Origin of the sequence: Companilactobacillus zhachilii (assembly GCF_003606365.2) — a bacterium.
Classification (GTDB): Bacteria; Bacillota; Bacilli; order Lactobacillales; family Lactobacillaceae; genus Companilactobacillus; species Companilactobacillus zhachilii.
Map to the genome: position 1 here is coordinate 288,357 of NZ_CP031933.2, position 461,373 is coordinate 749,729.

Below are 461,373 nucleotides of genomic sequence, written 5' to 3' on the forward strand. Positions count from 1 at the left end.
TTCTTATTAGCAAGTGTCATTGGGACATTTGTTCCTATGCCAAGCAATGCTTTAGCTTGGTTAGTTAAGCTAGCATATATTGTCTTGGGGATGGCAATGGCAGCTTTAGGGATGAGCGTTAATTTCAAGGTATTTTTGAGTAGTGGTAAAAGAGCAGTTATTGCGGCATTATCATCATCAGTTGTCCTATTGATCTTTACTATTATTGCCAGTAAAACATTCTTTTAAAATAAACGTCTATTACCGTAAGGGTTGATAGATGTTTTTTTAATACGTTTACAAATAGGACTTCCATTAGTTAGAAAACGTGATATAGTAGTAAGCAATAAAGTTGTATTAATAATTATGAGAGATTTGTTTTGGGCTGATTAATAGGAAGAAACTTGTTAATGATTAAATTGTGTAAAACAAATTGAAAAAAATCATAAAAAGTACTTGCATCGATACATCTTTAACGGTAATATATATCTTGTTGTTGCGACAGAGCAACGGCGTCAACGGTTTGAAGCTTTATCGCTTCTCCAAACGCCATTAATTATTTTAAAAAAGTTCTTGACTTGGTCTTGTAACTTCGATATGATAATTAAGTTGTCTGTTGAGATAACTTCTAACAAATCATCATTTCATTGATAATTTGTTAGAAAAATTATTTTAAAAAGTTCTTGACATTCATTTGTCAGCTTGATAAAATAATTAAGTCGCTGATGAGCGTAAGCGCTTAATCAGCTGGTAGACCTTTGAAAACTGAACAAAGTTTTAACACTAAATTGTGTAGGCCAACATTTATTTGTTGGATTTACAACGAAGTCAATTCGCTAGTATAATTTTTTATGAGTCACAAACTTTTAATATGAGAGTTTGATCCTGGCTCAGGACGAACGCTGGCGGCATGCCTAATACATGCAAGTCGAACGAACTCTGCTGATGATTGAAGCTTGCTTCATGAATCAGTTTTGAGTGAGTGGCGGACGGGTGAGTAACACGTGGGTAACCTGCCCAAAAGTGGGGGATAACATTTGGAAACAAGTGCTAATACCGCATAACAACTACTTTCACATGATCGTAGCTTGAAAGATGGCTCTGCTATCGCTTTTGGATGGACCCGCGGCGTATTAGCTAGTTGGTGAGGTAATAGCTCACCAAGGCAATGATACGTAGCCGACCTGAGAGGGTAATCGGCCACATTGGGACTGAGACACGGCCCAAACTCCTACGGGAGGCAGCAGTAGGGAATCTTCCACAATGGGCGAAAGCCTGATGGAGCAATGCCGCGTGAGTGAAGAAGGTTTTCGGATCGTAAAACTCTGTTGTTGAAGAAGAACATGCGTGAGAGTAACTGTTCACGTACTGACGGTATTCAACCAGAAAGCCACGGCTAACTACGTGCCAGCAGCCGCGGTAATACGTAGGTGGCAAGCGTTGTCCGGATTTATTGGGCGTAAAGAGAATGTAGGCGGTTTATTAAGTTTGAAGTGAAAGCCCTCGGCTCAACCGAGGAAGTGCTTCGAAAACTGGTAAACTTGAGTGCAGAAGAGGAAAGTGGAACTCCATGTGTAGCGGTGGAATGCGTAGATATATGGAAGAACACCAGTGGCGAAGGCGGCTTTCTGGTCTGTAACTGACGCTGAGATTCGAAAGCATGGGTAGCAAACAGGATTAGATACCCTGGTAGTCCATGCCGTAAACGATGAGTGCTAAGTGTTGGAGGGTTTCCGCCCTTCAGTGCTGCAGCTAACGCATTAAGCACTCCGCCTGGGGAGTACGACCGCAAGGTTGAAACTCAAAGGAATTGACGGGGGCCCGCACAAGCGGTGGAGCATGTGGTTTAATTCGAAGCAACGCGAAGAACCTTACCAGGTCTTGACATACCATGAAAAGCTTAGAGATAAGTCTTTCCCTTCGGGGACATGGATACAGGTGGTGCATGGTTGTCGTCAGCTCGTGTCGTGAGATGTTGGGTTAAGTCCCGCAACGAGCGCAACCCTTATTATCAGTTGCCAGCATTCAGTTGGGCACTCTGGTGAGACTGCCGGTGACAAACCGGAGGAAGGTGGGGACGACGTCAAATCATCATGCCCCTTATGACCTGGGCTACACACGTGCTACAATGGTCGGTACAACGTGTTGCGAACTCGCGAGGGCAAGCAAATCACTTAAAACCGATCTCAGTTCGGATTGTAGGCTGCAACTCGCCTACATGAAGCTGGAATCGCTAGTAATCGCGGATCAGCATGCCGCGGTGAATACGTTCCCGGGCCTTGTACACACCGCCCGTCACACCATGAGAGTTTGTAACACCCAAAGCCGGTGGGGTAACCCTTCGGGGAGCTAACCGTCTAAGGTGGGACAAATGATTAGGGTGAAGTCGTAACAAGGTAGCCGTAGGAGAACCTGCGGCTGGATCACCTCCTTTCTAAGGATATGATGCTTATGCATCAACGGAAATACACAATTGTTAAAACTTTGTTTAGTTTTGAGGGGTCTACCCTCAAAAAACTCGTACCTTGAAAACTGGATATTAAGAATTAATGAATTAAAGAAACACCGAAAACTGCGCGATAAAAATGATTAATTTCATATTTTGTCAAGATTAAGTTATAAAGGGCGCACGGTGGATGCCTAGACACTAGGAGCCGATGAAGGACGTAACTAACGACGATACGCCTCGGGGAGCTGTAAGTAAGCTTTGATCCGGGGATTTCCGAATGGGGGAACCCAAATATCGTAATGGATATTTACTTGTTTGTGAATACATAGCAATCAAGAGGTACACGCAATGAACTGAAACATCTAAGTAGTTGCAGGAAGAGAAAGAAAATTCGATTCCCTGAGTAGCGGCGAGCGAAACGGGAATAGCCCAAACTAAAGAGCTTGCTCTTTAGGGTTGTAGGACTGATGTTGTGAGAACAAAAGGTGACGATAGTTGAACAAGCTGGAAAGCTTGGCCAAAGAGAGTGAAAGCCTCGTAAACGAAATCTGACCCACTCCATTCAGTATCCTGAGTACGGCGGAACACGAGAAACTCCGTCGGAATCTGGGAGGACCATCTCCCAAGGCTAAATACTCCCTAGTGATCGATAGTGAACCAGTACCGTGAGGGAAAGGTGAAAAGTACCCCGGAAGGGGAGTGAAATAGATCCTGAAACCGTGTGCCTACAAGTAGTCAGAGCCCGTTAATGGGTGATGGCGTGCCTTTTGTAGAATGAACCGGCGAGTTACGTTAACATGCAAGGTTAAGATGAAAAGTCGGAGCCGTAGCGAAAGCAAGTCTGAATAGGGCGATCTAGTATGTTGATGTAGACCCGAAACCAAGTGACCTACCCATGACCAGGTTGAAGATGCGGTAAAACGCATTGGAGGACCGAACCCGTGTATGTTGAAAAATGCTGGGATGAGTTGTGGGTAGCGGTGAAATTCCAAACGAACTTGGAGATAGCTGGTTCTCTCCGAAATAGCTTTAGGGTTAGCCTCGGGGATTAGGATTATGGAGGTAGAGCACTGTTTGGACTAGGGGCCCGTCTTGGGTTACTGAATTCAGATAAACTCCGAATACCATCAATCTATACCCGGGAGTCAGACGATGAGTGATAAGATCCACCGTCGAAAGGGAAACAGCCCAGATCACCAGTTAAGGTCCCAAAATTCATGCTAAGTGGAAAAGGATGTGGAAACGCATAGACAACTAGGATGTTGGCTTAGAAGCAGCCATTCATTCAAAGAGTGCGTAATAGCTCACTAGTCGAGTGATTCTGCGCCGAAAATGTACCGGGGCTAAGCATGATACCGAAACTGTGGATGTGTCGTAAGACACGTGGTAGGAGAGCGTTGTAAGAGCATTGAAGCTGTACCGTGAGGAGCAGTGGAGTTCTTAGAAGTGAGAATGCCGGTATGAGTAACGAAAGACCAGTGAGAATCTGGTCGGCCGAAAGACTAAGGTTTCCTGGGGAAGGCTCGTCCTCCCAGGGTTAGTCGGGGCCTAAGATGAGACCGAGAGGTGTAATCGATGGATAACAGGTTGATATTCCTGTACTAGTTTATTTTGTTTGAACGATGGAAGGACGCAGGAGGATGATGTGTGCGCGCTGATGGATATGCGCGTCCAAGCAGTAAGTCTTGATAAGAGTCAAATGCTTTTATCTCTAAGGACAAGCTGTGATGGGGAGTGAAATTTTAGTAGCGAAGCACAGTAACTCACACTGCCGAGAAAAGTTTCTAGTTAGAAATAAACTACCCGTACCGCAAACCGACACAGGTAGTCGAGGAGAGTATCCTAAGGTCAGCGAGTGAACTCTCGTTAAGGAACTCGGCAAAATGACCCCGTAACTTCGGGAGAAGGGGTGCTGGTGTAACAGCCAGCCGCAGTGAATAGGCCCAAACAACTGTTTATCAAAAACACAGGTCTATGCTAAATCGTAAGATGACGTATATGGGCTGACGCCTGCCCGGTGCTGGAAGGTTAAGAGGATCAGTTAGCTTTTGCGAAGCTGAGAATTGAAGCCCCAGTAAACGGCGGCCGTAACTATAACGGTCCTAAGGTAGCGAAATTCCTTGTCGGGTAAGTTCCGACCCGCACGAAAGGCGTAATGATTTGGGCACTGTCTCAACGAGAGACTCGGTGAAATTATAATACCCGTGAAGATGCGGGTTACCCGCGACAGGACGGAAAGACCCCATGGAGCTTTACTGTAGCTTGATATTGAGTTTTTGTGTGACATGTACAGGATAGGTAGGAGCCGTTGATTTCGGAACGCTAGTTTCGAAGGAGGCATTGGTGGGATACTACCCTTGTTATATGAAAACTCTAACCCACGCCGCTCAGCGCGGTGGGGGACAGTGTCTGGTGGGCAGTTTGACTGGGGCGGTCGCCTCCTAAAATGTAACGGAGGCGCTCAAAGGTTCGCTCAGAATGGTTGGAAATCATTCGCAGAGTGTAAACGTACAAGCGAGCTTGACTGCGAGACTGACAAGTCGAGCAGGGACGAAAGTCGGAGTTAGTGATCCGGTGGTACCATATGGAAGGGCCATCGCTCAACGGATAAAAGCTACCCTGGGGATAACAGGCTTATCTCCCCCAAGAGTTCACATCGACGGGGAGGTTTGGCACCTCGATGTCGGCTCATCGCATCCTGGGGCTGTAGTCGGTCCCAAGGGTTGGGCTGTTCGCCCATTAAAGCGGTACGCGAGCTGGGTTCAGAACGTCGTGAGACAGTTCGGTCCCTATCCGTCGCGGGCGTAGGAAATTTGAGAGGAGCTGTCCTTAGTACGAGAGGACCGGGATGGACATACCTCTGGTGTACCAGTTGTGCCGCCAGGCGCATCGCTGGGTAGCTACGTATGGACGGGATAAACGCTGAAAGCATCTAAGTGTGAAGCCCCCCTCGAGATGAGATTTCCCATTCCGTTAAGGAAGTAAGATCCGTTAGAGAATATGACGTAGATAGGCTGCGGGTGGAAGTGTAGCGATACATGGAGCTGAGCAGTACTAATAGATCGAGGACTTAATCGAGTAAGAGTTTACAGCAGTTTGAAGTGATTCAAGATTTAATTCATTAACTTAATATCTAGTTTTGAAGGTACGAGCGAAAATAGTGTGGTGGCGATAGTGAGAAGGATACACCTGTTCCCATGCCGAACACAGAAGTTAAGCTTCTCCGCGCCGAAAGTAGTTGGTGGGAAACTACCCGCGAGGATAGGGAGTTGCCACGCTAATGATAAGGGATTGACGGAAGTCAGTTCCTTTTTTCGTATCTAAAAGAAGTAGTCTTTGGAGATCAGGAAGGGTTCGAACCCCCTACTCTCCGTCAATCAAAGAGCCGTTTATGCCCCTACCGGGATCATAAACGGCTCTTTTTGTGCCAAAAAGACAATAAAAAGTTTATAATATTCAGTTATTAAATCCTTTTTAGGTTGGATATTAAAATGATTAAAATTAGACAAGCGACAGAGAATGATGCGTCAGAATTATTAGATATTTATGCTCCATACGTCACTGATACAACAATTACTTTTGAAGATGTTATTCCTACAATAGAAGACTTTAAGCAACGGATACGGGATATTTCTGCAAAATTTCCATACTTAGTTGCAATCGATGAGAATAATAAAATTTTAGGTTATGCTTATGCCCATTCCTATAAACTTAGGGCAGCTTATGAATGGACTGTTGAGGTTAGTATTTATATTGACCAAAATTATAAGGGACATGGCTTAGGAACTAAGTTATATCAGCATTTAGAACGAGTGTTAAAGCAACAAGGAGTCGTCAATTTGATGGCCTGTATCACCCAAGAGAATGCTGCCAGTATTAGATTTCACAAAAAGCTTGGTTATCAAGAAGCTGGAGTTTTCCACAAAGTTGGTTTTAAATTTAATCGTTGGTTGGACATAACTTGGATGGAAAAATCGTTGAATCCACATGTGGAAAAGATGCAAAAACTAATTCCATATAAATAAGACTAAAATATTTGACTTAGAGTTACCTCTAAGGTTTATGATTCTTTCATAGTGAAGGGAGCATTTTTATGACAAAATTAACTGATACATTTGATATTTATAATGGTGTAAAAATTCCTAAAGTAGCATTTGGTACTTGGCAAATTCCTGCTAATCAAGCAAGAAAAGCTGTGAATGATGCGATTGAAACTGGCTACAGACATATTGATACAGCTCTTGTTTATGGTAATGAAGTTGAAGTCGGTCAAGGTATCAAGGATTCTGGAGTTAAGCGTGAGAACTTATTTGTAACTTCTAAATTGCCTGCTGAAACTAAATCCTACAAGGGTGCACTAGCAGATTTTGAGACAACCATGAAGAACTTGGATCTCGATTATTTGGATCTTTATTTGGTTCATGCTCCATGGCCATGGGGTGAAATTGGTGCTAACTATGACAAGGAAAACCTTGAAGTATGGCGCGCTATGGAAGAAATTTATAAATCTGGTCGCGTAAAAGCTGTTGGTGTTTCAAACTTTAATGTACATGATCTTCAAAATGTTATGAAGACAGCTACTATTAAACCAATGGTTGACCAAATTCAATACTACATTGGTTTCACGGAACCTAAGATTACTGAATTTGCCAAAAAGAATGATATTTTGGTTGAGGCATATTCACCACTTGCTACTGGTGGATTGATTAATAATAAGGATGTTTTGAAGATTGCTGAGAAATACAATGTCAGCGTGCCACAACTAGCTATTCAATTTGTTATTCAAAATGGTGTCTTGCCTTTACCTAAGGCTGTTCATAAGGAACATATCGTTGCTAATACTAAGTTAGACTTTGAAATTAGTGCTGAAGATATGAAGATGTTGAATACTATGCCTGATACAGCACCATCACATTTCCACAATCCTACACAAGGATAATTTAATAAGACTTGTAATTCCGTCCTTGGAATTGCAGGTCTTTTTTGTATAAAAAATTTTATGGTTAATATTAGACAGGTTAACATATATCATGCTAATATATGGATATACTAATGATAACGATTAGATTTTAGATAAAGGAGAGAACTATGAAATTAAAAAACGATAACTTAATGAAGCTTTTAACATCCGATTTGGAACCAAAAATCAGCATTATCTTACCGATTCATCCGGAAACTCCTCAGGCAGAAACCAACTTGTTAGCCTACAAAAATCTTCTAAAAGATGTCAAAAAAGATTTAGAACTAAATTATCCACGTCGGGAATGGAATAATGCAGCTAAAAATTTAGAATCCTTAATTCTTGACCGAAATTTATGGAACAGTGCCAAAAAAGCTTTATTGATTTTTGCCAACAATGAACAGATGGAAATCTGTAAGATGGAACATACAGTTTTAGCGAAAGAACATGTTGGTAATACTTTCTTGATTCAAGATCTCTTACTCCCTGAAGAAAACATTAAGAGACCAGATTACTTGCTTAATATAAGTCGTGACCGCATCCACGTCTTTGATATTAATAGTTTGAAGGAGGTTGAATTAGAGGGACTTCACACCCGCTTTTCAGATTACTATTCTGATTTTGACGCCAACTCCAATTTGAATTCCGGTTCATATGGTGGCATGACTGCAAATTATCATGGTCACCGAACAAAGTCAGAAGAGCAGCAAAAGGATCAAAAAATTTACTATCAATATTTAGATAACGAATTAGCAAAACTTCACCGAGCACATGGTTATACATTTGTTCTAGCAGGCTTACCAGAGACATTAGATGTTTATTTAAACACCTATGAACATAGTCCTTATATCGGCGGCATTATGCGTGGGTCCGTTAGTAACTTGTCGCATGCTGAATTGTCGGAAAGAGTTAATGATTACTTTGCCTTTGAGAGAGTTGCTGAAGTTGAACAAGTTAAAAATGATGTTCAAGCAGCAGACCGGAAGAACCGTGTTATTAATGACTTGAGTATTATCGATTCTGCTTTAAACAATCGGGATGTTAAATCGTTAGTTTCGTTTAATGATGGTAGTTCATATTCAGTTGAACACAATAAATTACTGATAAAATCCTTGATCAATAAAATCAATTGTCGCGTTTTATATACACCTGGCGACAATAGTTATCCTAGTATGAACGCAATTTTGTATTAGTTTGACTAGCGATGGAGCACACCATCCTTGTGATATCACAGCTTGTGGTATTGCTAAATTCCTTGAAAATAAGGAAAAAGCAGCTTTGGAGAATGAGCTATGAAACTTGGTTTAGAGCCTAATGAAAGTGAGACGAAACATGGTCAGCTTTCGAGTATTAAGGCAAATGACTCCAGTAATCCACTTTTGGATTGCTGGGGTTATTTGTTTTGAGGTGAAAGAGCTATGGTTGATCCCAAATTTATTTTTTTGCGTTCAGTTCAGCAAGATTTTTTAGAAAGAGTTAGGATAGAAGAGGTAACAGAGAGGTAAAAAAATCGGAGGTAGAGTAAATGGCAAATGTATTGATTATTGGTGCAACGAGTTTAATGGGACAAACTGCAGCGAAATTCTTTTTGGACAAAACTGATGATAATATTACTTTGATGGCACGGTACACTGATCTTTTAACAATTGATGAAAAGCGCGAACGTGTATTTCAAGGAGACATTATTGATGAGAATATTTTGGATGATGCGATGAAGGGTATCGATGTGGTAATTGTTTCACTCGATAGTAATGAGGAACGCTTGATCCAAAAGATTATTGATGCGATGGATAAGTATGGTGTAAAACGTTTCTTATTCTTAACATCAATGGGACTTTGCAACGAAGTACCAGTAACAAATGGTGCATCAGGTAATTTAACTGATGAAAAGATATTAGCACCATATAAGCAAGTAGTTGGTGTAATTGAGGCTTCTGATTTAAATTACACAATTATACGTCCTACTTGGTTAGATGATGGTAAAGATGTTGATAACTATGAGGTTATTGCTAGCGGTAAACAGGCAGAAACCGACGAAGTTTCTCGTGGTAGTGTGGCTGACTTAATTGTTCGTTTGGCACATAATGATAAATTAGGTGCTCACGATAGTTTAGCTATTAGTCGTAAAGCTTAAATTTTTAAAAGAGTTGAAAAAACAAATAAACTCCGCAATCTCAATGGATTACGGAGTTTATTTGTTTTTTAGTTTTTAGGTTTATTTTCTCTTAAGACACGAGCAGGATTTCCGACAACAATCACATTGTCAGGGAATGAATGTGTTACAACAGATCCGGCACCAACGACGACGTTATTTCCTAAAGTAACGCCAGGAAGGATACTTGCACCGCCACCGACCCAAACATCGTTACCAATTGTAATTGGAGCAACAGTTTCGGCCTCAGTTCTACGAACCGATGGGTCTAAGGGATGTTGTGGAGTGTAGAGACCGACTTTTGGGCCGAACTTTACATCATTACCGATAGTGATTTTACCTTCGTCACAGATCATTACATCGTGGTTAGCATAGAAATGGTTACCAATAGTTATGTTGACTCCGTAACTAAAGTAAATCGTTGGTTCAACAAAGAATCTATCGCCGACTGATTTCATCAAACTTTTGATCTTGCTGTTACGTTCGTCATTGTTGGCGATTCGGTTGTATTCCATTAATTTAACCCGAACGTCATCACGTAAAGCAGCCAAGTCTTTTGACTCTAGGTATAACTCCCCATTGATCATTTGCTGGTACGATGAATCTTCTTCAATATTCATTTGTAATTAATCTCTCCTCAAAATAGACATGTATTAAGCATAGCACAATGACAAAATGCTTGCTTTAGAGGATTTAGTTCTTCTGACTAATGTATTACGAAATACGATAAAAGATAATTTAAGAGATATTTTCAGTAACAAATTGATTACTTGCTTTTAAATATTATATAAGCAAGAAACGTTTATAAAAAAATTGTCTCTTTTATGCTAATTTTTTGAATATTAATTATTTCATAATACTGTTGTTTACTTACAAAAGATTATAATATATGACCAAGCGGTATTGACCAATTAGGCGGACCACTAAGTATACTAATGATAATATATAAATCTGTGTATGAAAGTCATGTAAGCGCTTTTATTATTATAAGTGAAGTAAGGAGTGAGTCGAATGTTAGTGGATAATAACTTGTTGAACTACCATCTGGTTCAGTTTATCAAGAATCGTAAATCAGTACATTACGGTGATATTGAAAATCACTTCGATATTTCAAGGAAAACAATTTTAAAACATCTAGATGAAATTGAAATTTTAGCAAAGGAGTGTGATGTGGACCTTGTTCGGAAACCCAATGTTGGAATTTATTTTCAAGGTAATGTTGATGATTTATTGACTCAGTTAAACCAACAACAAAGGAAAGGATTGATACCTGAAAATAAGCAGGAAAGAGTTCGGTATATTACAACTAGGTTATTGATGTCGAATAATCCTTTTACCATTCAATCAATGGCTGAAGAATTGTTTGTTAGTCGAACAACGCTGGAATCTGATATTAAAAATGTTCGCAAATATCTTGAAGAACAAAATATCAAAATTTATAGCAATCAGCAAGGAATTTATCTTAAAGTAGATGAAAGTTCTAGACGGAAAAATATTTCTAAATTGCTTCAAGATTTTTGGAATCAAACGACATATGTTGAAAAACGTGGAGAAAAATTATCAAGGCATATTCAACTAAATGGAGATTTTTATCAATTATTTAATTATCAAGATATTACTCAAGTTATTAAGTGTGTTAATGAATTCGAAGATGCTAGCAAGTTAATATTAACAGACTATGAGTATGAATCATTGATCATACATTTAACGATTGCATTACAAAGAATAAGAAATAATAAGTTTTTAAATAATAATCAAGAATCAAATGCCGCATTAGAAAAAAACACAATTTTATTAATTAATAAAATTGAAAAGACCTTCCAAATAAATATACCTGTATTAGAAAAACAGTATTTAAATATTCATGTTTTAGCAATCGAAGGTAAAGAAATTGGGGAGCAAGGGTTTAATGATGATTTTGAAAACTTTTTAAAGGAGCATCTAACTAAAAGCCTTTCTTACGATAAAGAATTAATTTCTGGATTAATCTTGCATCTACGACCAGCATTAAGCAGATCCAATTATGGACTGGGTATCCGTAATCCATATACTAAACAAATTAAGAAAGTTTATCCAGAAGCTTTCGAACAGGCAATGCAATTGTGTTTAGCAATAAGGGACAAATATAGTATTGAGTTGAATGAAGATGAAACAGCATATGTAGCACTTCATATTCAATCATTTATCGAAAGAAGAAGTGCTAAGGGACAAATACAAGCGGTAATTGTTTGTAGCACAGGCCTTGGAACCTCCCGATTTTTGGAGCAGCAATTAAAAACAAAAGTTACTCATCATATCGAAGTAATTTCAGTTATGTCTGTTTCAGAATTTTTAAAATCAAATATTAACGTTGATATTATTATTAGTACGATTCCAATCAAAAATACTAGTATTCCTGTGATTTTGGTAAGTCCTTTTTTAACTAATCAAGATATTGAAACATTAGATTTGAATATTTCTGTGATTGAAAAAAAGAAAATACAAAGTCGCGATTTTTTAGATTTGATAGATACGAATTTAATAAGTTTTGTAGAAACTAAATGTACACGTAAAGGAGCCTTAAAAATAATCACAGATAGGTTGAAAGATGAAAAATATGCATCAGCAGGAGTTTTGAAATCGGCGGAAAAAAGAGAAAGTATTTCTACAACATCATTTGGAAGTATTGCAACACCTCATTGTGATCCGAGGTATGTTTTAACTCCCAATATATCGATATTAATAGCCCTAATGGAGTTGAATGGGGAAAGGAAAAAGTTAAAGTAGTTTATTTTATAGCATTAAATGAATCAGTAAAAAATAAGTTGTCTGCCATTTACGGTTATTTTAACGAGGTGGTTCATGATGAAAAGATAGTTAAGCAACTAGTAAGGGCAAAATCAGAAGTTGAAGTTAAACAAGTATTAGGTGGTGAGAGGGTTGCAAACGACTAATTTAGTTAATGAAAAAAATGTGATATTACATTTAAAAGCTAAAAATCAACGTGATGCGGTTGTCGAAATTGTAAAAATCCTAGTAAGAAATGGATATGTTAAAGATGAATCTGAATTTGTTAGAGATGTTCTGGACAGAGAAAAATTTACGACAACCGGTATTGGAAATGGAATCGCTATTCCGCATGGTAAAAGCAAAGGTGTAATTCAATCTACAGTTATTTTTGCTCGTAGTGATTATGGCATAGATTGGAATTCTTTAGATGATAAGCCAGTTTACAATATTTTTCTTATGGCAATTAATTCGAACGATGAAGCAGATGTTCATTTACATCAATTAGCAAGATTATCTGAGAAAATGATGGATGATAATTTTGTAAAGGCCTTTGAGGCAGGAAATAATGTTCCAGATTTAGTGAAGATTTTAAATGGAGAAAAAGATAAAGCGTAATTGGAGGAAAGTATTATGACTAAACAAATGATTGCGGTTACGGCATGTATTACAGGTATTGCACACACGTATATGGCAAAGGCAAATCTAGAGAAATTTGCTAAAAAAGCAGGGTATGAAATCAAAGTTGAAACTCAAGGTGCTATGGGCGTGGAAAATCGTTTAAATACAGATGAAATTAAGAATGCTGATGTTGTTGTTTTTGCAGTAGATACTACTGTTGTAGAAAGAGAACGTTTTGAAGGTAAGAAGATTTATGAGGTAGGAACGTCCGAGGTTGTTAAGGACGGTGAAAAAGTTGTTAATGAGGCTATTGCAGAAGCGGTTGTTTAATTTTCAAATATATATATTAAGGGAGTGACAGAGATGGCACAAGGTTCCGTAAAGAAGTTTGGTAAAGAGTTGAGTCAGCACTTTATGACGGGTGTTTCATATATGATTCCTATTGTTACAGCCGGTGGTCTTTTAACATCTTTTGCTGTTATTTTTGGTGGTACTGGAGTATGGAATCAAACTTCAAATATTTGGGGAAATATGAGAATGATTGGTACAACGGCATTAGGTTTGATTGTTCCAATCATCGCCGCCTATATTAGTTATTCAATTGCGGATAAACCGGGATTAGCACCAGCCTTTATTTGTGGTATGGTTGCAAATACCTTACATACTGGATTTTTAGGTGGCATGTTAGTCGGAGTTTTAACAGGGTACTTAGTACAGTGGATGAAAAAAATTCCCATATCACCAAGAATCATGGCATTAAAAACTATTATTATTATTCCTGTATTTTCTAGTTTGATTATTGGCTTTTTAATGATTTATGTTGTTGGTACTCCTATTGCTGTCATGACACAGGGCTTGACAGACTGGTTGACTGGTATGAAGGGAAGCAATGCTGCTATTTTGGGAGTCATTATTGGAGCCATGATGGCAGTAGATATGGGAGGCCCTATTAATAAGATTGCTAATACATTCGGATTAGCGTGTTTTGCCTCTGGAGTTTATGGTCCAAGTACAGCTATGTTAATGGCTATTTCTATTCCGCCATTGGGAATGTTTTTAGCAACAATTATTGGGAAAAAATACTATACAAAAGAGGAAATTGAAAACGGTCGTTCAGCTCTGATTATGGGTATTATTGGTATTACCGAAGGTACAATCCCATTTGCGGTTGCTGATCCATTAACTGTTATTCCATCGATTGTCGTTGGTTCATCAGTGACATGCGGTTTAAATGCATTCTTTGGTGTAACTCAAAAGACGGCATTATCAACGGTAATGGCTATTCCATTTACATCTAATCCATTAATTTATATTGCATGTATTCTTGTAGGTGTCGTAATAACAGCCTTTATGGTTAATTTCTTGAAATCACTAAAGGCTAAAAAGAAAGCTACAAAAGATGTAGCCGCTGCAGTGGATCAAGAAATGGTAGGAGAAGGAGTTACAGAATGACAAAAGCTTATTTAGTGAATCACACACACTGGGATCGTGAATGGTATTTTACTGATATTGATGCACAAGTTTTAGCTGATTATTTATTTACAGAGGCTTTGAATGAGTTGCAAAAGCAACCGGATTTGAATTTTACGTTAGATGGTCAGTCTTCAATTGTTGATGAATATTTAATAACTCATCCTGAAAAATTAATAGAAATAAAACAGTTAGTTAAAGAAAATAGATTGTTTGTAGGGCCTTGGTATACACAGACAGATGCAGTTAATATAGATGCTGAATCATTTTTACACAATGCTATTGTAGGTATTACAGATACAAAAAAGAAGTACGGCAACCCGATGATGATAGGATATTTACCAGATACATTTGGGTTCAATGCCAATCTTCCAGCATTGATGGAGCACATTGGGCTTAAGAACTTTATTTTTTGGCGAGGTATGAATTATGATGCCAAGGTTAAATCTCCATACTTTAAATGGGTGGCCCCAGGTGGACAAAGTATTACTGCAATAAACTTGCCACCAACAGGGTATTCAGCTGCTGTAATTACAGATCAAACAAAGGAGAATCTAAAGAAATATGTTAATGAACGATTGGATAAAACAATAGAATTTGTTCACAATATTCGAGGAGATGATATTGCTCTAATGCCTGTAGGTATGGATCAAGTTAATATTGTAAAAGATTCATCAAAAACACTTAAAGAAATAAATGATTTAAGTGAGAATGAAAATATAATTTCAGATTATCCATCATTTTGTGAATCTTTAAAAAGTGTTAAATTACCAGTATATTCAGGCGAATTACGTGATCCCGTATATGCAAGGGTTCATAAGACCATAGGTTCCGTACGGTCTGATCAAAAATTAAAGAGCGCACATTTAGAACAAGTGCTATTAAAAAGAATTGAACCACTGATGGTTATTGCAAAGAAAAATAATATATCAATTAGTACCTCTTTATTGATTCAGGCTTGGAAATTGCTATTTGAAAATCAAGCGCATGATAGTATGGGAGGTAGTGTAACTGATAATGTTGCGATAGATATTGATCATCGATATAAGCAAGCATTTGAACTTTGTGATAGCATTGAAAATCTTATAAAAAACAAATTATCCGAATCAATGTCTTTGAATGATCATGATTTACTATTAATAAATACCAGTACTTCAAAATTTAATGGATTAAAAAAATTTCAAATTGTTAGTTCAACTCCAGCAGTGAATTTTGAGGGCATTGAGAAGGCAATTTTAGTTAATAAAAAGAAATTTAAAGCTAGAAATCATATTTTGGTTCAAACAGATGAGGGGGCTAAGTTCATTACTGAACCAGCGTATTACAAACTAAATTATGATGCACTGGTTGAGTTGCCTGCGCTTGGCTATAAAGTCTTTCACTTTAAAGAATCAAATGAAAGTGATGAACTCGTGAAATCAAATATTAATAATATCTCTAATAATGATGTAGTCGTTTGTTTGGATGATGGTGATGTTGTTATAAAGACAAAATCTAATCAAAACTATCGAGTCTGTTTAGTTGATGAGGGCAATGATGGTGATACATATGATTATTCACCATTACCTGACGATAAAGAAGTAGAATTAAAATTTGATAAATGTGAATTTCAATCCAGTTCAATCCTTTCTAGAGCAATTTTTGAAGGAAAAAACGATTTGCCGGTAGATTTGATGGACAGAAAGAAGAGAAGTACAACTTTAAAAGCTGTTAATTATAAATTAATAGTTGAACTGAATCAGAGCAGTCCCTTGGTGAATGTTGATATTGAAATTGATAATAACATTAATTCGCATCGAATGAGATTAAAAATTAAACATAACCTTAATACTTCTGACACATTAGCTCAAATTCAGGGAGCATTTTGGAACAATAAAAATCATCCTATTCCATCAGATTGGAAAGATAATTATGTTGAGAAACCTGTTAATATTTTTAGTTTTAATAAGAGTGTGACTGTAAATAACGGATTATCTGCTATGAGTGTAATTACAAATGATGCTAGAGAATATGAATCAACTAATGAAGCAATTTATTTAACATTGTTTGCATCTACTGGAGAATTAGGAAAACCAAATTTAGCTTGGAGACCTGGTAGAGCGTCAGGCGATACAACTAATCAGGGACATATTATGATGAAGACACCTTTGGCACAGACAAAAGGTTTGTTGAAATTTAATATTGGCTTATTATTTTTGGAAAAATTCTCAAAAAAAGATTTAGTTAAAAATGAAAATGTATATTTGACACAGAATATTTTTTATCAAACACAACAACTCAATAGATTTATTAATAGATTAGATAATAAAATTTGGCCACAAAAACCAGATGAAATTATATCTAAAGAACAAAGTGATTTTGAATTGCCGGATGATATAAGCGTTAGTGCAATCTATCCTTCATTTACCGATGATAATAAATTTGTTGTTAGATTAGTTAACTTAGGTGAATCTGTGGTTTCAATACCTGATATCCTTAAGTCAGCTAAACAAGTAAATGCCCTTGAAAATACGATTAAAAGTAGAGATGAATTAGAGCCAGAACATCTGGCCACATTTCTGCTAGATTTGTAAAAGTAGTATTTAAAATTTAGATAAAAAATTATACAACAAAAAAGCTGAAGCAGCTTGGATTGGGAATTATCCAAGTGCTTCAGCTTTTTCTGAGGTTTTAAACTAACCAATTAGCTATTTTTTTATGTGTGTGTAATATGGGAGAACAGCTAACTAGTCTGAATAATGGAGCCCATTGACTACTTCAGTTTCGAAGAAGTCAATGTAAGGTCGCTGTAGAATTCATTATTAGCAGGACCGAAGTCGAATCCTTTCACACGGTTGTTAACTGGTTGCCAGTTGTATGAGAACTGTTCACCAACAACACCGGCTTGAGAATTCATGTAGTTTTGCCATTCTTTGAAGACCTTAGTACGTGTCTTATCGTTCCATGAAGCTGAATTGTTCATTGCAGAAATCAATTCACTATTCTTCTTGGTTACGAAATGACCATAGTTAAATGGAGCCGTATCACCGTACAATTGTGTTTCTGTAGGTTCAGATGATGTTGACCATGCACCTAACCAGATATCCATCTTGCTTTGACTTGGCTTTTGAAGGGTATCGTAGAAACTATTCATTTCCATTGGTTTACCGTTAGTGTATTTAACATTCAAACCAATCTTGTGCCATTGTTGTAGGTAATCTTGATATGTTGCTTCAGTAGTAGCACTACTTGTCATAGCACCGAAGTAGATTGTAAGTGGTTTGCCCTTAGGATCTGAACGCCACTTGCTACCGTTACGTTTCTTGTAGCCAGCTTCATCAAGTAACTTATTAGCTTTCTTGATGTTTAGGGTGTAACCTTTAGCACTCTTGTCATAGTACTTAGAGAAGATAGGAGGAAGCAAAGTATTAGCACGTTGCTTGATACCATTACCAAATTTCTTTGTAACTTGGTCAACGTTTAGAGCATACATCATAGCTTGACGTAGGTTCTTGTTAGCCATCTTCTTGTTAGGATCCATGACGTTCTTGCCAGTCTTAGTATCAAAGTGACCTAAGTTAAAGGCAAAATAACTGTATGTGAAAGCAGGTTGACCAACCATTGTATAATCTTTAATATTCTTCAAGTTCTTGTAGTCAGTACCACCAAGTGAACCAGCACCTGAAGGAACAACGGAGTCATATTTCTTTGATTGTAGAGCTTTATCAATATTGTTCATTGAAACAACGTTGATTGTGATGTGTCCAATTTGAGCTTTCTTTCCGTAGTAGTACTTGTTTGGTGACCAACTTGTTGATTCACCTTCGACAACTTTATCTAGCTTGTAAGGACCAGTAAAGATAGGATTCTTACGGATTTGTTCTGAAGAGGCAAGTTTAGCGATTGGAACATCTTTGATGTATTCATAAGGTTCAACGTAATCCCAGATGTATGAGTTTCCGGCAAATTTCATACTTGGAGCCATCTTCTTGAAGTGAAGTACGGCAACTTTACCATTTTCACCATCGGGATAAGTAATACCTGAGATAGTATCAGCTTTACCAGCGTGGTATTCAGCCATACCTTCAATATTCTCATAGTCAGATGAGTACTGTTGTGAAGTTGAGTCCTTATTACCTAGGACTTCATAAGCATATTCAATATCCTTAGCAGTAACAGGTGAGCCGTTTGACCACTTGGCATTGCTACGAAGTGTGATTGTGGCTGTCTTAGCTTTACGATCAAGTTTTTGATTAGCCATACCACCATCAACAATCTTGTAGTTCTTGTCGACATTGAACAAGTTTCCTTGACCACCAGGTGCGAAGGCTTGATTATCTGATTCGTTTGGAGCTAAGGCTGGATCAGTGATACCTTGGAATGGAGCATTGTTGACCAAGGCCAACTTCAAAGTACCATTCTTAGTTGCTGATTTATCAGTTTTATCCGGATTTTTATACGCTGTTTGCATTTTAACGGCAGCGCTTGAGGATTCACTACTGCTGTTATTTGAACATCCAGCTAGTGTGATTGCAGCAAGAAAAGTTACGGCAATTGTGGCTAGCTTAGTTTTTGTTTTAACCATATATATTTCCCCTTTGAAAAAATTTTAAAAACTATAAATTTTGCCAAATCCCCTTGTTGAAAGATGAATTGGTTGTCATGCAAAAAGAGAGCAGAGAGATGTGTTTGTAATGATGGAGGCATCACTTCTTTCAAGTGGCTAAGTATAATTTCAAAAATAATTAAGCATCAATTCCGTGGCGTTGTGAGGCATCGGCTGACCGACGAACGACTTGTCCGATATAACTAATTGAGAGACAGAGGACAATAATTAAGAGGGCGGCTGGTAACCAAGTCCACCAGTATTGGGTGATATTGTTAGGATCATTGGCATTGGCAATCAAAGTACCAAGTGATGGTGTTTGAATGGGAAGACCAAATCCCAAGTAGGAAAGTCCTGTTTCAACCCCGATGTTTTCGGCGAAAGATAAAGTTGTATCAACGATAATCAGGGATGAAATGTTAGGCATGATTTCTTTGAAAATAATCTTAAAATTGCTGGTACCGGAAGTTTTGGCAGCTGCAACATAATCTTTTTCCGATTCTGACAAAGTTCTAGAACGAATCAGACGAGAAGTTCCTTCCCAATAAAAGATTGAGAAAATCAATGTCAAAGTGACGGCGTTGTAATTTTTAATGATAGTAACTAAAACAATGATCATCATAGTCATTGGCAACATCATCATGAAGTCGTACACACGTTGCATACCCCAGTCGATATAACCGTTGAAGTAACCTGAAATAAGTCCCCAGCAAATACCAAAGGTTGAAGAAATAATCGTTAAACCAATCGCGATTCCGATTGAATTTCTAGCCCCGACGATTAGTTGTTGACCAACTGAACGTCCACCAGTATCTGCTCCAAGAATGAAACCATTGGTTCCGGGCGAGGCGTTGTAATTCATGATATTTGTTTCCATCATCTTTGGTGTGTTGATGAAAAGTGAAGCTATCATGACGAACAGAATAAATCCGACAACGATGACCAAAGCGACCATTGCTGGTTTATCGGCCTTGAACTCACTCCAGATGATCTTGGCTGAAGACGGTGTAGCTTCGTCTTGGGCTTCTTTGGAAAGTTTTTCCAGGTCGGCCGCTGAAATCTTTGAATGTCTATTTAAATTTTCTTCCATAATTGACGGCCCCCTTATTGGATTCTGATTCTAGGATCAACGATACTTAGGATGATATCTGAAAGTAGGGTACCTAGAAGGTTCAAAATTCCGTAGATTAAAACTAATGCGGTGATAACAGTGTAGTCACGATAACTAATTGAGTTAATGAAGAGTAATCCCATACCAGGGTAAGAGAAGACAGTTTCAGTAAATAGAGAACCATTCAACAAACCGGTGATGGAGTAACCTGCAAAAGCTGCAATTGGTAACAAGGAGTTTCTGAAGATATGGTGTCTATAAATATCTTTTTCAGGGACACCTTTTGAACGAGCTGTTCTAACATAATCGGAACGTTTAGCATCGATAACTTCTGAACGAAGATATTGAACGACATTGACAGTTCCAAACAATGCTCCCAAAATACCAGGCAACAAAATATGGTAGAAACGAGAGCCAATTGATGGCAACCCTGGATTGGCAGTTGAGGAAATGGACCCAGTCGTTGGGAACCAACCTAAGACGTAACCGAAAATCCAAACGCCGATAACTAAAATAACGAAGAAAGGAATACAGAAGGTTACGTAAGTGTAAACTCTGATGATTGAATCGGGTAATTTTCCTTCATGCTTAGCGGCGTACATTCCCATTGGTAAAGCTAGACAATATGTCAAAATAGTTGTAAATAATGCTAACCAGAGAGTGTTGACGGCACGGCTACCAATTAGACGGGTAACTGGTTCTTGATATTGGTAACTATTTCCTAGATTACCGTGGAACAAGTGCACGACCCAATTCCAATATTGTTGATACCAAGGATCGTACAAACCGTTGATTTCCATCAAGTGGTGCAGTTGAGCGGGATCAGCTTTGGGGTTGATGGAACCAGTGAAAGGATCACCAGGCATCGCCTTAGCTAATAGGAAAACTAAAATACTAAGAATAATAACTTCAGGAATCATAATTAAGATACGACGGAGAATTGTTTTCCACATTATGCTTGCACCTCGCCTTCATGTTTAAATTTATCAGCCAAATCTTTTGGTAAAGCCACTGAATGAGTGGGGGTGATTTGGACTAATGGATAAGCCTCGCCATTTTTGTCGTAGTATTTATCTTGTTGTTCCTGATAAACTTTTTCGACTTGCAAACGTTTAGCGCGATGTTCAGCACGATTGTTGACGTTTGTTTCAGGGATGGCAGCTAGTAGTCGTTTAGTATAGATGTGGATCGGGTGATTATAAATATCATCACGTGTTCCGATTTCAACTAGACGACCACGATTCATGATGGCGATGTTGTTACACATATGTCTGACAACACCTAAGTCGTGAGAAATGAAAAGATAAGAGATACCGAATTCACGTTGAATTTTTTTCATAAAGTTCAGCACTTGGGCTTGAACAGATAAGTCTAGGGCTGAAACAGGCTCATCAGCGATGATTAACTTTGGATTGGTAGCAACTGCTCGTGCGACCCCGATACGTTGTCTTTGACCACCAGAGAATTGGTGTGGATACTTATAAAGTGCATCAGCGTCGAGTCCAACGATATCTAGCAATTGTAAAACGCGGAGTTTTTCTTCATTCTTATCAAGATGTTCAAAATTCCGTAATGGTTCAGCGATAATATCTTCAATTCGTTTTCTCGGATTCAAACTAGAAAGTGAATCTTGGAAAATCATTTGAACGTCGTGGTTATAATCAAGGCTCTTACGGTTAGCTTTTTTCGTAATGTCTTTTCCTTGGTACATAATTGAACCGCTAGTGACTTTTTCAAGACCAACGACTGATTTACCAGTGGTTGATTTACCCGAGCCAGATTCGCCGACAAGGCCGTATGTTTCGCCGGCTTCGATGTTGAAACTAATACCGTCGACAGCTTTGACTGAATCGGTGATACGATTCCAAAATCCAGAACGGATAGGGTAGTGCACGGTTAAATCTTTAATTTCAACTAAGCTCATGCAGATGCACCCCCTTGTTCATCAGGAAACTTAAATGATTTGTAACAAGTACAACGAACTAAGTGTCCTGTTTCGACTTCATGCATAGTTGGTTCAGTTTCATGTTCGTCGTCTGACATCCAAGGAATTCTGGGTGCAAAACGGTCGCCAGTGTGAGGCATTTTTTGTAAGGAGGGAACATTTCCCCTGATGACATATAAGTCATCATTTTCTTTGTCTAGTTGAGGCATTGATCGTAATAGTGAACGAGTGTAGGGATGCTTTGGTTGATTGAAGATTTGTTCAACACTACCTTCTTCAACGATTTGGCCAGCATACATAACGGCAACTCGGTCAGCTGTTTCAGCAACAACACCTAAATCATGGGTAATTAGAATAATACCGGCATGATTTTCTTTTTGAATAGCTCGTAGGACGTCCAAAATCTGAGCTTGGATAGTTACATCCAAAGCAGTCGTTGGCTCGTCAGCGATAATTAAATCAGGTTTACAAGCAATGGCGATGGCGATGATAACACGTTGTCTCATACCACCAGATAATTCATGCGGAAATTGACGGGCTGTCCGTTGAGGATTGATAATGCCGACTTGATCAAGTAGCTCTAAAACACGTTGGTGCTTTTGTTCAGTTGAGAAGTCAGTGTGATAATCCATTACTTCACTGATTTGATCTTCAATTCTTTTTAATGGATTCAGAGCTGAAAGTGGGTCTTGGAAAATCATGCCGATCTTAGCGCCACGAAATTGGTTGTAGCCATTTTCGTCTAACTTTAAAAGGTCAGTTCCTTCAAAATCAACTTCCCCAGTGATTTTTGTTTCTGATGGATCGTGTAGTCCCATAATGGTAGTGGCTAAAGTGCTTTTCCCACAGCCAGACTCACCAACAATGGCTAAAATCTCATCATGATGGACTGACAAGTTAATATGAGAAATCGCATCATAATATTTACCATTGATCTTAAAAGCGGTACTAACGTCCTTAATATTTAAAAATTGTGATTTTGGCTCCAAGATAACTCCTCCTGTTTTTCAGATTTATCTCTGTTCTCCCTAAACCACCAAAAGTGGTCTACACACATACGATTGAATGGAGATGTAATAATTGATGTTGATTATAATTAATTAAAATCTAATTTACAACCCTAATTATTAAAAGATTATTAAAAAGATTAAGAAATGTACAATTTGTCTTATGAGAGCATATTGAAATTTATGAGTTTTGAGTTTATGTATTGTAAGCATTGTCATGACTGGCTTTAGCGGAGTACACAATTTACTGATATGATGAGTTTAAGGTAAATATATAAAATCGTAGATATAAAAAAAGAATATCAAGAATCTAAGATTCTTAATATTCTGTGAGTGTGAATTTAATTTTGGACTTTCGCCTCCAGAAGCAAGAAAATTTTGATTACTATGGAGACCGATTCGAGCCAAAGAGCGGTCTCGAATCTCGATTTTGAACCTCGCAAAAAGCGCGAGTTTCAAAACTCGTCTCGTGGTGTAGGCGCTAAAGCACCAACGCCACCTTCACAGCAATCAAAATTTTCTTGCTCCTTCCGGCTAGTTTATTCTTTATTGGTAGGTGATAATGTTATTTGGGTCAACGTGGGCTTAAAACCGTGGTAGGATATTTGTAGAAAAGGGTGATTATATGCGTCATCGTAAGAGAAGTAAGAAACCATTAATTATTACAATTGTGGCGATTTTAGTTATTTTGGTATTATGTGTTGTGTTCTTTTTCCCATTGAATAATTTTATTCGTAACGCTACGGGTAACGATACAGCAAGTGATAAAGTCGTTAAATCTGAACTAGTAAAAAAAGTTAAGTCGAGAAAAACTGGTGATCCAGCTAAGGATAAGAAAATCGATCGGGCAGCTTCTGTTTTGGGGAAGAAAAAAATGTCGCAAATTATGTCTGCTGCCGATGACCAAACTAAAGCTGCTACTTTAATTGAAAGTTCATCGTCTTTATCAAAAGAGCAATCACAGAAGGCAGCCCAAGAGATTTTCTCAAATGACAGTTATACGGCCATTCGCCAAGCAATCAGTTCTGGCAACTGGTATCAAGCGTACCAGCAATATCAAAAACTATCTGGGAACGGGCAGTTAAATCAATTGCAACAAGATATAAATCAATAAGCAATTTAGTGTTTCTTTCTTAAGTTCAGTTAGTTTTAACTAGAGACTAATATATTGGATAAATAGGTTCTGTATTATTTGAAATATAAATTAAATATTGATAAATGTTTTTATGAAACAAAAAAAGAGCACACTAAATGATGTGCTCTTTTTATATTCAAAAATTTCCTATCTTCTACTGTTGTTTTCTTTCAAGTTCTTTAAGATCAATTCTTGCAATTCATTTAAGTCAATATCGTACAAATCAGATAAGACGAATAACAATTCTCCATCGACAATCTTATTCTTATCAGTTTCAATTGCGCTCAAAACTGAAGTGGATGTTGAAAAATTATAGTTACTTTTCACGTTATCAACCACTTGTTGCAAAGTTAATTCTTTAAAGAATCTCTTAGTGCGTAAATATCTTCCAATAGTCATCATATGTCAAATACAACCTATACCTTTCATATATGATATTTTAACCTAAAATATGACTTTTTCCAAAAAACTTATTGAAAAATTAGTAATTCTAGATTAACATGAAATTGTTCCTAAATTAAGGAAAACGATTTAAATAGGGGAAATCAAATTTATTATGTACAATAATCAATATTTAAAGGCTTACTTTACACTTAAAAAAATTAAACAGAGCGATATCGCCGATTTACTCGGTAAATCCACATCGACCATTCGAAGAAAGAATGACGATCTTGGTTTCACTCAGAAGGAGATTTTACTCATTCATAATAAATATAATATTCCTATAGAAGCGTTTTTCTATGACAATACTGAAAATAAAGATAACAAAGATTTCTTATAGAAACCTTAAAATAATAAAAATAAACAAATTATTCTTGGAATAATTGCATTTATTATTATAGGCTTATCAGTGTCATATACTCCAGAATTTAACATCATAAATTCAATAAAAAATGTCGTTGACTCGAAATTATACGAGAAAACGGCATTTTTTTGTTTTTTAAAGAGTGTCGCCTTCGGGTGCGAGAAATTTTGGCTGCTGTGGGGACCGGCCGGAGCCAAGGTCTCCAACCTCGATTTTGAACTTCGAGAAGAACGCTCGAATTTCAAAAGTCGTCCCGTGGTGTAATGGCTAAAGCCATAACATCACCTGCACTGCGGCCAAAATTTCTCGCACCCGAAGGCTAGTGTATTAGTTTTAGGCAGTAATAGTCTAGATGATTTGTTGCAATGTGATTGATTCACTAAAGGAATTACTATTGTTATCAAAATAATATACTTGAAAAGTATAAGTTACCGATTAAAGCGTTTTTGCTTTTGAATTTTGACAACATAAATAATATTAATCCATATCAATAAATCAAAACACCAGCCGAAGGGGGCGCCTGATAAAATCAGCAGTGGCGGTGGAGTTAGTGCTTTAGTACTTACTCCACAGGACGTATTTTGAGATTCGCGGTCTTTGCGAAGCTCAAAATCGAGGGTCGAGACCTTGGCTCGAGCCGGTCCTCACAGCGGCTCAGCATGGTTCCACCTTCGGCGGACTCCCCAAAAAAACTAAAATTTTTCATATTTGTTATAAAATCGTTTATAATAATCGTGAGGAAGTTTAAACATGTTCGTGACATTACCAGTATTGAGGCAAAATACTTTTTGATTGGATGATGAGAAGATGAAATTTTGCGTAGATACAAATGAGAAGAACAGTTGGTATATCGGGACTAATGATTATGGTTCAAAAATGATCAATAAATTTGAAACTGTAATGTTTCAGGGCAATGGCTATATGGGGATGAGGGCTGTTGCTGAAGAGAAACAATTGCACGAACAACGTGACATGTTCATTTCGGGAACGTTTGATGCTTTCCCAAATGAAGTAACTGAATTACCTAATTTGCCGGACTTAATCAATCTGGAGATTAAAGTTGATGGTCAGCCACTTTGTTTGAAAGATGGTTATGTTGAAAACTATCATAAATCTTTGAATTTGAAAAATGGCGAGTTGACTCGAACATTTGATTGGATTATCAATAACAAGGCAGTTCATTTTAATTATCGTCGATTTATTTCGATGTATGATAAACATCTTTTCGTTTCTCAAGTGGAAGTTTCTTCGGCTCAAGATGAGCTTAATGTTCAATTAAGTTCGGGGATTGATGGGCGTCAGTCTAATGATGAATCGCAGCACTTGATGGAAGGCGATAAGCGTCTTTATGATGGGCAATATATTCAGATGCAGGCTGAAACACAACAGTCACACATTGATTTTGTCTTTAATGTACGGCATAAAATTTATGTTGATGAGGTTTTATTGAGTGATAAACCGTATATCAATATGAGTCGTCGTCAAATTTTTGGTAATTATAATGTTGATTTACAAGCGGGTCAAACGTTAACTTTTATCAAGTATGCCAATGTTTATACGAGCATTGATCAAGACGCAGATCCAAATAAATTGACTGACGATTCGGTGGCCGCTTTGAAACGTGCCAGTCTGTCGAACTATAACGAATCACTTCAAAAGTCAGATCGAGTTTGGAATCATAATATTTGGCAGAAAAATTATGTTCAAATTGATTCTGAGGATGAAAAACCACAAGTAGCAATTAATTTTGCTCGTTATCAGTTGGCGGCGAATACACCGCTTGATCCACGAATGAATATTGGTGCTAAGGGTATCACGGGTGAAGGTTATAAAGGGCATACGTTCTGGGATACAGAAATATTTATGTTGCCATATTATACTTTCACAATGCCTGATGTGGCTAAAAATTTACTAACATATCGTTATTTGGGTTTGCAAGGTGCTCATAAAAAAGCACAAGGTAATAACTATCAAGGAGCCCAGTTCCCATGGGAAGCGGCTGATCCAACTGATGGTGAAACGGCTCCACTTTGGGGTTCGGCTGATATTGTGACCGGCAAGCCGATGAAAATTTGGTCGGGATTTATTGAACAACATGTGACGAGTGATATTGTCATTGCTATTATGGATTATTTGCATGCCACGGGTGACCAAGTTTTTGCGGATGATATGGGTTATGAAATTATTTTAGACGCTGCAAAGTTTTGGAGTAGTCGTCTCGAATATAATGAAGAACAGGATGTTTATGAAATTAATGATGTAATTGGACCGGATGAGTATAAGGAGCATGCTGATAACAATGCATTCACAAATTACACTGCTCAATGGTGTATTCAAAAAGCTATCAAAGTTTACAATCTCATCAAAGAAGAAAATCCCGAATTATATCTTAAATTAAGTAATAAATTGAATTTAGAAACAACTTATGAATCCTGGATCAATCAAGTTAATCGGATTTACGTGCCTCAACCAAATATTGAAGGCGTAATTCCAGAAGATGATCAATATTTATCATTGAAAAATGTTGATGTTTCTAAATTCCAAGTTAATGATCAAATTAGTACCATTTTCAAAACATATAATTTATCGCAAATCAATCAGATGCAAATTACCAAACAAGCTGATGTTTTACTATTAATTTATTTGTTTGAAAATATGTTTGATGACAATATTAAACAAAGCAATTGGAATTACTATGAGCCAAGGACAACCCATGACTCCTCATTGTCACAATCGATTCATTCAATTTTGGCAAGTGATTTAGGGCTAAATGATGAAGCTTACAAATTTTATGAAATGTCATGCGAAACCGATTTAGGAATTCATATTGGTAAAGCTATTCGTGGATTGCATATGGCAGCTTGTGGTGGACTTTGGAACATGACTGTTGAAGGCTTTGGTGGCGTCAGGATTGATAATGGCAAGTTAAGAATTGAGCCACATTTACCAGCTAGTTGGAATAGTTTGAAATACCAGATAAACTGGCAGGGAAGCACGGTCCGTGTTGGTATTGATGGTGAAAAAATGTTTGTCCAGGTTATAGGTGATGGGATTGAGTTCGTTAGTTATGGCCGGGAGTATCAAGTTCCAGCTAATGGCAGTCTTGAAATTGAATTACCAGTTGAAGAAACTGTTACTGATTAGTTGTTTTGTCGGAAGATCAATATTAATTTATTGGTCTTTTTTTTATATGCCGCATTCGGGCGCAAAAAATTTAGGCTGCTGTGGGGACCGGCTGGAGCGCAAGGTCTCCAGCCTCGATTTTGAACTTCGCAAAGGACGCGAATTTCAAAACTCGTCCCGTGGCATAAGCACTAAAGTGCCAACGCCACCTTCACGGCAGCCTAAATTTTTTGCGCCCGAATGCTAGGTTATTGGTTTTATTTAGGATGATTGGATGGAATAAAATGGTAATCTATTTTGAAATTGATGTAAGCGCTATATGTATTAATGGTCTAAAATGTAGTACATATTAACGCGTAGTGCTAGTTGTTTTTTTGATTACGGATTTAAAATCAAAATATACTCCGTATCCTATAATTCTAGTCATCAACGACATAGTAATACTTAACATTATTACTATCGATTCAAAAACAAAGAATAAATTAGCCGGAAAGAGCAAGAATTTTGGTCGCTGTGCAAGTGGCGTTAGGGATTTATCCCTTACACCACGGGACGACTTTTGAAACTCGCGGTTTTTGCGAGGTTCAAAATCGAGATTCGAGACCGCTTTTTGGCTCGAGTCGGTCCCCATAGCGACCAAAATCTCTTGCTCTTGGAGGCGGCCACCACGCGTATAATTAAATGAACAACGATTTGGAGGAAATGTTTATGGCAAATGTAGTGATTATTACTGGTATATCTTCAGGAATGGGGCGGGCTGCTGCTTTATATTTCAAGAAACAAGGTTTTGAAGTATATGGGGGCGCTCGTCGGGTTGAACGTTTGGTTGATTTGCAGGAGCAGGGGATTCATACGCAAAAATTGGATGTGACTGATAAGTTGTCTGTCCGTGGATTGGTGGACCATGTAATCAGTGAAGAAGGCCATATTGATGTTTTGATTAATAACGCGGGTTATGGTGAATATGGTCCTTTAGAAGAAGTGCCAATTGAAAATGCTAAACGTCAGTTTGATGTGAATTTATTTGCGGTTGATCAAATAACGCAATTGGTTTTGCCATTCATGAGACATCAAGGTTCTGGTCGGATTGTTAATATTTCCTCGATAGCAGGTGATATTTATAGTCCATTAGGTGGTTGGTATCATGCTACCAAAGCTGGCTTGAATATGTGGAGTGATGTTTTAGATAGTGAGGTTCATCGCTTTGGGATTCGCTCAGTTGTGGTTCAACCAGGATTGACCAAGTCAGAGTGGAGTACGATTGCTTTGAATAACGCACGGAAAAATCTATTGGATGATTCTCCTTATAGTGATTTGGTAGATAAGTTGGAAGATATGTTTGGAAAAATTAACACTGGGGCAACTTCAGAAGAATTGGCAAAAGTTTTTTATCAAGCAGCAACCGATGTTCGTCCTAAACGGAGATATTATCATTCAATAGTTGACCATGGCATGGTAGTGATTGCACGTTCAATGCCTAATACTTATCGAGCCGTGTTAAATAGATTGATGAAATAGTTTTTACTACAGGTTTAAAAATTCTAGACATATCTTATTCCTTAGGAATCCTAATCATTATTGATACAAAAAAGTAACCAGATTTATACTCTAGTATTCCAATATGTTTTAAAGCAAAGAATAAACTAGTCGGAAGGAGCCAGAAAATTAGGTCGCTGTGAAGGTGGTGTTAGCGCTTTATCGCTTACACCACAGGACGACTTTTGAAATTCGCGTACTGTGCGAAGTTCAAAATCGAGATTGGAGACCGCTCTTTGGCTCCAATCGGTCCCCATAGCGACCTAATTTTCTGGTTCCTGGAGGCGGCCCATTTCAACTTTTATTTTTTTAAAGACAATCAAAACGTAAAGAATAAATTGCGTTTTGATTGTCTTTTTTCAATTAAGTAATTATATTATGGGTAATTATTTATATGTGTTTAAACATGTATAAAAACAAAAGAGATGGTATACATGCTATTTGGAATCTCAACTAAAAAAGATGACGACTGGTGGATTGGCGTCACAGCACTTGATACACCTCATCTGAGTAAATACGAATCATTAATGTTTCAAGGTAATGGTTATTTGGGAATTCGTGGTTCATTGGAAGAGCATTATTTGAATGAGAAGCGAGATATGTTTGTTCTGGGAACTTTTGATAAGTTTGAAAATGAAGCTACTGAATTACCTAATTTGCCTGATATTGTTAATATTGAAATTCAAGTTAATGGAAAATTGTTGAGTCTGAATCACGGCGAAACGACCGACTATCAACGTGGTTTGAATTTGCGCAATGGTGAAATTATTCGATCATTTAATTGGCAGAATGGTAAAGACAAGCTTCATTTTGAGTTTCGGCGTTTTGTCTCGATGTCCAATTGTCATTTATTTGTGTCACAAGTAAAAATTACGCCACTGTCAGAAAATGTTCGTCTTCAAATTAAATCTGGAATTGATGGTCAACAGACTAATAGCGGTACACAGCATTTTGTTGAAGCCAACAAACGACTTTTTAATGCGCGGTTCGTGCAAATGCAGACACAGACCCAAAATTCGTTGGTAAAGTTTGCTTTAACTGAATACCATCGTCTCTTTTTAAATACTTCTGAATTGATTTTGAATCCACGCTTACAGTTGGAAAGACGTCAAATTTTTGCCAATTATTCAATCGATGTCGAGAAAAACAAATGTCTGACTTTTGTTAAATACGCTGATGTTTTTGCTAGTAATGATAAAGATTTACAAGTAAATGTTTCAAAGGATTGCTTAAAACAACTGGAGCATGTGGGACGGGAAGATTATCAGAAATTGTTGGCTGATTCCACTCGAGTTTGGGAAGATAAAATTTGGCAAAATAGCTCTGTTGAGATTTCTTCACACAATAATAAACCTCAAATTGCTGTGAACTATGCTCGTTATCAATTGTTTGCGAATGTTCCACGTGATTACAGTAAAAATATTGGTGCCAAAGGGATGACTGGTGAAGGTTATAAAGGTCATGCTTTTTGGGATACAGAAATATTTATGATGCCTTTTTTCATGATGAATATTCCATCATATGCGCACAATTTATTGATTTATCGTTATTTGAATTTAATTGGTGCTCAAAAGAAAGCTCGTCAAGGTGGTTATCATGGAGCCCAATTTCCTTGGGAAGCTGCGATGCCAGAAGATGCGGAGTCGGCTCCTTTGTGGGGCAGTGCCGATATTATTACTGGAGAACCGATGAAAATTTTGTCTGGTGAAACGGAAATTCACGTAACTGGTGATGTCGCTTTTGGCGTTTATCAATACATCAAAAATACTGGTGATCAAGAATTTGCTAGGCGGATGGGTTATGAAATAATTTTACAATGTGCCAAATTCTGGGCTAGTCGTGTATCTTGGAATGTTTCGATTGATCAGTTTGAAATTATTGATGTCATTGGTCCTGATGAATATAAAGAGCATGCTTCAAACAATGCTTTTACTAATTACATGGTGCATTGGTGTATGCGTAAAGGAGCTGAAATTATCACTCAGTTGAGACGTGATGATTTGATTACTTACGACAAATTGGATAAGAAAATGGATTTGAGCAAATTATTCAAGGAATTGATTTTGAAGACGTCCAAGTTATATTTACCAGAACCCAACAATAAAGAAATTATCGCCCAAGATGACAACTATTTGTCCTATCCTAGAATTAACGTCGATAAATATCGAGCCTCAGATAATGTTTCGGAAATTTTTCGTGATTTTGACTTGAAACAATTGGATAAGTTGCAAGTAACTAAGCAAGCAGATGTGTTGCTATTACTGTTATTATTTGAAGATGATTTTTCCAAAGATATTATTAAGAAAAACTGGGATTATTATGAGCCCAAAACAATCCATGACTCGTCATTGTCATTTTCAACCCACGCAATATTGGCGAATGATATTGGATTGTACAATAAAGCATTTGAATACTTTGAAAAAAATTGTCAGATTGATTTAGGCACAAATATGAATTCTTCAGTCAAAGGGATTCACATGGCTGGCTTGGCAGGAACTTGGAAAATTGTTATTGAAGGTTTCGGAGGTATCAGAACTGGAAAAGAAGGCTTGCAAATTCAACCACATATTCCTAGCACGTGGAACTCGTTGAAGTATTCGATTGTCTGGCAAGGGAAGAGAATTAAAGTACTAGTTACGCACACCAGCTTTTCAGTTACTTCTGATGAAAAATTCGAGTTCAGTTATCACGACCATAATTATCATGTTGAACCGAAAGAAAAAGTTTTGATAGCTATTTAAAATAAAAAGATGTGGATAAATTTTTATTATCCACATCTTTTTTTGCTGTCTTTTGTAAAAGTAACCAAGTTTAAGCAAGAATCTTTTGATTATATCTACATCTTTTTTGTGATTGTCACTTTGAAGCAATTATTCACATAAAAAGAAACCTATACACTAGCCTTTGAGAGCAAGAAATTTGGGTCGCTGTGCAGGTGGCGTTAGCGCTTTAGCGCTTACACCACGGGACGAGCTTTGAAACTCGCGTACTTTGCGAGGTTCAAAGTCGAGGTCTGAGACCTTGGCTCAGACCGGTCCCCATAGCGACCAAAATTTCTTGTTCTCAGAGGCGGCATCCTCTCTAAGAGTTTCTTATTTTAACCTTATTCAATCATCAAGACCCCAGCATAGTAGGGATGCTATAACTTATATATGCTTTTGATAACCAAACAATAATCAAGCAACAGAGGTGAACTTTTGGCACAAGTTAAAAAGAAAAAATATCTTTATGAAGTGGATTTGATGCGGGTGCTTTTTATCGCCGGTGTGTTGTTGAACCATACGACAACAGCTTTTAAGAATAATGTAAGTAACGGTTCCGGAAGTGAATTATTTTTAGAAGCAACACATTTAGCACTTCATTTTACCAGAATGGGTTTTATGTTTATGACCGGGCTTGTCTTGGTATTGAATTATTACAATAAAGAGCCACACTGGTTCAACTTTTGGAAGAAACGATATATCAGCGTTGGAATTCCGTATATCGGATGGAATGCCATTTTAATGTGGTTTGCCACGATTACGGCTGGAGTTGCCTTAAATTGGCCGGATTACTTTAGAAATTTATTTGATGCAATTATCCATGGTAACAAATACTACATGTATTATATCTTGGTCACGTTTCAGTTATATCTAGTTTTTCCACTAATTGTCACCTTGTTCAAAAAGTTAAAGAACCATCATGTGGCAATCTTAGTCGGTAGTGCGTTGATTCAATTGCTATTAGTGATTGGCATTAAGTATTGGTTACCAGGTGTTGATCGTAGTGGTTGGTGGTACTTATTTAGAGCTTACGGTATGAACATTTTAGTTTATCAATTCTACTTCATTGCTGGAGCTTTTGTTGCTATTCATTACGACGAAGTTGACCGTTTTATTGAAAAAAATCATCGAGTAATCGGTTGGTCAACACTCGCTTTAGCAATGGGAACGGTAGCTTTATTTTTTGGTAATCAACAAATTTTGAAATTGAGTATGAGTGCTACTGAATCGATTCATCAGCCATACATTTTCATTTACGACACGTTCATGATTGCCTTTGTTTTTTGGATTGGACGGCAATATGCACATGCCAGAAAAACGACTTTTCCTAAGTGGCTCGATAAAATAATTAAAAATATGTCAAAAGTTTCGTTTGGGATTTATTTAACGCAAACTATTCCCATTACTTTATTGTACGGAATATTAAGTGTTATCAAATTACCTTCAATCTTGATGTTGTTCTTGCTACCTGTTGGCTATGCGTTCGTATTAAGTGGAGCGTTTTTAATCTCCTGGTTCTGCTACAAAGTACCACCATTTGGGGTATTAATTGGACGACCACAGTGGCACTTCAGTAAAACGCGTCAAGAAATCAAAGGAGTAAAAGAGAATGTCGAAAATAACAAATCAATTAAACAAACAATTAGAGAATAATATGAATCAATTAATCATTAAAGATGAAGCCAGTCAGCGCTGGTTTAACGGCTATGAAATTGCAGATGATGTTAGAGCATTAAGAGAGGAGTTTTTAGAATTACATATAGGATATGGCGATGTGGTATTAGTATGTCTACCAAATACGGCTGCTTATCCAGTGATTACACAAGCCTTGTGGGAAGTTGGAGCGGTCATGCATCCAATTGCAGCAACGACGCCGGAACTGGAATTACAACAAGAGTTGAATGAACATGACTATGTGGCCTCAATTGTTGGACAAGAATTAGTTAATGCTGTATTAGATGACCATTTGGCTATCGTAACGTCGTTACATTTACAAACATATCATTTGCTACATATCATTCGCGACCGGAACTTAATGGGTCATGATGCGAGAATTCCCGATGAGGATGATTTGGCATTGATTATGAATACTTCGGGAACAACTGGAAAACCCAAACGGGTTGGTTTAACACATCGCCTTTTGCTGAATGGCGTTGAACATGATATTGAAAGTCACCAAATGACGACATTAGATACGACGATGGTTGTTATGCCAATGTTTCATATTAATGCCCAGGCAGTTTCAATTCTTTCAACCAGATTGTCAGGTGGCAAAATCGTAATTACTGATAAATTTAGTGCTTCGAAATTTTGGAATCAAGTCCGTGATAATAATGTGACGTGGGTATCTGTTGTACCAACCATTATCAATATTTTGTTAATCAATCAACGAGCTAATGCCAGTTATCGAGATAATATTAAGTTACGTTTTGTCAGATGTTCGTCATTTGCGTTGCCGCTAGATAAATTAACCGCCTTTCAAACGAGATTTCATACACAAATTTTAGAAGGTTACGGGATGACTGAGACAGCCAGCCAATGTACCATCAATCCCTTTAACGCTCCTAAAGTTGGTTCAGCCGGTAAAGCTTATGAAACTGAAGTAGAAATTATGAATGATGGCAAACTAGAGCGCTCTGCTAATAAAATTGGTGAAATTGTCGTCCGTGGTGACCATGTTATTAGTGATTATCTGGATCCACATCCAGATTCATTTAAGAATGGTTGGTTTTTAACTGGCGATATTGGTTATCTCGACAACGATGGCTATTTGTTCGTGAAAGGTCGAAAAAAAGATATTATCAATCACGGTGGTGAAAAAGTAGCTCCAGCTCAAGTTGAAAATGTTCTTAGCCAATTGAATTTCGTCAAAGAAGTTTCAGTCATTGGAACACCTGATACGCTTTATGGTGAGGCAGTGACAGCAGTTGTTATCAGTCATGGACAACAATCAGAGACCTTGGAACGTCAAAAAATCATTGCCCATGCAAAAGCAACACTGGCTAAATATGAGCAGCCAACCCGAATTTTCTTTGTCGATGATTATCCTCGTAATGCAACTGGAAAAGTCATCCGTTTAAAATTACGTGAACAAATCATGTCAGAATTAACTAGGAGTGTCGGATGAGCAAAAAACAGAGAAAATTTAAAAAAATAATTGTCAGTCTTGTTTTAATGTTTTGGGCCATGATTGCCATTTACGGATTCAAGCAAACTGATGCTGGTGCCGCTAGTTCGGATTTACAGACTGTGACCATTGGTTATCAAAAGGGTGATCCGTTTGATATTGCTAAGCAACGTGGTGAGTTTGTTAAAAAGATGAAGGCTAAGGGTTATAAGGTAGTTTGGAAAGAATTTTCGGACGGAAGCTCTTTGATGCAAGCCTTAAAAGCCGGTAGTGTTGATTATGCTAGAACTGGTGATACTCCACCGGTTTCCGCTCTTTCAACTGGAACCAAATTGACTTATGTCGCGGCTGGCTCATCCAAAGCTAAAGGTTCAGGAATCTTAGTTAAAAAGACCGCCAATATTTCATCAATTAAAGATTTGAAGGGTAAAAAGGTTGCTTATACTAAAGGAACCAGTTCGCAATATATGCTATTAGCGGCTTTGAAAAAAGCTGGTTTGAGTGCTAGTGATATTACTTGGGTCAATATGGATCAATCAAGTGCCAGTGTGGCTTTCTCTAAAGGAAAAGTTGATGCATGGTCTACTTGGGACCCATATACTTCGCAAGCTGAAATCACCCAGAATGCTAAAGTATTAACCGATGGTGTCGGTATTACTAACAACCGTGATTATGTCTTGGCAATGGCCAGTTATGCCAAAGAAAATACCGAAGTTTCTAAGTATTTGATTAAATATTTAGAAGAGGATATGGTCTGGGCTAATAATAATCATAGTAAGTTGATTACGATGATGAGTAAGTCATTGAAAGTTTCAAAATCAGTCGTCAAGAAGATGGTCGACCGGAGGACTTACGGAATTAGTGCCATGAACAGCACCTATGCTAAAGAAGAGCAACAGATTGCTGATTTGTTCTATGAAGAAAATTTAATTGAAAATAAAGTCACGATTAGTGATTCAGGAGATTACAAGTAATTAATAAATTAAGTAATGAAAGTCGACTTAAAAAGTCGGCTTTTTTGTATTTACTAAATGTTGGAAGTTAAATATGCCGCCTCCAGGAGCAATAAAATTAGGCCGCTGTGGGGACCGATTCGAGCCAAAGCGCGGTCTCGAATCTCGACTTTGAACCTCGCAAGAACCGCGAGTTTCAAAGCTCGTCCCGTGGTGTAAGCACTAAAGTGCTAACGTCACCTTCACGGCGACCTAATTTTCTGGCTCCTTCCGGCTAGTGTATTCTTTACTAAGTCGTGAATAAATTGGAGTATTACATTGTAGAATTGACTATTTTTGTGTCAATAATGGTTAGAGTACCAAGTATATTTATAATCTTTCAACCTTTAGTAATAAAAGTTGACCATTAAATAATTTCATAGATACCTTCAAAATTAGTCTATAACGGTGGCATAATGGGTATTAACTGCTTTACATTGCAAAAGCAACCGTCAGGTTCTCGGCAAAAATCAGCGTTACGCATACAATTGGAATCAATCAAGGGGGACTCGATTATGAGAATCGGTGATCAGTTACAAAAACAACGAAAGCTACATGATATGTCACAAAATGAATTGGCAGATAAATTGAATATTTCGCGTCAGTCAATCTCAAAATGGGAGAATGGTGCGACGTTACCAAGTTTTAGTAATGTGTTAGCGATTAGTGATTTGTTTGATGTTTCCTTAGATGAATTGATTCGAGGGGATGAAGAGCTGATGAACAAATTTGAAGATGACAAAATAAGATTAAGTAAAACGGAAACAATTTTTACGGTTGGATTGTCGCTAGTTTTTGTCGGATTGATAATTATTTATAGTAGCGGGATTTCTGTAAGCAGCATCGATTATTGGTTACCGGCGGTTCAACTGGTTGGCTTTTTTGGCTTTGTTTTTAATATTAAGTGGAGTGCTTTTAATAAGAGCCTAAATAAGAAGGCTGTTTTCTTTGGGATTTTATTCTTGGTAGCATTTATGATTCCATATATTATGCATGAGGTGCCGGATATCTTAAAAGGTATGAGTGAAGGTCAGAGTTATTATGATAATTCTTATAAGTAACTTGAAAAGAGTTTGGGACAAAGCTACTGTTGCAGCATAAGTGTGGAACAAAATATAGCTTTTTTTGCTTAAAACAAAAATGGCACCAGCAATCCAAAAGTGGTTCTTTCTCAGCTTTGATTATAGAAGCGAATATAAAAAAGGCTATATATTTTTTCTTGGTATCACATCCAGAAAAATATATGGCCTTTTGATTACGTTCAATTTCAAATAATATAGCACTCATTTATCGAATCAGTTAGTTACAATGTATAAAAAAACAACAAATATATTAGTCTCTGGGTGCAAGAAATGTTGGCAGCAGTGAAAGTGGCGTTATGGCTTTAGCCATTATACCACGGGACGAGTTTTGAAATTCGCGCACTTTGCGAAGTTCAAAATCGAGGTTCGAGACCTTGGCTCGAACCGGTCCCCACAGCGCCAACATTTCTTGCGCACAGAGACGGCAACTAACCAAACTTGAGAAAGAGCCCAAAAACGGATTACTGGTGCTATTTGCCTTAATGCTCGAAAGCTGAGCATGTTTTGTCTTTACAAAATTGTAAATTCACGTCGATTTAGTTTGATTTTGTTTTCAGCCACTAACAATTTCAACTGGCGGCTAAGTGTTTCAGGAGTAATACCTAAGTACAATGCCAATTCCTTTTTCGTTACAGGTAGTTGAAAGGTGGAATTATCAAATTGAGTTTGTAATTCTAATAAATAACTATAAAGTCGTTCTTTTGAAGTCAACAAAGTATCGGTGACATCACGCTGTTCGAGAGAAGTTAAGCGTTCGCCTAAGACATCAACTAGCGATAAGGCCATTTCAGGATAAGTTTTCAAAACGTTTTTGAAGGCATTCTGCTTTAAGTAACAAATCTCAGTTGGTTCAACGGCTTGAGCAAAATTATTATGTTCGTGATTAGTGAAGAGTGCTCCTGTTAGGTCGACTTCTCGTGAACGCAACATATACAGTGTTCTTTCACGGTCATCATCAGCGTAACTAAAGACTCGCACGCGTCCTGAATCAACAATCATTAGGCGGTCATTGGGGTCACCTTGGGAGTAAAGCATTTGTCCAGTGGGGATTTTTACTTGATGTACGGAGACTTTTGCCAAGGCTTCGATGACATCTTTAGGTGCACCTTTAAATATCGAAACTTGTTCAACGCATTGAATCGGATCGTGTGCCATAAAATAAATTTTCCTTTCTTGACATATGTCAATTCTAATTCTGTGACTTCAGTATACAATTACTCTTGTAATCAAAACAGTAATAAGTGGAGGAGTTAACATGACAGAAAAATATAGTGCAAAAATTGTTTCATTAAACGAGGATAAAATTGGTACCGCCGCACATGGAACTGCCACATTCGAAATCGAAAATGATGTAATGAAGATTCATATTTCAATGAAAGATACTCCAAAGAATACCCAACATTGGGAACATTTCCACGGCTTCCCAGATGGCAAAGAAGCTCAAATAGCTACCAAAGCACAAGATGCTAATGGGGATGGATTCGTCGATTTGCCAGAGACTGAACCAGTTTCCGGAACAACAATGGTGCCATTTGATGCTGCTCCACACGATATGAATGTTCCTAACGATACATATCCTGTTTCAGATGCCAACGGAAGTTTTGAATATGAAAAAGAAGTGCCACTTGATAAATTAAAAGCTAAGTTTAAAGAAGTCTTTGGAACAGATGACTTAGAATTAGACAAACGTGTCATTTATGTTCACGGAGTTCCTGATGACTTGGATTTGCCAGATACAATTGCTGGTGCCGTTGGTCACTATGATCAACACGTAACCTTACCAATTGCCGTAGGTAAGATTGTTAAAGATTAAGAGGAAATAATATGCCATTAATGAGAATTGATATGATTAAAGGCCGCGACAAAAAGGAAATCAAGGATATCTTGGATATTTCTTATAAAGTCGCAACTGATGAATTACATTTACTACCACGTGACCGTTACCAAGTTGTGACTCAACATGAGCCAGAAGAAATGGTTTTCTGGGATGTTGGTTTGGGACTGGAACGAACAGATAAAATTTTATTGTTCAGTTTGACATCAAGTCCACGTGAACAAATTGATAAAGAACACTTTTATGCTAGTTTAGTAAAAGCTTTACATGAGGGTATTGGAATTTCACCATCTGATGTGATGATTAATATTACAAGCAATACTAAGGCTGATTGGAGCTTTGGTAATGGTGAAGCTCAATTTTTGAACGGTAAGCTGAATTAAATTATGTATCGAAAAAAGGTCAGATAGTTTGGAAATATAATCCAAAGCTATCTGGCCTTTTTGACTGCTTAAACTAAATATGGTTAATGAATACTTAATCGAATTAATAAAAAGAAACAAAGAACGTAGAGTATTGTTGCCACAACTACAGTCCCAGTTAAAGAGTTTCTATGTGATTCTGTTTCATTATCTGGTTGATTTTTGAAGGTTATGTAAGTAGAAAGGAATGCAATTGAAGAAAAAATATTACCTACAATAAGTTGGCAAACAGCTAAATCAATTAGTAAGAAACGATTTTTCTTATTATTAGGAACACCATCATTACCTTTAACCCAAAGTGCGTATCCCACTAGCAAGTTTAGTAGGACTACTATAAACATAATTGCCGTATAGGGACTAGATTTAAGTATTTGTTGGAATCCAATATTTTGGGATAGACTCACTGTGAAAATATATATTCCGTAAAGGATTGATGTTATAAATAGAACAAGGTAATTCATCATATAAATTTTTTTAGAATTTAAGAGAGCAATTTTTTTAAAATTAGTCGTCAATTTATTTAACATGAATACCCCTCCGAAAATATAATTATATTTAATTCAATTGTAACCGGTTACGAGCATAACTCAAGATGAATTGATGATATCGAAATTTGTTTCATTTTCTATTTAGGATATGTATCCATGTATGATCTAAATAGTGCATCAGCGACTAACTCTAATGATGAAAAGTAATTGTACTCTGTATCCGGAGTACTGGAGATTTCCAAATTAGTAGTACTGTAATACAGATTATAAGTAGCTCGAGAGGATAACGTGTTTTTTGATAAAGGGGTAATAGATATGTAAGGTACATTTTTTAATTTTAAACGTTTTAGACTGTCATTCAGTTGGATATTTTCTCCACTGAAAGAAATAACAAATAAAACGTCATCTTCAGATATATCGTTTAAAACCCATTGAAGTTCAGTAAATGAAGGGATTATATAAAACAAAATATTATATGCCAAAAAATCCCGAGCCATTAAATCTGCGGCTCGGCGTTCTCCCCAGCCAGTACCATATAAATAAATATGTTTAGCATCATGAATATACTTTGTTATAGGCTTCATATTGGTCTGACTTAACAATTTTATGGTATCGTTCATATCATTAATCAAAGTGTCTAAATGATTTGTTTCTAAGGGACCTGAATCATCAGCATCATTTTTAAGAAAATATTTAAATTCGGAAAATCCATTAAAATGTAATTTTTTTGCAAGTCGTGTCAATCCAGCAGGTGAAGTATAAACAATATCGCTAATTTCTTTAGAGCTAAGGCTACTCAATATTTTTTTGTTTTTTAAAATTACAGATAATAATTCATAATCGTTGTCAGATAATTGATCTGAATATTGATTAATTAATTCCTCTATTCTCATATGTCAACCTCCTAAAAAATTGTGAAACAGTTTTCAGATATACGAAAGAGTTTCATCTTCCTGAAAAGGTAAGCGCTTACTTAAAAACGACTCTTTTCGTGCTAAATCCATTATATACTGACATCGTTGAAAAAAATAATTGGTTTATAGGGGGTCACATTATGAAACAAACAGATTTACATGTAACAATTGCAGGTGGGGGAAGTACCTATACACCGGGCATTACACAAGCTGTTTTGAATAATTTAGATCGTTTTCCAATGACTAAATTAACTTTATATGATATTGATGAAGAAAGAAATGAAGACATGTATTTAATTATTCAATACATGTTGAAAACCACGGGGCATGACGATATTGAGTTAGTAGCAACCTTGGATCCGGAAGAGGCGTTTACTGGATGTGATTTTGTCTTCTCACAAATCCGTGTTGGTGGAATGGAAATGCGTGAAAAAGATGAAAAGATTCCTTTGAAATATGGACTAGTTGGACAAGAAACTTGTGGAGTCGGTGGATTTTCATACGGCTTGAGATCAATTAAGGGACTTTTGGGTGTAGTTGGTTACGTTCAAAAATATGCACCAGATGCTTGGATCCTTAATTACACAAATCCCGAAACATTAATTGCTGAATCAATCAGACGCGCTTATCCTAAAGCACATATGTTAAATGCCTGTGATATGACTATTTCTATTGAAGAAACAATGGCACGTAATTTTGGCTATAATCGTAAAAATTGGATTTGCCAATATTATGGATTAAATCATTTCGGTTGGTACACAGAGATTTATGATAAAGAATTACAAAGAGACGTAATGCCTGAATTAATTGAAAAATTACGTAATAAACCAATGAAGATTGTATCTTTTAATAAAGGTGATCAGTCATGGCAAGATGCTTGGAACAAATTATCCAAGATCTTGAATTTATTCCCTGATTATTTACCAAATAATTATCTAGAATATTATTTCTTCCCAGATATTGTGGTGGATGAAACAGACCCTAACTATACACGAGCAAATATGGTTATGGATGGTCGTCTCAAACATACTAAAGATATGGCTAATGAAATTAGAAATAATGATGATGGAAATATTTTAGACTTCGATTTTGGTGAACATGGACAATATATCGTTGATATGGCAACCTCAATTTTAAATGATAGCCATCAAAGATTTATGCTTATTTTACCTAATCATGGAGCAATTCCTAATTTGCGCGATGATGCTGCCGTAGAAGTACCTGCATATGTAGGACGTTTAGGTGCTGAACCAATTTCAATGCGTCATGATATTCCTGATTTTCATAAAGGGTTGATGGAAGCACAAAATGCTGCTGAAAAGTTACTAGTTGATGGTTATTTTGAAGGATCATATCAAAAAGTTTTACAAGCTTTCACTTTGAATCAAACAGTGCCTTCAGCAGATAAAGCAAAATTAGCACTTGATGATTTAATTATTGCAAATAAAGATTACTGGCCAGAACTACATTAAAATTTTGGAGGTATAGGAATATGATGGCTAAGTTCCAGCGCTTTGGTGGCGCTATGTTTACACCCGTTGTATTTTTTGTATTTTCTGGAATCATTGTAGGTCTAACCGCAGTTTTTACAAATCCGGCTATTGTAGGGGGACTTGCAGAACAGGGAACAGCGTGGTACTCGATTTGGAAAATAATCGATTCCGGTGGGTGGACAGTATTTAATAACATGGAAGTTTTGTTCGTTATTGGTTTGCCATTAGGGTTAGCCAATAAAGCTAAAGAACGTGCATCTCTTGAAGCTTTTGTCATTTATATGACATTTAATAATTTTGTGAATCAAATTCTTCAAATGTTTGGAAAGAATTTTGGGGTTAATATTAACTCTACGGCTGAAACAAGTGGTTTAAAGGTGATTGCAGGCGTTAAGACACTAGATACTGGTGTTATTGGTGCCATTTTAATTGCTGGAATAGTTGTTTGGTTGCACAATCGTTACTTTAGTGTTCGATTGCCAGATTGGTTAGGAGTTTTCCAAGGATCAGCTTTCGTTGCAATGATAGGATTCTTCCTAATGATTCCTATTGCAGGATTATTTGTTTGGATTTGGCCAGTATTTCAACATGGCATTCTTCAAATGCAATATTTCATGGTCAAATCGGGAGATTTTGGTGTATTTACCTACATATTCTTGGAGAAAGCTTTGCTTCCAGTAGGATTGCATCACTTTATATATGCTCCATTCCAATATGGTCCAGCTGTAATTGAGGGTGGAACAACTTTATATTGGGTAAAGCATATCAGTCAGTTTGCAGCAACAACAACGCCTTTAATTAAGTTATTCCCAGAAGGCGGATATGCAATGCAAGGAATGTCGAATATCTTCGGTATTCCGGGAATTGCTTTAGCATTTTATGCAACTGCTATTCCTAAGAACAGAAAGAAATTATTAGCTCTAATTATACCTGGAGTATTGACAGCTGCTTTAGCAGGAATCACAGAACCTTTTGATTATACATTCCTGTTCATTGCACCAGCATTATTCTTTGTACATGCCTTCTTAGCAGCATGTCTGGCAACAACGATGTATGCCTTTGGTGTAACTGGGGACATGTCAGCAGGATTAATTGATATTGCTGCTAAAAACTATATCCCTATGTGGGCTAATCATTGGCAAACATATGTTATCCAGTGGGTCATTGGCTTAATATTTATTGGAATTTACTTTGTTGTATTTAGATTTTTGATCCTTAAATTTGACTTTAAGACACCTGGTAGATCTGATGATGAAATGGTCAATATGTTTACCAAGGATGATTACAAGAAAAAACAATCTAAAGGTAAGAACGGCGGTCAGTCAGTTAGTAATCCATTCCGAACGGCAGCGGGTGCTTATATTAACTTATTAGGTGGAGCAGATAATATTGCTTCAGTTAACAATTGTTTTACGAGATTACGTTTGACGATTAATAAACCAGAATTGTTAGCTACAGACAACCAGTTCATGGCTGTTGGTGCCAAAGGAGTTGTTCGAAATAAAGATGCAGTACAAGTTATCATTGGTCCAGATGTGACTAATGTTCGTGAAGAAGTTGATGACTTAATAGAAAATGGTGGTTGGGAACAATTTGATAATCAGACTTCTGACAATACACCTGTGGCTGAGAAAGAACAGCAAACCGAGTTTTCTACAAATGAGTCTCAATTGTTTGCACCAGTCGATGGTAAATTTATCAATATTGATGAATTAAAAGATGATGTATTTTCACAAAAGATGTTGGGCGATGGTTATGCGATTGAACCAGCAAATGGAGATATTTATTCAAGCGTTGAAGGTGAAATTACATCAATATTCCCAACTAAACATGCGATAGGAATCAGAAGTCTAAGTGGAGCAGAAATACTTTTACATCTTGGGTTGGACACCGTAGAACTAGAAGGTAAACCGTTTGATATTTTGGTTAAGGAAGGTGATGCTGTTACAGAGGGTACTAAGTTAGCAACAATGAATATTGAAGAAATTGAAGATAAAGGTAAAGATCCGGTTGTTATTACTGTTATCACCAATAGTAATCAATATAATTTGGATAAATTTAGAAAAGCCAGTGGATCTACAGTTAAGCATGGTGATTCGATTGTTTTAGTTAATAGAATATAAGAAAAAAATAAAATTTCTGGTCAAAAAACCATCTATGGAAAATATCATAGGTGGTTTTTTATGTGCAATTATTATTTAAGCTGTTTTAACCTCAAGTGTCTTCTCATCCAGAATTTCACCTAAAACTCGATCAGCCACAATACCAATTTGACCGGCATTACGATTTTTAGGGCAATCTTCCTCATAAGAATTAGTTGAATCTTTCATGACAATAATTCGATCAGCCATCCGAGCAGCCTCTTCAACATCATGGGTAACGAGGATAGTTGTTAGATTTTGTTTCTGACAAATATCGAGAATCAAATCCTGCATTTTACGTCTGGTCAACGCGTCTAAGGCTCCAAGTGGTTCATCCAATAATAAAATTTGGGGATGGCTCATCAAGGCTCTTGCTAAGGCCACACGTTGTTTTTGACCACCAGATAATTGGGTTGGATATTGATTAGCATAATCTCCGAGTTCAACTAATTCGAGTAATTCCTGAGCATGCGCTTTAGTGTTTTTATCTTTTGAGCCAAAAGATAAATTGTCTAAAACGGACATCCAGGGTAGTAGGCGATCTTCTTGAAACATTACCCGCATCAATGATTTAGAATCGGCTTGGTCAATAGTTACGGAACCTGATGTGGGTTGTTCTAAGCCGGCAATCAAACGTAAGAGGGTACTTTTACCGCCACCACTCATCCCGACTAAAGCGATGAATTCGCCTTGGTTGATATCGAGACTGACGTCATGTAAGGCAGTGACATTTTTATATGTTTTATTAATATTTTTAATTGAAATCATTGTGTTCATTGAACATTGCTCCTTCCGGCTGTTTGCCATTCTAGTAATAAACTTTCAAAACTTTTGGCAATTAAATCAGAGATTTTTCCAAGGACAGCGTAGACGACGATACATAAAACGACTGTCTCCATATCCACAAAATCTTCGGCATTGTTTGCCATATAACCGATACCCGAACTGGCAGAAATAGTTTCAGCAACGATTAAGGTTGTCCACATAACGCCTAGAGCATAACGAATACCGACCAGAATTTGTGGTAAAGCGGCGGGAAAAATTATTTTGAAAAACATCTGTTTTTTAGTTAGTTCATAGGATTCTCCCATTTCGATTAAGTCGGGATCAACAGCACGGATGCCGTGAAAAGTGTTGATATAAACCGGAAACATAGTTCCGATAGCGACTAACGAAATTTTGGCTGATTCATTGATTCCCAACCAGAGAATGATTAGGGGAATAAGGGCTAAATGAGGGATGTTACGGAACATTTGAATTGAGGAATCGAATAATAAACGACTCGTGTTCGACATCCCGTTGATGAAACCGAGGATAAAGCCGATACCACCACCAATTAAGAGGCCGACAGTTGCTCGATATAAACTGATACTAAGATTTTTAGGCAACTCGCCAGATTGGGTTAATTTGACGCCATCTTGGAAAACCGCAATCGGTGATGGTAAAACAGAACTTGAGAGCCAACCAAGTGAACTGCTGACTTGCCATAGTAAAACGACAATAACGGGAATTAAGAATGGTAAAAATTTGTCGACAGGTAAGGCAATTTTTTTACGTTCCGTCGTAGAAATTGAAACTGGCTTTTGCATTGCTTAGGCCTCCTTGAGTTGTTGAGTCACTTCCTGAGCTAGAAGTGTACGTTGAATTTTTCCAGTCGCATTTTTCGGTAATTGTGTACTGAAAATATACTTACTAGGACGTTCAACCGGTAATAATTGCTCATTTGCTAATTCGTTCAACAACGCCAATTGGTGGCGATGATCATGGCTAAGTTTCTTTGGTACAACAACGGCGGTGACAGTTTCACCATAAATTAAATCAGGTGTGCCGATGACGGCGATTTCACTAATGAATTTCAAGTCGTGTAACACATCTTCGACGGCTAACGGGTTAACATTTTCGCCACCACGGATAATCATTTCTTTAATGCGACCAGCTATATGTAGGTAACCATGTTCGTCTATTGAACCAAGGTCGCCAGTCAATAACCAACCATTATGGAATGCTTCTGGTTGAGGGTCCAAGTAATGAGTGATGACATTTTCACCTTTTAAGGCAATTTCCCCGATTTCATCAGGACCAACTACTTGATGATCACCATCTAAGATACGAATTTGGATACCTTTGACAATACCAACAGAGTTTTTAACGGGATGTTCTAAAGGATTTTGCGCAATTTGACTCGCTGCCTCGGTCATTCCGTAACTTTCAATTAATGGGACAGAGAATCTTTGATTGAACTGTTGGTGAATGCTTGGGAGGAGAGGGGCTGAAGCAGTCCGGAGAAACCGAAGCTGATTTTTCTGTGGTCTCTCATCACGTTGTAACAAAATAGCTACGATTGCAGAAGTCAAGGAAACCCAAGTCACTTTCTCACTACTGACTTCTTTCCAGAAAAGGTGAGCACTGAATTTTGGCCGGAAAAGCAACTGTCCGTGTGATAGGCGTGTTGCCAAATTGGAAATAACCATCGCATTGATGTGAAACATTGGCATCAGGATAAAGGTACTGTCTTCATCGGTCAATTCTTCACTATCAATAACGTTGAAGGCTGCAGCTAATAGTTGATGATGAGTCAAGCCAACACGTTTAGGTTTACCGGTAGTACCAGAAGTATGCATGATTAAAGCAATCTGTTCATCATTGGGTACTTCTGGTAAATGAGTATTATGTTTGTCACGAAGATAAATTTGGACTTCAGGTTCGTGCAAAGTAGTTAAACGTGGTTGGTTGGTAAATAAGTCATTTAGAATTTCTAAATCGGTTAAATTTGAATCTAAAATAATTGCAGAATAATGATATTGATCTTCAAGTTCACTAATTTGGATTTCGTTAGTAGCAGGATTGATCGGTTGAACGATTGCTCCAACTTCCCAGAGACTTTGAACAGCTAAAGTGTAAGTAACCGAGTTAGTTAAGCTGATAAGGACGATATCGTTATGACCGATACCTTTGTTTTGCCAATAATTTTTCCAAACGTTTTCTTCTAAGTTAAGTTCACTACCGGTGTACCAGTGTTGATTAGCATCTTGCATCAAAGGACGAGTAGCACCAGCGATTAATTGTTGTTGTAATCTTTCAGTAAGTTCTGACATATTTTTGTACCAGAGATAAGTAAGTTCAGGGGGGAGGATTGTTGCTTATCTCGATGTCCTTTCGATTGAATAACCATAGTTTACAAGGGAAGGGGCTTTGGAACTACTTAGGTTTGATAAGGTTTATATAAGAAATTCTTAGAGAGCGGAAGACGACGGTTAGATTTCGATAGGTTTCCTAGCTTCACGAATTGCGCACCGTTTTTGTGCGTGATTTGGGAAGCGTAGAAACCTATCGAAATTTGTCGTCTGTAGCTCGTTTTAAAGCCGCTGCATATATCAATTAAGTATTTTGAAATCAAAAGAGTCACCAATCATCTAATATCTAAGACGATTGGTGACTCTTTCAACGTTAAAAATCATTTTTTATTTAAAAGTTTATTCAAAATTCTAACCTCTGTTTTTTGGTTTTCATTTTTTAACTTAAGTGTTTTAGAATCCTTTAAGCTGCAATAAATTAAACTGAAAATTATATAAGCAAAGGTAAATGTTGGCAATAATATGAAAGAAAAGAAGAATAATGTACCTGAAATCATTCGATAGACCTGTCAATGTTGTATTCAGTCATTTTTAGTTGTCGCTTTTTTCTTCTTTCCATTTCAAAATATTGTCGATGATGCCGGTTAGCCAAAGTTAGTATAAAAATTATGAATAAGTTCAAAATGGTAATAAAAAATGTGTAACTGATAAAAATATTTTTAAATTCATTCAATAGTTGTGAATTTACACTCAAAGTTAATCCCCCTGTGAACTTTTTATTTATCATATAATTTGTTGAAAATTCTTATTAATATTTTTTGATTTTCCTTAGATATTTTTCTGATTTGTGTATATTGAAAAAATAAATAAATAGATGATGTGATTACAGTAATAACGAATATGATGAAAAGAATTGAGTTAATAAAATATAACAATGAATTTTGCAATACCATCACTCCTTCTTATTCAGCTTGTATTCAATCAACTTAAGTCTTTTATTATTTTTTTTAACTTTGTTCAAGTTTTGTTTGTAAATCCAATCTAGTAGTAGGAAAGACATAATAAGGAATAAATAAATAAAATTAAAAATAATTACAGTTTTATTAGTTGTGATAACCGAAGTTCCCCAAGTTAACATTTATACTTTTCTCCTTAGTTTTTATCTATCTGATAATTTATCCAAAATTTCTAATTCTAATTTTTTGTTTTCTTTTCTCAATTTAATAATGCGCCGCCTAATAATAAACGCGTTAGTAAAGGATATGAATGCACTGATAATTGCTATGAAAAAAATAATTATAAATATAGTTATTAACAAGATTACCACCTATTTTTATTCTCAATTTTATATTTTATAAGTTTTAATCGACTGTTTTCTTTTTTTGTTTTATGCAATGATTTCTTAGATACAAAATATAGAAAAATACTGGCACAAATAAGAAATATACTTAGTATAGTATTAACGATTATTCCTTCAGTAGGCGATGCAAGCAACACTAAATTGAGCATTATAAGTCCCCCAATTAATTATAAATTTATTGATAAACCGCACTAAGTATAGCACAAGACACCTGAATCTTAATGACACCGTTTACATATATTTACCTAAATGGTATAGTTTTGATTATGTACTAGGTAAAGCTTCAAATGACGATTTATCAATGAGAGGTCTATACAACAAAATGACGAAAGAATTCAAAAATAAAAGCGAAATCAAGTCAGAAATAATCAATTTGTCAGCGATTTTAAGTTTACCAAAAGGGACAGAAGCGTTTGTCAGTGATGTTCATGGTGAATATGATGAATTCGCCCATATTATGCGCAATGGCTCTGGAAATACTAAACAGAAAATTGCTGAATTATTTACGGGACGATTAACCCCAGCCAGTCAAAAGAAATTGGCTTTTCTGATTTATTATCCATCGGAGATTTTGAAAAGAACCAAGGCCAAAATTGGCGACGATGATGAATTAAATCAATGGTATATGGATACTTTTAATAATTTAATTGAAGTTTTACGTTATACTGCCAACAAATATACTCGTTCCAAAGTCAGAAAGGCTATTTCTCCAGAGTTTGTTTATATTACCGAAGAGTTACTTTATGCCGATGTGAACGCTGAAACTAAGCAGTATTACTATCAAGATATTATGAACAGCATTGTCAGTTTGCAAGAAGCCGATGACTTTATTATTGCTACTTGTCACTCAATTCAACGTTTGGTTGTAGACCATGTCCACATAATTGGTGATATTTATGATCGTGGTCCGCATCCTGATTACATCATTGAACATTTAGCTCGTCATTGGCAAAATTTTGATTTTCAGTGGGGCAATCATGATATTTTGTGGATGGGCAGTATTGCTGGTTCTAAATTATGCATGTTAAATTTGTTAAGAATTTGCGCCCGTTACGATAATTTGGCTATTTTGCAGGATGCCTATGGGATTGATTTGAGCTCAGTTATGACGCTGGCTAAGAAATATTATCAACCGTTGCAGTCGTTTAATCCCAAGTCAGATACTGGAGAAATTATTTCAGCTGAGAAGAAAACCCAAGATAACTGTGTTCAACAAGCAGCGGCTATTATGCAATTTAAATTAGAAGGTGCAGCTATCAAACGCAACCCTGATTTTCAAATGGAAAATCGCTTGCTACTAGATAAACTGAGTCAGGACCGTAAGACCATCACTTTGAATAATCAAACTTACCCGATTCAAGATGGCTGTTTTCAATTAGTTGATTGGAAAAATCCATATGAATTAACGATTGAAGAAACCGCAGTGCTTGAAGACTTGATTCAACAGTTTATTCACTCACCCAAATTAAATAAACATATCAAATATTTGGTCGATAACGGCTCAATGTATCTCAAATATAATGACAATTTATTGTTGCATGGGTGTATTCCCGTTGATGAGAAAGGACAATTGCAGTCGCTAACGATTGCTGGAAAATCTTATGCTGGAAGGCAGTTATTTGATTACTTTGATCAGAAGATCCGAACGGCTCTAAAGAGTCCAACAACCACAGATTCATTTACAACCGATATTATTTGGTACTTGTGGACAGGTAAGATGTCGCCTTTATTTGGTAAAGATAAGATGACGACCTTTGAACGTTACTTTATTGATAACGATTCATTACATATTGAGAAATTAAATCCTTATTATTCATTACGTAAAGAGGAATGGTTTGCGGATCAATTACTAAAGGAATTTGGATTAAATGATGATGGACATATAATTAATGGTCATACACCAGTTAAGGCAGGAACATCACCAATTATGGCCAATGGCAAAATTTTTGTAATTGATGGTGGTATGTCGAAACCTTATCATAAGACCACTGGTATCGGTGGATATACATTGTTGTCAAATTCTTATGGTCTGCAATTAGTAACACACGAGCCATTCACTACCCGTGCTAAAGCTATCGAAGAGATGAAAGATGTTGTTTCAACCAAGCGCGTAATTGAACAATCAGTCAAACGTAAATTAGTCTCTGAAACAGATATTGGTCAAAAAATTAAGAAACAAATGAATGAGCTGATATTGGAGCTGGGCCGCCTCCAGAAGCGAGAAAATTAGGTCGCTATGGGACCGACTGGAGCCAAGGTCTTTGAACCTCGCAAAGTGCGCGAGTTTCAAAGCTCGTCCCGTGGTGTAAGTGCTAAAGCACTAACACCACCTGCACAGCGACCCAATTTTCTTGTTTCTTCCGGCTAGGTTATTCGTTGTTTTTTTATTAAATATTTGATGTGATAATTATTGTTTTTTTATTCTGGATTTTCAGAGCATCAGGAAGTAAAACCCATTTTAGAACTTTTAACTTTCCATTAAAAACATAAAAGAGATGTCTGTATATACCGCAAAATACGGTTTGTAGACATCTCTTTTGTATTGTTTAAATTTATTGTTAAATTATTTTATTTTAAAAAGTAATGATACATAAGATGGAGGTAGAAAAAACGGGCAGGCCAGCAGTGGCGGTGGAGTTAGCGATTTATCGCTTACTCCACAGGACGTATTTTGAAATTCGCGGGTTGTGCGAAGTTCAAAATCGAGGGTCGAGACCTTGGCTCGAGCCGGTCCTCACAGCGGCCTGCCCGTTTTTTCTACCGGAAGCGGCATATTTAATTATCACTTTGAACCTCATCAAAACTTACTGTAAAAATAGAGCCTTGTGGTTGATTGTCCAAAACTTTAATTGAAGCGTTATTGATTTTAACCAATTGAGAAACAATCGATAATCCTAGGCCACTGCCTTTAATTTCGGTCGAATGTGATGTATCCACGCGATAGAAACGTTGGAAGATCAAATCTTTTTTATCGTCAGGTATTCCCATACCAAAGTCTTGAACTGATAGCTCAATTTTTTTATTGATATCAGCAAGTTTCAAAATAATTGGGGCTTTTTCTGGTGAATACTTATTGGCATTATCTAACAATGCGACGATAATTTGTTTTAAAGTATCGGTATTTCCTAAGATATACAAATTCGGAGCAATGGATAGTTGCAACTGATGGTCTAAGGTCTTTTGATATTGCTTACCAAGTTGTTCAGCAATTTCCGATAAATTAACGTCTTCCAAAACTAAATCAGCTCGATCGGCTCGTGATAAATGAAGTAGGTTGGTAATCAAATTTTGCATCCGCAGTGATTCTTCATCAATAAAACCAAGTGATTCGGGGATGACATCTGGATGTTTATCACCATGGCGTTTAATCAGATTGATATTTCCTCTGATTGCAGCAATGGGTGTCTTTAATTCATGTGAAGCGTTGGAAACAAAATCTTTTTCTCGTTGAAGTCGTTGATTTTGTGATGCCAATAATTCATTGAAGGCATTTCCCAATTCTTGAATTTCCTGTGGACTGTCGGGTACTTCAAGTTTTGGCTGATCAGTGTCAGCATCTTTAGCTGTACTGCGAGTTTCCTTGACTAGTTCAATTGTCGGAGCACTCAATTTAGCAGCTAATTGTTGAGCCCACCAAGTCCCGAATCCCAGGGTGACGAAAACGATGATACTAATAATAATTAATAATAGTAACAAACTATTAATTAGCCGGCTCAGACTGGTCCAAAGTTGATAGGTAGTATCGGCATCTTTACGTGTGTAGAAGAGAAAAAGTCCATAGCCTTGAACGTAGACAATATGTTGTCCGGGAAGAATCATGATTTTTCGTTGGCTGATGAATTTTTTAGAAGTTGAAGTAGTCATAATTTCCTGTCCAGCTCGATTGGAAGCAGCCGTGATAGATGACTTTTTAGTTTTAACCCGAATTACGGTATTTTGTTTGGTATGACGGTTATTTTGATTACTCCACTGGATGAAGCCGGGAATATCATCAATGTTGGAACGATATAGGCTCATCATTTGTCCATTAGCTTCGTGAACCGTTTGTGAGTATTGTTGCAGTCCGACGACGACTAAAATGAGCGCGCTAATTGATAAAGTTATGATGATAACTAATTTTCTGATGGCATTATTAATTAATTCTTGATAAGTGGGTGATTTCTTCGTGACTTTCATTTTGTCACATCCTCAATCGAATAACCGACACCCCGAATGGTTTGAATCAAAGGTTTGTTATCTTTGCCATCAACTTTATTTCGTAAATAGCCGACATACACATCAACAACATTTTGTTGACCGAGAAAATCTTCACCCCAAACATTGTCTAGCAATTCATCACGTGTGAAAACTTGTCCAACATGTTGTAGGAAGAAAAGTAGTAAATCGTATTCTCGACGAGTTAATTGAACGTTTTCATCGTTTCGTGTCACTTGATGTGATTTAGTATTCAAAACTAAGTCGGCAATCTGATAAGTTTGATCGGGTTCAGTTAAGTGTTCAGCTCGCCGTTGAATAACACGTACTCGGGCCAGAAGTTCTTCAATTTCAAAAGGTTTCGTTATATAATCATCTGCACCGTTATCAAGACCAGCAACTTTGTCACCGATATAATCACGAGCAGTCATCACAATAACAGGGACTTGGTCGTGTTTACGAATCCGACGGAGTACCTCCATACCATCAAGTTTGGGAAGCATCCAATCTAATAAAATCAACAGTAATTCATTTTGATGTTTTCCATATAAATCCATTGCTTCAGCACCATCATTAGCAATAATGACATCGAAATCTTCAAACTGAAGTTCCTTACTAACGTAGCTAGACAGACTACGCTCATCTTCAACAATTAAAATAGTGTTTTTCATTTAGAAATCTCCCGAAAGTGGTTTTTAAAAGGTGGGGGCCGCCTCTGGGAGCAAGAAATTTAGGTCGCTATGGGGACCGATTCGAGCCAGAGTGCGGTCTCGAATCTCGATTTTGAGCCTTGCACAAACCGCAAGTCTCAAAAGTCGTCCCGTGGTGTAAAGGCTAAAGCCTTAACGCCACTTGCACAGCAACCAAAATTTCTTGCTCCCAGAGGCTAAGGTATTGTTAATTCTGCCACAGCCTTTAGACTTTTAATTATTATAGTAGGAAATGAACCTTAATACTAACTAAAAAAACAAACTAAAGAGTAATAATTACTAATTATGATATACTTGTTTGTATTGAAGTAGAATCGTTGGTAGATTGTAGAAGTTGAATTCTTCAATCGAATTTTCTTTATGGCAATTTGACTATTTGTTAATAACGTAGGAAGAAAAGTTATTTTATGAAAATAAACTAGTCGGAAGGAACCAGAAATTTAGGTCGCTGTGAAGGTGGCGTTAGCACTTTAGTGCTTACACCACGGGGCGAATTTTGAAACTCGCGTATTTTGCGAGGTTCAAAATCGAGACTTGAGACCGTCCTTTGGCTCAAGTCGGTCCCCATAGCGACCTAAATTTCTGGTTTCTGGAGACGGAATCGATTAATGAACACGTTAAGAGAGGGGATAAAAATGGACAAAGCAATTGAAGTATTAAAACAAAATAATTATAAAATCACGAAACAACGGACTGACTTGATTGATTTTTTACGGAAATTTACGGTCCAATATGTTTCCATTAACGATATTGCCAATTATATGCGCTCACTTTACCCGGGGATGAGTAACAATACTATTTATCGGAACTTAAAGGAGTTTGCCGATATTGGTTTGGTTGAGTATCAGGAAAAAAATAAGACTTTGGTGAAGTATCAATGTGATTTTTCACATCGTCACCATCATCACTTTGTTTGTAAAAACTGTGGCAAGGTTACGGAACTAAAGGCTTGTCCGATGGAGTTCTTTGCTGATCAATTACCTGGATATACGATTGAAGGTCATGCGATTGAGGTTTATGGACTTTGTGCTGACTGTACCAAAAAATTAAAAGCTTAAATTTGTTAAAGATTGAATTTCAAATTACTGAAATTCAGTCTTTTTTTTCTGAAAAACCGCTTGCAGAATATATCGAAACGATATACTATTTAAAACGAGAAAGATAGGTGTTAGGAATGTACGAATTATTTATTCTGGGGCAATTGATGGACCATTCGATGACTGGTTATAGTTTGCGGAAGGCTTTCATCGCTATTGCTGGTGGTGATCAGGCGATTAGTTTTGGAACGTTATATCCGCTGCTGGATAAGCTCGAGCAAGCTCAAGAGATTAGTTTGAGTTTTAAAACGGTTGATAATAAACGTCCACAAAAGTTAGCAACGATAACTGACAAGGGCAGGAATCATTTTTACGAACTAATTAATACAACGGTTGCCATTAATAAGCAAACGCAATTGACCTTTTTAATGAAAGTAAATTTCTTACACTTATTGAATCAACAGCAACAAGTTTTTGTTCTAGAAGATTTTCAAGATTTTTCAAAAGACAAACTGCAACATCTTCAGAGACGTCAGGCTGATTTAAAAAATAATAAACATATGGTGCAGGCTGATATTGATGATGTGTTGCTTGTTAAACAGTTACAAATTGCTTGGACTCAGACCCAAGTAGATTGGGTATCACAACTTTTAAAACAAAGAAGAGAGGCTTAACCTGATGGACAGTTTTGCTAAAGATCCAGAGATTCAAAAGCATCGTTGGTTGATTTTGATTGCCGTTTGTATGTTTACTTTCATGTCAACCTTGGACGGAAGTATCGTCAATATCGCTTTACCAGTGATGAGTAAGGATTTACGTATTCCGATGAGCCAAGCGGAGTGGGTCGTTTCCATTTATTTAATTGTTATTTGTGCACTATTATTATTATTCGGAAAACTCGGAGATGCCTATGGTAAGATTCGAGTTTTCAAAATTGGGACAATTTTATTCACGATTGGTTCATTGCTTTGTGGACTGAATTCGGGGTTAATGTTCTTGCTAGGTGCTCGTACATTACAAGCTGTTGGGGCTGCTATGACGATGAGTACGAATAACGGAATCATTACTGAAGTTTTCCCGTTTAATGAACGTGGTCGAGCTTTGGGAACGATTGGTTCGTTTGTGGCTTTAGGTAGTATTGCTGGACCAGGTGTCGGAGGATTGATTTTGGCCCATTTGCATTGGGGCTATATCTTTTTAATCAATGTACCAGTGGGAATCATTGCGATTTTGTTAGGTATGAAAGTTTTACCTAAAGATATTACTTTATCGAAGCAGAAAATTGATAAAACTGGTTCTTTCTTATTTGCCCTCGTGATGGTGACTTTGTTTGCAGGAGTCTTTTTAGGACAGGAGATAGGCTTCATTAAAATCGGCGTTTTGGCTTTATTTATTATTGCTTTAGTTTCATTTATTGGTTTTATCAAAGTTGAATTACACGTGGAGCGTCCAGTATTAGATTTACAGATTTTTCGAAACACTAGTTTCACCATTAGTATCTTCTGTGCCTTTTTAATTTTTGTAGCTAACTTTTTCTTTAACGTGATTTCGCCATTTTATTTGGAAAATGCCCGTGGATTAGCTGCTAATTATGCAGGTTATGTATTGATGACCTTTCCAATCGTTCAAGTAGTTGTAGCACCAATTGCCGGAGCGGTTTCAGATAAAATCGGTCCTAAGTTATTGACATTTATCGGTCTGATTCTAATTTCTATTAGTCAAATTGGTTATATGTTCATGAGTTTGGCAACACCAATGTGGATCTTCATGCTCTTCGTTGGTTTAGTCGGTTTGGGTAATGGTATTTTCCAAGCACCAAATAACACGATTGTCATGAACTCGGTTGAAGTTAAAGATTTAGGAATTGCCGGTGGAATCAACGCTCTAGCTCGTGAATTAGGAATGATTATCGGTATTTCTGTAGCAACCACGGTTTTATTTTCATCAATGAGTCACACAGCAGGGCATACTGTAACTTCATATATCCCATCTCAACCGGGATTATTTATTTCGGGAATGCACGTAGCTTTTATGGTTTCTTTGATAATTTGTTTGGTTGCGACCGTAATTACTGGTGTTCGTTTGTTAAGAAAATAGAAGTGTTCGTCGTAGTATGATTTTAAAAATTAATTCAATAAAATAACGGCTCTAGCAATCAATTGGATTACTGGAACCTTTATTTTTTTGTATAGGCAGTAGCTTCCAAACGAGCTACACAAGGGTAACTCCCTCCGCTTTTCATAACTTGATAAATCACCCGCAAAACCAGCGGGCAATTCATCAAGTTACGAAAATGCTCAGGAGCTGACCGCCCTTGTTCCGCTCTCTCTCTTTAGTAGAAAAAATTTTATAGAATTTTATTCAAAAAGAGCGATTACAAATGACGGATAAAGATGTAATAATAATCTCTACTAGGAGAAAAAGTGATGAAAAAAACTCTAATAGTTCTAGCGTTATTAGTCTTTGTTTTACCGTTATCCGCATGTGGAGTGAACTCTGGAAGTTCAAGCAATCAACATCAAGCGTCGAAAACTAAACCCAAAGTTAAGAGGGACGAAGCTTTAATAAAAAAGAATCAGGCAACGTGGGCTAAGTTGACCAAGGATGCTGAAGTTGTTAAAACTGATGCTTACAGTGGTGATAGTATTGTTCCAACTAAATTATCAGATTTGAAAAAAGCTGGTGATATCGTCAAAGGTACGGTTTATAATTTGGAACAAATGGATGCTCCAAAAAATATGGCTTTTACTAAAGCCAAAATTCGAGTTGATCAAGTTTTGAGTGGTGATAAGAGCCTAGTTGGTAAAGATTATTACGTTGTTTTACGTGGTGGTTTGACGACAACCGACTCTTATTATGCTGATATGAATCGGACAAAAGAAGTTGATCACGATATTTTGGTTGAGAATCCAGAAGCGCCATTGCCCAAAATCGGAACGCAATTCATAACAGTTCTAGATAAAAATAATTTGGATAGTGGTTCGGAGTATAGCCAAATTTTAATGAAGAGTGGCTTTACTAAGAAAAATTCACGACCAATTTTTGATGAGCAATTTAGTTTCTGGGTTAAGGATAAATCTGGAAAGTATATACTCAATAATCCCAAGGCCAGCACTGATTTAGAGGATTTAACTTGGAGCATTAATCACGAGTTTAAGTAAGGGTTCCGCCTCCAGGACCAAGAAAATTAGGCCGCTATGAGGACCGCTCGGAGCCAAGGTCTCCGAGCTCGATTTTGAACCTCGCAAAAAGCGCTAGTTTCAAAAGTCGTCCGTGGTGTAAAGGCTAAAGCCTTAACGCCACTTTCACAGCGACCTAATTTTTTTTGTTCCTTCCGGCTAGTTTGTTGTTTGTTTTGGATGAATACTAATAGTTAAAATTATGGGTCAAAATTGACCAGTACTGTACGTAAAAAAATCAGTCTTGAGAATTTCTAATTTCTCAAGACTGATTTTTTAATGTGTTAATTTCCAATTCTTATAACTTAATCCACAGAAATAGGCCAAAACTTCAAATGTTGAAATAAAGAATGTCACTGGCCAGTTAGTAATGAAGGCTAAATATAGTCCTAACCAAACGCCGATTAATGATAAGCCGACGGAAACTAAAATCATTTTTGGGACTGAATGAACCAAGTATTTAGCAGTGGCAGCTGGTAGGGTTAGTAAGACAAAGACTAGCAATGAACCAACTATTTGGGCCCCGATACTGACGCTTAGTGCTAGAGTGACTAAGAAAGTGATGGATAATAATCTTGTTTTTAGTCCCGCTGCTTGAGCACCTAAATGATCGAAGGAGTCAAAGGCGAGTGGTTTATAAAATACAAGGAATATTAAAATGACGAATAATGCTAAAATCATCAATTGTTTAACTTCGTGACCGCTGATACCAACGATACTTCCGAACAAAATATTTGTTGCATAACTGCTTGATTGAGCTGATAGTGATAAAAAGAGGATTCCTAAACCAATAAATAACGAGGAAATGGCACTAATCGAGGCTTCACGTCTGGAAGCTTCACCACTTAAACTGCCGACGGCAATCGAGCTGACAAGGGTAAAGATAATCATCCCGGCTAATGGTGAAATACCAATCAGGATTCCAAAAGAAGCTCCGGCAAAGCCAATTTCTGACAGTGTATGTGATAAAAATGACATATTACGTGAAACGACGAAAACGCCCACTAGACCTGCTGTAATAGCGATGAAGGTACTAGCAATAAAGGCTTGTTGCATAAATTCATATCCAAACATAATTAACCCTCCATCTCGAACATTTTTTCAGAAACATCGTTGATATCAATCGATTCAATCGTTTTGTTTTTGAAAAGGAGAGCTCGACTAGTATATTTCTTTGTTAATTCGTAATCATGAGTAATAAAAATTACTGTTAGGTGATATTTTTGATTTAATTCTTGAACGAGATCCATCAATTGCATTTTGACTTCAACATCTAAACTAGCAGTCGATTCGTCTAAAATTAAAACTTGGGGATTATTTAGTAAAGCTTGGGCAAGGTAGGCTTTTTGTTTTTCACCACCAGAGGCCAGACCCAGCGGACGGTCTTTGAGAGTCGTAAGATGCGTTTTTTCCATAATAGTCTGAATCAATCCGTTATCGAGCTTACGTTGTTTGGGACTAAATGTGAATTTAAGATTTAGCCGCACGAATTGCTCAATACTGAGCGGATAATCGAGGTCAATATTTCGAAATTGGGGAACATAGCCAATGGTTTGTTTGGAAATTTGCAAATCACCACTGGTCTTTGATTCTAATCCCATCAAAATTTTAACGAGGGTAGTCTTTCCTGAACCATTTGGTCCAACAAGACTGATAAATTCACCATCATTAATCGTAAAATTCAGATTTTCAAAAACTAATTGTTTACCAAATTTTTTTGTTAAATTGTTTGCTACTATCATTGTTGATTCTCACTTTGTAAAATCTTATTTAAGGCTTGGTATTGTGAAAGCATCCATTCTGTATAAGTTTTACCCTTAGGCAAAGTTTCGGTTACGTTTAGAACAGGGATGTTATTTTTCTTTGCTAAATCAACCAAATTATTGACTAGCTTACTATCAGTTTGGGTATTGAGCACCATGAAATTAATCTGTTTATTTTTTATACCTTTATGCATTTCTTGGATAACATTTGGGGTAGGATCGGTGCCGTTTTCCACAGCTTGCTCAAATTTTTGATTTGCTACCTTGAAGCCCATTGCTTGAATTGAATAATCAAAAACAGGTTCAGTCACATAAACATTTTTGTTAGACAATTTGGCAGAAGTGTTTTTCAATTGACTTAATTCTTTTTGAATCGGTTTGAGTGAAGCAATGTATTCTTGAGCATTTTGTTTAAAATAAGCCTTGTTCTTAGGATACTTTTTGGCTAATTGATCAGCCAAGTAATTAGCGTAATCAGGCATGGTATTAGGATTGTACCAAATATGAGGATTATCACCAGTCTTCTTATGCATGACATTTTCACCAATCTTGATGTAAGTGCCATTTTTGCTGAGCTTATTCATCCATTCATCATAGCCAAGACCGTTAGCAACTGAGAAATCAGCTTTACTGACCGTTTTAGCGACATCAGTTGTTGGTTCATAGTCATGCGGATCAATGGCTGGATTATTAATAATAGAAGATACAGTTCCCTTGTCACCGACAACAGCCTTTGCGACTTCGGCGTAAAAATCAGTCGTGGTTACGATTCTTATTTTTGATGAAGAATCTGAAACTTTTTTGTTAGAGCAACCTGACAAAATTAGAATAAAAGCAAGTAAGCTTAGAATGATTCCTAAAAATTTATGTTTCTCGATAGTCATTAAATCTCTCCTTAATGATAATTAATACTATTTAACTCTAAACTAACGTACTTCAAAAGTAAATGGTAAATTTTATCATTTGAGAATGCTGCTAACTGGGGTCATCTCTAGGAGTGATAATTTAAGTAACTATGAGGACTACATGGAACCTAGGTCACATGGTTCGACTTTGAGTCTTGTCTTAGACACTAAAGTTTTAGAACAGTATCTAAAGGGGAAGGCTTTCAAAATAAATGTTAATATGGTGTGCTAGCTTTTCAAAACGTAAAGATAGTAATTACCGTATATTTCAAATTTATATAAAAAACAACAAATAAACTAGCCGGAAGGAGCAAGAAAATTAGGACGCTGTGAAGGTGGCGTTAGCACTTTAGTGCTTACACCACGGGACGAACTTTGAAACTCGCGTACTTTGCGAGGTTCAAAGTCGAGGCCTGAGACCTTGGCTCAGGCCGGTCCCCACAGCGACCTAATTTTCTCGCTCCTGGAGGCGGAATCTCAAAGCATATCAAAAAAACTAGCTAATTTTTATCCTGGTAAATCCAGATAAAATAGCTAGTTTTTTTGATTTAATCGATATTCTTTTTTAATTCCAAAATGTTTTGTTTAATATCATCACGAACATCGCGGTATGCTTGGGTGATTTCGGCTTGAGATCCGGTAGCTAGGGTTGGGTCGCTAATAGGCCAATCTAGCCAACGAGTGTTTTTAGGCAGAGCACTTTTGTCACGTGCTTCACCGCTCAGTGTTACCACAAGATTTGCCTGTTTAAGAAGAAGGTCATCAATCTTTTTGGATTTTTGTTGAGAAATATCAACGTTATCTTCAGCCATAACTTTGACTGCTTGAGGATTGATATCTTCTGCCCGGACTCCGGCACTTTGAACATTCCAATCGGGTAAGAACTTTTTGGCGTATCCTTCAGCTATTTGTCCACGACAAGAATTTCCACTACATAGAAAATATAAATTATTTGTCATTTTTAATACCTAGTTTGATTTGACATTCAGGACAGAGTCCATAAACTTCCATGTGATTACCGGAAATCATGTATCCGGAGATCTCTGCTGTCTTATTCTCGAGATTCTTTTCAGTATCGCTGAAGCCAGGATACGTAACGTCTACAATCCGTCCGCAATTAGTACAAATAGCGTGATAGTGGGGTGAACCGAAGTAATCGTAGTGGGTACTGCCATCACCATTTTGTAATTCCACGACTAAATGATGGTCAACAAAAGTGTTCAGAGTATTATAAATCGTAGATGAGCCTATGTTTGGTAATTCTTTACCAAGTCCATCACGGATTGTTTCCACAGTTGGATGATTATGATGGCTGACTAAATAAGCCAGAATAATGTGCCGCTGGGGAGTAACTCGTAGCTTATGATCCTTTAGAACTTGTAGTGTTTCTTCCATTACAGCATTACTAGCCATGAGCAATCTTCCTTTCTAACTAAGAATCATTACAAGTTGATTATATTACTTAAACTTAGACAATTCCAAATAATCTAACTATTTTTCATAAAAAACGGTTAATTGTTTACTTTTAATAACTAGTGAAGTATTATGAATTCGTTAGCAAGTGAGAACCATTCCAATGTAACTTACAATTAAGGAGTGAAGCAAAATGCCTAAGGAAAAGAAGAAACAAAGTTTAGCAGAAAAAATTAATGTTATGCGTGCTAGTGTTATGGGCGCCAATGATGGAATTGTATCAGTTGCCGGAATTGTTGTTGGTGTCGCTAGTGCTCAAAGTAACAATCGAGCTATTTTCTTAGCTGGTATTGCAGGTATGTTAGCTGGAACTATCTCTATGGCAATGGGTGAATGGGTTTCTGTAAGTACTCAACGTGATACCGAAAAGCGTGCTTTGGAAAAAGAATCTACCGCGCTTGATGGTCATTATGAAGAGGAATTTAATTTCATTCGTGATAAATATCAAGCCACAGGAATTTCGAATGAATTAGCTACCCAGGCGACATCAGAAATGTTGAGTGAAGATCCAATCGACGTGGCAGTTCGTGAAAGATATGGTTTTAATCCCAAAGAAAAAACAAGCGCGATTGCGGCTGCCATGGCTTCGATGATTTCTTTTCCAACAGGATCAATTTTGCCACTTGTCTCAATTACAATGTTTCCTCAAGATATTAAAATGATAGCGACGGTGATTGCAGTTATTATTGCGTTATCAATTACTGGTTATATTGCTGCAGCTTTGGGTGGAGCTAATCGCTTGAAGGCAGTAATTAGAAATGTGGTATCAGGATTATTAACTATGTTCGTAACTTATGCGATCGGTTCGCTGTTTGCACATTAGGGAGTGAAGAGAAATGAAATCTATGACAATGTCTAAACCAAAGAAACAAAAGAAAACAATGGCAGAACGCTCCAATACTTTACGTGCTGGTGTTTTGGGATCAAATGATGGAATTTTAACAGTTGTCGGGGTACTATTCTCAGTCGCTGTTGCTACGACAAATCAATTTACGATTTTTATCGCGGGTCTTTCGGACCTCTTAGCATGTGCTTTTTCAATGGCTTCAGGGGAATATGCCTCAGTTAGCTCCCAAAAAGATACTGAACGAGCTGCAATTGAAAAAGAACGTGAGTTGATAAAAACTGATTTTCCAGCCGAACTAGCAGTTGTAGCTGACTACTATGTTGAACGTGGCGTTACACAAGAAACGGCCGATAAAATTGCTGCAGAATTGATGAAAAAAGATGCTCTAGGAACTGTTGTTAAAGTGAAATATGATTTGCAACTTGGACATTATATGAGCCCTTGGGATGCAGCTTTTTCTTCACTAGTTTCCGCAGCATCAGGTGGTATTTTTCCATTAGTTGCGATGACCTTTTTGCCAGCTTCAATTCAATGGCCTGGCACTATCTTAGCCGTGACCTTATCAGTTGCTTTGACAGGTTTCTTGAGCGCTAAGTTGGGTGATGGTTTAGTCAAAACAGCGATGATTAGAAATATTATTGTCGGTTTGATTACGATGGCAATTCACTATTCAGTTGGTTTGATGCTTTAAAGAATTAAATTATGCCGCCTCCAGGAGCAATGAAATTAGGTCGCTATGGGGACCGACGAAAGCCAAGGTCTTTCGTCTCGATTTTGAACTTCGCAAAGTACGCGAATTTCAAAAGTCGTCCCGTGGTGTAAGCACTAAAGTGCTTACACCACCTGCATAGCGACCTAATTTCATTGCTCCTTCCGGCTAGTTTATTCGTTGTGCTAGTTCAATTATTAGAGTGTCAGAATCTTCAACACTTATCTATGTAAATCAAAAAGGCCAAGCTACTCATTTTTTTGAGTAACTTGGCCTTTTCTGTTTTGAACGGTTTATTCTTAATGGATTATAGTTTTTACATAAACTTTTCTAGTGCCATACGGAACTTTTCTTCTGGTTGGTAGCCGACCATGCGTCCAACAACATTACCATCTTTCTTAATGATAAATGTTGGGATACCTTGGATACCAAAGTTATTTGGTGTGTCAGGGTTGTTGTCAACGTTCATTGATGTGAACTTAATCTTGTCGCCTAACTCGTCATTTGAAGATAACTTCTCCAAAATAGGGTTCATCATTTTACATGGAGGACACCAGTCAGCGTTAAAATCGGTGATAACTAGTCCCTTACTTGTTTCGTCATTGAATGTCTTATCTGATAATTCTGTAATATTAGCCATCATTCAAATCTCCTTCTCATTACTATGCCAATAATATACCCCCTGGGGTAAAATAAATCAACCAATTTGTTTTGCTTCTGGGGAAGGACGCATTCGGATACGATAAAATGGTCTGCTGTGGGACTGGTCTGAGTCAAAGTCTCAGTTCTCGGTTTTGAACTTCGCATAAACCACGAATTTCAAAATGCGTTCTGTGGAGTAAGAGCTAAAGCTCTAACTCCACTATCACTGCTGACCATTTTATCGTATCCGAATTAAGGTATAAGTTATACTTTAATAGGGAATATAGTTTACTCGAAAATTTACTGATGATTAAAAAAATAAAGCAATTATTTGCTACCCCGTACCCGCATGGGTATAATTATGTAAACAAATTAATTTGGGAGGTCGGAGTATGTCTCAAACACCTGAAGAGTCCGCCGCAGCTAGAAAAAAGATTACTAGTCGTTTGAAACGATCAAGAGGACAACTTGATGCTGTTTTAAGAATGATGGACGAGAATAAGCCTTGTGATGATGTTTTGATGCAGTTGTCAGCTGTTAAATCTAGTGTCGATAAGGCTATGAAATTAGTTATTGCACAAAATATTCGTCAAAATACTGATTGTAAAGATGCACAACAATTGGAAGATTTACAAAAATCATTGGATTTGATGTTAAAAACTAAATAATCACTAATACGTGCGGTGGTGGTTAAATATGCCGCCTCCAAGAACAAGAAAATTAGGTCGCTATGGGGACCGATTCGAGCCAAGGTCTCGAATCTCGACTTTGAACCTCGCAAAGTACGCGAGTTTCAAAGCTCGTCCCGTGGTGTAAGCACTAAAGTGCTAACGCCACCTTCACAGCGACCTAATTTTCTTGCCCTTTCCGGCTAGTTTATTGTTTGGTTTGGAATCAATAGTAAATAAATTTTAGGTATTATTTTGATATGAACGACTAGAACGATAGGATATGGAGTATATTCTGAATCTTTTGACTTCAAAAATGATTTCAAATCCATAGTCAAAAAATCAACTAACGCCACGAGTTCACAAATATGTTTATATTTGATAACTTCATTTATTCTGTAGGATAAACAATATATAGTGTACAAAACTCAGAATAAGATAGTAGTCGGAAGAGGCGAACAAGGTTAATTGGCTGTGAAAGTGGTGTTAGGACGACCGCTTTTTGTCGTTCTTACAGTACCGGGCGCGTTTAAGACTTGCTGAACTTGCAAGGCTTAAACCGAGCTTCGAAACCTTGGTTCGAAGCGTTCCGCATAGCCAATTAACCTTGTTCGACTCTGGAGACGGAATATATAAACCTCCAAGACTTTGAAAAAAGTTTCACTTAGTTTACCAATTGTACCCAAACTCACCGAGAAAGGTGTTATATTTGACGATAGTAAACAAGTTCAAATATATGCAAAAGGGATGATGGTGAATGTCTAGTTTACCGAGAACACTTAAATATATTAGTTGGTTTGAAGGTGAAATCATTACGATTGATTTCGGCAGATCGGTTGATTTTGATCCTAAGGCGCACGCTGAATTAGCTCAAATTGGTCGTTGGATTGCTTCTGATGATCAAACAAAGTACTACTTAGCTTATAAGGTAGGAAAGATTTATCCGGATAAGATTATTAACCGGGTTTTGGGTGATTTGAATTTGAATGGATATGAATTGATTCACAGTGCTGCTAGTTATGCATAATGAAATTATAAAAAAGAACTAGATATTTTGTCTGGATATATCATTCAGATAAAAAATATCTAGTTCTTTTTTAACGCTATGACTAGGTTTGAGAAGGGAGCAAGTTTCAATTGCAATTTTTCATTACTGAAATGTAACGAAACGTTGATTCCAAATATTTTCAAAAAATGAAATTGTATTTTCGGCAATCATGTAATCGTTGTCGAAGGTGGTTGTCATATCATGTTCCATAAATATTTTATAGCCAAGACCGTGGGCCATCACAATGGTGGCGTTACAACAGTATTCAGTTTGAGCACCACAGAGTTCGATTGAACGGACGCTATTTTGCATTAAAACTTTATTTAAATTAGTTTGATAGAAGGCATTGGGATGGAATTTCTCCACCACGATGTCTTCTTTTTGCTTATCCAACTTACCAGATAATTGCCAGAGGTCACTGCCACGGACAACATCTTGATCATTGTGTTGTATGAAGATAATTGGTTTATTAGATTGGCGATATTGTGAGATTCGATCGTTAATATTATGAACGAGTCCATTGAAGTTATAGCTATACTGCAAGGCTTTTTGCATATCGACGATGATTAAAGCATCAGCTAATTCTGGCATAATAACACTTCCCCTAAAAGATTTTCTAGACTGAGCGTACCATGATGATTTAATTTTTGAAAGCGACATAACTAAAAAATGTCTCATATATCATTTTAATTCGCGTGGTGCTAATTATTTATATTATGGATATATGCCGTCTCCAGATTCGGACAGTGGTTACTGGCAGTGCGGAACGGCCCGAGCCACGGTCTCGGATCTCGGTTTAAGCCTTGCAAGTTCGGCAAGTCTTAAACGCGTCCGGTGCTGTAAGAACGACAAAAGCGGTCGTCCTAACAGCACTTTCACTGCCAGTAACCACTGTCCGAATCTTCCGACTAGTTCTTTATTAACCCAAGAATATCTTGATACCTCAAATACTTTTCATGGTTTTTATTACCGCTTTAATAGAATTATGGAATAACCATGCTCTTAAAATACTTATCCGTATTAGAATATATTCCATATCCCATAATTCTAGTCATAATACTTAAAATTATTTCAAATTAAAGGATGAACTAGCCGGAAAGAGCAAGGAATTTTGGTCGCTGTGCAGGTGGCGTTAGCGCTTCAGCGCTTACACCACGGGACGACTTTTGAGACTTACGATTCTCAGTAAGGCTCAAAATCGAGCTTGGAGACCTTGGCTCCGAGCGGTCCCCATAGCGACCAAAATTCCTTGCTCTTGGAGGCGGCAGAACAAGTATCAAGCGTAATTGATTATATCCCGGGTTAATGGAAAGTTAACTGATGCTAACATTTGCAGATGAATAATAGTTTGCCTTATAATTGCTGAATAAAATATAAGGAAAAAAATAATGAAAAAATTAAAAATATTTTCTGTTATTATTGGTTTGATTTTAGTGGTTGTTTTAGCTATTGGTGGTTTGTTTGTTTATCGAACTCAGCAATCATTGAATTCTTTAAATACTAATAAGAATAGTGTTTCAAAAAAGATTGATCAGAGTAAGCCTTTTTCCATTTTATTATTAGGGGCTGATACTGGGACTGATGGTCGTGTGGACCGTGGAAACTCGGATACGATGATGCTTTTGACGCTCAATCCAGCCAAGAAGAAGACGGTGGCTTATTCGATCCCACGTGATGCTTTAGCTGAAATGATTGGTGACAGTCCCAAAAATGTTCAAAAAATCAATGCAGCTTATAATATTGGCCTATCAAAGATGGCTAAAAGTACTGTTGGTAATTTGCTAGGAGTACCTGTTGATTATCATGTGGCTATTAATATGGAAGCTTTGGAGAAAACCGTTGATTTTGTTGATGGCGTGACAATAAAAAGTCCAATGAATGTTTCATTTGATGGGGTAACTATCCCTAAGGGGACCCACCATTTGAATGGTAAAGAGGCTTTGACATATGCTCGGATGCGTTATCAAGATCCTCGAGGCGATTATGGACGTCAAGTTCGTCAGCAACAAATTCTTCGAGCAGTCGTTAAAAAGCTTGAACAACCAAAATATATCGTGAAAGTGCCTGATTTAATTAAGAAATTGGGTAACGATATTAATACTGATTTAACGACCTCTGAAATTGATCAACTAATTTTGAAGTATCACAGCAGTGCTAGCAAAATGGAATTCAATCAAATCCAAGGGAAAACAGCTTGGATAAATGAGAGCTCGTATCAAATTTTGCCAACAGATACGATGCAAAATGCTTCAAATAAATTACGTGATAATCTGGGCTTAGAACAACAAACTTTAGATAATACCGAAACACGTTTGAATGCCAAAAATAAAACATTTTTTGCTAATGAAGATGATATTAATTACAATACTTTCGATTTAGATACAGTTCATTACACAGAAAATACATATTAAAATAGAAGATTAAAGGCTAGATATTTTTTTAGGATTTATGCAAAAAAATATCTAGCCTTTTTGATTATATTCAATTTCATGTGATGTTCTGGTTTATTCAAAACAACGAATAAACCAGCCGGAAAGAGACAGAAAATTAGGTTGCAGTGAAGGTGGCGTTAGAGCTTCAACGCTTACACCACGGGACGAGTTTTGAAATTTGTGTACCTTGCAAAGTTCAAAATCGAGATTGGAGACTGCTCTTTGGCTCCAATCGGTCCCCACAGCAATCTAATTTTCTGTCTCTTGGAGGCGGCCTATTATTATTTCCGCAGCATATTTATCTTTCGACTTTTGGCTAGTTGATTACAATGTAATATCAGCCGTTAAGCGACTTGTCTGGTAAGGAAAACGTGATTCAGAAATTTCAAATGGCTGACCATCATCAAGATAGCTTAATTGGTTAATAACCAGTACGGGTTCACCAATTTTTTTAGCAATGCCGGTTTCAACGTCAGTTTCGTCGGCTTTATCGGCACGAACGATTCGGTGGGTTCCTTCAATACTTAGTCCTTCTTGTTGTAGGTGACCGTAGATTGATTTTTCCAAAATTTCTTCAGTTAAGGTTGTGATTGCTGTGGGCATAATTGTATGTTCATAAGCAAATATTTTTCCATTAACGTAACGAACACGGCGGATGACGTAGACGGGCTCAGTTGGCTGAATAATTAGTTTATTAGCTTCTTCAGTAGTAGGAATGCGTGCTGATAATTCTAAAACTTTACTAGTAACTTTTTTACCTTGATTGGTCATGGTAGCCCCGAAAGGTTTGTCGATTGGTGAAACTTTTCCAAAATTATCGCTGTGTTGGTTAGGGACATAGTCTTTACGAACATAGGTGCCAGAGCCACGTTTTGAATAGACCATACCTTCAACCATCAATAATTGGAGTGCTTTGTGGACAGTAATTCGTGTTGTATTGAACTTTTTAGCAATTTGATTTTGATCGGGCATCAGTTCACCCGGTTCATATTTGCCGTTTTGAATTTGAACTCTTAAGGTGTTCGCAACTTCCTTATATTTGTATGCCATAAATATCCCCTAGACCATTTCAATACTAGTTTAGCATTAATGAGTAATAATTTCCGTCTCTTTTAAAAGTATATACTTATTATTAATGAGTCATTTACATTATATAGTTTTGTGGTATGCTGAAAGCGTATTCAAAAGAGAGGACGGATAAATCATGACGAATAAATTGCCAGAGGATTTCTTTTGGGGAAGCTCTACTTCTAGTATGCAAACTGAGGGTGCTTGGAATATAGATGGTAAAGGAAAATCTGTTTATGACATTAAAGAAGCAACCGAAAATACTTCTGATTGGCATGATGCGATTGACGAATATCACCGTTATGAAGAGGATATCAATTTGATGGCTAACCAAGGAATGAACTTTTATCGGTTCCAAATTTCTTGGAGTCGGGTTGATCCGGATGGCGATGGCAACTTTAATGAAGCGGGAATTGAGTTTTATGATAAGTTGATCAATGCATTATTGAAACGTAATATTACGCCAATGATTTGTCTGTATCATTTTGACATGCCGTTAAAATTAGCTGAAAAGTACAATGGCTTTTTGTCACGACCAGTGGTGAGTGCTTTTGTCAGATATGGTACGGAAATGGTCAAACGTTTTGGTGATCGAGTTAAATATTGGATTACCTTTAATGAACAAAATTTATATCACACGAGTGAAGTTTTCAAAATATCTGGTTATATGAAAGGTGACCAAACGATTGATGAAATGTATCAAATTAGTCACCATGTCATGTTGGCCCATGCAGGAGTTGCTAATTATATTCATCAAAAAACTGACTGTTTAATTGGTGGAATGTTGGCTTATAGCGAAGTTTATCCTGCTACACCAAATCCTAGGGATGTGTTATATGCCCGCCAAATCAATGAATTTTTAAATCGTAACTTATTAGATGCTTTCGTTTATGGTCGCTACTCACATGAAGTAATGACCTATATTAAAAATCACAAAATTGAGATGGACTACCAATTAAATGACGATGAGGCTTTGATTCAAGTTACATCAGACTTTTTAGCATTTAGTTATTATCGTAGTGAAACAATTAGTGCCGATGAAGTGCCAGATGGAACAGTCCCTAATCTATATTTGGATTATGGTGCTAAAGAAAATCCATTTTTACAAACGTCAGAGTTTGGTTGGCAAATTGATCCATTAGGTTTCCGAGATATTTTGACCAAAGTTTATAATGATTATTGTGTGCCAATGTTTCCAATCGAAAATGGTCTTGGCGTGCGTGAGAAGTATGACGGTTCGGAAATCCAAGATGATTATCGAATTAATTATATGCGCGACCACATCCAAGCAATGAAGGATGCCATTTTAGAAGATGGTGTTGAAGTATTAGGATACTTAGGTTGGGGATTGATTGACATTCCTAGTTCTAGCGGTAATATGGATAAACGCTATGGAACAGTTTATGTTGACCGAACTAATCATGATTTGAAAAAGATGGAGAGAATTCCTAAAAAGAGCTATTGGTGGTTGAAACAAGTTATTGAAAGTAATGGCGCTGATTTAGACAATTTGACTCCAGCTGCGGTTGATAGTTAAATATGCCGCCTCCAAGAGCAAGAAATTTTGGTCGCTATGGGGACCGGTTGGAGCCAAGGTCTCCAACCTCGATTTTGAACCTCGCAAGAACCGCGAGTTTCAAAAGTCGTCCCGTGGTGTAAGCGCTGAAGCGCTAACGCCACCTGCACAGCGACCAAAATTTCTTGCTCTTTCCGGCTATTTTTTTTAATCAACTAACATCACACGCTTTTTTAATACGATGTGACTGATTAAATAAGGGATGCATTATTTTAAATTGAATATAGTTAAACAGGCTAGATATTTTTCGGAACTTACTTAGGAAAAATATCTAGCCTTTTTATGGTCGATTCTATGACCTGGTAAGGGGTAGAAATTCAGGAATTGGATTGCTCCTTTTTTATTGAAAACAAACTAAATAATTTCATGAAAATTTATCATATCAGATTCTGAAGACATCTGTTCACCCTTGATAGACGGCTAAAAATAATGTGAGAATAATCACAAAAATGGTTGTTTCAGTTAAATGTAAGCGTTAACATGAAAATGCAATGAGTTTTGGAGGTGGGTAAAAATGATGTCTATTGAAGATATGAAACTGGAACAACGATTTGATAATCCGGTTACTCTGCACGATATTAAAAAAGCGGCAAAATTGATTCATCAAGTTGGGCGAGTGACGCCTTTGATTCAATCAATGTTTTTAAGTCGAGATGTAACTGGTGGTGAGGTGTATTTGAAGCTTGAGAATATGCAACTGACCGGTTCATTTAAATTTCGCGGTGCTTTTAATAAGATTAATCATTTAAGTGCGGCCGAAAAAGCTCGTGGCGTTATTACTGCTTCTGCGGGTAATCATGCTCAAGGGGTGGCTTTGACGTCTAAATTGTTAGGAATTAAAGCCATCGTTGTCATGCCAAAGGGTGCTCCTTTAGCAAAACAGCAAGCTACTTCTGGCTATGGAGCTGAAGTTATTTTACATGGTGATACCTTTGATGAGGCACATCAATTTATGGAGGAGGAAGCCACTAAGAGCGGTTATACCATTGTTGATCCATATGATGATGTTGATGTCATCGCTGGTCAGGGTTCAATAGGATTGGAAATTTTGAACCAGCTGGCAGATGTAGATACAGTGATTGTTCCCGTTGGTGGCGGTGGCTTAATCTCAGGTATTGCAACAGCCATCAAAACTGTTAACCCCGCAATTCATTTAATTGGCGTGCAATCAGAAAAGGTTCACGGAATGACAGCATCCTATCAAGCTAATGAAATTACAACCTTTGGGGCAGGAAAAACTTTGGCTGATGGGACGGCAGTAGCGACGCCTGGAAAAATCACTTTTCCCATTACGAAACACTTGGTGGACGAAATGATTTTGGTCAATGAAGATGAAATTGCCACGGCAATGAAAGATTTATTGCAGCGAGCTAAAGTCGTTGCAGAAGGTGCAGGAGCACTACCCACAGCAGCATTAGAAGCACATAAAATTGATTCTTGTTGGCTTGAAAATAAGAAAATTGTGGCGTTAGTTTCTGGCGGTAATGTTGATCTTGAACAAGTTGCAACAAATATTGATCAGTTTGTGTGAAATGTGTCGCCTCCAAGAGCAAGAAAATTTGGTCGCTATGGGGATCGCTTGGAGCCAAGGTCTCCCAGCTCGATTTTGGGCCTTACTGAGAACCGTAAGTCTCAAAAGTCGTCCCGTGGTGTAAGCGCTGAAGCGCCAACACCACCTGCACAGCGACCAAAACCTCTTGCTCTTTCCAGTTAGCTTATTTAAATCAATAGTTAACAATTTTTATTCATTAGTGGCTGAAGTAGCGGGTGAGAGAGAATTAATCATAATAAGGGTGTTTTAAAAATTTGAGAACGCGTATCATAAATGATATAAAGATTTTTTTAATTGGGGGATAAAAAATGACAGAACTCGATCGATTTGAAGCATCAGCTTGTACATCAATTATGGTAGGAAAAAAAGCTTCCATGGACGGAGCAACGTATATTTCTAGAAACGAAGACCGTATGTTGGCTATTGAACCTAAACGTGTCATCGTTCAACCAGCTGTTTCTGGACGCCATGAAACTTATGTCTCACCTTATAACAAAATGACTGCACCTTATCCAGAAAGTGGTTACCGCTATACTGCAACGCCAAGCACTAACCAAAAGACTGCTGGTCCTAATGAGGAAGATGGGTTTAATGAGAAAAACGTTGGAATGAGTGCAACTGAAAGTGTCTATGCTAATGAAAAAGTTTTAGCATTTGATCCATATGTTAAAAATGGTCTAGCTGAAGATTCTTTGGCAACCTTAGTTTTGCCATATATTGATTCAGCACGTGACGGTGTGAAGTATTTAGGTGATTTAGTTGCTAAATATGGTTCCGCTGAAGGTAATGGATTGCAATTCAACGATAAAAACGAAGTTTGGTATATGGAAGTTGTTACCGGACATCAGTGGGTTGCCGTTCGAATCCCTGATGACTGTTACGCTGTGGCTGCCAATCAAGTGGCTATTCAGGATATCGATTTTAATGACCCAGAAAATTATATGTGGGCTGATGGAATTCAAGAATTTGTTAGTGAAAATGATTTGAACCCTGATTTTGACCGTTGGGACTTTAGACACATTTTTGGAACAGATACAGAGCAAGATCACCATTACAATACGCCAAGAGTTTGGTTTGCCCAACGTTATTTGAACCCATCAATTGAACAAGACCCAGAATCACCAGAAATACCTTTTATCAGAAAAGCTGAGAAGAAGATTGCAGTAGAAGATATCCAATATATTTTGAAGTCCCACTATAATGAAACAAAATATGACCCAATGGGAAGTGGCTCCGACCATGATAAACGAACATATCGTGCCATTTCATTATCAAGAACCGCTAACTCACACATTTTACAAATGAGAGATTCAGATAAGAATGGAGCTGCTGGAGTAGAATGGACTGGATTTGGAATCCCAAGCTTCTGCCCCCACGTACCATTTTTCACCAATGCCAATGATATTGACGAATCCTACAGCTATACACCAGATAAATTAGATATGAAGAGCGCCTATTGGATGTACGAAACCTTAGCAATGGTCGTAGAATCACATTACAAAGAATTCGTAGAGCCAAACCTCGATTATCAAAAAGAGTTGTCATCATGGGCCAGAAGAAAGATTGCTGAAGTAGACAAGAAAGCAGTCACAATGAGAGGCGATGCATTGACAGATTACTTAACAGAACAAAATAAAGAAATCATCAAACATTATAACGACGCAACAAAAGCCCATATTGCAGATTTGATTACAAAAGGAACCGAATTGTCGAAGTTAACATTTAAGATGGATCCAAATCTGTAGAGAGCGCAGATGGGGCGCCCAGCTCCCGAGCATTTGCATGACTTCACGAATTATCCGCGTACTTTGCGGATGATTTGGGAAGTTAGGCAAAGCGGAAGGAGTTGCCCCATCGTAGCTCGTTTTAGAGCCGCTGCAGTCATATGGTCTAAAAAACAACTGCATATATACAAAAGTAACGACAAATACCCCACAAAAAAATACCTCCCAAACCAACAACCAAGGCAGGTGTAAAAGGTATTTGTCGTTTTTTATATAAAAGATATGAAATACCACTCGACCATAATCGAAATCAACTTTGAGAATCGAATATTAAATCTGTCATATCAAAAAAATTATCTTTACAAAAGTGGATTTTAAATTATAGAAATTAGTCGGAAGAATCGAGAAAGCTTACTGGCAGTGAAAGTGGCGTTAGAGCTTGCCACCGGGCGTGTTTGGAGACTTGCTTGCAAGGCTTCAAACCGAGGTCTGAGACCTTGGCTCAGGCCAATCCGCACAGCCAGTCAAGCTTTCTCGATTCTGGAGACAACATATATAAAATCCAATAAATAAAAATAATAATGAATTAACCCATCAATAATTGTAAAATCTAGTTATTGAATACAAAGAGGTACAAAACCATGAAGGATATACGTTTTAAGAGTGTTTTTGACATTATTGGACCAGTAATGGTTGGACCCAGTAGTTCACATACTGCTGGAGCTGCCAGAATTGGAAAGGTGGTCCATGATATCTTTGGTGAAAAGCCAGATAAAATTACGATTGATTTATATGAATCTTTTGCCAAAACTTACCGTGGCCATGGGACTGACGTTGCCATTGTCGGTGGTCTTTTAGGTATGGAGCCAGATGATGAGCATTTGGCAGATTCGCTAAAGATTGCTTATGAACAAGGTATCAAAGTGGCTTTTGTACCAAAAAGTGACAAAGTCGATCATCCAAATACAGCTAAGATAACGCTAGTTAAAGGCGACCATGAATTATCCGTGACAGGCGTTTCAATCGGTGGCGGTAATATTCAAATTTCTGAAATCAATGGATTTAAGATGTCTCTTAGCTTGGGAACACCGACCTATATTACGGTTCATCAAGATATTGCGGGAATGATTGCAAAAGTAACTGATGTTTTCTTAAACTTTAATATCAATATTGGAACAATGACGGTTACTAGAGCTTCAAAAGGTGAAAAAGCAATTATGATTATCGAAGTTGATGAACGTCGTGATCGACCAGAAATTTTGGAGAAACTCAAAGCTTTGCCTCATGTCGATAATGCAACATATTTTGAATAATAAGGGAGTTCAAGATGTTTTATACAATTAAGGAATTAGTTGAAAAAAGTGCCAATTATGATTCAGTTGCTGACTTGATGGTTCAAACTGAGATGGAAAATACTAGTCGCAGTAAAGAGTTTATTCGTTCGCAAATGGAACGTAATTTGGAAGTTATGGAAAAATCAATTAAACAAGGTATTGCTGGAGTTAAATCCGTAACCGGTTTGACTGGTGGGGATGCAAAATTGATGGATACTTATATTAAAAAAGGTGATTTTTTAAGTGGTGAACCAATTTTGGAAGCCGTTCGTAACGCTGTGGCGGTCAATGAAGTTAATGCCAAAATGGGCTTAATTTGTGCTACACCGACAGCCGGTAGTGCCGGAGTTTTGGCCGGAGTGCTAGTGGCGACAAGGGATAGGCTTCATTTAACACGTGATCAACAAGTTGATTTTCTCTTTACGGCGGGAGCATTTGGATTGGTTATTGCTAACAATTCATCAATCGCTGGAGCTGAAGGTGGTTGTCAGGCTGAAGTCGGTTCGGCTGCTGCCATGGCCTCGGCTGCTTTAGTTTGTGCTAAGGGTGGAACGGCCCAACAAGCTGCTGAAGCAATTTCCATCACACTTCAAAATATGATGGGACTTGTTTGTGATCCTGTGGCTGGTTTAGTTGAAGTACCTTGTGTTAAACGAAATGCCCTTGGTTCTTCACAAGCAATGATTTCGGCCGACATGGCTTTAGCAGGAATTAAGAGTGTTATTCCAGTTGATGAAGTTGTTGAAGCAATGCACAAAGTTGGGCAACAGATGCCTTCCATTTTTAAGGAAACCGCTGAAGGTGGTTTAGCTACAACACCAACAGCTTTGAAATTGAAAAAAGAAATTTTTGGAGATTAGAATAAATAAAAAGAGGGATTTTAATTATGAGACAACATACACATATGGCTTGTACATCAATTATGGTCGGTAAAAAAGCTGCAATGGACGGTGTGAATTACATTGCCCGTAATGAGGATAATTTTGTAGCCAACTGGCCTAAGCGTTTTATCGTGCAAGTTGCAGCAAAGAATCGCCATGAAACTTACACATCACCTTACAATAAATTGAGTGTTGAGTTACCAGAAAATGGCTATCGTTATACCGCTTCACCCGATGCCAATCAAGATGAGGGTTGGTATGAAGAAGATGGTATCAATGAAAAGAATGTTGGTATGAGTGCCACTGAGAGTGTGACAGCAAATGAAAAAGTTTTGGCATATGATCCATTGATTGAAAATGGTGTCGCCGAAGATTCGATTACCACCTTAGTTTTGCCATATATCGATTCAGCACGTGACGGCGTAAAATACTTAGGAAACTTGATTGCTAAGTATGGTTCGACTGAAAGTAACGGAGTAGAGTTTTTTGATGAAAATGAAATTTGGTATATGGAATTAGCTACGGGACATCACTGGGTGGCTATTAGAATTCCGGATGATTGTTACGTTATAGCGGCTAATCAAATTGGAATTGAAACGATTGATTTCAATGATCCTGACAATTACATGTGGTCAGATGGTATCCAAGAATTTGTTAGCGAAAACGATTTGAACCCTGATACCGATAGTTGGAATTTCCGCCATATCTTTGGAACAAGCACCAAACAAGACCGTCATTACAACACCCCACGTGTTTGGTATGGTCAAAAAGTTTTGAATCCTTCAACTGAACAAGACCCTGAATCAAATGATTTACCATTCTTGAGAAAACCAGAGAAGAAAATTTCTATAGAAGATATCCAATATATTTTGGCATCACATTATAACGAAACAAAATATGATCCAATTGGTAGCGGTAGTGAAGAAGACAAGAAACGTTATCGGGCTATTTCATTATCAAGAACAGCAAATTCCCATATTTTGCAATTACGAGATTCTAAGAAAACAGCCGCTAATGCAGTGGAATGGAAAGCATTAGGAATCCCAAGTTTCACACCATACGTACCATTCTTTACTAATGCAGATGATATTGATGAATCATACAGTTACGTGCCAGAAAAGTTGGATATGAAGAGCGCTTATTGGATGTATGAGACCTTATCAATGATTGTTGAAAGCCATTATAGCGACTTTGCGACCGATAATTTAGATTATCAAAAAGAATTAGCTTCATGGGCTAGAAGAAAATTGGCCGAAGTTGATAAAGCAACAAAAGGAATGACAGGCCAAGAATTGACAGATTACTTAACCGAGCAAAATTATCAAATAGCCAAACATTTTAACAATGCAACGAGGGACCATATTGCAGATTTAATTACCAAGGGAACTGAATTGTCGAAGTTGACATTTAAGATGGATCCAAATCTGTAGAGAGCGAAGACAGGGCGTCCAGCTCCCGAGCATTTTCGTAACTTGATGAATTGCCCGCTGTACTTTGCGGGCGATTTATCAAGTTATGAAAAGCGGAAGGAGTTGCCCTGTCGTAGCTCGTTTTAGAGCCGCTGCAGTCATATGGTCTAAAAAACAACTGAATATATAACAACAAAAAAGCCACTGAATTCTAAAAAAATTCAGTGGCTTTTTCCATACTCAGAATAAAGCAAATTAAGGACAACTTCCTAAATCCCAAACAAAAGAATATACACTTAAAAAAAATTTTTTGTCTAGATTACTACTGATTTTAAGCCTCCAGAAATTCAGTAATAACAAGTACTTGTCTATAAAACATAAATAATTACATTAGAATTTGAACCAATAACTTTGAGTTTATAAATAGATTTATGAACTTTTTTTTGATAGGATAACTTCTTGTTTTGATGCAATCTAATTCTTTGGAGGGAATTTTCGTGGAACAGGATTTACAATACACGCAATATTTAGATTCGATGCGCTCATATACTGAACGCAATCAAGCAGATAAAGCATTAATTCTAATTGGCTATGTAGAGCGAGATTTTATCCGCTTCTACCGAGCGGGACGAGTTGAAGAAGGAATTCAGTTTGCTCAAGAGAACTTAGCACGTTCCAAGTCTTTGCTGAATAAATTGAAACCCGAGGAAAAAGTGGCACAACTCCATGCTTTGGTCGATATTTTGTCATTCGAAGGTATTCAAAATCATGTCGAGATTTATGATTTTGTTCAATTACGAACAAAGTACCATGAAAAATTGGTTGGTTTACCAGTAACACAGGAAAAGTACATTCCACTTATGAGAAAAATAGCTGAGGATTTTGGAGAATTAACAAAAAAAGATGGCTTGTCGTATTCCTATCGCTTGGAATCAACGCTAGATGTTATTTATTATGTTAATTCACATTTACGACAAAAATTAACCGTTAAAGATGTTTTGTCACACGTAACTAATCGTTGCAATACAAACGTTGTCCAACAAGGATTTAACATTGAGATGTAGATGTCCATTCGTGATTATATTAACGTCAAACGAATTCAGGAAGCTCAACGAATATTATTAACGAGCAATACGTCAATTGGAGAAATTTCTCAAGAGCTAAACTTTTATGATGCGGCTGATTTTTCGCGGCGATTTAAACGTGAAATAGGGATGACACCGCTAGAATATCGCCAACAGCATAGTGAAATTGATTAAAAAATTGGCTTGTATTTTTAACGCTATATTTTATTATTTTTATACAAATCGTCGTTTTGACTTAAATTAAACCGATATACTCATGGCTAGAAAATATCCAAATGAGTTATTTAAGTTTAGTTGGGGGCAATGAACATGAAAAAAAGACGATATTATCACCGAATAGCACTTTTTATTGGTGCAGCCGTATTAGGAATAAATTTTGGGATAATGCCAATTCAAGTAGAGGCAGCTACCAAATCAAATACCATTATTGGTTTAGCAGCGGCAAAGACGGATACTTTTTCACACGTTGATGCCAATAATTTCTTGGATTATTTTAAACTCAACGGATCAGCTGAATATGATTCCAGTCAGGGCATTGTGACAATTACACCTGATAAAAATGATCAAGTGGGAAACTTTGCTTTGAAGAGCAAGATTGATATGAATACAAGTTTTGATCTCACTGGACAAGTTAATCTCGGTGATAAAACTTCTGAAAATGGTGGGGCCGATGGTATCGGTTTTGCATTTCACAACGGAAATGTTGATGACATTGGTAACGCAGGTGGAAATCTTGGCATTGGTAATTTGATTGATGCGTTGGGATTCAAATTAGATACTTGGCATAATTCATATTATCAACCACAGGCAGCTATTCCTGGTTCACAAGTTTTACCGGAAGATTCAAACGGATATGGTTGGGCAGGAGATCCTCAGAATCCTCAATTTGGGGCTTTTGTTACAACAAGCTTAAAAGAAATCAATGCTTTTGACGGTAATGACTATGACCGTTGGTGGGCTGAAACTGATACTTCTTCAGTTCAAGATTTAGATGCAACTGATTTGGACGGTCAGTTTCACGATTTCAATGTTAATTATGATGGCTCGACACGTGAGTTAACAATTAAGTACACGCAAGCAAATGGAAAAACTTTGACTTGGCAAAAAACAGTTTCGACTTCGGATGAAGCAATGGCAATGATTGTCAGTGCTTCAACTGGTGGCGCTAAAAATTTACAGCAATTTAAATTAATTAAGTTTGATTATCAACAAGCTGCTACGGTAAATGTAAGGTATCTCAGTACGACCGGTCGACAAGTTGGTCAAGCATCAGTTGAATATCCTGCAGGTGCCATTGTTGGTGGTGAGTATAAAACTGAGCAATTAGATATTCCAAATTACCATTTTGTGCGTATGGATGATGATGGAAAAGTCAGTGGAACACCCAGTTTGCCGGCGACAGGAACCTTAAATACAGCTGGTGACAATGGAACAATAGTTTATCTTTATGAGCCCGAGTATCAAATTGATCAAAAAATTGTAAATGAGACAATTCATTACGTTGATGAAGATGGAAATTCAGTGGCTGACGATTATCAAGCAAAACCAATAACCTTTATTACAGTTAAAAATCCTACAACCAGTGAGGCTAAAGAATATTTTGCGGTAGGTAAACAAGACAAACCTATGGTTACTTCAGACGGTATACCAATCAGCCAAAATGGTGTGCAGTGGTTTGAGGGTAATAAAACTAGTTTTGGAGCAGTCAATCATCCAGAGGTTGATGGATACAAAGTAATTTCTAATGATGCTCCAGATGGTGATTTGATGAAAGTCTCAGCTCAAGCGGTGCATTCAGATAGCTCTGATCTAGTTTTTACAGTCGTATACAGTAAGGATCCAGAAAAGCCAGTGGATCCAGAAAAGCCAGTGGATCCAGAAAAGCCAGTGGATCCAGAAAAGCCAGTGGATCCAGAAAAGCCAGTGGATCCAGAAAAGCCAGTGGATCCAGAAAAGCCAGTGGATCCAGAAAAGCCAGTGGATCCAGAAAAGCCAGTGGATCCAGAAAAGCCAGTGGATCCAGAAAAGCCAGTGGATCCAGAAAAGCCAGTGGATCCAGAAAAGCCAGTGGATCCAGAAAAGCCAGTGGATCCAGAAAAGCCAGTGGATCCAGAAAAGCCAGTGGATCCAGAAAAGCCAGTGGATCCAGAAAAGCCAGTGGATCCAGAAAAGCCAGTGGATCCAGAAAAGCCAGTGGATCCAGAAAAGCCAGTGGATCCAGAAAAGCCAGTGGATCCAGAAAAGCCAGTGGATCCAGAAAAGCCAGTGGATCCAGAAAAGCCAGTGGATCCAGAAAAGCCAGTGGACCCAGAAAAGCCGGTGGATCCAGAAAAGCCAGTGGACCCAGAAAAGCCGGTGGATCCAGAAAAGCCAGTGGACCCAGAGAAACCAGTGGATCCAGAGAAACCGGTGGATCCAGAAAAGCCAGTGGACCCAGAGAAGCCAGTGGACCCAGAAAAGCCGGTAGACCCAGAGAAACCGGTGGATCCAGATAATCCGGTTGTGCCGAGTCAGCCAACTAGTCCAGACAATAATATACTGATAAATTCAGGCTTACCAAGTACGATTACCTCAAAAAAGAATCCAAATAAATTTCCTCAAACAGGTGAGAAATCATCCAATTGGGAAGTGGAACTTGGTACAGTATTATTAATGGTAGCAGGACTGTTCAGTCATATAATTTGGCGTCATTCGCATTAAAATAAAATGTAAATTTTCCCTGAAATACTCTAATTCATCTTATATTTGATGAATTGGAGTATTTTTACTATTCCTGCATAAAGAAAAATCTATTGAATCCCTTTAAAATTCAATAGAATTTTTTGCATAACTTATTAATATAACATAAATAAAACGTTTTCTAACAACAAATTCGCTATATCATGAGCGTTTTTTACCCATAGTGACAATTTCCGGGCTATAATAGATATTGGGACTTTCCCAGATTGGGATTAAAATCAATGAAAGGTAGCGAAGGTATGCAGGTATATAAAAATTCACAAGAATTGATAGACCAAATTAGAGAGAGTTATCATAAGTTCATTGATGAATATGAGGGAATTAGTGATGATGTTGCTGATGAAAGAATCGATCAGGTAGATAAGACACCTCGAGAGATGCTCTCATATCAAGTTGGTTGGATTAATATGATTTTGTCATGGGAGAAGGCTGAGGCTGGTGGCGCTAATATTACCACACCTACTCCTGGATACAAATGGGATCAAATGCGTGAGTTATATCATGATTTTAATATCAAGTATGGTTCAGATGGCATTCAAAATGAAAAAGCTGAATTAGGCAGTGTAGTGGCTGAATTAATTGAGTGGATCGATAACATGTCACATGATGAATTGTTTAAACCCGGTGAACGTAAATGGGCTACCACAAAGGCTATGTGGCCAGTTGCCAAATGGATTAGAATTAATGCTGTATCTCCATTCAATAACTATAGTAGACAAGTTAGAAAATGGAAGAACTTTAATTTGCGCGATAAAAAGCCAGTTAATTCATAATATATTTGCTGATAAAAGTGTTCAGGTCGTTAATGACTTGAACGCTTTTTTGTTTTCAATTAATGTCGTTGAAAGTTTGGGAAAGATTAATTGATTGTTTAGACTGCTTTTTTAGGTAATCTGATTATTTCAATCATTATTTTGGTAAAATAAGATTGTTAATGATTGGTTTATACCAATTGTTATAAGATTAAATTTTCCAATTATTGATGTATTCAAAATTATTATTTCAAACAACGAATAGATTAGTCGAAAGGAACAAGAAATTAGGTCGCTATGGGGACCTAATTTCTTGTTCCTGGAGACGGCAAAAAAAAGACCGCTCCGCAGAGTAGTCTTAAAGTCCTAGATCAATTAAGAAGTAGCCAATGGTACCAATAATTACCAACATCGTGAAGTTAATAATTGTAAAGTACAATAAATATTTGCCAGGTTCCTTCTTGAAAAAGAATCTATATTGTTTGAAAGCCAACAAGTTAGCTAGTGAACCAACGACTGTACCAAGTCCACCAATATTCGTACCTAAGAAGATTGCATGAACATACTTAGAGAATTTGGAAACTAAGATAGTTGTCGGAACATTACTAATGAATTGACTAGTAATAATCGATGTTAAATAAGTGCTTGTTCTTGTTTGTAAAAATTGATGTAAGTTATTAACGATGGCTGGTTCACGATTAATATTACCAACGGCAATAAAGAAACACATGAAGATCAGTACGATTGAATAATCAACTGATTCAAGGATATGCGGGTTGATAAAAATTACTAACAGCAGTGCCGCAATCAACGATCCCCACATTGGAATAACAGAAAAAATTCCAAGAAAAATTATAACTGTGACGGCAACTGTTAAAGTTAAACTAGGAATATTTAATTCCACGGCTGGCAACTCAGTCAATTCGATAGGATCCTTTGGAAAGAATCGAGTAACTAAGAAGATGGCAATGAAAGTAACAATTGTTATCGGTGTCGACATGATAAAGAATTGTTTGATTCCAAGATTGAAATGCGTCAACAGGAATAAGTTGTGGGTATTACCAAACGGAGTAAAAATACTACCAAGGTTAGCGGCCATCGCAATGATGATCACTGGAAAAATTGGATTGACTTTTATATGTTTGGAAAGTTGATAAAATAAAGGAACTAAAGTTAAAATCGTAACATCATTTGTTAAGAACATTGCTCCAAAAAAAGCTAATGAAGCTAACATAAATATCATTTGTCGCGTCGTTTTCGCTTTATGCGTCATATACGCCGCGTAATATTTAAGAAAATCCAAATAATCATAGATTTGGATTATAATCATCATAGATAGAAGCGATGCGAGCGTCTTCCAATTAATATCCATCAATTGTGGTGGACTAATGAAGATAGACGTTAAAATTGCTGCGGCACCAGCAATCCACAACACCTTGTCTGAAAATACACGTTTAAATACGGCCATTTACGTTTCCCCTATAAAAAAGAAGTACCTTATATAGTATAAAGATAAAAGTACGGTTAAAAAAGATAATTATACAAAAAATACGAAATAAGTTTCCAAAACTAAATTTTTTCAAAAATTATTTATATAAAAAGCATAATGTATTGTAACCTAAGTATAATAAATATCAACATGAGGGAGGGTAATAAATGCAAATAATTTTATCAATTTTAATGTTCGTTGTAGGGATTGCCGTAATGACCGTATCTTTTAAAGCTAAGAAGGAATTGATATATTATCTGACCTTATCAATTGGCATAATCATTTTCTTTGCTGGTATTTTCGTAATTTTCCCAAAATAGTGGTCATGATTAATCGACATTGGTATAATTTTCGTAATTAAATATGGAGGGGATTGCCATGGCTTTGAAACGTACTTATATGTTGGTCCTTGTCTCAATGATCTTTAGTGTTGTTGAAATGACAGTCGACCCTGGATTCTTCGTAGGAAGAATTTCGTTGGCATTTTCAGGCTTTTTGATGGTTTTGTTGTCACTGTTATTTGTGAAAAACTTGCGACGCGCTGAATAAACAATAATTTGGTTTATTTTTTGCGGTTATTTTTAAATTTAAATTTAATCTGAGCGTTGTATCCGATTGGGAAATGACGCTTTTTTTGTGCAATAAGATGTTTTATTTGAGAAATTGACGCGTTAATATATTAGTAAATAGATAGTACTTATTGGAGGTCAATCATGATTGCTTTTAAGAGAGTATTACTCCATGTGGTCATAAAATAATAAATTTAACTACATGGAGAGTATTATGAAAAATATATATGATAATGAACAATTTTTTGAGAAATATAATCAAATGAACCGCAGTCAAAAGGGATTAGCTGGTGCTGGTGAATGGAGTACCTTGAAATCTATGTTGCCAGATTTTACCGATAAGTCAGTTTTGGATTTGGGCTGTGGTTATGGTTGGCATGATCGTTATGCGGTTGATAATGGTGCTAAATCAGTAATTGGTGTCGATATGTCCGAGAAAATGCTGGATATGGCCAAATCGAAGACCAAGACTGATAAGATAACATATTTGCATAATGATATTACCAAGCTTGATTTTGGACAAAACCAGTTTGATATTGTACTCAGTTCATTGGCACTACATTATGTGCCATCTTTTGATAAAGTAGTCCAACAAGTTAGTCATTATCTGAAACCTCAAGGAACATTCATTTTTTCCGTTGAACATCCAATTTTTACAGCGCAAGGTCGTGAAGAATGGGATTACGATAGTGATGGAAAGATTAAAGATTTTCCGGTTGATAATTACTTTTATGAAGGTAAACGAGAAACTGATTTCTTGGGAGAAACGGTTGTTAAGTATCATAAAACTTTAACGACTTATTTGAATGGATTGTTGAAGAATAATTTTCAAATTTCACAAGTCGTTGAACCAATGCCACCTAAAAGCATGGTGAATTTGCCAGGAATGAAAGATGAAATGCGTCGACCTATGATGTTGATTATTTCGGCAGTGAATGAAAAGAAATTTAAATAATAGATAGTGAAAGCAGGTATTCCAAAAGGAATGCCTGCTTTTTGAGTCGCATGCATAACAAGAATAGAAAAAGTCTGCAACAACGTAGTGGAAATAAAGTTAAATTAATTTATTCTTTTTCATATTTTGTATTGATAATAGGATGCTACTATTTGCTTAAATCAGGTAATGAAGAAATGCCTATTTTTAGTTTTGACAGCAATTCTTATCAGGTGAAACAAGCAGAACATGTTTTACCAAAGGGTCAGTGGTTACTTGGAACAACGATTGCGTACCCAAATAGTATTTCTTATATGCAAGTAGGAGGAAATGAGTGGATAGAAATGACCGAAGGATAATCTTAATTGATATCACTAATTTAAAATTACAGCAATAATTTGATTGAAATAAAATTAAAATAATTTATTCTTTTCCATATTTTGTACTGATAAGAAGGTGCTACTATTTGGTTAAATCAGATAGGGAGAGTGGAAAGAATGAAAAAGTTTGTTAGATGGGTACTTGTTTCAGCTTTGGCACTTATTTCTTTTGGAAGTTTTAGTCAAATGGTTCATGCCAGATACATTGATGGATTTCCATACGTTCGTACTTTTAAAACAACCCACTTGTATAAAGCAAAGCGGGTTTCAGGATACGATTGGGATCCTAAGTATGAATTTTCTGAAATTACTGACCGTGCACTATCAGCCAATACAAATTGGTATGCGGATCAGACGGGTGACACTGTTAATACAAAGGATGAATATGTCCGTGTCGCAACAAATGAGTGGGCTAAAACTAAAGATATTATAATTGTCAGTAAAGCATATACTTCGTTTGGATTGAAGACAAACAAAGATTATCCTATTTTTAGTTTTGATTCTAAAAATTATAAAATGACAAAAACTGATAAAAAATTAGCGCAGGGTATGTGGCTATTTGGGGATTACGTTCAAATTCCTAATGAGGATGTGTATACAAGAGTAGGTGGCAATGAGTGGGTTCAATTAAATCCATAGATATCAAAAATTAATATATTTGATTTTAAAGAGGTACTTCTTGAATTATTTCAAGAGGTACCTTTTTTTGATGAGTATTAATTGATGTGTGTAAAGACTTAGATAAAAAGTTGTGTAAAGTGTGCAAAATTGAAATAAGTCATTGATATATGAGCGTTTTTCAAACTTGGCACAGTACTTGCTTATATAAAAGTGTAAGGATAAACGGGAAGTGATGTTATGAAAATTGTATTAATCAGTCATAGCAATATGGCAGTCGGAATGAAGCAAACTTTAAATATGATTATTGGGGATGATAAGAATGTTCTTGCATTTGCGGCTTACGTAAATGGAAGTACGAAGGAAATTGATAAAGTAAAGAATTTAGTTGAAACGAGTAAAGATGAACAATTCATTATTCTGACCGATTTGCTTGGCGGTAGTGTTAATAACGAAATGATGCAATTATTGGAAAATAACACCAATGTCAAATTGGTTACGGGAATGAACTTACCATTAGCAATGCAGTTGCAACTAAAAGGTAGTACAACAGAAAAAATTTCGGATGAAGAGTTATCCACAGTTATTAGTGAAAGTAAAAAATCATTAGCAAATGTAAAAAATTTATTGATGGAAAAGGAGAAGAGTGAAAATGATCAAATTTTGTAGAATTGACCATCGTCTATTACATGGACAAGTTATTTTTTCTTGGACTAAGTCAGAGAGCATAGAGAGAATAATTGTTGTTGATGACACTGCAGCTAACGATGAATTCAAAAAAATGTCTCTAAGTTTATCAAAACCAACTGGAGTTAAATTAAATATTTTTTCAGTTGATACAGCGATTAAAAATATTTCTAAAATTAAGAAATTACCAGAGAATGTCATGTTGATTTTTGGAAACACTGATTCGACATTGGCTTTTGTTAAAGAATACCAAGATATTAAAGAAATAAATTATGGAGGTATTCCTGAAAAAGAAGGTTCTAAAAAATTTAGTAACACAATTGCTTTAACAGATAAGGATATTGAAAATTCTAAAGCTCTTAGTGAAATGGGTATAACCCTTTACATGCAACAAATCCCAACAACTAAGAGAGAATCTTTGAATGACAAATTATAAATAGGGAGTGAGATCCATGTTATATAAAGCACTGATATTAGGGATTATCGGTATTATCGTTGTTTGGGATTCGCGACTGTTTGGTCGTTTGAATGTTGAACAACCATTAATTGCAAGTACATTAGTCGGTATTGCTTTAGGTGATGTCACTAAAGGTTTAATGGTTGGTGCGACGCTTGAATTAATTTCATTAGGGCTAGTAAACGTTGGTGCAGCCGCTCCTCCAGATATGGCTATGGGTTCAATCATTGCTTCTGCATTTTCCATATTATCAGGAGCATCAGCACAAACTGCTTTAACAATTGCAATTCCAATTGCTGTTTTGGGTCAGTTATTAGCCATTGTAATCAGAATGGGGATGTCTTCGTTCAATGTTATGGCAAATCGCTACATTGAAGAAGGTAAGTTTAAATCAGCTACCAATTTACATATTATTTGGGGCCTTGGGTTATACGCCATAAGTTACTTCGTTCCCATTTTCGTTTCAATTTATTTTGGAACAGGTTTAGTAAAAAGTATTGTTGCGGTAATTCCAACTTGGTTAACAAATGGACTAACAGTTGCCAGTGCGGTCCTTCCAGCTTATGGATTTGCATTATTGCTTTCAACAATGCTTTCTAAAAAGATGGCACCATATTTCTTTATTGGTTTTCTAATTACAGCATATGCCAATACTAGTGTTACTGGAGTTGCCCTCTTCGCCATTCTTATAGCAATTATTTTGGATCAAATTATTTATAAAGATAAATCTTCTTCTAATGATGACGACTCATTAGATTCCTTATAGAAAGAAGGTACTGTCATGTCAGATGATAAAGTCATGAAAAAAGAGAATAACAAAAAATATTGGCAATTCTTCTGGCGTTCTTGGGCTATTCAAGCCTCCTGGAATTATGAACGTCAAATGAACTTAGGATTTTTGTATGGGATTGCTCCTACACTAAATAGAATCTACAAAGATCCTAAGGATATAGATAAAAAGAAGGAAGCATATAAAAGACATCTAGCTTTTTATAACTGTACCCCTCAAACATCATCATTTGTATTGGGATTATCGGCATCTATGGAAGAACAATTGGCTAAGAATCCTGATGATTTTGATCCAGAGTCAATTAGTGCCGTTAAGTCCAGTTTAATGGGTCCTTTGTCTGGTATTGGAGACTCATTCTTTCAAGGAACAGTTAAGGTGTTGGCCTTTGGCTTAGGAATTAACTTTGCCCAAAAAGGAAATATTCTTGGACCTATTCTAGCGTTATTAATTTGTTTAGTTCCTGCTTGGTTAGTTACTTGGTATGGAGCTAAATGGGGATATACTGCTGGAAATCAATTTTTAAGCAAATTGAACTCTGAAGGTGCGATGGACAGAGTTATGTTCATTGCCGGAGTAGTTGGATTGATGGTAATTGGATCGATGGTTTCAAGTATGATCCCCCTAACTACACCATTACATATGGGAACAACGTTCAAGCTTCAATCAACACTTAATACCATAATGCCTAAATTAATACCGATTAGTTTGACAATGTTTATGTATTGGTTAATTCAAAAGAAAGTTAAAACAGGATGGATTTTAGCAATTTGTATCGTAGGCGGAATTTTAGCCAGTGTCTTTGGAATTTTGAAAGCTTAAAAAGAAGGGAAAGATAGCGATGTTTGATTCTAGCTAGCGTAAAACGAAAATTTACTTATATAAATCAAACAGTAGAAAAATAGGAGGAATTTATTATGTTATCACCAAAGGAAATTGTAGCTAAGATTTTTAAGGAAGAATCAAATATTGAAAATGTGATGTTCGTTGGCTGTGGGGCTTCAATGGCAGACTTGTATCCTGCAAAATATTTTTTGGAAAAGAATGCTAAAAAACTTAGAGTTAGTCTTTCAACGGCAAATGAATTTAATTATGATACACCCGCATCATTAGGTAAAACATCTATCGTTATTGTTGCTTCACTTGGTGGAACAACTCCTGAATCAGTTGAGGCAACCAAAGTAGCAAGCAAAGCTGGAGCACATGTGATTTCAGTTACAAATTCAGAAGGATCACCACTAACAGAAAATGCTGAGTATGTCATTGTTCATGGATTCCATGAAAGTTATGCAGCAAAGACAGCTAAGATGAAGAATGTTTTGATTTTAGCTGTGGAAATTCTTCAAGCAAGTGAAAAATATGCTCACTATGATGAAATGATGGATGCTTTAAGTAAGATTGATGATTTGATTAATGAATCAGTTAAATCTGTGACACCAGCAGCTAAGACCTTTGCCGAGAAATATAAGGATGATAAACTTATTTATGTCTTATCAAGTGGTGCTACGTTTGATGTTGCATACTCAACAGCTAGTTTCCTATTTATGGAAATGCAATGGATTGCAGCTCCAACGTTGAATACCGGTGAGTATTTCCATGGCCCATTTGAAATGACAGAAACCGATGTTCCATATTTACTATTTATGAATGATGGACCTACACGTCACTTGGATGCTCGTGCTTTAACTTTCTTACAAAGATTTGATGCTAAGGTAACAACAATTGATGCTAAAGATTATGGACTAGCTTCAATTGCTTCAGACAATGTAATTGACTATTTGAATCCTATGTTGATCACAGGTGTAATGCGTGTATATGCAGAGGAGTTAGCGATTGCAAGAAAACATCCACTAACAAAACGTCGTTATATGTGGAAGTTAGAATACTAATAAATAATCAAGAGACCCCAAACGGATTGACAATTAGTCAACCCGTTTTTGTGCATATATCATTTAATTAGGAGGTAGAAAATGTCGGTAAATAAAATGGAAAAATATTTGGATAAGATTTCCCAAAGTGCCTTGGATTCACATGATTTTAAAATTTTGGAAACTTATAATATTGCTAAAAAGTTAAAATTATCTCGAAGTACAGTCAGTCGATATTTAAATGCCGGTTATGATGAAGGAATATTTTCAAAAATTCAAACTCATCCGGTTAAATACATTTCTGTAGAAATTTTAAATAAATATTTTGTTGATATTAGATTGAATTATGACAATATAGAAGAATTATTAGCCTCTAAGAGAAAAGAACAGACCATTAATACAGATATATTCAAATCTGTAATTGGATCAGAGGGAAGTCTGGTAAACCAGATTGAGGAGATAAAAACTGCAACTCTCTATCCAGGAAAAGGATTGCCCATAATGTTGATGGGCCCCAGCGGTTCCGGTAAGACCTTTTTGGCTCGAAAAATATATGAGTATTGTCTAGAAAAGAATTTAATCAGAAAATCAGCAAAATTTCAGTCCTTAAATTGTGCCCAATACTTCAATAATCCAGAGCTATTATCTAGTTTGCTATTTGGATATACAAAAGGAGCCTTTACTGGTGCTTATCAGGATACTCCAGGACTTATCGAGAATGCTGATGGCGGTATATTGTTTTTGGATGAAGTTCATAGACTTACGCAAAGTGGTCAGGAAAAGCTTTTTTCATTTATGGATACAGGTATGTATTCACCTATTGGAAACGATAGTATCAAAAGAAAAGCCTCAGTGAGACTGATTTTTGCTACAACAGAAAAATTGGACTCTACGTTTTTACCCACATTTGTGAGAAGAATTCCAGTCATTGTTAATATTCCAAGTTTTAGTTCAAGACCGCAGAATGAAAAAATACAGCTTATTGACTATTTCTTTATGGACGAAAGCAAAGTGTTGAAGAGAAAGTTATGTGTCTCTAATCAACTTATTAATGTATTAGCATCTGCCGATATGGAAGGAAATATTGGTAAGTTAAAAAATATAATTAAATATTCCAGTGGTAATGCGTATGCAAAATCGGTAAGTGATGGGAAGATTGACGTTAATCTGTCTAATATTCCGGCTAATTATTATCAAAATTTAATTAAATATGAAAAATTTGATAATGAATCAAATGATTCATCTTATTATGATTATCAAAATAAGGTGTTGCCACAACATTTAAATAAAATCATTACTATCATGAAAGATATTTATAGTGATACCGTCAGTCGAATTTGGAGTTTTTTGAATAATGAGGTAACACAGCAACAATTTATAAATCATATTAATAAAAATGTTGATTTACTATTTGATAGTATTTTATTTCATACAGAGTACAAAAGTCATAATGATTCAGAATATGAGTTTTTGGTTTATCAGATAAAATCTGTGTTCAACTTTATGGAAGAAAGTTATGGTTATCCTAAAGATGGAAATCAAATATTGGCGATTGCTACTTTATTGAGATCGAAGAATTTACAATCAGTATTAAAGACAAATGAAATATGGAATAAAAATAAGAATCAGATTGTAAATGAAATTAAAATAAAATTTAGTCAGCCTTATCAAGTAGCCTCCAGAATATTAAAGCTTCTTTCTGACAAAATGGAGAGAGATATTCTACAAGAAGATATCATGATGGTTACGTTGTATGTCGCCAAAAACGAAAAAAATATTTCAAATCGTACTTTACATGCAGTTGTGGTTGCACATGGTTATTCCACTGCCAGTAGTTTGGCCAATGTGGCTAACAGAATGTTGAAGAGTAATATTTTTCAATCGATTGATATGCCAATAAATACAACTACCAAAGATATTGAGAGCAAGTTGGTTGATTATGTTAATACTGTTAATATCGATAAAGGCTTAGTCCTGTTAATTGATATGGGGTCATTAAATCAATTAGGTGATGGATTAAATGAAAAGCTAAATGTTCCTATCTTGATGATAGATCATGTCTCAACGCCTTTAGTACTAAATGTTGGTACAATGATTCTTCAGAATAAGGGATTAAATGATATTAGAAATGATGTTGATATTAATAATGTCGTAAGCAGTAAGATATTACTACCACATAAAAAGCAAAAGAAAGCAATTATAACTTGTTGTCATTCAGGAATGGGTAGTGCTGTACAAATTCAGGAAATAATTAAAAATACCCTTAATAAATTTAATGTTGATATTGAAGTTTTGCCGTATGAATTTAATAAATTGTCTAAGAATAAACAGGGCGAGCTTCCATTTGAACTTTATGATGTAATAGCTATCGTTGGAACAGCTAATCCTAATATTAGTGGAATTCCATATTTGTCATTGGATGGCCTTTTGTCTGGAGAGCACATTGATCAATTGATTGAAATTTTGAGCAATACGAAATCAATTGATTATTCTGAACTAAAGAATGAATTACTAATAAACTTTACGATAAAACGAATGATTTCTAGCATTACAATATTGGATCCAACTAGTTTGTTAAAAATTGTAGATAATACAGTTACAAAAATGGAAAAACTACTATCAGTTCAATTTGAAACTAATAAAAGAGTATTACTGATTATTCACGAGGCTGGTATGGTCGAAAGGCTAGTGAGAAATGAAAAAGTCGATAGTCAGCCGGATCTCAATCAGTTTATTGAAGAACACAAAAAGATGTTTGAATTGGTACATCAGTCATTAACGCCAATGGAAGAACATTATGATGTGAAAGTAAGCAAAGAAGAAATAAGATTAATTATTGAAATTATTTTAGGGGACGATTAAAAACGTCTTTTTTTTAAATATTAAAATTATTGATTTTCTGAAGTTAAGGCAGATTTAAATAAAAATTTTCAATTGCATGACTTTAACTAATACATTAAGGGAAAGCGCGCATCTTATTTGAGAGCGATAATTATTATATGGTTTCATTATTAGGTAGTTTAAATGGTTAACAAAAGTTGACATCGGTAAAAAGAAAAAGGTCGAGTCCATTTAACAGGGACTCGGCCTTTTTTGATATAGTATGAAACAAAAAATGTTTCACAAGAAACATCTAATATTCACCTTCAGCAATTTTTTCTAAGGTGGTTTTTGAAGGGATGAAGAACAATGTACCACTAATCGGTGTACTGAAATCTAACAATCTATCACTCTTAGTAAACATTCCATCCAACATTCGATTGGTAATTGAGAAATCTTTTGTGTAGGCAATGAAGTAAGTTCCCGTAATATCTTTAGCTGGGTCAGAATAAGGAACATTCATGCGGACAATTTTGTGTTCAACATCATCTTTCATATCTTTAGATACGACATTATGAGCATTTGGCAATTTTTCATCATCTTCAAGTTCACGGTCAGAAAACTTATGACGACCAATGGCACGTTCCTGATCATCGGTTGATAAGTTTTTCCAAGCTTCCATATTATGAATATATTTTTGGGCAAATGCATAGGAACCATTTACAAATTCGGGGTCCTCATCTTCATCAATTAAAGTGTAATCCATCGATTCGACGCCAGCAGGATTTTCGGTACCGTCAATAAAACCAATAATTGCACGGCCTTCGAGATATCGGAAACCATGAGTTTCATCTTCGACATCAGTAATAGGACGCAATATTTCCATAAATTGATCCATTAATTCGTAACAAACGGCCATATTTTTAGCGCGCACATGTAAGAAAATATCTCCAGGTGTAGATACAGCCGTATATTTGGGACCTTTGATTTCTTGGAAAGTATTCAATTGTGCAGGTTTAGGAGCGCTAGGAAAGAGATAATCCCATGCATCAGATCCAAAACCCCAGGCAATACTAGCCTGAGCTTCAGGGTCACGAGTACGCATACTATTGATAATCGAGTTAGATAAGTCAGCAAATTCAGCAATTGCTTCTTTTTCAGCAGCTTGGTCAGTATGGTTCAATAAAAGCGTCGCAAAAATAACACTTTCACCAGCATCCTTATAAACGTCTTGAGCTTGTTTGATATCAGTCATGAAACTTGCCTCCAATGTACTTGTTTACACATACTTTATCATATGAAAGAATTTAAGTAATGATTTAAACACTGAATTGTCGCATCTAAGAGTAAAAACTTCGGTCTCTAGTTTTGATTAGGATGTTTCTTCGAATTATTTATATTATGGATATGCCGTCTCCAGATTCGGACAGTGGTCACTGGCGGTGCGGAACGGCCCGAGCCACGGTCTCGGACCTCGGTTTAAGCCTTGCAAGTTCGGCAAGTCTTAAACGCGCCCGGTGCTGTAAGAACGACAAAAGCGGTCGTCCTAACACCACTTTCACTGCCATTGACCACTGTCCGAATCTTCCGACTAGTTCTTTATTAGCTCAAGAATAGCTTTCAGACTAATTTGAAGACAGGCCATAGGTTATTTCTCGTTGATAGGTAATCATAACTTGAGTGAGACAGTATACATTTTGACAATTTTATATTAATGATGATTAGGGGGGCCTAAGGAAAAATCCTAGTTTGAAGATATTAATCTCTGAATAATTAAGATAAATTAGTCGGAAGAACTGAGAGAATAGTCACTGGCAGTGAAAGTGGCGTTAGAGCTTTAGATCTTACACCACCGGGCGTGTTTGGAGACTTGCGGGTCTTGCAAGGCTTCAAACCGAGGACTGAGACTTTGGCTCAGTCCGGTCCGCACAGCCAGTGACTATTTTCTCAGTTCTGGAGACGGCCCTGAAAGAATGTTTAAAAAATATAAATTAAAATTCTTGATTATGCTTTAATTTAGTAGAATAATTAAATTAATAATTTAATTAGGAAAAACCGCCGAAAGGAAGTACCAATAATATGTGCACAAGTCTTAGTCTAGGAGCTTTGGATGGCTCAAAATTTTTAGCCAGAACAATGGATTTTGCGTTTGAGTTGAATGGTCAACCAACATTTTTGCCTGAAAACTATGAATGGATTTCTTCATTTGATAAAAAAACTTATACAACTGATTACGCCATCATGGGAACTGGTGCTAAATACGGTAATAACTATATGGTAGCCGATGGTTTCAATGAATATGGATTATCAGCTGCAGAATTGTATTTCGTTAATGCCGCTAAATACGATGATGAACCAACAGCAGGCAAAACTAACTTAGTTTCTGAAGAATTTATTCTTTGGGCCTTGGGTAACAATAAGAATATCGAAGAACTACGTAAAAATTTGGAAAACGTTCGAATCATTGAATCAGACGCTGGTGTTATGGGTCAAAACCAACCACTTCACTTTATCTTCAGCGATGCAACTGGAGCCACTTATGTCCTTGAACCAGAAGGCGACGGCTTAATTCTTGAAGAAGATAAAGTTGGCGTTATGACTAATACACCTGACTATGACTGGCACAAGACTAACTTGGCAAACTATTTGGGCACACAAACAACTGGCTTTAAAGCTAAAAAGTTTGGCGACGAAGAAGTTATTCCTGCCGGATCAAATGGTACTTTTAGATTACCTGGTGGTTTCACAGCGGTTGATCGTTTTGTTAGAACTGCTTTCATTCGTAATGAAATTGAAGAGCCTAAGGATGCTCAACAAGCTGTTAACACAATTTTGCACATTCTGGATAGTGTAACGGTTCCTCGTGGAATTAATATGAAAGATAATGGTGAACCAAGCTATACTCAATATCAAACTGTTTTGGACTTAACAAATAAAATTATGTATTACGTCCCATATGGTAATCGAACTGTCTTTGAGCTTAAGATGACTGATGATATGATTAAAAATCAAAAAGAACCAAAGGAATTTGAAGTTGCTCTGAAGCAAGAGTTTTCAAGTTTGAATTAGAAGAACCAAGAGTGATACCTAAATTAAGGTACCACTCTTTTTTTGGTATCTAAGTAGGATATGTTATAAGATATAGTTAATAAAAAAGATAATCACCATGTCAAAAATTGGTGCGACCCAATTATGAAATGAGGAATAGATAATGGCCGATTTAGTTTATCAAAAAATTATTACATCATTAAAACAAGCAATCGATTCGGGTGAGTTTTCAGATATGCGTTTGCCTGATGAAAGATCACTTGCTGAAAGTTATAGCGTCAGCCGCAGTTCAATCAAGCGTGCATTAGGATTGATGGCTGATCAAGGAATCATTTTTAAAAAACGTGGTTCAGGAACCTTCGTTAATCCTTTGTATTTGAAACAAGGCTCATCATTCAATTACAGCGGTAAAAATCTAGGCATCACTGATAGTTTCAATGCCAACGGACAAAAACCAGGTGTCAAAGTATTGAGTTTTGAAGTGGTTCATCCAAGTAAAGATTTGCAAGATAATTTGTTCTTGAAATCGTCAGAATTCGTTTATGCCTTCAAACGTTTACGTTTACTTGATGACGTTCCTTTTATGATTGAAACAGGTTACATTCCCATCAAACTGGCACCAGAGTTGTCAGAACAAATTGCTTCCGAATCTATCTTCAATTATGTAGAATCAGAATTAGGTAAGGAAGTTAACAAAACATACTTAACAATTTCCGCCGAACCATCTGATGAAGAAGGTAAAGAACTGTTGCATTTGAAAGACAATGAACCCGTCGGGTTAATGGAAGGAATCTTTTTCTTAGACGACGGAACACCGTTCGAATTTTCAACCATGAAGTTACATTATAAGTATTTCAAGTACGATTCATTTGTTGATTTAGCAAATAAGTAAGAGCTTCCAAAGATTGGAACGCACCAATTATCCAAATGGTTGACTTTTACACTTGTTCTAGTTATGATATCCAATGTAAATAGATAACTAAAGAATTAAAAAAACGAGACTTATCTATATTAATAAATTAGCTGGAGGGAGTGAGAAAATTAGGTAGCCGTGCAGGTGGTGTTAGAGCTTTAGCTCTTACACCACGGGACGAGTTTTGAAATTCGCGCACTTTGCGAAGTTCAAAATCGAGGTCTGAGACCTTGGCTCAGACCGGTCCCCACAGCAACCTAAATTTCTCACTCCCGGAGGCGGCATATTTTAAACATATTAGGAGTGTGTGCTGTAATGACAGATTACTCATCAAAAGAATACTTAAACTTAGTAGACAAATATTGGCAAGCAGCAAACTATATTTCTGTTGGTCAACTTTACTTAAAAGACAATCCTTTATTGAGACGTGAATTAAAGCCTAGTGATGTTAAGGTTCACCCAATTGGACACTGGGGAACTATTGCTGGTCAAAACTTCATTTACGCCCATTTAAACCGTGCTATCAACAAGTATGGTCTAAAAATGTTTTACATTGAAGGACCTGGTCATGGTGGGCAAGTAATGGTTTCTAACTCTTACCTTGATGGTAGTTATACGGAAATCTATCCTGAAATTACTCAAGACACTAAGGGTATGCAAAAGCTATTCAAGCAATTTTCATTCCCAGGTGGTGTTGCATCTCATGCCGCTCCTGAAACTCCAGGATCAATGCATGAAGGTGGGGAATTAGGTTATTCTCTATCTCACGGTGTTGGTGCAATTCTTGATAATCCTGATGAAATCGCTGCGGTTGTTATCGGTGATGGTGAAGCTGAAACTGGTCCATTGGCTGCTTCATGGTTCTCCAATGTCTTCATTAACCCAGTTGATGATGGTGCTGTTTTACCAATCTTAAATCTTAATGGATTCAAGATTTCTAACCCAACAATTTTGTCACGTAAGAGTGATGAAGACTTAACGAAGTACTTTGAAGGTATGGGTTGGGAACCAATGTTTGTTGAAGGCACTGATCCTGAAAAGATGCATCCAGAAATGGCCAAGACCGTTGATGCGGCAATCGAAAAGATTCAAGCTATCCAAACAGAAGCTAGAAAACACCCTGCTTCAGAAGCTAAAATGCCTAAGTGGCCGGTTATCATTTTCCGTGCCCCTAAAGGCTGGACTGGTCCTAAGACTTGGGATGGCGAACCTATCGAAGGTTCATTTAGAGCTCACCAAATTCCAATTCCTGTTGACCAAAATGACATGCAACATGCTGACAAATTGGTTGAATGGATGGAATCATACAAACCAGATGAACTATTTGATGAAAATGGTACTTTGAAGAGTGACATTGCTGCGATTGCTCCTAAGGGACAAAGCAGAATGGCTATGAACCCAATCGTTAACGGTGGGGTTGATCCAAAGCCACTTAAATTACCAGACTATAAGAACTACGCTTTGAACTTTGACAAACGTGGTACTAAAGTTGCTCAAGATATGATTGAACTAGGCAAGTATTTGGAAGCTGTTATCAAGAACAATCCGGATAACTTTAGATTATTTGGACCTGATGAAACAATGTCTAATCGTTTGTACGACATTTTTAAGACAACTAACCGTCAATGGATGGAACCTGTTCATGAACCTAATGATCAATATGAAGCTCCTGCTGGTCGTATTATTGATTCACAACTTTCAGAACACCAAGCTGAAGGATTTAATGAAGGTTATACTTTGACCGGACGTCATGGAATTTTTGCTAGTTACGAAGCATTCTTGAGAGTTGTCGATTCAATGTTGACACAACACTTCAAGTGGTTGAGAAAAGCCAATGAATTGGGTTGGAGAAAGAAGTATCCTTCACTAAATGTGATTGCTACTTCAACAGCTTTCCAACAAGATCACAATGGTTACACTCACCAAGACCCAGGTATCATTACTCATTTGGCTGAAAAGAAACCTGAATACATTCGTGAATACTTCCCAGCCGACACAAACTCATTGTTAGCTGTTATGCCTAAGATTTTGGATGACCAAGAAAAAATCAATTTGTTGGTTACTTCAAAACAACCAAGACCACAATTCTACTCAATTGAAGAAGGTCAAGAATTGGCTGAAAAAGGACTCAAGGTAATTGACTGGGCATCAAATGACAACGGAGATCCTGATATTGTGATTGCTGCTGCCGGAACCGAACCAAACCTTGAAGCTTTGGCCGCAATTAGTATTCTTAGAAAAGAAAAACCAGAACTTAAGATTAGATTCGTTAACGTTGTTGACTTATTGAAGTTGAGATCACCAAAAGTTGACCCTCGTGGCCTAACGGATGAACAATTCAATGAAATTTTCACAGTTGATAAACCAGTATTGTTCGCATTCCATGGTTTCGAAGACATCATTAAAGATATCTTCTTTGATCGTGCAAACCATAACTTATATGTTCATGGATACCGTGAAAATGGAGATATCACCACACCATTTGATATGCGTGTAGTTAATGAGATGGATAGATTCCACTTAGCAGAAGAAGCAGCCGTTGCCGTACAAGGAGACGCCGCCAGTGACTTTGCTGACGAGATGGAAGCAGAAGTTGATAAACATAACAAGTATATTCGTGAACATGGTGATGACTTGCCAGAAGTTCAAGAATGGACATGGGAATAATTTAGAGAGCGGAGACAGGGCGGTTAGCTCCCGAGCATTTTCGTAACATGATGAATTACCCGCTGCACTTTGCGGGTGATTTATCATGTTATGAAAAGCGGAACTCGTTTTAGAGCCACTGCCTACATAACCGAACTAAAATACAACTGACTAAAAAAATAATAAACGAAATAAGAGATAGCCATAAATAATATTGGCTATCTCTTTTTGATAACATAAATTCTAAAATTAGAAAAAAGATTAATAAATCATCAAAAAATCTGTTCACAATCCATAAACAACTGTCCACAATCCCCGCCATATCAGCCTTTATAGAAAAATAAGTTTAAAAATAATTCTATAAGTTTAATTCTAAGAAACCTTCATAATTAATTTGAAAAAATGTGAGAGATTTGAAAATCCCTACTGCCAGTAGAATGAAAACTTTAATTTATTCTAAGACAATAATAGGTATTATTAGAATGGAACAATTGTATTATTGAAAAGGCTATAATGCCTGGTGTGACGGGGTTGTTAAAGCCTTTTTAGCATGGTACTATCAGTTATGGAAAAAAGAGAAAAAGACACTAAGGGGTGGATGTTATGACAACAAGAAACGTAAAATTCATGAAAGTAGCACTAATGGCGGTAGTGGCCATATTATTAATGATGTTATTCGTTTTGCAAAGCCGATACACCATTCCAGCAGTTGCAATTGCCGCAATCGCATTAGCAGTCTACTCAGAAGATAAAATTGCTAAGAAGCATACATTCAAGTTCATCGACTAATTAGCCGATATAAACCAAAAAGAGCCCTTCGATATACCAATCGAAAGGTTCTTTTTTTCCAAATTTTCTACCAAATAAATGGAATTAAGGATTTAGTTTTCTTTTTGTAATCAATGAAAGCTTGTCCATAGTGGCTTTCCAAATACTTGTCAGCATTAGGAATATATGAAAAAACAAACATGCATAGGAGAAATAGTGGAATGAGTAGTGACCAAAGATTTCCGGTTACTAAAGCAAAGCCTAAGACCCAGAGAACGTCTCCAAAATAGTTGATGTGCACTGCGTATTTGAACAAACCACCGGTATATAATTTTCCTTTGTTGTTTGGATCGTCCTTAAATGGTTTCCGTAATAGTTCTGATAAGGAATTAATCGTTGAACCGGCGATGAAAAGAATCCATCCGATCACTGCCAAGTTGACTGAACCCCATTGTGCTAAGAATGGAAATAGCAGGTAATAAAGAGCAAAGGCAGTGCTGTTGCCAATTGCTTCTTTCCAGCTGATACCGCGAGGTAACCAGATAAACATCATACAGTTCAAACGAGCAAAGGTAATTAGAATGAGTAATATCATGCTTATCGTTGTCGATGGTGAAAGGTTAGGAAAAATAAAGCGAAAATCAATTAAAATATAGATTAACTGGGCAACTAAAATAAAAATTTTAGCACTGGTTGTTTTACGATGAATTCCGTACATAATAGCGACCCCTTTTGAAGTTATAACTTAATTATAGAGCAAAAAATTAAACACACAAAAAGCGTTGAATTCAATTTAGAATCCAACGCTTTTTTTAATCTGCATATGGCAAAGCATCGTTAGCAACATCTTCTTTATTCAAAAGAATAATATTTTCGCCTTTTTGCTTGCGCATTTCAATATCATGTTCTCCCCAAACACAGAGATCTTCCAAAATCTTATTCAATGAGTGTCCGTAATCAGTCAATGAATATTCAACTTTAGGTGGAATTTGATTGTAAACTTTACGAGCAACAATGCCGTCGTCTTCAAGTTCACGCAATTGTTGAGTTAACATTTTTTGAGTGATGTTAGGGATGGCACGACGTAATTCACCAGTACGCATTTTTCCGTGTTTTAAGTGGCAGAGAATAATTGGTTTCCACTTGCCACCGATAATTCTCATAGTTGCCTCAACACCAATATTGTAAATTGCCTGTTTCGTTAATCGTCATCCTCTCAATTCAGTATTTGTATCTTAACATCACAAGGTGGTCTTAGCAATTTTCCAAATCTAAATCTTTTGAATCAACGGTTGAACTTTCCATTTTCATCAAAACTAAAATCAAAACGATACTAGCAACCAACATGATAATTCCGATGAATGGTGTATTTAAGATTTGGTGGTGTGCTACGGCGATTCCGCCCATTGTTGAAGCAACAGAGATTCCGACGTTAAATGCTGAAATATTCAAAGCTGATGCCAAAGGTACTTCGTTAGGAGTATATTTTTCGGCCAGTTGAACGATGTAAAGTTGAAGTCCAGGAACGTTCATGAAAGCGAAGAGTCCCATCAATAGAACAGCTAGTAGTCCTAGGAAATGAAGGCCAATTGTTGCTCTAATAACTAGTAAAGCCACTCCCAGTCCGATAAACATCCCCATCAAAGCTTTAAGCGGCTTCTTGTTAGCCCAGCGGCCACCAAGGGTGTTTCCGATAGCAACGGCAACACCGTAGAAAATCAAAATTACAACAATAGCACTTTCAGACCAGCCCATATTTTTGTTCAAAATAGTTGTTAAATAAGTATAGACAGGGAAAGTAGCTCCATATCCTAAAGCTGTGATAACTAAAATTAATAGTAATTGTGGTTGTTTGATGATACGCCAGATACCTTTGATACTAGTTGGCTTTGGCAATGGTAATTCGTTTGGTACCAAAATGGCATTACTAATTAGTCCAACTAGACCAAGTGCGACAAGAAATGCAAATGACATTCTCCAACCAAAAGTTTGACCGATGAAAGTTCCGATGGGAACACCGGTAATTGTGGCAACAGTCAAACCAGTAAACATAACCGCAATGGCTGAAGCACGTTTGTTAGGTGCAACCACATCAGCGGCAATCAATGAAGCAATAGTCATGAAAATCCCATGTGATAAAGCAGCAATGACCCGACCTGCCAACAAAATAGCAAAAGTTGGTGCTAAAGTTGCCAAAAGATTTCCAATGATGAAACTAATCATGATACCAATCAATAATTTTTACGGTTCCAACGATTAGTCACTAAAGCTAAAACAGGAGCACCAATCATCACGCCCAATGCGTAAATTGAAACAGTTAAGCCCCCTCGGAAATAGAAATACCAAAAGTCTTTGTAAGTAATGGCATAATTCCGACACTAATAAATTCGGTAGATCCAATGGCAAAAGCACTGATAGCTAATGACAACAGAATCCAATTTGGTGATATTTTCTTGTTCATATTATTTTCGCCCCTTATGTAAAAATTGAGTATGTGTAACATTATATGGGGTTAGAACAAATAAACAATTACGTACTTTAAAGTGCAGTAGGGACTAAAAAGTACCTATAAGGATTTTTGGTAATGGGTTGGTTCACTGCCGCCTCCAGGAACAAGAAATTGGGGTCGCTATGGGGACCGGTTGGAGCCAAGGTCTCCAACCTCGATTTTGAACCTCGCAAAGTGCACGAGTTTCAAAAGTCGTCCCGTGGTGTAATGGCTAAAGCCATAACGCCACCTTCATAGCGACCCCAATTTCTTGTTCCTTCCGGCTAAAACATTTTAAATTTATATGATACTTTTTTAGATACTTTATTTTTGATATTGGATTTTTAGTTTATTAAAAAATGTTCATTATTCAATATAATCAATAAATCTAGAGTATTTAATCTCTTGAAAGTATAATTTTATATCCATAATATTTTCCAAACAAAGGACAGACTATAGTCGGAGGACGAACCGAAGAAGTCAGCAGTGGTAGTGGTGTTAGCGATTTATCGCTTACTCCACTGGACGTATTTTGAACTTCGCAAAGAACGCGAATTTCAAAATCGAGCTTGGAGACCTTGGCTCCGAGCGGTCCTCACAGCGACTTCTTCGGTTCGTCCGGAGACGGCAATAATTAAATAATTCTAATAAACTTATTGACACATTAATTTTAAAATGTTTTACTAGTCATTGTAAATTGAAAACGAGGAGCACTTTATTATGAAAACAAGTAATAATCTTAACTCACATTTAAATAATCAATTTGCCTTTAGCTTTTTCTTTAGATAGCGTTTGTATCCGGTTGTTGGATACGAACGCGTACGTGTTCGTATCTATCGATTGGCTAAAGCTTTTAAGCATGTCATTTAAAGCCAGATAGATACAGGGTTGAATCTATCTGGAGAAAATATTTGGGCCCAATTATTTAACCAGTTAGATTCGTATCCGAATCTAGCTGGTTTTTTTTATACATTTGGGAGGATGAATTTTCATGAAAAAGACATTAATTGGTTTATTAACAGTAACAATGGTAGCACTTTTATTGGTGGGCTGCTCAAATAATTCAGCAAGTTCTAGCAAGAACTTAAACGTGGGGATTTTACAAATTGTGCCACATGGTTCACTTGATGCCGCTCGTAAAGGGTTCAAAGAAGAGCTCAACAAAGAGGTTAAACAGCACGATAAATCTATCAAGGTCAATTACAATTACCAAAATGCACAAGGGGATCAATCAAATCTAAATTCAATGGCACAACAATTGACGCAAAAGAAAAATGATTTGATTTTAGGTATCGCTACACCTTCTGCACAAGCTTTAGCTAAGAAAACTAAGTCAACACCAATCGTGGTTACGGCGGTTACTAATTTGGAAAGTGCTGGTTTGATTAAAAATGACGAAAAGCCTGGTACTAATGTGACAGGGACTAAGGATCTGGGACCAGTTGATAAACAAGTTAAGTTATTAACAAGTTTGACAAAAAATAACAAGCCTATCGGAGTAATGTACAACTCATCTGAAGAAAATTCGGTTCTTCAAATTAAGATGGTCAAAAAATACGCTAAGAACCACAATTTAAAATTAAATATTGTCAGTGTTACAAGCACTAATGATGTTGCCAGTGCCTTATCCGGTATGGCTGACAAGGTTTCTGGAATTTATCTACCAACTGATAATTTGATGGCAAGTTCAATGAAGACTATCGGTAAAAAAGCTCGTGAAGCTAAATTGCCCGTCGTTACAGGTTCAATCGAAATGGCCGAAGATGGCGGTACAGCAACTTATGGTATCAATTACAAAGATCTTGGTAAACAAACAGCTAAGATGGCTTACAAGATTTTGATCGACAAAAAGAAGCCTCAAGATATGCCCGTTGAAACATCACATACATTGAGACTTTACGTTAACAAGGACAATGCCAAGGCAGTTGGTATTAATCCTGATCAAATTCAAAAGCCTTAGTTAGAAATTTTGGAGGTAATAAATATGCTTATATCTAGTCTTGGACAAGGATTACTGTGGGCGCCTTTAGCAATTGGTGTCTTTATCACATTTAGAATTTTGGATATTCCCGATTTAACAACTGAAGGTAGTTTTCCTTTTGGGGCAGCCGTCGCAGTTAGCTTAATGTTGAAAGGTCAATCAGCCATTACAGCCGCTTTAGCAGGTTTTGTGGCGGGATGTTTAGCCGGACTTATCACGGGAATTTTAGATACTAAATTACATATCCCATCACTTTTAGCCGGAATTTTAACAATGACTGGTTTGTACTCAATCAACATGCACATCATGGGTAAGTCCAATGTGCCACTTCTAAACGAAAAAGTTTTAACCGAATATTTACCAGCTAGTTGGAATTTAGACATTCAGACAATTGTCTTAGGATTACTCGTTACAAGTATCGTGGTCGCAATTCTTTATCTGATGTTCAAAACTAGGTTAGGTTTGTCATTGATGGCGACTGGTAATAATAAAGATATGTCAGCTGCTAATGGTATCAATACTGACGGCATGATTATTTTCGGCTACATGATTTCCAATGGATTCATCGCTTTGTCAGGTGCCTTGATTGCCCAAAGTAATGGTTACGCTGATATCGGCATGGGTATCGGAACCATTGTTATCGGCTTGGCGTCAGTCTTAGTTGGGGAAATTTTCCTACGTGGACACAATATTTTAACAAGATTAATTGCCATGGTCGTCGGAGCTGTCGTTTACCGTTTGCTCTTGACGGTGGCAATGGGATTAGGATTCCCACCAGATGATCTGAAGATTCTTTCAGCCGTTATTTTGGTAATCGTAATCTGTGTACCAATTATCCAAAATCGTATCAGAACGAAACGTCAATTGAAGAAATACTTAGAACAAATGGAGGACCAAGACGATGAACGTATTACAAGTGAAACACCTACAAAAGGTATTCTTTCCCGGGACTGATAATGAACGCCACGTCTTAAAAAATATCAATTTGCAAGTAGATGAGGGCGACTTTATTTCTGTTATCGGAAACAATGGTGCCGGTAAATCAACTTTGTTAAATACAATCGCTGGAACTTTGCACGCTGATGCTGGAGAAATCGACTTAGCTGCTCACAATGTTTCTAAGAAATCAGTTGCCTATCGTTCACGCTGGATGTCACGCGTGTTTCAAGATCCTAAAATGGGTACAGCCGGTGATTTGACAGTTATGCAAAATTTGGTGTTAGCCCAGAGCCATACCAATACCATCAATTTAAAATGGTATCAACGAAAAGGGGATGTCGAAGAGTATCAAGAATTGCTCAAGACCTTGAATATGGGACTAGAGAACTTCATGGATACTCAAGTAAAATATTTGTCTGGTGGTCAAAGACAAGCCTTGTCACTTTTGATGGCTACGTTGAGTAAACCAAAGTTGTTGTTGCTAGATGAACATACCGCAGCCCTTGATCCAAAAACTAGCCAAGAAGTTATGAGAATAACTAATGAAATGGTTCAAAGAGAACATTTAACAACTATGATGATTACACATAAAATGTCTGATGCGTTGAAATATGGTAATCGTTTAGTCATGGTTCAAGATGGTCAAATTAAGTTAGATGTGAAGGGTGCTGAGAAAGATAACCTTGATACAGCTCAATTGTTGGAAGCATTTGAATAAATAGTTATTGAATTGGTTTTGATGTTTATGAAGTCAATTTGATTTATATCTTTTAAATGTTTTAAATTTCAAATTTAGTATTTTTAACTAAAGGAAGAAAGTTTCGCTATTTTTTAATGAATTAGCTGGAGGACGGTAGGGATTGAATATCAGCAGTGATAGAGGCGTTAGGGATTTATCCCTTACGGCACAGGACGTATTTTGAGATTCGCGAATTGTGCGAAGCTCAAAATCGAGGCTCGAGACCTTGGCTCGAGCCGGTCCCACAGCAGATTTCAATCTCTACCGTCCTCCGGCGGCAATGTTCAAGACAAAATAAAAAAAGCCAATCACTGAAGTAGAATTCAGTAATTGGCTTTTATTTGTGTTAATCCATTTATCAGGGGGGAAGGATGGATTACGAATTAGTTATGTTTTAATGAGAATCATTATCTATATCTATTTTTAATATGAAGAGAGTTACTTTATAGGGGGGATAAGCTAAAGGATTTTCTTCTCCTTTAACTTATAAGTACATCATAACCAGTAAATGTGAAGAAATTATGATGCCAATGTTTTAAAAATACGAAGATTGTTTAAAAATATGTTTTTTTTAAATATGCCACCTCCAGAAACAAGAAAATTGAGTTCACTGTGGGGACCGGCACGAGCCAGAAAACGGTCTCGTACCTCGATTTTGAACCTCGCAAAAGCCGCGAGTTTCAAAAGTCGTCCCGTGGTGTAAGAGCTAAAGCTCCAACACCACCTTCACAGTGAACTCAATTTTCTTGTTCCTTCCGGTTAGGTTGTTTGATATTTTTGAAACACTTTTAAAATTTTCTACTGTTCTAGATAATAATGTCATAGCTAACAGACATAATAAAAAAGTGATTCTAGCAATCTAAAAATGGATTACAGGAATCACTTTTATTAATATCTATTATTAACAAATACATTAGCCGGAAGACGGTGGGAAGAAAGTCAGCCGTGACGGCAGAGTTAGAGCTTTAGCTCTTACTCTGCGGACGTATTTTGAGATTCGCGTGTTTTGCGAAGCTCAAAATCGAGCCTTGAGACCTTGGCTCAAGGCGGTCCCACAGCAGACTTTCTTCCCACCGTCTGGAGGCGGAACTTTAAAACCTATTCAAGATAAATCTTCTTCAAAGACTCAATCTCTGAAGAACTAATCTTCAATTCTTTTTTGATATAATTGTTTATATTGCCATACGTTTTGTCGATTGTTTTGAGAGCTGTGGCCAAGTAATTATAATGAACGGTCATTAAATCTCTAACAGAATTGATAACGTCGGGATCTTTGTAACCTTTGGAATCCAACAATCCTAAGAGGTCGTCGACGAACTCTTTATTAGCTACATTAGTTAACAAGTAATCGGCTTTGATTGTTTCAAATGGGACACCTAAAGCGGTTAAGAAGAAGACAGCGCCCATACCGGTTCTATCTTTACCGGCACTACAATGGAAAATCAAAACTTCGTTATCATTCTTATTTAGTAATAATTGCGTAAAGAATTTCCGATAAGCAGCTTTTGAACTATCCTTTGTGATAATATCACGGTAAACATCAATCATATGTGCATAACCGTCAGTTGGATCACCGTCAATTTCAGGGATGTAGCCGTCACTTTGGACTTCGGAGGCCTTCGTTTCATCTTCTTCAAAAACGGGTGCCCAAACGTAACGTACTCCCTCAGGACGTCTGTCTGGCTTTTTGTCAATTTCTTGTTTAGAACGGAAATCGACATCAATTTTCAAACCATAATCTTTCAACATTTGTAGATCATTGTCAGTCAAGTCAGCTAATCCGGCTGATCTTAAAACCTTATGATACTTAACTGTTCTCCCATCGGTTGTTTGATAGCCGCCAAGTTCACGGAAATTAACACCTTTTTCAAGGTTTAAAACACGTTCATTATCGTTAGCCATTCTCATTTACCTCGGTTATTTTATTCTATTTACTATTATAACAAAAAGGAAGAGTCATCCTTATTATGAAGTTCATTATTGCGCCTGGAAAATATAATAATCATGTTAGCTCGGAAAAAATTGGCCAAGCTATTTATAGTGGTATATCTCGTGCCTTACCAAATGCCGAAATTGCGACCATGCCTGTGACTGATAGTAAGTACGGCATGCCAGCATTAGTTGAGCATACGGTCGGCGGACAGTGGAATGAACTGGCTTTTTTTGATGCTTTTTGGAACAGTAAAATTGGTCGTTATTTGATTACTAATATCGATAGTCAAGATACCGCTATTATTGATTCGGAGCAAGTGGTCGGAGTAGATTTGGCAAAAAATAAATCGCGTGATCAGTTGTTCCATGCAACAAGTTATGGTATTGGAGAATTGATTGTTGACGCAGTGACAAGTGGAATCAAAAATATTGTACTTTGTTTAGGTAAGACTGCAGTAGCTGATGGCGGCTTAGGCGTCTTACAAGCACTCGGAGCTAAGATTTATGATGAGAATGGGTCGTTGATACCAGAAGGCGAGAATCCGCTTATAAGCGCTGATAGGATTGATTTAGAAGATGTAACGCAATTACTTGGCAATCGGACCCGAATAACCGTATTATTGAACTATTCAAGTGCCTATAAATTATGTGATACGGTAGAGTATTTAAACGAAGCACAAGAAAGTTTTTTGGAAGATAATTTAGTTTATATTAGCGAAAAAATGAATCAGAAGTATAATTTAGATATACACCCGATGCCACATTCGGATTCAATTAAGACGTTGGCAGGGGCGTTTGCAATGATTAATGCACGGATTTCTCGGTCGTCATTTGAGTGGGTTGCTAAAGTAACCGGAATGAATGAAACCATTCGTTCGGCGGATATTTTGATTACAGCGACAGACAAAATTTCTGGTAACTCAATGCATGATGATATTTTGTATCATTTGAGTCGAGTGGCTGGTTCGGAAAAAATTCCCACATTTGTTTTATGTAATAATTTTGTTGATAATTTTAATAATGATGAACAACTATTCACAGGCATATTTTCAACTCAAATGACCGAGTATGACGATGAAATTACTATATTTGAAAATTACGAATCAGTCGCAAATCAGTTAGCAAGGACTCTTTTGGCATTTAAGTAGTTATTTCATTGAATATTACATATGAATGCATTAATCTAAAATTAAAAGGATTTTCAATAAGCGCATTGGAGGATTGAATTATGGAACAAGATTATAAGAGAATTTTGGTTCCGGTAGATGGATCAAATGAAGCAGAAATGGCTTTTAAGAAAGCCGTAACAGTTGCCAAGATGAACGGTGGACACATCGACGTTTTGACAGTGCTAGATACCAAACAATTCATCGGTTTACATGGTGGAATGCTTAATGGGGACGTTATTTACCAACTATCCGAAGATGCTCAAAAATATCTTAATGAATTAAAAGATAGTGCGGTTAAAGACGGATTCGAGGAAGACGACATCGACATCCACGTTCGTTTTGGTGAACCAAAGACAGTTATCTCACAAGAGTTCATTGACGAATATAAGAACGATTTGATTATGATTGGATCAACCGGAATGAACGCCGTAACACGTTTGTTAGTAGGTTCAGTTTCAGAATACGTTACAAGAAATGCTAGAACTGACGTTATTATTGTTAGAACTGATGTTGATAATAAGAAATTGGTTGATAAGAAGCACAAAAAATAGAGAGCGGAGCAGGCCCGGGAATTTCCGAGCATTTGCATGACTTCACGAATTATCCGCGTACTTTGCGGATGATTTGGGAAGTTATGCAAAGCGGAAGAAATTGGCCTGTGCAGCTCGTTTCAAAATCAGAGAGCGGAGATGGGGCGTTCAGCTCCCGAGCATTTTCGTAGAACTGTGAATTGCACGCTGGGTTTGCGTGTGATTTACAGTTCTATGAAAAGCGGAAGGAGTTGCCCCATCGTAGCTCGTTTCAGAGCCACTGCCAAACCAGCCGCTCTAAAAGACAACTGACTATATATTAAACAAACAAATAAACACCAAGAAAAAAGCTGGCACTTACCTACGCCAGCTTTTTCTATTGAAAGGAATAAAATCTATGAGATGCGAATGGGCCAACAGTTCCAAAGAAATGCAAGCATACCACGATAATGAATGGGGCAAGCCCAGCCATGACGAACGTTATTTTTTTGAAATGTTAACTTTAGAAGGTGCCCAAGCAGGTTTATCATGGGCAACAATTATCAAGCGCCGTCAAACATATCGACAAGCATACGATAACTTTGAAATTGATAAAGTAGCCGCTTTTGACCAATCAAAACGTGACGATTTATTACAGGACAAAGGAATTATCCGGAATCACTTAAAGGTAGACTCATCAATAAGCAATGCCAAACTCATTCAATCAATGCATGATAATAATAAAAAATTTTCCGATTATATCTGGAAATTTGTTGATAATAAACCAATAATTAATCATTATAGTGATATGGAAGAAATGCCTGCCCAAACAGAGTTATCACAAATGATCAGTAAGGATTTAAAGAAAAAAGGGTTTCGATTTGTTGGACCAACGATAATTTATTCATTCTTACAAGCTGTCGGTGTGATCAATGATCATTTAGATAACTGTGATTTCAAGTGAAAATTAGTATAATAGTACTGGATGTAAAAAATACCCTGGGTACTTGCCCGTAAATTTGGCATATTTAAAAAGCAATAGCAATATCGGAGGAGAATTATGGATTCTGAAACTATTAGTAAATTAGCTGAAAAGCTATATGAAGATCGTAATAAAATTGAAGATAAGTCCCAAAAATTTGATGCTCAAGAAGTTTATGACATTTTAGATTCTCTTGAAGTCTTGAGAAAGCCAATCAAAACATACTTTGATATGACTGAGGATGACTACTATCAAAATGAATCAGATCATCGCTTGACTTTACAAAATCCGACTCAAAAATTAAGTGAATTACATGATCGTGTTCAAGTTAACCACGTTGATGGTTCATTGGATGCTCATGAGATCAATTTCACATATAATCACGAAGATCCCTACGCAACTGGCGATTACAAAGTTAAAACTGATTTAAGTTTAGTTAGTTTTGCTTTCACAGTAATTGGTGCAGTTTACGATAATACAATTGTCGCTGATGTTAGAAACTCCCTTTCAAAGGATGCAGTTTTATCAATTGGATTAGCAGCTCGTGCAATTGGGGATTGGCAATAATGAAATTAATATCAGTCAATGATTTATCATTGCAAGACAACGGCTACTTTGCATTCAAGCATGTAGCTTTTTCTTTATCCCAAAATGAGATTATCGGTATCAATGGCGACAATGGTAGTGGTAAGACAACACTTTTGGAAGCAATTGCTAATCATCAGACACCAGATAGTGGGGAAATTGAGTATACACCAGGCGTTCGAATTGGCTATATGCCACAAGTTAATCCACAAGTAATCGACCAGTCGGTGCTGAAATATTTAGAAAGCATTCGACGTTTGTCGAAAGATTTAGCTGTCAGACCAGAACAAATGCAAGGGATGATTACCTTTTTAGGAATGAGTCCTTATTTGGATCAACCAGTGCGGCAGTTATCAGTCGGATTACAAAGACGAGTGGACTTTTTAGCTGCGGTGGTAGGACATCCGAATGTGTTGTTATTAGATGAGCCATTTATTTTTCAAACGACTAAAACAGTAAAAAGTATGTTGAGTTTGATACAAGACTTGAAGGATAACGGTTCAGGAGTAGTGATTGCGGGGACTCATTTTGATGGGATGATTAATCATTATTTAGATAATGGTTATTTTTTGAAGGACAACCGGCTTGAAAAAATTGCTTCAACAACCAATAAAGAAGTTAAAGTTGAATTGATCTTCAGCGTGCATCCCAATTCAGTGGCGGTAACATCGGATATTGAGAGATATATCACTTCCAATCTCAATAACGTTGTTACGTTGACTTTGCCAGTGTCGTTGAAGAATGCCATGGTTGAAAAAATGACCCGACTCAATTATCAATTGGAAGGGGAAAAGCGTAGTGAAAATTAGGATTTTATTGAAAAGTTATTTACAAATGTTTTTTCAAGATTTCTTATATTTAACAATGCTGTTTGGAATGATTGTTGTTGGATTGACGGCTGAGAGTTTATTTAATATTAGTCCAGTCAAAAAATACAGTTTATTACTGATGGGAGCATTCTTTCTAGCACTATTTTCGACCATGCACTTATACTACAACGATAGCCGCCAAAATAAGTATTTAAAACAAAAGGTAGCCAGTTATTGGGCTGATACCTTGAGTCAATTTTTAGTAGCAATCATCGTCAATCTTTTTTCAGGTATATTAATCTTTATTTTTAGTTTAATTTTGAATCGTGACGTGATGCTAGATACGGTTGGGATTTTGACCTTAGTTGCTGTAGGTTTTTTAGGCAGTTCCATTGCCACACTCTTTAAAACCCAGTGGGGAAAACATTCAAGTTTGGGACAGGTCGGAATATTAATCTTCGTCTATTTAGCATTATCAGGTAGCGTAATTGGTTTGTTAGAACCAGTAGATTGGATTTTTCCACCTTTATCCAAACTGATAGTCACTTTACAAACAAGTCCAGAGATAACCGAATTATTGCCAATTGCAGGCCAAACATTCCTTTACGGACTAGTTTTATTTACCATTAGTAGCTTAATTTATAAGAAAAAGTAGCAAATACTTATTCATCCGATTAGTTTTTAGTTGCAAAGTAACAAAAATGGTGTTTTAATTATTCCTTTGTGAACGAAGCATAAAGCAACTTTAGGTGTGATTGGAGCAACAAGACTTAAAGTATAATTTTAAGATTTCAGCTTTTATGATTGTTAAACTAAGGTGTGCCGTCTTCAGATTCGGACAGTGGTTACTGGCGGTGCGGAACGGTCCGAGCCACGGTCTCGGACCTCGGTTTAAGCCTTGCAAGTTCGGCAAGTCTTAAACGCGCCCGGTGCTGTAAGAACGACAAAAGCGGTCGTCCTAACAGCACTTTCACTGCCAGTAACCACTGTCCGAATCTTCCGACTAGTTCTTTATTAGCTCAAGAATAACTTGATACTTCAAATATTTTTTACCGTCTTGATAGGATTTTGGAACAACCATACTCTTAAAATACTTATCGGTATCAGAATAAATTCTTATTAGATTAATTTGAAGAAGACCCTAGTCGGAAGAACTGAGACGATAGTTACTGGCAGTGACAGTGGCGTTAGAGCTTTAACTCTTACACCACCGGGCGTGTTTGAAGACTTGCTTGCAAGGCTTCAAACCGAGGAATGAGACCTTGGCTCATTCCGGTCCGCACAGCCAGTGACTATTGTCTCAGCTCTGGAGACGGAATATATCCATCACTCAAATAAAAATCAAAAAAGTTAATTAAAATTGTTGCTTTGTGACATACTTTTCTGTTTTAATACACGGATGATAAGGAGGCAGCTATGAGTAATATTTATTTACGTCAAGCAAATATTGACGATTTGCCAAGAATTATTGAAATTATTGATAGTGCGAAGAAAACCTTAAGGGACCGTGGCGTTGACCAATGGCAAAGCGGCTACCCGGATAATGAAATTTTGAAACAAGATATTGAAGAAGATATAAGTTATGTTTTAATACTAAATGGTGAGGTCGTTGGAGCAGCTGCATTGCAACAAGGCTATGATCAGAACTATCAAAACATGACATCAGGTACATGGGATAGTGAATCAGATGTCACTTATTCTGTGATTCATCGGATTGCGATTGAAGCTGACCATCAAGGCGAACACCTTAGTGCGGCTTTGATTCAACAATTACTTACTATGTCACATTATTTGGGCTATCAAGATGTCAGAATTGATACGCATCCTGATAACCACGTAATGCAACACATCATTTTGAGTAATGGCTTTGAAGAAAAGGGTACCATTACAATGGATGAAGATCATGGGGTCAGAAAGGCTTACCAAATTCTTTTGAAATAAGCTAAGATAGATTATTTTTCATATTTTTGATATATAATTGAACCATAATTAACCATCGTTAAGATGGTTTTTTTAATATATTTATATCCACGGTTTGGATATTAGGAGAGAACGGTAAATTGAAAATCAAAAATATTGCAAGAAGGGTGCTTTCACCTAGACCTTCAGAATTTATTTCAACTCAAACAGATAACTTTTTGAGAAGATTAAAGCCGAGACCTTTTGTTGTTGATTATATTGAAGGTGTTTATAAGAATAATGTCTTACCGCACGTCAATGATGATACAGTGACAATTTCTGTTCTAACTGATACTCACGCTAAGGCTGTTGTCAGTTCTTCCTATTATGGAATCAACGGCATGCGGCATATCATTGAGGCCAATAAAGTCAGCGATGACGTTGGGGTTGACCTGAATGTTCATTTAGGCGATCTGATGGATGGTAGTGATAAACCTGAGATTAGTCGTGGTATTTTGAGATTTGCGGTTGAGAGTTATCGCTCCAGCAAAGCTCCATTCTTCATTATTGAGGGAAATCACGATGAGAATGATAAATACGACGAACATCGCTTCTTTAAAACTGCATCATTTCATCGAGATGATTACGATTCACTAGTAACTAAATATGACTTTGAGCAACCAGAGATTCTTCGTTTGAATCCTGTTTCAAAAGTTGGTTGGTATGATAAGGGTGACGTTCGTGTTATCTTTATTGATACTAGTGATATTCCTTATATTCTTAGTAACGGTTCTAAGAAATATGACTTCAAGAAGGTTCGTGGGGTCAGAGAGCAACAACTAGAGGATTTAACTACCGTTTTAGAGCGGACTGTCGATAAGCATGTGGTTGTAATGGGCCATGCAAATATTGTTAGTCCAAGTGGACGCAGTGCGTTAAACTTTAACGGTGATCTAGTGCAACAATTGTTGGTCGCATTTAACAATAAAGCTTCAGGACAATTGAAAAATGAATTAACTGGAGATTTTGGAGTTAATATCCGCTATGATTTCTCGTCTACCGGCATTTCGAAGGTGACAACTTATCTTTGTGGACACATGCATTACGAAAAAAACTACAAAGTTTCTGAAATTAATCATATAATATTAAATTGTTCGGCCCTTATGGGGAAGAAGCACGGTTTAACGACTGATTACAATAAAAAATGGGACAGACGATATAATGAAGTTTCCGAATTAGCCGGATATTTCATTAATATCGACCCGAATAAACTACGCTTACAGATATTTGGTTACGGAGCCGCAACAAGGTATGTAAGTTTTGAAATATAAGGGAGAATTATTTTATGTGTGGAATTGTCGGATTCGTAGATAAAAATATTGCAGACAAAAAGCCTGTAATTGAAGCGATGATGGAAACAATCAAGCATCGTGGACCAAACAGTTCTGGTGAACTATTTGAAGGTGACGCTGCATTAGGTTTTCGCCGTTTGAGTATTATTGATATCAACAGTGGTATGCAACCTATTTATAATGAAGATCGCTCAAAAGCCATTATTTTCAATGGTGAAATTTACAACTATCAAGATATTAGAAAAGATTTGAAAAAAGACGGACATATTTTCACAACCGATACTGATACTGAAGTTCTTTTGCATGGTTTTGAAGAATGGGGTATCGAAGGTTTATTGAAGAAAGTTCGCGGAATGTTTGCATTCGTTATTTATGATCTTAAAACTGGTGATATGACAGGTGCGAGAGATTTCTTTGGTATCAAACCTTTATATTACTATAATCGTGAAGGTACATTTATTTTTGGTTCAGAAATCAAAGCATTTTTGAAAGAACCAAACTTCAAGATGGAACTAAATAAAGCTGCTTTGAAGCCATATTTGACTTTCCAATATTCAGCTATGAATGAAACATTTTTCAAGAATGTTTTCAAGATTCCAGAAGGCCACTACTTTACATACAAGAACGGTAAGTTAAGTATCAAGAAGTATTGGGACATGGAATTCAAAGAAAATAACTTGTCATTTGAAGAAACAGTTAAACGTATCGACAAGTCATTACGTGACTCTGTTGAAGAACATTCAATCAGTGATGTGCCAGTTGGTTCATTACTATCAAGTGGTGTTGATTCAAGTTACGTTACAGCTATTTTGAAACCACAACATACGTACTCAATCGATTTTGATACAAGTACTTATGAAGAAGGTACCGCTGCTAAGTTACTAGCTGATAAATTAGGTCTTGAAAATACCCGTGGTATCGTAACAAAAGAAGAGGCCATCAAGTCACTTCCTTTGATTCAATACTATATGGATGAACCAGATGCTAACCCTTCATCCGTTCCGTTGTATTTCTTAACAAAATTAGCTAGTCGAGACGTTACCGTTATCCTTTCAGGTGAAGGTGCCGATGAATTATTTGCCGGTTACGCTAACTATGGTTTCCATTCACATTCAAAAACAATTCGTGTAGTTGCTGAAGAATTGAAGAAACTACCTAAGGGTGTTAAATACAAGTTAGCTCATGGCTTGAAGAAGATGCCTAATTTCCCAGGAAGATTGCATTTGTACGAATCAACAGCTAAGGCTGAAGAGTTCTTTATCGGACAAGCTAAGGTCTTCACTGAAAAAGAAGCCGCTGCTTTAGTTAAGCCAGAATTTGAAAAATCACGTTCCGTTCATGACATTGTTATGAAGAGTTATAACAAGGTTCGTGACTACAAGGATGAAGTTAAGAAGATGCAATATCTTGACCTTCACCAATTCATGGCTGGCGATATCATTCTAAAGGCTGACCGTATGAGTATGGCCAACTCAATGGAATTACGTGTTCCGTTCCTAGATAAAGAAGTTGCCAAAGTCGCTGCCGGCGTACCTACAAAGTATCTTTTGAACAGTAAAGATAGTAAGTATGCTTTGCGTGTTGCTGCTGAACGTGCACTTCCTTCAGAATGGGCTAAACGTGAAAAACTAGGCTTCCCAGTGCCAATCCGTGATTGGATCAGAACTAAGGAAGTTTATGAAGATTTCCGCAAGTTGTTCAGTGCTGACTTTGCGGCTGAATTCTTTGACCAAGATGCAATTTTGAAGATGCTTGATGGATGTTATCGTGGTGAAAACGATGATCGTCGTAAAGTATGGACAATTTATTCATTCTTGATTTGGTATAAAGTATTCTTTATTGATGGTGGTAAGAAGCCAGATGTTGATCCACAAGTACTTGTACCTGGGGATGAAAAATAAAGTCTGCTTTATAGTCTGAATATAATAATTGAAAAAAATAAAAGAAGTTGTTTCTAACTTGAGATTAGTTCAAGTCTGAAACGGCTTCTTTTTTGTCGTGGTGGAAAAAATTATATCAAGATTGATTAAATAAAATAATGTTTATGAAAGCGTTTTAATAAATAGTTTATGGGGTTATTATTAAATGTATTAAAGATATTTTTGTGTTAGAAAGAAAGGTCTGAAAGGACCCTGTAGCTCTGGTATTAAACGTATTAATTTTTATTTATTGTTTGGCAAGAGAATTTATTAATTAAGTAAATTTTTCCGGGAGGCAACGAATGAGATTTAATCAATTGAAAAGAGACCCTAACACGGTTATCAGAAAAAAACTTTATAAGAAAGGTAAGAGTTGGGTAGTCGCTTCATCTTTGGCGTTTGCTAGTAGCTTGATTTTTTTAGGAGCTAGTGGGATTTCAATACAAGCAGATGTAGTTAATTCAGATGTACAAGTGCAATCTGTTGTAGATGTTGATGATGTTCAACAGAAAGAAGCTACTCCAAAAGAAGACAGTGAAACTGCGGTAATACCATCAAGTTCTTCAATAGATGAACCCCAAGATACAGATGAGCAAGTATCTGATGTAGTATCTTCAAACGATTCAGCAGATGAAGACCGACCACCAATTGAAAAGACAGATACCAATATTGAAGATTCTTCAGTTGGCAATGAAACGCAACAAACAATAATAAAAGATTATAATCCAGGTGCAAAATTTGTTGATAATACAGATGGATATTACAAGTCTGGAACAGACTATACGATTCCTGATGAGCAAATTCCTGATAGAATTCATCAAGAAGGTATTTTTCAAAGTGGAATGGATGGAACTGCACCTTACTTTATAACTAATGAAAAAAATCTTTATTTTCTTAATGGGACATTGGATGCCACTTATACTAGAAATTTGATTGGTGATTCTGATTTTATGAAAGAGCATGTTCTTAATATTGATACGTCTTTAGTAAAGCATGTATATTTTCCTAAAAATTCAGATTACATGTTTTCCCAACTTGGAAGCGAGGGCTTTTTTGGGATGGTCGCAGAATATGCTCCGAAATTGAATCTTTCTGGGGCTGATACAAGTAATGTGACTAGTATGAATAGCTTGTTTAGTGGTGCCTATCTTTCATCACTTGATTTAAGTAGTTTTGATACAAGTAATGTAACCGATATGTCTAATATGTTTGGTGGCATGACAGTACCAAAACTTGATTTCAGCTCCTTCGATACAAGTAATGTGACTGATATGTCTTACATGTTTAATGATACAGCAATTCCAGTGCTGGATTTAAGTGGCTTTAATACAATAAGCGTGAAGAATATGTCTAATATGTTCAGTAGTATTAATGACCAAAATGCGATTTCAGGATTACCGGTGACATCACTTGATTTAAGTAGCTTCAATACAAGTAATGTAACTAATATGTCTAATATGTTTAGTTCTTCAGTATTTTCAACGCTTAATTTAAAGTCTTTTGATACTAGTCAAGTGACAGATATGTCAAATATGTTTTCACAAGCAGCAATTCCAATACTAGATTTAAGTGGTTTCGATACAAGCAATGTTCAAACAATGCAGTCAATGTTTTCTGAATTGAATACAGTACAAAATGGTAGTGATGGTAAGTTTGTATATTCTCCTGCTATTTTGAATGTTTCTAATTTTAATGGTGATGGGTTAAGTGACTCCAATGCTATTAATAGTATGTTTAGTAGTGCGAGAGTCAAAGATATAAACATGCCAGATTTTAGAATCAAGTCAGAAAAAGTTACTTCAGCTAACGCAATGTTTCGAGGAATAACGGCAGACACCGTTTCTATTCCTAATTTGGAAGGTGCCAATATTGAAAATTGGTTTCAGACTTTTTTGGGTGCACGTATAAATAAACTAAATATTAGTAATTGGAATACATTAAATAATTCAAACATCAATATATTTGAAAGTGCAGTTATCAAACAAATTACATTAGGCCCAACAAATAAGTTTGCAAAGGATACGAATTTGGCCTTTAAATATGATGATGAAGGACAAGCTTATCCAGATGAAAGTGATCAATGGATCAGCATTGGTGAAAATGGAGTAATCGATAGCTCTTCAATTACCTTTTACGCTCGCCCAAGTAGTGACAATAATGGAATGGGTTTTTATTATGATGGCTCGGGCCAAACTGGAGTCAAAACTTTTGTACCAGATGTTGATATTATTGGTAAAGTTACTTTGAATGTTCCTACTACAGTTGATGGTAAAGCTGATGTAGATGTGATATATCCTGATTTATATGGGAAAGTTGGTATTCCAATCACACTCGATGTACCTGAAAAAGAAGGTTATCAAGCGGATAAGAAGACCATAACCGCAACTGTAACGGACAATGGCATCACAACTGATGATGTTATTAACTATACAAAGATTCCAACTGGAAGTAGTGGCACATCACAAAATATTTTCATTTCTGAAAGACCTCAAACCTCAAGTTTTCAAAGGATTTCCATTTATCCTGATCAAGGTAATGTAACTTTATACAAACAAGAAGGTCAGAAATTTGTACCTATCACGAATCGTGAATTGGCAGCTGGTAGTGGTTGGTATTACGATAAAGTTGCTCATGTTGGTAGTGAAAACTCTAGTATGAAGTATTATCGGGTATCAACTAATGAATGGGTCAGAGCAAACCAAGCCTATCTATACCAACCTAATAAGGTCATTATCAGAACTAAGGCTGGTGCTCCAAAACAATTAATTCATGCTGAAGGAACTTTAGTAACGAACAGAATGATTAGTTCAAATTCTGATTGGTACAGCGATTTGATTGGTAATCTTGGTGAAGGCCAATATTATCGAGTAGCTACGAATGAGTTTGTTAATAAAGCAGATGTTACAGTAATTAGAAATGCATAGATTTTAAGGAAAATATTCAACTAATAAGGTTGGGTATTTTTTTATTGTCAAAATGTATCAATCAAGAATCTCCAAAAAAGGTTCCATTTTAGTATTTAGGGCAATATTTCTAATAGTATTTTCTTATATTCAAAAAAACTAAACATATTTTAAAAATAATAAGAAAAGGATAATTTATTCGATATTAATTGAACGGTAAATTATATATGGGGTATTATTGAGTTATTAAAGGATGGGTATGTTAATTGAATACAGTATAAGGAAATAATGAATACAACTAAAAAGGGATGCATGTATTTGATTGATCGCCTTGAGGAAGGTGAGAGCAACAAACTTGTTACCAGTAAGCTTGTAAAAAGTAAAAACGTTAATTGATATTGATAAGTAGGAATCACTGAAAAATAACTTATAGGAGAGTTTATTTTTTTCAGTTATAGTATTTTTTTGAAAATTTTATTATTTGTAAGAGAGCCATGAAATTATAAGTTAGTTCTCCAGGGAGACGTCTAATGAGATTTAATCAATTAAAAAAGAATCCTAATGCAATTATTCGAAAGAAGCTTTACAAGAAAGGTAAATGTTGGGTGGTCGCTTCATTATTGGCTTTTGCTAGTGGACTGATATTCTTAGGTGCTAGTGGTTTTTCCGTACAAGCTGATGTAACTAATTCAGAAACACAATCTCAATCTGTAGCAAGTGTTAATGAAGCTCAGCAGAAGAAGGTTACTTCAACAGATGACAATCAAACGACTGGAACAAAAATGCCTATGTCATCGAATACTTCTGCGGGAGAACAACAACAGGTTACAGCGGAACAAACTTCTAATGAAGCACACTCAACAAGTTCAACAGGTTCAACAGACTCGACGGGTTCAACAGATTCCGCCGATGACGAACAACAGCCGATAGAAAATACGGATACTACTCCTGATGATTCTTCAACTGGTACTGAAACACAACAAACGGTAATAAAAGATTATAATCCTAATGCAGATTTTGTTGATAATACTAATAATTATTACATGTCTGGAACAGACTATACGATTCCAGATGCACAAGTACCCGATAAAATTAAGCAAGAAGGTATCTATCAACGAGGTATGGACGGTACGTCACCTTATTTTATAACTAATGAAAATAATTTGTATTTTTTGGATGGAACGTTAGATAACAATTACGGGTATAAAAAATTGTGGGGTGACCAGGATTTAAAGAATCATATTCTTAAATTAGATACATCATTAGCAAAAAATAAGGTATATTTACCTACGGATTCAGAATACATCTTTTCCAATTTAGGTCATACAAATAATAGGGATGATCAGATGATTGTCAGTGTTGATTTGTCGAAAGTAGACACTACACATGTGACAAGTATGGACAGTATGTTTAGATCATCGTCAATTCGAGAACTTGATTTGACAAGCTTTAATACAGCTAATGTTTTCAATATGAACTTCATGTTTGGTGGCTTAAATAATAGTTCTTGGACAGAACCAGATCAAATGATTGCAAATAATTATCCGCCCTGCAATTTAAAAGTATCTCAAAATTTTGTAGGTTCTGGGTTGACCGATGAAGGTGGAGTTTATGATATGTTTGAATCAGCTAACATTACCGGATTACGGAAATTTGACTTTAAATTAAATCCTAAGGTTACTGATATATCTAATATGTTTTTTGGAATCAATGCAAATGAAATTGTGGTCCCATCAATGGATACATCCCATGTGAAAGATTGGGATACAATGTTTAGCTATTCCTTAGTTAAATACATGGATATCAGTCAGTTGGATATGTCAGGTAATTCTGGAAATAATGCATTCTTTGATGATTCATATATCGGGAAAATCACCTTGGGACCCGGAAATAAATTTGGAAATGAAGATACTTTGCCAATCACCCTTAAAGATGGTGAGAAAGCAGCCGCACCGTATCAATGGATTAGTATTCAAAGTAACGGAGTAGTCGATAGTCCTGAAAAGGCGTTGACATTTTATGCAAAACCTCAGAATGGAGCGGATGGTCTGGCTAAATATTATGATGGTTCAGGAAAAACTGGAGTCAAAACCTTCGTACCAGATGTTGATATCACTGATAAAGTAACATTGAATGTCCCTACGACAGTTGATGGTAAAGCCGACGAAAATGTAACATATCCTGATTTATACGGAAAAGTTGGTATTCCAATTACACTTGATGTTCCCGAAAAGGAGGGCTATCAAGCAGATAAAAAGACTATAACCGCAACTGTAACGAACAATGGCATCACAACCGATGATGTTATTAACTATACAAAGATTCCAACAGGAGGAACTGGTGGGACCCAACAAAATATTTTCATCTCTGACAGACCACAATCAGCAACCACTCCTCAAAGGATTTCCATTTATCCTGACCAAGGCAGCGTAACTTTATACAAACAAGAAGGTCAAAAATTTGTACCTATCACAAACCGTGAATTAGCAGCCGGCAGTGATTGGTATTATGATAAAGTTGCTCATGTTGGTAGTGAAAATTCTGATATGAAGTATTATCGGGTATCAACTAATGAATGGGTTAGAGCAAACCAAGCCTATCTATATCAACCTAATAAGGTCATTATCAGAACTAAGGCTGGTGCTCCAAAGCAATTGATTCACGCTGAAGGAACTTTAGCAACAAGTAGAATGATCAGTCCTAATACTGATTGGTACAGCGATTTAATTGGTGACCTTGGCGAAGGCCAATATTATCGTGTAGCAACGAATGAATTTGTTAATAAAGCAGATGTTACGGTAATTAGAAATGCGTAAGTTTAAAAAAGAATCAGTAATCCAAAAACGGATTGCTGATTCTTTTTGATTACATGTTGGCAGATAAAGTTAAGAAACCGTAAAAAAACTCCCAAACCTAATGAGTGAATAAAATTATCTGATATAGTAAACTTGTTATTTTTCTAAGCTGAGAAGAATTAAGGGGTTGCAGTTTAGAATTGAATTAGGGGTGTAAAAATGGATACTAGCAATGTTACTAATATGAGCCAAATGTTCCTGAATTGTCGGTCACTAAAAAAACTAGATTTATCCAGTTTTAATACTAATAGTGTCCAAGATATGTCACAGATGTTTGGTGGATGCAGTGATTTACGCATGCTCAACATAACTAATTTTGATACGAGCAAAGTTACCAATATGAATGGGATGTTTGCAGGCTGTGAAACTTTGGAAGAACTAGATTTATCTAATTTTGACACGAAGAATGTTCAAAGTATGGATAATATGTTCCAAGCAACCGATGCTTTGAAGTCACTTAAGTTGGGTGATAAATTTGTTGTTCCTGAAAATAAGGAAAAAGATTTGAAGCTAGTCGATCGTACATGGATCGATGTCGGCACTGGAACTACCAAGAATCCCAAGCCAACCAATAAAATCGGTATTAGTTCCGATGAACTCTTGAAACACCATGATAAAGGTAACTGGGTCGTGAAACCCGAAAAGGAATATCTCGGCAACTTTAGAATTATGGTTGCTAATAATTTGCACAAGGATATTGTGGTGACTGTTCCTGATAATATCCGTCCGGAATATGTTGGCAGTGTATTTGAAGTTGATGTGCCAAAGATTACAGGTTATACCGCTGATAAAAAGACATTGACCATTACTGCAATTGATGAAGGTTTGATCAGCAATGATGAAATTACTTATACCAAAGTTGAGACTAAGCCAGCGGTGAAATCTGTTCCGACACAAACTACAGTTAAACCAAGTAATTCGTTGAGATTAGCAGAAGATATTATCAAACCAAAGAGTGTTGCTACAGCCGAGCCAAAGACTGAGTCAAAGATTGAACCAGAGACTCCAGCAAAACCAGAAGTTTCAGTGGACTCAGAACCAGATGTTCAAGCAGAACAAGGTAAAGTTTCTAAGTTTATGAACTATATCTCAGTTCATTCAGATATCAAAGAAGCCAAAACGTACAGCATGGATGGACAACTAAACGAAGGTAATACTTTAAGAAGAAGTTATAGCTGGTTTAGTGATAAAGAACTAAAATTAGGCAATCAAAAATATTATCATGTGTTGGGTGATTCATGGGTCAAAGCGGAAGATGTTTATATTTATCGTGAAGCCCAAAATCTCGTTAAAACAAGTAGTGACGTTGTTATGACTAACTTGTACAATAGTCGTGCTGAATTACTAACTAATCGGGGATTAAGTGCAGGTAGCACTTGGCAAACTTCAAAAGAGGTCATGTTAAACAACCATAAGTACTATCAAATTACTGCAAACGAGTTTGTAGATTCTGATAATGTTGAAGTTGTTAATGGTTAGTTGCACCCAGAGACTAATATATTTGTTATTTTTAATACGATACAATTAACTAATTCGATAAAAAAAGTGCTGTATTATTTGAAATTGAGCATAGTCGAAAAGGCTAGATATTTTTTCTGGATGTATACCAAGAAAAATATCTAGCTTTTTTTACATTCGATTATATAATCAAAGCTGACCATGTTTTGTCACACTCTTCTTTTTTATCAAAAAAGCAATAAATATGATAACTAGGTAGCGTTATGACGTTACTGTCTATATGTGATATATTAATAAGCACCAACATAAAATAATTATCGATTTATGTGAGAAAAATTATGAAGGATTCGCCATTTCAAGCCGTTTTCGTACGATAAATTAAGAAAACGATAAGGCTCTAAAATTAAAACCTATAACGATACTCGTTGTGATAAATTGAGTATGGTATAATTTTGTTTGAAATGTGTGAAAAATTAAAAATAGAATTAATAATATAGTAAGAGGTTGATCCCTATCGAAACTGAATCAGGAAAAAAATTCACGCCTATTTTACTAGGTAGTGATATGAATGTTTACGGAATGGCTCGTGCTTTCCATGAACTTTATGGGGGCACTGTTAAGGCCTATGCTGATATCCAATTGGCACCTACAAGATATACGAACATCTTAAACTTAACACTTCACCCAGGCTTTTCTGAAGACCCTGTTTTTATTGAAAAAATGCGTGAAATTGCGAAAGTTTACCAAAATCATGACGAACCAGTTATTTTATTGGCCTGTGGTGATGGTTATGCCGAACTTATCAGCAAACACAAAGATGAATTATCAAAGACATTTGTCTGCCCATATGTCGATTATGATCTATTAAAATCATTGAATAATAAAGAGAGCTTTTATAAGGTCGCTGACAAACATGGTTTGCCACATCCTTTGACAAAGATCATTACAAAAGATATGTACGAGGACAAGCAGGATATGGATGTGCCATTTGATTTCCCAGTGGCTCTAAAACCTGCTAATAGTGTGGAATGGTTAGATATCCATTTTGAAGGACGTAAAAAAGCCTTCACTATCCATTCTCAAGAAGAATATATGACTATCGTCGGCAAAATTTATGACAACGGCTATAAGTCTGATCTTATTTTGCAAGACTTTATCCCTGGTGATGACTCCAACATGCGTGTGTTGAATGCCTATGTTGATCAAGAACATCACGTTAAGATGATGTGTTTAGGTCACCCAATCTTGGAAGATCCAACACCACAATCAATTGGTAACTACGTGGCTATCATTCCTGAATTTAATCAGGATGTTTACGATCGTGTTCAAAAGTTCCTTGAAGATATCGAATTTACAGGTTATGCCAACTTCGATATGAAATATGATTCACGTGACAAGACATTTAAGTTCTTTGAAATCAACCTACGTCAAGGTAGAAGTAGTTTCTTTGTAACCTTAAATGGTTATAACCTATCCAAATATGTTGTTGAAGACTATGTTGAAGGCAATCTGGAGAATGAACCAACCGTTTATGCTAACAAGAATAAAGCTCAACATAAACTTTGGTTAGGAGTGCCAGTTAAAGTCTTTAAGAAATATGCTGCCAAAAACGATGCGACTGAATATGCTAACGAGTTGATCAAACAAGATCGCGTTGGTACAACCGTCTTTTATGACAAAGATAAATCATTCAGACGTTGGTTGCTGTTGACATACATGTTCCATAACTACGTCAAGAGATTTGATAAGTACTTCCAGGAAAACAAAGGACGCGATTTTAAATAATTAAGGAGGATTTATTGATGGACGAAATAAAAGGATACAAAGTTAAAAAGGTAGATTATTCTAAGATTTTGATTTGTGTCGACTCAGACGATTTTGTGTCATCGAAAAACGCTTTTAATTATGCCTGTTCACTAGCAAGACATCACGATGCTGAGTTAGGAATAGTTTCAGTATTGGAGACAGGTGATTTGAATATATTCCAATCACTAGATCCAGAAGTCTTAAAAGAACGCCGTGAAGAAATCAAAGAATTACTGGAAATGTACGGAAAGAAAGCCGAAGATTTCGGAGTTAAAAATATTCATTTGATGGTAACAGAAGGAACACCAGGAACAACAATCGTTGATAAAGTGATTCCAAGTTTTGAACCAGATTTAGTTATTGTGGGTGTTGAAGAGAAGAATAGAACACGCAATACAGTAGGTTCACAAGCAGCTAAGATTGTTAATAATTCTAGATGTTCGGTTAGTGTTATTAGATAGCAGCAGAGAGCGCAGATGGGGCGCCCAGCTCCCGAGCATTTTCGTAGCTTTGTGAATTGCACGCCGATTTTGCGGGCGATTTACAAAGCTATGAAAAGCGGAAGGAGTTGCCCCATCGTAGCTCGTTTTAGAGCCACTGCCTATCCAGCCGCACTAAAAGACAATTGCCTAAAAAGTGGTAGCTTTCTCCAAAGCCATCTACAAAAGAAAAGCGGTTTTAAAAAAATCACTAACCTTAAAAAATAAACAAAAAAATAGTGGACAATCCCAAAAAGAGGGCATGTCCACTATTTTTCGTAGGAACCAAGATTGTTTTTTGTGTTTTGTTTTTTTGATTTATGTACTAAAATGCAAAACCAAAACCTAATAACCAATTTCTAGCCAAAGAGCCGGAGGGAGGTAGAGGATAGTGTCAGCAGTGAAAATTCTGTTATGACGTTTCGTCATTACAGAATGGACGTGTTTTGAAATTCGTGTGATTTTCACGAAGTTCAAAACCGAGGTTCGAGACCTTGGCTCGAACCGGTCCCACAGCAGACACTATCCTCTACCTCCCGGAGGCGGAAAAAATCATAAAAATTCTAATAAAATCTAAAGAGTGATATAGTAGTCACTAAAAAATAACGGCGGTGGAGTATATATGTTAATGAGTAAAGTTATCGGTGGTTCAGGTGACATGGTTGATGCCAAACCAGCCGATTTTAAAGATAATTTGTATTTAGCAGTCAATGGAGCTTGGCAAGAAAATGCTAAAATTCCAGCTGATAAATCACGTACCGGTGGTTTCATGGATCTTGACGAAGGTGTCGAGAAGAAGTTGATGAAAGAATTTCATGAATATGCTGATGGTGAAAAAGAACTAGATGATAAATTGATGATGCAAGCAGTTAAGTTATACCGTTTAGCGAATAATGTTGATCATTTAAGCAAATTTCATCAACAACCAATTTTGAAAGACATGCAACGAATTAGTGATTTGAACGATTTACAAGACTTGAGTGAAAATATGGCTCAACTATCAAAAGATGGTTTCCCATTGCCAATCGATGGTGACGTTGATGCTGACATGAAAAATACCGCTAAGAATGCATTCTATATTGGCGGTGCCGGTTTAATTTTACCCGACAAGTCATATTATGCAGAAGATAATGAGTCAGGTAAGAAATTATTGGCTAAGTACGCTGAAATTGCTGGCCGTTTACTTTCAATGATCGGTTACAAGTTAGATGATGCTAAAGAAATTGTTGAAAAAGCCTTAGCATTTGATAAGTCACTAGTTCCAATCGTAAAGAGTTCTGAAGAATGGGCTGATTATACTAAAGTTTATAATCCAATGGACTTCAGTGAATTCGTCACAAAGTCAGATAAACTAGATTTGAAGAGCTTAGTCGTTGATTTAATCAATGATACACCGGACAAAGTTATCATCACAGAACCAAGATATTTGGACAACTTGAACAAATTAATCAATGACGGTACTTTCGAAAATATCAAAGCTTGGATGATGGTTAAATTCGTCACAGGTAACGCTTCAATTCTTGATGAAGAATTCCGTCAAACAATCGGCGAATATCAACTTGCTAAAAGTGGTGCTAAGGAACTTCAAAATAGAACAAAGTATGCTTATCACTTAGCTTCAGGTATTTTTAGTGAAGTTGTTGGAGCTTATTATGGTAAGAAATACTTTGGCGAAAAGGCTAAAGCAGACGTTCGTAGTATGGTTAAAAAGATGATTGCCATTTACGAACAAAGACTTTCTAACAACACTTGGTTGAGCGAAGATACTAAGAAAAAAGCTATCGTTAAACTAGATAAGATCGTAATTAAAGTAGGTTATCCTGATAAGATTCAAGATATTTACAGTAAATTTGAAATTAATGAAAATGATTCATTGTATGACAATATTTCACGTATCAAGAAAATTATCACACAAGATTCATTGGATCAATATCACAAGCCAGTTGACCGTGAAAAATGGTTGATGCCAGGACACATGGTTAACGCTTGTTATGATCCATCAAGAAATGACATCACTTTCCCAGCCGCTATTTTGCAAGCACCATTTTATAGTTTAGAGCAAACAAATAGTCAAAACTTCGGAGGAATCGGAGCCGTTATTGCCCATGAAATCTCACACGCCTTTGATAACAACGGGGCTCAATTTGATGAATACGGTAATATGAATAATTGGTGGACTAAAGAAGATTACGCTAAATTCAAAGATCTAACTAAGAAAATGATTGAAGAATTTGACGGCATTCCATATGCAGGTAGTAAAGTAAATGGTACTTTAGTTGTCAGTGAAAACGTAGCCGACGTCGGTGGACTTCGTTGTGCCTTAGAAGCAGCAAAAGAAGATGCAGATTTCGATGCCAAAGCCTTCTTTACAAACTGGGCCAAAGTATGGAGAAATAAGTCAACAAAACAATTAACAGAAATGTTCCTATCAATTGACGTTCACTCACCAGCACCATTGCGTGCTAATGTTATGGCACAAAACATGGATGAATTCTATGAAGCCTTTGACGTTAAACCAGGCGATGGTATGTGGTTGGATGAAGATAAGAGAGTTAATATCTGGTAGAAATCAGAGGGCGGAGCAGGCCCGGGAATTTCCGAGCATTTGCATGACTTCACGAATCATCCGCGTGTTTTGCGGATGATTTGGGAAGTTAGGCAAAGCGGAAGAAATTGGCCTGTGCAGCCCGTTTTAAAGCCACTGCATATATAAAAAATTACAAAAAAAGATAGCACAAAGAAAACAATCTAAAAGATGTTTCTTGAAGCTATCTTTTTAAATTCCGTATATTTTATCCAGTAATTAAAAACAACGAATAAACTAGCCGGAAGGAGCAAAAAATTTAGGTCGCTATGCAGGTGGCGTTATGGCTTCAGCCATTACACCACGGGACGACTTTTGAAATTCGCGAACTTTGCGAATTTCAAAATCGAGACTTGAGACCGCTCCTTGGCTCAAGTCGGTCCCCATAGCGACCTAAATTTCTTGCTCCTGGAGGCGGAACATTTCAACAGCTTACGATTGTTCTAATATGATTAGAAGAGTATTATAGAAACACAAAACTAGTTATGGCGGTGAATCAATTGAGAATTAATAAAATTATTGGTGGTGCAGGCGATTTAGCATTGGATACTAAACCAACCGACTACAAAGATAACCTTTATTTAGCAGTCAATGGAGCTTGGCAAGATTCTGCCAAAATTCCAGCGGATAAATCTAGTGCCGGAGCTTCAGTCGATTTGGAATTAGAGATTGAAAAGAACTTAATGCAAGAATTTCATGATTTTGCTGAAAATGATGAAAAAGTTGGTAGTTCTGAATTATTACAAGCCATCAAACTTTATCGTGTAGCGAAAAATACTGAAACATCACAAATGGTTCAAACTAATTCACTTTTAAAAGATATTGACCGTATCAAAGCATTAAAATCTTTAGCTGATTTGGATAAAAATTTAGCAACTTTGGATAAAGATAATTTTGTTTTGCCGATATCGATTTTTGTGGAAGCAGATATGAAAAATACTGCCAAACACGTTGCTTACGTTGCAGCAACGGACTTATTTTTGCCAGATAAATCTTACTATGAGTCTGACAATGAATTTGGGAAAAAACTTTTAGACAAGTATCTTGATGTTGCTACACGTTTGTTGCAGAAACTTGGATATAGTGAGCAAAATGCCCAAGCGACTGTTCAAAAGGCTGCTAATTTTGATAAAGCACTAGTCCCAATTGTAAAGAGTTCTGAAGAATGGGCCGAGTATACCAAGATTTATAATCCTTATTCTTTGGCAGATTACGCCGCCAAGTCACAGTATTTGAATTTACAAGCTTTTGTTGAAAATGAAATTGATGCTACACCAGAGAAAGTTATTGTAGTAGAACCAAGATTTATGGATCATTTGGATGAATTAATAAATGATGATAATTTTGCTGATATTCAAGCGTGGATGATTGTTAGATATGTGATGGACAACGCCGAGATGGTCAGTGAAGAATTTCGACAAATTTTTGGTGAGTTCAGATTGGCACGAAGCGGTGCTAAAGAATTGCCTAGTCGAGTCAAATTTGCTTATCATTTAGCTTCAAGAACGTTTGATGAAGTAGTTGGTGTATATTACGGTCAGAAGTATTTTGGAGAAAAAGCTAAAGCCGACGTTACCAAAATGATTGAACAGATGATTGCCATTTATAAGCAACGATTGTCTGATAACGATTGGCTAAGTGAGGCCACTAAAGAAAAAGCAATCGTCAAGTTGAATAAAATCGTACTAAAAGTCGGATATCCCGATAAAATTGAAGATATTTATCGTCAATTAACAATTGATGAATCAGCAACCTTGTACGATAACATGATTAAATTAAAGCAAATTTTGACCAAAGATAATTTAGCAGATTATAAACGTCCCGTTGATCGAACAAAATGGTTGATGCCAGGACACATGGTAAATGCCTGTTATGATTCGTCCCGCAATGATATCACCTTCCCAGCAGCCATTTTACAAGCACCGTTTTATAGTTTGAAACAAACAACCAGCGAAAATTATGGTGGAATTGGAGCTACAATCGCTCATGAAATTTCCCATGCTTTTGATAACAACGGTGCCCAATTTGATGAGTACGGCAATATGCATGATTGGTGGACTAAAGAAGATTATGCCAAATTTAAAGAATTGACCCAAAAGATGATTGATCAATTCCAAGGCATCGTTTATGCAGGTGGCAAAGTTAACGGAAAACTAGTTGTCAGTGAAAATATCGCAGACGTCGGCGGAATGCGCTGTGCCATTGAAGCGGCTAAGTTAGAACCAGATTATGACCCCAAGCAATTCTTCATTCAATGGGCCAAATCATGGCGCTATAAAGCTACCCAAGAATACAATCAAGACCTCTTAGCAACCGACGTCCACGCTCCACAACCAATGCGAGCAAACGTCATGTCACAAGATTTAGACGAATTTTATGAAGCCTTCGATGTGAAACCAGGCGACGGTATGTGGTTAGACCCTAAGGATAGAATTACGATTTGGTAATATTGACTTCGAGTGCAAGAAAACTCAGAGGTTAAAAAATAAATATAAACACCTATAAGACTATCGGTTTGATGGTTTTGTGCGGGTGTTTTTTTGTTCTTAGAACCATATACCTTATTAGACAAATTAAGACCATTAAACTAAATCAAACAAAATAGTCGGAGGAGGAGAGAAAATGTACCTGCTGTGAAAGTGGCGTTAGAGCTTTAGCTCTTACACCACCGGGCGTGTTTGAAGACTTGCTGAACTTGCAAGGCTTCAAACCGAGGCCTGAGACCTTGGCTCAGGCCGGTCCGCATAGCAGGTGCATTTTCTCTCCTCCGGAGACGGCCAAATATAAAATTATTGCTAACCAAAAACAAATATGATAAGATTTTTCAGCTTGTTATAAATCCATAATAAAGGGGGGATTTTTATGGAAAAAGAAACATTTGCTATCGAGAATTGGCGCCGCAATATTTACCTATTTTTAACTGGACAATTCTTATCAGGAATTACCAGTATGGTGGTTCAATACGCTATTATTTGGTATCTAACGAAACAGACCGGTTCGGCGACTGTCCTGAGTATGGCAACATTGTTAGGCATGTTGCCAATGATTTTGTTGAGCCCATTTGTAGGACCTTACGTTGATAGGACGAACAAAAAAGTGTTATTGATCGTACCGGATATTATTGCCGCATTAGTAGCGGTAGTATTAGCAACTGTAGGTTTTGTCACACACAACTTTCCAATTTGGTTAGTTTTCATTTCGTTGGTTATTCGTGCGATTGCACAAACTTTTCAAATGCCCACCATTCAATCTATTTTGCCAACTATGGTACCAAAAGATCAGTTGACGAAAATCAATGGTCAGTTAGGAATGGTGCAGTCAGCTAATTTCATCATTGCACCAGCGTTAGGAGCCTTTTTATTTGCTATCATTTCCATGCCCGTTTTAATTTTATTTGACGTTTTGGGAGCGATTGTCGGAGTAACGATTATCTTATTCGTAAAAATCCCTGAAAATGTTCAAATTGATGAGAAAGTTCATGTTTTGGCAGATGCTAAATTTGGCTTAGATCAATTGCGTGCCAAGAAAGGATTGTGGTACATCACTTTAATGGGAGCCGCCTTCACGTTAATGTTTATGCCCGCAGTCAGCATGTATCCATTAATGACCATGTCTTATTTCAAGGGTACAGTTGCCCAAGCAGGTATAATTGAAATGATTTATTCCGTTGGAGCATTAATCGGTGGAACCATTATCGGTTTTCTAGGAAACTGGTCCGATCGACTAAAACCAATTTTAATATCAATGTTTATTATGGGCATCACCATGGGAGCCAGTGGTTTCTTACCAAGAAATTACACCGGATTTTTGTGGTTCTTTGTCCTGAACGCTATCGGAGGAATCGCAGCACCATTTTTTAATACTCTATTGATGGCAATAATCCAACAAAGCTACCCACCTGAACATTTAGGTCGAGTATTAGGAATCATGAATTCACTAATGAGTTTAGCTGGACCAGTTGGACTAATTTTTGCTGGTCCTTTGGCTGATAAAATTGGTGTAAATAATTTATTTGTAATTGCAGGAGTTGGAACAATTGTTTGTGGAATTTTTGTTTTGATGAATGGGTCAACTCGTAATTATGATAAAGAATTACAAAAAGAATTGTAGGGTGTTTAAGTATACCGCCGCAAGGAGTAAGAAATTTGAGTCGCTATGGGGACCGACCTGAGCCAAGGTCTCAGGTCTCGATTTTGAGCCTTGCATAAACCGCAAGTCTCAAAACTCGTCCCGTGGTGTAAGCACTAAAGTGCTAACACCACCTTCATAGCGACTCAAATTCTTACTCCTTGTGGCTAGTGTATTTTTTTAATGTTTGGTTGATTATTGAATTTTTTAATATTAGGTCAGATTAGTCAGATTATGGTTATCTGGCTTTTTTTATTTGTAATTAGATATTAAAAGTTTAATTTAAGTTATCAGATTATTCTCGAATGAATAAGGGACCAGTCGGAAGAGTTGGACAGTGGTTACTGGCAGTGAAAGTGGTGTTAGGACGACTGGTTCTGTCGTTCTTACAGCACCGGGCGAGTTGAAGACTTGCTGGGCTTGCAAGGCTTCAACCGAGGTCCGAGACCTTGGCTCGGGCCGTTCCGCACTGCCAGTAACCACTGTCCAACTCTGGAGACGGCAAGCAGAAACTACCAAAAAAATTATTATTTTTTGTTCTGAATCCGTTTTCTTATATAATGGTAGGTAACGAAGAAAGGTGAGGGGCAATGGCATACATTGAAGTTAGAAATGAATCGAAACGTTATCACATGGGAGAAACGACGATTGTTGCTAATAATAATCTGAGTTTTGATGTGGACAAAGGTAAATTAACTGTAATCTTAGGACCAAGTGGTGCTGGTAAATCGACAGTTCTTAATATTTTAGGGGGTATGGATACACCGACTGAAGGTCAAGTAATTATCGACGGGACCGATATTGCTACTTTCTCAGAACGTGAATTGACGACTTATCGCCGGAATGATGTTGGTTTTATTTTTCAGTTTTATAACTTGATACCTAATTTAACAACCAAGGAGAATGTGGAATTAGCTTCAGCAATTGTTAAAGATGCTTTGGATGCCACTAGTACCTTGCAGGCAGTTGGGTTAGGTGATCGAATCGATAATTTTCCTTCTCAACTATCTGGTGGTGAACAACAACGTGTTGCGATTGCTAGAGCTTTAGCCAAAAATCCTAAATTATTGTTGTGTGATGAGCCGACTGGTGCGCTTGATTATGAAACTGGTAAGCAAGTTTTAGCCTTGTTACAAAATGCTAGTCGTTTAAATAATAAGACCGTGATTGTCATTACTCACAATTCAGCCTTAGCCAAGATGGCTGATCGAGTGATTCGGATTCATGATGCCAAAGTTCAGTCGATTGAAGATAACCCTTACCCTACTCCAGTCCAAGATATTGAATGGTAGGTGATGAAAATGAGTCCTCTAACGAGAAATATGTGGCGTGATATTCGTAAATCCAAAGGACGTTTTATTGCCATCATTTTAATTATTATGTTGGGTGTTTTAATTTTTGTTGGTGTAAAAGCTGCCGGTCCTAGTTTGAATGATTCACTGAATAAAACGGTAGCTGATAAAAATTTGTCAGATATCCAAGTTATTTCGACCACGGGATTTTCAGAAACGGATTTGAAACTGGCTCGAAAAGTCCCAGGGGCCCAAGTTGAAGCCACTAAAATGAAATACGTTATCGGTGGTAAAAGTAAAGTCGCGGTAGCTTTGTATGGCTATGATGACGATGCTAAGCAAAATCAATTGATTATGCGTAGTGGGCGTTTGCCCCAGAAAGCTAATGAGGTTGTTTTAGATAAGAATGCTAAATCGAAATATAGTTATAAAATAGGGCAAACTTTTAAATTTGCTAATGATTCAGGTTTGAAACAGAAAAACTATAAAATTGTCGGGTTTGCTGATTCACCACAATTTATTGATAATCAGTCACGTGGTGCAACTAATATTGCCGATGGGCAAGTACAATTATTTGCTTACATTCCTCAATCACAATTGGACATGTCGGTCGCTACAATGCTGAATTTACACTTCAACTCTTTGAAGGATAAAAATACCTTCAGTGACAGCTATAAAGATAGTGTCGATAAAAAATTATCAATTTTAAAGCGAAAGTTTAAGGACCGTGACTATCAACGGACAACTGAAGTTACAGCTGACTATTTAAAGCAATTTGATCAACAACAAGCTCAATTAGACCAATTGCGAGCAATCGATCCGCAAATGGCTAGTCAACAACAAGTTAAGTTAAATGAGGCACGTACTAAAGCCTTGAAAAAAGCTAAGACGACTTATACATGGCAAACGAGGGAAGATTTACCAGGCTTTTCAGCATATGGCGAAAGTTCAGATCGAATCGCTGCTATTGCCAATGTTTTCCCAGTCTTTTTCTTCTTAATTGCAGCGTTGATTACCTTTACGACAATAACTCGGATGGTGGAAGAAGCTAGAAGTGAGATTGGAACCTTCAAAGCCTTTGGTTATACTAAATGGGAAATTTCTAAGAATTATTATTACTACGCTATTTCTGCAGGTGTGATCGGGGCGATTTTAGGGGCAGTGATTGGTAATGAAAGTTTACCAAGAATTGTTTTGGCACTCTATAAGCAGTATATTGCGCTTGATTGGGTAGTTGGCTTGCAGTGGTGGGTGATTTTGATTGCCTTAGTCTTTTCATTGTTAGCAACACTTGGTGCCGCGGTCATCGTTATTCGTAAAGAATTAGTCGAAGGACCAGCCGCTTTGATGCGCCCTAAGTCACCGAAGTCAGCAAAGAAAATTTTGTTGGAACGGATCAAGCCACTTTGGAATCATTTGAGCTTTAATCGGAAAGTTAGTTATCGGAATTTGTTTAGATTTAAGTCACGGATGTTTATGACCATTATCGGGATTGCTGGTGGGACAGCCTTGATTTTGACAGGTTTTGGAATACAAAATTCTATTGGTGCCAGTGGTAATCGCCAGTATAGTGAGATTTTTGATTACCAAGCAGTGGTTAAACTAAATGATGATGCTAACCAAACTAAAGTAAAAAATATTTTGCAACAAGATAAGCAATATAAAAATAGTACGGCGATTAACTCTACGACGGCCAAGTTGAAGGCCAATGGTCAACAAGTTAATGACGTTAATGTTTATACGCCAAACTCGTTGCAGCAGTTTAAGAAATATGTTCATTTAAAAAATAATTTACAAAAACAAGGCGTAATTTTATCTAAGAAGACGGCTCAATTGTTAAATGTTAAAAAGGGCGATCAATTGAGAGTGACCCTGACTGGTGGTAAAAAAGTCAGTCTTAAAGTCGGATCTATAACTGATAACTTTATTGGACATTTCTTGTACTTGAGTCCGCAAGTCTACCAAAATAAATTGGGGAAGGTTGCCACCAGCAATACATTATTGTTGCATTTAAGTTCACAAACTAGCGCCCAAAGAAAACATTTAGCTAATAGGTTATTGGATTCTGGTGAAGTCATGGGAACGAGTTACACCCACGATGTTCTGGACACTGTTTCAAAAATGTCATCTTCATTGAAACCAATTATTTTGATTTTTGTCTTGCTATCAGGAACTTTATCCTTTGTTGTCTTGTACAATTTGACTAATATCAACGTTTCTGAACGAATTCGTGAACTTTCAACGATAAAAGTTTTAGGCTTTTATAATAATGAAGTGACGATGTATATTGTTCGGGAAAATATTATTTTGACAATTTTCGGTATCATTGTCGGGTACGGAGTTGGTAATTTATTGACAGCCTATATCTTGCATCAGGCCGCGACCGAACAAGTTATTTTTCCACTAACTATTAGCTGGTTTGGTTATTTAGTTGCCACTTTATTGATGATAATTTTCACAGCTATTGTTATGCTAGTTACGCACAATAAATTGAAACATATTGATATGATCGGTGCGTTAAAATCTAATGAATGATTGAAGGTAATAATATGAGTTTAGAGAATGACAAAGTTCTAGTCATCGGTGGAACATCTGGCTTTGGCAAGGAAGTTGCGATTATGGCAAAACATAAGAAAGCAGATGTCTATGCTATCGGCCGTGATCAAGAACGTGTGAATGAATTAAGATATGATGAAAATATTCAAGGTAGTTCATTAGATGCACAAGATGAAAAACAGTTAGAACACTTCTTTGAAAAATATGGTTCCTTTGATCACATTGTTTCTATGTTAGGTGGTGCCATGGGCGGAGGCTTTTTGAATAGCTCAGTCGCTGATATTCGGAAAGCGGTTGAAGATAAATTTTTTGCTAATTTACAGCTAGTTCAAGTTGCCAGCAAACACTTGCGTAATAATGGTTCAATTATTTTAACCTCAGGTTCCGGCGGCCATCCATATGATGCTTCAGGAGCAATTATTGGTAATCAGGCAATCAATACGATGGTACAAGGAGTAGCAGTTGAGTTAGCTCCCAACCATCGAATCAATGCCGTTTCACCAACATGGACACCAACAGGCTTGTGGCGCGATATGAATTCTAAACAGTTGGCAAAACAAAAGACCAATGTTGCGGAAAATGTGCCCTTGGGCCGTGTCGCAGAAATTGGTGAAGTAGCTTCAGCCTACATATACTTGATGGAAAATGACTTCATTACGGGTCAAATTTTAAAAGTAGATGGTGGCGTGGATTTGTAATAGGTGTTACACTTAAAGCCAACTTTAAGTAGAGGTGTAAATAATGCCAGTAGAAATTGAAAGAAAATATCGTATCGGTGATTTTTCTGAATTAATTGGTTTGAATAGTCCCACACTTCGTTATTATGAAAAAGAAGGCCTGATCAAACCACATCGAACAGAAAATGGTGTCCGCTATTATACTGATTTAGATGCTAAGTGGGTCCGTTTCTTGTTACATTTGAAGAGTACAGGGATGACGATTGAACAGTTGAAACGTTATGTTAAATTACGTGCAGAAGGCGATTCAACCATCAATCAACGTATTGAGTTACTCGAAGAAGTTCGTCGTAATTTTGAAGTCGAATTTCAACAAATGCAAGATAGCTGGACAATTTTAAACGATAAGCTCGATTGGTATAAAGGTAAGATGGGCGGACATATCGAAGATAGTGAACAGTTCTCTGATTACTTGCAGAGCTTGAATCATGGATATTTAGAAGAACGATAGTTATTAAGTCAAAAGGGACATCAATTCTGAAGATGAGTTGGTGTCCTTTTTTTAGTGGAGAAAAGTAGGTTTTGTTTTAAATTATTTTTTGACAATATCTTTAAATCGTTTAGTGATGATAAGAAATGTCAAATCGCGCAATCATTAAGAATGCAGTAATACTAAAAATTATCCAAACCAACGAATAAACGAGACGGAAGAAGCAAGAAAAATTAGGACGCTGTGAAGGTGGCGTTAAGGCTTTAGCCTTTACACCACGGGACGATTTTTGAAATTTGAGCGGTCTTCTCAAAGTTCAAAATCGAGCCTGGAGACCTTGGCTCCAGGCGGTCCCCACAGCGACCTAATTTTCTTGCTTCTGGAGGCGGCAAATTTATTTATAATAACCCTTGACTTAAAGTTAACTTTAAGTAGTTTAATATAAATCGGCAAGGAGGAATTGATTATGGCAAAACAAACAGCAGGACATGACCTATTAGGAGATTTTGCTCCACAATTTGCAGAATTAAATGATGATGTACTTTTCGGAGAAGTTTGGAGTAAAGAATCCGAACTCTCAGCACATGATCGTTCACTCATCACGATTGCAAGTATTATCTCAGCAGGAAACACCGAGCAACTTGATGCTCATTTAAAGATTGGTAAGAAAAACGGTATTACTAAAGAAGAAATTGTAGCAGAAATTACACATTTATCATTTTACGCAGGATGGCCTAAGGCATGGTCGGCATTTAATCGTGCAAAAGAAATTTGGAAGGATGAAAAATAATTATGGCAAAAAATGAAGAATTAAAAACAAATGGAGTTTTCCCAGTTGGGGATAAGAATGATGCATATGCACAATACTTTATCGGACAAAGTTATCTCAAAGGGTTAGTGAGTCCGGAAGATAATATTGATTTTGGTATCGGTAATGTAACTTTTGAACCAGGTTGTCGCAACGATTGGCACATTCACCATGATGGTTATCAAATTCTTTTGGTAACTGGTGGTGAAGGCTGGTATCAAGAATGGGGCAAACCCGCACAATTATTGAAACAAGGTGACGTCGTTGTTATCAAAGAAGGCGTTAAACATTGGCATGGTGCAACTAAAGACAGTTGGTTCAGTCATGTAGCTATTACTAAAGGTACGTCAGAATGGCTCGAAAAAGTTACTGACGAAGAATATAACCAATTATAAGAGGTAAAAATGACAAAAAAAGTTTTGATTTTAGGCGCGGCGAGTCAAATTAGTCATTATTTGATTCCCGATTTATTGGAGCAAACAGATGCACAATTGACCTTATTTGCTCGAAATGCTCAAAATCGTTTAAAAGAATATCAAAGTAAGACCAAAATTATTGATGGCGATTGGACCAATTCAGAAGAGTTATTAGCAGCCTTAAAGGGACAAGATATTGTCTATTTAGCGACTGTTCCTAATACTAAGACTTCAGAAGTAATCGTTAGGACAATGAAACAAGCCAATGTTAAGCGTCTGATAGTCGCTGGTGGATTAGGTATTTTCGATGAGGTCGCTGGCAAATTTGGTGAATGGAATGCTCGAATGATTGGTGACTATTCAGCGATAAAAGAGGCTTCCTTTACCTTGTGTGATAAAGATTTAGACGTAACCTTTTTGAGAATGTCTTGGCTATACGACCAAGATAATAATACGAAATATGAAATTGTTCCTGAAGGTAAACCCTACAAAGGAACACAAGTAACTAGACAAGCAGTGGCACAATTGATTACAAATATAGTCAAAAAGCCATCGCTTTATAACAACCAAAACATCGGTGTCGTTGAACCCAATACAGAATGGGACAAACCATCGTTTTACTAAGAGAGGAAACTTATGATTAAAGATAAAGTCGTAGTAATCACTGGTGCATCAAGTGGTATCGGTGAAGCAACTGCCAAAATGTTGGCTAAAAATGGAGCCAAAGTTGTGTTAGGCGCCCGCCGTGAAAATCGTTTGCAAGCAATTGTTGACGATATTAAACAAGCTGGTGGACAAGCAGTTTACAAAGCAACCGATGTCAGGGATGCTAAAGAAGTCGCCGATTTAGTGGCACTCGCTAAAACAGAATTTGGTGGATTGGATGTAATTTTTAATAATGCAGGAATTATGCCAAGTTCTCCGATCAGTGCTTTACATACAAAAGAATGGAATGACATGATCGACATTAATATAAAAGGCGTTTTGAATGGAGTAGCGGCTGTCATGCCAGACTTTGTAAAAAATAAACAAGGTCACATAATTACAACCTCATCAGTGGCTGGAATCAAGAGCTTCACCGGTGCTGGGGTATACGGAGCAACTAAATATGCTGTCCGTAATTTGATGGAAGTCATTCGCATGGAAAGTGCTCAAGAAGGAACCAATATTCGTACAACAACACTTTATCCAGCAGCAATCAATACCGAACTTTTGCATACAATTACAGATAAAGATACTAAGAAAAATATGGATGCCTTTTACCAACAAGTTGGCATTTCACCAGAAGCTATTGCTCGAGTAGTAAACTTTGCGATTGACCAACCAGAAGAAGTAAATGTTAATGAATTTACAATTTACCCAACAAAGCAAATGTAGTAATAGTTTTCCACCTCCAAGAGCAAGAAAATTTTGGTCGTTATGGGGACCGATTCGAGCCAGAAAGCGGTCTCGAATCTCGATTTTGAAACTCGCAAAAACCGCGAGTTTCAAAAGTCGTCCCGTGATGTAAGGGATAAATCCCTAACATCACCTGCACAGCGACCAAAATTTCTTGCTCTTTCCGGTTCGTTCGTTTTTTGTTTGTGATAAACAATTAGAGAATCTTGAGTATTAAAGTGTGGCTTTGAATATTTTTGTGTGATTAATGACAAGATTAAAATGGTTTTAAGTCTTTGTTAGTAGCGTAAAAGCAAATTAAGGACGAGATTACAACTAGTGCTATGTACAAAGTAAATTAATTTGTTTCAATTTTAAATAAATCTATGAAAATTAATTAATAGTTCAACTAACCGTAGGAAGAGAGAAATTTAGTCAGCAGTGCAGGTGGCGTTATGGCTTTAGCCATTACACCACGGGACGAGTTTTGAAATTCGCGTACTTTGCGAAGTTCAAAATCGAGACTTGAGACCTTGGCTCAAGTCGGTCCCCACAGCAGACTAAATTTCTCTCTTCCGGAGGTGGCATAATCAAAAATAGACCATAAAAATGGCCTATTTTTTTACACTAATTTTACATTAAATAGATTATATATATACATCGTCTCCCCATACTGTAGGTAATGACTTATTTGGAGGGAAGATAATGTCTACAGTATTAACTAATATTACGAAGAGCTACGATTCAGAAAAAGATGTGTTGACTGATGTTAACGCCGAGATTAAAACCGGGGAATTTTTTGTAATCGTTGGCCCATCAGGTTGTGGTAAAAGTACATTGTTACGAATGATTGCTGGTCTAACACCAATCAGTGAAGGTGAGATTCGTATTAACGATGAACTTGTTAACGACTTACCACCTAAGGACCGTAATTTAACAATGGTTTTCCAAAGCTATGCTTTGTTCCCATTTTTGAATGTTTGGGATAATGTTGCCTTTGGTCTTAAAGCGCGTAAGAACACTTCTCAATCTGAAATTGAAGAACGTGTAAATGATGCTTTGAAGATGGTTAATTTGGAAGATTTGAAAGACAGAAAGCCTCGTGAACTTTCTGGTGGACAAAGACAACGTGTGGCCTTAGCTCGTGCTGTAGCTAGTGATGCCAAGATTTGTTTGATGGATGAACCGCTATCTAACTTGGATGCGCAATTGCGTATTAAGATGCGTCAAGAAATCTATGCTTTACAAAGAAAATTGGGATTAACTTTAATTTACGTTACTCATGATCAAGTGGAAGCTATGACAATGGCTGACCACATCATGGTTTTACATGATTCAAAGGTTCAACAAATTGGAACTCCGGCCGAAATTTATAAGTATCCAGCTAATGAATTTGTGGCTAGTTTCTTCGGGGTTCCACCAATCAATATCTTGCCTGCAGTCAAAGTTTCTGACAGCCGTATCAATGTTAATAATGATTTTGAAGTTGATATTGATCAACAAGTTCCAAACCATGATTTAAAGGTTGGTATCAGACCAAACGAATTGACGCTTGAAAAGACAGATGAATTGCATGCCAATGCTTCTGTTAAAGCCATTGAATTTTTAGGTGATGAAAAAATCGTCTACATCAAGATGAGTAGTAATGACCTTGAAATTTCCGCTATTGTTGCTAGTGATGCTGAATTTAAGGCTTATGACACTATTAAGGTAACTGCCACTAACAACGTTATCTTATTCAATGGCGATGGGGTAAATATCACAAAAAATGCGGAGGATTTGGTCAATGCTTAAGACTTCGACAACTGATGTTGTTTCTGAGAAGAAAGCTACGACAACTAAACGCCATAGCTTCCGGCTAAATGCTAAGGATAATTATTATGCCTCAATCTTTTTAGGACCATCACTATTAGTATTAGGACTATTTGTTTTCTATCCAATGCTTAAAACGCTCTACATCAGTCTTTTCCTAACTAATACACTTGGTAAAACAACTGTCTATGTTGGGTTAAGCAATTATGCTAAATTGATTACTTCTCCTGATTTTATTTCCAGTATGGGAGTCACGCTGTTCTATGTGGCTGCCGTGACCGTATTAACCGTCGGTTTAGGATTACTATTAGCCAATTTAGCTAGTCAAAAGTTAGCTGGAATCGGTATTTTTAGAACACTTTATTCAGTAACCATGGGTGTTTCTGTGGCCGTAGCTGCTATTTTCTGGTTGTTTATTTTTAATCCATCAACAGGTTTCTTCACTTTATTGAGTAATGCACTACATTTGCCAGTTGTTAATTGGTTGACTAATCCAACTAGTGCTATGTGGGCTGTTATTATTACAACCGTTTGGATGAATCTTGGATTTACTTTCTTGATTTTGCTAGGTGCCATCCAATCGGTACCAAATACCTTGTATGAAGCTGCCGACGTTGAAGGGGCTTCACCAACATTCCAATTCTTCAATATTACTATTCCAATGATTTCCCCAACATTATTTTTCGTTTCAACAATTACGATCATTGGGGCTTTCAAGAGTTTTGGTTTGATTGATTTGATCACTAAAGGTGGTCCAACTAATGCTACAAACATGCTAGTTTACCGTATTTACAAGGATGCCTTTTACAGTGGTAACTATGCTAAATCTAGTGCAGAAGCAATTATTTTAACAATTATCATTGCCTTCTTCACATTGCTTCAATTTAAGTTCTTAGAAAAGAAGGTGAATTACTAATGGAATTAGATGAACGTGCTGTTATTAAACGTGTTCTTAATTACTTACTACTAATTGCCTTGGCAGTTGTTATCTTAGCGCCATTCTTTATCGGGATTTGGACTAGTTTCTTGCCAACAATGGATATTGCTAAAGGAAATTTTTTCAGTACTAACGTTTCACTAGATAACTATGTAGCAGCCTTTACAAAGACACCAATTTTGCGCTATCTAGCTAATACAGTAGTAATTGCTACAATCACAATGTTGGCACAATTATTGTTCTGTTCCATGAGTGCCTATGCATTCGTTTTCCTTAAGTTTAGATTTAGAAAAACTTTCTTTACTCTCTTCTTAGTAACAATGATGTTGCCTTTTGAAGCCGAAATTATTCCTAACTTTGCGACGGTTAAACAAATGGGATTGCTAGACAACTACGCTGCTTTGATTATTCCATTTCTAACATCAGCCTTTGGGACATTCATGTTGCGTCAATCATTCCTCCAAACACCAGCTGAATTGAAGGAAGCTTCAGATATTGAAGGATTGAATCATTTCCAATTTTACTGGAAAATCGTTTTGCCATATAACAAGATCAGTATGATTACTTTAGGAGCTTATAGTTTCTTGGGGGCTTGGAATCAATATTTATGGCCAATGTTGACAACTTTCAGTAACAATTCACGTGTGATTCAAAACGGATTGAAACAATTACAATCAGAAGAAACATTCAACGACTGGGGTATGATTCAAGCTAGTGCGGCAATTATCGTTATTCCAACGATTATCGTTCTTTTTGTCGGTCAACATTACTTCAAGTCAGGGATGAATGAGGGGGCTGTTAAATAATGGTGAAGTACAAGAAGTTAGCATTACCGCTGATTTTGATTTTAGGAGTTGTTTTAATTGCCGTATTTGGCAAAGCAATCTCTGCTAAGTCGGCCACAAATGACAATCGAACAGAAGTTGTTTTCTGGCATGAAATGGGTGGACCTTCTGAACAAGCTTTGGAAAAAGTGGTTGATGGATTCAACAAATCACAAAACAAATACAAGGTAGTACCTAAGTATCAAGGTACTTACGATGAAGCTATCCAAAAAATCTTACAAACACACAACACAAGTACTTCACCAGCTGTGTTCCAAGCCTTTGATATTTCAACAGCTCAAATGCTACACAGTGGTTATACAACACCGGTTCAAAATTTTATTGATGAAGATAATTATGATGTAAGTAAAATTTCATCTGTTGCTCGTGCCTTCTACGCCAACGATGGTAAGCAACAAGCTATGCCATTTAATACTTCTCAACCAGTCTTGTACTACAATGCCACCTTGTTGAAGAAGTATGGAATTACACCACCACCAGTTTCACCTTCATATAGTGACATCACTCGTGTTGCCAAAGAATTGTACGAGAAGTCAGGTCACAAGACTAAAGGTATGACTGTGCAAGTTTATGGTTGGTTCATGGAACAAGCCTTGGCCAATGCTAATCGCCAATTAGCTAATAATAATGACGGTCATACAGGTAATCCAACTAAAGTAAATATCGACAATCCTGATACGGTAGAATTTTTGAAGTGGATCAAGGAAAATATTAAAGCTGATGATTTCATCGATTATGGTTCTGGTGCCAGTGCTGGTGCTAACCAAACGGCTGGTTTCTTGTCAGATAAAGTCGGAATCTTTATTCAATCTTCAGCAAGTATCGGTCAATTAAGCAAAAATAACAAAAATGAATTAGGTATTACATATTTCCCACATCCAGATGGTAAAAAAGCTAATGGTGTTGCCATTGGTGGAGCGGCCCTTTGGATCTCAAATGATAAACCAAAGAACGTTCAACGTGGTGCCTTTGAATTTATTAAGTATACTTTGAAACCAGAAGTACAAGCCCAATGGCAAAAATCAACTGGTTACTTAGCCTTGAATAAAGACTCACAAAAGACAAGTATTTTGAAAGATTTATATGCCAAGAATCCCGCAGCCAAAGTTCCAGGTGAACAATTAGCTAATGCCAAAGCTAATTTCTCAAACTCTGGTATTTTGATGGAAGGGATGCAATTAGCTCGTCAATTAGAAGAAGTTGCCATGGAAACTGTTTATAACGGTGGCGACATTAATTCTGCTTTGAAGACAGCTGATAGAAGCATTAACGAGAACTTAGCTCAATTGAATAAAGCTAACGGGTTTAAGTAAAATAAAAAATCATTCCTCCTAATCGGAAGAATGATTTTTTTGATACCTTCGTAGATTAAATAAATTAGGTGGTAAAGCTTGTAGGAAGGTAATACCAAGAATCAAGAGAGCACCCGCAATTTCCGCAGCACTGACATGGGTTTTCAAGACAGTTACTGCCAAAACTGTAGCGGTTAGTGGTTCGAATGCACTCAACATTCCAGTTGTTGCTGGTGTTAAATAGTTCAGACTTTGGAGATAGAACAAGTAAGAAAACATCGTCCCACCAGTGACGATAAAGATGATGCAAAGTATAGCAGTCCCAGTTAGTGCAGGTACGTGTGATAAATCAGCAAATGGTGCAAAGACAATACCACCAAGTAGCATGGACCAGCCAGTAACAATCCGAGCATCAAATCGCTTTAATAATTCTCGAGGAAGTAAAGTATATGATGCCTGACTAATACCAGCGCCGACACCCCATAAAACAGCAGCAGGAGACAACATCAATTGATTAATGTGTCCGTGAGTAACTAGTAAGAACGTTCCCAGAATCGCTAAGAAAATAGAGATAATATCGATTCGGCGCGGCAGTTGCAATTTGCGTAATGAAATATAAAGAATAATGAATAATGGCCCTAAAAATTGTAAAATCGTTGCCGTCGGTGCATTACCGTATTTGATAGCCATAAAGTAAGTATATTGAGCCGGTAACATTCCCAGCAAACCGAATGCAAATAGCTGAAAAACATAGCGCGGCTTTTTCAAAATGGCAAAGAGTTCTTTAGAATCAATAAAGTAGCACCAAATGACAAGCATTAAACCAGCAAAAAGCAACCGAATCCCGACAATCCACTGTGTAGGGATACTTTCTTGAGTAAATAAATATTGTGCAATACTACCAGAAAAGCCCCAAAGAACCGGTCCAGCAATAGCATAGAAAAATCCTTTTTGTTTATCAGTCATGAGAATCCCCCCTTATGACGTGTGATTATAGATGTGTTGTTTTAAACAGTAATTATAAATATTTAAAAATCGAAGATAAACTAGCCGGAAGGAGTAAGAGGATTAGGTCGCTGTGAAAGTGGCGTTAGTGCTTTAGCACTTACACCATGGGACGAGTTTTGAAACTCGCGGGTTTTGCGAGGTTCAAAATCGAGATTGGAGACCTTGGCTCCAATCGGTCCCCATAGCGACCTAATTCTCTTACTCCTGGAGGCGGCCTCGTAACACATTAAGTATCATGCTAACACTGTTAATATCCCGCAAGCAAAAAAATATCTTATACTGTATAATTCGACTTATATAGGAGGATAAGCTCATGCTCAAAATCCAGAATGTTAGTAAAGATTTCGGATCATTGAAAGCGTTGAATAATGTTTCATTTGATGTTGCTGATGGTCAAATTCTTGGTTTAATTGGTCAAAACGGTGCCGGAAAGTCGACGACATTTCACAGTATTTTGAACTTTTTAAACTATCAAGGTACGATTACTTGGAACAATCAGCCAATCACTGAAGCGGTTTTTAATGAAATAGGCTATTTGCCAGAAGAACGTAGTTTGATGCCTAAATTGACGATTGAACAACAAATTGTTTATTTGGCTCGTTTGAAAAATAAGTCTGCCAAAGAAATTCGTCCACAAATTGACGAGTGGTTAGAACGTTTTGCCGTGAAGGGAAATAAAAAAGATAAAATCAAAGATTTATCAAAAGGTAATCAACAAAAGGTTCAATTGATTTGTACGCTGATTCACCACCCTAAATTGATTATTCTAGATGAGCCTTTCAGTGGACTTGATCCTGTTAATGCTGATTTGTTGAAGCAAGCTATCATTACCGCAAAAGAGCAGGGAGCGGCCATCATTTTCTCCAGTCATGATATGGAAAATGTTGAGGAAATCTGTGATGGATTAGTGATGTTGCGTAATGGTCAAGTTGTCCTAGAAGGGACCGTCAGAGATGTGCGACAATCGTTTGGTAAAACGAGAATTTTGGTTACTACCGATTGGACTAAGGAGCAGTTACTTGCTTTGCCACATGTGCTTCAAGTTCAACGTCATGAAGAAAAGCGTTATGTGCTTGATTTAGATGACGAAACGGCTGGTCCAGACATCTTTGAGGCTTTAACACAAGGTAAATATATTGAAGAATTTAGCCAACAGCCACCAACACTGGATGAGATTTTCCGTTTGAAAGCAGGTGAACGCGATGAATAAATTATGGATCGTTACAATGGAAACTTTCTTACGGCAAGTAAAATCCTGGAGTTTCGTCATGCTGATTTTGGGACCATTTTTGATGTTCGGCATTACGATAGGAGCTGGCTATATCGGTGCTAGTAGTGGTGCTGGAGCCGATAAAATTGCGATAATCAGTGAACAATCAACGTTAAGAAAAAATTTCATTAAAAGTGATAAAGATGATGTCGACCGGTCAATTACCGATAAACAGACGGCTACTAAGAAAATGAATAAGAATAAATTAGCCGGTTATTTGGAATTGAAGTTGACCAATGGCAAAGTCAGCGGACATTATTATGGAACCAGTTCATTAGGCAGTGGAACTAAATCAAGAATCAACAGCTACTTAATGCAAACGCAGCAACAAATGAATTTGGCCAATGCCCAACTGACGCCTAGCCAAATTCAAGCATTACAGCAACAACCAACCTTGAAGGAGTCAATCAAGAAGAAGACGGGGACAGCTAATCTAGCAAAGACGATTTCATTTTGGATCACAGTAATTATGGTCTATATGATTCTGAACACGTATACGTCAATCACCGCTCAAGAAATTGCCTCCGAAAAGGGTACTAAAATTATGGAAATTATTTTCTCTAGTACAACTGCAATCAAGTATTTCCTTGGAAAAATCTTGGGTGTGTTGCTAGTGATTTTGGCACAAGTTTTGGTTTATCTTTTAGGTGGTTGGGGAGCATATATTTTTGCTCAAAATTCTACTTTAACTAAAGGCTTTATCAATCAATATCATGCTTTGATTGGTTCAGTTATGAAAAACCTCTTGAGTATTAATTTAGTCTATTTGTTACTGGGAGTGATTATATATACCATTCTGGCAGCTTTCTCCGGAGCCTTAGTAGCGAAAGCAGAAGATGCCGCTAAAGCTGCACAACCAGTTATTATGTTAAATTTAGCCGCATTTTTCGTGACCTTCCCATTCCAAAATAATCTTGATTCAATCTTGGTGAAAATTTTGTCGTATGTACCATTTTTCTCGTCGTATTTCATGCCATTACGTATCATCAACAACGATGCGTCAGGGTTAGAAATCAGTTTATCATTGATAATCTTGTTGGTAAGTATTGTGGGACTAGCCGCATACATTGGTAAAATTTATCAAGGCTTGATGTTACAAACGGACGATTCTAGTTTTTGGAAGAGATTTAAACGTGGCTTGTCATATAATAAATAACTAATAATGATAGTTGACTTTTTGACTACAGATTGAAAATTACTTTTAAAATCAAAATATGCGCCGCATCCTATAATTTTAGTCATCAGCGACGTAATAATACTTAGAATTATTCACTCTTGATTCGAAAGTAAAAAATGAACTAGCCGGAAAGACCACAATTTCTTGCTCCTGGAGGCGGAACAGCATATTTTGAACAAAACAAAAAGACGGACTACTTTTAATTAAGTAATCCGTCTTTATTTATTTTATCTAAAAGAAAAGTCCATAAAGTTTAACAGCAGCGATAGCACCAAGGATTGGAGCTAGAACTGGAACCCAACTATATTTCCATTGGGATGAACCTTTAGGATTTAAAGGCAATAATGCATGCAAGATACGAGGACCAAGGTCACGAGCAGGGTTCAAAGCTGGACCAGTAGGACCACCAAATGAAACAACCAGACACATAACTAAGAATCCAAGACCGATAAAGTCGGCACGTGGGTCGATATGGTCAGAAGTTAAAGCTACAGCACCGAATACTAAGATGAAGGTACCGATAAATTCGTTGATAAAACCATTCAAACGACTATTTTCAGCATCGATAGTTGAGAAGGTCCCAAGAATACTTTCCACATTTTCAGTTTGATTGTAGTAAGGCTTGTAAGCTGCGACAATCATTAATTGACCAAAAATGGCACCTAAGAATTGAGCAATGATATATGGACCAACTTCAGCCCAAGGAAATTCGCCATTGAAAGCTAAGGCTAAAGTCATGGCTGGATTAATTTGGCCACCTGAGATAGGACCAAACATCATGGCAGGAATCATAACACCGATACCATAACCGAATCCAATCAAGATCCACCCACCGTGGAAACCTTTTGTACCTTTTAATTCAACGTTGGCAACTGAACCATTACCGAGGGCAACCATGATAGCTGTTCCGATAAATTCAGCGACACAACGTACTAATAACGTATAATGCATAATTAATACTACCCCTAAATTTAATTGATTTGTTTCATCGATGATTCCTACTATTATCAGTAAAACACGAATATTAGAATTCACTCAGAAATGGGTAAAATTGTATAAATTCGTAATAATTTGTCTTTAAGGAGTGAATGTTCCCTAAAATTCCCATAAAAAAATTGCTCCACCAATAAGGGGCAATCTTCTCTAACATAAATAGTAAAATAAATCAAATGATGAGCAACGTGTAATATTGTATCATACATTCCGAATATTTTTGCCATTTTCAGAAAAATTGGCAAGAATTTGCTATATAGTAATAATAGACGGTTTGGTGGGGCCGCCAGAGGACGTGAGTGATGAAGTCTGCTGTGGGACCGGTTGGAGCCAAGGTCTCCAACCTCGATTTTGAACTTCGAGAAAAGCACTCGAATTTCAAAATACGTACAGTGATGTAAGGCCGAGAAAATCACTCGACCTAACATCACTGTCACTGCTGACTTCATCACTCACACCCTCTGGCTAGGTTATTTATATTTGCTGAGTGGTTAGTTATTTTAGGTGTATTTATTAGAAAAGCTATCGGCAATTGAATTTCTCAATAAAAACAATCTAATTGGATTGACTTTTTGACTAAAAGCGCTAATTTAGTAATCAATTAGGTTGTTTAACGTCCTTTCAATCTGACAATTAATCCTAAAAACGAGGTAGAGATATGAAGGTTCTTAGTTTAGTTAATTTAACAAAGAAACAAACAGAGAAGATTCAATCAATTTCTGGTGTTGACTTGAGGGTGGTTTCGCCAAAGAAGGTTACACCTGAGGATCTTGATGGGGTCGAGGTTTTGTATGACTGGTCTAATACTTTAAAAGATGCTGTTTTAAAGAGTGATACTTTGAATTGGATTCAAGTGGTTCGTGCGGGTGTTGATGCTTTGCCACTGCCTGAATTGAAGGAAAAGGGTGTTATTTTAACTAACGGTTCTGGTGCTAATTCAATCAATATTGCTGAACAAACTTTGGCTTATATGTTGATGTTTGAACGTCGAATCAATTTGACGGCTGAACATCAAAATGCTCATGAATGGAAACAAATTGATAATTATGACGAAGTTTACAATAAGACTATTATGATTGTCGGTGTAGGGCATATTGGAACATTGATTGCTAAATATGCCAAAGCTTTAGGAATGAAGACAATCGGTGTCCGCAGAACAGATCAACCAACAGAATACATTGATGAAATGATTCCAATGTCAGAAATGAAAGCAAGAATTAATGAAGTTCACTTTGTTGTCAATGCATTGCCTGATACTGAAGAAACTGTTGGGATGTTTAATAAGGAAATTTTCCAACTCATGTCGAAGAAAGCTTATTACATCAATATCGGCCGTGGCAAAACGACTAATATGGATGATTTAGTGTCCGCCTTACAAGATGGAGAGATTGCTGGCGCTGGATTGGATGTCACAACACCAGAGCCACTACCAAGTGACAGTCCACTTTGGGATATGAAAAATGTTATCATTACGCCACATGATGCTGGAAACAGTGTTCATTATGAAGAAAGAGCCTTCGATATTTTCAAACGAAACTTGAAGTCATATGTTGAAAATGGTGAAGTTGTTGTTAATGAAGTAAATTATTCAACCGGTTATTGAGGTTCCGCCTCCAGGAACAAGAAATTTAGGTCGCTATGGGGACCGGTTGGAGCCAAGGTCTCCAACCTCGATTTTGAGCCTTGCATAAACCGTGCAAGTCTCAAAAGTCGTCCCGTGGTGTAGGCGCTAAAGCGCCAACGCCACTTTCACAGCGACCTAAATTTCTTGTTCCCTCCGGCTAGTGTATTCTTTGTTTTGGAAGAATTTTTGAAATGTAAGTTTTACTTTGACGATAATGACATAGTAAAAACTTGAATTGTACTTTGAAGATTTTAACTATATATAGTAATTTTGTAAGTTCTAGGTAGATATTACCTGGGACTTTTTTTAAATCGAAGAATATATTAGTCGGAGGGAGTGAGTGTTGCAGTCCAGCCGTGAAGGTGGAGTTAGAGCTTTAGCTCTTACTCCACGGACTTATTTTGAAATTCGAGTGCTTTTCTCGAAGTTCAAAATCGAGGGTCGAGACCGTTCTTTGGCTCGAGCCGGTCCCACAGCAGGACTGCAACACTCACTCCCGGAGACGGCAAATCAATAAATAATCACTGGTGACGCTTTCAAAGAGAATATAAGTTGAGAATTTACCCAGATGTATTAAAATTAAGACAGATACAAGAAAGGAAAAATAATGTCATCTGGTGATTGTTTTATAGGATTCATGCTTGTTTTCTTATTTTGGTTATTATTATTAATTATGGAAATCATTTTAAACATGAGAAACACGATTATAGAATTATCTTTCTTTTCTGATGAAAAACTAAATACTTTGGATAATGATTTAAATAAAAGATTTGGTGTTCGTTTTCAAGCTCCGTTTGAATTATTGGAGTTTTTGTTAGTTGGATATATTGTTTACGCACTATTAACGGATTTGCGGTTCCAAGGAATCCAATTGGATCCAAGTTCGTTGAATCAGATCATGTTCCTGTTTGTCATTGTTATTGCAGTGATGGTTGGGGATCTGCTTTTGATAGCTAAAGACTTACATATTTATAAGTTCATCAAGAATTATGTTGCGATAAGTAGAAAGAATTAGAATAGTGTCAAAAAGGCGTCAGCAATCCATTTGATTGCTGACGCCTTTTTCATATTAGTTCAATTTTTTCTCTAAACGAATCATATCTTTTAACAAGAGCTTGTTTTCTATAATTGGTTCATCATAATTATCCACAAAGAAATCACGGTCAATGTTGACAACTCGAAAGCCACATTTCTGATAAAGATAGAGTTGTGCAAAGCTTGTACTGCCGGTTCCAATTTCAACTGTTCGATAGTGGTGTTTTTTTGACCAATCAAGGGCGAATAAAATTAGTTTTTCACCTAAACCTTGATTACGAGCCATTTCATCCACTGCAATATTCACAATCTCCACTGTTTCAGGTCGAGTATCTAACAATAGAAGCACACTTAAAAGTTCGTTATCATCGACTAATTCAAATTGATAAGCACGATTCACATAATTATCCACAATTTTTCGAGAAGGGTCCGCTTCCAAAAATAGTTGATAATGTTTTTCAGTGATTTTTTTATTGGACGGATCAACAGCTTATTCTCTGATTTGGCCATCGCCTTGGACCAAGTACTTCGTTGTAGTTAATTCATTAGCACCCATTGGACCCCTAGCGTGTAACTTTTGGGTACTGATACCGATTTCGGCACCAAAACCAAATTGTTGTCCGTCGGTAAAACGAGTTGAAGCATTTGTATAAACTACGGCAGCGTCGATTTGTTTCATAAATTGACGACTGGCTGAGTAATTTTCAGTAATGATGGATTCACTGTGTTTTGTATTGTATGTGTTGATATGCTTTATGGCATCGTCAATTCCGTCAACGATTTTAATAGCAATAATGTAGTCGTCGTATTCAGTGCCCCAGTCTTCGTCAGTAGCTGGAATAATATCGGGTACAATGGCTTTTGCTAAAGTATCACCACGGACTTCAACATTGTTAGCACGTAAGGCACTGTAAAGTTTTGGTAAAAATTGGTTGGCAATATCTTTATGTAAAATAACTTTCTCAGCAGCGTTGCAGACAGAAGGGCGTTGAACTTTGGCATTGATAATAATCTTGAGCGCTTTTTGTAAATCGGCATCTTTATCAACGTAAATATGACAGTTACCAGCACCAGTTTCGATAATAGGAACTTTTGCCTTGTTGACGACCATTTTGATAAATTTACCACTACCGCGAGGAATCAAAACGTCAATATAACCAGTTAATTCCATCATCTTTTGCGCCGTTTCATGGCTGACATCGTCGATTAATTGAACGGCATCAGGATTGATATCAGAGTCCTTTAAAGCCGTCCGTAGAGTTTCTGACAAAATAATATTAGAATTGATAGCTTCTTTACCGCCACGCAAAATCACAGCATTGCCAGCTTTGAAACAAAGTCCAGCAGCATCAACTGTTACGTTGGGACGAGCTTCGTAAATCATGCCAATAACACCTAGGGGAACGCGTTCTTGGGTAATATCTAAACCGGTGACAGTTTCCCAGCCACGGTCAATTTTGCCAATGGGGTCAGGTAAATCCATTACTTGACGCAGACCATCGGACATATCGTTGATTCGATCTGGAGTTAATAAAAGCCGGTCGATCATCGCTTCTTTGATACCATTTTTCTTTGCATTGGCGATATCTTCCTTGTTAGCTTCGATAATTTTACTAGTATTAAGCACCAAAGCATTGGCCATATTTAAAAGGGCATTATTTTTTTTCTTGGTACCAAGTTGTCCTAATTCAAACGCCGCACTTTGAGCATTTTGACCCATTTTTTCGAGATCTATCATAGTTATTCACTCCTAAAACGCTTTCTGTATGGTTCTAGTATACACAAAAAAGGGAATAAGATTTAGTTAATTGCTAAATGTGCCGCCTCCAGGACCCAGAAAATCAGGTCGCTATGGGGACCGGTTGGAGCCAAGGTCTCCAACCTCGATTTTGAACTTCGCAAAGAACGCGAATTTCAAAACTCGTCCCGTGGTGTAGGTGCTAAAGCACCAACGCCACCTTCATAGCGACCTGATTTTCTGGATCCTTCCGGCTCGTTTATTCGTTGTTTTTTATACCAGATGATATTGAATTCTGAATATACAGTATCTTTATATTCTGAAAAACTAGAGCGCCATAATTTATTTAAAATCTCTTTTTAAATTTTCAACCTTTAATTAAAAAAAGAGATAGTGAACGGCTGTATTCACTATCTCTTTTAACGTCTAAGTAATTTTGCTTTTTATTTTTATCGTTGATTAATATGTTGCCGTCAACGTAATGCTAATCTACCATTATTTTATGTTGCCGTCAACATATATTGCTAGTTATTCAAATTTTTTGTAATTTTTTCAATCATTTCGATAAATAGTCTTTGTTCTTCAGTGCTTAAGCCTGTGGTGGCGGTTTGTTCGGAAGTGACACAGATCTTTTCAACTTGAGTTGCTAGCTCACGGCCATGTTCAGTTAGACTGACTAGGGTAACGCGTTTATCTTCGGTCGATTTTTCGGTTTTGACCAGGTCAGCGCTGACCATACGACGAACTGATTTAGCGATGGTTGAGTGATCGACGCATAATTCAACCACAAGCTTATTTTGGGAAGCTTGACCATGTTTTAACAGTGCTAATAAAATTAAATCTTGTCCAGGGTAGAGTCCTAGTGGACGCATTTTTTTAGTAACTTGGTTTTTGTAGCTGGTAATAAGGTTAATAATGGCTTTTTCAATTGGAAACTGTGAATTCATTATCGACCTCCTAATTATTATTTAATCGCGAGCTTTAGCAAAAAGAGTACCTACGGGGTCGCCTGATAAAATGTTGAAAATGATGTCAGGGTTCTTACCATTCGTTAGTACCATTTGCTGGTTATGTTTTAAGATTCGTTCGGCAGCCTTGAGTTTGGTTGTCATACCACCGGTACCATATTTAGTTCCATGACCACCAGCCGCTGCAATAATCGTTGGTCCAATTGTATCAATTTGTGATACCAAATGGGCATCTGGAACCTTGAGCGGGTTAGCTGAGTAAAAGCCATCGATATCAGATAACATAATCAACAGATCGGCATCGACTAAATTAGTCACAATAGCAGAAAGCTGATCGTTATCACCAAATTTTGTATGGTGATCCAACTCTGAGACGGTCACGGTATCGTTTTCGTTAACGATGGGAATGGCATTGTCCATTGAAAGCAACTCTTGGAAACTGTTCATCACATTAGTATGACTTTCCGGATAGTCGATTATATCACGAGTAATCAACATTTGGGCGACTGACATACCGTATTCATGGAAAGCTTCATTATAAATTTGCATTAATTCAGCTTGACCGACGGCTGCCACGGCTTGTTGTTTTGAAATTTTAATAGGACGTTTATCGATCCCAAGTACACCCATACCGACACCAATGGCACCAGATGAAACTAAAACGACATCTTTACCATCTTTTTTTAGAGTACTCAAAACTTTTGCAAGTTCCTTGATAACATTTAAATTAATTTTGCTATTTTGACGAATCAGCGTGCTAGTACCAATTTTAACAACGATTCGATCAGCATAGATCTGACGCTTATTTTGCATTTTTAATCCTCATAGATAGTTTTAAACTAGTAATTAATTTCCATAACTATTACGATAGAACAATAGGTAGAATAAGAAAAGGGTGTATTTCATGTATAAAATATTAATTATGCTTCATGACGGTGACGACTATATCCGAATGAATAAAGTTTACATCGAAAGTATGCCAGTCGCTGGACAATATATTATCCACTCAGACGGCTTGCCATACTATGTTGAGGAAGTAACAACCTTTGTTGGATATGTAAGCAGCAAAGGCGCTATTGCAATTGTAGTCGTACATCCTGCACCAAAAGACGCGGCTGTAAATGACCTTTATGGTGTCGATATTGTTCAAGATCTCGATGATCCGGAATATAACAAAAAAGATAAATAGATGTTTAAACATATGTTTAAACATATGCTATTTAGCAATTCATATCAGGTAAATAAACTTTAAAATATATGATAGTTATAACCTACCTCATGGATATATCATGTTAATGGATGGGTAGGATAGCTATTCTGGACAAAACAAATCAACTCCCTTTGATTTATGTTTTGTCCTTTTTTTTCTAAAGTTCATAATATTGTATTGGCCGTCTCCAGGAGCAAGAAATTTGGGTCGCTATGGGGACCGATGAAAGCCAAGGTCTTTCGTCTCGATTTTGAACTTCGAGAAAATCACTCGAATTTCAAAAGTCGTCCCGTGGTGTAAGTGCTAAAGCACTAACACCACCTGCACAGCGACCCAAATTTCTTGTTCCTTCCGACTAGGTTATCTGTAAATTTTGAAAAGTATACAAAGATGATATTTTCCTACTCACCATCATTAGTGGTTTGGATTTTGACTATTCTTATTTTTATAAATAATTATCGAAAGCCTAATTCTCATTATTCTCATTTAGTTGATAATAACAAAATAATTTCGGATAGATTTAGTCTTAGTGGAGATACTAGTCGGAGGTAGCGAGAACAATTTTGCCAGCAGTGAAAATTCTGTTAGGACTTTAGTCCTTACAGAATGGACGAGTTTTGAGATTCGCGTTCTTTGCGAAGCTCAAAATCGAGGTTCGAGACCTTGGCTCGAACCGGTCCCACAGCAGGCAGAAATTGTTCTCGCTACCGGAGGCGGCATTATAAAAAAAGGTCAAAAAAATAAAGGCCTACCACAAGCCTTTATTTTTGCGAGAAATTAAAATCAGAGCCTACCACTAACTCCGATTCCTAAGCAGTTGAGAAGGAGTACTACTTTTTAAAAAGGATAACAATGAAAATATTGTTAGGTATATACATCTCGCTTATATAACCAATTTAATTATAAGTCCTATATAAAAACATTTCTACAACTAAGGAAATATATTTTGATTAAAATAGCAATATATTAAAAACATTTGTGTAATGTGATATATTATCTTGCTGAGTTTGTGAAATAAAATGACATGGCCAAGTTATCATGTCATAATTTAAGTAATGAGGATTTGTTGATTTTATATGAAATATTCAAATTAGTATAAGTATTTTATATAAAGTTGGAAGCACATGCCATAAATTATGAGGCATAATAGTGACAATAAATGAGAAGAATTGCATATGGGTTTCTAAGGTTTTCAGATAGAAGGGTGGTAACATTTTGAAACAAGTTAAGGTTTCCAATGTTGAGCGAGATAATTTTATTCGTTCCATTGAAGAGTCCGTGGGAGCCTTCAATTTAGGTTCAGAAGGTTCGTTGATTGACTTGGTGTTTAAACAACTCAAGCAATTGGAATATAACGATAATTTAGAAGGTGAATTGATTAACTTCCGACGTGAACTAATCAAATATGATATGGATACAGGACATCGCCACAGCCGTGATGTTGAAGAATTATTGTTTAAAATTAAAAATCGAAATTTACCATATATTTAATATAATGTAGGAATATTTAAGTATTCCTGCATTTTTTTATTTTTAAGGTGATATTATAATTTCGAGGTGATCAGATGACAAAAATTTATCAACAAATGATACAAGATGTACCTATTTTAGAAGTAAGTCCTGAAGAGTCATTTCACAAACAGTTGCCGCTGGTTATTTTTTATCATGGTTGGCGTTCGAGTAAAGAACTAGTTTTAACGCAAGCACGTAAATTAGTGCAAAAAAATATCCGGGTCGTTTTACCTGATGCAATGAATCATGGGCAAAGAGTTGCGGATATTTCGTCAATTCCATCGTTTACATTTTGGAATAGTATTCAAGGTAATTTAGCTGAATTTTCTTTGATTAGAGATTATTACAAGGATAAGGATTTAATCAAAGATGGAAAAGTTGGTGTAGGCGGTTATTCAATGGGGGGATGACGACTGGAGCTTTATTGACAGCTCATCCAGAAATTACCGCTGCTACGATTATTATGGGCACGCCAGACTTAGCTTTGTATGCCAAGTTAGTTCGTCAAGATGCTAAACGACGTGGAATTTATGTTCCAGAAGATTTGGAAAGATTGACTAGTTGGATCAATGATTACGATCTGAGCCAACATCCAGAAAAAATTAACCATCGACCATTATTATTTTGGCATGGAACGAATGACTATCGAATTCCTTATCGTCAATCTAAAGATTTCTTTGACCGTGTTCATGGTGAAAGTTATGCTGACCAAGTGGCCTTTATTACTGGCTATAAGGCGGGGCATCTGGTTGAAACACGCTTGATGGATAAGATTGCTAATTTCTTCCAGTATTACCTAGAGTAGGTGGTGTGCCGCAGGCAGGAGCCAGAAATTTAGGTCGCTATGGGGACCGGTTGGAGCCAAGGTCTCCAACCTCGATTTTGAACTTCGAGAAAACCGCTCGAATTTCAAAAGTCGTCCCGTGGTGTAAAGGCTAAAGCCTTAACGCCACCTGCACAGCGACCTGAATTTCTGGCTCCTGCCTGCTAAGTTTTTTGGGGATTGATGGTTACTCGCTCTGGCCCTTTTATTAAAAAATCTAGTTGTTTATAAAATAAAAAATGGACCAAATATTTTCTCAATTATATTAGAAAATATTTGGTCCATTTTATTTAGTTACTTTGGACATAATTATTAAATTGTGCTGAAAGACACAAGGCTGTCGGCAATCTCTACAACGACCTATTTTTTCTGGCTCCTGGAGGCGGCACATTTAAATAATCTGATACTTCAAATTCAACAGCCTATTTCGTAAAATTTTTCCATTAGTTGATCTAGGAAATTCATTAATTAAGCGAAACTCGGTTGGCACTTGGTAATCAATCAAATTGTGTTCACCGAATTCCTTTAAGCTGGCACTGGTCAAGAAAGCATTATCTTGGGTCGTTAAATATGCAACCGGAACTTTCTTACCTTTACTGTCAGCGATACCAACAATACAAATATCAATAATACCGTTGACACTGTGGTAGATATTTTCCACTTCTTCAGGATAAATGATCTCGTCGCCCGATTGAATCAAGTCGGCTTGTCTTCCTTTGAGATAAAGAAAGTTATCTTCATCCAAATAACCGACATCACCAGTTTTGAAAAAGCCATCATCAGTAAATCTTTGACGGTATAATTTATCATTGTTCAAGTAACCAACAGCAACTGTTGGAGACTTAACTTCGATGTTACCGATATTATCTTGATTAATATTGGTGATTCGTATTTGGGTCGTGAAAAATGGTTGGCCACAGGAACCGGCTTTGATCTCGGCGTCATTAAAGTTCAATGCTGAAATATTTGAAGTGGTCTCCGTCATGCCATAAGACTGCAAAACGGGAATATCAAGCATATTGCAGCGTAACAAAGTCCAGTTATCGATTTGACCGGTGCCTAAGAAAATGCATCTGAATTTATCGTTATAACGCTGTCCTTTTGGTAGTGCATTCAATAATTCTCGCAGTCTTGTGGGAGTTAATGAAATAATCGTGGCATGTTCATTGATTAAAACTTTGTTGATATGCTCAATATCGAAACCGTCGATTAAATAGACGCTAATGCCGTAAATTAGTGAGCGCATAATGATAATAAAACCGGGAACATTGAAAAGTGGCAGTGATAAAACCCAAGAATCTTGCTTGTTGATACCTAGATTGAGCGCGGTTCCGATTGCTGAATAGAAGTAATTTCCATAGGTTAATATAACGCCAGTATCATGCTTAGCAACGTCGGGTGTGTAAAAGATGGCCGCCACTTGTTGTTCATCAAATTCGTCTATCGGTCGATAATTATGGTCTCTCTTAAGACTCAAAACATCAGACATCATGATTTTTGACCAAGTTAATTTATCAAGTTCATCCGTATTAGCGGAGTCACTAATTAAGACTGTTTTAGGTTGGGAATCCTTTAATTGGTAGCGCAAAGTTTCCTCGGGAAGTTCGGTATCAAGGAAGATAGTTCGTGCTCCCAACTGTTGAAGTGCTAAAATGGCAACGTAGCCATTAAAACAATTATCAGAAAACAAAGCGATGAGGTCATTTTGGCGAATACCGCTGGCAAATAACTTACTAGCAAATAGTTGAACGGTTGAATTGAGTTCACTAAAGGTGAAATCCGCGTGTTCAAGAATTAAAGCGATTTTATCGGGATCGAGTTTTGCACGTTTGACTAACCAGTTTTCCAAAATATGACCTCTTTTCATTTAGAAATTTGATACGATTGAAATACTAATATTAATTGTAAAACAATGTGTGGCAAAATTTTTACTAATTATTGAAAAAAATTGAGGTATGAAATGAGTTTATTAAGCAATTTAGGTATCGAAGTAGTTGAACAGGGCAGACACAAGGTTGTTTTGCAGATGGAATTAACCCCAGAACATTTGGAAATGGAGAAAAAGAAAGCCGGCAGTATCAATGCTTTGCTTTCGGAAACCGCCGCTAGTCTTGGAGCCAATATGAATGTTGACCAAGACGATTCGGCTGCTATTACGGGTGTTAATGTTCATAATTTGAATGCATTTAAGCTGGGGACGTTAGTAGTAGAAGCAATTTCTGTTCGAAACGGTGAAAATATTCAAACTTGGCAGGCGACGACTCATTTTGAAAAGAGTGCGATTCCTAATGGGCTAAGTACCGTAATGCTAAAAAAATCCAGATCTAATTGCGATAGATTCTGGAGTTGATAATTTCGAAGAAAGCTAAGATTATCAAGCTCAATCCGAATAATTGATAAATAAAAATAATTGTTTTGGAAGGGTTCAGGATAAACACAATACCTGCCAGCATCAACAGTGCTGAATAGAAATAATCCAGGTATGGTGTTATCGGAACCCTTTTTGTCATCTCATGAGAATCACGATATTGGTTGATACCGTTGACTAATAGGATGATTCCTAAGACTGGTGGCACGAGTGGGACTAACAAACGGGCAAATAATAGTACGGCTAAGGCTAAAAATAGTGCACCAATACCCAGACCAACGGCAATGTTGTTTTCGCCAGTCGTTCGCCGAATATTCAGTCCGTCAAAAATTGATAAAATTCCATAAATAGCAATGTAACTAGAAACAATGTAAATTACGATATCAAAGCTTTTAATCGGTTCAATGACAATTAAAATACCTGCAACAAGCAGAAAGATAAAACGTAACCAACGGTAAAGTTGGAACTGTCTGACCATTTTTTAAATCCCCCCAATGTGACTGTTATATAGTATGTGCCACCGCCTCCAAGAGCAAGAAATTTTGGTCGCTATGGGGACCGCTTGGAGCCAAGGTCTCCAAGCTCGATTTTGAGCCTTGCATAAGTCGCAAGTCTCAAAACTCGTCCCGTGGTGTAGGCGCTAAAGCGCCAACGCCACCTTCACAGCGACCAAAATTTCTTGCTCTTTCCGGCTAGTTTATTTTTGGCTTCTGAATCAATAGTAAATAATTTTGAATATTATTACATCATTGATAACTGGAAGACGTAATAAATATAATTTAAATCTATAATAAAAAAATCGACTAGCACCACGAGCATAGTACTGTCTCTAAGTATAGAGAAAATGACATTAATTACTAAATTCAGGATGAAAATCCTGATATATATATATAAGTTCTGATGATTTAGCAAACCATCAAACATTTGAATTAAATGTAACTAATAAATTTTCCATGACCATTAACACTCTCACAGTATTTTTATTAGCACAACACTTCACAGATACATAATACCAGAAATGTCTCAAAATAAAATCATTGTTAAGAAAATATTTCACAATCTTTGTTATGAAATTAATTATAGGACGTCATAACAACACTAGAGCAAATTTCTTTCATTGTGAAAATAATGTGGTACGTTATATGTGATTGTTAAAAGATATCGCTTTTTTTAGTGATAAATCAAAATAATGATGTGTTAGGAGACGACTATTATGGCTGTTCGGGCATCTGATGAAATGGTTGATGTTTTAGCAAAGTGGGGCGTAGATAATATTTACGGTTTACCGGGGGATTCGGTCGACACGACGATTGATGCTTTGTATCGTGCGCAAGATAAAATTACTTTTACACATGTTTTGCATGAAGAGGTTGCAGCTTTGGCCGCTTCCGCACATGCTAAATTGACGGGAAAATTGGGTGTTTGTCTGTCGATTGGTGGTCCAGGAGCAATCCATTTGTTGAATGGACTTTACGATGCCAAAATGGATCACGTACCTGTTTTAGCGATTCTTGGTCAAGTGCAGTCGAAATTGCTCAATACTGACTTTTTCCAAGAAGTTGATACGCATGTTTTGTTTGATGATGTGGCGGTTTATAACAAAATCATCATGGACCCACAATCACTACCACGGATTATGGATGAAGCCATCAGAACCGCAATTTCCAAAAAAGGTGTTGCTGTATTGACGATTCCTGATGATATTCCTGACCATATGATTAAGGATAATTTCACACCAAATGTCGACAATTTCCAAATGGAAAATTATAAAGTTGATGATAACCAAATTAAGCAAGCTTTGGAAATGATTAAGATTCATTCAAATCCAATTGTGCTGGCTGGTGTGGGTATCAAACATGCTAAAAAAGAAATGAAGGCGTTCATCGAGAAGTATAAAATTCCTATCATTTTAACAATGCCTGCCAAAGGTTTGGTCGACGATGATCACCCTTATAATTTAGGACAGCTAGGAAAACTCGGAACGAAGCCAGCGTTTGAAATGATGCAAAAAGCTGACCTAGTCATTATGATTGGGACTGATTATCCTTATGCACCTTATTTAAATAAAAAAGTTGATGCTATTCAGATTGATACGAATGCGGACCGGCTAGGCAAACGTCGCCATGTTAATATTGCCATTCAAGCTGATGCCAAAGAAGCTCTCACTCGACTTAATGAATTAGGCGAAACAGTTTCAAATAGACCTTATTTGGATGAAGCAATCAGTAAAATTGGTCAATGGCGTAGTTGGATGCAAGATGTCTATTCCAAGAAACATCAAGGTGTCTTGCCATCTTTAATGTTCCATAATCTTAGCCAGAGTGCACCAAGCGATACGATTTGGTCAATTGATGTCGGAACTTCAACTGCTTTTGGAGCAAGATTTTTAACAGCTAAAGCTAGTCAAGACTACACAATTTCAGCATGGCTAGGAACCATGGGTTGTGCATTACCGGGAGCTATTGCGGCCAAAAAAGCTTTCCCAGATCGGCCAGTTTATGCAGTCGCCGGAGATGGGGCCACCGCCATGGTCATGCAAGATTTCGCCACCGCCGTTAAATATGATTTGCCAATGTTGTATATCGTTTTGAATAATAAATTGTTGGCTTTCATTGAATACGAACAACAATCAGCCGGCCAACAAAATTACGGCATCAGTTTGCCAGAAATCGATTTTGCCAAAGTAGCTGAAGCTTGCGGTGGGATTGGCGAAAGAATTACCACTGATGAGGAATTTTCAGCAGCAATCAAAAAGTATCGCCGCCCAGAGAAGCCAGTATTATTAGATGTGGCAGTGACCGATGAGGCACCATTGCCAGGTAAAATCATGATGGATGAAGCTAAAGGATATGCCAAGTTTGGCTTTGATCACTTAGTTGATAAGAAGAGCTTGCCAGAATTACCACCAATGAAGGAAATTCTGCGTTCATTCTTATAGAATATTTATTATGATAATAATAGGAAAATAGTAAGAAGTATGATATAAATAATACTTAACGAAAAAGAACACTCCTGAAATGAAGTGTTCTTTTTTAATGGAATTGATTGTATTGAAATATGCCGCCTACAGGAACAAGAAATTTAGGTCGCTATGGGGACCGGCTGGAGCCAAGGTCTCCAACCTCGATTTTGAGCCTTGCATAAACCGTGCAAGTCTCAAAAGTCGTCCCGTGGTGTAATGGCTAAAGCCATAACGCCACTGTCACAGCGACCTAAATTTCTTGTTCCTTCCGGCTAGTTTATTCTTTATTTTTTGATAATTTATCGGATGATTTGAGCATTTAATTGTGATTTTTACTTGTTTTATATCAATGGTAGTTTGAATATTATTTAAGTTTGTAATTTTAGATTAATTAAATACGATAAAGATACTAAAACATGAGATTAACCCTTTAATAAGGGAGTTAACCTAGCTGGAGGATGAGCAGACGGGTTAGCAGTGCAGGTGGTGTTAGCACTTTAGTGCTTACACCACGGGACGAGTTTTGAGATTCGCGTATTGTGCGAAGCTCAAAATCGAGCTCGGAGACCTTGACTCCGGGCGGTTCCCACAGCGACTCCGTCTGCTCACCCTTCAGCGGCACATTACAAAGGACTGAATTCTTTCATAACATATTCGTTAGGAAGTGTTTCATCTTTGTCTAAATGCTTTTCATAGCGAGTTTTGTAGTGAATTTCATTATAAGCATCTTCGAGCTGAGTCATCGTATATTTTTGAGTTAACTTAGCTGTAGGTATTTTGTAAAATTTTGACATGTAATTTAATAACTTTTTTTCATCATTAATCATGATAAAAGCCTCCGCCATCATAATAATTCCAGAGTTAATTATTAGCAACTGCTATAAAATTAAAACATCTTTAATTTTTCTATAACTCAAAGATACCGTCATGACGCATTACTAACACCTTTATCCCTAATTTCATAGGATTTAAAATTAATAAAATTCTTGCAACTAAATTAAAAAACCATTAAAATGGCACTATTTCAATAATAAAAATTAGGGGGTGTTATTATGACAACGCAAAAATTAGCTCATGATCACGAGGTGGATCACCGCTTGATTAAGAACGAAAATAAGTATTATGCGCAAGCATCGCGAATCAATTATTACGATTTGGTCATAGAATCAGCACATGATGCAACTTTAGTTGATGCTGATGGAAATGAGTATATCGACTTGTTGGCAAGTGCTTCAGCAATTAACGTTGGTCATACGAATGAAAAGGTTGTTAAAGCTATTCAAGAGCAGGCCGAAAAACTGATTCATTACACACCTGCCTATTTTCATCATCGACCAGCTCAAAAATTAGCTGAACGTTTGGCTAAACTAGTGCCTGGTAGTCCCAAGAAGGTTGTCTTTTCTAATTCTGGCTCAGAAGCTAATGATGCCGTTATTAAATTCTCACGAGCTTACACGGGACGTCAGTATATTGTTTCCTATATGGATGCCTATCATGGGTCGACGTACGGTTCGATGGCTTTATCTGGTGTCAGTTTGAATATGACTCGCAAGATGGGGCCACTCATGCCTGGAGTTGTGCATGTGCCTTATCCAGACTTGTATCGCCGTTATCCTAACGAAACGGAACATGATGTAGCGTTACGTTATTTTGAAAGTTTCAAGGAACCATTTGAAAGCTATTTGCCAGCTGATGAAGTTGCCTGTGTCTTGATTGAACCAATCCAAGGAGATGGGGGTATTCGTAAAGCTCCCGAAGAATACATGCAGCTCGTTTATGAGTTTTGTCATAAGCATGGAATTCTTTTTGCCGTTGATGAAGTCAATCAAGGAATGGGACGCGCTGGCAAAATGTGGAGTTATCAACAATTTTCAGACATTGAACCCGACTTGATGTCCGTTGGTAAGTCACTTGCTTCAGGGATGCCTTTGTCAGCAACGATTGGTAAAAAAGAAATTATGGAAAGCCTCGATTCACCAGCCCATGTTTTTACAACTGCCGGCAATCCAGTCTGTTGTGCCGCTGCTTTAGCAACGTTAGATGTCTTGGAAGAGGAAAATCTTTTCGAAAGATCAGTTACAGAAGGCATTTACGCTGAACAAAGATTTCAAGAGATGAAAAAACATTACCCAGAAATTGGTGATGTAAGAATGTATGGCCTTGACGGTGGAATTGAATTAGTCAAAGACCGTGAATCAAAAGAACCAAATCCCGACTTTGCTACAAAAGTAATTTACTATGCATTTTTGCACGGGGTGGTTATGATTACACTAAAGGGCAATATTCTCAGATTTCAGCCACCACTAGTCATCAGCCATGAAGAATTGGACCAAGCACTCGATGTTTTGGACGATGCTTTTGCCGCTGTCGAAAATAATCAGGTAATTATTCCAAGTAACGAAAAAATTGGTTGGTAAGTAAAAAGGGAGAGATTTTTTTATGAGTGATTTTTTTAAACGTTTGACTTTAAAAGAAGATCCGAGTATATACGAGGATAAAGATTCACATTTAGTTCGAGTTTTAACAGTTAAGGATTTCTTGGCATTGGGAGTAGGGACAATCGTTTCCACATCAATCTTTACTTTGCCCGGAGTCGTTGCTGCACAACACACTGGTCCATCGGTTGTATTCTCATTTATCGGAGCTGCAATTGTAGCTGGCTTAGTTGCCTTTGCCTATGCGGAGATGGCTGCCGCAATGCCATTTGCTGGTTCAGCGTATTCGTGGATCAACGTAATGTTTGGTGAGTTTTTCGGCTGGGTCGCAGGTTGGGCCTTGTTGGCAGAGTATTTCATTGCCTTAGCCTTCGTTGGTTCGGGGTTGTCCGCTAACTTCCGGGGGCTATTGGAACCAATTGGTATTCACTTCCCGAATGCGATTGCCAATACTTTTGGTAATAATGGTGGAATCGTTGATTTAGTGGCCGTCGTAGTAATCGGAGGAGTAGCGTGGCTGATTTCTCATGGTGCCGGTGGTGCCGCTAAAGTTGAAAATGTTTTAGTTGTTTTAAAAGTTTTGGCTATCTTGACCTTTATCGTGGTTGGCTTGACTGCCATTCACGTTGAAAATTATTTTCCATTTATTCCTAAGTATCGAGTTAATCCTGATGGTAGTGCCTTTGGTGGTTGGCAAGGAATTTATGCCGGTGTTTCAATGATTTTCCTATCATATATTGGTTTTGATTCAATTGCTGCCAATTCAGCTGAAGCTAAAGATCCTGGCAAGACCATGCCCCGTGGAATTTTGGGTTCATTGTTGATTGCCGTTGCTTTATTCGTTGCTGTTGCCCTTGTTTTAGTCGGAATGTTCAAATATTCATCATATGCTAACAATGCTGAACCCGTTGGCTGGGCCTTGAGACATGCTGGGCATCCAATTATCGCCAGTGTAATTCAAGCGATTGCCGTTATCGGGATGTTCACAGCCTTGATTGGTATGATGTTGGCTGGTTCACGATTAGTTTATTCATTCGGACGTGACGGAATGTTGCCAGGCTGGCTAGGAAAGTTGAATCACAAAAATCTTCCTAATCATGCCTTACTAGTTATTTCTGTGGTTGCCATTGTGATTGGAGCCTTTTGTCCATTCGCATTCTTAGCACAATTGATTTCAGCGGGTACCTTGATTGCATTCATGTTTGTTTCCTTAGGAATTTATCCATTGAGACGCCGTGAAGGTAAAGATATCGCAATGCCAGATTTCAAAGTTCCTTTGTATCCAGTATTGCCAGCACTTGGCTTTATCGGTTCATTAGTAATTTTCTGGGGACTTGATATTGAAGCTAAGATGTACGCTGGAATTTGGTTCGCGATTGGCTTAGTCGTTTACTTTGGTTATGGGATGCATCATTCGACTTTAGGTAAAAAAGCTGATGCAGAGAAGAAAAATAAGCAATAATTTCAAGCAAAGCAGGCTGGTATGAGCCTGCTTTTTTGGTACACTTATTTCAAAATAAATAAAGCAGGGAATCAATTATGGCTAATACACGAATTTTTCAAATGACGTTTAGTAGTATCTATCCGATGTATGTGCAAAAAGTGGAACGTAAAGGGCAATCTAAGGAAAATGTGGATAAGGTAATATGCTGGCTAACCGGTTATGATGAAGCTGGTTTGGAGGAACAAATTAGTTCTGAAACAACTTTGACAGAATTTTTTGATCAGGCATCACAAATGAATCCTAATGTTTCTCTAATTACGGGCGTGATTTGTGGCGTTAGAGTTGAGAATATTGAAGATCCATTGATGCAGAAGATTCGTTATATGGACAAATTGGTTGATGAAGTAGCAAAGGGTAAGGCTATGGAGAAAATTTTGCGTCATTAAAAATTATGATAAATATATATTTAAATGGTCAATTTTAAATAAAAAATGAATATTTTCTCAGCAAGTAGTAATTTTTTTGCGATAGATTTTAAAATTTAGTGAAAGCGAATACTTAATATCTAAAAATTGATTTTTGGCAACAAAAAAAGCTCCCATATGTGGACGGATATGGAAGCTTTTTTGTTTTCTTCTATGTTTGTCAGCTGACTTGTAAGGAGAAAACTAACCGAAGAAATCCGATAATATTGAAGGAAAACAAGTATTATCTACTTGCACTCGCATCCGGACAAATGCGAGTCCTAAGTATATCATGACTATGCCAAGAAATAAACTCAAAAATCAATCAAATTTGTTTTACAATTTGTATAAAAAGTATTATTTATTTCTAAAAGCCAATGATATCAGCTCTTATCGGTGAAAAGATAATGCCAATTAAGAAAATAGTAAAAAATTATGGGCATTTAGTGTGTCACTTTTTCAGATTAGAACTATAATGGGTCTTGTAACTAAGGAGGTTGTTGAATTATGGCAGAAGTAGATCCATCAAAGATGGCTGATGCAGCCATTGCGAAAGAACCAGAAGTATTAAACCTAAAGATGAGTGAGGCATTCGACTGGAGCGATGATAAGACAGTTGTTCGTGACGCAATCTGGGATTATTTCATGGAGAACAACAATCACGATACAGTTAAGACAGAAGAAGCTGAAAAACCATTCCTTAATATGAAGGATGAAGATGTTCGCGACTTTGTCGAAAAAAACCTTAAAAAATAAATCTTTAATTTTCCTTTAGACTTCGAGATGCGATGTCTAAAGGATTTTTTTATGCACTTTTTTTAAATAATTTGATATAACATGAGGTTGGTTTTGGGTGCCGCCGGAAAGGCCAAGAAATTTAGGTCGCTATGGGGACCGACTGGAGCCAAGGTCTCCAGTCTCGATTTTGAACCTCGCAAAAACCGCGAGTTTCAAAAGTCGTCCCGTGGTGTAAGCACTAAAGTGCTAACGCCACCTGCACAGCGACCTAAATTTCTTGGTCTTTCCGGCTAGTTTTTTTGTTGTAAATGATGTATTGAATATGGGCAGTAATCTGGTTTTAGGATTCCTTCTCAACTTTGGTTATAGAATCGAATATAAAAGGGCTAGATATTTTTTCTTGGTATACATACAGAAAAAATATCTAACCCTTGATTATGTTAAATCTCAAATCATATAGTATTTTTTTATTGGATTAGTTAGGTTACATCATATAAAAAATAACAAACATTTCTTGCACCCAGAGACAGATTAATTCTTATTAGAATTTTTGTAGACCATTGTAACCACTTCATCAACGACATTAAACAAAAAATCCATCACTCTTTTTTGAAATTCTTTACTAGTAATGAAGTTAGTGGATTGATGAACGATAAAGTTAGTAATGATTTTTGGCGCATGTAATATTCGCTTTTTCTCCATTATTTCATCCTCCGACGCATCTTTTTAAACATTTTTTTGAGGAAATGGTTAGATGTTTCTCTTGCCAAATGGTCGTAGGCTAGGTAGTGCAATTGTCGTTTAGAAAGCGATGGATTTTCAGCTAATTGCAATTCTAAATAAACATAGAGTTCTTTGGGCTTGAGATCAGTATTCTTAGTGAATTTATCCATACGTTGATCTACTTCGCGTTCAATTGCTTCGTGGAGACTGCCGTATGACAAACCGTGTGGCAAAATTTTTTTGTGCTCGTGCAATTCATGTTCAACGTGTAATTTCAAATTTAATTTAGTTTCGTCATTGAAATCGTCAATTTTTCTTGTGACATCTGATAATTTTTTATCCGTAGCCAAAATGCACTCACCCCTTGTAGTTGCTACTTATGATTATAGTCATATTGCTGGGGGATGTTAAAATTTCCAACTAAAAAAGCCTCCTTAACAATGTAAGGAGACTTTCTTTCATATTAGGGAGGAAGGTTATATTAGTTTGTTTATATATATTTCTCATATAATAGTAAATTATCATTCTTGTTTACCAATTACTATATTAGATGATAAATGTGAAGAAAATGTGAAATACGGAAATATAATTTTCGAATCCCTAATTATTGTGTAACTGATGTGGCAAATTCTGGTTCGCTTGTAACATTATTTTGTGCATCAGCTTGATTTAATTGCATGTTTGAACTTTGTGTCCATTCATTAGTCGAAACTTGATAGAAAGTATGACCATATTTATTTTGAACCATTTGGCCAACTTTCCACTGTGAACCTTCTTGTAGTTGACGACCGGAAAATGAATCCATTGATGTATCGTAGACATCAGCTGGTCCGTTGACGACTGTACCGACGACTTGTTGTTGTGGTTGAGTAGTTTGCGTTTGCGTAGTTTGAGGGCTAGCAATATTTAAATTACTTGCAGCAACGTATTCGTCAGTTGCGATTTGGATGTAACTAGCGCCATTGATCGTAACCGTTGGACCGACATTCCAAGTAGAACCTGCTGGCAACATCACACCACTGACAGCTTGACCTTGGCTATTAACGACTGCCGTAGTCCACTTAGTTGTTCCAGTTTGACCAGAGTTAGCAACTTGAGTGTTATAAGTATTTTGTGTCTGTGCTTGTGTTTGTGCTGCTTGATTTTGACTACTGATATTCAAATTATTGGCAGCAATCCATTCGTTTGTAGCAACTTGATAATAAGTTACACCGTTGAATTGTTTAGTGCTGCCGAGCTTCCAAGAACTATTGTTTGGAAGAAAAGTACTTGTGATAGCTTGACCTTGATCATCAACCAAGACACCGCTACCGGTCACAGTACCGACTAAACCGATTTCTGTTGAATCTGCCGCACTTACGGTTTGAGGTGACAAATTAGACAGGACGGTTGGAGCAATTAACAAAGCTAATGCTGAGCCGATTAAAACTTTATTCTTTTTCATCGAAACCCTCCTCGTTATATTTTGCGGTTCAGTATAAAGCTATAATGCAATGGTGAAATTCGCAATAGGTTTAAGGAACAGTTAAGAGAATTGTTATCAATTCTTTAAAAATACATTTTACTTTTTTTAGTATGCCGCCGGAGGGGCGTGTCTGTGGATGTAAGATGATTGTTTTTGTTTATATGACTAAGGGATTAAAGATTCAAAACATACTTTAATCCTTTGTGTTCCAATCATTTTTAACTATTCAAAACAACGAATAAACTAGCCGGAAGGAGACAGCAACCTGATTTTCTGCCTCCTGGAGGCGGCACAAAAAAAGACCCTTCTAATTTAATCCATAAAATTAGAAAAGTCTGATGAATATCCTTTAATAGAGAATTTATGATATGTTTTCAAATTACGATCTGCCAGTTTGACGATAATTGAATTGGTAATTGTATGTTGTCCAGAACGGATAGTTGGTTTGACTTTATAAATCAAGCCATATTCTGAAGGTTTCTTCATTTTATAGACATTAATTGAAACACTTTGATAGTTATTCCAGTCGAAGGGACCATCTTCTTTATCGATTGCCAAGCGAGCCATTTTGACGAATTGTTTTTTCTGATATTTGTTTAATTTATGAGTATCTTTGTTTTCTAAAGTTATCTGACTGCCAGATGAGTTGCAGTAGGGTGCAGAATGATAATTGCGATACATTTGAGGAATGGCAAAGATTCCCAACAAAATTAAAATGCAGGCGATCCAGATAGCCCGGGTCGCGTGCTTTTTTACTTTTTCCTCAGACATAATTTTCCCCCAACGTGTTAATGTACATTTAAATATTATACTAAGTTTTGACTGACAATTAAAATTTAGTTGAAAAATTATTTAACAAAATTATCAGGCTTGTTCCAATGGTTTGACATATAATACATGACATTATGTATAGAAAAAATTGGCAAGTCCTATTATATGAAAGAAAATAGGTAGCATATCTCCTTTTTTGGCATGATAATAAATAATTCAACTATTCATATCCTTAAATCTGGATGCTATACTTAATCAGTTATTAAATTTTATATGAGGCTTAAACGGGGATGAAAAATAAAATAGATAAACTGTCAATTAGGGGATGGGTGATGCCTGTCTTATTTTTATTAATTGTGTGTTCTTTTGCAATCGGATCTTCACCGATATATCGAACTAATCCATGGGTGGATAGTAATGCTATGTTAACTATGGGAAAAGCTATGTTAAATGGAAATATTCCGTTTAAAGATATAATTGATCAACGGGGACCTGTTCTGTATGCGATATTTGCACTCGGAGCTTTAATAAGGAAGAATAGTTTTTCAGGCGTATTTTTAATGCAAGTAGTCAATGTTCTGGCTATTTATGTTCTAACCTGGAAAATGGCTAATAATTTTAAATTTAAATTGATTGATTCAAAATGGATTGCTTTAATGGGTCCAATGGTTTTATTTTCCACCAATGCGTTTAGTTTTAGTGGATCGCCAGAAGAATTTGCGTTTACATCAATTTTATATTTATTGTTAGTCATTAACCGTGTCAAGCAAAATGTAGAGAATATTACATTAAAGGAATTTTTTTTACTAGGGATTAATTTAAGCTTAGTTTTTTGGAATAAATTTTCAATGGTGGGAGCCTTTGTAGGCTTTTTTATCTGGGTAGCGGGCCTATTAATTTATAAAAAGCAGTTTATGAAATTGGCAAAAGTAGTTTTGATATCTCTTCTAGGTTTCATGACCGTTACCATTTTGGTATTTATTTACTTTGCTATTAATAATGCTTGGGGTGATTTGATACAAATATATTTTGTTCAAAACCTCACATCGTATGGTAAATCAAACCAAACATTGTTAATGAAGTTATGGAGTTTGCTTTTCTTATTAGGACAAGAAATCAGTGAGCATGTCGTTGTAGCAGGTTTAATTGTCGCAGGATGGATCAAAGCATTTTACAATAAAAAATCAGTAATACTTGAAATTGTCTTATTTTTAAGTACGATACTTTTTGTGGCATTACAGCATTGGATCAATGAATACTATAATTTGGTATGGATCTCTTTTTTGATAGTTTCTTTACTAAGGCTGACAAATATAAAATTGTCAAATTCAGAGGATATTAAAAAAATAAAACTTCCTATCCAAATATTGGTTGTGATGTCGTTAATATTATTACCATTTGTTAATAATAAGGACCTTAGCAAATTGATTATTAGAGGAGAAGATTCATCCATTATGCACTATCAATATAATGCTCAACCTCAATTTGCCCAAATAATGCGATCTAAAGAGAAGCATCCTAAATTACTAATGATTAATGACTTAGATGAAGGCTTTTATTTATCCGCGGATACTTTACCAACAACTAAGTACTGGCAAAAACTAAATATGACGTATGAACAATTGCCAAGAATGTATAACTCATTTAATCAGGACTTAAAGAATAAGAAAGTTGATTTCGTTATTGTTCGAATCAATGATCAGATTGCTACCGATATGGAGGGCATACATAATCAAATCCCAGCATTTGTAGATGGTCATTTAATATATCAATTGTTCAAGAATTACCGGATTGAAGCGGTTTCCCGGAATAATTGGAATGATAATTACGTTTTGATGTATAAAAAATAAAATTAATTTTTACTATGACAATTCAAAAATTGTAGCAATATAAACAAAAAAAGGCTTCTAATAACTGTTCTCAGTTACTAGAGGCCCTTTTGTCATATACTAATTATTTCCTCTAATTTGTGCATCAGAAGGTTTGATTGTATCACGGCCATCAGCACGAGCATTCTTGATAGCGCGGATAATATCATTGTCACTCCAAGCACCAACTGTTTTAACACCTTGGTCAGTCAATTGTTGTCTAGCCTTAGCAATATCGTCGTCAGTGATTTCCTTACCTTGACCTTTACGTGATTCGATATCGAAGTCACCCTTGGCAGCCGGATTGTTGCTTTGGTCATCGGAACTATTGTTGGAATTACTATCAGAATTTGTATCAGTACTATTATCATCAGTCTTAGTTTCGTCAGTTGCGTTAACAGCTGTGGCTGGTAATGAATCTAATAAAGTTCTAGCTTGAGCATAAATGTCTGAGTAATACTTGCCCTTGATACCTTTAAATTTCGTAACTTGTTCTAACAATGAACGAGCTTGGTCGTCTGAACCAGACTTGATCATTGCCTTAGCGTTCTTAATATCGAGTTTAAAGTTACTACGGTTACGTTGAATCTTAGTAACTTGAGAAAGCATTGACTTAGCTTTAGAAATCATCTTCTTATTACCATTGTCCTGATCTTTGGCAATAGTCAAAGCGTCCTTAGCATCAGAAAAGTGACGTTTATTCATCAATTTCTTAGCTTTTACCAAATTAGTAGCTTGTTTCTTTGAAGCAGTAGCTTTGTCAGTCTTCTTAGCTTTAACTGCTGATTCAAAATAATCAGCCGCCTTAGAATAGTTTTCGTCGTTAACGGCGTCATTTCCCTTAGTCATTTCAGTCTTGTAAGCAGAACTGTTGTCACTAGACTTGCTTGATGATGCAGAATTGCTGCAGCCGGCTAGGATAAGAGCCAAACCCGTTGTTGCGAGTAATAATGCTTTTTTCATTTTTAAATTCCTCCATTGAATACTGCAAAGATTATAACATGTTAGAGAAATTGTGGAAAATATGCCGCCAGAGAGTGCCAGCAACTAAGCCAGCTGTGGGACCGACCTGAGCCAAGGTCTCAGGTCTCGGTTTTGAGCCTTGCAAAAACCGCAAGTCTCAAAACACGTCCGTTATGTAATGGCTAAAGCTATTACATAACTTTTACGGCTGGCTTAGTTGCTGGCACTCTCCGGCTAGGTTATCTGTTGGTTTATTGGATATCTTAGAATGTAATGTGTCGAATTTCTTTGTTTATGTATGATTTTTGAGTGAAAATAATCCAATTTCTTCTATATAAGTAATTATTGTCCTTAGCCCTTGAACTCATTTGAATTTAAAAATGCAGTAGCAGATATTAATACCAATCATCTTCTATCCACAAATGAGAAACAGAAAACCCTAATCCTTAAAGACCCTAGCCAGTGGTTGTGTGAGATGAAGTCAGCAGTGACAGTGGAGTTAGAGCTTCAGCTCTTACTCCACGGACGACTTTTGAGATTCGCGGTTTATGCGAAGCTCAAAATCGAGGCGCGAGACCTTGGCTCGCACCGGTCCCACAGCAGACTTCATCTCACACAACCACAAGCGGCATACATAATATAACAAAAAAATAAAAAAGTTTTTCCGTTTTGAAGACCCCCAAACGTTACTATCTATGTAAGTTACTTAACGGCCGAAAGTTCTTACAAAAAAATAACAAGAAAACGAGGATCAGAAAAATGAGCTGGAAGAAAACTGCTGTTAACATCACTATGGGAAATGAAAAGTATCCAAAAGGTATCAAAGTTATTCGATTTAACAACATCGTGGAAGATCCAACTAAGGAACAAATTCAAATGTTCGCTGAAGGACTAGTCTTATTGTCAGATGGAGATTCATATCTAGGTTCAGAAATCGTTAAATACACACAACAAAGTGCAAAGTAGAGGAGAATAACTGATGAAAAAATTACAATTGCGTTTTAAGACTGCTGAGGGTCACAAGAAAAACTTGGTTCTAAACTATGTCAAAGCTGATTTAACTCCCGAAGAAGTAAAGGCCGGGATGTCCAAAATCAGTACCAGTAACCTTTTTGAACAAAATACTGTTCAACTTTACAAAGAAATACTTGGTGCCAGCTATATTGAACGCATTGAAACCAAAGCTTTATAAAATTGTTCAGTATTTAGATAAAATTATTAAAATATTTAAGGGATAAACCTTGAGCCTACGTCTTATTTCGACTAGAATAAGAGTAGGCTCTTTTGGGTGAACTAGAAGTTGTAAACAACACGTTGGAATAACGGCTGTAATAAATTTGTAATTTTAAGGTTGACATTGGTCAAAAAAGAGCAATTTACGTACAGTTATTTGGATAAATATTACAGAATTGTGATATTTAATACAAAAATGTTACAAAAACGTAGAGTTTATAATTTAGAGTTGATTCATAAGCCAGAGTTTCATATAATGGTTGTCAGTGGGATAGCCCCACGACAATTAAAATAATAAATTCTTGTAGTCCAGGGGAGGATTAACATTGAAAAAATCTATTAAATATGCAGGAATCGCTGCTGCAACACTTCTAACTGTTGCACCTATCGCTGCTCCTGTTGTTTCACAAGCTGCAGGAACACCAGCTGCTGATACTACAGTAAATAAAAATGCTGACCAAAGTGATGTTGATAAGGCCGTTACAGACTTTACAAATCAATTCGGTGACAGAGATTCAGATGACGTTACACTAACTGATAACACTGCTTTAGGTGAAGCTAATGCAACAGATATCACAACTTTCCAAGGTATTACAAATGGTATCATTAAAACAGCTACTACTGCTGATAAATTAACACTTCTTAATGACGCTAACCAAGATGCACAAGTATATTACACAATTACTGATGCAAAGGGTAACCTTTACGACGGTGGTGTAAATGGTGGAACTTTCGACCAATACAATACTGCTGCTAGTGATGACAACTATTTGCCAGCAACTGTTAACGTTTATATGAAGTATAAGAACCTTTCAGATGGTAAGTTTGGTTCATTTAGCAAAGTTGCAACATTTAAGATTAATGCAACTAATGATAACGAATTGAAGACAGTTAATGCTAAGTTCACAACACCTATGAATGTTGCTAAGAACTCAAAAACAGCTGCTACTAGATTAGTTAATGCTGCTAATGTTTCACTTCTTGACCAAGATGGTAACTCATTAGCTACTAAATCAGTTTCAATTCCTGATGGCTATTACTACACTTACAGTGCAGCAATGGACGCAGCCAAAACTCAACCAGTAACTGGTCTTGGTAATGTAACTACATCAGATATTAGCCAAAACGATGCTAAAACAGCTACTGATGAATTCAAGACAGCTGGTACTTATTACCAAACTGTTACATATGAAGCAAAGGCTAACTCAGCATTACAAACAATGCTACAAAAGTTCACTACTGACCCAACAGGTTACACTGTACTTGTAAATGGTAAAAAAGCAGCATCAGGTTATGACTTTGTAACTTCTGGTGACACAATTACATTTGTACGTGCTATCAATGTTTCTGATAATGAAGCACAATGGACAACTACTGATACTACTGGTGTTGTTACAACTAAGAGTGATTCAGCATACTACACATTGAAGAATGACGAAGGCAATACTATTACAAACCGTGCTCTTGCAAAGAACTCAGCTTGGAAGACAAATGCCGTACGTACAGACCAAAATGGTAACAAACAATACCGTGTTGGTGCTAGCGAATGGATCGACGCTAACGATGTAACATTCTCAGACAAGGCTACTGATGGTAATACTGAAGGTGCTTACACTGACGTTACTGATGTTACAAACATGAAAGTTAACTTAGCTGCTCCATCATCATTCATCTACATGCTTTACAATGATGAAGGCAAACAAGTTACTTCACGTGCTTTGAGTGGTGACTCAAACTGGGCAGTTGACAAGAAGGCTGTAAATGCTGACGGTGTTACTGTTTACCGTGTTGCTACAAACGAATGGGTACAAGCTGGTACAGGTGTTAGCTTTATTGCTAGATAATTAATCTGTGTTAATTGTACTAATTAAAAGGAATTCACTTAGGTGAATTCCTTTTTTTTGCTTAATTTTGTTTTAAAAACTGGTAGTAATATGGCGTTAACGTTTGTTGTGTTTTAAACTTGAAGTAGGTCAAATTAAAAGGGAGTTTTTGTATGACACATAAGTTGAGAAAACTTTGCTTATTATTTCTAAGCTTAGTTTTGGTTCTGGGAACAGTTTTATCTTTGAATATCAGCAATGTTAAAGCTGCTGATCAAAGTAATAATGGGAATGCCAAGTTAGTAATTGGTACTTTGAAGAACACTTCTGCAATGCCTCTGATTATGGCAGACAGTAGTGGTGCATTTTCAAAGAATAATATTACAGCAGAGGTTAAAGTTTATAATTCCAATAAGGAATTGAACCAAGCTGTTAAGGATGGATCAATAAACTTTGCAACAACTGACTTAGTTAATTATGCGGCTGTTTCAAAGTCTAATAAAGATTGGAAGGTAATGGGAACACTACCTGGATATCACGGCTTAGTTGCTAACAAGAAGTATAGTAAAGTTAAGAATCTTAAGGGTAAGACAATTGCCATTGATAAGAAGGATTCATCTAAGCAATATTTAAAGGCGGTTCTTAAAAAGAATAAGCTTAAGTATTCAAGTATCAAGGTTAAGCAAATTGATGCTGCCAGTGAACGTGTATCAGCTTTAAACGATAAGAAAATTGCTGCAGCTGTGGTAGAAGATCCTTATATTAGCCAAGCTAAAGGAACTGGTAACAAGATTCTTAATTGTCAAAAGATGAATGCCGATAACGGTAATGTTATGATTACTAATAAGAAATTTGCAAACTCTAATACATCATCAACTAATATCCTAGTCGATGTGGTAAACGATGAGATCTCAAAGATTAATAAAATGGGATATGCCGCCGCTACTCCAGCATTACAAAAGTTTGAAATTACTGATGAGAAGAGTGCTAAGTATATAACCGATTTGGATGTTTCTTTTAAGAAGATGCATCGTGTTAAGAAGTCTGATTTTAACAAGGCATTTAAGTATGCTAAGGCACAAAAGCTTTACAAAGGTAAAATTAGTTACAAGAAGAGTTTTTTGAAAGTTAAAGAAATTACTAACAAAAAGTAAATATTGTTTTTCATAATGAGAATCGAGATAAGTAAGGTATCAGATAACTTGATTCCAATAAAAAAATGGCCCTCTTTAGTCGACTTGAGTGAATCAAGAAATTAAAGAGGGCTTTTTTATTTTGAGAGTTACAGTGTGATTTCTGTTGTTTATAAATTGAATCTAATAGTGATTATGCAACATAGTAACACTAATGTATATTTTCTTATGTAAGCCATTAATGTGTAGAAAAATTGCAAGAATAGTAAAGTGCTGTACTAAAAATATAAATATGTAGGACTACATGATGAACATAATAAAAGAGATAAAAGAAATAATAGGTTTAATCACTTCAGAGGAAGCGTCGTATATTTTATTTTCTATTGCCCTTGTTAAAAGTGTGTTTTATAAAAAACTTGATTCAGTTACCGTTTATTATTTTTTTTCTAATCGGGATAGAAAGGCCTTTTTTCAAATTTTAGACTTTATATATACACCGGATATTTTTTGGAAGGTGGTTATAACTCTATTAGTTATTTGTATAATAATGTACTTGCTTATCCATACTAAAGTATATGATTTATTACCTAATCCAATTGAATTGACCAGTGGTAAAACAAAGTCTTGGAATTACATTAGTGCGATTAGAAGATTATCTAGGATACTTTTGGATTATCTCACTATTTGGTGGAGATGGTATTTTGTATTAAATGTTATGTTTAATCGAAGAATCTCCATCCAAAAATGGATTGTTCATGTTAATAAGATTACTAGTTTTGAAACTGGATTTAAAGGTACGATGACTTTATTAATTATTTTAAATATTTGTTTGCTTGTTTGTTTTACTATATCTAAATTATTTTCTAATACTACTGAAACAATTAGAGTCGGGATAGATGAGGATGAATTAAGCATGTTTGTTTGCTTAGATTCTTTTGAACTTGATGATAAAGCTATTTTTATTTTTAAAAGTAGGTATTTAGTAAACTGTAAATATTATTTAGCTATCAAACAAATAGATATTGTTGAAAGTATTCATTCTGCTAATTATTCCCCAGACACTAGAATATCGAAGAGTTATTCGGTTGAAAATGAATCCTTAAATTTAGATGACATTAAGTTACAGTTTGAAAGTATTAAAAATAGGAGAATTCCAATTCCACGAGATTATGATTGATAAAAGACATATTTGTATGAATTTTGGAATGATTATTATCTTTCAGAAGAATTAGTGCTGAATTCATATAGTATATAAGTTCCTCATAACTCGGCATTTACAAAAATATAGTTTTATTTATTAAATTTGAATAGTATAGTCTCCACTTATGCTTTTGTTATTTGTCATTTAACATTAATTGTAATTTATGTTAAATGGAATTTTGAGGAAACACAAGCAGTTTAAATATATAATAATATACAGTAGGTTCCCATTAGGATATGTTTTTATAGAAAGGAGAATTAGTGCTCCATAAATGAGAGAAAGAAAAATTGTTTTAATATTCTATAGGGATAAGAACCACATTAAATTATCACAGTCTCCCTTATGAAACAAAACTATCTTTGAAGGAAATATATATGGAAAATGATATAGAAATTAGAAATAAATTGGATATTTCAAAGCCCCCTTTTTATGAGTATTTGCTAGAGTATATTGATGTTATAGCTCAAGTTTTACTTTGGACAATGGTATATAGTTTTAAAATTAATCGAACTTTTTACATAGTTTCAACCATTTTTTTGCTGATTATATTTGTTTTGTCTTCATTATCGTGTTATAAACGTTATTTGTTCTTTAAAAAAGCAAGATACCTTTTTGATATGACTAAGACAATTGGTTTAGGAATTACTAATGGCCTGATGGCAGTGATAATATTCTTATTTACTATATTCTTTCTTTTTAAGTGTCCTTTAATATCAATGGAAATATTAGCAATATTATTTTTGGTGTCATCTACACTTAATTTTTTGTTCTCTGTAATGGTTGAAAAAGTTAATAATAAAATGCCGTTATCCGTAAAAAAAGGAATTAAAAAGAATATTCTTTTAAACATGATAGACAATGGGGATCTTGATATAAGACAAAAGATATTTACAAAAGTATTGAATAGCGAAATCACAGCTAATAAATATTCTTCATATATTTTTGTAACACATGAAAGAAGAAGATGCTGGATTAATTTCTTGAAAACTTTGGATTCATCTACTCTTTTTCAAATGGAGTATGTAATTAAGCAGAAATTAAAGTATAGTCCCCAATGGGATAAAATAATTTCAACTTTCTTAAAATTAACAGGATTCGGGTATCTTTTTGGTTTATTGGTTCAATTTGTATCTAAACTTATTCAAGTTGGCGGTATTAATATGATTTTTTTAATTGCAATAATGGTGATGATTATATTAATAATGATTATTATTGAAATAGTTCTTTATTTGAAAGCACATTCGGATGACAAAACTAATGAATTTATTTTGTCAATGTTAGCTGAAATTAAAAGTATGAAAATTAAGTGATATTCATTTATTTCTCAAGTTGTCAAATAAAGTGCAATATAAAACTGATTGTTTTATCTACGTGACAAGTATACGAATAATAACGGATATAGAACAAAGATGATATATATTAACGATGACCGCCGATCCAATTGTCTTCATTTTTTAGTATTGAAATAGATGAAGCAAAAGGTTGATATATTGCACTCTTTTAACTAAAGTTCAAGGAAATATTCTAGTTATGGTCAAAAGTAATGTTGGTAAAGATGAAAATGATTTATACGTTGATAAGCAGGTCTTATCTAATACCCAGTAAACAGTATTAAATGATAAATAGGTTTTTTTGCAGTGTTTTATTTTAGTTGGCGGATGTAATAACCTATGTTTTATAGATTATTGTTTGTAATTGGCAAAAGGGTCATCCACTTATTGGATGACCTTTTTTAAGCAACTATTGTCCTTAGATTTAAAAAAAAGTCCTTTATTGTAAAATAAAAAAGGTTTCTTAAAAAAGAAAACCTTTTCGTTTTTGATTATTTATTTGACTTATTTTCAGAATCGACACTAGAATCAGAAGTTGATTCAGTTGATTCAGTTGATTCAGTTGATTCAGTTGATTCAGTTGATTCAGTTGATTCAGTTGATTCAGTTGATTCAGTTGATTCAGTTGATTCAGTTGATTCAGTTGATTCAGTTGATTCAGTTGATTCAGTTGATTCAGTTGATTCAGTTGATTCAGTTGATTCAGTTGATTCAGTTGATTCAGTTGATTCAGTTGATTCATCTTTTCTGGGCTTAATTTTGATATATAATCTCTTGAAATCATCTAATTTCACATTAAATATGCTGAGAATTGTTCCGATAATAATTGCTATGAATGACCAGAACGAGAAGTGACGAGCGGCTTTTTGAATATGAGTTTCGTAATAGTCGATGACGACTTGTCCTTTGCCACTGACCGTTACTTCACCCAGACCGTTATTCTTCATATCCATCTTTAGCTTTGAGACATCACCAGTGGATTCTTTAGCCTGGAAGCCGTAATAAGCGATAACTGGAACGGAGATAACGGTCTTTTTAGCATTGGTAAAGTTAAAGGTCATTCGTGTGTCAGAACGTTTAAAATTGGTGATTTTAGCTTTTTTACCAGACTTAATTGTCGGTGTTTTTGGTTCAGCTTCTAGTGGTACGATGTCTGCACCTTTTGGCAGATATTCTTGACCACCACCGATACTGAAGGGGGAGGCCTTGTCATATTCAGAGTATGGAACGAGTGCAGTTGACATCTCGTGAACCATACGATAACTAGCAGAAATTGCTAGTAAAGTGACGAACATGACTAAAGCTGCTTTGACAAAGTTACCTTTTAGTAAATGCAATGGATCTGAGGCAATGAAGATTGCTAGTAGGATAGTAGCTATCATATCAAAACGCCATGGATATTGGATCATTTTGAAGGGTGTTTTACTTAGGAGAACCCATGGGAAAATTTTACTCCCACAGACAAACATTACTGCACCGATAACAGCAAAATGTTTTACGGCTTTATTCTCAACTCGACCAATACCAATAATGGCGGCGATAGCCGTAATTAACAGTACGAAACCGATATTAGGTTTGTTAATAACATTGTTGATACTCCAATTAAAGTAGTCCAGCAAGTTGTCAGCGCCGGTTGTTAAGATACTTTTCGTTTCTGTCAGACGGAAGGTTGTGTGCTTTAATTGTTCTAGCATTGGTAAAAAGTAACCGATACTCATCAATCCTGAGCAAAGTGCTGCCCATGTTAATGACAGAAGTCGTTTGGGGTGAATTTTTAGTTCAGGTAATTGACATAACAAAACGGTCACAATCATAATCGCTACAAGAATAGGTGAGATAGCGTGAGAATAAATGATTCCGGTCATACCAAAGGCTAGGAATAACCAATTACGCTTTCTTTCCCCATAAAAGATTTCATAAATTCCTAAAACGGCAATTGGTAGGAATAAGAAGGCACCGACTTCGCCCAAATCGTGACGGAATAACATATCATGCAACCGATAATTGGCTAGCGTATAAACAAAACTGAAGACGAGGGCATTCCAATACTTTCTTTGAACTTTATAGAAGCAAAGGAATGACACACTGAAAGTCAAGAAGTTCATCATTAAATAAAATCTAACAATAGTTTGTGCAGGTGTGAATCCCATCAGACGCATAATGGCAGCCGGATAAATTAGAAAATCTGAATAGAAGATATTTGAGATGTAACCTAAACCTTCCATGAAAGACATATTGACGAGTGGAAAATAATTGTGATGCAAAATTGATTGATACAATCCTTCGATTCGCATCATGTGGAATCGATTGTCACTAGGACCTAAGAACGTCCAAATTGAATGACGATAAAACTCTGTTTGGTAAAGTGCAATATAGCTGACTGCGGCAAAGAGAGCGATAGTTATGAGGGTAACGATCGGAATCCGCAGGTACTTATTTTTCCAAGAAATATATTTCATGTAGTTGATACCTTTCCCTTAAATATATATAACATTGTTATTATACTAGTTGTTTAATTAGGAAGTATAGATTTGTTTAAATATGTTTTGGAAATGCCGCCTCCAGGGACAAGAAATTTAGGTCGCTATGGGGACCGACTTGAGCCGAGGTCTCAAGTCTCGATTTTGAACCTCGCAAAATACGCGAGTTTCAAAACTCGTCCCGTGGTGTAAGAGCTAAAGCTCCAACGCCACCTACACAGCGACCTAAATTTCTTGTCCCTTCCGGCTAGTTTATTCGTTGGTTTTAATGAGAGGTAATTTCAAATTATGTTGATGATGATTGAAGTATTGTTTGCAAAAATTGAATAAAATACTTTAATTTAATTAAAGTGAAGTGAATAATCTGAATTGGTAGTAATTTGCTTCAAATGGATTTAATGTGTTAAATAAAGTTATTAAGTGTTAATCAAAATATATTGGTTATAGGGTTGGACTTTAATTAGTTCAATCTTTTTTTGCATAAAAAAACCAGGCAACTTTAACAGATTGTCTGGTTGGAAAATATCTTAATGATTGATTGTATAATTATTATTGTTATTAGAAGAAAAACGACTGTCGGGTGTAATGTAGTTTTTCATTACTAGTGTGTTGTAAGATCCTTCATCGGCTGGTTCGAAACCGGCATTGATAAGGTCAGTTGTGTATAGTTTGTTATAGAAAAAAGCAAAAACCATATTGAACAAAATTGTACCGAAACCCATATTCCAAGCACCTAAGGTTAAGTTGGCTATCAAAATAATTATTAACCATTTCCAATCACCCCTAAAAAGTGCGGGCCAGAAGCCCCAGAAGAATTCGGTCCATGAAAAGCCAACTTTGACATCTTTTCGTTCATTGGTGCGGCGATTAATTAAAATTGCGTGCATAATTTCCTCCCTATCACTATTTTTCCTTAGTATAACAAGGGCATGGGGATTTAGATGTAGGTGGCGGCAGCTATTTCATGGATTTATTAAATATCAAGTTGTGTGGCTCATGATGGCAGTAGTAGCGCGGTTTCGCTGGAACTTAGCGGGTGGGTGAAGAAGTGTTTTCAAAAAATAATAAATATCGGTTAATAAAAAAGGCAGCTACTTTCAAAGTAACTGCCTTTTAATTTATAAACCTAAAATTTGTCTCTTTTTGATATCATATTCCTCTTGGGTGATGGCACCTTGATCGAGTAAGTCTTTCAATTTATCAAGTTGGTCCAATTGGGGATCACTTGTGTAATTAGTAGTAGTAAATTTACGACCGGGAGCAATGTATCCTTTGGCAAGTAAGGCATTGTAGGATGCATCGTCAGCTGGTTCAAAACCACTATTTAGCAAGTCGTTAGTATAAAATTTATTGTAGAAGAATGCAAAAATCAAATTGAAAAATAGTGATCCGCCACCCCATGAGAAGACGCCCAGTCCGACATCAACTAGTAGGATAATAATAAGCCATTTCCAGTCAGCTCGAAAAAGTGCGGGCCAAAAGCCCCAGAAGAATTCAGTCCATGAGAAACCGACTTTGACGTCTTTACGTTCGTTGGTATTGCGATTAATTAAAGTTGCGTGCATAATATGTCCTTCCTGAAAATCGTATGGTAATAATCATTCCTAAGTATAGCAAAAATAATTGGTATAGGAGTTGATTAAAGATTTTTTTTACAAATTATATGGCAGATGAATTATAATCTTGTTATGTGTGTCGTCCGTGGATGATTTTAGTAAAATGTAATTGAGTATTTTTTGTGAAAGGGTGTTGAGTCATCGAAGATTTATTTTTAAAAATCAAGAAATATCGCTGGTCCATCGCTATTTTGACGATAGTCTTCTTTATTATGTTGTTGCTCAACTGGAAGACCTTGTATGTAGCGGATGATTACGTATATCGGTTTGTGTATCAATCGCCATCGCCAACGGCATTTCCACATCAGCAGCGAATCAGTACATGGCTGATTCCGTATTCGATGTTTAATCATTATCAATTGTGGAATGGTCGGTTTGTGGCACATTCGATTGTGCAATATTTTATGCAATTTAATTCCAAAGTGCCGTTTGATATTTGTAGTAGTTTAATTTACATTTTGTTGCTGTTATTGATGAATAAATTATCGGTAAAATTGTCCGGAAAAAAGCATAATCCCTTTATCTTGCCACTTATTTTTGGTTTTACTTGGTTTTATATTCCTTATTTTGGCCAATCAGTTTTGTGGTTATCAGGTTCAGGCAATTACTTGTGGATGAGTGTAATTTATTTAGGATTCATTCTGTATAATTTGAAAGTTAGAACTGTCAACTTCAGTAATATTTTAGGGGCAATTGTTTTAGGATTTTTGGCAGGAGCCTCTAATGAAAATTCGGGACCAGCGGCAGTATTAATTATCTTGCTATTTATGGTTAAACGTTTGATTCAAGAACATAAAATTAGTTTAGTTTCCACTATCAGTGTCATTTTCAGTGGTATCGGGTTTATTACTATGATGCTGTCTCCGGGATCACAAAGCCGTGGCAATATTCATCGAACATGGACTTTGATTCAAAAAAACTTTGCCGGTATTTATAAATTAACCTTTGATAAGTGGGTTTGGATCTACTTGTTAATGGCAGTTTTATTGATTGTTGGAGTAGTGCTAAAGAAAATTAACATTGATACAATCTGGGCAGTGCTATTTTTCCTAATTGGACATCTAGCAGCAGTTTACGCTATGGCCTTTTCACCAGAATATCCCGAACGGACTTTCTTTGGCGGAGTGATTTTCTTAGGCATTGCTTTGTTTATCTTAGTTTATGCTGTATTTAGTGAATTAACTTGGACTACAGTAGCTTTGTCGGCCGTCATAACGGTTATGTTTGGCATTAGTTTTGGACCAGCATATAAAGATATTAACTTGAGTTATCATCAGATGCGGACACAGTATCAAATCATTTACCAGGCTGAAAAAACAAAGGATAAATCGGCACGAATACCATTAATGACGATGCAAAAGAGCAAGTACAACGCCAATTACGGAGTGATTGCTTTAGATACACCACCGACTGCTTTGATGAACCAGTGGGAAGCTAAGTTCTTTGGACTTAACCAAATCAGCGGTTATCGTGTAAAGTAGAAAATACATTATGAGATTAGTGTCTCCTACAAAAGTAAGAAATTAGGTTGTTGTGGGAACTGATTTGAGCGCAAGGTCTCCAGACTCTGTTTTGAGACTTTCAATCCTTAGTTTTTAATTAAAATAATTATATATTAGTTGGAGGGAGCAAGGGATATTTAATCAGCAGTGAAGGTGGAGTTAGGACGTTTCGTCCTTACTCCACGGACGTATTTTGAGATTCGCGTACTTTGCGAAGCTCAAAATCGAGGTTCGAGACCTTGGCTCGAGCCGGTCCCACAGCTGACTAAATATCCCTTGCTCCCGGAGACGGCATATTTGGGGGCTATTTTGAAAAGAAAAAGAATAATATATATCGATGTAATCCGAGTGGTTGCAATGATGTTGGTTGTTTTGGCACACTCTTTAGCAGCCAGACTAGCAACACGAGATAACTCACTAAATTGGGACATTTCCAATATGCTGGTTGTTATTACAGAAATTGCAGTGCCACTATTCTTTATGATCAGTGGGGCAACGATTTTAAACAGTCGAAAGACGAAAAATGTTGGTTATTTATTCAGCCATCGTTTACCAAGAGTATTAGTACCATTTCTTATTTGGTCGGTTATTAGCGCATTCGTTTCAAGAAAAATCGATGGTGTCTTCACATATCAAGACTTTTTCCACAGCGTATTGTTAATGTATCACCAACCAGTTCTGATTGCTTATTGGTTTATTTATCCCTTGGTATCACTATATTTGTTATCGCCACTGTTGAAAGCAATGGTTGAAGGGATGGATGAAAAACTACTCAATTACTTATTAATTTTGTGGTTGATCATCAGCATGTTTTTACCGGCTTTGGTAGGAGTATTACCAAAAAATATTAGTATGTATTTTGACGGTTATACAGTTGGAAAAGTTGTCTTCTCAAGTAGTTTAGGTTATTTCATTCTCGGCTATAAGTTGACTCAAAGTCAGCATGAGAAGACGAATTCTTTACAATTGTTAGTGATGGCAGTTGTGTTGATGGCAATTAATGTCATCATTGCTTTTGTCAGTTTGAAACCAAATTTCCAATTTCTAAGTGTTATTTCAGTGGTCAATATTCCATTTATTGCAGCTTTGATTTTTAAAGTTTTGAAATCATATGAAGGCCGTTATCATAAATGGTTTATCCGCTTGACTGAAATTCTGGCGCCATTAACCTATGGAGTTTACTTAGTTCACGGCTTGAGTATTGGAGTGGTTCAAAAAATGGCCGGAGTAAATCATTATTTAATAACATTTTTCTTTGCGACAATCCTGTCATTGGTTATTATTTTTGTGATTAGTAAGATTCCAGTTTTGAAAAAATGGATGATGTAAATGTTCCGCCTCCAAGAGTAAGAAATTTGGGTCGCTATGGGGACCGGTTGGAGCCAAGGTCTCCAACCTCGATTTTGAGCCTTGCAAAAATCGCAAGTCTCAAAAGTCGTCCCGTGGTGTAGGCGCTAAAGCGCCAACGCCACCTTCACAGCGACCCAAATTTCTTACTCTTTCCGGCTAGTTTATTTCTTGTTCTTTAATTTATAGTAAATAATTTTGAATATTGTTACGTCGTTGATAACTGGATTATCGGAATAAGTGTAAAAATAATTCAAATCTATGATAAAAACATCAACTAGCACCACACGTATATTCTGTTTTTGAGTATTAAAAATGCGAGTAGTAATCCGATTCATTTAGGATTGCTACTCGTATTTTTATTTCAAATATGCCGTTTTCAGATTTAATAACAGAATACGATTTGTCCATCTTACTTGACTGTGATAACGAGCAGTATATGGCTCCGTTTATAATCTTTGGAATTATAATTACAGCAATAAGAAAGCGGGTGGCGTTATGAAAAAGAAGAGTCTGGTTTTCCTCATATTATTGCTTTTGATTTGGTTGCCAACAGGAATCGACTTGTTGCTTTGGAATAAGTTGCCTGCAGAATTGCCCATGCATTTTAATAGTCAAATGATTGCTGATAGTTGGGGTCCTAAGGCAATGGCTGTCTTTATTTTGCCAACGATTCTTACCGTGGCGCAAAGCGTTATATTTCTTCTGATTAAGCATGATGCAAGGAAAAATGCTGTGAAAGATTGGATTGTTTATCTTGTCTTAGCTATCATGCCGATTATTTCATTTTTTCTAAATTTTGTTATTTTATCAACTGCTTTAGGTGACAACACTTATTTTCAACAACAAGCCACAGTTAACTTATTGAGTGGAATTATTCTGATAATTTTGGGTGTGCCGATGAATTCTCTTAAACCAAATAAAGTTATTGGGATTCGGTTACCCTGGACAATGGAGAGTAATGAAAATTGGCGTTTAACACATCGCTTAGGATCGAAAACATTTATTTGCGGAGGTATTTTTGAATTAGTTGCCGCTATTTTTACGTATACACTATTATTTATTCCGATATTGGTAATTGTTACTTTGATACCAATAATTTACTCATACGTTTTATATCAAAAAGGTATTTGAGAAATGTTCTTGCGGTCTAAAGGAAATTAGCGCAAAATTACTTTATTATGGAAAAATCAATTACGAATAAACGCAAATTTTTAATGCCGATGATGTTCGTGGTTTCATTCATATATTTTGGGGTATTTAGATATTTCGTGATTCCATCGGGGGATGATTACTTTTGGTGGGGACCGCAGGGAAAATATTTACTTCATCATATGTTTTATGGACCACAAGCAATCTATGGTGGCAGTAGCAATGGCCGGTATTTAGGAAATACTTTAGAAATTTTCACGATGCATTCACTGCCATTAGCAATATTAACTTATGCAGTATTTTGGACGTTGCTATTATGGGGACTTTGGCGATTGTCGGGGAAAACTTTGCTATCGTTAACCTTGTCATTTCTCTTCGTCTTTACTTTACAAGATAGCTTTTTGAACAATATCTTGGTTTGGAACGCTGGCTTCGTCAATTATGTTCCACCAATTGCGTTGGCATTAGTATATATCTGGTTGGTTGATAAAGGACGAACCAAAGAATTCAATCAATTTCTAGCTTTGGGAACGCTGGTGCTTTCTTATGTTGGTGGAATGTTTACGGAAACGATGACTGTGGCGCAGATTGCTTTAGGAATTCTTGTTGTCTTGTTTTTCAATAAAAAAGTTAAACTGTATCACATTACTTATTTATTGGGAGCGATTGTAGCGGCAGTGACGATGTTCACTCATCGAGGCTATCGGGGTAAAAGCACCTATCGTAATACGACGTTTGATCCGATAAAAATTTGGAACAATTATGCCAAAATAACACATTTCTGGCTGATAACATTTAATATCGCTATGCTGGTGGCACTGTTGGTAGCAATTGCGATTTTAGTTATAAGGTCTGATTTTTCAGCTCTGAAGAAAACAATTTTAACCGTTATAGCGGTGACATTTTTGATCTATTATGTAGCAATTAATTTTTATCTTCAAAAGCATATGCAACTAAATGATATGTATGGTTACAATGTGATTGACGATAATTTGTCTAACCTTGAGGGAATAATCAGTTTGTTGCTGGTCGTATTTATCGGTTACTGTATTTTTATGTTTTTCCGAGTAGACGCTAAAATGTGGCTGTATTTCTTAATGACCGGCGTAATCATGGGACAATTGTTGTTTGTGTCGGCACCGATTAATTGTCGAGGCAACTTCCTAACCTATGTCTTTACATATTTAATAACAATGAGATTTGTTTTAGCCGCAATGGATAATTTTAGATGGAAAAATTGGTTGACAGGCTTGCTGTTGATAACCTTGGTAGTTGTTGGCGCAAGATATTTAAATATTATGAGTGTCAATCAACAAGCAAATTTGGCTCGAGTTAATAATCCAGATTATTACAATGGCAAAGTTGAATTGACCAAACACGTACCATATCGAAAATTCGTCTGGTTCAACGATTTGATGAATCAACAAGTTCCGGCTTACTGGAAACAGTATTTTAACAAATAATAATTGAGGTGCTTGCCATGCAGGTACCTTTTTTTTGACTATTTAAGGTATAATGAAACCAGTATTAACTTAAAAGGTGGTATTACAATGCTTGAAAATGTACATGGTCTTGTTAAGGTCAACCAAGACAGCCGTTATGTCGTCTTTTTGTTTGACTCTTATGAAGTGAACCGTAAAATGTTGCAAGATAAATATGTCAAAGGTGAATCAGCTTGGTATACAGATGCCAAAGGCACAGGCGATGATGGTAAAACATTCTATCGTATTGCCCAAGATGGCGAATGGATCGAAGCTGAATATGTTACATATATTGAAACTACTGATTAATGCTTAGTCATTAATCTTTTTTTGTATTTTTTTGAGGTGCCGCATTCGGTTGCGAGCAATGGAGGTCTGCTGTGGGACCGACTCGAGCCAAGGTCTCGAGTCTCGGTTTTGAACTTCGAGAAGTGCACTCGAATTTCAAAACACGTCCTGTGGAGTAAGTGCTAAAGCACTAACTCCACTGTCACTGCTGACCTCCATTGCTCGCAACCGAATGCTAGGTTATTTGGATTGGGCAGTGGAGTTAGGATTTGCTTTGGGATTTAAGGATTTATTTTTTAAGGTTCTTTTATTCTTGGGTAGTTATTATTTAAGCTGAAGTGATTAAGTAGTTTTTGAACTTGCACTTGAATGTTTGTTTAAATCAACTAATGCATTAACTATTACAGATACAAAGAGAAAGAGCCGGAGGGTGATAGGTGGTGAGGAGTGTGACCAGCAGTGAAAATTCTGTTAGGACTTTAGTCCTTACAGAATGGACGACTTTTGAGATTCGCGTACTTTGCGAAGCTCAAAATCGAGTCTTGAGACCTTGGCTCAAGACGGTCCCACAGCAGGACACACTCCTCACCACCTATCACCCGGAGGCGGAAACCATAAAAATTGTTTAAAATTCATTAGTTTTCTTAAGGTTTTATTGAAGGTAATCCACATCTATATTAGTCTACAGATAGTTATCTTTTTATAGTTGGAGGGAGACTACTATGAATAAAAAATGGGTTGCCTCTACTGCTCTAGCAAGTTTTCTAGCAGCAGTTGGTGTATCTTCAAATGCTTCTCCAGTAAAAGCCGCAGTTTCAACTGATGATGGAAATCAGGATGATGATCAAGATCAAAAAACTGCTTCTACTAAGGATCCAAATGTTGCCAGTGTAATGGATCAACAGGGTGCTCCAATTAGTGAGAGTGCTGCTGATGCCATCGAGGCTAATGAAAATAATCATGAGGCCAATAGTGTATTGCCTGCTAATGCTGTGAAGTCAATCACGCAGGCATCTGCCACTAGTGGTGTAACTAAAGCGCAACAAGATGCTTTTCTTAAAAATATTGGACCTATTGCTCAACAAGCTGCTTCAAAATACAATGTTTATGCTTCAGTCATGATGGCACAAGCGATTGTTGAAAGTGGCTGGGGAACATCTACTTTGTCCTCGCAATCCAATAATTATTTTGGCGTTAAGGGTGATTACAATGGCTCATATGTCAGTATGCCAACTTATGAATGGAGTGCTGATAAGGGTTATTACACTATTTATGCCAACTTTAGAAAGTATCCTAGTCCTTATGAATCTTTTGCAGATAATGGATCGTTATTAAGAAATGGTATTTCTGGTGCGCCTAAGTTTTATAGTGGTACTTGGAAAGAAAATGCTTCTTCATACAAAGATGCAACAGCTTGGCTACAAGGCAGATATGCCACCAGCCCAATTTATGCATCAACTTTAAATAGAATAATCGAGACGTATAATTTGACACAATATGATAGTGAAGCTAGTACTGGAGGTACTAGTGATAATTCAGTCAGTGGTACACAAACAGCAATGGATGATACCGCTACTGTAACAAATAAAAATTTAGCCAAGATTTACATCAATGCTAATCCAAATCAAATCGCTGCTAACCGTGCTTTGTCGTACAATACTGACTGGCATGTTTCTTCAAAAGTCGTTGCTGCTGATGGGACAGTTTACTATCAAGTAGCTTCCAATGAATATGTGAGAGCAAGCGATGTTCAATTAGCATCCGAAAAATCGAATCCACAAGTTAAGATTGCTGATACGGCAATTATTGTTAATAGTAATGGTTCGACTGTTTATAGTGCTGCCAATAAAAAGGCCGCTACAAGTCGAGTTTTACCATATCAGTCAGCTTGGATCACAACCGCATATGTTGTTGACGATGACGGTAATACTTTCTATTTTGTTGGGAATAACGCCTATGTTTTAGCAACCGATGTTAGCTTGAAGTCACAGTTAGCTAATGACGAATATAAAGACGATCAAATCGTTTCCTATCCAGATATCGTCCATGTGACAGCCACACCAAGTGCCAGAGCTTACGATGATAAACATAATGTTTTAGCCGTTAGTTTGGCAAATGGGACTGATTGGAAGATTGATAAAAAATCAACTCATTCAGATGGCTCAGTTTGGTATCGTGTCGCAACTAATCAGTGGGTCAATTCTAATGACGTGCAAGTTAAAGGTTCAAACTATGTAACTTCCGTTTCAGGAATGGTTAAAATCAACTATATTCCGGGATATGGAGTTAATGTTTATAACAGTCCCGCAGCTAATAATAAATTTACCGGTACTCGTTTAGCTGATGGAACAACTTGGCGAGTAACTTCAAAGCAAATCGTTGACGGTCAAACTTGGTATAAAGTAAATGCCGGTTGGGTCAACGGAACTTATTGTATTTATAGTGCAGACTAGAAAGAACAAGTTCAACTTTTGAATATTAAAACAATAACCTCAACAACTTAAATCAGGTTGCTGAGGTTATTTATTTATGCAAGATAGACTTAATAGTGGTCTAAATTTCAATTTTGTTCTTAATATATAATCGACACTAAAAAATTACGAAAAAATTCTGTTATGCGGTATCTAGGATTTTTAAAACATGTTATATTTTGAGCATACTCTTAAGGGTAAATAATGATCACGAGAGGTACAATAATTGAAATTTTTTCAATATGACAATTTGGAAGTTTCAAAAGAATATTTGTTAACAACTGGATATTATTTACTGTGGCGAAATGAAGATTTTGAAATGGATAATCAGGTAATTGCACTGTTTGATGTATCTATGTTTGATTTGCCCGATATTAAGACATTAGTATTACATTTGGAGTATGGAGTAATTATTGAATCACGTACAACGAAACAATTAATCAATGAATTGCATAAATCTAATGGGTTCGGCTGCATCTTTTCGAAGGTGTTGGCCGGACTTTTTAGTATCAAACGTTATGTTCCATTTGTTCATGCTTATCAAACTTATATGCCAATTAATGGTGGGACGCGACAAAATACTGACTGGATTTCACCAAATTTGATAGCTTGTGTTTGGACATCGGCAGGAATGTTACATATTTTAGATATCAATGGCAATATGGCTAGTTTGAAATCTGTAAGGGGGAATCTTGAACAACGCCTGCATGATGTAGCATTATTGAGTCGAGCTAATTTTATGTTTTTAGAATGTATTGTAAATTGGGGACATTGTCAGTTGCAACCTCCGTCTGAATTAGGATTGTTAAAATCGTTTGAGAATTGTAATTGTGAAGAACATCTGGAGATAGAATCAGTTGTTAAAGATTTGGATAAAATGGTTTTTATTTTGAAAAAGGCGATTTTGTCTAATTTAGGAATTGATAAAATACAACGAATTGAGTTATTTAAATTTTATGGTCAAAATTTGAGCCGATTTAAAAAATATTACTGAAATGGTTCTAAAAGCGTCTAAGGACGCTTTTTTTGTTGCAATATTTTTTCTAGGTGTCACTAGTACCAGCATTTCTAAAAAAATTTGGCAACTAATATTACAGAGTTGAATCCGTTATATTTATTCCACACAAGCGCTTGTGAGTAAATTAGGAGAACTCACAATTATGACTGATCTGGAATTAGGTTTTCAACATGCGTTACAAAATCAAAAATTAATTCATGGTGTTTTAAAACGAGTCCATATATTTGTCACTCGTGTTGACTATGAAGATTACTTTCAAGAAGCGATGATTCTTTATGCGCAAACCTATGTTAAATATCGTCAAAATGAAGACGATTTGTCCAAATTTAACCGTTACGTTTTCCAAAAGTTGACGTGGCGTTTGACCGATATGTTACGTCAAGAAAAACGATATCATGACATACACAGCTTGGAGGAATTTGATTTCCAGCGTGTTCCTGAAACGTTGATAATAGCTGATTTAAGCTTTGTTAATATTGACGAACTGTCAAAAATTGAAAAAGTTATATTGCAAGAGCATTTCATTGAAGGACAATCTCTGGTAATATTGTCGGAGCGTTATAACCATACATCTAGAGGGTTGAGATACTGCCGGAATAGGCTTTTACAAAAATTGCGACATATGAGCGTTCGTTGAATTTTACTATTTGGTTACAGGCTCGTTACTTTCGTCAAATTTGTGAAAAAACTTGTTATAATTTATAACGTTAAGGAAATTAACGGTGGGAAGGAAATATTTATTATGGTATCTAAGAAAATTATTACTACTATGGCAACTTCAGTTGCTTTAGCAAGTATCGGATTTACAACAATTGGACAAGTGGCTCCTCAATTTGGTGCCCACGTTCAAACAGCGCAAGCTGCAACTTCAGCGATCAACGATTACATTAATAATAACAACATTCAACCAGTTTCAATTACAAACCAAGAAGGTACATTTAGTGTCTGGCAAGGTTACGAAAATGGTGTCGGTAAGCCAGAAGGTGTTGTTATTCACGAAACAGCTACACCGGGTGCTTCTGCTCAAAATGAAGCAGATTATTTTAATCGCGATTGGAAGAGAATTTATACTTATGTTCATGCATTCGTTGACAACAACCAAATCTTGAATATTAAGAATACTGATTATCTTACATGGGGGGCTGGTCCTACAGCTAATGCCAAATTCATCAATGTTGAATTGTGTCAAGTTACATCAACAGATGCCTTTGCTCGTTCAGTTGCTAACCAAGCATATTACACAGCTTCAAAATTAGTTCAATATAACTTGCCATTTACACCAGGCGTTACAGTTATGTCACATAACGATGTAAGCAACAAATGGCATGAAACAAACCATACTGATCCAGTTGGCTATTTCGCCAAATGGGGTTACAGCATGAACCAATTCTATGATCTAGTTGGTAAGTATTACAACCAATTGAAGGGTAATACTAATTCAGGTAGTGACAATGCTAATGCAGGCGATTCTAGTGTTGGTAACAAGAGTGTTATTCGTGTTAATAACACAAATGGAAGTTATGTACCACTTGTTGCTTTCCAAAATGATGGTAGTGTAAAGAACATTACTAACCGTGCTTTGGCAAATAATACTCCATGGCAAACTGACCAAGTTAAGGAATATAACGGCGTACAATATCGTCGTGTTGCTACAAACGAATGGGTTGATAATAGCTTCGTTACAGGTAACAAATAAAGAACCTTAATTGAATGATGATTTATTCGAAAAGATACGCTGAAAAGCGTGTCTTTTTTTGATATCATTGTTCAATAATAAGAGGGTTTGCCGTCTCCGGAGCTTATAAATATTCAATGGCTGTGCGGACCGGTCTGAGCCAAGGTCTCAGACCTCGATTTGAAGCCTTGCAAGTTCGACAAGTCTCCAAACTCGCCCGGTGGTGTAACGGCTGAAGCCGTAACGCCACTTTCACAGCCGTTGATTCTTTATAAGCTCCTCCGACTAATTGATTTGTAGATTGTTTTGTATACCTTCATTATGTATAGGATTTAGAATATAAAGAGAGTTTATTTTTATAGGTAATATTGCAGCCATTAATATAGCCGGAGGTCGTGAGTGACACAGCCAGCAGTGACAGTGTTGTTAGGGCTTTAGCCCTTACAACACGGACGTATTTTGAAATTCGCGAGTTTTGCGAAGTTCAAAATCGAGACCTGAGACCTTGGCTCAGGTCGGTCCCACAGCAGGCTGTGTCACTCACGACCGGAGGCCCCACAAGTTGTATAATTGTTACAAGAGAAAGGCTTAAAAAGATGGGAAAAAAATTCTATGTTGTTTTAAGTATGCTTTGCCTTTTTGCCGTACTTTTAGTAGGTTGTAAGCCGAAAGAAACGGAAAACATCGTTACCTCAAGTAAGACTTGGTTTTTGTACCAGGATCAAGGGGAGAACGACACTGTTTCAATTAAATTCTTAAAAAATCAAAAAGCAGAAATTAAAGATATTACGACAATTGATGGCAAGGTTGGAATCAATCGTTTCAATAGTCAGTTTAATAATCCTAAATATATTTTGGAACGTGATGGTAAGACGATTACTTTCAAAACGGCCAAGCAAAATTTAGTTTTGAAAATTATCAAGCCTTACCATGAGAATGTTTATGGTAAACATATGAAGGGTTACTATGTCGAATCTGGCAATCAGACGTACAAGTTTGCCTACATTACTAAGCGTGATAAGGCTTCTAATATTAGCAAGTCTAACAAAACTAAATCTCAAGCGATCGACTATGAGCAGCTGCCAGACCATATTATTAATGTTAATGCGAATACGAAACCTCTGACGGCCAATAATGCCTTGATTGGTAACTATGATTTCTCAACAATTATTGATTATCGTCGGACCGATGGGAATTTAACTATCAATCAAAATGGGACTTATCAGATGACTTTGACAGAACACTCTGCCCAAAAATTGTCGGATAAAACTGATAGTAAAGTCGTTATGTTGACAGAAGTTGAAACCGGAAACGTTCAAAGTTTGTACGGCAAAATTTATTTAACACCGAAGAATCTTTTGACAATCAACTACTATTATCATGGTCAAAATCCGGATCGATTATTGCCTAAGAGTGTTAACTTGAAAGTTAATTCTAAAGTGACTGGTAATCAAATCGAACGAGCTAAGGTTCGAGTGGAGTCGGACAGTGGTCAATTGTATCTTTACTCGAGCGACTACACTGTTCGGGTCAAAGATGGTCAAAAGAATAATAAAGCTAATTTGTTAACGAAATCTAATAATGAACAAACGAGCTTAAGAGATGCTATTACGCAGACGAAAGATTATTATGATAAATATGTAGCTGCACCATTATCCTCAAATGCAGATTTAATGCAGCTCGTCGGAGCTATTTCCGATAATCATAGTAAAAGAGTTGGTAATATTGGTGTCAATTTTGGTGATTTGTATGGCACTAATATTCAACCAAGCGACTATCAAGGTGTCAGTGTTGATGGTAGTAAACAACCATTAATGCAGTATGTTTTCTTAGTCTCACCATCAGCTTATTCTGAAAATGGGCCAGCCGTAGCGACAACTAAGGGAAAGTTGTTGATTTATGGTTCATTAGATAATAAGTTGTTCTTGTTGCGGCAACCGGATAAAGATTCGACCACGGTAACTTGGACAATGGTTAAAGATTTTCCATTAACTGTTCCTAAATTAAAGTTCAGTTTGAATTAAATCGGAGGGGAATATGAATTTTTTATTGATGGTCATCGTTACGATCATTGAAGCACTTGTGTTTTATCGCATCAGATTTGTTTATAGTCGGCAACCGATGGGGGCAATTGCACTGTCAGGCACGATTGTTTTGACGTTTTATCTGCTGGCTAAGTTTTCCATCAATAAGTATGTTCGTGCGTTTACATTTAGTTTGGCAACGATTGATATGATTCTTTTGGTCATAATGTTGTTTTATATGTGGCAAATGGATCGTAATTTAAAACAAAGGCAGACGATTCAATCAACTGATTTTTTGTTAGTTTTGGGGAATAAATGTACTAGTTCACGAGTGCCACCGATATTAATGTCTCGCTTGGATAAGGCTTTAGAATTGTATAAAGGTTTTGTTGTTAAACCCAAGATTATCGTTAGTGGCGGCAGAAGTACATCAAATATTTCGTCAGAAGCCGAAATGATGCGGCATTATTTATTAGATGCTGGAGTTTCCGATTCGATGATAATTACTGAGACCCAATCAAGAAATACGATTCAAAATTTAAGTTTCTCAGCTATAAAAATTCACGATATTTGGCATAAAAATAATCGCCCACGCGTTATCATAGTTACAAGCGATTATCATTTGCCAAGAACAAAGTATTATGCAAAAAGATTGGGATTGAAAGTCAACTTTGCGGCAGCTCGAACGGTCAAGATGTTAATGTGGCCTGAAATGTTCCGCGAGTTTACTGCCATTCTTTGGTACAACCGATATTCACTTTGCACAATTTTGGGAATGGATATCTTATTTTCGTTAAGTATGTGTCTATGAGGAGTTTTATATGAGTTTTTACGATAAGTTTGTCGAAAATAAACGTTTACGCAGATTCTTCTTGCTACTGATCGTGATTGCGTTATTTTATTTATTTCGCGGGATGATGAGTCTTTTCTTGTTGACGTTTACATTTACCTTTTTGTCAGTTCAGCTAGTTCGAGCTGTTCAAAAACATTTTCCAAAAGTACGTCCAGTTTGGGTGATTGTGCCAGTTTATTTAGTCATTGTCGCCTTGCTGATTTTCGTTATTGCAAATTATGTACCACAGTTGATCAGTCAAACGGTCAAGATGTTTAATTCGTTACAGAAGTTCTATGAGAGTAAAGAAGTCCGTTCCAATCCTTATTTGAACGTGATGTATAACTATTTGCAACAGATCAATTTGGATAATCAAATCAAGGTTGCGATTACGCAAGTAGTTAATTACATCAGTAGTGTCGGTGCAGTTGGCTTTAACATTGTTATCTCATTTCTGTTGAGTTTCTTCTATACTAGTCAAGTTGAACAAATGAATGCCTTCGGACGTCAGTTCTTGGATAGTAAATATAGTTGGTTATTTTCTGATTTGTTCTATTATGGTAAGAAATTTGTTAATACCTTCGGAGTTGTTTTGGAAGCACAATTGATGATTGCGGTCGTTAATACAGCTTTAACAACGATTACCTTACTATTTATGAAGATGCCCGGAATTATCGCCTTATCAGCCATGGTCTTCATCTTGTCCTTGATACCAGTGGCCGGAGTGATTATTTCCTTGATACCACTAAGTTTTGTGGCATATTCAGTCGGCGGGATTCGTTATGTGATTTATATCATCATCATGATTGTGGTTATTCATATGATTGAAACATATTTCTTGAATCCACAATTCATGTCCAGCATGACCCATTTACCGATTTTCTTCACCTTCGTTGTCTTGATTGTATCAGAAGAATTATTAGGAACATGGGGCTTGATCATCGGTATTCCAATCTTTGTCTTCTTCCTAGATATCTTGGGAGTGCATTCGATTGGTGGCAATAATAAAAAACGCCGAATAAAATTAAAGAAATCGTTATAATTGTAGTTAAAATTTACTTGTCATATATAATGGAGTTAAATGTTGAAAGTTAAGTGGACGAGTGCCGCTTGCGGTCACGAGAAGATTAAGACTGCTGTGGGACCGGTTCGAGCCAAGGTCTCGAACCTCGCTTTTGAACTTCGCACAAATCGCGAATTTCAAAAGACGTCCGTGGAGTAAGAACGACCTTGTCGTCCTAACTCCACTATCACGGCAGTCTTAATCTTCTCGTAACCTCCAGCTAGTGTATTTATGGCTAGATGATTGGTTGACCTGTCAGTGGTTATCATCGTATTAACTTTTAATAATTATTTTTTAATTATAAAAGGGTATGTGTCGGTTCCTTCCAGTGTATTTAATATCATTTTTAAAATTTTTGATATAAAAATAAATTAGTTAGATTAGATACACTAGCCGTAGGGTGAGAGGTGAACACGACCAGCAGTGAAAATTCTGTTAGGACTTTAGTCCTTACAGAATGGACGTGTTTTGAAATTTGAGTGATTTTCTCAAAGTTCAAAACCGAGCAGCGAGACCTTGGCTCGATGCGGTCCCACAGCAGGTCGTGTTCACATCTCACCCGGAGGCGGCACTATCAGATGTAGTCAACTGACGTAGATGGGAGATTAAAGTATGTCATTCTTCGATAGAAAAAAGAAAGAAAATGATGATAATTATTCTGATCTAAACAATTCTTCATATCAAAATCCGCAACCGGATCAAAATAATTTTGATCAAGCGCAAAATCAATATAATGATGCCCAAGCGGGGATGGGAACGCAGTTTACACCAAATGACCAGAATTTTAATAATGTAAATAATAACGGTAATGGAAATGATTACTTCTTTGGTCAAAACCAACCACAGTATTCGCAACCCGATCAGGGTCAATCCTTCAATCAACAACAACCACAGGCTGCTCCAATGGATAATGGAACAGAGCAATGGCAATATACTGAGCAAGACTTGCAAAATACTTTGGATCAAAGTGCTGATTTGAAGTCACAACTTCGCAGTCAATTATTGGCTGATAGAAGTTATTGCAACCACGTTTTGCGCAATACTAACAGTGATCAAGTTGATGACCGTCAGCAAGCTACCGACCGTATCAATGAAATTAATAAGTCATTGAAAGAATGGTTTGGAACTGATGAGATGGCTAATGAAATCTATATGGACGAAAACCGTGATTATTACATTTTCACCGATGATTTGGCCGCTAATCCAGATGAAGAAACAAGTAAAATGTGGCAACAATTGACCATGACTTTGGCCGCTAAGGGATTGCTAGCTAATGCCATTTCAGTAACATACAATGACCAAATTGATCAAACTTGGATGAATTATCAAAATGCCGGTTTTGTTGATGGTAATGCGTTCTTATTGAACATGTACAATGAATTGCAAGGTCGTAATTTCAATACACCAGTTACGCCAGCTGAAATTCCATTTGATGCTGATTATCGAGTACAACATGTCAGCGATAAAGTGGACAAAATTTTGGATGCAAACGATAAACTTGTGATGGAAGTATCTAGAAGTGCTAATCATCAATTACAAATTATTCGTCACTACAAAGACAATGGTTTGTTGAGCCGTGATATTTTTGACGTCAACGGAGTAATTTCAGCAACTCAATTTTATGACCACAGAAACGCTAATAAAGTCGTCCGTGAGAACTTTTATCGCCAAGATGGAACATTGGTCTTGATTAAGAGTTACACATCTAACGAGCCTTATATTCAACTATTCAGTGAAGGTAATGTGTTGATTAGTACCTTCGATAGTGATGAAGAATTAATTGTTTGGTGGTTGAAGAATCAAGCTTTGAAACAAACCGAAGCAACTATCTTTGTTTCAGTTAATTCAGAATATTATAAGAAGTTGTTAGCATTGAGGGACAACGGCTTTGAAGTCATTCCAATTGTGATGAAGCAGAGTGAAAATGCCGATATTATTTCAGATTTGATTGACGGAACAGATAAAGTTAGTGCAGTCTTGGCAGGTTCGGATCAAGTTAATACTTATTTGAATAAGAATGCTAAGAATAAGATGGATATTACAACTTTGAAAGAGATGGATACGCCGGTTTATAAGCAATAGAGAGTGGAGACAGGGCGGTTAGCTCCCGAGCATTTTCGTAGCTTAGTGAATTGCACGCTGGTTTTGCGTGTGATTCGCTAAGCTATGAAAAGCGGAAGGAGTTGCCCTGTCGGAGCTCGTTTTAGAGCCACTGCATGCCCAGCTAAAAGAATTTTAAATATTAATAAAAGTAAGAGCCATAATAATTCATTACAACTGAATTGTTATGGCCCTTTTAATGTCTACACATAGAATTCTCATGTAAAAAAAGCACATTAAAAATTAACCCTCATCAATTTTCATCATTAAATTGTAAATTGAGCGGACGTCTCTTTTTTTTATTGTTGAAATCGTGTAAAATACATATTGTTAAAGAAATGAAAAGAGGATCATATAAATGGCAAAATTAGTTTTCATTCGTCACGGACAAAGTGAATGGAATTTATCAAATCAATTCACTGGTTGGGTTGATGTTGACCTTAGTGAAGAAGGTGTAAAGCAAGCTCAAAACGCTGGTAAACTTCTTAAAGAAGCTGGCATCCAATTTGACCAAGCTTACACATCAGTATTGACACGTGCTATCAAGACATTGCACTATGCTCTTGAAGGCTGTGACCAACTATGGATTCCTGAAACAAAGACATGGAGACTTAACGAACGTCACTATGGCGCACTTCAAGGTCTAAACAAAGCTGAAACAGCTGAAAAATATGGTGACGAACAAGTTCACATCTGGAGACGTTCATACGATACATTGCCTCCACTATTGAAAGCTACTGACGAAGGTTCGGCAGCTAACGATCGTCGTTACGCAAACTTGGACCCAAGAATTATTCCTGGTGGCGAAAACCTTAAAGTTACTTTGGAACGTGTAATTCCATTCTGGGAAGATGAAATCGCTCCTAAGCTATTAGATGGCAAGAACGTAATCATCGCTGCCCATGGTAACTCACTACGTGCTTTGACTAAGTATATTGAAAACATCTCTGATGCTGACATCATGGACGTTGAAATGGCTACTGGTGAACCAGTTGTTTATGACTTGGATGACAAGCTACAAGTTGTAAGTAAGAAGAAGCTTAACTAATTTTAGAAATACTTAGTGACTTGTCACTTAGAATTTCTTATATTGGTTTAATAAAAAATACGACCGCACAGTGTGTGTTGATCGTATTTTTTTTATTATTTAATTTAGTAAAGCTGATATAATAGTCCTGTTAAAGATATTTACGGAGCTAAAGATAATTTTGAAGAGCTGAAGAATGTTTTACAGAGCTAAAGATAGTTTTGAAGAGCTGAAGAATGTTTTACAGAGCTAAAGATAGTTTTGAAGAGCTGAAGAAGGTTTTACGGAGCTAAAGATAGTTTTGAAGAGCTGAAGAAGGTTTTACGGAGCTAAAGATAGTTTTGAAGAGCTGAAGAAGGTTTTACGGAGCTAAAGGTAGTTTTGTAGAGCTGAAAATAGTAAGGAACATAAACTTAGGTAAGAAATATATGTTATGAATCCTATAGACTGAAAATTTGGGGAATAAAATTGTTTTTTATCCCTGTTTTTTTTACTAAGGTTAGTGTAATCTTCGCAACGAGATAAGTAATGGCTAACCAAATTCTTAGTAAATAAACCTATGGAATTATTTGGAATAGAGTAGAATTAAAAAAAACTAGATATTTTTTCTGGATTTATACCCAGCTAAAAATATCTAGTTTTTATTTGATTTTTAACCAAGTTTGAGAAAGAATCCTAAATCGGATTACGGCTCCAGTTTGCCTTAATTCTCGAAAGCTGGCCGTGTTTTATCACACTATTTTTGTTGCTTAAAATCGACGTTTGTGGCGAAAAATTTTACTGTGTGGTCCAACATCTAACATGGTGATGGTTTCTCCGATAATCCGATAGTATACAGTGACTAAATCATCGGCAATATGAACATCTCTAATACCTTTTGCTTGATGCCTTAATTGATGATCATTGTATTGTTCTTTTGGAATGTCATATTCTTCAGATTCAAGTAGTTTGGTAATGACTGCGAAGGTTTTACGCGCCGAAGTTGTTGTTGTGTATTTTTTTCAAATTGATGGGTTCATTCAATTTTCAGGTTACTCAACGGTAATGCCTAAATCTTTCAAAAAGTCATCCGCACTTTGTGGCTTAGTTGTTTTGAGGTTTCCAGTAATGGCTTGATCAATTACAGATTGCGTTTCTGGTGAAACATAGTCTTCACTTAAGTATTGACTGGCTAATTTCTTAGTCTCCATTACCATATATTGGTTGAGGCTAATCCCATATTCCGCGCGTACTAGTTTTTCAGCATTCTCTTTGTCGTAAGGGTTTAGCGTGATTTGCATTCTTTTTTTATCCATGTCAGTCACCGCATTTTCGTAACATTATTTATTCGCATTGTACGATTAAGGTACTTAGAAATCAATGCATTTGTATGATGGATTTGTGTCTTGTTATGGCTAATTAATTTTAACGGGAACTTTCTTTCTTAGTTAAAGTATGACTGACAATGAACCAACTTAGAAGGAAAATAAGGTGTAAAAAACATAAGGCTTTTTCTGATTAGAAAAAAATTGACTTAAAGTCGACTTTAAGTTATACACTGGTCGTAACTTAAATTAAGGAGACTTATTCTATGAAACGACCAAATATTTTTTGTCATATGACGATGTCCTTAAATGGAAAAATCGTTGGTAACTATCATCAAGCTAAAAACGCTGGCGATGCGGGTAAATTATTTTATCACGCTGCGTTTGAACCAGGTGGAGCCTTTGACCCAAATGAAGGCTGGCTATCCGGGCGAAAGACGACAGATGACAACTTCACCTTTTATCGTCATCCTGATTTAGATTTATCAGCAGCACGTGTTCCGGATGGTGATTTCATTGTTCCCAATACTCATCCAAAATATTATTTTTCCATTGATCCTCATGGGCGTTTGGGTTGGCAAAGTAATCAGCTTCAATATAATGACACTACTGCCACGGTTGTGGAAGTTTTAACTAATCAAGCTAGTAATGCCTACAAGGCGTTTTTACGTCAAAAACAAATTTCCTATGTGATTGCAGGTGATACGACTCTTGATGCACCTTTAGCAATTTCAAAATTAACGACTGCCTTTCACTTGCACCGTATTATGCTGGGAGGCGGAGGGGTACTTAACTGGTCATTTATCAAGCAAGGCTTGTGTGACGAGGTTAGTATTGTTCTGATTCCTGGCGTCGATGGAGATAGCCAGAGTCCAGCGATATTTCAACCATTAACGAGTGATGATCCAGAAAGGCTGGTAAACTTTACTTTGAAATCTGCCACTCCAGTTGGAAATACCTTATGGTTGCGTTATTTAGTGGATCATGATTGAATGTGAAAAAGATTACTGAGTATTCGCATAAAGAACCAGTATATATAAATACTGATTTCAAGGAAGTTATCTCATATAAGCATGCGTTTAGTTTGAATGAAAAATGATCTGAGATTATTTCGCGTGTTTTTAATTTTGAAGTTAACTTTTACGTAGTTTAAATAAATAAGGCAAGTAATTACTTGTAATTACTTGCCTTACTTCGTATACTACAAGTGAAAGGCTGTTGAATAATATGAAAGAAGTACTCGGGACATTTAAAACTAGGAAGAATGGTAATAGTATTAGCATCACAGTGCCAAAGTCTGCAGGTATATCAGAAAATGAGTTGTTTAGCCTTCAAAAGGAAAATGGTAATTTAGTTTATAAGCCAGTAAAAGAAAAAAGTAATCCATGGAAAAATGGAAAATTTAAGAATCATGATTTTAGACAAGATATGAAAGAATTAGAACTTGATGTTGGAAATGAAAAGTCTGTTGGAAATGAAAAGTCTGTTGGAAATGAAAAGTCTGTTGGAAAGGAAAAATTATTCTAATGGATTATCCAATTCAAGGAGATATTATTTTTATTGACGCCGAACCACATGCTGGACATAAATTAGGTGGACATTCTGTAGAATTAGCTAATATAAGGCGTCCAATGGTAGTATTATCTGATTCTGATTACAATAATTACACTGGATTAGTATCAGGGATGCCGATTACTTCGCATAAGTTTATGGAAAACTTCGACGATAATTCGTATGTTCCAATTATAGACATAGATAGTGGAGTACGTGGAAATGTAGTGACTTATTATTTACCCAGCTATGACTTTTCTGCTAGACATGGAGAAGTTGTTGGTCATGTTTCTGATAAAATTTTAACTGAACTTCTAAACGATGTAAAAAATCTGTTTAATCTTTAGGATTATTTGTTGTCTTAAAAGTTGTAAGTAACTTGAACCAATCAAATAATTTATTAAGACAAATTCATCCATAAATCCAATTTTGTTAAAAAATGAACAATTTAAACAAAAGCAAACAACAAAATAAGACATCTTGTTCAAACCGTATTTTTTGGGTAAAAAAAGTAGTCCAAAATTGAATGAAACAACTTATTGGCTAGACACGCATATTATGAAATATCTATCCAAATAAATCGGCGACTATCGCTGCTATGACAGCGCTAACGACAAAATAGTGACTAAAGAATTCTCTACAAAAGAGAAACTTTAGCCACTATTTTTTTACCTAAATATTTTCATTTTATTGATTAAAAATATCATAAATAAAAATCAAAACTTCATTGCACTTTAAACAGGTCAGGCTTACAATAAAGTTGTATTTCGATAAAGTTTTCACAATCGGTTTTTGTTTCCACAAGAGGAGGTAATTTCATGATTAATCGCGATGCAGCAAACGTTTTATGGTTTAATGAATTACATCGTGAAGATGTTAACTTAGTTGGAGGTAAATCTTCATCATTAGGCGAAATGACTTCGTCGATGGATTTGCCAGTACCTTATGGATTCGCCACGACTGCCAAAGCATATCGCTACTTTATGGATGAGACTGGCTTGAATGACAAGGTAACAGAATTGCTAAATAGCATTAAGGACTATGAAGATTCCGATGAGCTTGGCGCAACTTGCCAACAAATTCGTGATCTGATTGTTGGTGCTAAGTTCCCTGACGACTTGGCAGCAGATATTAGAAAAGCCTATGCTGATTTAGCTGATAAAATGGGTCAAAAAGATCCTTTCGTTGCTATTCGTTCATCGGCAACGGCTGAAGATCTCCCAGATGCTTCATTTGCCGGTCAACAAGAATCATATCTAAATGTTAAAGGCGGGGATGACGTAGTTTTAAGTGTTAAGAAATGCTATGCTTCATTATTCACTGCTCGGGCAACTTATTATCGTAACAAGCAACATTTCCCATATGACAAAGTTGCTTTGTCAGCAGCTGTACAAATGATGGTCTTCTCAAAAGCATCAGGAATCATGTTCTCTGTTGATGTTTCTAACGGTGACGATTCAAAGATTGTTATTGATGCTATCCGTGGTTTGGGTGAATATATTGTTTTAGGTAAAGTAACACCAAATCACTTTGTAATTGATAAAAAGACGCAAAAGATTATTGATAAGACTGTTGTTAAACAAACGGTTCAACTTTCAAGAATTGCTGGTGGTGGTACCAAGGAAGAGCCAGTTCCTGCAGAATTACAAGATCAACAAGTCATAACAGATGATCAAGTTATCGAATTAGCTGGTTATGCTAAGAAGATTGAAGAGCATTATGGCTGTTATATGGACATGGAATATGCTTTGGATGTAAATACAAATCGTTTATGGATTGTTCAAGCTCGTCCAGAGACATTCTGGTCACAAAAGAATAAGAATAAAGATACTGATAGTGGAGATGATAACGTGGTTGAGGAATCAGATGCTAAAGTTGTTGTTCGTGGATTACCTGCAAGTCCCGGCTTGGCTAGTGGTGTTGTTCATGTTATTGATGATCCTAAAGATATCGATCAATTCAAGCAAGGTGAAATTCTTGTTACTTTGATGACATCTCCAGACTGGGTCCCAGCTATGAAGAAAGCTGCAGCTATCATCACTAACAATGGTGGTATGACGTGCCACGCTGCTATCGTATCTCGTGAAATGCAAATCCCATGTATCGTCGGAACAAAGAGTCAATCAATTGCCGCAACGGAAGCTTTACACGATGGCGATGTTGTAACTGTTGATGCTAAAAATGGTGTTGTTTATTCAGGTAAAGTAGCCAGTCTTCTCAAGAAACCAGCCGTAAGTAATCAAGGAGCTGGTCAAGTAGTTGCTGCCGAAACATTTGCCCCAACCGCAACTGGTGTCATGATGAACTTAGGTGATCCAGAATTAGCTGATAAATATTCATCACTTCCAGCTGACGGAATTGGTTTGATGCGTGAAGAGTTTATTTGGACATCATATATTCATGAACACCCACTATATTTGATTGAGCAAGGCCATCCAGAAAAAGTTGTCGATATGCTTTCTGACGGAATTTCCAAAGTCGCTCGTGCAATGGCTCCAAGACCAGTGGTACTTCGTCTATCCGATTTCAAGTCAAGTGAGTATCGTAACCTCAAAGGTGGAGACAAATTTGAACCACATGAGCCATCTGATTTGCTCGGTTGGCGTGGTGCTTCACGTTACTATGATCCTAAATATATTGAAGCCTTTAAGCTTGAGTTAGCAGCTGTTAAGAAAGTACGGAATGAATATGGATTGAAGAATTTGAATATCATGATTCCATTTATTCGTACGCTTGATGAAGCACAAAAGGTTACCGATATTATCAAAGGTCAAGGATTAATCAGAGGCGCTGACTTTAAGATTTACATGATGGCTGAAATTCCTTCAAATATTATTTTGGCAGATAAATTCAACCAATATGTCGATGGATATTCCATTGGATCTAATGACTTGTCAATGTTGATTCTCGGTTGTGATCGTAACAATGATACCGTTGCTCCATTGTTCGATGAGCGTAACCTTGCCGTTAAACGTGCTATCCGTCATTTGATCAAGGCTGCACATAAAGATGGAAGAACAGTTTCAATCTGTGGACAAGCACCTTCAGAGTATCCAGAATTTACTAACTTCTTGATTCAAAGTGGTATTGACTATGTATCTGTTAACCCAGATATGGTCAAGGAAACAAAGCGTAATGTGGCTCACTTTGAACAGAGAATTATGCTGGATAAAGCTACTGGACGTGGTTTGCAAGATCCTACAGATTATGAATGGTAATTGTTAATTTTGAGAGACTGCACATTGAAGTGCGGTCTTTTTTTTGGTTTAAATACGCCGCCTCCAAGAGCAAAGAAATTAGGTCACTATGGGGACCGGTCAAAGCCTTGTGTCTCAGACCTCGATTTTGAACTTCGCAAGGTACGCGAGTTTCAAAGCTCGTCCCGTGGTGTAAGTGCTAAAGCACTAACGCCACCTTCACAGCGACCTAATTTTCTTGCTCTTTCTGACTAGTTTCTTTGAATAAGTTATCTGTTTAAAGGTTTGAGATAGATAACTTCATAAAACCGGGAGATAACCGGCAGATGACCGGAAGATAACCGGGAGATGGCCGGAAGATAACCGGGAGATGGCCGGCAGATAACTGGTAGATAGATTGGTGATAATTAGGAGATATTTTATTAAGAATAATTAGGAGATATTTTATTAAGAATAATTAGGCGATTAAATTGAATAAAGCAAGTACCCAAAGAACTCTTTTGGTATTTATAAATACAGCAAAATATTGTAACAAATCGCCCCAATTCAACATGTACAAGTAGTCTATATAGGTATATATTATTAATTGCTAATGAATTAGTATACAGCATACTAACTTAAAACAACGGCCATACGAGGAGATTGTAATATATGGAAGTCCCTAAAACTATTAAGTCGATGCTATCAACTGAAGATACTCAATCGTTGATTTTTTCATTCGTATACTTACGATTGAATTCGAAAATTGACCGTAATTGGATTCTTAAGGGTAAAAGTTTGAAGTCTGAACTGGAGACAGTTGATGTTCCGGAATATCGTGAGGAATTTCAGGCTTTATTTGAGAGTGCTATTGCTGCTGATGAGAAATTGACTACTGCTGAACGTAATGAGCTCTTTAGTGAAATGATCAATATTCCAATTTTGCATTTGATGGGGATTGGAAGTCGGGTTCACAATCAGTTTCGCAATAATTTGATGGATTCAAAATTTAGTTTCGAGAAACTTTTGATTTCCTTGGCTGATATTAAGGATTGTGACAGAGTTCTGGATCCGACGTTTGGTTTCAGTGAATTGATTTTTAAATTGATAATGAGAAATCGTGAACAAGATATCACGGCCGAATTTATTGACGAACGTTTTGTAGCAATGGGATACATCGCTGCACTCGGTTTGGGCGCAACCCATACGAAGCTTTATACGGGTGAAGTTTTGGATGAACCTCGATACGTTAAGGATGGCAAATTAGAGCAATTCGACAAGGTGGTTTCAGTGCCACCAATTGGCCAAAAGATGGAATATACTGAGAGTTTGGTTGATGATAAATATAATCGTTTCCCATTTGGCGTACCGTCTCGTCGTTCAGGTGACTGGGCTTTTGTCAGCAATGCACTCAGCTCATTGAATGAAAAACCTGGCAGTAAAGCCGTTATTATTGTTCAAGATGGGGCCTTATTCCGCGGTGGCGTTGATAGTATTATTCGCCAAAAAATGATTGATTATGATGTGATTGAGACGGTTATCTCATTGCCAGTGGGAGCAATTGGAACTACTTCTGCACCAGTCTCCGCATTAGTTTTGACGCTGAATAAACCTGAAAAAATGCACGGGAAAATTCAGTTTATTAATGTCGAAAAAGATCAATTAAAGGCTCAGAATGCACGTTCAATTGAGTTTACTAATGAGGAAATAAATCGAATCACGAAATGGTACCACGATAAAAAAGATATCGAAGGTATTTCGAAAATTGTTTCCAATGACCATATAAAGAATGCAAAATTGCTTGTCGGAAGATATGTCCATTCAACCTTGTATAAAGTGGATGGCAATGACGTACAATTCCACAGTGACAACTTGAAAAAGATGAAGCAAGTGCCATTGAAAGATGTGGTCGAAATTACCCGTGGTTTCAATTTGACTGGGCGAGAAGAGTCTACTGATGGGATGTACCAGATTGTCAAAATTTCTGATATTAAACCTAAGATTGATTACAATTCACTGACATATTTTAATTTGAGCGGCAAAGTTGATATTAATCGCTATTTAATAAGAAGAAACGATATCATTATGGCGATTCGTGGCAATATAAATAAACTTAAGCTGATTGATGAGGCAGTTTATAATGTGGCGATAAATTCTAATTTGGTTCGGCTCAGATTAAAGAGTAACAAGTACGATCCGATGTGGTTGCGATTATACTTGGGCAGTCCATTAGTTCAAATTTTGTTGGGGAACTCGTCAGTTGGTAGTACCATTACTCAGATTCCCATTCATGATTTGGAACAGTTGCCAGTACCCGTACTCAGCTTGGCGGAACAAAGAAAAATGGCAACTGACTTTATTGAGAAAAATCAAAAAGTCGAAGCTGCCATGCAAGAATTGGAAATGAAACAACATGCTATTAAGAAGAAGCTTTATGATGAGATGAATATTACCGGGGCTGTGGAATTGTTGTAATTATATTTTTAGACTGGAAAGCGGTTTTTTAATTACATTTTAATAAAGTGCCATATAGTGACAGTATAATGTGATAAGATTTAATTAATGTTCATTAGTTTTAAATTATATTAGTTTAGTTATATCGGAGGATTTCATTGGGGTCAGAACAAACGATAAGTATGATGCAGATACTTGCCATACTTCGTAAACATATAAAAATGATTTTGGGGACTACATTTGTCGTTACCTTAGCCGTCGGTTTCGTGACTTTTTTTGTCATGGCGCCTAAATATGAGTCAACGACACAATTGCTAGTTAATAGGAAACTTTCGGCTGACATGCAGGCTGCACAGTTGCAACAAACACAAGCAGACGTGCAGATGATTAACACTTATAAAGATATTATTACTAGTCCAACCGTTTTGAAGACAGTTAATCGTCAAGTTAGTAATTATCCGGGATATCCGGGTTCAATGAATGCTTTGAAAGATGATATTAAGATTAGCAGTCAACAAAATTCACAGGTATTTTCTGTCACAGTTAAGACAACAGATCCATACACATCGGCGTCGGTTGCTAATTTAACGGCCAAGGTTTTTAAGAAAAAAGTTGGGAAGATAATGAGTGTTAATAATGTTTCGATTGTCTCTCCCGCTTCAATCGAAAAGAATCCAGTTAGTCCTAGAAAGACTTTAAACTTGTTAGCAGGATTAGTGGTTGGACTATTATTGGGAATTGGATTTGCTTTTATTCGTGAAATTACAGATACAACTGTAACGTCAGAAGACTACTTGACTGATACATTAGGGTTAACAGCCTTAGGTATTGTTAATGAAATTGATCAAGATGACGTCAAAAAACGCATCTATAATAAGCAAAAACTTTATGGCACTAGTCCAAGGAGGGTGTAACTGATGGCTTTTAATTTGTTTGGCCAGAGAAAACGTAAGATGGATAATACCAGTTTGAAGTATGGAATTGGACTTGTTACTTACACTGATCCTAAAGGGATGATTTCTGAGCAGTTCAAAACAATACGGACGAATATTCAATTTTCATCAATTGATAAGAAGTTTAAGTCTTTGTTGTTCACATCGTCTGACCCGTCAGAAGGGAAGTCGACTGTCAGCAATAATGTTGCTGTGACTTGGGCTGATCAAGGTTCAAAAGTTATTTTGATTGATGCTGATTTACGTCGTCCAACAGTTCACAAAACTTTTGGTGTCAGCAATCGTCGTGGACTATCTAACTATTTATTGGGCAATGCTACTTTGGAAGAAATCGTTCAACCAACTGTTGTTAATGGTTTGTACGTGATTACTAGTGGACCGGTACCACCTAATCCGGCTGAATTGTTAGGAAGTTTGCGCACAAAAGATTTATTAGTTCGTTTGACTGATAAGTTTGATTTGGTTGTACTAGATGCTCCACCTGTTAATACCGTAACTGATGCTCAAGTTTTAGCAGCCCGTGTTGATGGAACAATTTTAGTTGTCCCACAAGGTATTGCTGATAAAGCTGGGGTTATGCATGCTAAAGAAGCATTGGAAACAGTTAATGCTAATATTTTAGGAGCAATTATGAATCGTGTAACTGAACAAAAGTCTGGCGGCTATTACGGCGGCAGTTATTATGGCGGTTACTACGGTGGATATTATGGAGTAGAAGAAAAGAAAAAATGAAATTGATTGACCTACATTGCCACATATTGCCGGGAGTTGATGATGGTGCTAAGGATCAAACGATGGCATTAAAATTGGCACAGGCAGCGGTAGAACAAGGTATTAGTCACATTTTATTAACACCGCACCATATGGATAGTCATTACTTGAATCATAAGAAGGATGTTATTGAGAAAACTGCTCTTTTTCAAAGAGCATTGGTATCAGAAGGTATACCTTTGAAGGTTTTTCCAGGACAAGAAGTCCATTTAACCGGAAATTTATTAGATGCAGTTTTGACGAATGATATTTTATTTATGGATGCAGGAAATCGTTATTTGTTGCTGGAGTTTCCACATAATGAGGTTCCAGAATATGCTGAGGATATGGTGTTTGAACTGACATCACGAGGTATAACACCGGTGATAGCGCATCCTGAACGTAATTTGGGCTTTCAAAAAAAGCCAGATAAATTGTATGACTTCGTTAAAATGGGGTGTTTAACTCAATTGACAAGTAGCAGTTACATGGGTGTATTCGGTGATAAGGTTCAAGAATTGACGGAAAAAATTATTAAAGCAAATTTAGGATTCGCCTTTGCATCCGATGCACATAATTTTGAAGGACGTCGATTCATGATGAAAGAAGCATTTGAGAAGCTTGTAGAGCGTGAAGGTTCTGCAGTTGCGGAACAATTTAATTTGAATGCTAAGAACATCTTGAATGGGGAAGACGTTGATACTAGTGATGTTAAACGTGTTTCTAATGTTAAGAGAAAACGATTCTTCGGATTGTTTTAGTTATCGTTTGAAAGCGGAGTCACTTATTTGGTGATTTTGATAATGTTGGATATTAATAGCAAATATATAAATGTCTAATTTTTCTAGGGGGAAGTTAACAATGGAAATGGAAGGTAAAGATTCTCATATAGTGGCGGATGAATCTAATTCTAGCCATTACATATATAAGATGAGTAAAAGAAGTGCAGATATAATAATTTCTTTGTGTGCGCTCATTTTATTTAGTCCAATTTTTTTGTTGATTTGGATAATGGATACTTTTAGTAAATCCAATCGTGGACCGGTTTTATATAAGCAGATTCGTATTGGATATCATGGTAAGAGATTTGGAATGTACAAATTTCGATCCATGATTGTCGGGGCTGAACGAAAATTATATTCGAATAAAGAATTATATGATAAATACGTTGAAAATAACTATAAATTAGAACCTGACAATGATCCTAGAATAACGAAATTAGGCCAATTTTTAAGAAAATCCTCAATTGATGAAATTCCTCAATTTATCAATATATTATTGGGAGATATGAGTATAGTTGGTCCTAGACCGGTGATTGAGCCTGAATTAAATGAATATTCTGATGTACATAAATTATTATCTATTAGACCTGGAGCTATGGGATTATGGCAAGCTGCTGGACGTAGTAAGATTGGTTATCCCAAACGGGCAAGTATAGAGATGAAATATATAGATAATGCAGGCTTTTGGCTAGATATAAAAATAATCTTTAAAAATTTATTAAATATTTTTACTGGCACAGGAGCCTATTAAGTAAATAAGATGTATTAAATTGGTGAAGGATGTCTAATGAATATAAAAATAATGGTTGCGGCGCATAAAAAATTTCCAATGCCAGAAGATTCTGATTTGTATATGCCTGTATTAGTCGGGGCTTCTAGAAATTATATACATGGTATTGATTATCAGCGTGATGATGATGGAGAAAATATATCTGAAAAAAATCCTAATTATAATGAGCTTACGGCAGTGTATTGGGCTTGGAAAAATTTGAAAGGTGTTGACGCAGTCGGATTAGTTCATTATAGAAGATATTTTTTTCATCCTTTAAAAAAGGGCATTTTGAATAATGTAATGAGTGAGAGTAATGCTGAAAATTTATTAAAAGATTATGATGTTATTTTGCCTCGCAAAAGAAACTACGTAATTGAAACAAATTATTCACATTATATACATGCTCACAATAAAGAGCCACTGGATAAATTAAGAACTGTGGTTAAAAAATTATATCCTGAGTATCTTCAATCATTTGATTTGGTCATGGCCAGAAGAAAAGCTCATATGTTTAATATGTTTGTCATGAAACAGTCGTTTTTTGAAGATTATGCGGAATGGTTAATGAAAATTTTGATCACTCTTGAATCTGAAATAGATATATCCGATTATTCAGTACAGGAGTCACGAGTATTTGGGTATATTGGTGAACTTCTTATGGATGTGTGGATAAATTTTAATGATATTAATTATGTAGAAGTACCATGGAAACAGATTGGGAAAACGCATAATTTGGCAAAAATGGTTAACTTTTTAAAGAGAAAATTTTTGCCTAAATTGAAATCAAAAACTCATTTCTGATTTTTGAGGAATATCTATCTAATTGTAAGTGAGGAATATTGGTGAAAAAGCAAATTATAATTCTTGTACCATACATGACTGGGTTCGGAGGAACCGAAACTGTAATTACAAACTTATTTACGGAATATAATAAATCTAAACACAACAGTTATGATTTAAAGTTGATTTCTATTGGTGGATTTGACAATGGTGCGTGGCAGGATAATATTACTGATAAAAAAATTATTTCTTTGAACTCTATTCGATTCATTAGAAATATTCAATACATTTTGTTTCTTCCTATTCTTATATTCCTGGAACTCAATAAGAGTAAAAATATCAAAGCAGTGGTATCAACTAATCCGATTATATGGGCCATTGCTTTTTGGATAAAGAATATATTTGGTATGAAATATGACGTTGTATCTTGGTATCATTATTCGCCTAAGAGAAAACCGATTAAAAGGCTTCTTTTAAAAAGTGCAGATAAATATATGGCCATTAGTTCGGGTGTGGCTGGGCAATTTAGAGATCTTGGCATTATTAAAGAAAAGATAAAACTGATTTATAATCCTGTCATTGAAAATGAAAGAGTGGTTATGCGTACAAATCACATAGCTCCGTGTAAGTTTATCTATGTTGGAAGAATAATGTTAGATGGTCAAAAAAATATTAGGACTTTGTTTAATTGCTTGTCTAAAGTTTCTGGAAATTGGAATCTTGATATGTTTGGAGCAGGAGATATTTCTGAAGTGATGGACTTTGCTAAAGAAAAAAGTATTTCAAAAAAGATTAATATAAAAGGATTTAAAAAAAATATATGGGATGAAATTACTTCAGCTGATTGTTTAGTTTTAACTTCAAAATATGAAGGATTTGGTATGGTATTGGCTGAGGCGATTTCAGTTGGGATACCTGTTTTGTCAGTTGACTGTGATTCTGGACCATCGGATATCATTACTAATGACAATGGAATTTTGGTAGAACAAGATGATATAAAGGGCTTAATAAGCAGTTTGCAAAAATTTGTTAACAGAGATTATGATTTTTCTGATTATGGGAAGATAAAATCGTCCATTAGCCAATTTTATGGAAATCATTATTTGAAAGCATTTATAAATGCTTTATAAAATAATATTTTGTTGACATTAACGTTAATAGATGAAAAACAAGAAGGATATATTTGCGATATGGTAATTGGTGATAAAATACAGAGCATTTTGAATTATATTTATGTTTTTTTATTTGTTACATATACTTTTTTTAGTATTTTAATAATGTTTAGTGCTTTTAATATTCAGTCACCTGAAATGGTTGTTTTATATAAATTCGTAAAGATTATTATTATTTGTTCTCTAGTTTTAATTGTTTTGTTTAGGCCATATAAAATACAAACTATGTTTCTAATGATGGTCGTATTGAGTATTGCGTTGTATGGTTATTACATAAATAGTCAAGAGCGAATGCTAATTTTTTTATTGTTCGCTTTTGCTTCAAAGAATATAAATCCTAGAAAGGTTTTGAGACTTGATTTTTTTGTTAGGGTTTTATCATTTGTAATGGTTATTTTTCTATATGCATTAGGTGTTTTACAAAAGGTATATTTCTTTAGACCTACGGGGGAATGGCGTGATTCATTGGGATTTGCCCATCCTAACTATGGCGGGATTGTTTTACTAACAATTGTTATAGAGTGGGTTTTATTAAGAAATAAAAAAATTAACTTGTTTGAATCGCTTTCAATTTTAGGAATAAGTTATGTTTTTTATAAATTTTTTTTGGATAGAACTGATTGGATTTTGACAATTTTATTAGTGTTGTTAGTTATCGTTTCAAATTCTAATTTGATTTATAAATCTATGAATCACCTAATTAGTACAATACTTCCGCTTGTAGGATGGGCACTATCTATTCTGAGTCTTATAGTACTCTTTTTTGTAACGCCGGGATCAAGGCTATATCTAGAACTAAATGCAGTATTATCAAGCAGATTAGATATTTTTCAGTTTTACTATAAGTTGTCGGGGTTGAAAATTTTACCTCAAAATATAACGACGTATTTTAAGGATTCAACTTTTGCTGGTATGGATAATTCAGCAATTTATATTGCTTTGTTTGACGGAATGATACTTCTATTTGTATTTTGTATTGTTGAACAATTCATTGGGAAAAATCTGAAAAATTATGCCATCAATGTTAAATTGGCCTTTTTGATTTTAATGTTAACGGGATTAACAGAGGCACTTATGATTTACCCGTTCATAAATATGTTTGTTGTTTATTATGGTCAATATGAATCTAAAGTAATGACAAATAATTTATTACCAACAGGAGATAGAAAAATATGAAAAAAAGGGTTTCAAAATTTATTCCATTTTGGGTTAAATTATTGATTTCTTCTTGTCTTTATATGATTTTTAGAATGCGTATAAAATTAAAGAGAAATGTTCCTAGTGTAAGAAAATTTGAAAATACCGTCGATTATATTATTGATAATGAGGTTTCCGTTAGTAGATTTGGTGATGGGGAGTTTAAGTGGATCTTTCAAAATAGAGAAAATGGTAATTTTGAAATAAATTCTCCAGAGTTAGCAAGGGCTCTGGAACGAACACTCCAAACAAAAAAAGAGAAGTTATTGATTTGTATTCCAGATGTTTTTTCAGGATTAACTAAATATAATTCTAAGGCAAAAGAATTCTGGGGATTATGTTTAGGTAGGTATGGTATGTCATGGGTAGATAAAATAGCTATGGATTATGAATATGGTGATACCCAGTTTACAAGGCCATATATGGATTACCAGGATAAAACTGGAATAAAAGTTAAATTTGATTTACTAAAAAGAATATGGGAGAACCGAGATGTTTTAATAGTCGAGGGGACTAAAAGTCGATTTGGTATTGGAAATAATCTGTTGAGTAATACTAAGTCTACGAAAAGAATATTGGCTCCAGAAGTAAATGCCTTTGAAAAATACGATGATATAAAAAATGAAATATTAAAAAATATTGATGGTACTAGTAATACACTTGTTCTTTTGTCACTGGGTCCAACAGCCACTGTACTAGCGTCGGAATTGACAGATTATAATATACAAGCTATAGATATAGGCCATCTAGATATTGAATATAGTTGGTTTTTAATGGGGGCAATGGATAAGGTTCCAGTTGAAGGTAAGTATGTTAATGAAGTACCTATTGGTGGACACAAGATTGGAAAAATATCTGATTCGAAATTAAATAAAGAATATCATTCAGAAGTTATATCCATAGTTGGAGATTAAAAATTATGTTTAGATCAAAAATAAAGGATTACTTGAGGTTTTTAAAATGGCGTATACCTTATAAAAGAAGTATTAAAAAATTTCCAATTAAAACATTGAATTTTGATGATACGGTGGATTTGATTATAAGAAATAAACTTTCAGTTTCAAGGTTTGGAGACGGTGAGTTCAGGTTTTTATTGTCTAAAGATACAGGTGGGACATTTGAAATAAATTCAAGAAGACTTTCGACGGAATTGAAAAATATTTTGATAGAAAGAAATGATAAAGTTTTAATTTGTTTACCTAGTGTTTACAAGAGTATAAATAATCTCAAATTTGAGGATAAAGTTTTTTGGCAACGTGAGGTGAGTATTTATTTAAAGCAATATTATAAATATTTGCCTAAGAAAGTATATGGTGATGCCTTTTTTACACGACCTTATCAAGAGTATTCAATTAATGATTCCTTGACTGAATATAAATTTAAAAAAATAAAAAGAATATGGGATGAAAGAAATATTCTTTTAGTGGAGGGGCGACTGACCAGATTTGGTGTTGGAAATGATTTGTTAAAAAATGCTCATTCTGTTAAAAGAATATTAGCTCCTGAAGTTAATGCCTTTGAAAAGATTGATTGTATTTATGATGCAGTTGAGAATGGATTGAAAGGGAAGCATGATGATACATTAGTTCTTTTATCTTTAGGACCAACGGCAACAGTTTTGTCTGCAAAGCTAAGTAATAACCTTAATGTACAGGCAATAGATATTGGTCATTTAGACATTGAATACGAATGGTTTATTAGAAGGGCAACAAAGAAGATTCCGATAAAAGGAAAGTATGTTAATGAATCAATAAATAGTAAATTTATTGAAAGTAAAGTCAATAAAAAATATTTATCGGAAATTGTGGATGAAATTGAGTAAATTAATTCACTAGGAGGGAACATTTGTGAATAAGTATGTAACTAAATTCTTTTATGGTGGTGTTAATGAGAGGAATGCCGGACCTAAGGCCAAAGACGATGTGAACTTCTTTTTGAATGAACTTGGTTTTAAAAATGTAGATATTCATTTAGAAAATAGTAAATTAACAAAACTTTTCAAAACAGATAATATTTTAAAAAAACAAATTGATTTAAATGATAATGGAATTTTTGTATTACAGTATCCTCTAAATAGTCATTTAATATCAAATAGGATTTTGAAACTAATTGTTGAAAATAAGAAATTTATATCTATTGCGTTGATTCATGATTTGAATAGCCTGAGAAATATGGAGGTTGATGAGAATCTAATTTCAAAAGAAATAAATTATCTTAATCATTTTGATTACTTAATAGTACATAATATAGCAATGAAAAATTGGTTAATTAAAATGGGCTTTACTTCTGAAATGATTATTCTTAACTTATTTGATTATCGTAGTTCAGAGCTGAATCTTAATAATAAATATGATTGTGATATTGTTTATGCTGGAAATTTAATCAAAGCAGAATTTTTGAAGAATATAGAATTGACAAATAATAAATTGAATATTTATGGCTCAAATGAATTAAAAACATATCCTAGAAATGTTTTTTATAAAGGATCATTAAATCCAGATGAGTTACCACAACATTTAAATTCTAGATTTGGATTAGTTTGGGACGGAGATTCAGTATATGAATGTAGTGGGGTTTACGGACATTATTTGGAATACAATACGCCGCATAAAATATCATTATATCTTAGTGCAGGTATTCCAGTAATAGTTTGGAAAAAGTCTGCGATGGCAGAGTATATTGTTAATAATAAACTTGGAATAAGCGTGGATAGTTTGGACAATATTGAAAATATTCTAAATTCTATTTCTGATGAAGAGTATTCTAGCCTAAAAAGAAATGCACTTAGTATTTCGGAAAAACTGAGATCAGGATATTTTATACATCAGGCGATTAGTAAAATATTAAGTGGAAATGAGGATTTTAATTGAGATACTTAGTAGTAGGTTCAGGCCTTTTTGGTTCGACTTTTGCATATGAGGCGGCTAAACGAGGAAATAAAGTTCAGGTTATTGAAAAGCGTAACCATATCGGTGGAAATATCTATACAAAAGAAGTAGAAGGTATTCAAGTACATGAGTACGGAGCTCACATTTTTCATACGAGTATGAAAGATATATGGGATTATGTTAATCAATTTGCCGATTTCAATAATTATATTAATAGTCCAATAGCAAATTATAATGGTGAGATTTATAATTTGCCGTTTAATATGAACACCTTTAATAAATTATGGGGTGTAATAACTCCCGAACAAGCAAGAGAAAAAATTGAAGAACAAAAAAATAGTCTCAATTTGAATGGTATTCCCCGCAATTTAGAAGAACAAGCATTGTCCTTAGTGGGCCCAGATGTTTATGAAAAGTTAGTTAAAGGATATACAGAAAAACAATGGGGCAAAAAAGCAACGGAGCTACCATCCTTCATTATTAGACGACTACCTGTTAGATTTACATACAATAATAATTACTTTAATGATATTTACCAGGGAATACCAATCGGTGGATATACCCAAATAATTGAACAGATGCTTGATAGTGAGCTGATAAATGTCGAAACCAATGTTGACTTTTTTGATCATAAAGATGAATATCTTAATTCTGACTATAAAATAGTTTATACAGGTATGATTGATCGATTTTTCGATTATAAATTAGGTGAATTAGAATATCGGAGTTTGCGATTTGATACTGAGATTAAAGATGTGGATAACTATCAAGGAAATGCAGTTGTAAACTATACAGATTCTCAAACACCTTATACTAGAATAATTGAACATAAACATTTTGAATTTGGAAAGGGAAATAAGAATAAGACAGTTATTACGCGAGAATATCCTCAAGCATGGCATCGTAGTGATGAACCTTATTATCCAGTGAATGATAAAAAAAATAAGGAACTTTACAAGCAGTATTTATCACTATCTAGAAGTGATTTTCCTAATGTGTTGTTTGGCGGAAGATTAGGACAATATCGTTACTACAATATGGATCAGACTATCATGTCAGCGTTACAAGCAGTTCATAGAGAATTCGGAGAATAACTTCAATGAAGGTTGTAAAGAATTATCTTTATAATGCATTTTATCAAGTATTTATCTTATTAGTTCCACTGATTACTACTCCTTATCTCTCACGTGTACTTGGACCAACAGGAGTGGGTATAAATTCGTATACAAATTCAATAATTCAGTATTTCATTTTATTCGGAAGTATTGGAATTAATTTATATGGAAATAGGCAGATTGCATTCGTCAGGGATAATAGAGAGAAACTTACTCAAACATTCTATGAAATATTTATTCTACGTATAATAACAATATTACTTGCATATTTTGCTTTTGAAATATTTGTAATGAGCGTTGATAAATATCAAATATATTATTTAGCACAATCGGTATCTATTATAGCTGCAGCATTTGATATTTCCTGGTTCTTTATGGGAGTTGAGAATTTTGCGGTAACTGTATTCAGAAATTTGATTATAAAAATAATTACACTAGTTAGTATATTTACCCTAGTTAAGTCTACCGATGATTTGGTTATTTATATTTTAATTTTGTCATTATCATTGTTATTGGGAAATATGACGCTATTTCCAAGCTTGCATAAATATATAGGTCGATTTAGTTTAAGAAAGATTAATGTACGTCAACATATACTGCCGTCATTAATTTTATTTATTCCTCAAATTGCGACACAAGTCTACTTGGTATTGAATAAGACAATGCTAGGCTCAATGGTGTCGGTTCAATCGGCAGGATTTTTTGACCAGTCGGATAAAATGATTAAGATGGTTCTAGCTGTTGTTACAGCAACTGGGACAGTAATGTTGCCCCACGTCGCCAACGCATATGCTAATGGAGAACATGAAAGAACAAGACATTACTTATACAAGAGTTTTAATTTTGTTACATCATTGTCTGTGCCTATGATGTTTGGCTTGATAGCTGTTACACCTAAATTTGTACCATTATTTTTTTCAAACGAATTTATTCAAGTTATTCCTATTATGATGATTGAGTCTGTTGTTATTGTATTGATTGCTTGGAGTAATGTCATTGGGACACAGTTCCTTTTACCAACTAAGAGAACTAACCAATTCACAATTTCGGTTGTTTTAGGGGCTATCGTTAATTTGGTTGTTAACATACCGTTGATTTTTATGTATGGTGCAATCGGTGCATCAATTGCAACAGTTATTTCTGAATTGACCGTTACGTTGTATCAATTGTTTGTTATTAGAAAAATAGTAAATTATCGAAGTTTGTTTATTGATGTAAATAAGTATTTGTTTGCCGGAACAATAATGTTCCTTACTGTTTTTATCCTTGATGGATATCTACCTAGTAATTGGTTAATGATTTTAATTGAAATAATGTTGGGCATAATAGTGTATGTTTTAATGCTTATCGTTTTTAAAGTTAAGATAGTTGATGATTTAAAAAAAATAATCAAGTGAGTTTCTAAATGTTTAGGGGGGATTAATATTGCATCGTAATAACAAGAAAAAGAAGAGTCACACATTAAGAAACACGTTCCTAGCGTTTATTTTATTAATAGTATTAGGAGGAGCTGCATACGGAATGACGCGTTACCGTGGGGTAAAGAATGCAGTTAACAGTTCTTTTAAACCATCTGGTGTAGCAAAGCAACGTGATGTTAATAGCGAATTGAAGTCAAAAAAGCCAATCTCAATTCTTCTAATGGGAACTGATACTGGTGCTTTAGGTCGTGACTATAAGGGAAGAACCGATAGTATGATGGTGGTCACGTTGAATCCTAAGAGTCAGAAGACTAGTATCACAAGTATTCCACGTGACACAGCTATCAATATTCCGGGATACAAAGATGAATCACCTGCAAAGATTAATTCCGCATATTCATATGGTCAAACTAAGACCGCTATCACTGCGGTTCAGAAATTATTAAATATTCCAATTGATTTTTATGCACTTATTAATATGGGTGGTATGGAAAAAGTTATTGATCAAGCCGGTGGGATTGATGTAACACCAACACTAACTTTTACGTACGAAGGTATTACTTTTACCAAGGGTGAAAAGACGCATATGAATGGCAAGAAAGCTTTAGCCTATTCAAGAATGCGTTATGATGATCCTCAAGGTGATTATGGGAGACAGACGCGTCAACGAGCTGTTTTGACTGCTTTGTTGCATAAGAGTAGTTCAGTTTCTACCCTCCTAAACCAGAGTTTTATTAACTCTCTTTCTGATCAAACTCAAACAGATTTAACATTCGACGATTTGACTACAATCGCTAAAGACTATAATTCAGTTAGAAAGCATACTTCAGAAACACATCTTCAAGGAACTAGTGCCCAAGTTGCTGATCAAAGTATGGAAGTAATGAAAAAGTCAGAATTACAACGAGTTACCGATTATATTCGTTCCAATTTGGGATTGGCTCATGCCAAAACGGGAACAATTGCCTATAAACCAACAGCCAACAGTGCAACTACTACTAAGACTGAGCAAGATATTAATAATATCGGTATGCAACGTTCTACGACTTCAACTGGGACAATTACCAGTTCGTCAGGTTATGGCAGTGGTTATTAATTACCAAAGAATTGTAAGATAAAATTATGGCACAAAAATACCTCATCAAACATTTTGATGAGGTATTTTTGTGTCCAATCTAATATTGAATCGGCAACGACAAATTGTAAAATTGATAATTTCCATTATATTTTCAGGTTAATTATCTCCAAAAGCCTCGAAACATCAACATAATGACAAAGTGTACGCCAATAACCTCAACAGACGCTCAAAGCATTATGTTACTAAGTTGCAGAAACAGGGCGATAGAATTACTGGGGATATATTATAGAGCTTAATTTAATGGTGGCAAGATTTGTAAAAAATTGTCATCTAATAAAGTTATCTGCGTCATTAACAGTAGTTACTAAAATGATGATTTAATTGGGAATCATAGCATTGATGATAAGGAGCTATTCAAATTGAACAATCAAAACGGGATTAGATTTTAAAGAATAGGCCACTTGAATTTGCGTTGTATCAATCGTTTTGGATGATTGATTTATTTTTATATTTCTGGCTTGGCCTGTTAAAAAGGAATATAAAATGAAGAAGAAAATTGTACACATTGTTGAGTCATTTGGTAGTGGGGTGCTGTCCTATCTTTCTGATTTAGTGTCAGGTTTATCAGATGATTATGACCTAACAATTTTATATGGTGAAAGACAACAGACGCCTAAGAATCTCAATGACTATTTTCCATCAAATGTAAAACTGATAAAAATTGCTAATTTTACGAGAAATATCAATCCGATTAAGGATATTAAAGCTACGTTAGAGATTCGCGATTTACTAAGACAAATTGATCCGGATATCATTCACTTGCACTCGTCTAAGGCTGGTGTTTTGGGAAGAATGATTCGCTATAAGAAGGGTCAAAAAGTTTTTTACACACCGCACGGCTATGCATTTTTGAATGAGACTGATGGCAAATTCAAACATTTGATTTATTACGATGCCGAAAAAATTTTAGGCTTTAGAAATGTGGAAACTATCGCTTGTAGTAAGAGTGAATATTTATCTAGTTTGAAAGTGACTAAACATTCGAAGTATATAAATAATTCGATTGATACTAATAAATTGGATACGTTTTTTTCCAATGAAAGCAATACACAAGATGTGATATTTACTGTCGGTAGAATCGATGAACAAAAGAATCCGCGGCTCTTTAATAAAATTGCTGAATCGATGCCAGATATGAAATTTATTTGGTTTGGTGATGGAAATCAGCGTTCGTTATTGACGGCTAATAATATTGAAGTTACTGGATGGTTGTCGCGAGAAACGTTACTTCAAAAAACTCAAGCGTATAAATATTTTATTTTAACTTCTAGGTGGGAGGGGCTACCTATTTCCTTACTAGAGGCAATGTATTTTAAAAAGATTTGTTTTGTGACGAATGTTGCTGGAAATAAAGACACGATTGTTGATAAAGTAGATGGCTATTGTTTTAATACTGCGGAACAATTTCTAGATGATTTTGGATCAAGAGATGCCAGTTTAGGATTGGCTGCTCATGAGAAGATTCAAAAGGAATTCTCTAGGGAAAGGATGCTAGGTGAATACATTGAAACTTACGAAAGATATAACCATGACTAAAAAAGATTTGTTAGATGTTGCCTTTGTCGTTCTTTTTCTGGGGCTTTCACTAATATATTTCATGTTTAGTAGGGATATATTTCCTAGCTATTTTTTTAATGACAACACAACCATAAGAAATTATATGAATAATATTAGTATCAATAGCGATAAAAATTATGTTAGTACAGCTAAGTTCTTTTTGATGTTCAGATTCAATGCGAATACCTCGTTTGGAACGGAAGCTTTTTTTGCTTGGACAATTTTTGCCATATTGATGTTAGTGTTGATATTAAAATTCAAAATTGATTTCTTAAAGATCAGAAATTTGTCGCTCTTACTTTTGTTTACACTTTTCTATGGTGCTTATTCAGCACAGTTTTCCAAGGAATTAGTTATTTTTATTATGCTGGATGTTGTTTTGTTGATGTCACCACTGAAATTTTTGAACAAAACATTTGCGGCTTTCGTGATTTTGTACGGAGTTTACTTTAGAACCTACTGGTTGTTGATATATCTTTGCTCACTGATATTTTTCTATATTTTCAATTCGTCAAAGTTAAACAAATTATTCAAGTTGCTGTTATATTTCGTCACGGTTGTGGGAATGGAAGTAGGCTATAACCTTGTGACTGGGGGTTTTCTTTCGGATGCCAGATATACGGTTAACAGTTTTAGACTTGAAGATTTATATACCAATACAATTATTAATAATCCCTTGATAAATCATTCTATTATTACGGATTTTTTGAATTTCTTATATGGCTTGATAAATGTTTTCATACCAATTGATGGGATTCATTCCGCAAATGAAATCGTTTATTACATTTGGATCTGGATAATTGTGATTCTTTGTTGGAAATACCTTAAAAATAATCGCGAGAACAAGGATTATAAATTATATTTCGTTTTAGCCATGATAACAATACAAGCATTTTTTGAACCTGATGTCGGATCGATGTTGCGACACCAAATCATTTTGATTCCAATTCTTTTGCTTATGTTAAATGAAAATAACTTGAGTCCAGAAGAAAAAAAGGACGGGATTATTTATGAATAAGAATATTTTCTTCGTTGCCAGCAATCCCTTTAATCCGGATCCTCGAGCTGAGAAACAAATGCTGACGTTACTAAAAGGAAACTACAATGTTTTTGGAATTGGCTGGGACAGAGATAGAAATGATAATTATACTTATAATTTGTTGGACAAAGTAGAGATCCATGAAATAGGGATAAAAAGTTCTTTTGGAAGTGGGTTAAAAAATTTATTTCCAATAATGAAATTTAATATAAAATTGTTTTCTCAATTAGTTAAAGATAATAAAAAAATTGATGTTGTTCATTCAGTGAATTTTGATACCGGATTAACGTCGTTGATTTATACCAAAATTTTCCGTAAGAAGTTAGTTTATGATATTTACGATTATTATGTCGACTCGTTTCCGGTGCCGAATAGTTTAAAAGGGATTGTAAAAAAGTTAGAGAATCTGGTTATTAATAACAGCGATTTCACCATTATTCCGATTGATTATAGAAAACAGCAAATTAAGGACGCTCATCCCAAGAAGCTAGAAATCGTTTATAATACGCCAAGTTATGTACCCAATAGAGACTTGAAGAAATATTCATCAGAATACGTATCAGGAAAATTGAATATTTCCTTTGTCGGTGCAATCGTTCCCGATAGATTCATTGATGAGTTGATATTGATTGCTCAAAAAAGAGACGATGTTTTCTTTCATATTGCCGGTTATGGTTCAGAAGAATTAGTTAACAAAATCAAAGCCAACTCTAAAAATATGAAATTTTATGGAAAAGTAGCATATGACGATGGCTTAGCAATTTCCAATATCGGTGATCTCATGGTGGCAATGTATGATCCAAAAGTGGAAAACCATAAGTATTCAGCACCAAATAAGTTTTATGAAGCCTTGTTTTTGGGTAAGCCTATTATTGTAGCTAATAAAACAGGCGTGGATGATTTGGTGAGAAAGTATCATGTGGGGTACACAGTCGATTATTCTATAAAAGCATTTGAGGAATTGTTAGATACAATTGATAAAGCGAGTCTTAGTGAATTTAAAGATAATAATCAAAAGATTTATGAGACTAAGTTTAGTTGGGAAAAAATCGAAAAAGAAATCCTTGAGTCTTATAACCATCTGTTTGATTGATGTATTTGTTATTGCCACTTCTACCGACTAATTTCTTGTTAATTTTGAAATAGCTAGATAATTCAAACGTTTTTATGATGTCTTGATAGAATTATAAAGTAGTGATGCTCCTGAAATATTAAAAGACCAGCTGGAAGGAGAAAGAAATTTAGGTCGCTGTGCAGGTGGCGTTAGAGCTTTAGCTCTTACACCACGGGACGAGTTTTGAAATTCGCGTACTTTGCGAAGTTCAAAATCGAGATTGGAGACCGCACTTTGGCTCCAATCGTTCCCCATAGCGACCTAAATTTCTTTCTCCTGGAGGCGGCAACCTAAAAGTAACCCATCTCTGGAGGTAGAAAGGAAAGTATGAAAGTAATTAAAAACTATTTATATAATGCCACTTATCAAATATTTATTTTGTTAGTTCCTTTTGTAACAATTCCCTATCTCTCAAGAGTTCTGGGACCAACTGGAGTCGGGATAAATTCGTATACTAATTCAATTATTCAATTGTTTATTTTGCTAGGTGGACTGGGTACAAATTTATATGGTAGTAGGCAAGTTGCTTTTGTTAGAGACAAAAGGGCTGAGTTAACACGAGTATTTTATGAAGTAACCATTTTTAGATTGATTAGTTTTTTGATGATATTTCTCCTTTTTGGCGTTTTTTTACTGTTTTCAGGAGAGTACAAATTATTTTACTTGGCTCAATCTATTTCGATATTAGCAGCGTTACTTGATGTAGCTTGGTTCTTTATGGGACTGGAAAACTTTGCGGTCACGGTCGTCAGAAACATCGTTGTCAAAGTGACTACGTTAATATTTATTTTTGTATTTGTTAAAAAACCATCTGATTTGATGATTTATATTTTGATTGTTTCCTTTTCGCTTGTTTTCGGTAATTTGACCTTATTACCAAGTTTAAAGAGATATATCGGTCGTCCAGATTGGCAAAATTTGCACATAAAAAAGTATCTTTGGCCCGCAATCTTATTGTTTATTCCCCAAGTTTCGACGCAGGTTTATGTGTTAATAAACAAGACATTGTTGGGCTCGATGATTGATGTACAAGTGTCAGGTTATTTTGATCAGTCAGATAAAATAATTAAGATGATTTTAGCCATTGTTACAGCGACAGGGACAGTAATGATGCCGCATGTAGCTAATGCTTTTGCCAATGGAAAGCATGATGAGACCAAAAGGTACTTATATGAAAGTTTCTCATTTGTATCGGCGTTGTCAGTGCCAATGATGTTGGGCCTTATTGCAGTAGCCGATAAATTTGTCCCATTATTTTTCACTGATAAGTTTATCGATGTAGTGCCAATAATGATGCTTGAAGCGGTCGTCATCTTAATGATTGCTTGGAATAACGTTTTAGGGACGCAATACTTGTTGCCGACTGATCAGACAAAATATTTCATACAATCAGTTATTTTAGGTACGGTGTTTAATTGTTTGATTGATATACCCTTTATAATTTTGTGGAAAGCTGAGGGAGCTGCTGTTGCAACGGTTCTTTCGGAGTTGTTGGTCTTTGGTTATCAATTATGGACTGTGAGAGCGCAAATAAAGTTTAAATTCTTGTTTGAAGATAGTTATAAATATTTTTTGGCGGGATCGATTATGTTTGGAGTAGTTTTTGTGTTGGATAGGAAATTGAGTGCTTCTTGGTTAAGTATCGTTTTGGAAATAGTTTTGGGAATCTTGGTTTATTTAGTTTTACTTATCTTGTTTAAAGCGAAGATTGTTGAACGTGCTAAGAAGGTTTTAAAATTGTGAACAAAGGATTTGATTCTGCTACAGTGAATTTTATATTAATGGTGATTAGAGTACCAAAATATAAAAACTTAGTTTGAAGATTTCAAAAGTTAAATAATTTCAAAAAAAATAAATGTTATCCGCTCGATATACTGGATAACATTTATTTTTTTGATTTATTCATTTTTTTTGTGGTTAGAATTTAGCATTTGATGTTATATTTTCCACGTACAGTTTGAAATTATTATATTCGATTCAACGATTCTTTACATAAGAGGAAGAAAACTGACTTGAAGAAAATTATAATTATCGTACTCATAAATATATTAGCCCTTTTAGTAGGTTTGTTTGTCGTGAACAAGAAATTTTGGCAAGATGAAGTACAGACAACGGTTGTTGCAGGAATTATCCCAGGTATTTCTTTTCCCGATATTTCAAATCCATTGCCTTCCATACCGTTACCATCACTGCCAACTAATCCTGAAGACCTTATGAATATAGCATTAGATAACATTATTGATAAAAAACATAAACCAACGTCTGATCCTTTTATTTTTTTGATTTTTTGGTTAACGCTTGGTTATAATTTGCAACCTAGTGATAAATATACAGTAGTTAATTCATCAAAAACTCTTTATACGAGTTCAGGGAATTCTATTTGGGAAAGTCTTTTGAATCCTTTAGCCACACCGCATTATTTGTGGTATCAGTCTACAGATAAAGAAAATTGGAAAAGGATGTATTCTGAGACAGATAAATATTTGACGGTTACTCCTAATAAGGTTGGAACAGTGTATTATAAGCAGGCAACAATTTGGTATTGGCAAGTACCTGCCAATTTTACAGATATTGTCTATTCTAAAGTAGCATCTGTTACAACCCTTCCTAAATACCGTGATGCTGATAAGTTAACTGTAACAGCAGATGGCGATTATTTATATAATAACCAAGAGAACGATTCTACAATCTTTGTAAAAGGATTGCCAAGTCCAAGTGATGCTACTGGGAATATTACTTGGTCAGTTGATGATAGTAGTTTGGCAACTGTAGATAAAAAAACAGGACAAGTGATTGCCAATAAAAATGGTAAATCTGGAATTGTCCGAATTACAGGCGAATTGAGTAATACAGCGAAATCTTCTGTAAAGGGGAGTATTGATATTAAGGTAGGTGGAGGATTAGATGATATGACAGTTCATGAGGGAGATACTGCAAAGTTTGATATTCGTGGTCATTTTGACCAAAAGCCAACTTCAGTAGTTTGGCATAAAATTCTCCCGAATGGACAAGATAAGGTCGTGAGTGATGATGATACTATGTCATACACTACTCCTAAAACTTCTTACAATGATAATTTGGATAAGTATTTTGCTGTTATGACAATTACTAATGGTACAAAAAATAAACAAATTAAAACAAATTTGGCCAATTTAAGTGTATTAAAAAATGATAGGCCTGATGTTTCTATTAAAGGGACGATTTTTAATGATAAAGGAAGTCACAATGATACAGGTGAAATACTTTGGAATGTTTCATCGGGAGATATTCTAACCTTTAAATTAAATATGAGCTATTCTAATCCAAATGGTGCTCTTACTAATGGACTCATAGGCTTAAGGGTTCCTAAAACAATGCAACCTGAAGCTATTACTTTGGATAATAAGAATATATCTGGTTTAGACTTTAGCCAGGTTCCAAATCCAGATAATAGTGAAGAAAAAATATTTGTTATTAATAATATCGATCTTGCCAATTCTGCGGGGGAACATTCGTTGGAGATTAAGGGAAGAGTTGGTGAGATGGGAAAAATTTTGTCTTATAAGTCGATGTTTATGTTTCAGTGTAATAATGCATATACAGGTAGTCCATTTGAAGTTGATAGTAATCCGCTAGTTTGGTATTTAGGTCATGATATGATAACTTTGAAGGCTTATGAGTGGAAGTATCAAAATATTGATGAGACAACAAAGGGGAAGTTAGTTAAAAGGCAAAAGAATGATAGCGAAGTGTTGCATGTGGACGACAATAGAATTAATAAAGCCAGCACCACACTATCTTTATATCAATATAACCCCTTTAATTTAAATAATGATATTACTTTGTCTGCTGAAACAAGGTATTATAAAAAAGATGGTTCATTTGTTCCAATAGGTGGGAAAAATGGAGTAGTTGTTGAAGAGACAACTGAAGGTGTGCCATTGAAGTCAATCTTTTGGAGTTTAGATGAGGGACCATTATTGTATGTTTTGCCTAGAGAATTGACCTTAGGAAGTTATACTACCTTATTTACATGGCAATTATCACAATCTATTCCGAATACAAATTTATCAGTTACAAAAAATAGTTAAAAGTCTAGAACGTAAAATTCACCTTTCACAAAATAACATGTACAATGGAAGTTATGAGAGGGGGATGATACAAATGGCAATGAAACCACAAAAGATTGTTAAAATCTTGCGCCAAAATGGTTTTGTCAAAAAGTCACAAAATGGATCACATTTAAAAATGTATAATCCAGAAACAAACGTGACGCTTCCAGTCCCCATTCATCATGATAAAGAGCTTGAACATGGGATTGAAAGTAAGATATTGAAGCAAGCTGGTATAAAAATAAACTAGATTATTTTTTCTGATGAAGACTACAAATGATGTGGTCTTATTTTTTTGCTTATGGATATTAATATGTATAATGATAGACAAATAAGAAAATAGGTGAGGATTTTTGAAAAATAATGTTTTAATCTATCCAGTTATTCTACATGCTGAAGATAAAGGTTATAGTGTGGAAATCCCAGATATTGATAATGGTACGTGGACACAGGGAGAAAGCCTCGGGGATGCTCTTTTTAAGGCTCAAGATGTTGTTGGAATGATGTTAGGGGATAAGAAAGATTATCCTAAGCCAACAAAATTAGAGGATATTGAAGTACACAATTATGATGTTAAAACTCTTATCTATATAGATATGAAAGAATATCGTCGAAATAACCCTAAGACAGTGCGCAAGAATGTTACTGTTCCAGAGTATCTGGTAACTTTGGGAAAACAACAAAATATTAATTTCTCGGCTGTTTTAACTGAAGCCTTGAAAAATAAACTAGATATATAACAATTTGGAACAAAGCGTCAAAAGGGGCTGTGACATAACCATTTTTTCCTTAAACATGCCGCATAAACGTGCAACAAAACATAGCTTTAACAAACAAGGCCCGTAATCCAAAATCGGATTACGGGCCTTGTTTGCCTTAATGCTCGAAAGCTGACCATGTTTTGTCACGCTCTCTATTTATTTTTAATCATTTATTCATCACACAGCGAACGTTCAATCAAGTCATGGTCGATATGCGTGTCACCCCAAGTACAGATGGCGTCCAATATCGGAATCAGTGATTTACCGTTGTCTGTTAGCTGATATTCCACATGTGGTTCAGCAGTTTGAAAGTCATGACGGGTAATCAAACCATCATCTTCTAATTCGCGCAATTGATTTGTTAAAGTTTTGTGTGAAACATCTTTGATATGCCGTTGCAATTCTCCAAAACGACGTTCTCCATTTTCAGCTAATTCATACATGATCATAATTTTCCATTTACCTTGGATCATGTGCATAGTTGCGTCAAATTCATTTAAATATTTTGCCAAAATTGTTGCTCCTTAGTTTTCCACAGGCAGTAGTAACCTGAAGGTGCGTACTTGTAGCCGATAATATATGCCATTATACTGTAAAACGTTGAAAAAATCTTTATAAGTACGAGGAATATATAATATGAAAAAATTAGTTGTAATTACAGGTGCAAGTTCAGGTTTCGGTGCCGAAATTGCTAAAATCTTTAACGCCGATGGTTTTCCACTGTTGCTATTGGGACGTCGGACTGAAAAATTAGCCGAAGTTGCTAAGGGAATGGACAATGTCATGATTGATTCTGTCGATGTAACTAACTATGATCAATTTGAAAAAGCCGTTCGCAAAGCTGAAGATAAGTTTGGCAAAACCGATTTATTAGTTAACAATGCTGGGGTGATGTTACTTGGCAATGTTCAAAACCAAAATCCACAAGAGTGGCAAACAATGCTTGATACAAACGTTATGGGTGTTTTGAATGGTACGCAAATTGTTCTAAACGATATGCGTGAACGTGAACATGGAACTATTTTGAATATGTCATCGATTGCTGGCCGTAAGACTTTCGTTAACCATGCCGCTTATGTAGCTTCAAAATTTGGTGTCCACGGTTTGTCAGAAACAATTCGTGAAGAAAACTCATCGAAGAATGTTCGTATCATGATGGTTGCGCCCGGTGCTGCTGAAACAGAACTTTTAACGCATGTTACTAGTAAGTCAGCTTTGAAAGACTATGCAGCATGGGAAGAAAGTATGGGTGGCGTTGTGCTTGATCCAAAACATGTTGCTGAAACAGTTAAGTTCATGTATGACATGCCACAAGCAGTAAATATCCGTGAAGTTGATATTGCAGCTACACGTCAAGATTCTTAAAATTTCGCTGTTATTTTGTTGCTAGAAAATATGATTTCATAGTAAAATGCCCTTGCATTGATGAGGGTGCTGTAAAATCTTGAGTGAGGGGCCATTTGGGGTTTGATGCGCGACTAACTTATCCGTGCGATATTGAATCATCTTTAATCCGTTACCAATATAGAGTTTTTGTATTTGTTATTAAAATACGAAAGCTCTTTTTTGGTGCCATTATTTATGTTGAAAGGTTAAACAATTTAGGCTATATATTTGTTCTAAAGTGCATTCAAATATTAATAATTGAAATTTAATTAATGTAATGTTGATTTATTAGCTTTTTTAGCAATAGTGATTAATTAAGAATTAAATACTGGTTCGTTTTTATATTCGAATTGAATCTAATATGTAACTATTTTATATAACGTGTCAGAACTTGCAAAATAGATTTACAACATATGAAGTATAAATAATCCCTAAAATACTATAATTTTCCTATAACAAATAAGTTATTATGAGAGGGAGATAATTTATGAGATTTCAACAATTGAAACGAGACCCCAATTCTGTTGTCAAAAAAAGATTAGTTAAATCGAAAAAGAGTTGGGTTGTTGTAACTGGACTTTCTTTTGCTGGAGGATTGTTAATGTTAGCAACTCCTAGCTATATTGCAAAGGCCGAAGTTACTGCTACTACCACTGCATCAACAATTGCTACCACAAATAAGTCTAATAATACTGTTGCTTCATTGGAAAAACCTACATCAACCTTGAGTGTAACTAAGTTTGAAACAGGTAAAAAGGCTGATTTAACAGTTAAGACAGGCGAAAGTAAAAATCAAGTATTAGATCGGAAACCAGTTGTTCCTAAGTCTGTGGAAAAAGAACCGATCGAAACTAGTGCTCCTGTGGAAACTAGTGATAAACCAAATGATTCAAGTATACAGAGCAAATCGCTGAAACAAACGATAAATCCTAAAGATATTTCCAAACCTATTGCTAAACCTACCGAAAATAATGTTATTTCTGAATCCAAAATTAAGGAAGACAAGGATGTCAGTCATTCAGAACATGAAAGTACTGATTCCGTTATTATTGATGCTGCAACTGGAAAAGAGAAGGTTGTTAAGAAAGCTGATTCAGGTAATGGTTGGGTAGTTGTTGATAGTGGTAAGACATTGAATATTGTTGGAAAACTTGATGAGGGTAACGGGCATGATCATGAGCGCTGGGGTGGTCACACGCAAGAAATCACGACTATTAATATTAATAATGCATTGACTGCGCCTAAGGACTCATCATACTTGTTTGCCAATATGACTAATTTAACTAAAGTTAATAATTTAAAAAATTTGAACACTGAAGAAGTTGAAAATGCTGAAGGAATGTTTAAGAATGATTCTAAATTAGAACATTTGGATTTATCAGTACATAGTTTTCGTCCCGCAAAAAATATAAGTCATATGTTTGAAAACGATAGTAAACTTAAAACCATTACGTTTGGTAGTAGTGCATTTAAAAACATCGTCGATGGAAGTTATGCCTTTGCAAATGATATTTCGTTAACTGATTTTACTGTAGTTGATAAGTTGCATGATACTAGTAATTTGTCAGCAACTAACTCTTGGACAGCTACATATGCGACTGATTTGAGATCAATGTTTAAAAATGATTCTAGTTTAAAGACATTGAATCTTTATACTTGGAATTTTAGAGATGCCGATACAGGGAGTAGCTTTGAAGGTACTGGGATGTTCGATGGGACTGACTTATCAGAAATTGTCTTAAACAAACGATTAAAATTCAGTGAAAGTACGGCATTAACTTCTAGCCATGGATATGAGTGGACAGGAGTCAGTGGAGTAGGTGAAAATTCCAACTTTTATGGAGTGCCTACTTTTGATAAGAATGGAAGGTTGACTGAAGGTATTGCAAAAATATTTAATGGTAAGTCAAAGAGCTATAAAGCTGATGTAAATTATGTGAAATACGTTGCAAAAGAGAACACTGTTGCAAGTGGCAATACGGTTATACCTAATTTGGTTAAGGTAGAAACAAATGTTGGTGATATATCTATACCCGTAAATGGAACTGTGGGGTCTAAGGTGGAGCTTCCAAATCGTGTACAAATTGGTAATCAAACTTATCAAAGAGTGGATCAAAATGCCCCTGCCAAAGTTATTGTTAATCAATCGGTTGGTGAGATAGAATCGAATGAAAATGTTAACTATATTTTAGAAAAAACTAATGGTGAAGAACCAGGCAGTGTAGAAGAACCAGAAAATCCAACAGACACACCAGCACCAACTGAACCAGAAAATCCAACAGACACACCAGCACCAACTGAACCAGAAAATCCAACAGACACACCAGCACCAACTGAACCAGAAAATCCAACAGACACACCAGCAAAATCCAACAGACACACCAGCACAACTGAACCAGAAAATCCAACAGACACACCAGCACCAACTGAACCAGAAAATCCAACAGACACACCAGCACCAACTGAACCAGAAAATCCAACAGACACACCAGCACCAACTGAACCAGAAAATCCAACAGACACACCAGCACCAACTGAACCAGAAAATCCAACAGACACACCAGCACCAACTGAACCAGAAAATCCAACAGACACACCAGCACCAACTGAACCAGAAAATCCAACAGACACACCAGCACCAACTGAACCAGAAAATCCAACAGACACACCAGCACCAACTGAACCAGAAAATCCAACAGACACACCAGCACCAACTGAACCAGAAAATCCAACAGACACACCAGCACCAACTGAACCAGAAAATCCAACAGACACACCAGCACCAACTGAACCAACGAATCCGATGGAAAAACCGCAAGCGGGTCATACGGCCGAACCGGCAGAGCCGGAGACGCCAGTCACGCCGGCTTTACCAGATCAAAATGTACATAATACAAAACCACAATCTCCAAATACTAATGCATCTAATAATCATTCTGTGAAGAATCACCATAGCAACTTTCAAAGTAACCAGTACATAGCCGCATATAAAAAGAAATCTGGTGTTGAAATTTACACATTAAATCAAATGAATAACTTAGAAAAAGTACCTAATACCGAATTGGATCCAGTAATAAATGAAAAAGGAGTATCGATCATTGATATCCAAGGTACAAAATATTATCGTCTTTCAAACAATCGCTTGATTCGGATTGCCGATGCTTATATTTACACACCAGTTAATTTGAGTGCAAAAGCTCATCCCGATAAATACATCAACATTTTCACGGCCGAGGGTTATCTAATTAGAAGTGAAAAATTAGCAAACATCATTTTAAATATCGATGCTTTCACTTATATTAATGGCGAAAAATACTATCGTATATCTAACAACGAATTTGTTAGAGCAATTGACGTAACTTTATATTGAAAAATATTGAAGTATAAAAAATACAGCAAGTCGTTTTTAATTAAGGCTCGCTGTATTTTTTTTATGCTCAATTAATGGGAATAAATTTCTTTCGATAGGCGCTTTTGACAAAAGAGTTCTATCATATAGGTATAACTTTACACGAGAGGATTGGCGTATTTTGAGGAAGAATCATATGTGGCTGACATTATTTGCCACTAGTTTCATGTCTTTTATGCAATTATTGGATGCAAGTATTGTCAATGTGGCAATTCCTAGTCTAACGAAGGATCTGCATGTTCCAATGAACCGAGCGGAGTGGATTGTCTCAGTTTATTTTATTTTGATTTGTATGTTGCTGCTCTTTTGGGGACGAATGGCTGATCAGATTGGCTATATTAAAATTTTTCAAATGGGGACTATCTTTTTTACCATTGGGTCGCTAGTTTGTGCATTAAGTCCAACTTTACCTATTTTGTTAATAGGCCGAATTGTTCAAGGATTTGGTGCCAGTATGAGTATGGCAACTAATATTGGAATCGTCGCGATGATTTTTCCAATGAACTTGCGTGGTAGAGCTTATGGTATTAATAGTATTATTGCTCAACTTGGGAATATCTCTGGACCTGGCTTGGGTGGATTGATTTTGGGCTTTCTATCTTGGCATTGGATTTTTATTATTAATATTCCCATCGGAATTATTGTCTATATTTATGGTCGCTTTATGTTTCCCAAAGAAGAGCGAGAAGTGTCGATTATTAAGTATGACTGGACTGGCTTAACGGCGTATGCTTTAGCAATTGGGACCTTCTTTGTTGGTATCTTCATGGGACAAGATATTGGGTTTGGAAATATTGCTGTTCTAGGTACTTTCGGCGTTAGTTTAATAATGTGGATTGTATTTATTTATGTGGAAAAACATGTTGCTAGTCCGTTGATTGATTTGAAGATTTTTCGTAATCCGCGTTTAACTTTGAGTTTGATCAGTGCTTTATTAGTCTTCTCAGTAGGCTACTATGCCAATGTTATTATGCCGTTTTATTTAACCGATTTTAGGTCTTTAAGTACGACAATGACTGGTTTGATTATGATGGCCATTCCATTCGCTAACGTAATTGCAGCACCGATTGCTGGTATTTTTACAGATGAATTCAATGCTACGAATGTCTCATTATGTAATTTGTTTGTTTATGCGATTCCCTTACTATTTTTGACACAAATTTCAAATGATAGTAATTTGATTTTCTTCACAGTAATGCTGACACTGCTAGGTATTGGTAATGGTGGTTTCCAAAACAATCCGATGATCATGGGCTATGCGCCTAAAGAATATCAGGGGGTTGCCGGTAGTTTAGCGGCTTTATTCAGAAATATCGGTATGGGAATTGGCGTCAGTTTGGCGACGACAAGTTTGTATTATGGTATGAGTTTGAAAGCCAATAGAACGGTTACCGACTATCCTAAAAATAATCCTGGTTGGTTTTTAAACGGATTACATTTCGCCTATCTCACAGCATTTATCATATTAGTTATAGCAATTATTTTAGTATTTATAATTAGACGAATCGACAAGTCAGCAAAGGTTGAATAATTAACGTATAATTAAAGTAATTAAGATTTAGGAGTACCGTATGTGGAAAGCTTTCAAGAAATCTCTGATGTATTTTTGGTATGAGATTATAGTTTTAGGCGTTATTTATGAAGCTTTGATCGTCTTTAAAATGATGACCAAAAATATTAATGGGACGTGGGTATTAATACTATTGTTGATGATTTTTCTTGTCCAATGGTGGTATTTTTACCGAAAAAGTTCGTCGAGAGGATGAAGATTATGACAAATATTTACGATTTCTCAGAAACAGAAATGAACGGATTTACAATTGACTTTAATGATTATCAAGGGAAAGTCTTGTTAATTGTTAACACGGCTAGTAAGTGTGGGTTTGCACCGCAATTGACTGGTTTAGAAGAGCTTTATAAAAAATATCATGACCAAGGTTTTGAAGTTTTGGGATTGCCATCGAATCAATTTCATCAAGAGTTAGATTCTGATAAAGATACCAGTGATTATTGCCAGATGCATTATGGCGTGACTTTTCCAATGACTAAGCGTGTAGCGGTTAATGGTGATGAAGAAGATCCGTTGTTTACTTATTTGAAGTCAGCTGTCGGTCATGGGCGTATTAAATGGAATTTCACAAAGTTCTTGATTGGCCGTGATGGACAAGTAATTGAGCGTTTTGCACCCGTTACAAAGCCGGAAAAGATTGAACCAGAAATTGTGAAGGCATTAGAAAAATAATCATAGTTTTATAAAATGTTAAATTGTTGGAACGGTTGTTTTAGGCTTTATAAGCATGCCATACTGATGGTGCAAAAAATGACAAAGCATTTTCAACACCAAAACCCGAAACGAGTGGGGCTCGTTTCGGGTTTTATAATGGGCTAATTTTGCCTGCTTATCATCAACTTGGATTTTTAAGATATGAAATACTACAAAAAGAAAAGGGCTGTGACATAACTATTTTTGTCTTAAACATGCAGCATAAACGTGCAACAAAACATAGCTTTTTCCGCTTAAACCAAACAAGACCCGCAATCCAAAATCGGATTGCGGGTCTTGTTTGCCTTAATGCTCGAAAGCTGACCATGTTTTGTCACACTCTCTTTCTTTTTGTGTGATGTAACAGTCTATTCAAGACCAAATAACGATGCCGTATTACTGAAAATATGTTTGGCAGTATCGGATTTATTCATTGTGTAAAGATGAACGCCTTCAACGTTGTTGGTTACGAGATCAACGATTTGGTCAACGGCATAGGCGATACCGGCTTCCTTAAGTGAAACGGGATTGTCTTTATATTTATCCAAGATACTTATGAATTTTTTAGGCAGACGGGCTGAACAATTCTCAATTACATGTAATGCTTGTTTTCGATTAACTATTGGCATGATACCGGCTAAAATTGGTACATTGATATTGGCAATTGCGCATTCTTCTTGGAAACGATAGAAAGCTTCATTGTCGTAGAAAAGTTGAGTAATTAGTTGGTCGCAGCCAGAGTCAACTTTATCTTTTAAATGACGAATATCGTCAATTCGATTTTTAGAATCAGGGTGAACTTCGGGATAACAGGCGCCTGATACTTCAAAATACGGCTTTTGCTGTTTGATATAAGTAATCAAATCACTGGCATATTTGAAATCAGTTTCGGGTGTGTAACCTTCCACAATATCTCCACGTAATGCTAAAACTTGGTTGATATGCATGTCTTCTAGTTTATTCAAGACATCATCAACTTCCTTTTTTGTTACGTAGGCAGCTGGCATGTGAACCATTGTGGGGCAATGGAGTTTATCGTGAACATATTTTGCCAAGTCAATCGTTGTTTTTTCGTAATCTAGTTTGTGATTACTAGCTGTAACACTGATAAAGCTAGGATTTAGTCCTTCCAATTGGTCCAAAGTAGCAGTTAAATTGGCGGTTCCGACTTGCGAGTTAGGTGGGAAAACTTCAAATGATAAAGTTGGTAATTTATTAGTTTCTGTCATGGACGAGTAATTCCTTTCTGACCTCCTGAGCAGCTCGCGTTAAATTGGCCACACTTGCTTTAGCCTCTTTAATTCCGCGTGTTTTTAGACCGCAATCGGGATTGATCCAAACTTTTTCTTCGGGAACTTTGGAGAGAATTTTATGAATAGTTGTTTTAATTTCTTCAACAGATGGAATACGAGGCGAATGAATGTCATAAACACCAGGACCGACTTGTAATTTAAAATGTTCTTTTTGAAGAGCATCCAAGATTTCTAAGTTCGAACGTGAAGCCTCAAAGGAAATTACGTCCGCATCTAGATTTTGGATAGCAGGTATAATATCGGTAAATTCAGAATAGCACATGTGCGTGTGGATTTGAGTCGTTGGTTTAACTTTACTGTGAACTAAACGAAAAGCGGGAACGGCCCAGTCTAAATATTCGGAGTACCAGTCAGTTTTACGTAAAGGAAGTTTTTCACGTAACGCCGCTTCATCAATTTGAATAATTTTAATACCATTCTTTTCAAGGTCTAAAACTTCATCTTGAATGGCTAGAGCAATTTGGATTGTAGAATCCTTAATGGAAATATCCTCACGAGGGAAGGACCAATTCAAAATGGTTACAGGTCCAGTCAACATACCTTTGACGATTTTGTCAGTTTGACTTTGGGCGTACTTAGACCATTTGACCGTTATGGGATGGTTACGTGCAACGTCGCCCCAAATGATTGGAGGCTTAACACCGCGAGTACCATATGATTGAACCCAACCGTTTTTACTGAATAGGTAGCCGTCCAAATTTTGACCAAAGTATTCCACCATATCGTTACGTTCAAATTCACCGTGAACTAGGACGTCAAGACCAATATCTTCTTGCCATTTGAGCCATTCGTTAATATGACCAGCAATGAATTTATCGTATTCTTCTTGAGAGATTTCATTGTGTCTGAATTGAGCCCGAGTTTTTTTGACTTCTTTGGTTTGTGGAAAGGATCCAATGGTGGTAGTTGGTAATAGTGGAAGCTTGAATTCTTGTTTTTGAATCTTAGCGCGCTCAGCTAGTGCCGGATGTCTGACAAATGAATCTTTAGTTAATTTAGCAACGCGTTCATGGACAGCTTGATTAGGTTGAACTCGTGGTTGTTCAAATAATTGTTTATTTTTCAATGCTTCAGCTTGACCATTACCTGACAAAATTGTTTGAATATCAACTAATTCAGTTAATTTTTCTTTGGCAAAAGCAAAGTGTTGTTTAATTTCAGATGAAAAACTTTCGTTTTCGATTGTGAAAGGTACGTGGAGTAATGAGCATGAAGTTGAAATGACAATTTGTTTGGCGGGTAGGCTCTTGATTAGTTCAGTCGTTTCTTCATAATGATTACGCCAAATATTCTTGCCATTAACAACACCAGCAAAGAGAATTTTATCATCAGGAAAGCCGGATTTAACTAAATCAGCCGTTTTACGTCCTTCATGAAAATCCAGTCCGATTCCTTCAACATCCAAGTTGATTAGGTCGTTATAAACATCCCGCACATCACCAAAGTATGTTTGGATTAAAACTTTCAAGCCGGCTTTATTTTGAAGCAGCTTAGCATAAATTTTTTCAAATAATGCTTTGTCATTTCCAGTAACATCTTTAACTAATTCCGGTTCATCAAGTTGAATCCAGTCTGCACCTTGAGCAGCTAATTTAGTGAAGATTTCTTGGTAAGCTTTAACAAGGCTATCTACAAAATCGGCAGCTTTAACATCGTGAAATTCACTGATTGAAAGCAAGGTGAATGGCCCGACAATAACTGGTCTGGTTTGAATATTAATGTCTTTGGCTTCTTGATATTCATCGAAAATCTTAGTATTTGTTAGTTTGATTTTAGTATTTTTAGTGAATTGTGGAACTAGGTAGTGGTAGTTAGTGTTGAACCATTTCTTCATTGGCAGAGCTTTAATATCTCCTTCTGGTCCTTGATAACCACGGGCCAAAGCAAAGTAACGGTCAAGTTGTGATAAGTTTAATTTTTGAGCGGCCTCGGGAATGATATTAAATAGGTAAGCCGTATCAAGGGTGGTATCAAAGAATGAAAAATCGTTACTAGGAATTCCGTCGATACCGGCATTTTTAATCAATTGCCAGTGTTTTAAACGTAAGTCTTTAGCAAAGTTTTGCAATTGATCAGCAGTAATTTCTTTACGCCAATATTTTTCAGTATTAAATTTTAATTCACGGTTTTCGCCGATTCTTGGAAAGCCAATAATGGATGTTGTCATATAAAAGTCCCCTTTGTGTGGTAGTAATAATTTCGTTGTTTATAAATTAACATTGTATGTTGATATTGAATAACTGATAAAAGTAATGATTGGTTATAGTTTTAAACTATAGCAAGGGTATACTGATAGTAATTTAAAGGTGCCGTCTCCAGAGTCGATAAATAGTTACTGGCTGTGCGGACCGACCTGAGCCAAGGTCTCAGGTCTCGGTTTGAAACCTTGCAAGTTCGGCAAGTTTCCAAACACGCCCGGTGGTGTAAGTCCGAGAAAAGCATTCGAACTAACGCCACTTTCACGGCCAGTAACTATTTATCGACTCTTCCGACTAGGTTATTTACTTACTACGGGTAGCATCTTTATTAAACACCAAAGAAATCAAGCGAGGTAGACAATGCGAATTCAACAACTGAAATATTTAGAGACGATTGTTAAGACGGGTTCTATTAATGAAGCTGCTAAGGAATTGTATTTGACGCAGCCGAGTTTATCGAATGCCATCAAAGATTTGGAAAATGAAATGGGAATTCAAATTTTGTTGCGGAGTAAGTTGGGTGTCACGTTGACTGATGATGGACGTGAATTTATGGCTTATGCACGACAGGTTCTTGATCAGGTGCAATTGCTTCAAGGTCGTTATGAGAAAGATACTATTCAAAAGCAGGCCTTTTCGGTTTCGGCTCAACATTATGCCTTCGTTGTGCATGCGTTTGTGGAATTGATTAAAACGGTTAAAGCTGATGAATACAAATTTACTTTGCGTGAAACTGAGACGGAAAACATTTTGAAAGATTTATCGAGTTTTAAAAGTGAGATTGGAATTTTGTATCTGAATAATTTTAATCGCCAAGTTATGCAACGCTTGTTTAAGGAATATGACTTAGAGTTCACGCCTTTATTTAAGGCTTTACCGCACGTATTTGTTGGTCGTCAAAATCCACTAACTAAGAAAAAACGTGTAACGTTAGCTGATTTGACCGACTATCCGTATTTATCGTATGAGCAAGGGGATAATAATTCGTTTTATTTCTCTGAGGAAATTTTGAGTACTTTGGACCGAAAGAAGAATATCAAAGTCAGTGATCGAGCTACGATTTTTAACTTAATGGTGGGCTTGAATGGTTACACAATTAGTTCAGGGATTATTAGTAATAAACTTAACGATGATAAAATTGTCGCTATTCCTTTGGACGTGGACGATTCGATGACTTTAGGTTGGTTGAAACATCGCCAGTTGGAGTTGAGTCCGATTGCCAAGAAGTATTTAAAAATGTTGAAAGAACATATTCGTGGTTATGGTTTTGAAATTATAGAAAAATAAGCTTGGTTGATGGTTCCATTTCGTAATTTAGGATTGAACAATTGAATACGAAATGTGGATGGAAAGTAAAAAAGAAGATTATTATGAATTTCAACAATTCTATAATTTTAGATGCCACTAATAAATGAACAATCTCACAGATAGTTTCGCAAAGTTGTATGATAATAAGGAAAGATAATTTAAGGAGGAATCATGATGGCATTTACGAAGATAGATTTAGATAATTGGAATCGCAAAGAGGTTTTTGAACACTTCATTGAGCAAAAAACGACTTATAGTGCAACACATGAGATCAACATTGAAACGGCGTTACATTTCGTGAAGGAAAATAACTACAAGTTCTATCCATTATTTATCTATGCAGTTTTGCGTGTTATTAACTCCAATTATTTATATCGAATGGATTTTAATGACCAAGGTGAATTAGGGTTCTACGATAGTAGCAGAGCCTTTTACTCAATATTTGATAATAAGACTGAATTATTCTCTAATATCGATACGGAAGACACTTATACGTTTGCTGAATTTCATCGTGACTATTTAGATGATGTAGCTAAATATCGTGATACGGGAAAACTATTTCCTAAGCAACCAATTCCTAAAAATGTCGTCAATATTTCGATGATTCCTTGGGCTAGTTTCACTGGCTTCAATTTAAATATTGGTAACAACGATAATTATTTGTTGCCAATTGTCACAGCAAGTAAGTTCCAAAAGCGTTCAGATGGAATCAAATTGCCAGTCTCATTTCAAGTTCATCATGCTGTCTGTGATGGTTATCAAACTGCTCAATTTTTCAATAAATTACAAGAAATTTTGAATGAACCAGAAGAATTGTAAAAAAATTTGGGGGTGTGGCATAGTTTTTTCCGCTTAAAACAAATAACTCCAAAATTGAACATGTTTTGTTACACTCTCTTATAGTTGATTGTATGATTTATTAAAGAAGCCTATAATTGAAAACAAGTTATATCTTTTCAGCAAATATCATAATTTAGTTTCATCAAGAAGATAAGACGATGCACGTTGTGTGAGTCTTATTTTTTGTTGGTAAATATAGAGGGAAGAAGTAGAGGTATGAGTAGAAATCGTAAAATTTTGGTTACCTTTGCGCTAGTGTTATCGAACATGATGGCAGGACTGGATGCAACGATAATCAATACGGCATTACCAGCTATTATTAGTGATTTACATGGGATTCAGTACATGGGCTGGATCGTAGCTATTTTCTTATTGGGGATGGCCGTTTCGACACCGTTATGGAGTAAATTTGGTGAAAAAAAGGGTAATAAAGTAGCCTATATAACGGCAACCGTTGTTTTCATGCTAGGAGCTTTATTCCAAGGGCTTGCTCCTAATATTATTTGGTTTATTACAGCTAGAAGTATTATGGGAATCGGCGCTGGTGGAATGAATACGATTCCGTTCATCATTTACTCGCAAATTTTCAAAAATATTAAACGTCGGTCACAGGTTATTGGGATTGCGTCTGCTGGATTCAGTGGAACCTCGATTGTGGGGCCTTTAATTGGTGGCTGGATCGTGGATACATTCAGTTGGCATTGGGTATTTTATATCAATTTACCGTTGGCTTTACTGTCGATTACTATCGTAGCTATCTTCTTTAACTTGAAGGAGAACTTGAATCAAGAAAAGGTTGATTATTACGGAGCTATCTTGATGGTGCTGGGCTTAACGTCATTCTTGATTGGAATTCAAGAATTAGGTGTTTCATCAATCTATGTAACACTAGGCTTTATTATTTTAGGAGCGGTATTAATTTTTTGGATGTCTAGAGTTGAGAATAGAGTGGATGATCCGATTGTCCCTAATCGCTTGTTTAAAAATGAAAAATTAGTGATTGATTTGATTTTGTTTGCCTTATTGTGGGGATCATTCGTGGCCTTCAATATTTACATTCCAATGTGGGCTCAAGGAATTATGGGATTGAGTGCTTTGATTGGGGGAATGACACAGATTCCTGGAGCCATTGCCAACTTCATTGGTTCAGAGCTGGAGCCATTTATGCAACGAAAAATGAGTCGTTACATGATTATCGCTATTGGGACCGCATCGTTTCTTATTTCCTTTGCGGGATTGTATTGGGCTAATCAGAATGCCAGTTATACGTTCTTATTGGTAATGGGTGTATTTGAAGGATTTGGTATTGGTGTTTGTTTCAATGCCTTGTTGATTGCAGTTCAGTTTGATGTGGAACCGCGTGATGTGCCGATTTCAACCTCATTTGCCTATTTAGTTAGAATTTTGAGTCAAACATTTATGTCCTCGATTTATGGTGTTATTTTAAATTTGGCGTTGATTAAAGGTGTCAGAGAAAGCCATGGTCATATCACGATGGGGATGATGAATAAATTGAGTAATGCGGCAGTTGCCAAAAAATTACCGCAAGCTTATGTTCCCGAAATGAAGCGAGTCTTCTTCTCGGGTATTCACAATATTATGTTAACGGCGTTGATTTTGATTATTTTAGTAATTATTATTTTAGCTTACTTATTTAGAAGAGAAGCGGTTAAAAAGAGTGTCATGCAAACTGAATAGTTAATACGTAATAAAACAGACGGCTTCAGCAATCGATTTTGGATTGCTGGGGCCGTTTGTTTGAGTTATAGACAGTTAGTCGTTTTAATTTTCAACTAAAGCCCCAAAGACTGTGCCGGCAACGATTAATGCAATTATTGGTTGATAATATTCTGCTGTTTCTTTCTTGTGGAATAATAACAATTTGGCTAAAATTAAAATCAATTGTAATAGTCAAATTGGAGGTATTATTTTTGACTTCAAGAACGTTATCAAAAGAAAAAATCGTGGCAACAGCAACTAGTTTGATCAATAACCAAGAATCCCTGAGTTTTACTAAACTAGGTAAAGAGTTGGGGACAAGGTCACAAGCTATTTATAATTATTTTCCAGATGTGATGGCGATTAAGGTTGAGGTAGCGGCTAGTTTTTATGACCAATTGGCGATTAGGCTGCAGGCAGATTTATTGGGACTCTCAGGCAAACAAGCAATAAAAACTTTTGCTAATACGTCAGTTCATTATTCATTATGTAAGTTTCATGTTACTCAGGAAATTTTGAGTATTCCCGCGGGCAGGTTGCATGATTCAGACTTGGATAAAAGTTTCGAAACGTTACATACAATTTTAGGACGTTTGTTAAATCCATTTATTGAGGATGACAAGCAGCGATTGATTGTCTCGCGAATGATACGAAGTTTAATTATTGGCGAAATAATTCATGTCGGTAATGGGTGCTTTGATGATGAATTGATCAGTTCGCATGACAGTTTTGATAAAATGCTCGATATTACGTTAGCTGATTTGTAAAAAAGAACCCAAAGTATGTTTATAAAATAAATGAGACTAGTAATCCAAGTTTGGATTGCTAGTCTCATTTATTTTGCGTGGAAAAAACTATGCTTTGAGTTATTTATAAATATTTCTTAAACCATTAAGGTCAGCTTCGGATAGCTTGGAAACACCTTGATCCACAGGATACATGACCGAATTGGTAAATGAGCTGTGTCCTAGACCTAAAGCGTGCCCTAATTCATGCATAGCAACAGAGTCTTTAATTGCAAGACTAGGGTAGGTTAAATTCAAACTAGCTCGACCACTGTTGATGGCATAATGGTCTAACTGCAAAGCTGATGGACCACCGTTTCCCAGTTCAACTGTGTTTGAAGCAAAGTTTTCGATTTTTTTATGGTAAATCGAAAAGGTGATGTTGTTTTGATTTGGTTGTGCTGTTCCGGGGATGAGTTTAACAATTCCCGTGTTATTGTAAGTCGTTATAGCGTTTAAAAAGACCTCACGAACATTGCCGGGAACATTATTTTTGAAGTGATAATAGTATGTGCTAGAAGTATTCATCCCCTTGAGTGGTGATTCGATTGGAGTTGCGACTTCACCAACTTGTTTGTCAGAAGTCGTTTCAGTTTGACCACTCAATTTTTTTTCAATGTTAGCTTTAGCTAGATATAAATATGGTTGTAAACGAGTATTAGTTTCATTAATTTCATTTTTAACTTGGGGGACAATTTCAGGATTAGTTTCCACCACGACAAATCCAATTGCGAGGATAATCAACCAAGTAATCCATGAATTTTTTCTCATAGAAACTCCTTAAAAATTCATTTTAATAGTTGTGGTGCAGTAATAGATAACAACATGCCCACTTAGTCTATGCAATCATAGTTTTTCAGACCAAAATTGTCCACTCTAATATCCTTAAAACTATTATTTTTTGTAGATATGTTTGGAGCAGACCCAAGTACCGTAGCCAAACTTTAAAATCAATTTCATAACGGGAATATTTTTTATTAATTGTTGGGTAGCCTTAACTCAATATAATTTTTGATGTTCGAATAATCATATTTTGCAAAAATAAATAAAATAATTTAAATTACACAAAGAGCGGTTACTAAAGAGTAAATACGTTATCCAATCGTTATTTTTGGCGTTAGTACGTTTGTGAAGATAGTAGTGTCTTTAAAAATGTGTTCGAACAAATATTGACATATAACTTGTTTAAACATATACTGTAAGCGCAATCAAATAATCTATCTATTTTAGCAAAAGGGGAATGAACGTTATGAAAAATCAAATGTTGATTTCGTTAGTTTCACCCGCTAATGGTAAATTTCTAACGCTAAATAAAGTTAAAGATCCTGTTTTCTCGCAAGGACTAATGGGACAAGGTTTTGCTATTGAACCAGACTCAGGCACCATCGTAGCTCCAGTTGATGGAACAATAACTTTAGTTTCTGAGACCAAACATGCTTTTGGTATTAAGACTAAAGAAGGAGCTGAAGTATTAGTTCATTTAGGAATTGATACGGTTGAATTGGCTGGTAAACCTTTTTCCGTAAGTATCAAACAAGGTGATCAAGTTAAGGCCGGCGGTACAGTTGTCAAAATGGATTTGGCAGCAATCAAAAATGCCGGTAAACAAACTACGGTAATCTTAGCGATTACTAATAGTAATGATATTTTAGATGAGTTGCTGACAACTAATATAGAACAGACAGTTACAGCTGGAGCAACAGTAGCCGTAGCACAAATTAAAGTAGCTCCAGCAACTGTTACACCAGTTAAACATAATGGTGGTAAGTATGGCCAATTAGCTGCTGCAATTGTGGATAATGTTGGTGGGACTGATAATATCAACAGTTTAATTCACTGCATTACTAGATTACGTTTTTATTTGAAGGATGAATCTAAAGCTGATACCTCGGCAATTGAAAATCTGGATGGCGTTATTTCTGTTGCCAAAGCAGGTGGTCAATACCAAGTTGTTATTGGTCAGGCTGTGGTTGATGTTTATGATGCCGTGATTGATCAAATTGGCTCTGAATTTGCTAATGATGCGGCAACAGCAGAGGCTGTAGATGAAACAACACATGCGATAACTAAAGGTTTTTGGCCAAAAGTTAAACGAGGAGCTAGCAACTTTATCGGTGTCTTAACGGCCTCCATGATTCCTATTATTGGTATTTTAGCTGGTTCCGGTATTTTGAAAGGTATTTTAGCGGCTTTAACTGGCTTTAAAGTTTTATCAACAACTAGTGGTACTTATGTATTATTGAATGCCATTGGTGATGCAACCTTTTACTTCTTGCCAATTGTCTTAGGATTTACCGCAGCCAAGAAATTAGGCTCAGATCCAATTGCCTTAGCCATTGTCGGTGGTATTTTAATTTATCCACAGATTATTACATTGGCTAGCAAGGCAAGCACTGCCAGCACTAGTTTTCTAGGTATTCCAACAACTTTGATTTCATATACTTCATCAGTTTTCCCAATTATTGTTGCTGCTTGGTTAGGAAAATATGTCGAAAAGTTTTTGAAAAAAATTATTCCTATGTATGTTAGAAGTGTCTTTGTACCAATCTTAGAAGCTTTGATTTTGAGTTTAATCGTTATTATTGGCGTTGGTCCTGTCATTACTATGATTAGTAAGGGCTTATCAAACGGTCTAGTAGCAATTTATAATTTCAGTCCCACATTATCAGGTTTAATTCTTGGTGGTGTCTATCAAACGATGGTTATCTTCGGATTACATTGGGGACTTATTCCAATTGTTATCAATGACATTGCCACAAATGGTCACAGTTATATTAATTCGATTCTTTCTATTACAATGGTTGCCCAAGGTGGAGCCGTACTTGCAGTTTTCTTAAAAACTAAAGATAAACATCTTAAAGAAATGTCTCTAGCAGCGGCTATTTCAGCTTTCTGTGGGGTTACCGAACCAGCTCTTTATGGTGTAAACTTGAAATACAAACGAGTCTTCGTTGTGGCAAGTATTGCTAGTGCTTTAGGTGGTGCTTTGACAGGCTTCTTAAGAGTTGATAACTATGCATTGTCAGGTGCGTTGATTGGTTTCCCAGCATTTATCACACCAGGAGTCGGTATTGGAAGTAATTTCTATGGCTACTTAATTTCACACTATGCAACATTGTTGATAGCGGTGGTGTTAGTTTACTTCTTCGGTTATACAGACAAAATGCTAGCTAAAAAAGCTAATCCTATGAATTTAAATAATCTTGAGGTGGCTTAAAGACAAGAGGGGTATCGTAAATATGAAAACTGAGGAATACAATTTAAATATCTCTGATCATCAGTTTAAAGTGAAAGGCTATTGGTTAGATCAAATTGATGATTTTGGTCGGGCAGTTGATTATCCAGTCGTTGTAATTTGTCCAGGTGGCGGATTTACTTTCCATTCAGAACGTGAAGAAGAACCATTAGCATTACGCTTTAGTTCTTTTGCAATGCACGTTGTTGTTTTGGAATATAAATTGATTGGAAAAACACCAGTATATCCGACTGCTTTACAAGAAATGGCTAAAACTATTGATTGGTTAGTTAATTTGCCCGAGTCAATGCATATAGATAAGAGCAAGATAATTCTAGCTGGATTTTCAGCAGGGGGCCATATAGTAGCAGCCTATAACGGCGTTGCGACCGACCCTAAACTGCGAGAAAAATATCAAATCAACCGTTATAACGGTCAACATGCAGCCACTATTTTAGGCTATCCAGTGACTGATATGACTGTTAAGGGAAGCTTCCCAGAAGATGAGAAGACCCTTCGTCAAATCAGTCCGGATAAAGCATTGTGGAAAACCCAAGATCTGTTGAATAAGAATTCTAAACCAACTTTTATTTGGCTAACGAGAACTGATGAATTAGTTAATGTTTCAAATTCATTGTTATATGCAAATAAACTGGCCCAGTTGAATATTCCAACTGAATTACATATGTATGAATCAGGCATTCATGGCTTGGCTTTAGCGACATATGTTACGAAAAAACCTGGTAAGAATAAGTATTTGAATCGTAGAGCTGCTGGCTGGATTGATTTAGTTATGAGTTGGCTTGAGATGATGGATTTGGTTTTGTAGGTCATCTTATGAAACATAAAAAGTTGAGAGTGGGACAAAACATGTTCAGCTTTCGAGCATTAAGGCAAATGTCCCCAGTAATCCGATTTTGGATTGCTGGGGACATTTGTTTTAAGCGGAAAAAGCTATGTTTTGTTCCACGTTTATGCTGCATGTTTAAAGACAACAATAGTTTTGTCCCAAACTCAACTTTTTTTTATTTTTATAAAAAATATTTGACTTTTTAAAAGAAAGGGCTTACATTGATAACTGTTAAGAAAATAATTAGACATGTAACTGGTAAAGCAGGCAGGATCTAAGAAAAATCAGAAAAATTTCTGAATTTTTTTAGATGCTGTCTTTTTTTGTCTAAATTGAGGAGTGAAAGATAATGGACAAGCAAGATAGTGCAAAGTTAATTGTGCAATATGTTGGTGGAAAAGATAATGTTAATACTCTGATACACTGTTCGACACGGTTGCGTTTTACTTTAAATGATTTTGATAAGGCTGATTTGGATAAATTGAAGTCTGTCGATGGTGTATTGGGAGCAGTAATTGCAGGCGGTCAATGCCAAGTCATTATAGGAAACGACGTTGTTGAGATGTTTGATGCTGTTGAAAATCTTTTAGGTAAAGATTTTGGCAAAGGAACGTCTAATTCAAAAAGTAAACAGTCTATTGGACACATTGTTTTAGATTTTATTATTGGAGTTTTTCAACCTTTAGTTCCGGCAATCGCTGGAGGTGGAATTTTAAAATCAATTTTAATGTTAGCTGCAGCATTTGGATGGATGAGTGATAAGAGCCAAACATATCAGATTTTAAATTTAATTGGTGGAGCACCTTTGTATCTTTTGCCATTATTAGTTGCTGTCACAGCCGCACAGAAGTTGAAAGTTAATCCTTTGGTTGCATTATCAGTTGTTGGGGTTTTAATCTTGCCAGATATAACAACTATGTTGGCCAAGGGAACTGAATTATTTGGCATGAATGTTTTAAATGTGACTTATAGTTCTCAAGTTTTTCCAGCCATTTTAAGTGTTTTACTGTATGCCGTAATGGAGAAATTCTTTACTAAATATTCACCAAAACCTATTAGAATCTTCTTTGTTCCAATGATGTCTATGTTAGTAACAGCACCATTAACATTACTATTCTTGGGACCTTTGGGTTATGTCGTAGGACAGTACTTTGTAAATATTATTTTGTTTATAAATACACATCTTGGATGGGTAGCCACAGCATTGTTAGCAGCGGTTCTTCCATTTATGGTAGCTACAGGAATGCACAAACCAATGATTCCATATGTTGTTGCAACATTCAGTTCTATCGGAAAGGAAACTTTGTACCTACCAGCATCTCTAGCTCACAATATTTCTGAAAGTGGAACATGTTTTGCAATTGCCATCAGAACTAAGGATTCTAAAATTAGATCGACAGCTATTTCAGCAGGTATTTCTGCATTATTTGGAATTACCGAACCTGCTCTGTACGGAATTACTTTACAACATAAGAAAGCTTTGACGAGTGTAATTATCGGAAGTCTTGTCGGTGGTACGTATGTAGGTATCGTTGGGCTTGCTGGATTTACTATTGTTGGACCAGGATTAGCTAGTTTACCAATGTTTGTTGATAAAGCTAATCCTATGAATCTTATAAATGCTATTATCGGATTTGTGATTTCTTTTGTAATTTCCTTCATAGCCAGTTTATTCCTTTGGAAAGATGAGAAAACAACATCTAAAGATGATAAAGATGTATCAGAGAATAAAGTTTCAGAAAAATTAGATTCTCCAGTTTCTGGTCAAGTAGTAGCCTTGTCAGAAGTTCCAGATGATGTATTTTCACAAGGATTATTAGGTAAAGGAATTGCGGTTATTCCAAGTGAAGGTAAACTTTATGCACCAGCAGATGGAACAGTCGAAATGGTTTTTGATACAAAACATGCTTTAGGAATTAAAACAGATTCTGGTGCTGAGGTACTTTTCCATATCGGATTAGACACTGTACAATTAAATGGTAAATATTTTGATGTAAAAGTAGATAAAGGACAACGGGTGAAAAAAGGAGATTTGCTTGAAACTTTTGATTTGGAAAAAATAAAAGAAGCTGGTTTCAACCCAATTACAATGATGATTGTCACTAATCAAAATGACTATTCTGTTGATGCAGAAAAATCCGATAACACTGATGAGAATATTCAACCAGTTCTTAATATTGTTAAGTTAGGAGTTTAATAATGGGATTACGAAATGATTTTTTGTGGGGTGGCGCTATTGCTGCCAATCAAGTAGAAGGTGCCTGGAATGTTGATGGAAAAGGTCCATCAGTTGCTGATGTAGCAACATATAAACCGGAAGTTGATGTTAAAGATTATAGTAAGCAAGTTGGTGTAACTTCAGACAGTATTAATGAGGCTTTAAAAACTGATGATGTTAAATATTATCCGAAAAGACGAGGAATAGATTTTTATCATCGTTATCCAGAGGATATGAAATTGTTTGGAGAATTAGGATTTAAAACACTTAGAATATCTATAGCTTGGACAAGAATTTTTCCTAATGGTGAAGAGGAAAGCCCCAATCAAAAAGGATTAGATTATTACAAAGCAGTTTTTAAGGAAATGCATAAAAATAATATTGAGCCATTGGTTACACTTTCACACTATGAGATGCCTTTAAATCTGGCCGTTAAGTATAATGGCTGGGCAGACAGAAAGATTATTAATCTTTTTAGAAAGTTCTGTGATGTTTGTTTTAAAAAGTTCAAAGATGATGTGAAATACTGGCTAACATTTAACGAAATAGATAGCGTAACACGTCATCCATTTACGTCTGCGGGAATAATACCAGATAAGTCCGATAATTTATTGCAAGACGAGTATCAGGCTTTTCATAATCAATTTGTTGCATCAGCGCTTGTTACAAAAGATTGTCATGAGATTATTCCTAACAGTATGATGGGATGTATGTTAACGAAATTAACAGATTATCCTAATTCTTCAGATCCAAGGGATGTTCTAGCGTCATTTAATAAAAATACGATGAATTATTTTCCTGCTGATGTTCAAGTATTTGGAGAGTATCCAAAATTGGTTTTAGATTTCTTTAAGAAAAATGGATTAACCATTAAAATGGAGCCTGAAGATTTAAATATTCTCAAAGAAAACACGGTTGATTTTGTATCATTCAGTTATTATATGTCTATGGTATCTTCATATGATGAGAATAATTTAACGTTGACGGCTGGGAATACAATCGTAGGTGGAAAAAATCCATACTTAAAGTCAACTGATTGGGGATGGACAGTAGATCCAGTCGGTTTGCGAATTTCCTTATTACAATTGTATGATCGTTATCAAAAGCCACTATTTATTGTTGAAAATGGTATGGGTGCTAAGGATTCTTTAACAGAAGATAAAAAGATTCATGATAATTATCGTATTGAGTATTTTAAAGAACATTTTCGTGAGATGATTAAAGCAGTTGATTCAGGTGTCGATTTATTAGGTTATACTAGTTGGGCACCAATCGATTTGGTTAGTGCATCAACTTCTCAAATGTCTAAAAGATATGGATTTATTTATGTTGATGAAGATGATTTAGGTCAAGGGACATTTAATAGATACAAAAAAGATTCATTTTATTGGTATCAACATGTTATTGCAACAAATGGTGCTGAATTAGATTAGGAATGGGAGGCGATTGGTATGAAGATAAAAAAGGTTTTGAATTCTAGTGTTGTTTTAGCTGTTAATGACCGGAACCAAGAATTTATTTTGCTAGGTAAAGGTATCGGTTATGGCAAGAAAATGGGAACCACTTTAGACAGTGAATCATATAATCAAGTTTTTGTACCAGTTAATAATGCAAATGTTGAACAATTATTAACTTCAATCGCGGAGTCGTCCCCAAAACTAATTGAAATTGCCCAAAAAATAATAAGTCATGCTTCTGAAAGCCTTAATTCTAGACTGAGTGATGCTTTATATGTTTCTCTACTTGATCATTTGAAGTTTGCTATTGAACGAGAAGAGAAGGGAATTACTATAACCAATAAAGTCTATTGGGAAATAAAAACATATTACAGTAAAGAATTTAGTATTGGTACATATGCTGTGAAACTACTAAATTCGGAAATGAATACTAACTTTTCTGATCAAGAAGCATCTAACATAGCGGCACATATAATTAATGCAGAGAATGAGTCAGATGATAGACGCGATGCTCTAAAGGCTGGGCAAGTAATTGGTAGAATAGTTAACATTATAAAATATCAATTGCAGGGGTCTGTAAATGATTCAAATGCCAATTTTCAACGTTGCGTAGTCCATGTTAAATTCTTGGTTGAAAGGATTATTGCAAATGTAATGTTCGAAGATGTTGATGCAGCAATCTTTGAAATTGTTAAAAGTAAGGATAGTAAAGCATTTCAAATTGCAGAGAATGTTTCTGATTATATAAAAATTAAATTTGGTGAGCCATTAACAAAAGAAGAATTAATGTTAATGGCAATGCAAATTCATAGAATTGATTGAAGTATCTAGTCTTGTTTGTATGGACTATTATTATGGCAACCTTATCCTTTAAGGGTAGGTTGCTTTTTTTGATGCTTAATAATGATATTTTATAAGGATTAAATTTCCAAATTTCAGCAAATATATTTCCTTTTTTGAAAAATTATTGATGGTTGTTATTTCAATTTAGAAATTATTATCAATAAACATGAAAATGTCAGCTATCATTTGAACTGAAAACGCTTAACTCTCTCAGACCATTGTTTTAAAATCTAGCATTGTTATACTAGTCACGTTAACTATAAGGAAGGTGAATATTTATCGTTAATTGACAGCAGTAATATTTCGGCTATTCGCGAGGGTAGCGTAGCAATGAATTCAAATGAAATCAAAGCGAAGGGAAATATTACTCATGAAGTCTAAAAGGGTTTTCGGATCCATTGAATTAAGCATTGCCGCCATTATTTGGGGAGCGATGTTCGTAGTTGTAAAAATTATCGTTGATGAGGTACATCCAATTCAATTAGTTTGGTTGGAGTATTTAATCTCGTTAGTATTCTTAATAGGATATTCAGTAATGAAGGGAGAAAAGTGGCATATCAATTGGCCTGATTTGAAACTAATCTTTTGGATCGGAATAATTGGTAACACAATCTCACTAGTAGCACAGGAAATGGGTACTGGCTTATCCAACGCCCAAACAGGTTCCGTTATAACGTCAACCATCCCAGCATTTATGATTATTTTTGGCTGGTTGATTTTGAAGGAACGGCTTGATAAAATCAAAATTTTCTCAGTCCTCATTGCCATTTTAGGTGTAATTATGATTGTGGGATTGAAGATGACAGGTAGTAACGTTGCCTTAGGTGTTATGTTACTAATTTTGACTGCTATCACTTGGGCATTGATGTCCGTCTTGATCAAAAAAGTAAAGACGTATAGTTCTTTACAAATTACTATTATGTCAACTGTAGTAGCTGTAGTCTGCTTGACGCCATTTATTTTGAGCGATATGTCATCACTCACAAGCATTAACTTCTTAGAGCCAAAGGTTATTTTCAGTTTATTATATATTGGTGCTGTCTCAACGGCCGTAGCATATGTAATGTGGAATAAGGGTCTTAAAGTTATTAGTGCCAGTTCTTCAGGATTGTTCTATTTGATTCAACCAATCGTTGGTTCATTCTTAGGTTGGTTACTATTGGGAGAACAAATTTCTGTTGGCTTTATTATTGGCTCCGCCATGATACTTGCCAGTGTTTGGATCTCAGTCAAATTTGAAGACTCAAACGAAGAAGCACTTGCTAGTGCCAGCGATGGAATTTAAAAATTAAATATGTTAATAAGGTGAATTCATTAGAATTCACCTTTTTTTTGCGTACTTTAAATTATGATGAAGAATAAAACGATTTTAATAATGATGTTACTTAGGATTCACGGAATCGGTGGACAAACAGTGCAAAAGATTATGAAACAAGTTAGAAGAGTTGATAAGGCGGTGGATAACTGGGAATTCTTAGAGAAATCAAATTTGCCGAGGGTGAAGCAAGCAATTATGGGCGGAAAACTTTCGGAAATTATTTGGAAGCAAATTCATCAAGAAGTACTGTCAGAAATAAAACAAGCCAATGATTTAAAAATAGAGATAATTAGTTATCAGGACGACAAATATCCCCAACGGTTGTTGAAACTAAAAAAATCCCTGCAATTTTATACGTAAAAGGAAACAGTAAACTTTTAAATGCCGATTATACAGTTACAGTTGTTGGCACAAGGCACCCAACAGAAATAGGAATCAAACGAGATATTGAACTGACCGCCTGGTTTGTTAAGCATGATTATGTGATAGTTAGTGGATTGGCACAAGGTTGTGACTTCTACGCACATCAAACAGCCGCAAGAACAATTGCTGTATTAGCCCACGGACTAGATCAAACAATTTATCCACAGGTAAATTCACCTTTGGCGAAAAGTCTTTTAGCTAAAGGTGGTTTGTTAGTTTCAACATATCCATTGGGAACTAAAACTATTCCTCAACATTTAGTTGCTCGAGACGAATGGCAGAGTGGTTTAGGTGATGGTGTAATTGTAGTAGAAACGGGATTAACTGGGGGCACACATGCAACAATCGATTTTGCCTTAAAGCAGTACAAACCTTTGGCTGTTTTGAAATTCGGACATTATTGTCAAACAAATATAGGCAATGAGAAGTATTTAGCTGATCCCAGATTTGACGGACTGACAACGCCCGATACTTTTCTTAATTTTGTAAAAAGAATGTTACGAAAATAAAATAGGGTCCTCAATCAACTATGGATTGAGGATCCTATTATGTTTAACCTTCAGCTTTATGAATATCACCTAAGATATCCCAATCAGAAAAGTCATAATTCATATAATCTTTATTATTAACCGGTAGATGTTGTTCCAATGTATCAAATTGTTGTAGCGTTACATTTCCCGTAACGCCGCCAAATCCTAATACGTGGCCACCAAAATCATGTGCATCGGATAAGAAGTGATGATGGAAACCACCAACTGCTGCACCATCAAAAATGGTTGGTGAGTAGTAGCTTAAAAGTGTTCCTTCAACAGATTCTCGAGTGAAGATACTTTGTTCCTCAGCCGTTTTACTCAATGTAGCATAAGGCTTATGCGATTTTTTAACCGCCCGTGTCCTCATATTAGTGAAGGTACCGTGAACTTTAGTTGAAAAGAAAGTATTTGCACTTGTCAGAGACATGATTTTTGTTTCCAATTCTTTTGGCGATAAGCCTTCAACAGTTGTTAAATCACGATATTCTCCAAAATGACTGTTGGCAAATGGTAGGGTGAAATCATCCTTAACGACGTTAACTTTGCCATCACTATCGACTTGGTAAGGGACGCCGTCTAAAATAATTAATTCACCGTTTAAACCTTCACCGGTACCGATTCCTGTATCACCGTGTTCGAGCAATTCTTTCATCGTAATTGTGCCATCTAGGAGCCCAGGAACTAGAAGTGCCAAGGTTCCGTGTTGATAAAGTGTGTTTGTATTTGCCATATATAAGCCTCTTTCTAATTAGTTCAATACGTCGTCGACAAGTTTTGATGCTAGGTTGATGTTGTCAGAATAATCAACAGGAATGTGGACGATAACTGGACCCTTAGTAGCGAATGCTTTAGCAAGCACTGGTTTCAAATCTTCAGTTCTCTCGACACGTATACCGGTAGCACCGAAACTTTCGGCATACTTCACGAAGTCAACTGGTCCTAATTCAACGCCAGATTCATGTCCATACTTAGCAATTTCTTGGAAACGGACCATATCATAATAACCATCGTCCCAAATTAATTGCACGATATTAAGGTGTAAACGAACTGCCGTCTCTAGTTCTTGACCAGAGAAGAGAAAGCCACCATCACCGGCAACAGACACAATTGGTTGTTCAGGACGTTCCAAAGCAGCTGCAATTGCCCAGGGAAGTGCTACACCTAGTGTTTGCATACCGTTACTAAATAGTAAGTGTCTAGGTTTATAACTTCTGAAATGACGTGCCATCCAAATGTAAAGTGAACCAACGTCAACGGTAACGGTTGTATCATCATTTACTTGATTTTGTAAAGCGTGGATAATTGCTAAAGGATGAATACCATTTTCGTCAGAATGATTTTCAGGGATAGCATCTTTTTTAGTGAATTTTTCTTGTTGATCGGCTAAATGTTTGTGCATTTCCTCGCCAAGGTCGATATCAGCGGGAAGGCTCTCACTGACGTCGTTTAAAGTTTTAGCAATGTCTGCTTGAACGATCAAGTCTGGTTGATAGTCGTTAGTAATTTCAGGAGCAATACTATCAAGGTTGATAATTTCGCCAGTTCGACCAACGTTCCAGTTACGAGCTTCATATTCGATAGGATCGTAGCCGACAGCAATAATCAAGTCGCTTTCCTTCAAAATTGTGTCACCGATTTGGTTTCTGAAGAGACCGACACGACCGTAATAGTTCTTTTCGAGGTCACGTGAGATAACACCAGCACCTTGGAAAGTTTCAACAACCGGAATAGAGAACTTGTGTAAAAACTTATGAATTTTATGAGTTACTTCATTGGTTGAAGAACGCATCCCAGCTAAAATAACTGGTAATTTAGCATGTTCAATTTTTTCAACGATTTTATTGATTGTTTCTTGATCAGCGCCACCTTGTTCGATAGGAGAAAGCGTGTTGATGGTATTGCGACTAACTTTGTCATTTAAAACATCTTGTGGGATTGAAAGGAAAGTAGCCCCAGCTTTAGGTGCAATCGAATTTTGGTAAGCGTTTGCAAATGATTCAGACAAGTTATTTGCATCCTGAACTTCCACACTGTCTTTCGTTGCCGCAGCTAAAAGCTCTTTACTTGAGATGCTTTGGTGCGTTAATCTAGCAATATCGTTTCGAGGAACTTGACCCCCAAGCGCAATAACTGGGTCACCTTCAGAAGTAGCGGTAATTAGACCAGTAGCTAAATTAGAAACACCAGGACCCGAAGTAGTAGCAACGATACCAGGTTTACCAGTCAAACGACCAATACCGGCAGCAATGAAAGCCGCATTTTGTTCATGGCGAGTGACGATTAATTTAGGAGTTTTAGGATTATCATTGTGTTCAAGCGATTCAAAAAGTTGATCGATCTTGGCACCAGGAAGTCCGAAAACATATTTAACACCTTGATTAATCATCGTTTGGATCAACGCTTGAGCGCCGTTAAGTTGTTCTGACATTGTTTCTAGCCTCTTTTATGTAGTTTTGTTTTATACTTATTTATAGCTTAAATTAAATCATTCGTGTTGATTTGTCAACACAGAAAACTTTTCATTGGAGTGAAAGCAAATGAAAAATATTGGATATCTAGCACAAGATATTTCTATCTTACACAGACAATATTACAAGGATACTAGGGAGGAATTCAACGAAATCAACTTGAATCCGACCGCTGCTTGTATTTTATTGGCAGTTAGTGATTATGAAAATATTAGCCAAAATCAGGTAGCCCGTTCATTAGTTATTGATAAAGGCTTGGCGACCAGAGAAATCAATAAAATGGAAAAATTGAATTACCTGACAAAAACTGATGGGGCAGGCAAAACAAAGATTTTGAACCTGACTAAAGAGGGACAGTCGGTCGTAGATACAGTCCAAAAAATCAGAAGTAAATGGTGGGAAGACCGTTTTGCTAAATCAGGCATCACCCCAGATAGTCCATTAGTTTCTTCCATAGAAGCTGTGGTTTCAACGATTGTGGGGCCGGTCAACGAGAACTAGCAAATAGACCGATATTTTTTGTTTTCATTTTTCATTTGCGAAGATAAATATCAAGAAAAAACTTTGTTAATTTTACGGTAATAGTTATTAGAATACCTATTTTTTGCATTAAATAATTAAAAGATAAATATGCTGTGGAGATGATAGTGAGCCGCCTCCAGAAACCAGAAAATTAGGTCGCTGTGGGGACCGATTGGAGCCGAAGTGCGGTCTCCAATCTCGCTTTTGAACTTCGCAAAGTACGCGAATTTCAAAAGTCGTCTCGTGGTGTAAGGGATGAATCCCTAACACCACCTTCACAGCGACCTAATTTTCTGGTTCCTTCCGGCTAGTTTATTCTTTATTTTGAATTAGGCAAAAGAAGATTGTATTCGTAATTACTTTTATACCAATAACGACTATAGCACTGAGACTTAAAGTACATTTTTCAGTTAAATAATAAGAGCCGCAATCCAGTTTTGGTTCTTTCTTAATTTTGGTTATAGAATAGAAAATAAAAAAGGCTAGATATCTCTTCTGGGTATAAATCCAGAAGAATATCTAGCTTTTTGCTTATGTTCAATTTCAAATAATATAGCACTTTTTAAAAGAGCGTTTGACAATGCGTGATTAGAAATCATGTATCCTCAAACACTTTTTTCCATCGTTGAGATAGGGACTTTTTCGATCCGAATCATTTTCGTGATGTTTTTGGGTAAAATCTGTTTCAAATTATTGCGTAAATTAAGTACTACCATAGAGTGATCATAATTATTAATATTGGTGATTTTGATTTGGTCAGATAAATGTAAGTCAATATTGTTCAAAATCTTAAAGAGATAATTATCTTCTGTAAAGTTGATGATTTTGAAAATTGCTTCCGAAATATCTTGGTTGGCTAGCAATGATTCCTTAGTGAATTCGGGAATCTCACAATTGATCGGTATGACATTACCGTGCGGACAAGTTTCAGGATAGTCGAGATAGATATTTAGTCGATCAATCAATAATAAATCGGGATGATCCGATAGTTTGGTTGCTTTTTCGTAGATATCATTCATTGGAATGTCGAGCTTTTCATAAAGCCATGTTTCAATCAAACGGTGCTGTTGAATCAACGGTATAACAGCATTTAATCCCTTTTTGGTCAATTTTGTCCCATAATATTTCGTATATTTAACCATGCCTAACTTTGATAAATGCTGTGTCCGGTCAGAAATGGATGCCTTACTCACGTTGGCTTTGACTGCTAAATCAATGTTATTAACGTTTTGAAAGCTACCACCTAATTCAAAAATAAGTCTTAAAAAATTTAAGTCATTCAAAGTTATTCACCACTTTTTTTCTATTTAAACTAGTTGCTCCTATATATGCAAGCTTATTTGGAAGGTCTTTTAAAAATTTTATCATCGGATAAGAGTACATTGGTGAAAATCCTCGAGTACATTCCAATTAAGACTTCTGATGTTAGCCAATTAGTTGATAAGTAATCTTGGTTTTTGACATCGTTTATGCGTGCTTCTGTTTGCTCATCTTTCATAATTTCCCCCATTGATAGAGTAGTTTAATTGAATTAATTAGTATTACCTAATAAATGAACGAAAAAGACTATTAATAGGCGCTTACATACCATATGTATATTCGTTTATTAGTAATCTAATATAAATCATTGATAAACCCTGTCATTAACGTTTTTAATATAGCATATTTATTTTAAATAAAATAGTTAAGTAAGGGGTAAACTTTTTCTTGTATACCTCATAAATTTACATCCAATCCCTTTAAAATGGGCAAGTAAGCGATTTCTGATTTTTCTTAAAAATAATTGATGATTTTACATTTTTGTTAGGGTACCTTAAAAAGTAGTTTACAACGAATTAAATTGCGGTAGAATGGTTTTTGGGAAGACGAGTTTGGCAAAGCTTGTCTTGAAAAATTGTATTGGAGGAGAGATCAATGTCGAAGCAAAATAACACATTTGAACGTGTTTTAGTTGGTGTCGATGATTCGGCCGATGCCCAATTAGCTTTTCGATATGCGATGCACCGTTGTATAAAAGATGGTTCAACATTAATCATTACTTCTATTCTTGAAGATAATGAAATGAATGTTTACCAAGCATTGACTAAAGATTACGTTCATGGGGAACGTAAGGAACTTGAAAATCACTTGAAAGAGTATCGTCAAGTTGCATTAGACGCCGGGGTTAAGAAGGTTGAACTTATGGTTGCCGAAGGAGATCCTGGTGAAACAATCGTTAAAGATGTGATTCCAGCATCAGAAGCTGATCTTCTAGTTATCGGCTCACTTTCAAAGAAGGGTATCAGAAAGTATTTCGGTTCCCAAGCTGCCTATATGGCAAAATATTCACCAATCTCAGTAATGATTATTCGTTAACAAATCAAAGGGGGAGATTAATATGGCTGAAAAGCGCAAATTAATCCAATATGCCAATGGTCCTTCACTAGAGGAAATCAATGGTACAGTTTCAGTTCCAAAAGACAAAGGCTTTTTCAAAACACTACTTGCATATTCAGGACCCGGAGCATTAGTTGCCGTTGGTTACATGGATCCAGGTAACTGGTCAACATCAATCACCGGTGGTCAAAACTTCCAATACCTATTAATGTCAGTTATTCTTATGTCTAGTTTAATTGCCATGTTGTTACAATATATGGCTGCTAAACTAGGCATAGTGAGTAAGATGGATCTGGCGCAAGCAATTCGTGCCAGAACAAGTAAATCACTAGGTATCGTTTTATGGATTTTAACCGAGTTTGCTATTATGGCGACTGATATTGCCGAAGTTATCGGTGGTGCCATCGCTTTGTACCTATTATTTAATATTCCATTAGTAATTGCTGTTTTCATTACTGTTGGTGATGTTCTAGTATTGCTATTATTAACTAAAATTGGTTTCAGAAAAATTGAAGCTATCGTTGTATGTTTAATTCTTGTTATTTTATTCGTATTTATTTATCAAGTTGCATTGTCAGATCCTAATTGGGGTGCTGCCTTTGCTGGTTTAGTACCAACAGGTAAAACTTTTGCAACAGGTCCAACAATCGGTGGTCAAACACCACTTACTGGTGCGCTAGGTATCATCGGTGCCACTGTTATGCCTCACAATTTGTACCTTCACTCAGCTATTTCTCAAACAAGAAAAGTTGATCATGCTGATGAAAAATCAGTTGCACAAAATGTTCGTTTCTCAGCTTGGGATTCAAATATTCAATTAACAGCTGCTTTCTTCGTTAACGCTTTACTATTAGTTATGGGTGTTGCCGTCTTCAAGAGTGGTGCTGTTAAAGATCCATCATTCTTCGGTTTGTACCAAGCTTTATCAGATACTTCAACTTTAAGTAATGGTGTTTTAATTGCCGTTGCTAAGTCAGGTATTCTTTCAACATTGTTCGCTGTTGCTTTGTTAGCATCAGGTCAAAACTCAACTATTACTGGTACTTTATCAGGTCAAGTTATCATGGAAGGTTTCGTTCACATGAAGATGCCTCTATGGTTAAGACGTTTAGTTACACGTTTGCTTTCAGTTATTCCTGTTCTTATCTGTGTTATGTTGACAAGTGGTAAGAGTTCAATTGACGAACACGTGGCTTTGAATGATTTGATGAATAACTCACAAGTCTTCTTGGCATTCGCACTTCCATTCTCAATGTTGCCACTATTGTTAATGACAGATAGTGCCACAGAAATGGGTAACAAATTTAAGAATGCTGCTTGGATCAAAGGATTCGGTTGGTTCTCAGTTATTGCTTTGACATTCTTGAACCTTTACGGTTTACCAGGTCAAATTCAAGCCTTCTATGGTGATAAAATCACTGCTGCACAAACAACACAAGCTAACATCATTGCTTGGGTATTGATTATCGCGGTTTTGGCGTTATTGGTATGGACATTGATCGATATGCATAAAGGTAATGAAAGACTTAAAGAATCATTGGCTGCTGAACATGTTGACTCAACTTATGCTCACTTAGCTAAGTTGTCAGCTGAAGCCGGTTCTGAAGAAGAATTCGACAAAGAAGCAACAAGTGAAAGAGATTCAGAACAAAGATAAATTAATAAAATAAAAAAGCGACCATATGGCCGCTTTTTTTTGTTGTCAAAATAGACTTTGAATTATGGTGCTCTAGTTTTTCAGAGTATGAAGATAGTAATCATCATATATTCCAAGTTAAATGTCATTCTGTATAAAAAACAACAAGTAACCTAGCCGGAAGGAGCAAGAAGCTTAGGTCGCTGTGAAGGTGGCGTTATGGCTTTAGCCATTACACCACGGGACGACTTTTGAGACTTGCGGTTTATGCAAGGCTCAAAATCGAGACTTGCGGTTTATGCAAGGCTCAAAATCGAGACAAAAGACCTTGGCTTTTATCGGTCCTCACAGCGACCTAAATTTCTTGCTCCTGGAGGCGGCAAACTAAATCAAAACTCCTTCACAATGATCAACTTCATGTTGAATAATTTGGGCAATAAAATCAGAAAATTCTTGTGTATGTTCTTGAAAATTACTATCCAGATATTTAACGGTAATATTTTTATAACGCTTAGTCTGACGTTGACCACTTAAAGATAAGCAACCTTCAGAAGTTGTATATTCCTGACTTTTACTAATAATAGAAGGATTTATCATGGGTACATTCATCATTCCCATTGAGAAAACAATGATTCGCTTGTTAACACCAATCATATTAGCGGCCATTCCGACGCAATTGTCTGAGTTCGCCTTTAAAGTATCAAGTAAATCGGTGACTACATTAAGGTCAGCTTTCGTAGCTAGTTCAGCTTTTTGAGAAAGTGATTTTGTATCATAATTAATTGGTTGTATCATTGTAAAATCTCCTATTTAAGATGTTGCAAAATTTTCAACCGCCAGCCCGATTTAACATGACTGAGTTCTAACGCGACTGAATGTGGCATTATCAGTATAATGGACTTGAGGAAAATTAACTAGGAGGGTTATCTATGAACTTGTTATTTGCGATTGACGACAATGTAACACAACAGTTAATGACAACACTTTATTCAATCAAGCAAAATTCTTCAATTGAAAAGTATTCTGTCTATGTGATTCAGAATCCAAGGTTAAAGAAGAATGCTGAGATAAAGAGTTTTTGCCAAAAGCTAGGAATGCATTATCATCCAGTAGTGATTGATGATCACGAATTTGATGATGCGCCTACAACTGACCGTTATCCAAATACAATTTATTACCGTTTATTAGCTTACAAATATTTACCTAAGAATATTAAACGCATTTTATACTTAGATGTTGATATTTTAGTTATTAATGATTTGAAACCATTGGAAACGATTGATTTAAAAGATTACTGGTACGCTGCAGCTAGTCACACGTCGTTAGATATGACCGACGACTTTAACAAGTTACGATTAGGTAATTACGAGGCTGAGGGGTATTTCAATTCCGGTATTATGTTGATGGACTTGCAGGCAATTCGGGAACACGTTAAGGCAGAAGATATTTTTAACTATATTCAGAAAATGGGATTAACGTTGTTATTGCCAGATCAAGATATTTTGAATGGCTTGTATGGACAAAATATTATGAAGATTCCCGATGAAATTTATAACTATGATGCGCGGATGAATCCATTTTATTACGCTAAAAGTAATGGCAAATGGGATATAGATTGGGTCATTGATCATACAGTAATCCTACATTTTTGTGGACGTGACAAACCTTGGCGACCAGAATATAAAGAACGTTTCTCCGGTTTATATAAACACTATCAACATAAGGCGGAGCTGCTATAGACCTGTTTTCGAACTTTATGAGCTGCCACTTTTTGCACCTAGAAACTAGTACATTAGTGTGTTATTTGAAATATAAATCAATATCAAAAGGGTTAGATGTTTTATTTGAATATATGTATTTAAATGAAATATATCTAGCCCTTTTTATGTTTGATATAAGTTATTATGATTTTAAATTATTTTTTTATTTTTAACTGAAGATTGAAATGTTCAAAACATATTTAACCTCTGTCTTTATATCACCAACGATATGACGTCGTCTGTATTTTAATAGATTTTCCAATTGTTTATCAAAAATACAACAAATAACCTAGCCGGAAGGAGCAAGAAATTTAGGTCGCTGTGAAGGTGGTGTTAGGACTTTACTATTACACCACGGGACGACTTTTGAGACCTGCGGTTTATGCAAGGCTCAAAATCGAGACAAAAGACCTTGGCTTTTGTCGGTCCCCACAGCGACCTGCTCCTGGAGGCGGCACAGTACAAATAATATCAATGTGATATCACTTTAATATAAACGCGATATAATATAGATATGGCAGATAAGATGATTGCATTAAGATTAGATAAAGATTTGTACGACCGGATTTCTGAAGATGCCAGTCGTGAAAATCGAAGTGTTAACAATTATATTGTCACTAAATTGAGTGAGACTGTACCCACCAATAATCTCGAGCAGCGCCAAATAGTAGGATCTGTCGTTCGAGGGGACAAGATCAATATGGCAAACGACTTGATTGAGGTTAAGGGTATTTACTATCGTTATGATTTGTTGGCAAATGATTCAGTTAACGAAACGGGGAATTATCAAGTGGTCAAAGCCAATGGTAATATCCTAACTATTCAGGAATTAAAGTAGAAAAGTAGGCGAATAAATATGTTCGGATTGAAAACAGTTCATCAAAATCACGTTGGTTTGGTAGAAACATTGGGGAAGTATAGTCGTGAAGTCAGTGCCGGATTAAATTTTTATATCCCTTTCTTTCAAAGAATTCAAATTGTTGATTTGGCAATGATTCCTTTGTCACTTCAAGGTTATTCAGTTATTACCAAAGATAATGCGGAAGTACAAACTAACGTGACATTAAACTATCATGTGACGGATGCCCGCAAATTTCAATATGAGAACAGCAACTCGGTTGAGTCAATGATTCAATTAGTTCGTGGTCACTTGCGTGATATTATCGGTAAATTAGATTTGAATGAAGCTTTAGGTTCAACTTCTAAAATTAATGCTGATTTAGCGACTGCAATCGGGGACTTGACTGATACTTATGGTATCAAAGTTGACCGAGTTAATATTGATGAATTGAAGCCATCGGCATCGATTACTGAATCAATGGAGAAACAAATTCGAGCTGACCGTGAGAAAACAGCGGCCATTGCTAAGGCTAATGGGGATGCTAGAAGTATTGAAATTGAAACTAAAGCTAAAAATGAGGCAACAGTCTCGACAGCCAAAGCTGAGGCAGCCGCAACCATTGCTAGAGCCGATGCTAAAGCTTATGAAATTAAGAAATTGAACGATACTTTGGCAGCCGTTGATAATAAGTATTTTACAGCTCAACAAATTCAAGCCTTTGCCGCATTAGCTGACTCATCAACCAATACCGTAGTCATGGACAAAGATTCGATTGGTAAGTATGCTGATATTCCTGTTACCGCTAAGGTTATGAATCAAATGGTCGATAAAAAGTAATTAAAATCAGACTTTTCTAGGAATAGAGAGGTCTGTTTTTTTTAGTGAAATTTAATAGTTGACAGTATGTCGTTATCGACATATACTGGTTATTGTCGATAACGACATAAGGAGACAAATAAATTATGACAAAAACATTTAAAACTTTAGAAGATTTCTTAGGAACACACTTTATTTACACTTATGACAATAGTTGGGAATATGAATGGTACGCCAAAAATGACCATACAGTTGACTACCGAATTCACGGTGGGATGGTTGCTGGTCGTTGGGTAACTGATCAAGAAGCCGATATTCTTATGCTGACTGAAGGTATCTACAAAGTTTCATGGACAGAACCAACTGGAACTGATGTGGCTTTGGACTTCATGCCGAATGAAAATAAGATGCATGGTACAATCTTTTTCCCTAAGTGGGTTGAAGAACATCCTGAAATTACAATTACTTACCAAAATGAACATATTGACTTAATGGAAGAATCACGTGAGAAATATGAAACTTATCCTAAATTAGTCGTTCCCGAAATGGCAAAAATCACTTATATGGGTGATGCTGGTCAAAATAATGAAGATGTTATTAGTGAAGCACCTTACAAGGGCTTGCCAGATGACATTCGTGCCGGTAAGTACTTTGACGAGAACTACCACCGTATCAATAAATAAGCATGTTAAAATGGTATACGAAGTTAACGTATATCATTTTTTTATGCCGTCTCCGGTTACAAACGTTGAAACCTGCTGTGAGGACCGACGAAAGCCAAGGTCTTTCGTCTCGATTTTGAACTTTGCAAAGACCACGAATTTCAAAATACGTCCTGTGGAGTAAGAGCTAAAGCTCTAACTCCACGGCCACTGCTGGTTTCAACGTTTGTGACCTCCGACTAGTGTATTTGGACAGTATCTATACTAATTTTTAATCATGGAGAGAATAATGCCAAAGAAACGTATTTTACCTTATGTCTTGTTAGGATTAATCAATAATAAAGGTAGCTTGTCAGGTTACCAAATTAGCCAAGAGTTCAAACATGAAGTGGGCGATTTTTGGCATGCCTCTCATAGTCAGATTTATCCTGAATTGGCACGAATGAAGGATGATGGTTGGTTGATTGATCATGATGAAGATAAGTCGACTTTTTATAGTGTTACTGAAACGGGCTATCGAGTTTTAAGAGACTGGATGAAGGAGCCGTTGACTGATAATGAGGAAATTTTTTCTTTAAAACTATATTTTATAAATGAAAAGTCTGATCCTTTGTTACAACATTTGTTAAAACAGGAATTAAAAATTAAACAATCTAAACTATCATATTTGCAAGGAAGATTGAAAGAGGTCTTTATTGATCAAAAAATAATTCAGAAAAGTTTCGGTCACTACTTGATCTTGACTCGAGCAATTGAACGTGAAGAGAATCATATTCAATGGTTAGAAAGCAAGATAGCAGCGTGTGACGCTAATTAGATATGCCATTTAAAAAAAGCAAGAAAGTCAGTTCGCTATGTGAACATGATTTTCTTGCTTTTTTTAGGCTGGTTTATCTTTTACTAATTGGTTAAATATCATAATGGCACTATAATTTTACCAAAATGTTGATAAATAACGTTAAAAATATTTGAGTTATCAAGTTGTTCCTGAATTAATAAAAAGTCATTTTAGAGCGACGGCATTAATAATAATATGGATAATTTGGAAACCAGCCCTATGTTATAAAAATAATTTTTTTAATAAAAAAAGATTAATCTTTTTCAAAAGAGTTATGATAATCTAATGAACGATTTCGACTGTTAGGTATATTAATGAGGAAATGCAGTTTTTGAAACTTTGTTGGGAGAAATAGATGAGGATAAGATCGATTGATAACGTCATTTTTATAGGTATGGTTTTAATTCTGATCTACCAAAATACTTTATTGTATTTGAGTGTTGTAAGTGGATCATGGATTAATTTTTTAATAATATCATTGGTTTTTATTTTTGCAATATTTCTTGGTCGGTCAACATATTTGATTTTGAATAGTGTCATCTCGTTTGTTGCAATGTGTGCTGGTGGATTAATGTTACTTTTGCCATACACGCGGGCAATGTTTTTTTGGTCAGCTATTGCTTTGCTGACAGTTTCGCCGTTGACAACTTATTGTATGTATTTGTTGTATCACCAGTTGTTGAAATTAAGGGCTTTATCACAGGAATTGGAGCAGTTACAAGAGAACAAGCCAGATTTGGAAGTTGTCACGGGAGCTTTAAATGAGCGAGCCTTGAATATTGCAGTGGGGCGTGAATTGAAGCTAGTTTACTACCATGAGGACGATTATCGCTTTACCTTGACGATGGTAAAAATTGACTTTTTGGAGAGTGTTATTAATTTCTTAGGTAATCAAGAATTTAATAACCTTTTAAGAACAACGGCTGAACATTTGATGAGTATTTTATTTACTGTAGATACACTTTATTATATTGGAACTGGCCGCTTTGTGATTCTGTCACCAATGTTAGGATCTGATAATTCACCTATCATGAAACGAAAAATCAAGAGTCATATTAATGATATTGCTGAGAAATTCGGATTGGCTCGAAATGCCTTAGTATTGCGGATGGGACAAATTACGTATTCATCACAGGATAAGGTTAAAAATCGTAATGTTGAGGATACCTTAAAACAGTTAGAACGGAGTGCTGAAACAGATATCGTCAAGGAATACTTGTAAGAGGTGGTTTAGATGGCATTAGGAAGTTTCGCATGGCTTTTTCCAGTTAGCCTGATTGTGACAATACTTTTCGGCATTGCAGTTTTAGTATTGTCTGTTTGTTGGTGGATAATTTTTAAAAGAACAATCCGCTGCTTTAATACGGAGGATAAACATCATGATTGATTGGTTATACGTGATTGCAATTATCACGATTTGGCTGTCGATTGTAATGACGATCGTGACGCTTAGTGGTGGTGTTATTTTCATCTTTAAGCATATGTTACATACTGATATTGAAAATTTGCCACCGTTGAAACGTTATCCCAAAGTGACACTAGTTGTTCCTGCACATAATGAGGAAATTGTTATACAGGATACTGTTCGGGCAATTTTAAATTTGAATTATCCTAAGGATCGTTATGAACTTTTAGTTTATGCTGATAATTGTAACGATAAAACTGCCGAACGTGTTCGCCATTTGCAAGATTCACCTGAGTTTGTGAATAATAATTTTCGAGTTATTGAAAGAACGGGTACTGGTGGAAAGGCTGGAGTTTTGAATGATGCCTTAAAAGTCGCTAAGGGTGAATATCTTGGAGTGTATGATGCTGATGCTGCTCCTGAGCAGAATGCTCTTTATTTTTTAGTACAAAAAATTCTTGAAGATCCTGAGCGTTACGCAGCATCTTTTGGACGAAATAAAACTAGAAATTATCAGCAAAACTTTTTATCACGTTGTATTAACTTAGAAATTGTCAATACACAGCGAATTCAACACACAGGGCTTTGGCAGTTATTTAAGATTGGTAGAATTCCGGGAACAAACTTTATAATTAATAAAAAAATTGTTCAATCAATTGGTGGATGGAATAATGGGGCACTAACTGAGGATACGGCAATCTCGTTTAGTTTGATGCGTTCAGGTAAATTAATTGCTCTTGCGCACCGAGCTGAAGCTTTTCAACAAGAACCAGAGACATTATTTGCATATTATAATCAACGTAAACGTTGGGCTCGAGGTAACTACGAAGTTATTTTGGATAACATGAAATATTTATTTGATCGAACTCCATGGCGAATCAAGTTGGAAGTTGGGTATTACTTATGTACCTTTTTCTGGTTTAATGCCGCAATAATTATCTCCAATGTGATTTTTGTAAGTAATCTGGGATTTAGTTTTATTCATACATTTTTGCCACATATCAACACAGTAGTATCATTGGGTGGCCCCTTGTCAATTCTTTTTATGATTAATTGGTTATTGATGTTTTTTTTGTATTTATTACAGATGAATATTGCGTTGGCAAGCGACTATGGTCAAGCAACCGTAAAAAACTTTTTCTACACATTAATTTCATATTTTACATACGCTCAATTATTCATTATAGTTTCGGCAGCTGCTATGTACGATATGGCTAAAGATAAAATTACTGGTCAACGTACTACCAAATGGTATAAGACACAGCGTTTTTAATGGGAGATAGGTAAAATGAGACATCACAAATATCAATGGTTGATCAGTGGCTTAATAATTTTGGTTTCATTTACGATTGGCATTGCCGTTTATAATACATATTCACCTATGAGTATGTCAGGACTAAGTTCGACAATTATCAAGGATCGTTATAGAGAATGGAAAAGAGCTTATTTAAAGGGAAATAGCAATCAAAAATTCGTCAAAGTTAATAATGGTAAAAATAATCAAACATTATCTGAAGCTCAAGGTTATGGAATGATAATTAGTGTAATGGCGGCTAGACAGGGCTTTGGTAGCAAAAAGACATTTGATCAATTAACTGATTATTATCTTAAACATCAAATTAGTAAACGTAATCCATTGATGGAATGGCGTCAGCAACAAAAGGGCAATTATATGGTAAGTATTAAATCTGAGAAGACTAGTGCTACGGATGGAGATTTAGATATAGCTTATGCACTAATTTTGGCAGATGAAAAATGGGGTAGTAAAGGTGATGTGAAGTATAACCAACTTGCTAATAACTTACTGGCAGCAATTCAAAAACGAGAAATTAATCAAAAAACATTTTTACCTAAAGTTGGTGATTGGGCCACTGCTTCTAAGACGGAGAATATTGTTCGTCCATCAGACTTAATAACAGCCTATTTCCGAAAATTCGCTAGTTATACCCGAGACGTTCGCTGGACTAAGGTAGCAGAAAATAGTCAAACAGTATTAAAGCAACTGAGTTCACAACATAGTACTGGTTTGATAGCCGATTTTGTAACTGTTAGTGGTGAAAAATTACAGACAACTGATGTCAAATCCAAACAAGTGGCATCCATACATGATAATCAATATGGATTTAATGCTTGTAGAATTCCCTGGCGAGTCGCATATGATTATCAACTCAAGCACAGTCAAGTCAGTAAAAAGATTGTGGAAAAGATGTTGACTTTCTTTGTTGATCAAAAGGATATTATGGCCGTTTATACGTTAAATGGAAAAGCGGTTGAAAATTATTCTAATAAGGCTTTTTCCACACCAGTGGCTTATGCATCGCATGTAGTATTGAACACGACTTTAAAAAATCGTTATACGAAAGACTTAACTTCTAAAATATCAGGAAATGATTATTATCCAGAAACCATTCAGATGGCTACATTATTGGCCAGTGGTGACATTGGTAAGTAATATGGTTACACGCTTGGTACTAGTTTTATGCCAATGCCGACTAGAGCATCAAGACTTAAAGCACATTTTTAATCTTTAGTAAAAATTAAAACAAAAAGACAAAGTTCTCGTTTAATTGAGGCTTTGTCTTTTTTTGTGCCCAATCTAATTGTTTACAAGTGGACAGAGCGTCTTCTGACTGTCAAACAAGGAAATTAAGCCCTTTGGTATACATTTTAAGTAATGCATAATCAATTAATTAATAGTCAGATTTGAGATTTTTCGGCAAAAACTTCTAATCATGACTAAATATTTTTCCAATTTAATCCTCAGAAAAAAATAATTTTTAGTGATTTTTCATATAAAACCCTATGTCAAACCTGTATAGACAGCAATCGGGGATGCCATTAAAATTGTTCCAGCATGAGAATACATGTAAATAAAATTTGATTATTAGTGGAGGAATAAGTGGACAAAGAACAAACCATTAGTATGATTCAAATTCTAGTCATACTGCGTAAACACATCAAAGCCATCTTGGGGTCAACGATTATTGTTACTTTAATTGCTGCGGGTATGACTTTCTTTGTGATGACGCCTAAATATAGTGCAACAACTGAAATTCTAGTTAACCGTAAGTTATCTTCTGACATGCAAGGAGCACAATTTCAACAAGTTCAGGCTGACATTCAGATGATAAGTACCTACAAAGACATCATCATCAGTCCAACTGTTTTAAAAGAAGTTAATCGTGATGTCAAATCGACAACCGGCTATCCTGGCTCGATGTCGAAACTAAAAAAAGCTTTAACAATTAGTAATTCTCAAAATTCTCAAGTATTTTCTGTAACGGCTAAGACAACTAATCCGAAGACATCAGCTAAAATTGCTGATTTAACTGCCGAAGTTTTTAAGAAGAAAATTGGCAAAATCATGAGTATTAATAATGTTTCCATCGTTTCGGATGCCGTCGTCAATGATAATCCAGTCAGTCCTAAGAAAGCTTTGAACATTACGATTGGCGTGATTTTAGGCTTGTTATTAGGAATTGGTTTAGCATTCTTGCTTGAATTGACCGACCGCACTGTCTCTTCCGAGCAATATCTCGTGGACGAACTTGGTTTAATCAATCTTGGTGTTGTTAATGAAATTGACCAAAAAGATATCGAACGGACTGTGCAGCACAAGAAATTTAGCGTACAGGTACCAGGGCAAAATTCAGCTAAAAGGAGGGTCTAACGTGGCACTTAACCTATTTAAAAAGAGCGCTAAGAAATTAGACGATTATAGTTTGAAACATGGCGTAGGTTTAGTTGCCTACGATGATCCGAGTAGTGTAATCTCCGAGCAATTCAATACCATTCGAACTAACATCCAATTTTCATCAATCGACAAAGAGTTACATTCGATTTTGTTTACTTCATCGGCTCCATCAGAAGGCAAGTCTACGGTCAGTAATAACGTGGCAGTTAGTTGGGCTAAGCAAGATAAGCGAGTGATTTTAATCGATGCTGATTTAAGACGTCCGACTATTCACAAGACCTTCAATGTTTCAAACAAAAGTGGTCTGTCTAATTTCCTGTTAGGAACAGCGAGTCTAGAAGAAGTTATTCAACCAACAATGATCGAAAATCTCTTTGTAATTACTAGTGGCCCAACAGCCCCTAATCCGTCGGAGTTATTAAGTAGTAAAAAGATTCAAAAATTGTTTCAAATATTAACAACAAAATATGATTTTATGATCCTCGATGCGCCACCAGTCAATTCAGTAACCGATGCACAAATTTTGGCAACGAAAGTGGATGGCGTTATCTTGGTAGTTCCCCAAAAGATTGCTGATAAAACTGGTGTAACGCATGCTAAAAAAGCTTTGGAAATAGTTCACGCCAATGTCTTAGGTGCGGTCATGAATCGTATGGCAAAAGATAAGATGAAGGGCTACTACGGTGGTCAGTATGGCGGCTATTAGAACGTTCATAGAATGAAAAAGGAGCAAGCATAAAATGATAGATCTCCACAGCCATCTGTTACCAAAAGCTGACGATGGCAGCAATGACAACTTTACAGCTCTAAGTTTAGCTAAAGTGGCTGTTGAGCAGGGGATCACACACTTGCTCTTAACGCCGCACCATTTTGATGGCAAATATCTAAATCATAAGTTAGATGTCATTCAAAAAGCCGCTCAATTACAAGCTGAAATAAATGAAGTCCGGTTACCATTACAGGTTTTTCCTAGTCAAGAAGTTCATTTGCATGGCGAATTGTTGGAAAAAATTGCGGCTGGAGATGTTCTTTTTATGGACGAAACGGAACGTTATCTCTTACTGGAATTGCCTCACAACACAGTGCCACAGTATACGGAACAAATTGTCTTTGAACTGATGGCACGTGGTATTCGGCCAGTATTAGCACATCCAGAACGTAATCAATTGATCCAACAAGATCCGAAGCGTTTGTTTGAATTAATTAAATTAGGCTGTTTAACGCAACTGACTTGTGGTAGTTACCTAGGTATTTTTGGACAAAAAGTTCAAACGTTAACTGAAAAAATTATCCAAGCGAATCAAGGGTTTGTTATGGCCTCTGATGCACATAATTTTGACGGCCGCAGATTCTTGATGAAAGAAGCATTTGAACGTTTACGGATTGAGGCTGGGATAGAAGTAGTGGAACGGATGCAACAAAATGCCATCGATATTATAAATGGCAATGATATCAGTGAAGTTGAAATTAAACATATTTCCTCATTACCCAAAGCCAAACGGAAAATTTGGCCGTTTTAACACAAACTTTTAGGAGTGAAGCTATGGAATATTTTCACGGTGATGAGAAAAGAATCGTTATTAAGAAACCATCTTTTGTTTATCCAATCGTAAAGATAATTTTTGATATTGTAGTGTCGCTGATGGCACTAATTTGCTTGAGTCCAATCTTTCTAGTGGTTTGGACGATGAACTTGGTTTGTAAATCGAATCGCGGACCATTGTTTTATCAACAGATTCGTGTTGGTTTACATGGTAAAAAGTTTGGGATGTATAAGTTTCGATCAATGGTTGTTGATGCAGAAGAGAAGCTGTATCAGGATAAGAAACTTTACGCTAAATATGTGGCTAATAATTATAAATTAAAGCCAGAAGATGACCCACGAGTAACCTGTATGGGTCGCCTGTTACGTAAAACCTCGATTGATGAAATACCTCAATTTATCAACGTTTTAAAAGGTGACATGAGTTTGGTGGGACCACGCCCAGTTATAGAAGCAGAATTAAAGGAATATGATCAAGAGAAACTTTTATCTGTTAAACCCGGGGCAATGGGCTTATGGCAAGCATCTGGTCGAAGTCATATTGGTTATCCTGAACGTGCTCAAATTGAAATGCGCTATATCGACAAAGCCTGCATGTGTTTTGATTTCAAGATTATTGTCGGTAATTTTATTAGCGTTTTTAAAGGAAAGGGAGCCTATTGAGCAAAGTGCCAAACGTAATTTTCAAGTTGGTAACACGAATGAGGTCAATAAATAAGGTAAGGGAAAATGAATTATGAAGAAAAATAGGCATCATGTATTTAGAAATACTTTGATCACCTTCATTTTATTTATCATTGGTGGTAGCTCAGTCTATGGGATGACCCGTTATAACGGTGTAAAAAAGGCAATTGATAGTTCTTATCATGAATCGGGTTTGAAAAAGCAGCGTAATGTTGGCAACCAATTACAAAATAAACGTCCGATTTCTATCTTGTTGATGGGAACTGATACAGGAGCTTTAGGACGAGACTATAAAGGTCGTACCGATAGTATGATGGTCATTACGCTGAATCCAACGGCGCAAAAAACTACGATTACTAGTATTCCACGTGATACAGCGGTCAATATCCCTGAATATGGACTAGCTAAAATCAACGCTGCCTATGCCAATGGTCAGATTAAAACGGCTATTGTAACGGTTCAAAAACTTCTAAATGTGCCAATTGATTTTTATGCTTTGATCAATATGGGTGGCATGGAAAAAGTAATTGATCAGGCAGGCGGAGTTGAAGTAACACCAACCTTAAGTTTTGACTATGAAGATTATCATTTTCAAAAGGGTCAAAAAACATTAATGAATGGTACCAAAGCTCTTGCTTACTCACGGATGCGCTATGACGACCCCCAAGGCGATTACGGACGTCAAACGAGACAACGAGCTGTTTTGACAGCGTTATTTCAAAAGAGCAGTTCAATTTCAACTTTGTTAAATCAAAATTTTATTGATTCACTTTCTGGTCAAACACAGACAGATCTGACTTTTTCTGACTTAAAAGAATTAGCTCAAGATTATCGTTCAGCAAGAAATGAAACAGATCAAACACATTTACAAGGCCACGGCGAGTCGATAGATGACCAAAGTATGGAAGTTGTTGATAAAGCTGAATTGCAACGCGTGACCGACTTTATTCGAGGTAATTTGGATTTGGATAAAGCCCCAACGGGAAACATTGAATATCGCTAGTAAAGGGATGGGAAATTCACTAAAGAATTCCGCATCTTTTTTGGTTTAAATATTCCGCCTCTGGGTGCGATAATTTTAGGCTGCTGTGGGGACCGGTTCGAGCCAAAATACGGTCTCGAACCTCGATTTTGAACTTCGCAAAGTACGCGAATTTCAAAACTCGTCCCGTGGTGTAAGAGCTAAAGCTCTAACACCACCTTCACTGCTGCCCAAAATTATCGCACCCAGAGGCTAGGGTATTGTAGGTTGACGTTGTTTATATATAGTCGGGATTGATTTTCAATATTTAACTAAAGGTTGAAAATTTCAAAATAAATTTTAAATCATGATGATCTACTTTTTCAGAGTATGAAGATAGTAATTACCATATATTCCTATTCCAAGTTAAATCTCAGTCTGTATAAAAAGCAACGAATAAACTAGCCGGAAGGAGCAAGAAAATTAGGACGCTGTGAAGGTGGCGCTATGGCTTCAGCCATTACACCACGGGACGATCTTTGAAACTCGCGGTTTTTGCGAGGTTCAAAGTCGAGATTCGAGACCGCTCTTCGGCTCGAATCGGTCCCCACAGCGACCTAATTTCCTTACTCCTGGAGGCGGCATTAACATATTAAATGAGGTAAAAAATGAAATTAAAATCGGTTGATAATCTTATCTTTGTCGGTATGGTTTTAATTTTGATCTATCAGTACGTTTTGCTCTATTTGAGTGTGCTTGAAGGGTCATGGTTAAACTTTTTGATTATATCGTTGGTCTTTATTGTAGGACTTGTTTTAGGACGAACGACTTATATTATTTTGGGAAGTGTTATTTCCTTTTTCAGCATGTGTGCTGGAGGATTTATTTTGGCACTGCCTTATACACGAGCAATGTTTTTCTGGGCCGGACTTGCTCTTTTGACAATTACGCCTTTGACAACTTATTGGATGTACTTGTTATATCATCAGTTGTTGAAACGTAAGGCCTTGGCACAAGAATTGGAACAATTGCAACGAGAGAGACCAGATTTGGAAGTTGTCACTGGAGCCTTGAATGCTCGGGCTTTAAATATTGCAGTGGCTCGTGAGTTGAAATTAGTTTATTACCATGAAGAGGATTACCGCTTTACTCTGACGATGGTTAAAATTGACTTTTTAGAAAGTATTATTAACTTCTTAGGTAATCAGAAGTTTAATAGTTTATTGCGGACGACGGCGGAACATTTGTTGAGTATCCTATTTACTGTTGATACCTTGTATTACTTAGGGTCCGGCCGGTTTGTAATTCTTTCACCAATGCTTGGCAAAGATAATGCACCAGTTATGAAACAAAAAATAAAGAGTCACATTGATGATATTGCTGAAAAGTTTGGCTTAGCACGGAATGCTTTAGTTTTGCGGATGGGTCAAATTACGTATTCATCTCAAGATAAGGTTAAAAATCGAAACGTTGAAGATACTTTGATCCAATTGGAGCGTAGTGCTGAGACGGATATCGTTAAAGAATATTTGTAGGAGGTAGTCAAATGTTATTATTAGGAAGTTTTACTTGGCTCTTTCCATTCAGTTTTGTAGTGACGGTATTCTTCGGTATTGTTGTGTTTGTCTTATCTGTTTGCTGGTGGGTAATTTTTAAGCGGACGATTCGATGCTTTAATACGGAGGACAAACGTCATGATTGATTGGTTATATGTGATTGCTATTATTACGATTTGGCTATCCATTGTGATGACAATCATAACAATTTCCGGCGCTGTTATTTTTATCTTTAAGCATTTACATCACACAGATATTGATAATTTACCGCCATTGAAACGTTATCCCCATGTAACTTTGGTTGTTCCGGCGCATAACGAAGAGTTAGTTATTCAAGATACCGTGCGAGCAATTTTGCATTTGAATTATCCTAAAGATCGAGTAGAATTGTTAGTTTATGCCGATAATTGTAACGATGAAACGGCGCAACGGGTTCGTGAATTAAGACAGAAGCCAGAGTTTATTAACAATAATTTTCGAGTAATTGAACGAACCGGGACAGGTGGTAAAGCTGGGGTTTTGAATGATGCTTTAAAAATTGCAACCGGTGAATATATCGGTGTCTATGATGCTGATGCAGCACCAGAATGTAACGCCTTGTACTTTTTGATTGCTAAAATTTTAGAAGATCCAGAACGTTATGCGGCCGCTTTTGGCCGAAATAAAACTAGAAATTATCAACAAAATTTCTTGTCACGGTGTATCAACTTAGAAATTGTTAATACGCAGCGGATTCAACATACTGGATTGTGGCAATTGTTTAAAATTGGCCGAATTCCTGGAACCAACTTTATTATTAACAAAGCAATTGTTCAATCTATTGGTGGCTGGAATAATGGGGCCTTGACTGAAGATACCGCTATTTCATTCAGTTTGATGCATGCGGGAAAGTTAATTGCGTTGGCACATCGCGCCGAAGCTTTTCAACAAGAACCAGAAACGCTATTTGCTTACTATAATCAGCGAAAACGTTGGGCTCGTGGTAACTATGAAGTTATTCTGGACAATGTGAAACATTTGTTTGATAAGACACCTTGGCGAATTAAACTCGAAGTCGCATATTACCTTTGTACTTTCTTTTGGTTCAACGCGGCAATCATTATTTCCAATGTCATTTTTGTTATTAACATGAGTTTGGCAGCGGTACATGTTTTTTATCCACAGATACAACAACTAGTTTCGCTAAGTATGCCATTGTCAATTTTATTTATGGTCAATTGGTTCTTAATGTTCTTCTTGTATTTATTACAGATGAATATTGCTTTAGCCAGTGATTATGGTCAGGCAACGGTGAAGAATTTCTACTACACATTGATCTCGTATTTCACTTATGCACAGCTATTTGTGGTCGTATCAATCGTGGCTATTTTTGACATGATGCGGGATAAAATTTTGGGCAAACACGATACCAAATGGTATAAAACACAGCGCTTTTGATGGGAGGCTATTAAATGAAACGATATAGATACCAGTGGTTAACAGTTGGTTTGGTTATTTTGGTAGCTTCCGCAATTGGAGTAGCGATTTATGACACCAAATCACCTGCTAGTACGCCAGGAGTAGGTTCCGCTATCATTGAGAAACGCTATCAAGAGTGGAAAAAGCTTTATTTACAAGGCAATGATCAGCAAAAATTTGTTAAAACAAACGTTGGTAAAAAGGATCAGACTTTGTCAGAAGCACAAGGTTATGGAATGCTGATTTCAGTTATGGCGGCTAAGCAAGGCTTTGGCAGCCAAAAAACGTTTGACCAATTGACTCGTTATTACGTAAGACATCAAATTAGTGAAAATAATCCGCTCATGGCTTGGCGTCAAAATCAAGATGATATTGCGATGGTCAGTAATAAAGCTGAGAAAACGAGTGCGACTGATGGTGATTTAGATATTGCCTATGCACTGATTTTGGCTGATGAAAAATGGGGCAGTAAAGGCGAATTAAAGTATAATCAATTAGCTAAACGATTGCTTACAGCCATTCAAAATCAGGAAATCAACCAACGGACACATTTACCGAAAGTTGGTAACTGGGCAACTATGTCTCAAAACGAAAATTTAGTTCGGACTTCTGACTTGATGACGGCCTATTTCCGTAAATTTGCAAAATATACTCAAGATTCACGTTGGAATAAAGCCGTCCAAAATAGTCAGATCATTTTGAAAAAACTAAGCAGTCAACATAAGACGGGATTAATGGCAGATTTTGTGACCGTAAGTGGTGAAAGATTACAGTTGGGGACAGTTAAGCCCAAACAAGTCGCCTCTAAGTATGATAATCAATATGGTTTTAATGCTTGTCGAATTCCTTGGCGTGTAGCGTATGACTATCAAATTAGTAACAGTCAAGTAAGTCGAAAAATTGTGGAAAAAATGGATGATTTTTTTGCAAGTCAAAAACGGGTTACGGCAGTATACAGTTTGAGTGGTAAGCCATTAGAGGAGTATGAGAACACTGCTTTTACAGCCCCGATAGCTTATGCGGCACAAGTTACTTTGAATTCAGAATTGAAGGCTCGTTATACGAAAAAATTGACGGCCCGTATAACAGCAGATGATTATTATCCAAATACGGTTCAGATGGCTGCTTTATTAACAAGCGGTAGCATCGGTCAGTGAGAGTGGGACAAAACATTTTTTGCACCCAGAGACTAATACATTCGTTATTTTAAATACTATGTAACTAACTAATTCGATAAAAAGTGCTATATGATTTGAGATTTAACGTACTCAAAAGGCTAGATATTTTTTCTGGAGGATGTATACCAAGAAAAAATATCTAGCCCTTTTTATGTTTGCTTCTATAACCAAAGTTGAGAAAGAACCCGATTTTGGATTGCTGGTGCTATTTGGTTTAAGCGGAAAAAGCTATGTTTTGTTCCACGGTTATGCTGCATGTTTAAAGACAATAGTAGTTTTTATCTCAAAGTTCTATTTTTTATTGACAAAGCAGAACATATGTTCGTATAATGAAAAATGAAGATAAGCATTAAACGCAGAGGAAGTGTAAAACGATGGATTATAGTAAAGAACCGCATGGGGTCTTCTTTTTGATTGATAATAAGTCGTTTTATGCAAGTGTTGAAGCGACTATGCGTGGGTTAAATCCATTGAAAGAGCTGCTAGTGGTTATGAGTGAGGCCGACAATACAAACGGTGGTTTAGTTTTAGCCACTTCACCGATGGCAAAGAAAATTTTTCATCTACAAGCGAATGTATCAAGGCAGCGGAATTTACCACAGGATCCACGGTTGATTGTTGTGCCACCAAGGATGAATCTCTATATTAAGCGAAATTTGCAAATTAATAATATCTTTAAGGAATTCGCGGCTGAATGTGATGTATGGCCATATTCGATTGATGAATCAATTATTGATATGACTAGATCTTGGTATTTGTTTGGTAATAGTCCAAGAGCAGTAGCGCGGCTAATTCAAAAAACGGTCCGGCATCGTTTGGGATTGTACACAACTGTTGGTATTGGTGACAATCCTGTTCAAGCTAAGATTGCTTTGGATATTTACGCTAAGCATGATGCGGAATTGATGGGGGAGATACATTACGAAACAGTTCCTGAGAAAATTTGGACGATTCAAAATATGACCGATGTTTGGAGTATTGCTAAGCGCACAGAAAAACGTTTGAATCGACTAGGAATTCATAATATGTACGAACTGGCGCATGCAAATCCGTTCTATTTAAAACAAGAATTAGGATTGATTGGTGAACAAATTTTTGCGATTGCCTGGGGAATAGACCGAACTAGGTTGGCTGATAAGATTGATTCCAAGTCACATAGTATTGGAAACTCCCAAGTTTTACCGCGCGATTATTTCAATAAGACTGAGATTGAAACGGTTATTAAGGAAATGGGTCAACAAGTTGCTTCTAGGTTACGTCATCATCACAAGCAAGCGGGATGTCTGTACTTGAGCGTGACCTTTGCCTACGCTGCACGTGTAGAAGGTGAGCGTGGTGGTTTCAGTATTGCTAGTAATTTGAATCCGACCGATGAAGATCAAGCCATTTCCGATTTGTTGATTTATTTGTTCGAAAGCCAGTGGCAAGGACAACCAGTCAGAAATCTAGCAGTCTATTCTTCCAAACTGATTAGTAAGACTAGTCAACAATTAGACTTCTTTACTCCGATTAAGCAACAGTGCCTAGAAGAAGACAAGCTAAACGTAATAGATGAAATTAGAGCAAAGTATGGTTTTCAATCACTCGTGTACGCCAATAGTCTCTTAAAGGGGGGAACGGCCATTCACCGAGCTACTTTAGTTGGTGGACACAACGGTGGCAATGCATATGAATAGTGATTTTCGAATTATTTGTTCACGAATATCCCAATACTTTACTAGACGAAAAGATACCGAATATTATTTGCAAGTGGTTAATGATTTGTACGACCAAACATACAATTTTTTTATCAATATTCGTCCACGTAATCAACGAATGCATTCGATACCGTTACATACAGTTAAAAATTATCGGTTGGAATATTTAGAACAACTAATAAATAAAATTACGGAACAATATCATTTTTCCATAGTGTATGACGGATTCGTCGGTCTGCGATGGCCAAATAGACAAGAACTAATTCAAAAAAGGCGGCATAAGGATGAATAGTAAATACGAATATGACTCCACAGTAGTTCAGACATTTTTTGATAATTACTACCATGACCGCGGCAAAATGAAGTGGCAAGGCTTTTATTTGTCAGATCATACAGCAGCTTTAAAACGACAAGCTAAAGCATTGAATCAGCAACACCAATTACGCCATGAACAAACAGAAGAAGAAATAACCAAATTTCTCATGCAATCATTTACCTATAATCAAATTATCAAAGTACAGTTGAATATTTGCGATACAAATAACCAAGTCCAAGCTGATTTAACTGGTGAAGTGAGTGGGTATAATGATGACTTGTTTTACTTGGATAGTGGGAAAAAGTTTCACTTAGGGGATGTGCGTAATGTTGAAGTGGTGACATAAAAAAATGTTTGCTACTACCATAATTTGACCACAAAAAAACCACTCAATTAAGGAGTGGTTTAAAAGTCATTTTCGTCTTCAATAATGTGTTCCTGAGTTTGCTTAAAAATCGTAATAATATGTTGATCGCTCAAACGATAATGGATGTTACGTCCGCGTCTCGCGTTAGAAACAAGATTGAGTTGTTTGAGAATACTCAATTGATGTGAAATTGAAGATTGGCTCATATCAAGGGTATCCGCGATTTCACCAACACTCAATGGTGTTTCTGCTAAGGCAAGAATTATTTTTACTCGTGTCATGTCGCCGAAAGCTTTAAAAATATTGACCATGGCATCGAGGTCTTCGTCGTTAGGAAGATTTTGTTTTAAATTGTGTAGAGCTTTTTGATGTTCTACCTCAAAATTTTGTTCTGGCATAATTTGTCCTCTTGTTGAATAAGGTTAGATTGGGTTGAAATTCGTTAAGACCTATTATATTATAATTAATATATGAATGATTGCTCATATATTCAGATGAGCATGTAAACCTTTTCAAGGAGGATGTTTCGATGAAATCTTACGATGTCCAAACTGATTATAAAGTTAAGAAAAAGCAAAAGCGTCTTAAAAACGAATTAAGTAAAGAAACGAAATTAACCATTATTCGCTTGTTAGTTTCTTTTAGTTTACTACTTATTGGGTCTAGTTCATTGCTGCCAGAACCGATTGATATTGGTTTTTTCGTTACAGCCTATTTAGTAATTGGGGCTCGTATCGTTTATACGGCAGTGAAAAATATTTTTCATGGCGAAATTTTTGATGAGAATTTCTTGATGAGTATTGCAACGATTGGAGCCATTATTTTGGGAGAATATCCTGAAGCAATCGCAGTGATGTTGTTTTATGAATTGGGGAATGTCTTTGAAGATGTTGCTGTTAACCGTTCCAAAAAGTCTATCTCAGCGCTATTAGAAGTGAAGCCTGCATTCGCCACTTTGAAGTTGGCTGGTAAGACGAAAGTAGTTGATCCAAGTGAAGTTCAAATTGGTCAAATTATTTTAGTTAAACCAGGAGAGAAGATTCCGCTTGATGGGACAGTTGTCTTAGGACAGTCATCGGTTGATACTTCAGCTTTGACAGGTGAATCAATGCCACAAAATGTCAAAGTTGGCGATCAAGCCTTGAGTGGTTCCATCAATCAAAACGGAACTTTACAAATTAAAGTAAGCAAGGCTTACAGCGATTCTACAGTAGCCAAGATTTTGGACTTAGTTCAAAATGCCAGCAGTAAAAAAGCTAACACTGAGAAATTTATTACTAAGTTTGCCAAGATCTATACGCCAATCGTGGTTGGATTAGCTGCTGCTTTAGCAGTTTTGCCACCACTTGTAATGAATGGTACTTGGGATGTTTGGATTTATCGAGCTTTGATTTTCCTAGTAATTTCTTGTCCATGTGCTTTGGTTATTTCAGTTCCATTGAGTTTCTTCGGTGGGATTGGGGCAGCCTCAAAACAAGGTATTTTGGTTAAAGGTAGCAATTACTTGGAAGCCTTGAATAACGTTGATACGGTAGCTTTTGATAAGACTGGGACTTTGACTAAAGGTCAATTCTCTGTTATCAAAGTAACTCCAGTATCAGGGATTACTCAAGACGAATTACTTCAAATGGCAGCTAGTGTTGAGAAAAATTCAACTCATCCAATTGCAGCCTCAATCTTAGACACTTATACGGGTAAAATTTTGCCGGTTGAAAATGCGACTGAACAAGCTGGTCATGGTTTACAAGCAGAAATCAACGGTCAAACGGTCGTTGTCGGAAATGCTAAATCGATGACTAGTGCTGGAGTCGAATTTATTGAAGCGGATGCTATTGGCACAATCGTTTATATTGCGGTTAACGGTAAGTTCTGGGGCGACTTAGTAATTGCCGATGAACCTAAGAAAGATGCTTCAGAAGCCATTAGATTGCTAAATAATCGTGGTATTCAGAAGACTGTTATGCTGACTGGTGATAACAAAAAGGTTGGATCAGCGATTGCTGACAAACTTAAAATGAGTGCCGTTTATACGAACTTATTACCAGAAAATAAAGTTGAAATTGTTGATAATTTATTGCAAGATTCACACGCTCTTAATAAGAAAGTTGCCTTCGTTGGTGACGGAATCAATGATACTCCCGTTTTGACAACAGCTGATATTGGCTTTGCTATGGGTGGCTTAGGATCAGATGCTGCTGTTGAGGCGGCGGATATTGTGATAATGGGCGATGAACCTTCGAAAGTTGCTCGAGCAATGAAGATTGCTAAACGAACACGTCAAATTGTGATTCAAAATATTTCCTTTGCTTTGATTATTAAGATTTTGTTCTTAGCATTAGGAGCATTGGGAATGGTCAATATGTGGCAAGCAGTTTTTGCTGACGTTGGTGTAACAATCATTGCCGTTTTAAATGCGATTCGTTTACAATTTATTAATTTCGATAATTAAAGATTAAGACAAAAAAGAATCACCAATCCGAATTTGGATTGATGATTCTTTTTGATTTAAGTGAAAAAACTATTTGGTAATTTATCTAAAAACGTCTTCGGTTGCTTGATCACCACTAGCAAAAGTATATTCTTTTCCAATTGTAGTTGGATTTTGAATAATTTCAGCCAAGGCGCGAGCTACATCGACACGAGGAATACTACCAGATTCATTTGAACCGAGTAATTTAACTTTGCCAGTACCATCTTCATCAGTCAAAGCACCTGGGTGAATGATAGTGTAGTCAAGGTTAGTACCACGCAAATGGTCGTCAGCGTAATGTTTAGCAATCATGTATGGTTTGATACCTGATGCGTCCCACTTGCTACGATTGTCGCTAAAGATTGAACTAACCATGATATAACGTTTAATACCAATAGCTTCAGCAACCATCATTGTTTTAATTGCACCATCGAGATCAATTTCTAGTGTTCGATCATATCCAGCACCACCAGCACCGGCAGAGAAGACGATGACGTCAGCACCAGAAGCTTCGATAGAATCCTTGATACTGTCAAGGGATGCTGTTAAATCAATAAATTGAGTTTCAATGTTGTTATCGTTGTAGGCCTTGATCTGTTCTTGACTGCGCAATCCAGCAACAAAATCGATGTTTCTTGATTGTAACTCTCCGATTAGTAGATGACCGACCTTACCGTGAGCACCAATAATAAGAACTTTCATAAATTTCCAGACCTCCTTAGTTAATCATACTGTAGCAACAATTTTTTAATAAAGCTAGTGTTTTGAATATAATAATCTTGTATATTAGACTTAAATAAAAGGTGCCGCCTCCGGTTGCGCATGAAATGGTCTGCTGTGGGACCGACTGGAGCCAAGGTCTCCAGTCTCGGTTTTGAACTTCGAGAAAATCGCTCGAATTTCAAAACACGTCCTGTACTGTAAGGACTTTAGTCTTAACAGTACTATCACTGCTGACCATTTCGTACGCAACCGGAGGCTAATGTAACTGAAATGATGGAATTTGTTGGTAATTCTTGTGACTGGTGATTGTTATGAGTGGGATTTCAACAAAATAAGTCGGTTCAGTTACTCGTTGTTATTCTGTTTTATGGGAATAATCTAAGCGTTTTTGAAGGGTGGTTATGTGTATGAAGATTTTAGGGATACTTGGTTCACATCAAGAACATGGTCTGAATGGTCAGTTGTTGGCTGAAGTTTTGGATAATGTTGAACCAGGTGTGGAGACTGAGACGGTTTACTTAGAAAATTACGATATTACGCCGCATAAATATCATGAAAAAATTTAGTTTTGGATGAATTGGCTGAAAAGATGATGGAAAGTGATGTCTGGGTCATTGCTGCACCAACTTATTTCCGTGAGTTGTCTGGGGTGATGAAGAATTTCTTTGACTGTATGCGGCCAAAGTTAGTTTACTTTAAAGAAAACGGCGATACGATTCCGGGGAAGTTTAAGAATAAACATTATTTGAGTCTTACATCGTGTTACGTTTCTCCATTGGAAAACTTTGTTACTGGGGTAACGGACGAGTCATTTAAGACGATTGATCGGGTTATGTCAGCTGCTGGTGTCATAAAAGTTGGCGAGATAGTTTTACCAGGAACATTTGGCATGAAAACTATACCTTACAATAAGAAGAAACTGTGCAAAAAGTATGCCAGAAAGATTTCAGTTCGCAAGAGAAAGGATGATTCAACTTTGAAAAGATATATTCAATTATTCTTCATGATAGCCGTGATGGCGCTAATTACAATGGGAATTCAAATTCCATTGAAGACTTGGATTGGAAGTAACTTCTGGTTGAATTACGTCAGCTTTACGGTGATATTCTTTGTCTTGCTGGCATGTATCTTGCATTTCGTAACTTTTGTTAAACATCGCCGTAGATAAAGCAATCAAATTAATTAAGAAATTATGTATCTATAATAATCAAAAGATGTTTTAATGTTCTAGCAACTGGAAACATTTTATTGTCTTTAAACATGTAGCATAAACGTGCAACAAAACATAGCTTTTTCCGCTTAAAACAAATTGAGCTAGCAATCCAAAATCGGATTACTAGCTCAATTTGCCTTAATGCTCGAAAGCTGACCATGTTTTGTCGCACTCTCTTTATTTTGAAAAATTATTTGATTAATTCGTTTAATTGACCCAAGACGCGATCATAGCTAGGTTCGTCTGATTGAACAGGGACGATTTCGGAATAGATGATTTCACTATTTGTATCAACGACCCAAACTGAACGAGCTAAAATGTTGCGGTCTCTAATCCAAATTTTGGATTTCTTACCAAAGTCATGGTCGATGTCAGATAGCATCTGCATATTCTTAACATCTTCGGCAGCACACCAATCAGCTTGTTCTTCTGGTGTATTAGTTGAAATAGTAACAAAGTTGATTTCTGAATGACCATCAACTTCTTGATTGAAATGCTTTGTTTGAATGCTGCAGACACGAGTGTTGATATCAGGTACGACGCTGATCAATAGAGGCTTATCAAGCATACTGCTTAGTTTAACCTCGTTGTTGTCTTTGTTAAGTACGGTAAAGTCTGGGAATTGTTCACCAACAGTCAACGGATCACCGTAAGTTGTAATTGTGTCGCCTTTAAAATCTAAATCCATACAAAATCACCCTTTCATAATTGAACTAAACTCAGTATAGATTTATTATAGGGTACCGCTGAATAAAAACCCAGAAATTAGATTGAAAAATAAGTTATTATGAGGAATCCAAAATGAACTTGATAGGAAAAAGAGTAAAAATCCGCAATTTTGAGCCGTCAGATTTAGGACAATTTTTGGAATTGGTACAGGACAAAAATAACCATAAATTAGCTGGACTAGAATACACCGAGGATGTAGACTTTGGTCGTGATCTCCTTGATATGTATCAACGAAGAGACAGTGCCTACGCTGTTTCTTTGGTAGAAAATGACAAAATGATTGGAATAATTGAATTGAACAAGCGTGGTGAATCAGCTGAATTGTTGCCGACACGCGAGATTGGCTTTGTAATAGATAAGAAGTTTCGCAATCAAGGTTACGCTAAAGAAGCTGTTAACTTGTTGCTAGAGTATGGCTTCAGCAAATTACAGTTAACTGAAGTTTGGGCTTCGACTGAAAAAGATAACCTTGCACCGCAAAAACTCCTTGAAGCATTAGCTTTTAAATACATGTACGAAGTAAATCAAACGCTTCCATACACGGGGCAGAGCAATCCGGTAAAATACTACTTGCTGAAGAAGTGATTCATTTCTTGTAAGAAATTCTTAATTATTTCGGGTTAGTTAGGAGGTAGACAGATGGTATTATACAAAGCGTAAGGAGAAAACAGACAAGACTTTTGATGAGAGGTTTTTGATATGAAGAGAAAAATGAGAACTAGAAAAAGTCTCACAGTCAAAAAGCGAGTAGTCGGTTTCTTCGCAATTGCCGTTATATTGTTGGGTGTGATTGGAGGATTTGGCTTTACACATGTAGTTGCCGAATCTAACAGTACGACTGGAGGTGGCGCTGATAGATCAGCACCGGTTGCGGTTGTCGCCTCCAAGGCTAGAGATGATTTAGGCCTTGACGGTGGCGGTGGTTCAAATGCAAGCGTAGTACTTAACTCAGATAATACCGGATCAAGTACTGGTACTGAAGCTAAGAAAGTTAACACGGACTACGTTCCTTCGGTTAATATCAATAACATGTCGACATATCCACAAACGGGTGATGCACATGACACTGGATTAATCATAACAGGCTTTACGATTTTGATTGGTCTATTCGCTTTTTATGGCTACAAGCTACGGAAAAGCTTGAAGTTCTTACAAGTTTCAAAGTGATTCAATTCTGATAAATAACTTTTACAAATATTGAGATGTACAGCTTGTAAAATTTGTTATTATCTAATTGTAATCAAGAAAGACAAAAACAAAAAAATAATTTTCTATATCAGGGAGGATATATCATGAAATTATCAAGAAATGTTTTAGTAGGATCATTAGCAGTATCAGGTATGGTACTGGGAGCACTTGCACCAGCAGTTACAGCACAAGCTGCAAAGACATCAGGTGTTGTAGATAGTACAACAGGTGAAGTTTCACAAACAAAAGATGCAAGCGGAATGGAAAATGCAGGTCAATTAGGTAATACAGATAGTAAATTAGCAATTGCCTATACAAATGCTGATAATTCTGTAACTGGACCAGCAGCAGCATATTCAAATGCTTCTGTTAATGTTGTAAGTGGTGTCTTGATTCTTGACCAAGTTCCTGACTTCAACTTTGGTACAGCTGCTTCAGGTTCTGTAAAAGGACTTGTTGACAACAGCAAGGGTTCACAAAATACATCAAACACAACAGCAACAGATGGTACAGCTGCTGTTGATGGTAACGATAAAGGTGCACTACAAGTTATTGAATCACGTAATGCACTAAGTGGATTCACAGTTTCAGCTTCATTAGGTTCATTCCAAGATGCAAAAGGTAATGCCGTTGTAGGTTCTAACGATGCAAAGGATCCATTTATTCTTAACTTAAATCCAGCAAATATGACACTTAATGGCAAGGACTATATGAATAGTACTACTCCTTTCCAAACAGCAAAGGCAAATATTGCTACGACCGATAAAGAGGCAGCTCCCGTTATGGCTGTTGCAGAAGGTCAAACAGGATACACAACTGGTACATATGCTGCTGATCTTAACACAGGTGATTTAGTATCATTGTCAGTTCCTAGTGGAATCAATGCAGGCGAACAAAAAGTTCAATCATTGAACTCAACTATTACATGGACTCTTGCAGCTACTCCTAAGACTGGTGCTGGTACAGATACAGGTACAGGTAACTAATTACTAGTATTGTATAAATAAAGAAAAATAGTCTTAAAAACCACTACTAGTGTAGTGGTTTTTATTTTATAATGAACGTATTATAGTGGTTTGTTTGGAGGATTATATGAAAAAGATTAGAAGTATTTTCATTGTATTTGTATTTTCTTTACTTGCGGTTATTGGAGCAAGCATTATTAGTACTCAGAATGTTCAAGCAACTTCAGGTGGATATGCACTAAAGCCAGCAGGGGAGTCGAATGACAATGTAGATATTAGCAATGGTAGTTATGTTATTACAGGAGATCCAGGGCAAACTGTTGATTTGAAGCTAATGGTTATAAATCAAGAGAGTTCAAAGAGAAATTTTCTATATAGAGTAAATACTGGTTATACAAATAATAACGGTGAACTTGCTTATGACTCTGAAAAAGTTACTGACCCATCTCTAAAGATTCAAACTAAGGATACTGCGACTCCTCAGAAGTCTGTTTTTTCAGTTCCTGGTAATACTACAGCAACAATTACATTTAAAATAACGATTCCTAAGGAAAAGTTTAAAGGGACTTTACTTGGTGGTGTTAACGTTGCCCCTTACAAAGAAAAAGCTAAAGGTACTGTAGCTTCGAATGGTACATTGTTAAAGAATAAATTTAGTTATTCTGTACCAATTCAAATTCATCAAAAGGGTGCTGAATCTGATCCCGCTAAATTGTCGATTAGATCGGTTAAGCCTAATAGAGTTGTTGCAGGTGCACATCCAAGTCCCGGAGTTCTTGCTAATGTACATAATTCTCAAAATGATTATATTGGGAATATGAGCGTTAAGGCTGTTGTTACTAAAAAAGGGGACAAAAGTTTTAAAATTGTTTCAAATTCATCAAATCAATCAATAGCACCGACAACTAATTATAATTACACTATTTCTTGGGGCAAAAAAGCTCTACAGTCAGGTAATTATCATTTGAAAATGACTTATAAGACCAAAGGTGGTCTAAAAGGCTACGTTCTAAATAAAGACTTTTCTATCACAAATGATGATGCTGCTAAGTACAATAAATTAGCAGGTATTAAACCAAATTATCTATGGTTGTACATCTTGTTAGCTATTCTTGCGTTAGCTATTATTCTTGGACTAGGTATTTACTTAGGTAAGAGAAATAATAACAAGAACAATAATGGAAGTAACAACGGTGGAAATACAACTAGAAGACGTCGTCGTTAATAAAAAAATAAATTGAGCTGTTCCAAGACTTGGAACAGCTTTTTTAGTATCATAGATGGTATAGAGGTAACCACCAGAGGTTTATTATGAATAAGAAAATTATTTATTTAGTATCGATGATGTTTTTTTCATTGATGAGTTTTATAAGTATGCAACAAGTTGCCCAAGCCGATATATCCGGATTGACTGTTACACCACTTATTGGAGATTCAAATATATCAGATCGATTCCAGATTATTGGGAAACCTAATTCTACGAGAACATTAAAAATATCCTTGTCCAACTTTGGAACGCGTGATCTTAAGTTGAATGTTGTTCCAACTAATGCTTCCACTTCAATGGATGGTAAAATTATTTATACTCAAAATGTTAAAGCGGGTCAATATGGATTGAAGTATGCTTTTGCTGATATGACACAAAAGAAGACAGTTTATGTAAAAGCCAATAAAACAAAAGATGTCTCTTTTAAGGTTAAGTTACCTTCAGGGGAGATTAATAATTTGATCATGGGTGGCTTTAATATCTATGATTCCACAGGTATCACTGAAGGTAATGCCACAGTACCCGTGTGGATTACCAATGCTAACAAGCCAGTTGGAGGAATAGTTTCACTTCATGACCTAGGACTTGACGTAATAGCTAAAAAACCACACATTATTGTTAACTTACAGAATAAAGAACCTGGTCAGATGAAGAATGTAATAGTTCATGTGACTGTAAAACGTAAGAGTTGGCTAGATAGATTTAATCTTGGTGATAAAAAAATGACTGCCGATTTAACTTATCCTAAAGTAGCCCCCAACTCAAGAATCCCAGTAGACTTTGACCAAAACACTACACCAATCAAAGCCGGAACTTATGTAGTAAAAGGTGCTGCCCGCAGTGGCAAAGCGACATGGACATTCCACAAGAAATACACCATCACCCAAGATCAAGCCAACAACATCAATAAACGTTGTAAAGGTTTGATTTACAACAAGACTACAACTTACATTTTGATTGTATGTGTCTTGGTATCAATTATTTTCCTAATATTCTGGGCCATTTGGTATTCAGGTAGGAGTTAAAAGTATGAAAAAAAGATTAATTATAATTTTTTCAGCATTATTATTATTGATTACAACGCTTTTACCTTTTGCAACAACGGTAAAAGCTGCACCTGACAAATCTTATGCGATTCAAGCAATTTTGCCAGATAATCAAATTAACAAAGATGAATCTTATTTTGACTTGAAGGTTGAACCTAACAAGGATCAGACGTTGAAAGTTTTGATTGCTAATACTGGTAGTAAGCCAATTACGGTTACTGCTGAGGTTAACAATGCTTATACAGCCGACTCTGGTGTTATTGGGTATGATAAATATAATACTAAGTTGTACAAGTCAAAGTTGCCTTCACTAACATCATTAGTTGATGGCAAGCGTAAGAAAGTTGTTAAACTCAACAATGGTGAAAATAAAACGGTTGAATTCAAAGTTAAATCACCTAGTTCTGAATATGCTGGTATTATCTTAGGTGGTGTCACAACGACTGCCTCGGTCAGCCCAACTAAATCTAAGAATATCAATATTAAGAACCAAGTCCGCTATGTTAAAGGGGTTGTCCTTCGTTCTAAAGACGATGGTGTAATGCCTGACATGCATTTGACATCAGCTGCTCCTAAGGCCGTAGCTGGTTCAACTGGAATTGCTTACAAGTTAGACAATACAGCACCGATAAACGTCAATAAAGTAGCTCTGAAGGCCGAAATAACCAACGGTAGTAAAACTACCAACTACTCAGCAGAAAACCTTCAGTTCGCCCCTAATTCGCAATTTGACTACTTTATCCCAATTAAGAATTTAGATGCAGGTACATATAAAGCACATATTTCGTTGAAGAATGAAAGTGGCTTTTCTAAAGAATTTAATTACACAATCACAGTTAAACAAAGACAAGTTGATAATGTAGTTGATGCAGCTAAACCAAAACCACAAACTCATAATAAGCAGTGGATTGGTATTATTATTGGAATCATTGTTTTGATTGCTGTCGCCGTGTGGATGTATCTCTATTATTCACAACGTAATAAAGGGGATGGACCTAAAGGTGGCCGTGGTAATATGAACTTTAGATTACCTAAGAAACCTAATACACCTAATACACCAAATAAGACAACTAGATCTGGTAAAGATGATGGTACAAGATCTTCTCGTCATAAGAAGTAACAAAAAAGCTATTCTCAATCGTGAGGATAGCTTTTTTGTTGTAAATAATTTTCTATATTTTAAGAATAAAATTATATATAAATTATACGAATTATTTAATTTTATAGTGCTAAAATTAACCCTATCAGGGAGGTGCTGGATGATGAGATTTCAACAATTGATGAGAAAATCCAACGCAATATTAAAGAAGAAAATGTATAAGAGTGGGAAGAACTGGGTTGTTAAGTCTACTTTGAGTTTGGCTGGGGGACTGGCTTTATTTGGCATATCTCAGGGTACCGTAGTTAAGGCTGAAGTACTAAATGGTACTACTCAGATTGAAGTGCAAGATTCAAATCAGACAACCGATACAAGTGTAACTGATGGCAGTAGTCAAGTGGCAAAAAATCAAAGTGTTACACCAGTTACTAAAGATAATATCGAAAGTAATCCTCAAACGAAAATGGATCAGGAGGAACCTCAACCCTATTTGAAGGACTCAGGTAGTGATAAACAGTCCATATCTAGTGCAGATATACCAGTTCAAAAGGAAGAACAAAATGGTTCTCAAGGTAATGATAGTCAAGGACAGACCGAACAAAAAGAGCAGGTAGTGACTAATCCAGATGCGGAACCAACTGAAGGTATGGTTGCAGGGATACATTGGAGGATGGAAAATTTGCCTAAACCCGATGGGACGGCAGCCTTCAATAAAGCGTTGATTCTAGAACCTGGTCAAATGGATGAGATAGATGGTGATCCTTGGGGTTCTGTCGGTGATTACTTAAGGAACAATATAACTCTAATTAATATTGATACAACGAAATTTGACTTTGGCGATGAGACTGCTAGGTTGCGCACAGGTAAGAGTATTAGTGGTCTGTTTAAAAACTTTGTAAAACTGGAAAGAATTAATGATTTTAATTATATTGATGCTGATAATCTTGAAAATCTAAGTAATCTTTTTCAAGGTTGTAAAAATTTTAAGTATGCGGACCTCTCCGACTTTGCGCCTAAAAATGCTAAAGATGTAAGTTCAATGTTTGAAGGTGATTCTGCACTTGAGAATATAGACATATCAGGTTTAAGTTTTAAAAATATAGATAATGTTACTGATATGTTTAAGGGGGTATCAAATCTTGAAGCACTAACATTGCCTTCAGATGCTAAATTAAGAGGGACAGGTTTGACATTAGGTCAAAGGGATGATATTAATCAAGATATCGGTAATTTAGGTTGGTTTGCATATAGAAAAGGAATTGATAACGACACTTCTTCCATGGTTAAAGATACACCGGATTTAATATCACTTTACGAGGCTGGTAATGTCGAGAAGATTTTCACGTGGAAGAATTATACGCCTTTGGCTATTACTATTATTGGCCAAGATACAAATGGTAAACAACTAGGTACTTCAACGGTATATGTACCAATTGACCACGCACCTACCCAATCTAGTATTTCGAATTTTTTTAAAAATTTTGAAAGATTTAATTCGAATGATTCATTTATTTCCAATGATTCTATAAGTGATTCTGGTAGTCGTGTGTATGTTAATAATAAGGATGGTGTTAGTACACTGAGCGAAGGTTCTGGAACAGATTCTCAAGGAAATAAATTTATGCCAATTTCAAAAGAGATTTTGCAGGGAAAATCTTTTGAAGATTTTTTGAACGAACAGAAGGCCATATTTAGTCAAAATGGGGTGGGAACCTACGATTCTGGTGTTAAAGCATATGTATATGCAATTTATAAAGCAAAGGATATTTCGGATTCATCGTCAGGGAGTTCATCATCAGGAAATTCATCAGTAAATAAAGAAATTGAAGGCATCGAAGAGACCATTGCCACATATGCAGAAAAACCAGATGTCCAATTATATGACGACAACGGCAGTATCATAACCGATCGTAAATTAGCTCCAAATAGTGACTGGTTCACTGATGAGTCAATGCAATTAAATAAAGATAAGTTTTATCGCGTTGCCACAAATCAATGGGCTAAAGCAGATGATGTTTATCTTTATTATCCAAATGAATCTAAAGTTCGCATTAATTCGGGTTCTGTTGCTAGATTGATAACTGATGAAGGTAAAGTAGTCACAGACAGAGCTTTACAGCCATTGAGTAATTGGTACACAGATAAGTACATTTACATTAATGATGTTAAGTATTATCGTGTAGCAACTAATGAATTTGTTAGCGCAGACTTAGTTACAGAATATTAAGAAGACTAAAACAGAATTTACTGAACCAAGAATTAAGATATATAATAATTTTTGAATAAGCTAAAAATGTGAACTGGGGGGGATTTTACGAAAAAAGTAAATGCAAAATTCATTTTTCAATTACTAATTGGATTGGTGTTAGGAATTACTCTGTGCATTTTTTTCCAAGTGATAACCATAAATGCTAGTACAGTGTTAGGTTCTGATTCTGGTGTGCAAAATGAAGGTAATACCCCAGCAAAGGATACAGATGAAACATCGGATAATACCATCAGCATCAATGTGGATCAACATTATGATGACGGAAAACAGGCTGGTAAAAATATTGTTATGGAGATTCCAATTAATGAAATAGGTACTGAAAATTTTACTAATCGAATGAAGGAAGCAGGCATTTCCTCAACAAAATTGTTGAAGAAATTTCCAGGAATTCTTGCTTCACCTAGTAAAGTGGAACCTAACATAACATCTATTATTAATGGTATGGGAGATTACATTCCGGCGCGTGCCAGTGATTTTGGAAATACTGGTGTTAGTTTTATAAGTGAAGCTCTAAAGTATAATGAATGGAATAACTTTAAGAGTGTGACGGGTTTTTCACTTGTTTATTTAAAACCTATAAAAGTAACCATTAATCAAGTAGATTCAAGTGGTAGATTATTAGGGGAAAATGTTAGTTTTTGCTTAGATCTTGCAGAGTCATTGGATAATGTTAATGAAGATATTGATGGAAAGATACAAGAAGTATCTGATCAATTGATATCCGAAGGAGCTATTTCTAATGAATCAGATATAACTGGAAGTTATTATATTGAAACAGATCAGAATGGAAATAGGACTAAGTTTCCGATTACTAAGGACAGCCTAGATAAGGATATATCTACTCTTCAAAATGATTACGGCTATAAAGAATTAAGCCCTATTCCCTCGGAAAATGGTAAATCAGTGACCAAAGCCTTATTGCAAAATCTCGCATTGATAGGTATAGATTACAGCCAGCCTTATATTAGTACTGCAGAAAGCCATGAAGGTAAAAGCATAGAAATTCATCTAGTATATCAACCAAAGAAGAATTCCAATTCTGATAATGGTGCAAAAAATCATGAATCCTCGAATTCAGGTAGCAGCTCCTCAGTAAGTCGAAATATAGATGGTATAGAAGATACGATTGCCACCTATACTGAGAAACCAGATGTAAAAGTATATGATTATGATGGTAATCTAATAACTGATCGTAAATTAGCATCAGGCAGCAATTGGTATACAGATGAGTTAATGCAATTAAATGGTACTAAGTATTATCGTGTTGCCACAAATCAATGGGTTAAAGCTAGTGATATTTATCTTTACTATAATAGAACAACCAAAGTTCGTGTTAATTCAGATACACTTGCTGAATTAGTTACTGATGAAGGTAAAGCAGTTACTGATCGTGCATTGCAGAAATCAAGCAATTGGTATACTGATGAATATAAATATATTAATGATATTAAGTATTATCGTGTAGCAACAAATGAATTTGTAAGTACAAATGATGTTCAAGAATATTAATAAACAATTATCAAAAAAACACTGAAGCCTGATTTTTCAGACTCCAGTGTTTTTCTATCAACAGAATTTATCTATCAGGGGTCAAACCCTTAACAATAAAGTCCGTCACATGTTCTATTTCCAAAGATTCGTTCCACTTATTCGGGTCAACGATAATATAATGTTGAATCAAGTATCCTAAAATATTTGCGGCGAGAAATCTGAAAATCTCGAGATTGTCCCAATCAATCAGTAGATTTTTGGCTTTTAAGAAATCTAGCACCGTATTGAACTGTTTAAAGGATTTTTTAGGAATACTCTCAATCAAACGATCATGAATATGTTGATCGTAGATAAACTCATTCAAAAAAATCTTCATTATTTTATGGTTAGACTTAAATAAGCCGATACGCTCATTAATCATAGTTGTTAAGAAAAATTTCAAATTGAGACTGCCATCTTGGTAAGCAGTACGAGAAAATTGTTCAAAATCCTGGGGTAGGATCTTATGAGTCAATGGAGTTAAGATGGCCATCAACAACTCTTCCTTGTTCTTAAATTTACGAAAAATGCTACCTTCAGAAACACCGGCATGTTCAGAAATTTCTTTGGTTGAGGTATTAGCATAGCCTTGTTCGGAAAAAAGATCGATGGCTGATTGGAAAATCAATTTTTGTTTCGGCGTCAGTTTTTCTATATTTTCTGATCCACGATAAATATCATATTGATTTTCCATATGCAGTACCTCTTTTTTATTGATAGTTCCATTCTATCCTAAACGGAACGCAAGAGGTAGACTTCAAAAATTTCTTTAAGCATGTTTCATGTTGCTATTGTTTCTGTAGCCAAAGTAGAATTGAACGATGGCTAAAACAATATTGACGTAGTTCAAAATATTGAACCATGTATCAATGCCACTAACTTTAGCGACACCGAAGTATACCCAAAATCCCACAATAACGGCAACGACGTTGATCCAAGCAAAAGTCTTTTGTAGATTTTGGTTGTCAGTTGCGAACCACATCCAGATGACATTAATAATGAACCAAATTGCTAAAATCCAAAACATTGTTGTAAACATAATATCCTCTCCTTTGTACGATAGTGAGTACTCACTATCAATTTACAATTACGATTATAGTTCTAACTTTTTAAAATGCAACAAAAAAAGTGATTTTTGGACAAAATTATTGTTGCCTTTAAATATGCAGCGTAAACATGGAACAAAACATAGCTTTTTCCGCTTAAAATAAATGACCCCAGCAATCCAAAATCGGATTACTGGGGCCATTTGCCTTAATGCTCGAAAGCTGAACATGTTTTGTCTCACTCTCAAGCTTTAAAGAGCTTTTTCTTTTTACTATTTTCAATTTTAGCTTTCATCTTCTGAACGTAAATTTGATTTAGCTGAATCAATAACCAAATATAATCAGGTCTCATAGATGAAATATCCCAAGAAATAACTTTCAAGTTACTAGGGTACTTCTTTTTTTCGATATCTAATGGAAGAACATCTAGTGATGTAATTAACACATCAACGTCTTCAAACGCATCATTTGGAACAATTTCCACAAATTTTAAAGTGCTGATATTACGTAGAACAACTTCTGAAGCCTGGTTACCGGGATCAATCAAAACTTTGACCTTAATAATATCTTCAGCTCTAATGGTTGAAATATAACTAGGTAGAATTTGATAAAGGTTTCTAGAAATCAATTCGGCAGCGTTATAAATCCCCGGAAATTCATTTTGATCGACATTAGAAAAGAACGTATAAATATCCTTGTAAAGGTCTGTATATGTATCTTCAGGATTGGTGTCATACATTGTATCTAAATGCATGAGGGAGTAAGGCGCCATGATGTAATAAAAGACAATATCACGAGTAACGTAAGTCATGATGTGTTTCAAGGTTCTTTGGTTATGGTAGACCGCCATATCATCGTTATAGTGTTCCTTCAAGAAATCTATAAAGTGATAAACGAGCGCATAGAACTTAGGGTTGATTCGGCGTTGGCGTTGATTGGTTCTTCAAAGGCTTTGTCACTTGGTTGAAACGCCGTTTTACGGAATAAGTTTACTAACTTATTTTCATTATCCAAAGCACTGACGGGTACGATGGGATAATCTTCATGTGTCAAAATATCTTCACCTAGTGTTTGATCACCGAACACGTCGCTATAATATGGTAAGTCTTCGATGTAGTTACGTTTGATTAAACGAATTCTAGAAATTGCTAGGAAGTATTTAAATTGAAAGTGAACAATCGGATTATTGAAGGTGATTCCGGTCCGACCAATAATTTGGTCAATTGAAGATTCTTGAATCAAGCCAAAAGGCCATTCTTGCCCGTGATAGATGTACCAGTAAACGTAGTAAGACATCCAACGGATATTCTTTTCGTTCCCCTTGATTTCAAGTGTTGAGTTAGAAATCTTGAGACCAAAGTTTTTAAGAAAAGCACGGAATTTTGCCATTCGCCGATTAAGCGTAGATTTACTAGTGAAGTGTTCATTACTAAAGTTTTCAAACGATGGGTTAGCACTTGTCAGGCCGTAATTGAAAGCTTGGAAAACGACTGAATTTTTCACCAAAAACAAACGGTAAGTGTCAATGGCAATTTTTGTAAAATCAATCGACTCGATTTTGGTATCACTAGGGTCAATATCGGGAGCAACCTCAGCCAAGTCTTCCAGCAGTGCTTGGAAAATGTTATAAGTTTTTTGGTATGTGAATTGCAGTTTGCTACTAATATTACTTAAGTTTACTTCACGAGGAGGTAATGATTTTATAACTGTAAGCATGCGGTATTTCTCAACGTCTTGCTTAACTAAGAAAATTTGCTCTAACATTTGTCTTCCCCCGGAAATGTTAAATTAATAATATACTAAACACTACTTGATACTATCTTAACATTTATTTATAATGTTTTGTAATCAGATAGAGGTGCAATCTTTATTATTAGTATTTTGGAGTGCGGATAGGGTACTTTGAAAAAATATGAAAGGAAAGTTTGCCGAAGTCAGTTATTCCTACTAAATAACTTGATTGGGCCATTGCTTAACAGGTGATGGACTGTCGTTTTATAGAACATTGAGAACAAGTAAACTTCCGACGATTTACCTAGTTTCCCAAATGATACACAATTTTTGTGTGCAATTTGGGAAGCTTTGTAAACCTAAAAAGTTTATCGTTTAATATTTTTGTAAAACGTTGAGCTATTGATTAATGGGATAATTATAATCCTTATTGTCGGTAGTTCCTCTGATAATAAGGATTTTTTTTATGTCCAAAAAGGGGAATTAGAGATGGAAAATAATGATGTGAATAGGTCGTTGAAAACGCGCCATTTGTCAATGATTGCACTTGGTGGGTCGATTGGAACGGGCTTGTTTGTTGCAAGTGGTTCTTCGATTTCAACAGCTGGACCAGGAGGGGCCTTGATAGCTTATGTGGCTATCGGAATTATGGTTTACTTCCTGATGACTAGTTTGGGGGAAATGGCAACATATATGCCAGTTTCTGGGTCTTTTGCAACATATGCAACAAAATTTATTGATCCGGCTTTCGGTTTTGCGCTTGGTTGGAATTATTGGTTCAACTGGGCGATTACTTTGGCGGTCGATTTATCCACAATTTCTTTAGTTGTTAAGTATTGGTTTCCAAGTTGGACGTCGTGGAAAATTAGTTTGACGTTCATGATTGTTTTATTAGTAATTAATTTTATTTCTGTTGGTTCATTTGGTGAGACAGAATATTGGTTGTCATCAATTAAAGTAACCGCCGTAATTATTTTCTTAATTTGCGGTATTTTAACTATTATGGGTATTTTAGGCGGACATGGTTCCGTTGGTTTTTCAAACTATACTTATAAACATGCACCTTTCGTTGGTGGGGTTCCTGCCATCCTAAGTGTCTTCGTTGTTGCTGGGTTCTCGTTTCAGGGGACTGAGTTGATCGGTATTACGGCCGGTGAGTCAGCAACGCCTGAGAAGAGTATTCCGAAGGCTATCAAACAAGTTTTCTGGAGAATTCTGTTGTTCTATATTTTATCAATCGCCGTTATTGGTGCCTTGATTCCTTATACAAGTCCTAACTTGCTAGGGTCAGGTGCGGGTGATATTGCAATCAGTCCATTTACGATTGTCTTTAAGAAAGTCGGAATTCCTTTAGCTGCTGGAATTATGAATGCGGTTATTTTAACTTCAGTTATTTCAGCCGCTAACTCTGGACTGTATGCTGCCAGTCGGATGCTTTGGTCAATGAGTAAAAATGGCATGGCACCAAATGTCTTCCAAAAGACTAATGGTCGAGGCGTACCAGTCTTTTCACTACTATTAACAGCCTTAGTTGGAGGAATTGCCTTATTTACTAGTTTATATGGTGATTCATTCTATGAATTGTTAGTTGCTGCATCAGGTTTGACTGGTTTTATTGCTTGGTTAGGAATTGCCTTTTCACATTATCGTTTCAGAAAAGCCTATCTATATAAAGGCTACAGTTTGGATGATTTAAAATATAAGGCTAAGTGGTTCCCATTTGGTCCATTATTGGCCATTGTTCTAGGAATTATCATCATTTTGGGACAAGATGTTCGTTCAATGGTCGACTTCAATTTTGGCCGTCTGTTGATTAGTTATAGTGGCTTGATTATTTTGTTCGTCTGCTGGATTTATTACAAGATCAGATATAAGACAAAATTCTTGAAGCTAGAAGATATCGACGTTAAGGAAACCAAAAATGGTGGCCACTACTAGTTGATATTTGTTAAAAAGTAAATTATGATAAACAAAGAATATAAAAGCTAAGAGAGTGCCTACTCACAAAACCTTTCAGAGAGACGATGGTCGGTGGAAATCGTTATGGTTTTTATTCCAGCATTCTGGTAACGGGTAATGCCGTTCGGTTTGATCCGATAAAATCTGAAAGTGCAGTGTATTTTGTTATACGCTGAAACTGGGTGGTACCGCGAATGGTCGATTCGTCCCTTTATTGGGATGATTCGGCCATTTTTTTTGTTGTAGAGAGCGAAGACAGGGCGGTCAGCTCCCGAGCATTTTCGTAGCCATGCGAATTGCCCGCCGATTTTTGCGGGTGATTTGCATGGCTATGAAAAGCGGAAGGAGTTGCCCTGTCGTAGCTCGTTTTAGAGCCACTGCCTATATAATTGGGCTTTTGTAGGTAATTGCCTATTTAAACTCAAGGTTATTGTTGGTTTATATCTGCGGTGGCTTTAAAACGAGCTGCGGACGGCAGATTTCTGAGCTTTGCTACGCTTCCCAAGTTATGCACAAAAGCGGTGCATAACTCGTGAAGCTAGGCAAATATCAGAAATCTAAGCGCCGTCCTCCGCTCTCTAAAAATTAGGAGGAAAACTACAATATGTTAGACATGAAACTAATCAGAAAAGACCCTGATTACATCAAGAACAAATTAGCTTCACGTGGCGTTACTAGTGAAGAAATCGATGAATTACTTTCATACGATGAAAAGCGTCGTGAACTACTTGTTCAAACTGAAACTTTGAAGGAAAAGCGTAACAAGGTTTCTCAAGGTATTGCTACTAAGAAGCGTAACAAGGAAGATGCTTCTGATGAAATTGCTGCTATGAAACAAGTCGGGGCTGATATTAAAAAAATTGATGCTGATCTTGAAGAGGCTGAAGGTAAGATGAACTATATTCTTGTTCGTTTGCCTAATATTCCTGATGATTCTGTTCCAGTTGGTCCTGATGACAGTACTAACGTTGAAATTAGAAAAGTTGGCGCTATTCCTAAGGAAGGTTTCAAACCTCGTCACCACTGGGATATCGGTGAAGAACTAGGTATCTTAGACTTTGAACAAGCTACTAAGGTTGCTGGTTCACGTTTTGTTTACTATATCGGTATGGGTGCTCGTTTGGAACGTGCTGTTTATAACTTCATGTTGGATCAACACCAAAAAGAAGGTTATACAGAAGTAATTCCTCCATACTTGGTTAACAACAACGCTATGTTTGGTACAAGTCAATTCCCTAAGTTTACTGAAGATGTTTATACTGTCACAGTTGACGAAAATCCATTGACTTTGATTCCTACAGCCGAAGTTCCTTTGACTAACTACTTTGCCGACAAGATTTTAGATGAAAAAGACTTGCCTAAGTACGTTACAGCTCTAACACCATGTTTCCGTTCAGAAGCTGGTTCAGCTGGTCGTGATACTCGTGGTTTGATTCGTATGCACCAATTTAACAAGGTTGAAATGGTTAAAGTTTCAAAACCTGAAGAATCATACAACGAACTAGAAAAATTGACCGCTAATGCAGAAAACATTTTGAAGCAATTGGGTCTTCCATATCACGTTATTGTGCTATCAAGTGGGGATGCTAGTTTCAGTTCAGCTAAAACATATGATCTTGAAGTTTGGATGCCTGCACAAGACAAGTATCGTGAAGTTTCAAGTTGTTCTAACTGTCTTGATTTCCAAGCTCGTCGTGCACACATCAGATATCGTGACGAAAATGGTAAGACAAAACTTGCTCACACATTGAATGGTTCAGGTCTTGCTGCTGGTCGTACGGTAGCTGCAATCCTTGAAAATTACCAAAATGAAGATGGTTCCGTAACAATTCCTGACGCTTTGGTACCATACATGGGTGGCGTAACAAAAATTACTAAAGAAAATGCCAAATAGTTATTGACCTAGAGTCTATAAATTGATAAGATTTAATAGTTCTGTTAAAGAGCTATTAAATTATTCCGGTTTAGCTCAGTTGGTAGAGCACCTGACTGTTAATCAGGTTGTCGTCAGTTCGAGTCTGACAACCGGAGTTATAAATACTTAGGATTTACCTAGGTGTCAAATAGATTACATCTAGTTCATTGAATTAGATGTAATTTTTTTATTAAGCCGTGTTAGCTCAGTTGGTAGAGCATCGGTATCGTAAACCGGCGGTCACAGGTTCGACTCCTGCACACGGCATTAAAAGTAATTTAATGAAACAGATAAAAGAGCTAATAGCTGATATAAAGGCTATTAGCTCTTTTTGCTTTGCTAAGAAATATAAAAAAAGGGAAATCACTTTGCACTAATTTTGCACGATATTGATTTTTCGCTTGATGTTTAAAAATCGTGCAAAATAATTTAGGTGATTATACTGATTTTAAAAATGACTAGATAAATATTTTTAAATATAAATACAGTGTAATTGATGTTTGGCGTTGTAAAGAAATTAATTTATTGACATAACTTCATTACGCTGTAAAATTAATTCGAGATGAGTGATAGTATCCCTACGGGGACTGTTGCGGAAGGGTTCCATCATTATTTATATAATGGTGGGATTTTTTTGTATTCAATACCTTTGTCTATTTCAAGAAGAAAAAGCCATGTTTTGATACACGTTTAAGGCAAAAATAGTTAAGTCACGGTCAAGTTATTTTTCATAGCCATTCAATGTTTCCTGCAATTCATCTTTAATTGCAGTAATCAACGATTGCGGAGCCTTAACGGTGACCTTGCTACCTTGGCCTTGAACCCACATTTTTGCACCATTGAAGAACATTTGACCGTAAATGATTACACCACCATCGGCTGTTTTGACGATTTCACCTTCGGAATCTTTTTTGACTCTTGAATTAGGTAATTGATCAAGGGCTGCCGGGTAGTAGCCACGATAAATAAATTCATAAGAAATAATGCTGCCACTGTTCATCAAGTATGATTTGTTACGGATTGAAGCTTCATCAGTTCGTTTGTCATCAGGGACAGTCAATTGCTTACGGGGATGCATTTTAGGATTAGAAAAACGGTCGAGCCGGTAAACATAAGTTTTACCATTATTTTTTTCATCCTCAGGATTTTCACGATAAATGATTACGTAAAAGTAGTAATTGGCAAAATAAAGACTTAACGGAATGCCAATATTTCGTTTGTATGAATGTCCTTTAGGATTGCTATCACGATAATCGAAACTGATAGGATGCTGTTTTTCGATAGCCTCACGGAAAAATCCAATCCGCTTAATTAAATTATTATCTTTATTGACGGGTAGGTAACTGCCGCCTTTGAGGGCTGATAATAAATTATTAATATCAGATTGTTTGTGAGTATCAACAAGTTCAACTAAATTTTTCCCAATGGAATCCATTTCCTGTTTTCCAAAGGCACGTGTACCAAGGAGAATTTTCATAATAGCATAAGTTTCGTCAAAAGATAGGATATCTTTTTGATTTAAGAAATAGTTATCTGTTTTGAGATCATGATGAAATTCGTACGATTTCTCGGGAAGAGCGCGATGAATGGTGGTCATATTACGTTTAAATGTTCGTTCTGAAATATGATATTCTTTCATTGCTGTGGACAAGTTAATACTTTCCCCGTTTGCCATTCTAAAAAATAACTGCATAATGCGTGTGTTACTATCCATCAAATCACTGCCTTTCTGATTATGATGTAAGTATATCACTATGGTATGCCATATTATGTCATAATATGCAGCTTTATATAAAATATAATTTTGCTAGCTGCCGCCTCTGGGTACAAGAAATGTTGGCGCTGTGGGGACCGACTGGAGCCAAGGTCTCCAGTCTCGATTTTGAACTTCGCAAAGTTCGCGAATTTCAAAACTCGTCCCGTGGTGTAATGTCTGAAGCCATAACGCCACCTTCACTGCTGCCAACATTTCTTGTACCCAGAGGCTAGTGTATTAGTAATTTTTAATGTGGCATATTTAAGATTTGCCTTTAAAATCAAAAAATAGGGTAGATAAATTTAAATGAAAACTTATCTATCCTATTTCTGTATTCGTTCTATAACCAATGTTGAGAAAGAACTCAAAATCAGATTACTGTAATCATTATTTTAATGAACATATTTGTTTAACTCCCTAAAGCTATTTAACTTGTTTTAATGCGTTTGCGACGGCTTCTTTGATAGCTTTACTTGATGCCGAAGCTCCAGAGACAGTATCAACATCGACGGAATTCTTTGCAACGATTTCTTTAGGTAGCTTTTTAACGGCTTTTAATCCATAATCGTCTGATTCGCTTTGTTTCAAAATTTCGATATTTTGAATGTCATCTTTTTCAGGCGCAGTGACACGGACAACGATTTCGTTACCCATACCGGAAGTTGATTTGCCGATATATTGGTTGGCTTTAGTTTCAAAATGTTCTTCACCGACATCTGAGCCTAAACCTTCCTCATGGACACTGGCTGATGTTTGTGTATCAACCGTGGTTGAAGTTTTAATTTCTGGCTTAGCGCTGGCAGCATTTTCACCGGCAATTTTACCAAAAATCAAGTTTTCGGCTAGATTACTACCGCCGTTATATTGACGGCCCATCAAACTTCCTAATTCACCAGCGGCATAAAGATGTGGTATCACGTTATTATCATTGTCGACCACTTCGGCTTTGGAATTGTGGACTGGTCCACCTTGGGTATTTAAGAGTCCTTGAACCATTGCTAAAGCGTAATATGGCCCGTCATCAAAGGCTGTTAGAGTATCGGCATCACGATTAAATGCATAGTCTCGTTTAATGTCAGCAAAGTGGTTGAAATCTTTGATCGTATTACGTAATTTATCCACGTTGACATTCATTACTTGGGCTAAACTGTCTAGATTATCAGCTTTAACAACTGAATCCAAGAATTCGGGATAAGGTGCATTCTTGTCGTTAGCTAGTTCATCATATTTCTTTTGGTCAAAGACAACATAGGGATGACGTTGTGCTTGAAGAATCCGCCAGTTACCGTGATCTTGAGTGTGACCGTGACGATGCATTTCGTTTTCATCAAAGTAACGTGTGCCATCATCACCGACAACAATTAAACTACCTTGGTGGAAAGCAGGCCAATCAAATGGCAAAAATTGTGAACGTTGACCTTTTGCTGGTTTGGGTGTTAAGCCATGGAAAATACCATAGGCTTCATAATTATTCATATTATAAAGTTGAGCGCCAACTTCGCTAGCCATCTTGATACCGATACCTTTGTTATATAAAGAACCGATTGGATTCAAGCTTGTTTCACCAAGGTAGTTTTCGACCATCTTGGAATTATTCTCAAATCCACCAGTAGCCATAACAACTCCATTATTGGCATAAACGTTGAGAAATTTGTCATTACGTTTAATTTGAACACCGACAACTGCGCCAGTAGCTGGATTTTGAATCAAGTGTTCAGCCGGTGTTTGATAAAGGACGTCGATTTTGTCAGCGCGTTTAAGAACTTGTTGACGTAAATTCTTCCACAAAGCTGAGTCAGCAACGCCTTCATGCATCGCAACTAAGTCGTGGGTAGCTTGACCACGGAATTCGGGATATTCATGGGCCATAAAGTGTAAAGCTTTGGAAACTGGAGAGTCGGGATGTTGTGCCATGATAAATGGTTTAACACCAAGATATTTTTCCAAATAGTTAGGAATATCGTATAGGCCTTGAACGTAAGTCTCCATCAAATCTTTATCATATGACAACGGAAAAGCCAGGTCTTGATAATACTTACGCAAATCATCGAGATTGCTACCAGTTGAAATAACTTGTCCAGCGTAACGAGTATTGCCACCTTCATGACCCTCAGGAGCTGAATCAGTAATCAAAACTTTGGCGCCATTATCTGCTGCAAAACGGGCAGCCGTAGCACCAGCACCACCGAAACCTAAAACAATCACATCATAAGTTGCGTTCCATTGTAAATTTGAATCCTCAAACATTTTTTATTCACTCCATTCCTTTAGTCGTTAACGAGGTTTGCCGTCTCCGGAACGGATAAATATTAACTGGCTGTGCGGACCGAGTCGAGCCAAGGTCTCGCCTCGCGGTTTTAAACTTCGCAAAGTACGCGAAGTTTAAAACACGCCCGGTGGTGTAATGGCTAAAGCCATAACGCCACTTTCACTGCCAGTTAATATTCATCCGTTCCTCCGACCAGAGTATTTATTTTTTGATTTTTGCTTAAGGTAAAAAAATACTTTGAGTTCTATTACTTTAATCATTAAGAATACAAAAGTAATGAAATTAAAAAAATCATCCAACTATTCAAAATATATAAGAGACTAGCCGTAAGGGGTAAGGAATTTAGGTCGCTGTGCAGGTGGTGTTAGCACTTTAGTGCTTACACCACGGGACGAGTTTTGAAATTCGCGAGCTTTGCGAAGTTCAAAATCGAAACTTGAGACCGCTCTTTGGCTCAAGTTGGTCCCCACAGCGAGCTAAATTCCTTACTCCTGGAGGCGGCATATTTCCAATAACATCAATCATATCTTCTCGTTAATGTTAGGATTAATATAACTCTATTTATAAATATTGTGAATAAGTTCATTTTGTCGAAAACGACATGATAGACTATGATAGAAACGTTCGGACGAATAAATAATTTTTTAAAATAAGTTGAGGAATTGATATGAGCCTAATTAATAAAAGTTATTACGCTTTGGGAACGGCGATTAATTTATCGGTTGCTGCTCCTGCTAGTGAGGCTGATTTGGATGCTGGTTATGCGTTGATTCAACATTTTGAGGATAAGTTGACGGTTAATCGAAATGAGTCAGAAGTGATGTCGATTAATCATAATGCTGGTATTAAGGCAGTGGCTGTTCCAGAAGATACCTATGGTCTGATTAAAAGGGCTGTTTTGGTTAGCCGCAAATATTTAGGGTTTAATGTTGCCATTGGTCCATTAGTCAAGTTGTGGAAAATTGGTTTCAAGGGTGCCAATAAACCTAGTGATGCTAATATCAAGGCACGGTTGAAATTAATCGACCCTGAGCGAATTCAATTGGATGATGATAAACAAACGGTTTTTTTGGAAGAAAAGGGCATGGAAATCGACCTTGGTGGCATCGCCAAAGGTTATATTGCAGACGAAATCAAGCAGCTTTGGCTCAAGCGTGGAGTTGAAACTGGCATTATTGATCTTGGTGGAAATGTCTTGCTAGTCGGTCCCAGTCAACATGCTGACAAAGAGTGGAATGTCGGTGTCCAAAATCCCATTAAACCTAGATCGGTTTCTTTAGGAGTAATTCATACAACGGCCAAATCAATTGGTACATCAGGGATTTATGAGCGGAGGTTAGTAATTGATGGTCATGAATATCACCATATGTTCGATTCCAAGACCGGCTATCCAATCAAAAATAATCTTGAAAGTGTCACGATTATTAGTGACAGATCGATTGATGGTGAAGTTTGGTCGACGATTGGCTTTTATCAAGGCATAGAAAAGGGTAAAGCCTTGATTGAAGTACAACCAGGAATTGAAGCGGTATTTGTAACGAAAGATTTAAAGGCCGTTGTAACTAGTGGTTTAGAAGATAAGTTTAGTTTGCTTTAGTTAACAGTTTTGTCCCTGAATCACATATAACAAATTTATATAGAAAACGATTACATTAATATATTGCTTTATTTAGTGAAACATTTTACAATTATCATGACGATGAAATTATAAATGGGATGATTAATGATATGAAAAAATTTATTGCTATTGTTGGATCCAATTCAGCCAAATCAACTAATCGTGAATTGCTGGAGTATATGCAAAAGCATTTTCAGAATCAAGCAGAAATTGAATTGGTTGAAATCAAAGGATTACCAATTTTTAAAAAGAGTATTGATAAATATGTACCAAAGAGAGCGTTAGAACTAGCTAATCGAATTGAAGCGGCTGATGGGGTTATTATTGCGACTCCAGAATATGACCACTCAATTCCGGCAGCTTTGTCGAGTACGTTAGCTTGGTTGTCATATGGAATCCATCCATTTGTCGATAAACCAGTGATGATTACGGGTGCTTCATACGGCTCACTAGGGTCTTCACGTGCACAATCACAATTACGTCAAATTTTAGATTCACCAGAATTAAAAGCCCGTATTATGCCTAGTTCAGAATTTTTGCTCGGACATTCGTTACAAGCTTTTGATGATAACGGTGATTTGAAGAGTGAAGCTGAAACTGAGCAATTAGATGGCTTGTTCAAGGATTTCTTACAATTTGTCGATATTTCAGAACAATTGAATCACGCAAACGATGTTAATAAACAAAAAGCAGAACAATTTTCGTGGGATATAGGCTAGGGGGATAGTATGAAATTAGTTGGTATTGCTGGCTCAATTGCTGATCAATCATATAATCGAATGCTTTTAAATTTTATTGCTAAACATTTTGCTGGCTTAGTTGATGTCGATGTTTTGAATATCAATGATGTGCCAATGTTTTGCCAAGATGATGATCAGACTGACAGTCCTGTAATTCAAGATTTAGTTAAAAAAATTCAAGCTGCTGATGGCGTAATTATTGCGACACCTGAACATAATCACAGTGTTCCGGCAGCTTTGAAAAATATTATTGAATGGCTTTCTTATGAAGTTCATCCGTTCGATCAAAAACCAGTAATGATTGTTGGGGCTTCATATCACGTTCAAGGTTCATCGCGGGCACAGTTGCATTTGAGACAAATTTTAGAAGCTCCAGGTGTCAATGCGATTGTTTTGCCAGGTAATGAATTTCTTTTGGGTGATGTCAAGAGTGCTTTCGATGACGAGGGTAATCTAAAAGATCAAAGAACCATTGATTTTCTACAATCGACGATTCAAAAATTTATTAAATTTGCTGAGGTGATTAATATGATTGGACAAACAAATAGTTACGAAGATGAAGATTTGAGCGCAAAAAAGGGAACCGATACAACAATTGAAGGTGTAGACATGAATGATGAAAACTGGTTAGATAAAGCTTCTAAAAAAGTTAATGCCGTTGAAGGTGACACTTATGTTAAATTGGATTCTGGCTTGTTGACAGTTAACCAATTGAACTATTTCCTAAAGACGATTCCGATTGAATTAACTTATGTGGATGAAAATAATCAATTTATTTATTACAACCGTTTCTTACCAACAAAAGACATGCTAGCAAAGAGAACACCTGCTCAAGTTGGTGATAGTTTGGATACAGTTCATCCTGAAATTAGTCGTGTAATTAAGCATGTTAAGCAAGTTATCAACACGTTAAGAACAGGTAAGACAGATTTGGTTTCTATGGCTGTACCTGGCAGTGATGATAAGCATCATGTTATGCATTATTACAAAGCTATGCATGATGAAGAAGGCAATTACAAAGGAGTAAACGAGTGGGCTGTTGATATCAAACCAATTGTTGATCAATATTTGAAAGCTACTGGCCAAAAGCTAGTTAAAGATCCAAATGCCCAAGTAGACGCTAATTCTGGAGCATCCGAGAAACCTAGTGTTGATGCAACATCCGGAGCTTCTGAAGAACCAGCGAAACCAGAGGTAAAAGTTGACGCAACAACTAGCGCATCCAAACATTAAGTATTAGGACAAAACTACCAATATCGTTAAACGTGTAACAAAACATAGCTTTTTCCGCTTAAACCAAACAAGACCTGTAATCCAAAATCGGATTACAGGTCTTGTTTGGTTTAATGCTCGAAAGTTGACCATGTTTTGTCACACTCTCTATTTGTCGTAATGCTTGAAAGTTGACCATGTTTTATTCCACACTTGTGTTTTTTTATTCGAATAAATTCGTAAAAATTAGACAAAAAAACAAACCCGTTTGAGGAGGACGGGTTTGTTTTTTACTACAATATGTGTAGTGGCATTACCAGTAGTGTCAGGGATAAGATATGAATGCTTGTGGGTTTCCATGTTTGTCAAATAGAGAGGGATTTATTAATTAAAAAGCATTCAAAGTAAATTATTGTAATGGGATAACGCATTTGAGGGGGTGAAACGAAATTGATTGAGGGGGGCAATCTCGTTTCAGAATGCGATTAAAACTTCTGGTAACGATATGAGGATGTATCGCGACCTTCATTAAGAGTTAAAAGGAAGGAAGGCATTTGTCATATCTGTACCCCTTTCACAGTTAATAATATAGCATATGTGTTTAAACATCTTAATTCATAATAAGAAAAATATTTTTTATAAATATGGTGTTCTTTTTTGTGAGGCCGCCGGAGGTGGTGAGAAGTCAAGGCTGCTGTGGGGACCGATTCGAGCCGAAGGGCGGTCTCGAATCTCGCTTTTGAACTTCGCAAGGTACGCGAATTTCAAAAGTCGTCCCGTGGTGTAGGAGCTAAAGCTCCAACGCCACCTTCACTGCTGCCTTGATTTCTCACCACCTCCGGCTTAGGTTTTTTGGGGGATGATTGGTTGCCGTTATATTTTTGTCCTTTTAGTAGCTTGTAAAAAAAGAAAACCATTATTTTAAAATGCAGTAATCTTGAGAAAAATTAATTAGTTTATAGAGATAACCTTTTTTTATTTAGCGAGAAATGAAACTGCAGTGTTAAATCAACACTCCAAAACCCAAATAAACTAGCATCTGATAGCACGGGACTTTGTCAGCAGTGAAAGTTGAGTTAGTGCTTTAGCACTTACTCAAAATCGAGTCTTGAGACCTTGGCTCAAGACGGTCCCACAGCAGACAAAAGTCCCGTGCTATCAGATGCGGCATATTTACCCCCCCAAAAAAAAGGCAAAAAAAAACAGCTCATCTTGGGGGGATGGGCTTGTTTTTTTGCTACAAAAATGTGTAGCGGCATTACCAGTAGTGTCGGAGGTGAGATATGAATGCTTGTGAGGTTTCCATATTTGTCAAATAGAGAGGGATTTGTTAACTAAACGAAAGCATTCAAAGTAAATTATTATTGTAATGGGATAATACTGTTAAGTGAGGATTGATTGAGGGGGCAACTCTCACTTAATAGCAAGTTATGTCAGGTCGACGATATGAGGATGTGTATCGCAACCTTCATTAAGAGTTAAAAAAGGAAGGAATTGTATTGATCATATCTGTACCTCTTTCACATATATAATATACCACATGTGTTTAAACAGTTAAATTCATTTTTAGAAAAAATATTTATTTATTTTTAACAGAATATTTATTATATTTTGTGAGACTATAACAGTAAGCTGTTTTTCTCGACCTAGGGCAAAAATAATACTCACAAGGCTAGGAAATGTGGTTTAAATAGTAAATATTATGGAAAACATTCTAAATATTTATAATGTTGATATGTTTTTTTAAATATCGTGTAAGCGCTTTAATTATGGTAGGATGTTAACTATAATAAATAAAAAAAGGGTGGTTTTTATTATGAAAGTAAGTATTGTAGGTTGTACTCATGCCGGAACATTCTCCGCAATGAACATCTTGAAGGAACATCCTGATTGGGAAGTTTCTGTTTTCGAACGCAATGATAATCTTTCATTCTTATCATGTGGGATTGCACTTTGGGTTAGTGATCGTGTTTCAGATCCTAATAAGATGTTCTATGCAAGTCCTGAAGCCTTGACTGAGATGGGCGCTCATATGCACATGCAACACGATGTTACAAATATTGATTTTGATAATAAAAAATTAGCTGTTAAGAATTTAGTAAACGGGGAAACTTTCGAACAACCATATGACAAATTGGTTATTACGACTGGTTCTGCTCCAGTTGTTCCTCCAATTCCTGGAATCGACTCAAGTCGTGTAATGCTTTGCAAGAACTGGACTAATGCTAAAGAATTGAAGGAAAATGCTAAAGACGTTAAGAGTGCTATCGTTATTGGTGCCGGATATATCGGTGCTGAATTGGCAGAAGGTTACGCAACTCTTGGCAAGGAAACTACTTTAATTGATGCATTACCACATGTTTTGGCTAAGAATTTTGACCCTAATATGTCAGCCGTTGCCGAAAAAGATTACATTGATAACGGCGTTACATTGGGCATGGGTGAAAAAGTTGAATCATTTGAAGAAACTGATCACAGTGTCATTGTTAAGACTGATAAGAATACTTATGAAGCAGATATTGCTGTTATGTGCGTCGGCTTCCGTCCTAATACAAAGATGTTTGCTGATAAATTTGAAACACTACCAAATGGCGCTTTGATTGTTGATAAGTATATGCACACAAGTATCCCAGATGTCTTCTCAGCCGGTGATGCAGCATCAGTTCACTACAATCCAACAAATGACAACCAATATATTCCTTTAGCAACTAACTCAGTTCGTCAAGGTATTTTGGTTGGTAAGAATATTGAAAAAGATACTGCTGAATATATGGGCACACAAGCAAGTTCAGCCGTTGAATTGTTTGGCAGAACATATGCTGCTAGTGGTTTGACCAAAGATCATGCTGAAGTTCTAGGCAAGAATGTTGAGACAGTTTCACTTGAAGACAACTATCGTCCTGAATTTATGCTAACAACAACACCTGTTTTGATGAATCTAGTTTGGGACCCAGAAACAAGAGTGGTTCTAGGTGGCGCTTTGACAAGTATGTATGATGTATCGCAATCAGCTAACTTGTTGTCACTAGCTATTCAAAAGAAAGTTACGATTGATGAATTATCGATGGTAGACTTCTTGTTCCAACCAAACTTTGATAAACCAGTTAACTACGTCAGTGCCCTTGCTGGTGCTGCTGTAGAAAAAGCAGATTCTAAAGTAGCTGAATAGAAACACTCCCTGATATCGAAAATATTATATAAATAATAAAGCCAGTAATTCCTGTTTTGGGATTGCTGGCTTTATTTTGGGTTCCGCCTCCAGGAGCAATGGAATTAGGTCGCTATGGGGACCGATTCGAGCCGAAAGGCGGTCTCGAATCTCGCTTTTGAACCTCGCAAAGTGTGCGAGGTTCAAAAGTCGTCCCGTGGTGTAATGGCTGAAGCCATTACACCACCTGCACAGCGACCTAATTTCATTGCTCCTTCCGACTAGTTTATTCGTTGGTTTTTATGTAAAATGTGAAGTATAAAGTAGTTGATATTTTTACACCTTGAAAAACTAGAGTATCTTAAAGTTTATTTTGAAATTTTTATCCTTTAGTTAAAAGATAGTTAAAAGATATAGTCAAAAAATCGATTATCATCAAGCAATTACCATCTTAAAATGAAAGCATTAGTCGGAGGAGCTGAAACATCGGCAACCCGCTGTGAAAGTGGCGTTAGAGCTTTAGCTCTTACACCATCGGGCGTGTTTGGAAACTTGCTTGCAAGGCTTCAAACCGAGACCTGAGATCTTGGCTCAGGTCGGTCCGCACAGCAGGTTGCCGATGTTTCAGCTCTGGAGACGGCAAAAAAAAATTCACATTAAATTCAAACTTTTCTACAACCAATTTCATAAACTCTCGTTACTATGTATACATAGTCAAATATGGCTATTCCAAAAACGAGGTGAAGTATATGAAAAAACATCCAATTCTCGTATTAACGGGTGTATCTGTTTTAGCAGCTGCGTGCACTAAAATGATTAGAAGTCACAACGAAAAGAAGTTTTTGAACTAATTCACTACAAACAAAAATACAATAAGTAAAACATTCACATTCAAAATAAAACAAATATCAATTGATTTGAGGTAAATAATATGAAAGTAAATATGCTAAAAGGCTTGCGTAAGCAAGCCTTTTTTGTCGTGTTTCTTTTGCTTTTTTGGTATTTATCTCATATCATTTTAATAAGCTAACACGTAGACTTTTTTTATAATTAAATCTGAGCCGTTAAAGTTAAAGCTAGTGAAACGGCAGTGGACAAGGAGATCTTGAGCAAATGTCAAAACGTAATGTCCAGTATTATTTTGGTGCGTTTTTTCTTAATTTATTAATTATTTCTATTGTTTTTGCTTATTCTGGATTGGTCCCGTTTGGTAGTAATAATTTTTTGAGTAGTGATTTAGGTACACAGTACTTAACTTTTTTGACGGAACTGAGACGACAATTGGTTTCGGGAAACTTTCATTTATATTTATTTAGTCAATCGTTGGGAGATAACTTTTTCCCAGTCATTAGTTATTATTTGTTGTCACCATTTAATTTATTGCTAGTACTATTAAGTCCCAAAGGGGTACCGGCTGCTGCAAATATAATTATTATGTTGAAAATTTCCACAATGGGTCTTTCGATGGCATATTTCTTGAAGTCATATTTTCAAAAAGACGGTATGGCTAATTATATGTTTACGATTGCCTACAGTTTTTGTGGATTTGTGGCGTCGTATTTTTATGATCTGATGTGGCTTGATGCGCTGATTATGTTGCCGTTAGTAGCAGTCGGCGTGATGCATGTAATTAAAGAGCAAAAATATATTCTGTATTATTTTTCTATTCTTTTAGCAATTATTTTTAATTATTATTTAGGTTATATGCTCTGTATTTTTTCACTTTGCTTCTTTATTTATCTGGGATTGGAAAATAATCTCTTTCAAACTAAGGGTAAATGGCGTGTGATTCGGGATTATTTAGTAACGTCGATTTTAGCCGGCTTCAGTTCAGCAGTTGTTCTGGTGCCAACTTTAGTCGGAATGTTGAAAACTGCTAAAACCTCTTTTGATGTGCTGAACTATTTACCCTCGGCTCGTTTTGGCTTAGAGGCTCTGACGGAATTAGGCATCGGCGGCAATACTTTTGACCAACGTTTGGAGCATGGTCCGTCAGTTTTCATGACTTCAACAATTTTGATTTTAGTCTTGGCGTTCTTTGTCAGTGATCGTATTTCAAATAGGGATAAGTGGTATTCAACCTTACTAATTGGCACCTTATTGATCAGTATGTTTGTTACAACGTTTAATACCGTTTGGCATATGTTTCAAAACCCAGCTGGATTTCCTTTTCGAAATAGTTTTATTTTTTCTTTTGCCTGTATTTTTATTGCTTACAAGGCCTTTGATAATGGCGTTTTTCATGATACGGGGACGATTGTTGAAAGTACTTGTTTAGCAGGGATTTTGGTTTGTATTGGTTATTCGACAGAGTGGTTGTTGCCAAAAATCATTGAAGAGTTAGGCTTTGGAAAACCTGATAATCGCTATGATGGACGTTATTTTTGGTTGAGTATTACTTGTATTATCATCTCGGGCTTGATTTTATTAGCGTTCAATCGGAATCAAAAGTTTTTGAAATTAGCCATTTTGATGATTGTTTTTGAAGTGATAGCTAATTTTAATTCGGTTATTAGTACGGCAAGGTTTGGCGATCAGTTAGTTTATCGGGAAGAGTTTGCTAAAGAAGACAATATTTTAAAAAATGTTAAAAATCGTAGTCATCTAGGTCATCGAATTATTGTTTCAAAGTCGGGATTGAATAAAGCTTTTCCGGAAAAATATAATAACTATAATGATCCGATTTTGTTCAATATTAATGGTGTCAGTCTTTATAGCTCAACTTTGAATCAAGATACTCTGACCATGATGCATAATTTTGGTTATTATAGTCTCAATGTTCGACGAATTAGTTACTTTGGGGGAACCAACTTAACTAATGCCTTACTGGGAGTCTATTATCGTGTTCGGCAGTGGGATAATCACTATTACGTTGAAGAAAACTACAATGCGCCAACGCTCGGATTTTTAGTTGACTCTGACGTGTATGGATTTAAAATGTATTCCAAACGGGCTTTAGATAATCAAGACCGCCTCTGGCAAGCGTTGAATGGTAATAGTTATGAGTATTTGAAAAATGCTTTAGTTAATAGCATGCAACAAATAAATGTCAAAAATAAAACGATGTATACGTATCAATTGACAACTAGAGCCAGTGGTCCAATGTATTTTTACGTTTCACCAATGAACTATGATAAAGCTAAAATTTATGTTAATGGTAAACGAGTCAAGACTAGCTCGATGAATGTTTATAGTGCAGCCACTTTGCGTTTAGGGCATTTTAGGAATAATAAAAAAGTTGAAGTGAAAATTTTGACTGATAAGTCATTAGATTTAAATCCTGAATATTTTCAATCATTGGATCAAAAAGCTTTTCTTGAATCATTACAACAATTTAGAAAAAATTCATTAAAAATAACTTCCAATTTGAATCACGATACGGTGAGAGGAACCATCAAGGTGCCCGTAGATTCACCATTATTGTTAAGCATTCCGTACGATGATGGCTGGAGCGCCAAAGTTGATGGCAAGAAAGTTAAATTACATAAAGTAGTAGATAATTTAATGGCAATCAATTTAGATGCAGGCAAACATAAAGTAGTTTTGGATTATCAAGTTCCAGGCTTAAAATTAGGTTGGATAGTTTCAGTAGTTTCAATGTGTTTGTTTGCGGGATTTGAGTATTTTAGACGGAAAAGAGGTTGATTGTTAGTTTCCGCTTCCAGGAGTAAGAAATTTTGGTCGCTATGGGGACCGTCTGGAGCCAAGGTCTCCAGACTCGATTTTGAGCCTTGCTGAGAACCGCAAGTCTCAAAAGTCGTCCCGTGGCGTAAGCGCTGAAGTGCCAACGCCACCTTCACAGCGACCAAAATTTCTTACTCCTTCCGGCTAGGGTGTGTTTTCAAATTAGTCTGATAAGAATCTATTCTGATACGGATAAATATTTTAAGTGCGTGGTTGTTCCAGAATTCTATCAAAACGATAAAAAATATTTGAGGCCTCAAGCCATTTTTGAGTTAATAAAGAACTAGTCGGAAGATTCGGACAGTGGTTACTGGCAGTGAAAGTGGTGTTAGGACGACCGCTTTTGTCGTTCTTACAGCACCGGGCGCATTTAAGACTTGCCGAACTTGCAAGGCTTAAATCGAGGTTCGAGACCGTGGCTCGGACCGTTCCGCACCGCCAGTGACCACTGTCCGAATCTGGAGACGGCGTATCCTAGTTTATTTGTGATTGAAAATTAAAATACAAAACATAAATCTTAATTAAAATGAACCAAAAGACAAGATTTTAGAAATGATTATGATATTAGTTTCCAAAACTAACTAAATGTTATAATATTTTGGTATGAAACGTTTACATTAATAATGAGGTGAAATGATGTCAAGTGAATATATTATGGCAATTGATGAAGGTACAACTAGTACTCGAGCAATTATTTTTGACCAAAAGGGCTCTAAGATAGCTGATGCTCAACGTGAATTTACTCAACATTTTCCTGAACCTGGTTGGGTCGAACACGACGCTAACGAGATTTGGAATGCTGTTCAATCAACTATTGCAACGGTCTTTATTGAATCTGGCATTAAACCAACCCAAATTAAGGGTATCGGAATCACTAATCAGCGTGAGACGACGATTATCTGGGATAAAAATACTGGCCTACCAATTTATAACGCGATTGTTTGGCAAAGTCGTCAGACATCTGATATTGCGGCTAAATTGGAAAAAGATGGCTACGGTAAGATGATTCATGAAAAAACGGGGCTGTTAATTGACCCTTATTTTTCAGCTACTAAGATTCGTTGGATCTTGGATCGAGTTGACGGTGCCCAAGAACGAGCTGAAAAGGGTGAATTGCTCTTCGGTACGATTGATACATGGCTGCTTTGGAAACTTTCTGGTGGGGCAGCCCATGTCACTGACTATTCCAATGCTAGTCGGACGATGTTATTCAATATCCACGATTTGAAGTGGGACGATGATATTTTGAAAGCTTTGAATATTCCTAAGGCAATGTTGCCAGAAGTTCGTCCTAATTCAGAAGTCTATGCTAAAACTAAGGGCTATCATTTCTATGGCTCAGAAGTTCCTATTGCCGGTATGATTGGTGATCAGCAGGCGGCACTTTTTGGTCAAATGGCTTTTGAACCTGGTATGGTTAAGAATACTTATGGAACCGGTGCCTTCATTGTTATGAACACTGGTGAGAAACCACAATTGTCTGATAATAATTTATTGACGACAATTGGTTATGGAATCAATGGCAAAGTTTACTACGCTTTAGAAGGAAGTATTTTCGTTGCCGGTTCAGCTATTCAATGGTTGCGTGATGCGATGCGCTTAGTTGATACAGCACCAGAATCAGAAGAGGCCGCTTTGGCCTCAAATGATGACGATGAAGTTTATGTTGTACCTGCTTTTACTGGATTAGGAGCACCTTATTGGGATGCTGATGCTCGTGGAGCGGTCTTTGGACTCACGCGTGGAACAACTAGAGACGATTTCATCAAAGCTACGTTACAATCTTTGGCTTATCAGTCACGGGATGTTTTGGAAACGATGAAACGTGACACTGGTATTGATATTCCAACTTTGAAAGTTGACGGTGGTGCAGCTAATAATAGATACCTGATGCAATTCCAAGCTGATATTTTACAAACTCCAGTCCAACGGGCCAAAGATTTGGAGACAACGGCATTAGGTGCTGCATTTTTAGCTGGACTAGCAGTGGGGTATTGGGATAACCTAGATGATATTAAGAAACAATATGCAACTGGGGCAACCTTTGACCCTGAAATGGATCCTAAGCATGCTGATTATCTTTATGAAGGTTGGCAAGACGCTGTCAGTGCAACAAGAAAATTTAAACACAAAGCAAGAAAGTAAAAGGCGATTGTCGCCTTTTTTGGTGTGTGGGAGTTAATTATGGAAAAAGATTATATTTTAGCAATTGATGAAGGAACCACGACGGCTCGAGCAATTATCTTTGATCACAGTGGTAAGAAGATAACTACAGCTAGGCATCCAATTAAACAAATTCTACCTAATCCAGGCTGGGTCGAGCACGATCCAAATGAATTGTGGAATGCTGTACAAACGACAATTGCTACTGCTTTGATTGATTCCGGGATTAAGCCGCAACAAATCAAAGCCATTGGAATTGCCAACCAGCGAGAAACAACGATTGTTTGGGATAAAAAAACTGGTTTGCCAATCTATAACGCAATTGTTTGGCAAAGTCGTCAAACCTCTAATTTGGCTAATGATTTAATCAAAAATGGTTATAAAGAAGAAATTCATCAAAAAACTGGCTTGATTATTAGTCCATATTTTTCCGCTACCAAGATTCGGTGGATCTTAAATCACGTTGAAGGTGCCCAAGAACGAGCTGAAAAAGGCGAATTATTGTTTGGAACAGTTAATACGTGGTTACTTTGGAAGTTAACTGATGGTGAAGCATTTGCGACCGATTGTGCTAATGCTAGTCGAACGATGCTTTACAATATCAATACTTTGCAATGGGATGATGATTTATTAAAACTATTTAATATCCCTAAGGCGATGTTGCCAGAAGTTAAATCAAATTCAGAACATTTTGGTGTAACAAAGAATTATCAATTTTATGGTTCAGAAATTCCAATTACTGGGATGACCGGTTCACAACAAGCTTCTTTGTTCGGACAGATGGCTTTTGAAAAAGGTATGGTCAAAAATACTTATGGTACCGGTGCCTTTGCTGTTATGAATACAGGTGATAAACCAGCCTTGTCAGATAATAATTTGTTGACGACAATTGCATATGACCTTAATGGTCAAGTTAAGTACGCCTTAGAAGGTAGTGTTTTCATCGCTGGAGCTGCTTTACAGTGGTTGCGAGACGACATGCGCTTAGTTAACAGTACCCCAGAAACATCAGCAGCTGCTTTAGAATCAGCCAGTCAAAATGAAGTCTACGTTGTACCAGCCTTTGCCGGATTAGGAGCACCTTATTGGGATAACAAAGCACACGGAACAATCTTTGGCATTACCCGAGGAACCACAGATAAAGATTTGATCAAAGCAACCCTACAAGCAATTGCTTATCAAACTAAAGATATTATTGAAACAATGAGTTCAGACGCTAAAATGCCAATTGAAGTTTTAAAAGTCGATGGAGCAGCATCAGCCAATGATTACTTAATGCAATTTCAAACCGATATTTTGGGAATTGAATTGCAAAGATCATCTGAATTAGAGACAACTTCATTAGGAGTAGCATTCTTAGCCGGTTTAGGAGTAGGATTCTGGAAAGATTTAGATGATATAAAAAAGAATTATCAAACAGGAAAACTATACCAACCAAAAATGGAAGATTCCGTTCGTCAAGATCTATATGCTGGTTGGAAAGATGCCGTTGAAGCTACAATGGCGTTTAAGCATTAAAAAGGGGTTCCGCCTCCAGGAACAAGAAATTTTGGTCGCTATGGGGACCGGTTGGAGCCAAGGTCTCCAACCTCGATTTTGAACCTCGCAGAGTACGCGAGTTTCAAAAGTCGTCCCGTGGTGTAATGGCTGAAGCCATAACGCCACCTGCACAGCGACCAAAATTTCTTGTTCCTTCCGGCTATTGTATTCGTTGTATTTTAGTGTTAACTGCATATATATCACTGGTTAGTTGGTTCAGAGTCTTAGAAGATTAAATAATTTTGATTTTTAAAGTTACGTTGATTCCTTCATTCATTTTGACAATCATCATTAAAATTAATTGTCAGTTATCAAAACAATAACCAACATAGTTAAACTATCCGGAAGGTTCAAGCAATGAATCCCGCAGTGACGGTACTGTTAGGACTTTAGTCCTTACAGTACAGGACGTGTTTTGAAATTCGCGTTTTTTGCGAAGTTCAAAACCGAGCCTGGAGACCTTGGCTCCAGGCGGTCCCATTGCGGGATTCGTTGCTTGAACCTGGAGGCGGCCCTCCATAAATTATAAAAACTTAAAAAAATAAGAGCCTATATTAAATGGCTCTTATTTTTTTTTGTTGATATACAAGGGATAGCGGTGTTTTATTAAAAAGGTTTTGACATAAAGAATTTGAAAGTTTAATATTAATACATTCATTGTGTAATGTGAGGAGAATTTTTTAATGGACGAGAAAAAGATCGAGGTTTCTTCGGACAACCGACAGGCTTGCGTACATTATTTCTAACTGAGTTCTGGGAAAGATTCAGTTATTATGGTATGCGTGCCATTTTGCTGTTCTACATGTACTATGCGGTAACAAAGGGCGGTCTAGGGATGGACCGTACTACAGCCGCTTCAATTATGTCAATTTATGGTTCACTAGTTTACATGTCAAGTGTGCTAGGTGGATTTATCAGTGATAGATTATTGGGAGCCAGAAGAACTGTTTTCTGGGGTGGTGTGTTGATCATGCTTGGTCATATCGTACTATCATTCCCAATTGGTGAAACAGGATTATTCCTATCTATTGGACTTATTGTTATTGGTACTGGACTCTTGAAGCCAAACGTATCCGAAATGGTTGGTGGATTGTATTCAGAAGGAGACCCAAGACGTGATTCTGGTTTCAGTATTTACGTTATGGGTATCAACTTAGGTTCCCTATTTGCACCACAAGCTGTTAACAGTATGAGTAATGCCTTTAATTTCCACGCTGGTTTCTCATTAGCTGCTATCGGTATGTTTATCGGATTGATTGTTTATTGGTGGGATGGACGTAAGTACTTGCCAGAATCAAGTTTACATGCCCCAGATCCTATCACAGACGAAGAACGTGGACGCTTCTATAAACGAGTTGCCATCGTTGTTGTAGTTATTGCGGTCATTGTAGCTGCGTTGATTTTTGCACATGCCTTTACAATTGATAACGTTATTACAATTATCAGTATCTTAGGTATTGGTTTACCTGTTGGTTACTTCATTATGATGCTAACAAGTAAGAAAGTTACTAAAATTGAAAGATCACGTGTTTTCGCTTATATTCCATTGTTCATCGCTGCAATGATTTTCTGGGCAATTGAAGAACAAGGTTCTGTTGTCTTGGCATTGTTTGCTGCTGAACAAACACAACTAAACTTTGCTGGATTACATTTATCAGCACCACAATTCCAAATGCTTAACCCATTCTTTATCATTATCTATACACCATTCTTTGCTTGGCTATGGATCAAATTGGGCAAGCGTCAACCATCATCACCATCTAAGTTTTGGCTGGGATTAGTTGCTACAGCTATTTCATACTTTGTCTTGATTATTCCATTGATGGGTCTAAGTGGTAGCGGAAAAGTTAGTCCACTTTGGCTAGTTCTAAGTTGGGGTATTATCGAAATTGGTGAAATGTTGATTTCTCCAGTTGGATTGTCAGCCACAACTAAATTGGCTCCAAAGGCTTTCTCTGGTCAAATGATGAGTATGTGGTTCCTAGCTGATTCAGCTGGTCAAGCTGCTAATGCTCAAATTGTTAAACTATTCGTACCTGGTGATCCTAAAAATGAAATGATGTTCTTTGGTATTACAGGTATCGTTACATTAGTTGCAGCTGTCTTATTGATTCTATGTGTTCCTTGGATCAAGAAGATGATGAAGGGTGTTAACTAAAATATAATTTAAACCAAGCCGTAGCTTTGATGCTGCGGCTTTTTTGATGGATTCCGCCTCCAGGAGCAAGAAATTTTTGGTCGCTATGGGGACCGATTCGAGCCGAAAGGCGGTCTCGAATCTCGATTTTGAGCCTTACTGAAAACCGTAAGTCTCAAAAGTCGTCCCGTGGTGTAATGGCTAAAGCCATAACGCCACCTGCACAGCGACCAAAATTTCTTGCTCCTTCCGGCTGGTTTATTCGTTGATTCCCAGTAGTTAATATATTGTAATAGTGTTTAATTTTATGAGGTTAGTTTATAGAAAGGTGTTGTTTTAAATTGGTCAATTTTGTCTTATATGAATAGTGTGCTTGACGTTAGTTGAGTCTTATTGGTCAATTCTAATAATTTATTGGATGGCAATTATATTCGTAAAACAGACATTAGTCGGAAGAATCAAGAAATGGTTGCTGGCTGTGAAAGTGGTGTTAGTACGGTGATTTTCCGTACTTACAGCACCGGGCGTGTTTGGAGACTCGCGGTTTTTGCGAGGCTTCAAACCGAGGCATGAGACCTTGACTCATGCCGGTCCGCATAGCCAGCAACCATTTCTTGATTCTGGAGACGGCATCTTTAGCAACACTTTTTCAAAAAAATATAAAAAATCACTTGAAATGATTATAGATTTTCGGTAATATTATTTAAGTCGAATGAGACATGTGTTAAACACATGGAGGGGTAGCGAAGTCTGGCTAAACGCGGCGGACTGTAAATCCGCTCCTTCGGGTTCGGTGGTTCGAATCCACTCCCCTCCATTAATTGGGTTATAGCCAAGTGGTAAGGCAACGGGTTTTGATCCCGTCATGCGCTGGTTCGAATCCAGCTAACCCAATAACTTAAAAAGGCAAAATTCATACTTTGAATTTTGCCTTTTTATTTTTTTCTAGTTTTTTAGACCAATTCTTAATTTTTTAGCGAAATACGGTATAATTAACAGAAGTAATGCTCGTAAAGGAGTCCATGATAATGAAGGTACCAGTATATATACAAATTCATAATGAAATTAGAAAAGAAATTGAATCTGGCAAGTGGGCTGTGGGGGAACGTATTCCATCAGAGAGACAACTCTCTCAAGATTTTGATGTTAGTCGGATGACGCTTCGCCAAGCTATTCAAACACTTGTAGATGAGGGAATTTTACAACGTCAAGTTGGTTCAGGAACTTATGTTGCTAGTAGCAAGGTTCAAGAGAAGATGTCAGGTACGACCAGTTTTACTGAAATCACCGAAAGCCAAGGGAAGAAGCCTTCTAGTAAGACTGTTTCTTATCATGTTGCCGACCCTTCAATTAGTGAAATTGAAAAGTTGAAACTTAAAAATGGCGATCAAGTTTTACGAATGGAAAGAATTCGTTATGCTGATAAGCAACCAATTTGTTTTGAAGTTGCGACTATTCCAATTGAAATTGTTAATAGCCTAAATAAAAAAGACATCACGTCTTCACTATATAAGGCACTTGAGGATAAAGCTGGTTTAAAATTAGGTGACGCTACACAAACTGTTTCAGCTATTTTAGCATCCGAAAAGATTGCTAATTTCTTAAACGTAAAACGTGGCTCGGCTATTTTGAGGGTTCGTCAAGTTACAACATTAGACGATGATCGACCTTTCGAATACGTTCGTTCACAATATGCCGGAGATCGGTTTGAATTTTACTTAGAGAGATAATTTTTAAATTTGAAGGATTTAAAAGCATTTTGTTATTGTTAGGATGTTGTGAAAATAATAGATATTTAATTTCTTTCAAATTCGTTTTAAGGTAAGATATAACCTGATATGTTTTTTAAATTTTTAACTGGGAGTCACTTATGCAAAGCTTTATAAAAAAGTACAGTATCTTCTTGATGCTATATATTGTTTTTCAACCTGTATTAGATGCTGTTACCGGACTGATGGCTCAAGCACATATTAATATTACCTTCGGGGTTTTGATACGCATGGCTGTGATGGCTGTGACTGTATTTTATATTCTGATGTTCTTGATACTTAATAGGGATAATAAACATGGGTTTCGAGTCATCGCGTATTTCGTAGTTTTAGGAATAGTTTCGGTGATTAGTTTAATTGTAAATTACAAACAAAAAGAATTATTTATACCATCGCTAGAATTAACAACTTTGGCAAAAAGTGTGTACTATCCAATCATGTTGCTAGGATACTTTTATGCCTTTGAAGAATTGGCTGAGGATCGAATCATCAACCGCTTCTTCCCAAAAGTAATTTTTTATGCTGTGAATATCATCAGTATTATCATGATTATCGCTCATTTTACTAACACAAGTTTCAGTTCATATGCTTACTATAAGCTAGGTGAAAGTGGCTGGTTCTACGCTGCTAATGAGTTGAGTGCGATTGTTTCAATTGCCTTTCCAATCATGGTTTGGTACGCATTGAAAAAAATTAGCAATTGGTCAAGAATTTATTATTGGCTGACAATTATTTTAGCAATCTATGCCGCCTTGTTGATTGGTACAAAAGGATCACTATTAGCAATTCTCTTTGGTACATGTATGGCAATTTTAGCTGCTGTGATCCACTTCTTCCAAGACAGTAGCAGACGTAAATTTAACGCCGGAATTGTAGTGCTATTAGGTTTGACCTTAGGTGGAGTTTTTGCAGCATATCCAGCTATGGCCGTATCAAGAACAGCCGAATTGCATAGTGATATGATCAAGTACAAGAAGAAACAAGCTAAGACGAAAAAAGGTATCACTAAAGACCAAAAGAAATACGTTGAAACTAATAAAACCGTTTCATACTTGTTGAGTGGTCGAACAGTGTACTTTGAAAATGCCGCTAATAACTTTAAGAAAGCAACCCCAGCTCAAAAAATCTTTGGTATGGGATATGCTACAAAGTTTAAGAGTGAGAAGAAAGCTAAATTGGTTGAAATGGATTATATTGATATCTTCTTCCAATTTGGATTCCTCGGCACAATCATTTACTTAGCACCATTACTATATTGCTTGATTTATCTAATCGGAACTTTCCTTAGAAAATTCAAGGATATGTGGTCGTTTAAATGGGCAATGCTCGTTGCCAGTGTAGCGTTAGGATTTGGAATGGCTTTAATGACAGGACACGTTATTGAAGCACCATCAGTAAGTATTTACTTCGTTTCAATCTTGAGTTATGCGATGTTGAACGCAAGAATTTTCCTTAGAACAAACCAAAATCCATATACAATTGATGTGGAAGATTAAAAGTGTACTAAAAAAACTAGTAATCCGTTGGGATTGCTAGTTTTTTTGTCGTTATAACGAAAGAGTGTTCAAAATTTATTCAAAACAACGAATAAACTAGCCGGAAGGAGCAATGAAATCAGGACGCTGTGAAGGTGGCGTTAGCACTTTAGTGCTTACACCACGGGACGAGTTTTGAAATTCGCGTACTTTGCGAAGTTCAAAATCGAGCTTGGAGACCTTGGCTCCAAGCGGTCCCCACAGCGACCTAATTTTCTGGCTCCTGTAGGCGGCAAAGCTTATGAATGATTCTTTTTTTCTTTTTTAATTAAACGCATATATTTAGGAATCGCAAGCATTCGACCAAAACGTGTAGGTTCTTTAATTAGGCGATAGAACCATTCCAAGTTAAGTTTTTGAAAAATCTTAGGGGCACGTTGTTTAGTTCCCGAGAAGACATCAAAACTACCACCAACACCGATCCAAATGGCATCAGCTTTATTACGATACTTGTTGATAAAAATTTCTTGCTTAGGGGAGCCTAGAGCAACGAAGATGATGTTAGGTTTCTTTTCGGCAATTTCGTTGACGATGTCTGTTTCATCTTTGAAATATCCATCGTGATAGCCAACAAGATCGATTTGAGGATAGTCTTTTTTAATTTTATCGGCACTAGCTTGAATTACTTCAGGCTTAGAACCAAGTAGATAAACTTTTAATAGTTTGCGGTTAGCTGTTTCGACTAAATATTGTAAAGTATCGAATCCAGTGATACGTTCAGGTAGCGGAGTACCTAGACTCTTGGCTCCTTTGATGATCCCAATTCCATCAGGAATTACGTAGTCAGCATTATTGACAATTTCTGAAAAATTGGTATCTTTTCTTGCTGAAAGAACAATTTCGGGATTAGGTGTTACGATAAATCTGTTTGCATTTACATCCAGATCGTCGTCTAAGTATTTATGAAATTGTTTTGTTGTGAGATTATCAAACTCTGTACCTAAAATATTTACTCTATTTTTGTGCATGGCGTTCTCCTTTAATGTATTATTATACACGAGAAAGATTAATTTGAGAGGTGTCTAAATGAGGGTTTTACATATTAATGCCGGTAATGAAGACGGTGGAGCACGTACATATATTGTTAACCTGATGAAGGGTCAAAAACTGATTGGCGAGAAGAGTACGTTATTAACTTTTCAAGAAGGTCCAGTTTCCAAAATGGCGCGTGAAAATGGCTTAAGTGTTTCTGTAATGGAACAAAAGCAACGCTTTGACTTATCGATCCTAAAACCATTAACAAAATATATTAATAATAATAATTTCGATATTGTACATACACATGGACCTCGTGCTAACTATATCGTGTCTTTGATCAGAAAGAAAATCAATGCTAAATGGGTCATAACAGTCCATTCTGACCCCCGTATCGACTTTTCGGGCCTCAAAGGTAAAGTTATGCTCAAATTAAATCTACACGCTCTAAAGAGAGCTGATTCACTTTTCTACATGAACCCAGATTTGGAAGAATATTTTGAATCATTGAATATCAGATCAAGTAAAACATTTGAAGTTTTCAATGCGATTGATTTTTCTGGCATCAATCCTAGATTTACTCGTCAACCTGCATTCAACTTGCTGGAAGTGGCACGATTAGTTGAGGTCAAGAATCATCGACTATTACTAGAAGCTTTGAGTAAAGTTAAATTTAATTATCGCTTAACGTTGGTTGGCGATGGTCCGTTGATGGATGATTTGCGTGATTTAGCTAAAGAACTAGGTATTAAAGATAAAGTTGATTTCGTTGGTTTTCGCGAGAATACCGGTGATTACTACCAAGAATGTGACGTATCCGTTTTGACATCTAAGTCAGAAAGTTTACCAACCGTTTATCTTGAATCAGCTGCTTATGGTAAACCAGTTATTGCAACAAACGTCGGGGCTACCGATAAAATTATCAATGATGATACTGGTTGGCTAGTCGATTCAGGTGATGAACAAGGGTTGATCAAAGCTCTGACTGATGCCCACTCAATGTGGCGTGATGGCAACCTTGATCAGAAAGGTTTGGCACTTTATCAAGAGGTCAGAGATAACTATTCGATCGAACAATTAGCAAGAAAAGTAAATGACGGTTATACGAAGACAATAAATGCGGAATAATGTAAAATACGTAATGTTAACTATTGATTGAAAGTTGCCGTCTCCAGAGCCGAAAAATAGTCACTGGCTGTGCGGACCGCATCGAGCCAAGGTCTCGCTGCTCGATTTGAAGCCACGCAAAAAGCGCGTGTCTCCAAACACGCCCGGTGGTGTAAGTGCTAAAGCACCAACGCCACTTTCACGGCCAGCAACTATTTTTCGGCTCCTCCGACTAGTTTGTTTTACTTAATTTGTGGAGATTATTATTCTAAATAGTGAAAATTAAATTTGTATCAAATTATATAACTAATATATTAGCCTCCGAGTGCGAGAAATTTAGACAGCAGTGAAGGTGGCGGTAGGGCTTTAGCCCTTACACCACGGGACGAGTTTTGAAATTCGTGGTTTGTGCGAAGTTCAAAATCGAGATTGGAGACCGTTCTTTGGCTCCAATCGGTCCCCACAGCAGTCTAAATTTCTCGCATTCGGAGGTGGCATTTTTCAATTTTTAGCTGTTAATATAAATTTATAAGGGAGTTATCATGACTCAATTTCAAGATGAAGATTTGACTTTGCATACGGATTATTATGAATTAAATATGATGTATACATACTGGAAGAAAGGTATGCACAACCGCCGTGCAGTTTTTGAAGTTTACTTCAGAAGCTTGCCATTTGATAATGGTTTTGCCGTCTTTGCAGGGCTGGAACATGTCGTTGATTATCTCAAGAATTTAAGTTTTTCAGATTCAGATATCGATTACTTACGTGAATATGGGGAATTCGATGAAGAATTTTTACGTTGGTTAAAAGATATGCAATTTAGCTGTACTGTTCGTTCAGCCTTGGAGGGTGATTTAGTTTTCAATGAAGAACCAATCCTTCAAGTTGAAGGACCTTTGGCACAGTGCCAATTGATTGAAACAGCTATCTTAAACATGGTGAATTTCCAAACCTTGATTGCTACTAAGGCAGCTCGGATTAAGACTGTCTGTGGGGATGATCCGGTTATGGAATTTGGTTCACGCCGTGCACAAGAAGTTGACGCTGCTATTTGGGGTACACGTGCCGCTTATATTGCCGGTTTCGATGCTACAAGTAACGTGTTAGCTGGTAAGTTATTTGGTATTCCTATTTCAGGAACACATGCGCATGCTTTGGTACAAACATATCGTAATGAATATGATGCTTTTAAGGCCTACGCAACAACACATAAGAACTGTGTCTTTTTAGTTGATACATACGATACGTTAAAGAGTGGTGTGCCTAGTGCCATCAAAGTTGCCCGTGAAATGGGTGATAAGATCAACTTCTTAGGTGTTCGTATTGACTCTGGTGATATGGCGTATATTTCTAAACGTGTCAGAAAGCAACTTGATGAAGCTGGTTTTCCAAATGCCAAAATTTATGCTTCAAATGATTTGGATGAAAAAACCGTTCTTAACTTGAAGATGCAAGATGCTAAAATCGATGTCTGGGGTATTGGTACAAAAGTTATCACAGCCTTTGATCAACCAGCTCTAGGTGCAGTTTACAAGCTTGTAAGTATTGAAGATGCCAAGGGTAATATGATGGATACTTTGAAGCTTTCAAGTAACGCCGCTAAGATTTCTACACCGGGTAAAAAACAAGTTTGGCGTATTACTAATAATGAAAAAAATGATAAGTCTGAAGGAGACTATGTAACCTTCTGGAATGAAGATCCAAGAGAGCATAGTTCACTTTATATGTTCCACCCACAATATACTTATATCAATAAGACCGTGGAAGACTTCCAAGCTAAGCCAATGTTACATGATATTTTTACTAACGGTAAATTAGTTTATGACTTGCCAAATGTTAAAGATATCCGTAAATATTGTGCTGAAAATCTTGATTCACTTTGGGACGAATACAAACGTATTTTAAACCCCCAAGTTTATCCAGTTGACTTATCTTCAAAGCTTTACAGTCATAAGATGAAGTATATTGAGAAAATTAGAAATGATGTAAACAATATTAGATTAGGTGACTAAAATGAGACCATTGCAAAAAGAAATTATTGAATTTGAACACACAAAGCCAGAAATTGATCCGGAAGAAGAGATTAGACGTTCCGTCAATTTCCTCAAAACATACTTGAAACAACATAGCTTTTTGAAGACACTAGTGTTAGGTATTTCTGGTGGTCAAGATTCGACTTTGGCGGGAAAGTTGTCTGAAATGGCAATGACTGAATTACGTGAAGAAACAGGCGATGACGCCTATCAATTTATCGCCGTGCGTTTGCCTTATGGTGAACAATCTGATGAATCTGATTGTATGCAAGCCATTGACTGGATGAAAGCTGACAAAGTCATTCGTGTCAATATCAAAGAAAGTGTTGATGCAATGGTAAAAGCAGTTGAAGCAAACGGACTAACTATTTCTGATTTTAACAAGGGAAATATCAAAGCTAGAACAAGAATGATAGCTCAATATGCAATTGCCGGCGATAACAAAGGTGTCGTTGTAGGAACTGATCATGCAGCCGAAAACATCACCGGTTTCTATACAAAATACGGTGATGGGGCAGCCGATGTAACGCCGTTATTCCGTTTGGATAAACGCCAAGGAAAGGCAATGTTAGCCAAGTTGGACGCTCCAAAGAATCTTTATGAAAAGACTCCAACAGCCGACTTAGAAGAAGACCGTCCTAGCTTGCCAGATGAAAAAGCTCTAGGTGTTTCTTATAAAGATATTGATGATTATCTTGAAGGCAAAGATATTGCCCCAGAAAATGCTGAAATTATTGAAAATTGGTATAAGAAGACTGCACATAAGCGTCGTTTGCCATACTCAGTATTCGACATTAAGTAGTTGAATTATTTTTATAAATTTTGGTGATTGATGTTAATTGATTGAAAATAACAAATATATTAGCCGGAGAGAACGAACGATTCAGACAGCAGTGCAGGTGGCGTTAGGGCTTTAGCCCTTTACACCACGGGACGAGTTTTGAAATTCGCGTTTTTTGCGAAGTTCAAAATCGAGACCTGAGACCTTGGCTCAGGTCGGTCCCCACAGCAGTCTAAATCGTTCGTTCTCGGAGGCGGCCAAAAGAAACTCAATTTTGGACATTCAAATTATTCGAATGTCTTTTTTTTTACAAAATGTCGTATGTTAGAATGAATGTGTAATCTTCTAAAAGAGGTGTATAACAGTGAAAAGTGATTTAATCTCCCTAATGAAACCATCTGTTGTTGCGATAAAACAACAAGAGATCTTTAAGTTCAATGCGCGGGCCAAGAAAATACCAGGAGCTGTTAATATGACGGTTGGTGAACCTAACTTTCATACTCCTGAACACATCAAACAGGCTGCAATTAGAGCCATTGAAGATGACCACACGCATTACACCGTTCCTGAAGGTGATCATGAGCTTTTAGGTGCTGTTGCCAATTATCTCCACGATAAATACGGTCTGAATTATGATCCTGAGACACAGATCGTAGCAACAACAGGTGTAACTGAAGGTGTTTTCTCAGCCTTCAATGCAATTTTGCAAGCTGGTGATGAAGTTTTAATTCCATCACCTTCATTTACCATTTATGGCCCTGATGCGGACTTTAATGGTGCAGCACCAGTTTACTTGGATACATCAAAAACAGGCTTCAAAGTGACGCCTGAGGCTTTAGCAGAAGTTTTTAGAACAAATCCACGTATTAAAATCTTCTTGCTCAATTATCCAAGTAATCCTACGGGGGTTAGTTACACTGAGGATGAATTACAAGCTTTAGCAGATGTTTTAAAACAACATGATGTTTTTGTAATTAGTGACGAGATTTATAGTGAGTTAACTTATAGTTTTAAACATGTTTCATTTGGTAACATTTTGCCAGAACAGACAATTCTTTTAAATGGGTTGTCTAAGTCGCATGCCATGACTGGTTGGCGTTTTGGAGTTGTCTGTGGACCAGCAGAGGTCATTTCACAGATCAATAAGATCCATGAATTAGCAACAACTTCCATCACTTCAATTACTCAATATGCGGCACTTGAAGCGTATACGAATGGCTACAATGATCCAGCGGTAATGAAAGAGCAATATCAAGTTAGACGAGACGCCTTGTATGAAGGCTTAAAGGAGTTGGGCTTTAAATGTCCAACTCCAGACGGAGCTTTCTACTTATTTGCAAAAATTCCTGAAGATTACGAGCAAGACGACGTTAAATTTGCTAATGAATTATTGGATGAAGAACATTTGGCAATTCTACCAGGTAGTTTCTTTGGTATCGGTGGAGAAGGACATTTGCGTTTTAGTTATGCTGCAAGCATGGAAAGCATCAACGCATGTATTGAAAAACTCCACAGTTTCTTAGGAAGCCGTAAAAAACTAGCAAATATAGAGGGATAAAATGCTAAGTAAATTTCAAGGCATTATTAGTAAAATTGTTTTAACATGCCTCGCTATCTTTACGACCGTTGTGTTAGTACAGATGGGACATTTCTTTACAATCAATTATTTAAAAGTTGAACCAGTATTAGCAGTACTGGTTTTTCTTTGTGCAATTATTTTTGTCGGTGCCGGTGGGTACTGCTTATATCGTATTCGAGATAATGATGCCAACTTGAATCGATTGATTTTGATTAGTTTATTATTAATATTTGCCGTCGTCGCGTTGGTGTGGTTAAAGTTAGTGCCCCAAACACAAGTAAGTGATTTTAAAGCGTTTTGGAGAATGGCACCGAAAGCACTGGATGGCAAAGCCATTTATCAGTATGACAATGATTATTTTGCTAAATGGGCTTATCAGACGGGATTTTTAGTCTACGTTATGACGGTGGTGAAGATATTTGGACATAATATTATTGCTATCCAATTGTTGAACGTTTTGTATCAAGTTTTGATTTTATTAATGTCATATATTTTGGCAATGCAATTATTTAATAAAGTTAAGATTGCTCGTTTAAGTGTCTTCATTTTAATGATTGATTTGGATTGGTTTGCACTCAATAGCCAAGCTGATAATCAGTATTTGGGGATGTTACTATTCCTAGTAACGTTTTACTTGATCATGAAAGACAAATATTGGACTTGCTCACTAGCTGGTGTCACGTTGGCGCTTGGAAGTATTATTCGACCAATTGGTCCGGTCGTTATAGCGGGAATAGTTGTCTATGCTTTACTTTATATGGCAATTCAAAATAACCAATTTCATTGGAAAAACTTAGGTAAAATATTAGTGACCTTAATTATTTATCAAGTGCTATTTTCGACCGCTGGCATGGCGATTAAAAGCTCAGGATTAAATAGTTACGGCTTGACTAATCGTGATTCAGAATGGAAATTCGTCGTTGGTCTGGATGCTAATTCTAATGGTTCTTATGACCAAGGCATGGTTAATCGTTTTAATTTAAAAGACAGTCGTGCCAAGATGAGCCATCAAGAACATCAGATTATTCGTGAAAATATTCAAAATCTGAATGCTAATCATGGTTGGCTGAAATTACTCTGGAATAAGAACGAAACCCTTTGGGCCGGTCGTGCTATTACCATTGACTTTACAGGCTTTGAAACGCGACATTCGTTACGAGTAAGCAATTTTGTGAAGTTACTAGGGTATTTGGGAACGGTCGTTTTGATTATCTTGTCATGGATTGGTTCTTTACGACTTTTTAAGGACAACCCAAATATAAAAACATTCTTGTTAGTACTACCACTTATGGCCTATGCTGTCGTACAATTGTTAATTGAAGTGCAAGGCAGATATCGACTTGAATTTTTACCTATTATCGCTATTATTGGCGGTTTAGGCCTGTTTACAATTTGCGAATGGATAAGATCAAAGTGGGGGAAAATGAATGTCTGATTTATTTAAATTAAGTATCGTAGTACCTTGTTACAATGAGGAAGAGGTACTACATGAAACGACAAAAGAATTGACCGCCATTGTTGAAGGTTTAATTGGTGAGAAAAAGATTAAGCCAACAAGTAAAATTGTTTTTGTTGACGATGGTAGTAAGGATAAAACTTGGTCATTGATTGATGAGTTTTCTAAGAAATCTGATTTGGTATCGGGTGTTAAATTGAGTCGTAATTTTGGTCATCAGGGTGCTCTATTGGCCGGAGTTACGAGTGCATCGAAAGATTCAGATGCCGTTATAACGATAGATGCTGACTTACAAGATGATGTCAATGCCATTCCTAAGATGGTTGATGAATATCTTGATGGAGCCGAAGTTGTTTATGGCGTTAGAAATAATCGTGATACTGATACAGCTTTCAAGCGTGATACAGCCGAAATGTTTTATAAATTCATGGGCTTTTTAGGTGTTAAATTAGTTCCGGATTCAGCGGATTATCGTTTGATGAGTCAGCGTGCTTGCAAGGTATTGTTAAGTTATCGTGAACGAAATTTGTTTTTACGTGGAATTGTGCCCTTGGTTGGGTTCAAATCAGCCAAAGTTTATTATGCTCGTAAAGAACGATTTGCTGGCGAGTCAAAATATCCTTTACGAAAAATGCTTAAATTTGCGATGGATGGTGTTACATCATTTTCAATCGTACCAATCAAGCTGATTATGGGACTAGGGTTCTTCATCGTCTTCATTAGTTTATTGCTTTTGATTTATAGTTTTATTCGTAAAATCAATGGAGATGTAATCCCTGGTTGGTCGTCATTAATGATATCTATTTGGGCACTGGGTGGTGTACAATTAATTAGTGTTAGTGTAATCGGCGAGTACGTTGGTAAGATTTTTAATGAAGTAAAACAACGTCCAAGATTTACAATTGAACGTGATATTTATACTGAAAAAACACAAGAAGAAAACAAGAGGTAATTATTATGAATGCCGCACAAAAGAAAGCTATGCAATATGGTCAATTGATCAACAATACTGTTCAATCCATTCAAGAAGAACAAGATAAACTAAATCCTGAATATGAAAAAGTTCGTGATGCCTTGGATCGTAGTAAAGTTGATCAAATCGATGATGTTGAATATACAAAGATTCAAAAAGATTTCACAACTGGAACTAAGAATTATCAAGAAGTTTTAGCTAAACTTGAAAAAGGTAAAGCACCTGCTCGTTTAATGGGAACACATATTTCACTTGTTTCCGCATTCAAGAAGTATGTTGAAGGTTGCGGTGAAATGACTGCAAGTATCGGTGATGATAAAAAAGTTGACCGTCATGCTTTTGATGAATCAGAAAAGAAGCAAGATGAATATATGGATAAGTTTTCTAAATTAATTCAAAAGTTGACTGACTTGGCTTAATGAATAATCAAGAATTAACTGAATTAATCAAAAAGGTTTCCCAAGAATATTTTGGGAAGCCTTTTATTCATCAAGCATGTTTTAATTCTCGACTGAAAACGACCGGCGGTAGATTTCATTTGAAAGATCGACACATTGATATCAATCCTAAAATTTATCAACAATTTGGGATGGATACTTTGGTTGGAGTTATTAAGCATGAGTTGTGTCATTATCATTTATATAATGACGGACTTCCAGCACAGCATCGTGATCGTTCGTTTAAGATATTGCTGAAGCAGGTTGGTGGTTTACGGTTTTCACCGATTCGAAGTGCAGTTAAAGTTAAGACTTATCATATTTATGAGTGTGATAAGTGTCATCATATTTATCAACGCGTTAAAAAAATTAATACAACGAAATTTGTTTGTGGCAAATGTCGAGGTAGGTTGAAATATATCAAAGATATTCAAATTTGAAATATGCCGCCTCCAGGAGTCAGAAAATTAGGTCGCTATGGGGACCGACTTGAGCCAAGGTCTCAAGTCTCGATTTTGAACTTCGCAAAGTACGCGAATTTCAAAAGTCGTCCCGTGGTGTAAGAGCTAAAGCTCTTACACCACCTTCATAGCGACCTAATTTTTTGACTCCTTCCGGCTAGGTGGGTCTTCGGTTTGAATAAATCGCTATTAAAATTTACTAGTTTATATATTAATAACGATTAGAGTACCAATATATTAATTGCTTTTAGTGTGGTATAACTCAGGAATTAGCTAAATAAGTTCTACTTCATATGAAATATAAATTTGAAGTGAATCAAAGTTGGTAAAGAACCCCAAATACTGCTTGAAATTATTTTTATTTATGTGTATAGTAGAACGTGCATGCGGGTATGGCGGAATTGGCAGACGCGCAAGACTAAGGATCTTGTGGAGAATTTTCTCCGTGGAAGTTCGAATCTTCTTACCCGCATCACAAAAGTAGTTGGACATTTTGTCTGACTGCTTTTTTTTGTTGTGTTGGTTCATGTATTATCTAATGTTAAATGAAGTAACTAGGGTTTGCCTTCAAGTTAGTCTGATAAGAATCTATTCTAATACGGATAAATATTTTAATAGTATAGTTGTTCCAGAATCCTATTAAGATAGTAACAAAAGCCATGAAAAGAATTTGAGATATTTTAGTTAATAAGGTACTAGTCGGAAGATTCGGACAGTGGTTACTGGCAGTGAAAGTGGCGTTAGAGCTTTAGCTCTTACACCACCGGGCGTGTTTAAGACTTGCCGAACTTGCAAGGCTTAAACCGAGGTCCGAGACCTTGGCTCGGGCCGTTCCGCACCGCCAGTGACCACTGTCCGAATCTGGAGACGGCATATATCCATAATATAAATAATTTGAAGACACATCCAATTCTTTAAAAATGGTTATTATATACAAGAAAAATTGTGCAAGTGCAAATTTTATAAAATATATTTTCTTTTTAAATTAATTATTTAAGATAAAAGCATATATTTTTAAATGTGGTGGTATAGTATTATTGATAAATGTCATTACGATAGATGGGAGCGTGTTGCAATTGTTTCTTGGATCTATTATTTATAATAAAAGACGAGAAATGAATTTTACGCAAATTGAGTTAGCTAACGATATTTGTACTCAAAATACGATTAGTAAAATTGAAAAACATAATATTGCGCCAACGGTTAATATTTTGATTAAAATTTGTTTAAAGTTAGGTCTAACTTTGAATGACGTTTTTAGTGACTTCTCAAATGATTCGTCCGCAAAAGAAGAGAGTATCTTAGACGAAATCGAACGAGATGTTTTACTTGATCGGATTACGGATATCGATGAAAGAATGTCAAAGCTGGAAGGAAAGCTTAGTAACAATGATATGAAACAGTACGAATTGATCAAAGGGGTCGTGGACTTCTGGGATGATAATTTGGATGTTTCTTTGTTTGATTTGGATAAAGTATTACAGTTCACGAAGTCGTCCATGGATGATATTTATACTTTGTTGGCTTATTTATTCAAAGGTTTAAATTATCTAAAAGAAAAGCACAATGATCGTGCACAATATTATTTCCAAATGATTGATGATGCTGCGGAAAAGGGTTCTAAGGTATCCAATGCGAGTGATTTAGAAATTATTTTCATTTGCAAGACGCTAGCAGAAGCATACAATGAGATGAAATTATTCGAAGAAGCACTTAACTTCAGTCGTTCAGGATTAAAATATGCACAAAAGAAGCATGTGTCATATTTTCTAGATGAGCTCAACTATCAAGCTGCGATGGCAATTAAGAATGGCAATGGAAAAGAAGCCAGTTATGATGATTATTATAAGTTGGCTTTTTACTTAGCTAAGGCAAATAATAACGATTCATTACTCGCCAAAATGAATTTACAATAAATAAAAAAATCACCAGTCTATATTGGCTGATGATTTTTTTTATAAATATATAAGTAAGCTTGAAAATTGTTGAATATGTTTAAACATAATATACTTTAACTAGTCTAAGGAGACTAAGGAAGTATTAAAAATGAAAAGAAAAGTTGTAGTAGCTTTTTTTGCAATTCTACTAGGAATGGGATTTTCATTTTTACCAATCCAAAGTGTCAAGGCTGAGTCCGTAACTAGCGGATATTTTGTTGATGTGAGTGCACGTTCTGCGGAGGTATACAATTCTTCAGGAGATGCATTAGGTAAATCCGAACCGGAGAATAGTTGTTGGGTACTTGGGAGAACCACAACTTTTGATGGTAAAGATTATTATCAGATTGGAAATGACGAGTATTTAAGTTCAAGTGATAGTTATATGTATCGTGATAGACCAGAAGTTATCAGAGTAGAGACTGACGAAGACGTTCCAGTGTATAACCACGACTTCGTTGAAAGCTCATGTGTTGCTTTGGCTCCAGGTACTTACTGGTATTCAGACCGTGTAATTACGACTCCAGATGGGATGCCATTTGTGCGTGTTGCTACGGATGAATATGTAGGTATGTGGAACGTGATCCAACAATCATTCACAGAAAAATAATACTAGTTTTTAAAAGGGTACTTCAAAAATTTTTTTTTTGAAATACTCTTTTTTTATTTGGGAAAGGCATAGGTCTACAAAAGTAGATGGCACTAGGATGATATCGTTTTTTGATAAAATTGGAATATCAAATATATAAATAAATTTATAGAAAAAGTGTCAATATTCACAAAATTATGTTGAATTATTGCTCAATACCTTGTACTATAAAGTTGCTTATGATAATGCCAAATCTGTATAAGCAAATGTGTGAATTACTAAGAAAATAAATTTTTTTGTATAGAAAATCCAATTTTTGTGTACACTATTTTTCTGCCAAAAAATGGTGTATTTAAGGGATTAAGATTTAAGAAAATATATATATAGAGGTCATTAATTATGAAAAAAACAATTTTATTATTAGCCTGTGCGCTATTAGGTACTGGAAGTGCAGTTGCCACTGCCGCTAGTTCTGTAACTGATGTCAATGCCCAATCAGTTACTCAAAAGGGAACTTATGCTCAAGTAAGTAGCGATGTTGCCCAAGTTTATGACAAAGATGGTAACAAAACAGATGTTGCTTTAGATAAAAATAGTACTTGGCAAGTTGCTAAGACACAAAGTATCAACGGATCAGATTACTATCAAGTATCAACTAATGGATTCCTTAGCACTAAGGACAGTTTTGCATACAAAAACCGTCGAATGACTATTAAAGTTCAATCACTCGACGGTTCTGATAAAAACGTAAATGTTTACGATCATAATTTAGTTCAAAGAAATGACATTCAGCTTGCTCCAAATAGTAAATGGGCTACTGACACTGAAATTAATTATTCGAATGGTGTCCCATTCTTGCGCGTTGCTCCTGATCAATACGTTGCCATGTATGATGTTGTGGAACAATCATTTAGCGCTACAATTTAATTTACTTTTATTTTTTGCTTATGTGTGTGAATTACTAATGATATCTTCGGTATGCCGACCGTTGATATCTTTTTTTGTATAACCAATTTTTATGTACACTGCCAAATGTACTTAAAGATTATTTAATATATATATGAGGTCATTCCTTAATACAATTCGTAGTTTACTATCATTTGGTGTCATTTTTGATTCAGTTTTTGTAAGAACCGTTTTCCTAAAATGGAATAAAAACTATGGAATGATAAAAATCCATAGCTTTTTTTATTTTTAGAGCTGAAAAAAAGTGATTATTTTTTACAACCAGTATACATTTGATTACTGAATCCCTTGTGGCAGTAAGAAAACTATATAATATGATTTTTGAACGGATATTAATTGGTTGGTATCTAAAAACTTTTGAATTAGACTAGCGTCAAAATTTGAAAGAAGGAAATTTAATATGCAATCGAACAAAAAATTTATTTATTTAGGAGCCACGTTATTTTCTGCTATGTTATTAACAACATTATCGAGTCAGACGGCTAAGGCTGCAACGACTGGCGATACTACATCAACTACTACGCAAGCAAGCACAGCACCACAAAGTACAACTACTTCATCCACAACAACTACAACAAGTGCTACACCTGTAAGCACAGCATCAAGTACAACAAGCACTCCAAGTACAACAAGTACTCCAAGCACGACAACATCAAGTACTATGAGCACACCAAGTACAACGACGACAGCGCCAAGCACAGCAACATCAAGTACTTCAAGCACACCAAGCGCAACGACAACAGCTCCAAGTACCTCGAGTACATCAGGTACAACGACAACAACACCAAGTACCTCGAGTACATCAAGTACAACGACAACAACACCAAGTACCGCAAGTACTCCAAGCACGACAACCTCAAGCACTACGAGTACACCAAGTACAACGACAACAACACCAAGTACCACAACAACCACAAGTACACCAACTACTTCAACTACAACAACATCTCCAACATCAGGCACCTCTACAACTAAAACTTCAACGACATCTAAAAAAGATACCAAGAAGCCCGGTTCCACAAGTAAAACTAAAAAGTCTAAACCATCAGCAAAGAAGTTTATTCACCGTCGAGCTGAATCATCATCAGAGTCAAGTGCGCCAAAAGCAACTAAATTAACAAAGAAGCCTACTTTAAAAGCTAAGCCAGTTAGTCGTGAAAAGGTTGCTCTTAGTTATCTTTCCGAAGGATCTAAGGATTCAGATTTGGCAAGTATGGGTGTTAAAGCCACTGCAACACTTAATGGCAAGCTTTTCTACTTAGTTGGTGATGGAGAATTTATTGAAGCCAGTGATTATCATTTTGTTGAGTCAGCAGAACCAGGTATTTTAAGAACCTATGATAAATCATTACAACCTGTCGATGCTTTTGGTCAACCTTTGGGCAAGACTTTATCACCAAACACAGCTTGGAAGTATAGTCGCACTGTTAAAATTGATGGGGCTAGTTATTATCAAGTTGCCAGTGATGAATTCGTTCCGGTAGACGACGCACTTGGTTTTACCCCAGTAGCTAAACCAACTGATTTGAAGGTGACAAAAAAGACAACTATCTATAACTCCTTAGGTGAGAGTACTGAAAAGACCCTAGCAAAAGGTAGTGCTTGGCGTACTGATGGTTGTGCATTAATTAATGGGGTAAAAATGTATCGAGTTTCAACCGATGGCTGGATCAGTGCCGCATCTGTTGAAGCATATTAAAGTTATTCGACTTTTGGTTCTTTATCAAGCTTGGTTATATAATCGAAATTAAAAAGGCTAGGTTTCCATCATCATTTTGTCACTCATGATGATGAAAATTTGGTCTTTTTTGTATCCTATCTTTTATAATTCATATTTCTAATGATATAAAAATATTTTTTTATTAGTCATATCACACTAAAAATAACTAATACGCTAGTCTCTGGGTGCAAGAAATACTGGCAGCAGTGAAGGTGGCGTTGGCGCTTCAGCGCTTACACCACGGGACGAGTTTTGAAATTCGCGTTCTTTGCGAAGTTCAAAATCGAGGTTGGAGACTTTGGCTCCAACCGGTCCCCACAGCGCCAGTATTTCTTGCATCCAGAGACGGAATCTAACCAAACTTGAGAAAGAACCCGGTTTTGGATTGCTGGAACCATTTGTTATAATCCAGATATCTTTTGATATATTCAATAAAGATTGTAATATTTTGATTATCAAGAAAATAACAGGGGAGAATATATGGAAAAAGTAGAAAAGCTACCAAAGAGTATTAAAACTATTTGGAGGCTACACGCGATTATTGAATTTGTGATTTTTATGATAATAATGGTAGGAATTAGTTTTATTAGATTGTCTTTATCACAAAAAGTCCAAAACTATTTTGATCTTACTTGGAGTCTAGTAGTTGGTATTGGAACAGTTTTACTAATAATTAGTTTTGTATGGGTCAACTATTTATGGACTTTTTGGACGTACTATATTGATGAACGACAAGTGCAATTACACAGCGGATATTTTTTTTGCAAACAAGTGATTATCCCGATTGCTCGAGTTCAAAATGTTACCTTAAAGCAAGGTCCGATTTTAAGGTGGAAAAATTTGCAAAAAATCGTCATAGTAACGGCCGCTGGTAAAAGTGAAATTGATGGTATCAAGTCAGATCAAGCTGATAAATTAAAGGAAACTATCATGAAGCTTGCACAGGAGGCTAAGAATGACATCTAAATTACGACGCTTGAGTCCTGCGGCCATTTTGTTTTTCTTCTATAAAGATGTTAAAAATCTTATTATTCCGGCAGCTATTTTTGCTTTTGCCGTTTTCCAGCAAGCTAAATTATGGACGATTGTGGGTTTGATCACACTATTTTTAGTCGTGCTTATTGGTGACGTGATAGCTTATTTTATGTTCGGCTATCAATTGTTTGAAAATGAAATCTTGGTGAAGCAGGGGTTATTCGTTAAGAAAGTTAATCATATCCCTTACGATCGAATCCAAAATGTGACAGCTAATCAGTGGTTCTTTCTGAAACCATTTAAATTGGAAGAATTAGAAATTGAAACGGCTGGACATTCTGAAGGCCCAGAGGTTAGTTTAGTTGCTGTTTCGGTGGAATTAAAAAATGAGTTGAATCATTATCGGCAGAATAGTGGTAGACCGGTCACTGAAGTTAATGATGGGACGGATAATTCAAAAGAAAAAATAAATGGGCAGACGTATTCGATAACCTGGCGAGAATTAATTAAATTTTCTTTGACTTCGCCGGCCTTTTTATCAGGATTACTAGTAGTTTTGGCAGTCTATGGAAAAGTTGAGCACGCTATTAGCAAACAAATGTATGAGCAAGTAGCACATGAATTCATTCATTGGGGTTGGTTACTAGTTGTACTTGGGATGCTTGTAATTATATTGATTTTTTATATTGTGTCAGTATTTGTTTTAATTGCGAAATATTACCATTTTCATCTGACAATGGAGAACAATCAATTTGAAATGCAATATGGGTTTTTCAAGACGAAGAAAACTAGTATTTCTCAAGCACGAATTCAAGCCGTAGTAGTCAAACAAACTTTATTGCGACGAGTATTGCATATTGCAACTGTCAAACTGGTAATCATTTCTAACTCTAAGAGTGAAGAAACTGAAAAAGACATTATTGTTATGCCAGTGATAGAAACTGCTAAGTTAAAAGCTTTTTTTCAAAGATTTTTCCCAGATATACCAATAAAAGCTTGGCAACCACAGGCCACAGGTCATGAAACATATTATTATAATTTACGAAATGGATTATATTTTAGCTTGATAACGGACGTTTTAGCTGGATTGTTATTGTTCAAGCTTTCATATGTTTTGTTAGTAGTGGCAATTGTGGTCTCAGCAATAATTTGGTTGATTCCAGCTTATTTAAATGCTAGACGAGCTGATTTGCAGGTTTTAAATAGTAAGTATGTTTGTTTACAAAATAATCAAATTACTTCTAAAAACACTTACTTTATTCCTAAAAACAGTATTCAATTGTTGGATCGTCGTCAAAGTATTTGGTTGGGTAAAAAAGGCTTTGCCCATTTAAGACTTAGCTGTCGTTCGGGAATTACTGAACGAATTTTGAAGGTTAAATATTTGCCACAAAAGCGGGTTGATACGGTACTTGCGTGGTATAAGTAGATTCGAGTATTGAGTTGTAAAAAGGCCCAACATCCAATTTTGGACGTTGGGCCTTTTGGTATTTAAGAATAAAAAACTTAACTTTATTTATTTTCTTTGGCTTGAATAAGCTTAACCTTTTTCAAGATTTGTTGATCAAAGGCTTTCATATAGGCATCGTGAGTACTAAAGTTTTTACCTTTTAGCTTTCTCACAGCATCAGTCCAATCATAGTAATTAATTGGTACCATATTGCGATTTCTGTTAGCGACGTATAATTCAGCAAAGTTAGCGTCGTTTTGAATAGGGGCAGTTAACCAAATATGCTTAGTATCTTTGTATTGTAAGAAGTATTGTGTATCACGTGAAACTTTATTTTGATACATCGAGTATTGAATTTGCATGTCGAAAGTTTTGCCATAATTATGAGCTATGGCATCGGTATGAAGTCCTAATCCTAAAGTGACCAGAACTAATAGTGGTAAAAGATATTTTTCGTAATTATCAATTAATATATCTATATTTATTGCAAAGATTGTTACGAAGAATATATAAGTTGCAAACATACATCTTGAACCAAATGGTGAAACAACAAGGAACGGTGCGACGACAACAAAGCTAGATAATAGGAGCGCTAAGTTGGCAATTCTTTGTTTAACATTTTTAACCTTTAGTGAATAAATAAGAACGACAATAGAGAAGATTAAGATTCCGATTCCTACAATCATTAGATGTTTTGCAGAGAATTGGATGCGTAAGTAGTTGAACATGGTATCGGAATTGCTTGAACCTTTAAGTGAGCGGTAAGAATCTCTTCCAAAGAGAATCTTGAGATATGCACCATTGATAAACATTAAAAAGGCACCAATTAAATTACCAGCTAAAATAAAGTTCAAAACTTTTTTAAACTGATCTCCGAAATGTTTTCTGAGGAATAGCCACACTAAAATGGTATTGAAAACATTCAAAATAGTTAGATGTTCAGCGAAGAACTGGGCAAAAATAGCAGCAAAGAAGATCAAGTAAGTGCTGGTACGATAATAATGAATATTTTTATTATCATAATTTTTTAAAACTAGATAGAGCATAAATAACGGAAATACTAGCGATGGTACATAGTTAGCAAACCCCGCGTGCCAGCCGAGAATTTGTTTGAAGATAACGTTGGGTGTTAAGAAAATTAAGATAGCCGCTAAAGTAGATGACATTAATCCGAGAGATTTAGGAGCTTTGATTTGCTCACGGATTTTTTGAATCAAATAGACGATGGCGGTCATGAAAGTTCCGTAGCCAAGAAAGGCAATTGGTTTGAACTTTGTCATGGTAATAACAAGCAAGTCACCTAAGTAACGTCCATCGTATTTGAGAAAGATGCCTTGTGGAAAGTAGTTACTACCGAAGTAGGTTCCCCAGTGAAGGTCATCCCCTAAAAGCGGCATCCACATGCCAATTAGACCGAAGATGATGAAGATAATAATATAAAAGCTAAGTTTAACTGTACGTTTCATGGTTTGTCCTCTTAAAAAAAATATGTTAAAGGTTGAAAGTTAAATATACTGTAAGTGGTAGTAGGCCGCCTCCAGGAGCCAGAAAATTAGGTTGCTGTGGGGACCGACCTGAGCCAAGGTCTCAGGTCTCGATTTTGAACTTCACACAGTACGCGAATTTCAAAAGTCATCCCGTGGTGTAAGAGCTAAAGCTCTAACGCCACCTTCACGGCAACCTAATTTTCTGGTTCCTGGAGGCTTGGGTCTATTTTTAAATTAGTCTGATAAGAATTTATTTTGATACGGGTAAATATTTTAATAGCATGATTGTTCCAGAATTCTATCGAGATGGTAATAAAAGCCATGAAAAATATTTGAGGCATTAAGCTATTCTTAAGTTAATAAAGAGCTAGTAACCACTGTCCGAATCTGGAGACGGCATATCCATAACATAAATAATTTGTTACACATGATGCTAATTGAATTTTTATTATGGCTTTGAATTATTTCGATGTTCTTAACTGGAAACATTAGTTTACACATCTCATACAAGGATATAATGAACCGAATATGTAATCAATAAAAATATATACTTGCTACATCTATTACGAAATTGATAAAATATTTACTTAGATAATGGTGCATGTTAGTATTAATTTTGCAAACGATTACAGAAAAAGGTGAGAATTTCATGAAAAAAACGAGAGTTATTAACTCAAATATATCACGTGTGATTGCCCAAATGGGACATTTCGATACGATTGGAATTGGTGATGCAGGGATGCCAGTTCCAGCTGATACAGAGAAAATTGATTTAGCTGTTGAGGCCGGTTTACCAAGTTTCATTCAAGTTTTGGAAAATGTTTTGAGTGAATTGGAAGTACAAAAAGTCTACTTAGCTGAGGAAATTAAGGTTCAAAATCCGGAACAATTAGCTGCTGTTAAAAAAGTTGTGGGTGATACTCCAATCGAATTTATTCCCCATGAGGAAATGAAGAAAGATTTGAGTGACACGAAAGCATTTATTCGGACAGGTGAGGAAACACCATATTCAAATATTTTACTTGAAAGTGGAGTTGTCTTTTAGAGGATCTTTAATTATGAAAAAAATAGTCGTACTAGGTTCAATCAATGTTGATATTATTTTAAATATTGCCCGTTTGCCTTTACCGGGCGAAACAATGGCAATGCATGACCGTTCAACTGCCGGTGGTGGTAAGGGTGCCAACCAAGCAATTGCAGCTGTTCGTGCTGGTGCAGAAACGTCATTTATTGCTAAAATCGGTCAAGATCGTTCAGCTGATTTTATGTTGGATACATTTAAATATGATGGCTTAAATATTGATCACGTTACCCAAGATGATAAAGCTGGTACTGGCCAAGCTTATATTCTTTTGGATGATAATGGTCAAAACAGTATTTTGATTTATGGTGGAGCTAATCAAACAATTACAACAGAAGATATTCAAAATGCTTCAGAAGCAATTGCTAATGCTGATTGCATGATTACCGAGTTTGAAACACCAATTGCAGCATCAATTGAGGCTTTTAAGATTGCTAAAGCCAATAATGTTTTAACAATTTTGAATCCAGCTCCAGCCAAAACAGACATTCCTGAAGAGTTGTTGAAGCTTACTGACATCATCGTTCCTAACGAAACAGAAGCTGAAGCAATTACTGGAATTAAGGTTACTGATGAGGCTTCAATGGTAGCTGCCGCAAATAAATTACATTCAATGGGCGTGAAAAATGTTATAATAACAGTTGGTGCCAATGGGTCCTTCTATTCAGTTGATGAAAAGACAGGATTTGTAAACGCCTATAAAGTTAACACTGTTGATACAACAGCTGCTGGTGATACATTTATCGGTTATTTAGCTTCAAAGCTAAATCCAGATTTAGATAATATCGAAGAAGCAATGAAATTTGCAAGTAAAGCATCATCTATTACAGTTCAAACAAAGGGTGCTCAAAATTCAATTCCTCATGTTAGAGATGTTGAAATTTAAGTATTTGTAAAAGAAACTTTACGCTAAGTAGATTGAATTTATTGGTCAATCATGTTAATATAATAGTTGTATTTTTGAATGGTGAATGGTTCGAATGGTTTGAATGTTTCGTATTTTAGACTTTCTTCCATGATGTACCACGAAATAATGCACAATAAAATATTTTAGTTATCAGGAGGAATAGTCTGATGGAACACGGAACAGTTAAATGGTTTAACGCAGAAAAAGGCTATGGTTTTATTACACGCGAAGATGGTAGTGACGTATTTGTTCACTTCTCAGCAATCCAAGGTGACGGTTACAAGACACTTGAAGAAGGTCAAGCTGTAACATTCGACATCGAAGATTCAGATCGTGGCCCACAAGCTTCAAACGTTGTTAAAGACTAATTAATAAACTTTGAGCAAAAAGCTAACTCGTTAGAGTTAGCTTTTTTTATTGTATAAAATTATATTTTTACATTAACTTTACAAGAAATATACGTTGGTTGTTTATCATTAGTGGTTAAAGAATGCCGACTCTGTTCAGAAATAGGCATATTTAATTTTACAAGGAGCGACCAATGCAAGATAACTGGAAACAAAATTTTCGGATTTTATGGTTTGGAAATTTCATAACTGATATGGGCAATGCAATGACATTGCCCTTTATTGTGCTCTTTATTGATACCTTAGGTACATTTAATAAAGTTGAACTTAATTTATTAGGTGCGGCGGCATTTTCATTGACTTATTTAAGTAAGGCGATTGTCTCGCCGTTGTGGGGACGGCTGGCCGATCTTAAAGGCCGAAAATTGATGTGTTTACGCGCCTCTGGAGTAATGACGCTGACGATTCTTATGGTAGGTTTATCACCGAATGTTTGGTTTTTGTTATTTTTCCGTATTCTTCAAGGGGCCTTTTCGGGATACATCAACAATGCTAACGCTTTAATGTCACTTTCAGCCCCGAAAAAGATTCAGGGACATGTGATGAGTAAGTTGGTGACTGGTAGCATTTCAGGTTCGTTACTGGGCCCATTGATTGGGGGCTTTTTAGCAACCTGGTTTGGCTATCGTGGAGCTTTTTTGTCACAAGTTTTTTGATGGCGATCGTATTTTTCACGACTTGGTTAGGTGTTAAAGAAGAATTTACACCGATTACACGGCAAGAACTTCAACCAGCGTTACCTTTAATGAAAAAAATTGGCTGGCCATTTTTTATTGCCTTGTTTGGGACGATATTAGCGGTTAAAGCAACGACCAATGCAATTACACCGATGTTGAGTTTACTCGTCAGAGAAATGGATTCTGGTGGTCACAACACGGTAATTATGACAGGAGTCATTGCAGCTGCTCCTGGTTTTGCAACAATAATATTTGCAGGCGTCGTTGGAGCGTTGATCGACAGACTCGGAGCTTTGAAAAGTATGATTATCTTTTTAACATCGGCAATTATTTGTTTAGTCTTAACTAGCTTAGTTCAAAATATTTGGCAATTGATTGTTTTTAGATTTCTTTTAGGTATATCTGACGCTGCCTTAATTCCATCAGCTCAAATTTTAACTGTACGAAATGTACCGAAATCCATTTTTGGACGTGTTTTCAGTTATAATCAATCAGCGCACGCATTTGGTAATTTTTTAGGACCAATGTTGGCAGCGTGGATTGCAATTGGATTTGGTTACAAAAGTATCTTCTTGTTCTCGGCTTGTTTAGAATTATTGGCTCTAGGATCATGGCTATATTATTTGAAACGACAGAAAAAGAAACAAGCATAAGCAAATGTTAAAATTCTATTTCAAATCACAAAAACTTCAAGGATATCGGCTATAATTAGAACTAATAAACTTACAAAGGATAGATCAATTGCCACAAAAGAGGAGATACACAGCACGTCGGACGAGTAAGCGGCGCAAGCGTGGAAAGAATAATAATACGACTTTCATTTTACTAGCAATCGTAGCACTGTTTGTTATCAGCTTTTTCGGTTACAGGCGATATGTCCAGTATCAAAGTGAAATGAAAGTTGAAATGGTTCAACAAGAGCACAGCGCTTTTGTTAAAAAAATTGCTCCATACGCGGTCGAACTTGGTAAAGATTATGGCGTTTTACCCAGCATAACGATTGCGCAAGCAATTTTAGAAAGCGATTGGGGAACTAGTTCACTGGCAACACAGTATAATAACTATTTTGGTATTAAAGGTGATGACCCTGCAAATACAAAGGTTTTACAGACTAAAGAATATACGAATGGTCAGTGGATAACTATCAACGGACGTTTCCGAGTTTATTCGGATTTTCGAGAGTCGATGAAAGATCATACAAAATTACTAGTTAACGGAACATCGTGGAATTCGCAACAATACAAGCAAGTTCTGCAATCGAAGGATTATATTGATGCAGCTTTAGCTTTGCAAACTGACGGATATGCGACTGATCCTGGCTATACTAGTAAAATTATTCGGATTATTCAGAAATATAATCTGAAAAAATACGATGAAGGTATCAAGTAAAAATCAAAGTATGATAGACTCTAATTATTCTATGTAAATTGTAGGGAGAATGTAATGAAGGAATTAGAAGAGAGAATCAAAACGGATGGTCGAGTTTTAGGCAAGGACGTGCTTAAAGTCGATAGTTTTTTAAACCATCAAGTTGACCCAATGTTAATGGAACGAATGGGTGAGGAATTCTACAAACACTTTAAAGATTCAGGTATTAACAAAATTTTGACAGTGGAGTCATCAGGTATTGCTCCGGCTGTTATGACTGGTTTGAAATTTCAAGTTCCAGTTGTGTTTGCTAGAAAGCACAAGTCTGTGACATTGAGTGATGATCTTTATACATCAGAAGTTTATTCATTTACAAAGAAGACTTCTAATCACATTAGTATCGCTAAAAAATACCTATCTAGTGATGATAAAGTTTTGATCATTGATGATTTCTTAGCTAATGGTCAAGCCGTTAATGGTTTGAATACAATTATTGAAGCTGCTGGTGCACAATTAGCCGGTATCGGGATCGTAATTGAAAAATCCTTCCAAAAGGGAAGACAAATGATTGATAAATCAGGTACTCCAGTTTATTCACTAGCTAAAATCAAAGCTTTTGAAAATGGACAAGTAGTTTTCGAAGAAGAAGACGATTAGTAATAAGAAGGTGGAATTATGACTTTTATTGCGCCCGGTAAGACTTTAGGCATAATTGGTGGCGGTAGTGAAACATATATTTTTGAATTGGAAGCTAAGAGAATGGGCTTTAGAACCATGCTTTTAACTGATGAAGAGAAGGATATTGCGACACAAGCTGCCGACAGTTTTTTAGTCGGTCAGTTAGAAAATATTGAAAATCTAAGTGAATTGGGCCGTAGAAGTGACCTTCTGTTGTATATGGACGAAAACTTTGATAGTGAGCTATTAAAACAGTTGGCCAAGACATACAATGTGGCTCAGGGGGCTGATTTATTAGCCATTGCTCAAGATCGTTATATCGAGAGAACTTTCTTAAATGATCTAAATATCAATGTGCCGCCATTTTTTTCGATCGTGACCGTGGACGATATAAAAAAAGCTGTCGAAGAAATTGGTTTTCCGTGCATCTTGAAACCGATTCAAAAGAATCAAACAGTTTTAAAACGACATGTATTATATAACGATAATGATGTCGAACGTGTTCAAAAATTGCTCCAAGATGGAACGTATATCTTAGAAGCTTGGATTGATACGAAAACGGAATACTCCATCATGGTCAGTAAGGGAAAGGACCAAAAGATTCATACGTTCCCAATGATCAAAGAAATTTATGATGGAACGCATCTGATGAGTTCATTTATTTTTAAGAAGAACAATCCAGATGTGGAAGCAGAAATGCAACGTGTCGCCTTGATGGTGGCTGAAAATATTGATTATGTAGGAATTTTTGGTATAGGCTTTATCCTATCTCAATCCGGGGTGTTGTACGTCAAACGAATTTTCCCAGGTATCAATTATTCAGCTAATGTTTATCAAGAGGCAACCGGCATTTCACAATTTGAATTACATATCAGAGCTATTTGTGATTGGCCAATTCCTGAGATTTTTCCAATGGTTAATGCGGCAACCTTAAAAATTATTGAGGGTAACTTGCCCCAGAGTTTGGATCTACTTCAGGAAAAGGCTCAGTGGAAATTTAATTATTACACTGGTTTCAAAGCTAAGAATCAAGCCGACCGGGATGTCGGATATATTTCCATTTTCTCAGACGATGTCGAAGAATTAAAAAATGATATCTTAACAACTAATATTTGGAGAGTAGAATAATTCATGATTGATAGATATGTAACTGAACAAATGAAACCAATTTGGACAGACCAAAACAGATTTCAAGCTTGGCTCGAGGTAGAAATTGCTGCCGTTGAAGGTTGGAGCAAAGAAGGAGAAATCCCTGCTGAAGATGCTAAGTTAATTGCTCAAAACGCTAAGTTCGATGTTTCAGAGATTGCCGAAATCGAAAAAGAAACAAAACATGACGTAGTTGCTTTTACAAGAGATGTTTCTAGATATCTTGGACCAGAAAAGAAATGGGTCCACTTTGGATTAACATCAACTGATGTCGTTGATACAGCCTATGGATACTTGATGAAACAGGCTAATGATATTATTCGTGAAGATTTAAATGAATTTCTCAAGGTAGTCGGTGAGAAAGCTCTTAAGTATAAAGATACCGTTATGATCGGTAGAACTCACGGTGTCCACGCCGAACCAACAACTTTCGGTTTAGTATTAGCTAACTGGTATTCAGAAATCAAACGTGATATCGAACGTTTTGACCACGCTGCTAAGGGCGTTGAAGCTGGTAAAATCAGTGGTGCTGTTGGTAGTTACGCTAATGTCCCAACTGATGTTGAAAAATTTGTTTGTGACAAGTTAGGCATCCGTGCCCAAGAAATTTCAACTCAAGTGTTACCACGTGATTTGCATGCCGAATATATTCAAACAATGGCTTTGATTGCCACATCAATCGAACGTTTTGCTTTGGAAGTTCGTCATTTGCAAAGAACTGAAGTCCGTGAAGCCGAAGAATTCTTCGCTGCTGGACAAAAGGGATCATCAGCAATGCCTCATAAACGTAATCCAATCGGTTCTGAGAACGTAACTGGTTTGGCACGTGTAATTAGAGGACATGCTTTTACAGCGCTAGAAGATGTGCCATTGTGGCATGAAAGAGATATTTCACATAGTTCAGCTGAAAGAATTATCATTCCTGATACAACTGAATTGTTGGATTACATCTTGCGCAGATTTACTAAGATCACAAAAGACCTAACAGTCTTCCCTGATAAGATGTTAGAAGATATGAATATCACCCATGGTTTGATTTTCTCACAACGTGTTCTATTGAAACTTGTTGAAGCAGGATATTCACGTGAACAATCATATGATATCGTGCAACCAATGACAGCCAAAGCTTGGGACGAAAAGAAAGACTTCAGAACAATGCTTGAAAATGATTCGAGAGTTACTGATAAGTTATCATCAGAAGACTTGGACGATGCTTTCGATTATCATTGGCATTTACGTCACGTTGACGAAATTTTTAAACGTGTTGGTTTGGAATAAAACAAACAGAAATCTCAACTGGAAATTTTTTTCAGTTGAGATTTTTTAGATGTTTTTAGTGATGCCGCCTCCAGGAACAAGAAAATTAGGTCGCTGTGGGGACCGACGAAAGCCAAGGTCTTTCGTCTCGACTTTGAACCTCGCAAAGTACGCGAGTTTCAAAGCTCGTCCCGTGGTGTAAGCACTAAAGTGCTAACGCCACCTTCACAGCGACCTAATTTTCTTGTTCCTTCCGGCTAGTGCATTCGTTGTTTTCTTATTGTAAATAATAAATGAAGTATATATCTTTAAAAGTTGATATGATAATTGTCATTTTTATATTTTAAATGGCTGGAGCATCATATCTAAAAATTTATTTTGAAACGTTTAATTTTTAGATATTTTAAATTAAACAGTTCTTTTAGTAATTTGAGGAACCTTATTTTATTTTTGATTGAAAATAACTTTAAAAAAGTTCGTATTGTTTATTGAGAATATTTTTAACGAAAAAAAAGAAGTAATTATTTTGAATAATTAGTGATTAGCAATAAAGCTAATAAATTCAAATTAATCCATTAGTCGGAGGGAACAAGAATTTTAGGCAGCTGTGAAGGTGGCGTTATGGCTTTAGCCATTACACCACGGGACGAGTTTTGAAATTCGAGTGAACTTCTCGAAGTTCAAAATCGAGACTGGAGACCTTGGCTCCAGTCGGTCCCCACAGCAGCCTAAAATTTCTTGTTCCCGGAGACGGCACTACAAACATATGTTCAATTTTAGTGCCTTGTCTTTCGCTCTAACAACAAAAATTTGCTACAATATAAACAGCTATTTTTTAAGTACAACTAAAACTTTTTACACAAAGATTTGAGGGATTTTAAAATTGGACGATACTATGTTAAAAGGTCTTAACCCTGAGCAACAGGATGCAGTTAAGGCTACGGAAGGACCACTTTTGATCATGGCTGGTGCCGGTTCTGGTAAAACTCGTGTTTTAACTCACCGTGTGGCTTACTTGATTGAAGAAAAGAATATTATGCCTTGGCATGTTTTAGCTATTACCTTTACTAATAAGGCTGCTAAGGAAATGAAAGAAAGAATTGGCAAATTGCTAGATGAATCAGCTAGTGATGTTTGGGTTTCAACTTTCCACTCTCTTTGTGTAAGAATTTTAAGAAGAGATATCGATAAGATGGGTAAGCCTAAGACGTTTACGATTGCTGATCCAAGTGAACAACGAACTTTGATGAAACAAATCTTAACTAAAATGAACTTGGATCCTAAGCGCTATGATCCACGGGCTATTTTGGGTACAATCAGTAATGCTAAAAATGAATTGCTGACGCCCGCCGAATACGCCAAAGATGCTGCTTCACCATATGAACAAACGGTTGCTAGTGTTTATGATGCTTATGCTAAGGAAATGGATCGAAATAATTCGCTTGATTTTGATGATTTGATTATGCAAACAAGTGAACTATTTGACCAAAATCCAGATGTCTTAGAGAAGTATCAAGAAAAGTTCCAATACATTCATGTTGATGAATATCAGGATACTAACGAGGCTCAATATAAGCTGGTTAAGCAATTGGGTGCTAAGTATCGTAATGTCTGTGTCGTTGGTGATGCTGACCAAAGTATTTATGGTTGGCGTGGTGCTAATATTCAAAATATTATGAACTTTGAAAAAGATTATCCAGAAGCTACAACGATTAAATTGGAACAAAATTATCGTTCAACGAAGACGATTTTAAAAGCTGCCAATGAGGTTATTAACAACAATGGTAACCGTAAGCCTAAAGACTTGTGGACTGATAATCAAGCTGGCGATAAGATTAAATTTTATCGTGGACAAAATGAATCTGACGAAGCTTTGTATGTGATTGATCAAATTAAGAAATTGCAAGCGGAAGGTTTCAATTACGGTGATTTTGCAGTGCTTTATCGAACTAACGCCCAATCACGTACCTTTGAAGAGAAACTTATGCAAGCTAATATGCCATACAAGATTATTGGTGGGCATAAGTTCTACGATCGTAAGGAAATTAAGGATATCTTGGCTTACCTACGGTTGATTGCTAACCATGATGATTCAATGAGTTTCCAAAGAGTTATCAACAGTCCTAAACGTGGGATTGGTCCGGGAACAGTTGAGAAACTTCAAAATTATGCAGATGAACATAGTTGGTCATTACTGGAAGCGGCTGAAAATATTGAACTTTCACCATTGGCTGCTCGTCCTCGCAAGATTATCGGTAGTTTTGCCAAGGTAATCGATGATTTAACTAAATTGTCTGAAGACCATTCAATGACTATTTTAATGGATCATTTGTTGGAAGATTCAGGTTATGTAGAAGATTTGAAACAACAAAATAATCTGGAATCACAAGCAAGAATCGAAAATATTGAGGAACTTTTAACTGTTACAACGCAATTTGATCAAGCATATGAGCCAGACCCAGATGTTGATGAAACTCGTTTGACGACTTTCTTAACGGAGTTGTCATTAGTCAGTGATCAAGATGATATTGAAGAAGATCAAAAGGAAGTTACGTTGATGACTTTGCATGCCGCTAAGGGATTGGAATTTCCAGTTGTCTTCTTGGTTGGTATGGAAGAGGGGATTTTCCCATTAGGTCGTTCACTGCTTAAAGAAGATGACCTCGAAGAAGAACGTCGCTTGGCTTACGTTGGAATCACGCGTGCTGAAAAGCGCTTGTATCTAACCAATGCTGTTAGCCGCATGCTTTATGGTCGTTTACAAAACAATCCTACTTCAAGATTCGTTGAAGAGATTAAGGATGATGCCCTCGACCGGGTTAATAGTAATGCTGGTAATGTGGGACGTCCTGGTGGAAAATATCCATTTGATAATCGCAAACGAAATCGTCATACGGCTGCGACAACGGCAACTTTCCAATCACCAACTTTGAGATCTAAAGGTGCATCTGGTGCCGAAAAACTGCACTGGACTGTTGGTGATAAGGTTGAACATAAGAAGTGGGGTCAAGGAACTGTCGTCAAAGTTAATGGTGAAGGTCAAAATGCTGAGTTAGATGTTGCTTTCAAGAGTGAAGGTGTTAAGCGTCTCTTGGCTGAATATGCTCCAATTAAAAAAGTTACTGATTAATTAAGAGGTGAAATCATGGCAGATTTAACAAAAGAACAAGCTAATGAAGAGTTAGCGAAGATTCGTCCTCAATTAAATGAATGGCGTGATGCGTATTATACAAAGGATGCTCCAGTCGTCGAAGATAATGTTTATGACAAACTTTATAATCGATTGTTAGACATTGAGCAGCAATATCCTGAGTTAGTAACGTCCGATTCGCCATCGCAACAAGTTGGTGACGTGACATTACCTGATTTTAATAAAGTTACCCATGATATCCCGATGTTATCAATGGGGGATGTTTTCTCTGAAAGTGAACTAGCCGAATTTAATGATCGAATCGAAAAAAATGTTGGACATGAAGTAGATTATAATGTTGAATTAAAAATTGATGGTTTATCACTATCACTTATTTATGAAAATGGTATCTTAGTTCAAGGCTCAACTCGTGGTAACGGGACAATCGGTGAGAATGTGACCGAGAACGTTAAAACTATCAAAGATGTCCCTCAAAAGTTAAGTCGTCCATTATCGTTTGAAGTCCGTGGCGAGTGTTTCATGTCAAAGAAAGAATTTTTACGTTTGAATCAGGAACGTGAAAATGAAGGTCAACAAGTTTTTGCCAATCCTAGAAATGCGGCTGCCGGTAGTTTGCGTCAACTTGATCCTAAAGTGACAGCTTCCAGAAAACTTGATACCTTTATGTATACAATTGTTACTTTTGATGATTTAAATGTCACAACGCAACATGAAGCTCTAGAAACCTTGAAAGAGTTAGGTTTTAACGTCAATCCAACAGCTCAAGTAACGACCGGTTTAAAAGGCGTTCAAGATTTCATCGAACATTATGGTGAATTACGTGATGATCTTGATTACGGTATTGATGGGGTCGTCTTAAAAGTCGATGATTTAGCAACCCAAAGAAGTCTTGGTAATACTGTCAAAGTACCTCGTTGGGAAATTGCTTATAAGTTTCCACCAGAGCAGGCTGAGTCGGTTGTACATGAAATTACTTGGACAATTGGTCGGACTGGTGTCTTAACACCAACTGCTGTGATGGACCCAGTTCAATTAGCTGGGACGACTGTTTCACGAGCAACTTTGCACAATGAAGATATGATTCGTCAAAAAGATATTCGAGTTGGCGATACTGTTTTGCTGCATAAGGCAGGCGATATTATTCCCGAAGTTTCGCAAGTGGTTTTGAGTAAACGACCAGCGGATTCAGTTCCGGCTGAGATTCCTACCCATTGTCCATACTGTGATTCAGAGTTGATTCATTTGGAAGATGAAGTAGCTTTACGTTGTATCAATCCCAAGTGTCCAGCTCAAGTAAAAGAACAGTTGACACATTTTGCTTCACGTAATGCAATGAATATTGATGGCTTAGGTCCTAAAATTATTGAGCAATTATATACGAAAAAATTAGTTCAAGATGTGGCTGATATTTATAAGTTAACGGCTGATGATTTAGAAACTTTGGACGGCTTTAAAGAAAAATCAATTAACAACTTATTAACAGCGATTGATAACTCCAAGAGTAACTCGGTGGAACGTTTGATTTTTGGCCTCGGTATTCGTCATGTTGGTGCCAAAGCCGGCCGGATCTTGGCTGAAAATTTTGGTAGTCTGGATAAATTGATGTCCGCTTCCACAGAAGAAATCCTTGAAGTAAATACAATGGGTGAGATAATTGCAGATAGCATTGTAACTTATTTTGCTAATGATGATGTTCAAAAGCTGATTAATGAACTAAAATCAGTAAATATTAATATGAATTTTATCGGTAGTTCGAATTCTAATGAAACAAATAGTCACTTTACTGATAAAATAATTGTTATAACCGGAACATTACAAAATTATAAACGTTCACAATTGGCAGAGATGCTAGAAAATCTCGGTGCTAAGGTTACTGGATCAGTTACGAAAAAGACTGATATTTTGATTGCTGGTGAAAAGGCCGGTAGCAAATTAACTAAGGCACAACAATTGGGAACACAGATTATTGATGAAGCAACATTGTCTGATTATTTAGATGATGCCAAAGAGTAGGAGAACAGTTTTGAAAAAATTCTTAAAAACTACATCGTTATTGCTAATGTGCTCATTATTATTGGCTGCCTGTGGTAATTTACAAGATTCTAGCTTGTCATCTGGTGGTAGTGATTCATCTAAGAGCTCAGTTCAGACAACATCTGCCTCTGATTCTAGCAACTACGATGTTTTGTTAAGTGGTGGGAAATATAAAACTAGTCCAATTTCAGGACTGAATGCGGCTGATAATAGTAACCAATTTAATAGTCGCAGTTTTGAAAGTGGACTAATGAATTTGTCAAAGAAACAATTTTCAACAAATTCATATGTTTTCCAAGAAGGCCAAGTTTTGACTGCTAGTACAGTTACTGATTGGTTAGCTCGTAAATCTAGTAAGAATCCGTCAGGTTTGAATCCTGAATCTAATGGGTCAACTGATCCTAATAAACGAGCACCAATGTATTTCCAACAAATGCTTGAGGAAGACTATCTTCAAAAACAGGATGGCAAATATAAATTGGCAGGGATGTCGATCGGTATTGCGATGAATAAAATCGATTATTACCAAAAGAAGCAGTATGGGGCTACTTATAAGACAAGTATCTCTGAAGCTGAACAAAAAGCTCAAGGTGAACGTGTTGCCAAAGAAGTTGTTCAACGCTTGCGTAAAAACAGTAAAGTCGGTAATATTCCAATTGTCGTTGGTTTATATTCTGTCGCACCTGCTGATACATTAGTTGGTGGAACTTATTTCCAATATTCAATAAGTAAGAGCGATGGTTTAGGTAATTGGAGTGATTTAGGTTATAAGAATCAAATGTTACCAACTGTTAATGGTGATACAGCTATCAACAGTAGCGATTCTGATGCTTTTGCTAACTTCAAGACACACATCCAAAATTATTTCCCTAACCTCTCTGGGGTTACAGCTCAAGCTCATTACGATGGAAATAATTTGAAAGCGATGGATGTTACAATCAATACGCAATTTGATGGCTTGGCACAGGTAACTAGTTTTACTCAGTTCGTTCAAACAAGTGCACAAAAGTACTTGCCATCTGGTGCAAATCTAGATATCAATATTCAAACTGTTGACTCACAACAAGCCGTGGTTACACGTAATAACGGTAAGTTCTATTCACACGTTTATAATGCAGATTAAAAAGGAGAAACAAATGATTTCAAAAGATGAAATTTTACACGTTGCCACTTTGGCTAATTTAAAATTCCAAGATGATGAAGTTGACAGTTTCGTTAACCAATTAGATAAAATCGTTGGTATGGAAAGCAACTTATCATCAGTTGATACAACTGGTGTTAAACCAACTTACAATATGGCTGACACTAATTCTGTCTTCCGTGAAGATAAAGGTATTCATACTCAAACTAGAGAACAAATGCTTGAAAATGTTCCCGAAGTTGAAGATAACCTTATCAAGGTTCCAACAATTGTTGACAAGGAGGACGACGAATAGTGGATATCAAGAAAGAAACAATTGCTTCTTTACACGAGAAGTTAGTTAACAAAGACATTACTGCTGAAGACTTAGCCGCACAAACAGTTGAAAATATTAAGGCTAATGAAAAGCAACTCAATACTTTCATTACTGTTAATGAAAAGGCCGCTGAGGATGCTAAAAAGGTTGATGCTGAAGGTATTAACGGACCACTTGCTGGTATTCCTATCGGTATTAAAGATAATATCGTTACAAACGGTCTAAAGACTACTGCTGCAAGTAAAATCCTTTATAATTTCATGCCTGTATACAGTGCTACGGTTATGGAAAAATTAGCTGCTGCTGGTGCTATCGACGCCGGTAAGACTAACTTGGATGAATTTGCTATGGGTTCATCAACTGAAACTTCATTCTATGGAACTTCAGTTAACCCTTGGGACTTCAGCCGTGTTCCTGGTGGTTCATCAGGTGGTTCTGCTGCTGCCGTTGCTGCGGGTGAAGTTGTCGCTGCATTGGGTACTGATACTGGTGGTTCAATTAGACAACCTGCTGCCTTTAACGGTATTTTTGGTATCAAGCCAACTTATGGTCGTGTTTCTCGTTGGGGTGTTATTGCATTTGCCTCAAGTCTTGATCAAGTTGGTGTTATGTCAAAACGTGTTGAAGATTCTGCAACTGTTCTTTCAGTAATTGCTGGTCATGACGAACACGATTCAACTAGTTCAGAAAAAGAAGTTCCTGATTACCGTGCTAACTTGAGTAAAGATATGCATGGTGTTAAGATTGCCGTTCCTAAGGAATTCTGGCATGAAGGAACACATCCAGACGTACTAGATAATGTTAATAAAGCTCTTGAAGCTTACAAGAAAATGGGCGCAACAGTTGAAGAAGTTAGTCTTCCAACTTTGAAGCATGCCGTTGAAGTTTATTATGTCTTGGCATCTAGTGAAGCTTCATCTAACCTTCAAAGATATGATGGTGTTAGATACGGTTACCGTGCTAAAGATGTTAAGAATATCAAAGATTTGTTTGTTAACTCACGTTCAGAAGGTTTCGGTGATGAAGTTAAGCGTCGTATCATGCTTGGTACCTTTGCTCTATCAGCTGGTGCTTATGATGCTTACTTTAAGAAAGCCGCTGAAGTTAGAACTATCTTTATTGAGGAAATGAATAACGTCTTAAAAGACTATGATTTAATTATGGGACCATCAACAACTACACCAGCCTTCAAGATTGGTGAAAAGGTTGACGATCCATTGGCAATGTACATGAACGATATTTTGACAATTCCTGCCAACTTAGCTGGACTTCCAGCTGCTTCAGTTCCTGCAGGTTTGGCTGACGGACTACCAGTTGGGTTACAAATTATCGGTAAACCATTTGCTGAACAAGATGTCTTCAATGCTGCATACGCATTACAAGAAGAAAATAAATTCTATGAACAAATACCAACTGCACTTAAGGGGGAAGACTAATGAATTTTGAAACAACTATCGGACTAGAAGTCCACGTTGAATTAAAGACTAAGTCCAAGATGTATAGTCCTTCACCAGTTGCTTATGGTGCTGAATCTAATATCAATACCAACGTTATTGACTTTGGTTTTCCAGGAACATTGCCAACTGTAAATAAGAATGCTTATCGTCTTGGTGTCATGGTTGGATTAGCTTTGAATGCTGATATTGAAAACCATACACACTTTGATCGTAAGAACTATTTCTACCCAGATAACCCTAAAGCTTACCAAATTACTCAACAAGATAAGCCATTGGGTCATGATGGTTACATTGAAATTGAAGTTGATGGCAAGAAGAAGAAAATCGGTATCGAAGAACTTCACGTTGAAGAAGATGCTGGTAAGAATACTCACGGTAACAATGGTTATTCATACGTCGATTTGAACCGTCAAGGTACACCATTGATTGAAATTGTTTCAAAACCTGATATGAAGTCTCCTGAGGAAGCTTACCAATACCTTGAAAATCTTCGTAAGATTATCCAATTTACTGGTGCATCTGATGTTAAGATGGAAGAAGGTTCAATGCGTGTTGATACCAACATTTCTATCCGTCCTGTTGGCTCAGATACTTATGGTACAAAGGTTGAGTTGAAGAACTTGAACTCATTTAACCACGTCCGTTTAGGTTTAGCTTATGAAGAAAAACGTCAAGCTGCTATCCTTAAACAAGGTGGTACGATTGGTCAAGAAACAAGACGTTTTGATGAAAAATCTGGTGAGACATTCTTAATGCGTGTTAAATCTGGTGCCGATGATTATCGTTACTTCCCAGAACCAGATTTACCAGATTACAACATTTCTCCAGATTGGATTGCAGAAATCAAAGCTAACTTGCCAGAATCAGCTGCTGCAAGACGTAATCGTTACATCAACGAATTAGGGATTCCTGAATATGATGCCGGTGTCTTAACAGATACTAAGGAAATGTCAGATTTCTTTGATGAAGCTGTTAGTTTCGATGCTAATCCAAAACTAGTTTCTAACTGGTTGATGGGTGAAGTTAATGCGTACTTGAATGAAAAGAAAATGGATCTACTTGAAACTAAGTTGACACCTGAACATCTTGCCAAGATGATCAATTTGATTTCAAACGGAACAATTTCTTCTAAGATTGCTAAGAAGGTCTTCCAAGAAACAATCAGTAATGGAACAGAACCTGAAGAATGGGTTAAGTCAAAGGGACTTGTCCAAGAATCAGATCCAGCTGTCTTGAAGCCAATGATCTTAGAAATTCTAGACAATAACCAACAATCAATTGATGACTTTAAGAATGGTAAAGATCGTGCCGTTGGTTTCTTGGTTGGTCAAATCATGAAGCAAACTCACGGTCAAGCTAACCCTAAGGTTGTTAATAAGATTTTGATGGCAGAGTTAAAGAGTCGTTAGTGAGGGAAAGATATGCGTGCTAGACTTATTTATAATCCAACTTCAGGCCATGAGACCATGAACAGTAATGTTGGAGACATTTTGAATATTATTGAAAAAGCTGGTTATGAGGCTAGTGCTTATCGAACGACACCGAAGAAAAACTCAGCTAAAGACGAAGCCAGACGAGTAGCCAAGGAAGGCTTTGACTTGATTGTGGCTGCTGGTGGTGACGGAACAATCAATGAGGTTGTTAACGGAATCGCTGATTTGGACCATCGTCCAGAGATGGCAATTATTCCAGCCGGAACAACTAATGATTATGCCCGAGCTTTGAAGATACCACGTGATGATGTGGTGGAAGCGGCCAAGGTTATTTTGAAGGGCCAGAAATTACCAGTTGATATTGGTCAAGCCGGTACTAAATACTTTATCAATATTGCTGGTGGTGGCTCGATGACGGAATTGACCTATGAAGTACCTTCAGCTTACAAGTCAATTTTGGGTTACTTGGCTTACTTAGTTAAAGGTGCCGAGATGTTGCCACGTATCAGTCCCATTGATATGCACATTGAGTATGATGATGGCGTATTTGATGGTAAAGCAACGATGTTCTTGATTGGATTGACTAATTCAATCGGTGGTATGGAACAAATTGCGCCTAACTCAGTCATTGGTGACGGAACTTTTTCATTGATTATTGTTAAGGAAACTAACTTACGTGATTTAGTACATTTGATTGCTTTAGTTTTAAATGGTGGTCGTCATGTTTATAATCCAAAAGTTATTTACACGAAGACAAAGAAGATCAGTGTTAGGGCAAATGATGAGAATCGTGTTATGGTTAACTTAGATGGTGAATATGGTGGGGATGCTCCGATGGAGTTTACTAACTTGCATAATCATCTAAATATTTACGCCAACGTTGATTCGATTCCTTTGAAGGCGATTGATTCATCAACTCTGAGTGAAAAAGATGCTGGTGAAAAGATTATCGAGGAAGAAAAGAACCTTGATAAGAATGAAGATAAAACAGATAATAAATAAAAAAGAATTGGGAAGTGTATCAATTTTGGACACTTCTTTTTTCTATGTATAGGTGAAAAATGGAAAAACCAAATTTGAAGAAGAACCAAGAAATAGAATTAGATATCCAAGACCTCTCGTATGAGGGTAAAGGTGTAGCTAAAGTTGATGATTTTACATTGTTCGTTGACAATGCTTTACCTGGTGAAAAAGTTAAAGCTGTAATTACACGGGTGAATAAGAACTTTGGTTTTGCTAGAACATTGGATGTTTTAGTGGAATCACCAGACCGTGTTCATGATATTGATGCTGTTTATGCACAAACAGGTATCGCCCCATTGAGCCATTTGAAGTATGACAAGCAACTTGAATTTAAACACAATCAAGTTGTAACAGATCTTAATAAGATTGGTTTGAAAGACGTTACCGTGAACCCTACATTAGGGATGAAATCACCATTTAACTATCGTAATAAGGCACAAGTACCTGTGCGCCAAGTTAATGGTAAATTGACAACTGGTTTCTATCGCCGTCGTTCACATGATTTAGTACCAATGGAGAACTTCTTGATTCAAGATCCTAAAATTGATGCCGAAATCATTCGTGTCCGTGATATTTTACGTAAGTACAATGTTCGTGGCTTTGATGAACAAAATCAAAAGGGTCAAATTAGAACAATTATGGTTCGTCGTGCCTACTTTACAGGTGAAATGATGATTGTTCTAGTTTCGAGAACACCTGATATTTCACACTACAAAGATATTACTAAAGAAATTTTGGCAAACCCTGAAGTTAAGTCATTGTTCTTAAATATTAACTCAAAGAATACCAACGTTATCTTTGGTCAAAAAATGACCTTGCTTGGTGGTAAGAAGTATATTGATGATCAAATTCTTGGCCATACATACCGCATTTCACCAAGATCTTTCTATCAAGTTAACCCAGTTCAAACTCAAAACCTTTACCAATTGGCAATTGATAAAGCTGAATTGACTGGTAAGGAAAACGTTGTTGATGCTTATTCAGGAATTGGTACAATTGGACTTTCATTGGCGGATAAGGCTAAACATGTAACTGGTATCGAAGTGATTGAAGATGCCGTTAAAGATGCTGACCAAAATGCTAAGTTGAACAACATTACAAATACTGATTTTGTTGTTGGTAAGACTGAAGATGTCCTAGATGAATGGGCTAAAAATGATGTCTCAGTTGACGTTTTGATGGTTGATCCTCCACGTAAAGGTTTGGCTAATTCATTGATTGATTCATTGAAGAATATTAAACCTAAGACAATTGTTTATATTAGTTGCAACCCAGCAACCTTGGCACGTGATTTGGAATTGTTAAACGATACTTATGAAATTGGTGACGTTACACCAGTTGATATGTTCCCTATGACAAACCATATTGAATGTGTTACAAAGTTGACATTGAAGTAATTTTAAAGTTGAATAACTGCCGCCTCCAAGAGCAAGAAATTTCGGTCGCTGTGGGGACCGATCTGAGCCAAGGTCTCAGGTCTCGATTTTGAACTTCGCACAGTACGCGAATTTCAAAAGTCGTCCCGTGGTGTAAGAGCTAAAGCTCTAACGCCACCTTCACAGCGACCAAAATTTCTTGCTCTTTCCGGCTAGGGTCTGTCTTTAAATTATTCTGATATGGATAAATACTTTTAGAGCAGAGTTGTTCCAGAATTCTATCAAGACGGTAAAAAAATATTTGAAGTATCAAGCTATTCTTAAGTTAATAAAGAATTAGTTGGAAGATGCGGACAGTGGTTACTGGCAGTGAAAGTGGTGTTAGGACGACCGTTTTTGTCGTTCTTACAGCACTGGGCGTGTTTAAGACTTACTGACCTTGCAAGGTTTAAACCGAGGTCCGAGACACAAGGCTTGCGCCGTTCCGTACTGCCAGTGACCACTGTCCTCATCTGGAGACGGCATACCATAAGATACTATGCGTTAATTACAAAGAGGTACAAATATGAAACTGATTTTTGGAATTGGTGCTATTTTAATTGGTATTTGGCAGATTTATATTTCAAAACAGTATTTTAATAACCTAAAGAAGCAATCTAGTCCTTTGATTTTTGCCTTAATTGCAGTGATTGCAAGTTTGGTATTTGCGGCTTTTTTGCTCATTTATGGTGTTAGAATTTTACTATTCTAAAATTTGAAAAAATAAAAAGTAGCTATAAGAGAATATCGACTTAATCGATAAAACTTATAGCTGCTTTTTTGTATTTTATTAATTATTTATTTACTTTAGGAACCTTCTTATTAGGTGGATTTTGTCCCATACCATTAATACCGTTTCCGACGATGTACTGATGGAAAATATCAATGAACTGGTTATTAGCAATCATGTCGGAATGTTGGGCTTTCGTACCGGTCAATGTGATTAAGGTATATCGTTTAATATGTCCCTCATAGATGTATTTACCGGCGTCAACGCTACCGATTGGAACGATACCATCATCGGTATAAAGTTGTGTCCCCGCAATTGAATAGTAAGTCAAATCTTCAGGAATTTTATTCCGATCTTTAACTAGGTCGTTTAACATTTGTGTTCGATTGGAAGTGCTTTTTTCTTCAAAATTATAAGGGGTCCCGACTGTCAACATTTGATTAACGGTAATGGTGGAGTCATCGAAATAATGTTCCAAGAAATAAGTCCAAATCAATCCACCGTTTGAATGACCAAAGGCATTGAAATTATTGAAACGATAGCGGTCTTTTAATTTATTAAAAGCGATATTAAACCAAGCCGCTTGTTGCTTGATATTAGAGTAGCCATCTTTATTATTTTCAAAACCGACCACTATGAAAGGACGAGTATCATTGGGTCTAATACTACCTGTATAAGTAATCTTGTCGTTTTTATGGACGGTCATTTTAAGCAGACTGTGATGTTCGCCGTATTGACGATTAATTGTTTTAACTAAATCATCAAACCGGTTTGCCGTGGCACTACTACCTGGAATCATGATAACGGGTGACATTGGTGAATTATATCTGCCGGCTAAGGTTGTAACGTTACTTTTGGTCCACATGTATGACGGGATACCGAGCAAAATTAAAATGAGTCCTAAGGCCACTAAATATTTAAAATTTTTATTCTTACGTAAGGTACGAAACTTTAGTCGCATTAGTCTTCACCTTCTTCAATGCCGAGATTGTCCAATAATTTCACTTTAACAGCCATTTTGACGAAAGGCATATAAATGTACACGGAGATAATTATCGCCAGCACAGAGAACGCCAGGGCCTGCCAGCTACCATTTGTACCAATAAAGGCAATCAAAGGCCCAGGGGTACCGATTGGTACTGGATAAACACTGGGAGGCATTAAATGTGCAGCAATCGCAATGGCTGCCATTAACATATTAGCTAGAGGGGCTAATACAAAGGGAATTAGAAAAATAACATTAAATAGCACGGGAATACCAGTCATAACCCCGCTACTAATGTTGAAGAGACTAGGAATCATGGCCCAGCGAGCAACTGTTTGGAAATCTTTATCTTTAGAGACAATCAAGATTGCAATAATCAAACCTAAGATAGCTCCAGTACCACCATACGTTGCAAAGGCATGGTAGAGTGTTGAGCTGGTGAAGGGATTAGGAGCATTCCAAGCGGTATGTTTCTGAAGGGCATAATTTAAATTGATTGTTGATAGGGCGTCCATTTTTTCGACACCTAAAGCAGAGTAAGTACCTGACCATCCGAAAAATGACATGACAAGTGTGTAAATTGAAAAGATTAAGGTTTTACCTAATTGAGCCCAATCGTTAGTTGGGGTAGATTCAGTTGAAAGTGCGTTGATAAAATTACCAGGAGCCTCTGAATAGAAGGTTACATTGATTAAGGTACTGAAGATAATAGCGAGAATTAATGTGATAATGATGGGACGAAATGAAATGAAGGTTCGTTCTAGAATACTTTTTGAAAGTTTATTTTTCTCTAAATTAGGAGCCGAACGGCTAAACTTTTTGAAAATCCAACCGATAATCATACCGGAAATGATTGCAAAGAGAAGCCCTCGAATGCTTAAAATTTGGGCATGAAAAGAAATTGGCTGTGTTTTTGAATAAGTGTAATCCATGATTAATAAGGCACTGATACCAGTGATACCAGCCAGTTGGTCATCACGATGATAATATTTGGCAGTATATTTGGCAGCACCAAAGATGGCAATCACTGATACCCACCCTAAAGTCAGACTGTACAGTCCGTTGGTTATGTTATCTATCCAACGAAAAATGAGGTCATTACCAAAAGGAGGCAAGATATCCGATAGGAAACCTTCTTTACCGATAATGACAGTTTGAATAATTTTAATGAAACTTCCAAAAAGAGCGAATGGAAAAATCAATAACAATGTTTTTTGAATAATTCGATAAACTAAAAGTTTTTGGATCTTTAAAGTTCCATAAACCAGCTTTTCCTCAAATTTATTGCTGAATTGAACTTTCATGAAAACACCTACTATCTGTTTCAAATATAGATTCCACAAAAATTATAACCTCCAACAAAAAAAGCCGCCATTAAAGCGACCTTTTTTTGTAAAGATAATGAATGTAATAAATCGGTAAACCAAGTAATGTGATACTGATACCCATGATTGCTAATCCCGGTTGACGGAACAAAGTTGAAACAATGATATAACCGCCCCCTAACAAGGCAATGATTGGCGGTATTGGATAGAAGTTGATCTTATAAGGTCGTTCCAATTCTGGTTCACTATGGCGTAAGATAAAGACTCCGATGAACATCATCATTGAAAAAATCCACATAACAAAAACCAACATATCGGTCAGATAATCAAAACTACCCATGAAGATCATTACAATCGCAATGATAGTTTGAATTAAACCAGCGTTAGCAGGTACACGAGTGTTTTTAGTTAGTTTAGCGAAGAATTTTGAGAAGACGATCTCGTCATCAACCCCTAAAACATAACTAACTCGAGGACCAGTCATTGTATAGCCATTTACTGAACCAAAAACTGAAATTAAGATACCAATTGTAACTAGTTTTCCACCGATATCTCCAAAGATATGAATAGCAGCTTCAGAAGCTGCATTTTGATTTCCAGGAATCAGGTGAAAAGGTAATGACTTGATGAAAACAAAGCTAATCAAAACATAGATTAATGTAATAAAGAAAAGACCAACGATAATTGATTTTGCCAAATCTTTTTCAGGCTTTTTCATTTCACCGGCCAAATTACCAACGTTCATCCAGCCGTCAAAAGCAAACATTGTTGCTAATAATCCGCCACCCATTGATGACCAAAAATCGGGGTGACTTCCCGCAGTGATGGGAAAGAGTGATACGGGATGTGCTGCGGGTGTAAAAATACCGATCACAATGATGACAACAATTGGAATCAATTTGGCAATTAAAGAGATTGATTGAATTCGACCACCGACTTTAGCACCCAGTAAATTAACTAGATATAGGAAAATGGCCAATGCGATGGCAATAGGAATTTGCCATTTTTGCGGTAGATTGCATAAGTTCAAAACTTGTGTTGCAAAAATAATTGATAGTGCTGAGATACCAGCGGGATAATAAATAACTGACTGTGCCCAAGCTAATAAGAAAGCCGGGACCCTTCCATAGATATATTCAATATATTTGTAAATACCTCCGGCAACAGGTAGTGCTGAAGCTAATTCAGCAACTGTTAAACCAGCATTAATAGTAATAAGACCAGCTAAGATCCATACGAAGATAGTTAAACTGGCTGATCCAGTAGCGGCTGTAACACTGGAGATTTTGAAGAAAACTCCACCCCCGATGACAAGGCCCATTACTGTTGATAGCGCTGGAAAGAAACCGAGGTCTCTTTTCAGGCTAAACTTGTCTGTTTCATTGTTCATTAAACGATAATACTCCCCTCAATAGGTTTAAAATAAAATTATATACCATAATATTAAATTTCAAGAATTTTTTATTGGTAATTACGCTTACATATAAGTAAAATTAAAATCAGAGGTGATTTTATGATTAGTTTAGGGATAATAGGAACAAATTGGATCACAGAACAATTTATTAAAGCAACCGACATAACCAAGACATTTGCATTGACACATGTCTATTCACGTACTGAAGCAAAGGCAAAAAGCTTTGTTGAAGATTTGGATAAGAAAAATATCAATATTAGTACTGATTTGACTGCTTTCTTTAAGGAAGATTTTGATACAGTCTATATTGCTTCACCTAATGGGTTGCATTTTGAGCAAGCTAAGCAAGCAATTGAAAATAATAAGAATGTGATTGTGGAAAAACCAAGTACTTCAACAATTAAGGAATTCACGATCTTGGAAAAACTAGCTCAAGAGCATGATGTGTACCTTTTTGAAGCAGCACGTCATATCCATGAGCCTATCTTTAAGAAAATCGCAGAAATCGTTGCTAAGCATCGTGATGAATTGAGTGGGGCAACCTTTTCATATATGAAATATTCGAGCCGTTATGACGCCTATAAAGCAGGGAAGAATCCTAATGTATTTACGACCAGATTTTCCGGTGGCGCCTTGTATGACTTAGGTGTTTATACAGTTTATGACGCCGTTGTGCTTTTTGGACAACCTGAGAAAGTCGATTATGATGCCGAATTTTTGGCATCTGGAGTTGATGGCAGTGGTGCCTTGACTTTGAAGTATCCAAATTTTGACGTCAATATTATCATTGGTAAGACTAAAAATTCTTACATGTCATCAGAAATTTATTTTGGACGTGATACGTTGTTGTTAGATAATGGCGGTGATATTAGCCATCTTGATTGGGCTGACGACAATAAGAATATTACCGATGTTCCAACACCTAAGAGTGAAAACCCTATGGATTCAGAAGCTCACGAGTTTGCTAGAATAATGACTGAAAATGATCAAGCAAGTTATGATAAACTATTACAATATGCTAGAACAGTAAATCGAATTCTAGAGCAAGCAAGAACAAGCGCAGGCATTGTTTTTGATGCAGATGAGGAAAAATAAATTGGAAATACCAAAATTATATCAAGACTACTTTAAAGAAAATCAGTTTGAAACATTAACGAAGATTCAAGAAGCCGTCTACATGCCTTTTAAAGAAGGTAAGGATTTAGTTGCTATGGCACCAACTGGATCAGGAAAGACACTGGGATTTGTGATGCCAATGTTAGAAACGTTAGTGCCCAAGGATGGTCTTCAAGTATTAATTTTAGAACCATCACAAGAGTTAGCTATGCAAGTTAGGGATGTGATCCAACCACTTGCTAAATTAGTTGATTGTAAGGTTCAAGCTTTAACTGGTGGAGCCAATCCGACTCGCCAATTAAAGAAATTAAAGGAAAAACCTGAGATTATTGTTGCTACCTTGGGAAGACTGAACGAGTTGACTGAATCACGTAAGGTTAAACTTGGTAACATCAATACCGTTATCGTTGATGAAGCAGATGAAATGTTGAACGAATCAAAATTAGAAACCGTTCGTAAGACTATTTCACAAATGCCAGCCGATGTACAAATGACATTTTTCTCAGCCACTGGCAATGATATCTTCCAAGATATGCATAAATGGTTTGGACAAGATTTCTTGGTAATCGATCAACGTAACGATACTAGTTATACTGCTGGTATTAAGCATTACTTTGTCGATGCAAACAATGAGTTTATTAAGAATGCTATTTTGAGAGAATTAGCCCACAATAAGAAATTCCTCGGAATTGTCTTTTTCAATAATTCACGTTCACTTCACAAGGCAATCAGTGATATGAACCACGATAAGACTAACTTTGTTGCGCTTGATAGTAAGATGTCATCTCAACAACGTAAAACGGCGTTACAACTATTTTCAAGTAAGAAAGTTAACTTATTGTTAACGACCGATGTAGCTGCTCGTGGAATGGATATTAATGATGTTAATATGATTGTTAACTATATGATTCCGCGTGACAACAGTGAGTATGTTCATCGCGCTGGCCGTACTGGTAGAATGGGTAAGAGCGGTAACGTTATTACTTTTGGTAACAGTCATGATATGCGTAATCTTCAAGAAGTCGTTGATGTAGAAATTACAAAAACGTATGTTGATCATGAAGGTAAGTTGACTAAGAAGCCGGTCTTTACCAAGTCTAAGCGTTATAACGATGCAAAGAAGCAATCAAAAAATAACAAACCAAAACAACGTTTACGGGACAAGAAGAATAAAGGTAAACGTAGTTTCCATAAGAAACAAGATTAGTTTAGTATCTGCACGCCTTTTGCGTTAAAATAATAGGTGTGTTTATGGTCCCTTGGCCCAGTTGGATAGAGCAACTGCCTCCTAAGCAGTAGGTCCCCGGTTCGATTCCGGGAGGGATCATTAATCAAGTGATAAATGAGAATATAGAGATAAAACTAATATAAAATGATATCTCTGAAAAAATGAAGAAGCTGTCGTGAGGATAACCTGATCACTAGCTTTTTCATTTTTTGATTTTTAAGTGGTTAGAGAAAACGATTTTGTTGTCTTATCTGAATAATTTTCGTAGTGGAGGTAATATAGTTGGAAACTATCAAATGTAGTCGAACACTTTCTATCAGTAATCATCGGGTGTTCTCATCTGATTTGAATGAACATAATACGGTTTTTGGTGGCAGAACCTTAATGGTGATTGATGATAATTCATCAATAGCGGCGTCACGTGTAGCGAGAATCGAAACGGTGACAGCATCAATCGATCAAGTTAATTTTATTTTGCCATTTGGGTTACAAGATTCAATGTGTACAGAATCTTACGTTTCTGGCGTTGGTAGTCGTTCGATTGAAGTATTTACTAAGATTATTGGTGAACATTTAAAAACTGGCAAGAGATTCTTGGGGCTAACTTGTTTCTCGACTTTTGTTGTAACGGATAAAGATGTGGTTTTACCGGGTGTTGTGCCTGATAATGATGAAGCAGAATATGTTTGCAGCGGCTATCATGAAAGACAGTCTGAGAGATTAGCCAAGTTGCTAAAACAAGAAAAATTTAATAAAAATATTAGTTTGAAATTTCCATGGCAAGATTAGAAAGGGGAGTTTGGTTAGATTCCGTCTCTGGGTGCAAGAAATACTGGCGCTGTGGGGATATGTTGTAACTAACTGATTTGATTAAAAAACGCTATATGATTTGAGATTGAACTTAATCAAAAGGCTAGATATTTTTTTCTGGAAGTATACCAAGAAAAAATACCTAGCCTTTTTTATATTCGCTTTTATAACCAAAGTTGAAAAAGAACCCATTTTGTGGGACTTGCTATTTTTGTATATATTATTTTGATTAACTCCAGTTAGAAAATTTGTCTGTCTATCTGGTAGAATCGTCGATGATATAGTTCAATCCCTTTAGTCTAACATTGACAAAGTACTGTAAATCATAGTTTGTTTGACCTTGTTGCATTGCGTCATTAATAGAGGAGATTTCCTTTTTGGCATCTTCAAAACTACGATAGTATGCTAACATTTGTCGCTTGTCGCCAAAAAGTCCGGAATCATATGTTCCCCAGACAACTGCCTGAGGTCCGTTTGCATTACTTCCAATAATTTTGCTAATGGTAAAAGCGTAGTATGAAGCGACTGAAGCAAATGTTTTTAGGGAGTCAAGGTGTGAAGTGATTGTTATTTTGTCGGACTTTACAGTGGCAGAATTATTATTATTCTCAGACAGTAATAAAAAATCGATGCTTACATCAAAATATTTTGCAATGGCAATTAACTTATCAAAGCCAGGCTGTGCAATTCCACTTTCATATTTAGAAATAGATTGTCGTGAAACGTCTATTATTTCGCTTAGTTGCTCTTGAGAAAGTCCTTTGTTAGTACGCAATTTCTTTAGGTTTTCACTAAACATGATTATCACCATCCTCATTTCTAATTATCAAGTAATCACTGCCTCGACGCAACCAATTACTGGTAGCATCGAGGCAACTAATGGTTGCTATTTAGTTAGTTATGGAGAAATTTTGAAGTAAAACTACTATTGTCTTTCAACGTGTTACAAAATATAACTTTTTCCACTTAAACCAAATGAGACTAGTAATCTGAAATCAGTTTACTAGTCTCGTTTTCCCTAATACTCGAAAGCTAACCATGTTTTGCCAGATTTCCTATTCTTCATTTTGAGAGTGAATATTAGTATTTAGTATCATATCACGTAAATCAACAAAGTCGGTACTCGTAAAGAAGTCGTCTAGAATTTTTTCCACCACAACTGAAATTTCTTTAAATTGTTTAACACCTGAAGTGGTCATTTTTAGACAGACGGCTTTTTGATTATCATCACTATGATAGCGAATAATGGGTTTACAATCCTTGTTTTCAAGTCTAACTGCCATACGTGAAACAGCGGCTGAGCTGAGTTTTAGAGAGTCTTTGATTTCTAGCATACTGGCAGTGGAATCATATTGGTCATAAAGATAGTGTAAAAAGCTAAATTCAACTGGTGAAAAATCATACTTAATTAAAGCTTTCTCAAGTGTGATCTGAATATCGTTTTCAAAATGTTTCATATTCAGCCAAGTGCAGAGATTCGAATTATTATTCAAAGTAACCACCCCCTTATAAATAGTAATTAATAATTACGTATTATGAAACTTATTTCTTGTGTGCGCAAGCAAAGATGATTGACGAATTTTCGAGTCAAATGTGAACGTGATAGCGCTTTTTTGCTATACTGAGATTATAAAATAGATGAGGGGATATAAATGAACTTTTATTCATATCAGTATTTAGTTGAACATAATAATGAGCCTAATTTTTTGTTTATCATTGGGACTTTCGTATTAGCAGCAGCTATTTTTGTGACTAGTTTTTTATATTTTAAAAATCGCTCTGATAATAAATATCGAGATCTGTTGATAATCTTTGCCTTTGGAATCATTTTATTCATTGGTATTAATTACAACAATTATGAGCAGCAACTTGATGTTAATAATAAGACTAATCAAACATTGGAACTAATGCGGTCAGTGGCAAAGGAAAAGAAGCTTTCAACTAAGCATCTTTATTCCAATAGTTCTAGTTTGAGTGAGGGAATGTTGATTAAGTCGGGAAATGATATTTATCGAGTTAGTTTCGATAATAATCAGAGCAGCTACACTTTGACTAGAGCAAGTATTATTAGCTCTCAAAGTATTAAATTAATTAATAAGTAGGTGAAAAAATGGCGCTAGCATATGGAGATTTAACATTAAAATTCATTATTGGATTCTTATTTATGGTTTTGCAAATTAATTTATTTGGACGAGGTAATATAGCCCCAACCAGTGCGATTGACCAACTACAAAACTACGTTTTAGGTGGAATCGTCGGAGGGATGATTTATAACGCTAGTATCACGATTCTGCAGTTTACGTTAGTTTTATTGATCTGGACAATGGTAGTGTTTGTCGCTAAATTTCTGACGAATCACAATAATTTTTTCAAGAAGGTGATTGAGGGGACTCCACAACAGATTATCAAAAATGGTGTCATCGATGTTGATTTAGCGTTACGTAACGGTCTTTCAGCCAATGATTTGTCCTTTAAATTGCGTCAGGCCGGGGTTATGGATGTCAGAAATGTTAAACGGGCTGTTTTTGAACGTAACGGTCAATTAACATTAGTCATGAAAAATGAGGATAGTATTAAATATCCAATTATTTTGGATGGCAAAATTGATGAAGAAGAATTAAGCGGTATCCGTAAAGATGAAGCTTGGCTTGAAGCGGAATTGAAAAAGCGTAATTTGGAGATTGCTGAAGTTTATATGGCAAACTATATTGATAATCAGTTAATCATTTATACTTATTAATTTATCTTAGGTATGCCAAACTTAATTTTTAAAGTAGTGGCAACTGTATTAGAATAGAGTAGTATTAAATTTTGGTGGTGATAAATATGGCAGGTGGTTCCAAGTGGTTCTCTGTGTTCATGCTAATTTTTTATGCGATTTTATTATACTTTGTCTTCGCTGATAAAAATATGATAGCAATGTATATGATGGCTATTGGCATGTTTGTAGAGGCGTTAGTAAATTGTATTTGTACTTTTCAATCAAAAACTAAATAGGGTGGCGATTTTAAATGTCAGAATCACAAGTTTACAAAGATTACTTTTTCGATGAACCAGTATTTGACTTACACGATGGTGGATATATTCCACTTGAAAAGGCCGATGTGCCTGATAAACCTTTGAATATCCCGGCAGCTTTGAAACCAGATAAGGTTGACGGAAACGATGTTTATTACACAATTACAGCTCAGGAAGGTGAAACACAAATTTTACCTGGAGCTAAGACAAAGACTTGGGGCTACAATGCTTCACTATTAGGAACAACCATTGTTTTGAAACAAGGGGTTCACTATCATGTACATCTAGTTAATAAGTTGCCAGAAGTTACAACATTCCACTGGCATGGATTAAATGTTACCGGACCTATCGTTGACGGTGGCCCTCATGCGCCAGTTTATCCAGGTGGCAGTCGTGACATTGATTTTACTTTGGATCAACCAGCACAAACTGATTGGATTCACCCACATCCATGTCCAAATACAGCTCGTCAAGTCTGGAATGGACTAGCTGCAGCGGTTGTTGTTACTGATGACGAAGAAGCTAAGTTACCATTCCCAAGAAATTACGGTGTGGATGATATTCCGGTTATTTTACAAGATAGAAGTTACCATGATAATCAACTTGATTACAAAGCTGACTATGATATGGATGGGACATTGGGTAAGTATGCTTTAGTTAATGGCACAATCAATGGTGTTTTCAATGTTACAACCCAAAGAGTTCGTCTAAGAATTTTGAATGGTTCAGATCGTCGTGAATGGAGATTGCATTTTGACGATGAGCATGAATTTACTCAAATTGCTTCTGATGGTGGAACATTACCTGAACCAGTGAAATTCACTAGATTAATGTTGACTTGTGCAGAGCGTGCTGAAGTTATTGTTGATTTTGGTGATAAAAAGCCAGGTGATGTCGTTACTTTGATGAGTGACAATGTCCCAGTTATGAAGTTTAAGATCGGTGAATATCAACGTGAAGATGTAAAATTGCCTGAACATCTCACAACGATTGATGCTCCAAAAGTAACACCTGGTCTTCCTGTAACGAGAACAGTTATGTCAGGAATGGATGATAAAGTTCGTCTTGATGGCAAGTTGTTCGATATGCAAAGAATTGACCGTAAGCAAAAGATTGGCGATACTGTCCTTTGGGATGTCGTTAATACTAATGATATGGACGGTGGTATGATTCACCCATTCCATATGCATGGTTGCCAATTCTTAGTTTTGAGCCGTAATGGCAAGGCACCATATCCAAATGAGCATGGTTGGAAAGATACTGTTGGTGTTAATGCTGGTGAAACAGTTAGAATTGCTGTTCAATTTACTAAATTTGGTGTTTACATGTATCACTGCCATATCCTTGAACATGAGGATACTGGGATGATGGCTCAAATTGAAGCTTATGATCCTAATGTTAAACATGAATATCATTTGATTAGTATGGATGAAATGAATCATCCTTCAAAGTAGTTTCTTATAAAGTGTAGTTATGCTGTGGAGGCCGCCTACAGGAACCAGAAAATTAGGTTGCTGTGGGGACCGACGAAAGCCAAGGTCTTTCGTCTCGATTTTGAACTTCGCAAGGTACGCGAATTTCAAAAGTCGTCCCGTGGTGTAAGGGATAAATCCCTAACGCCACCTTCACGGCAACCTAATTTTCTGGTTCCTTCCGGCTAGTTTATTCTTTGTTTGAAGGGTACTACATTATTTAAGTTAAATAGAATCAAAGAGACTAGATATTTTTCTGGATTTAATATCCGGATTAAAAATATCTAGTCTCTTTTTAGTTTTGTGAGAGTTGGACAAAGCTGAATATGTTTTCTCCAACTCTCAAGGTCAGTTAATATGTCTATCTATGACATAAAATAACGAAGTGTGTCATAATGCAATCATAGTTTGCTAATTGAGTAGGAAAAGAGAGTTTATTGTGAAGCAGGGGAACTTTAAGAAACGGATGGGGTATTTAATTTTTGCTATTGTGTTGGATGCTTTTGCCAATGCGTTGATGATTAATAGTAATATGGGGAGTGCTGTTTGGACGGCTTCTGCGGTCAATATTTCGTCCGTTTTACATTCGTCTTATGGGACTACTTTGTTCGTTTATGCTGTAATTGTTACGGTTGTGAATCAATTTTTATTGGGTAAATTTGACGGACATATCTTTTTATCCAATTTATTATTTTCACTACCATTCAGTTATTTAGTGGGATTCTTTTCATTTATCTTAGATCCCTTTAAACTAAACGGGCTACCATTGCTATTTCGAGTCGCTGTGGACGTTTTAGGATTAATAGGGGTCTCTGTGGGAACTTCGATTTATCAGCGCTGTAACTTGATTCAACACCCCAACGATGAGCTGGCATATTTGTTACGTTTCAAATATTTGCATGGTTCGGCTGGTTGGGGACAGTTGTTTAGTTATACGCCGCCAATTATCATTATGATTATTTGTTACTTTACCACTGGACAGATTTTATCTGTTGGTATTGGGACTGTTTTGGCAATGTTCTTTCAGGGGATTATTATAGGGATGTCAGACACAATTGTGTTACCTTCGTTAAAGCATCATTACTCGTTTTAAGTTTTGATAACAGTTGTATTAAGAAAAGGTGAATATGAATAAATTTATATAGAAAAGAGTTAAAATAATTTGTTTATTCGCTTGCGATAGAAGTCGGTATGGTTTACTATTGCTAGTAGGGACTACCAGATTCAAAAACAACTGATTCCTTCCCGACGGTGAGATTAATTTCTCACTATTTTTTTTGCTTTAAAATAGGTGAGTAATGTGGTGTGCCGCCTACAAGAGCAAGAAAAATTAGGTTGCTGTGGGGACCGGCCTGAGCCAAGGTCTCAGCCCTCGATTTTGAACCTCGCAAAGTACCGCGAGTTTCAAAAGTCGTCCCGTGGTGTAAGAGCTAAAGCTCTAACGCCACCTTCACAGCGACCTAATTTTTCTTGCTCTTTCCGGCTAGTTTATTCTTTGGTTTTGAATCAATAGTGAATAATCTAGGGTCTTATTACATCAGTTAAAAGATTGACTATCACCACGCATATTAAATATGCGAATTAAGATAATGAGTATGAACAACAAGTATATAAGTTATTGAATAAAACCCAATTTTTCTATTAAAAAAAATGGCGCTAGCAATCCAAAATCGGATTACTGACGCCATTTTGCATTAGTGCTCGAAAGCTGAACTCTGTGGGCAACTGCTCAATTAGGTAGTTAAATCATCAAAGTTATGTGTGGTTCCTTCAACCGTAATTCGGTTACGACCAGCATTTTTAGATTGATATAAAAACTGATCAACGCGGTTAAATAAATCGTCGAAATCTGTATCTTTGGAAGCTAGTTTTGAAACGCCAAAGGAAATGGTGATATTCAAGCACTGGCCGTTTAAAATTAACGGTGTATTTACCAAGGTATTGCGTAAGTCGGTAATGATGGAAGTACACTCTGTTGGACTTTTACCACGGAAGATGATAATAAATTCCTCACCACCAAAGCGGAACAATTGTCCTTTGGCATCGGTTAGAAACATTTCTCGTTCAATGGTATGAGCGACGTGTTTTAATACTTCGTCACCGGTGGAGTGGCCGTACTCATCGTTGAAGTTCTTAAAGTGGTCGATGTCGAACATTGAAACTGTTAATGGTACGTCTTCTTTAGAGTATGTGTCATAAATTTCTTTAGCAGTTTTGTCTAAGTTAGCTCGATTGCGGACACCGGTAAGCTCGTCATAATTGACTTGAATCTGCAGGTCATTATAGTTAAGCATTGTGTCTTGGAGCTTCTTGGCGCAAAAACGGATAATCGACATATATATTAGGAAGACAATTAACATATTAATAATTTCGTATGCAGGGAAAGTATGGTCAGTCCATAATAAGACCCACCAGGCTAATCCGAATAACGTCTGCATACCGAGGTATTTCCATTCTTTATCTTGTAGTTTTTCAGTTTGATTGTAAATGTACAAGATAATCACAATTAGAACTAAGTACGAAATAATGAACAATGGTAAAGTTTTGTTATCAAATCGTTTAAAAATCATGGCTTGATAATACAATAGTGGCATTGCCAAATTAATCAGTAGGGTGATTTTGTTACGCATTAGGTACATGCAATATAGCAGAATCGTCAATTGGGCATTTGCATATAACCAACCATTATTGATGGAACCACTGTTGAGGATAAAGAAGATTTTTTCCAGCATGACCATACTAAAGGCAATGGCAACACCTTCGATTAAATGAACGGAAACTTTATTCAATACTGGTGATCGTTTGCTGATGCGCCTTTCTAGGGAATACGCAATAATTGTAATGATTGTAATTAAACCAATTGTCACTAAAGTAATAATTGCCGAATCTATATTTAGATAATTCTCGATAGCTTTTTCTAAAATCTTTTCTGACAAATTAAACCCTCAATTATTTTTTATTTTAACTAGTGTGTCGTGTTAAGTTATAAAATTCCTTGTGCTGCTTACAATGGCAAGAAACTAAATACAAAAGCCAGCACAATGCGTTAGATACTAAAAATAAAGTTTATTATAAACTAATTTATATTATAACGAATGTTTCTATCTTAGGACAACCGCTCAGAAAAATAATGAACGAAATAATCAAAAATATTTATAATTATTTAATTACATAATTAATATACTACTATTCATTTATAAAAATATAGGGTTATAATTGATGGTAATGGTGTTGACTTTTTTAATATATTGTTGAAAAGTCATATTATAGTTTATTCAATTCAGAAAATATGGGGTGTTATTTATGAAGGTAATCGTTGTAGGATGTACGCATGCTGGAACAGCGGCCGTTGAACAAATTTTACAAGACCATCCGGAAACTGAAATTACAGTTTATGAACGTGATGATAATATTTCGTTCCTATCTTGTGGAATCGCACTTTATTTGGGTAGAAAAGTAAAGCGTCTTGAAGATATGTTTTATGCTAGTCCCAAAGATTTGGAAAAATTGGGTGCTAAGGTACATATGAAGTATGATGTTTTAAAAATTGATTCTAAAAACAAAACAGTCATGTGTGAGAATATGAAGACACATGAAATAATCAATGATACCTATGATAAGTTGATTATGACAACTGGTTCAACCGTTGCAGTCCCACCAATTATGGGAATTTCGGATACACGAATTTTAATGTGTAAGAGTTATGCACAAGCACAAGAAATTTACGAAACAGCCAAGAAGTATCACCATATTACCATTGTTGGTGGTGGCTATATTGGGGTTGAATTGGCTGAGAGTTATGCCAACACTGATCACAAGGTAAGTTTGATTCAGTCACGTGACCAAGTTTTAAATAATTATATTGATAAAGATACTTCTGAAAATGTTATTAACTTACTTAAGGAACACGGTGTGGATATCTTTTTGAATGAACGTGTTACTGGTTTTGATCGTGACGATGATGATAATATTTTGATTGAAACAAATGAAACCGATCATCATGCCGATTTAGTAATCGTCTGCACAGGCTTTGTAGCTAACACTGAATTGTTACGTGGGCAAGTTGATATGGACCGTCATGGGGCAATTATTATCAATGATTATACACAAACATCAAATCCTGACATCTATGCGGCTGGGGATGCATGTACAGTTAACTTTAATCCGACAAATAAACCAGCATATATGCCACTAGCAACTAATGCTATTCGTCAAGGTGCTTTGGCCGGAATTAATATTTTCGGTGACATTCAGAAGTACATGGGAACTCAAGCAACTTCTGCGATGGAATTGTTTAGTCATACAGTTGCTTCCACCGGTTTAACATTAAAACATGCATTAGATAACAAAATAAATGCTGATGCAGTAATTTATCATGATTATTACCGCCCTGATTATATGCCAACGACAGAAATGTTAACGATTAAACTTGTGTACAATAAGGATAATCGTCGGATTTTGGGTGCTCAATTCTTTAGTAAGCATGAAGTGGCACAGTCTGCTAATACAATTTCAGTATGTATTCAAAACAAAAATACGATTGATGACTTAGCCTTTATGGATATGTTGTTCCAACCAAATTATGATAATCCATTCAATTATTTAAACTTGGTTGCTCAACAAGCTGTGGCTAAGGAAAGAGATTCTAAAAAGATTGAAAGTTAATATGCTGTGGAGATGGTTGTAGGCCGCCTCCAGGAGCCAGAAAATTAGGTTGCTGTGGGGACCGACAAAAGCCAAGGTCTTTTGTCTCGATTTTGAACTTCGCAAGGTACGCGAATTTCAAAAGTCGTCCCGTGGTGTAAAGGCTAAAGCCTTAACGCCACCTTCACGGCAACCTAATTTTCTGGCTCCTTCCGGCTAGTTGATTCTTTGTTTTAAATAAGTTGTAAGTAGATTATTACGTTGTAGTCTTGACTACTTTTGTTCAATAACGATTAGAGAGCCAAGGACTAAAACATACTTATAATTTTTCAACCTTTAGTTTTCAATAGTTAATTAAAATGGAACCTAATGTAAAAAAGTTTGGGACAGAACATAGTTTTTTCCCCTTAAAACAAAATAGCTCCAGCAATCCCAAATCGGATTGCTGGAGCTATTTTAATACTCAAAGCTGAACATGTTTTGTTCCACGCTTTTATTTAAAACTTATTATCGTCTGGTTTTAACTTCAACAGACGGGGCTTGCCATAGAAATATCCTTGACGAAGGTCGATTTTCAATGAATCGGCTAAGGCATCATCGTTCTCATCTTCGATACCTTCCAAAATAAAGCGCAGGTTATTCTTTTTACAAAAATCACGCCAAAAGATTACTTTATCTTCAATATCTGGATCACGTAACTTTTCACCAAAATTTTGGATGGCAAATTTAATTTCTGAGGCTAGAGGTACCATGTCTTGAATTTGATCAAGTTGGTTGACTCCGGTTCCACAGTCGTCGAGACTAAAGTCCATTCCGTAATCGATAAAATCTTTGATCAATGGAATCAACTCGGAATTTGGCCATGGTTTGTCTGGTACATCTTCAGTTAATTCAACAACGAGTCGTAATGGCCGTAAAATGCGCTGTGCTTCGATAATAGCGTCTCGCACTTCCTTGTCCATTAATTGGTTTCGGTTGATGTTAACGGAGACAGAACCGATTTTAAGCGATAATAACTTAGTTGTCGCAATCAGAAGTGAAGCCATTGTATGTGAAGGTACGTCTGAAAAATTAGCAGGTGGTCGCCAGCCTTCAGGTGTCTTTTTTTTCATCAACAATTCATAGCCAATTAAAGAATTGTTGACCTTATCTAGTTGGGGCTGAATAAAAAATCTATACATAAAAAGGCTCCTTTGTAACATTCCCTATAATATCCCAAAAGTGACTAAATAATACTAACGGTAATACTACTACAAGTTAAGTTTCATGTCATGATGAAAGATTCCAACTTCGGTGTATTGTTTACCAATAACTTCAAAGCCAAGTTTTTTATAAAATGATTGGGCATGGTCTTGAGCGCCTAAAACAGCATATTTATAGTCATTATCACGTGCATACTGAATAATAGCTTGTATGAGATCAGATCCAAGCTTTTGATGACGAAATGCCTTTAAAACGGCAACTCGTTGAATGTGGACACCATTATCATTTGTTGGTGATATCCTAGCCGTGGCCACCGCTTGATGGTCTTGGTAAATATTAAAGTAAGTACATTTAGCTTCGTCTGCATCAATTTCTAAATCGGGTGAGACGTGTTGCTCTTGGACAAAAACCGTTTTCCTAATATTAAGACTATCATGGTAAACTGTTGATTTGTTACCAAAGCTGTGTTTAATTTCTTTCATAGTGAACTCCATTAAAAAAAGTCAATACAACAATATTATATTACAAAATCACCGAATAATTTGGTCGAAAACTGATATAAAAAATTACATTTTTTAATATGGAAATAATTTTTGCGTTGATATAATTTAACTAGGTGTTTGTGTTATGCTTAAAAGAATGAATAGGTATAAATAGTACTAGAGGAGGAACCGACTATTGAAAGTTGTTGTTGTCGGATGTACACATGCAGGAACGGCTGCAGTAGAACAGATTTTAAAAAAACATCCTGAAACTGAAGTTACGGTTTATGAACGCGAAGACAACATTGCCTTTTTGTCATGCGGTATTGCTTTATATTTAGGTAGAATCGTTAATAACCTCGAGGATATGTTTTATGCAGATCCTACCACCCTCGAAGGTTACGGTGCCAAAGTTCGGATGAAGCATAATGTACTTAAAATTGATTCTAAAGGCAAAAAAATTGTTGTTCAAGATTTACAAACTCAAGAGATTTTTGAAGATACTTACGATAAATTAATTATGACAACTGGTTCAGAAGTTGGTATTCCACCAATCGGCGGGATGGACAACCCACGTGTGCTCATGTGTAAGAGCTATGATCAAGCTAAAAAGATTTATGAGTCAGCTTTAAATTATCCAAGTATCGCAATTGTTGGCGCTGGTTATGTCGGAGTTGAATTAGCTGAAAGTTATGCTAATACGGTGCATGAAGTTACTTTGATCCAGTCACGTGACCAAATCTTAAATAATTATGTTGATGATGGATTATCAGAAACAATCATCGATAAATTAAAGGAACATGATGTCAAAGTTCGATTAGGTGAACGAGTAGCTGAAATCGAAGATGGCGATCAATTGACAATTAAGACTAAGTCGGGAAATGCTTATAAAGCTGATTTAGTCATTGTCTGTACCGGCTTTTTTGCTAATACGGATCTTCTTCGCGGCCAAGTACAAATGGATGGCTATGGCGCATTGTTAGTCAATGACTATATGCAAACGTCTGATCCTGATATTTATGGCGCAGGAGATTCATGTGTCGTTAAATTTAATCCAACTGGTGAAATTAAATATATTCCTTTGGCATCGCAAGCAGTCCGTCAGGGAACTTTAGCTGGAATTAACGTATTTGGTGATATTCGTAAATATATGGGTACGCAAGCAACGACAGCAATGGAAATCTTTGGCTACACGTTGGCTGAGACTGGGATTACTTATAAAAAAGCCATTGCCGGTGGAATAAATGCTGACTTTGTCGTTTTTCATGACTATTACCGCCCAGCATATATGCCTACGACAGAAATGCTAACAATTTATTTGGTTTATGATAAAGATTCAAGAAGAGTTATTGGTGCACAATTGTTTAGTAAACACGAAGTTGCACAATCAGCAAATGCAATCTCAATTTGTATTCAAAATAAAAATACTATCGATGATTTAGCTTTTGTCGACATGTTATTCCAACCAAACTACGATAATCCGTTCAATTATCTTAACTTGGTGGCTCAACAAGCAATTGCTAAAGAAGACGATGAATAATTTTAGAATAAACAAAAAGACCAACAGGCGGGGAACCTGTTGGTCTTTTTTATATGGTTGATTTTGGATAGGGGGTAAGAAATTAATTTTCGTCATTGAATGATGGGGTATTCAATGAATCGGGGAGATTATTATGATCCGTTGTATTTTTGGGCAAATTTAAGAAATGAGTTTTCCCCTCTATCGCATTGTAATTGGGAGTTACAAAAAATCAACTAAGTATCTAGAATAAGCATCTAGTCATAGAATTATAAAAAGTGATTCGTTTCTATACGGGAGGCAGATAGGCTTTGAAAACTCATTCCAGATGTTAACAAAGTTACTATGGAAGCCCCTCCTTTCTCTATGTTAGCGCTTTCTTATTGGTACAAACATAGTATAGCAAGTTTTTGTAAATTTCACAATATATAAAACTAATGATTTGGAAAAGAAATTGGATTGAGACCCTGTGGCATAGCGGAATTACATAGATATATCTTTTTGTTTATTTTTTTATTTATTTATGGTTATTTCACAATCGTTTTATTGATTTGACTAATTATTGTAAGGGGGCCGCCTCCGAGAACAAGAAATTTTGGTTGCTATGGGGACCGCTGAAAGCCAAGGTCTTTCAGCTCGATTTTGAACCTCGCCAAATGCGCGAGTTTCAAAAGTCGTCCCGTGGTGTAATGGCTAAAGCCATAACGCCACCTGCACAGCGACCAAAATTTCTTGTTCTCTCCGGCTAGTTTATTTTTTTTCTTGGTAGTTAGTGTAAGTTTATGTTTGAAACTTGGTGAGATTTAATTAAAGACTATTACTAGTAACCAGTAATATACGGTTGATATAAAAAAAGGGCACAAAAAAACAGGAACCTGAGTTCCTGTTTTTTATTATCAAATGTAATTATTTGATTGAAGGTGTACCGAACCATTCGATACGTTCCTTTGTTGTTTCTGTAATAGCCTTTGTACCAGGTGCAAGTAACTTACGAGGATCGTAACCCTTAGCATCGATATCTTTATCATGGCCAGCTTCAATATATTCACGAGTTGCTTTAGCAAATGCTAATTGCAATTCAGTATTAACGTTAACCTTTGAAATACCCATTGAGATAGCCTTAACGATTTGTTCCTTAGGGATACCTGAACCACCATGAAGAACAAGTGGTGTTGAGATTTCAGCAGCTAATTCTTGTAGACGGTCGAAGCTCAAACCTTTCCAGTTGTCAGGGTAAACACCGTGGATGTTACCAATACCAACAGCAAGGTAGTCAACGCCAGTAGCAGCAAGTGTCTTAGCTTCTTCAACATCAGCTAATTCACCAAGACCAGTAATACCATCTTCAGTACCACCAATTGAACCAACTTCAGCTTCAACAGACATACCTTTAGCGTGAGCTAATTTAACGATTTCCTTTGTCTTTTCAAGGTTTTCGTCAAATGGAAGGTCATGACCATCGAACATAACTGAGTTGTAACCAACTTCGATACATTCTTTAGCAGCTTCATAGTTACCATGATCCAAGTGCATAACAACTGGAACAGTGATACCCATTGATTTGATTGTGTCTTGTACAAGGTGTAGACATAGTTCGTAACCACCCATATACTTAGCAGCACCCATTGATGTTTGAACCAAGATAGGTGTATTTGTTTCTTGGGCAGCAGCTAAAATGCCACGAGTCCATTCCAAGTCGTTGATGTTAAATGCACCAACAGCATATTTGCCTTTACGGGCGTTGTTGAAAATTTCGTTACCGTTTGTTAAAACCATCGATAATCCTCCAAAAATTTCATTCATTATTTGAATACATTAATAATTTTAACTCAAAGTGAATAAAATTAATACATCTTTTAACAAAGTATTTCAGTAAACGTTTTATCTGAAATGAAAATATAAGTAAAAGGCTAATAGGTAAAGGATTATTAAAACTATTAGAATATACCACCAATATTTCTTAGAAACGGATTTAATTAGGGTGTTGTAGATTGCCAAGACTGCAAAAAAGGCAACGAGCGTGGTTAGGATACTGAGAATTACTAAAATAGTTAGATTTATCATGTGTTTTGATTAGACCTTTTTTTCATAAAGTAATGGAAAATTTGTTTTTTTGGGGGGCCGCCGGAAGAAGTAAGAAATTTTGGTCGCTATGGGGACCGATTCGAGCCGAAGGGCGGTCTCGAATCTCGCTTTTGAACTTCGCAAAGTACGCGAATTTCAAAAGTCGTCCCATGGTGTAAGAGCTAAAGCTCTAACACCACCTTCACAGCGACCTAAATTTCTTACTCCTTCCGGCTAGTTTATTCGTTGCTTTGGATATAAAAGTTCAATATATTTTTTTCATTTTTCAGTGATATTTAAATGAAACATTTTCGTTTAAATATACTATAAACAATTATGGAGTCCTTTTCGAGATGCTTTAGGTAAGATATTCTTCATATTTTATTTTTCTAATATATTTTATTAAGTGCATTCTTCGAGTTGATTTGATAAGCATAAATATCTCAAAAGTATTATTGCTCTAAAACTATATTGTTCTCGAAATAACAAAGAATTAGTCGGAAGAATCGGACAGTGGTTACTGGTAGTGAAAGTGGCGTTAGGACGACCGTTTTTGTCGTTCTTACACCACCGGACGTGTTTAAGACTTGCCGAACTTGCAAGGCTTAAACCGAGGCCCGAGACCGTGGCTCGGACCGTTCCGCACTGCCAGTAACCACTGTCCGATTCTGGAGACGGCAAATACAAAACGTACCTATAAGATTATGACTATCAGCAAGTTAATATCTCTGATATACTGGAACTAATTTATTGAGGTGATAATTTTGGATAAAATTAAAGTTATGACTGTTTTTGGGACGAGACCAGAAGCAATTAAAATGGCACCGCTTGTTTTGAAATTGAAGCAAAACAGTGACCGCTTTGAAACGGTAACGGTTGTTACTGCCCAACATCGGGAAATGCTTGACTCTGTTTTGGAAATTTTCAAAATTAAGCCCGATTATGATTTGAACATTATGAAGGAACGCCAAACTCTTAGTGGTATTACTGGTTTGGTTCTTAAAGAACTTGATAGCATTATTGAAAAAGAAAAACCAGATGTTGTTTTGGTTCATGGTGACACAACAACAACCTTTAGTGCTGCTTTATCAGCTTTCTATCATCAAACTGCTATCGGACACGTTGAAGCTGGTTTGAGAACATGGAATAAGTACTCACCATGGCCAGAGGAAATGAACCGTCAAATGACTGACGATTTAACTGATATTTATTTTGCCCCAACTACTGAAAGTAAAGCTAACTTGTTGAAAGAAAATCACAAGAAGGACAATATTTTTGTGACAGGTAATACTGCTATTGATGCTTTAAGAAGCACTGTTCACAAGGATTATCATCATGATGTTATGGATGTAATTGATCCTGAGAAGAAAATGATTTTGATTACTATGCACCGTCGTGAAAACCAAGGTGAACCAATGAAACAAGTTTTCAAGGCAATGAAAAAGGTTGTTGAAAAGCATGATGATATTGAACTAGTTTACCCAGTTCATTTGAATCCAGTCGTTCAACAAACCGCTAAGGAGATCCTTGGTGACGTTGACCGTGTTCACTTGATTGAACCATTGGATGTAGTTGACTTTCATAATCTTGCATCAAGAAGTTACTTTATCATGACTGATTCTGGTGGTGTCCAAGAAGAGGCTCCATCATTAGGAAAGCCAGTCTTGGTATTACGTGACACAACTGAACGTCCAGAAGGTGTGGCAGCGGGTACTTTGAAGTTGGTTGGTACCGACGCTGATGTTGTTGAAAAAGAAATGACACGTTTGATTACTGATAAAGCTGAGTATGATCGTATGGCAAATGCTAAGAATCCATATGGCGATGGTAAAGCATCCGATAGAATTCTTGATTCATTAAGCTACTATTTTAAGCAATCAACAGAACGTCCTAACGAATTTGAATAAAAAATATTTTAACTAAAAAAGAAGTCGTGGTGAAAATTAAATTTCATCGCGGCTTCTTTTTGCTTTTAAATTTTTAAACCTTTCAATTAATTGACGGTTATTGTAGTTAAAAATAAGTTTAGAAGAGAAGTAATTAAATAGTCCGACAATTAATTGATCGACAGCTTTAATAATCAAATTATTCCATGGGAAAATGAGAACTGCCACAATCATAAAAATGTCATCAAAAATTAGTGAGAAAATTCTTGATACTAAGAAATAAATACCTTCATGGAAGAGCTTTTTCCAGTTTTCCAATTCTGACTTAAAAACGTATAGCTTGGTGACAAAGAACGAAAAGAAATTGGAAATGAACCAAGCTATGGTGTTAGCAATCCACAAGGGGATGTGGAAATAATTGTGTGAGAGATCAAAGATTCCGATATTCAGTAGAGATGCCAAGAACCCAAAGAAACAATACACCCAAAAATTACGATATTTTTTAATAAAATCCATTGTTAAAGATCCATTTCTTGTGCCTTTTTGAAAATTTCTTCTGCAAAGTGATCAAGGTGGTCAATATCATCTTGTTCCGGGTCCAGTTCAACTCGAACAGGTTCAGCACCTTTAGTTGCTTCCACTTCTTCGAAAACTTTGGCAAATTCGTCAACAGCTCGACAAAAATCTTCATAGAAAGTATCACCAGAGCCACAAACTCCGTATACTTTGCCACTTAAATTAAGGTCTTGCATGTCATCATAAAAGTCCAATGCTTCATCGGGAACTATTCCTTGATCGTAAGTGTAGCTTGCAATCACACAAATGTCGCTATCTTCAAAGTCAGCAGCGTCAGTTTGAGAAACTTCGCTCATGTCGACATCACAACCGAGCTCTTCAAATTTTTCAGTTAAAACATATGCGATATCTTCGTCGTTACCAGTAATACTAGCGTAGACGATTTTTACTTTTGTCATATTAATAAATGCCTCATTTTTCACTTGTCTTGAGTAATTATAGCAAAGATTGCCGCCTCCAGGAGCAAGAAATTTTGGTCGCTATGGGGACCGATTCGAGCCGAAGGGCGGTCTCGAATCTCGATTTTGAACTTCGCAAAGTACGCGAATTTCAAAATTCGTCCCGTGGTGTAATGGCTAAAGCCATTACACCACCTTCATAGCGACCAAAATTCTTGCTCCTTCCGGCTAAGTTATTATCTGTTTTGAATTTTTCCAGTTAAAAAATAAGTAGTATCTTGTTTAACACCGATATTTGAAAGTGGATTAACTTTCGTCAAATTATTTTAGGCGATATATGTGATATACCTCAAACCAAAAAATAACTAGCTTCCGAGGACAAACAAAATAGCCCGCAGTGACAGTGTTGTTAGTGCTTCAGCACTTACAACACAGGACGACTTTTGAGACTTGCGTGGTTTATGCAAGGCTCAAAATCGAGTCTGGAGACCGCCCTATGGCTCCTGACGGTCCCACAGCAGGCTATTTTGTTTGTCCTCGGAAGCGGCATATATAAAAACCCCGACAATGTTATAATAAAACTAACATTTTTTCGAAGGGACATGTTAAAAAGTGATTACATTAAAATCTGCAAGAGAAATAGAAGGAATGAGAAAGTCCGGAGAACTTCTTGCTAACACACATATTGGTTTGCGTGACATTATCAAACCAGGAATTTCATCAATGGAAATTGAAAATTTTGCCAACGACTATATCGTTTCACATGGTGGTCGTCCATCTGAAAAGGGTTTTGAGGGCTACAAGTACGCTACTTGTGTCTGTGTTAATGATGAGGTTGCGCATGGGATTCCCCGTAAAAACCTTATTTTGAAGAGTGGGGATGTTCTAAAGGTTGATATGACTGTTAACTTAGATGGTTATGAAAGTGATTCTTGCTGGACTTATGCTGTCGGGGACATTTCTGCTGAAAATCAAAAATTAATGGATGTAACCAAAAAAGCCCTTTATCTAGGGATTGACCAAGCGGTTGTTGGTAATCGTTTAGGTGATATTGGTTATGCTATTCAACATTATGTTGAAGATGAAAACCACATGGGTGATGTTCGTGATTTGATTGGTCATGGTATTCAACCAACGATGCACGAAGCTCCAAACGTTCCACATTATGGCGAACCTGGTCAAGGTTTAAGGTTGCGTGAAGGTATGACCATTACAATTGAACCTATGGTCAATCTAGGTACTTGGGAAATCAAAGATAAGTTTGTCAAAGCTGATGGTTGGGAATATTTTGTTTCTGCTGATGGAACTGATTCAGCTCAATATGAGCATACAATTGCAATCACAAAAGATGGTCCTAAGATCCTAACATCACAAGATCCTGAATATGATGCTAAATACTTACTTTAATTAATGGTGTGAATAATGGAAGAAAAAAAACAACAGGTGCCATTATTTAAACGACCGATATCTAGACGTGAGAAACTTGTTGAATTTATTAAATACATGACACAAGCAATAAGCGATTCAAATTTACCCATGGCTTCTAAGGCAATTACATATTACATTCTGTTGTCACTGTTTCCCGCAATCATTGTGTTTGGAAACTTGATTCCACTATTACACTTAGACAAGCCAACCGTGATCAGCTACATTGAGTTTATTTTGCCTGATGATCTGCATCATTACTTTTTGCCAACGATAATTAAAGTTTTGTCTAGCTCAAATAGAGGTATCTTGTCCGTTGGTATTTTGGTATCTCTATGGGCAATTTCTCGTGGTTTAAATATTGCGCAGATGACGATGAATGAGGCATACGGCTTGGACGTAAATAACCTCTTTGTGGAAAAAACTTTTTTAAATTATATTATTCGTCGGGGTCTAGCGTTTTTTACGACCTTAATGTTATTGATGATTGGTGTAGCAGCAATCATAACGTTTACATTTGGACAACTTTTTTTGAATTGGTTGATTCCCTTGCTACGAGTGAATTCGCGCTGGATAGATGAGTTTACGAGATGGAAATGGCCCTTTGCAATTGTTATAATGTTTTTGATCATGTTTGCTTTATTTTATTTTTTGCCTAATGTCCATCTGAAGTTTTACTACATTATAACCGGGACCGTGATCACCAGTGTTGGAGTCTTGGGCTTGTCACAATTATTCTCATATTATTTGAAATATTTTGGATCAGCTTGGGATAACTATGGTGCTATCGGTGCGATTATTGTGTTCTTGCTCTGGGTGAATATGTCAGTGACAATCTTTTTATTTGGAAATGCCATTAATGTCGCCTTTGCCGAGTCGATAGGTGGTCCATATTTGAGGATAAGTACTGGTAGATTAACTAGTTATTTGCAGTCGCATGAAAAGGAGAATAATTAATGAAAGTTAGAAAAGCAATTATCCCAGCAGCAGGTTTGGGAACAAGATTTTTGCCAGCCACAAAGGCTTTGGCTAAGGAAATGTTACCAATCGTTGATAAGCCAACTATTCAATTTATCGTTGAGGAAGCTAAGGCTTCTGGTATCGAAGATATCTTGATTATTACTGGTAAAAACAAGCGTTCTATCGAGGATCATTTTGATTCTGTACCCGAATTGGAACAAAACCTAGAATCAAAGAATAAAACAGAATTATTAAAAGTCGTTCAAGACACAACTAATTTAGGTGTTAACTTGTATTACAGCCGTCAAGCTCATCCAAATGGGTTAGGAGACGCTGTTGCCCAAGCTAGATCATTTATCGCTGACGAGCCATTTATCGTTATGCTAGGCGATGATTTGATGAAAGACAAGGTTCCTTTGACAAAACAATTGATTGACGACTATGAAAAGACACACGCTTCAACAATTGCCGTAATGAAGGTTCCCGAAAAAGACGTTTCTAAGTACGGTGTTATTGATCCAGAAGGTGAAAACGCTCCTGGCTTGTACAATGTTAAACGTTTTGTCGAAAAGCCAAAAGTTGAAGAAGCTCCAAGTAATTTAGCAATTATTGGACGTTACTTACTAACACCAGAGATTTTTGATTTACTAGCAACTCAAAAACCAGGTGCTGGTAATGAAATTCAATTAACCGATGCCATTGATCGTATGAACAAGACACAACGCGTCTTCGCCCACGAATTCAAAGGCCAAAGATTTGATGTCGGTAACAAGTTTGGTTACGTTAAGACAAATATCGAATATGGATTGACTCACCCAGAAGTTAAAGATGAATTGAAACCATATATTCTTGATCTTGCTAAGAAGATTCAAGCTGAAGATAAAACTAAAAAATCATCTAAGTAGTTTATAGATGCCGCCTCCGGGCGCAAAAAAAGTCTCCCCACTATAGGACCGGTTCGAGCCAAGGTCTCGAACCTCGGTTTTGAACTTCGAGAAAATCACTCGAATTTCAAAACACGTCCGTGGAGTAAGAACAGGAAAAATCACCTGTCCTAACTCCACTTTTACAGTGGGAAGACTTTTTTTGCGCCCTCCGGCTAGTTATTTATTAACTCAAGAATATTTTGATACCTCAAATATTTTTCATGTCTTTCATTACCGTCTTGATAGGATTCTAGAACAACTATGTTCTTAAAATATTTTTCCGTATCAGAGTAGTTTCTTATTAGACTAATTGGGGGGATATTTGCGTTAAACGGATTAAATGTATTCAGTGGGATAAGAGGGTACGTGTTAGTGATTAGGTTTTATCATTTAGATTCAAGTAAATATAAGAAATATGTCATAATTCCTCAAAAAATACATTAGCTGGAGGTCGTGGGCGTTCGATTGAGTCAGCAGTGAAAGTTGCGTTAGTGCTTTAGCACTTACGCAACGGACGTGTTTTGAGATTCGCGAACCTTGCGAAGCTCAAAACCGAGCCTTGAGACTTTGGCTCAAGGCGGTCCCACCGCAGACTCAATCGAACGACCACGACCGGAAGCGGCACTACCCCAATAACAAGCAATTGCCAGCCACCCGAAAACCAAATAATTGTCTGTTATCATAAAAAACAGGCATTTCGTAATATTGCTTTTTATTTAGTAAAATTAAAAACTCCCAGTTTTTGAGACCATGCATTTTTTTAGAAGTCTTGAGTATTATTTCATCATCAAAGACTTCTAGGTCTACAACTGGTATACGTTGGTCTTTTGTTTCGATAAAGATACGATTATTTTTTTTGAAATCATTCAACAATAAGATTAAATCAATAGTACGCATAAGAAATTTCCATCACTTTTATTTGTTTTTATTGGTTAATTAAATTATTATTAAGGCTTAAGGATATTCTACCAAGTTTGAAGGGAAAAAATTTATGGATCCAATTGTAATTATAGACGCAAAAAGAACAGCAATCGGCAAGTTTCGTGGTCAATTTGCTGATTTAACAGCAGTGGAGTTGGGAACACAGCTTGTTACCAAACTGCTTGATCAAAATAAAATTGACCCCAAAATGGTTGATCAATTTATTTTTGGAAATGTTTATCAAACTGGTATGGGACAAAATACAGCTCGACAAATTGAACTAAACTCTGGTGGCCGTGTTGATGCAACCGCTATGACGGTTAACCAAGTGTGTGGTTCCGGGATGAAGGCGGTTTATGAGGCCATCTCAGCTATTACTATGGGCAATGCGGAAATCGTTGTTGCTGGTGGCGTTGAGAGTATGTCGAATGCACCATTTTATGCCCCAAGAACTGGCAAGATGGAAGTTAGCCCTAAACTGTCAGATACTTTGTTCAATGATGGTTTAAATGACGCGTTCAATCATTTACCAATGGGTATCACGGCTGAAAATGTTGCCAAGAAATATCATGTTACACGTGAACAACAAGACAAGTTTGCTTTTGATTCACATCAAAAAGCACATAATGCAGCAACTAAGTTGGCTCAGGAAATCATTCCAATTGAGGTTAACGGTGAAAAAGTTACGACTGACCAATCAATTCGTCCAAGTACGACTTTAGAACAAATGGGACAATTACGGACTGTTTTTGACAAAAAGGGGACAGTTACTGCTGGTAATTCATCACCAATTAATGATGGCGCCGCCGCGGTTATTTTAATGCGTGAGAGTCGTGCTAAGGAATTAGGACTCAAGTATGTTGCTGAAATTACTGGCTACACTGAAATCGGAATTGATCCTAATTATATGGGCTATGCACCTTATTATGCTATTAAGAAGTACTTTGACCGTTATAAGACATCAGTTGAAGACTTTGATTTATTTGAGGTCAATGAAGCCTTCGCTGCCCAAGCAGTTGCGGTTAGCCGTGATCTCGAGTTACCTGCTGATAAATTAAATATTTATGGTGGAGCAATTGCTTTGGGACATCCACTTGGTGCCACAGGTGCTAGAATGATTGCTACTTTGATTAACTCAATGCAACAGGAAGGTAAAACTACTGGCCTTGCATCGCTATGTATTGGTGGTGGTATGGGTATGGCAATGGGTGTCAAACTACTATGAAAATCTATGAAATGACCGATGAACAACGAATTAAACTATTGCTTGATGGCGGTTATATAAATCAGAACCAAGCCGAGTTATTACGTAGTCGTCAAACAATTTCAACCGATTTAGCTGATAGTCTTAGTGAAAATCAAATCGGCAGTTTTAGTTTGCCATATGGTTTTGCGACCGATTTTTTAATTGACGGCCAAAATTATTTAGTACCAATGGTGATTGAAGAACCATCAGTCATCGCAGCCGCTTCAAATGCTGCTAAAAGAATTAAGAATAGTGGTGGCTTCAAAACATATCCAACGCCTAGAATCGTTTATGGACAAATCGTTTTAGAAAATATAACAGAGTCAGACGTTGCCCAATTGGAACAAAATGATTCTGAAATTTTTGAATTTGCTCAACAAGCACACCCTAGTTTAATTAAACGTGGTGGTGGAATGGTTTCTTTGAAGTTTAATCATTATGATAACTTTGAAGAGATTGAGTTAGGTATTGATACAGTTGATGCCATGGGCGCCAATATGGTCAATACAATTTTAGAGAAAACATCTCAAAAGATTTCGACAATGATTTCTGGGGATGTTTTGTGCAGTATTTTGTCTAATAGTGGACAAGGTCAAGTGATTACCGTTGAAACTAGTGTTGAGTATGACCAATTAGCGACTAAAACGATGTCTGGTGAGGATGTCGCACAACGGATAGTGAAGTTGTCTACCTTTGCTAAAAAATCGATTAAACGAGCAATTACGCACAATAAAGGTATCATGAATGGCATTGATGCCGTTTTATTAGCAACTGGTAATGATTTTCGTGCTCAAGAGGCTGCTGCACATAGTTTTGCCTTTGAGTCTGGTCGGTATCAACCACTTACTGAATGGCATCTGGCTAATAATAAATTAGTTGGAACTTTGAAAATGCCAATTGAATTAGGTAGTGTTGGTGGAGCTATTAAGGCACTGCCAATGGCACAACTAAGTCTGGCCATCATGAAAATTCAAAACAGTCAACAATTACAGTCTGTTGTCGGTTCTGTTGGTTTGGCAAATAATCTGTCAGCTTTACGAGCATTGGTTACCACTGGAATTCAAGCCGGTCATATGGGCTTACAAAGTAAATCACTAGCTATTTCAGCTGGAGCAAGAGGCTTAGAAATCGAACAAGTAGCACAGAAGTTAAATCAGACTAAAGATTATACTTTGAAAAATGCGGAAAATATTTTAATGGAGTTGAGGAAGAAATAATGGATATAGGTATTGATAAAATAGGTTTTTACGTTCCTAAAGATTATATTGATATTGTTGAATTGGCCAAAGCACGTGATGTTGACCCTGATAAGTTCACGATTGGAATCGGTCAAGATAAGCAGGCTGTTCCACAACCTTATCAAGATGCTGTGACAATGGCTGCCAGTGCCGCTGACAGTATTTTGAATTCTGAAGACAAACAAGCAATCGGGTTGATGATTGTAGGTACTGAAAGTAGTATCGATGAATCGAAATCAACCGCCGCTTTTTTGATGGATCTATTAGATTTACCAGAAGATATTCGTGCTTATGAAATTAAACAAGCTTGTTATGGAGCAACAGCCGGTTTGCAAGCTGCCTATGATTTTGTTAGCCTCAATCCCGGTAAGAAAGCTCTAGTTATTGCCAGTGATATTGCTCGCTATGGGATTAAGACTCCTGGTGAAGTCACTCAAGGTGCTGGTTCAGTCGCAATGCTGATTGGGGAAGACCCACGAGTAGTTAAACTTGATCATAAGTCAGTTTATATGACACGTAATGTCGGCGATTTCTGGCGTCCAACATTTTCTAAGGTAGCGTTTGCCCGCGGAAAGTTTTCTAATCAAGTCTATGTTGATTTCTTCAATACGCTTTGGGATAAATATCAAGCTAAATATGATGTAACAGCGGATGATTTTAAGACGATGCTATTCCATATTCCATATACCAAGATGGGAACTAAAGCCTTGCGTACTTTAGAAGACAAACTTTCGCCTGAAAAGTATGCTGAATTGACAGCTAACTATCAAGAAAGTATCAAGTTCAGTCGTGAAGTTGGTAATCTTTACACTGGTTCGCTTTATCTAGGATTATTGTCGTACCTAGTTAATGCTGCTAAAGCCAATGAGAAACTATTATTCTTCAGTTATGGTTCGGGAGCTGTTGGTGAAATCTTCAGTGGCGAAATTCAACCAGGTTTTGAAAAGGTTATTGATAAAAAAGCTTTACAAGCAGTTATTGATAATCGTCAAAAAATGAGTATTTCTGATTACGAAAAGATGTATCAAATTGAATACCAAGATGGTACGATTGTTGATCCAACAGCAGTTGATGCTGAATTTTACTTGAGTGAAATCAAGGAGAACGAAAGACTTTATAAAAAGAATAAATAGTTGTTGTAATCGCTTACATAGAATGTTATATTATAGGCGTGGTAAGGATGGAATGTCAGGAACTGTAGCCCTAAAAGATTTTGATTAAGAAAGTTTTATCGTTTCCAGGAGATGGTAGGATTAGTAGAAAGCAAAGGAAAATTAAGGTTTATACAGTTCAACGGCATTTTAGGAGCTAGTGATAAAAGTTAACATAAGATCGACCTAATTAATGTTAGTCGCACAAAACTCACTACATAATTCACTAGGATCCTTTAGTTGAACAAATAATACATATTCATATAGTAAGATATGTTTCAAGTAGTAAGATTCATTTAACGTTGATGAAACTGCAGTAAATTTCATCTTACCACTTATATCTAACTAGGGACTCTCCAAAGGTGAGAGTCCTTTTTTAGTGTCTTTCTATAAATTCCGTCTTCGGGCGGGAAAAATAATGTCTGCTGTGGGACCGCCTGGAGCCAAGGTCTCCAGGCTCGATTTTGAACTTCGCAAAGTACGCGAATTTCAAAATACGTCCGTGGAGTAAGAGCTAAAGCTCTAACACCACTATCACGGCTGACATTATTTTCCCCGCCCGAAGACTAGGGTATTCTTTGAATTAAATTTAATTGTAATTGTGAAATTGCATACTTACTGAAGTTATTTTTTGTTTATGTGGTCAGTAAAAAGAGATGCAATCTGTAAAATGGGGCGGTAGGTTAAATGTTTTAAGCTATTATTAAAGTAAATACAAAATTATTGTAAACGTTTTCGAAAGATGCTATATTATAGATGTGGTAAAGATGAAATGTCAGGAACTGTAGCCCTAAAGATAGTTTGATTAAGAAAGTTTTATCGTTTTAGAGAATGGTAGAATCAGTAAGAAACAAAAGATAGTTAGAGTTTGTACAGTTCAACGACATTTTTGGAACTAGTGCCAAAAGTTAACATAAGATCGACCTAAAAAGTAGTCGCGCAAACTCAATACATGCTGCGCTAGGATCCATTAGTTGAACAAAGTAATACATATTTATTAGTAAGATATGTTTTCCAGTAGTAAGATTCATTTAAAGTTTAGATTCATTTAACGTTGATGAAACTGCAGTAAATTTCATCTTACCACTCATATCGAACTAGGAGTCCTCAGAGAATGAGGGCTCTTTTTTTTGTTTTAAATATGCTGTTGCCTCCAGGAGCAAGAAAAAATTAGGTCGCTGTGGGAACCGGCCTGAGCCAAGGTCTCAGGCCTCGACTTTGAATCTCGCAAAGTACGCGAGTTTCAAAGCTCGTCCCGTGGTGTAATGGCTAAAGCCATAACGCCACCTTCACAGCGACCTAATTTTTCTTGCTTCTTCCGGCTAGTTTATTCGTTGGTTTTAAAATGATTTTGAGGATTTGAAACAGTAGTTAATTGGTTTATGTTTTAGATAGTCAGAACATCATATTTATGACGCTATTTTGTAACTATCAAGCTTTTAGAAGTTCTTTATGGTGTTGCTATAAAAAGCGAGAGGTTTAAAGTGCATTGGATTTAGATAAAAATAATGAAAGAACAGTCCAATAATTAGCCGGAGGGAGAGAAAAAGACTTATCCGCTGTGAAGATGGAGTTAGGGCTTCAGCCCTTACTCCATGGACGTGTTTTAAGACTTGCGGGTTGTGCAAGGCTTAAAACCGAGTCTGGAGACCTTGGCTCCAGACGGTCCCATAGCAGATAAGTCTTTTCCTCTCCCGGAGGCGGCAAACAAACAAAAAAGCCGCTGAATCTTTAAAAGATTCAACAGCTTAACTTTTATTAATTATCCAATAACTTGAACTGTAACGTTTTGACGTCCAAATTGTAATGCCTCTGAGTTAGGCATAGCGATATCTAATTGGTTAGGATTGCTGTAAGCAAATGCTCCAGTATCATTAACAACACGGTCATAAACTTTACCATTACCGGCAGTGATTCTTAAATGTGTTCCCTTAGGGAATTTTGATAGGTTAGCGGCAACACCACTGTAACCCATACTTGAACCTAAAACGGCAGGATCATATGCTGTGGCGTTCATTGTAAGTGTTTGTTTGACGTTATCGTTTGAAAGGTAATCACCTTTGATCCAGCGACTCATACCGACATCATACCAAGTAGTACCGTTAGCGTCAGTTTGACTTTGGTAGACATGAACCATGTTGCCACCAGAAACTGAGTAACCATTGAAGCTACCATTTGGAGCATCGTAAAGGTTAACACCACCATTAGCTTTAACGTACATATCTTTGTTAACAGCAATAGCAGGAGCGTCGTTTGAAACATCGGCTGCGGCTACCCAAGCGTTATTAGCAACTTGATAGAATACAGTACCGTCAACGTTGGCAATTCTATTTGTACGCCATGCAGATTTGTTTTGAAGTCCAATACCGTTTAATTTCATATTACCTTGGCTACCTGGATCTGTATAAAGTCTAGCTCCATTAGCATTTGAGACATAAATAACACTACTAGTATCTGACATTGAAACTGTTGCAGCATCTACAGCTTGTGTGTTCATGCTTACACCAACGAGTGCAAGTGATGTGACTGTTAAAAATGATGCTACGAAATTTTTGATCTTCATTATAAGATGATTCCCCGAATTTATAAAACATTATTTGTTTTAGTAATTTTCTCAACGGAAGTAATCATATAACGTCTCAAGTATAAAATGTTGAATATAACTTAACTGTAAATTAGTTATAACTTAACTGTAAAGTCAACGTAATCGAACTGAAATACAATTTTGTCAAAAAGCACAAATTATTTTTCAGTATATTTTTTAATTGCAGACAACATGTCGTCGATATTGTTGACCATGATACCATTCATTTTGATCAAACCAATTGTGTAATTATTAATATAGGCAAAAGGATTTTCACCGATACCCTTTACAGCTTCAAGCTTTTCAGGGTTTTCAAAACCGTGTTGACGAAGGTCAGTGTATACTCCGATAACGGGGATGTCCTTCCCAAAGGCCACACCAATTTCTGAAGCAACACCATCATCCATTGTGTCGCCATCAAGAATTGCAACGACTAAATCTGAAGAAAGAAGTTCTTTGTTGTCTTCTTGAGCAATTTTGATTGAGTCAGCGTAATTCATTTTATCGTTGATATCACCATTTTCTTGGGGAAGATAGACCTCAATGCTGCTGTCCATCTTTCTAATTTTATCAACCACAACCTCGTTAAACATTCTGTCGGCTAGTGCAAATAAACCGTTGGCAAAATAAATTTTCATTTAAAAATCCCTCTTTCTATTATTCATTCTGTAATATCTTATCATGGTTATTATGGTAAAGCACTGATTATTGGAGTACTTAAGTTAATATGAGTAAAGGGGGAATAAGAAACTATTTTGCTATGTGTAATGCAAGTTGTTGAAAGTTGAACATACTTTATCGCGCTCTTTGAATGCATCCATTATCAAACTCAAGAAATAGTCTTATTCATATAGGAAGAAATATGAATTATAAATTGTAGATAAAACTTAAATAGTAGCACATAAGGTCGTTCGATTATTTATAAAAGCAGGAATAAACTAGCCGGAAGGAACAAGAAAAAATTAGGTCGCTGTGGAGGTGGTGTTATGGCTTCAGCCATTACACCACGGGACGATCTTTGAAACTCGCGTACTTTGCGAGGTTCAAAGTCGAGGCCTGAGACCTTGGCTCAGACCGGTCCCCACAGCGACCTAATTTTTCTTGTTCCTGGAGGCGGCATATTTAACAAACATCAAGTATACGTTATTATATATAATTCCTAGAAAAGTTGAATAAAAAATATACCATTAATTATCTAAAAAAATATTCCATTTTTTGATAAAAAGTTTTATGTATAAAGATATATATTTACTAATCACAGCAGTTACAATGTCTTTGTAAGATTCAATGGTAATGAGTTCTAGTAAACGATAGCTAGGAGTAGCGGCTCGCTGTTCTTGTCTAATCTATTGTTGCTAGGGCGTTGAGGACATTGTCATAGGATCCTACTACCTCATTGATTTTGTTGCGGTACTGTAACCGGGATCCCCTTCGACAGGTGCGTACCACGCAACGATAATTTTCCCAACAATATAACTAAAAAAGAAATCTAATCTTCCCCGATTAGGTTTCTTTTTTTATGCAAAAAACATGCCAAATGGCATAAATTAAAAATTTTATAATAGAATAAAAAAATTTACCTAAATTAGTACACATATCACCATGATATGTTGCATAATATGTATATACAGGGAAATTTATACATATATAAGAAGAACACTCTGGGAAGGAGCGATATTCGATGAATGTAAAGAGAATCATTAGAGGAATTTTGTTTTGTATGTTTGTTGTTATAGCCTTTTTTGGAATATTTCAAGCAACATCTAAAGTAGTTAAAGCGGAAACTTATGTGGACAAAAGTGTTTTAGCTAGTCCCAATCCTGGGATTAAATTGGATGGTTATTTCACTACAGGAACCTTTGCGGGTAATACAGCCTATGTAATGAATTCCAATGGCGTTGATATTGTTAGAATGACCACTGGGAAGAATCAGACTGGAGCTATTTGGAGTAATAATGACACGAATTACTTGGATGTTACTAAAAAACAGACAATATCCATGTGGGTATATTTCGGAAATATTATTTCTACAGTAGGTATTCCTGATGGAATGGCTTTTGTACTTCAAAATGATAGTAGGGGTGCCGAGGCCATTTCAAAGCATGGATCAATTATTAATAAGGGCGAAACACTCGGAGTCTGGGGATCAGATACGGATACTGGAAAGACCCCTATTCAAGACCAAGCAATTCAAAATAGCTTTGCACTTGAATTTGATACAGATATAAACAGTGGTAAAGAACCTGGAAATGGCTTTGATAGTTTGCCATACAATGGGAAGGATTATTTTGGTGGTCAAGGACATATTGCTTGGGCGCTCCCTGCCAAAGCCACAACCTATAAAAAAGTTAGTGGTGGATTGCTTGGTTCGACTTATTATGCCATGGTACATAACTTAGGTTCAGATCTATTAACTAATGGTAATGCGGTCGATTTTTCATTTAGTAAGTCGCATTATAATTCTTATCAAGATGCATGGAAACATGTAACTATTGAGTATGTTCCTGATGCAGATGGTGAAAATGCCCAAATTAATTATAAGTATGACGATAAGACATATTTTGGTACAGCCAAGAGTCCTTTGGTTAAAGGGACGGCAAATATTAGTCTAAGTACATTTGATTTGAAGGGATCAAAAAAATTAAGATATGGATTTACTGCATCAACCGGAGCTTCATCTGATATTACTGATGCGGTTATCTTTGAGTCAATGCCTTCATTAGTCGATGCTGAAGACAATGCTTATGTCGTTAATAAAACTAACAATACTAGAATTGGTAATCGCTCCTCAGATAATGCTGAAGCTAATCAAAATGTTAATTTATTTGATGATCAAGATTCTAACTTGACTACTTCTAAAACCGCACATCCAGGAGATGAGTTGACTTTTAATTATATGATGCATTTTCTAAGTGGTGAAACTGCGATGAGTGGAGTTAATGCAAAAATCGATTTACCCGATAATGTAGCTATTGCACCGGATGCTGATGGTAGTATTGGGAAAATTTATTATCGTAGTTTTCCAGATGCGGATGGGAAAGTTACAACAGAATCAGCATCAATTGGTTCAGACAAAATAAGTGGTAAAGAAGTTACATGTGGTCTTGATGATTTAGGTCACAGTGGTAAAAACTGGGAATCGGCTCGAATTGCATTGAATGTAACTGCTAAAGATTTTCCAGAGGGGAGTAGTAGTACTTCTATGAATGTACCAGCTAGTTCAGCCCACTTTGAAGGAAACAATTTCGTTAGTGATGTTCATACAGATTCATTTGACATTGTTAAACCAGGTAATGAACTTCAAATAACGACTGATATGACCGATAAAATTAAAGTTAATTTAGGTAATAAATTCAATTTAACTGGTGATATTAGTTTTAAGAACCCTGAAACTGTCAATAAAAATGATATGTATATTAATTATAGAATTGATGGAGGTCCGATTATTAGAAGTCAGGATACTTCAGCGGGAAGTAAATTTACGATTTATGATCTCGAAACAGGAACAGGCGCTGGTCAATTAGATGTTGGTGAATACACAATTGAAGTTCAAGTAATTGACAATAATTATCCAATGGCGAATGGCGGAGTTGATACGCTAGCTTCTAATAAGCTGTACTACGATGTTCTAGTTACGAATCAAACAGTCACCGTAACACCAGAAGATAGTTCAATTACAGTGGATAATAATGAACCACTAACTTTAAAAGGAACGTATGAACATGCTGATGGAACTTCAACGGCTGGTGAAGGTGGAAGCTCAGTTATCGCTTATACGATTACAACGGCCGATGGTACTACGCAGTCTGAAGTTTCTGATAGTCAAGCTAACGATGGTAAATATTCTCTTACACTGGACCCTTACGCCTATAAGAAAGATCCTTCAGTTTCGTTAGATGATTATACTGGCAATACAGGTCTAAAAGTCGGAAAGAATATTGTTTCAATTACTGTAGTTGATGAAGAAGGACATAAGTCGAAACCTACAGAAGTTACGGTCAATGTACCTGACATTACGCCAAGCTTAACTACTAAACAGGATGAATTTAGTATTGTTCAAGGTGATCCTATCAATATGACTGCTAATGTAAATTATGGCAATAACTATCAATTTACACCAAGCAAATTGACGTGGTATGTCGATGCAAATGGTCACAAGACTATTAATAGTTATAGTGGAGATGAATCTGTAGCAACATTAAGTCAAGACTTTACGATTGATTCAACTGCCAATGGGATTGATGATGATGCCAATAATCCATATACGGTATCAGTTTACTTTACAGACCCATATGGACGTAAATCAGAAGAACTTGATTACAAAGTTGATGTCATGGAAAAGACAGCTATGATCGAAAGCACTGATTATAAATTTAAAGATATCAATGCTAGCGCTAGTCCACGAGTAATTGGTCGTGATGGAGCTTGGAAACTACAAGTTAAGAGTGTCATGAGCAAATGGACTTTAACTGCTAAAGCTGGACAAATGACTACCGATCAGCTCGGTGGTGACGTTCCTTTGGATGGAAGCTTGATTTACGTTTCACCTGATGATGATGTTAACGATATGCGTCAACAAACCTTCATTCAAAATAATACTGACGATAGTAAAATCAAGACAACTGACATTGGTGGCAGTTGGGAACCAGACGAAGGAGTTTTGCTTGATGTAAACTCTAGTACTCTAGCAGGTACTTATTCTGGAGAAGTCGAGTGGGACTTAACCAACAGTGTTTAATACATAAAGTTTGTGATAGTTAAGTATGCAACATGAATGTGAAACAAAATATAGCTTTTTCACTAAACTCAAAAAGAGCAGCAATCCATTGGATTACCGCTTTTTTTTTCGTTAATGTTGGTCGGTTATTCTACAACTTGAATCCAACCTTCAGGTGCTTCAACAGTTCCAAATTGAATTCCTGTTAGAGTATCATACAATTTCTTAGTAACAGGTCCAACTTCAGTTTCACTATAGAAGACGTGAAGTTTGCCGTTATGTTCTAGTCCACCAATAGGTGAAATAACAGCGGCTGTACCACAGGCTCCGGCTTCTTTAAAACGGTCTAGTTGGTCAATGTAGACATCGCCTTCTTCAGCTCCGAGTCCTAAGCGATTCTTAGCTAGCCAAAGTAGGGAGTACTTAGTAATACTTGGTAAAATTGAAGGTGATTTTGGCGTTACGAAAACATTGTCTTTAGTAATACCAAAGAAGTTAGCTGAACCAACTTCTTCAATCTTCTTATGTTCAATTGGATCTAGGTAAACACAGTCTGCAAAGCCGTTGTCGTGAGCTTGGGCACCAGGGTAAAGACTAGCAGCGTAATTACCACCGACTTTACTTTGACCAGTACCTTTATGGGCAGCACGGTCGTATTGAGAAGTGGTGAAGTTAACTGGAGTCAAACCACCTTTGAAGTAGTTACCAACTGGCATAGCGAAGACTGTGAAAATATATTCAGGAGCAGCATGAACACCAATTTGTTCACCTGTACCAATGATTAAGGGACGGAGATACAAGGTTGCGCCAGTTCCATATGGAGGCACAAAATCAGCATTTGCCTTTACAACTGATTTAACAGCTTCAACAAATTTATCTTCAGGAAAGACAGGCATTAGCAGTCTTTCACAAGAGTCTTTCATACGTTTAGCGTTGCGGTCAGGACGGAATAATTGAATATGATTGTCCGGTGTACGATAAGCTTTCATACCTTCAAAAGCTGCTTGTCCGTAATGTAAGACAGGGGATGCTTCACTGATATGTAAAGTGCTGTCTTCAGTTAATCCAGCATCTTGCCATTCACCGTCTTTCCAATGGGCTATAAAACGATAAGGTAAGTCCATGTAGTTGAAGCCTAAATTGTTCCAATCAAGTTTTGATGCATCTGCTTTTGCCATAATTTATATCTCCTTTGTTAAATTTAATTTAATAAATTAAAGAAAAATTAAATTCATTAGCTTCATCATAATTAAGGAGTTATAAAGTGTCAACAGTAATTTTATTTTTTTGAGGGGCCGCCTGCGGGCACGTTTGACAATTACCTGCTGTGGGGCCGACTGGAGCCAAGGTCTCCAGTCTCGATTTTGAGCTTTGCACAAATCGCAAATCTCAAAATACGTCCTTTTTGTAAGTGCTAAAGCACCAACAAAAACTTCACTGCTGGTAATTGTCAAACCTGCCCGCAGGCTAATGTATTGGTGTTGATAAGAGTATTTTCAAGCTCAGAAATTGGGAACCCTAACGTTAGGTTATTACTGAAATACCATATATAATAATGATGATATGCATGGGTGCTGGTTGATTTTTACTATGGGGTTAAAATTGCTTTTAAAATCCAAATATAACCCCATACCCCATAACTTTAGTCATCGGTGACATAATAATACTGAAAATTGTTCATTATTGATTTGAAAACAAATGATAAACTAGCCGGAAAGAGCAGGAGATTTTGGTCGCTGTGCAGGTGGCGTTGGCGCTTTAGCGCCTACACCACGGGACGACTTTTGAAACTCGCGATTTTTGCGAGGTTCAAAATCGAGATTCGAGACCGTTCTTTGGCTCGAATCGGTCCCCATAGCGACCAAAATCTCTTGCTCTTGGAGGCGGAATATTTAACTAGCACTGCACGTAATGATAGTGGGAGGAAGATAATGAAGAAGAGAAATGTGGTTCTTTCGATTGTTCTTGTCTTAATTTTATTGATTAGTTTTTTCGGTTTTAGCAGGCATACGCAGGCTGTTAAAAAGGAGCAGTATGTTCAAAGTTCTACACCTACATTATTTTTCCATGGTTATGGCAGTAGTTATGAAGCTGAAACGCAGATGACTGATGCGGCTAAGAGTGCTGGGGTTACTAAAAAAGTGATCCGTGTCAATGTTAGTCCAAATGGTTACGTTAAATTGATTGGCGCCATTCCTAAAAAAGCTAGGAATCCGATTGTAGAAGTTAATTTTGATAATAATAAAATGACTAATTATGTAACTGCTGGTAAATGGGTCAAAGATGTTATCAAAGAATTGCAGGAAGATTATCATTTCAAGCAGGTTAATTTTGTCGGTCACTCAATGGGAAATATGGCGATTAATTATTACATCATGAATTATGCTGGTAAAAAAGGACAACCCAAAGTTAATAAAGTGGTTGATATTGCCGGGCATTTTGATGGGATTTTAGGTATGGATGATAAAGCTAATCGTCTCAAATTGGCTAAAAATGGTAAGCCAGACAAAATGAACAAGTCTTATGAAAAATTAATGAAGTTACGGAAAGTTTATCCAACTAATACACAGGTTTTAAACATCTTTGGGGATGTCGGTGACGGTAGTCATTCAGATACTCGAGTTAGCAATGCATCATCGCAGTCTTTGAAGTATTTAGTATCTGGACGAGCCAAGTCGTATAAAGAGAAGAAGATTAAGGGAAAGATGGCGCAACATAGCAAGCTACATGAAAACAAACAAGTTGATAAGCTGTTAATTAATTTCTTGTGGAAAAAGTAGAAAGAGCAGTAATTCGATTGGTTTTTTTTCTCAACTTTGGTTATAGAAGCGAATATAAAAAGGGCTAGATATTTTTTTGTATACATTCAGAAAAAATATCTAGCCCTTTGATTATGTTAAATCTCAAACCATATAGTACTTTTTTATCGAATTAGTTAGGTTACATCAGATTGCTGGAACCTTTACTTTAATGGATACCAGCCAGCTAATGCAAAGCCCAGTAAGGCTGTAACGATACAAAAGATGATTACTGCCCAAATTAAGCTAGAATTGATAGTTTTTTGATCTTTGCGCGCAAAAGCAATTTCAACTAAACCGATGAATATTAGAGCGACAATAACTTTAACAATCAGTAAAGTTGGTTCAACTGACCATGCATGTAGTCCTAGTTTAATACCCGTTGCGATAATAACAATATAACCAACACGGGTAATCATTTCGTAAATTTTTGTATGTGAATTTGTAAATAATGCCAAAAGAATCATTACGGCCATAACTAGCCAGGTGATTAAGTGTGTCCATAACCAAACCATAAAAAATCCCCCCTCTGTATTTGTTCATCTTAACATTACAGGGGGGAGATTCAGAAATTTCTTGAAATTTAATTAGCCGTAGGGTGTTAACTATTCAAATTATCTTTTCTCTTTTGGTAATCATCATCGGAAACATTTCCTTTAGCATATTCTTGATTTAAAACTTCTAAAGCACTATTTTGCTTATGATTATTTTTTGTGAAATAAACAATGGCTAAAATGATGAGTAATAGGACAATGCCATAAAATAAAAAGCCACCGCCCATAAAGCCCATGCCGCCAAAGCCATTTTGACAACCTGCAAATCCCATCATGAAGTCCAACTCCTTTAAGTGATTAAATTGTATCTTCATTATATGTGGATTAAACAGGACCCGCAATTAAAGTGTACTTTGTCTGAAAATTAGTTTAGTTGCTAATTCCATACGTTTAGTAACGTGGCGGGGATTGGTTAAAACGTCTTGCATTAAGTCCACTGCAGCAGCCCCCATTTGTTCAGTGGCAACGTCAACGGAACTCAACTCTGGATTGACATAGCTCGCTAGGGACGTATTGTTAAAACTAAAAATTTTAACTCGTTCTGGAACAGCAATATTGGCTTCTTGGAGGGCCTTTAAGGCTCCTGATGCCATCGGGTCATTAGAAATAAAGAATGCGTGTGGCAGGTCATCTAAGCTTTGAATGGCCTGTTTCATTTGTTTATAACCAGCGCCTTTGGTGAAATCGCCCTTGAAACAAAGTTCGGGACGGAAGATTTTTTGATTTAACATTGTTTGTTTAAAACTATCAAATCGTGGGTCAGAAATAGTCCGTAAACCGTCAGTCGATGTTTCTTCACCATAAATTAAACCGATGTCAGTAATATTTTTATCCACAAAATAATCGACAACTTGTTTAATACCATATTTGAAGTCAGTAATAACCGTATCGAAGCCTTCGGGAAATTGGTCATCATCAATAAAAACTAGATTATGGGTGATGTTAGTCATTTGGTCAACTTGATTTTGGCTATATTTTCCTACCGCAATTATGCCGTCAATGTTCTGAGGAATTTCGGCTAAATCATTATGGAAAATACGACTAATTTCAAAGCCATAAGTTGAAGCTTGTTGTTCAATCCCTTCACGGACGGTCATATAGTACAAATCATCTTGTTCTTTGGACTCAGAATACCATTGAACTAAGGCGATTCGCTTTTGAAAGTGGGTGTTGCGATGGCTAGCTTTTTGATAATTCATCTCGGTCGCAATTTTTAAAATGTTAGTTCTCGTTTGATCAGTAACTGATAAAGTTAAATCGTTATTGAGAACTCGTGAGACGGTTGCTGGTGAAACTTGAGCTTTTTTAGCAATATCGCGTAAGGTTGCCATTAATCGAGGCTTCCGATAAATTTATCAAAAGCTGCTTGACCTTGGTCGTTCCACTTGAAGACACCAGCATCTTCAAGAACCCGTTTAAAGACCAAACCAGCTTCTTTATCCACAATTTCAGAAACATTATCGTCAGTGAAATTATATTTAGTTTGTAATTCATCAGCCCAAGCTTTATGATACTCAGCCATCTTGTTAGGTTGCTTGAGCAAGTAACGTTCGACTTCCTTTAATTCTGTTTTCAAACGAGCGGGAAGAATGGCTCGACCCATAACTTCGATCAGGCCAATATTTTCTTTCTTGATATGTTGGACATCTTGATGGGGGTGAAAATACCATCGGGATATTTAGCGGAAGTTTGATTGTCACGCAAAACGATATCGAGAATATAGTCATTATCCTGACGATAAGCAATTGGGGTTACGGTATGATGGCGAGTTTCGTTAGTATAAGCTCTGACATCAACGGTCTCATCTGAATAATTCATCCAATTTTCGTGAATCAAGGTAGCTGCTTTGACTAGTTCTTCAGGATTTTGACTAGTTAAACGAATAGTTGACAGCGGCCATTTGACGATACCTGCTTTAACACCGTCAATCGGCATTTCAATCTCACGTTCAATCGGAGCCTTCATCATTGGAAAGACGTGACGACCACCTTGATAGTGATCATGACTCAGCATTGAACCACCAACAATTGGTAGATCAGCGTTACTGCCGACAAAATATTGAGGGAATAGGCGAATGATTTCCAAAAGGTTGTTAAAAGTATGTTGATTAATAATCATCGGTTGATGAATTTGGTTTAGGAAAATAGCATGTTCATTAAAATAAGCATATGGAGAATATTGGAAGCCCCAAGTTTGCCCACCGAGTGTAAAACGAATGATACGGTGATTGCTGCGAGCAGGATAGCCAAGACGTCCTAAATAGCCTTCATTTTCCATGCAAAGTTGACACTTAGGATAACCAGTTTGAACTTGTCTACCGGCGGCCGCGATGGCTTTAGGATCTTTTTCAGGTTTAGAAAGGTTGATGGTAATTTCCAAATTGCCATAATTTGTCTTTACATCATAAGAAATATTCTTGGCAATTGCCTTGGTTTTAATGTAATCGTTCTTTTGGCTTAATTGATAAAAATAATTTGTGGCTGTTTCGGGACTGACCTGATAAAGGTTCCAAAACTTTTGATTAACTTTGGAAGGTAGTGGTGTTATGAAATCCATCAATTGGTCATTGAGAATTTCTTTGGCTGTTTGGCTACCATCAATTTTTTGATTCTTAATCGCAGTTTCAATCAAGGCCGTTTTGAGATCATCATTTTCTTGATGATTATCGTCACCAACCAATGCACAAATACGATTGTATAAGTAGATGCGGTCGAGTTCTTGATAGTCGTTATCAGCCGTAATAATTTGATCGACAAATTTATCGACACAGGACATTATTTTTCCTCCTCAGAGATTTTGATTTCACTTGGTCCGTCAGCAATTTCAGCAATGTAGAAATCAGGTGCATAACCAATTTTATTTTGATAAATTTTACCAACATTTGCTTGGAAATCGTCGATTTGTTTTTTATCGACAAAGGCAATAGCACAGCCACCAAAACCGGCACCGACCATTCTGGCACCTAGAACACCGGGTTGTTGCCAAGCAGCTTCAACGAGAGTATCAAGTTCGACACCAGTAACTTCATAATCATAGTGTAATGAAATATGGGAAGCGTTGACGAGTTTGCCAAATTCAACCAAATTGTTATCTTTCAAATAATTAATAGCTTTTAGTGTCCGTTGGTTTTCAAAAACAGCATGGCGAGCACGACGAATTAAAACATCATCATTGATTAGGTAGGAGTTGCGGTCAAATTCATCAATGGATAAATCACCAAGTGAATGAATGTTTAACTTAGTTTGTAGAAGAGCTAATGCTTGTTCACATTGACTCCGACGTTCGTTATATTTGGAATCAGCCAATGTTCGATGCTTATTAGTATTCATGATGACGATTACGTGGTTTCCTAGTTCAACCGGAGCGTAGTGGTATTCCATGGTATTAGTATCAAGTAAGATAGCCTGATCTTTTTTACCCATTCCGACGGCAAATTCGTCCATGATGCCTGAATTAACACCAATATAGTTGTTTTCGTTTTGTTGTCCCATCTTAACGAGGTCCAGTTCATCGATTCCCAGCTCAAAAACATCATTCAAGATGTTGCCCATCAGCAATTCAATTGAAGCTGAGGACGACAAACCAGCTCCATCAGGTAAATTACCATTAACGTATAAATTGAAACCGTGGTCTAGTTTGTAACCAGCTTTAGTGATTAAGTAAATCATCCCTGTTAAATAATTAGCCCAATCACGTGACTTGTCATACTCCAAGTTGTCTAAGGAAGCTGTAACAATACCTGAATCAGGCAAGTTAGCTGAATACATTTTAATTAGCGTATCAGATCTATTTCCGAAAGCGGCGTAAGTGCCCAGACTGATAGCACAAGGAAAAACATTTCCACCATTATAATCAGTGTGCTCACCAATTAGGTTGATTCTGCCAGGTGAGAAAAATAGTTTTTCGGCCGTTTCGTTAAAAGTATTTTCATAACCTTGTAAAATTTTCTTAGTGTCCATAGCTATTCTCCATTTTTACTAAATATTTACTTAACAAAAATGATAGCGCTTTCTGGTGATTAAAACAAGAGGGGGTATTGAAGGATGCCGCCTCCGAGAGTGAGAAATTTAGGTCGCTATGGGGACCGACGAAAGCCAAGGTCTTTCGTCTCGATTTTGAGCCTTGCACAAACCGCAAGTCTCAAAACTCGTCCCGTGGTGTAAGAGCTAAAGCTCTAACGCCACCTTCACAGCGACCTAAATTTCTCACTCTCGGAGGCTAGGGTATTTTTGGTGTATATTTTATAAAGGATATTTTGGATGTTTCTGAATTAAGGTTCCTTCCAAAGTCTGGTTATAGAATCGAATATAAAAAGGATTAGATATTTTTTCTTGATATAAATCCAAGTAAGAATATCTAGCTTTTTTGATTATGTTCAATTTCAAATAATGCAGTACCAGTACGTTTATCTAAATAGTTAAGTAGTATTAAAAATGACGAATGTATTAGTCTCTGGGGACAAGAAATATTGGCAGCAGTGAAGGTTGTGTTAGGGCTTTAGCCCTTACACAACGGGACGAGTTTTGAAATTCGCGTTTTTTGCGAAGTTCAAAATCGAGCTTGGAGACCTTGGCTCCAAGCGGTCCCCACAGCGCCAATATTTCTTGTCCCCAGAGACGGCAATTAACGCCTATTGATTTAATAATTTAAATAAAATGTTATCATTATATGCATGGATAACCGCAACGGAAAAAAGAGGAGAACGCAATGAAGACAGCAGTGGTTACTGATACAGCATCGTACTTAACACCGGAACAAATCAAGAAATATAACATTACTGTTTTACCAATTACTGTTATTTTGGGAAATAAACAGTATAAGGAAACAGAAGAGTTAACGGACGAAAAGTTTTACAATTATTTGGCTAATGAACCAGAGTTGCCAACAACGGCTCAAGTTTCAATGGGACAAATTCAAGAAGCATATGACCGTTTGGTGGATGAGGGATATGATACGATTATTTCGATTCACTTGTCACTAGGTATCACGTCATTTATGGATAATTTGCGCATGTTTGTTAAGCAATATGACAAGGCTAAGGTTTATCCATTTGATTCCATGGCCGCTAGTGCTGCTGAAGCTGATTTGGTTATGCTGGCAGGTTCTTTAGCACAAAAAAACGTTGATCCTGAAGCGATTGTTAAGCAACTAGAGGAATTACGTGATTCTACTGATATTTATTTTGCTGTGAACGACTTGAAACACTTGAGTAGAACGGGTCGATTAAGTAATCATTCTGCTATTATTGGTAGTTTGCTCGATGTTAAACCGTTGTTAACGTTTAAAGATGGTAAAATTTTTGCTATTGGTAAAGAAAGAACCATGCGTCGTGCTTATCGAATGATTCAGCAACAAATTCAAAAATACGCAGACACCCATCCGGATTGGAAGTTACATATTACGGTGGTTGATTCTAATAATCGAGAGTTAGAAGACAAGTGGATAACTGCTTTTCAAAATAATTTTCCACAGGCTCGGGTGTCAAAGAGTCATTTAGGACCAGCCATCAGTGTTCATACTGGTGAAAAAACAATGGGTGTTGTTTGGGATAAGGATATGCTAAATGAAGACTAGAATAATGATTTATGTCGATGACGTTGATATGAGTGTTGAATTTTGGACGGAAGAATTTGGTGCTAACGTTGTTGCTCGTCAAACCTTAAATGGTGGCTATCAAAATGTGATTGTAGGTATTTCCAGTGAGGTGGAGTTGTCAATTTTCCCTCGTGATTATATTCGGATTTACTCACCAGAAGTATCTGAAAATGTTCCATCGTTGATGTTTTTCTCAAATGACTTTGATAGATTACATGATGAATTGATTAGTGCAGGGGAGATTACCGAAGTTAATGGTGTATTGACTTTTAATTTTCAAGATCCTGAAGGTAACTATTTTGTGGTTGCTAAGGCAGAATAGTTTTCAGAACTTTACAGCTATAAGAAACGTATCTAATGCAGATATCGTTCTTATAGCTTTTTTTATGGGGAAATAATTTTGTTGACAAATTGTAGTGGCACAATTGTTGCATGCTTTTTTGACAATCCATAAAATAGGTTCATAGGTACTGGAAAGGAAATTTTTCTATGAAAATTAACCTTCAACAACAATTAGTTAATCGTCTTACTGATTACTTAGAAACTTTACCAACCAACGCGAAGTTACCTTCTGAACGTCAATTAGCTGACAAATATGAAGTGTCTCGCAATACTGTGAGAGCGGCTTTGTTGAGCTTAGAGGCAATTGGCTTGGTTCGTCGAATGCATGGGAAAGGGACGTTTGTTAATCGAACTAATTTAAATAGTGATCTTAGTAGTAGCTATAAATTTGGTGAACAAATGAAATTATTGGGCAAAGTGCCGACTACCAAGATTGTTAGTTTTGAGAAAAGGGAAGTTAATGCTTATTTTGCCGACAATATGAACTTGGCTTTTGGGGAATTTGTTATCAAAGTAGAACGATTACGTTTGGCTGATGGTGAGCCAATGTTGTTTGAACGAACTTATTTGCCATTAAAATTTTTTCCGACATTAACAATGGAAATGTTAGAAAATAAATCTTTGTATGATATTTTTGAGCAAGACTTTCAAGAAGATGTCAGTTATGCTGATGAATACTTCTCTTCAGGGGTTATTAGTGACTGTGATAGTAAGGTGATGGGATTACCTGAGGGGATGCCATGTTTATTGTTAAAACGCAAAACTTATGATTTAAAACAGCGTATGATTGAATTTACTTTGAGCACTGCTAGAAGCGATGAATTTGCTTATCATGTTAGACATAATATTGAAGACTAAATTAGGAATTAAGCGAAACAAGATATAGATTTTTTCGCTTAAAACAAAATGACGCCAGCAATCCAAAATCGGATTACTGGCATCATTTGCTTTAATGCTGAAAGTTGAACATGTTTTGTTCCGCTCTTTACTAATTAATTTTGAAGAGCAGGTTCAACTGCATCAGTTTGTTTTTGCTTTTTTTGTAAAGCAATAATATTAGAATTATTGGTTACTTGTTCGTCAGGTTGGGACTCAACACGGAGATAATCTTTGCTATTAGTAATAATAACCATAACAGTATCATCAAGCTTGTTTTCATGAATTGTTTTTGGATCGAAACTTCCTAGTAGAGTTCCTTTTTTGACAGTTTGGTTCAACTTAACGTTGGTAGTAAAACCTTTACCTTTAAGTGAGACGGTATCAATTCCAATATGAACTAAGATTTCTATACCACTATCGGTTGTTAAGCCATATGCATGGCCAGTATCGGCTACAACAGTCAATTTACCAGTTTGTGGAGCATATATGTTAACTTTATCGGAAGATTCATCTGGAGTAATGGCAATACCTTCGCCCATCATGCCAGATGCAAAAACAGGGTCGGTTACTTTATCAAGAGCAATTGTCTTACCAGAAATGGGAGCATAAACAGTGTTGTCTTGAACGTCACTTTTAACATTTGTGTCAGGGTCTTCTACGAGAATATCTTTAGGAATAGCGAACATGTTTGTTGCAACAAAGGCAACGACAACAGTTAGTAATGAAACTATTGTATAAATTATTAAATCACGCGCATTGTAGATGTACATTAGATAAGAAGGTACAACAGCAAGTCCATAAGAGTTGGCAGCCACTTTGAAAATGCTTAAAATTGCGGCTCCAAAGCCACTAGTTAGGACCGTAACTATTAGTGGTTTAAAATTGTATCTAATTAAAATACCAAACAGGGTAGGTTCTGAAACACCGAATAATTGTGATGAAAGGGCACCAACGAATGTGGCCTTAGATTTCTTTGATTTTGTTCTCATAATCATTGCTAAAGCAACGCCTAAATTGGCAAATCCATACATTGCTTCTAGAACAATTAGGGGATTTAAATGTGTAGCAGCCAATAATGATGTTTCGATGGCAATCATCATTTGATGAATACCGATTAAAACCATTAATGGATATGCAGCACCGATTAGAAAACCACCGATACCAAATGGTAAATTAATAACACCTTCTACACCAGAAACCATTAAGTTTTCAACCCAATGTACGATAGGACCGACACCTAGAATCATGATTCCGAATGTTAAAAGCATGGTTAGAAATGGTGTAATAATTTGATCTAAGACATTGGGGACATGTTTGTGGAAGTAGATTTCCATTTTTGCTCCAATAAATCCAGCGACTAGTGCAGTTAAAACAGAGCCTTGACTACCTACAACTGGGATATGTCCGAAAAGCATAATTGCTTTTGCGGTTCCACCAGCTACAGAGTAAGCATTAGGTAGGTTAGGTGACACTAGCATTAAGCCAATAACGATACCAATGATTGGAGTTCCTTTAAAGTATCTGAAAGTCGACCAAACAATTAAAGCTGGTAGAAATGAAAAGACGGTTCCTGTTAAAACGGAGATAATCGTATTTACATTAGTAGGGATGTCTGATGGAACAGCACCAAACAATTTTAGAACTTGAGCATTAGTAAAGGCACTTTGTAGTCCTAAGAAGAGACCAGTTGCAGCGATTACTGGAATAATGGGAATAAAGATTCCCGATAGCATCGCCATGAATCTTTGTAGCTTGGTTTTATTTTCATTATCGTCGTTAGTATCGGCACCGTTTGTATCATCTTTACCATAAATGGCATTTACAGTTCCTAGTTTATCAATGGCATCGTAGACATCGTTTACAACACCGGTTCCAATAATTACTTGATATTGACCTGATCCGAAAAAGACACCCTTAACGAGATCTAGATTTTCGATAGCTTTATCATCGATTGTTTTCCTATTTTTAACAACGAATCGTAATCTAGTTTGGCAATGGGTAACAGATTGAATGTTATCTACGCCGACTAAATCGACAATTTGTTGAGCTAATTTGCTATAGTCTTTAGTCATTATTTTTCACCTCAATAAGTATTGCTTGATACGGTTGTAGTTCATTAGTAATATTGCTTGAATAATTATTTAGCATAACTTTGCCAGTAGGTAGGTTAATTGCTACCTTTTTTGATGACAAATTAATACAAATTTGAGCGTCGTTACCACGTTGATATGAAATGACACTGGAATCAGTTGTTTTAATTTCTGAAAATTCTCCTGCGGTTAAATCCTTTGTTAATGAAGACCCTTTTCGAACTTGAATCATTTTGCGATAAAAGTTGAGAATTGAATCAGGGTCTTTGTCTTCGTCATCCCAATTAATTAATGGGTCATGTTTTCCTAATGCTAACCATGGTTTGTGTCCGTCGTTAAAGCCGTCATTTAAATTGGAGGTCCATGGATAAGGAATTCTGGCATTATCACGTGAACGATCGTTAACAAATTCTAAAGCTTCTGACTTGGTAAATCCTTCTTCAATGGCACGGTAATAATTATCTTTACTAGAGATATCGTTAAATTCATCAATAGAAGTACGTTTGATGTTTCGGACTCCTAATTCTTGTCCCTGATAAATAAAAGGACAGCCACGAAGACAGAAGAATAATAAGGCTAACGCTTTAGCACCAATTTTATTTTGATATTTAGAATCTTTAATATATTTGTCGATACTTCTTGGCTGGTCATGGTTTTCTAAGAAGTTGGCACCCCAACCATATCTTTGAATTGCCAATTGGCTTTTTACAATTGAATCATTTAGTTCTTTAGTAGTCCAAGCCGTTTGACGATACCATTCTGAGCCAGATTGAATATCGATATCCGCGTAGTGGAAGTCAAAAATCATTGAGAAATAACCTTTTTGCCAATAAAAGAGTCTAATTGGTCATAATCAACACCACTAGCTTCACCAACCGTCACTGCATTAGCTGGTTTAAAGGTATGGGCATTTAATTCATTAAGAAATTTTTCAATACCAGGACGATTTTCTGCTTTTCGTTTAACTTTTCCTAATCCGTCAGTACCATCAGGGGTGATAGAAGCAAAGTCTTGATCTTTTTTTATAAATGTAATGGCATCGATTCTAAAACCGGCGATGCCTTTTTTTAACCACCAATTAATCATGTCGTATAAAGCAAAACGTAATTTAGGATTTTCCCAATTTAGGTCAGGTTGTTGTTTTGAAAAGACGTGGTGATAGTAAAGATTAGTTTTTCCAGGAACGAGTGACCATGAAGAGCCTTTCCCAAAATTTGACCGCCAATTATTTGGAGGTAAATTTCCATGTCCTTTTTTGAAGATATAAAAATTGCGGTAGGGACTAGATGGATTTTTAATAGCATCTTGAAACCATTTGTGTTGGTCCGAAGTGTGATTAACGACTAAATCCATAATAATTTTGATATTTAATTCTTTTGCTTTTTTTATTAATTCATCTAAATCAGTCATTGTTCCAAATTGTGGATTGATCGATTGATAGTCTGAAATATCATAACCATTGTCGACCATTGGAGATTTATAAACTGGTGATAACCAAATTGTTGTTATTCCGAGTTTATAAATTTTAGGGAGTTCTTGAATTATTCCCTGAAGATCGCCGATGCCATCATTGTTAGAATCTTTGAATGAAGCTGGGTAAATTTGATAGAAGATTTCATTTTTCCACCAGGTTGTATTTACAGTCATAGTTGAATTCTCCATTTGCTTTAAAATTAAATGTAAGCGTTTGACACTTTTTATAATACAGCGATTTTATAAATTGTCAAACGTTTATCAAAAATAAAAGTTGACGAATACTGAAAAACGAAATGTACCGAAATAATAATATTTGAATTAATGTCATACGATTGACATTTTGTGATAAAACCGTTTACAATGTGATTAATTAATAAAAGAGTGAGTACAGAGTAATGATTACAAAATGGACGAGAAATTTAAGGTATTTACCATATAAGAACTGGTCTGATAATCAGATTACAGCGATTAAACAAAAAATATCTCAATCACATTGGCGATTGGGATATCATATTCAACCCACGACAGGATTGTTGAATGATCCCAATGGATTTTCTTATTTTAATAATCAATGGCATTTATTTTATCAATCATTTCCCTATGGTCCAGTGCATGGATTGAAAAATTGGACACATTTGACTTCTGATGATTTAGTTCATTGGCAAGATCATGGTCCTTTAGTAATTCCTGGTGATAAACAAGATAGTCATGGGGCTTATTCAGGTTCCGCTATACCTGTCGGAGATGATTTATTTCTAATGTATACCGGCAACGTTCGTGATAGCAAATGGGTTCGACATCCTAAGCAAGATGGTGCTTGGATGGATGCTAATAATCAATTAAAAAAGATAGCCACACCGTTAATTGGAAAACCTAAAGATGGTTTTACAGAACATTTTCGAGATCCTCAGGTAATTTATCATGGTAAGCAATATTACTGCTTAATAGGTGCAAGGAAGGCTGACAATACAGGTCATATTTTAGTTTATCAAGCTGATAAAGTGACCGGTCCATGGAAGTACAAAACAGAATTAAAATTTACAAATCAAACAATGGGCTATATGATAGAATGTCCTAACTTAGTGTTTATTGGATCAAGACCAGTGCTAATTTTTTGTCCACAGGGAATTGACCAGTCAGTTTTATCGCACCGAAATATTTATCCTAACGCTTACGTGATAGGTCAAAGTTTTGATTGGAATAATTTTGAAATTATTCAACCATCAAGTATAGAAAATCTTGATGATGGATTTGATGCATATGCGACTCAAGCATTTAAAGCGCCTGATGGCAGGGTGTTGTCGGTTAGTTGGATTGGGTTGCCAGATACAACATATCCAACGGATTCCGAAGGTTGGGCCAATTGTTATAGCTTAGTGAAGGAATTGAAAATTGAAAATAATAAATTGTATCAATATCCTGTTGTTGAGAACGATTGCTTAGGTAAAAATAAAATATCTACTCAAGGTATATCTGCTCAAACAAAGTTGTCTTGGAAGGTTTCGACGGACACGGTTGGAATTGTCTGTATTAAAACTGAATTGGGTGAGAAATTACAAATCGTTATGGATTCAACAAATGGTAAAATACTAGTAGATCGAACCAATTCTGGAGTTTCGGTGTCTAAAGATTTTGGAACAATTAGAAGTTCTGACGTAGTTTCTCATAAAGATATAACTGCAGATCTATGGTTTGATAATACCGTTTTTGAATTGTATATAAATCATGGGGAAAGAGTTTTAACTGGACGAATTTTTCCCAATGGTCGGCAATTTTATGTGGATTCAAAAAATGTTAATGTATGCAAAATGAGATTAGATAAGATTTATTAATGAGGTAGATTATGGCGACGTTGGACGATATAGCAAAAATGGCTGGAGTTTCAGCAACTACAGTATCAAGGGTGATTAATAATTATGGTTCGCTGTCAGAAAAAACTAAAGCTAAAGTTTTTGCAGCAATGCGGGAATTAAATTATCAGCCTAATAGTCTGGCACGGTCGCTAAAGGGTAAAAAGACACAACTGATTGGTGTTATTTTACCTGGTGTTGGCAATCCTTTTTTTGGACAAATGGTGCAGGAGATTGAAGATCAATTATTTAAAAAGGGATATAGAATTATTCTTTGCAACGCTGGGGATGATTCTGAAAAGGAACGAGATTATTTAAGAATGTTAATGGCGAATCGAGTAGATGGTATAATTTCCGGTTCACATAACTTAGGGATTGAAGAATATCAAAAAGTTGGATTACCGATTATTTCCTTTGATCGTTATTTATCCAATAACATTCCAATTGTTAGTTCAGATAACTTTCAAGGTGGAAGATTAGCAGCCCAAACTTTAATGATGTCAGGTAGTAAAATGATGGAAATAATTACAGGTGCTAATCGTCCTAATAGTCCAACAAGTAATCGTCTAAAGGGATTTAAAGAGATTTTAGGTAAAAACGATGTTGAATTTAATACTTCAGAAATCGACTTCAGTTCTTCACCAATTATTAAGAGTTTAAAAATTAAAGAAATACTTAGTAATAAAAAAGTTGATGGCATCTTTTGTACTGACGATTTAACAGCTTTGTTAGTAATGCAACAAGCCAAAGATTTAGGCATTAGCATACCAGAAGACCTAAAATTAATTGGTTATGACGGGACAAACTTCATTCAAAATTATCATCCTGAATTGACCACGATCATGCAGCCAATTGCTGATATCGTAACAATGATGATTGATTTATTGTTGAAACGAATTGATGATCCTGATTGCAAATTGGAAAGTAACTATACGTTACCAGTTAAGTTAATTACTGGAGCAACGACAATATAAAAAAGCTTCCTAGAAATTAATTTCTAAGAAGCTTTTTTTGTTGATGAATATATTATCACAGCAAGCAATATCCCCAATATTGCTGTAATTCCCAATGATAATTTGTTATATCCCAAAATCATTGCAATAATGCCCCAAAAAGTAAAAAATACTGTCGCAAGTACAAAAAGTGCCAAGATGATGCCCCCAATGATGGCTGTACCTGAAACTATGGGGTGTTTACATTTATCCCGAGTATCTGTAAACATGTCCCGAAATTCCATAAGTAATCTCCGTTCGTTAAATTGAATCTCTAAATAGTATAGCGGAATTAGGGGTAAAATAACATTGGTCTGGACCAAAAAAACTAACGAATATTTTATAGAATTAGTCGATATTATTGCATGATTTTACTAATCACCCATCATGAATAGTATTGTTAGAATAGAAGCTTTGCTAAGAGGTTTTCTAGATTTTTTTGGTGCAAAACCAGCCACTATAATATTAATAAAGGCTACTAACAGTATAACAATGGGAATTAATATTAATAATGCTGCACTGGCAACGGCCCATTCGGTATCACCGAGAATTTTATAAAATAATAAAATGAGTGCTAAGAAAATTAAGAATACTATGGCAAAGATGCCAAATATTACTTCTAAAACTTTTTTTAAGGTTAACAAAACTTTTCCTAAGCGTAGCCATAAAAAATTCAGATTTAGTCCAAGTTTTTTCAGGTTGTCTTTAAATTCCATAAATATCTCCATTCATTGTATTAGAAGATTAGTATAGCTAATTATTGGATTTAAAGATATTGGTCTGGACCGAAAAAACTAACGAATATTTTATAAATTGATATTATTTAAGTGTTTCATTTTTTCGATTAATGAGTAGCTTCTAGCAAGTGAGTTTAGCATTATATATTCATTGAAATGTGCTACTTATCTCTAAAGAAAAATGCTACTACACTGTTTAAATATGATTTAAACGCAGATTTTATTATTAAAAGTGGAATAGGCGTGAAAAAAAGTATTAGCATCATAATTCCTGATAATGTGTAAATATCATCATCAAATGCGAAAAAACTTGAAAGGACTGTAACAATAATAAAGAAAATAATTTCTAATATAAAGGCGATCCAAAACATTATTTCAAAAATATCCTTTAGAATTGGCCAGAGAATCTTGATTTTCGATTTCAAACCATTTAAAAAGCTAATAAATAGTTTCTTTATAGAAATGCTAACTTTTTGTTTATGAGATGCTTGGATTGGCATGGGGTAAACGGGATGACTGGGATCATCTATGAAACCAATGATAAATAGTATTTTTCTCCCACAGGATTTAAGCGTACCATCTTCGGCCATATTTATTAATATAAGCAAAGAAGGACAAGCTACAAATATACGAATCAAGAGCCTCACAAATAAATATTCTTCGGTAGTATCGTGAAAAATTTTAGAGGCGATAAATAAAAGAATAAAATATATTACCATTAATATTAAAGTGGTTTTAATTATGAATTTTATTGTATCTGTTAACTCGCTACTATAGTATTTTGCACGTGATTGGAAATTCTTGAATGAAGTGGACATTTCAGCAATATTGGATTTCCAATATCTAAGTATTTCCATTAACTTTATCCAAAAAGTCATAAATAATCTCCTTATTACTATTATGATTTGTCCAGTATAGCTAATTTTTGACCTTAAAGATATTGGTATATTCCAAAAAAAACTAACGAATATTTTTTGAAAACGAAAATACAAAAAATGCTTAAGAGAGTAATATCTCCTAAGCATTTTTTATTATCTTCTAACTAATTTAACAACTGTTTCAACATGCGGTGTTTGTGGGAACATATCAACAGGTTGTAAGTAAACTACTCGATATTCCTTTGTTAAGGTAACTAAGTCTTTGGCCAAAGTTGAAGGGTTACATGAAACATAGACCAATTTATTAACTGGATTACGATTCAAGGCACCAATCAACTTGTTATCCAAACCGGTACGTGGTGGATCAACGACAACGGCATTGACGGTTTTGCCATCTTTCAACAATTGTGGATAAATTTCATCAGCTGAGCCAACGTAATATTCAGCGTTATCAACTTCATTAAGTTTGGCGTTAGCTTTGGCATCTTCAATTGCTTCAGGGATGATTTCGATACCATAAATTTGTTTAACTTTGTCTGCCATAGTGATACCAATCGTACCGACACCACAATAAGCATCTAAGAGGACGTCGCGTTGGTTTGGTTCAAGTGCTTGTGCAACTAAATCGTATAACTTATCAGTCTGCAACGAGTTCAATTGTAAGAAGGCACGTGGTGAAAAGTTGAAGAGGTAGCCATTGATATCTTCTTGAAGGTATTGGTCGCCCCAAAGTAACTTCGTTTCGTCACCCCAAACGCCAGCTTTATCTTCTTTATTGATATTTTGTGAAATTGAACTAACTTCAGGGATTTCCTTTTGAATACGTTCAATCAGTTGGTGCTCCTTGATAAACTTAGGTGAACGGGTGATGAAAGTAACTTGTAGTTGGTTAAATTCAACTGATTCACGAATGACAATCATACTTAAAATACCGGATTTATTTTCTGGATTGAAGACGGGAATTTGTAAATCTTTAATCATTTGAACAATTTTGCGCATGGCTGACATAGTCAAGTCCATTTGCGTTGGCATTTCGGTTAGGTCAACTAGTTCTTGAGTACCAGTTTTGTAAAGTCCGCAACGAATTTCACCGTCAATTTCTTGAATAGGGAATTGAGCTTTGTTACGATACTTCTCTTGTTGAACCGAACCAACAGTTGGCTTGATCATATATTTTTCGTGAGCGTATGGTTTATATTTTTCCAATGATTCACGAAGAATATTTGATTTGAAATGCAATTGATCTTTGTAATTGATGTGGGCAAATTCAAGTCCACCGACCTCGTTTGCTAATTCTGGTGTATCAGGATTTCTGAAGCGACTAGCTTTTCTAATTTTATGGATGCGACCATTTAAGAAACGTTCATGAACATCAGTTAGTTCACAGACAATAACGTCTTCTGGCACAGCTTTAGGGACAAAAACGATGACATGTTTGAAGAAACCAATTCCTTCACCATTGATTCCGATACGTTTAATAGTAAGCGGAAAACGGTCCCCAACTTTTAATTCTTGCGTAATGTTATTTGTAGGCATAAATTTTTCCTTTGAATGTTTTTGCGATAAACTCATATAAGAGTATAACACGGAGATGCCGTCTCCAGGAGCAAGAAAGTTAGGTCGCTATGGGGACCGACGAAAGCCAAGGTCTTTCGTCTCGATTTTGAGCCTTGCATAAACCGCAAGTCTCAAAAGTCGTCCCGTGGTGTAAGAGCTAAAGCTCTAACGCCACCTGCACAGCGACCTAACTTTCTTGCTCCTTCCGACTAGTTAACTAGTTTAGGCAATATGTTAATTAGAAATATTAAACAAATAGAGAGGCAGGATAGAATGGCTAAAATTACAAAAATTCAGGCACAAAAACGAAAAGGGCGCTATAATATCTTCCTTGATGGTAAGTATGCGTTTCCGGTGGCGGAACAAACTTTGATTGATTTTAGATTAATGAACGATGTCGAATTAACCGATGAGGATATCAAAGAGATTCAAGATTCAGAGAATATTAACAAAGCCTATGGGGATGCTGTTAATTATTTGAGTTATCAATTGCGAACGAAAAAAGAAATTAAGGATTACTTATATAAGAAGGAGTATCATCGCGATGCAGTTGATGAAGTAATCAGCCGCTTAGAAAAGTTGCATTATTTAGATGATGCTTCATATGCTAAAAGTTTTATCAATACCCAATTGCGAACAACCGCGAACGGGCCAAAGATTATTGAACAAAAAATGGTTAAAAAAGGTGTTCCAAATAATGTTATTCAAGATGCTATCGTTGAAATTGATTACGATACCCTGTTAGAAAACGCGACCGATTTTGCTAAGAAACAAGCCAGAAAACAAAGCCGAGCATCATTTAAGCAAATGTTAACCAAACTTCGTGCAAGTTTGTATCAAAAAGGATTCGATAACGAAATTATTGAAACGGCAATCAAGAATTTGGATTTGGAACCTGACGAAGATGAAGAGTTAGATAAGCTGAAAAAACTAGTCGACAAAGTGCAACATCGTTATGATAATCCAACTAAACTAATTAATTATTTAATGACCAAGGGCTATCATTTTGATGAAATTAAGAAAGTTTTGAGTTCTGAAGAAGAATAATCTATCAAAGAAAAGTCTCTCTTTAATCACATTTGATTATTGGAGATTTTTTTGTTTATTTTGTAAAACAGTAGATTAATTAGCTGGAGGTTAGGAAGAATTTCACCAGCAGTGAAGGTGGAGTTAGAGCTTTAGCTCTTACTCCACGGATGTATTTTGAGACTTGCCGTTTTTGCAAGGCTCAAAATCGAGATTCGAGGCCTTGGCTCGAATCGGTCCCACAGCAGGTGGACTTCTTCCTAACCGGAAGCGGCCACAATAAAAATAATCGCGATAGCTTTTATTAGTTTCACAGCTCTGGTATACTTTTTTTGGATAAGAATTAGGTTTTAGAGAAAGCTGGTAAGTTATGCAGATTCCTAGAGAAGGGGATTACGTAGCAATCCAGAGTTATAAGCATGATGGTCATTTACATCGTACTTGGCGTGAAACAATGGTGTTAAAGACAAGTGAAAACGAAATTATTGGTTGTAATGAGAATACTCTTGTCACAGAAGCAGATGGACGTCGTTGGGTAACAAGAGAGCCCGCGCTAGTCTACTTTCATAAAAAATATTGGTTCAATATTATTACTATGATAAGAGAGAGTGGTGTATCTTATTACTGCAATTTAGCGACACCTTTTGCTTTAGACAAAGAGGCCATCAAATATATTGATTACGATTTAGATGTTAAAGTTTTTCCGGATGGAGAAAAAAGATTGCTGGACGTAGACGAATACGCTGCGCACAGTAAAATGTGGAATTATCCACCTGAAATAGATACGATTTTACATGATAATGTCGACGTTTTAATTGATTGGATCGATAAAGGCAAAGGACCATTTTCACAAGCTTACGTTGATCTTTGGATGCAAAGATATAAAGAATTGTCACACCATTAGGATTGCTATATCCTGATTAAGACTGCCTTTGGGTAGTCTTTTTTTATTTCTTTACATTAACTTAATCAAAAATATACATAGTCTTGCTACCGTTAAAGATGAGAACGCAATCAGGAGGAGATTATGGAGATTGGAACTGAATATTATCCATTAGGGCAATACGTTATATTTATTTGTTTTGTAATAATTTTGTATTTGAATTTGCGCAAGTATGGTTGGGGAATGAAACATAATCAGCTTTTGACTTATTTGGTTTTAATTGTTGGCACAATATTGACGCATGGAAAGGATATTTTAAATTTTCAAGATTGGTTTGGAATCATTAGTCCGTTTATCATTGCCTTCATGTATTACAACAAGCGCTTGCAGAAATTTAGAGCTGATTTTAATAATTATTTAGACAAAAAATGAGTATCAATTAAATATGTATTACTCACTCTGGAGACTCATATCCATAGAATACTGAAGATTGACAGATAGATATGCTGCGGAATTGAAGTAATTGATAAAGTCGAAAGATTCAGAGCATTCTCTATATCTTATAATTCTAGTCATTGATTCCAAAACGAACAATAAATTAACCGGAAAGAGCAAGAAATTAGGTCGCTGTGCAGGTTGCATCATAACTAACATCTATGTTTGAAGATGTTATACAAAATGATTAAGTTTTTTATATGACCAATCCTAAGTAACTGATTTATTGTTATACTAGAAAACATGATTTCAGTGAAGGGGAATTATTGTGAATATAATTAATGTGATATCAAATATTCTTCTCCTGACTGCTTTGATGTTGACTAGTGACGTCAAATTGAAAACAAGGGATACTAAAGGATTAGTAGCTTATGGATTAATTGCTGTAACGTTTATCCTCAAACTTACGCAACCAATAGCTATGATGGGCTACACATTGTGGCTTATTTTATTTTTAGTAGTTCTCATTCGCACGAATAACTTGGTTCAACAAACAGTCTCCAGTTTTCGAGAAGAATTAGGTTTTTGGCATTTTCTGGCTGCCATGATAGTTGGATTGGTTGGGTTTAATCTGCTATATGATATGGTCCGTTTGTTATTGCCAACAGCAATAGTTGTTTTATTATTTGTTTTAATTAACGCAAAAAAATCCAGTCAACGATAAAAGTTGACTGGATTTTTTGTATTTCGTTTATCTAAATAGCATATAATTTCAAACATAATTATTGGGATAGTTAAGTTATATGGTTAATACACTAGCATGAGGGAGAAAAAGAAGAAGTCAGCAGTGGTAGTGGTGACTTCTTCCCTTTCTCCCTCATGTGGCATTAAGAGGTTTTACTTCTTTAATTGACTATCATCAAAGGTAATCCCAGATAAGAAATCTTTAATTCTAGTAGTTGGGTGATTAAAGAACTCATCTGGAGCTCCGTCAAAGAGGATATCACCGTCTTCGACGAAGACAATTTTATCGGCCACAGAACGAGCAAATTGCATGTTATGTGTCACGATAATCATTGATTGGTCCATTTTGCTTAACTCTTCAAGAATCAATAATACTTGAGTTTCTAGTTCTGGATCCAAAGCACTAGTTGGTTCGTCTAACAAAACGTATTCTGGATTCATTGCTAAAGCACGGCAGATAGAAATACGTTGTTGTTGTCCACCGGAAAGTTGACTGGGGTAACGGTCAGCGTATTCACTTAAACCTACTTTTGAAAGTAATGCTCTTGCATGTTCTTCAGTTTCCTTTTTTGAAGCTTTGAGAACAGTTTCAGGTGCTGTTGTAATGTTTTGCAAAACAGTTAAGTTAGGGAAGAGGTTCCAATTTTGGAAAACCATGCTTGTTTTCTTACGGATATCAAAACTTTTTTTCTTAGTAATGGGTTCAGCGTAATTAAGACTAATGTCGGAAAAACTGATTGTTCCACTTTCTGGTCTGACGAGTAGATCAAGTGAACGTAACAGAGTTGATTTACCAGAACCAGAAGGCCCTAAGATAACCGTTGTTTTGCCATCGGGGAAGTCAACGGATAAGTTCTTCAAGACTTCTTTACCTTCATATTTCTTAACAACATTTTTCAATGAAATCATTAGGCTTCACTTCCTTTAACATATTTTGAAGTTCTGCGTTCAAGATAGTGTTGTAGTAATGTCAACAACGAGCAGATAATTGCATATAGGAAAGCGGCTAATGAATACATCAAAAGTGGTTGGAAATTCTTAGCTGTCATTTGTTGGCTGACTTGGAACATTTCCAAGATAGTGATGGAACTGGCCAACGAGGTATCTTTGACTAAGCCAATGAATGAATTGGACAATGGTGGCAAAGCGATTCTAACAGCTTGTGGCAACACGATTTTCATCAAAGTTTGTTTAGTCGTAAAGTTCAATGTAAATGCTGCATCCCATTGATCTTGTGGTACTGACATCAAAGCTGAACGAATTGTTTCTGAGGCATAGGCTCCAGTGTTTAATGAAAAGCCGATAACAGCAGCAATGAATGGTGTTAGTTGAATACCAGCACTTGGAAGACCAAAGAAGATGATAAACAATTGAACTAGCAATGGAGTTGAACGGAATAACCAAACATAAAAGTCGGCAATCGCGCGAACAATTAACCAAGGATATTTGATTATTTTGTTTTCACTCGGTTTAATAAATTTAATTAATGCGGTTAAAACGGCTAAAATCAAGCCAAAAATAAATGAAATTATCGCCAGCGGAATGGTGAATTGCAACATTGCAGAAATCATAGCTGGTAGAGATGTAATGATAGTGTGCCACATGAAGTTAAAACCCCCTCAATTAGTTTAAAAATTATTTTTTAGTAATATCTTCACCGAAGTACTTAATTGAAAGCTTCTTCATAGTGCCGTCTTTGTATAGTTCCTTGATAGCTTTGTTTACGCGACCACGTAGGTGAGTTGATTTCTTGTTGTAAATTGGAGCAATTTTTGATGGTGCAAGTTTGTTATTTGGAATAGTGATGTATTTCAAATCAGTGTTCTTGTGACTTTCTTTCCAATATAAGAAAGCTTCCTTGGAGTTGATGGCACCTGCCACACGTCCTTGGTCGATCATTGACATATCAGTTTGGAAATCAGCAGCTGGAACTACTTTAGCACCGAACTTTTCAGCATGGTTGTAGTTGTCAGTACCAGTTCCGGCAGAAATTTTCTTACCTTTAATATCGTCAACTGAGTTGATACCTGTACCATCTTTAGTGATGATAACTGATTTTGAGTAGATGTAAGGTGTTGAGAAGATGTAGTGTTTTTCACGTGATGGATTTTCAGCCACGTTGTTCAAAACAACATCAAATGTACTTGAGTTCAAACCGGCAATTAATGAATCCCATTTAGTAGGAACAAATTTGGCTTTTAAATCAAGCTTCTTGGCAACAGCTTTACCAAGATCAACTTCAAATCCTTTAAGTTCTCCACCGTCACGGTATGAATATGGTGCATAAGTTCCTTCAAGACCGATTGTTAATGTGCCAGCAGTCTTAGTGTCGGCGTTTTTGTTACTTGAGCAGCCGGTTAGTACCAAAACTAAGGCTACGATTGTAGTTAATATTAAAGCAATTCGCTTTTTCATTTTAATAAATCCCCCTGTATAGTAAAAAAATCATCACTTTATATTTTCTCATAAAATAAAGCTTGTTAAAAAGAATATGTCTCCTAAAACTTAAATAAATCAGTTGAAAGATATCTTTCGCCATTATCAGGTGCAACTGTAACAACCGATTTACCTTTACCAAGTTGCTTGGCAATTTCAATGGCACCAAAGATATTAGCTCCAGAAGAGATGCCTGGTAAGAATCCTTCTTTACGACTGACTTCTTGCGCCATCGTGATTGCTTGGTCACTAGTTACTTCTATAATATCGGAGTAGGCATTTTTATCGAGTGTCTCTGGAATAAAACCTGCACTGATACCTTGAATTTTGTGAGCCCCAGTTTTACCTTCCTTTAATAGAGGCGATTCAGCTGCTTCCAAAGCATAAATTTTCACGTCTGGGTAGGCTTTAGTTAAGGCATGGCTGACACCAGATAAAGTACCACCAGTACCAACGCCGGCAACAAAGCTATCAACTGGAGTATCGCCAAAGGCCGCAACGATTTCTTTACCGGTAGTGGCTTCATGGATAGCAGGATTAGCTGGGTTTTGGAATTGCATTGGCATGAAGTAACCATTTTCTTTGGCCAAATCAGTGGCTTTTTGAATGGCAGCTTTCATACCGCCTTGACCAGGTGTCAAAATTAATTCAGTGCCGTAACCTTGCATCAGTTTGCGACGTTCGATACTCATTGTTTCGGGCATTGTGATAATTAAGTGATAACCTTTGGCAGCGGCAACTAGTGACAAACCGATACCCGTGTTACCAGATGTTGGTTCAACTAAAGTATCACCAGGCTTGATTTTACCAGCTTTTTCGGCTGCTTCAATCATTGATAGGGCAATCCGATCTTTAATTGAACTACCAGGATTGAAAAATTCTAGTTTAACATAAACGTCAGCGGCATTATCAGGGACGACGTTATTTAATTTTACGAGTGGTGTGTTGCCAATAAGTTGTGTAATATTTTGTGCGATTGTCATAGTAAATCTCTCCTTAGCAAGTAGTTAATTTGTGTTCTGCGACTGTTTGAAGCCAATTACGATAAAATTTGCTTTGGGTTTGTTGCCAAGCAAACGTTGGACGTTGATCTAAAGGTGAGTAGTAATTGGCGGCAGGTCGTGGATTTTTTACTTTCGGACTATTGAGTTCTCGGTGATATTCTTCATCCAAGCCATTCCGTTGATATTCCAAATGGGAAAAAATAAAGGTTTGATGTTTTTGATTAGCTTCAACGAGAGTTAATAGACCATTTTCACTAACAGCTTTGATAGTTAAATTGGGACTGTTAGCGAGTTGTTCGTGATCCATTTCCGCATAACGGGCATGTGGTGCCGGAAAATTATCTGAAATGTTGTTCAACATAGGTGTTTCAGTTAAAATTTGATTTTGAAAAATACCGAAGACTTTATGCGGTAAGATCTTTTTGTCAATATCATATAAACGATTTAGAGCGACCATAGCGCCCCAACAGACATATAATTGTGGGATGTTTAATTGATCGAGTAGATCAATCAGCTCATTGATTTCATCAGAGTATGAAACTTGAGGAAAGTCTAATTTTTCCACTGGACTTCCAGTAATGATAAAACCATCGAGGTTAGAAATTTCAGTTAAGTCTAAAGGTGACATATTGTTGGTGATACTTGAATCAAGCTTACGGTCAACATAGCGAGTGGCTGAATAGTAAAACTTCAACTCAACTTGATTGCCAAGCGCTATTTGGAAATTTCTCATTGTTTCAACTTTGTTAGACATCAAATTTAAAATGCCAATTTTGATATGTTCCACAAGTAACTCCTTTCTAAGTAGCTCAGAACACAAAAAAGCGGGGCTGACTAATGTCAACTCCGCTTGATAGTTTTAGTTTTCACTACTTGATTATCAATTGAGTGGTATTAGACATGCTGAAAAAGTATAGTAATGTTCGTTCATTACTACACAACAACATGATTCAACTTGTGCTTGGTTAAATTTCAACATGTCTAATTCCTCCTACAATTAAGTTGTCTCAAACTTACAATTAAAAATTCGATAAGTCAAGAATTATTTTTTCTTCTCTGTGTAAATTGATAGTGATTCAAATTCTAGATATGAGGCTAAAGTCAATGAAATAACTAGTAATAGCACCAACCAGCCTAAGGTTCTACCTAAGATATATGTCAATGGCAAAAATTTTGCGACTAAAAAGATAAATGCAACTGATAAACAAAAATCGACAAGTAAATTAGCTCCAATGACAAATTTGCTTCGTTCCAAAATGAAAAAATTGAGCAATTCTTTGAGTACCTTTTGTGTTGAGCTGCGGTACATGATGAGAACCGGACGTTGAGCGATAACTTTGACCGCAAACATACCAAAGGCTCCAACGATACCACCAACAACAATTCTCCACGTTAGGGCATGCAATACAAGTGAATTGTATGAGACCCCAATAATTGATAGACAAAGAACGTAAGGGATGATGAAAAAGAACAGGTAGATCACAGCAATTTTTTTGTTAGACATTTTAAAATACTCCCTATATACTGATGTACTTATTCTATCATTAATGGGTTGAAGATTCGAGGATGCCGCCGGAGAATGTCAGTGCTATGAGTCTGCTGTGGGACCGGCTCGAGCCAAGGTCTCGACCCTCGATTTTGAGACTTGCATAAACCGCAAGTCTCAAAATACGTCCGTTGAGTAAGTGCTAAAGCACTAACTCAACTATCACTGCTGACTCACAGCACTGACATTCTCCGGCTAAGGTGTAGGTTTGTGAATTTGGTCCATCGTTATATTTGTCTTAGCTAAGGATTTAAATATATTCTATGCTGGATTTAAACTTTTCAGATTAGTTGTTTAGAAGATGAAACGTTGATTATTGTATCCTGTTTTCAAAGTTTCTTAGTATTTTTAAAAAAAGAACAAATAAATTAGTCGGAAGGTGAAAGAAAATTAGGTCGCTGTGAAGGTGGCGTTATGGCTTTAGCCATTACACCACGGGACGACTTTTGAAATTCGCGTACTTTGCGAAGTTCAAAATCGAGGCTGGAGACCGCATTTTGGCTCCAATCGGTCCCCACAGCGACCTAATTTTCTTTCACCTGGAGACGGCCTGTAACATTTAACCATCCTAAACCGTTCACCTTTATTGTTGAATGGTTAAACACCTGTTATAATTGTTTTGTTTATACTTAACTTTAGGATTCTAAGGTTAAGATTAAAGATAACAGCCAAGGGGACTGGTATTTCCACATGCGGTATCTTAGCAGGTGGAATTATTTGTTCTTGAAGGCAGAATTTACATTTTACATATGAAAGAGAGTGCGAGTTAAATGAGTGGTGACTCTTCTGGAGCGTCGCTTTCCGGGCAGCTGATTTTAATTATTGTTTTGACAATATTAAATGCTTTTTTTGCAGCAGGCGAGATGGCGATGGTTTCTGTTAATAAAACGTCCGTTGAGGAAAAGGTTAAGAATGGTAGCCGTGGTGCTAAGAAAATTCTTCAAATGATCAATGAACCAAATAAATTTCTATCGACAATTCAAGTAGCGATTACCTTGGCAGGTTTCTTATCATCTGCTAGTGCCGCTACAACGTTAAGTGTTGGGATGGAAAAATTGATTGGAGATTTTCCTGGTAGTCGGGAAGTTTCAATAGTGATTATAACGGTGATTTTATCGTTTATTACTTTAGTTTTAGGGGAATTGTATCCGAAGAGGATAGCGTTACAACGCCCATATGAGGTAGCAAGTTTTACGCAACCAATGATAAGTTTGTTTGGATGGATTTTGAAACCGTTTGTCTGGTTGTTGGATTCGACAATCAATTTGTTGATGAAAATCACTCCAATTGATTTCAGTAAAAATGATGAACCTATCACGCGTAATGAAATGATTGCTACATTGAAGAAATCACGTAATAACGGGACAATTAACCCTGATGAATATCAAATGTTACAGGGGATCATCCGTTTTGGCGATAAGACAGCTCGTGAAATTATGGTTCCAAGAACTGATACCTTTATGCTAGATATCAACGATCCCGTTGATGAAAATATCGATGCTATTTTGGGACAGCCATATTCTCGTATTCCAGTGTATGGTGCTGATAAAGATAATGTTATTGGGATTATCCATATCAAAGATTTATTGAAACGGTCTCGTGAAGTTGGATTTGAAAATATTAGTTTGAAAGCTATTATGAAGGAACCATTGTTTGTTCCCGAAGCAACTAATATTGATGGACTGTTGCTAAAAATGCGTAGTACACAAACACAAATCGCCATGGTCGTTGATGAGTATGGTGGTATCGTTGGTTTGGCTACGATTGAAGATATTTTGGAAGAAATCGTTGGGGAAATTGATGACGAGTATGATCCCGTCACAAAGAATTTCCAAAGATTGGGTGCTAATAAATTTTCAGTTGTTGGTTTAATGACAATTGAGGATTTCGATGACCTTTTTGAAGAAGAAATTCACGTTGAAGATGTCGATACGATTGCTGGTTATTTGATTATGAATATCGGTGAAATACCAGATCCTAAACATCCGAAGTCATTTACCTTAAAAGATGGTACAGTCCTTACATCAGGTGAGCTAAACGGTTCCAGAATTGAGAATGTCATTGTGACAGTCCCTGACAGTAAATTGAAGAATGTTACAACTAATATGTACAAAGACAAATACAAGTAATTAATAAAAACGTCAGGCATTTTCTGAATTATCAGGAATGTCTGACATTGTTGTTTTTAACTAAAGGTTAAAGGATTCCAAATCTGCTTTAAGTCTTTACGCTCTAGTCGTTATTGACACAAAAGTAGTTACGAATATGATTTAATATTTCAATTCATTTACGGATTATTCAGAACAAAGAATAAACTAGCCGGAAGGAACCAGAAAATTAGGTCGCCGTGAAGGTGGTATTATGGCTTCAGCCATTACACCACGGGACGACTTTTGAAATTCGCGTACTTTGCGAAGTTCAAAATCGAGATTGGAGACCGCACTTTGGCTCCAATCGGTCCCCACAGCAACCTAATTTTCTGGTTCCTGGAGGCGGACCACTATAATATGTTTCCATATCGTTTGGATTATGTATTAGAATAATAAAGTAGTAATTTTAAGAATTAAAACTTAAAAATAATCTAGGTCCCAATTGCGAACCGATAATATATATATTATGAAGGAGAAAAAAAGTATAAGACCGCAAGTTTTATACTGAACTAATATGGATCAAAAACAATTAGAACAAGAAGTAAACAAACGTAGAACTTTTGCCATTATCTCTCACCCGGATGCTGGTAAAACAACTATTACTGAACAAATGCTTTATTTTGGTGGAGTTATTCGTTCTGCCGGTACTGTTAAAGCTAAAAAGTCTGGTCAATTTGCGACATCTGACTGGATGGAAATTGAAAAAAAACGTGGTATTTCGGTTACTAGTTCGGTAATGCAATTCCATTATCGTGGTAAAGATATCAATATCTTGGATACTCCAGGACACGAAGATTTCTCTGAAGATACTTACCGTACTTTGATGGCCGTTGATGCCGCCGTCATGGTGATTGATTCTGCCAAGGGTATCGAGCCACAAACTAAGAAATTATTTAAAGTTGTTAAGAAACGTGGTATTCCTATTTTTACATTCATGAACAAGTTGGACCGTGATGGTCGTGATCCACTTGATTTGATTGCTGAATTAGAGGAATTACTTAATATTGAAGGTTGTGCAATGAACTGGCCTATCGGTATGGGTAAGGAATTAAAAGGTCTTTACGATATCAGTAACAATCGTTTGGAACTATATCGTAAAGATGGTGATGATCGTTTCTTACCATTGAACGATGAAGGTCAATTAGCAGAGCATAATCCGATTGAAGACGAAGGTGTCTATGATCAAGCGCTTGGTGAAGTTGATTTGATTAAAGAAGCCGGTAATAAATTTGACTTGGATAAAATTAAAGCTGGTAATCAAACGCCGGTCTTCTTCGGTTCAGCTTTGACAAACTTTGGTGTTGAAACATTCTTGAATACTTTCTTGGATATGGCTCCAGCACCTGCCGAACATAAAGAAAAAGATAGTGATGAAGTTGTGAAGCCAGATGACCCACAATTTTCAGCATTCGTCTTTAAGATTCAGGCTAATATGAATCCTAATCACCGTGATCGTATTGCCTTCGTTAGAATTTGTTCCGGTGAATTTGTCCGTGGTATGGATGTTACTTTACAACGAACGGGCAAAGTTATGCGTTTGAACAATGCAACTGAATTTATGTCTGATCAAAGAGAAACAGTTAAGACGGCGGTTGCTGGTGATATTGTTGGTTTGTATGATACTGGTAATTTCCAAATCGGTGACACGATTTATGAGGGTAAGAAGTCTGTTCAATTTGAAGATTTACCTCAATTTACCCCAGAAATGTTTATGGAAGTTCAAGCTAAGAATGTTATGAAGCAAAAATCCTTCCATAAAGGAATGCAACAGCTAGTTCAAGAAGGTGCCGTTCAACTTTACAAGAAATACACAACTAACGACTATATCTTGGGTGCCGTTGGTCAACTTCAATTTGAAGTCTTCCAATTTAGAATGAAAAATGAATATAACTGTGATGTTGTGATGAAGCCAATTGGTTCCAGAATTGCCCGTTGGGTCGATCCTGAACAATTAGATCAATCAATGTCATCAACTAGAAATATGTTAGTGAAAGATTTGGATGACAAGCCATTGTTCTTGTTTGAAAATCGCTTTGCTGAAAACTGGTTTGCTAACAAATATCCAGATGTTAAGTTAACTTCAAAATTATAGAAAATCGCTGAATAGCGGTTTTTTTTATTGTAAAATTTTGTTGGTAGTGTAAAAAAACTATAAATAAAGGGAGGCGAAGTTTACGTTCAATAAGGCCTAGATGGCGTACAAATAGGGGATTCTTCTCAAATAAGATAACAAAATGATTCTAACTACCGATTGTTTACTTTGTTATTAATCGTAAAGGTTTTGTAATTATATCTGGAAATTTATCGAAAAACAGTTATCTTTCCGCGACTTGGCATAGAGAAAACTTAAAGTTCTTAATAAATTCTTAAAGTCAAGTGGCAAAAAATTACAATTTATTTTCGAATGTTTAATTTTTGTTACAAAATCCAGGTTCTATTGAAACTACTTTTTTTAAATAGTAGTCTATAACTAGATTATTTATTAAGGGGAAACCATTCTATGTCTAAAAAAAATCTACTAACTAGTGCTTTAGTACTTGGCACATTAGCTGCAACTGCGACACCTTCTGTTGTGTCAGCTGCAACAACAAGTGATGCAGATTCAGCTGCACCTCAAACAAGTACCGAACAAGTAAATAATAAATCACAAGATAATAGTTCAAATGTCATCGCTGGTTCAGAAAAGAAAGCCGATACAACAGTTGCTACTTCAGCTACTGTTCAAGCCGCCAGTGAATCAATTAACAACGCTCTAAATACAACTGCCGTTATCCAAGCTGCTACAGGTGCAACTTCTGCACAACAACAAGCTTTCTTAGCATCAGCTGTACCAATGGCTCAAAAGGCTGCTTCACAATACGGAGTTTATACTTCAGTTATGTTGGCTCAAGCTATTCTTGAAAGTGGTTGGGGTACATCAACTTTAGCTACTCAAGGTCATAACTTATTTGGTATTAAGGGTGACTATAATGGTGCCTACGTAACAATGCCAACATCAGAATGGAGTGCTTCACAAGGTTGGTATACAATCAATGCTAACTTCAGAAAGTACCCAAGTTACTACGAATCATTTGCTGATAATGGTAACAAACTACGTAATGGTGTTGCTTGGAACTCAAGTTATTACAGTGGTACATGGAAAGAAAATACTTCATCATATAAGGATGCAACAGCATGGCTACAAGGTAGATATGCTACTGCTCCTAACTATGCCTCATCATTGAACAACTTGATTCAAACATACAACTTGACTCAATATGATGGTACAGCCGAAACTAACGGTGGTGCTCAAACAAATGGCAGTACAATTAAAGTAAATAACGCTAGTGGAAATTACGTTAAACTTTATGCATTTGCTAGTGATGGCTCAATGTCAACTATTACAAACCGTGGTTTAGCAAACAAGACACCTTGGTATACTGATCAAACTAAGACATACAATGGTCACACATATTACCGTGTTGCTACAAACGAATGGGTTGAAGATACAAATCTAGCATAGAGATTAGTATGGAACTCATGTTTTAAAACCACTACCTAAAGGACTGAATCTAGATTTTAGATTTGGTTCTTTTTTTGTTGTTGAAATATGCCGCCTCCGATTGGGAGCTGAGCAAGGTGAGTCTGCTGTGGGACCGGTCTGAGCCAAGGTCTCAGACCTAGATTTTAAACTTCGAGAAGTTCACTCGAATTTCAAAATACGTCCGTGGAGTAAGTGCTAAAGCACTAACTCCACTATCACGGCTGACTCACCTTGCTCAGCTCCCAATTTCCGGCTAGTTTATCTGTTGTTAATAGATGCTTGTATATGGATTCGTCGTTAGTTGTCGTAGTCATTTCAAATTGGAAAATAATGTTTTTTTATAATATTCTAGGTGGAGTAGCGTATATCTCAAAAAAATTAGTTGTTCTACTGCCTTGAGTCGCTTATCATATTTAAGGGATATTTACAGAAGGTTGAAATGTAATTAGTAATAACGAATACACTAGCCGGAAGGAACAAGAAATTAGGTCGCTGTGAAGGTGGCGTTATGACTTTAGTCATTACACCACGGGACGAGATTCGAGACCGTTCTTTGGCTCGAATCGGTCCCCACAGCGACTTAATTTCTGGTTTCTGGAGGCGGATTCAACTTTTAGATACTTATATAAGAGAGTGAAATTAATGAATGAAAAATTAACTTGGAGAAATCTTTTCTTTATCGGTTCAATGTTGTTTGGATTGTTCTTTGGCGCTGGTAATTTGATTTTTCCTGTCTTTTTGGGTCAACAAGCTGGTAGCAATGTCTTTTATGCCATTATCGGATTGTTGATTACGGGTGTTGGTTTGCCACTACTAGGTGTTGCTAGTATGGGGATGACTGGAAGTAATAGTGTGTTTGATTTAGCTGGGAAGGTAAATCGACCTTTTGCTTATATTTTTACAATTTTATTGTATTTAACGATGGGACCATTTTTTGCGATTCCGCGCTTGGCAACAATTTCTTATCAATTGGGGATTGCTCCGTTTGTTGGTAAAGCCCATCAAAATTTAGTGCTATTGATTTTTTCGGCTATCTTTTTTATCGTGACGTATTTATTAGCAAGAAAACCCAGTAAATTGATGACTTATGTTGGTAAATGGTTGACTCCGATATTTTTAGTCTTACTAGGTATTTTAGTAGTTACGGCGTTTATTAAACCCATGGGTGGATTAAATGCGATACCACAAGGCCAGTATGCTAAAAGTCCCGTTTTGACTGGATTTACAGAAGGATACAATACGATGGATGCGCTGGCGTCTTTGGCTTTTGGTGTGGTTGTTATTGATACTATTAAGTCTTTAGGAGTGACACATCCCGGTCAAATTGCCAAAGATACGATTCGTTCAGGCTTGATCAGTGTTGTTTTGATGGGAATTATTTATGCTTTCTTAGCCTTGATTGGAACGATGAGCGTTAATAAATTACCATTAGCATCTAACGGTGGTGTAACACTGGCTCAAGTTTTCAATTATTACTTTGGTTCCTTTGGAAGCCTATTGTTGGCATTGATAGCAATTATTGCATGTTTGAAAACTTCGATTGGGTTAACTTCAGCTTTTGGAGAAACAGCCAAAGAGATGTTTCCAAAATTTAATTACAAAGTAGTTTTGATTGCGGCCGGAACGTTCTCATTTTTAGTAGCAAATATCGGTTTGACAAAATTAATCAATTATTCAACACCGGTTCTGATGTTCTTATATCCGTTGGCAATGGTTTTGATAATAATTTCAGTTTTAACACCATTGATAGGTGATTCTAAAATCACATTTGGAATTACAATTTTATTCACAATTATTCCAGCTTTATTTGCTGGTATTGAAGCCTTGCCTAAAGCTTTGCAAGATAACAATTTTGTGCAACAAGTTTTAACTTGGAACGACCATTTACCGTTAGCAGAAATGAGTTTGGGATGGGTAGTTCCAGCATTAGGCGGATTAGTTATTGGCTATATAATTAGTCGTCTCTATTTGAGACATTTGGCAAACAAATTCAAATAAGTCCAATGAATCACAAAAAGACGGTTTTTTCTCAACTTTGGTTAGTTGCCGTCTCTGGGTGCAAGAAATGTTGGCGCTGTGGGGACCGATTGGAGCCAAAGAGCGGTCTCCAATCTCGATTTTGAACTTCGCAAAGTGCGCGAATTTCAAAAGTCGTCCCGTGGTATAGGCGCTAAAGCGCCAACGCCACCTTCACTGCTGCCAACATTCCTTGCACCCAGAGACTAATACATTTATTATTTTTAGTACGATGAAATTAATTCGATAAACAAGTGCTATATTATTTGAAATTGAACATAAGCAAAAGGCTAGGTATTTTTCTGGATTTATACCCAGAAGAGATACCTAGCCTTTTTTATTTTCTATTCTATAACCAAAATTAAGAAAGAATCATTTCAAACCATGCGGTACTTTTTGTATAGATTAGTCTAATGCACAAACAAATATAATATAATTTCAGTGGAAAAATGTCGGATCTACAATTCTGCTAGTAATTTATTGGCAGTAGGTTCGTTCAAAATCACGTCAGTAAAGTAATTGCCTTGTAGGGCAGCACTTAAAGCTGAGGACTTAAATTTATCGTTGACGATTGCTACACGTGAAGGAACTTCTAAGATTTTCTTGAAGCTAATTCCGAAGACTTTATCATCATCTTCGTTGACTAATACGTTGCCTTCTTTATCGATGGGACGTCCGTAAACTAAACCAGCGATTGAATTGGAATTGACTTTCGGGAAAAGAATATTCTTACTATTGTACCAAGAGTCGATACTATTGATGGAGTCTAATGTCCCAACACTAGTAAAAATTAAATCTAACTGTTCAGCTGTTGCCAGGGAAGGTTGAATGGCTGGTTCTAAAGCTAGCAAACGTCTAACTTCCTTATTAACTATGTAAAGTGGCACGTCGATGGTCAAATATTTACCGTTATAACGCGTAGCAACTTTTTGAACCATACGCATCGTACCTGCAAGTGAATTATGTTTCCCGTTTTCACCAATGAATTGTGTAAAGACCATGTTGTCTTTAGCTGTTGTTTGAAAAGCATCAATCACATGATAAATCGTGTCTCCCCACGTGAGGCCGATTATTTTTTTGCCATCTATTAAATCTTGTAAATATTTAGCAGCAAATGAGTAGAATCGATCGTTTTCATGTGCAATATCTTCAGTATTTTTCAAAACATAAAAATTAGGGTTGGGAAAGTTTTCCCGAAGCTTGTTTTCCAAGTCAGAACTTCGTGAAAAGGGTGAACTAATGTTGATAGTTACAATTTTTTTATCAATTGCTTCAGATAAGTATTTTGATATTTTGTAACGGCTGATATTGTACTTTTTCGATATGTCACCCAAGTTCAAATGGTTTAAATAATAGTCTTGAGCCAAATCTACTAGTAATGACGTATTTTCTTCTTGGGGCATGATGATTCTCCTTTGTTACTTATAAGTTACCCTATTTACCCGTTGAATTCAATTTTGAAAGTTTGTGAACTTTGTGAAACTATTTACATTTTTTGAAAAATAGAGTAGTATTCAAATTGAAAAATGTTAAATTTATTGGATATTTTTTAATTATTTAAAAAGAGGCGACACCTATGGATATGGAATTAGTTAAAAAAATACATAAAGCGCATACAGGTGTTCTCCAAATTAATGGAGAACTACCTGTTTCAACAATGGAAGAACTTGGTGAGGCATATACACCCGGCGTTGCTGAAATTAGTAAGATCATTGCAAAGAACCATAGCTTGGCTTCTGAATATACAGTCAGTGGTAAGTTAGTCGCAATTATTACTGATGGCTCGGCAGTTCTGGGTCTTGGAGATATTGGTCCCCAAGGTGGTCTACCTGTTATTGAGGGTAAGGCTTTGTTATATAAACGTCTAGCCAACGTAAATGCAATTCCTTTAGCTTTGGACCAAGTTGATGTTGATGAGTTCGTTCAAACGGTTGTTAACATCAGTAAGAGTTTTGCAGGGATTCATTTGGAAGATATCGCAGCCCCAAGATGTTTTGAAATTGAACAAAAATTGGCAGAAAAACTTGATATTCCTGTTTACCATGATGACCAAGAAGGTACAGCAATCGTCGTTCTAGCTGGATTGATTAATGCCGCTAAAGTCGTTAACAAAGACATTAAGGACTTGAAAGTTGTTATTAATGGTGTCGGGGCTTCTGGTTTAGCCACAGCCGAATTATTGTTCAAGAGCGGTATCAAGAACATCGTTCTAGTTGATAAAAAGGGTGTTATCGACAACAAAGAAACAAGTTTAAATGAGTATCAATATGATTTGATGAAACGTATCAATAATCAAACTGGTGCTAAAACTTTAGCTGATGCTATGAAGGGTGCCGATGCCTTCGTTGGTTTATCAGTCGGTGGGCTTGTTACTAAAGAAATGGTTGCCTCAATGGATGATGGTATCGTCTTTGCTTTAGCTAACCCTAAGCCTGAAATTGAACCAGAACTTGCTCAAGCTGCTGGTGCTAAGGTAGTAGCAACTGGTAGTTCACAACATCCTAATCAAGTTAATAATATTTTGGCTTTCCCAGGTCTCTTCAGAGGTCTTTTGGAAAATCATGTTAATCATTTTAGTTCTGAAATGGAAGCTAGTGTCGCTGAGGGTCTAGCTGCTATGATCACCGATCCAAAACCTGAAAAAATTATTCCGGGAGTTTTTGATAAGAACGTTGTTAAGACCGTGTCAGATGCAGTTACAAATTTTGTGAAAAATGAGGATTAAATCATGCAATTGAACTCGATTCCTGACGAAGATCAACACAAGAACATCTTCCAAAAGTTTATGGCATTGAATATTGGTATCGTTCCAATGCCGCTTTACCTACTATTATTAGTAGCTTATGTCTTATTAACAATTACTAACCAAATGCCTAATGACATGATTGGTGCCATCGGTATTATGACTTTATTCTCTTTTGTCTTGGAAGAAGTCGGAAAACATATTCCCGTCTTAAATTCTTTGGGTGGAAAAGTATTAGTCGTTACTTTCTTGCCATCATATTTAGTTTATATGAACTGGCTTCCCCAAAGTACTACGAAGGTCGTAACTGACTTTATGAACAATAACAACTTTTTAGCTGTTTTCATTGCGCTATTGATTGTTGGTAGTATTTCAGCCATGAACCGTAAGACTTTGATTCAAGCAAGTATGAGAATCATCGTGGTGCTATTGATCTGTGAAGTTGTGGGGCCACTTGTTGGTATGGGAGTCGGTATGTTATTAGGACTTTCAGCTTACAAATCATACTTCTTTATCGTTGCACCAATTATGGCTGGTGGTGTTGGTGAAGGTGCTTTGCCATTATCACTTGGTTATGCCGCTATTATTTCGATGGGTCAACAAAATATTTTTGCTCAAATTTTACCTTGCGTTATGTTAGGTAGTTTAGTTGCTGTTATTGAAGCAGGTATTTTGAGACAAATCGGTGTCTGGAGACCTAATTTGACTGGTAATGGACGTCTAGTTGAAACAGATAACAGTTCTGATGAATTAGGCAGTTTATCATCAAAATCAGACACAGCTAACATTACTAAGATGCTTGTTTCAGGTATTTTAGCTATCACACTTTATATGCTAGGTGTTTACATTAATTCAATTATCCACTTGCCAGCTCCAATCGTCTTGTTGATTGTCGTTATGGTTGCTAAAATGCTGGGCTGGATTCCTGATTCAGTTCAAGAAGGTGGAAAATCACTTTACAGTTTAACTGTTAAAGGTATCTCACCACTCTTACTATTCGGTGTTGGTGTTGCGATGACACCTTGGAAGTCATTAGTTACAGTCTTTACAAATGTTCCAATGTTGATCACTATTTTCGTTACCGTTACAGCCATCGTTGCGGCCGCCTTCTTCGCCGCTAAATTCTTGAACATGTATCCAGTTGATACAGCCATTGCCGTTTCATGTTGTTCTGGTCAAGGTGGTACAGGTGCCTTATCTATCCTTGCTGCCGGTGATCGAATGAACTTGATGCCATTTGCTCAAGTTGCGGTTCGTTTAGGTGGTGCCATTACCGTTACACTATCAATTTTCTTGATGAGATTTTTTGCTTAGATAATTCTTTGGGAGTGCCGTCTCCGGGAATGAGAGATTTTTTTACCTGCTGTGGGACCGCCTGGAGCCAAGGTCTCAGGTCTCGGTTTTGAACTTCGAGAAGACCGCTCGAATTTCAAAACACGTCCGTGGAGTAAGGGCTAAAGCCCTAACTCCACTTTCACTGCAGGTAAAAAATCTCTCATTCCCTCCGACTAGGGTATTGAAATTTCTAGGTTATGACATCTATCAAAGAGATTACCGAGTAAGTAATTATGATTATTTGGATATTTATTCATGTAATTTTTAAGACATTAGAACCATTAAAATAATTATTACCAATATTCAAATCACCAGTAAATAAACAATTATTAATGAACTAGCCGGAAGGAGTAAGAAATTTAGATTGCTGTGAAGGCGGCGTTAGTGCTTTAGCACTTACACCGCGGGACGACTTTTGAGACTTGCGGGTTGTGCAAGGCTCAAAATCGAGGTTGGAGACCTTGGCTCCAACCGGTCCCCACAGCAAACTAAATTTCTTACTCCTGTAGGCGGAACGTAGGAGTTATGTTTTGGAGATTACTACATTAGATCTTAAAGATTCCTATTACTATGAACAATGGCAAGTCTTGATTGAAAAAGAAGGCTTGGTTATTGAGAATCTTGATGATATCACGGAAACGTTTGGTATCTATGAAGATGATGAATTAATTGCGACTGGTTCTTACTTTGAAAATGTTTTGAAGTATTTAGCGATTGAACCTGAGTTTCAAGGTGGAGCAGTTTTTAATAAACTGGTGTCTACTTTGATCAATGAATTGGCCACGCAAAATATTTTTCACGTTTTCGTTTTTACCAAGCCACAATATAAACAAAGTTTTGAATATTTAGGGTTTCAGGTCGTTGCTGAAACTGATGTCTCGGTGTTACTTGAGACAGGGGATTATTCGATTGATCAATATATTGCCGATTTACCTAAGGTAGATGGAAAAAATATTTCTGCAATTGTTATGAATGCGAATCCGTTTACTTTGGGCCATCGCTACTTAGTTGAACAGGCAGCTAAAGCTAGTGATTATGTTTACTTGTTTGTCGTTAATCAAGATGCCTCGTTATTTACTACAAAGGAACGGATGGACTTGATTGAACAAGGGACTAGCGATTTAGATAATGTCTTGGTTGTCAGTGGGGGGCAATATATGGTGAGTTTTGTGACATTTCCTTCGTATTTTATTAAGAGTCGAGCTGATGTTGCAACTTATCAAACACAATTGGATGCCCGAGTATTCAAACGTGTAGCCAAGGCTTTACATATTACGAAACGCTTTGTTGGTAGTGAACCTTATTCACCAACGACTGAGATTTATAATCAGTCACTAGCTAAGGTTTTACCGCCAGAGGTCAGTTTAGAAATACTCGACCGTAAAGCTGTCCAAAAAGATATTATTAGTGCTACTAAAGTTCGTTCCGCCATCCAAAATAATGACCTAACGAAGGTTCAAAAATATGTTCCAGTAACAACGTTTAAGTTTATTAAAAATAATTTACCAACCTTATTAAGGAGGATTCACGATGGAAATTAAGCATACAGCTCTAGCTGGTACTTTGGAATCAAGTGATATTCAATTCACTTTGTCAAAAGGTACAGGCGTAGAAATCAATCTCGATTCACAAGTTGAAAAACAATTTGGTAACCAAATTAGAAAAGTTATTACTGACTTATTGGCTGATTATGGCATTGAAAATGTTAATGTCCGTGCCGTTGATAAGGGAGCTTTGGATTGTACAATTAAAGCTCGTTTGATTGCTGCTATTCAACGTGCAACCGATACACAAAATCAACCTAATTGGGAGGTACTTGGATAATGGAACGTTTACGTAGAACCATGATGTTTGTTCCTGGTAACAACCCAGCTATGATCAAAGATGCTGGTATTTACGGAGCTGACTCAATTATGTTTGACCTTGAGGACTCTGTTTCTCTAAATGAAAAAGATACAGCTAGAATGTTGGTCTTTGAAGCATTACAAAATGTTGATTATGGCAATTCTGAATTAGTTGTGAGAATTAACGGTTTGGATACTGAAATGGGCCGAGCTGATATTTTTGCCATGGTTAAAGCTGGTGTACAAGTTATTCGTTTGCCTAAGACAGAAACTCCTGATGATGTTGTTGAAACGGAAAAGGTTATCGCTGAAGCTGAAAAATTTTTTGGCATTGAAAATGGTCGTACACATATGATGGCCGCCATTGAAAGTGCGGGTGGTGTCTTGAATGCCCCAGCTATTGCCAAGGCTTCTGATCGTTTGATTGGGATTGCGCTTGGTGCCGAAGATTATGTCACAATGATGAAGACACGCAGATATCCTGATGGAGCTGAACTTTCATTTGCTCGTAACATGATTTTGCATGGTGCTCGTGCTGCTGGTATTGCGGCCTTTGATACGGTTTATTCAGATGTTGATAACACTGAAGGTTTCAACCACGAAGTTGAAATTATCCATGAACTTGGATTCGATGGCAAATCAGTCATCAATCCTCGTCAAATTCCATTAGTTAATGCAATTTATGCACCAACTGAGAAAGAAATCCGTAATGCTAAAGATGTCTTACATGCGATTGACGAAGCTCACAAGAAGGGTTCAGGTGTTATTTCATTACGCGGTAAGATGGTCGACAAGCCAGTTGTAGCCCGTGCTGAGCGGACAATGGCTCTAGCAAAAGCTTCACATTTAGTTGATACGGAGGGCAACATTTATGCTAAATAAAGTAAATCGTGAAATTCCTGATGATATTTTAAAAGAAAAGAACTACAAACCATTTGAAACAACTGAAATTGGCAGTCCCGAAACAACTTATGTGGCTCACCAAGTAAAAGTTTCTCAAGGTGATAATAAATTAGTTGAATCAATTCCAGAAGTGATTGAAAAGGCTGGTTTGAAGAATGGTATGACCATTTCTTTCCACCATCATTTCCGTGAAGGTGACTTTGTTTTTAACATGGTCATGCAAGAAATTATTAATGAAGGTTTCCAAGATTTAACACTTGCTCCTAGTTCACTAACAAACGTTATGAACGATATGGTAATTAAGGCTATCAAAGCGGGAACAATTACCCACATCACTTCATCTGGTATGCGTGGAACACTAGGTGACTTTATTTCTCACGGTGGTTTAAAAGACCCAGTTGTTCTACGTTCACATGGTAACCGTGCTCGTTCAATCGAAAATGGTGATATCAAGATTGATGTTGCTTTCTTAGGTGTCCCAAATGCGGATGCTGTTGGTAACGCTAATGCCATTCATGGTGATGCGGTCTTTGGTTCAATGGGTTATTCATTGATGGATGCTAAGTATGCTGACAAGGTCGTCTTGTTAACCGATACAATCATGCCTTATCCAAACACTCCAGCCAGCATTGAACAAACACAAGTTGATTACGTTGTGAAAGTTCCTAAGGTCGGAGATCCTGATAAAATTGGTTCCGGTGCAACTCGTTTTACTAAGGACCCTAAGGAATTGAAGATTGCGGAAATGGTTAACCAAGTAATTACTCATTCACAATACTTCAAAGATGGCTTTAGTTTCCAAACGGGTTCTGGTGGTGCTGCCCTTGCCGTCAGTCGTTATCTTAGAAAATCAATGCTTGCTAAGAATATTAAGGCCTCATTTGCTTTAGGTGGAATTACTAAGCCAACGGTTGATTTACTTGAAGAAGGTCTTGTTAACAAGATTTTAGATGTCCAAGATTTCGATAAAGGTGCTGCTGCAAGTATGGCAAGCAATGAGAACCAACAAGAAATTGATTCTTCATGGTATGCTGATCCATATAACAAGGGTGCTGCCGTTAATCAACTAGATGTCTGCATCTTGTCAGCTTTGGAAATCGATACTAAGTTTAACGTTAACGTTATGACTGGTTCTGATGGTGTCTTGCGTGGAGCCATTGGTGGACACCAAGATGCTGCTAACGCTAAATTGACTATTATTTCTGCACCACTTGTTCGTGGTCGTATCGCCACAGTTGTGAATGACGTGACAACCGTTGTTACACCTGGTGATAGCATTGATGTTTTAGTTACTGAAGTTGGTATTGCTATCAACCCTAAACGTAAAGACTTAATTGAAGCCTTGAAGAATGTTCCCGGAGTTCCTGTTTATACCATTGAAGAACTTCAAAAACGTGCCCAAGCAATTGTTGGTAAGTCAGAACCACTTGAATTTACTGACAGACCAGTTGCTTTGATTGAATACCGTGATGGTAGTTTGATCGATACAGTTTACCAAGTTAAAGACTAGGAGAGAAATAATGATTGATGTATTTTCTAAAGGGTTCAACAAGATATTGCCCATGTTTTAAATAATCGTGATGCCCGTGTGTTAGAACAGAAGCAGTTGTTAAGCCAAGTGAAAAGTAATCAATCATTAGTCAGTGCTAAGTTGAATACTCCCGGTCCCATTAAAAACAATTATTATTTAGCCGACTTTTTTCAAAAAGGATTAAATATCTTTTTACAAGGGATGAAAGTTGACTATCGATTATTGTGGGACGTTGCCACTGGTTCTGAAGCTTTCTTAATTGTTGCTGGCGAGGCGAAAGATATTAAAAAAATTGCGATTGAATTTGAGGATAGCAATGAATTTGGCCGCCTGTTTGATATCGATGTCTTAGTGGTTGATAATGGTGTTATTCGTCCGTTAAGTCGGCAAGAGTTTGCCCAGCCAGAACGGAAATGTTTAATGTGTGATAAACCGGCCAAAGTTTGTGCCCGCAGTCGCACACATAGTGTTGAAGCTATGCAAGCTTATATAAATAAACTAATTAATAAAAATTTGGAGATCTTATGGAATTAAGGACACGTTTAGCCAACGCGGCATTGAAAGCTCTATTATACGAAGTAGATGTACAACCTAAACCAGGTTTAGTTGATCCGGTCGATCATACGACCCATTTAGATATGGATGTGTTTACTTTTATCGACAGTGCTGTGTCATTACGACCATACTTTGAACGCTTTGCTCAGGCAGGAATTGATTTTGCTGGTGAAGATTTAACGAAACTTTTCCATGAAATTCGTCCAATTGGGATGGAAGCTGAAAAAGCAATGTTTGAAGCTACTGGGGATATTAATACCCATAAAGGAGCCATTTTCTCCTTGGGAATTTTGTTGGCGGCAGCCGGCTTCGATGAGAAAAATATCCGTCAGACAACTGAGAGAATGTTGCGAGGACTAACTGAACATGATTTCAAAGATCTCGATAAAAAGAAACAATTAACTAATGGTGAGAAGATGTTTCTACAATATGGCATTACAGGCATTCGTGGAGAAGCCGAACGTGGCTATCCAACCGTGTTTGAAAAATCGTTGCCATATCTTAAAGCTCACTTTGGCAATGATTTTGGAACAGTCTTATTAGATACCTTGATGGTGATTGTTTCTGAATCATACGATTCCAATGTTGTGAAACGTGGAAACCTTGAGTCATTAGAAAATATTCAAAAATATGCTGAGAATATTTTAGTAGAAGGTGGTTGTAGCCATACTGAGGGTCGTGAAACACTCGACGATATGAACAGTTACTGCAATGAAAACAATTTGAGCCTCGGCGGAAGTGCCGATTTACTGATTGTTACAATTTTCTTGTTTTTGATATAAAAGGCTTGAGGTAAAAATGCCGCAGGGGGACGAAACGAATAAGTCGCTGTGAGGACCGATTCGAGCCAAAGAGCGGTCTCGAATCTCGATTTCGAACTTCGCATAACCCGCGGATTTCAAAATACGTCCAGTGGAGTAAGTGATAAATCGCCAACACCACTACCACTGCTGACTTATTCGTTTCGTCACCCTGCTAGTGTATTAAGTTCAAAATAAATAATTATTGATATCCAGAAAAAACGTCTATGGAAGAAAGTTTAATTTCTTTCATAGACGTTTTTTTGATTTAATATTCTAAAGCCAAGTACTGTCATTGACCTGAACTAGCTTATCTTTGGATTCTTTGTAGTAAGTGCTATGTGTAAATGCATCGGCGCTACCAATTGAACAAACGGTGCCTTCTGCTAGATGTTTGGATAACTTTTGACCTTTTAGATTGTAAAGAACAGCTTTAGTTGTCGTTTCTAGGCGAAAGTCATTAGGTGAATCTGTTTCAATCATGCTGGAATCAGTTTGTGTATCTTTAGTTAGAATCTTCACATCACTAGCTTTAACCAATTCATCTTTGCCGACACGGTAGTAGAATCCTTGAGGCGTTAGGTCCTTATAGGAAGTGGTGGTCGCTGCTTGAGCTGTATCAGTCAATGCCGGAATACTTGTCACACCAGTACCGATGATTAGTAGGGAAGTTAAAAGAAGCATCTTTTTTGTCAATTTCATAGGTTCTACCTTCTTAGATTTTATAAAATCTTTTTTCAACAATAACTAGAATTTTTTAATATCCTGTTATTAAAAAACATCATAGCTTATCGGATATTGAATGTCGTGTAGAGAGTATAGCCATTCGGTATACAACCAGAAGATTAAGGTCTCAAAGTAGATTTCAGGTTATGGTGTCTTAGTTTTTCATAGTGTAAATATAATATTTACTGTATAATTCAGATTTAATATCGAGCTTGGGGCAAAACTGCTGTCGTCTTTAAACATGCAGTATAAACGTGGAACAAAACATAGCTTTTTCCGCTTAAAACAATGGGGCCAGTAATTTAAAATTGGATTACTAGCGATATTTGCCTTAATACCACGAAAACTGACCATATTTTGTCCCACTCTCAACAAGTAAACTAGCCGGAAGAAGCAAAGAAATCAGGTCGCAGTGCAGGTGGCGTTATGGCTTTAGTCATTACACCACGGGACGAGTTTTGAAATTCGCGTACTTTGCGAAGTTCAAAATCGAGCCGAAAGACCTTGGCTTTCGGCGGTCCCCATAGCGACCTGATTTCTTTGCTCCTGGAGGCGGCATCAAAAAGAAAAATCCCCCAACAAGTTTGAATTAATCAAATTGTTAGAGGATTTTTACTTTAAGCAAGTTTCTTGATCAGATGTTTGAGTAAAACAAACAATGCGATGAAGAAACCACTGATAATCATAAGTAGATTATTTTCATTACCATTTTGTGGAAATTCAGCTTGACCGTAGCCAATACCAGAATTTGCTCCAGGTTTCTTGCCGACGCTTGTTGAACCACCGTTGTTATTATCAGTCGATGGATAAACTACGCTAGGGCCAGGATTTGGACTTGGTTTACTTGGTTCAGTTGGACCAGGGTTTGTGACAGGAGGTTCTGGTTTGCTTGGTTCAGTAGGTCCGGGATTAGTAACAGGGGCTTTGGTTTGCCAGGTTCAGTCGGACCAGGGTTAACAGGAGGCTCTGGCTTACCGGGTTCAGTCGGAGGACCAGGGTTAACAGGAGGCTCTGGTTTACCGGGTTCTGTAGGGGGACCAGGGTTAACGGGAGGCTTTGGTTTACCAGGTTCAGTCGGAGGACCGGGGTTAGTAGGAGGTTCAGTAACGCCGGGTTCAGTTGGCTTTTGTTTATCGGTTGCTTGAACTTTGCTTTCCATATCTTTTGTTACAGTAAATTTGATAGGATCTGGATTTACTTCATAACCTTCAGGAGCAGCTACTTCAACGAATGAATAATCTCCAGCTACTAATTGTGGAACAGTAATTTGACCATTCTTATCAGTAGTTAGATTTTCGTAAAGTACATTACCTTGACTATCTAACAAGTTATAAATTGCTCCAGGTAAAGTATTTTTTAGAGTAGCGTCAAATTTAGTTAAAACAACACTACCAGTATCAGAATCAGAATGTAATTCATTATTGAGCTTTTCCAATTCTACCGGTGTTGTTTGGTTAGGAAGAACAGTGAATAAAATTGGGGTATCGTCAGGGATATAGCCTGTAGCAGGACTTGTTTCGACAAACTGATATTCGCCAGGGGTTAAATCAGAGACGGAGATTTGACCACTCCCATCGGTAACAAGACCTTCTTTAATGATGTTGCCATCTTTGTCGAGTAAGTTGAATGTTGCTCCAGCAATTGTGGCATTTGTTAAAGCGTCAAGTTTCTTTAGGATAACAGCACCTTTCTCAGCAGTATCTTTTTGCTCAGCAGTGATGTCGAGGACCTTATTGTCAGGGATAGTAAATTCGATTGGGTTAGGGTTTAAGGTGTAGCCATCGGGAGCTTTAACTTCTGTTAGGGTGTAAGTACCGTAAGGAAGATCAGAGATGACTAATTTACCAGTTTCATCAGTTGTGGCATCAGCGGTAATAACTTTGCCCGTGCTATCTTTTAATTCATAGACAGCGCCCGCTAAAGCTTTTCCGGTGACATCGTCTGTTTTAGTTAAGGTAATGGAGCCAGTCTTTTGATCACCGTTACCAGTACCAGAACCACCCCAAGAAGTTGAGGAGTCTACTTCGTAATCACCTTCGCTGGAACCCATAGTTGCATGGTTAGTCCAAGTATTGGTTCCATCAGGGTTTGCGGTTACTTTGGTACGATAGAAAATATCAACTGAAGTAGTAATTTTGTCAGGAAAAGTGATAATGACTTTGTTGCCATCAGTAGTAACGGTAGGTGATAGATAGTAACCATCACTGACGAAATTACCATTTTCAAAATGTCCAGCAATAGCGGTTAATGAGCCGGGGATATATTCTTGGTTGGGACCCAGTGTATCTGTAATAACAACATTAGTTAAAGTATTGCTATTAGGGTTGAAAGCAATGTTCCAAGTTAGTTCATTGGGAGCTCCCTCCAAGCCATAAGCGGCAATCCAACCATTTTTGTTGAACATCCAGTTATTACCTTCGTTACCAGATCCAGTATTGGTACCTTTGGCAATGAACTGTAAAGTACCATGACGATTCTTGCTAGTGTGCTCTAGGGCATCATTGAAAGTAATGGTACCAGTTGATTGACCAGCTTTAATCGTAGCGGTACCGATTTTTACATTATTTGAATCAAAAATAGGAAATGTTAGATCACTAGGTGGAGCTAGTCCACTAGGTAATTCAAAAGGAACAGTATCGCCAGAATTGATTTGAACACCATCAGGGATACTCCAGTTATAATTGATTTTGAAATCTAACCAAGTATATAGGTCATCTGATGGCTTAACAGGGTTTCCTTGCATATCAGTTACGATAGCATCGGCACCAGTCAAACCTGAGACAGATAATTCGACTTTAGGAATAGTAGTATTGCCGGTAGTAGTAATCGTAGCTGTTGTTGTCGTAGTTGTTGCTTTAGCAACTGGAGTTGCGGTAGTTGTACTTGCCGTAGGAGTGGTGACAGCCGGTGCTGTCGTATTAGAAGCAGTAGCAGTTGTAACACTCTTTAGAGCAGTGCTACTAGTCGATCCAGGTGGAGTAGTTGTTGCTGTGGTAGTTACTGGTGGAGATTGAGTTGTAGCCGCCTCAACAATTTGAGCGTCAGGCATAATTAGAAACCAAAAGGCAATGAATAAACCTAGGATAGCCATGACTATAATAGACATCGCTATGTATTCTCGTTTAATTAATTTCATTTTTTCAGGCCTCCAGTAAAAACGGAGTAATTATTATTTAGAATGTAATATACGTTATTCGTTATTACGCTGAAATTATATGGCTTATTAAGGTAGAAAGTAAAATAACTGAACCATTTATTAACTTGTACCGCTATCATAACTATTTAAATGTATACCAATTGTAAATAATCAAGAAGATAATCTGATGCTGGAGGCCTTTATGACTCGTAATTATGACGGTTAATAGCTAAATGATAAAGTCGATATTTAATATACAGCTTGTCATTATTTGGACAATTATTAGTATACTAATCGGCATGTTTTACAAATTGAGATAGGTGATTTTTGATAGAGGCTTTGAATAATTTTGTGTGTTTTACCAAAGATTGAAGTAATACATTAAATCCTAATACTCTAGTTATCAATTACATAGAATTAGCAAGTTTTATCTTGTAACAATTCAAATCATTCAATTTATTTGTTCAGGATTAGGGAGAAACTAGCCGGAAGAAGCACGAAAAATAGGCCGCTGTGCAGGTGGTGTAAGAGCTTTAGCTCTTACACCACGGGACGACTTTTGAAATTCGCGGATTTTGCGAAGTTCAAAATCGAGACGAAAGACCTTGGTTTTCGTCGGTCCCCACAGCGACCTAAATTTTCTTGCTTCTGGAGGTATGAATAATTTTAAACCTCAGAATGTTCAGCGGCTTCCTTAGTAAAGTCTATTTCGTTGAAACGAGATTTTCTGATGATAAAGAAGATGATGGTCAAAACAGCAAAACTAATCGTGATGGCAAGAATCGTAAAGATATCAGGG

Annotated in this window: 382 protein-coding genes, 6 tRNA genes, 3 rRNA genes, 6 pseudogenes and 1 riboswitch (2 of these 398 running past the window's edge); of the genes and pseudogenes, 291 read left to right on the forward strand and 106 right to left on the reverse strand. The window is 36.4% G+C overall.

What is annotated here, in order from left to right; translation table 11 throughout:
* The 8 genes from D1B17_RS01275 to D1B17_RS01310 all read left to right on the forward strand — a co-directional run.
* Positions 1–228, forward strand: partial view of a YeiH family protein gene (locus D1B17_RS01275; RefSeq protein ID WP_120143583.1) — the end only. 792 nt of this gene lie to the left of the window's left edge; the window shows 228 of its 1,020 coding nt (coding positions 793–1,020); its start codon lies off the left edge, out of view; its stop codon occupies positions 226–228.
* Between the two features lie 618 nt (positions 229–846).
* Positions 847–2,413, forward strand: a 16S ribosomal RNA gene (locus tag D1B17_RS01280).
* A gap of 175 nt (positions 2,414–2,588) precedes the next feature.
* Positions 2,589–5,506: ribosomal RNA gene (locus D1B17_RS01285) — 23S ribosomal RNA — on the forward strand.
* Between the two features lie 83 nt (positions 5,507–5,589).
* Positions 5,590–5,706, forward strand: a 5S ribosomal RNA gene (rrf, locus tag D1B17_RS01290).
* Together the 16S, 23S and 5S rRNA genes form the textbook arrangement of a ribosomal RNA operon.
* Positions 5,707–5,919: 213 nt before the next feature.
* Positions 5,920–6,453: a GNAT family N-acetyltransferase gene (locus tag D1B17_RS01295; protein WP_205880151.1), complete on the forward strand. Its 534-nt coding sequence runs from the start codon at positions 5,920–5,922 to the stop codon at positions 6,451–6,453.
* A gap of 68 nt (positions 6,454–6,521) precedes the next feature.
* Positions 6,522–7,367 (forward strand): aldo/keto reductase, encoded by an 846-nt coding sequence (locus D1B17_RS01300; protein WP_120143580.1) that lies wholly within the window; start codon positions 6,522–6,524, stop codon positions 7,365–7,367.
* 149 nt (positions 7,368–7,516) lie between these two features.
* A complete protein-coding gene (locus D1B17_RS01305) occupies positions 7,517–8,581 on the forward strand; it encodes a baeRF8 domain-containing protein (protein WP_120143578.1) in 1,065 nt (354 codons plus the stop codon).
* Between the two features lie 332 nt (positions 8,582–8,913).
* On the forward strand, positions 8,914–9,522 hold the full coding sequence (locus D1B17_RS01310; RefSeq protein ID WP_120143575.1) for an NAD(P)H-binding protein: 609 nt from the start codon (positions 8,914–8,916) through the stop codon (positions 9,520–9,522).
* A 68-nt stretch (positions 9,523–9,590) separates the two neighbouring features.
* On the opposite strand, the gene D1B17_RS01315 is transcribed toward D1B17_RS01310, so the two are convergent.
* Positions 9,591–10,160: a sugar O-acetyltransferase gene (locus tag D1B17_RS01315; RefSeq protein ID WP_120143573.1), complete on the reverse strand. Its 570-nt coding sequence runs from the start codon at positions 10,158–10,160 to the stop codon at positions 9,591–9,593.
* Between the two features lie 391 nt (positions 10,161–10,551).
* Here D1B17_RS01315 and D1B17_RS01320 point away from each other — a divergent pair, with 391 nt between their 5' ends.
* Genes D1B17_RS01320 through D1B17_RS01345 form a run of 6 tightly spaced genes read left to right on the forward strand, consistent with a single transcriptional unit; the run spans position 10,552 to position 16,970 of the window.
* Positions 10,552–12,306 carry a BglG family transcription antiterminator gene (locus tag D1B17_RS01320; RefSeq protein ID WP_120143571.1) on the forward strand — a complete coding sequence of 585 codons (1,755 nt, stop codon included), beginning with the start codon at positions 10,552–10,554 and terminating at the stop codon, positions 12,304–12,306.
* A gap of 8 nt (positions 12,307–12,314) precedes the next feature.
* Positions 12,315–12,473: a hypothetical protein gene (locus D1B17_RS12980; RefSeq protein ID WP_420868406.1), complete on the forward strand. Its 159-nt coding sequence runs from the start codon at positions 12,315–12,317 to the stop codon at positions 12,471–12,473.
* Positions 12,460–12,924 (forward strand): PTS sugar transporter subunit IIA, encoded by a 465-nt coding sequence (locus D1B17_RS01330; protein WP_120143566.1) that lies wholly within the window; start codon positions 12,460–12,462, stop codon positions 12,922–12,924. Before D1B17_RS12980 ends, D1B17_RS01330 begins: the two co-directional genes overlap by 14 nt.
* 15 nt (positions 12,925–12,939) lie before the next feature.
* On the forward strand, positions 12,940–13,257 hold the full coding sequence (locus tag D1B17_RS01335) for a PTS fructose transporter subunit IIB (RefSeq protein WP_120143564.1): 318 nt from the start codon (positions 12,940–12,942) through the stop codon (positions 13,255–13,257).
* A 33-nt stretch (positions 13,258–13,290) separates the two neighbouring features.
* A complete protein-coding gene (locus D1B17_RS01340) occupies positions 13,291–14,379 on the forward strand; it encodes a PTS fructose transporter subunit IIC (protein WP_120143562.1) in 1,089 nt (362 codons plus the stop codon).
* Positions 14,376–16,970: a glycoside hydrolase family 38 N-terminal domain-containing protein gene (locus tag D1B17_RS01345; RefSeq protein WP_120143560.1), complete on the forward strand. Its 2,595-nt coding sequence runs from the start codon at positions 14,376–14,378 to the stop codon at positions 16,968–16,970. Before D1B17_RS01340 ends, D1B17_RS01345 begins: the two co-directional genes overlap by 4 nt.
* A gap of 179 nt (positions 16,971–17,149) precedes the next feature.
* Here D1B17_RS01345 and D1B17_RS01350 read toward each other — a convergent pair whose 3' ends face one another.
* The 5 genes from D1B17_RS01350 to D1B17_RS01370 all read right to left on the reverse strand — a co-directional run bounded on the left by D1B17_RS01350 (position 17,150) and on the right by D1B17_RS01370 (position 23,027).
* Entirely contained in the window at positions 17,150–18,961 is a 1,812-nt protein-coding gene (locus D1B17_RS01350) for an oligopeptide ABC transporter substrate-binding protein (RefSeq protein WP_120143558.1), read from the reverse strand.
* A gap of 160 nt (positions 18,962–19,121) precedes the next feature.
* Positions 19,122–20,072, reverse strand: coding sequence for an ABC transporter permease (locus D1B17_RS01355; RefSeq protein ID WP_120143556.1), 951 nt, complete (start codon positions 20,070–20,072; stop codon positions 19,122–19,124).
* A 14-nt stretch (positions 20,073–20,086) separates the two neighbouring features.
* Positions 20,087–21,046 carry an ABC transporter permease gene (locus D1B17_RS01360; RefSeq protein ID WP_120143554.1) on the reverse strand — a complete coding sequence of 320 codons (960 nt, stop codon included), beginning with the start codon at positions 21,044–21,046 and terminating at the stop codon, positions 20,087–20,089.
* The gene (locus D1B17_RS01365; protein ID WP_120143552.1) at positions 21,046–22,017 is read right to left on the reverse strand and encodes an ATP-binding cassette domain-containing protein; all 972 of its coding nucleotides are present in this window, start codon (positions 22,015–22,017) and stop codon (positions 21,046–21,048) included. Before D1B17_RS01365 ends, D1B17_RS01360 begins: the two co-directional genes overlap by 1 nt.
* The gene (locus D1B17_RS01370) at positions 22,014–23,027 is read right to left on the reverse strand and encodes an ABC transporter ATP-binding protein (RefSeq protein ID WP_120143550.1); all 1,014 of its coding nucleotides are present in this window, start codon (positions 23,025–23,027) and stop codon (positions 22,014–22,016) included. The genes D1B17_RS01365 and D1B17_RS01370 overlap by 4 nt, the downstream gene beginning before the upstream one ends.
* 643 nt (positions 23,028–23,670) lie before the next feature.
* On the opposite strand from D1B17_RS01370, the gene D1B17_RS01375 reads away from it, so the two are divergent.
* On the forward strand, positions 23,671–24,159 hold the full coding sequence (locus tag D1B17_RS01375) for a hypothetical protein (protein ID WP_120143548.1): 489 nt from the start codon (positions 23,671–23,673) through the stop codon (positions 24,157–24,159).
* A gap of 168 nt (positions 24,160–24,327) precedes the next feature.
* Here D1B17_RS01375 and D1B17_RS01380 read toward each other — a convergent pair whose 3' ends face one another.
* The gene (locus D1B17_RS01380) at positions 24,328–24,582 is read right to left on the reverse strand and encodes a hypothetical protein (protein WP_120143546.1); all 255 of its coding nucleotides are present in this window, start codon (positions 24,580–24,582) and stop codon (positions 24,328–24,330) included.
* A 154-nt stretch (positions 24,583–24,736) separates the two neighbouring features.
* Here D1B17_RS01380 and D1B17_RS01385 point away from each other — a divergent pair, with 154 nt between their 5' ends.
* The 8 genes from D1B17_RS01385 (at position 24,737) to D1B17_RS01420 (ending at position 37,586) form a co-directional block, all read left to right on the forward strand.
* Positions 24,737–24,961, forward strand: coding sequence for a helix-turn-helix domain-containing protein (locus D1B17_RS01385; RefSeq protein WP_120143544.1), 225 nt, complete (start codon positions 24,737–24,739; stop codon positions 24,959–24,961).
* 831 nt (positions 24,962–25,792) lie between these two features.
* Positions 25,793–28,129, forward strand: coding sequence for a glycoside hydrolase family 65 protein (locus D1B17_RS01390; protein ID WP_137432081.1), 2,337 nt, complete (start codon positions 25,793–25,795; stop codon positions 28,127–28,129).
* A 687-nt stretch (positions 28,130–28,816) separates the two neighbouring features.
* Positions 28,817–29,626, forward strand: a complete 810-nt coding sequence (locus D1B17_RS01395; protein ID WP_120143535.1) for an SDR family NAD(P)-dependent oxidoreductase — start codon at positions 28,817–28,819, stop codon at positions 29,624–29,626.
* Between the two features lie 452 nt (positions 29,627–30,078).
* Positions 30,079–32,385 (forward strand): glycosyl hydrolase family 65 domain-containing protein, encoded by a 2,307-nt coding sequence (locus D1B17_RS01400; RefSeq protein ID WP_166806591.1) that lies wholly within the window; start codon positions 30,079–30,081, stop codon positions 32,383–32,385.
* 456 nt (positions 32,386–32,841) lie between these two features.
* Positions 32,842–34,059: an acyltransferase gene (locus D1B17_RS01405; RefSeq protein ID WP_240704424.1), complete on the forward strand. Its 1,218-nt coding sequence runs from the start codon at positions 32,842–32,844 to the stop codon at positions 34,057–34,059.
* Entirely contained in the window at positions 34,016–35,533 is a 1,518-nt protein-coding gene (locus D1B17_RS01410; RefSeq protein WP_120143531.1) for an AMP-binding protein, read from the forward strand. The genes D1B17_RS01405 and D1B17_RS01410 overlap by 44 nt, the downstream gene beginning before the upstream one ends.
* Complete coding sequence (locus D1B17_RS01415; protein WP_120143529.1) at positions 35,530–36,507, forward strand: aliphatic sulfonate ABC transporter substrate-binding protein; 978 nt, start codon at positions 35,530–35,532, stop codon at positions 36,505–36,507. The genes D1B17_RS01410 and D1B17_RS01415 overlap by 4 nt, the downstream gene beginning before the upstream one ends.
* Before the next feature lie 533 nt (positions 36,508–37,040).
* Entirely contained in the window at positions 37,041–37,586 is a 546-nt protein-coding gene (locus D1B17_RS01420; RefSeq protein ID WP_166806592.1) for a helix-turn-helix domain-containing protein, read from the forward strand.
* Between the two features lie 531 nt (positions 37,587–38,117).
* On the opposite strand, the gene D1B17_RS01425 is transcribed toward D1B17_RS01420, so the two are convergent.
* Positions 38,118–38,762 (reverse strand): Crp/Fnr family transcriptional regulator, encoded by a 645-nt coding sequence (locus D1B17_RS01425; protein ID WP_120143524.1) that lies wholly within the window; start codon positions 38,760–38,762, stop codon positions 38,118–38,120.
* Positions 38,763–38,862: 100 nt separating this feature from the next.
* Here D1B17_RS01425 and D1B17_RS01430 point away from each other — a divergent pair, with 100 nt between their 5' ends.
* Entirely contained in the window at positions 38,863–39,420 is a 558-nt protein-coding gene (locus D1B17_RS01430) for a hypothetical protein (RefSeq protein WP_120143522.1), read from the forward strand.
* Positions 39,421–39,431: 11 nt separating this feature from the next.
* The gene (locus D1B17_RS01435) at positions 39,432–39,824 is read left to right on the forward strand and encodes a tautomerase family protein (protein ID WP_120143519.1); all 393 of its coding nucleotides are present in this window, start codon (positions 39,432–39,434) and stop codon (positions 39,822–39,824) included.
* An 83-nt stretch (positions 39,825–39,907) separates the two neighbouring features.
* Here the strand turns inward: D1B17_RS01435 and D1B17_RS01440 are convergent, their stop codons facing one another.
* Positions 39,908–40,390, reverse strand: a complete 483-nt coding sequence (locus D1B17_RS01440) for a hypothetical protein (RefSeq protein WP_120143517.1) — start codon at positions 40,388–40,390, stop codon at positions 39,908–39,910.
* Between the two features lie 98 nt (positions 40,391–40,488).
* On the reverse strand, positions 40,489–41,244 hold the full coding sequence (locus D1B17_RS01445) for a MurR/RpiR family transcriptional regulator (RefSeq protein ID WP_120143515.1): 756 nt from the start codon (positions 41,242–41,244) through the stop codon (positions 40,489–40,491).
* Positions 41,245–41,405: 161 nt separating this feature from the next.
* Between D1B17_RS01445 and D1B17_RS01450 the strand changes: the two genes are divergently transcribed.
* Both D1B17_RS01450 and D1B17_RS01455 read left to right on the forward strand, forming a co-directional pair.
* Positions 41,406–42,737 (forward strand): family 4 glycosyl hydrolase, encoded by a 1,332-nt coding sequence (locus D1B17_RS01450; protein WP_120143513.1) that lies wholly within the window; start codon positions 41,406–41,408, stop codon positions 42,735–42,737.
* A gap of 20 nt (positions 42,738–42,757) precedes the next feature.
* Positions 42,758–44,881, forward strand: a complete 2,124-nt coding sequence (locus D1B17_RS01455) for an alpha-glucoside-specific PTS transporter subunit IIBC (protein WP_120143511.1) — start codon at positions 42,758–42,760, stop codon at positions 44,879–44,881.
* Between the two features lie 75 nt (positions 44,882–44,956).
* Here the strand turns inward: D1B17_RS01455 and D1B17_RS01460 are convergent, their stop codons facing one another.
* From D1B17_RS01460 to D1B17_RS01475, 4 genes are all read right to left on the reverse strand, one after another.
* Positions 44,957–45,676: an ABC transporter ATP-binding protein gene (locus D1B17_RS01460; protein WP_120143508.1), complete on the reverse strand. Its 720-nt coding sequence runs from the start codon at positions 45,674–45,676 to the stop codon at positions 44,957–44,959.
* Positions 45,673–46,488 carry an ABC transporter permease subunit gene (locus tag D1B17_RS01465; protein ID WP_120143506.1) on the reverse strand — a complete coding sequence of 272 codons (816 nt, stop codon included), beginning with the start codon at positions 46,486–46,488 and terminating at the stop codon, positions 45,673–45,675. Before D1B17_RS01465 ends, D1B17_RS01460 begins: the two co-directional genes overlap by 4 nt.
* Positions 46,489–46,491: 3 nt before the next feature.
* Positions 46,492–47,994 carry an AMP-binding protein gene (locus D1B17_RS01470; RefSeq protein ID WP_120143504.1) on the reverse strand — a complete coding sequence of 501 codons (1,503 nt, stop codon included), beginning with the start codon at positions 47,992–47,994 and terminating at the stop codon, positions 46,492–46,494.
* A gap of 931 nt (positions 47,995–48,925) precedes the next feature.
* Positions 48,926–49,111, reverse strand: coding sequence for a hypothetical protein (locus D1B17_RS01475; protein WP_120143498.1), 186 nt, complete (start codon positions 49,109–49,111; stop codon positions 48,926–48,928).
* Between the two features lie 544 nt (positions 49,112–49,655).
* Here D1B17_RS01475 and D1B17_RS01480 point away from each other — a divergent pair.
* Complete coding sequence (locus D1B17_RS01480; RefSeq protein WP_240704425.1) at positions 49,656–51,563, forward strand: fructose-1,6-bisphosphatase; 1,908 nt, start codon at positions 49,656–49,658, stop codon at positions 51,561–51,563.
* Between the two features lie 545 nt (positions 51,564–52,108).
* On the opposite strand, the gene D1B17_RS01485 is transcribed toward D1B17_RS01480, so the two are convergent.
* Together D1B17_RS01485 and D1B17_RS01490 are read right to left on the reverse strand one after the other, a co-directional pair.
* Entirely contained in the window at positions 52,109–53,509 is a 1,401-nt protein-coding gene (locus D1B17_RS01485) for a sensor histidine kinase (protein WP_120143491.1), read from the reverse strand.
* Positions 53,506–54,198 (reverse strand): response regulator transcription factor, encoded by a 693-nt coding sequence (locus tag D1B17_RS01490; protein ID WP_120143489.1) that lies wholly within the window; start codon positions 54,196–54,198, stop codon positions 53,506–53,508. Before D1B17_RS01490 ends, D1B17_RS01485 begins: the two co-directional genes overlap by 4 nt.
* A gap of 674 nt (positions 54,199–54,872) precedes the next feature.
* Between D1B17_RS01490 and D1B17_RS01495 the strand changes: the two genes are divergently transcribed.
* The 4 genes from D1B17_RS01495 (at position 54,873) to D1B17_RS01510 (ending at position 58,435) form a co-directional block, all read left to right on the forward strand.
* The gene (locus D1B17_RS01495) at positions 54,873–55,295 is read left to right on the forward strand and encodes a Fur family transcriptional regulator (RefSeq protein WP_120143486.1); all 423 of its coding nucleotides are present in this window, start codon (positions 54,873–54,875) and stop codon (positions 55,293–55,295) included.
* A gap of 116 nt (positions 55,296–55,411) precedes the next feature.
* The gene (locus D1B17_RS01500) at positions 55,412–55,948 is read left to right on the forward strand and encodes a PadR family transcriptional regulator (protein ID WP_120144319.1); all 537 of its coding nucleotides are present in this window, start codon (positions 55,412–55,414) and stop codon (positions 55,946–55,948) included.
* Between the two features lie 4 nt (positions 55,949–55,952).
* Entirely contained in the window at positions 55,953–57,371 is a 1,419-nt protein-coding gene (locus D1B17_RS01505) for an MFS transporter (RefSeq protein WP_120143484.1), read from the forward strand.
* Between the two features lie 329 nt (positions 57,372–57,700).
* Positions 57,701–58,435 (forward strand): hypothetical protein, encoded by a 735-nt coding sequence (locus D1B17_RS01510; RefSeq protein ID WP_120143482.1) that lies wholly within the window; start codon positions 57,701–57,703, stop codon positions 58,433–58,435.
* Between the two features lie 294 nt (positions 58,436–58,729).
* Here the strand turns inward: D1B17_RS01510 and D1B17_RS01515 are convergent, their stop codons facing one another.
* From D1B17_RS01515 to D1B17_RS01535, 5 genes are all read right to left on the reverse strand, one after another.
* A complete protein-coding gene (locus D1B17_RS01515; protein ID WP_120143479.1) occupies positions 58,730–59,527 on the reverse strand; it encodes a metal ABC transporter permease in 798 nt (265 codons plus the stop codon).
* 2 nt (positions 59,528–59,529) lie between these two features.
* Positions 59,530–60,195 carry an ATP-binding cassette domain-containing protein gene (locus D1B17_RS01520; protein WP_120143477.1) on the reverse strand — a complete coding sequence of 222 codons (666 nt, stop codon included), beginning with the start codon at positions 60,193–60,195 and terminating at the stop codon, positions 59,530–59,532.
* A complete protein-coding gene (locus tag D1B17_RS01525) occupies positions 60,192–61,100 on the reverse strand; it encodes a metal ABC transporter solute-binding protein (protein WP_120143474.1) in 909 nt (302 codons plus the stop codon). The genes D1B17_RS01520 and D1B17_RS01525 overlap by 4 nt, the downstream gene beginning before the upstream one ends.
* 569 nt (positions 61,101–61,669) lie before the next feature.
* A complete protein-coding gene (locus tag D1B17_RS01530) occupies positions 61,670–62,080 on the reverse strand; it encodes an arsenate reductase/protein-tyrosine-phosphatase family protein (protein WP_120143471.1) in 411 nt (136 codons plus the stop codon).
* Complete coding sequence (locus tag D1B17_RS01535) at positions 62,070–62,534, reverse strand: Fur family transcriptional regulator (RefSeq protein ID WP_120143469.1); 465 nt, start codon at positions 62,532–62,534, stop codon at positions 62,070–62,072. The genes D1B17_RS01530 and D1B17_RS01535 overlap by 11 nt, the downstream gene beginning before the upstream one ends.
* Positions 62,535–62,727: 193 nt before the next feature.
* Here D1B17_RS01535 and D1B17_RS01540 point away from each other — a divergent pair, with 193 nt between their 5' ends.
* Complete coding sequence (locus D1B17_RS01540) at positions 62,728–63,417, forward strand: VIT1/CCC1 transporter family protein (RefSeq protein WP_120143466.1); 690 nt, start codon at positions 62,728–62,730, stop codon at positions 63,415–63,417.
* 13 nt (positions 63,418–63,430) lie between these two features.
* Positions 63,431–64,132 carry a VIT1/CCC1 transporter family protein gene (locus tag D1B17_RS01545; protein ID WP_120143463.1) on the forward strand — a complete coding sequence of 234 codons (702 nt, stop codon included), beginning with the start codon at positions 63,431–63,433 and terminating at the stop codon, positions 64,130–64,132.
* 334 nt (positions 64,133–64,466) lie between these two features.
* On the opposite strand, the gene D1B17_RS01550 is transcribed toward D1B17_RS01545, so the two are convergent.
* Positions 64,467–64,793, reverse strand: a complete 327-nt coding sequence (locus D1B17_RS01550) for a thioredoxin family protein (protein WP_240704426.1) — start codon at positions 64,791–64,793, stop codon at positions 64,467–64,469.
* Positions 64,794–65,184: 391 nt separating this feature from the next.
* Here D1B17_RS01550 and D1B17_RS01555 point away from each other — a divergent pair, with 391 nt between their 5' ends.
* On the forward strand, positions 65,185–65,460 hold the full coding sequence (locus tag D1B17_RS01555) for a metal-sensing transcriptional repressor (RefSeq protein WP_120143459.1): 276 nt from the start codon (positions 65,185–65,187) through the stop codon (positions 65,458–65,460).
* 203 nt (positions 65,461–65,663) lie between these two features.
* Here D1B17_RS01555 and D1B17_RS12825 read toward each other — a convergent pair whose 3' ends face one another.
* Positions 65,664–65,792, reverse strand: a complete 129-nt coding sequence (locus D1B17_RS12825; protein ID WP_276606945.1) for a hypothetical protein — start codon at positions 65,790–65,792, stop codon at positions 65,664–65,666.
* Between the two features lie 425 nt (positions 65,793–66,217).
* Here D1B17_RS12825 and D1B17_RS01560 point away from each other — a divergent pair, with 425 nt between their 5' ends.
* The gene (locus D1B17_RS01560; RefSeq protein WP_120143456.1) at positions 66,218–66,487 is read left to right on the forward strand and encodes a hypothetical protein; all 270 of its coding nucleotides are present in this window, start codon (positions 66,218–66,220) and stop codon (positions 66,485–66,487) included.
* 123 nt (positions 66,488–66,610) lie between these two features.
* Here the strand turns inward: D1B17_RS01560 and D1B17_RS01565 are convergent, their stop codons facing one another.
* Positions 66,611–67,099 carry a cysteine hydrolase family protein gene (locus tag D1B17_RS01565; protein WP_120143454.1) on the reverse strand — a complete coding sequence of 163 codons (489 nt, stop codon included), beginning with the start codon at positions 67,097–67,099 and terminating at the stop codon, positions 66,611–66,613.
* Positions 67,100–67,896: 797 nt separating this feature from the next.
* On the opposite strand from D1B17_RS01565, the gene D1B17_RS01570 reads away from it, so the two are divergent.
* Entirely contained in the window at positions 67,897–68,919 is a 1,023-nt protein-coding gene (locus D1B17_RS01570) for an LCP family protein (protein WP_120143452.1), read from the forward strand.
* Between the two features lie 345 nt (positions 68,920–69,264).
* On the opposite strand, the gene D1B17_RS01575 is transcribed toward D1B17_RS01570, so the two are convergent.
* Positions 69,265–69,990: a GntR family transcriptional regulator gene (locus D1B17_RS01575; protein ID WP_120143449.1), complete on the reverse strand. Its 726-nt coding sequence runs from the start codon at positions 69,988–69,990 to the stop codon at positions 69,265–69,267.
* A gap of 154 nt (positions 69,991–70,144) precedes the next feature.
* Between D1B17_RS01575 and D1B17_RS01580 the strand changes: the two genes are divergently transcribed.
* The 10 genes from D1B17_RS01580 to D1B17_RS01630 all read left to right on the forward strand — a co-directional run bounded on the left by D1B17_RS01580 (position 70,145) and on the right by D1B17_RS01630 (position 83,081).
* Positions 70,145–71,545, forward strand: coding sequence for a glycoside hydrolase family 1 protein (locus tag D1B17_RS01580; RefSeq protein ID WP_120143447.1), 1,401 nt, complete (start codon positions 70,145–70,147; stop codon positions 71,543–71,545).
* A gap of 571 nt (positions 71,546–72,116) precedes the next feature.
* The gene (gene tdcB, locus D1B17_RS01585) at positions 72,117–73,115 is read left to right on the forward strand and encodes a bifunctional threonine ammonia-lyase/L-serine ammonia-lyase TdcB (protein ID WP_120144316.1); all 999 of its coding nucleotides are present in this window, start codon (positions 72,117–72,119) and stop codon (positions 73,113–73,115) included.
* A 329-nt stretch (positions 73,116–73,444) separates the two neighbouring features.
* Positions 73,445–74,881 carry a C69 family dipeptidase gene (locus D1B17_RS01590; protein ID WP_120143444.1) on the forward strand — a complete coding sequence of 479 codons (1,437 nt, stop codon included), beginning with the start codon at positions 73,445–73,447 and terminating at the stop codon, positions 74,879–74,881.
* Positions 74,882–75,501: 620 nt separating this feature from the next.
* Positions 75,502–76,173: an L-serine ammonia-lyase, iron-sulfur-dependent subunit beta gene (gene sdaAB, locus D1B17_RS01595; protein WP_120143442.1), complete on the forward strand. Its 672-nt coding sequence runs from the start codon at positions 75,502–75,504 to the stop codon at positions 76,171–76,173.
* 14 nt (positions 76,174–76,187) lie between these two features.
* Positions 76,188–77,054: an L-serine ammonia-lyase, iron-sulfur-dependent, subunit alpha gene (gene sdaAA / locus D1B17_RS01600; protein WP_120143440.1), complete on the forward strand. Its 867-nt coding sequence runs from the start codon at positions 76,188–76,190 to the stop codon at positions 77,052–77,054.
* A gap of 26 nt (positions 77,055–77,080) precedes the next feature.
* On the forward strand, positions 77,081–78,505 hold the full coding sequence (locus tag D1B17_RS01605; RefSeq protein WP_120143437.1) for a C69 family dipeptidase: 1,425 nt from the start codon (positions 77,081–77,083) through the stop codon (positions 78,503–78,505).
* A gap of 476 nt (positions 78,506–78,981) precedes the next feature.
* Positions 78,982–79,548 carry an AraC family transcriptional regulator gene (locus D1B17_RS01610; protein WP_240704427.1) on the forward strand — a complete coding sequence of 189 codons (567 nt, stop codon included), beginning with the start codon at positions 78,982–78,984 and terminating at the stop codon, positions 79,546–79,548.
* Positions 79,549–79,743, forward strand: a complete 195-nt coding sequence (locus D1B17_RS12715; RefSeq protein ID WP_240704428.1) for a helix-turn-helix domain-containing protein — start codon at positions 79,549–79,551, stop codon at positions 79,741–79,743.
* A 135-nt stretch (positions 79,744–79,878) separates the two neighbouring features.
* Positions 79,879–82,269 (forward strand): lectin-like domain-containing protein, encoded by a 2,391-nt coding sequence (locus tag D1B17_RS12510; RefSeq protein WP_166806593.1) that lies wholly within the window; start codon positions 79,879–79,881, stop codon positions 82,267–82,269.
* Positions 82,270–82,547: 278 nt separating this feature from the next.
* Positions 82,548–83,081, forward strand: coding sequence for a ClbS/DfsB family four-helix bundle protein (locus D1B17_RS01630; RefSeq protein ID WP_237389431.1), 534 nt, complete (start codon positions 82,548–82,550; stop codon positions 83,079–83,081).
* A 337-nt stretch (positions 83,082–83,418) separates the two neighbouring features.
* On the opposite strand, the gene D1B17_RS01635 is transcribed toward D1B17_RS01630, so the two are convergent.
* Entirely contained in the window at positions 83,419–84,528 is a 1,110-nt protein-coding gene (locus tag D1B17_RS01635; RefSeq protein WP_120143430.1) for an SLC13 family permease, read from the reverse strand.
* A 188-nt stretch (positions 84,529–84,716) separates the two neighbouring features.
* Here D1B17_RS01635 and D1B17_RS12515 point away from each other — a divergent pair, with 188 nt between their 5' ends.
* The 11 genes from D1B17_RS12515 (at position 84,717) to D1B17_RS01680 (ending at position 93,711) form a co-directional block, all read left to right on the forward strand.
* A complete protein-coding gene (locus D1B17_RS12515) occupies positions 84,717–84,869 on the forward strand; it encodes a DUF6095 family protein (protein WP_166806594.1) in 153 nt (50 codons plus the stop codon).
* Between the two features lie 58 nt (positions 84,870–84,927).
* Complete coding sequence (locus tag D1B17_RS12520) at positions 84,928–85,098, forward strand: hypothetical protein (RefSeq protein WP_166806595.1); 171 nt, start codon at positions 84,928–84,930, stop codon at positions 85,096–85,098.
* Between the two features lie 234 nt (positions 85,099–85,332).
* A complete protein-coding gene (locus D1B17_RS01640; protein ID WP_120143428.1) occupies positions 85,333–86,073 on the forward strand; it encodes a class I SAM-dependent methyltransferase in 741 nt (246 codons plus the stop codon).
* Between the two features lie 152 nt (positions 86,074–86,225).
* Entirely contained in the window at positions 86,226–86,411 is a 186-nt protein-coding gene (locus tag D1B17_RS01645) for a hypothetical protein (RefSeq protein ID WP_137432082.1), read from the forward strand.
* Positions 86,412–86,549: 138 nt separating this feature from the next.
* Positions 86,550–87,071: a hypothetical protein gene (locus D1B17_RS01650; RefSeq protein WP_120143423.1), complete on the forward strand. Its 522-nt coding sequence runs from the start codon at positions 86,550–86,552 to the stop codon at positions 87,069–87,071.
* A 219-nt stretch (positions 87,072–87,290) separates the two neighbouring features.
* Positions 87,291–87,719, forward strand: a complete 429-nt coding sequence (locus D1B17_RS01655; RefSeq protein ID WP_120143420.1) for a PTS sugar transporter subunit IIA — start codon at positions 87,291–87,293, stop codon at positions 87,717–87,719.
* Positions 87,703–88,173, forward strand: coding sequence for a PTS sugar transporter subunit IIB (locus D1B17_RS01660; RefSeq protein WP_120143418.1), 471 nt, complete (start codon positions 87,703–87,705; stop codon positions 88,171–88,173). The genes D1B17_RS01655 and D1B17_RS01660 overlap by 17 nt, the downstream gene beginning before the upstream one ends.
* Positions 88,174–88,189: 16 nt before the next feature.
* Positions 88,190–88,960, forward strand: coding sequence for a PTS mannose/fructose/sorbose/N-acetylgalactosamine transporter subunit IIC (locus tag D1B17_RS01665; protein ID WP_120143416.1), 771 nt, complete (start codon positions 88,190–88,192; stop codon positions 88,958–88,960).
* Positions 88,961–88,975: 15 nt separating this feature from the next.
* On the forward strand, positions 88,976–89,803 hold the full coding sequence (locus D1B17_RS01670) for a PTS system mannose/fructose/sorbose family transporter subunit IID (RefSeq protein WP_205880152.1): 828 nt from the start codon (positions 88,976–88,978) through the stop codon (positions 89,801–89,803).
* 95 nt (positions 89,804–89,898) lie between these two features.
* A complete protein-coding gene (locus D1B17_RS01675; protein WP_120143413.1) occupies positions 89,899–90,870 on the forward strand; it encodes an SIS domain-containing protein in 972 nt (323 codons plus the stop codon).
* A gap of 81 nt (positions 90,871–90,951) precedes the next feature.
* Entirely contained in the window at positions 90,952–93,711 is a 2,760-nt protein-coding gene (locus D1B17_RS01680) for a sigma 54-interacting transcriptional regulator (RefSeq protein ID WP_120143410.1), read from the forward strand.
* A gap of 271 nt (positions 93,712–93,982) precedes the next feature.
* On the opposite strand, the gene D1B17_RS01685 is transcribed toward D1B17_RS01680, so the two are convergent.
* Positions 93,983–94,924 (reverse strand): Dyp-type peroxidase, encoded by a 942-nt coding sequence (locus D1B17_RS01685; RefSeq protein WP_120143408.1) that lies wholly within the window; start codon positions 94,922–94,924, stop codon positions 93,983–93,985.
* Between the two features lie 824 nt (positions 94,925–95,748).
* Here D1B17_RS01685 and D1B17_RS01690 point away from each other — a divergent pair.
* From D1B17_RS01690 to D1B17_RS01705, 4 genes are all read left to right on the forward strand, one after another.
* Positions 95,749–96,738: a choloylglycine hydrolase family protein gene (locus D1B17_RS01690; RefSeq protein ID WP_120143406.1), complete on the forward strand. Its 990-nt coding sequence runs from the start codon at positions 95,749–95,751 to the stop codon at positions 96,736–96,738.
* 142 nt (positions 96,739–96,880) lie between these two features.
* Positions 96,881–97,609 carry a GntR family transcriptional regulator gene (locus tag D1B17_RS01695; protein WP_120143403.1) on the forward strand — a complete coding sequence of 243 codons (729 nt, stop codon included), beginning with the start codon at positions 96,881–96,883 and terminating at the stop codon, positions 97,607–97,609.
* 336 nt (positions 97,610–97,945) lie between these two features.
* The gene (locus D1B17_RS01700; RefSeq protein WP_120143400.1) at positions 97,946–100,297 is read left to right on the forward strand and encodes a phosphoketolase family protein; all 2,352 of its coding nucleotides are present in this window, start codon (positions 97,946–97,948) and stop codon (positions 100,295–100,297) included.
* A gap of 582 nt (positions 100,298–100,879) precedes the next feature.
* Positions 100,880–101,065: a hypothetical protein gene (locus D1B17_RS01705; protein WP_120143397.1), complete on the forward strand. Its 186-nt coding sequence runs from the start codon at positions 100,880–100,882 to the stop codon at positions 101,063–101,065.
* 67 nt (positions 101,066–101,132) lie between these two features.
* On the opposite strand, the gene D1B17_RS01710 is transcribed toward D1B17_RS01705, so the two are convergent.
* From D1B17_RS01710 to D1B17_RS01720, 3 genes and pseudogenes are all read right to left on the reverse strand, one after another.
* Positions 101,133–101,762 (reverse strand): methyltransferase family protein, encoded by a 630-nt coding sequence (locus tag D1B17_RS01710; protein WP_120143395.1) that lies wholly within the window; start codon positions 101,760–101,762, stop codon positions 101,133–101,135.
* A 94-nt stretch (positions 101,763–101,856) separates the two neighbouring features.
* Positions 101,857–102,207 (reverse strand): winged helix-turn-helix transcriptional regulator, encoded by a 351-nt coding sequence (locus D1B17_RS01715; protein WP_120143392.1) that lies wholly within the window; start codon positions 102,205–102,207, stop codon positions 101,857–101,859.
* Positions 102,208–102,298: 91 nt separating this feature from the next.
* A pseudogene (locus D1B17_RS01720) lies at positions 102,299–103,505 on the reverse strand (MFS transporter).
* Between the two features lie 1,018 nt (positions 103,506–104,523).
* Between D1B17_RS01720 and D1B17_RS01725 the strand changes: the two are divergent.
* From D1B17_RS01725 to D1B17_RS01735, 3 genes are read left to right on the forward strand one after another with little or no spacing between them, the layout of a single operon-like run.
* Positions 104,524–105,492: an ABC transporter substrate-binding protein gene (locus tag D1B17_RS01725; protein ID WP_120143390.1), complete on the forward strand. Its 969-nt coding sequence runs from the start codon at positions 104,524–104,526 to the stop codon at positions 105,490–105,492.
* 24 nt (positions 105,493–105,516) lie between these two features.
* A complete protein-coding gene (locus tag D1B17_RS01730; RefSeq protein WP_120143387.1) occupies positions 105,517–106,467 on the forward strand; it encodes an ABC transporter permease in 951 nt (316 codons plus the stop codon).
* Positions 106,415–107,170, forward strand: a complete 756-nt coding sequence (locus tag D1B17_RS01735; protein ID WP_120143384.1) for an ABC transporter ATP-binding protein — start codon at positions 106,415–106,417, stop codon at positions 107,168–107,170. The genes D1B17_RS01730 and D1B17_RS01735 overlap by 53 nt, the downstream gene beginning before the upstream one ends.
* A 1,119-nt stretch (positions 107,171–108,289) precedes the next feature.
* Here D1B17_RS01735 and D1B17_RS01740 read toward each other — a convergent pair.
* Positions 108,290–109,093 (reverse strand): tyrosine-protein phosphatase, encoded by an 804-nt coding sequence (locus D1B17_RS01740; RefSeq protein ID WP_120143381.1) that lies wholly within the window; start codon positions 109,091–109,093, stop codon positions 108,290–108,292.
* 65 nt (positions 109,094–109,158) lie between these two features.
* On the opposite strand from D1B17_RS01740, the gene D1B17_RS01745 reads away from it, so the two are divergent.
* The 29 genes from D1B17_RS01745 (at position 109,159) to D1B17_RS01885 (ending at position 147,083) form a co-directional block, all read left to right on the forward strand.
* Entirely contained in the window at positions 109,159–110,271 is a 1,113-nt protein-coding gene (locus D1B17_RS01745) for a glycerate kinase (protein ID WP_120143378.1), read from the forward strand.
* A gap of 80 nt (positions 110,272–110,351) precedes the next feature.
* Positions 110,352–110,843, forward strand: coding sequence for a universal stress protein (locus D1B17_RS01750; RefSeq protein ID WP_120143376.1), 492 nt, complete (start codon positions 110,352–110,354; stop codon positions 110,841–110,843).
* A 376-nt stretch (positions 110,844–111,219) separates the two neighbouring features.
* Positions 111,220–111,765 (forward strand): DNA-3-methyladenine glycosylase I, encoded by a 546-nt coding sequence (locus tag D1B17_RS01755; RefSeq protein ID WP_120143374.1) that lies wholly within the window; start codon positions 111,220–111,222, stop codon positions 111,763–111,765.
* A 96-nt stretch (positions 111,766–111,861) separates the two neighbouring features.
* The gene (locus D1B17_RS01760) at positions 111,862–112,350 is read left to right on the forward strand and encodes a hypothetical protein (RefSeq protein ID WP_120143372.1); all 489 of its coding nucleotides are present in this window, start codon (positions 111,862–111,864) and stop codon (positions 112,348–112,350) included.
* Positions 112,350–113,177, forward strand: a complete 828-nt coding sequence (locus D1B17_RS01765) for an ATP-binding cassette domain-containing protein (RefSeq protein ID WP_120143369.1) — start codon at positions 112,350–112,352, stop codon at positions 113,175–113,177. The genes D1B17_RS01760 and D1B17_RS01765 overlap by 1 nt, the downstream gene beginning before the upstream one ends.
* On the forward strand, positions 113,167–113,832 hold the full coding sequence (locus D1B17_RS01770; protein ID WP_120143366.1) for a hypothetical protein: 666 nt from the start codon (positions 113,167–113,169) through the stop codon (positions 113,830–113,832). Before D1B17_RS01765 ends, D1B17_RS01770 begins: the two co-directional genes overlap by 11 nt.
* Positions 113,833–114,593: 761 nt before the next feature.
* Positions 114,594–115,118 carry a GNAT family N-acetyltransferase gene (locus D1B17_RS01775; protein WP_120143363.1) on the forward strand — a complete coding sequence of 175 codons (525 nt, stop codon included), beginning with the start codon at positions 114,594–114,596 and terminating at the stop codon, positions 115,116–115,118.
* A 119-nt stretch (positions 115,119–115,237) separates the two neighbouring features.
* Positions 115,238–116,407 (forward strand): metallophosphoesterase family protein, encoded by a 1,170-nt coding sequence (locus D1B17_RS01780; protein ID WP_120143361.1) that lies wholly within the window; start codon positions 115,238–115,240, stop codon positions 116,405–116,407.
* Positions 116,408–116,421: 14 nt separating this feature from the next.
* The gene (gene asnB / locus D1B17_RS01785; RefSeq protein WP_120143358.1) at positions 116,422–118,329 is read left to right on the forward strand and encodes an asparagine synthase (glutamine-hydrolyzing); all 1,908 of its coding nucleotides are present in this window, start codon (positions 116,422–116,424) and stop codon (positions 118,327–118,329) included.
* 320 nt (positions 118,330–118,649) lie between these two features.
* Positions 118,650–121,271 carry a BspA family leucine-rich repeat surface protein gene (locus D1B17_RS01790; RefSeq protein WP_120143355.1) on the forward strand — a complete coding sequence of 874 codons (2,622 nt, stop codon included), beginning with the start codon at positions 118,650–118,652 and terminating at the stop codon, positions 121,269–121,271.
* A gap of 509 nt (positions 121,272–121,780) precedes the next feature.
* Positions 121,781–124,066, forward strand: a complete 2,286-nt coding sequence (locus D1B17_RS01795) for a BspA family leucine-rich repeat surface protein (RefSeq protein WP_120143353.1) — start codon at positions 121,781–121,783, stop codon at positions 124,064–124,066.
* Positions 124,067–124,264: 198 nt separating this feature from the next.
* Positions 124,265–125,584 (forward strand): BspA family leucine-rich repeat surface protein, encoded by a 1,320-nt coding sequence (locus D1B17_RS01800; RefSeq protein ID WP_120143350.1) that lies wholly within the window; start codon positions 124,265–124,267, stop codon positions 125,582–125,584.
* A gap of 543 nt (positions 125,585–126,127) precedes the next feature.
* On the forward strand, positions 126,128–127,348 hold the full coding sequence (locus D1B17_RS01805; RefSeq protein WP_120144312.1) for a carboxylate--amine ligase: 1,221 nt from the start codon (positions 126,128–126,130) through the stop codon (positions 127,346–127,348).
* Positions 127,349–127,365: 17 nt separating this feature from the next.
* The gene (locus D1B17_RS01810; RefSeq protein ID WP_120143347.1) at positions 127,366–127,830 is read left to right on the forward strand and encodes a universal stress protein; all 465 of its coding nucleotides are present in this window, start codon (positions 127,366–127,368) and stop codon (positions 127,828–127,830) included.
* 640 nt (positions 127,831–128,470) lie between these two features.
* Positions 128,471–130,414, forward strand: a complete 1,944-nt coding sequence (locus D1B17_RS01815) for a M13 family metallopeptidase (protein WP_166806596.1) — start codon at positions 128,471–128,473, stop codon at positions 130,412–130,414.
* A 503-nt stretch (positions 130,415–130,917) separates the two neighbouring features.
* Positions 130,918–132,879, forward strand: coding sequence for a M13 family metallopeptidase (locus D1B17_RS01820; RefSeq protein WP_240704429.1), 1,962 nt, complete (start codon positions 130,918–130,920; stop codon positions 132,877–132,879).
* Between the two features lie 415 nt (positions 132,880–133,294).
* The gene (locus tag D1B17_RS01825) at positions 133,295–134,542 is read left to right on the forward strand and encodes an MFS transporter (protein ID WP_120143340.1); all 1,248 of its coding nucleotides are present in this window, start codon (positions 133,295–133,297) and stop codon (positions 134,540–134,542) included.
* Between the two features lie 608 nt (positions 134,543–135,150).
* Entirely contained in the window at positions 135,151–135,852 is a 702-nt protein-coding gene (locus D1B17_RS01830) for an ABC transporter ATP-binding protein (RefSeq protein WP_120143337.1), read from the forward strand.
* A gap of 9 nt (positions 135,853–135,861) precedes the next feature.
* Positions 135,862–138,387 carry an ABC transporter permease gene (locus D1B17_RS01835; protein ID WP_120143335.1) on the forward strand — a complete coding sequence of 842 codons (2,526 nt, stop codon included), beginning with the start codon at positions 135,862–135,864 and terminating at the stop codon, positions 138,385–138,387.
* A 14-nt stretch (positions 138,388–138,401) separates the two neighbouring features.
* A complete protein-coding gene (locus tag D1B17_RS01840) occupies positions 138,402–139,106 on the forward strand; it encodes an SDR family oxidoreductase (protein WP_120143333.1) in 705 nt (234 codons plus the stop codon).
* 43 nt (positions 139,107–139,149) lie between these two features.
* Positions 139,150–139,596 carry a MerR family transcriptional regulator gene (locus D1B17_RS01845; protein WP_120143330.1) on the forward strand — a complete coding sequence of 149 codons (447 nt, stop codon included), beginning with the start codon at positions 139,150–139,152 and terminating at the stop codon, positions 139,594–139,596.
* 445 nt (positions 139,597–140,041) lie between these two features.
* Positions 140,042–140,365, forward strand: coding sequence for a carboxymuconolactone decarboxylase family protein (locus D1B17_RS01850; protein WP_153387295.1), 324 nt, complete (start codon positions 140,042–140,044; stop codon positions 140,363–140,365).
* 2 nt (positions 140,366–140,367) lie between these two features.
* Complete coding sequence (locus D1B17_RS01855) at positions 140,368–140,778, forward strand: cupin domain-containing protein (protein WP_120143328.1); 411 nt, start codon at positions 140,368–140,370, stop codon at positions 140,776–140,778.
* Positions 140,779–140,787: 9 nt separating this feature from the next.
* Positions 140,788–141,423 carry an NAD(P)H-binding protein gene (locus tag D1B17_RS01860; RefSeq protein ID WP_120143325.1) on the forward strand — a complete coding sequence of 212 codons (636 nt, stop codon included), beginning with the start codon at positions 140,788–140,790 and terminating at the stop codon, positions 141,421–141,423.
* Positions 141,424–141,435: 12 nt separating this feature from the next.
* Positions 141,436–142,176, forward strand: a complete 741-nt coding sequence (locus tag D1B17_RS01865; RefSeq protein WP_120143323.1) for an SDR family oxidoreductase — start codon at positions 141,436–141,438, stop codon at positions 142,174–142,176.
* A gap of 705 nt (positions 142,177–142,881) precedes the next feature.
* Entirely contained in the window at positions 142,882–143,970 is a 1,089-nt protein-coding gene (locus D1B17_RS01870; RefSeq protein ID WP_120143321.1) for an ABC transporter ATP-binding protein, read from the forward strand.
* A complete protein-coding gene (locus D1B17_RS01875) occupies positions 143,963–144,904 on the forward strand; it encodes a carbohydrate ABC transporter permease (RefSeq protein ID WP_120143318.1) in 942 nt (313 codons plus the stop codon). Before D1B17_RS01870 ends, D1B17_RS01875 begins: the two co-directional genes overlap by 8 nt.
* Positions 144,904–145,731: a carbohydrate ABC transporter permease gene (locus D1B17_RS01880; RefSeq protein ID WP_120143315.1), complete on the forward strand. Its 828-nt coding sequence runs from the start codon at positions 144,904–144,906 to the stop codon at positions 145,729–145,731. The genes D1B17_RS01875 and D1B17_RS01880 overlap by 1 nt, the downstream gene beginning before the upstream one ends.
* Positions 145,731–147,083, forward strand: coding sequence for an ABC transporter substrate-binding protein (locus D1B17_RS01885; protein WP_120143313.1), 1,353 nt, complete (start codon positions 145,731–145,733; stop codon positions 147,081–147,083). Before D1B17_RS01880 ends, D1B17_RS01885 begins: the two co-directional genes overlap by 1 nt.
* Before the next feature lie 18 nt (positions 147,084–147,101).
* On the opposite strand, the gene D1B17_RS01890 is transcribed toward D1B17_RS01885, so the two are convergent.
* Positions 147,102–148,028 carry a DMT family transporter gene (locus tag D1B17_RS01890; RefSeq protein ID WP_120143312.1) on the reverse strand — a complete coding sequence of 309 codons (927 nt, stop codon included), beginning with the start codon at positions 148,026–148,028 and terminating at the stop codon, positions 147,102–147,104.
* 355 nt (positions 148,029–148,383) lie between these two features.
* Here D1B17_RS01890 and D1B17_RS01895 point away from each other — a divergent pair, with 355 nt between their 5' ends.
* Positions 148,384–149,280 carry an ABC transporter ATP-binding protein gene (locus tag D1B17_RS01895; RefSeq protein ID WP_120143310.1) on the forward strand — a complete coding sequence of 299 codons (897 nt, stop codon included), beginning with the start codon at positions 148,384–148,386 and terminating at the stop codon, positions 149,278–149,280.
* Positions 149,273–150,496, forward strand: a complete 1,224-nt coding sequence (locus tag D1B17_RS01900; protein ID WP_120143309.1) for an ABC transporter permease — start codon at positions 149,273–149,275, stop codon at positions 150,494–150,496. Before D1B17_RS01895 ends, D1B17_RS01900 begins: the two co-directional genes overlap by 8 nt.
* Before the next feature lie 252 nt (positions 150,497–150,748).
* Here the strand turns inward: D1B17_RS01900 and D1B17_RS01905 are convergent, their stop codons facing one another.
* Positions 150,749–151,468, reverse strand: a complete 720-nt coding sequence (locus tag D1B17_RS01905) for an MIP/aquaporin family protein (RefSeq protein WP_120143308.1) — start codon at positions 151,466–151,468, stop codon at positions 150,749–150,751.
* Between the two features lie 700 nt (positions 151,469–152,168).
* Between D1B17_RS01905 and D1B17_RS01910 the strand changes: the two genes are divergently transcribed.
* Together D1B17_RS01910 and D1B17_RS01915 are read left to right on the forward strand one after the other, a co-directional pair.
* Complete coding sequence (locus D1B17_RS01910; protein WP_120143306.1) at positions 152,169–153,113, forward strand: D-2-hydroxyacid dehydrogenase; 945 nt, start codon at positions 152,169–152,171, stop codon at positions 153,111–153,113.
* 694 nt (positions 153,114–153,807) lie between these two features.
* Positions 153,808–154,149, forward strand: coding sequence for a hypothetical protein (locus tag D1B17_RS01915; protein ID WP_137432083.1), 342 nt, complete (start codon positions 153,808–153,810; stop codon positions 154,147–154,149).
* A gap of 54 nt (positions 154,150–154,203) precedes the next feature.
* Here D1B17_RS01915 and D1B17_RS01920 read toward each other — a convergent pair whose 3' ends face one another.
* The 4 genes from D1B17_RS01920 to proB form a co-directional block, all read right to left on the reverse strand.
* A complete protein-coding gene (locus D1B17_RS01920; protein ID WP_240704430.1) occupies positions 154,204–154,581 on the reverse strand; it encodes a GNAT family N-acetyltransferase in 378 nt (125 codons plus the stop codon).
* A 78-nt stretch (positions 154,582–154,659) separates the two neighbouring features.
* Positions 154,660–155,907, reverse strand: a complete 1,248-nt coding sequence (locus D1B17_RS01925; protein ID WP_120143303.1) for a glutamate-5-semialdehyde dehydrogenase — start codon at positions 155,905–155,907, stop codon at positions 154,660–154,662.
* Between the two features lie 524 nt (positions 155,908–156,431).
* On the reverse strand, positions 156,432–156,854 hold the full coding sequence (locus D1B17_RS01930; protein ID WP_120143302.1) for a MarR family winged helix-turn-helix transcriptional regulator: 423 nt from the start codon (positions 156,852–156,854) through the stop codon (positions 156,432–156,434).
* 21 nt (positions 156,855–156,875) lie between these two features.
* Entirely contained in the window at positions 156,876–157,688 is an 813-nt protein-coding gene (proB, locus tag D1B17_RS01935; RefSeq protein WP_120143301.1) for a glutamate 5-kinase, read from the reverse strand.
* Positions 157,689–157,779: 91 nt separating this feature from the next.
* On the opposite strand from proB, the gene D1B17_RS01940 reads away from it, so the two are divergent.
* The 3 genes and pseudogenes from D1B17_RS01940 to D1B17_RS01950 all read left to right on the forward strand — a co-directional run bounded on the left by D1B17_RS01940 (position 157,780) and on the right by D1B17_RS01950 (position 160,402).
* Positions 157,780–158,064, forward strand: a complete 285-nt coding sequence (locus D1B17_RS01940; protein ID WP_120143300.1) for a LysR family transcriptional regulator — start codon at positions 157,780–157,782, stop codon at positions 158,062–158,064.
* Between the two features lie 1,236 nt (positions 158,065–159,300).
* Positions 159,301–159,576 carry a hypothetical protein gene (locus tag D1B17_RS01945; protein WP_120143298.1) on the forward strand — a complete coding sequence of 92 codons (276 nt, stop codon included), beginning with the start codon at positions 159,301–159,303 and terminating at the stop codon, positions 159,574–159,576.
* A gap of 74 nt (positions 159,577–159,650) precedes the next feature.
* Positions 159,651–160,402: pseudogene (locus D1B17_RS01950) on the forward strand (alpha/beta fold hydrolase).
* 409 nt (positions 160,403–160,811) lie between these two features.
* Here the strand turns inward: D1B17_RS01950 and D1B17_RS01955 are convergent.
* Entirely contained in the window at positions 160,812–162,287 is a 1,476-nt protein-coding gene (locus D1B17_RS01955; RefSeq protein ID WP_240704431.1) for an AMP-binding protein, read from the reverse strand.
* 93 nt (positions 162,288–162,380) lie between these two features.
* Between D1B17_RS01955 and D1B17_RS01960 the strand changes: the two genes are divergently transcribed.
* Positions 162,381–162,770: a PaaI family thioesterase gene (locus D1B17_RS01960; RefSeq protein ID WP_120143296.1), complete on the forward strand. Its 390-nt coding sequence runs from the start codon at positions 162,381–162,383 to the stop codon at positions 162,768–162,770.
* Here the strand turns inward: D1B17_RS01960 and D1B17_RS01965 are convergent.
* On the reverse strand, positions 162,745–163,266 hold the full coding sequence (locus D1B17_RS01965) for a DUF308 domain-containing protein (RefSeq protein ID WP_120143295.1): 522 nt from the start codon (positions 163,264–163,266) through the stop codon (positions 162,745–162,747). The genes D1B17_RS01960 and D1B17_RS01965 overlap by 26 nt on opposite strands.
* A 735-nt stretch (positions 163,267–164,001) precedes the next feature.
* Here D1B17_RS01965 and D1B17_RS01970 point away from each other — a divergent pair.
* Positions 164,002–165,726 (forward strand): pyruvate oxidase, encoded by a 1,725-nt coding sequence (locus tag D1B17_RS01970; protein ID WP_120143294.1) that lies wholly within the window; start codon positions 164,002–164,004, stop codon positions 165,724–165,726.
* A gap of 647 nt (positions 165,727–166,373) precedes the next feature.
* Here the strand turns inward: D1B17_RS01970 and D1B17_RS01975 are convergent.
* Positions 166,374–166,598 carry a hypothetical protein gene (locus tag D1B17_RS01975; protein ID WP_137432084.1) on the reverse strand — a complete coding sequence of 75 codons (225 nt, stop codon included), beginning with the start codon at positions 166,596–166,598 and terminating at the stop codon, positions 166,374–166,376.
* A gap of 204 nt (positions 166,599–166,802) precedes the next feature.
* On the opposite strand from D1B17_RS01975, the gene D1B17_RS01980 reads away from it, so the two are divergent.
* From D1B17_RS01980 to D1B17_RS01995, 4 genes are all read left to right on the forward strand, one after another.
* Positions 166,803–168,167, forward strand: coding sequence for an aspartate aminotransferase family protein (locus D1B17_RS01980; protein ID WP_120143292.1), 1,365 nt, complete (start codon positions 166,803–166,805; stop codon positions 168,165–168,167).
* 22 nt (positions 168,168–168,189) lie between these two features.
* The gene (locus D1B17_RS01985) at positions 168,190–169,647 is read left to right on the forward strand and encodes an APC family permease (RefSeq protein ID WP_120143291.1); all 1,458 of its coding nucleotides are present in this window, start codon (positions 168,190–168,192) and stop codon (positions 169,645–169,647) included.
* A 77-nt stretch (positions 169,648–169,724) separates the two neighbouring features.
* Complete coding sequence (locus D1B17_RS01990; RefSeq protein WP_120143290.1) at positions 169,725–170,075, forward strand: DUF2200 domain-containing protein; 351 nt, start codon at positions 169,725–169,727, stop codon at positions 170,073–170,075.
* Between the two features lie 525 nt (positions 170,076–170,600).
* Complete coding sequence (locus D1B17_RS01995; RefSeq protein ID WP_237389426.1) at positions 170,601–170,849, forward strand: P8 family protein; 249 nt, start codon at positions 170,601–170,603, stop codon at positions 170,847–170,849.
* Positions 170,850–171,362: 513 nt separating this feature from the next.
* Here D1B17_RS01995 and D1B17_RS12525 read toward each other — a convergent pair.
* The 4 genes from D1B17_RS12525 to D1B17_RS02010 form a co-directional block, all read right to left on the reverse strand.
* Entirely contained in the window at positions 171,363–171,533 is a 171-nt protein-coding gene (locus D1B17_RS12525) for a hypothetical protein (protein ID WP_166806598.1), read from the reverse strand.
* Entirely contained in the window at positions 171,533–171,904 is a 372-nt protein-coding gene (locus D1B17_RS02000) for a hypothetical protein (protein ID WP_120143288.1), read from the reverse strand. Before D1B17_RS02000 ends, D1B17_RS12525 begins: the two co-directional genes overlap by 1 nt.
* A gap of 254 nt (positions 171,905–172,158) precedes the next feature.
* A complete protein-coding gene (locus tag D1B17_RS02005; RefSeq protein WP_120143287.1) occupies positions 172,159–172,998 on the reverse strand; it encodes an SLAP domain-containing protein in 840 nt (279 codons plus the stop codon).
* A 333-nt stretch (positions 172,999–173,331) separates the two neighbouring features.
* Complete coding sequence (locus D1B17_RS02010; protein ID WP_120143286.1) at positions 173,332–173,790, reverse strand: hypothetical protein; 459 nt, start codon at positions 173,788–173,790, stop codon at positions 173,332–173,334.
* A 290-nt stretch (positions 173,791–174,080) separates the two neighbouring features.
* On the opposite strand from D1B17_RS02010, the gene D1B17_RS02015 reads away from it, so the two are divergent.
* Positions 174,081–175,640 (forward strand): teichoic acid glycosyl transferase, encoded by a 1,560-nt coding sequence (locus D1B17_RS02015; protein WP_120143285.1) that lies wholly within the window; start codon positions 174,081–174,083, stop codon positions 175,638–175,640.
* 99 nt (positions 175,641–175,739) lie between these two features.
* On the opposite strand, the gene D1B17_RS02020 is transcribed toward D1B17_RS02015, so the two are convergent.
* Complete coding sequence (locus D1B17_RS02020) at positions 175,740–176,621, reverse strand: hypothetical protein (RefSeq protein ID WP_120143284.1); 882 nt, start codon at positions 176,619–176,621, stop codon at positions 175,740–175,742.
* Between the two features lie 759 nt (positions 176,622–177,380).
* On the opposite strand from D1B17_RS02020, the gene D1B17_RS02025 reads away from it, so the two are divergent.
* The 7 genes from D1B17_RS02025 (at position 177,381) to D1B17_RS12830 (ending at position 183,616) form a co-directional block, all read left to right on the forward strand.
* Positions 177,381–177,587 carry a hypothetical protein gene (locus D1B17_RS02025; RefSeq protein WP_120143283.1) on the forward strand — a complete coding sequence of 69 codons (207 nt, stop codon included), beginning with the start codon at positions 177,381–177,383 and terminating at the stop codon, positions 177,585–177,587.
* A 13-nt stretch (positions 177,588–177,600) separates the two neighbouring features.
* The gene (locus D1B17_RS02030; RefSeq protein ID WP_120143282.1) at positions 177,601–177,813 is read left to right on the forward strand and encodes a DUF2922 domain-containing protein; all 213 of its coding nucleotides are present in this window, start codon (positions 177,601–177,603) and stop codon (positions 177,811–177,813) included.
* Between the two features lie 367 nt (positions 177,814–178,180).
* Positions 178,181–179,698: a hypothetical protein gene (locus tag D1B17_RS02035; protein ID WP_120143281.1), complete on the forward strand. Its 1,518-nt coding sequence runs from the start codon at positions 178,181–178,183 to the stop codon at positions 179,696–179,698.
* Between the two features lie 152 nt (positions 179,699–179,850).
* Entirely contained in the window at positions 179,851–180,831 is a 981-nt protein-coding gene (locus D1B17_RS02040) for an ABC transporter substrate-binding protein (RefSeq protein ID WP_120143280.1), read from the forward strand.
* Between the two features lie 283 nt (positions 180,832–181,114).
* Positions 181,115–181,987 carry a hypothetical protein gene (locus tag D1B17_RS02045; protein WP_137432085.1) on the forward strand — a complete coding sequence of 291 codons (873 nt, stop codon included), beginning with the start codon at positions 181,115–181,117 and terminating at the stop codon, positions 181,985–181,987.
* A 398-nt stretch (positions 181,988–182,385) separates the two neighbouring features.
* Positions 182,386–183,321: a hypothetical protein gene (locus D1B17_RS02050; protein WP_120143278.1), complete on the forward strand. Its 936-nt coding sequence runs from the start codon at positions 182,386–182,388 to the stop codon at positions 183,319–183,321.
* Between the two features lie 172 nt (positions 183,322–183,493).
* Positions 183,494–183,616: a hypothetical protein gene (locus D1B17_RS12830; RefSeq protein ID WP_276606946.1), complete on the forward strand. Its 123-nt coding sequence runs from the start codon at positions 183,494–183,496 to the stop codon at positions 183,614–183,616.
* Positions 183,617–183,833: 217 nt separating this feature from the next.
* Here the strand turns inward: D1B17_RS12830 and D1B17_RS02055 are convergent, their stop codons facing one another.
* The 3 genes from D1B17_RS02055 to D1B17_RS02065 all read right to left on the reverse strand — a co-directional run bounded on the left by D1B17_RS02055 (position 183,834) and on the right by D1B17_RS02065 (position 187,387).
* Entirely contained in the window at positions 183,834–185,801 is a 1,968-nt protein-coding gene (locus D1B17_RS02055) for a 6-pyruvoyl-tetrahydropterin synthase-related protein (protein ID WP_120143277.1), read from the reverse strand.
* Between the two features lie 548 nt (positions 185,802–186,349).
* Positions 186,350–186,709: a DUF2628 domain-containing protein gene (locus D1B17_RS02060; protein WP_205880154.1), complete on the reverse strand. Its 360-nt coding sequence runs from the start codon at positions 186,707–186,709 to the stop codon at positions 186,350–186,352.
* Positions 186,710–186,940: 231 nt separating this feature from the next.
* Complete coding sequence (locus tag D1B17_RS02065) at positions 186,941–187,387, reverse strand: SHOCT domain-containing protein (protein ID WP_137432086.1); 447 nt, start codon at positions 187,385–187,387, stop codon at positions 186,941–186,943.
* A gap of 263 nt (positions 187,388–187,650) precedes the next feature.
* Here D1B17_RS02065 and D1B17_RS02070 point away from each other — a divergent pair, with 263 nt between their 5' ends.
* The 14 genes from D1B17_RS02070 to D1B17_RS02135 all read left to right on the forward strand — a co-directional run bounded on the left by D1B17_RS02070 (position 187,651) and on the right by D1B17_RS02135 (position 205,439).
* Positions 187,651–188,919 (forward strand): DUF3329 domain-containing protein, encoded by a 1,269-nt coding sequence (locus D1B17_RS02070; RefSeq protein ID WP_240704432.1) that lies wholly within the window; start codon positions 187,651–187,653, stop codon positions 188,917–188,919.
* 330 nt (positions 188,920–189,249) lie between these two features.
* On the forward strand, positions 189,250–190,269 hold the full coding sequence (locus tag D1B17_RS02075) for an acyltransferase (RefSeq protein WP_120144304.1): 1,020 nt from the start codon (positions 189,250–189,252) through the stop codon (positions 190,267–190,269).
* Between the two features lie 516 nt (positions 190,270–190,785).
* Positions 190,786–191,421: an SdpI family protein gene (locus D1B17_RS02080; protein WP_120143275.1), complete on the forward strand. Its 636-nt coding sequence runs from the start codon at positions 190,786–190,788 to the stop codon at positions 191,419–191,421.
* Between the two features lie 47 nt (positions 191,422–191,468).
* A complete protein-coding gene (locus D1B17_RS02085) occupies positions 191,469–192,902 on the forward strand; it encodes a hypothetical protein (protein WP_120143274.1) in 1,434 nt (477 codons plus the stop codon).
* 87 nt (positions 192,903–192,989) lie between these two features.
* Positions 192,990–193,229 (forward strand): hypothetical protein, encoded by a 240-nt coding sequence (locus D1B17_RS02090; RefSeq protein WP_120143273.1) that lies wholly within the window; start codon positions 192,990–192,992, stop codon positions 193,227–193,229.
* Positions 193,230–193,930: 701 nt separating this feature from the next.
* Complete coding sequence (locus D1B17_RS02095) at positions 193,931–195,661, forward strand: glycoside hydrolase family 73 protein (protein ID WP_120143271.1); 1,731 nt, start codon at positions 193,931–193,933, stop codon at positions 195,659–195,661.
* A 244-nt stretch (positions 195,662–195,905) separates the two neighbouring features.
* Positions 195,906–196,673, forward strand: coding sequence for a hypothetical protein (locus D1B17_RS02100; protein ID WP_120143270.1), 768 nt, complete (start codon positions 195,906–195,908; stop codon positions 196,671–196,673).
* Positions 196,674–196,839: 166 nt separating this feature from the next.
* Positions 196,840–197,334, forward strand: coding sequence for a sigma-70 RNA polymerase sigma factor region 4 domain-containing protein (locus D1B17_RS02105; protein WP_120143269.1), 495 nt, complete (start codon positions 196,840–196,842; stop codon positions 197,332–197,334).
* A 42-nt stretch (positions 197,335–197,376) separates the two neighbouring features.
* Positions 197,377–198,393, forward strand: coding sequence for a peptidoglycan recognition protein family protein (locus tag D1B17_RS02110; RefSeq protein WP_240704433.1), 1,017 nt, complete (start codon positions 197,377–197,379; stop codon positions 198,391–198,393).
* Between the two features lie 575 nt (positions 198,394–198,968).
* Entirely contained in the window at positions 198,969–200,396 is a 1,428-nt protein-coding gene (locus D1B17_RS02115) for a hypothetical protein (RefSeq protein ID WP_120143267.1), read from the forward strand.
* A 13-nt stretch (positions 200,397–200,409) separates the two neighbouring features.
* Entirely contained in the window at positions 200,410–201,207 is a 798-nt protein-coding gene (locus tag D1B17_RS02120; RefSeq protein ID WP_120143266.1) for a YdcF family protein, read from the forward strand.
* A gap of 10 nt (positions 201,208–201,217) precedes the next feature.
* Positions 201,218–202,270, forward strand: a complete 1,053-nt coding sequence (locus D1B17_RS02125) for an AI-2E family transporter (protein WP_120143265.1) — start codon at positions 201,218–201,220, stop codon at positions 202,268–202,270.
* A 633-nt stretch (positions 202,271–202,903) separates the two neighbouring features.
* Entirely contained in the window at positions 202,904–204,373 is a 1,470-nt protein-coding gene (locus D1B17_RS02130; RefSeq protein WP_120143264.1) for a hypothetical protein, read from the forward strand.
* 376 nt (positions 204,374–204,749) lie between these two features.
* The gene (locus tag D1B17_RS02135; protein WP_120143263.1) at positions 204,750–205,439 is read left to right on the forward strand and encodes a 2,3-diphosphoglycerate-dependent phosphoglycerate mutase; all 690 of its coding nucleotides are present in this window, start codon (positions 204,750–204,752) and stop codon (positions 205,437–205,439) included.
* A 728-nt stretch (positions 205,440–206,167) separates the two neighbouring features.
* Here D1B17_RS02135 and D1B17_RS12985 read toward each other — a convergent pair.
* Together D1B17_RS12985 and D1B17_RS02145 are read right to left on the reverse strand one after the other, a co-directional pair.
* Positions 206,168–206,374 (reverse strand): type II toxin-antitoxin system mRNA interferase toxin, RelE/StbE family, encoded by a 207-nt coding sequence (locus D1B17_RS12985; protein ID WP_120144302.1) that lies wholly within the window; start codon positions 206,372–206,374, stop codon positions 206,168–206,170.
* A 75-nt stretch (positions 206,375–206,449) separates the two neighbouring features.
* Positions 206,450–206,698 carry a hypothetical protein gene (locus D1B17_RS02145; RefSeq protein WP_137432087.1) on the reverse strand — a complete coding sequence of 83 codons (249 nt, stop codon included), beginning with the start codon at positions 206,696–206,698 and terminating at the stop codon, positions 206,450–206,452.
* Between the two features lie 290 nt (positions 206,699–206,988).
* Between D1B17_RS02145 and D1B17_RS02150 the strand changes: the two genes are divergently transcribed.
* The 25 genes from D1B17_RS02150 to D1B17_RS02270 all read left to right on the forward strand — a co-directional run bounded on the left by D1B17_RS02150 (position 206,989) and on the right by D1B17_RS02270 (position 235,412).
* The gene (locus D1B17_RS02150; protein ID WP_120143261.1) at positions 206,989–207,714 is read left to right on the forward strand and encodes a dihydrofolate reductase family protein; all 726 of its coding nucleotides are present in this window, start codon (positions 206,989–206,991) and stop codon (positions 207,712–207,714) included.
* A 235-nt stretch (positions 207,715–207,949) separates the two neighbouring features.
* Positions 207,950–208,249: an AbrB/MazE/SpoVT family DNA-binding domain-containing protein gene (locus D1B17_RS02155; protein WP_120143260.1), complete on the forward strand. Its 300-nt coding sequence runs from the start codon at positions 207,950–207,952 to the stop codon at positions 208,247–208,249.
* Positions 208,249–208,620 carry a type II toxin-antitoxin system PemK/MazF family toxin gene (locus tag D1B17_RS02160; RefSeq protein WP_240704434.1) on the forward strand — a complete coding sequence of 124 codons (372 nt, stop codon included), beginning with the start codon at positions 208,249–208,251 and terminating at the stop codon, positions 208,618–208,620. The genes D1B17_RS02155 and D1B17_RS02160 overlap by 1 nt, the downstream gene beginning before the upstream one ends.
* 471 nt (positions 208,621–209,091) lie before the next feature.
* Entirely contained in the window at positions 209,092–211,491 is a 2,400-nt protein-coding gene (gene ppsA / locus D1B17_RS02165; RefSeq protein ID WP_120143258.1) for a phosphoenolpyruvate synthase, read from the forward strand.
* Between the two features lie 630 nt (positions 211,492–212,121).
* Positions 212,122–213,924, forward strand: coding sequence for an N-6 DNA methylase (locus D1B17_RS02170; protein WP_120143257.1), 1,803 nt, complete (start codon positions 212,122–212,124; stop codon positions 213,922–213,924).
* A gap of 137 nt (positions 213,925–214,061) precedes the next feature.
* Positions 214,062–214,817 carry a YveK family protein gene (locus D1B17_RS02175; protein WP_120143256.1) on the forward strand — a complete coding sequence of 252 codons (756 nt, stop codon included), beginning with the start codon at positions 214,062–214,064 and terminating at the stop codon, positions 214,815–214,817.
* 3 nt (positions 214,818–214,820) lie between these two features.
* Entirely contained in the window at positions 214,821–215,588 is a 768-nt protein-coding gene (locus tag D1B17_RS02180) for a CpsD/CapB family tyrosine-protein kinase (RefSeq protein ID WP_120143255.1), read from the forward strand.
* Complete coding sequence (locus D1B17_RS02185) at positions 215,585–216,367, forward strand: tyrosine-protein phosphatase (protein ID WP_120143254.1); 783 nt, start codon at positions 215,585–215,587, stop codon at positions 216,365–216,367. Before D1B17_RS02180 ends, D1B17_RS02185 begins: the two co-directional genes overlap by 4 nt.
* 106 nt (positions 216,368–216,473) lie before the next feature.
* On the forward strand, positions 216,474–217,139 hold the full coding sequence (locus D1B17_RS02190) for a sugar transferase (protein WP_120144300.1): 666 nt from the start codon (positions 216,474–216,476) through the stop codon (positions 217,137–217,139).
* A gap of 36 nt (positions 217,140–217,175) precedes the next feature.
* A complete protein-coding gene (locus tag D1B17_RS02195) occupies positions 217,176–217,961 on the forward strand; it encodes a DUF4422 domain-containing protein (protein ID WP_120143253.1) in 786 nt (261 codons plus the stop codon).
* Between the two features lie 41 nt (positions 217,962–218,002).
* Positions 218,003–219,070 (forward strand): glycosyltransferase, encoded by a 1,068-nt coding sequence (locus D1B17_RS02200; RefSeq protein ID WP_120143252.1) that lies wholly within the window; start codon positions 218,003–218,005, stop codon positions 219,068–219,070.
* Between the two features lie 12 nt (positions 219,071–219,082).
* Entirely contained in the window at positions 219,083–220,288 is a 1,206-nt protein-coding gene (locus D1B17_RS02205; protein WP_137432088.1) for a hypothetical protein, read from the forward strand.
* Positions 220,285–221,223, forward strand: coding sequence for a GT-D fold domain-containing glycosyltransferase (locus D1B17_RS02210; RefSeq protein WP_120143250.1), 939 nt, complete (start codon positions 220,285–220,287; stop codon positions 221,221–221,223). The genes D1B17_RS02205 and D1B17_RS02210 overlap by 4 nt, the downstream gene beginning before the upstream one ends.
* A 5-nt stretch (positions 221,224–221,228) precedes the next feature.
* A complete protein-coding gene (locus D1B17_RS02215; protein WP_120143249.1) occupies positions 221,229–222,131 on the forward strand; it encodes a GT-D fold domain-containing glycosyltransferase in 903 nt (300 codons plus the stop codon).
* A gap of 25 nt (positions 222,132–222,156) precedes the next feature.
* Complete coding sequence (locus D1B17_RS02220; protein WP_120143248.1) at positions 222,157–223,179, forward strand: glycosyltransferase; 1,023 nt, start codon at positions 222,157–222,159, stop codon at positions 223,177–223,179.
* Positions 223,176–224,291 carry a UDP-galactopyranose mutase gene (gene glf, locus D1B17_RS02225; RefSeq protein ID WP_120143247.1) on the forward strand — a complete coding sequence of 372 codons (1,116 nt, stop codon included), beginning with the start codon at positions 223,176–223,178 and terminating at the stop codon, positions 224,289–224,291. The genes D1B17_RS02220 and glf overlap by 4 nt, the downstream gene beginning before the upstream one ends.
* A 5-nt stretch (positions 224,292–224,296) precedes the next feature.
* Positions 224,297–225,709, forward strand: coding sequence for an oligosaccharide flippase family protein (locus D1B17_RS02230; protein ID WP_120143246.1), 1,413 nt, complete (start codon positions 224,297–224,299; stop codon positions 225,707–225,709).
* Positions 225,710–225,734: 25 nt separating this feature from the next.
* Positions 225,735–226,829 (forward strand): LCP family glycopolymer transferase, encoded by a 1,095-nt coding sequence (locus D1B17_RS02235; protein WP_420868407.1) that lies wholly within the window; start codon positions 225,735–225,737, stop codon positions 226,827–226,829.
* A gap of 525 nt (positions 226,830–227,354) precedes the next feature.
* The gene (locus tag D1B17_RS02240) at positions 227,355–228,407 is read left to right on the forward strand and encodes a glycosyltransferase (RefSeq protein ID WP_120143244.1); all 1,053 of its coding nucleotides are present in this window, start codon (positions 227,355–227,357) and stop codon (positions 228,405–228,407) included.
* Positions 228,400–229,446 carry a hypothetical protein gene (locus D1B17_RS02245; RefSeq protein ID WP_166806599.1) on the forward strand — a complete coding sequence of 349 codons (1,047 nt, stop codon included), beginning with the start codon at positions 228,400–228,402 and terminating at the stop codon, positions 229,444–229,446. The genes D1B17_RS02240 and D1B17_RS02245 overlap by 8 nt, the downstream gene beginning before the upstream one ends.
* Positions 229,439–230,560 carry a glycosyltransferase gene (locus D1B17_RS02250; RefSeq protein ID WP_120143242.1) on the forward strand — a complete coding sequence of 374 codons (1,122 nt, stop codon included), beginning with the start codon at positions 229,439–229,441 and terminating at the stop codon, positions 230,558–230,560. The genes D1B17_RS02245 and D1B17_RS02250 overlap by 8 nt, the downstream gene beginning before the upstream one ends.
* Positions 230,561–230,908: 348 nt before the next feature.
* On the forward strand, positions 230,909–232,324 hold the full coding sequence (locus D1B17_RS02255; protein ID WP_120143241.1) for a flippase: 1,416 nt from the start codon (positions 230,909–230,911) through the stop codon (positions 232,322–232,324).
* A gap of 269 nt (positions 232,325–232,593) precedes the next feature.
* On the forward strand, positions 232,594–234,651 hold the full coding sequence (locus D1B17_RS02260) for an Ig-like domain-containing protein (protein ID WP_120143240.1): 2,058 nt from the start codon (positions 232,594–232,596) through the stop codon (positions 234,649–234,651).
* Between the two features lie 73 nt (positions 234,652–234,724).
* The gene (locus D1B17_RS02265; RefSeq protein ID WP_057892690.1) at positions 234,725–234,922 is read left to right on the forward strand and encodes a type II toxin-antitoxin system HicA family toxin; all 198 of its coding nucleotides are present in this window, start codon (positions 234,725–234,727) and stop codon (positions 234,920–234,922) included.
* Positions 234,923–235,025: 103 nt separating this feature from the next.
* Positions 235,026–235,412, forward strand: coding sequence for a type II toxin-antitoxin system HicB family antitoxin (locus D1B17_RS02270; protein ID WP_120143239.1), 387 nt, complete (start codon positions 235,026–235,028; stop codon positions 235,410–235,412).
* A gap of 191 nt (positions 235,413–235,603) precedes the next feature.
* On the opposite strand, the gene D1B17_RS02275 is transcribed toward D1B17_RS02270, so the two are convergent.
* Complete coding sequence (locus D1B17_RS02275; protein ID WP_120144298.1) at positions 235,604–235,912, reverse strand: winged helix-turn-helix transcriptional regulator; 309 nt, start codon at positions 235,910–235,912, stop codon at positions 235,604–235,606.
* A 157-nt stretch (positions 235,913–236,069) separates the two neighbouring features.
* On the opposite strand from D1B17_RS02275, the gene D1B17_RS02280 reads away from it, so the two are divergent.
* From D1B17_RS02280 to D1B17_RS02295, 4 genes are all read left to right on the forward strand, one after another.
* Positions 236,070–236,798: an SDR family oxidoreductase gene (locus D1B17_RS02280; RefSeq protein ID WP_120143238.1), complete on the forward strand. Its 729-nt coding sequence runs from the start codon at positions 236,070–236,072 to the stop codon at positions 236,796–236,798.
* A gap of 508 nt (positions 236,799–237,306) precedes the next feature.
* Positions 237,307–240,189, forward strand: coding sequence for a BspA family leucine-rich repeat surface protein (locus D1B17_RS02285; RefSeq protein ID WP_120143237.1), 2,883 nt, complete (start codon positions 237,307–237,309; stop codon positions 240,187–240,189).
* Between the two features lie 175 nt (positions 240,190–240,364).
* Positions 240,365–241,759 (forward strand): MFS transporter, encoded by a 1,395-nt coding sequence (locus D1B17_RS02290; RefSeq protein WP_120143236.1) that lies wholly within the window; start codon positions 240,365–240,367, stop codon positions 241,757–241,759.
* Positions 241,760–241,999: 240 nt separating this feature from the next.
* Entirely contained in the window at positions 242,000–242,470 is a 471-nt protein-coding gene (locus D1B17_RS02295; RefSeq protein WP_120143234.1) for a glutathione peroxidase, read from the forward strand.
* Between the two features lie 389 nt (positions 242,471–242,859).
* On the opposite strand, the gene metF is transcribed toward D1B17_RS02295, so the two are convergent.
* The gene (gene metF / locus D1B17_RS02300; protein ID WP_120143233.1) at positions 242,860–243,720 is read right to left on the reverse strand and encodes a methylenetetrahydrofolate reductase [NAD(P)H]; all 861 of its coding nucleotides are present in this window, start codon (positions 243,718–243,720) and stop codon (positions 242,860–242,862) included.
* Positions 243,707–245,971: a 5-methyltetrahydropteroyltriglutamate--homocysteine S-methyltransferase gene (gene metE / locus D1B17_RS02305; RefSeq protein ID WP_120143232.1), complete on the reverse strand. Its 2,265-nt coding sequence runs from the start codon at positions 245,969–245,971 to the stop codon at positions 243,707–243,709. Before metE ends, metF begins: the two co-directional genes overlap by 14 nt.
* Positions 245,972–246,362: 391 nt before the next feature.
* Between metE and D1B17_RS02310 the strand changes: the two genes are divergently transcribed.
* The 4 genes from D1B17_RS02310 to D1B17_RS02325 all read left to right on the forward strand — a co-directional run bounded on the left by D1B17_RS02310 (position 246,363) and on the right by D1B17_RS02325 (position 250,636).
* Positions 246,363–247,289, forward strand: a complete 927-nt coding sequence (locus D1B17_RS02310) for a LysR family transcriptional regulator (protein WP_120143231.1) — start codon at positions 246,363–246,365, stop codon at positions 247,287–247,289.
* A 192-nt stretch (positions 247,290–247,481) separates the two neighbouring features.
* Positions 247,482–248,129: a CatA-like O-acetyltransferase gene (locus tag D1B17_RS02315; RefSeq protein WP_237389449.1), complete on the forward strand. Its 648-nt coding sequence runs from the start codon at positions 247,482–247,484 to the stop codon at positions 248,127–248,129.
* A gap of 237 nt (positions 248,130–248,366) precedes the next feature.
* A complete protein-coding gene (locus D1B17_RS02320) occupies positions 248,367–249,848 on the forward strand; it encodes an MFS transporter (protein ID WP_120143229.1) in 1,482 nt (493 codons plus the stop codon).
* A 233-nt stretch (positions 249,849–250,081) separates the two neighbouring features.
* Positions 250,082–250,636 carry a TetR/AcrR family transcriptional regulator gene (locus D1B17_RS02325; RefSeq protein ID WP_120143228.1) on the forward strand — a complete coding sequence of 185 codons (555 nt, stop codon included), beginning with the start codon at positions 250,082–250,084 and terminating at the stop codon, positions 250,634–250,636.
* A 99-nt stretch (positions 250,637–250,735) separates the two neighbouring features.
* Here the strand turns inward: D1B17_RS02325 and D1B17_RS02330 are convergent, their stop codons facing one another.
* The gene (locus tag D1B17_RS02330; RefSeq protein WP_120143227.1) at positions 250,736–251,425 is read right to left on the reverse strand and encodes a M57 family metalloprotease; all 690 of its coding nucleotides are present in this window, start codon (positions 251,423–251,425) and stop codon (positions 250,736–250,738) included.
* 478 nt (positions 251,426–251,903) lie between these two features.
* Between D1B17_RS02330 and D1B17_RS02335 the strand changes: the two genes are divergently transcribed.
* From D1B17_RS02335 to D1B17_RS02370, 8 genes are all read left to right on the forward strand, one after another.
* On the forward strand, positions 251,904–253,871 hold the full coding sequence (locus D1B17_RS02335; RefSeq protein WP_120143226.1) for a PTS sugar transporter subunit IIABC: 1,968 nt from the start codon (positions 251,904–251,906) through the stop codon (positions 253,869–253,871).
* 22 nt (positions 253,872–253,893) lie between these two features.
* Complete coding sequence (locus tag D1B17_RS02340) at positions 253,894–254,718, forward strand: alpha/beta hydrolase (protein WP_120143225.1); 825 nt, start codon at positions 253,894–253,896, stop codon at positions 254,716–254,718.
* A gap of 370 nt (positions 254,719–255,088) precedes the next feature.
* Positions 255,089–256,936, forward strand: coding sequence for a PTS beta-glucoside transporter subunit IIBCA (locus D1B17_RS02345; protein ID WP_120143224.1), 1,848 nt, complete (start codon positions 255,089–255,091; stop codon positions 256,934–256,936).
* Positions 256,937–256,938: 2 nt separating this feature from the next.
* Positions 256,939–258,390 carry a glycoside hydrolase family 1 protein gene (locus D1B17_RS02350; RefSeq protein WP_120143223.1) on the forward strand — a complete coding sequence of 484 codons (1,452 nt, stop codon included), beginning with the start codon at positions 256,939–256,941 and terminating at the stop codon, positions 258,388–258,390.
* Between the two features lie 18 nt (positions 258,391–258,408).
* Positions 258,409–259,236, forward strand: coding sequence for a PRD domain-containing protein (locus D1B17_RS02355; RefSeq protein WP_120143222.1), 828 nt, complete (start codon positions 258,409–258,411; stop codon positions 259,234–259,236).
* 391 nt (positions 259,237–259,627) lie between these two features.
* Positions 259,628–260,542: a DMT family transporter gene (locus D1B17_RS02360; protein ID WP_120143221.1), complete on the forward strand. Its 915-nt coding sequence runs from the start codon at positions 259,628–259,630 to the stop codon at positions 260,540–260,542.
* A gap of 63 nt (positions 260,543–260,605) precedes the next feature.
* Complete coding sequence (locus tag D1B17_RS02365; RefSeq protein WP_137432089.1) at positions 260,606–260,935, forward strand: hypothetical protein; 330 nt, start codon at positions 260,606–260,608, stop codon at positions 260,933–260,935.
* The gene (locus D1B17_RS02370) at positions 260,923–261,507 is read left to right on the forward strand and encodes a DNA-processing protein DprA (RefSeq protein WP_240704467.1); all 585 of its coding nucleotides are present in this window, start codon (positions 260,923–260,925) and stop codon (positions 261,505–261,507) included. The genes D1B17_RS02365 and D1B17_RS02370 overlap by 13 nt, the downstream gene beginning before the upstream one ends.
* Positions 261,508–261,550: 43 nt before the next feature.
* On the opposite strand, the gene budA is transcribed toward D1B17_RS02370, so the two are convergent.
* Together budA and alsS are read right to left on the reverse strand one after the other, a co-directional pair.
* The gene (gene budA / locus D1B17_RS02375) at positions 261,551–262,261 is read right to left on the reverse strand and encodes an acetolactate decarboxylase (protein WP_120143218.1); all 711 of its coding nucleotides are present in this window, start codon (positions 262,259–262,261) and stop codon (positions 261,551–261,553) included.
* Positions 262,262–262,279: 18 nt separating this feature from the next.
* Entirely contained in the window at positions 262,280–263,959 is a 1,680-nt protein-coding gene (gene alsS / locus D1B17_RS02380) for an acetolactate synthase AlsS (protein WP_120143217.1), read from the reverse strand.
* A gap of 109 nt (positions 263,960–264,068) precedes the next feature.
* Between alsS and D1B17_RS02385 the strand changes: the two genes are divergently transcribed.
* Positions 264,069–264,500 carry a MarR family winged helix-turn-helix transcriptional regulator gene (locus D1B17_RS02385; protein WP_120143216.1) on the forward strand — a complete coding sequence of 144 codons (432 nt, stop codon included), beginning with the start codon at positions 264,069–264,071 and terminating at the stop codon, positions 264,498–264,500.
* A 626-nt stretch (positions 264,501–265,126) separates the two neighbouring features.
* Here D1B17_RS02385 and D1B17_RS02390 read toward each other — a convergent pair.
* Complete coding sequence (locus D1B17_RS02390) at positions 265,127–265,804, reverse strand: metal-dependent transcriptional regulator (RefSeq protein WP_120143215.1); 678 nt, start codon at positions 265,802–265,804, stop codon at positions 265,127–265,129.
* 631 nt (positions 265,805–266,435) lie between these two features.
* Between D1B17_RS02390 and D1B17_RS02395 the strand changes: the two genes are divergently transcribed.
* Together D1B17_RS02395 and D1B17_RS02400 are read left to right on the forward strand one after the other, a co-directional pair.
* Positions 266,436–266,876, forward strand: coding sequence for a universal stress protein (locus tag D1B17_RS02395; RefSeq protein ID WP_120143214.1), 441 nt, complete (start codon positions 266,436–266,438; stop codon positions 266,874–266,876).
* 22 nt (positions 266,877–266,898) lie between these two features.
* Positions 266,899–268,554, forward strand: a complete 1,656-nt coding sequence (locus D1B17_RS02400; protein ID WP_120143213.1) for an Nramp family divalent metal transporter — start codon at positions 266,899–266,901, stop codon at positions 268,552–268,554.
* A 363-nt stretch (positions 268,555–268,917) separates the two neighbouring features.
* Here D1B17_RS02400 and D1B17_RS02405 read toward each other — a convergent pair whose 3' ends face one another.
* The gene (locus D1B17_RS02405) at positions 268,918–269,328 is read right to left on the reverse strand and encodes a peptide deformylase (protein WP_120143212.1); all 411 of its coding nucleotides are present in this window, start codon (positions 269,326–269,328) and stop codon (positions 268,918–268,920) included.
* Positions 269,329–269,462: 134 nt separating this feature from the next.
* Between D1B17_RS02405 and D1B17_RS02410 the strand changes: the two genes are divergently transcribed.
* The 19 genes from D1B17_RS02410 (at position 269,463) to D1B17_RS02500 (ending at position 288,288) form a co-directional block, all read left to right on the forward strand.
* The gene (locus D1B17_RS02410) at positions 269,463–270,272 is read left to right on the forward strand and encodes a glycosyltransferase family 8 protein (RefSeq protein ID WP_120143211.1); all 810 of its coding nucleotides are present in this window, start codon (positions 269,463–269,465) and stop codon (positions 270,270–270,272) included.
* A gap of 535 nt (positions 270,273–270,807) precedes the next feature.
* Positions 270,808–271,131, forward strand: coding sequence for a toxin-antitoxin system HicB family antitoxin (locus D1B17_RS02415; protein WP_120143210.1), 324 nt, complete (start codon positions 270,808–270,810; stop codon positions 271,129–271,131).
* A gap of 18 nt (positions 271,132–271,149) precedes the next feature.
* Positions 271,150–271,971, forward strand: a complete 822-nt coding sequence (locus D1B17_RS02420; RefSeq protein WP_120143209.1) for an SPFH domain-containing protein — start codon at positions 271,150–271,152, stop codon at positions 271,969–271,971.
* A 125-nt stretch (positions 271,972–272,096) separates the two neighbouring features.
* Positions 272,097–272,633: a phenolic acid decarboxylase gene (locus tag D1B17_RS02425; RefSeq protein ID WP_120143208.1), complete on the forward strand. Its 537-nt coding sequence runs from the start codon at positions 272,097–272,099 to the stop codon at positions 272,631–272,633.
* Positions 272,634–272,901: 268 nt separating this feature from the next.
* Complete coding sequence (locus D1B17_RS02430) at positions 272,902–273,429, forward strand: PadR family transcriptional regulator (RefSeq protein ID WP_166806601.1); 528 nt, start codon at positions 272,902–272,904, stop codon at positions 273,427–273,429.
* Positions 273,430–273,805: 376 nt separating this feature from the next.
* Positions 273,806–274,672 carry a diguanylate cyclase domain-containing protein gene (locus tag D1B17_RS02435; protein ID WP_120143206.1) on the forward strand — a complete coding sequence of 289 codons (867 nt, stop codon included), beginning with the start codon at positions 273,806–273,808 and terminating at the stop codon, positions 274,670–274,672.
* 157 nt (positions 274,673–274,829) lie between these two features.
* The gene (locus D1B17_RS02440; protein WP_120143205.1) at positions 274,830–276,128 is read left to right on the forward strand and encodes a glycosyltransferase family 2 protein; all 1,299 of its coding nucleotides are present in this window, start codon (positions 274,830–274,832) and stop codon (positions 276,126–276,128) included.
* Between the two features lie 15 nt (positions 276,129–276,143).
* The gene (locus D1B17_RS02445) at positions 276,144–277,307 is read left to right on the forward strand and encodes a family 8 glycosyl hydrolase (RefSeq protein ID WP_120143204.1); all 1,164 of its coding nucleotides are present in this window, start codon (positions 276,144–276,146) and stop codon (positions 277,305–277,307) included.
* 447 nt (positions 277,308–277,754) lie between these two features.
* Positions 277,755–278,525 carry a YveK family protein gene (locus D1B17_RS02450; protein WP_120143203.1) on the forward strand — a complete coding sequence of 257 codons (771 nt, stop codon included), beginning with the start codon at positions 277,755–277,757 and terminating at the stop codon, positions 278,523–278,525.
* A gap of 1 nt (position 278,526) precedes the next feature.
* Complete coding sequence (locus tag D1B17_RS02455; protein WP_240704437.1) at positions 278,527–279,255, forward strand: CpsD/CapB family tyrosine-protein kinase; 729 nt, start codon at positions 278,527–278,529, stop codon at positions 279,253–279,255.
* Between the two features lie 34 nt (positions 279,256–279,289).
* Complete coding sequence (locus D1B17_RS02460) at positions 279,290–280,069, forward strand: tyrosine-protein phosphatase (RefSeq protein WP_120143201.1); 780 nt, start codon at positions 279,290–279,292, stop codon at positions 280,067–280,069.
* Between the two features lie 23 nt (positions 280,070–280,092).
* Positions 280,093–280,755 (forward strand): sugar transferase, encoded by a 663-nt coding sequence (locus tag D1B17_RS02465; protein WP_120143200.1) that lies wholly within the window; start codon positions 280,093–280,095, stop codon positions 280,753–280,755.
* Between the two features lie 73 nt (positions 280,756–280,828).
* A complete protein-coding gene (locus tag D1B17_RS02470) occupies positions 280,829–281,779 on the forward strand; it encodes an LCP family protein (RefSeq protein WP_120143199.1) in 951 nt (316 codons plus the stop codon).
* Between the two features lie 626 nt (positions 281,780–282,405).
* Positions 282,406–283,272 (forward strand): GGDEF domain-containing protein, encoded by an 867-nt coding sequence (locus D1B17_RS02475; protein WP_120143198.1) that lies wholly within the window; start codon positions 282,406–282,408, stop codon positions 283,270–283,272.
* A gap of 159 nt (positions 283,273–283,431) precedes the next feature.
* Positions 283,432–284,730, forward strand: a complete 1,299-nt coding sequence (locus tag D1B17_RS02480) for a glycosyltransferase family 2 protein (RefSeq protein ID WP_120143197.1) — start codon at positions 283,432–283,434, stop codon at positions 284,728–284,730.
* Between the two features lie 14 nt (positions 284,731–284,744).
* On the forward strand, positions 284,745–285,908 hold the full coding sequence (locus D1B17_RS02485; RefSeq protein WP_120143196.1) for a family 8 glycosyl hydrolase: 1,164 nt from the start codon (positions 284,745–284,747) through the stop codon (positions 285,906–285,908).
* A 395-nt stretch (positions 285,909–286,303) separates the two neighbouring features.
* Positions 286,304–287,605, forward strand: coding sequence for a Y-family DNA polymerase (locus D1B17_RS02490; RefSeq protein WP_120143194.1), 1,302 nt, complete (start codon positions 286,304–286,306; stop codon positions 287,603–287,605).
* On the forward strand, positions 287,598–287,918 hold the full coding sequence (locus D1B17_RS02495) for an acetyl-CoA carboxylase (RefSeq protein WP_120143193.1): 321 nt from the start codon (positions 287,598–287,600) through the stop codon (positions 287,916–287,918). Before D1B17_RS02490 ends, D1B17_RS02495 begins: the two co-directional genes overlap by 8 nt.
* Entirely contained in the window at positions 287,911–288,288 is a 378-nt protein-coding gene (locus D1B17_RS02500; protein WP_120143192.1) for a hypothetical protein, read from the forward strand. Before D1B17_RS02495 ends, D1B17_RS02500 begins: the two co-directional genes overlap by 8 nt.
* 59 nt (positions 288,289–288,347) lie before the next feature.
* Here D1B17_RS02500 and D1B17_RS02505 read toward each other — a convergent pair whose 3' ends face one another.
* On the reverse strand, positions 288,348–288,707 hold the full coding sequence (locus D1B17_RS02505; protein WP_120143191.1) for an ArsR/SmtB family transcription factor: 360 nt from the start codon (positions 288,705–288,707) through the stop codon (positions 288,348–288,350).
* Positions 288,708–288,838: 131 nt separating this feature from the next.
* On the opposite strand from D1B17_RS02505, the gene D1B17_RS02510 reads away from it, so the two are divergent.
* Entirely contained in the window at positions 288,839–290,758 is a 1,920-nt protein-coding gene (locus D1B17_RS02510) for a heavy metal translocating P-type ATPase (protein ID WP_120143190.1), read from the forward strand.
* A gap of 81 nt (positions 290,759–290,839) precedes the next feature.
* On the opposite strand, the gene D1B17_RS02515 is transcribed toward D1B17_RS02510, so the two are convergent.
* Positions 290,840–291,481 carry an SDR family oxidoreductase gene (locus D1B17_RS02515; RefSeq protein ID WP_120143189.1) on the reverse strand — a complete coding sequence of 214 codons (642 nt, stop codon included), beginning with the start codon at positions 291,479–291,481 and terminating at the stop codon, positions 290,840–290,842.
* 428 nt (positions 291,482–291,909) lie between these two features.
* On the opposite strand from D1B17_RS02515, the pseudogene D1B17_RS02520 reads away from it, so the two are divergent.
* Positions 291,910–292,670, forward strand: a pseudogene (locus tag D1B17_RS02520) (NAD(P)H-dependent oxidoreductase).
* Positions 292,671–292,905: 235 nt separating this feature from the next.
* Here D1B17_RS02520 and tpx read toward each other — a convergent pair.
* Positions 292,906–293,403, reverse strand: a complete 498-nt coding sequence (gene tpx / locus D1B17_RS02525) for a thiol peroxidase (RefSeq protein ID WP_120143188.1) — start codon at positions 293,401–293,403, stop codon at positions 292,906–292,908.
* A gap of 113 nt (positions 293,404–293,516) precedes the next feature.
* Between tpx and D1B17_RS02530 the strand changes: the two genes are divergently transcribed.
* The 8 genes from D1B17_RS02530 to D1B17_RS02565 all read left to right on the forward strand — a co-directional run bounded on the left by D1B17_RS02530 (position 293,517) and on the right by D1B17_RS02565 (position 302,787).
* Positions 293,517–294,029 carry a GNAT family N-acetyltransferase gene (locus D1B17_RS02530; protein ID WP_120143187.1) on the forward strand — a complete coding sequence of 171 codons (513 nt, stop codon included), beginning with the start codon at positions 293,517–293,519 and terminating at the stop codon, positions 294,027–294,029.
* 114 nt (positions 294,030–294,143) lie between these two features.
* A complete protein-coding gene (locus D1B17_RS02535; RefSeq protein ID WP_120143186.1) occupies positions 294,144–294,611 on the forward strand; it encodes an LPXTG cell wall anchor domain-containing protein in 468 nt (155 codons plus the stop codon).
* Between the two features lie 125 nt (positions 294,612–294,736).
* Positions 294,737–295,618, forward strand: coding sequence for a WxL domain-containing protein (locus D1B17_RS02540; protein WP_120143185.1), 882 nt, complete (start codon positions 294,737–294,739; stop codon positions 295,616–295,618).
* Between the two features lie 106 nt (positions 295,619–295,724).
* On the forward strand, positions 295,725–296,822 hold the full coding sequence (locus tag D1B17_RS02545) for a DUF3324 domain-containing protein (protein ID WP_120143184.1): 1,098 nt from the start codon (positions 295,725–295,727) through the stop codon (positions 296,820–296,822).
* Between the two features lie 86 nt (positions 296,823–296,908).
* A complete protein-coding gene (locus tag D1B17_RS02550) occupies positions 296,909–297,889 on the forward strand; it encodes a WxL protein peptidoglycan domain-containing protein (protein ID WP_120143183.1) in 981 nt (326 codons plus the stop codon).
* Positions 297,890–297,893: 4 nt separating this feature from the next.
* Entirely contained in the window at positions 297,894–299,030 is a 1,137-nt protein-coding gene (locus D1B17_RS02555) for a DUF916 domain-containing protein (protein WP_120143182.1), read from the forward strand.
* 139 nt (positions 299,031–299,169) lie between these two features.
* Positions 299,170–301,236 (forward strand): BspA family leucine-rich repeat surface protein, encoded by a 2,067-nt coding sequence (locus tag D1B17_RS02560; RefSeq protein WP_166806695.1) that lies wholly within the window; start codon positions 299,170–299,172, stop codon positions 301,234–301,236.
* A gap of 135 nt (positions 301,237–301,371) precedes the next feature.
* Positions 301,372–302,787 (forward strand): SLAP domain-containing protein, encoded by a 1,416-nt coding sequence (locus D1B17_RS02565; RefSeq protein WP_166806602.1) that lies wholly within the window; start codon positions 301,372–301,374, stop codon positions 302,785–302,787.
* A gap of 67 nt (positions 302,788–302,854) precedes the next feature.
* On the opposite strand, the gene D1B17_RS02570 is transcribed toward D1B17_RS02565, so the two are convergent.
* The 4 genes from D1B17_RS02570 to D1B17_RS02585 form a co-directional block, all read right to left on the reverse strand.
* Complete coding sequence (locus tag D1B17_RS02570; RefSeq protein WP_120143179.1) at positions 302,855–303,502, reverse strand: TetR/AcrR family transcriptional regulator; 648 nt, start codon at positions 303,500–303,502, stop codon at positions 302,855–302,857.
* Between the two features lie 75 nt (positions 303,503–303,577).
* Positions 303,578–303,847: a hypothetical protein gene (locus tag D1B17_RS02575; RefSeq protein WP_120143178.1), complete on the reverse strand. Its 270-nt coding sequence runs from the start codon at positions 303,845–303,847 to the stop codon at positions 303,578–303,580.
* Between the two features lie 251 nt (positions 303,848–304,098).
* Positions 304,099–304,728 carry a hypothetical protein gene (locus D1B17_RS02580; RefSeq protein WP_137432090.1) on the reverse strand — a complete coding sequence of 210 codons (630 nt, stop codon included), beginning with the start codon at positions 304,726–304,728 and terminating at the stop codon, positions 304,099–304,101.
* A 5-nt stretch (positions 304,729–304,733) separates the two neighbouring features.
* Positions 304,734–305,618 carry a helix-turn-helix domain-containing protein gene (locus tag D1B17_RS02585; RefSeq protein WP_120143176.1) on the reverse strand — a complete coding sequence of 295 codons (885 nt, stop codon included), beginning with the start codon at positions 305,616–305,618 and terminating at the stop codon, positions 304,734–304,736.
* Positions 305,619–305,699: 81 nt separating this feature from the next.
* A riboswitch (Lysine riboswitch) is annotated at positions 305,700–305,896 on the forward strand.
* 178 nt (positions 305,897–306,074) lie between these two features.
* Here D1B17_RS02585 and D1B17_RS02590 point away from each other — a divergent pair.
* The 4 genes from D1B17_RS02590 (at position 306,075) to D1B17_RS02605 (ending at position 309,726) form a co-directional block, all read left to right on the forward strand.
* Positions 306,075–307,523 carry an amino acid permease gene (locus D1B17_RS02590; RefSeq protein WP_120143175.1) on the forward strand — a complete coding sequence of 483 codons (1,449 nt, stop codon included), beginning with the start codon at positions 306,075–306,077 and terminating at the stop codon, positions 307,521–307,523.
* Between the two features lie 625 nt (positions 307,524–308,148).
* Positions 308,149–309,438, forward strand: a complete 1,290-nt coding sequence (gene serS / locus D1B17_RS02595; protein WP_120143174.1) for a serine--tRNA ligase — start codon at positions 308,149–308,151, stop codon at positions 309,436–309,438.
* 64 nt (positions 309,439–309,502) lie between these two features.
* A tRNA-Asn gene (locus tag D1B17_RS02600) sits at positions 309,503–309,575 on the forward strand.
* Positions 309,576–309,653: 78 nt separating this feature from the next.
* Positions 309,654–309,726: transfer RNA gene (locus D1B17_RS02605), tRNA-Thr, on the forward strand.
* A 454-nt stretch (positions 309,727–310,180) separates the two neighbouring features.
* Here the strand turns inward: D1B17_RS02605 and D1B17_RS02610 are convergent.
* Both D1B17_RS02610 and D1B17_RS02615 read right to left on the reverse strand, forming a co-directional pair.
* Positions 310,181–311,134 (reverse strand): helix-turn-helix transcriptional regulator, encoded by a 954-nt coding sequence (locus D1B17_RS02610; protein ID WP_166806603.1) that lies wholly within the window; start codon positions 311,132–311,134, stop codon positions 310,181–310,183.
* A gap of 504 nt (positions 311,135–311,638) precedes the next feature.
* Positions 311,639–313,462, reverse strand: a complete 1,824-nt coding sequence (locus tag D1B17_RS02615) for an FAD-binding protein (protein ID WP_120143172.1) — start codon at positions 313,460–313,462, stop codon at positions 311,639–311,641.
* 689 nt (positions 313,463–314,151) lie between these two features.
* On the opposite strand from D1B17_RS02615, the gene D1B17_RS02620 reads away from it, so the two are divergent.
* The 12 genes and pseudogenes from D1B17_RS02620 (at position 314,152) to D1B17_RS02675 (ending at position 332,990) form a co-directional block, all read left to right on the forward strand.
* The gene (locus D1B17_RS02620; protein ID WP_120143171.1) at positions 314,152–315,081 is read left to right on the forward strand and encodes an FAD:protein FMN transferase; all 930 of its coding nucleotides are present in this window, start codon (positions 314,152–314,154) and stop codon (positions 315,079–315,081) included.
* Between the two features lie 131 nt (positions 315,082–315,212).
* Positions 315,213–315,821, forward strand: a complete 609-nt coding sequence (locus tag D1B17_RS02625) for an NADPH-dependent FMN reductase (protein ID WP_120143170.1) — start codon at positions 315,213–315,215, stop codon at positions 315,819–315,821.
* A gap of 9 nt (positions 315,822–315,830) precedes the next feature.
* Positions 315,831–317,075 (forward strand): NAD(P)H-dependent oxidoreductase, encoded by a 1,245-nt coding sequence (locus D1B17_RS02630; protein WP_120143169.1) that lies wholly within the window; start codon positions 315,831–315,833, stop codon positions 317,073–317,075.
* A 1,795-nt stretch (positions 317,076–318,870) separates the two neighbouring features.
* Entirely contained in the window at positions 318,871–320,223 is a 1,353-nt protein-coding gene (locus D1B17_RS02635) for an FAD-dependent oxidoreductase (RefSeq protein WP_120143168.1), read from the forward strand.
* A 1,092-nt stretch (positions 320,224–321,315) separates the two neighbouring features.
* Positions 321,316–323,847, forward strand: coding sequence for a YfhO family protein (locus D1B17_RS02640; RefSeq protein ID WP_120143167.1), 2,532 nt, complete (start codon positions 321,316–321,318; stop codon positions 323,845–323,847).
* 675 nt (positions 323,848–324,522) lie between these two features.
* A complete protein-coding gene (gene glpK, locus D1B17_RS02645; protein WP_120143166.1) occupies positions 324,523–326,031 on the forward strand; it encodes a glycerol kinase GlpK in 1,509 nt (502 codons plus the stop codon).
* Positions 326,032–326,070: 39 nt separating this feature from the next.
* A complete protein-coding gene (gene glpK / locus D1B17_RS02650; protein WP_120143165.1) occupies positions 326,071–327,567 on the forward strand; it encodes a glycerol kinase GlpK in 1,497 nt (498 codons plus the stop codon).
* A 703-nt stretch (positions 327,568–328,270) separates the two neighbouring features.
* Positions 328,271–329,746, forward strand: a pseudogene (locus D1B17_RS02655) (peptide MFS transporter); the annotation flags it as partial.
* A gap of 713 nt (positions 329,747–330,459) precedes the next feature.
* Positions 330,460–330,542: transfer RNA gene (locus D1B17_RS02660), tRNA-Tyr, on the forward strand.
* Positions 330,543–330,547: 5 nt separating this feature from the next.
* A tRNA-Gln gene (locus tag D1B17_RS02665) sits at positions 330,548–330,619 on the forward strand.
* Positions 330,620–330,753: 134 nt separating this feature from the next.
* A complete protein-coding gene (locus tag D1B17_RS02670; protein WP_120143163.1) occupies positions 330,754–331,455 on the forward strand; it encodes a GntR family transcriptional regulator in 702 nt (233 codons plus the stop codon).
* Positions 331,456–331,595: 140 nt separating this feature from the next.
* On the forward strand, positions 331,596–332,990 hold the full coding sequence (locus tag D1B17_RS02675; RefSeq protein ID WP_120143162.1) for an O-antigen ligase family protein: 1,395 nt from the start codon (positions 331,596–331,598) through the stop codon (positions 332,988–332,990).
* Positions 332,991–333,268: 278 nt separating this feature from the next.
* On the opposite strand, the gene D1B17_RS02680 is transcribed toward D1B17_RS02675, so the two are convergent.
* Positions 333,269–333,997: a WecB/TagA/CpsF family glycosyltransferase gene (locus D1B17_RS02680; RefSeq protein ID WP_120143161.1), complete on the reverse strand. Its 729-nt coding sequence runs from the start codon at positions 333,995–333,997 to the stop codon at positions 333,269–333,271.
* Positions 333,998–334,055: 58 nt separating this feature from the next.
* Between D1B17_RS02680 and D1B17_RS02685 the strand changes: the two genes are divergently transcribed.
* From D1B17_RS02685 to D1B17_RS02765, 15 genes are all read left to right on the forward strand, one after another.
* A complete protein-coding gene (locus D1B17_RS02685) occupies positions 334,056–335,132 on the forward strand; it encodes a glycosyltransferase (protein WP_120143160.1) in 1,077 nt (358 codons plus the stop codon).
* Between the two features lie 521 nt (positions 335,133–335,653).
* Positions 335,654–337,126 (forward strand): nicotinate phosphoribosyltransferase, encoded by a 1,473-nt coding sequence (locus D1B17_RS02690; RefSeq protein WP_120143159.1) that lies wholly within the window; start codon positions 335,654–335,656, stop codon positions 337,124–337,126.
* A 1-nt stretch (position 337,127) separates the two neighbouring features.
* The gene (gene nadE / locus D1B17_RS02695) at positions 337,128–337,949 is read left to right on the forward strand and encodes an ammonia-dependent NAD(+) synthetase (RefSeq protein ID WP_120143158.1); all 822 of its coding nucleotides are present in this window, start codon (positions 337,128–337,130) and stop codon (positions 337,947–337,949) included.
* A 343-nt stretch (positions 337,950–338,292) separates the two neighbouring features.
* Positions 338,293–339,486 carry an aminotransferase class I/II-fold pyridoxal phosphate-dependent enzyme gene (locus D1B17_RS02700; protein ID WP_240704438.1) on the forward strand — a complete coding sequence of 398 codons (1,194 nt, stop codon included), beginning with the start codon at positions 338,293–338,295 and terminating at the stop codon, positions 339,484–339,486.
* Position 339,487: 1 nt separating this feature from the next.
* Positions 339,488–340,942: a hypothetical protein gene (locus D1B17_RS02705; RefSeq protein ID WP_120143157.1), complete on the forward strand. Its 1,455-nt coding sequence runs from the start codon at positions 339,488–339,490 to the stop codon at positions 340,940–340,942.
* A complete protein-coding gene (locus D1B17_RS02710; protein ID WP_120143156.1) occupies positions 340,935–341,915 on the forward strand; it encodes a glycosyltransferase family 2 protein in 981 nt (326 codons plus the stop codon). Before D1B17_RS02705 ends, D1B17_RS02710 begins: the two co-directional genes overlap by 8 nt.
* Positions 341,916–341,920: 5 nt before the next feature.
* Positions 341,921–342,355 carry a hypothetical protein gene (locus D1B17_RS02715; protein ID WP_120143155.1) on the forward strand — a complete coding sequence of 145 codons (435 nt, stop codon included), beginning with the start codon at positions 341,921–341,923 and terminating at the stop codon, positions 342,353–342,355.
* The gene (locus D1B17_RS02720; RefSeq protein ID WP_120143154.1) at positions 342,355–342,813 is read left to right on the forward strand and encodes a SprT family protein; all 459 of its coding nucleotides are present in this window, start codon (positions 342,355–342,357) and stop codon (positions 342,811–342,813) included. Before D1B17_RS02715 ends, D1B17_RS02720 begins: the two co-directional genes overlap by 1 nt.
* A gap of 407 nt (positions 342,814–343,220) precedes the next feature.
* Positions 343,221–343,306: transfer RNA gene (locus D1B17_RS02725), tRNA-Leu, on the forward strand.
* A 643-nt stretch (positions 343,307–343,949) separates the two neighbouring features.
* On the forward strand, positions 343,950–344,750 hold the full coding sequence (locus D1B17_RS02730) for a helix-turn-helix domain-containing protein (protein ID WP_137432091.1): 801 nt from the start codon (positions 343,950–343,952) through the stop codon (positions 344,748–344,750).
* A gap of 130 nt (positions 344,751–344,880) precedes the next feature.
* Positions 344,881–345,381, forward strand: a complete 501-nt coding sequence (locus tag D1B17_RS02735; protein WP_120143152.1) for an SLAP domain-containing protein — start codon at positions 344,881–344,883, stop codon at positions 345,379–345,381.
* Positions 345,382–345,759: 378 nt separating this feature from the next.
* Positions 345,760–346,287, forward strand: coding sequence for an SLAP domain-containing protein (locus tag D1B17_RS02740; RefSeq protein ID WP_120143151.1), 528 nt, complete (start codon positions 345,760–345,762; stop codon positions 346,285–346,287).
* Positions 346,288–346,777: 490 nt separating this feature from the next.
* The gene (locus D1B17_RS12680) at positions 346,778–348,025 is read left to right on the forward strand and encodes an SLAP domain-containing protein (protein WP_205880155.1); all 1,248 of its coding nucleotides are present in this window, start codon (positions 346,778–346,780) and stop codon (positions 348,023–348,025) included.
* A 501-nt stretch (positions 348,026–348,526) separates the two neighbouring features.
* Positions 348,527–349,012 carry a PH domain-containing protein gene (locus D1B17_RS02760; RefSeq protein WP_120143148.1) on the forward strand — a complete coding sequence of 162 codons (486 nt, stop codon included), beginning with the start codon at positions 348,527–348,529 and terminating at the stop codon, positions 349,010–349,012.
* Positions 349,002–350,450, forward strand: coding sequence for a PH domain-containing protein (locus tag D1B17_RS02765; RefSeq protein WP_120143147.1), 1,449 nt, complete (start codon positions 349,002–349,004; stop codon positions 350,448–350,450). The genes D1B17_RS02760 and D1B17_RS02765 overlap by 11 nt, the downstream gene beginning before the upstream one ends.
* Before the next feature lie 83 nt (positions 350,451–350,533).
* On the opposite strand, the gene D1B17_RS02770 is transcribed toward D1B17_RS02765, so the two are convergent.
* Positions 350,534–351,937: a DUF6056 family protein gene (locus tag D1B17_RS02770; RefSeq protein WP_120143146.1), complete on the reverse strand. Its 1,404-nt coding sequence runs from the start codon at positions 351,935–351,937 to the stop codon at positions 350,534–350,536.
* A gap of 670 nt (positions 351,938–352,607) precedes the next feature.
* Between D1B17_RS02770 and rbsD the strand changes: the two genes are divergently transcribed.
* From rbsD to D1B17_RS02855, 18 genes are all read left to right on the forward strand, one after another.
* Complete coding sequence (gene rbsD / locus D1B17_RS02775; RefSeq protein ID WP_010020788.1) at positions 352,608–353,003, forward strand: D-ribose pyranase; 396 nt, start codon at positions 352,608–352,610, stop codon at positions 353,001–353,003.
* 13 nt (positions 353,004–353,016) lie between these two features.
* Positions 353,017–353,925, forward strand: a complete 909-nt coding sequence (gene rbsK / locus D1B17_RS02780; protein ID WP_120143145.1) for a ribokinase — start codon at positions 353,017–353,019, stop codon at positions 353,923–353,925.
* A gap of 188 nt (positions 353,926–354,113) precedes the next feature.
* Complete coding sequence (locus tag D1B17_RS02785; RefSeq protein ID WP_010020786.1) at positions 354,114–354,314, forward strand: cold-shock protein; 201 nt, start codon at positions 354,114–354,116, stop codon at positions 354,312–354,314.
* A gap of 173 nt (positions 354,315–354,487) precedes the next feature.
* Complete coding sequence (locus D1B17_RS12725) at positions 354,488–355,009, forward strand: MFS transporter (protein ID WP_240704439.1); 522 nt, start codon at positions 354,488–354,490, stop codon at positions 355,007–355,009.
* Positions 355,009–355,683 carry an MFS transporter gene (locus D1B17_RS12730; protein WP_240704440.1) on the forward strand — a complete coding sequence of 225 codons (675 nt, stop codon included), beginning with the start codon at positions 355,009–355,011 and terminating at the stop codon, positions 355,681–355,683. The genes D1B17_RS12725 and D1B17_RS12730 overlap by 1 nt, the downstream gene beginning before the upstream one ends.
* Positions 355,684–355,771: 88 nt before the next feature.
* A complete protein-coding gene (locus D1B17_RS02795) occupies positions 355,772–356,419 on the forward strand; it encodes a glycoside hydrolase family 73 protein (protein ID WP_120143144.1) in 648 nt (215 codons plus the stop codon).
* A gap of 54 nt (positions 356,420–356,473) precedes the next feature.
* Complete coding sequence (locus D1B17_RS02800; RefSeq protein WP_120143143.1) at positions 356,474–357,055, forward strand: xanthine phosphoribosyltransferase; 582 nt, start codon at positions 356,474–356,476, stop codon at positions 357,053–357,055.
* An 18-nt stretch (positions 357,056–357,073) separates the two neighbouring features.
* Positions 357,074–358,204 (forward strand): ATP-grasp domain-containing protein, encoded by a 1,131-nt coding sequence (locus D1B17_RS02805; protein ID WP_120143142.1) that lies wholly within the window; start codon positions 357,074–357,076, stop codon positions 358,202–358,204.
* A gap of 3 nt (positions 358,205–358,207) precedes the next feature.
* Positions 358,208–359,503, forward strand: a complete 1,296-nt coding sequence (purB, locus tag D1B17_RS02810) for an adenylosuccinate lyase (protein ID WP_120143141.1) — start codon at positions 358,208–358,210, stop codon at positions 359,501–359,503.
* Between the two features lie 874 nt (positions 359,504–360,377).
* Positions 360,378–362,612 (forward strand): DNA helicase PcrA, encoded by a 2,235-nt coding sequence (pcrA, locus tag D1B17_RS02815; RefSeq protein ID WP_120144294.1) that lies wholly within the window; start codon positions 360,378–360,380, stop codon positions 362,610–362,612.
* 15 nt (positions 362,613–362,627) lie between these two features.
* Positions 362,628–364,646, forward strand: coding sequence for an NAD-dependent DNA ligase LigA (ligA, locus tag D1B17_RS02820; RefSeq protein WP_120143140.1), 2,019 nt, complete (start codon positions 362,628–362,630; stop codon positions 364,644–364,646).
* A gap of 10 nt (positions 364,647–364,656) precedes the next feature.
* Complete coding sequence (locus D1B17_RS02825) at positions 364,657–365,790, forward strand: CamS family sex pheromone protein (protein WP_120143139.1); 1,134 nt, start codon at positions 364,657–364,659, stop codon at positions 365,788–365,790.
* A 13-nt stretch (positions 365,791–365,803) separates the two neighbouring features.
* The gene (gene gatC / locus D1B17_RS02830) at positions 365,804–366,103 is read left to right on the forward strand and encodes an Asp-tRNA(Asn)/Glu-tRNA(Gln) amidotransferase subunit GatC (RefSeq protein WP_120143138.1); all 300 of its coding nucleotides are present in this window, start codon (positions 365,804–365,806) and stop codon (positions 366,101–366,103) included.
* Positions 366,103–367,560: an Asp-tRNA(Asn)/Glu-tRNA(Gln) amidotransferase subunit GatA gene (gatA, locus tag D1B17_RS02835; protein WP_120143137.1), complete on the forward strand. Its 1,458-nt coding sequence runs from the start codon at positions 366,103–366,105 to the stop codon at positions 367,558–367,560. Before gatC ends, gatA begins: the two co-directional genes overlap by 1 nt.
* Positions 367,560–368,990, forward strand: coding sequence for an Asp-tRNA(Asn)/Glu-tRNA(Gln) amidotransferase subunit GatB (gatB, locus tag D1B17_RS02840; RefSeq protein ID WP_120143136.1), 1,431 nt, complete (start codon positions 367,560–367,562; stop codon positions 368,988–368,990). Before gatA ends, gatB begins: the two co-directional genes overlap by 1 nt.
* 12 nt (positions 368,991–369,002) lie before the next feature.
* On the forward strand, positions 369,003–370,016 hold the full coding sequence (locus D1B17_RS02845) for a diacylglycerol kinase (protein ID WP_120143135.1): 1,014 nt from the start codon (positions 369,003–369,005) through the stop codon (positions 370,014–370,016).
* Positions 370,017–370,075: 59 nt separating this feature from the next.
* Complete coding sequence (gene rlmD / locus D1B17_RS02850; protein ID WP_120143134.1) at positions 370,076–371,434, forward strand: 23S rRNA (uracil(1939)-C(5))-methyltransferase RlmD; 1,359 nt, start codon at positions 370,076–370,078, stop codon at positions 371,432–371,434.
* 544 nt (positions 371,435–371,978) lie between these two features.
* Positions 371,979–372,164, forward strand: a complete 186-nt coding sequence (locus D1B17_RS02855; RefSeq protein WP_120143133.1) for a hypothetical protein — start codon at positions 371,979–371,981, stop codon at positions 372,162–372,164.
* 82 nt (positions 372,165–372,246) lie between these two features.
* On the opposite strand, the gene D1B17_RS02860 is transcribed toward D1B17_RS02855, so the two are convergent.
* The 3 genes from D1B17_RS02860 to D1B17_RS02870 are packed head-to-tail and all read right to left on the reverse strand — an operon-like array spanning position 372,247 to position 375,882.
* Positions 372,247–373,143, reverse strand: a complete 897-nt coding sequence (locus D1B17_RS02860; RefSeq protein ID WP_120143132.1) for an alpha/beta hydrolase — start codon at positions 373,141–373,143, stop codon at positions 372,247–372,249.
* Complete coding sequence (locus D1B17_RS02865) at positions 373,143–374,495, reverse strand: PTS transporter subunit EIIC (protein ID WP_240704441.1); 1,353 nt, start codon at positions 374,493–374,495, stop codon at positions 373,143–373,145. Before D1B17_RS02865 ends, D1B17_RS02860 begins: the two co-directional genes overlap by 1 nt.
* Before the next feature lie 46 nt (positions 374,496–374,541).
* On the reverse strand, positions 374,542–375,882 hold the full coding sequence (locus D1B17_RS02870) for an APC family permease (protein ID WP_120143131.1): 1,341 nt from the start codon (positions 375,880–375,882) through the stop codon (positions 374,542–374,544).
* A 123-nt stretch (positions 375,883–376,005) separates the two neighbouring features.
* Between D1B17_RS02870 and D1B17_RS02875 the strand changes: the two genes are divergently transcribed.
* From D1B17_RS02875 to D1B17_RS02890, 4 genes are all read left to right on the forward strand, one after another.
* Entirely contained in the window at positions 376,006–377,001 is a 996-nt protein-coding gene (locus D1B17_RS02875) for a Gfo/Idh/MocA family protein (protein ID WP_120143130.1), read from the forward strand.
* A gap of 1 nt (position 377,002) precedes the next feature.
* Positions 377,003–378,229 carry a DEAD/DEAH box helicase gene (locus tag D1B17_RS02880; protein ID WP_120143129.1) on the forward strand — a complete coding sequence of 409 codons (1,227 nt, stop codon included), beginning with the start codon at positions 377,003–377,005 and terminating at the stop codon, positions 378,227–378,229.
* Between the two features lie 46 nt (positions 378,230–378,275).
* A tRNA-Arg gene (locus D1B17_RS02885) sits at positions 378,276–378,349 on the forward strand.
* 183 nt (positions 378,350–378,532) lie between these two features.
* Positions 378,533–379,039 carry an acyl-CoA thioesterase gene (locus D1B17_RS02890; RefSeq protein ID WP_120143128.1) on the forward strand — a complete coding sequence of 169 codons (507 nt, stop codon included), beginning with the start codon at positions 378,533–378,535 and terminating at the stop codon, positions 379,037–379,039.
* 277 nt (positions 379,040–379,316) lie between these two features.
* On the opposite strand, the gene D1B17_RS02895 is transcribed toward D1B17_RS02890, so the two are convergent.
* Positions 379,317–379,859 carry a helix-turn-helix domain-containing protein gene (locus D1B17_RS02895; RefSeq protein ID WP_166806605.1) on the reverse strand — a complete coding sequence of 181 codons (543 nt, stop codon included), beginning with the start codon at positions 379,857–379,859 and terminating at the stop codon, positions 379,317–379,319.
* Between the two features lie 256 nt (positions 379,860–380,115).
* Positions 380,116–380,553 (reverse strand): helix-turn-helix domain-containing protein, encoded by a 438-nt coding sequence (locus D1B17_RS02900; protein ID WP_120143126.1) that lies wholly within the window; start codon positions 380,551–380,553, stop codon positions 380,116–380,118.
* Positions 380,554–380,712: 159 nt separating this feature from the next.
* On the opposite strand from D1B17_RS02900, the gene D1B17_RS02905 reads away from it, so the two are divergent.
* The 4 genes from D1B17_RS02905 (at position 380,713) to D1B17_RS02920 (ending at position 384,643) form a co-directional block, all read left to right on the forward strand.
* Complete coding sequence (locus D1B17_RS02905) at positions 380,713–381,162, forward strand: DUF3290 domain-containing protein (RefSeq protein ID WP_120143125.1); 450 nt, start codon at positions 380,713–380,715, stop codon at positions 381,160–381,162.
* Between the two features lie 8 nt (positions 381,163–381,170).
* Positions 381,171–381,800 carry a DUF421 domain-containing protein gene (locus D1B17_RS02910; protein ID WP_120143124.1) on the forward strand — a complete coding sequence of 210 codons (630 nt, stop codon included), beginning with the start codon at positions 381,171–381,173 and terminating at the stop codon, positions 381,798–381,800.
* A gap of 271 nt (positions 381,801–382,071) precedes the next feature.
* A complete protein-coding gene (locus D1B17_RS02915) occupies positions 382,072–383,532 on the forward strand; it encodes a multicopper oxidase family protein (protein WP_120143123.1) in 1,461 nt (486 codons plus the stop codon).
* 484 nt (positions 383,533–384,016) lie between these two features.
* Positions 384,017–384,643 (forward strand): DUF6198 family protein, encoded by a 627-nt coding sequence (locus tag D1B17_RS02920; protein WP_240704442.1) that lies wholly within the window; start codon positions 384,017–384,019, stop codon positions 384,641–384,643.
* Positions 384,644–385,283: 640 nt separating this feature from the next.
* Here D1B17_RS02920 and D1B17_RS02925 read toward each other — a convergent pair.
* A complete protein-coding gene (locus tag D1B17_RS02925; protein WP_120143122.1) occupies positions 385,284–386,486 on the reverse strand; it encodes a GGDEF domain-containing protein in 1,203 nt (400 codons plus the stop codon).
* A 367-nt stretch (positions 386,487–386,853) separates the two neighbouring features.
* Between D1B17_RS02925 and D1B17_RS02930 the strand changes: the two genes are divergently transcribed.
* The gene (locus tag D1B17_RS02930; RefSeq protein ID WP_120143121.1) at positions 386,854–388,215 is read left to right on the forward strand and encodes an FAD-dependent oxidoreductase; all 1,362 of its coding nucleotides are present in this window, start codon (positions 386,854–386,856) and stop codon (positions 388,213–388,215) included.
* Positions 388,216–388,691: 476 nt separating this feature from the next.
* Here D1B17_RS02930 and D1B17_RS02935 read toward each other — a convergent pair whose 3' ends face one another.
* Both D1B17_RS02935 and D1B17_RS02940 read right to left on the reverse strand, forming a co-directional pair.
* Complete coding sequence (locus tag D1B17_RS02935) at positions 388,692–389,375, reverse strand: EAL domain-containing protein (protein ID WP_120143120.1); 684 nt, start codon at positions 389,373–389,375, stop codon at positions 388,692–388,694.
* 69 nt (positions 389,376–389,444) lie between these two features.
* Entirely contained in the window at positions 389,445–389,879 is a 435-nt protein-coding gene (locus D1B17_RS02940) for a GNAT family N-acetyltransferase (RefSeq protein WP_120143119.1), read from the reverse strand.
* Positions 389,880–390,075: 196 nt separating this feature from the next.
* Between D1B17_RS02940 and D1B17_RS02945 the strand changes: the two genes are divergently transcribed.
* Entirely contained in the window at positions 390,076–391,419 is a 1,344-nt protein-coding gene (locus D1B17_RS02945; RefSeq protein WP_120143118.1) for an FAD-dependent oxidoreductase, read from the forward strand.
* Between the two features lie 885 nt (positions 391,420–392,304).
* Here the strand turns inward: D1B17_RS02945 and fba are convergent.
* Complete coding sequence (gene fba / locus D1B17_RS02950; protein WP_120143117.1) at positions 392,305–393,174, reverse strand: class II fructose-1,6-bisphosphate aldolase; 870 nt, start codon at positions 393,172–393,174, stop codon at positions 392,305–392,307.
* Between the two features lie 1,052 nt (positions 393,175–394,226).
* Between fba and wecB the strand changes: the two genes are divergently transcribed.
* A complete protein-coding gene (gene wecB / locus D1B17_RS02955) occupies positions 394,227–395,369 on the forward strand; it encodes a non-hydrolyzing UDP-N-acetylglucosamine 2-epimerase (protein ID WP_120143116.1) in 1,143 nt (380 codons plus the stop codon).
* Between the two features lie 36 nt (positions 395,370–395,405).
* Here wecB and D1B17_RS02960 read toward each other — a convergent pair whose 3' ends face one another.
* Both D1B17_RS02960 and D1B17_RS02965 read right to left on the reverse strand, forming a co-directional pair.
* Positions 395,406–395,864 carry a GtrA family protein gene (locus tag D1B17_RS02960; protein WP_120143115.1) on the reverse strand — a complete coding sequence of 153 codons (459 nt, stop codon included), beginning with the start codon at positions 395,862–395,864 and terminating at the stop codon, positions 395,406–395,408.
* Positions 395,865–395,866: 2 nt separating this feature from the next.
* Positions 395,867–396,322 (reverse strand): flavodoxin, encoded by a 456-nt coding sequence (locus D1B17_RS02965; RefSeq protein ID WP_120143114.1) that lies wholly within the window; start codon positions 396,320–396,322, stop codon positions 395,867–395,869.
* 612 nt (positions 396,323–396,934) lie between these two features.
* On the opposite strand from D1B17_RS02965, the gene map reads away from it, so the two are divergent.
* The 3 genes from map to galU are packed head-to-tail and all read left to right on the forward strand — an operon-like array spanning position 396,935 to position 399,612.
* Positions 396,935–397,729 carry a type I methionyl aminopeptidase gene (map, locus tag D1B17_RS02970; protein ID WP_120143113.1) on the forward strand — a complete coding sequence of 265 codons (795 nt, stop codon included), beginning with the start codon at positions 396,935–396,937 and terminating at the stop codon, positions 397,727–397,729.
* Positions 397,730–397,744: 15 nt separating this feature from the next.
* Positions 397,745–398,704, forward strand: a complete 960-nt coding sequence (locus D1B17_RS02975; protein ID WP_237389394.1) for a YihY/virulence factor BrkB family protein — start codon at positions 397,745–397,747, stop codon at positions 398,702–398,704.
* The gene (gene galU, locus D1B17_RS02980) at positions 398,704–399,612 is read left to right on the forward strand and encodes a UTP--glucose-1-phosphate uridylyltransferase GalU (RefSeq protein ID WP_120143111.1); all 909 of its coding nucleotides are present in this window, start codon (positions 398,704–398,706) and stop codon (positions 399,610–399,612) included. Before D1B17_RS02975 ends, galU begins: the two co-directional genes overlap by 1 nt.
* A 645-nt stretch (positions 399,613–400,257) precedes the next feature.
* Here galU and D1B17_RS02985 read toward each other — a convergent pair.
* The gene (locus D1B17_RS02985) at positions 400,258–400,530 is read right to left on the reverse strand and encodes a hypothetical protein (protein ID WP_120143110.1); all 273 of its coding nucleotides are present in this window, start codon (positions 400,528–400,530) and stop codon (positions 400,258–400,260) included.
* A 94-nt stretch (positions 400,531–400,624) separates the two neighbouring features.
* On the opposite strand from D1B17_RS02985, the gene D1B17_RS02990 reads away from it, so the two are divergent.
* From D1B17_RS02990 to D1B17_RS03000, 3 genes are read left to right on the forward strand one after another with little or no spacing between them, the layout of a single operon-like run.
* Positions 400,625–401,779, forward strand: a complete 1,155-nt coding sequence (locus tag D1B17_RS02990) for a thiolase family protein (protein ID WP_120143109.1) — start codon at positions 400,625–400,627, stop codon at positions 401,777–401,779.
* On the forward strand, positions 401,776–403,017 hold the full coding sequence (locus tag D1B17_RS02995) for a hydroxymethylglutaryl-CoA reductase, degradative (protein WP_120143108.1): 1,242 nt from the start codon (positions 401,776–401,778) through the stop codon (positions 403,015–403,017). Before D1B17_RS02990 ends, D1B17_RS02995 begins: the two co-directional genes overlap by 4 nt.
* Complete coding sequence (locus D1B17_RS03000; RefSeq protein ID WP_120143107.1) at positions 403,017–404,171, forward strand: hydroxymethylglutaryl-CoA synthase; 1,155 nt, start codon at positions 403,017–403,019, stop codon at positions 404,169–404,171. The genes D1B17_RS02995 and D1B17_RS03000 overlap by 1 nt, the downstream gene beginning before the upstream one ends.
* Before the next feature lie 204 nt (positions 404,172–404,375).
* Here the strand turns inward: D1B17_RS03000 and D1B17_RS12530 are convergent, their stop codons facing one another.
* From D1B17_RS12530 to D1B17_RS03010, 3 genes are all read right to left on the reverse strand, one after another.
* Positions 404,376–404,516: a hypothetical protein gene (locus tag D1B17_RS12530; RefSeq protein ID WP_166806606.1), complete on the reverse strand. Its 141-nt coding sequence runs from the start codon at positions 404,514–404,516 to the stop codon at positions 404,376–404,378.
* Between the two features lie 1,435 nt (positions 404,517–405,951).
* Positions 405,952–406,752 (reverse strand): hypothetical protein, encoded by an 801-nt coding sequence (locus tag D1B17_RS03005; RefSeq protein ID WP_120143106.1) that lies wholly within the window; start codon positions 406,750–406,752, stop codon positions 405,952–405,954.
* Between the two features lie 179 nt (positions 406,753–406,931).
* Positions 406,932–407,411, reverse strand: a complete 480-nt coding sequence (locus tag D1B17_RS03010) for a nucleoside 2-deoxyribosyltransferase (protein WP_120143105.1) — start codon at positions 407,409–407,411, stop codon at positions 406,932–406,934.
* Positions 407,412–408,454: 1,043 nt separating this feature from the next.
* Between D1B17_RS03010 and D1B17_RS03015 the strand changes: the two genes are divergently transcribed.
* Positions 408,455–411,511 (forward strand): hypothetical protein, encoded by a 3,057-nt coding sequence (locus tag D1B17_RS03015; RefSeq protein WP_137432093.1) that lies wholly within the window; start codon positions 408,455–408,457, stop codon positions 411,509–411,511.
* A 125-nt stretch (positions 411,512–411,636) separates the two neighbouring features.
* On the opposite strand, the gene D1B17_RS03020 is transcribed toward D1B17_RS03015, so the two are convergent.
* The gene (locus tag D1B17_RS03020) at positions 411,637–412,668 is read right to left on the reverse strand and encodes a branched-chain amino acid aminotransferase (RefSeq protein ID WP_120143103.1); all 1,032 of its coding nucleotides are present in this window, start codon (positions 412,666–412,668) and stop codon (positions 411,637–411,639) included.
* A 753-nt stretch (positions 412,669–413,421) separates the two neighbouring features.
* Here D1B17_RS03020 and D1B17_RS03025 point away from each other — a divergent pair.
* The gene (locus D1B17_RS03025) at positions 413,422–414,270 is read left to right on the forward strand and encodes an alpha/beta hydrolase (protein WP_120143102.1); all 849 of its coding nucleotides are present in this window, start codon (positions 413,422–413,424) and stop codon (positions 414,268–414,270) included.
* Between the two features lie 182 nt (positions 414,271–414,452).
* Here the strand turns inward: D1B17_RS03025 and D1B17_RS03030 are convergent, their stop codons facing one another.
* The 5 genes and pseudogenes from D1B17_RS03030 to D1B17_RS03050 form a co-directional block, all read right to left on the reverse strand.
* Positions 414,453–414,803 (reverse strand): DUF1516 family protein, encoded by a 351-nt coding sequence (locus tag D1B17_RS03030; RefSeq protein ID WP_120143101.1) that lies wholly within the window; start codon positions 414,801–414,803, stop codon positions 414,453–414,455.
* Between the two features lie 86 nt (positions 414,804–414,889).
* Complete coding sequence (locus D1B17_RS03035) at positions 414,890–415,156, reverse strand: SHOCT domain-containing protein (protein WP_137432094.1); 267 nt, start codon at positions 415,154–415,156, stop codon at positions 414,890–414,892.
* A gap of 27 nt (positions 415,157–415,183) precedes the next feature.
* Complete coding sequence (locus tag D1B17_RS03040; protein ID WP_120143099.1) at positions 415,184–416,173, reverse strand: LacI family DNA-binding transcriptional regulator; 990 nt, start codon at positions 416,171–416,173, stop codon at positions 415,184–415,186.
* Positions 416,173–417,617, reverse strand: a pseudogene (locus D1B17_RS03045) (UDP-glucose--hexose-1-phosphate uridylyltransferase). Before D1B17_RS03045 ends, D1B17_RS03040 begins: the two are co-directional and overlap by 1 nt.
* A complete protein-coding gene (locus tag D1B17_RS03050; RefSeq protein ID WP_120143098.1) occupies positions 417,617–418,801 on the reverse strand; it encodes a galactokinase in 1,185 nt (394 codons plus the stop codon). The pseudogene D1B17_RS03045 and the gene D1B17_RS03050 overlap by 1 nt, the downstream one beginning before the upstream one ends.
* A gap of 748 nt (positions 418,802–419,549) precedes the next feature.
* Between D1B17_RS03050 and D1B17_RS03055 the strand changes: the two genes are divergently transcribed.
* The 3 genes from D1B17_RS03055 to D1B17_RS03065 all read left to right on the forward strand — a co-directional run bounded on the left by D1B17_RS03055 (position 419,550) and on the right by D1B17_RS03065 (position 421,637).
* On the forward strand, positions 419,550–420,416 hold the full coding sequence (locus D1B17_RS03055) for a DegV family protein (protein ID WP_120143096.1): 867 nt from the start codon (positions 419,550–419,552) through the stop codon (positions 420,414–420,416).
* The gene (locus tag D1B17_RS03060; RefSeq protein WP_120143095.1) at positions 420,406–420,759 is read left to right on the forward strand and encodes a VOC family protein; all 354 of its coding nucleotides are present in this window, start codon (positions 420,406–420,408) and stop codon (positions 420,757–420,759) included. The genes D1B17_RS03055 and D1B17_RS03060 overlap by 11 nt, the downstream gene beginning before the upstream one ends.
* A gap of 167 nt (positions 420,760–420,926) precedes the next feature.
* Positions 420,927–421,637, forward strand: a complete 711-nt coding sequence (locus tag D1B17_RS03065) for a GntR family transcriptional regulator (protein WP_120143094.1) — start codon at positions 420,927–420,929, stop codon at positions 421,635–421,637.
* Positions 421,638–421,771: 134 nt separating this feature from the next.
* On the opposite strand, the gene D1B17_RS03070 is transcribed toward D1B17_RS03065, so the two are convergent.
* Together D1B17_RS03070 and D1B17_RS03075 are read right to left on the reverse strand one after the other, a co-directional pair.
* Positions 421,772–423,730, reverse strand: a complete 1,959-nt coding sequence (locus D1B17_RS03070; protein ID WP_120143093.1) for a sucrose-specific PTS transporter subunit IIBC — start codon at positions 423,728–423,730, stop codon at positions 421,772–421,774.
* Positions 423,723–425,410, reverse strand: a pseudogene (locus D1B17_RS03075) (alpha-glucosidase). The gene D1B17_RS03070 and the pseudogene D1B17_RS03075 overlap by 8 nt, the downstream one beginning before the upstream one ends.
* Before the next feature lie 209 nt (positions 425,411–425,619).
* On the opposite strand from D1B17_RS03075, the gene D1B17_RS03080 reads away from it, so the two are divergent.
* Both D1B17_RS03080 and D1B17_RS03085 read left to right on the forward strand, forming a co-directional pair.
* The gene (locus D1B17_RS03080; RefSeq protein ID WP_120143092.1) at positions 425,620–427,056 is read left to right on the forward strand and encodes a sucrose-6-phosphate hydrolase; all 1,437 of its coding nucleotides are present in this window, start codon (positions 425,620–425,622) and stop codon (positions 427,054–427,056) included.
* Positions 427,057–427,064: 8 nt separating this feature from the next.
* Complete coding sequence (locus tag D1B17_RS03085; protein WP_420868408.1) at positions 427,065–428,048, forward strand: LacI family DNA-binding transcriptional regulator; 984 nt, start codon at positions 427,065–427,067, stop codon at positions 428,046–428,048.
* Positions 428,049–428,071: 23 nt separating this feature from the next.
* On the opposite strand, the gene D1B17_RS03090 is transcribed toward D1B17_RS03085, so the two are convergent.
* The 4 genes from D1B17_RS03090 to rlmD (D1B17_RS03105) all read right to left on the reverse strand — a co-directional run bounded on the left by D1B17_RS03090 (position 428,072) and on the right by rlmD (D1B17_RS03105) (position 431,253).
* Entirely contained in the window at positions 428,072–428,296 is a 225-nt protein-coding gene (locus D1B17_RS03090) for a hypothetical protein (protein WP_137432095.1), read from the reverse strand.
* A 144-nt stretch (positions 428,297–428,440) separates the two neighbouring features.
* Positions 428,441–428,782 carry a hypothetical protein gene (locus D1B17_RS03095; protein WP_120143089.1) on the reverse strand — a complete coding sequence of 114 codons (342 nt, stop codon included), beginning with the start codon at positions 428,780–428,782 and terminating at the stop codon, positions 428,441–428,443.
* A gap of 182 nt (positions 428,783–428,964) precedes the next feature.
* Positions 428,965–429,681 carry a hypothetical protein gene (locus D1B17_RS03100; protein WP_120143088.1) on the reverse strand — a complete coding sequence of 239 codons (717 nt, stop codon included), beginning with the start codon at positions 429,679–429,681 and terminating at the stop codon, positions 428,965–428,967.
* A gap of 153 nt (positions 429,682–429,834) precedes the next feature.
* A complete protein-coding gene (rlmD, locus tag D1B17_RS03105) occupies positions 429,835–431,253 on the reverse strand; it encodes a 23S rRNA (uracil(1939)-C(5))-methyltransferase RlmD (protein ID WP_240704443.1) in 1,419 nt (472 codons plus the stop codon).
* A gap of 258 nt (positions 431,254–431,511) precedes the next feature.
* Here rlmD (D1B17_RS03105) and recX point away from each other — a divergent pair, with 258 nt between their 5' ends.
* The 4 genes from recX (at position 431,512) to D1B17_RS03125 (ending at position 434,306) form a co-directional block, all read left to right on the forward strand.
* A complete protein-coding gene (recX, locus tag D1B17_RS03110) occupies positions 431,512–432,285 on the forward strand; it encodes a recombination regulator RecX (protein ID WP_120143087.1) in 774 nt (257 codons plus the stop codon).
* A gap of 349 nt (positions 432,286–432,634) precedes the next feature.
* Positions 432,635–433,168 carry a nucleoside tri-diphosphate phosphatase gene (gene ntdP / locus D1B17_RS03115; RefSeq protein WP_057880898.1) on the forward strand — a complete coding sequence of 178 codons (534 nt, stop codon included), beginning with the start codon at positions 432,635–432,637 and terminating at the stop codon, positions 433,166–433,168.
* A 123-nt stretch (positions 433,169–433,291) separates the two neighbouring features.
* On the forward strand, positions 433,292–433,579 hold the full coding sequence (locus D1B17_RS03120; protein WP_120143086.1) for a hypothetical protein: 288 nt from the start codon (positions 433,292–433,294) through the stop codon (positions 433,577–433,579).
* Between the two features lie 331 nt (positions 433,580–433,910).
* Complete coding sequence (locus D1B17_RS03125) at positions 433,911–434,306, forward strand: hypothetical protein (protein WP_120143085.1); 396 nt, start codon at positions 433,911–433,913, stop codon at positions 434,304–434,306.
* A gap of 173 nt (positions 434,307–434,479) precedes the next feature.
* On the opposite strand, the gene D1B17_RS03130 is transcribed toward D1B17_RS03125, so the two are convergent.
* From D1B17_RS03130 to D1B17_RS03155, 6 genes are all read right to left on the reverse strand, one after another.
* Entirely contained in the window at positions 434,480–435,235 is a 756-nt protein-coding gene (locus tag D1B17_RS03130) for an amino acid ABC transporter ATP-binding protein (protein ID WP_120143084.1), read from the reverse strand.
* Positions 435,235–435,930 (reverse strand): amino acid ABC transporter permease, encoded by a 696-nt coding sequence (locus D1B17_RS03135; protein ID WP_120143083.1) that lies wholly within the window; start codon positions 435,928–435,930, stop codon positions 435,235–435,237. The genes D1B17_RS03130 and D1B17_RS03135 overlap by 1 nt, the downstream gene beginning before the upstream one ends.
* A gap of 31 nt (positions 435,931–435,961) precedes the next feature.
* Complete coding sequence (locus D1B17_RS03140; RefSeq protein ID WP_120143082.1) at positions 435,962–436,741, reverse strand: transporter substrate-binding domain-containing protein; 780 nt, start codon at positions 436,739–436,741, stop codon at positions 435,962–435,964.
* An 83-nt stretch (positions 436,742–436,824) separates the two neighbouring features.
* Positions 436,825–437,745 carry a cysteine synthase A gene (gene cysK, locus D1B17_RS03145; RefSeq protein ID WP_120143081.1) on the reverse strand — a complete coding sequence of 307 codons (921 nt, stop codon included), beginning with the start codon at positions 437,743–437,745 and terminating at the stop codon, positions 436,825–436,827.
* Between the two features lie 13 nt (positions 437,746–437,758).
* On the reverse strand, positions 437,759–438,553 hold the full coding sequence (locus D1B17_RS03150; RefSeq protein WP_120143080.1) for a homoserine O-acetyltransferase/O-succinyltransferase family protein: 795 nt from the start codon (positions 438,551–438,553) through the stop codon (positions 437,759–437,761).
* Positions 438,554–438,808: 255 nt separating this feature from the next.
* Entirely contained in the window at positions 438,809–439,270 is a 462-nt protein-coding gene (locus D1B17_RS03155; protein WP_120143079.1) for a hypothetical protein, read from the reverse strand.
* Between the two features lie 869 nt (positions 439,271–440,139).
* Here D1B17_RS03155 and D1B17_RS03160 point away from each other — a divergent pair.
* The 4 genes from D1B17_RS03160 to brnQ all read left to right on the forward strand — a co-directional run bounded on the left by D1B17_RS03160 (position 440,140) and on the right by brnQ (position 446,983).
* Complete coding sequence (locus tag D1B17_RS03160) at positions 440,140–441,441, forward strand: hemolysin family protein (RefSeq protein ID WP_240704444.1); 1,302 nt, start codon at positions 440,140–440,142, stop codon at positions 441,439–441,441.
* 535 nt (positions 441,442–441,976) lie between these two features.
* The gene (locus D1B17_RS03165; RefSeq protein WP_120143077.1) at positions 441,977–443,554 is read left to right on the forward strand and encodes a peptide chain release factor 3; all 1,578 of its coding nucleotides are present in this window, start codon (positions 441,977–441,979) and stop codon (positions 443,552–443,554) included.
* Positions 443,555–443,962: 408 nt separating this feature from the next.
* Positions 443,963–444,964, forward strand: a complete 1,002-nt coding sequence (locus D1B17_RS03170) for a glycoside hydrolase family 73 protein (protein WP_120143076.1) — start codon at positions 443,963–443,965, stop codon at positions 444,962–444,964.
* A 663-nt stretch (positions 444,965–445,627) separates the two neighbouring features.
* Entirely contained in the window at positions 445,628–446,983 is a 1,356-nt protein-coding gene (gene brnQ / locus D1B17_RS03175; RefSeq protein WP_120143075.1) for a branched-chain amino acid transport system II carrier protein, read from the forward strand.
* Between the two features lie 476 nt (positions 446,984–447,459).
* Here brnQ and D1B17_RS03180 read toward each other — a convergent pair whose 3' ends face one another.
* Positions 447,460–448,404: a sugar-binding transcriptional regulator gene (locus D1B17_RS03180; RefSeq protein WP_120143074.1), complete on the reverse strand. Its 945-nt coding sequence runs from the start codon at positions 448,402–448,404 to the stop codon at positions 447,460–447,462.
* A 173-nt stretch (positions 448,405–448,577) separates the two neighbouring features.
* Here D1B17_RS03180 and D1B17_RS03185 point away from each other — a divergent pair, with 173 nt between their 5' ends.
* From D1B17_RS03185 to citG, 8 genes are all read left to right on the forward strand, one after another.
* Positions 448,578–449,726 (forward strand): NAD(P)-dependent malic enzyme, encoded by a 1,149-nt coding sequence (locus D1B17_RS03185; protein ID WP_120143073.1) that lies wholly within the window; start codon positions 448,578–448,580, stop codon positions 449,724–449,726.
* Between the two features lie 45 nt (positions 449,727–449,771).
* Positions 449,772–451,058 carry a 2-hydroxycarboxylate transporter family protein gene (locus D1B17_RS03190; protein WP_420868409.1) on the forward strand — a complete coding sequence of 429 codons (1,287 nt, stop codon included), beginning with the start codon at positions 449,772–449,774 and terminating at the stop codon, positions 451,056–451,058.
* Between the two features lie 551 nt (positions 451,059–451,609).
* Positions 451,610–452,620: a [citrate (pro-3S)-lyase] ligase gene (gene citC, locus D1B17_RS03195; RefSeq protein WP_120143072.1), complete on the forward strand. Its 1,011-nt coding sequence runs from the start codon at positions 451,610–451,612 to the stop codon at positions 452,618–452,620.
* Positions 452,610–452,903: a citrate lyase acyl carrier protein gene (citD, locus tag D1B17_RS03200; protein WP_057892915.1), complete on the forward strand. Its 294-nt coding sequence runs from the start codon at positions 452,610–452,612 to the stop codon at positions 452,901–452,903. Before citC ends, citD begins: the two co-directional genes overlap by 11 nt.
* Positions 452,903–453,805: a citrate (pro-3S)-lyase subunit beta gene (gene citE / locus D1B17_RS03205; RefSeq protein ID WP_120143071.1), complete on the forward strand. Its 903-nt coding sequence runs from the start codon at positions 452,903–452,905 to the stop codon at positions 453,803–453,805. The genes citD and citE overlap by 1 nt, the downstream gene beginning before the upstream one ends.
* Positions 453,795–455,336 carry a citrate lyase subunit alpha gene (gene citF / locus D1B17_RS03210; protein ID WP_120143070.1) on the forward strand — a complete coding sequence of 514 codons (1,542 nt, stop codon included), beginning with the start codon at positions 453,795–453,797 and terminating at the stop codon, positions 455,334–455,336. Before citE ends, citF begins: the two co-directional genes overlap by 11 nt.
* 78 nt (positions 455,337–455,414) lie before the next feature.
* Positions 455,415–455,891 (forward strand): citrate lyase holo-[acyl-carrier protein] synthase, encoded by a 477-nt coding sequence (citX, locus tag D1B17_RS03215; RefSeq protein WP_240704446.1) that lies wholly within the window; start codon positions 455,415–455,417, stop codon positions 455,889–455,891.
* Positions 455,882–456,694, forward strand: a complete 813-nt coding sequence (gene citG / locus D1B17_RS03220) for a triphosphoribosyl-dephospho-CoA synthase CitG (RefSeq protein WP_120143068.1) — start codon at positions 455,882–455,884, stop codon at positions 456,692–456,694. Before citX ends, citG begins: the two co-directional genes overlap by 10 nt.
* Before the next feature lie 294 nt (positions 456,695–456,988).
* On the opposite strand, the gene D1B17_RS03225 is transcribed toward citG, so the two are convergent.
* The 3 genes from D1B17_RS03225 to D1B17_RS03235 all read right to left on the reverse strand — a co-directional run.
* Entirely contained in the window at positions 456,989–457,414 is a 426-nt protein-coding gene (locus tag D1B17_RS03225; RefSeq protein WP_120143067.1) for a hypothetical protein, read from the reverse strand.
* 835 nt (positions 457,415–458,249) lie between these two features.
* Positions 458,250–460,574 carry a SpaA isopeptide-forming pilin-related protein gene (locus D1B17_RS03230; RefSeq protein ID WP_120143066.1) on the reverse strand — a complete coding sequence of 775 codons (2,325 nt, stop codon included), beginning with the start codon at positions 460,572–460,574 and terminating at the stop codon, positions 458,250–458,252.
* 666 nt (positions 460,575–461,240) lie between these two features.
* Positions 461,241–461,373: the final stretch of a YhgE/Pip domain-containing protein gene (locus D1B17_RS03235; RefSeq protein ID WP_120143065.1), read on the reverse strand. It continues 2,417 nt past the right edge of the window; only the last 133 of its 2,550 coding nucleotides appear in the window; its start codon lies off the right edge, out of view; the stop codon is at positions 461,241–461,243.

What these genes read in the sequence shown, in the direction of transcription:
- D1B17_RS01850 (WP_153387295.1), top strand. Translation starts at nt 140,042, where the DNA reads ATGGCAAAACAAACAGCAGGACATGACCTATTAGGAGATTTTGCTCCA.
- D1B17_RS01855 (WP_120143328.1), top strand. Translation starts at nt 140,368, where the DNA reads ATGGCAAAAAATGAAGAATTAAAAACAAATGGAGTTTTCCCAGTTGGG.
- D1B17_RS03095 (WP_120143089.1), bottom strand. Translation starts at nt 428,782, where the DNA reads ATGGAATTTAAAGACAACCTGAAAAAACTTGGACTAAATCTGAATTTT.
- D1B17_RS12525 (WP_166806598.1), bottom strand. Translation starts at nt 171,533, where the DNA reads ATGGAGAAAAAGCGAATATTACATGCGCCAAAAATCATTACTAACTTT.
- D1B17_RS03180 (WP_120143074.1), bottom strand. Translation starts at nt 448,404, where the DNA reads ATGCCCCAAGAAGAAAATACGTCATTACTAGTAGATTTGGCTCAAGAC.
- D1B17_RS01685 (WP_120143408.1), bottom strand. Translation starts at nt 94,924, where the DNA reads ATGACTGATATCAAACAAGCTCAAGACGTTTATAAGGATGCTGGTGAA.
- D1B17_RS02280 (WP_120143238.1), top strand. Translation starts at nt 236,070, where the DNA reads ATGAAAAAATTAGTTGTAATTACAGGTGCAAGTTCAGGTTTCGGTGCC.
- D1B17_RS01580 (WP_120143447.1), top strand. Translation starts at nt 70,145, where the DNA reads ATGACGAATAAATTGCCAGAGGATTTCTTTTGGGGAAGCTCTACTTCT.
- D1B17_RS02355 (WP_120143222.1), top strand. Translation starts at nt 258,409, where the DNA reads ATGAAGATAAAAAAGGTTTTGAATTCTAGTGTTGTTTTAGCTGTTAAT.
- galU (WP_120143111.1), top strand. Translation starts at nt 398,704, where the DNA reads ATGAAAGTTAGAAAAGCAATTATCCCAGCAGCAGGTTTGGGAACAAGA.
- D1B17_RS02740 (WP_120143151.1), top strand. Translation starts at nt 345,760, where the DNA reads ATGAAAAAAACAATTTTATTATTAGCCTGTGCGCTATTAGGTACTGGA.
- D1B17_RS02635 (WP_120143168.1), top strand. Translation starts at nt 318,871, where the DNA reads ATGAAAGTAAGTATTGTAGGTTGTACTCATGCCGGAACATTCTCCGCA.
- D1B17_RS01925 (WP_120143303.1), bottom strand. Translation starts at nt 155,907, where the DNA reads ATGATAGATCTCGAAAAAATGGGTCAAAATGCTCAAAGTGCGGCGTTT.
- D1B17_RS01535 (WP_120143469.1), bottom strand. Translation starts at nt 62,534, where the DNA reads ATGGCTAGTAATGCTGTAATGGAAGAAACACTACAAGTTCTAAAGGAT.
- D1B17_RS03100 (WP_120143088.1), bottom strand. Translation starts at nt 429,681, where the DNA reads ATGACTTTTTGGATAAAGTTAATGGAAATACTTAGATATTGGAAATCC.
- D1B17_RS01820 (WP_240704429.1), top strand. Translation starts at nt 130,918, where the DNA reads ATGGCGGTGAATCAATTGAGAATTAATAAAATTATTGGTGGTGCAGGC.
- D1B17_RS02975 (WP_237389394.1), top strand. Translation starts at nt 397,745, where the DNA reads ATGGAAGAAAAAAAACAACAGGTGCCATTATTTAAACGACCGATATCT.
- D1B17_RS01905 (WP_120143308.1), bottom strand. Translation starts at nt 151,468, where the DNA reads ATGCATTATACGTTATTAGTACGTTGTGTCGCTGAATTTATCGGAACA.
- pcrA (WP_120144294.1), top strand. Translation starts at nt 360,378, where the DNA reads ATGTTAAAAGGTCTTAACCCTGAGCAACAGGATGCAGTTAAGGCTACG.
- D1B17_RS01930 (WP_120143302.1), bottom strand. Translation starts at nt 156,854, where the DNA reads ATGAATTCACAGTTTCCAATTGAAAAAGCCATTATTAACCTTATTACC.
- D1B17_RS01425 (WP_120143524.1), bottom strand. Translation starts at nt 38,762, where the DNA reads ATGGCACACGATCCGATTCAATGCGTTGAACAAGTTTCGATATTTAAA.
- D1B17_RS01575 (WP_120143449.1), bottom strand. Translation starts at nt 69,990, where the DNA reads ATGGCATACAAATATAAGGAAGTTGCGAACACCTTAAGAGTTCAAATT.
- D1B17_RS02065 (WP_137432086.1), bottom strand. Translation starts at nt 187,387, where the DNA reads ATGCACGCAACTTTAATTAATCGCAATACCAACGAACGTAAAGACGTC.
- D1B17_RS01760 (WP_120143372.1), top strand. Translation starts at nt 111,862, where the DNA reads ATGGATTCTGAAACTATTAGTAAATTAGCTGAAAAGCTATATGAAGAT.
- D1B17_RS01715 (WP_120143392.1), bottom strand. Translation starts at nt 102,207, where the DNA reads ATGAGAATTATCGGTGGCAAGTGGAAACCAATTATTCTCTGCCACTTA.
- proB (WP_120143301.1), bottom strand. Translation starts at nt 157,688, where the DNA reads ATGCAAAATAAGCGTCAGATCTATGCTGATCGAATCGTTGTTAAAATT.
- D1B17_RS02250 (WP_120143242.1), top strand. Translation starts at nt 229,439, where the DNA reads ATGAATAAGAATATTTTCTTCGTTGCCAGCAATCCCTTTAATCCGGAT.
- D1B17_RS02615 (WP_120143172.1), bottom strand. Translation starts at nt 313,462, where the DNA reads ATGTTTGAGGATTCAAATTTACAATGGAACGCAACTTATGATGTGATT.
- D1B17_RS02170 (WP_120143257.1), top strand. Translation starts at nt 212,122, where the DNA reads ATGGAAGTCCCTAAAACTATTAAGTCGATGCTATCAACTGAAGATACT.
- D1B17_RS02030 (WP_120143282.1), top strand. Translation starts at nt 177,601, where the DNA reads ATGAAAAAATTACAATTGCGTTTTAAGACTGCTGAGGGTCACAAGAAA.
- D1B17_RS01860 (WP_120143325.1), top strand. Translation starts at nt 140,788, where the DNA reads ATGACAAAAAAAGTTTTGATTTTAGGCGCGGCGAGTCAAATTAGTCAT.
- D1B17_RS03030 (WP_120143101.1), bottom strand. Translation starts at nt 414,803, where the DNA reads ATGGTTTGGTTATGGACACACTTAATCACCTGGCTAGTTATGGCCGTA.
- D1B17_RS02350 (WP_120143223.1), top strand. Translation starts at nt 256,939, where the DNA reads ATGGGATTACGAAATGATTTTTTGTGGGGTGGCGCTATTGCTGCCAAT.
- D1B17_RS01485 (WP_120143491.1), bottom strand. Translation starts at nt 53,509, where the DNA reads ATGAAAGTCACGAAGAAATCACCCACTTATCAAGAATTAATTAATAAT.
- D1B17_RS02505 (WP_120143191.1), bottom strand. Translation starts at nt 288,707, where the DNA reads ATGCCAGAACAAAATTTTGAGGTAGAACATCAAAAAGCTCTACACAAT.
- D1B17_RS03185 (WP_120143073.1), top strand. Translation starts at nt 448,578, where the DNA reads ATGGATATGGAATTAGTTAAAAAAATACATAAAGCGCATACAGGTGTT.
- D1B17_RS02195 (WP_120143253.1), top strand. Translation starts at nt 217,176, where the DNA reads ATGAATATAAAAATAATGGTTGCGGCGCATAAAAAATTTCCAATGCCA.
- D1B17_RS01790 (WP_120143355.1), top strand. Translation starts at nt 118,650, where the DNA reads ATGAGATTTAATCAATTGAAAAGAGACCCTAACACGGTTATCAGAAAA.
- D1B17_RS01705 (WP_120143397.1), top strand. Translation starts at nt 100,880, where the DNA reads ATGACAACAAGAAACGTAAAATTCATGAAAGTAGCACTAATGGCGGTA.
- D1B17_RS02050 (WP_120143278.1), top strand. Translation starts at nt 182,386, where the DNA reads ATGGAAAATGATATAGAAATTAGAAATAAATTGGATATTTCAAAGCCC.
- D1B17_RS02190 (WP_120144300.1), top strand. Translation starts at nt 216,474, where the DNA reads ATGGAAGGTAAAGATTCTCATATAGTGGCGGATGAATCTAATTCTAGC.
- D1B17_RS02485 (WP_120143196.1), top strand. Translation starts at nt 284,745, where the DNA reads ATGAAACGATATAGATACCAGTGGTTAACAGTTGGTTTGGTTATTTTG.
- D1B17_RS01970 (WP_120143294.1), top strand. Translation starts at nt 164,002, where the DNA reads ATGGCTGTTCGGGCATCTGATGAAATGGTTGATGTTTTAGCAAAGTGG.
- D1B17_RS02215 (WP_120143249.1), top strand. Translation starts at nt 221,229, where the DNA reads ATGTTTAGATCAAAAATAAAGGATTACTTGAGGTTTTTAAAATGGCGT.
- D1B17_RS03060 (WP_120143095.1), top strand. Translation starts at nt 420,406, where the DNA reads ATGAAGACTAGAATAATGATTTATGTCGATGACGTTGATATGAGTGTT.
- D1B17_RS01980 (WP_120143292.1), top strand. Translation starts at nt 166,803, where the DNA reads ATGACAACGCAAAAATTAGCTCATGATCACGAGGTGGATCACCGCTTG.
- ntdP (WP_057880898.1), top strand. Translation starts at nt 432,635, where the DNA reads ATGCAGATTCCTAGAGAAGGGGATTACGTAGCAATCCAGAGTTATAAG.
- D1B17_RS12680 (WP_205880155.1), top strand. Translation starts at nt 346,778, where the DNA reads ATGTTATTAACAACATTATCGAGTCAGACGGCTAAGGCTGCAACGACT.
- D1B17_RS01530 (WP_120143471.1), bottom strand. Translation starts at nt 62,080, where the DNA reads ATGACAAATAATTTATATTTTCTATGTAGTGGAAATTCTTGTCGTGGA.
- D1B17_RS02495 (WP_120143193.1), top strand. Translation starts at nt 287,598, where the DNA reads ATGAATAGTGATTTTCGAATTATTTGTTCACGAATATCCCAATACTTT.
- D1B17_RS01360 (WP_120143554.1), bottom strand. Translation starts at nt 21,046, where the DNA reads ATGTGGAAAACAATTCTCCGTCGTATCTTAATTATGATTCCTGAAGTT.
- D1B17_RS01725 (WP_120143390.1), top strand. Translation starts at nt 104,524, where the DNA reads ATGAAAAAGACATTAATTGGTTTATTAACAGTAACAATGGTAGCACTT.
- D1B17_RS01805 (WP_120144312.1), top strand. Translation starts at nt 126,128, where the DNA reads ATGAATGTTTACGGAATGGCTCGTGCTTTCCATGAACTTTATGGGGGC.
- D1B17_RS02085 (WP_120143274.1), top strand. Translation starts at nt 191,469, where the DNA reads ATGGAAAAATCAATTACGAATAAACGCAAATTTTTAATGCCGATGATG.
- D1B17_RS02720 (WP_120143154.1), top strand. Translation starts at nt 342,355, where the DNA reads ATGAATAATCAAGAATTAACTGAATTAATCAAAAAGGTTTCCCAAGAA.
- D1B17_RS02365 (WP_137432089.1), top strand. Translation starts at nt 260,606, where the DNA reads ATGATGAAGAATAAAACGATTTTAATAATGATGTTACTTAGGATTCAC.
- D1B17_RS02875 (WP_120143130.1), top strand. Translation starts at nt 376,006, where the DNA reads ATGATTAGTTTAGGGATAATAGGAACAAATTGGATCACAGAACAATTT.
- D1B17_RS02470 (WP_120143199.1), top strand. Translation starts at nt 280,829, where the DNA reads ATGAAGAAAAATAGGCATCATGTATTTAGAAATACTTTGATCACCTTC.
- D1B17_RS01605 (WP_120143437.1), top strand. Translation starts at nt 77,081, where the DNA reads ATGAGACAACATACACATATGGCTTGTACATCAATTATGGTCGGTAAA.
- D1B17_RS02180 (WP_120143255.1), top strand. Translation starts at nt 214,821, where the DNA reads ATGGCTTTTAATTTGTTTGGCCAGAGAAAACGTAAGATGGATAATACC.
- D1B17_RS12520 (WP_166806595.1), top strand. Translation starts at nt 84,928, where the DNA reads ATGGCTTTGAAACGTACTTATATGTTGGTCCTTGTCTCAATGATCTTT.
- D1B17_RS02540 (WP_120143185.1), top strand. Translation starts at nt 294,737, where the DNA reads ATGAAATTATCAAGAAATGTTTTAGTAGGATCATTAGCAGTATCAGGT.
- D1B17_RS01440 (WP_120143517.1), bottom strand. Translation starts at nt 40,390, where the DNA reads ATGTTAAATAAATTGACGACTAATTTTAAAAAAATTGCTCTCTTAAAT.
- D1B17_RS02685 (WP_120143160.1), top strand. Translation starts at nt 334,056, where the DNA reads ATGAGGGTTTTACATATTAATGCCGGTAATGAAGACGGTGGAGCACGT.
- D1B17_RS01300 (WP_120143580.1), top strand. Translation starts at nt 6,522, where the DNA reads ATGACAAAATTAACTGATACATTTGATATTTATAATGGTGTAAAAATT.
- D1B17_RS03070 (WP_120143093.1), bottom strand. Translation starts at nt 423,730, where the DNA reads ATGACTAAAGACTATAGCAAATTAGCTCAACAAATTGTCGATTTAGTC.
- D1B17_RS01525 (WP_120143474.1), bottom strand. Translation starts at nt 61,100, where the DNA reads ATGACTATCGAGAAACATAAATTTTTAGGAATCATTCTAAGCTTACTT.
- D1B17_RS01815 (WP_166806596.1), top strand. Translation starts at nt 128,471, where the DNA reads ATGTTAATGAGTAAAGTTATCGGTGGTTCAGGTGACATGGTTGATGCC.
- ppsA (WP_120143258.1), top strand. Translation starts at nt 209,092, where the DNA reads ATGATTAATCGCGATGCAGCAAACGTTTTATGGTTTAATGAATTACAT.
- D1B17_RS02590 (WP_120143175.1), top strand. Translation starts at nt 306,075, where the DNA reads ATGGAAAATAATGATGTGAATAGGTCGTTGAAAACGCGCCATTTGTCA.
- D1B17_RS01365 (WP_120143552.1), bottom strand. Translation starts at nt 22,017, where the DNA reads ATGAGCTTAGTTGAAATTAAAGATTTAACCGTGCACTACCCTATCCGT.
- D1B17_RS01320 (WP_120143571.1), top strand. Translation starts at nt 10,552, where the DNA reads ATGTTAGTGGATAATAACTTGTTGAACTACCATCTGGTTCAGTTTATC.
- D1B17_RS02405 (WP_120143212.1), bottom strand. Translation starts at nt 269,328, where the DNA reads ATGATACAACCAATTAATTATGATACAAAATCACTTTCTCAAAAAGCT.
- D1B17_RS02120 (WP_120143266.1), top strand. Translation starts at nt 200,410, where the DNA reads ATGAATTTTTTATTGATGGTCATCGTTACGATCATTGAAGCACTTGTG.
- D1B17_RS03000 (WP_120143107.1), top strand. Translation starts at nt 403,017, where the DNA reads ATGGATATAGGTATTGATAAAATAGGTTTTTACGTTCCTAAAGATTAT.
- D1B17_RS02315 (WP_237389449.1), top strand. Translation starts at nt 247,482, where the DNA reads ATGATGGCATTTACGAAGATAGATTTAGATAATTGGAATCGCAAAGAG.
- D1B17_RS12825 (WP_276606945.1), bottom strand. Translation starts at nt 65,792, where the DNA reads ATGGATTTGAAATCATTTTTGAAGTCAAAAGATTCAGAATATACTCCA.
- D1B17_RS01565 (WP_120143454.1), bottom strand. Translation starts at nt 67,099, where the DNA reads ATGCCAGAATTAGCTGATGCTTTAATCATCGTCGATATGCAAAAAGCC.
- D1B17_RS02560 (WP_166806695.1), top strand. Translation starts at nt 299,170, where the DNA reads ATGATGAGATTTCAACAATTGATGAGAAAATCCAACGCAATATTAAAG.
- D1B17_RS02115 (WP_120143267.1), top strand. Translation starts at nt 198,969, where the DNA reads ATGGGAAAAAAATTCTATGTTGTTTTAAGTATGCTTTGCCTTTTTGCC.
- D1B17_RS02670 (WP_120143163.1), top strand. Translation starts at nt 330,754, where the DNA reads ATGAAGGTACCAGTATATATACAAATTCATAATGAAATTAGAAAAGAA.
- D1B17_RS01470 (WP_120143504.1), bottom strand. Translation starts at nt 47,994, where the DNA reads ATGTCAGAACTTACTGAAAGATTACAACAACAATTAATCGCTGGTGCT.
- D1B17_RS01335 (WP_120143564.1), top strand. Translation starts at nt 12,940, where the DNA reads ATGACTAAACAAATGATTGCGGTTACGGCATGTATTACAGGTATTGCA.
- D1B17_RS01340 (WP_120143562.1), top strand. Translation starts at nt 13,291, where the DNA reads ATGGCACAAGGTTCCGTAAAGAAGTTTGGTAAAGAGTTGAGTCAGCAC.
- glpK (WP_120143165.1), top strand. Translation starts at nt 326,071, where the DNA reads ATGGAAAAAGATTATATTTTAGCAATTGATGAAGGAACCACGACGGCT.
- D1B17_RS03055 (WP_120143096.1), top strand. Translation starts at nt 419,550, where the DNA reads ATGAAGACAGCAGTGGTTACTGATACAGCATCGTACTTAACACCGGAA.
- serS (WP_120143174.1), top strand. Translation starts at nt 308,149, where the DNA reads ATGTTAGACATGAAACTAATCAGAAAAGACCCTGATTACATCAAGAAC.
- D1B17_RS01835 (WP_120143335.1), top strand. Translation starts at nt 135,862, where the DNA reads ATGAGTCCTCTAACGAGAAATATGTGGCGTGATATTCGTAAATCCAAA.
- D1B17_RS02515 (WP_120143189.1), bottom strand. Translation starts at nt 291,481, where the DNA reads ATGAAAGTTCTTATTATTGGTGCTCACGGTAAGGTCGGTCATCTACTA.
- D1B17_RS01870 (WP_120143321.1), top strand. Translation starts at nt 142,882, where the DNA reads ATGTCTACAGTATTAACTAATATTACGAAGAGCTACGATTCAGAAAAA.
- D1B17_RS02015 (WP_120143285.1), top strand. Translation starts at nt 174,081, where the DNA reads ATGAAAAATAAAATAGATAAACTGTCAATTAGGGGATGGGTGATGCCT.
- D1B17_RS02960 (WP_120143115.1), bottom strand. Translation starts at nt 395,864, where the DNA reads ATGGATTTTATTAAAAAATATCGTAATTTTTGGGTGTATTGTTTCTTT.
- D1B17_RS02550 (WP_120143183.1), top strand. Translation starts at nt 296,909, where the DNA reads ATGAATAAGAAAATTATTTATTTAGTATCGATGATGTTTTTTTCATTG.
- D1B17_RS01825 (WP_120143340.1), top strand. Translation starts at nt 133,295, where the DNA reads ATGGAAAAAGAAACATTTGCTATCGAGAATTGGCGCCGCAATATTTAC.
- rlmD (WP_120143134.1), top strand. Translation starts at nt 370,076, where the DNA reads ATGGAAAAACCAAATTTGAAGAAGAACCAAGAAATAGAATTAGATATC.
- D1B17_RS01540 (WP_120143466.1), top strand. Translation starts at nt 62,728, where the DNA reads ATGCCTAAGGAAAAGAAGAAACAAAGTTTAGCAGAAAAAATTAATGTT.
- D1B17_RS01700 (WP_120143400.1), top strand. Translation starts at nt 97,946, where the DNA reads ATGACAGATTACTCATCAAAAGAATACTTAAACTTAGTAGACAAATAT.
- D1B17_RS02585 (WP_120143176.1), bottom strand. Translation starts at nt 305,618, where the DNA reads ATGTTAGAGCAAATTTTCTTAGTTAAGCAAGACGTTGAGAAATACCGC.
- D1B17_RS02675 (WP_120143162.1), top strand. Translation starts at nt 331,596, where the DNA reads ATGCAAAGCTTTATAAAAAAGTACAGTATCTTCTTGATGCTATATATT.
- D1B17_RS01555 (WP_120143459.1), top strand. Translation starts at nt 65,185, where the DNA reads ATGTCTCAAACACCTGAAGAGTCCGCCGCAGCTAGAAAAAAGATTACT.
- D1B17_RS02335 (WP_120143226.1), top strand. Translation starts at nt 251,904, where the DNA reads ATGAAAAATCAAATGTTGATTTCGTTAGTTTCACCCGCTAATGGTAAA.
- D1B17_RS12730 (WP_240704440.1), top strand. Translation starts at nt 355,009, where the DNA reads ATGGCGATCGTATTTTTCACGACTTGGTTAGGTGTTAAAGAAGAATTT.
- D1B17_RS01395 (WP_120143535.1), top strand. Translation starts at nt 28,817, where the DNA reads ATGGCAAATGTAGTGATTATTACTGGTATATCTTCAGGAATGGGGCGG.
- D1B17_RS02985 (WP_120143110.1), bottom strand. Translation starts at nt 400,530, where the DNA reads ATGCGTACTATTGATTTAATCTTATTGTTGAATGATTTCAAAAAAAAT.
- D1B17_RS01315 (WP_120143573.1), bottom strand. Translation starts at nt 10,160, where the DNA reads ATGAATATTGAAGAAGATTCATCGTACCAGCAAATGATCAATGGGGAG.
- D1B17_RS02905 (WP_120143125.1), top strand. Translation starts at nt 380,713, where the DNA reads ATGAACTTTTATTCATATCAGTATTTAGTTGAACATAATAATGAGCCT.
- D1B17_RS01640 (WP_120143428.1), top strand. Translation starts at nt 85,333, where the DNA reads ATGAAAAATATATATGATAATGAACAATTTTTTGAGAAATATAATCAA.
- D1B17_RS03040 (WP_120143099.1), bottom strand. Translation starts at nt 416,173, where the DNA reads ATGGCAACCTTACGCGATATTGCTAAAAAAGCTCAAGTTTCACCAGCA.
- D1B17_RS03025 (WP_120143102.1), top strand. Translation starts at nt 413,422, where the DNA reads ATGAAGAAGAGAAATGTGGTTCTTTCGATTGTTCTTGTCTTAATTTTA.
- D1B17_RS02290 (WP_120143236.1), top strand. Translation starts at nt 240,365, where the DNA reads ATGTGGCTGACATTATTTGCCACTAGTTTCATGTCTTTTATGCAATTA.
- D1B17_RS01840 (WP_120143333.1), top strand. Translation starts at nt 138,402, where the DNA reads ATGAGTTTAGAGAATGACAAAGTTCTAGTCATCGGTGGAACATCTGGC.
- D1B17_RS01695 (WP_120143403.1), top strand. Translation starts at nt 96,881, where the DNA reads ATGGCCGATTTAGTTTATCAAAAAATTATTACATCATTAAAACAAGCA.
- D1B17_RS01975 (WP_137432084.1), bottom strand. Translation starts at nt 166,598, where the DNA reads ATGATGGCGGAGGCTTTTATCATGATTAATGATGAAAAAAAGTTATTA.
- purB (WP_120143141.1), top strand. Translation starts at nt 358,208, where the DNA reads ATGATTGATAGATATGTAACTGAACAAATGAAACCAATTTGGACAGAC.
- rbsK (WP_120143145.1), top strand. Translation starts at nt 353,017, where the DNA reads ATGAAAAAAATAGTCGTACTAGGTTCAATCAATGTTGATATTATTTTA.
- D1B17_RS01385 (WP_120143544.1), top strand. Translation starts at nt 24,737, where the DNA reads ATGTACAATAATCAATATTTAAAGGCTTACTTTACACTTAAAAAAATT.
- D1B17_RS01665 (WP_120143416.1), top strand. Translation starts at nt 88,190, where the DNA reads ATGTTATATAAAGCACTGATATTAGGGATTATCGGTATTATCGTTGTT.
- D1B17_RS01865 (WP_120143323.1), top strand. Translation starts at nt 141,436, where the DNA reads ATGATTAAAGATAAAGTCGTAGTAATCACTGGTGCATCAAGTGGTATC.
- D1B17_RS03090 (WP_137432095.1), bottom strand. Translation starts at nt 428,296, where the DNA reads ATGTTTACAGATACTCGGGATAAATGTAAACACCCCATAGTTTCAGGT.
- D1B17_RS02920 (WP_240704442.1), top strand. Translation starts at nt 384,017, where the DNA reads ATGGGGTATTTAATTTTTGCTATTGTGTTGGATGCTTTTGCCAATGCG.
- D1B17_RS02265 (WP_057892690.1), top strand. Translation starts at nt 234,725, where the DNA reads ATGGCAATGAAACCACAAAAGATTGTTAAAATCTTGCGCCAAAATGGT.
- D1B17_RS02155 (WP_120143260.1), top strand. Translation starts at nt 207,950, where the DNA reads ATGAAAGAAGTACTCGGGACATTTAAAACTAGGAAGAATGGTAATAGT.
- D1B17_RS02435 (WP_120143206.1), top strand. Translation starts at nt 273,806, where the DNA reads ATGAGGATAAGATCGATTGATAACGTCATTTTTATAGGTATGGTTTTA.
- D1B17_RS01515 (WP_120143479.1), bottom strand. Translation starts at nt 59,527, where the DNA reads ATGTTTGGATATGAATTTATGCAACAAGCCTTTATTGCTAGTACCTTC.
- citG (WP_120143068.1), top strand. Translation starts at nt 455,882, where the DNA reads ATGGAATTAAGGACACGTTTAGCCAACGCGGCATTGAAAGCTCTATTA.
- D1B17_RS02055 (WP_120143277.1), bottom strand. Translation starts at nt 185,801, where the DNA reads ATGAAATATATTTCTTGGAAAAATAAGTACCTGCGGATTCCGATCGTT.
- D1B17_RS01445 (WP_120143515.1), bottom strand. Translation starts at nt 41,244, where the DNA reads ATGAGAATAGAGGAATTAATTAATCAATATTCAGATCAATTATCTGAC.
- D1B17_RS01355 (WP_120143556.1), bottom strand. Translation starts at nt 20,072, where the DNA reads ATGGAAGAAAATTTAAATAGACATTCAAAGATTTCAGCGGCCGACCTG.
- D1B17_RS02640 (WP_120143167.1), top strand. Translation starts at nt 321,316, where the DNA reads ATGTCAAAACGTAATGTCCAGTATTATTTTGGTGCGTTTTTTCTTAAT.
- D1B17_RS02025 (WP_120143283.1), top strand. Translation starts at nt 177,381, where the DNA reads ATGAGCTGGAAGAAAACTGCTGTTAACATCACTATGGGAAATGAAAAG.
- D1B17_RS02360 (WP_120143221.1), top strand. Translation starts at nt 259,628, where the DNA reads ATGAAGTCTAAAAGGGTTTTCGGATCCATTGAATTAAGCATTGCCGCC.
- recX (WP_120143087.1), top strand. Translation starts at nt 431,512, where the DNA reads ATGGCTAAAATTACAAAAATTCAGGCACAAAAACGAAAAGGGCGCTAT.
- sdaAA (WP_120143440.1), top strand. Translation starts at nt 76,188, where the DNA reads ATGTTTTATACAATTAAGGAATTAGTTGAAAAAAGTGCCAATTATGAT.
- D1B17_RS03170 (WP_120143076.1), top strand. Translation starts at nt 443,963, where the DNA reads ATGTCTAAAAAAAATCTACTAACTAGTGCTTTAGTACTTGGCACATTA.
- D1B17_RS02805 (WP_120143142.1), top strand. Translation starts at nt 357,074, where the DNA reads ATGACTTTTATTGCGCCCGGTAAGACTTTAGGCATAATTGGTGGCGGT.
- D1B17_RS01450 (WP_120143513.1), top strand. Translation starts at nt 41,406, where the DNA reads ATGAAACAAACAGATTTACATGTAACAATTGCAGGTGGGGGAAGTACC.
- D1B17_RS03005 (WP_120143106.1), bottom strand. Translation starts at nt 406,752, where the DNA reads ATGAAGATCAAAAATTTCGTAGCATCATTTTTAACAGTCACATCACTT.
- D1B17_RS02150 (WP_120143261.1), top strand. Translation starts at nt 206,989, where the DNA reads ATGAAACGACCAAATATTTTTTGTCATATGACGATGTCCTTAAATGGA.
- D1B17_RS01415 (WP_120143529.1), top strand. Translation starts at nt 35,530, where the DNA reads ATGAGCAAAAAACAGAGAAAATTTAAAAAAATAATTGTCAGTCTTGTT.
- brnQ (WP_120143075.1), top strand. Translation starts at nt 445,628, where the DNA reads ATGAATGAAAAATTAACTTGGAGAAATCTTTTCTTTATCGGTTCAATG.
- citD (WP_057892915.1), top strand. Translation starts at nt 452,610, where the DNA reads ATGGAAATTAAGCATACAGCTCTAGCTGGTACTTTGGAATCAAGTGAT.
- D1B17_RS01380 (WP_120143546.1), bottom strand. Translation starts at nt 24,582, where the DNA reads ATGATGACTATTGGAAGATATTTACGCACTAAGAGATTCTTTAAAGAA.
- D1B17_RS03080 (WP_120143092.1), top strand. Translation starts at nt 425,620, where the DNA reads ATGATTACAAAATGGACGAGAAATTTAAGGTATTTACCATATAAGAAC.
- D1B17_RS03050 (WP_120143098.1), bottom strand. Translation starts at nt 418,801, where the DNA reads ATGGACACTAAGAAAATTTTACAAGGTTATGAAAATACTTTTAACGAA.
- D1B17_RS03135 (WP_120143083.1), bottom strand. Translation starts at nt 435,930, where the DNA reads ATGTGGCACACTATCATTACATCTCTACCAGCTATGATTTCTGCAATG.
- D1B17_RS02425 (WP_120143208.1), top strand. Translation starts at nt 272,097, where the DNA reads ATGACAAAAACATTTAAAACTTTAGAAGATTTCTTAGGAACACACTTT.
- D1B17_RS02570 (WP_120143179.1), bottom strand. Translation starts at nt 303,502, where the DNA reads ATGGAAAATCAATATGATATTTATCGTGGATCAGAAAATATAGAAAAA.
- tdcB (WP_120144316.1), top strand. Translation starts at nt 72,117, where the DNA reads ATGAAACTGGAACAACGATTTGATAATCCGGTTACTCTGCACGATATT.
- D1B17_RS02965 (WP_120143114.1), bottom strand. Translation starts at nt 396,322, where the DNA reads ATGACAAAAGTAAAAATCGTCTACGCTAGTATTACTGGTAACGACGAA.
- D1B17_RS01675 (WP_120143413.1), top strand. Translation starts at nt 89,899, where the DNA reads ATGTTATCACCAAAGGAAATTGTAGCTAAGATTTTTAAGGAAGAATCA.
- D1B17_RS01550 (WP_240704426.1), bottom strand. Translation starts at nt 64,793, where the DNA reads ATGATGGCTAATATTACAGAATTATCAGATAAGACATTCAATGACGAA.
- D1B17_RS01755 (WP_120143374.1), top strand. Translation starts at nt 111,220, where the DNA reads ATGAGATGCGAATGGGCCAACAGTTCCAAAGAAATGCAAGCATACCAC.
- D1B17_RS02045 (WP_137432085.1), top strand. Translation starts at nt 181,115, where the DNA reads ATGATGAACATAATAAAAGAGATAAAAGAAATAATAGGTTTAATCACT.
- D1B17_RS12715 (WP_240704428.1), top strand. Translation starts at nt 79,549, where the DNA reads ATGTCCATTCGTGATTATATTAACGTCAAACGAATTCAGGAAGCTCAA.
- D1B17_RS01455 (WP_120143511.1), top strand. Translation starts at nt 42,758, where the DNA reads ATGATGGCTAAGTTCCAGCGCTTTGGTGGCGCTATGTTTACACCCGTT.
- D1B17_RS01830 (WP_120143337.1), top strand. Translation starts at nt 135,151, where the DNA reads ATGGCATACATTGAAGTTAGAAATGAATCGAAACGTTATCACATGGGA.
- D1B17_RS02285 (WP_120143237.1), top strand. Translation starts at nt 237,307, where the DNA reads ATGAGATTTCAACAATTGAAACGAGACCCCAATTCTGTTGTCAAAAAA.
- D1B17_RS01475 (WP_120143498.1), bottom strand. Translation starts at nt 49,111, where the DNA reads ATGTTAACTTGGGGAACTTCGGTTATCACAACTAATAAAACTGTAATT.
- D1B17_RS01655 (WP_120143420.1), top strand. Translation starts at nt 87,291, where the DNA reads ATGAAAATTGTATTAATCAGTCATAGCAATATGGCAGTCGGAATGAAG.
- D1B17_RS01630 (WP_237389431.1), top strand. Translation starts at nt 82,548, where the DNA reads ATGCAGGTATATAAAAATTCACAAGAATTGATAGACCAAATTAGAGAG.
- D1B17_RS02625 (WP_120143170.1), top strand. Translation starts at nt 315,213, where the DNA reads ATGAAAAAATTTATTGCTATTGTTGGATCCAATTCAGCCAAATCAACT.
- sdaAB (WP_120143442.1), top strand. Translation starts at nt 75,502, where the DNA reads ATGAAGGATATACGTTTTAAGAGTGTTTTTGACATTATTGGACCAGTA.
- D1B17_RS02465 (WP_120143200.1), top strand. Translation starts at nt 280,093, where the DNA reads ATGGAATATTTTCACGGTGATGAGAAAAGAATCGTTATTAAGAAACCA.
- nadE (WP_120143158.1), top strand. Translation starts at nt 337,128, where the DNA reads ATGAGACCATTGCAAAAAGAAATTATTGAATTTGAACACACAAAGCCA.
- D1B17_RS02715 (WP_120143155.1), top strand. Translation starts at nt 341,921, where the DNA reads ATGAATGCCGCACAAAAGAAAGCTATGCAATATGGTCAATTGATCAAC.
- D1B17_RS01735 (WP_120143384.1), top strand. Translation starts at nt 106,415, where the DNA reads ATGAACGTATTACAAGTGAAACACCTACAAAAGGTATTCTTTCCCGGG.
- D1B17_RS02510 (WP_120143190.1), top strand. Translation starts at nt 288,839, where the DNA reads ATGAAATCTTACGATGTCCAAACTGATTATAAAGTTAAGAAAAAGCAA.
- D1B17_RS01545 (WP_120143463.1), top strand. Translation starts at nt 63,431, where the DNA reads ATGAAATCTATGACAATGTCTAAACCAAAGAAACAAAAGAAAACAATG.
- D1B17_RS02770 (WP_120143146.1), bottom strand. Translation starts at nt 351,937, where the DNA reads ATGAAACGTACAGTTAAACTTAGCTTTTATATTATTATCTTCATCATC.
- D1B17_RS02990 (WP_120143109.1), top strand. Translation starts at nt 400,625, where the DNA reads ATGGATCCAATTGTAATTATAGACGCAAAAAGAACAGCAATCGGCAAG.
- D1B17_RS01410 (WP_120143531.1), top strand. Translation starts at nt 34,016, where the DNA reads ATGTCGAAAATAACAAATCAATTAAACAAACAATTAGAGAATAATATG.
- D1B17_RS02145 (WP_137432087.1), bottom strand. Translation starts at nt 206,698, where the DNA reads ATGCAAATCACGCTAAACCCTTACGACAAAGAGAATGCTGAAAAACTA.
- D1B17_RS12515 (WP_166806594.1), top strand. Translation starts at nt 84,717, where the DNA reads ATGCAAATAATTTTATCAATTTTAATGTTCGTTGTAGGGATTGCCGTA.
- D1B17_RS01875 (WP_120143318.1), top strand. Translation starts at nt 143,963, where the DNA reads ATGCTTAAGACTTCGACAACTGATGTTGTTTCTGAGAAGAAAGCTACG.
- glpK (WP_120143166.1), top strand. Translation starts at nt 324,523, where the DNA reads ATGTCAAGTGAATATATTATGGCAATTGATGAAGGTACAACTAGTACT.
- D1B17_RS02430 (WP_166806601.1), top strand. Translation starts at nt 272,902, where the DNA reads ATGCCAAAGAAACGTATTTTACCTTATGTCTTGTTAGGATTAATCAAT.
- metE (WP_120143232.1), bottom strand. Translation starts at nt 245,971, where the DNA reads ATGACAACATCCATTATTGGCTTTCCAAGAATCGGCGAAAACCGTGAA.
- D1B17_RS01465 (WP_120143506.1), bottom strand. Translation starts at nt 46,488, where the DNA reads ATGCAAAAGCCAGTTTCAATTTCTACGACGGAACGTAAAAAAATTGCC.
- D1B17_RS02800 (WP_120143143.1), top strand. Translation starts at nt 356,474, where the DNA reads ATGAAGGAATTAGAAGAGAGAATCAAAACGGATGGTCGAGTTTTAGGC.
- D1B17_RS03020 (WP_120143103.1), bottom strand. Translation starts at nt 412,668, where the DNA reads ATGGCAAAAGCAGATGCATCAAAACTTGATTGGAACAATTTAGGCTTC.
- D1B17_RS02910 (WP_120143124.1), top strand. Translation starts at nt 381,171, where the DNA reads ATGGCGCTAGCATATGGAGATTTAACATTAAAATTCATTATTGGATTC.
- D1B17_RS01810 (WP_120143347.1), top strand. Translation starts at nt 127,366, where the DNA reads ATGGACGAAATAAAAGGATACAAAGTTAAAAAGGTAGATTATTCTAAG.
- gatB (WP_120143136.1), top strand. Translation starts at nt 367,560, where the DNA reads ATGAATTTTGAAACAACTATCGGACTAGAAGTCCACGTTGAATTAAAG.
- D1B17_RS02870 (WP_120143131.1), bottom strand. Translation starts at nt 375,882, where the DNA reads ATGAACAATGAAACAGACAAGTTTAGCCTGAAAAGAGACCTCGGTTTC.
- D1B17_RS03225 (WP_120143067.1), bottom strand. Translation starts at nt 457,414, where the DNA reads ATGAAATTGACAAAAAAGATGCTTCTTTTAACTTCCCTACTAATCATC.
- D1B17_RS01390 (WP_137432081.1), top strand. Translation starts at nt 25,793, where the DNA reads ATGAAATTTTGCGTAGATACAAATGAGAAGAACAGTTGGTATATCGGG.
- D1B17_RS02785 (WP_010020786.1), top strand. Translation starts at nt 354,114, where the DNA reads ATGGAACACGGAACAGTTAAATGGTTTAACGCAGAAAAAGGCTATGGT.
- D1B17_RS02125 (WP_120143265.1), top strand. Translation starts at nt 201,218, where the DNA reads ATGAGTTTTTACGATAAGTTTGTCGAAAATAAACGTTTACGCAGATTC.
- D1B17_RS01350 (WP_120143558.1), bottom strand. Translation starts at nt 18,961, where the DNA reads ATGGTTAAAACAAAAACTAAGCTAGCCACAATTGCCGTAACTTTTCTT.
- D1B17_RS02395 (WP_120143214.1), top strand. Translation starts at nt 266,436, where the DNA reads ATGTCGAAGCAAAATAACACATTTGAACGTGTTTTAGTTGGTGTCGAT.
- D1B17_RS02090 (WP_120143273.1), top strand. Translation starts at nt 192,990, where the DNA reads ATGCTTGAAAATGTACATGGTCTTGTTAAGGTCAACCAAGACAGCCGT.
- D1B17_RS01795 (WP_120143353.1), top strand. Translation starts at nt 121,781, where the DNA reads ATGAGATTTAATCAATTAAAAAAGAATCCTAATGCAATTATTCGAAAG.
- D1B17_RS02415 (WP_120143210.1), top strand. Translation starts at nt 270,808, where the DNA reads ATGGCAGATAAGATGATTGCATTAAGATTAGATAAAGATTTGTACGAC.
- D1B17_RS01985 (WP_120143291.1), top strand. Translation starts at nt 168,190, where the DNA reads ATGAGTGATTTTTTTAAACGTTTGACTTTAAAAGAAGATCCGAGTATA.
- D1B17_RS01570 (WP_120143452.1), top strand. Translation starts at nt 67,897, where the DNA reads ATGAAAAAATTAAAAATATTTTCTGTTATTATTGGTTTGATTTTAGTG.
- D1B17_RS02735 (WP_120143152.1), top strand. Translation starts at nt 344,881, where the DNA reads ATGAAAAGAAAAGTTGTAGTAGCTTTTTTTGCAATTCTACTAGGAATG.
- D1B17_RS02330 (WP_120143227.1), bottom strand. Translation starts at nt 251,425, where the DNA reads ATGAGAAAAAATTCATGGATTACTTGGTTGATTATCCTCGCAATTGGA.
- D1B17_RS03155 (WP_120143079.1), bottom strand. Translation starts at nt 439,270, where the DNA reads ATGTCTAACAAAAAAATTGCTGTGATCTACCTGTTCTTTTTCATCATC.
- D1B17_RS01490 (WP_120143489.1), bottom strand. Translation starts at nt 54,198, where the DNA reads ATGAAAAACACTATTTTAATTGTTGAAGATGAGCGTAGTCTGTCTAGC.
- D1B17_RS02535 (WP_120143186.1), top strand. Translation starts at nt 294,144, where the DNA reads ATGAAGAGAAAAATGAGAACTAGAAAAAGTCTCACAGTCAAAAAGCGA.
- rlmD (WP_240704443.1), bottom strand. Translation starts at nt 431,253, where the DNA reads ATGAGTTTATCGCAAAAACATTCAAAGGAAAAATTTATGCCTACAAAT.
- D1B17_RS01995 (WP_237389426.1), top strand. Translation starts at nt 170,601, where the DNA reads ATGGCAGAAGTAGATCCATCAAAGATGGCTGATGCAGCCATTGCGAAA.
- D1B17_RS02400 (WP_120143213.1), top strand. Translation starts at nt 266,899, where the DNA reads ATGGCTGAAAAGCGCAAATTAATCCAATATGCCAATGGTCCTTCACTA.
- D1B17_RS02070 (WP_240704432.1), top strand. Translation starts at nt 187,651, where the DNA reads ATGTTGTTGCTCAACTGGAAGACCTTGTATGTAGCGGATGATTACGTA.
- D1B17_RS01670 (WP_205880152.1), top strand. Translation starts at nt 88,976, where the DNA reads ATGTCAGATGATAAAGTCATGAAAAAAGAGAATAACAAAAAATATTGG.
- D1B17_RS01775 (WP_120143363.1), top strand. Translation starts at nt 114,594, where the DNA reads ATGAGTAATATTTATTTACGTCAAGCAAATATTGACGATTTGCCAAGA.
- D1B17_RS01495 (WP_120143486.1), top strand. Translation starts at nt 54,873, where the DNA reads ATGGACAAAGCAATTGAAGTATTAAAACAAAATAATTATAAAATCACG.
- D1B17_RS12725 (WP_240704439.1), top strand. Translation starts at nt 354,488, where the DNA reads ATGCAAGATAACTGGAAACAAAATTTTCGGATTTTATGGTTTGGAAAT.
- D1B17_RS01435 (WP_120143519.1), top strand. Translation starts at nt 39,432, where the DNA reads ATGCCATTAATGAGAATTGATATGATTAAAGGCCGCGACAAAAAGGAA.
- D1B17_RS03015 (WP_137432093.1), top strand. Translation starts at nt 408,455, where the DNA reads ATGAATGTAAAGAGAATCATTAGAGGAATTTTGTTTTGTATGTTTGTT.
- D1B17_RS01880 (WP_120143315.1), top strand. Translation starts at nt 144,904, where the DNA reads ATGGAATTAGATGAACGTGCTGTTATTAAACGTGTTCTTAATTACTTA.
- D1B17_RS01960 (WP_120143296.1), top strand. Translation starts at nt 162,381, where the DNA reads ATGAGTTTATTAAGCAATTTAGGTATCGAAGTAGTTGAACAGGGCAGA.
- D1B17_RS12510 (WP_166806593.1), top strand. Translation starts at nt 79,879, where the DNA reads ATGAAAAAAAGACGATATTATCACCGAATAGCACTTTTTATTGGTGCA.
- D1B17_RS01505 (WP_120143484.1), top strand. Translation starts at nt 55,953, where the DNA reads ATGGACAGTTTTGCTAAAGATCCAGAGATTCAAAAGCATCGTTGGTTG.
- D1B17_RS02995 (WP_120143108.1), top strand. Translation starts at nt 401,776, where the DNA reads ATGAAAATCTATGAAATGACCGATGAACAACGAATTAAACTATTGCTT.
- D1B17_RS01910 (WP_120143306.1), top strand. Translation starts at nt 152,169, where the DNA reads ATGAAGGTTCTTAGTTTAGTTAATTTAACAAAGAAACAAACAGAGAAG.
- citE (WP_120143071.1), top strand. Translation starts at nt 452,903, where the DNA reads ATGGAACGTTTACGTAGAACCATGATGTTTGTTCCTGGTAACAACCCA.
- gatC (WP_120143138.1), top strand. Translation starts at nt 365,804, where the DNA reads ATGATTTCAAAAGATGAAATTTTACACGTTGCCACTTTGGCTAATTTA.
- D1B17_RS02185 (WP_120143254.1), top strand. Translation starts at nt 215,585, where the DNA reads ATGAAATTGATTGACCTACATTGCCACATATTGCCGGGAGTTGATGAT.
- D1B17_RS01460 (WP_120143508.1), bottom strand. Translation starts at nt 45,676, where the DNA reads ATGAACACAATGATTTCAATTAAAAATATTAATAAAACATATAAAAAT.
- D1B17_RS01845 (WP_120143330.1), top strand. Translation starts at nt 139,150, where the DNA reads ATGCCAGTAGAAATTGAAAGAAAATATCGTATCGGTGATTTTTCTGAA.
- D1B17_RS01940 (WP_120143300.1), top strand. Translation starts at nt 157,780, where the DNA reads ATGTATAAAATATTAATTATGCTTCATGACGGTGACGACTATATCCGA.
- tpx (WP_120143188.1), bottom strand. Translation starts at nt 293,403, where the DNA reads ATGGATTTAGATTTTAAAGGCGACACAATTACAACTTACGGTGATCCG.
- D1B17_RS02610 (WP_166806603.1), bottom strand. Translation starts at nt 311,134, where the DNA reads ATGGCAAACGGGGAAAGTATTAACTTGTCCACAGCAATGAAAGAATAT.
- D1B17_RS02135 (WP_120143263.1), top strand. Translation starts at nt 204,750, where the DNA reads ATGGCAAAATTAGTTTTCATTCGTCACGGACAAAGTGAATGGAATTTA.
- D1B17_RS01915 (WP_137432083.1), top strand. Translation starts at nt 153,808, where the DNA reads ATGGAAATCATTTTAAACATGAGAAACACGATTATAGAATTATCTTTC.
- D1B17_RS02490 (WP_120143194.1), top strand. Translation starts at nt 286,304, where the DNA reads ATGGATTATAGTAAAGAACCGCATGGGGTCTTCTTTTTGATTGATAAT.
- D1B17_RS02845 (WP_120143135.1), top strand. Translation starts at nt 369,003, where the DNA reads ATGCGTGCTAGACTTATTTATAATCCAACTTCAGGCCATGAGACCATG.
- D1B17_RS02935 (WP_120143120.1), bottom strand. Translation starts at nt 389,375, where the DNA reads ATGTATAGATTTTTTATTCAGCCCCAACTAGATAAGGTCAACAATTCT.
- D1B17_RS02940 (WP_120143119.1), bottom strand. Translation starts at nt 389,879, where the DNA reads ATGAAAGAAATTAAACACAGCTTTGGTAACAAATCAACAGTTTACCAT.
- D1B17_RS01730 (WP_120143387.1), top strand. Translation starts at nt 105,517, where the DNA reads ATGCTTATATCTAGTCTTGGACAAGGATTACTGTGGGCGCCTTTAGCA.
- alsS (WP_120143217.1), bottom strand. Translation starts at nt 263,959, where the DNA reads ATGTCAGAACAACTTAACGGCGCTCAAGCGTTGATCCAAACGATGATT.
- D1B17_RS01990 (WP_120143290.1), top strand. Translation starts at nt 169,725, where the DNA reads ATGGCTAATACACGAATTTTTCAAATGACGTTTAGTAGTATCTATCCG.
- D1B17_RS02765 (WP_120143147.1), top strand. Translation starts at nt 349,002, where the DNA reads ATGACATCTAAATTACGACGCTTGAGTCCTGCGGCCATTTTGTTTTTC.
- D1B17_RS02230 (WP_120143246.1), top strand. Translation starts at nt 224,297, where the DNA reads ATGAAGGTTGTAAAGAATTATCTTTATAATGCATTTTATCAAGTATTT.
- ligA (WP_120143140.1), top strand. Translation starts at nt 362,628, where the DNA reads ATGGCAGATTTAACAAAAGAACAAGCTAATGAAGAGTTAGCGAAGATT.
- D1B17_RS01900 (WP_120143309.1), top strand. Translation starts at nt 149,273, where the DNA reads ATGAATAAATTATGGATCGTTACAATGGAAACTTTCTTACGGCAAGTA.
- D1B17_RS02895 (WP_166806605.1), bottom strand. Translation starts at nt 379,859, where the DNA reads ATGTTTAGTGAAAACCTAAAGAAATTGCGTACTAACAAAGGACTTTCT.
- D1B17_RS01560 (WP_120143456.1), top strand. Translation starts at nt 66,218, where the DNA reads ATGTCTAGTTTACCGAGAACACTTAAATATATTAGTTGGTTTGAAGGT.
- D1B17_RS01590 (WP_120143444.1), top strand. Translation starts at nt 73,445, where the DNA reads ATGACAGAACTCGATCGATTTGAAGCATCAGCTTGTACATCAATTATG.
- D1B17_RS02105 (WP_120143269.1), top strand. Translation starts at nt 196,840, where the DNA reads ATGACTGATCTGGAATTAGGTTTTCAACATGCGTTACAAAATCAAAAA.
- D1B17_RS01710 (WP_120143395.1), bottom strand. Translation starts at nt 101,762, where the DNA reads ATGTACGGAATTCATCGTAAAACAACCAGTGCTAAAATTTTTATTTTA.
- D1B17_RS01765 (WP_120143369.1), top strand. Translation starts at nt 112,350, where the DNA reads ATGAAATTAATATCAGTCAATGATTTATCATTGCAAGACAACGGCTAC.
- budA (WP_120143218.1), bottom strand. Translation starts at nt 262,261, where the DNA reads ATGGCAAATACAAACACACTTTATCAACACGGAACCTTGGCACTTCTA.
- D1B17_RS02930 (WP_120143121.1), top strand. Translation starts at nt 386,854, where the DNA reads ATGAAGGTAATCGTTGTAGGATGTACGCATGCTGGAACAGCGGCCGTT.
- D1B17_RS03165 (WP_120143077.1), top strand. Translation starts at nt 441,977, where the DNA reads ATGGATCAAAAACAATTAGAACAAGAAGTAAACAAACGTAGAACTTTT.
- cysK (WP_120143081.1), bottom strand. Translation starts at nt 437,745, where the DNA reads ATGACAATCGCACAAAATATTACACAACTTATTGGCAACACACCACTC.
- D1B17_RS01745 (WP_120143378.1), top strand. Translation starts at nt 109,159, where the DNA reads ATGAAGTTCATTATTGCGCCTGGAAAATATAATAATCATGTTAGCTCG.
- D1B17_RS02130 (WP_120143264.1), top strand. Translation starts at nt 202,904, where the DNA reads ATGTCATTCTTCGATAGAAAAAAGAAAGAAAATGATGATAATTATTCT.
- D1B17_RS02545 (WP_120143184.1), top strand. Translation starts at nt 295,725, where the DNA reads ATGAAAAAGATTAGAAGTATTTTCATTGTATTTGTATTTTCTTTACTT.
- D1B17_RS02160 (WP_240704434.1), top strand. Translation starts at nt 208,249, where the DNA reads ATGGATTATCCAATTCAAGGAGATATTATTTTTATTGACGCCGAACCA.
- D1B17_RS01650 (WP_120143423.1), top strand. Translation starts at nt 86,550, where the DNA reads ATGAAAAAGTTTGTTAGATGGGTACTTGTTTCAGCTTTGGCACTTATT.
- D1B17_RS01420 (WP_166806592.1), top strand. Translation starts at nt 37,041, where the DNA reads ATGAGAATCGGTGATCAGTTACAAAAACAACGAAAGCTACATGATATG.
- D1B17_RS01345 (WP_120143560.1), top strand. Translation starts at nt 14,376, where the DNA reads ATGACAAAAGCTTATTTAGTGAATCACACACACTGGGATCGTGAATGG.
- D1B17_RS01520 (WP_120143477.1), bottom strand. Translation starts at nt 60,195, where the DNA reads ATGATAGTAGCAAACAATTTAACAAAAAAATTTGGTAAACAATTAGTT.
- D1B17_RS01660 (WP_120143418.1), top strand. Translation starts at nt 87,703, where the DNA reads ATGATCAAATTTTGTAGAATTGACCATCGTCTATTACATGGACAAGTT.
- D1B17_RS02630 (WP_120143169.1), top strand. Translation starts at nt 315,831, where the DNA reads ATGAAATTAGTTGGTATTGCTGGCTCAATTGCTGATCAATCATATAAT.
- citF (WP_120143070.1), top strand. Translation starts at nt 453,795, where the DNA reads ATGCTAAATAAAGTAAATCGTGAAATTCCTGATGATATTTTAAAAGAA.
- D1B17_RS02385 (WP_120143216.1), top strand. Translation starts at nt 264,069, where the DNA reads ATGAAAAATATTGGATATCTAGCACAAGATATTTCTATCTTACACAGA.
- D1B17_RS03230 (WP_120143066.1), bottom strand. Translation starts at nt 460,574, where the DNA reads ATGAAATTAATTAAACGAGAATACATAGCGATGTCTATTATAGTCATG.
- D1B17_RS02310 (WP_120143231.1), top strand. Translation starts at nt 246,363, where the DNA reads ATGCGAATTCAACAACTGAAATATTTAGAGACGATTGTTAAGACGGGT.
- D1B17_RS02210 (WP_120143250.1), top strand. Translation starts at nt 220,285, where the DNA reads ATGAAAAAAAGGGTTTCAAAATTTATTCCATTTTGGGTTAAATTATTG.
- D1B17_RS03120 (WP_120143086.1), top strand. Translation starts at nt 433,292, where the DNA reads ATGGAGATTGGAACTGAATATTATCCATTAGGGCAATACGTTATATTT.
- D1B17_RS02690 (WP_120143159.1), top strand. Translation starts at nt 335,654, where the DNA reads ATGACTCAATTTCAAGATGAAGATTTGACTTTGCATACGGATTATTAT.
- D1B17_RS01400 (WP_166806591.1), top strand. Translation starts at nt 30,079, where the DNA reads ATGCTATTTGGAATCTCAACTAAAAAAGATGACGACTGGTGGATTGGC.
- D1B17_RS02020 (WP_120143284.1), bottom strand. Translation starts at nt 176,621, where the DNA reads ATGAAAAAAGCATTATTACTCGCAACAACGGGTTTGGCTCTTATCCTA.
- D1B17_RS03140 (WP_120143082.1), bottom strand. Translation starts at nt 436,741, where the DNA reads ATGAAAAAGCGAATTGCTTTAATATTAACTACAATCGTAGCCTTAGTT.
- D1B17_RS02060 (WP_205880154.1), bottom strand. Translation starts at nt 186,709, where the DNA reads ATGCACGCAATTTTAATTAATCGCCGCACCAATGAACGAAAAGATGTC.
- D1B17_RS03010 (WP_120143105.1), bottom strand. Translation starts at nt 407,411, where the DNA reads ATGAAAATTTATTTTGCCAACGGTTTATTTGCACTAGCCGACAGAATG.
- D1B17_RS01965 (WP_120143295.1), bottom strand. Translation starts at nt 163,266, where the DNA reads ATGGTCAGACAGTTCCAACTTTACCGTTGGTTACGTTTTATCTTTCTG.
- D1B17_RS02730 (WP_137432091.1), top strand. Translation starts at nt 343,950, where the DNA reads ATGAATTTTACGCAAATTGAGTTAGCTAACGATATTTGTACTCAAAAT.
- D1B17_RS02855 (WP_120143133.1), top strand. Translation starts at nt 371,979, where the DNA reads ATGAAACTGATTTTTGGAATTGGTGCTATTTTAATTGGTATTTGGCAG.
- D1B17_RS01885 (WP_120143313.1), top strand. Translation starts at nt 145,731, where the DNA reads ATGGTGAAGTACAAGAAGTTAGCATTACCGCTGATTTTGATTTTAGGA.
- D1B17_RS02345 (WP_120143224.1), top strand. Translation starts at nt 255,089, where the DNA reads ATGGACAAGCAAGATAGTGCAAAGTTAATTGTGCAATATGTTGGTGGA.
- D1B17_RS03130 (WP_120143084.1), bottom strand. Translation starts at nt 435,235, where the DNA reads ATGATTTCATTGAAAAATGTTGTTAAGAAATATGAAGGTAAAGAAGTC.
- D1B17_RS02460 (WP_120143201.1), top strand. Translation starts at nt 279,290, where the DNA reads ATGATAGATCTCCACAGCCATCTGTTACCAAAAGCTGACGATGGCAGC.
- D1B17_RS01690 (WP_120143406.1), top strand. Translation starts at nt 95,749, where the DNA reads ATGTGCACAAGTCTTAGTCTAGGAGCTTTGGATGGCTCAAAATTTTTA.
- D1B17_RS02710 (WP_120143156.1), top strand. Translation starts at nt 340,935, where the DNA reads ATGTCTGATTTATTTAAATTAAGTATCGTAGTACCTTGTTACAATGAG.
- rbsD (WP_010020788.1), top strand. Translation starts at nt 352,608, where the DNA reads ATGAAAAAAACGAGAGTTATTAACTCAAATATATCACGTGTGATTGCC.
- D1B17_RS02860 (WP_120143132.1), bottom strand. Translation starts at nt 373,143, where the DNA reads ATGCGACTAAAGTTTCGTACCTTACGTAAGAATAAAAATTTTAAATAT.
- D1B17_RS02255 (WP_120143241.1), top strand. Translation starts at nt 230,909, where the DNA reads ATGAAAGTAATTAAAAACTATTTATATAATGCCACTTATCAAATATTT.
- D1B17_RS03065 (WP_120143094.1), top strand. Translation starts at nt 420,927, where the DNA reads ATGAAAATTAACCTTCAACAACAATTAGTTAATCGTCTTACTGATTAC.
- D1B17_RS02445 (WP_120143204.1), top strand. Translation starts at nt 276,144, where the DNA reads ATGAGACATCACAAATATCAATGGTTGATCAGTGGCTTAATAATTTTG.
- D1B17_RS12530 (WP_166806606.1), bottom strand. Translation starts at nt 404,516, where the DNA reads ATGAAATTTACTGCAGTTTCATCAACGTTAAATGAATCTTACTACTTG.
- D1B17_RS02705 (WP_120143157.1), top strand. Translation starts at nt 339,488, where the DNA reads ATGCTAAGTAAATTTCAAGGCATTATTAGTAAAATTGTTTTAACATGC.
- D1B17_RS02245 (WP_166806599.1), top strand. Translation starts at nt 228,400, where the DNA reads ATGACTAAAAAAGATTTGTTAGATGTTGCCTTTGTCGTTCTTTTTCTG.
- D1B17_RS01500 (WP_120144319.1), top strand. Translation starts at nt 55,412, where the DNA reads ATGTACGAATTATTTATTCTGGGGCAATTGATGGACCATTCGATGACT.
- D1B17_RS02410 (WP_120143211.1), top strand. Translation starts at nt 269,463, where the DNA reads ATGAACTTGTTATTTGCGATTGACGACAATGTAACACAACAGTTAATG.
- D1B17_RS02340 (WP_120143225.1), top strand. Translation starts at nt 253,894, where the DNA reads ATGAAAACTGAGGAATACAATTTAAATATCTCTGATCATCAGTTTAAA.
- D1B17_RS01305 (WP_120143578.1), top strand. Translation starts at nt 7,517, where the DNA reads ATGAAATTAAAAAACGATAACTTAATGAAGCTTTTAACATCCGATTTG.
- D1B17_RS02005 (WP_120143287.1), bottom strand. Translation starts at nt 172,998, where the DNA reads ATGAAAAAGAATAAAGTTTTAATCGGCTCAGCATTAGCTTTGTTAATT.
- D1B17_RS02480 (WP_120143197.1), top strand. Translation starts at nt 283,432, where the DNA reads ATGATTGATTGGTTATATGTGATTGCTATTATTACGATTTGGCTATCC.
- D1B17_RS01510 (WP_120143482.1), top strand. Translation starts at nt 57,701, where the DNA reads ATGAAAAAAACTCTAATAGTTCTAGCGTTATTAGTCTTTGTTTTACCG.
- D1B17_RS02475 (WP_120143198.1), top strand. Translation starts at nt 282,406, where the DNA reads ATGAAATTAAAATCGGTTGATAATCTTATCTTTGTCGGTATGGTTTTA.
- D1B17_RS03035 (WP_137432094.1), bottom strand. Translation starts at nt 415,156, where the DNA reads ATGAAGATACAATTTAATCACTTAAAGGAGTTGGACTTCATGATGGGA.
- D1B17_RS01430 (WP_120143522.1), top strand. Translation starts at nt 38,863, where the DNA reads ATGACAGAAAAATATAGTGCAAAAATTGTTTCATTAAACGAGGATAAA.
- D1B17_RS02295 (WP_120143234.1), top strand. Translation starts at nt 242,000, where the DNA reads ATGACAAATATTTACGATTTCTCAGAAACAGAAATGAACGGATTTACA.
- D1B17_RS02575 (WP_120143178.1), bottom strand. Translation starts at nt 303,847, where the DNA reads ATGTTTACAACAATGTTTTGGATTTTAGCAATTTGGTTCATTATTAAT.
- D1B17_RS01955 (WP_240704431.1), bottom strand. Translation starts at nt 162,287, where the DNA reads ATGAAAAGAGGTCATATTTTGGAAAACTGGTTAGTCAAACGTGCAAAA.
- D1B17_RS02760 (WP_120143148.1), top strand. Translation starts at nt 348,527, where the DNA reads ATGGAAAAAGTAGAAAAGCTACCAAAGAGTATTAAAACTATTTGGAGG.
- D1B17_RS02420 (WP_120143209.1), top strand. Translation starts at nt 271,150, where the DNA reads ATGTTCGGATTGAAAACAGTTCATCAAAATCACGTTGGTTTGGTAGAA.
- D1B17_RS02320 (WP_120143229.1), top strand. Translation starts at nt 248,367, where the DNA reads ATGAGTAGAAATCGTAAAATTTTGGTTACCTTTGCGCTAGTGTTATCG.
- D1B17_RS02275 (WP_120144298.1), bottom strand. Translation starts at nt 235,912, where the DNA reads ATGCACATGATCCAAGGTAAATGGAAAATTATGATCATGTATGAATTA.
- D1B17_RS01750 (WP_120143376.1), top strand. Translation starts at nt 110,352, where the DNA reads ATGGAACAAGATTATAAGAGAATTTTGGTTCCGGTAGATGGATCAAAT.
- D1B17_RS02555 (WP_120143182.1), top strand. Translation starts at nt 297,894, where the DNA reads ATGAAAAAAAGATTAATTATAATTTTTTCAGCATTATTATTATTGATT.
- D1B17_RS02500 (WP_120143192.1), top strand. Translation starts at nt 287,911, where the DNA reads ATGAATAGTAAATACGAATATGACTCCACAGTAGTTCAGACATTTTTT.
- D1B17_RS01310 (WP_120143575.1), top strand. Translation starts at nt 8,914, where the DNA reads ATGGCAAATGTATTGATTATTGGTGCAACGAGTTTAATGGGACAAACT.
- D1B17_RS02620 (WP_120143171.1), top strand. Translation starts at nt 314,152, where the DNA reads ATGAGCCTAATTAATAAAAGTTATTACGCTTTGGGAACGGCGATTAAT.
- metF (WP_120143233.1), bottom strand. Translation starts at nt 243,720, where the DNA reads ATGACAGAAACTAATAAATTACCAACTTTATCATTTGAAGTTTTCCCA.
- D1B17_RS01635 (WP_120143430.1), bottom strand. Translation starts at nt 84,528, where the DNA reads ATGGCCGTATTTAAACGTGTATTTTCAGACAAGGTGTTGTGGATTGCT.
- D1B17_RS01680 (WP_120143410.1), top strand. Translation starts at nt 90,952, where the DNA reads ATGTCGGTAAATAAAATGGAAAAATATTTGGATAAGATTTCCCAAAGT.
- D1B17_RS02680 (WP_120143161.1), bottom strand. Translation starts at nt 333,997, where the DNA reads ATGCACAAAAATAGAGTAAATATTTTAGGTACAGAGTTTGATAATCTC.
- D1B17_RS01800 (WP_120143350.1), top strand. Translation starts at nt 124,265, where the DNA reads ATGGATACTAGCAATGTTACTAATATGAGCCAAATGTTCCTGAATTGT.
- asnB (WP_120143358.1), top strand. Translation starts at nt 116,422, where the DNA reads ATGTGTGGAATTGTCGGATTCGTAGATAAAAATATTGCAGACAAAAAG.
- D1B17_RS01890 (WP_120143312.1), bottom strand. Translation starts at nt 148,028, where the DNA reads ATGACTGATAAACAAAAAGGATTTTTCTATGCTATTGCTGGACCGGTT.
- D1B17_RS02010 (WP_120143286.1), bottom strand. Translation starts at nt 173,790, where the DNA reads ATGTCTGAGGAAAAAGTAAAAAAGCACGCGACCCGGGCTATCTGGATC.
- D1B17_RS02095 (WP_120143271.1), top strand. Translation starts at nt 193,931, where the DNA reads ATGAATAAAAAATGGGTTGCCTCTACTGCTCTAGCAAGTTTTCTAGCA.
- D1B17_RS02080 (WP_120143275.1), top strand. Translation starts at nt 190,786, where the DNA reads ATGAAAAAGAAGAGTCTGGTTTTCCTCATATTATTGCTTTTGATTTGG.
- D1B17_RS02240 (WP_120143244.1), top strand. Translation starts at nt 227,355, where the DNA reads ATGAAGAAGAAAATTGTACACATTGTTGAGTCATTTGGTAGTGGGGTG.
- D1B17_RS01295 (WP_205880151.1), top strand. Translation starts at nt 5,920, where the DNA reads ATGATTAAAATTAGACAAGCGACAGAGAATGATGCGTCAGAATTATTA.
- D1B17_RS02040 (WP_120143280.1), top strand. Translation starts at nt 179,851, where the DNA reads ATGACACATAAGTTGAGAAAACTTTGCTTATTATTTCTAAGCTTAGTT.
- D1B17_RS01480 (WP_240704425.1), top strand. Translation starts at nt 49,656, where the DNA reads ATGACGAAAGAATTCAAAAATAAAAGCGAAATCAAGTCAGAAATAATC.
- D1B17_RS02530 (WP_120143187.1), top strand. Translation starts at nt 293,517, where the DNA reads ATGAACTTGATAGGAAAAAGAGTAAAAATCCGCAATTTTGAGCCGTCA.
- D1B17_RS02440 (WP_120143205.1), top strand. Translation starts at nt 274,830, where the DNA reads ATGATTGATTGGTTATACGTGATTGCAATTATCACGATTTGGCTGTCG.
- D1B17_RS01375 (WP_120143548.1), top strand. Translation starts at nt 23,671, where the DNA reads ATGCGTCATCGTAAGAGAAGTAAGAAACCATTAATTATTACAATTGTG.
- fba (WP_120143117.1), bottom strand. Translation starts at nt 393,174, where the DNA reads ATGGTTTTAACAAACGGTAACGAAATTTTCAACAACGCCCGTAAAGGC.
- D1B17_RS02915 (WP_120143123.1), top strand. Translation starts at nt 382,072, where the DNA reads ATGTCAGAATCACAAGTTTACAAAGATTACTTTTTCGATGAACCAGTA.
- D1B17_RS01895 (WP_120143310.1), top strand. Translation starts at nt 148,384, where the DNA reads ATGCTCAAAATCCAGAATGTTAGTAAAGATTTCGGATCATTGAAAGCG.
- D1B17_RS01740 (WP_120143381.1), bottom strand. Translation starts at nt 109,093, where the DNA reads ATGGCTAACGATAATGAACGTGTTTTAAACCTTGAAAAAGGTGTTAAT.